The sequence below is a fragment of the Oxalobacteraceae bacterium OTU3CINTB1 genome (assembly GCA_024123955.1).
Classification (GTDB): Bacteria; Pseudomonadota; Gammaproteobacteria; order Burkholderiales; family Burkholderiaceae_D; genus Rugamonas.
The window spans coordinates 1,211,102-1,672,474 of record CP099652.1; the positions used below are offsets into that span (position 1 = coordinate 1,211,102).

The 461,373-nt window shown below is 64.3% G+C and carries 379 protein-coding genes, 8 tRNA genes, 6 rRNA genes, 10 pseudogenes and 1 riboswitch (2 of these 404 only partly in view); of the genes and pseudogenes, 214 read left to right on the plus strand and 189 right to left on the minus strand.

Going from position 1 to position 461,373, the window contains the following annotated elements; genetic code table 11:
• From NHH73_05190 to NHH73_05200, 3 genes are all read left to right on the plus strand, one after another.
• On the plus strand, positions 1-380 hold the 3' portion of the coding sequence (locus tag NHH73_05190; protein ID USX27699.1) for a hypothetical protein. Its footprint begins 211 nt before the window's first position; only the last 380 of its 591 coding nucleotides appear in the window; its start codon lies beyond the left edge, outside the window; the stop codon is at positions 378-380.
• A 143-nt stretch (positions 381-523) separates the two neighbouring features.
• Positions 524-1,165: a hypothetical protein gene (locus NHH73_05195; protein USX27700.1), complete on the plus strand. Its 642-nt coding sequence runs from the start codon at positions 524-526 to the stop codon at positions 1,163-1,165.
• A 100-nt stretch (positions 1,166-1,265) separates the two neighbouring features.
• Complete coding sequence (locus tag NHH73_05200) at positions 1,266-2,675, plus strand: GntP family permease (GenBank protein USX27701.1); 1,410 nt, start codon at positions 1,266-1,268, stop codon at positions 2,673-2,675.
• Here NHH73_05200 and NHH73_05205 read toward each other — a convergent pair.
• Positions 2,617-3,441 carry an endonuclease gene (locus tag NHH73_05205; protein USX27702.1) on the minus strand — a complete coding sequence of 275 codons (825 nt, stop codon included), beginning with the start codon at positions 3,439-3,441 and terminating at the stop codon, positions 2,617-2,619. The genes NHH73_05200 and NHH73_05205 overlap by 59 nt on opposite strands.
• Before the next feature lie 173 nt (positions 3,442-3,614).
• Here NHH73_05205 and NHH73_05210 point away from each other — a divergent pair, with 173 nt between their 5' ends.
• Together NHH73_05210 and NHH73_05215 are read left to right on the plus strand one after the other, a co-directional pair.
• On the plus strand, positions 3,615-5,273 hold the full coding sequence (locus tag NHH73_05210) for a M28 family metallopeptidase (GenBank protein USX27703.1): 1,659 nt from the start codon (positions 3,615-3,617) through the stop codon (positions 5,271-5,273).
• Positions 5,274-5,367: 94 nt separating this feature from the next.
• Positions 5,368-8,160 carry an insulinase family protein gene (locus tag NHH73_05215; protein USX27704.1) on the plus strand — a complete coding sequence of 931 codons (2,793 nt, stop codon included), beginning with the start codon at positions 5,368-5,370 and terminating at the stop codon, positions 8,158-8,160.
• A 60-nt stretch (positions 8,161-8,220) separates the two neighbouring features.
• Here the strand turns inward: NHH73_05215 and rnk are convergent, their stop codons facing one another.
• The 5 genes from rnk to NHH73_05240 form a co-directional block, all read right to left on the minus strand.
• Positions 8,221-8,628 carry a nucleoside diphosphate kinase regulator gene (gene rnk / locus NHH73_05220; protein ID USX27705.1) on the minus strand — a complete coding sequence of 136 codons (408 nt, stop codon included), beginning with the start codon at positions 8,626-8,628 and terminating at the stop codon, positions 8,221-8,223.
• A 546-nt stretch (positions 8,629-9,174) separates the two neighbouring features.
• Entirely contained in the window at positions 9,175-11,205 is a 2,031-nt protein-coding gene (locus NHH73_05225) for a S9 family peptidase (GenBank protein USX27706.1), read from the minus strand.
• Between the two features lie 114 nt (positions 11,206-11,319).
• Positions 11,320-11,802, minus strand: coding sequence for an RES family NAD+ phosphorylase (locus NHH73_05230; protein USX27707.1), 483 nt, complete (start codon positions 11,800-11,802; stop codon positions 11,320-11,322).
• Entirely contained in the window at positions 11,802-12,308 is a 507-nt protein-coding gene (locus NHH73_05235) for a DUF2384 domain-containing protein (GenBank protein USX27708.1), read from the minus strand. The genes NHH73_05230 and NHH73_05235 overlap by 1 nt, the downstream gene beginning before the upstream one ends.
• Positions 12,309-12,404: 96 nt before the next feature.
• A complete protein-coding gene (locus NHH73_05240; GenBank protein ID USX27709.1) occupies positions 12,405-12,824 on the minus strand; it encodes a YidB family protein in 420 nt (139 codons plus the stop codon).
• A gap of 237 nt (positions 12,825-13,061) precedes the next feature.
• On the opposite strand from NHH73_05240, the gene NHH73_05245 reads away from it, so the two are divergent.
• Positions 13,062-13,514 carry a hypothetical protein gene (locus NHH73_05245; GenBank protein ID USX27710.1) on the plus strand — a complete coding sequence of 151 codons (453 nt, stop codon included), beginning with the start codon at positions 13,062-13,064 and terminating at the stop codon, positions 13,512-13,514.
• Positions 13,515-13,567: 53 nt separating this feature from the next.
• Here the strand turns inward: NHH73_05245 and NHH73_05250 are convergent.
• Positions 13,568-13,643: transfer RNA gene (locus NHH73_05250), tRNA-Phe, on the minus strand.
• Positions 13,644-13,720: 77 nt separating this feature from the next.
• Here NHH73_05250 and NHH73_05255 point away from each other — a divergent pair.
• The 7 genes from NHH73_05255 to NHH73_05285 all read left to right on the plus strand — a co-directional run bounded on the left by NHH73_05255 (position 13,721) and on the right by NHH73_05285 (position 22,395).
• Positions 13,721-14,941 carry an FAD-dependent monooxygenase gene (locus tag NHH73_05255; protein USX27711.1) on the plus strand — a complete coding sequence of 407 codons (1,221 nt, stop codon included), beginning with the start codon at positions 13,721-13,723 and terminating at the stop codon, positions 14,939-14,941.
• Between the two features lie 48 nt (positions 14,942-14,989).
• Positions 14,990-15,718 carry a DsbC family protein gene (locus NHH73_05260; GenBank protein ID USX27712.1) on the plus strand — a complete coding sequence of 243 codons (729 nt, stop codon included), beginning with the start codon at positions 14,990-14,992 and terminating at the stop codon, positions 15,716-15,718.
• 78 nt (positions 15,719-15,796) lie between these two features.
• On the plus strand, positions 15,797-16,255 hold the full coding sequence (locus NHH73_05265) for a (2Fe-2S)-binding protein (GenBank protein USX27713.1): 459 nt from the start codon (positions 15,797-15,799) through the stop codon (positions 16,253-16,255).
• Between the two features lie 11 nt (positions 16,256-16,266).
• On the plus strand, positions 16,267-18,513 hold the full coding sequence (locus NHH73_05270) for a xanthine dehydrogenase family protein molybdopterin-binding subunit (GenBank protein ID USX27714.1): 2,247 nt from the start codon (positions 16,267-16,269) through the stop codon (positions 18,511-18,513).
• A 5-nt stretch (positions 18,514-18,518) separates the two neighbouring features.
• Positions 18,519-19,103: a nucleotidyltransferase family protein gene (locus NHH73_05275; protein ID USX27715.1), complete on the plus strand. Its 585-nt coding sequence runs from the start codon at positions 18,519-18,521 to the stop codon at positions 19,101-19,103.
• Between the two features lie 14 nt (positions 19,104-19,117).
• Positions 19,118-20,947 carry a PDZ domain-containing protein gene (locus NHH73_05280; protein ID USX27716.1) on the plus strand — a complete coding sequence of 610 codons (1,830 nt, stop codon included), beginning with the start codon at positions 19,118-19,120 and terminating at the stop codon, positions 20,945-20,947.
• 239 nt (positions 20,948-21,186) lie between these two features.
• The gene (locus tag NHH73_05285; protein ID USX27717.1) at positions 21,187-22,395 is read left to right on the plus strand and encodes a GGDEF domain-containing protein; all 1,209 of its coding nucleotides are present in this window, start codon (positions 21,187-21,189) and stop codon (positions 22,393-22,395) included.
• 7 nt (positions 22,396-22,402) lie between these two features.
• Here the strand turns inward: NHH73_05285 and trpC are convergent, their stop codons facing one another.
• From trpC to rpe, 7 genes are all read right to left on the minus strand, one after another.
• Positions 22,403-23,203 carry an indole-3-glycerol phosphate synthase TrpC gene (gene trpC / locus NHH73_05290; protein USX27718.1) on the minus strand — a complete coding sequence of 267 codons (801 nt, stop codon included), beginning with the start codon at positions 23,201-23,203 and terminating at the stop codon, positions 22,403-22,405.
• A gap of 7 nt (positions 23,204-23,210) precedes the next feature.
• Positions 23,211-23,873, minus strand: coding sequence for a LysE family translocator (locus NHH73_05295; GenBank protein ID USX27719.1), 663 nt, complete (start codon positions 23,871-23,873; stop codon positions 23,211-23,213).
• A gap of 11 nt (positions 23,874-23,884) precedes the next feature.
• Entirely contained in the window at positions 23,885-24,922 is a 1,038-nt protein-coding gene (gene trpD / locus NHH73_05300; protein USX27720.1) for an anthranilate phosphoribosyltransferase, read from the minus strand.
• A 72-nt stretch (positions 24,923-24,994) separates the two neighbouring features.
• Complete coding sequence (locus NHH73_05305; GenBank protein USX27721.1) at positions 24,995-25,558, minus strand: aminodeoxychorismate/anthranilate synthase component II; 564 nt, start codon at positions 25,556-25,558, stop codon at positions 24,995-24,997.
• A gap of 1 nt (position 25,559) precedes the next feature.
• Positions 25,560-27,056: an anthranilate synthase component I gene (trpE, locus tag NHH73_05310; protein USX27722.1), complete on the minus strand. Its 1,497-nt coding sequence runs from the start codon at positions 27,054-27,056 to the stop codon at positions 25,560-25,562.
• Between the two features lie 212 nt (positions 27,057-27,268).
• A complete protein-coding gene (locus tag NHH73_05315; GenBank protein USX27723.1) occupies positions 27,269-27,952 on the minus strand; it encodes a phosphoglycolate phosphatase in 684 nt (227 codons plus the stop codon).
• 1 nt (position 27,953) lies between these two features.
• Positions 27,954-28,619, minus strand: a complete 666-nt coding sequence (rpe, locus tag NHH73_05320) for a ribulose-phosphate 3-epimerase (GenBank protein USX27724.1) — start codon at positions 28,617-28,619, stop codon at positions 27,954-27,956.
• 210 nt (positions 28,620-28,829) lie between these two features.
• Between rpe and apaG the strand changes: the two genes are divergently transcribed.
• Entirely contained in the window at positions 28,830-29,204 is a 375-nt protein-coding gene (apaG, locus tag NHH73_05325; protein USX27725.1) for a Co2+/Mg2+ efflux protein ApaG, read from the plus strand.
• Between the two features lie 189 nt (positions 29,205-29,393).
• Positions 29,394-30,626, plus strand: coding sequence for a murein transglycosylase A (locus tag NHH73_05330; GenBank protein USX27726.1), 1,233 nt, complete (start codon positions 29,394-29,396; stop codon positions 30,624-30,626).
• Positions 30,627-30,636: 10 nt separating this feature from the next.
• Here the strand turns inward: NHH73_05330 and NHH73_05335 are convergent, their stop codons facing one another.
• Both NHH73_05335 and NHH73_05340 read right to left on the minus strand, forming a co-directional pair.
• Positions 30,637-31,074, minus strand: a complete 438-nt coding sequence (locus tag NHH73_05335) for a universal stress protein (protein ID USX27727.1) — start codon at positions 31,072-31,074, stop codon at positions 30,637-30,639.
• A 91-nt stretch (positions 31,075-31,165) separates the two neighbouring features.
• A complete protein-coding gene (locus NHH73_05340) occupies positions 31,166-32,482 on the minus strand; it encodes an MFS transporter (GenBank protein USX27728.1) in 1,317 nt (438 codons plus the stop codon).
• Between the two features lie 72 nt (positions 32,483-32,554).
• On the opposite strand from NHH73_05340, the gene NHH73_05345 reads away from it, so the two are divergent.
• From NHH73_05345 to NHH73_05415, 15 genes are all read left to right on the plus strand, one after another.
• Positions 32,555-33,331 carry an enoyl-CoA hydratase gene (locus tag NHH73_05345; protein ID USX27729.1) on the plus strand — a complete coding sequence of 259 codons (777 nt, stop codon included), beginning with the start codon at positions 32,555-32,557 and terminating at the stop codon, positions 33,329-33,331.
• Between the two features lie 15 nt (positions 33,332-33,346).
• Positions 33,347-34,036, plus strand: coding sequence for a response regulator transcription factor (locus NHH73_05350; GenBank protein ID USX27730.1), 690 nt, complete (start codon positions 33,347-33,349; stop codon positions 34,034-34,036).
• Entirely contained in the window at positions 34,023-35,249 is a 1,227-nt protein-coding gene (locus tag NHH73_05355; protein USX27731.1) for an ATP-binding protein, read from the plus strand. Before NHH73_05350 ends, NHH73_05355 begins: the two co-directional genes overlap by 14 nt.
• A gap of 130 nt (positions 35,250-35,379) precedes the next feature.
• Entirely contained in the window at positions 35,380-37,047 is a 1,668-nt protein-coding gene (locus NHH73_05360) for a phosphoethanolamine--lipid A transferase (GenBank protein USX27732.1), read from the plus strand.
• Positions 37,048-37,057: 10 nt separating this feature from the next.
• Positions 37,058-37,747 (plus strand): phosphatase PAP2 family protein, encoded by a 690-nt coding sequence (locus tag NHH73_05365; GenBank protein ID USX27733.1) that lies wholly within the window; start codon positions 37,058-37,060, stop codon positions 37,745-37,747.
• Positions 37,748-37,806: 59 nt separating this feature from the next.
• Positions 37,807-39,279 (plus strand): DUF2868 domain-containing protein, encoded by a 1,473-nt coding sequence (locus NHH73_05370; protein ID USX27734.1) that lies wholly within the window; start codon positions 37,807-37,809, stop codon positions 39,277-39,279.
• The gene (locus tag NHH73_05375; protein ID USX27735.1) at positions 39,276-40,754 is read left to right on the plus strand and encodes a GTPase domain-containing protein; all 1,479 of its coding nucleotides are present in this window, start codon (positions 39,276-39,278) and stop codon (positions 40,752-40,754) included. Before NHH73_05370 ends, NHH73_05375 begins: the two co-directional genes overlap by 4 nt.
• A gap of 384 nt (positions 40,755-41,138) precedes the next feature.
• Positions 41,139-42,667: ribosomal RNA gene (locus tag NHH73_05380) — 16S ribosomal RNA — on the plus strand.
• An 80-nt stretch (positions 42,668-42,747) separates the two neighbouring features.
• Positions 42,748-42,824, plus strand: a tRNA-Ile gene (locus NHH73_05385).
• A 23-nt stretch (positions 42,825-42,847) separates the two neighbouring features.
• A tRNA-Ala gene (locus tag NHH73_05390) sits at positions 42,848-42,923 on the plus strand.
• A 220-nt stretch (positions 42,924-43,143) separates the two neighbouring features.
• Positions 43,144-46,016: ribosomal RNA gene (locus tag NHH73_05395) — 23S ribosomal RNA — on the plus strand.
• 144 nt (positions 46,017-46,160) lie between these two features.
• Positions 46,161-46,273, plus strand: a 5S ribosomal RNA gene (gene rrf / locus NHH73_05400).
• Together the 16S, 23S and 5S rRNA genes with 2 tRNA genes alongside form the textbook arrangement of a ribosomal RNA operon.
• Before the next feature lie 126 nt (positions 46,274-46,399).
• A complete protein-coding gene (locus NHH73_05405) occupies positions 46,400-48,424 on the plus strand; it encodes an esterase-like activity of phytase family protein (protein USX27736.1) in 2,025 nt (674 codons plus the stop codon).
• A gap of 97 nt (positions 48,425-48,521) precedes the next feature.
• A complete protein-coding gene (locus tag NHH73_05410; protein USX27737.1) occupies positions 48,522-50,540 on the plus strand; it encodes an FxDxF family PEP-CTERM protein in 2,019 nt (672 codons plus the stop codon).
• A 68-nt stretch (positions 50,541-50,608) separates the two neighbouring features.
• Complete coding sequence (locus NHH73_05415) at positions 50,609-51,520, plus strand: hypothetical protein (GenBank protein ID USX27738.1); 912 nt, start codon at positions 50,609-50,611, stop codon at positions 51,518-51,520.
• Here NHH73_05415 and NHH73_05420 read toward each other — a convergent pair.
• The 12 genes from NHH73_05420 to NHH73_05475 form a co-directional block, all read right to left on the minus strand.
• Positions 51,504-52,916 carry a DHA2 family efflux MFS transporter permease subunit gene (locus NHH73_05420; protein USX27739.1) on the minus strand — a complete coding sequence of 471 codons (1,413 nt, stop codon included), beginning with the start codon at positions 52,914-52,916 and terminating at the stop codon, positions 51,504-51,506. The two genes, NHH73_05415 and NHH73_05420, sit on opposite strands and share 17 nt — an antisense overlap.
• A 36-nt stretch (positions 52,917-52,952) precedes the next feature.
• Positions 52,953-53,636 carry a 5,6-dimethylbenzimidazole synthase gene (gene bluB / locus NHH73_05425; protein ID USX27740.1) on the minus strand — a complete coding sequence of 228 codons (684 nt, stop codon included), beginning with the start codon at positions 53,634-53,636 and terminating at the stop codon, positions 52,953-52,955.
• Positions 53,633-55,066, minus strand: coding sequence for a cobyric acid synthase (locus tag NHH73_05430; GenBank protein ID USX29561.1), 1,434 nt, complete (start codon positions 55,064-55,066; stop codon positions 53,633-53,635). The genes bluB and NHH73_05430 overlap by 4 nt, the downstream gene beginning before the upstream one ends.
• A gap of 25 nt (positions 55,067-55,091) precedes the next feature.
• Entirely contained in the window at positions 55,092-55,988 is an 897-nt protein-coding gene (locus NHH73_05435; GenBank protein ID USX29562.1) for a cobalamin-binding protein, read from the minus strand.
• 2 nt (positions 55,989-55,990) lie between these two features.
• Positions 55,991-56,971, minus strand: coding sequence for a threonine-phosphate decarboxylase CobD (gene cobD, locus NHH73_05440; protein ID USX27741.1), 981 nt, complete (start codon positions 56,969-56,971; stop codon positions 55,991-55,993).
• The gene (gene cbiB / locus NHH73_05445; GenBank protein USX27742.1) at positions 56,964-57,929 is read right to left on the minus strand and encodes an adenosylcobinamide-phosphate synthase CbiB; all 966 of its coding nucleotides are present in this window, start codon (positions 57,927-57,929) and stop codon (positions 56,964-56,966) included. The genes cobD and cbiB overlap by 8 nt, the downstream gene beginning before the upstream one ends.
• A 2-nt stretch (positions 57,930-57,931) precedes the next feature.
• Positions 57,932-58,480, minus strand: coding sequence for a bifunctional adenosylcobinamide kinase/adenosylcobinamide-phosphate guanylyltransferase (gene cobU, locus NHH73_05450; protein ID USX27743.1), 549 nt, complete (start codon positions 58,478-58,480; stop codon positions 57,932-57,934).
• The gene (locus NHH73_05455) at positions 58,477-59,775 is read right to left on the minus strand and encodes a cobyrinate a,c-diamide synthase (protein USX27744.1); all 1,299 of its coding nucleotides are present in this window, start codon (positions 59,773-59,775) and stop codon (positions 58,477-58,479) included. Before NHH73_05455 ends, cobU begins: the two co-directional genes overlap by 4 nt.
• Positions 59,775-60,422: a cob(I)yrinic acid a,c-diamide adenosyltransferase gene (cobO, locus tag NHH73_05460; protein ID USX27745.1), complete on the minus strand. Its 648-nt coding sequence runs from the start codon at positions 60,420-60,422 to the stop codon at positions 59,775-59,777. Before cobO ends, NHH73_05455 begins: the two co-directional genes overlap by 1 nt.
• The gene (locus NHH73_05465; protein ID USX27746.1) at positions 60,419-61,192 is read right to left on the minus strand and encodes an ABC transporter ATP-binding protein; all 774 of its coding nucleotides are present in this window, start codon (positions 61,190-61,192) and stop codon (positions 60,419-60,421) included. The genes cobO and NHH73_05465 overlap by 4 nt, the downstream gene beginning before the upstream one ends.
• A gap of 1 nt (position 61,193) precedes the next feature.
• Positions 61,194-62,216 (minus strand): iron ABC transporter permease, encoded by a 1,023-nt coding sequence (locus NHH73_05470; protein USX27747.1) that lies wholly within the window; start codon positions 62,214-62,216, stop codon positions 61,194-61,196.
• 101 nt (positions 62,217-62,317) lie between these two features.
• Complete coding sequence (locus NHH73_05475) at positions 62,318-64,207, minus strand: TonB-dependent receptor (protein USX27748.1); 1,890 nt, start codon at positions 64,205-64,207, stop codon at positions 62,318-62,320.
• A gap of 96 nt (positions 64,208-64,303) precedes the next feature.
• A riboswitch (cobalamin riboswitch) is annotated at positions 64,304-64,523 on the minus strand.
• A 120-nt stretch (positions 64,524-64,643) separates the two neighbouring features.
• Here NHH73_05475 and NHH73_05480 point away from each other — a divergent pair.
• Positions 64,644-65,408 carry a DUF6445 family protein gene (locus tag NHH73_05480; protein ID USX27749.1) on the plus strand — a complete coding sequence of 255 codons (765 nt, stop codon included), beginning with the start codon at positions 64,644-64,646 and terminating at the stop codon, positions 65,406-65,408.
• A gap of 18 nt (positions 65,409-65,426) precedes the next feature.
• Here the strand turns inward: NHH73_05480 and NHH73_05485 are convergent, their stop codons facing one another.
• The 3 genes from NHH73_05485 to cobT are packed head-to-tail and all read right to left on the minus strand — an operon-like array spanning position 65,427 to position 67,810.
• Positions 65,427-65,969 carry a histidine phosphatase family protein gene (locus tag NHH73_05485; protein USX27750.1) on the minus strand — a complete coding sequence of 181 codons (543 nt, stop codon included), beginning with the start codon at positions 65,967-65,969 and terminating at the stop codon, positions 65,427-65,429.
• A gap of 3 nt (positions 65,970-65,972) precedes the next feature.
• Positions 65,973-66,761 carry an adenosylcobinamide-GDP ribazoletransferase gene (locus NHH73_05490; GenBank protein ID USX27751.1) on the minus strand — a complete coding sequence of 263 codons (789 nt, stop codon included), beginning with the start codon at positions 66,759-66,761 and terminating at the stop codon, positions 65,973-65,975.
• Between the two features lie 11 nt (positions 66,762-66,772).
• On the minus strand, positions 66,773-67,810 hold the full coding sequence (cobT, locus tag NHH73_05495; GenBank protein ID USX27752.1) for a nicotinate-nucleotide--dimethylbenzimidazole phosphoribosyltransferase: 1,038 nt from the start codon (positions 67,808-67,810) through the stop codon (positions 66,773-66,775).
• A gap of 425 nt (positions 67,811-68,235) precedes the next feature.
• On the opposite strand from cobT, the gene NHH73_05500 reads away from it, so the two are divergent.
• The 6 genes from NHH73_05500 to NHH73_05525 all read left to right on the plus strand — a co-directional run bounded on the left by NHH73_05500 (position 68,236) and on the right by NHH73_05525 (position 77,454).
• Positions 68,236-69,764: ribosomal RNA gene (locus tag NHH73_05500) — 16S ribosomal RNA — on the plus strand.
• Positions 69,765-69,844: 80 nt separating this feature from the next.
• Positions 69,845-69,921: transfer RNA gene (locus NHH73_05505), tRNA-Ile, on the plus strand.
• Between the two features lie 12 nt (positions 69,922-69,933).
• A tRNA-Ala gene (locus NHH73_05510) sits at positions 69,934-70,009 on the plus strand.
• 231 nt (positions 70,010-70,240) lie between these two features.
• A 23S ribosomal RNA gene (locus tag NHH73_05515) occupies positions 70,241-73,113 on the plus strand.
• Between the two features lie 144 nt (positions 73,114-73,257).
• Positions 73,258-73,370 (plus strand): 5S ribosomal RNA (gene rrf, locus NHH73_05520).
• A gap of 319 nt (positions 73,371-73,689) precedes the next feature.
• Positions 73,690-77,454, plus strand: a complete 3,765-nt coding sequence (locus tag NHH73_05525) for an ATP-binding protein (protein USX27753.1) — start codon at positions 73,690-73,692, stop codon at positions 77,452-77,454.
• Positions 77,455-77,480: 26 nt separating this feature from the next.
• Here NHH73_05525 and NHH73_05530 read toward each other — a convergent pair whose 3' ends face one another.
• The 3 genes from NHH73_05530 to NHH73_05540 all read right to left on the minus strand — a co-directional run bounded on the left by NHH73_05530 (position 77,481) and on the right by NHH73_05540 (position 80,249).
• Positions 77,481-77,822, minus strand: a complete 342-nt coding sequence (locus NHH73_05530; GenBank protein ID USX27754.1) for a DUF1840 domain-containing protein — start codon at positions 77,820-77,822, stop codon at positions 77,481-77,483.
• Between the two features lie 175 nt (positions 77,823-77,997).
• Positions 77,998-78,504 carry a hypothetical protein gene (locus NHH73_05535; GenBank protein USX27755.1) on the minus strand — a complete coding sequence of 169 codons (507 nt, stop codon included), beginning with the start codon at positions 78,502-78,504 and terminating at the stop codon, positions 77,998-78,000.
• Positions 78,501-80,249: a M1 family metallopeptidase gene (locus tag NHH73_05540; GenBank protein ID USX27756.1), complete on the minus strand. Its 1,749-nt coding sequence runs from the start codon at positions 80,247-80,249 to the stop codon at positions 78,501-78,503. Before NHH73_05540 ends, NHH73_05535 begins: the two co-directional genes overlap by 4 nt.
• A gap of 381 nt (positions 80,250-80,630) precedes the next feature.
• Here NHH73_05540 and NHH73_05545 point away from each other — a divergent pair.
• The 4 pseudogenes from NHH73_05545 to NHH73_05560 all read left to right on the plus strand — a co-directional run bounded on the left by NHH73_05545 (position 80,631) and on the right by NHH73_05560 (position 84,103).
• Positions 80,631-81,116, plus strand: a pseudogene (locus tag NHH73_05545) (MCP four helix bundle domain-containing protein).
• 183 nt (positions 81,117-81,299) lie between these two features.
• Positions 81,300-82,178 (plus strand): annotated as a pseudogene (locus tag NHH73_05550) (methyl-accepting chemotaxis protein).
• 305 nt (positions 82,179-82,483) lie between these two features.
• Positions 82,484-82,966: pseudogene (locus NHH73_05555) on the plus strand (MCP four helix bundle domain-containing protein).
• Between the two features lie 96 nt (positions 82,967-83,062).
• A pseudogene (locus tag NHH73_05560) lies at positions 83,063-84,103 on the plus strand (methyl-accepting chemotaxis protein).
• A 6-nt stretch (positions 84,104-84,109) separates the two neighbouring features.
• On the opposite strand, the gene NHH73_05565 reads toward NHH73_05560, so the two are convergent.
• The 6 genes from NHH73_05565 to NHH73_05590 all read right to left on the minus strand — a co-directional run bounded on the left by NHH73_05565 (position 84,110) and on the right by NHH73_05590 (position 95,181).
• Positions 84,110-85,957: a glycoside hydrolase family 28 protein gene (locus NHH73_05565; GenBank protein USX27757.1), complete on the minus strand. Its 1,848-nt coding sequence runs from the start codon at positions 85,955-85,957 to the stop codon at positions 84,110-84,112.
• Positions 85,958-85,961: 4 nt separating this feature from the next.
• Complete coding sequence (locus tag NHH73_05570) at positions 85,962-87,776, minus strand: glycoside hydrolase family 28 protein (GenBank protein USX27758.1); 1,815 nt, start codon at positions 87,774-87,776, stop codon at positions 85,962-85,964.
• An 11-nt stretch (positions 87,777-87,787) separates the two neighbouring features.
• On the minus strand, positions 87,788-89,473 hold the full coding sequence (locus NHH73_05575) for a glycoside hydrolase 43 family protein (GenBank protein USX27759.1): 1,686 nt from the start codon (positions 89,471-89,473) through the stop codon (positions 87,788-87,790).
• A 4-nt stretch (positions 89,474-89,477) separates the two neighbouring features.
• On the minus strand, positions 89,478-92,303 hold the full coding sequence (locus tag NHH73_05580; GenBank protein ID USX27760.1) for a TonB-dependent receptor: 2,826 nt from the start codon (positions 92,301-92,303) through the stop codon (positions 89,478-89,480).
• 65 nt (positions 92,304-92,368) lie between these two features.
• On the minus strand, positions 92,369-93,817 hold the full coding sequence (locus tag NHH73_05585; protein ID USX27761.1) for a pectinesterase family protein: 1,449 nt from the start codon (positions 93,815-93,817) through the stop codon (positions 92,369-92,371).
• A gap of 2 nt (positions 93,818-93,819) precedes the next feature.
• Entirely contained in the window at positions 93,820-95,181 is a 1,362-nt protein-coding gene (locus tag NHH73_05590; GenBank protein ID USX27762.1) for a glycoside hydrolase family 28 protein, read from the minus strand.
• Positions 95,182-95,589: 408 nt separating this feature from the next.
• Between NHH73_05590 and NHH73_05595 the strand changes: the two genes are divergently transcribed.
• The 3 genes from NHH73_05595 (at position 95,590) to NHH73_05605 (ending at position 100,792) form a co-directional block, all read left to right on the plus strand.
• Entirely contained in the window at positions 95,590-97,875 is a 2,286-nt protein-coding gene (locus NHH73_05595) for a hypothetical protein (protein ID USX27763.1), read from the plus strand.
• Between the two features lie 135 nt (positions 97,876-98,010).
• A complete protein-coding gene (locus NHH73_05600; protein USX27764.1) occupies positions 98,011-99,717 on the plus strand; it encodes a phospholipase D-like domain-containing protein in 1,707 nt (568 codons plus the stop codon).
• 100 nt (positions 99,718-99,817) lie between these two features.
• Positions 99,818-100,792, plus strand: a complete 975-nt coding sequence (locus NHH73_05605; GenBank protein ID USX27765.1) for a hypothetical protein — start codon at positions 99,818-99,820, stop codon at positions 100,790-100,792.
• A gap of 26 nt (positions 100,793-100,818) precedes the next feature.
• On the opposite strand, the gene NHH73_05610 is transcribed toward NHH73_05605, so the two are convergent.
• The 5 genes from NHH73_05610 to NHH73_05630 form a co-directional block, all read right to left on the minus strand.
• Complete coding sequence (locus tag NHH73_05610; protein USX27766.1) at positions 100,819-101,742, minus strand: hypothetical protein; 924 nt, start codon at positions 101,740-101,742, stop codon at positions 100,819-100,821.
• An 88-nt stretch (positions 101,743-101,830) separates the two neighbouring features.
• Positions 101,831-102,271 carry a PIN domain-containing protein gene (locus NHH73_05615; protein ID USX27767.1) on the minus strand — a complete coding sequence of 147 codons (441 nt, stop codon included), beginning with the start codon at positions 102,269-102,271 and terminating at the stop codon, positions 101,831-101,833.
• The gene (locus NHH73_05620) at positions 102,268-102,582 is read right to left on the minus strand and encodes a hypothetical protein (GenBank protein USX27768.1); all 315 of its coding nucleotides are present in this window, start codon (positions 102,580-102,582) and stop codon (positions 102,268-102,270) included. Before NHH73_05620 ends, NHH73_05615 begins: the two co-directional genes overlap by 4 nt.
• Before the next feature lie 135 nt (positions 102,583-102,717).
• Positions 102,718-104,229 (minus strand): YifB family Mg chelatase-like AAA ATPase, encoded by a 1,512-nt coding sequence (locus NHH73_05625; GenBank protein USX27769.1) that lies wholly within the window; start codon positions 104,227-104,229, stop codon positions 102,718-102,720.
• Positions 104,230-104,354: 125 nt separating this feature from the next.
• Positions 104,355-105,146: a hypothetical protein gene (locus tag NHH73_05630; GenBank protein ID USX27770.1), complete on the minus strand. Its 792-nt coding sequence runs from the start codon at positions 105,144-105,146 to the stop codon at positions 104,355-104,357.
• 173 nt (positions 105,147-105,319) lie between these two features.
• On the opposite strand from NHH73_05630, the gene NHH73_05635 reads away from it, so the two are divergent.
• The 3 genes from NHH73_05635 (at position 105,320) to NHH73_05645 (ending at position 110,060) form a co-directional block, all read left to right on the plus strand.
• Positions 105,320-105,475: a hypothetical protein gene (locus tag NHH73_05635; protein USX27771.1), complete on the plus strand. Its 156-nt coding sequence runs from the start codon at positions 105,320-105,322 to the stop codon at positions 105,473-105,475.
• A 280-nt stretch (positions 105,476-105,755) separates the two neighbouring features.
• Complete coding sequence (locus tag NHH73_05640) at positions 105,756-108,884, plus strand: DUF4981 domain-containing protein (GenBank protein USX27772.1); 3,129 nt, start codon at positions 105,756-105,758, stop codon at positions 108,882-108,884.
• Between the two features lie 201 nt (positions 108,885-109,085).
• Positions 109,086-110,060: a LacI family DNA-binding transcriptional regulator gene (locus NHH73_05645; GenBank protein ID USX27773.1), complete on the plus strand. Its 975-nt coding sequence runs from the start codon at positions 109,086-109,088 to the stop codon at positions 110,058-110,060.
• Positions 110,061-110,229: 169 nt separating this feature from the next.
• On the opposite strand, the gene NHH73_05650 is transcribed toward NHH73_05645, so the two are convergent.
• The 3 genes from NHH73_05650 to NHH73_05660 form a co-directional block, all read right to left on the minus strand.
• Positions 110,230-110,628 (minus strand): SWIB/MDM2 domain-containing protein, encoded by a 399-nt coding sequence (locus NHH73_05650; protein USX27774.1) that lies wholly within the window; start codon positions 110,626-110,628, stop codon positions 110,230-110,232.
• A 235-nt stretch (positions 110,629-110,863) separates the two neighbouring features.
• Positions 110,864-112,231: a signal recognition particle protein gene (gene ffh / locus NHH73_05655; GenBank protein ID USX27775.1), complete on the minus strand. Its 1,368-nt coding sequence runs from the start codon at positions 112,229-112,231 to the stop codon at positions 110,864-110,866.
• Between the two features lie 89 nt (positions 112,232-112,320).
• Complete coding sequence (locus NHH73_05660) at positions 112,321-114,483, minus strand: hypothetical protein (protein USX27776.1); 2,163 nt, start codon at positions 114,481-114,483, stop codon at positions 112,321-112,323.
• A gap of 209 nt (positions 114,484-114,692) precedes the next feature.
• Here NHH73_05660 and NHH73_05665 point away from each other — a divergent pair, with 209 nt between their 5' ends.
• The 10 genes from NHH73_05665 (at position 114,693) to NHH73_05710 (ending at position 126,604) form a co-directional block, all read left to right on the plus strand.
• A complete protein-coding gene (locus NHH73_05665) occupies positions 114,693-115,649 on the plus strand; it encodes an ABC transporter substrate-binding protein (protein USX29563.1) in 957 nt (318 codons plus the stop codon).
• Positions 115,650-116,480 carry an ABC transporter permease gene (locus tag NHH73_05670; protein ID USX27777.1) on the plus strand — a complete coding sequence of 277 codons (831 nt, stop codon included), beginning with the start codon at positions 115,650-115,652 and terminating at the stop codon, positions 116,478-116,480.
• Positions 116,480-117,277, plus strand: coding sequence for an ABC transporter ATP-binding protein (locus NHH73_05675; GenBank protein USX27778.1), 798 nt, complete (start codon positions 116,480-116,482; stop codon positions 117,275-117,277). The genes NHH73_05670 and NHH73_05675 overlap by 1 nt, the downstream gene beginning before the upstream one ends.
• A 22-nt stretch (positions 117,278-117,299) precedes the next feature.
• Positions 117,300-118,103 carry a cytochrome c biogenesis protein CcsA gene (ccsA, locus tag NHH73_05680; protein USX27779.1) on the plus strand — a complete coding sequence of 268 codons (804 nt, stop codon included), beginning with the start codon at positions 117,300-117,302 and terminating at the stop codon, positions 118,101-118,103.
• Entirely contained in the window at positions 118,100-118,408 is a 309-nt protein-coding gene (locus NHH73_05685; protein ID USX27780.1) for a hypothetical protein, read from the plus strand. The genes ccsA and NHH73_05685 overlap by 4 nt, the downstream gene beginning before the upstream one ends.
• 15 nt (positions 118,409-118,423) lie before the next feature.
• Entirely contained in the window at positions 118,424-120,118 is a 1,695-nt protein-coding gene (locus NHH73_05690; protein ID USX27781.1) for an ATP-binding protein, read from the plus strand.
• A 14-nt stretch (positions 120,119-120,132) separates the two neighbouring features.
• Entirely contained in the window at positions 120,133-121,557 is a 1,425-nt protein-coding gene (locus NHH73_05695) for a sigma-54 dependent transcriptional regulator (GenBank protein ID USX27782.1), read from the plus strand.
• Positions 121,554-122,177, plus strand: a complete 624-nt coding sequence (gene ampD / locus NHH73_05700; GenBank protein ID USX27783.1) for a 1,6-anhydro-N-acetylmuramyl-L-alanine amidase AmpD — start codon at positions 121,554-121,556, stop codon at positions 122,175-122,177. The genes NHH73_05695 and ampD overlap by 4 nt, the downstream gene beginning before the upstream one ends.
• Positions 122,178-122,452: 275 nt before the next feature.
• Entirely contained in the window at positions 122,453-125,392 is a 2,940-nt protein-coding gene (locus NHH73_05705; protein USX27784.1) for a ribonucleoside-diphosphate reductase subunit alpha, read from the plus strand.
• A gap of 96 nt (positions 125,393-125,488) precedes the next feature.
• Positions 125,489-126,604 carry a ribonucleotide-diphosphate reductase subunit beta gene (locus NHH73_05710; GenBank protein ID USX27785.1) on the plus strand — a complete coding sequence of 372 codons (1,116 nt, stop codon included), beginning with the start codon at positions 125,489-125,491 and terminating at the stop codon, positions 126,602-126,604.
• Between the two features lie 90 nt (positions 126,605-126,694).
• Here the strand turns inward: NHH73_05710 and NHH73_05715 are convergent, their stop codons facing one another.
• Positions 126,695-127,252: an FAD-dependent monooxygenase gene (locus tag NHH73_05715; GenBank protein ID USX27786.1), complete on the minus strand. Its 558-nt coding sequence runs from the start codon at positions 127,250-127,252 to the stop codon at positions 126,695-126,697.
• A gap of 975 nt (positions 127,253-128,227) precedes the next feature.
• A complete protein-coding gene (locus NHH73_05720; GenBank protein ID USX27787.1) occupies positions 128,228-128,986 on the minus strand; it encodes a hypothetical protein in 759 nt (252 codons plus the stop codon).
• Between the two features lie 403 nt (positions 128,987-129,389).
• Here NHH73_05720 and NHH73_05725 point away from each other — a divergent pair, with 403 nt between their 5' ends.
• Complete coding sequence (locus NHH73_05725; protein USX29564.1) at positions 129,390-129,905, plus strand: YggT family protein; 516 nt, start codon at positions 129,390-129,392, stop codon at positions 129,903-129,905.
• Between the two features lie 145 nt (positions 129,906-130,050).
• Here NHH73_05725 and NHH73_05730 read toward each other — a convergent pair whose 3' ends face one another.
• The 8 genes from NHH73_05730 to NHH73_05765 all read right to left on the minus strand — a co-directional run bounded on the left by NHH73_05730 (position 130,051) and on the right by NHH73_05765 (position 137,101).
• The gene (locus tag NHH73_05730) at positions 130,051-130,989 is read right to left on the minus strand and encodes a carbohydrate kinase family protein (GenBank protein ID USX27788.1); all 939 of its coding nucleotides are present in this window, start codon (positions 130,987-130,989) and stop codon (positions 130,051-130,053) included.
• 9 nt (positions 130,990-130,998) lie between these two features.
• Positions 130,999-132,165, minus strand: coding sequence for a DUF3426 domain-containing protein (locus tag NHH73_05735; GenBank protein USX27789.1), 1,167 nt, complete (start codon positions 132,163-132,165; stop codon positions 130,999-131,001).
• A gap of 242 nt (positions 132,166-132,407) precedes the next feature.
• Positions 132,408-133,340 carry a 50S ribosomal protein L11 methyltransferase gene (prmA, locus tag NHH73_05740; GenBank protein USX27790.1) on the minus strand — a complete coding sequence of 311 codons (933 nt, stop codon included), beginning with the start codon at positions 133,338-133,340 and terminating at the stop codon, positions 132,408-132,410.
• On the minus strand, positions 133,340-134,716 hold the full coding sequence (accC, locus tag NHH73_05745; protein ID USX27791.1) for an acetyl-CoA carboxylase biotin carboxylase subunit: 1,377 nt from the start codon (positions 134,714-134,716) through the stop codon (positions 133,340-133,342). The genes prmA and accC overlap by 1 nt, the downstream gene beginning before the upstream one ends.
• A 112-nt stretch (positions 134,717-134,828) precedes the next feature.
• Positions 134,829-135,296 carry an acetyl-CoA carboxylase biotin carboxyl carrier protein gene (gene accB, locus NHH73_05750; protein ID USX27792.1) on the minus strand — a complete coding sequence of 156 codons (468 nt, stop codon included), beginning with the start codon at positions 135,294-135,296 and terminating at the stop codon, positions 134,829-134,831.
• 98 nt (positions 135,297-135,394) lie between these two features.
• A complete protein-coding gene (gene aroQ, locus NHH73_05755) occupies positions 135,395-135,832 on the minus strand; it encodes a type II 3-dehydroquinate dehydratase (protein ID USX27793.1) in 438 nt (145 codons plus the stop codon).
• An 83-nt stretch (positions 135,833-135,915) separates the two neighbouring features.
• On the minus strand, positions 135,916-136,461 hold the full coding sequence (locus NHH73_05760; protein ID USX27794.1) for a TlpA family protein disulfide reductase: 546 nt from the start codon (positions 136,459-136,461) through the stop codon (positions 135,916-135,918).
• On the minus strand, positions 136,454-137,101 hold the full coding sequence (locus NHH73_05765; GenBank protein USX27795.1) for a hypothetical protein: 648 nt from the start codon (positions 137,099-137,101) through the stop codon (positions 136,454-136,456). The genes NHH73_05760 and NHH73_05765 overlap by 8 nt, the downstream gene beginning before the upstream one ends.
• A gap of 124 nt (positions 137,102-137,225) precedes the next feature.
• Between NHH73_05765 and mpl the strand changes: the two genes are divergently transcribed.
• From mpl to corA, 10 genes are all read left to right on the plus strand, one after another.
• A complete protein-coding gene (gene mpl, locus NHH73_05770; protein USX29565.1) occupies positions 137,226-138,566 on the plus strand; it encodes a UDP-N-acetylmuramate:L-alanyl-gamma-D-glutamyl-meso-diaminopimelate ligase in 1,341 nt (446 codons plus the stop codon).
• The gene (locus NHH73_05775) at positions 138,563-139,141 is read left to right on the plus strand and encodes an esterase (GenBank protein USX27796.1); all 579 of its coding nucleotides are present in this window, start codon (positions 138,563-138,565) and stop codon (positions 139,139-139,141) included. Before mpl ends, NHH73_05775 begins: the two co-directional genes overlap by 4 nt.
• A gap of 59 nt (positions 139,142-139,200) precedes the next feature.
• Positions 139,201-139,740, plus strand: a complete 540-nt coding sequence (locus NHH73_05780; protein USX27797.1) for a chorismate lyase — start codon at positions 139,201-139,203, stop codon at positions 139,738-139,740.
• 20 nt (positions 139,741-139,760) lie between these two features.
• The gene (locus tag NHH73_05785) at positions 139,761-141,815 is read left to right on the plus strand and encodes an RNB domain-containing ribonuclease (protein ID USX27798.1); all 2,055 of its coding nucleotides are present in this window, start codon (positions 139,761-139,763) and stop codon (positions 141,813-141,815) included.
• Positions 141,812-142,522 carry a DUF6445 family protein gene (locus NHH73_05790; protein USX27799.1) on the plus strand — a complete coding sequence of 237 codons (711 nt, stop codon included), beginning with the start codon at positions 141,812-141,814 and terminating at the stop codon, positions 142,520-142,522. Before NHH73_05785 ends, NHH73_05790 begins: the two co-directional genes overlap by 4 nt.
• 76 nt (positions 142,523-142,598) lie before the next feature.
• Entirely contained in the window at positions 142,599-143,486 is an 888-nt protein-coding gene (locus tag NHH73_05795; protein USX27800.1) for a TonB family protein, read from the plus strand.
• A 2-nt stretch (positions 143,487-143,488) separates the two neighbouring features.
• Positions 143,489-144,307 (plus strand): shikimate dehydrogenase, encoded by an 819-nt coding sequence (gene aroE / locus NHH73_05800; protein ID USX29566.1) that lies wholly within the window; start codon positions 143,489-143,491, stop codon positions 144,305-144,307.
• Positions 144,304-145,014, plus strand: coding sequence for a monofunctional biosynthetic peptidoglycan transglycosylase (mtgA, locus tag NHH73_05805; protein ID USX27801.1), 711 nt, complete (start codon positions 144,304-144,306; stop codon positions 145,012-145,014). Before aroE ends, mtgA begins: the two co-directional genes overlap by 4 nt.
• A 29-nt stretch (positions 145,015-145,043) precedes the next feature.
• Entirely contained in the window at positions 145,044-145,427 is a 384-nt protein-coding gene (locus tag NHH73_05810; protein ID USX27802.1) for a DUF4124 domain-containing protein, read from the plus strand.
• A gap of 81 nt (positions 145,428-145,508) precedes the next feature.
• Complete coding sequence (gene corA / locus NHH73_05815; GenBank protein ID USX27803.1) at positions 145,509-146,474, plus strand: magnesium/cobalt transporter CorA; 966 nt, start codon at positions 145,509-145,511, stop codon at positions 146,472-146,474.
• A 75-nt stretch (positions 146,475-146,549) separates the two neighbouring features.
• On the opposite strand, the gene NHH73_05820 is transcribed toward corA, so the two are convergent.
• On the minus strand, positions 146,550-148,184 hold the full coding sequence (locus NHH73_05820; GenBank protein ID USX27804.1) for a methyl-accepting chemotaxis protein: 1,635 nt from the start codon (positions 148,182-148,184) through the stop codon (positions 146,550-146,552).
• 211 nt (positions 148,185-148,395) lie between these two features.
• Complete coding sequence (locus tag NHH73_05825) at positions 148,396-149,136, minus strand: excisionase family DNA-binding protein (protein USX27805.1); 741 nt, start codon at positions 149,134-149,136, stop codon at positions 148,396-148,398.
• A 296-nt stretch (positions 149,137-149,432) separates the two neighbouring features.
• Here NHH73_05825 and NHH73_05830 point away from each other — a divergent pair, with 296 nt between their 5' ends.
• Together NHH73_05830 and NHH73_05835 are read left to right on the plus strand one after the other, a co-directional pair.
• Positions 149,433-151,163, plus strand: coding sequence for an ABC transporter permease subunit (locus NHH73_05830; GenBank protein USX27806.1), 1,731 nt, complete (start codon positions 149,433-149,435; stop codon positions 151,161-151,163).
• Positions 151,164-151,191: 28 nt separating this feature from the next.
• Positions 151,192-152,475, plus strand: coding sequence for a nitrate/sulfonate/bicarbonate ABC transporter ATP-binding protein (locus NHH73_05835; protein ID USX27807.1), 1,284 nt, complete (start codon positions 151,192-151,194; stop codon positions 152,473-152,475).
• Positions 152,476-152,487: 12 nt separating this feature from the next.
• Here NHH73_05835 and hemL read toward each other — a convergent pair whose 3' ends face one another.
• Both hemL and NHH73_05845 read right to left on the minus strand, forming a co-directional pair.
• The gene (gene hemL / locus NHH73_05840; protein USX27808.1) at positions 152,488-153,792 is read right to left on the minus strand and encodes a glutamate-1-semialdehyde 2,1-aminomutase; all 1,305 of its coding nucleotides are present in this window, start codon (positions 153,790-153,792) and stop codon (positions 152,488-152,490) included.
• Between the two features lie 45 nt (positions 153,793-153,837).
• Positions 153,838-154,689, minus strand: a complete 852-nt coding sequence (locus NHH73_05845; protein ID USX27809.1) for a hydroxymethylpyrimidine/phosphomethylpyrimidine kinase — start codon at positions 154,687-154,689, stop codon at positions 153,838-153,840.
• Positions 154,690-154,785: 96 nt separating this feature from the next.
• On the opposite strand from NHH73_05845, the gene NHH73_05850 reads away from it, so the two are divergent.
• From NHH73_05850 to NHH73_05875, 6 genes are all read left to right on the plus strand, one after another.
• Complete coding sequence (locus tag NHH73_05850) at positions 154,786-154,938, plus strand: rubredoxin (protein ID USX29567.1); 153 nt, start codon at positions 154,786-154,788, stop codon at positions 154,936-154,938.
• A 109-nt stretch (positions 154,939-155,047) separates the two neighbouring features.
• Complete coding sequence (locus NHH73_05855; GenBank protein USX27810.1) at positions 155,048-155,470, plus strand: response regulator; 423 nt, start codon at positions 155,048-155,050, stop codon at positions 155,468-155,470.
• A gap of 19 nt (positions 155,471-155,489) precedes the next feature.
• Positions 155,490-155,873, plus strand: coding sequence for a response regulator (locus NHH73_05860; protein USX27811.1), 384 nt, complete (start codon positions 155,490-155,492; stop codon positions 155,871-155,873).
• Between the two features lie 3 nt (positions 155,874-155,876).
• On the plus strand, positions 155,877-156,467 hold the full coding sequence (locus NHH73_05865; GenBank protein ID USX27812.1) for a chemotaxis protein CheW: 591 nt from the start codon (positions 155,877-155,879) through the stop codon (positions 156,465-156,467).
• Positions 156,468-156,529: 62 nt separating this feature from the next.
• Positions 156,530-158,866: a methyl-accepting chemotaxis protein gene (locus NHH73_05870; protein USX27813.1), complete on the plus strand. Its 2,337-nt coding sequence runs from the start codon at positions 156,530-156,532 to the stop codon at positions 158,864-158,866.
• A gap of 38 nt (positions 158,867-158,904) precedes the next feature.
• Complete coding sequence (locus NHH73_05875; GenBank protein ID USX27814.1) at positions 158,905-164,376, plus strand: Hpt domain-containing protein; 5,472 nt, start codon at positions 158,905-158,907, stop codon at positions 164,374-164,376.
• Positions 164,377-164,534: 158 nt separating this feature from the next.
• Here NHH73_05875 and NHH73_05880 read toward each other — a convergent pair whose 3' ends face one another.
• A complete protein-coding gene (locus NHH73_05880; GenBank protein USX27815.1) occupies positions 164,535-165,980 on the minus strand; it encodes a DNA photolyase family protein in 1,446 nt (481 codons plus the stop codon).
• A gap of 191 nt (positions 165,981-166,171) precedes the next feature.
• Between NHH73_05880 and NHH73_05885 the strand changes: the two genes are divergently transcribed.
• From NHH73_05885 to NHH73_05915, 7 genes are all read left to right on the plus strand, one after another.
• Complete coding sequence (locus NHH73_05885) at positions 166,172-166,858, plus strand: YqgE/AlgH family protein (GenBank protein USX27816.1); 687 nt, start codon at positions 166,172-166,174, stop codon at positions 166,856-166,858.
• Between the two features lie 78 nt (positions 166,859-166,936).
• A complete protein-coding gene (ruvX, locus tag NHH73_05890; GenBank protein ID USX29568.1) occupies positions 166,937-167,266 on the plus strand; it encodes a Holliday junction resolvase RuvX in 330 nt (109 codons plus the stop codon).
• 9 nt (positions 167,267-167,275) lie between these two features.
• Positions 167,276-167,791 (plus strand): bifunctional pyr operon transcriptional regulator/uracil phosphoribosyltransferase PyrR, encoded by a 516-nt coding sequence (gene pyrR / locus NHH73_05895; protein ID USX27817.1) that lies wholly within the window; start codon positions 167,276-167,278, stop codon positions 167,789-167,791.
• A 21-nt stretch (positions 167,792-167,812) separates the two neighbouring features.
• On the plus strand, positions 167,813-168,778 hold the full coding sequence (locus NHH73_05900) for an aspartate carbamoyltransferase catalytic subunit (GenBank protein USX27818.1): 966 nt from the start codon (positions 167,813-167,815) through the stop codon (positions 168,776-168,778).
• An 8-nt stretch (positions 168,779-168,786) separates the two neighbouring features.
• Positions 168,787-170,124 carry a dihydroorotase gene (locus tag NHH73_05905; GenBank protein ID USX27819.1) on the plus strand — a complete coding sequence of 446 codons (1,338 nt, stop codon included), beginning with the start codon at positions 168,787-168,789 and terminating at the stop codon, positions 170,122-170,124.
• An 8-nt stretch (positions 170,125-170,132) separates the two neighbouring features.
• On the plus strand, positions 170,133-170,879 hold the full coding sequence (locus NHH73_05910; protein USX27820.1) for a 1-acyl-sn-glycerol-3-phosphate acyltransferase: 747 nt from the start codon (positions 170,133-170,135) through the stop codon (positions 170,877-170,879).
• A gap of 52 nt (positions 170,880-170,931) precedes the next feature.
• Positions 170,932-172,377, plus strand: a complete 1,446-nt coding sequence (locus NHH73_05915) for a serine hydrolase (GenBank protein ID USX27821.1) — start codon at positions 170,932-170,934, stop codon at positions 172,375-172,377.
• Positions 172,378-172,385: 8 nt separating this feature from the next.
• Here NHH73_05915 and NHH73_05920 read toward each other — a convergent pair whose 3' ends face one another.
• A complete protein-coding gene (locus NHH73_05920; protein USX27822.1) occupies positions 172,386-173,252 on the minus strand; it encodes a symmetrical bis(5'-nucleosyl)-tetraphosphatase in 867 nt (288 codons plus the stop codon).
• Between the two features lie 141 nt (positions 173,253-173,393).
• On the opposite strand from NHH73_05920, the gene rfbB reads away from it, so the two are divergent.
• The 9 genes from rfbB to waaA all read left to right on the plus strand — a co-directional run bounded on the left by rfbB (position 173,394) and on the right by waaA (position 182,435).
• Entirely contained in the window at positions 173,394-174,467 is a 1,074-nt protein-coding gene (gene rfbB, locus NHH73_05925) for a dTDP-glucose 4,6-dehydratase (GenBank protein USX27823.1), read from the plus strand.
• Complete coding sequence (gene rfbA, locus NHH73_05930; GenBank protein USX27824.1) at positions 174,464-175,390, plus strand: glucose-1-phosphate thymidylyltransferase RfbA; 927 nt, start codon at positions 174,464-174,466, stop codon at positions 175,388-175,390. The genes rfbB and rfbA overlap by 4 nt, the downstream gene beginning before the upstream one ends.
• Complete coding sequence (gene rfbC / locus NHH73_05935) at positions 175,387-175,932, plus strand: dTDP-4-dehydrorhamnose 3,5-epimerase (GenBank protein USX27825.1); 546 nt, start codon at positions 175,387-175,389, stop codon at positions 175,930-175,932. Before rfbA ends, rfbC begins: the two co-directional genes overlap by 4 nt.
• Complete coding sequence (gene rfbD, locus NHH73_05940) at positions 175,929-176,786, plus strand: dTDP-4-dehydrorhamnose reductase (GenBank protein ID USX27826.1); 858 nt, start codon at positions 175,929-175,931, stop codon at positions 176,784-176,786. Before rfbC ends, rfbD begins: the two co-directional genes overlap by 4 nt.
• Positions 176,787-177,059: 273 nt before the next feature.
• Positions 177,060-178,154, plus strand: coding sequence for a glycosyltransferase (locus tag NHH73_05945; protein USX27827.1), 1,095 nt, complete (start codon positions 177,060-177,062; stop codon positions 178,152-178,154).
• A 66-nt stretch (positions 178,155-178,220) separates the two neighbouring features.
• A complete protein-coding gene (locus NHH73_05950) occupies positions 178,221-178,544 on the plus strand; it encodes an H-NS histone family protein (GenBank protein USX27828.1) in 324 nt (107 codons plus the stop codon).
• Between the two features lie 184 nt (positions 178,545-178,728).
• Complete coding sequence (locus NHH73_05955; GenBank protein USX27829.1) at positions 178,729-180,111, plus strand: phosphomannomutase/phosphoglucomutase; 1,383 nt, start codon at positions 178,729-178,731, stop codon at positions 180,109-180,111.
• A 3-nt stretch (positions 180,112-180,114) separates the two neighbouring features.
• The gene (gene waaC / locus NHH73_05960) at positions 180,115-181,128 is read left to right on the plus strand and encodes a lipopolysaccharide heptosyltransferase I (GenBank protein ID USX27830.1); all 1,014 of its coding nucleotides are present in this window, start codon (positions 180,115-180,117) and stop codon (positions 181,126-181,128) included.
• Between the two features lie 5 nt (positions 181,129-181,133).
• Positions 181,134-182,435 (plus strand): lipid IV(A) 3-deoxy-D-manno-octulosonic acid transferase, encoded by a 1,302-nt coding sequence (gene waaA / locus NHH73_05965; protein ID USX27831.1) that lies wholly within the window; start codon positions 181,134-181,136, stop codon positions 182,433-182,435.
• A 43-nt stretch (positions 182,436-182,478) separates the two neighbouring features.
• Here waaA and NHH73_05970 read toward each other — a convergent pair whose 3' ends face one another.
• The 9 genes from NHH73_05970 to NHH73_06010 form a co-directional block, all read right to left on the minus strand.
• A complete protein-coding gene (locus NHH73_05970; GenBank protein USX29569.1) occupies positions 182,479-182,661 on the minus strand; it encodes a hypothetical protein in 183 nt (60 codons plus the stop codon).
• A gap of 136 nt (positions 182,662-182,797) precedes the next feature.
• Positions 182,798-183,847 (minus strand): patatin-like phospholipase family protein, encoded by a 1,050-nt coding sequence (locus tag NHH73_05975; protein ID USX27832.1) that lies wholly within the window; start codon positions 183,845-183,847, stop codon positions 182,798-182,800.
• A gap of 213 nt (positions 183,848-184,060) precedes the next feature.
• Positions 184,061-184,858 (minus strand): M48 family metallopeptidase, encoded by a 798-nt coding sequence (locus tag NHH73_05980; GenBank protein USX27833.1) that lies wholly within the window; start codon positions 184,856-184,858, stop codon positions 184,061-184,063.
• Positions 184,859-185,067: 209 nt separating this feature from the next.
• Entirely contained in the window at positions 185,068-185,808 is a 741-nt protein-coding gene (locus NHH73_05985; GenBank protein ID USX27834.1) for a 1-acyl-sn-glycerol-3-phosphate acyltransferase, read from the minus strand.
• 20 nt (positions 185,809-185,828) lie between these two features.
• Positions 185,829-186,410: a D-glycero-beta-D-manno-heptose 1,7-bisphosphate 7-phosphatase gene (gene gmhB / locus NHH73_05990; protein ID USX27835.1), complete on the minus strand. Its 582-nt coding sequence runs from the start codon at positions 186,408-186,410 to the stop codon at positions 185,829-185,831.
• Positions 186,411-188,519, minus strand: coding sequence for a glycine--tRNA ligase subunit beta (gene glyS / locus NHH73_05995; GenBank protein USX27836.1), 2,109 nt, complete (start codon positions 188,517-188,519; stop codon positions 186,411-186,413).
• A 5-nt stretch (positions 188,520-188,524) separates the two neighbouring features.
• A complete protein-coding gene (gene glyQ, locus NHH73_06000) occupies positions 188,525-189,457 on the minus strand; it encodes a glycine--tRNA ligase subunit alpha (GenBank protein USX27837.1) in 933 nt (310 codons plus the stop codon).
• 99 nt (positions 189,458-189,556) lie between these two features.
• Positions 189,557-191,128, minus strand: coding sequence for an apolipoprotein N-acyltransferase (gene lnt, locus NHH73_06005; GenBank protein USX27838.1), 1,572 nt, complete (start codon positions 191,126-191,128; stop codon positions 189,557-189,559).
• Positions 191,128-192,018 carry a CBS domain-containing protein gene (locus NHH73_06010; protein USX27839.1) on the minus strand — a complete coding sequence of 297 codons (891 nt, stop codon included), beginning with the start codon at positions 192,016-192,018 and terminating at the stop codon, positions 191,128-191,130. The genes lnt and NHH73_06010 overlap by 1 nt, the downstream gene beginning before the upstream one ends.
• A gap of 182 nt (positions 192,019-192,200) precedes the next feature.
• Here NHH73_06010 and NHH73_06015 point away from each other — a divergent pair, with 182 nt between their 5' ends.
• Together NHH73_06015 and NHH73_06020 are read left to right on the plus strand one after the other, a co-directional pair.
• A complete protein-coding gene (locus NHH73_06015) occupies positions 192,201-192,587 on the plus strand; it encodes a toxin glutamine deamidase domain-containing protein (protein ID USX27840.1) in 387 nt (128 codons plus the stop codon).
• Positions 192,587-192,901 (plus strand): YrhB family protein, encoded by a 315-nt coding sequence (locus tag NHH73_06020; GenBank protein USX27841.1) that lies wholly within the window; start codon positions 192,587-192,589, stop codon positions 192,899-192,901. The genes NHH73_06015 and NHH73_06020 overlap by 1 nt, the downstream gene beginning before the upstream one ends.
• Here NHH73_06020 and ybeY read toward each other — a convergent pair.
• Positions 192,889-193,353: an rRNA maturation RNase YbeY gene (gene ybeY / locus NHH73_06025; protein USX27842.1), complete on the minus strand. Its 465-nt coding sequence runs from the start codon at positions 193,351-193,353 to the stop codon at positions 192,889-192,891. The two genes, NHH73_06020 and ybeY, sit on opposite strands and share 13 nt — an antisense overlap.
• Positions 193,337-194,434 carry a PhoH family protein gene (locus NHH73_06030; protein ID USX27843.1) on the minus strand — a complete coding sequence of 366 codons (1,098 nt, stop codon included), beginning with the start codon at positions 194,432-194,434 and terminating at the stop codon, positions 193,337-193,339. The genes ybeY and NHH73_06030 overlap by 17 nt, the downstream gene beginning before the upstream one ends.
• Before the next feature lie 556 nt (positions 194,435-194,990).
• On the opposite strand from NHH73_06030, the gene NHH73_06035 reads away from it, so the two are divergent.
• Positions 194,991-195,323 carry a hypothetical protein gene (locus NHH73_06035; GenBank protein ID USX27844.1) on the plus strand — a complete coding sequence of 111 codons (333 nt, stop codon included), beginning with the start codon at positions 194,991-194,993 and terminating at the stop codon, positions 195,321-195,323.
• A 138-nt stretch (positions 195,324-195,461) separates the two neighbouring features.
• On the opposite strand, the gene NHH73_06040 is transcribed toward NHH73_06035, so the two are convergent.
• A complete protein-coding gene (locus NHH73_06040) occupies positions 195,462-196,307 on the minus strand; it encodes an HDOD domain-containing protein (protein ID USX27845.1) in 846 nt (281 codons plus the stop codon).
• A complete protein-coding gene (locus NHH73_06045) occupies positions 196,300-196,665 on the minus strand; it encodes a hypothetical protein (protein USX27846.1) in 366 nt (121 codons plus the stop codon). The genes NHH73_06040 and NHH73_06045 overlap by 8 nt, the downstream gene beginning before the upstream one ends.
• A gap of 207 nt (positions 196,666-196,872) precedes the next feature.
• Between NHH73_06045 and NHH73_06050 the strand changes: the two genes are divergently transcribed.
• The 3 genes from NHH73_06050 to NHH73_06060 all read left to right on the plus strand — a co-directional run bounded on the left by NHH73_06050 (position 196,873) and on the right by NHH73_06060 (position 199,127).
• Positions 196,873-198,453, plus strand: coding sequence for a HAMP domain-containing histidine kinase (locus NHH73_06050; protein ID USX27847.1), 1,581 nt, complete (start codon positions 196,873-196,875; stop codon positions 198,451-198,453).
• Positions 198,454-198,467: 14 nt separating this feature from the next.
• Complete coding sequence (locus NHH73_06055) at positions 198,468-198,869, plus strand: DUF3224 domain-containing protein (protein USX27848.1); 402 nt, start codon at positions 198,468-198,470, stop codon at positions 198,867-198,869.
• A 90-nt stretch (positions 198,870-198,959) separates the two neighbouring features.
• Positions 198,960-199,127: a hypothetical protein gene (locus NHH73_06060; GenBank protein USX27849.1), complete on the plus strand. Its 168-nt coding sequence runs from the start codon at positions 198,960-198,962 to the stop codon at positions 199,125-199,127.
• Between the two features lie 66 nt (positions 199,128-199,193).
• Here NHH73_06060 and NHH73_06065 read toward each other — a convergent pair whose 3' ends face one another.
• A complete protein-coding gene (locus NHH73_06065) occupies positions 199,194-199,544 on the minus strand; it encodes a PEP-CTERM sorting domain-containing protein (GenBank protein ID USX27850.1) in 351 nt (116 codons plus the stop codon).
• A 237-nt stretch (positions 199,545-199,781) separates the two neighbouring features.
• Between NHH73_06065 and NHH73_06070 the strand changes: the two genes are divergently transcribed.
• The 5 genes from NHH73_06070 (at position 199,782) to NHH73_06090 (ending at position 205,048) form a co-directional block, all read left to right on the plus strand.
• Positions 199,782-200,657 (plus strand): ChaN family lipoprotein, encoded by an 876-nt coding sequence (locus NHH73_06070; protein ID USX27851.1) that lies wholly within the window; start codon positions 199,782-199,784, stop codon positions 200,655-200,657.
• Complete coding sequence (locus NHH73_06075; GenBank protein ID USX27852.1) at positions 200,654-200,974, plus strand: thioredoxin family protein; 321 nt, start codon at positions 200,654-200,656, stop codon at positions 200,972-200,974. The genes NHH73_06070 and NHH73_06075 overlap by 4 nt, the downstream gene beginning before the upstream one ends.
• Before the next feature lie 90 nt (positions 200,975-201,064).
• Positions 201,065-202,363: an MHS family MFS transporter gene (locus NHH73_06080; GenBank protein ID USX27853.1), complete on the plus strand. Its 1,299-nt coding sequence runs from the start codon at positions 201,065-201,067 to the stop codon at positions 202,361-202,363.
• A 214-nt stretch (positions 202,364-202,577) separates the two neighbouring features.
• Positions 202,578-203,981 (plus strand): MFS transporter, encoded by a 1,404-nt coding sequence (locus tag NHH73_06085; GenBank protein ID USX27854.1) that lies wholly within the window; start codon positions 202,578-202,580, stop codon positions 203,979-203,981.
• A 74-nt stretch (positions 203,982-204,055) separates the two neighbouring features.
• On the plus strand, positions 204,056-205,048 hold the full coding sequence (locus NHH73_06090) for a LacI family transcriptional regulator (GenBank protein USX27855.1): 993 nt from the start codon (positions 204,056-204,058) through the stop codon (positions 205,046-205,048).
• 127 nt (positions 205,049-205,175) lie between these two features.
• Here NHH73_06090 and NHH73_06095 read toward each other — a convergent pair whose 3' ends face one another.
• Genes NHH73_06095 through NHH73_06110 form a run of 4 tightly spaced genes read right to left on the minus strand, consistent with a single transcriptional unit; the run spans position 205,176 to position 208,777 of the window.
• Positions 205,176-206,438, minus strand: coding sequence for an FAD-dependent oxidoreductase (locus tag NHH73_06095; GenBank protein ID USX27856.1), 1,263 nt, complete (start codon positions 206,436-206,438; stop codon positions 205,176-205,178).
• Positions 206,435-206,749 carry a (2Fe-2S)-binding protein gene (locus NHH73_06100; GenBank protein ID USX27857.1) on the minus strand — a complete coding sequence of 105 codons (315 nt, stop codon included), beginning with the start codon at positions 206,747-206,749 and terminating at the stop codon, positions 206,435-206,437. The genes NHH73_06095 and NHH73_06100 overlap by 4 nt, the downstream gene beginning before the upstream one ends.
• Positions 206,742-207,848, minus strand: coding sequence for an FAD-binding oxidoreductase (locus tag NHH73_06105; protein USX27858.1), 1,107 nt, complete (start codon positions 207,846-207,848; stop codon positions 206,742-206,744). The genes NHH73_06100 and NHH73_06105 overlap by 8 nt, the downstream gene beginning before the upstream one ends.
• Positions 207,845-208,777: a 4-hydroxyproline epimerase gene (locus tag NHH73_06110; GenBank protein USX27859.1), complete on the minus strand. Its 933-nt coding sequence runs from the start codon at positions 208,775-208,777 to the stop codon at positions 207,845-207,847. Before NHH73_06110 ends, NHH73_06105 begins: the two co-directional genes overlap by 4 nt.
• 123 nt (positions 208,778-208,900) lie before the next feature.
• Between NHH73_06110 and NHH73_06115 the strand changes: the two genes are divergently transcribed.
• Positions 208,901-209,719: an AraC family transcriptional regulator gene (locus tag NHH73_06115; GenBank protein ID USX27860.1), complete on the plus strand. Its 819-nt coding sequence runs from the start codon at positions 208,901-208,903 to the stop codon at positions 209,717-209,719.
• On the opposite strand, the gene NHH73_06120 is transcribed toward NHH73_06115, so the two are convergent.
• From NHH73_06120 to NHH73_06135, 4 genes are read right to left on the minus strand one after another with little or no spacing between them, the layout of a single operon-like run.
• Entirely contained in the window at positions 209,716-212,070 is a 2,355-nt protein-coding gene (locus tag NHH73_06120; protein ID USX27861.1) for a beta-galactosidase, read from the minus strand. The genes NHH73_06115 and NHH73_06120 overlap by 4 nt on opposite strands.
• A gap of 4 nt (positions 212,071-212,074) precedes the next feature.
• Positions 212,075-213,373: a DUF2264 domain-containing protein gene (locus NHH73_06125; GenBank protein USX27862.1), complete on the minus strand. Its 1,299-nt coding sequence runs from the start codon at positions 213,371-213,373 to the stop codon at positions 212,075-212,077.
• A gap of 13 nt (positions 213,374-213,386) precedes the next feature.
• On the minus strand, positions 213,387-214,526 hold the full coding sequence (locus NHH73_06130) for a glycoside hydrolase family 88 protein (protein USX27863.1): 1,140 nt from the start codon (positions 214,524-214,526) through the stop codon (positions 213,387-213,389).
• Positions 214,527-214,543: 17 nt separating this feature from the next.
• Positions 214,544-217,396, minus strand: a complete 2,853-nt coding sequence (locus NHH73_06135) for a TonB-dependent receptor (protein ID USX27864.1) — start codon at positions 217,394-217,396, stop codon at positions 214,544-214,546.
• A gap of 462 nt (positions 217,397-217,858) precedes the next feature.
• Here NHH73_06135 and NHH73_06140 point away from each other — a divergent pair, with 462 nt between their 5' ends.
• The 5 genes from NHH73_06140 (at position 217,859) to NHH73_06160 (ending at position 222,872) form a co-directional block, all read left to right on the plus strand.
• Entirely contained in the window at positions 217,859-220,195 is a 2,337-nt protein-coding gene (locus NHH73_06140) for a glycoside hydrolase family 31 protein (protein ID USX27865.1), read from the plus strand.
• Between the two features lie 140 nt (positions 220,196-220,335).
• Positions 220,336-221,412, plus strand: a complete 1,077-nt coding sequence (locus NHH73_06145; protein ID USX27866.1) for a poly(3-hydroxybutyrate) depolymerase — start codon at positions 220,336-220,338, stop codon at positions 221,410-221,412.
• A gap of 18 nt (positions 221,413-221,430) precedes the next feature.
• Positions 221,431-221,919 (plus strand): hypothetical protein, encoded by a 489-nt coding sequence (locus NHH73_06150; protein ID USX27867.1) that lies wholly within the window; start codon positions 221,431-221,433, stop codon positions 221,917-221,919.
• Between the two features lie 177 nt (positions 221,920-222,096).
• A complete protein-coding gene (locus NHH73_06155; GenBank protein USX27868.1) occupies positions 222,097-222,471 on the plus strand; it encodes a hypothetical protein in 375 nt (124 codons plus the stop codon).
• Positions 222,465-222,872 carry a PIN domain-containing protein gene (locus tag NHH73_06160; GenBank protein ID USX27869.1) on the plus strand — a complete coding sequence of 136 codons (408 nt, stop codon included), beginning with the start codon at positions 222,465-222,467 and terminating at the stop codon, positions 222,870-222,872. The genes NHH73_06155 and NHH73_06160 overlap by 7 nt, the downstream gene beginning before the upstream one ends.
• 205 nt (positions 222,873-223,077) lie before the next feature.
• Here the strand turns inward: NHH73_06160 and NHH73_06165 are convergent.
• Positions 223,078-223,154 (minus strand) — tRNA-Met (locus tag NHH73_06165).
• Positions 223,155-223,326: 172 nt separating this feature from the next.
• Between NHH73_06165 and NHH73_06170 the strand changes: the two genes are divergently transcribed.
• Entirely contained in the window at positions 223,327-223,731 is a 405-nt protein-coding gene (locus NHH73_06170) for a VOC family protein (GenBank protein ID USX27870.1), read from the plus strand.
• Positions 223,732-223,753: 22 nt separating this feature from the next.
• Here NHH73_06170 and miaA read toward each other — a convergent pair whose 3' ends face one another.
• The 3 genes from miaA to NHH73_06185 are packed head-to-tail and all read right to left on the minus strand — an operon-like array spanning position 223,754 to position 227,644.
• Positions 223,754-224,710, minus strand: coding sequence for a tRNA (adenosine(37)-N6)-dimethylallyltransferase MiaA (gene miaA, locus NHH73_06175; protein ID USX27871.1), 957 nt, complete (start codon positions 224,708-224,710; stop codon positions 223,754-223,756).
• A 1-nt stretch (position 224,711) separates the two neighbouring features.
• On the minus strand, positions 224,712-226,712 hold the full coding sequence (mutL, locus tag NHH73_06180; protein USX27872.1) for a DNA mismatch repair endonuclease MutL: 2,001 nt from the start codon (positions 226,710-226,712) through the stop codon (positions 224,712-224,714).
• An 8-nt stretch (positions 226,713-226,720) separates the two neighbouring features.
• Positions 226,721-227,644 (minus strand): peptidylprolyl isomerase, encoded by a 924-nt coding sequence (locus tag NHH73_06185; protein ID USX27873.1) that lies wholly within the window; start codon positions 227,642-227,644, stop codon positions 226,721-226,723.
• A 137-nt stretch (positions 227,645-227,781) separates the two neighbouring features.
• Here NHH73_06185 and NHH73_06190 point away from each other — a divergent pair, with 137 nt between their 5' ends.
• Both NHH73_06190 and NHH73_06195 read left to right on the plus strand, forming a co-directional pair.
• A complete protein-coding gene (locus tag NHH73_06190; GenBank protein USX27874.1) occupies positions 227,782-228,426 on the plus strand; it encodes a VTT domain-containing protein in 645 nt (214 codons plus the stop codon).
• Positions 228,427-228,595: 169 nt separating this feature from the next.
• Positions 228,596-229,624, plus strand: coding sequence for a carbonic anhydrase family protein (locus NHH73_06195; GenBank protein ID USX27875.1), 1,029 nt, complete (start codon positions 228,596-228,598; stop codon positions 229,622-229,624).
• A 14-nt stretch (positions 229,625-229,638) separates the two neighbouring features.
• Here the strand turns inward: NHH73_06195 and NHH73_06200 are convergent, their stop codons facing one another.
• Genes NHH73_06200 through tsaE form a run of 3 tightly spaced genes read right to left on the minus strand, consistent with a single transcriptional unit; the run spans position 229,639 to position 232,454 of the window.
• The gene (locus tag NHH73_06200; GenBank protein USX27876.1) at positions 229,639-230,481 is read right to left on the minus strand and encodes a D-hexose-6-phosphate mutarotase; all 843 of its coding nucleotides are present in this window, start codon (positions 230,479-230,481) and stop codon (positions 229,639-229,641) included.
• A 39-nt stretch (positions 230,482-230,520) separates the two neighbouring features.
• On the minus strand, positions 230,521-232,005 hold the full coding sequence (locus NHH73_06205; GenBank protein USX27877.1) for an N-acetylmuramoyl-L-alanine amidase: 1,485 nt from the start codon (positions 232,003-232,005) through the stop codon (positions 230,521-230,523).
• Positions 231,969-232,454, minus strand: coding sequence for a tRNA (adenosine(37)-N6)-threonylcarbamoyltransferase complex ATPase subunit type 1 TsaE (tsaE, locus tag NHH73_06210; GenBank protein USX29570.1), 486 nt, complete (start codon positions 232,452-232,454; stop codon positions 231,969-231,971). The genes NHH73_06205 and tsaE overlap by 37 nt, the downstream gene beginning before the upstream one ends.
• Before the next feature lie 81 nt (positions 232,455-232,535).
• Here tsaE and queG point away from each other — a divergent pair, with 81 nt between their 5' ends.
• Positions 232,536-233,672 (plus strand): tRNA epoxyqueuosine(34) reductase QueG, encoded by a 1,137-nt coding sequence (gene queG / locus NHH73_06215; GenBank protein USX27878.1) that lies wholly within the window; start codon positions 232,536-232,538, stop codon positions 233,670-233,672.
• A gap of 67 nt (positions 233,673-233,739) precedes the next feature.
• Positions 233,740-235,497 carry a DUF885 domain-containing protein gene (locus tag NHH73_06220; protein ID USX27879.1) on the plus strand — a complete coding sequence of 586 codons (1,758 nt, stop codon included), beginning with the start codon at positions 233,740-233,742 and terminating at the stop codon, positions 235,495-235,497.
• Between the two features lie 6 nt (positions 235,498-235,503).
• On the opposite strand, the gene NHH73_06225 is transcribed toward NHH73_06220, so the two are convergent.
• The 3 genes from NHH73_06225 to NHH73_06235 all read right to left on the minus strand — a co-directional run bounded on the left by NHH73_06225 (position 235,504) and on the right by NHH73_06235 (position 238,629).
• Positions 235,504-235,710 carry a hypothetical protein gene (locus tag NHH73_06225; protein USX27880.1) on the minus strand — a complete coding sequence of 69 codons (207 nt, stop codon included), beginning with the start codon at positions 235,708-235,710 and terminating at the stop codon, positions 235,504-235,506.
• A 299-nt stretch (positions 235,711-236,009) separates the two neighbouring features.
• On the minus strand, positions 236,010-236,597 hold the full coding sequence (locus NHH73_06230; GenBank protein ID USX27881.1) for a response regulator: 588 nt from the start codon (positions 236,595-236,597) through the stop codon (positions 236,010-236,012).
• A 4-nt stretch (positions 236,598-236,601) separates the two neighbouring features.
• Positions 236,602-238,629, minus strand: a complete 2,028-nt coding sequence (locus tag NHH73_06235) for a PAS domain S-box protein (protein ID USX27882.1) — start codon at positions 238,627-238,629, stop codon at positions 236,602-236,604.
• Positions 238,630-238,758: 129 nt separating this feature from the next.
• Between NHH73_06235 and NHH73_06240 the strand changes: the two genes are divergently transcribed.
• The 6 genes from NHH73_06240 to NHH73_06265 all read left to right on the plus strand — a co-directional run bounded on the left by NHH73_06240 (position 238,759) and on the right by NHH73_06265 (position 243,786).
• Positions 238,759-239,745: a TRAP transporter substrate-binding protein gene (locus NHH73_06240; GenBank protein USX27883.1), complete on the plus strand. Its 987-nt coding sequence runs from the start codon at positions 238,759-238,761 to the stop codon at positions 239,743-239,745.
• A gap of 75 nt (positions 239,746-239,820) precedes the next feature.
• The gene (locus tag NHH73_06245) at positions 239,821-240,390 is read left to right on the plus strand and encodes a TRAP transporter small permease (protein USX27884.1); all 570 of its coding nucleotides are present in this window, start codon (positions 239,821-239,823) and stop codon (positions 240,388-240,390) included.
• Complete coding sequence (locus NHH73_06250; GenBank protein ID USX27885.1) at positions 240,387-241,667, plus strand: TRAP transporter large permease subunit; 1,281 nt, start codon at positions 240,387-240,389, stop codon at positions 241,665-241,667. Before NHH73_06245 ends, NHH73_06250 begins: the two co-directional genes overlap by 4 nt.
• A gap of 529 nt (positions 241,668-242,196) precedes the next feature.
• Positions 242,197-242,652, plus strand: coding sequence for a methylated-DNA--[protein]-cysteine S-methyltransferase (locus NHH73_06255; GenBank protein ID USX27886.1), 456 nt, complete (start codon positions 242,197-242,199; stop codon positions 242,650-242,652).
• Positions 242,628-243,533: a site-specific tyrosine recombinase XerD gene (gene xerD, locus NHH73_06260; protein USX27887.1), complete on the plus strand. Its 906-nt coding sequence runs from the start codon at positions 242,628-242,630 to the stop codon at positions 243,531-243,533. Before NHH73_06255 ends, xerD begins: the two co-directional genes overlap by 25 nt.
• Positions 243,534-243,603: 70 nt before the next feature.
• Positions 243,604-243,786 (plus strand): hypothetical protein, encoded by a 183-nt coding sequence (locus NHH73_06265; GenBank protein ID USX27888.1) that lies wholly within the window; start codon positions 243,604-243,606, stop codon positions 243,784-243,786.
• Positions 243,787-243,925: 139 nt separating this feature from the next.
• On the opposite strand, the gene NHH73_06270 is transcribed toward NHH73_06265, so the two are convergent.
• Together NHH73_06270 and NHH73_06275 are read right to left on the minus strand one after the other, a co-directional pair.
• Entirely contained in the window at positions 243,926-247,054 is a 3,129-nt protein-coding gene (locus NHH73_06270) for an efflux RND transporter permease subunit (protein ID USX27889.1), read from the minus strand.
• Between the two features lie 2 nt (positions 247,055-247,056).
• Entirely contained in the window at positions 247,057-248,292 is a 1,236-nt protein-coding gene (locus NHH73_06275; protein ID USX27890.1) for an efflux RND transporter periplasmic adaptor subunit, read from the minus strand.
• Between the two features lie 243 nt (positions 248,293-248,535).
• On the opposite strand from NHH73_06275, the pseudogene NHH73_06280 reads away from it, so the two are divergent.
• The 3 genes and pseudogenes from NHH73_06280 to NHH73_06290 all read left to right on the plus strand — a co-directional run bounded on the left by NHH73_06280 (position 248,536) and on the right by NHH73_06290 (position 250,272).
• Positions 248,536-248,817, plus strand: a pseudogene (locus NHH73_06280) (PAS domain-containing protein).
• Positions 248,818-248,907: 90 nt separating this feature from the next.
• Positions 248,908-249,378: pseudogene (locus NHH73_06285) on the plus strand (GGDEF domain-containing protein).
• A 75-nt stretch (positions 249,379-249,453) separates the two neighbouring features.
• Positions 249,454-250,272 (plus strand): EAL domain-containing protein, encoded by an 819-nt coding sequence (locus NHH73_06290; GenBank protein ID USX29571.1) that lies wholly within the window; start codon positions 249,454-249,456, stop codon positions 250,270-250,272.
• Here the strand turns inward: NHH73_06290 and NHH73_06295 are convergent, their stop codons facing one another.
• Positions 250,273-251,280, minus strand: coding sequence for an endonuclease/exonuclease/phosphatase family protein (locus NHH73_06295; GenBank protein ID USX27891.1), 1,008 nt, complete (start codon positions 251,278-251,280; stop codon positions 250,273-250,275).
• Between the two features lie 48 nt (positions 251,281-251,328).
• Here NHH73_06295 and NHH73_06300 point away from each other — a divergent pair, with 48 nt between their 5' ends.
• From NHH73_06300 to NHH73_06330, 7 genes are all read left to right on the plus strand, one after another.
• Positions 251,329-251,820, plus strand: a complete 492-nt coding sequence (locus tag NHH73_06300; GenBank protein ID USX27892.1) for an aminoacyl-tRNA deacylase — start codon at positions 251,329-251,331, stop codon at positions 251,818-251,820.
• A 59-nt stretch (positions 251,821-251,879) separates the two neighbouring features.
• Positions 251,880-252,506, plus strand: coding sequence for a glycerol-3-phosphate 1-O-acyltransferase PlsY (gene plsY, locus NHH73_06305; GenBank protein USX27893.1), 627 nt, complete (start codon positions 251,880-251,882; stop codon positions 252,504-252,506).
• A 78-nt stretch (positions 252,507-252,584) separates the two neighbouring features.
• Positions 252,585-253,238, plus strand: coding sequence for a DsbA family oxidoreductase (locus tag NHH73_06310; GenBank protein ID USX27894.1), 654 nt, complete (start codon positions 252,585-252,587; stop codon positions 253,236-253,238).
• A 110-nt stretch (positions 253,239-253,348) separates the two neighbouring features.
• On the plus strand, positions 253,349-254,410 hold the full coding sequence (locus tag NHH73_06315; GenBank protein USX27895.1) for a sensor domain-containing diguanylate cyclase: 1,062 nt from the start codon (positions 253,349-253,351) through the stop codon (positions 254,408-254,410).
• A gap of 13 nt (positions 254,411-254,423) precedes the next feature.
• Positions 254,424-254,714 (plus strand): DUF427 domain-containing protein, encoded by a 291-nt coding sequence (locus NHH73_06320; protein USX27896.1) that lies wholly within the window; start codon positions 254,424-254,426, stop codon positions 254,712-254,714.
• A gap of 66 nt (positions 254,715-254,780) precedes the next feature.
• On the plus strand, positions 254,781-256,037 hold the full coding sequence (locus tag NHH73_06325; GenBank protein ID USX27897.1) for a metal-dependent hydrolase: 1,257 nt from the start codon (positions 254,781-254,783) through the stop codon (positions 256,035-256,037).
• 145 nt (positions 256,038-256,182) lie between these two features.
• Positions 256,183-256,365, plus strand: coding sequence for a hypothetical protein (locus NHH73_06330; protein ID USX27898.1), 183 nt, complete (start codon positions 256,183-256,185; stop codon positions 256,363-256,365).
• Positions 256,366-256,370: 5 nt separating this feature from the next.
• Here NHH73_06330 and tsaD read toward each other — a convergent pair whose 3' ends face one another.
• On the minus strand, positions 256,371-257,411 hold the full coding sequence (tsaD, locus tag NHH73_06335) for a tRNA (adenosine(37)-N6)-threonylcarbamoyltransferase complex transferase subunit TsaD (protein ID USX27899.1): 1,041 nt from the start codon (positions 257,409-257,411) through the stop codon (positions 256,371-256,373).
• A gap of 211 nt (positions 257,412-257,622) precedes the next feature.
• Here tsaD and NHH73_06340 point away from each other — a divergent pair, with 211 nt between their 5' ends.
• On the plus strand, positions 257,623-257,937 hold the full coding sequence (locus NHH73_06340; protein USX27900.1) for a hypothetical protein: 315 nt from the start codon (positions 257,623-257,625) through the stop codon (positions 257,935-257,937).
• A 1-nt stretch (position 257,938) separates the two neighbouring features.
• On the opposite strand, the gene NHH73_06345 is transcribed toward NHH73_06340, so the two are convergent.
• A complete protein-coding gene (locus tag NHH73_06345; GenBank protein USX27901.1) occupies positions 257,939-258,997 on the minus strand; it encodes a 3-deoxy-7-phosphoheptulonate synthase in 1,059 nt (352 codons plus the stop codon).
• Between the two features lie 112 nt (positions 258,998-259,109).
• On the opposite strand from NHH73_06345, the gene ybiB reads away from it, so the two are divergent.
• The 7 genes from ybiB to NHH73_06380 all read left to right on the plus strand — a co-directional run bounded on the left by ybiB (position 259,110) and on the right by NHH73_06380 (position 267,235).
• The gene (gene ybiB, locus NHH73_06350; protein ID USX27902.1) at positions 259,110-260,099 is read left to right on the plus strand and encodes a DNA-binding protein YbiB; all 990 of its coding nucleotides are present in this window, start codon (positions 259,110-259,112) and stop codon (positions 260,097-260,099) included.
• Between the two features lie 67 nt (positions 260,100-260,166).
• Positions 260,167-261,375 carry an NAD(P)/FAD-dependent oxidoreductase gene (locus NHH73_06355; GenBank protein ID USX27903.1) on the plus strand — a complete coding sequence of 403 codons (1,209 nt, stop codon included), beginning with the start codon at positions 260,167-260,169 and terminating at the stop codon, positions 261,373-261,375.
• Between the two features lie 205 nt (positions 261,376-261,580).
• Positions 261,581-261,793, plus strand: coding sequence for a 30S ribosomal protein S21 (rpsU, locus tag NHH73_06360; GenBank protein ID USX27904.1), 213 nt, complete (start codon positions 261,581-261,583; stop codon positions 261,791-261,793).
• A 131-nt stretch (positions 261,794-261,924) separates the two neighbouring features.
• Entirely contained in the window at positions 261,925-262,374 is a 450-nt protein-coding gene (locus NHH73_06365) for a GatB/YqeY domain-containing protein (GenBank protein ID USX27905.1), read from the plus strand.
• A gap of 121 nt (positions 262,375-262,495) precedes the next feature.
• Positions 262,496-264,292: a DNA primase gene (gene dnaG, locus NHH73_06370; protein ID USX27906.1), complete on the plus strand. Its 1,797-nt coding sequence runs from the start codon at positions 262,496-262,498 to the stop codon at positions 264,290-264,292.
• Positions 264,293-264,854: 562 nt separating this feature from the next.
• Positions 264,855-267,053 carry an RNA polymerase sigma factor RpoD gene (rpoD, locus tag NHH73_06375; GenBank protein USX27907.1) on the plus strand — a complete coding sequence of 733 codons (2,199 nt, stop codon included), beginning with the start codon at positions 264,855-264,857 and terminating at the stop codon, positions 267,051-267,053.
• A gap of 103 nt (positions 267,054-267,156) precedes the next feature.
• Positions 267,157-267,235, plus strand: a tRNA-Ile gene (locus NHH73_06380).
• A 79-nt stretch (positions 267,236-267,314) separates the two neighbouring features.
• Here the strand turns inward: NHH73_06380 and NHH73_06385 are convergent.
• Positions 267,315-267,692 (minus strand): type II toxin-antitoxin system VapC family toxin, encoded by a 378-nt coding sequence (locus NHH73_06385; protein USX27908.1) that lies wholly within the window; start codon positions 267,690-267,692, stop codon positions 267,315-267,317.
• Positions 267,692-267,928 (minus strand): type II toxin-antitoxin system Phd/YefM family antitoxin, encoded by a 237-nt coding sequence (locus NHH73_06390; GenBank protein ID USX27909.1) that lies wholly within the window; start codon positions 267,926-267,928, stop codon positions 267,692-267,694. The genes NHH73_06385 and NHH73_06390 overlap by 1 nt, the downstream gene beginning before the upstream one ends.
• 264 nt (positions 267,929-268,192) lie before the next feature.
• Between NHH73_06390 and NHH73_06395 the strand changes: the two genes are divergently transcribed.
• Positions 268,193-268,942, plus strand: coding sequence for a HipA domain-containing protein (locus NHH73_06395; protein ID USX27910.1), 750 nt, complete (start codon positions 268,193-268,195; stop codon positions 268,940-268,942).
• 151 nt (positions 268,943-269,093) lie between these two features.
• Positions 269,094-269,285: a hypothetical protein gene (locus NHH73_06400; protein ID USX27911.1), complete on the plus strand. Its 192-nt coding sequence runs from the start codon at positions 269,094-269,096 to the stop codon at positions 269,283-269,285.
• Between the two features lie 68 nt (positions 269,286-269,353).
• Here NHH73_06400 and NHH73_06405 read toward each other — a convergent pair whose 3' ends face one another.
• Positions 269,354-269,833 (minus strand): DUF3016 domain-containing protein, encoded by a 480-nt coding sequence (locus tag NHH73_06405; GenBank protein ID USX27912.1) that lies wholly within the window; start codon positions 269,831-269,833, stop codon positions 269,354-269,356.
• A 152-nt stretch (positions 269,834-269,985) separates the two neighbouring features.
• Between NHH73_06405 and NHH73_06410 the strand changes: the two genes are divergently transcribed.
• On the plus strand, positions 269,986-270,612 hold the full coding sequence (locus tag NHH73_06410) for a LysE family transporter (GenBank protein USX27913.1): 627 nt from the start codon (positions 269,986-269,988) through the stop codon (positions 270,610-270,612).
• A 106-nt stretch (positions 270,613-270,718) separates the two neighbouring features.
• Positions 270,719-271,822, plus strand: coding sequence for a Gfo/Idh/MocA family oxidoreductase (locus NHH73_06415; protein ID USX27914.1), 1,104 nt, complete (start codon positions 270,719-270,721; stop codon positions 271,820-271,822).
• 1 nt (position 271,823) lies between these two features.
• On the opposite strand, the gene NHH73_06420 is transcribed toward NHH73_06415, so the two are convergent.
• Positions 271,824-272,480: a hypothetical protein gene (locus tag NHH73_06420; GenBank protein USX27915.1), complete on the minus strand. Its 657-nt coding sequence runs from the start codon at positions 272,478-272,480 to the stop codon at positions 271,824-271,826.
• A gap of 198 nt (positions 272,481-272,678) precedes the next feature.
• On the opposite strand from NHH73_06420, the gene NHH73_06425 reads away from it, so the two are divergent.
• A complete protein-coding gene (locus NHH73_06425; protein USX27916.1) occupies positions 272,679-274,166 on the plus strand; it encodes a tryptophan 7-halogenase in 1,488 nt (495 codons plus the stop codon).
• A gap of 13 nt (positions 274,167-274,179) precedes the next feature.
• On the opposite strand, the gene NHH73_06430 is transcribed toward NHH73_06425, so the two are convergent.
• Positions 274,180-275,085: a helix-turn-helix domain-containing GNAT family N-acetyltransferase gene (locus tag NHH73_06430; protein USX27917.1), complete on the minus strand. Its 906-nt coding sequence runs from the start codon at positions 275,083-275,085 to the stop codon at positions 274,180-274,182.
• A 134-nt stretch (positions 275,086-275,219) separates the two neighbouring features.
• Here NHH73_06430 and NHH73_06435 point away from each other — a divergent pair, with 134 nt between their 5' ends.
• Positions 275,220-275,582: a DUF5710 domain-containing protein gene (locus tag NHH73_06435; GenBank protein USX27918.1), complete on the plus strand. Its 363-nt coding sequence runs from the start codon at positions 275,220-275,222 to the stop codon at positions 275,580-275,582.
• A 90-nt stretch (positions 275,583-275,672) separates the two neighbouring features.
• Positions 275,673-276,797, plus strand: coding sequence for a histone methylation protein DOT1-like protein (locus tag NHH73_06440; GenBank protein ID USX27919.1), 1,125 nt, complete (start codon positions 275,673-275,675; stop codon positions 276,795-276,797).
• Here NHH73_06440 and NHH73_06445 read toward each other — a convergent pair.
• A complete protein-coding gene (locus NHH73_06445; protein ID USX27920.1) occupies positions 276,794-277,687 on the minus strand; it encodes a LysR family transcriptional regulator ArgP in 894 nt (297 codons plus the stop codon). The two genes, NHH73_06440 and NHH73_06445, sit on opposite strands and share 4 nt — an antisense overlap.
• Before the next feature lie 87 nt (positions 277,688-277,774).
• On the opposite strand from NHH73_06445, the gene NHH73_06450 reads away from it, so the two are divergent.
• The 4 genes from NHH73_06450 (at position 277,775) to NHH73_06465 (ending at position 285,174) form a co-directional block, all read left to right on the plus strand.
• Positions 277,775-278,380: a LysE/ArgO family amino acid transporter gene (locus NHH73_06450; GenBank protein USX27921.1), complete on the plus strand. Its 606-nt coding sequence runs from the start codon at positions 277,775-277,777 to the stop codon at positions 278,378-278,380.
• Positions 278,381-278,962: 582 nt separating this feature from the next.
• Positions 278,963-280,882 carry an EAL domain-containing protein gene (locus NHH73_06455; GenBank protein ID USX27922.1) on the plus strand — a complete coding sequence of 640 codons (1,920 nt, stop codon included), beginning with the start codon at positions 278,963-278,965 and terminating at the stop codon, positions 280,880-280,882.
• A 175-nt stretch (positions 280,883-281,057) separates the two neighbouring features.
• Positions 281,058-283,310: a TonB-dependent receptor gene (locus NHH73_06460; protein USX27923.1), complete on the plus strand. Its 2,253-nt coding sequence runs from the start codon at positions 281,058-281,060 to the stop codon at positions 283,308-283,310.
• A 187-nt stretch (positions 283,311-283,497) separates the two neighbouring features.
• On the plus strand, positions 283,498-285,174 hold the full coding sequence (locus NHH73_06465) for a methyl-accepting chemotaxis protein (protein ID USX27924.1): 1,677 nt from the start codon (positions 283,498-283,500) through the stop codon (positions 285,172-285,174).
• Positions 285,175-285,217: 43 nt separating this feature from the next.
• Here NHH73_06465 and NHH73_06470 read toward each other — a convergent pair whose 3' ends face one another.
• On the minus strand, positions 285,218-285,403 hold the full coding sequence (locus NHH73_06470; protein ID USX29572.1) for an oxidoreductase-like domain-containing protein: 186 nt from the start codon (positions 285,401-285,403) through the stop codon (positions 285,218-285,220).
• On the minus strand, positions 285,403-288,573 hold the full coding sequence (locus tag NHH73_06475) for a diguanylate cyclase (GenBank protein ID USX27925.1): 3,171 nt from the start codon (positions 288,571-288,573) through the stop codon (positions 285,403-285,405). The genes NHH73_06470 and NHH73_06475 overlap by 1 nt, the downstream gene beginning before the upstream one ends.
• A gap of 342 nt (positions 288,574-288,915) precedes the next feature.
• On the opposite strand from NHH73_06475, the gene NHH73_06480 reads away from it, so the two are divergent.
• The 3 genes from NHH73_06480 to NHH73_06490 are packed head-to-tail and all read left to right on the plus strand — an operon-like array spanning position 288,916 to position 292,636.
• Complete coding sequence (locus NHH73_06480) at positions 288,916-290,532, plus strand: DEAD/DEAH box helicase (GenBank protein ID USX27926.1); 1,617 nt, start codon at positions 288,916-288,918, stop codon at positions 290,530-290,532.
• Positions 290,533-290,537: 5 nt separating this feature from the next.
• On the plus strand, positions 290,538-290,927 hold the full coding sequence (locus NHH73_06485) for a GtrA family protein (GenBank protein ID USX27927.1): 390 nt from the start codon (positions 290,538-290,540) through the stop codon (positions 290,925-290,927).
• Positions 290,924-292,636 (plus strand): hypothetical protein, encoded by a 1,713-nt coding sequence (locus NHH73_06490; protein USX27928.1) that lies wholly within the window; start codon positions 290,924-290,926, stop codon positions 292,634-292,636. The genes NHH73_06485 and NHH73_06490 overlap by 4 nt, the downstream gene beginning before the upstream one ends.
• Before the next feature lie 79 nt (positions 292,637-292,715).
• On the opposite strand, the gene NHH73_06495 is transcribed toward NHH73_06490, so the two are convergent.
• The 14 genes and pseudogenes from NHH73_06495 to NHH73_06560 form a co-directional block, all read right to left on the minus strand.
• Complete coding sequence (locus NHH73_06495) at positions 292,716-293,708, minus strand: glycosyltransferase family 2 protein (protein USX27929.1); 993 nt, start codon at positions 293,706-293,708, stop codon at positions 292,716-292,718.
• Entirely contained in the window at positions 293,705-295,435 is a 1,731-nt protein-coding gene (locus tag NHH73_06500) for a DUF6311 domain-containing protein (GenBank protein USX27930.1), read from the minus strand. Before NHH73_06500 ends, NHH73_06495 begins: the two co-directional genes overlap by 4 nt.
• A gap of 41 nt (positions 295,436-295,476) precedes the next feature.
• Positions 295,477-296,625, minus strand: a complete 1,149-nt coding sequence (gene rffA / locus NHH73_06505) for a dTDP-4-amino-4,6-dideoxygalactose transaminase (protein ID USX27931.1) — start codon at positions 296,623-296,625, stop codon at positions 295,477-295,479.
• 32 nt (positions 296,626-296,657) lie between these two features.
• The gene (locus NHH73_06510; GenBank protein USX27932.1) at positions 296,658-297,020 is read right to left on the minus strand and encodes an EamA family transporter; all 363 of its coding nucleotides are present in this window, start codon (positions 297,018-297,020) and stop codon (positions 296,658-296,660) included.
• Positions 297,021-297,024: 4 nt separating this feature from the next.
• Positions 297,025-297,747, minus strand: a complete 723-nt coding sequence (locus NHH73_06515; protein USX27933.1) for a GNAT family N-acetyltransferase — start codon at positions 297,745-297,747, stop codon at positions 297,025-297,027.
• Positions 297,737-298,696, minus strand: a complete 960-nt coding sequence (locus NHH73_06520; protein ID USX27934.1) for a glycosyltransferase family 2 protein — start codon at positions 298,694-298,696, stop codon at positions 297,737-297,739. Before NHH73_06520 ends, NHH73_06515 begins: the two co-directional genes overlap by 11 nt.
• Positions 298,697-298,701: 5 nt before the next feature.
• Positions 298,702-300,765 (minus strand): hypothetical protein, encoded by a 2,064-nt coding sequence (locus NHH73_06525; protein USX27935.1) that lies wholly within the window; start codon positions 300,763-300,765, stop codon positions 298,702-298,704.
• Positions 300,766-300,839: 74 nt separating this feature from the next.
• The gene (locus tag NHH73_06530; protein USX27936.1) at positions 300,840-304,640 is read right to left on the minus strand and encodes a glycosyltransferase; all 3,801 of its coding nucleotides are present in this window, start codon (positions 304,638-304,640) and stop codon (positions 300,840-300,842) included.
• The gene (locus tag NHH73_06535) at positions 304,640-306,025 is read right to left on the minus strand and encodes a class I SAM-dependent methyltransferase (protein ID USX27937.1); all 1,386 of its coding nucleotides are present in this window, start codon (positions 306,023-306,025) and stop codon (positions 304,640-304,642) included. Before NHH73_06535 ends, NHH73_06530 begins: the two co-directional genes overlap by 1 nt.
• On the minus strand, positions 306,022-307,254 hold the full coding sequence (locus NHH73_06540) for an ABC transporter ATP-binding protein (protein ID USX27938.1): 1,233 nt from the start codon (positions 307,252-307,254) through the stop codon (positions 306,022-306,024). Before NHH73_06540 ends, NHH73_06535 begins: the two co-directional genes overlap by 4 nt.
• Entirely contained in the window at positions 307,254-308,039 is a 786-nt protein-coding gene (locus NHH73_06545; GenBank protein ID USX29573.1) for an ABC transporter permease, read from the minus strand. Before NHH73_06545 ends, NHH73_06540 begins: the two co-directional genes overlap by 1 nt.
• 294 nt (positions 308,040-308,333) lie before the next feature.
• Positions 308,334-309,239, minus strand: coding sequence for a hypothetical protein (locus tag NHH73_06550; protein USX27939.1), 906 nt, complete (start codon positions 309,237-309,239; stop codon positions 308,334-308,336).
• A gap of 90 nt (positions 309,240-309,329) precedes the next feature.
• Positions 309,330-309,956, minus strand: coding sequence for a Wzt carbohydrate-binding domain-containing protein (locus NHH73_06555; protein USX29574.1), 627 nt, complete (start codon positions 309,954-309,956; stop codon positions 309,330-309,332).
• Positions 309,957-309,959: 3 nt separating this feature from the next.
• Positions 309,960-310,673: pseudogene (locus tag NHH73_06560) on the minus strand (ABC transporter ATP-binding protein).
• 170 nt (positions 310,674-310,843) lie between these two features.
• Between NHH73_06560 and NHH73_06565 the strand changes: the two are divergent.
• The 3 genes and pseudogenes from NHH73_06565 to NHH73_06575 all read left to right on the plus strand — a co-directional run bounded on the left by NHH73_06565 (position 310,844) and on the right by NHH73_06575 (position 312,827).
• A complete protein-coding gene (locus tag NHH73_06565; GenBank protein USX27940.1) occupies positions 310,844-311,110 on the plus strand; it encodes a hypothetical protein in 267 nt (88 codons plus the stop codon).
• 32 nt (positions 311,111-311,142) lie between these two features.
• Positions 311,143-311,742: pseudogene (cysC, locus tag NHH73_06570) on the plus strand (adenylyl-sulfate kinase).
• The gene (locus tag NHH73_06575) at positions 311,739-312,827 is read left to right on the plus strand and encodes an acyltransferase (GenBank protein USX27941.1); all 1,089 of its coding nucleotides are present in this window, start codon (positions 311,739-311,741) and stop codon (positions 312,825-312,827) included. Before cysC ends, NHH73_06575 begins: the two are co-directional and overlap by 4 nt.
• Before the next feature lie 4 nt (positions 312,828-312,831).
• Here NHH73_06575 and NHH73_06580 read toward each other — a convergent pair whose 3' ends face one another.
• From NHH73_06580 to NHH73_06595, 4 genes are read right to left on the minus strand one after another with little or no spacing between them, the layout of a single operon-like run.
• Positions 312,832-313,653 carry a Crp/Fnr family transcriptional regulator gene (locus NHH73_06580; GenBank protein ID USX27942.1) on the minus strand — a complete coding sequence of 274 codons (822 nt, stop codon included), beginning with the start codon at positions 313,651-313,653 and terminating at the stop codon, positions 312,832-312,834.
• A gap of 8 nt (positions 313,654-313,661) precedes the next feature.
• Complete coding sequence (locus tag NHH73_06585; protein ID USX27943.1) at positions 313,662-313,997, minus strand: VanZ family protein; 336 nt, start codon at positions 313,995-313,997, stop codon at positions 313,662-313,664.
• Positions 313,998-314,031: 34 nt separating this feature from the next.
• Positions 314,032-315,357, minus strand: a complete 1,326-nt coding sequence (locus NHH73_06590; GenBank protein ID USX27944.1) for a tetratricopeptide repeat protein — start codon at positions 315,355-315,357, stop codon at positions 314,032-314,034.
• On the minus strand, positions 315,354-317,177 hold the full coding sequence (locus tag NHH73_06595; GenBank protein USX27945.1) for an adenylate/guanylate cyclase domain-containing protein: 1,824 nt from the start codon (positions 317,175-317,177) through the stop codon (positions 315,354-315,356). The genes NHH73_06590 and NHH73_06595 overlap by 4 nt, the downstream gene beginning before the upstream one ends.
• Before the next feature lie 238 nt (positions 317,178-317,415).
• Here NHH73_06595 and NHH73_06600 point away from each other — a divergent pair, with 238 nt between their 5' ends.
• The 6 genes from NHH73_06600 (at position 317,416) to NHH73_06625 (ending at position 328,378) form a co-directional block, all read left to right on the plus strand.
• Positions 317,416-318,777: a FecR family protein gene (locus NHH73_06600; protein ID USX27946.1), complete on the plus strand. Its 1,362-nt coding sequence runs from the start codon at positions 317,416-317,418 to the stop codon at positions 318,775-318,777.
• A gap of 445 nt (positions 318,778-319,222) precedes the next feature.
• Positions 319,223-321,961: a DUF4214 domain-containing protein gene (locus tag NHH73_06605; GenBank protein ID USX27947.1), complete on the plus strand. Its 2,739-nt coding sequence runs from the start codon at positions 319,223-319,225 to the stop codon at positions 321,959-321,961.
• 220 nt (positions 321,962-322,181) lie between these two features.
• Positions 322,182-323,990, plus strand: coding sequence for a type I secretion system permease/ATPase (locus NHH73_06610; GenBank protein USX27948.1), 1,809 nt, complete (start codon positions 322,182-322,184; stop codon positions 323,988-323,990).
• 2 nt (positions 323,991-323,992) lie between these two features.
• Positions 323,993-325,354 carry an HlyD family type I secretion periplasmic adaptor subunit gene (locus NHH73_06615; GenBank protein ID USX27949.1) on the plus strand — a complete coding sequence of 454 codons (1,362 nt, stop codon included), beginning with the start codon at positions 323,993-323,995 and terminating at the stop codon, positions 325,352-325,354.
• A gap of 2 nt (positions 325,355-325,356) precedes the next feature.
• Entirely contained in the window at positions 325,357-326,706 is a 1,350-nt protein-coding gene (locus NHH73_06620; protein ID USX27950.1) for a TolC family outer membrane protein, read from the plus strand.
• 130 nt (positions 326,707-326,836) lie between these two features.
• Complete coding sequence (locus tag NHH73_06625; GenBank protein USX27951.1) at positions 326,837-328,378, plus strand: class I SAM-dependent methyltransferase; 1,542 nt, start codon at positions 326,837-326,839, stop codon at positions 328,376-328,378.
• A gap of 63 nt (positions 328,379-328,441) precedes the next feature.
• On the opposite strand, the gene NHH73_06630 is transcribed toward NHH73_06625, so the two are convergent.
• The 3 genes from NHH73_06630 to NHH73_06640 form a co-directional block, all read right to left on the minus strand.
• Positions 328,442-329,341, minus strand: a complete 900-nt coding sequence (locus tag NHH73_06630; protein USX27952.1) for a sulfurtransferase — start codon at positions 329,339-329,341, stop codon at positions 328,442-328,444.
• A 69-nt stretch (positions 329,342-329,410) separates the two neighbouring features.
• Positions 329,411-329,677 carry a type II toxin-antitoxin system HicB family antitoxin gene (locus tag NHH73_06635; GenBank protein USX27953.1) on the minus strand — a complete coding sequence of 89 codons (267 nt, stop codon included), beginning with the start codon at positions 329,675-329,677 and terminating at the stop codon, positions 329,411-329,413.
• Between the two features lie 9 nt (positions 329,678-329,686).
• Positions 329,687-329,869 (minus strand): type II toxin-antitoxin system HicA family toxin, encoded by a 183-nt coding sequence (locus NHH73_06640; GenBank protein ID USX27954.1) that lies wholly within the window; start codon positions 329,867-329,869, stop codon positions 329,687-329,689.
• A 139-nt stretch (positions 329,870-330,008) separates the two neighbouring features.
• Between NHH73_06640 and dnaE the strand changes: the two genes are divergently transcribed.
• Entirely contained in the window at positions 330,009-333,572 is a 3,564-nt protein-coding gene (gene dnaE, locus NHH73_06645) for a DNA polymerase III subunit alpha (GenBank protein ID USX27955.1), read from the plus strand.
• Positions 333,573-333,655: 83 nt separating this feature from the next.
• Here the strand turns inward: dnaE and NHH73_06650 are convergent, their stop codons facing one another.
• On the minus strand, positions 333,656-333,889 hold the full coding sequence (locus NHH73_06650; GenBank protein USX27956.1) for a DUF6139 family protein: 234 nt from the start codon (positions 333,887-333,889) through the stop codon (positions 333,656-333,658).
• Positions 333,890-333,954: 65 nt separating this feature from the next.
• Entirely contained in the window at positions 333,955-336,225 is a 2,271-nt protein-coding gene (locus NHH73_06655) for an O-antigen ligase family protein (GenBank protein USX27957.1), read from the minus strand.
• A gap of 243 nt (positions 336,226-336,468) precedes the next feature.
• On the opposite strand from NHH73_06655, the gene waaF reads away from it, so the two are divergent.
• Complete coding sequence (waaF, locus tag NHH73_06660) at positions 336,469-337,476, plus strand: lipopolysaccharide heptosyltransferase II (GenBank protein USX29575.1); 1,008 nt, start codon at positions 336,469-336,471, stop codon at positions 337,474-337,476.
• A 6-nt stretch (positions 337,477-337,482) separates the two neighbouring features.
• Here waaF and NHH73_06665 read toward each other — a convergent pair whose 3' ends face one another.
• The 15 genes from NHH73_06665 to NHH73_06735 all read right to left on the minus strand — a co-directional run bounded on the left by NHH73_06665 (position 337,483) and on the right by NHH73_06735 (position 353,300).
• Positions 337,483-339,747 carry an Ig-like domain-containing protein gene (locus tag NHH73_06665; protein ID USX27958.1) on the minus strand — a complete coding sequence of 755 codons (2,265 nt, stop codon included), beginning with the start codon at positions 339,745-339,747 and terminating at the stop codon, positions 337,483-337,485.
• Between the two features lie 2 nt (positions 339,748-339,749).
• Positions 339,750-340,826 (minus strand): tetratricopeptide repeat protein, encoded by a 1,077-nt coding sequence (locus tag NHH73_06670; GenBank protein ID USX27959.1) that lies wholly within the window; start codon positions 340,824-340,826, stop codon positions 339,750-339,752.
• Positions 340,826-341,761, minus strand: a complete 936-nt coding sequence (locus NHH73_06675) for a type II secretion system F family protein (protein USX27960.1) — start codon at positions 341,759-341,761, stop codon at positions 340,826-340,828. The genes NHH73_06670 and NHH73_06675 overlap by 1 nt, the downstream gene beginning before the upstream one ends.
• 9 nt (positions 341,762-341,770) lie before the next feature.
• Positions 341,771-342,745, minus strand: coding sequence for a type II secretion system F family protein (locus tag NHH73_06680; protein USX27961.1), 975 nt, complete (start codon positions 342,743-342,745; stop codon positions 341,771-341,773).
• Between the two features lie 8 nt (positions 342,746-342,753).
• On the minus strand, positions 342,754-344,106 hold the full coding sequence (locus NHH73_06685; GenBank protein USX27962.1) for a CpaF family protein: 1,353 nt from the start codon (positions 344,104-344,106) through the stop codon (positions 342,754-342,756).
• A 31-nt stretch (positions 344,107-344,137) separates the two neighbouring features.
• The gene (locus NHH73_06690) at positions 344,138-345,310 is read right to left on the minus strand and encodes an AAA family ATPase (GenBank protein USX27963.1); all 1,173 of its coding nucleotides are present in this window, start codon (positions 345,308-345,310) and stop codon (positions 344,138-344,140) included.
• Positions 345,311-345,345: 35 nt separating this feature from the next.
• The gene (locus tag NHH73_06695; GenBank protein USX27964.1) at positions 345,346-345,639 is read right to left on the minus strand and encodes a hypothetical protein; all 294 of its coding nucleotides are present in this window, start codon (positions 345,637-345,639) and stop codon (positions 345,346-345,348) included.
• 8 nt (positions 345,640-345,647) lie between these two features.
• The gene (locus tag NHH73_06700; GenBank protein ID USX27965.1) at positions 345,648-347,201 is read right to left on the minus strand and encodes a type II and III secretion system protein family protein; all 1,554 of its coding nucleotides are present in this window, start codon (positions 347,199-347,201) and stop codon (positions 345,648-345,650) included.
• A 32-nt stretch (positions 347,202-347,233) separates the two neighbouring features.
• Complete coding sequence (gene cpaB / locus NHH73_06705) at positions 347,234-348,088, minus strand: Flp pilus assembly protein CpaB (protein ID USX27966.1); 855 nt, start codon at positions 348,086-348,088, stop codon at positions 347,234-347,236.
• A gap of 56 nt (positions 348,089-348,144) precedes the next feature.
• Positions 348,145-349,518 carry an ATP-binding protein gene (locus NHH73_06710; protein ID USX27967.1) on the minus strand — a complete coding sequence of 458 codons (1,374 nt, stop codon included), beginning with the start codon at positions 349,516-349,518 and terminating at the stop codon, positions 348,145-348,147.
• Positions 349,519-349,646: 128 nt separating this feature from the next.
• Positions 349,647-350,222, minus strand: coding sequence for a prepilin peptidase (locus NHH73_06715; protein ID USX27968.1), 576 nt, complete (start codon positions 350,220-350,222; stop codon positions 349,647-349,649).
• 113 nt (positions 350,223-350,335) lie between these two features.
• Positions 350,336-350,512 (minus strand): Flp family type IVb pilin, encoded by a 177-nt coding sequence (locus NHH73_06720; GenBank protein USX27969.1) that lies wholly within the window; start codon positions 350,510-350,512, stop codon positions 350,336-350,338.
• 67 nt (positions 350,513-350,579) lie between these two features.
• Positions 350,580-350,897, minus strand: a complete 318-nt coding sequence (locus tag NHH73_06725) for a hypothetical protein (protein ID USX27970.1) — start codon at positions 350,895-350,897, stop codon at positions 350,580-350,582.
• A 40-nt stretch (positions 350,898-350,937) separates the two neighbouring features.
• Entirely contained in the window at positions 350,938-351,612 is a 675-nt protein-coding gene (locus NHH73_06730) for a response regulator transcription factor (GenBank protein ID USX27971.1), read from the minus strand.
• Between the two features lie 14 nt (positions 351,613-351,626).
• Complete coding sequence (locus tag NHH73_06735) at positions 351,627-353,300, minus strand: histidine kinase (protein ID USX27972.1); 1,674 nt, start codon at positions 353,298-353,300, stop codon at positions 351,627-351,629.
• 379 nt (positions 353,301-353,679) lie between these two features.
• Between NHH73_06735 and NHH73_06740 the strand changes: the two genes are divergently transcribed.
• From NHH73_06740 to NHH73_06750, 3 genes are read left to right on the plus strand one after another with little or no spacing between them, the layout of a single operon-like run.
• Positions 353,680-354,159: a pilus assembly protein gene (locus tag NHH73_06740; protein ID USX27973.1), complete on the plus strand. Its 480-nt coding sequence runs from the start codon at positions 353,680-353,682 to the stop codon at positions 354,157-354,159.
• 8 nt (positions 354,160-354,167) lie between these two features.
• Positions 354,168-354,803 carry a pilus assembly protein gene (locus NHH73_06745; GenBank protein ID USX27974.1) on the plus strand — a complete coding sequence of 212 codons (636 nt, stop codon included), beginning with the start codon at positions 354,168-354,170 and terminating at the stop codon, positions 354,801-354,803.
• Complete coding sequence (locus tag NHH73_06750) at positions 354,803-356,185, plus strand: VWA domain-containing protein (GenBank protein USX27975.1); 1,383 nt, start codon at positions 354,803-354,805, stop codon at positions 356,183-356,185. Before NHH73_06745 ends, NHH73_06750 begins: the two co-directional genes overlap by 1 nt.
• Before the next feature lies 1 nt (position 356,186).
• Here the strand turns inward: NHH73_06750 and NHH73_06755 are convergent, their stop codons facing one another.
• The 3 genes from NHH73_06755 to NHH73_06765 all read right to left on the minus strand — a co-directional run bounded on the left by NHH73_06755 (position 356,187) and on the right by NHH73_06765 (position 358,591).
• Positions 356,187-356,924 (minus strand): thioesterase, encoded by a 738-nt coding sequence (locus NHH73_06755; GenBank protein USX27976.1) that lies wholly within the window; start codon positions 356,922-356,924, stop codon positions 356,187-356,189.
• Positions 356,925-356,941: 17 nt separating this feature from the next.
• On the minus strand, positions 356,942-357,607 hold the full coding sequence (locus tag NHH73_06760) for a DUF3108 domain-containing protein (GenBank protein USX27977.1): 666 nt from the start codon (positions 357,605-357,607) through the stop codon (positions 356,942-356,944).
• A 66-nt stretch (positions 357,608-357,673) separates the two neighbouring features.
• Positions 357,674-358,591, minus strand: a complete 918-nt coding sequence (locus NHH73_06765; GenBank protein USX27978.1) for a LysR family transcriptional regulator — start codon at positions 358,589-358,591, stop codon at positions 357,674-357,676.
• Positions 358,592-358,708: 117 nt separating this feature from the next.
• Here NHH73_06765 and NHH73_06770 point away from each other — a divergent pair, with 117 nt between their 5' ends.
• Complete coding sequence (locus NHH73_06770) at positions 358,709-359,104, plus strand: RidA family protein (protein USX27979.1); 396 nt, start codon at positions 358,709-358,711, stop codon at positions 359,102-359,104.
• Between the two features lie 13 nt (positions 359,105-359,117).
• Here NHH73_06770 and torT read toward each other — a convergent pair whose 3' ends face one another.
• Both torT and NHH73_06780 read right to left on the minus strand, forming a co-directional pair.
• The gene (torT, locus tag NHH73_06775) at positions 359,118-360,263 is read right to left on the minus strand and encodes a TMAO reductase system periplasmic protein TorT (protein USX27980.1); all 1,146 of its coding nucleotides are present in this window, start codon (positions 360,261-360,263) and stop codon (positions 359,118-359,120) included.
• 19 nt (positions 360,264-360,282) lie between these two features.
• A complete protein-coding gene (locus NHH73_06780; protein ID USX27981.1) occupies positions 360,283-361,161 on the minus strand; it encodes a transporter substrate-binding domain-containing protein in 879 nt (292 codons plus the stop codon).
• Positions 361,162-361,295: 134 nt separating this feature from the next.
• Between NHH73_06780 and NHH73_06785 the strand changes: the two genes are divergently transcribed.
• From NHH73_06785 to NHH73_06805, 5 genes are all read left to right on the plus strand, one after another.
• On the plus strand, positions 361,296-362,702 hold the full coding sequence (locus NHH73_06785) for a hypothetical protein (protein USX27982.1): 1,407 nt from the start codon (positions 361,296-361,298) through the stop codon (positions 362,700-362,702).
• 155 nt (positions 362,703-362,857) lie between these two features.
• Positions 362,858-365,620, plus strand: a complete 2,763-nt coding sequence (locus NHH73_06790; protein USX27983.1) for a TonB-dependent receptor — start codon at positions 362,858-362,860, stop codon at positions 365,618-365,620.
• Between the two features lie 23 nt (positions 365,621-365,643).
• On the plus strand, positions 365,644-366,624 hold the full coding sequence (locus NHH73_06795) for a glycerophosphodiester phosphodiesterase family protein (GenBank protein USX27984.1): 981 nt from the start codon (positions 365,644-365,646) through the stop codon (positions 366,622-366,624).
• Positions 366,625-366,811: 187 nt separating this feature from the next.
• A complete protein-coding gene (locus tag NHH73_06800) occupies positions 366,812-368,989 on the plus strand; it encodes a phospholipase C, phosphocholine-specific (GenBank protein USX27985.1) in 2,178 nt (725 codons plus the stop codon).
• The gene (locus tag NHH73_06805) at positions 368,967-369,689 is read left to right on the plus strand and encodes a PEP-CTERM sorting domain-containing protein (protein USX27986.1); all 723 of its coding nucleotides are present in this window, start codon (positions 368,967-368,969) and stop codon (positions 369,687-369,689) included. The genes NHH73_06800 and NHH73_06805 overlap by 23 nt, the downstream gene beginning before the upstream one ends.
• A gap of 61 nt (positions 369,690-369,750) precedes the next feature.
• On the opposite strand, the gene NHH73_06810 is transcribed toward NHH73_06805, so the two are convergent.
• The 9 genes from NHH73_06810 to NHH73_06850 form a co-directional block, all read right to left on the minus strand.
• A complete protein-coding gene (locus NHH73_06810; protein USX27987.1) occupies positions 369,751-370,578 on the minus strand; it encodes a DUF1080 domain-containing protein in 828 nt (275 codons plus the stop codon).
• Positions 370,579-370,610: 32 nt separating this feature from the next.
• Positions 370,611-372,077: a ribonuclease G gene (gene rng, locus NHH73_06815; protein ID USX27988.1), complete on the minus strand. Its 1,467-nt coding sequence runs from the start codon at positions 372,075-372,077 to the stop codon at positions 370,611-370,613.
• A gap of 62 nt (positions 372,078-372,139) precedes the next feature.
• Complete coding sequence (locus NHH73_06820; protein USX27989.1) at positions 372,140-372,760, minus strand: Maf family nucleotide pyrophosphatase; 621 nt, start codon at positions 372,758-372,760, stop codon at positions 372,140-372,142.
• Between the two features lie 19 nt (positions 372,761-372,779).
• Positions 372,780-373,250 (minus strand): 23S rRNA (pseudouridine(1915)-N(3))-methyltransferase RlmH, encoded by a 471-nt coding sequence (gene rlmH / locus NHH73_06825; protein USX27990.1) that lies wholly within the window; start codon positions 373,248-373,250, stop codon positions 372,780-372,782.
• A gap of 6 nt (positions 373,251-373,256) precedes the next feature.
• Positions 373,257-373,949: a ribosome silencing factor gene (gene rsfS / locus NHH73_06830; protein ID USX27991.1), complete on the minus strand. Its 693-nt coding sequence runs from the start codon at positions 373,947-373,949 to the stop codon at positions 373,257-373,259.
• The gene (locus NHH73_06835) at positions 373,950-374,609 is read right to left on the minus strand and encodes a nicotinate-nucleotide adenylyltransferase (protein USX27992.1); all 660 of its coding nucleotides are present in this window, start codon (positions 374,607-374,609) and stop codon (positions 373,950-373,952) included.
• Between the two features lie 8 nt (positions 374,610-374,617).
• Positions 374,618-375,532: an oxygen-dependent coproporphyrinogen oxidase gene (hemF, locus tag NHH73_06840; GenBank protein ID USX27993.1), complete on the minus strand. Its 915-nt coding sequence runs from the start codon at positions 375,530-375,532 to the stop codon at positions 374,618-374,620.
• A 4-nt stretch (positions 375,533-375,536) separates the two neighbouring features.
• Positions 375,537-376,805, minus strand: coding sequence for a phosphoribosylamine--glycine ligase (gene purD / locus NHH73_06845; protein USX27994.1), 1,269 nt, complete (start codon positions 376,803-376,805; stop codon positions 375,537-375,539).
• A gap of 6 nt (positions 376,806-376,811) precedes the next feature.
• Positions 376,812-377,537: a YebC/PmpR family DNA-binding transcriptional regulator gene (locus tag NHH73_06850; protein ID USX27995.1), complete on the minus strand. Its 726-nt coding sequence runs from the start codon at positions 377,535-377,537 to the stop codon at positions 376,812-376,814.
• Between the two features lie 140 nt (positions 377,538-377,677).
• Between NHH73_06850 and NHH73_06855 the strand changes: the two genes are divergently transcribed.
• Genes NHH73_06855 through NHH73_06870 form a run of 4 tightly spaced genes read left to right on the plus strand, consistent with a single transcriptional unit; the run spans position 377,678 to position 380,518 of the window.
• Positions 377,678-378,592, plus strand: a complete 915-nt coding sequence (locus NHH73_06855) for a DMT family transporter (protein ID USX27996.1) — start codon at positions 377,678-377,680, stop codon at positions 378,590-378,592.
• 31 nt (positions 378,593-378,623) lie between these two features.
• The gene (locus NHH73_06860; protein ID USX27997.1) at positions 378,624-379,010 is read left to right on the plus strand and encodes a methylglyoxal synthase; all 387 of its coding nucleotides are present in this window, start codon (positions 378,624-378,626) and stop codon (positions 379,008-379,010) included.
• A 39-nt stretch (positions 379,011-379,049) separates the two neighbouring features.
• Entirely contained in the window at positions 379,050-380,024 is a 975-nt protein-coding gene (locus NHH73_06865; GenBank protein ID USX27998.1) for a quinone oxidoreductase, read from the plus strand.
• Positions 380,021-380,518 (plus strand): DUF6328 family protein, encoded by a 498-nt coding sequence (locus tag NHH73_06870; protein ID USX27999.1) that lies wholly within the window; start codon positions 380,021-380,023, stop codon positions 380,516-380,518. The genes NHH73_06865 and NHH73_06870 overlap by 4 nt, the downstream gene beginning before the upstream one ends.
• 13 nt (positions 380,519-380,531) lie before the next feature.
• Here NHH73_06870 and NHH73_06875 read toward each other — a convergent pair whose 3' ends face one another.
• Positions 380,532-383,309 (minus strand): response regulator, encoded by a 2,778-nt coding sequence (locus tag NHH73_06875; protein USX28000.1) that lies wholly within the window; start codon positions 383,307-383,309, stop codon positions 380,532-380,534.
• 235 nt (positions 383,310-383,544) lie between these two features.
• Here NHH73_06875 and NHH73_06880 point away from each other — a divergent pair, with 235 nt between their 5' ends.
• Positions 383,545-383,724, plus strand: coding sequence for a CsbD family protein (locus NHH73_06880; GenBank protein USX28001.1), 180 nt, complete (start codon positions 383,545-383,547; stop codon positions 383,722-383,724).
• 110 nt (positions 383,725-383,834) lie between these two features.
• Here the strand turns inward: NHH73_06880 and NHH73_06885 are convergent, their stop codons facing one another.
• Positions 383,835-384,527, minus strand: coding sequence for a DUF4136 domain-containing protein (locus NHH73_06885; GenBank protein ID USX28002.1), 693 nt, complete (start codon positions 384,525-384,527; stop codon positions 383,835-383,837).
• A gap of 230 nt (positions 384,528-384,757) precedes the next feature.
• Here NHH73_06885 and pepN point away from each other — a divergent pair, with 230 nt between their 5' ends.
• The 4 genes and pseudogenes from pepN to NHH73_06905 all read left to right on the plus strand — a co-directional run bounded on the left by pepN (position 384,758) and on the right by NHH73_06905 (position 389,163).
• Positions 384,758-387,427 (plus strand): aminopeptidase N, encoded by a 2,670-nt coding sequence (gene pepN / locus NHH73_06890; protein ID USX28003.1) that lies wholly within the window; start codon positions 384,758-384,760, stop codon positions 387,425-387,427.
• A 37-nt stretch (positions 387,428-387,464) separates the two neighbouring features.
• Entirely contained in the window at positions 387,465-388,466 is a 1,002-nt protein-coding gene (locus tag NHH73_06895; protein USX28004.1) for a class 1 fructose-bisphosphatase, read from the plus strand.
• Between the two features lie 118 nt (positions 388,467-388,584).
• A tRNA-Thr gene (locus tag NHH73_06900) sits at positions 388,585-388,660 on the plus strand.
• Between the two features lie 356 nt (positions 388,661-389,016).
• A pseudogene (locus NHH73_06905) lies at positions 389,017-389,163 on the plus strand (integrase).
• Between the two features lie 140 nt (positions 389,164-389,303).
• Here NHH73_06905 and NHH73_06910 read toward each other — a convergent pair.
• Both NHH73_06910 and NHH73_06915 read right to left on the minus strand, forming a co-directional pair.
• Complete coding sequence (locus NHH73_06910; GenBank protein USX28005.1) at positions 389,304-389,603, minus strand: Txe/YoeB family addiction module toxin; 300 nt, start codon at positions 389,601-389,603, stop codon at positions 389,304-389,306.
• Positions 389,566-389,853, minus strand: a complete 288-nt coding sequence (locus NHH73_06915) for a type II toxin-antitoxin system prevent-host-death family antitoxin (GenBank protein ID USX28006.1) — start codon at positions 389,851-389,853, stop codon at positions 389,566-389,568. Before NHH73_06915 ends, NHH73_06910 begins: the two co-directional genes overlap by 38 nt.
• Positions 389,854-390,403: 550 nt before the next feature.
• Here NHH73_06915 and NHH73_06920 point away from each other — a divergent pair.
• The 3 genes from NHH73_06920 (at position 390,404) to NHH73_06930 (ending at position 391,951) form a co-directional block, all read left to right on the plus strand.
• Positions 390,404-390,736, plus strand: coding sequence for a hypothetical protein (locus tag NHH73_06920; GenBank protein USX28007.1), 333 nt, complete (start codon positions 390,404-390,406; stop codon positions 390,734-390,736).
• Between the two features lie 3 nt (positions 390,737-390,739).
• A complete protein-coding gene (locus tag NHH73_06925; GenBank protein USX28008.1) occupies positions 390,740-391,132 on the plus strand; it encodes a VOC family protein in 393 nt (130 codons plus the stop codon).
• Between the two features lie 129 nt (positions 391,133-391,261).
• Positions 391,262-391,951 (plus strand): hypothetical protein, encoded by a 690-nt coding sequence (locus NHH73_06930; GenBank protein ID USX28009.1) that lies wholly within the window; start codon positions 391,262-391,264, stop codon positions 391,949-391,951.
• Positions 391,952-392,051: 100 nt separating this feature from the next.
• Here the strand turns inward: NHH73_06930 and NHH73_06935 are convergent, their stop codons facing one another.
• Both NHH73_06935 and NHH73_06940 read right to left on the minus strand, forming a co-directional pair.
• Positions 392,052-392,240, minus strand: coding sequence for a hypothetical protein (locus NHH73_06935; GenBank protein USX28010.1), 189 nt, complete (start codon positions 392,238-392,240; stop codon positions 392,052-392,054).
• An 88-nt stretch (positions 392,241-392,328) separates the two neighbouring features.
• Positions 392,329-392,739: a response regulator gene (locus NHH73_06940; protein USX28011.1), complete on the minus strand. Its 411-nt coding sequence runs from the start codon at positions 392,737-392,739 to the stop codon at positions 392,329-392,331.
• Positions 392,740-392,988: 249 nt separating this feature from the next.
• Between NHH73_06940 and msrA the strand changes: the two genes are divergently transcribed.
• The 8 genes and pseudogenes from msrA (at position 392,989) to NHH73_06980 (ending at position 400,458) form a co-directional block, all read left to right on the plus strand.
• The gene (gene msrA, locus NHH73_06945; GenBank protein USX28012.1) at positions 392,989-393,492 is read left to right on the plus strand and encodes a peptide-methionine (S)-S-oxide reductase MsrA; all 504 of its coding nucleotides are present in this window, start codon (positions 392,989-392,991) and stop codon (positions 393,490-393,492) included.
• A gap of 137 nt (positions 393,493-393,629) precedes the next feature.
• Positions 393,630-394,025, plus strand: coding sequence for a DUF1842 domain-containing protein (locus NHH73_06950; protein USX28013.1), 396 nt, complete (start codon positions 393,630-393,632; stop codon positions 394,023-394,025).
• A 459-nt stretch (positions 394,026-394,484) separates the two neighbouring features.
• Positions 394,485-394,589: pseudogene (locus NHH73_06955) on the plus strand (carbohydrate-binding protein).
• 213 nt (positions 394,590-394,802) lie between these two features.
• Complete coding sequence (locus tag NHH73_06960) at positions 394,803-396,038, plus strand: glycoside hydrolase family 18 protein (protein ID USX29576.1); 1,236 nt, start codon at positions 394,803-394,805, stop codon at positions 396,036-396,038.
• Between the two features lie 3 nt (positions 396,039-396,041).
• Complete coding sequence (locus NHH73_06965; protein USX28014.1) at positions 396,042-397,058, plus strand: cupin-like domain-containing protein; 1,017 nt, start codon at positions 396,042-396,044, stop codon at positions 397,056-397,058.
• Between the two features lie 80 nt (positions 397,059-397,138).
• The gene (locus NHH73_06970; protein USX28015.1) at positions 397,139-397,624 is read left to right on the plus strand and encodes a GNAT family N-acetyltransferase; all 486 of its coding nucleotides are present in this window, start codon (positions 397,139-397,141) and stop codon (positions 397,622-397,624) included.
• Positions 397,625-397,752: 128 nt separating this feature from the next.
• A complete protein-coding gene (locus NHH73_06975) occupies positions 397,753-399,993 on the plus strand; it encodes an ATP-binding protein (protein ID USX28016.1) in 2,241 nt (746 codons plus the stop codon).
• Between the two features lie 9 nt (positions 399,994-400,002).
• Positions 400,003-400,458 (plus strand): response regulator, encoded by a 456-nt coding sequence (locus NHH73_06980; protein ID USX28017.1) that lies wholly within the window; start codon positions 400,003-400,005, stop codon positions 400,456-400,458.
• Here NHH73_06980 and NHH73_06985 read toward each other — a convergent pair whose 3' ends face one another.
• Positions 400,459-402,078 carry a response regulator gene (locus tag NHH73_06985; GenBank protein USX28018.1) on the minus strand — a complete coding sequence of 540 codons (1,620 nt, stop codon included), beginning with the start codon at positions 402,076-402,078 and terminating at the stop codon, positions 400,459-400,461.
• Between the two features lie 129 nt (positions 402,079-402,207).
• Between NHH73_06985 and NHH73_06990 the strand changes: the two genes are divergently transcribed.
• Positions 402,208-402,804: a biliverdin-producing heme oxygenase gene (locus NHH73_06990; protein USX28019.1), complete on the plus strand. Its 597-nt coding sequence runs from the start codon at positions 402,208-402,210 to the stop codon at positions 402,802-402,804.
• 7 nt (positions 402,805-402,811) lie between these two features.
• On the opposite strand, the gene NHH73_06995 is transcribed toward NHH73_06990, so the two are convergent.
• Positions 402,812-403,957: a branched-chain amino acid ABC transporter substrate-binding protein gene (locus NHH73_06995; protein USX28020.1), complete on the minus strand. Its 1,146-nt coding sequence runs from the start codon at positions 403,955-403,957 to the stop codon at positions 402,812-402,814.
• 246 nt (positions 403,958-404,203) lie between these two features.
• On the minus strand, positions 404,204-406,045 hold the full coding sequence (locus NHH73_07000) for a hypothetical protein (protein ID USX28021.1): 1,842 nt from the start codon (positions 406,043-406,045) through the stop codon (positions 404,204-404,206).
• A 215-nt stretch (positions 406,046-406,260) separates the two neighbouring features.
• On the opposite strand from NHH73_07000, the gene NHH73_07005 reads away from it, so the two are divergent.
• The 7 genes from NHH73_07005 to NHH73_07035 all read left to right on the plus strand — a co-directional run bounded on the left by NHH73_07005 (position 406,261) and on the right by NHH73_07035 (position 414,364).
• Positions 406,261-406,668, plus strand: coding sequence for a hypothetical protein (locus NHH73_07005; GenBank protein ID USX28022.1), 408 nt, complete (start codon positions 406,261-406,263; stop codon positions 406,666-406,668).
• 75 nt (positions 406,669-406,743) lie between these two features.
• Positions 406,744-409,164 (plus strand): catalase, encoded by a 2,421-nt coding sequence (locus tag NHH73_07010; protein ID USX28023.1) that lies wholly within the window; start codon positions 406,744-406,746, stop codon positions 409,162-409,164.
• Between the two features lie 242 nt (positions 409,165-409,406).
• Positions 409,407-410,987 (plus strand): MFS transporter, encoded by a 1,581-nt coding sequence (locus NHH73_07015; protein USX28024.1) that lies wholly within the window; start codon positions 409,407-409,409, stop codon positions 410,985-410,987.
• Positions 410,988-410,992: 5 nt separating this feature from the next.
• Positions 410,993-412,174, plus strand: coding sequence for an HlyD family secretion protein (locus tag NHH73_07020; GenBank protein USX28025.1), 1,182 nt, complete (start codon positions 410,993-410,995; stop codon positions 412,172-412,174).
• Positions 412,171-413,595 (plus strand): efflux transporter outer membrane subunit, encoded by a 1,425-nt coding sequence (locus NHH73_07025; protein USX28026.1) that lies wholly within the window; start codon positions 412,171-412,173, stop codon positions 413,593-413,595. Before NHH73_07020 ends, NHH73_07025 begins: the two co-directional genes overlap by 4 nt.
• Positions 413,596-413,614: 19 nt before the next feature.
• Positions 413,615-413,950: a YnfA family protein gene (locus NHH73_07030; protein ID USX28027.1), complete on the plus strand. Its 336-nt coding sequence runs from the start codon at positions 413,615-413,617 to the stop codon at positions 413,948-413,950.
• An 18-nt stretch (positions 413,951-413,968) separates the two neighbouring features.
• Complete coding sequence (locus NHH73_07035) at positions 413,969-414,364, plus strand: lysozyme inhibitor LprI family protein (protein ID USX28028.1); 396 nt, start codon at positions 413,969-413,971, stop codon at positions 414,362-414,364.
• A gap of 11 nt (positions 414,365-414,375) precedes the next feature.
• Here NHH73_07035 and NHH73_07040 read toward each other — a convergent pair whose 3' ends face one another.
• The 9 genes from NHH73_07040 to NHH73_07080 all read right to left on the minus strand — a co-directional run bounded on the left by NHH73_07040 (position 414,376) and on the right by NHH73_07080 (position 424,995).
• Entirely contained in the window at positions 414,376-414,768 is a 393-nt protein-coding gene (locus NHH73_07040) for a hypothetical protein (GenBank protein USX28029.1), read from the minus strand.
• A gap of 271 nt (positions 414,769-415,039) precedes the next feature.
• Positions 415,040-415,498 carry a GyrI-like domain-containing protein gene (locus tag NHH73_07045; protein ID USX28030.1) on the minus strand — a complete coding sequence of 153 codons (459 nt, stop codon included), beginning with the start codon at positions 415,496-415,498 and terminating at the stop codon, positions 415,040-415,042.
• A gap of 20 nt (positions 415,499-415,518) precedes the next feature.
• Positions 415,519-418,647, minus strand: a complete 3,129-nt coding sequence (locus tag NHH73_07050) for an efflux RND transporter permease subunit (GenBank protein ID USX28031.1) — start codon at positions 418,645-418,647, stop codon at positions 415,519-415,521.
• 9 nt (positions 418,648-418,656) lie between these two features.
• Positions 418,657-419,844, minus strand: a complete 1,188-nt coding sequence (locus tag NHH73_07055; protein ID USX28032.1) for an efflux RND transporter periplasmic adaptor subunit — start codon at positions 419,842-419,844, stop codon at positions 418,657-418,659.
• 21 nt (positions 419,845-419,865) lie between these two features.
• On the minus strand, positions 419,866-421,353 hold the full coding sequence (locus tag NHH73_07060) for an efflux transporter outer membrane subunit (GenBank protein ID USX28033.1): 1,488 nt from the start codon (positions 421,351-421,353) through the stop codon (positions 419,866-419,868).
• A complete protein-coding gene (locus NHH73_07065) occupies positions 421,350-422,069 on the minus strand; it encodes a CerR family C-terminal domain-containing protein (protein USX28034.1) in 720 nt (239 codons plus the stop codon). The genes NHH73_07060 and NHH73_07065 overlap by 4 nt, the downstream gene beginning before the upstream one ends.
• Before the next feature lie 285 nt (positions 422,070-422,354).
• Positions 422,355-423,707, minus strand: coding sequence for a response regulator (locus NHH73_07070; GenBank protein USX28035.1), 1,353 nt, complete (start codon positions 423,705-423,707; stop codon positions 422,355-422,357).
• 48 nt (positions 423,708-423,755) lie between these two features.
• On the minus strand, positions 423,756-424,520 hold the full coding sequence (locus tag NHH73_07075; protein ID USX28036.1) for a 2OG-Fe dioxygenase family protein: 765 nt from the start codon (positions 424,518-424,520) through the stop codon (positions 423,756-423,758).
• Between the two features lie 4 nt (positions 424,521-424,524).
• On the minus strand, positions 424,525-424,995 hold the full coding sequence (locus tag NHH73_07080) for a MarR family transcriptional regulator (GenBank protein USX28037.1): 471 nt from the start codon (positions 424,993-424,995) through the stop codon (positions 424,525-424,527).
• 183 nt (positions 424,996-425,178) lie between these two features.
• Here NHH73_07080 and NHH73_07085 point away from each other — a divergent pair, with 183 nt between their 5' ends.
• Positions 425,179-426,306 (plus strand): response regulator, encoded by a 1,128-nt coding sequence (locus NHH73_07085; protein USX28038.1) that lies wholly within the window; start codon positions 425,179-425,181, stop codon positions 426,304-426,306.
• A 54-nt stretch (positions 426,307-426,360) separates the two neighbouring features.
• Entirely contained in the window at positions 426,361-428,223 is a 1,863-nt protein-coding gene (locus NHH73_07090; protein ID USX28039.1) for a CHASE domain-containing protein, read from the plus strand.
• Positions 428,224-428,358: 135 nt separating this feature from the next.
• Here the strand turns inward: NHH73_07090 and NHH73_07095 are convergent, their stop codons facing one another.
• The gene (locus NHH73_07095; GenBank protein ID USX28040.1) at positions 428,359-429,177 is read right to left on the minus strand and encodes a sugar phosphate isomerase/epimerase; all 819 of its coding nucleotides are present in this window, start codon (positions 429,175-429,177) and stop codon (positions 428,359-428,361) included.
• Positions 429,174-430,010: a phytanoyl-CoA dioxygenase family protein gene (locus NHH73_07100; GenBank protein ID USX28041.1), complete on the minus strand. Its 837-nt coding sequence runs from the start codon at positions 430,008-430,010 to the stop codon at positions 429,174-429,176. Before NHH73_07100 ends, NHH73_07095 begins: the two co-directional genes overlap by 4 nt.
• A gap of 107 nt (positions 430,011-430,117) precedes the next feature.
• Here NHH73_07100 and NHH73_07105 point away from each other — a divergent pair, with 107 nt between their 5' ends.
• Complete coding sequence (locus NHH73_07105) at positions 430,118-431,047, plus strand: LysR family transcriptional regulator (GenBank protein ID USX28042.1); 930 nt, start codon at positions 430,118-430,120, stop codon at positions 431,045-431,047.
• A gap of 104 nt (positions 431,048-431,151) precedes the next feature.
• Here NHH73_07105 and NHH73_07110 read toward each other — a convergent pair whose 3' ends face one another.
• Positions 431,152-432,201, minus strand: a complete 1,050-nt coding sequence (locus NHH73_07110; protein USX28043.1) for a hypothetical protein — start codon at positions 432,199-432,201, stop codon at positions 431,152-431,154.
• A 178-nt stretch (positions 432,202-432,379) separates the two neighbouring features.
• On the opposite strand from NHH73_07110, the gene NHH73_07115 reads away from it, so the two are divergent.
• Both NHH73_07115 and NHH73_07120 read left to right on the plus strand, forming a co-directional pair.
• The gene (locus tag NHH73_07115) at positions 432,380-432,826 is read left to right on the plus strand and encodes a hypothetical protein (GenBank protein ID USX28044.1); all 447 of its coding nucleotides are present in this window, start codon (positions 432,380-432,382) and stop codon (positions 432,824-432,826) included.
• A gap of 93 nt (positions 432,827-432,919) precedes the next feature.
• Positions 432,920-433,351, plus strand: a complete 432-nt coding sequence (locus NHH73_07120) for an apolipophorin (protein USX28045.1) — start codon at positions 432,920-432,922, stop codon at positions 433,349-433,351.
• Between the two features lie 29 nt (positions 433,352-433,380).
• On the opposite strand, the gene NHH73_07125 is transcribed toward NHH73_07120, so the two are convergent.
• The 4 genes from NHH73_07125 to NHH73_07140 form a co-directional block, all read right to left on the minus strand.
• On the minus strand, positions 433,381-435,387 hold the full coding sequence (locus NHH73_07125) for a diguanylate cyclase (protein ID USX29577.1): 2,007 nt from the start codon (positions 435,385-435,387) through the stop codon (positions 433,381-433,383).
• Between the two features lie 280 nt (positions 435,388-435,667).
• Entirely contained in the window at positions 435,668-437,479 is a 1,812-nt protein-coding gene (locus tag NHH73_07130) for an ATP-binding cassette domain-containing protein (GenBank protein USX28046.1), read from the minus strand.
• Positions 437,469-439,223, minus strand: coding sequence for an ABC transporter transmembrane domain-containing protein (locus tag NHH73_07135; GenBank protein ID USX28047.1), 1,755 nt, complete (start codon positions 439,221-439,223; stop codon positions 437,469-437,471). Before NHH73_07135 ends, NHH73_07130 begins: the two co-directional genes overlap by 11 nt.
• A gap of 153 nt (positions 439,224-439,376) precedes the next feature.
• Positions 439,377-440,243 carry a phasin family protein gene (locus NHH73_07140; GenBank protein ID USX28048.1) on the minus strand — a complete coding sequence of 289 codons (867 nt, stop codon included), beginning with the start codon at positions 440,241-440,243 and terminating at the stop codon, positions 439,377-439,379.
• Positions 440,244-440,511: 268 nt separating this feature from the next.
• Between NHH73_07140 and NHH73_07145 the strand changes: the two genes are divergently transcribed.
• From NHH73_07145 to NHH73_07165, 5 genes are all read left to right on the plus strand, one after another.
• A complete protein-coding gene (locus NHH73_07145; protein ID USX28049.1) occupies positions 440,512-441,786 on the plus strand; it encodes an amidohydrolase family protein in 1,275 nt (424 codons plus the stop codon).
• 200 nt (positions 441,787-441,986) lie between these two features.
• A complete protein-coding gene (locus NHH73_07150; GenBank protein USX28050.1) occupies positions 441,987-442,508 on the plus strand; it encodes a GNAT family N-acetyltransferase in 522 nt (173 codons plus the stop codon).
• A 4-nt stretch (positions 442,509-442,512) separates the two neighbouring features.
• Positions 442,513-443,037 carry a GNAT family N-acetyltransferase gene (locus NHH73_07155; protein USX28051.1) on the plus strand — a complete coding sequence of 175 codons (525 nt, stop codon included), beginning with the start codon at positions 442,513-442,515 and terminating at the stop codon, positions 443,035-443,037.
• Positions 443,038-443,140: 103 nt separating this feature from the next.
• Positions 443,141-444,772: a methyl-accepting chemotaxis protein gene (locus NHH73_07160; GenBank protein ID USX28052.1), complete on the plus strand. Its 1,632-nt coding sequence runs from the start codon at positions 443,141-443,143 to the stop codon at positions 444,770-444,772.
• 115 nt (positions 444,773-444,887) lie between these two features.
• The gene (locus tag NHH73_07165) at positions 444,888-446,408 is read left to right on the plus strand and encodes an EAL domain-containing protein (protein USX28053.1); all 1,521 of its coding nucleotides are present in this window, start codon (positions 444,888-444,890) and stop codon (positions 446,406-446,408) included.
• On the opposite strand, the gene NHH73_07170 is transcribed toward NHH73_07165, so the two are convergent.
• Positions 446,398-449,751 (minus strand): alpha/beta hydrolase-fold protein, encoded by a 3,354-nt coding sequence (locus NHH73_07170; GenBank protein ID USX28054.1) that lies wholly within the window; start codon positions 449,749-449,751, stop codon positions 446,398-446,400. The genes NHH73_07165 and NHH73_07170 overlap by 11 nt on opposite strands.
• Positions 449,752-450,332: 581 nt before the next feature.
• On the opposite strand from NHH73_07170, the gene NHH73_07175 reads away from it, so the two are divergent.
• On the plus strand, positions 450,333-453,074 hold the full coding sequence (locus NHH73_07175; protein ID USX28055.1) for a TonB-dependent receptor: 2,742 nt from the start codon (positions 450,333-450,335) through the stop codon (positions 453,072-453,074).
• Positions 453,075-453,147: 73 nt separating this feature from the next.
• Here NHH73_07175 and NHH73_07180 read toward each other — a convergent pair whose 3' ends face one another.
• Positions 453,148-454,974, minus strand: coding sequence for a M2 family metallopeptidase (locus tag NHH73_07180; protein ID USX28056.1), 1,827 nt, complete (start codon positions 454,972-454,974; stop codon positions 453,148-453,150).
• 62 nt (positions 454,975-455,036) lie between these two features.
• A complete protein-coding gene (locus NHH73_07185; GenBank protein USX28057.1) occupies positions 455,037-457,445 on the minus strand; it encodes a DUF4968 domain-containing protein in 2,409 nt (802 codons plus the stop codon).
• A gap of 225 nt (positions 457,446-457,670) precedes the next feature.
• Here NHH73_07185 and NHH73_07190 point away from each other — a divergent pair, with 225 nt between their 5' ends.
• The 3 genes from NHH73_07190 to NHH73_07200 all read left to right on the plus strand — a co-directional run.
• Positions 457,671-458,996 carry an MFS transporter gene (locus NHH73_07190; protein USX28058.1) on the plus strand — a complete coding sequence of 442 codons (1,326 nt, stop codon included), beginning with the start codon at positions 457,671-457,673 and terminating at the stop codon, positions 458,994-458,996.
• Between the two features lie 159 nt (positions 458,997-459,155).
• The gene (locus NHH73_07195; protein ID USX28059.1) at positions 459,156-460,787 is read left to right on the plus strand and encodes an alpha-D-glucose phosphate-specific phosphoglucomutase; all 1,632 of its coding nucleotides are present in this window, start codon (positions 459,156-459,158) and stop codon (positions 460,785-460,787) included.
• A 56-nt stretch (positions 460,788-460,843) separates the two neighbouring features.
• Positions 460,844-461,373, plus strand: the 5' end (the start) of a protein-coding gene (locus NHH73_07200; GenBank protein USX28060.1) for an alpha-amylase family glycosyl hydrolase. 1,150 nt of this gene lie beyond the right edge of the window; the window shows 530 of its 1,680 coding nt (coding positions 1-530); its start codon is at positions 460,844-460,846; its stop codon lies beyond the right edge, outside the window.

Below are 461,373 nucleotides of genomic sequence, written 5' to 3' on the forward strand. Positions count from 1 at the left end.
AGCGGCAGCGCCTGGCCTTGCTGCTGGCCGGCGCCGGCATGCTCGGCTCGGGCTTCCTGAGCGCGTTGGGTAACACCATGGGCGACAACCTGACGGCGCCGCCGCTGCTGGGCGGCTTGTATCTGGTGCTGCGGCGCTGGGAGGCGCTGCCGCGCGCCGGCGCCGGCAATGTGGCGGCCATGCTGGCCGCCGGCCTGCTGATGGGCGCCGCGGCCGGCCTGAAACTGACCAACGCCGTCTTTGCCGTCGCGCTGTGCCTGGCGCTGCTGGCCTTGCTGCTGGACTGGTGGCGGCGCGTGTGGCTGGCGTTTGTGTTCGGCGTTGGCGTGCTTGGCGGTATCGCGGCCACTGCCGGCTGGTGGTTCCTCACCATGTGGTAAACCTTCGGCAATCCGCTGTTCCCGCAATTTAACAACCTGTTCCGCAGCCCGCTGGCGCCGGAGAACGGCGTGCTCCATGGCTGGCGCGGCGCTTCGGCAGCGCCCGCGCCGGCGCCGGTGCCGCGCCGGCGGACCGCCGCGCCGTGTTCGTGCTGCTGTTCTTCGTCATCGGCTACGTGGTGTGGATGCGCATGTTCAGCATCTACCGCTACCTGATCTCGCTCGAGCTGCTGGCGCCGCTGGTGTTCTGGATCGTCTGGGGCCTCGTGGCGCCGGCCACGGCGGCGGCCCGGCAATGGGGCGGCGTGGCGCTGGCGCTGCTGGTGCTGAGCGTTTTCCCGGCCAACACCTGGGGCCACGCCACATGGGGGGAGCGCGCCTATAGCGCCGAGGTGCCGGCCTTCGCCACGCCGTCGGCAAGCATCGTGTTCCTGGCACACTGGGACCCGCCGACCGGCTGGATCACCACCTTCATGCCGCCGCAGGCCAGGTTCGTCTCTATCGGCACCGGCTTCCCCGAATCGGCCGGCTGGCGCCAGCGTATCGCGCAAGCCATCGCCGAGCGGCCCGGCCCCCATTACCTGTTGCTCAACGCCGCCAACAACGAGAAGGACGGCACCCGCCGGCGCAAGCTGGCCGCCGCGCAGTGGCTGGGCGCGGCGGCGGCCACCCATGTGCAAGGCTACGGACTGCGGCTGGAGCAGGGCAGTTGCGTGCCCTACCGCGCCTTCGTCGGCAGCGAGGCCTTCCCGTACCAGATGTGCCGGGTGACGGTGGGGTCGTGATCGGGCGGGACCGGCGGCCTTGCTTTAAGAGGGGCGACGAACAGTTTCGATAAACTTTACAATATCCGACGACACCCACTTAACCATCGTCGGAGCCGGCATGTCCTTCCTGATCGTTCTCGCCGCACTATGTTTCCTGATGCTGGCCGCCTATCGCGGTTACAGCGTGATCCTGTTCGCGCCGGTCGCCGCGCTCGGCGCGGTGCTGCTGACCGATCCGGGCGCGGTGGCGCCGGTGTTCAGCGGCATTTTCATGGACAAGATGGTCGGCTTCATCAAATTGTATTTCCCGGTGTTCCTGCTGGGCGCGGTGTTCGGCAAGCTGATCGAACTGTCCGGCTTTTCGGAGTCCATCGTCGTCGCGGCGATCCGCTACATCGGGCGCACCCGCGCCAACGCCGTCATCGTGCTGGTGTGCTCGCTGCTGACCTACGGCGGCGTGTCGCTGTTCGTGGTGGTGTTCGCCGTCTATCCGTTCGCCGCCGAGCTCTACCGTCAAAGCAACATCCCCAAGCGGCTGATGCCGGGCGCCATCGCGCTGGGCGCGTTCTCGTTCACCATGGACACCTTGCCGGGCACGCCGCAAATCCAGAACATCATCCCGACCACGTTCTTCAAGACCACCGGCTGGGCCGCGCCGTGGCTGGGCACGATCGGCGGCATCGCCACCCTGGCGGCCGGCCTGGCCTTCCTGGAATGGCGGCGCCGCGCGGTGATGGCCACCGGCGAAGGCTACGGCGTCGAGGACAAGGCCAAGCCGGCGGCGGCGGCCGGCACGCCACAGCGCGGTCTGCCGCATCCGCTGCTGTCGGTCGCGCCGCTGCTGCTGGTGGGCGTGGTCAACTTCGCGCTGACCAAAATGATACCCGTCTGGTACGGCGAAAGCTACGCGCTGACGGCCGACGCCTTGCCCGGCCTGCACGCGACGATCACCACGCCGATCAAGACGCTGGTCGGCATCTGGGCGGTGGAGGGCGCGCTGCTGCTCGGTATCATCTTCGTGGTCGTGACCGCGTTCGGGCGGGTGCGCGACGCCTTTGCCGAAGGCACCAAGGCGGCCGTCGGCGGCGCGCTGCTGGCGGCGATGAACACGGCATCCGAGTACGGCTTCGGCGGCGTCATCGCGGCGCTGCCCGGTTTCGTCGCCGTCAGCCAGGCGCTCAAGAGCGTGCCCGATCCGCTGATCAACGCGGCGGTGTCGGTGACCACCCTGGCCGGCATCACCGGTTCGGCCTCGGGCGGCATGAGCATCGCGCTGGCGGCCATGTCGGACCAGTTCATCCGCGCGGCCGAGGCGGCGCAGATACCGCTGGAGGTGATGCACCGCGTGGTGGCCATGGCCAGCGGCGGCATGGATACCTTGCCACACAACGGCGCGGTCATCACGCTGCTGGCGGTGACCGGGCTGACGCACAAGCAATCCTACCGCGAGGTCTTCGGCATCACCGTCATCAAGACGGCGGCGGTGTTCTTTGTGATCGCGGTTTACTACTTGACCGGGCTGGTTTAGCCGGCACCGTCAGCGTCACTGTCAGCGGTGGCGGATATTGCTTCTGGCAGTTGGGGCAGAAGAAGCTGCGGCGCTTGGTCTTGCCCAGATGTCCCTTGTGGAAAGGCAGGTCGCAGCGCGGGCAGACCCGCTTGGTGTGCGCCAGCCAGTGCTGCTTGAGCACAAAGGCTTTCTTCCATTCCAGAAAATCGAAACTGTATTCGCGCGCCTGCGCCACCAGCTCGCGCAGCTTGGCCGCCGGCAGCGCGCCCACCGTCGACAGCGGATGGACGCGGATGCGGAACAACACTTCGTTCTTGATGATGTTGCCGACGCCGGCGAAGATATCCTGGTCGAGCAGGGCGTCGCACACCAGCGTGTCGGGCGCCGCGCGCAGCTTTTTGAGCGCGGCCGCCGCCGACCAGTCGTCGGACATGACGTCGCCGCGCCAGTCGTACTGGCTGTCGAGGTCGCCTTCCAGCGTCTTGACCGAGCAGGTGTAGAAGTTCAGCTCCTCGCCATCGTCGAACTCCAGGCGCAGGCGCGGCGTGGCGTCCTTGCGCTCGTTGATCCGGTAGCTGCCGAACATCAGCAGGTGGATGCGCAGCGCCAAGTCCGGCAGCTGGATCAGGAAGTGCTTGCCCCAGCTGCGCAGGTCCAGCACCGGCTGGCCGCGCAGCGCCTCCATGTCGACGCCCTTGGTGTTGCCGCTCGCTTGCACGATGGTTTTGCCGATGAAGCCGGCCGTCTGCTCGCGCATGATGACGATCGATGGTCCTTCGGGCATGGGATGCTCCGTTTCGCAGTGAAGCCTTCAGTGTGCGCCGCCCGCCCTTTCCGTACTGTTCGCCACCCCACCGAGCGCGGTCCGATTGCTGTACTTGTGGTTTCATGGCAGTATTGCCGATCTGTTTGCCATGGAGGTTTATCTTGAAAAGGGTCATTTTGAAAAGGGTCATTTTGAAACACACGCTGCTCATAACTGCCTTGCTTGCCGCCGGTCTGGCGCAAGCCGCCGCCGGTCCCGAATTCAGTGCCCAGAAGTTGTCGCAAGACGTCAAGGTGCTGGCGTCCGACGAATTCGAGGGCCGCGGCCCGAACACCGCCGGCGAAACCAAGACCGTCAATTATCTGATCGAGCAGTTCAAGGCGGCCGGCATGCAGCCGGGCGGCGATCCGGTCAAAGGCAAGAAAGGCGAGCGCAGCTGGACGCAGGACGTGCCGCTGGGCCGCTTCGAGATCAAGGGGCCGGTCAAGCTGTCGGTCAAGGACGCCAAGGGCAGCCAGGAGTTGAAGCAGGGCGACGACCTGGCCGTGCGCGCCTCGATGAGCGGCGCCAAGCTGGTCGATTTCAAGAACGCGCCGCTGGTGTTCGTCGGCTACGGAGTCACCGCGCCCGAGCGCAAGTGGGACGACTTCAAGGGCTTCGACCTGAAGGGCAAGCTGGCGGTGGTGCTGATCAACGATCCCGATTTCGAGACCGGCGCCGGCGAGTTCGGCGGCAAGGCCATGACCTATTACGGCCGCTGGACCTACAAATACGAGGAGATGGCCAAGCGCGGCGCGCTCGGCACCCTCATCGTGCACGAAACGGCGCCGGCGTCGTACGGCTGGCCCACGGTCAAGAATTCCAACACCAACGTGATGTATGACATCGTGCGCAAGAAGCCGTCCGAGGCGCATGCGCCGATGGAGGCGTGGATACAGCGCGACCTGGCGGTGGACCTGTTCAAGCGCGGCGGCCAGGATTTCGAGGCGCTCAAGAAACTGGCGCAGACACGCGACTTCAAGCCGGTGCAGCTGAAGGACGTGACCTTGTCGGCCCACTACGCGGTCGACGCGCAAGTGATCACGTCTAAAAACGTGGCGGCCCGCATGGTCGGCGCCAGCAAGCCCGACGAGACGGTGATCTACAGCGGCCATTGGGACCACCTGGGCGTCGGCTTGCCGAACGCCAAGGGCGACAAGATCTACAACGGCGCGGTCGACAACGGCACCGGACTGGCCGCGCTGCTGGAACTGGCGCGCGCGTACGGCAAGGCGCCGGCGCCCGCGCGCAGCGTGCTGTTCCTGGCCGTGACGGCCGAGGAGAAGGGGCTGCTGGGCTCGGAGTACTACGCGCAGAATCCGCTGTATCCGCTGGCGCAGACGGTCGGCGTGATCAATATGGACGCGTTGAGCCCGCAGGGCGTGTCGCGCAACTTCACCATCTCCGGCAGCGCCAAGGTCGAGCTGCTCGACCAGCTGATCGCCAAGGCCAAGGAATGGAACCTGGTGTATTCGCCCGATCCGAAACCGGAGGCCGGCTACTTCTTCCGCTCCGACCATTTCCCGTTCGCCAAGCGCGGCGTGCCGGCCATTTCCTATGGCTCGGGCAATGACTTCGTCGATGGCCGGCTGCGGGCCGGCAAGCAGGCCGAGGAAAGCTACACCACCAACAACTACCACCAGCCGTCGGACGAGTGGAGCGCCGACTGGTCGTTCAAGGGCATGGCGCACGACCTGGGCATGCTGTACGCGCTCGGCCGCGACCTGGCCGAGTCGAAGGCCTGGCCGAACTGGGCGCCGGACGCCGAGTTCCGCGCCGCGCGCGACAAGACCGAGGCCAAGCGTAAATAGTTTTATGTTTAACTAAAATGCAATAAAATGGTTGCGCGCCGGCTAGAATGCCGGCGCGTTTTTGCAGGTCCATTCCCAACCAGGAGCTCACCGCATGACCATGTCCATCCGCCGTACCACGATCGCGGCGTCCGTCGCCATGTCCGTCGCCCTGCTTGCCGGTAACGCAGTGCAAGCCGCCGAAGCCGCCAAGCCGGCCGCGGGCAAACCGGCCAAGTCCGACATCGCCATACCCGATATTCCGTACACCAAGTTCGTGCTGAAAAACGGCCTGACCCTGCTGGTCCACGAAGACCACAAGACCCCGGTGGTGGCGGTCAACACCTGGTACCACGTCGGCTCCAAGAACGAAAAACCCGGCAAGACCGGCTTCGCCCACCTGTTCGAACACCTGATGTTCAGCGGCAGCGACAATCTCAACAAGACCTACATCAACACCATGCAGCAGATCGGCGCGACCGACCTGAACGGCACCACCAATCCCGACCGCACCAACTACTTCCAGAACGTGCCGACCTCGATGCTGGACTACGTGCTGTTCGCCGAGAGCGACCGCATGGGCCATCTGCTTGGCGTGCTGGACAAGAAAAAACTGGACCTGCAGCGCGGCGTCGTGCAAAACGAAAAGCGCCAGGGCGAGAACCAGCCGTACGGCGTGACGCGCCAGCTGCTGACCGAGAACACCTGGCCGGCCGGCCATCCTTACTCCTGGACGACGATCGGTTCGATGGCCGACCTCGACGCGGCGTCGATGACCGACGTGCAGGACTGGTTCAAGACCAACTACGGCCCCAACAACGTGGTGCTGGTGCTGGCCGGCGACATCACGCCCGAACAGGCACGCGAGAAGGTCGAGAAATACTACGGCGACATTCCGGCCGGCCCGCCGCTGGCCAAGCACAAGGAATGGATCGCCAAGCGCACCGGCACACATCGCGGCTCGGTCGAGGACCGCGTGCCGCAGGGGCGCATTTATCGCGTGTGGAACGTGCCAGGCGCGAGCACCGCGACCGAACCGCTGCTCGACCTGGCCGCGCAGGTGCTCGGCGGCGGCAAGACGTCGCGCTTCTACAAGCGCCTGGTCTACAAGGACCAGCTGGCAAGCGACGCCAGCGCCGGCAACAACAGCTCCGAGATCGCCGGCCAGTTCTATGCCGTGCTGACTGCGCGCCCCGGCGCCGATGTGGCCAAAATGGAAGCGATCGCCGACGAGGAATTGCGCGCGCTGATGAAGTCCGGCCCCACCGCCGCCGAGCTGGACATCGCCAAGACGGCGATCCTGGCGTCCTATACCCGCATCGTCGAGCGTGTCGGCGGCTTCGGCGGCAAGAGCGATTTGCTGGCCAGCTGCACCACCTACACCGGTAATCCGGATTGCTACAAGGAGTACCTGGCGGCGGTCAAGGCAGCCACGCCGGCGCAGGTCAAGCAGGCGATGAACGCGTGGCTGGCTGATGGCGACTACGTGCTGGAAGTCAAACCGTTCGCCACCAACTACGCCACCACCGCCAAGCTGGACCGCAGCAAGCCGCCGGCGCTGGGCAAGGCCGAATCGCTCAACCTGCCGCCGATGCAGAAGACCACGTTGTCCAACGGACTGAAGGTGGTGCTGGCCGAACGCCACGCGGCGCCGGTGGTCAACTTCTCGATGATGGTCGATGCCGGTTACGCGTCGGACTCGCAGGCGTTGCCGGGACTGGCGAGCCTGACCACGAACATGCTCGACGAAGGCACGGCCACCCGCAGCGCGGCGAAGATCAGCGAGGAATTCGAATCGCTGGGCGCCAACTTCTCCGTCAGCACCAATCTCGACGGCGCCTTCGTGCAACTGAACGCGCTCAAGGCGACGATGCCGAAGGCGCTCGACGTGTACGCCGATGTGCTGCTGCGTCCGGCCTTCGCCCAGAACGAGCTGGACCGGTTGAAGAAGGACCAGCTGACCGCGATCCAGCGCGAGAAATCCAATCCGTCGACGATGGCCTTGCGGGTGATTCCGTCGCTGGTGTACGGCAAGGGCCACGCCTATTCTCTGCCGCTGACCGGCAGCGGCACCGAGGCTGCGGTGGCCCGCATCGGCCGCGACGACCTGGTCAAGTATCACCAGGCCTGGTTCAAGCCGAACAACGCGACCTTGCTGGTGGTGGGCGACACCACCCTGGCCGAGATCACGCCGTTGCTGGAAAAAGCCTTCGGCGGCTGGAAGGCAGGCGAGGCGCCGAAGAAAAACATTGCCCAGGTGGCGCCGTCCGACAAGCCGGTGGTCTATCTGATGGACAAGCCGGGCGCGCTGCAAAGCGTGATCTACGGCGTGCAGCTGGCGCCGCCGCGCAATTCGCCGGACGCGGTGCAGCTTGGCGTGGTCAACAACATCTTCGGCGGCAACTTCGGTTCGCGCATCAATATGAATTTGCGCGAGGACAAGCACTGGTCGTACGGCGTGCGTTCCAGCCTGTCGCCGGCGTTGGGCCAGCGTCTGTACATGAGCACGTCGCCGGTGCAAAGCGACAAGACCAAGGAGGCGCTGCAGGAACTGGTGCGCGAATACGGCGACATCGCCGGCGCCAAGCCGATCAGCGCCGCCGAACTGGCTGAAGCCAAGAGCAACGAAACCCTGGCGCTGCCGGGCTCGTTTGAAACGGCGGGCCAGCTGGCCGGCGCCTACAGCACCATCCTGCAGTACAAGCTGCCGGAGAACTACTACAACACCTTCACCGACACGGTGCTGGCGATGACGCCGGAGCAAGCGAACGCGCTGGCCGCGCGCACCATCGCGCCGGGCAAGCTGGTGTGGGTGGTGGTGGGCGACATGAGCAAGGTCGAAAGCGGCGTGCGCGAGTTGAAGCTGGGCGACGTGCGCAAGATCGACGCCGACGGCAATCCATTGTAATCACGCCGGGAGGCCGCAAAAAATCCCCGCCCGCTTGAAGCCGGCGGGGATTTTTTTGTGTCAGCTCGCAAGTTCCGCAGCCTGCTCCGGCTGATACAGCACCTCCAGAATGCGCACCCGCACCAGTTGCCCGTCCGGACGCGGCCAGTCGATGGCATCGCCCACGGACAGGCCCAGCAGCGCGCTGCCGATCGGCGTCAGGATCGAGATCGCGTCGGCGGTGTTGGCCAGGTCGCGCGGATACACCAGGGTCAGGCGCAATTCCTCGGACGGCGCGTCGATCTGGAACCGCACGGTCGAGTTCATGGTGACCACGCCGGCCGGCATGTCCTGCGGCGCGACGATCTCGGCGCGGCCCAGCTCTTCCAGCAGCCCTTCGTGCGCGGCGGCCTCGGCAGGCGGCAGCGCGTCGAGCAGGATTTCGAGCCGCTCGGCGTCGAGCGATGAGACGATGATTTTCGGTTGCATGATGATAGCTCCAGAGAAGTGGTTGCACATGAGCGAGCGCGCTACGGACGTGGTGCAGCCGCGTGGGAACGCGCTCGCGTGTCGGGGTTATTGCTGTGGGGGTGGCTCGGCAGTGCGAAGCAGACCGGTTGGTCTTGCGGGGCGCTTACCGAGCCCGGGAAAGGCCGGCGGAGTCTCGCGCCGTTGGTGCGGCCGCAGACGATACTCCCTCGTTCAGGGACGAACAATGATTCTTCGCAGGAGTGCGGGACATGTTCATGAGGAAATCAATATCGGAGGTGCCTGGAACCAGTATAACCGATGGTCCCGCAGCGCGCCGGCCGCCTCAAATCGCCGTCTCAAGGCGCCGTCGCGGCGGCGCCGGATTGCCATACGCGCAGCTTGCGGATCGCCTCCTCCTTGAACTTGGCTTCGATCTCGATATACGGGGCCTGGACATAGGACGCCGGCATCACATCGATCAGGTCGGCGTGCTGTTGCTCCTTGGCGCAGGCTGTGGCGTGTCACGAGTCTAGCAGCGACACGCCGGCGCCCGCGCCATGTTGCTTACTCCAGCGCCTCCTTCAACCCCGGCGCGAACTCCGCGCCATGCTTGACCTGCGCGGTCGACGTCTTGAGCGCCTTGCCGATCGGCTCGGCGCGCCCGCTCAGGCACTTGGCCAGGAAGTTCTCGGTCACCGCGTTGAAGGCGATGTTGTTGACCGGCCGCGCGAAGCCGTGGCCCTCATCCGGGAACACCACGTAGGTAACCGGGATGTTCTTGGCCGCCATCGCTTCGACGATCTGATCCGACTCGGCGATGTTGACGCGCGGATCGTTGGCGCCCTGGCCGATCAGCAACGGCCGCTGGATGTCGCCGGCGAAGTTGAGCGGCGAGCGTTCCTTCAGCAGCGCCTTGCCGTCCTCGGTGGTCGGGTCGCCCATGCGCTTGTAGAATTGCTGCTTGCCCGCCTCCCAGTACGGCGGGATCGTCTTGAGCAAGGTGAACAGGTTGGACGGGCCGACGATGTCGACGCCGCAGGCGAACGTAGTGGGTGTGAACGCCAATCCGGCCAGGGTGGCGTAGCCGCCGTAGGAGCCGCCCATGATGGCGACCTTGTCGGCGGTGGTGACGCCGCGCTTGACCGCCCAGTCGACCGCGTCGATCAGGTCGTCCTGCATCTTGCGGCCCCATTGCAGGTCGCCGGCCGAAATGAAGTTCTTGCCGAAGCCGGTCGAGCCGCGGAAATTCACCGACAGCACCGCGTAGCCGCGGTTGGCCAGCCATTGATGGTAGCCGTTGTAGCCGTAACCATCGCGCCCCCAAGGGCCGCCGTGCACCAGCAGCACCATCGGCGCCGGCTTGCCGGGCTTGCCCGCGTCGTCGGCGTTGGCCGATTTCGGCAAGGTCAGGTAGGACACCAGGGTCAGGCCGTCGCGCGACTTGATCTCGTGCGGATACATTTGCGCCAGCGGCGCGCCTTCCAGCTCCGGACGGGTCACGTACAGCTTGGTCAGGCGCTTGGCTTTGCGTTCGTACAGCCAGGTGGCCGGCGGCGCCGTGACGGAATCGGCGGAGACCAGCCATTTGTCGTCGGACTCGGTGCGCGAACCGACCGTGAACTGGCCTTTGATGTTCTTCTTCAGGAACTCGAGATCGGCCTTGAGGGCGGGTGTCAGCGCCAGGTATTCCTGCTTCAGATAGTCGACGTTGTAGGCCTGCGCCACGCCGGTTTTTGGATCGTACAGCGCGCTGGAGATATCTGCCCGCGCATCCTGCGCGATGATGGTGGTCTTGCCGGTGGCGACGTCCTGCGCCACCAGCGCCGAGGTGTTGCGGCCGCGCGAATCGGTCCAGTACAAGGTCTTGCCGTCGGCGGTGAAGGTCAGCGGCGCGGTGGTCTGCGAGTCCTCCAGGCCCACGTCGGCCAGCGGCTCGCCGTCGGGCTTGCCATCCTTGAGGCGGAAATAGGTGGTGCCGCCGTCGGGACGCGCTTTCTCGGCCACGCGCAGGTTCAATTGCTCGTCGGCGATGAAGCCGGCGTAGCCGTCGTTTTGCAGCACCAAGGTCAGTTTGCCGGTGGCCGGTTCCAGGCTGTAGACGTCGTGCCAGCGCGCGTCGCGGTTGTTCAGGCCGATCAGCAAGCGGTCCTTGACCTTGTTGCTGTAGGCGATAGGCCGCACGCGGGTCTTCTCGAACGGCGTGAGGCTAGTTTGCTTGCCGCTGACGACGTCGACGCCGTACAGCAGGAAGTTCTCGTCGCCGCCCTTGTCCTGGATGAACAGCAACTGCTTGGAATCGGGCGACCAGATGGCGGTACGGATCGGCCGCGTTTTTTCCTCGGTCAGCGCGCGGGCCTTGGACGGGTCGGCGGCCGGCGCCACCCAGACGTTGAGCACGCCGTCGCGCGGCGCCATCCATGACAGCCACTTGCCGTCCGGGCTGAGGCGCCCGCCGGTCTTGCTGGGATTGCCGAAGATCTTGGCGCGCTCGATCAGCGGCACGTCCGGCGCGGGGGCGGAGGATGGCGCCGGGGACTGGGCGTGGACCGGCAGCATGGTGGCGAGCACGGCGGCGGACAACAGGTAGCGCTTCATATGGACCTCATCGTTGTGGAAAGAATGAAAAAATCACAAGACGATGATAGACCAAGACGGAGTTGCCAGGTTGACCATGCGACAGGCCGCACGATCCGGGGGATGGGCGGGATGTTACAGCCTTGGATCGTAGACGTACTGCCGCACGACGGAGGCGGTCAGCTTGTTCGCCAGCGGATGCAAAGGGTTGATCAGGACGTTGTATTCCTCGGGGACGATGACCGAGGGGACCAGTAGCAGCGCGCAAGCGCGGCTGGCCAGCCAGGCGTTGCCTGCGTCGATGGAGGTGGAGCCGGGCGGCTCTGCCAGCCAGGTCGGGGGCAGTTCGCCGGCCGTGATGGTCTGGCGCGATTTCCACACCTGCGCCGGCACATCGATGCGGACCAAAAAGGCGTTGCGGATGGCGATGTTTTCGCCCAAATGGGCCAGCGTCTCAAGCGTGGCGAGGGCAATGGTCGTGGCGGCGTAGACCATCGGGACGCCCTTGCCGTTCCAGCGTCCGCCGCAGGCCCTGGCGCCGCCTCCGCTGAGGTCGGTGGCGGCGTAGTCGGCGGTATGTTTTGCTATCCGCCACAGCGCCACATCCGCGCGCGTCATTACGAGACGATCCCGTATTCGATGCGGCCCAGGGTATCGAGCACCAGTTCATAGCCGGCTTCGGTGTCCAGCAGCGAAAGTGGCGCTTCACCGCCGAGCGACCTGTTTTCCTGGACGATCCAGCGTTTGGCCGACTGCTCGTCCTCGAGCACGCCGAGCGCGCGCGCCCAGACTTTTTCCGCGCGGTAGATGCGATCCTGCTCGGCGGAGGACAGCAGGGCGTCTTCGCTGATGCGCGCCTTCATGGTGCTTTTGGGAAGCTTCAGGGTGTCGAAAAGCCGGTCCTGACTCAGGCCGAGGCGGGCAGCCATGTCCGGGATGACCCGGGCGGGTGTGCCGGCACGCATTTTTTTGATGAGTTCAGAGGCGTCGCCGCGGAAAACGTCGGCTTGGAAGACGGATTCCTCGTTTGAAACGTATGCCGCTAACGGGGCGGCTTGCCGTGCAAGCCTGACGGGCAACTTGGAGGCCGGCTCGGGGGCCGGTTTTTTTGCGGAGGAGGTCATCGTCGATCCAGTCTGAGACAATTTATTGTCCAAGTATAGACCACTAAACCGTCATTGTCATCCGCCGCCCGGCATGGGTCGAACGGCGGCAAGCCGCTAGCCGAAAAGTTTGCCCCGCAGCAGGCTCAGGCCTTGCTCCAGCAACTCGTTCTGCGGCACTTGGCCGCCCGGCGTGAGCTTGTCGATAATTTGCGGCAGCAACTGGGCCAGCCCGGTGGCCGCGTGTTCCGGTTCGATGCCCGCGTGCTGAGCGATCTGGGAGACCTTGTCGGCGCCCAGCGCGTCGGCGATCTGGTTGCCGGACACCGGGGCGTTCTCGCCGGTGCCGATCCATGACGCGACCTGGTCCGCGATGCCGCTCGATTGCAGCTGCTGCAAGATGCCTTGCAGGCCGCCCGCATTGTTAATCAAATTCATCACGCCGCCGAGCAGATCGCTTTGGGAGACGGAGTCCTGCTTCTGGGCGCCCAACGAACCGATGACTTGCCCTGCCAGTTGATCGAGTAATCCCATCATGTGCTCCCATAGGTGGTTGGAAACGCGGAATGCCGCGTAGTTGTTATAACCATTAGAGCACAAGTTTGCTCAAGCGGCTTACCGACTTGGCCTGGTTCGAATTCAATGCAAGTCCCGTGATTGTGACGGCTCGCGCGGAGAGGTTCCGGAAAGTGCTGTTAGAATTTGCAATCGTCTTCCGACCCACTTTGCAGGAGTACACAAATCCTACCTTTTTTAGTCAGAACGGCGATCCGCGTGCCCAAGCTAACGGCCGCTGTTGCATTCTTCGTGCTGGCGGCATTGGCCGGCACGATGGCCTATACCGGTTTCCTGGTCGTCGGCGTGTTGGCCGATCAACTTGGCACGGGTAGGTTCATCGCAGGCCTGCTGCTTGGCGCTCTTTTTGCGAGATTTCCGTGGATAAGCAGCGGAAAGCCGCGCATGGTCGGACTTTTACCTAAACCGGTCCGTCGCCCGCTGATCGTGAGCATCCTCGCATTGTGCATGTTCCACTTTGGGTGGGAGGGCGACTACGTGGCCGCACTGTTCATCGGCGTCACGACGGTGTTTCTTCTGACCTTGCCTTGGTTGCGGCGGGTCATATTCGATCGCCTGTTCGGGTCCATCGTCAAATTCACTGGCCGCCACCCCGCCAAGCCCACCGATGACACTGTGATCGATGGCGAATTCAGGGAAAAGAAAGAATAAGAGTGGTGTTCGGAAACAAAAAAAACCACCCCAAGGTGGTTTTTTAATATTTTTGGTGGCCCGGGGCGGAATCGAACCACCGACACAAGGATTTTCAATCCTCTGCTCTACCAACTGAGCTACCAGGCCAAGGAGCAGAATTATAGCAGGCCGGAGCGAAATTGCAAGGAACAATTTCTCACGCACACAAACGCTATAATGGGCGGATGAATAATCCATCGTCCCCGCCGCGCTTTATCGAGAGTGACATTTGCATTGTTGGCAATGGCGCGATTGCCAAGACCACCGCGCTGGGCCTGGCCCAGTCCGGGCTGAGCGTGGCCTTGCTCTGTCCTCCGTCACCGCCGCCGTCCGCGCCGGCCGGCGCCGCCGATCCCGGCTGGGACGCCCGGGTATATGCCCTCAACCACACCGCCCGCGATCTGCTGTCGTCGCTGAAGGTGTGGGACGCGCTCGACGACGCCCGCGTGGCGCCGGTCGACGCGATGATCATCCAGGGCGACGGCGCCCGAGCAGGCGACCTGTCGTTCGACGCCTACGGCGCCCACGCCGGCACCCTGGCCTGGATACTGGAAGACCGCAACCTCGGCCAGGCGCTCGACGCCGCCCTCAAATTCGCCCGCAACGTGACCCTGGTCCATGGCCGGGCGGCGGAGCTGGTGCGCGGCGACGATCACGCCACCGTGCGGCTGGACGACGGCGCCAGCGTCAAAGCGCAGCTGGTGGTGGGCGCCGACGGCGCCGACTCCTGGGTGCGCGGCCAGTGCGACATCGGCCTCGATTACCGCAGCTACGCCCAGCGCGCCGTGGTGACCAACTTCGATTGCGAAAAACCGCACCATGGCGCCGCCTATCAGTGGTTCACCGGCGCCGAGGGCATCGTGGCGCTGCTGCCGCTGCCCGGTAACAAGGTGTCGCTGGTGTGGTCGGCGCCGGACCTGCTGGCCGACCGGCTGCGCGAGGAATCGGCCGCGCAGATCGCCGAACGCCTGGCCGTCTACGCCGCCGAAAAACTGGGCGCCCTGACGCCGCTGCAGCCGGAGCTGGTGCGCGATTTCCCATTGCGCCTTTTGCGCCCGCACGCGATGACGTCGCCGCGCGTGGCGCTGGTCGGCGACGCCGCCCATGTGGTCCACCCGATGGCCGGCCATGGCATGAACCTGGGATTCGCTGACGTGGCGCAGCTGATGAAGACCCTGGCCGAGCGCGAACCGCAGCGCGGCGTCGGCGATGCCCGCGTGCTGGCCCGCTACGAGCGCGCCCGCAAGGAAGATGTGCTGCTGATGCAGCTGACCACCGATGGCCTGGCGCGCCTGTTCGGCGCCGACGTCGAACCCTTGCGCGTGGTCCGCAATTTGGGATTAAACTTGTTGGATAAATTACCTGTGCTGAAGCGCCGCCTGATCTCTCACGCCATGGGCAAGTGAGTGGAAAAAAGGCGGCGGCATGGTCTGTGTGTAGTCACCGGAGATGTCATGAAAAAAAGTAAGTTCGTTTTGCTGTTGTTGTCTGTGATGATGGCGTCTTGCGGCCAGGCCCAAACCTCGCCGACCGAGGAAGAGATCAAGAAGCTGGTCGAGCCGCGCCTGGGCGAGGGCGTCAAGGTCGATTCGGTCAAGGCCACGCCTTATGCCGGTCTCTATGAAATCCGCATGGGTAACGAGATCCTCTACACCGATAAAACCGGCACTTATGTGTTCAACGGCCATATCTTCAACCTGACCACCGGCACCGATCTGACGCGCGAGCGCATCGACGACATCAACAAGATCAAGTTCTCCGATCTGCCGCTGGACAAAGCGCTCAAGAGTGTCAAGGGCGACGGCTCGCGCGTGATCGCGGTGTTCGAGGACCCGAACTGCGGCTACTGCAAGCAGTTCCGCAAGACCACGCTCAAAGACATCGACAACGTCACCGTCTACACCTTCATGTACAACATCCTGCGCGAGGATTCGTTCACCAAATCGGCCGGCGTGTGGTGCGCGCCGGACCGCAACAAGGCCTGGGACGAGTGGATGTTGAACGGTAAAACGCCGGCGACAGCCGCCGAATCCTGCAAGACCCCGAACCAGGATGTGCTGGCGCTGGGCCGCAAACTGGGCGTGAGCGGCACGCCGTCGATCTTCTTCGCCGACGGCTCGCGCATCCCCGGCGCGGTCGACACCAAGGCGCTGGAGGCAAAGTTCGCCAAGCTTAAGCAGTAAGCTTCAACCGTTTTACCAGGGGACCCTAGCGGTCCCCTAAACATATACCTATAAGCGGTTTCCCTCCAGGAGAATTGAATGATCACCTTGAATATCAACGGCAAGGACGTGCAGGTCGACGCCGATCCATCGACGCCGATTTTGTGGACCCTGCGCGATAACCTGAACATGACCGGCACCAAATTCGGTTGCGGCGCGGCGCTGTGCGGCGCCTGCACCGTGCACTTGGCCGGTGAACCGATCCGCTCCTGCGTGACGCCGATTTCGGCCGCCGTCGGCCAGAAGATCACCACCATCGAGGCAATGGAGAACGACAAGATCGGCAAGGCCGTGCAGGACGCCTGGGTCAAGCTCGACGTGCCGCAATGCGGCTATTGTCAGAGCGGCCAGATCATGAGCGCGACCGCGCTGCTGCGCACGAACAAAAAGCCGTCGGACGCCGACATCGACAACGCCATGAGCGGCAATATTTGCCGATGCGGCACCTATCAACGCATACGCGCCGCCATCAAAGACGCCGCCAGCACCATCGCTTAAGGGAGGACCGTATGCGTATCGAATGGCTTAATCAGGAAAACATGGCCTCGCTGGCTCCAACGGCAAATGCCGGGACGCCGACCGGTGGCGTGTCGCGCCGCGGCTTCATGAAAGCCGGCGCGGTCGCCGGCGGTGGCCTGGTGCTGGGCTTTTTCATGCCCGCCGCCGGACGCTTCGCCAACGCCCAGCAGCCGCCGGCCAAGGTCTATGAACCGAACGCCTTCCTGCACATCGCACCGGACAACACCGTGACGGTACAGGTCAACCGCCTTGAATTCGGCCAGGGCGTGCAAACCTCGCTGCCGATGCTGATCGCCGAGGAGCTCGACGCCGACTGGTCGAAGGTGGCGGGCGCGCTGGCGCCGGCTGGCGACCAGTACAAGGATCCGGCCTTCGGCATCCAGATCACCGGCGGCTCGGGCAGCATCGCCCACTCGTATCTGCAGTATCGTGAAATCGGCGCCAAGGCACGCGCGATGCTGGTCGCGGCGGCCGCCGAGCAGTGGAAGGTGTCGCCCGACCAGGTCAAGGCGGCCAACGGCGTGTTGAGCGGCCCGGCCGGGCAGAAGGCCACTTACGGCGAGCTGGCCGATGCGGCCATGAAGCAGCCGGTGCCCGCCAGCGTCAAGCTGAAGGACCCCAAGGACTTCACCATCATCGGCAAGCCGGTCAAGCGGCTCGACGCGGCGCTCAAGTCGAGCGGCAAGCAGCAATTCGGCATGGACTTCAAGGCGCCCGACAGCAAGGTAGCGCTAGTGGCGCGTCCGCCGGTGTTCGGCGCCAAGGTCGCGAAGTTCGACGCCAGCAAGGCCAAGGCCATCAAGGGCGTGATCGAAGTGCTGCAAGTGTCGACCGACCGTGGCGGCAGCGGCGTGGTGGTGGTGGCCGACGGCTACTGGCCGGCCAAGATGGGCCGCGAGGCGCTCGTGATCGAGTGGGACACCAGCGCGGTCGAGAAGGTCAGCACCGACAAGCAGATGAAAGAGTACAAGGCGCTGGCGCAAAAAACCGGCACCGTGGTGCGCGAGGCCGACCTGTCCAGGTTGGCCGGCGCGGCGAAGAAGATCTCCGCCGTCTATGAATTCCCGTACCTCGCGCATGCGCCGATGGAGCCATTGAATTGCGTGGTCGACCTGCGCGCGGACGGTTGTACGGTGTGGGCCGGCTCGCAGTTCCAGACCGTCGACCAGGGCGCCATCGCCGCCACCGCCGGCCTGAAACCGGAGCAGGTGGTGCTCAACACAATGATGGCCGGCGGCGGTTTTGGCCGCCGCGCCGTGCCGAGCTCCGATTACCTGGTGGAGGCGGTTAACATCGCCAAGGTCTGGAAGGCCGCCGGCAAGACCGAACCGGTCAAGGTGGTGTGGAGCCGCGAGGACGACATCAAGGGCGGCTACTACCGCCCGTCGCACGTGCACCGCGCCGATATCGGCATCGATGCCAAGGGTGGCATCGTCGCCTGGGACCATGTCATCGTCGGGCAGTCGATCGTCACCGGCACGCCGTTCGAGGCGATGATGGTCAAGAATGGCGTCGACAATACGATGATCGAGGGCATGGGCGAGCCGTACGAGGTGCCGCTGAAGCTCAGCGCGCACACCGTCAAGGCCAACGTACCGGTGCTGTGGTGGCGTTCCGTCGGCTCGACCCACACCGCCTACGTGATGGAGACGCTGATCGACGAAGCCGCGCACGCGGCCAAAATGGACCCCGTTGCCTATCGCAAGAAGATCATGGGTGAGAAGGGCAAGCGCCATGTCGCGGCGCTCGATCTGGCGGTCGCCAAGTCCGGCTACGGCAAGAAGGCCTTGCCCAAGGGGCAGGCGTGGGGCGTGGCGGTGCACGAGTCGTTCGGCACTGTGGTGGCCTACGTGGTAGTGGCCTCGGTCAAGGATGGCGCGCCCAAGCTGCACAAGGTCACCGCCGGCGTCCACTGCAACACGGCCGTCAATCCGCTGACGATCGAGGCGCAGGTTCAGGGCGCGGCGCTGATGGGCCTTGGCATGACCTTGCCTGGCGCCGCGATCACGATCAAGGACGGCGTGGTGGAGCAGCAGAACTTCAGCGACTACACGGTCGCGCGCATGACCGACATGCCGGTCATCGACGTGCATATCGTGCCGTCGAACGATCCGCCGACCGGCATGGGCGAACCCGGCTTGCCGCCGCTGGCGCCGGCCTTCGCCAACGCGCTGTTCAAGTTGACCGGCAAGCGCCTGCGCAAGCTGCCGTTCGATCTGAGCACGGCCAAGGCGTAAGCCGCATGCCGCTGACGGGTATTTTGCTGGCGGCCGGACGGGGAAAACGTTTCGATCCGTCCGGCGTGCAAAACAAACTGCTGCAAACCGTCGACGGCGCCGCAGGCGATGTGGTCGTCGCCGCCAGCGCGAAGAACATGCTGGCGGCGCTGCCGCGCGTGCTGGCCGTCGTGCGGCCCGGCGACGACAAGGTCGCGGCGCTGCTGGGCGCCCTCGGATGCGAGGTGCGCGTGTGCGCCGACGCCGATCTGGGCATGGGCGAGTCGCTGACGACGGCGATCGAACACACCAAGGGCGCGGAAGGCTGGGTGATCGCATTGGGCGACATGCCTTACGTGCAGCCGGAAACCATCCGGGCGCTGGCCGCCACGGTGGAACGAGGCGCGCGCATCGCGGCGCCGGTGTATGAAGGACGGCGCGGCAACCCGGTCGCCTTCAGCAGTTTTCACTTGCCGCTGCTGCTGGCCCTCTCCGGCGACCAGGGCGCGCGCGCGATCCTGAAAAGCCATGCCGTAAGCGAGTTGGTGACCGACGACGCCGGCGTGGTGCGCGATATCGATACGCCCGGCGATTTGCGCGCTGACATATAAACACAAGGACCGACATGAAGAAACCGAACAAGAACCCCGCCATCGCCTACAGCATCGTCGGTCACGACCTGGCGGCGCACCTCTTCCACGTCACGCTGACGGTGGACGCGCCGGCGCCGGACGGCCAGATATTCGCGCTGCCGGCCTGGATACCGGGCAGTTACATGATCCGTGAATTTTCGCGCAATATTGTGCGCATCCGCGCCGAGTCGAACGGCGAGCCGGTCGCGCTGACCAAGCTCGATAAACACTCGTGGCAGGCCGCGCCGCAGAAAGACCCGCTGAAAACAGGCCCGTCGCCGCTCACGCTGCACTACGAGGTCTACGCCTGGGATTTGTCGGTGCGCGCCGCGCATCTGGATCAGAACCACGCCTTCTTCAACGGCACCAGCGTGTTCCTGCGCGTGCTGGGGCAGGAAGACCAGCCGCACGTGGTCGACATCCAGCGTCCCGCCGACGAGGCGGCGCAAACCTGGCGCGTGGCGACGTCGCTGCCGGAGTTGAAGGCCAAGCGTTATGGTTTTGGCACCTACATCGCCGCCGACTACGATGAATTGATCGACCATCCGGTGGAGCAGGGCGATTTTGCGCTGGCCACCTTCAAGGCCCACGGCATCCCGCACGACATCGTCATCAGCGGCCGGGTGCCGAACCTGGACCTGGCGCGCCTGAGCGCCGACCTGAAAAAGATCTGCGAGACCCAGATCGCCTTCTTCGAGCCGAAATCGAAGCAGGCGCCGATGGACCGTTACGTCTTCATGACCCTGGCGGTCGGCGACGGCTACGGCGGCCTGGAGCATCGTGCCTCGACCGCGCTGATCTGCGCCCGCGCCGATTTGCCGAGCACCACGGCCACCAGCAAGGACATCAGCGACGGCTACCTGCAATATCTCGGCCTGTGCAGTCATGAATACTTCCACACCTGGAACGTCAAGCGCATCAAGCCGGCGGCGTTCGCGCCTTATAACTTACAAGTCGAGAACTATTCGCCGCTGCTGTGGTTGTTCGAGGGCTTCACCAGCTATTACGACGACCTGATGCTGGTGCGTGCCGGCGTGATCGCCGAGCCGGCCTATTTTAAGTTGCTGGGAAAAACGATCGGCAGCGTGCTGCGCGGCAGCGGCCGTACCAAACAAAGCGTCGCCGAGTCCAGTTTTGATGCATGGGGTAAATATTATCGTCAGGATGAGAATGCGCCCAATGCCATCATTAGTTATTACACGAAAGGTTCGCTGATCGGTCTGGCGCTGGACCTGAGTATTCGCGCTAAAACCGGCGGCAAGAAATCGCTGGATGATGTGATGCGTGCGTTATGGCAGCGCTATGGCCGTGATTTTTATAACGGCGGCGGACGCGGCGTAACGCCGGCCGAAGTGGAAGCGCTGTTCGATGAAATCATCGGCGCGCGTTTTAAACCATTCTTCGACAAATATATACGCGGTACCGAGGATGTACCGCTGGCTAAAATGCTGGCGCCATTCGGCGTTAAATATAGCGATGAGCGTAAATCGTCCAAACCGGGTCTTGATGCGAATATCGGCCGCGAAGGCAACGATTGCAAACTGTCGAGCGTCCACGAGAATGGCGCGGCGCATTTGGCGGGTTTATCGGCCGGCGATTTATTGGTCGCGATTGATGGTTTGCGAGTCAACGCGACAAATCTGGACACCCTGCTTTCCCGTTATGGCGTCGGTTCGACGGTGGAAGTGCATGCCTTCCGCCGCGATGAGTTGATGACTTTCAGTATGACATTACAGGGCGATCGAGTACCCGGCATTACCCTCGCGTTGGACCCTGCCGCCAAAAAATCCGCCGGTCCGCTGCGACCGAGCGCCACGCGCTAGGCCGCAATCCACCGCCACCGCCGCAACGGTTCGCCGTTTTGCTGGCGCTGGCGGTTTTCTTTTGCTAATTTCACGCTAAATATTGGCGCGTATTAGCCAAAATTCGGCATACGTAGGCGATGCGGTGTCACATTTTTGTGCAATGCAGCGTTTTCATCGGGCTTAATTTTCCGGCAAGTTCAGAAGTGGTTTAGAATTTAACCATAACTCTCTATTGGTCAGCTACCGATTCGCAAGTTATGCCACTCGATCCCGCCACTATTGTTTTGATGTCGACCGTGATGGCCGTTGCGATGAGTGTCGTCCTGTATTCCGCCCATTCGAGTTTTCCCAGAGAAATTAAAGGCCTGAAACAATGGGCGATCAGCCTGGTGTTGTTGGCGTTCGGCTCCGGGATTTACGCATCGACCAGCGGGCTGCTCGGCAATATATTGTCGCCCTTGTGCGCCAATGCGGTTATTTTGTGGGGGCTGGGTTTAGGCTTGATCGGGACGCAAATGTTTTACAGCCGCGAGTGCTCCTGGTGGTTATTCCATTTCGTCTGGGGCCTGGGAATGATTGCGAGCGGTTACTACGTGATTGTCAACCCGGACTATTCCGGGCGTCTGGCCATCTTTTCCATGCTGGCTTTTGTTTTATATTCCTACCAGGTGGTGCTGATATGGGGGTATGGTGAGCGCCATTTCTCCACCGTGTTTTTCGGCCTGCTGATGTTATTCCAATCCGTGGTCGTGCTGATACGCGGGGTTCTGGCGATGACCCACAGCAGCGACGATATGAATCAATTCGTCAGCGGCCCGCATCAAAATCTTTATCTGCTCACCAGCCATTTCATGACGCTGCTTTTAACGGTGGGATTCATGACGGTCGCCACCCGCCGCTTGCAGACGATACTGGAGCGCCGCTCGACACTGGACCCGCTAACGCAGGTGCTCAACAGGCGTGGTTTTAACGAGGTCTATGCCAAGGAACACGCGCTGATGCGGCGCGAACAGACGGTCATGACAATGCTGAGCATCGATCTGGATTACTTCAAGGCGATTAACGATTGCTATGGACATTCGACCGGTGATCGGGTTTTAACCGACGTGGCGTCGGTCATCGCGAAGGCGCTGCGGGCCTCCGACCATGTCGCCAGGTTCGGCGGCGAGGAGTTTGTCGTGCTGCTGCCGGCAACCGGCCTGGAGCGGGCCCACCATATCGCCGAGCGCATTCAAACCGTGCTGCGGGCGCCGCGTTCTGAAACGGAGAGCGAACAGAGCGCGGCCGCAGCCGCCTTGCCGCCCTACACGGTCAGCATCGGCATCGCCTGCCAGGTCAGTCCGGATGAGGATTTAGACAACATTTTGCTGCGCGCCGACCGGGCGCTGTACTGCGCCAAGGAACGCGGCCGCGACCGCATAGAGATCGCCGCCGAGGCGGTTCTTCCGCTGCACGCGTCGGCGTAGTTCTCGATTAGTTGAACAGACGGCTCAATTCGGCGCCAGGATCGGGCGCGCGCATGAAGGCTTCGCCGACCAGGAAGGCGTGGACATTGGCGTCGCGCATCAGCTTGACGTCTTCCGGCACCATGATGCCGGACTCGGTGATCACCAGTTTTTCCGGCGGAATGCGGTCCAGCAGGCCGATGGTGGTCGACAGCGACGTCTCGAAGGTGCGCAAGTTGCGGTTGTTGATGCCCACCATCGCCGTCTTCAGGCGCAGGGCGGCGGTCAGTTCGTCGCCGTCGTGGGTCTCGACCAGCACCCCCATGCCCAATTCGTGCGCGCAGGCTTCCATTTCGGCCATCAGGCCGTGGTCCAGCGCCGAGACGATCAGCAGGATCGCGTCGGCACCCATCGCGCGCGCTTCGTAGATCTGGTAAATGTCGATCATGAAGTCCTTGCGCAGCACCGGAATCGTACAGGCGGCGCGCGCCTGTCGCAGATAGGCCTCGGAGCCCTGGAAGAACTGTTCGTCGGTCAGCACCGACAGGCACGCGGCGCCGTTGGCGGCGTAGCTGACGGCGATGTCGGCGGGGCGGAAGTCGGCGCGGATCACACCTTTCGACGGCGAGGCTTTTTTCACTTCGCTGATAATGCCGGCCGATCCGGCGGCGATCTTGGCGCGCAGGCTGGCCTCGAAGCCGCGCAGGTCGGCGCGCAGTTCGGCATTGCCTTCGACGTCGGCGCGCAGGCTGGCCAAGCCGCGGTGTTTTTTTGCGGCGGCGACTTCGTCGGCTTTGACTGCGAGGATTTTATTCAGGATATCGGACATGATGGACCTAGGATGATTGTTGTTCCGCCAGCGCCAGACGCAGGCCGAGTGCGACGAAAAGACCGCCGGTGACGCGGTTGAGCCAAAGGGCTACCAGCGGCTTGACCTTGAGCCGCGCGCTGGCGAAGGCCGTGAAAACGGCCAGACCGTGACACCATAGCATGCCGTTGAAATTGAAGATGCAGCCCAGGATGATGAACGCCAGCGGCTTGCTGGTCGAATCGGCCGAGATAAACTGCGGCACGAACGCCAGGAAGAACAAGGCCACCTTGGGGTTCAGCACATTGGTCAGGAAGCCCTGGAAGAAGATTTTGCGGTACGGCAGGCGCGCGGCGGCGGCGTTGACCGTGGCCTGCTCCGCTTGCGCGTCCGCGTCCCCGCGCAGTTTGGCGCGCAGCATGCCGATGCCGACATAGATGATGTAGGCCGCGCCCACCCACTTGACCACCATGAAGGCGGCGGCGGACGTCGACAGCAGCGCCGACAAACCCAGCGCGGCGGCGCAAATATGGATCATCGTGCCGGCGCCGATGCCCAGCGCGGCTGCCGAACCGGCGCGCCAGCCCTGGGTGGCGCTACGCGTCATGATCAGCAGCGAATCGGGGCCCGGCATGATGTTGAGCAGCAGGCCGGAGATGATAAACAGCGTCAGGTCGTGGATGCCGTACATGATCGCCGCCCTTAGTTGGTGGAGGCGAGGCTTTGCGTAACCTGCACGAACTGCTCGATCTTCTTCAGCGCGTCGCCGGAGTTGATCGCCACGCGCGCGCGCGCCAGGCCGTCCTCGATCGAGCTGGCAACGCCGGCCGCATACAGCGCCGTGCCGGCGTTGAGCGAGACGATGTCGAACGCCGCGCCAGGCTCGCCGCGCAGCGCTTCCATCATCTTCGCCTTCGATTCGGCGGCGTTGGCCACCTTCAGATTGCGGCTGGCGATCATCGGCAGGCCGAAGTCCTCCGGATGGATTTCGTATTCGCGGATCTCGCCATCGATCAATTCACCGACCAGCGTGCCGGCGCCCAGCGACACTTCATCCATGTTGTCGCGGCCATAGACCACGATGGCGTGCTGCGCACCGAGGCGCTGCAGTACCCGCACCTGGATACCCACCAGATCGGCGTGGAAAACGCCCATCAGGATGTTGGGCGCGCCGGCGGGATTGGTCAGCGGTCCCAGGATGTTGAAGATGGTGCGCACGCCCAGTTCCTTGCGCACCGGCGCGGCGTGCTTCATCGCCGCGTGGTGGTTGGGCGCGAACATGAAGCCGATGCCGGTCTGCGCGATCGATTGCGCGATCTGCTCGGGCTTGAGGTTGATGTTGGCGCCCAGCGATTCGATCACGTCGGCGCTGCCGGACGACGACGACACGCTGCGGCCGCCGTGCTTGGCCACGCGGGCGCCGGCCGCCGCCGCCACGAACATCGAGGCGGTGGAGATGTTGAAGGTGTGCGCGCCGTCGCCGCCGGTGCCGACGATGTCGAGCAGGCCGGTGGTGTCGGCCATCGGCACCTTGGTGGAGAACTCGCGCATCACTTGCGCGGCGGCGGCGATCTCGCCGATGGTTTCTTTTTTCACGCGCAGGCCCATGGTCAGGGCCGCGATCATCGATGGCGACATTTCGCCGGACATGATCTGGCGGAAAAGGTGCAGCATCTCGTCGTGGAAAATCTCGCGGTGTTCGATGCAGCGCAGCAGTGCTTCTTGATGGGTGATAGCCATGGCAAATCCTTCTTTAATTTTTTAACGCGCGATATGAAGCCGGCCCAATCCGGGGGGAGGGCGGGCCGCCGCTTAACGAACCAGGAAGTTCTTCAGCAGTGCGTGACCGTGTTCCGACAGGATGGACTCGGGGTGGAATTGCACCCCCTCGATGTCGTAGTCCTTGTGGCGCACGCCCATGATTTCACCGTCATCGGTCCATGCCGTCACTTCGAGGCAGGACGGCAGCGAGCTGCGTTCGATTGCCAGCGAGTGATAGCGGATCACCGTGAACGGGGAGGGCAGGTCCTTGAAGACGCCCACGCCCGTATGCGCGATTAAAGAAGTTTTGCCATGCATGACCTGCTTGGCGCGTATGACCTTGCCGCCGAACGCTTCGCCGATGGCCTGGTGGCCGAGGCAAACGCCCAGGATCGGCTTCTTGCCGGCGAAGTGCTTGAGCACCTCGATCGAGATACCGGCCTGCGACGGGTCTTTCGGACCCGGCGAGATGCAGATATGGTCCGGGTTCAGCGCCTCGATTTCCGCGATCGTGATTTCATCGTTGCGGTACACGCGCACATCCTCACCCAGCTCGCCGAAGTACTGCACGATGTTGTAGGTGAAGGAGTCGTAGTTGTCGATCATCAGCAGCATCTCAGAACTCCCCATCCAGGCCATCTTGCACTTGTTCGGCGGCGCGCAGCACGGCGCGCGCCTTGTTTTCGGTTTCCTGCCATTCCATTTCCGCGATCGAGTCGGCGACGATGCCGGCGGCCGCCTGCACGTACAGCATGCCGTCCTTGATCACGCCGGTGCGAATGGCGATGGCGACATCCATCTCGCCGCCGAACGACAGGTAGCCACAGGCGCCGCCATAAATGCCGCGCTTGGAGATTTCCAGTTCGTCGATCACTTCCATCGCGCGCACTTTCGGCGCGCCGGTCAGGGTGCCGGCCGGGAAGGTGGCGCGCAGCACGTCCAGGTTGGACAGGCCGTCTTTCAGCTTGCCCTCGACGTTGGAGACGATGTGCTGCACATGCGAGTATTTTTCGATGACCAGTCGGTCGGTGACCTTGACGCTGCCGATCTCGGAGATGCGGCCCAGGTCATTGCGCGCCAGGTCGATCAGCATCACGTGTTCGGCGATCTCTTTTGGATCGGCCAGCAGTTCCCTGGCCAGTTCGGCGTCGCGTTCCGGCGTCGAACCGCGCGGACGGGTGCCGGCGATCGGACGCAGGGTGACTTTTTTCTCGCCGTCCGGCAGCGTCTCGTTGCGGACCAAAATCTCCGGCGAGGCGCCGACGATCTGCATGTCGCCGAAATTGTAGAAGTACATATACGGCGACGGATTCAGCGAGCGCAGCGCGCGGTAAAGCGTCAGCGGCGAATCGACGTAGGGCTTGCGGATGCGCTGGCCGATCTGCACCTGCATCAAGTCGCCGGCCATCACGTATTCGTGGGCCTTGGCGACCGCCTTCAGGTACTCCTCTTTCGGGAAGTCGCGGATGGTTTCGGTGCGCACCGAGGCGCTGGTCACCGGCGCGTCGACGCCACGGCGCAGCATCATGCGCAGGTCCTTCAGGCGCTGGCGCGCCTTGCTGAAGGACTCGGGCTGCGTGGTGTCGGCGTAGACGATCAGATACAGCTTGCCGGACAGGTTGTCGATGACGGCCAGTTCCTCGGTCACCATCAGCTGGATGTCGGGCAGGCCCAGATCGTCCTTCGGCTGCGTGTTGGCCAGGGTTTTTTCGATGTGGCGCACAGTGTCGTAGCCGAAGTAGCCGGCCAGGCCGCCGCAGAAGCGCGGCATGCCCGGACGCAGCGCCACTTTAAAGCGCTTCTGGTAGGCCTCGACGAATTCGAGCGGATTGCCTTCGTGGGTCTCGATCACGGCGCCGTTCTTGACGATCTCGGTGCGGGTGCCGAAGGTGCGCAGCACGGTGGTCGCCGGCAGGCCGATGAAGGAGAAGCGCCCGAAACGCTCGCCGCCGACCACCGATTCGAGCAGGAAGGTGTTCTTGCCGGCGTTCTGGGTCTGGGCCAGTTTCAGGTACAGCGTGAGCGGGGTTTCGAGGTCGGCGAAGGCTTCGGCGATCAGTGGGACGCGGTTGTAGCCTTCGTTGGCCAACGATTTGAATTCGAGTTCGGTCATGTCTTCTCTCCATGCCGCCAAGGTATGGGTGTGGGTTGGCGGTGGTTTGTCAAAAAACCTGTCGGGTGCGCGTGCACATGCGACAGCAATCAGTTCGGCTTAGTTTTGCCAGGATTGCCAGCGTCGCCAAAGCCAGGCCTCAATCGAGCCGGTTTGGTTGACATTGTGTTTTTTGATGGAAGACATTCGGTCAGGTTTGGTTCAGCTAAAGGTTAATTTTGCGAACTGATACGGCTTGCCGCGTCGAGCAGCGTGTCTACTATACCATCGGAATCGATCCCGTGTATAGACTGTCCGTGATTGTAACCGTAAGGCACCGTCAACACCGGACAACCCGCAGCCCGGGCCGCTTGCGCGTCGTTGGAGGAGTCGCCGATGGCCACCACCTGGGCCGGCGGCAGGTCGAAATCGGCGCACACCGTTTGCAGCGGCAGCGGATCGGGCTTCTTGCGCGGCAGCGAATCGCCGCCGTAGACCACGTCGAAAAAGCCGTCCAGGCCCTTGAGCTTGAGCAGCGGCGTGGTGAAGGCGATCGGCTTGTTGGTCACGCACGCCAGGCGCAGGCCGCTGGCTTTCATCGCCGTCAGGCCCTCGATCACGTCGGGGTACAAGGTGCTGTGTTGGCCGTTGATCCCCAGGTAGTGGCGCTGGTAGGCGTCCATCGCCGCGTCGAAGCGTTGCTCGACGCCGGCCGCGTCGGCCTGGAGCGCGAGCACCGAGCGGATCAGGTTTTCCGAACCCTTGCCGACCATGAGGGCGATCTGCTCTTGTTCGATGGAATCGAGACCCAGTTCCTGAAGCATGCCGTTGATCGCCACGTGGAAGTCGGGAATCGTGTCCAGCATGGTGCCGTCGAGGTCGATGATGGCGGCGCGCACGCCTATCAGCACGCTCATCTTAAATCGCCGCCAGGTTGGCGCGCATGGCGTCGATGACGGCCTTGTAGTCCGGCTGGCCAAAGATGGCCGATCCCGCCACGAAGGTGTCGGCGCCGGCGGCGGCGGCCGCCGCGATGTTGTCGATCTTGATGCCGCCGTCCACTTCCAGCATGATGTCGCGGCCCGAGTCGTCGATCAGGCGGCGCGCCTCGGCGATCTTCTTGAGCGCCTGAGGGATGAAGGACTGGCCGCCGAAGCCGGGGTTGACCGACATGATCAGGATCATGTCGATCTTGTCCATGACGTGTTCCAGATAGCTCAGCGGGGTGGCCGGGTTGAACACCAGGCCGGCCTTGCAGCCGTGGTCGCGGATCAGTTGCAGCGAGCGGTCGATGTGCTCGGAGCCTTCCGGGTGGAAGGTGATGATGTTGGCGCCGGCCTTGGCGAAGTCCGGAATGATGCGGTCGACCGGCTTGACCATCAGGTGCACGTCGATCGGCACGTCCACGTGCGGGCGGATCGCCTGGCACACCAGCGGGCCGATGGTCAGGTTCGGAACATAATGGTTGTCCATCACGTCAAAGTGGATGATGTCGGCGCCGGCGGCGACGACGTTGCGTACCTCTTCGCCCAGACGGGCGAAGTCGGCGGACAGGATGCTGGGAGCGATACGGAAATTGGACATGACGTGAGGCCTGCATTAAAAAAAGATGCGCTATTTTACGCTGCCCGGCCCGGCCGCGCCCGTTTTCAGCCCGTTTTCAGCCGGTTTTCAGTTTGTTTCTAGCCTCATCTCGCTTGCACGCGTTGCCGATTTGCGGTGCAATGGGCCCCTGACGATATACAATCGCAGTGATCTTTTTACGACCCCACGCCTCAGCCTTAAGGAATTTCGATGGCCACTTATGAATTTACTGTGTCGGTCAGAACCCAGTACCTGCCGGATCAATCCGATCCGGAGCGCACCAATTTCGTGTTCACCTATTCGATCACGATCAAGAACACCGGCACCGTCGCCGCCCAGTTGATTTCGCGCCACTGGGTCATCACCGACGCCAACAACCACATCGAAGAGGTGCGCGGACTGGGCGTGGTCGGCCATCAGCCGCTGTTGCAGCCGGGCGAGCATTTCGAGTACACCAGCGGCACCGCGCTGCAAACGCAGCAGGGATCGATGTTCGGCGAATATTTCTGCGTGGCCGAGGACGGTCATCAGTTCGAGGCCAAGATCCCCGAGTTCGTGCTGTCGCTGCCGCGCACGCTTCACTGATTCGCCGGATTGCCGGACCGCGCCACGCTTCCCTTGTTTCGGCTCGCTTATTTCGGATCGTCATCCCGCTCAGGCGGGGGCAACTTCTTGTTTTTGCCTTTGCCCTGGTACATCGTCCACCAGACGATGAATACCAGCAGGAAAAACGCCACGCATGCTTCCAACATCAGTACCCACATAGCTATCCTTATGTCATTTACACGTCGTAGTCTACTCGTTCCGCTGTCCGTCGTCGCGCTTTCGCTGGCCGCCTGCACCACCACGCCGATCCCGGCGGAAAAACCGGCCGGACAGCCGGCGCCGCCCACCGTGCCCGCCGTCCCTGCCAAGCCCGCCACGCCCGCCACGCCTACAGCCCCGGTCACACCGACCGCCCCGGCGGCGCTGCGGATGGTGCCGACCACCTTCGCATCGTTGCCCGGCTGGGACCGCGACGATGTGCGCGCCGCCTGGCCGGCTTTCATGTCGTCGTGCGCCGTGCTGATCAAGCAGCCGCAGTGGAAGGAGTCGTGCTCGATCGCGCGCAGCGTCAACGCCGCCGACGACAAGGCTATCCGCACCTTCTTCGAGGCGTTCATGGTGCCGAACCAGGTGATCGCGCCGGACGGCGCCACCGACGGGCTGGTCACCGGCTACTACGAGCCGCTGCTGCGCGGCGCCCGAAAAAAGGGCGGTCCGTATCAAACGCCGCTGTTCAAGGTGCCGGACGACATGGTCACCGTCGATCTGGCGAGCGTCTATCCGGAGCTGAAAGGCATGCGCCTGCGGGGCAAGCTGGTCGGCAAGAAGGTGGTGCCGTACGCGACCCGCGCCGACATCGAAAAGGCCGATTTCATCGGCAAGGAATTGCTTTGGGTCGACGATCCGGTGGAGTCGTTCTTCCTGCAGGTGCAGGGTTCGGGCCGCGTCCAGCTGACCGATACGCAGGAAACCGTGCGCGTGGCCTACGCCGACCAGAACGGTCATCCGTACAAATCGATCGGCAAGTACCTGGTGGAGAAGGGCGAGTTGACCCTGGAGCAGGCGTCGGCGCAGGGCATCAAGGCCTGGATAGCCGGCCATCCTACCCGGATGCAGGAACTATTCAATGTGAACCCGAGCTATGTGTTCTTCAAAGAAGAGAAGCTGCCGGACCCGAAAGTCGGTCCGAAGGGCGCGCAGGGCGTGCCGCTGACGCCGCAGCGTTCGGTGGCGATCGACGCCTCGCAGCTGCCGCTGGGCGCGCCGATGTTCCTGGCCACCACGATGCCTAACAGCGATATTCCGCTGCAACGCCTGGTGATGGCGCAGGATACCGGCGGCGCCATCCGTGGCGCGATCCGGGTCGACTACTTCTTCGGCTTCGGCACCGAGGCGGCGGAAAACGCCGGCCGCATGAAGCAGCGCGGCAATGTCTGGGTGTTGTTGCCCAAGCAGCCGTAAAGCGCGAGGGTCACCTCAACACCAACACCGGCAAGGTCGTGTGCGCCAGCACCTTGTCGGTCTGGCTGCCCAGCAGCAGCTTGTTGATGCCAGTGTGTCCGTGCGACGCCATCATGATGAGGTCGCACTCGAATTTTTTCGCCGCCTCGACGATTTCCTCGTACGGGGTGTGCGACACCGAAATCACCCCCTCGAACGGAATATCGGCCGCGCGCGCGGCCGCCGCCACCTTGTCGATGTAGCTGCGCGCCGCTTCCTGCATCTTGACGGCGAACTGGCCGGAGTCGATCACGGCGCCGCCGTCACCCATCGACGCCAGCGGCAAAGGCTGGATCACGGTGATGCTGACGATCTTGGCGCGATTCAGTTTGGCGAACTCGACCGCAGTCGCGGTCGCCTTGTCCGACAGGTCCGAGCCGTCGGTCGGCAATAGTATGGTTTTGAACATGGCGCACTCCTATCAGGATCGGTTGATACTGGAGTCAGCCTAATGTCTTGGCCGGATTTCCGGCGCACGGTAGGGCCCTTGGCAGGGCCGGTTACGACGCGGCCACCGCCGGCTGTTCGGTCTCGCGCAGCGACGCGGACACGGCCATGCATGCGGTCAGCACGATGGCCCCCACCGCCACGCACGCCAGCCCGGTTCGCACGCTGAAATGCTCGCCGATATAACCGGCCGTGAGGGCGCCCAGCGGCGCCACCGCGATGGTCAGGAAGCGCATCGTCGACACCATGCGGCCCAGGTAGGCGTCCGGCGTGACCTTCTGCCGGATGGCCATGTACGGCATGACAAACAGCATCACGCCGCAGTCGAGGAAGAACGACAAGGCCGCGCACGCGGTCGCGCTGGCGGCCGGATAGCCGAACAGCTTGGCCGGTATCATCGGCGTCATCGTAAAGGCGAAGGCGGTCAGGCCAATGCCGATCAGGATGGTGCCGCTGGCGCCATAGCGCTGGGTCAGCGGCTTGAGCAGCATCGAGCTGGCCAGCACGCCGAGGCCGCCGACCATTTGCGCCGCGCCCAGCATGCCCGCGCTCATGCCCAGGTCGCGGGTGGCGAACAGCACGGCCAGCGCCGCATAGCCGTAAAACAGCATGTGCCAGGCGCCCACGCTCCAGGCCAGGGTGCGCAGCAGTTGCTGCTTCCAGATGAATTGCAGGCCGTCGCGGATATCGCGCAGCGGGTGCTTGTCGGACGGCGCCGGTTTCGGATCGTTGGCCCTCAGATTGCGCAGCAGCAGGATCGACAGTACAAAACCCAGGGCGTTGAGCAGCACCGCGTAGGGCGCGGTGAGCCATTGGATCAGCACCCCCGCCAGTCCCGGCGCCAGCAGCCGCGACGCGGAGTCGGTGGCGGCGAATTTGGATTGCGCGTCCATCAGGCGCTCGCGGCCGATCAAATTGGTCAGGAAAACCTGTTCGGCGCCGCCGCCGACGACGTTGCAGGCGCCGGTGGTGAAGGCGACCGCATACATCCACTCGACCGACAACACGCCCATCCAGTAAGCGGCGGGGATGCTGAACAGGGCGGTGGCCTGGATGGCCTTGCTGGCAAGCAGGATCGGCAGCTTGCGGTTGCGGTCCAGCACCACGCCGGCCGGCAGCGCGAACAGCGCGAACGGCATCGCCGCCGCGGCGCCCAGCATGCCCATTTGCGCCGGCGTGGCCTTGAGCAGCAACACCGCGCACAGCGGCACGGCCAGCGCGCCGATATAGCTGCCGAAGCCGTTGAGGATGGCGCTGAACCAGTAACGCAGAAAGTCGCTATTGCCCAGCAAGGGATCAGCGGCCAGCTTGTCGCGCAGCGGGCGGCGCAGTGAGGTAAAAATGGGAGGCTCGCCGAAGTAAGTTGCCAAGCTTCAATAATACCAGCGGCGGTGATAGGCGCTACAATCGACCCATAAAATTCCACCATGGAGGCAACAACCATGCAATATGAAGACCTGATCGTTGAAGTGCACGGCAAAGTCGCGCTGATCCGCCTGAACCGTCCCAAGGCGCTGAACGCGCTCAATGACCGCATGATGAACGAACTTGGCGAGGCCTTGTTCAAGTTTGACGCCGATCCGGCGATCGGCTGCATCGTCCTGACCGGCAGCGAGAAAGCCTTCGCGGCCGGCGCCGACATCGCCGCCATGGTCGACTACACGTATGTGGATACCTATCGCGACAACTACATCGGCCGCAACTGGGAGCACATCCTGCGCGTGCGCAAACCGGTGGTGGGCGCCGTGGCCGGCTACGCGCTGGGCGGCGGCTGCGAGCTGGCGATGATGTGCGACTTCGTGATCGCCGCCGATACCGCCAAATTCGGCCAGCCGGAGATCAAGATCGGCGTCACCCCGGGCGCCGGCGCCTCGCAGCGCCTGCCGCGCGCGATCGGCAAGGCCAAGGCGATGGATATGTTGTTGACCGCCCGCACCATCGACGCGGTCGAGGCCGAGCGTATGGGCTTGGTGTCGCGCATCGTCCCGGCCGACAAGCTGATCGAGGAAGTGCTGGCCGCCGCGACCGTGATCGCCGCGATGCCGACCTCGGTGGCGATGATGGTCAAGGATGCCGTCAACCGCGCTTATGAGGTTCCGCTGACCGAAGGCGTGGGCTACGAGCGCCGCCTGTTCCATGCCGCGTTCGGTACGCCTGCCCAAAAAGAAGGCATGAAAGCTTTCCTGGAAAAGCGGCCGGCCAATTTTGACGGCCTGTAAGCCAGCCGGACTTCCATGCGTATTCTGATTATTGAAGACAATCCCGACATCCTGGCCAATCTGTATGCGTTCCTGGAGGCGAAAGGGCACGTGCTCGATTCGGCGGCGAACGGCTACGCCGGCCTGGCGCTGGCGGCGCAGCACGAGTACGACGTCATCGTACTGGACGTCATGCTGCCCGGCATGACGGGATTGGAGCTGTGCCAGAAGCTGCGCACCGAGTTGCGGGACGCCACACCGGTGTTGATGCTGACGGCGCGCGATACGCTGCAGGACAAGGTGGCCGGCTTCGACAGCGGCGCCGACGATTACCTGGTCAAGCCGTTTTCGCTGGTCGAGCTGGAGGTGCGCCTGAACGCCTTGCTGCGGCGCGCGCGCGGCCAGACCATCGGTGCCGCCGTGCTCAGCGTCGGCGACTTGCGCTTCGATACCGAAAATTTCGAGGTCAAGCGCGCCGGCACCCCGCTGGCGCTGACCAGGACCGGCTACACCATTCTCAAATGCCTGATGACGCAAGCGCCCAAGCTGGTGCCGCGCGAATTGCTGGAGCAGGAAGTGTGGGGCGAGGACCGTCCGGACAGCGACGCCTTGCGCACCCATATTCATGCGCTGCGCCAGGCGCTCGACAAACCTTTTGAATTCGCCATGCTGCGCACCGTTCCGGGCATCGGCTATAAACTGCTAGCTTCCGATGCCACCGTTTAAATCCTTGCGCCGGCGTATCGTCGTCGCCTATCTGACGTTCGCCGCCGCCGGCATCCTGTTTTTCGCCGTCATCGCCGCCGTCGCCGTCGAAGGCATCGAGGTCAAGCTGGTCGACGAGCGCCTGCAGGAAGTGGCCGCCTGGGCCTCGCCGCGCCATGCCGGCGGTTTGCCGGTGGAAATGCCGGCCGGCCTCAGCTTCCATCACGACGCCGAAATTCCGCTCTCGTTGCGCGATTTACCCGACGGTGCGACCGAGATCACCGTCGATGGCGTCGATTTGCATGTCTGGTCCGGTCGGGACGCGAACGGACGCTACGCGGTGGTCGATCACGCCAGCGCGTACGAAAAAATCGAAGTGGTGGTATATGGCATGTTCGCCATCGGCTTTATCGGGTTTTTGATCTGCTCGATGATGTTCGGCGCCTATATCGGCAACAGCCTGGTCGCGCCGATCATGGGACTGGCTGCTGCGGTGCAGGCGCGCCGCCCGGACTTGCCGTTGCAGGACAGCCCGGACGAGTTGGGCATTCTGGCGCGGGCGTTTTCTGCGCGAACCAAGGAGTTGACCGAAGTTCTGGACCGCGAGCGCTTTTTCACCGGCGACGTCAGCCACGAGTTGCGCACCCCGCTGACCGTCATCACCGGCGCGGCGGAAATCCTGATGACGCAGACGCATGCCAACCCCGCCATCCACGCCGCGTCGGAGCGCATCTACCGCGCCGCGCGCGACGCGTCCGACTCGGTGACGGTGCTGCTGCGGCTGGCGCGCTCGCCGGACATGCTGGAGATGACGTCGGTCTCGGCCGCCGGGCTGGCCGGCGAGGAGGCGGCGCGCTGCCAGACCCTGACGGCGGCCAAGCCGCTGGAGTTGCGGTATGCCGGGGGCGAGGATTTCATGATCCACGCGCCGCGCGAACTGTTGATCGCGGCCATCGGCAACCTGGTGCGCAATGCTTGTCTTTATACCATGCAGGGCGAGGTGGTCGTGCGCCTGGCCGGCCGGTCGCTGATCGTCGAGGATACCGGTCCCGGCTTGCCGGCGGCGGCCCGCGCGCGGTTGCTGAACGAGGCCATCCCGGCCGGCGCCAGCGGATCGTCGGGCACCGGCTTGGGTCTGGGGCTGGTGCAGCGCATTTGCGCCTATCTGGGCGCGGACCTGGCTTACAGCGAGCGCGTCGGCGGCGGCAGCGTGTTTGAAGTTAGATTTCCTTGAGGAATTTAACGTAAACTTAACGCATCTTTGACGCGGAGTTGACCGGCAGGTTAGTAAGGTGGAGGCTGGAATTCAGGAGCCTCCGTTGAACATACATCCGAACTTAACGCTTAGTCATCACCGCGCGCGCTTGCTGCCACTGTTGCGCGTCACACCGTTGTTGCGTGTGCCGCGCGTTCACGTGCAGTACCTGATCCTGGCGGTGGCCGCTTTCTTTGTACTCGTGTACAACTTTAGCTTTTGGCAAACGTTCTTTGTCGCCACCGGCGGCTTCCAGTTGGCCAATGTGCCGCTGTATCTCGCATCGTTCACGCTGCTGGCGCTGGCCTTCAACGCCTTTCTGACACTGTTCAGTTTCCGCTATGTGATCAAGCCGGTGCTGATCCTGCTGTTTTTCGTCACGGCCTTCAGCAGCTATTTCATGAACCGCTACGGCATCGCCATCGACGCTTCGATGCTGCAGAACGTCATGGAAACCGATGTGCATGAGGCTACCGAGCTGTTCAGCTGGAGCCTGGTGCTGACGATTTCCCTGCTGGGGGTGCTGCCGTCGGCGCTGGTGTATCGCCTCAAGCTGGAGTTTCCGCCGCTGCGCCGCGCGCTGCTGATCAATCCCGCCGTGATCGTCGTGTCCTTGCTGGTGGCCGGCGTCCTGATGATGGGATTCTTCAAGACCTTGGCGCCGGCCGTGCGCGAGTACCGCCAGATGCGCTTCCTGCTGACGCCGACAAATGTCATCCAGGCCGGAAACTCTTTCGTCAAGCGTAAAATGGCGCGCGCAATGGTGATTGCGCCGCTGGGCAGCGACGCCATGAAGGGCACCCTATGGGCGCAGCAAAAACGCCGCACCGTGACCATCATGGTGGTCGGCGAAACCGCGCGTGCGATGAACTTCTCGCTCAATGGCTACCAGCGCGACACCAATCCGTTGCTGTCGCACCAGGCCGGGCTGCTCAACTTCAGCAATGTGCAATCGTGCGGTACGGCCACGGCGATTTCCGTTCCCTGCCTGTTTTCCGGTTTCGCCCGCGTCGATTATTCGGACGATAAGGCGAAGGCGCGGGAGGGCTTGCTCGACGTGCTCAGCCATGCAGGCTTGCAGGTGCTGTGGCGCGACAATAATTCGGGCTGCAAAGGCGTGTGCGACCGCGTGGCGTATGAGGACATGTCGCAGCCGAAGGCCGGCGATCCGTTCTGTAACCAGGAGGAGTGCTTCGACGAGCGCATGCTGCAGGGCCTGCCGGAAATCATCCGCAACGCCAAGCAGGATCTGGTCATCGTGCTGCACCAGAAGGGCAGCCACGGGCCGGCGTACTGGAAGCGCTATCCGCCCGCGTTCCAGCGTTTCGGTCCCGTTTGCACCAGCAACGAGCTGGAGAAGTGTTCGCGCGAATCCATCGTGGCCGCCTACGACAACACCATCGCCTATACCGACTATTTCCTGAGCAAGACCATCGACCTGCTGCGCGCGGCCGGCGCCGCCGACAACGTCGATACCGCCTTCATGTATTTTTCGGACCACGGCGAATCGCTGGGCGAAAAGAATATGTATCTGCACGGCGCGCCGTATTTCATTTCGCCGGATGAACAGCGCCATGTGCCCTTCATGCTGTGGCTGGACCAGGGCTACCGCGACCGTTTCAACCTGGACCAGCGCTGCCTGGAGGCGCGGCGTGGACAGGAGTTCTCGCACGACAACGTGTTCCATTCTTTCCTCGGCATGCTGAACATCAGCACGGCCGTCTACAACCCTCGACTTGATATTTTCCATGCTTGCACGCTCGCTAACCAGTCTTAAACCAAGAGGCGTGCTGCGCACCATCGACGTTGTCATGTTCGTATCGGCCGTCCTGATCCTCTGGATCGGCAACTACACCAATATCGATCTGGCGCTGGCCGATGCCATGTTCGACCGCGCCAGCGGGACGTTCCCCTGGCGTCATGCCTGGCTGGCCGAACGGTTCAATCACGACATATTGAAGACCATCTTGCAGGTATTGGGCGTGATGGCCGTGGCGCTGGCCGCGTGGGATTGGGCGCGTCCACAGCCGTATTGGACCGCGCCGCGCCGCACCGGCTTGCGCGTGCTGGCGCTGTCGGCCATCCTGGTGCCGACCTGCATTAGCGTGCTGAAACACTTCAGCGATTCGCATTGCCCTTGGGATTTGCAGCGCTATGGCGGCCGCGAGCCCTATGTGCGGCTGCTGGAGATGTTGCCTGTGGGCGTGTCGCCGGGGCAGTGCCTGCCTGGCGGCCACGCGTCGAGCGCGCTGTGGCTGGTGGCGTTGGCCGTGTTCTGGTTGCCGCATCGGCCCCGGATGGCGGCCGCCGTCGGCGGCTTGATGCTGGCCTTCGGCCTGGCCGTCGGCTGGATGCAGCAATTGCGCGGCGCGCATTTCCTCACGCACACGCTCTGGTCGATGTGGGTTGCCGTATTCGTCGTTGTCGTTCTCTACCGCACGCTGAAACCTGCCGAACGGCGTGCGGAATTGGCCTGATTCGCTAAATTGGTTCACAATCCTGTCGAGTTGTCGCTTTGACCAAACACAGGAGCACTATGAACGAGCAGATTGCCAGGGACGTCGTCTTGGTGCGCGCCATCGAATTGGCCGACCAGAAGAAGGAAGTGCTCAGCGAGGACGACCGCATGTACGCCAGCCGCAGCGCGCGCGAACTTGCGCAGTGGCAGGCCTCGGACAAGCATGCGGACGTCACGCCCGACGATTTCCTGCAGCAGCGCTCGGAACAGATACTGAAACGCCTCGCCGAGCGCACGCCGGCGTTTGCCGGCTTCGCCAAGCGGTCGACCGGTTTGCGGGCGCTGGCGTGGCTGTTGCCGGTGCTGGCCCTGGCGCTGGGCGCGGCGCTCGACCGCATCACCGATCCGCACCGCGTCGATTTGCTGTCGGCGCCGCTGTTGCTGATCATTGCCTGGAATTTGCTGGTCTATCTGGGCTTGTTGATCAGTCTGTTCATCCCGGCGCGCGCCACCGGCGGGCCGACGTCGGGCTTGATACGCCGCCTCAGCGTGGGCAAGCTGGCGGTGCCGCGCAAGGTGCCGCCGGCGCTGGCGACCGGATTGCTGGGCTTTATGGGCGAATGGTCGCAACTGAGCGCCAAGCTGACGGCCGCCCGGCTCGGCCGTACCATCCACCTGAGCGCGGCCATGTTCGCGCTCGGCGCGGTGCTCTCTTTATATGGACGTGGCCTGCTGTCCCAATATGCGGCCGGCTGGGAAAGCACCTTCCTCGACGCCACGCAGCTGCACAGCCTGCTGTCCTTGTTGTTTGCGCCAGCCATTGCCGTCTTCCAGTTGCAGGGCTTCACCCTGGCCGAGATCGAGGCGCTGCGCTTCCCGCAGACCACGGCGCCCGAAGGCGGCGCCCGCTGGGTGCATCTGTACGCAGCAACGATCTTCCTGCTGGTCGTGCTGCCGCGCTTGCTGCTGGCGCTGGTGGCCAACTGGCGCGCGGCGCGGCTGAGCCGGCGTTTCCCGCTCGATCTCGATCAGCCATATTTCCGCAAGCTTAACGAGACCATCGGCGCCGGCACCGGCGGCATGCTGCGCGTGTTGCCGTTCAGCTTTACCGTCGACGAGGCCCGGCATCGCGGTTTGGGGCAGATCGCCATCATGCTGTTTGGCGAGCAGGGCCGCATGATGCTACGGCCGTCGACCTCCTACGGCGAGGAGCCGCGCGAGGTGCTGCGCGACGTCGACCTCAACGATCCGAACGTGACCATGACGGCGGTGCTATTTAATTTGACCGCGACGCCTGAAAAGGAAAACCATGGCGCGTTTCTCGATTATCTGGTGAAAGCGTCGCCGCGCGGCATCGCCGTGCTGCTCGACGAATCCTCCTTCGTGGAGCGCATGGGCCAGGCCGACCAGCGCGGCCTGGCCGAGAGAACCGCCCTGTGGCAAGAGTTCTGCCATTTCCACCAGACCACGGCGACCGTTGTGAATCTGCTGAATCCTTCCATCCACCCGCTCGACGCCGGCGTCGGGCTGAAAATGTCGGCTGCCGCATGAACGTTTCGATTGAAAAAGCCGCTGCGGACGCGGTGCAAATCCAGTTCGCACTGATTTCGCATACCAATAATGGCAAGACCACGTTGGCGCGCACCCTGGTCGGCATGGACATCGGCGAAGTGCGCGACGCCGCCCACGTCACCATCTTCGCCGAGTCGCACACCCTGCTGACGACGCCGCAGGGCGACAGCCTGCAATTGTGGGATACGCCGGGTTTCGGCGACTCTGTCCGCCTGCTCAAGCGGCTGGGGCAGTCGGGCAACCCGATCGGCTGGTTCTTGCGGGAAGTGCTGGACCGCTACCGCGACCGGCCGTTCTGGCTCAGCCAGAACGCCTTGCGCACCGCAAAGGAATCGGCGGACGTCGTTCTTTATCTGGTCAACTCCTCGGAAAATCCGAAAGATGCCGGCTATGTGCCGGCGGAAATGAAGATACTGGAGTGGATTGGCAAGCCGGTGGTAGTCTTGCTGAACCAGACCGGGCGGCCCCGTCCCGCCGCCGAAGAACAGGCGGAGCAGGGACGTTGGCGCGAGCATCTGGCTCAATACCAGGCAGTACGCGAGGTGTTGGCGCTGGATGCCTTCGCCCGCTGCTGGGTGCATGAGCGCGTCTTCTATGAAGTGGTGGGGAAATTGCTCGATCCGTCGCAGCAGGCCGGTTATGCCCGTTTGTTCGCGACGTGGGAAGCGGCCAACGTGCGCCGCTACGATCACGCGATCCGCTTGCTGGCCAAGCAGTTGGCGGCTGCCGCGCGCGATAGCGAGGCGGTCGAGGCCGTGCCTTCGAGCATGCTCAAATCGGCGCTGAAGGTGGTGGGCATCGGCAAGAACGATGAGCAGCAGCGCCAGGACCGTGCCATGGGCAATCTGATCGCGCGGCTGAACCAGGCGACGGTCGAATCGACGCGCGAACTGCTGATCCTGCACCAGCTCGACCCAACCGACGCAGGCAAGATCAACGAGCGTGTGCGCGAAAACTTCGCTGTGCGCGCTCCTATCGATAAGGCGCAGGCTGGATTACTGGGCGCCGTGATCTCGGGCGCGGCGACCGGCTTGTCCGCCGACGTGATGGCGGGCGGGCTGACTTTGGGCGGCGGCGCCTTGCTGGGCGGTGTGGTCGGCGCATTGACGTTTGCCGGCGCGGCTTGGGGTTTCAATTCCAGTACCGACCGCAATCAGGCCGCCGTGCAATTTACCGATGCCTTTATGCGTAATCTGGTGGTGGTCGGCATTCTGCGCTATCTGGCGGTGGCCCATTTCGGACGCGGACGCGGCAACTTCGTCGAAAACGAGGCGCCGGCCTTCTGGCAGGAGGAGGTCGAGCAGGCGGTGGCGCAGCACGACGCCGCTTTGGTTGCATTATGGAACGACCTGCGCCGGGATAAGGCCGACACGGAAGCGGCGACGGCGCTGATCAGACAGATAGCGACCGCGACACTGGTGCGACTTTACCCGGATGTTGCAGTCAGGCTTTAAAAGTCCTTGCGGTAATTGTTGCCGCTTGCTATAGTTCGCCCCCTCGCAGAACGACGTACACAATACGGCGTGAAACGAAGAAGATGAAGAAAAAGAAGTGCTTGACGAAATATTCGAAACGCCTCATAATCTTGCCTCTTCGCTGATGAACACAACGCTTCTTCAGCAAGCAGTACCAAACAAGTTCTTTAAAAATTAACAGTCGATAAGTGTGGACGTTTGATGAAAGTGCACGCGGGACCTCGGTTCCGCGATACTTAAAATATCAAATGTTCACAAGAAGTAATGAAATAGGCGCTACGAAAGTAGTGGCCTGTCAGTATTTTGAGTGAGCGACCTCTTAGCAATAAGAGTGCCGGTAAAACGGCAAAAGTAACAGAGATTAAACTGAAGAGTTTGATCCTGGCTCAGATTGAACGCTGGCGGCATGCCTTACACATGCAAGTCGAACGGCAGCGCGGGGCAACCTGGCGGCGAGTGGCGAACGGGTGAGTAATATATCGGAACGTACCCTGGAGTGGGGGATAACGTAGCGAAAGTTACGCTAATACCGCATACGATCTAAGGATGAAAGTGGGGGATCGCAAGACCTCATGCTCCTGGAGCGGCCGATATCTGATTAGCTAGTTGGTAGGGTAAAAGCCTACCAAGGCATCGATCAGTAGCTGGTCTGAGAGGACGACCAGCCACACTGGAACTGAGACACGGTCCAGACTCCTACGGGAGGCAGCAGTGGGGAATTTTGGACAATGGGCGCAAGCCTGATCCAGCAATGCCGCGTGAGTGAAGAAGGCCTTCGGGTTGTAAAGCTCTTTTGTCAGGGAAGAAACGGGTCTTTCTAATACAGGGGCCTAATGACGGTACCTGAAGAATAAGCACCGGCTAACTACGTGCCAGCAGCCGCGGTAATACGTAGGGTGCAAGCGTTAATCGGAATTACTGGGCGTAAAGCGTGCGCAGGCGGTTTTGTAAGTCTGTTGTGAAATCCCCGGGCTCAACCTGGGAATGGCAATGGAGACTGCAAGGCTAGAGTTTGGCAGAGGGGGGTAGAATTCCACGTGTAGCAGTGAAATGCGTAGATATGTGGAGGAACACCGATGGCGAAGGCAGCCCCCTGGGTCAAAACTGACGCTCATGCACGAAAGCGTGGGGAGCAAACAGGATTAGATACCCTGGTAGTCCACGCCCTAAACGATGTCTACTAGTTGTCGGGTCTTAATTGACTTGGTAACGCAGCTAACGCGTGAAGTAGACCGCCTGGGGAGTACGGTCGCAAGATTAAAACTCAAAGGAATTGACGGGGACCCGCACAAGCGGTGGATGATGTGGATTAATTCGATGCAACGCGAAAAACCTTACCTACCCTTGACATGGATGGAATCCCGGAGAGATTTGGGAGTGCTCGAAAGAGAACCATCACACAGGTGCTGCATGGCTGTCGTCAGCTCGTGTCGTGAGATGTTGGGTTAAGTCCCGCAACGAGCGCAACCCTTGTCATTAGTTGCTACGAAAGGGCACTCTAATGAGACTGCCGGTGACAAACCGGAGGAAGGTGGGGATGACGTCAAGTCCTCATGGCCCTTATGGGTAGGGCTTCACACGTCATACAATGGTACATACAGAGCGCCGCCAACCCGCGAGGGGGAGCTAATCGCAGAAAGTGTATCGTAGTCCGGATTGTAGTCTGCAACTCGACTGCATGAAGTTGGAATCGCTAGTAATCGCGGATCAGCATGTCGCGGTGAATACGTTCCCGGGTCTTGTACACACCGCCCGTCACACCATGGGAGCGGGTTTTACCAGAAGTAGGTAGCTTAACCGCAAGGAGGGCGCTTACCACGGTAGGATTCGTGACTGGGGTGAAGTCGTAACAAGGTAGCCGTATCGGAAGGTGCGGCTGGATCACCTCCTTTCTAGAGTGGCACGAACCCGTTAAACGGTTCACTCATCAAGCGTTCACACTTATCGACTGTCAATATAAAGAACAGCATTTGGGGCTGTAGCTCAGCTGGTTAGAGCACCGTGTTGATAACGCGGGGGTCGTTGGTTCGAGTCCAACCAGCCCTACCAGTTTCTGCCTGTAGTAAATCTCAGGGGGATTAGCTCAGCTGGGAGAGCACCTGCTTTGCAAGCAGGGGGTCGTCGGTTCGATCCCGTCATCCTCCACCAAGAGTTCAAATGTAAGGGTAAGCCTTTAGATTTGATCTTTTAGAGATCAAGTGCTGTACGTTCTTTAACAATCTGGAAGAAGTAAGTAAATTTTTATTGATCGCGACACCGACAGGTGACGCGATGGGTAATGATTGTATGTATCAACAAACGCAACAACGTAGTACTTCTTATTTCTATGACCGCTCCTTTGTTTAGTCGCAAGGGGCTAACGTTATAGGGACAAGTGAATAAGTGCACATGGTGGATGCCTTGGCGATTACAGGCGATGAAGGACGTAGTAGCTTGCGATAAGCTGCGGGGAGCTAGCAAACAAGCTTTGATCCGCAGATTTCCGAATGGGGAAACCCGGCCTTTTAGGTCATTGCATACTGAATACATAGGTATGCAAAGCGAACGCGGCGAACTGAAACATCTAAGTAGCTGCAGGAAAATAAATCAACCGAGATTCCCAAAGTAGTGGCGAGCGAAATGGGAAGAGCCTGCACGTTTTAGCATGACGCATAACAGAATCCTCTGGAAATAGGAGCCATAGCGGGTGATAGCCCCGTATGTGAAATGCGATGTGTGGAACTAAGCGTGCGACAAGTAGGGCGGGACACGAGAAATCCTGTCTGAATATGGGGGGACCATCCTCCAAGGCTAAATACTCGTAATCGACCGATAGTGAACCAGTACCGTGAGGGAAAGGCGAAAAGAACCCCGGGAGGGGAGTGAAATAGATCCTGAAACCGTGTGCATACAAACAGTAGGAGCGGACTTGTTCCGTGACTGCGTACCTTTTGTATAATGGGTCAGCGACTTACATTCAGTGGCAAGGTTAACCATATAGGGAAGCCGTAGAGAAATCGAGTCCGAACAGGGCGATAGTCGCTGGGTGTAGACCCGAAACCAAGTGATCTACTCATGGCCAGGATGAAGGTGCGGTAACACGCACTGGAGGTCCGAACCCACTAATGTTGAAAAATTAGGGGATGAGCTGTGGGTAGGGGTGAAAGGCTAAACAAACTTGGAAATAGCTGGTTCTCTCCGAAAACTATTTAGGTAGTGCCTCAAGTATCACCATCGGGGGTAGAGCACTGTTATGGCTAGGGGGTCATCGCGACTTACCAAACCATTGCAAACTCCGAATACCGATGAGTGCGAGCTTGGGAGACAGACGTCGGGTGCTAACGTCCGGCGTCAAGAGGGAAACAACCCAGACCGCCAGCTAAGGTCCCAAAGATTGGCTAAGTGGAAAACGAAGTGGGAAGGCTAAAACAGTCAGGATGTTGGCTTAGAAGCAGCCATCATTTAAAGAAAGCGTAATAGCTCACTGATCGAGTCGTCCTGCGCGGAAGATGTAACGGGGCTAAGCCAGTCACCGAAGCTGCGGATATGCGCAAGCATATGGTAGGAGAGCGTTCTGTAAGCCTGCGAAGGTGTCTTGTAAAGGATGCTGGAGGTATCAGAAGTGCGAATGCTGACATGAGTAGCGATAATGGGGGTGAAAAGCCCCCACGCCGTAAGCCCAAGGTTTCCTGTTCAACGTTCATCGGAGCAGGGTGAGTCGGCCCCTAAGGCGAGGCAGAGATGCGTAGCTGATGGGAAGCAGGTTAATATTCCTGCACCGTCGTATGATGCGATGGGGGGACGGATCGCGGAAGGTTGTCCAACTGTTGGAATAGTTGGTTGCTGCTTCATAGAAGGCGCTTAGGCAAATCCGGGCGCGTAATTCAAGGGAGTGGGACGAGAGACTTAGGTCTCGAAGCAATCGGAAGTGGTTCCAAGAAAAGCCTCTAAGCTTCAGTCATACGAGACCGTACCGCAAACCGACACAGGTGGGCGAGATGAGTATTCTAAGGCGCTTGAGAGAACTCGGGAGAAGGAACTCGGCAAATTGGTACCGTAACTTCGGGAAAAGGTACGCCCTTGTAGCTTGGCTGATTTACTTCAGTAGGGTGAACGGGTTGCAATAAACTGGTGGCTGCGACTGTTTAATAAAAACACAGCACTCTGCAAACACGAAAGTGGACGTATAGGGTGTGACGCCTGCCCGGTGCTGGAAGATTAAATGATGGGGTGCAAGCTCTTGATTGAAGTCCCAGTAAACGGCGGCCGTAACTATAACGGTCCTAAGGTAGCGAAATTCCTTGTCGGGTAAGTTCCGACCTGCACGAATGGCGTAACGATGGCCACACTGTCTCCTCCCGAGACTCAGCGAAGTTGAAGTGTTTGTGATGATGCAATCTACCCGCGGCTAGACGGAAAGACCCCATGAACCTTTACTGTAGCTTTGCATTGGACTTTGAATCAATCTGTGTAGGATAGGTGGGAGGCTTTGAAGCGGGGACGCCAGTTCTCGTGGAGCCAACCTTGAAATACCACCCTGGTTCATTTGAGGTTCTAACCTTGGCCCGTTATCCGGGTCGGGGACAGTGCATGGTAGGCAGTTTGACTGGGGCGGTCTCCTCCTAAAGTGTAACGGAGGAGTTCGAAGGTACGCTAGGTACGGTCGGACATCGTGCTAATAGTGCAATGGCATAAGCGTGCTTAACTGCGAGACTGACAAGTCGAGCAGGTACGAAAGTAGGACATAGTGATCCGGTGGTTCTGTATGGAAGGGCCATCGCTCAACGGATAAAAGGTACTCTGGGGATAACAGGCTGATTCCTCCCAAGAGTTCATATCGACGGGGGAGTTTGGCACCTCGATGTCGGCTCATCACATCCTGGGGCTGTAGCCGGTCCCAAGGGTATGGCTGTTCGCCATTTAAAGTGGTACGTGAGCTGGGTTTAAAACGTCGTGAGACAGTTTGGTCCCTATCTGCCGTGGGCGTTGGAAATTTGAAGGGGGCTGCTCCTAGTACGAGAGGACCGGAGTGGACAGACCTCTGGTGTACCGGTTGTCACGCCAGTGGCATTGCCGGGTAGCTAAGTCTGGAAGAGATAACCGCTGAAAGCATCTAAGCGGGAAACTTGCCTTAAGATGAGATTTCCCAGAGCCTTGAGCTCTTTGAAGGGTCGTTCGAGACCAGGACGTTGATAGGTCAGGTGTGGAAGTGCAGTAATGCATTAAGCTAACTGATACTAATTGCCCGTACGGCTTGTCCCTATAACCTTAGCAGGTTATGGTGAATAAGAAGTGCGTTGAGGCGTTCGTTGATACACAACTTCATTACCCAGTATTGAGATACTGATTACTTACTACTTCCAGATTCAGGGCGACGCAATGCGCGCAGCCCAGTACAAGTCAATGCCTGATGACCATAGCAAGTTGGTCCCACCCCTTCCCATCCCGAACAGGACCGTGAAACAACTCTGCGCCGATGATAGTGCTGCAACCAGTGTGAAAGTAGGTTATCGTCAGGCTAGTTATATATAAAAAAGCCCCTTCCAGTGATCTGGTCGGGGCTTTTTTTCGTCCATATTTCTCGTCACACTCTGGTCACATAGCCCCGCTAGACTTGCCTCTTTTTCAATTTGAGGCCCGTTCGCATGAAAACTCTTTCCTTATTGTCGCTCGCTGTATTCTCCGTCCTGGCCGGCTGCGGTGGCAGCGATAACGAGGCGCCAGTTCGCCAGTCGATGACCGGCGTGTTCCTCGATGGCGCGGTGGAAAACCTGGACTATGTCGCCGGCACCGCCGCCAAAGCCAGCACGACTTCCAAAGGCGAGTTCACGTGTTACGCTGGCGACACCGTCAGCTTCAGTATCGGCGGTATTGCCCTGGGCAGCGCACCTTGCGCGGCCACCATCACGCCGCTGCAACTGGCTGGCGTTACCGACATCAAGGACGTCAAAGTGATCAACCGCTTGCTGGCCCTGCAGCTGCTGGATGAAGATAGCGATCCGTCGAACGGCATCAAGCTCGCCGCCGACGTGAAAACCGCGCTCGCCTCCAAAAGCGCGGACTTCGGCGCGTCCGCCTCCACCTTCAATACCGCCATGACCGACAACTTGAAAGCCGCCGGCGCCAAGTACGCCGCCCGCACCGTCGACGACAACCGTCGCGGCCTTGTACGTGAACACTTCGAAGACACGCTGGCCTCCAAGGTGGGCACGCCGGTCAACGAATCCTTCACCCAGAAGACCCAACTCGGCGATGTCGCTGTCAGCGTGACCCGCTATCAAATCCAGGCGGCCAACAATTTCTACATCCCTTACGAAGGCAGCAACGCCAAGGTCAAGGAAGATTTCCCGCTCGGCTTCTTGCCATCCTATGGTTCCTCGATCGCGTTCAAAGGCGTCGCCGCCAATGGCGACCTGGAGTTCTACGGCCTGACCGATCGCGGCCCCAACGGCGACGGTCCGAACCTGCCGTCGTTGAGCGGCACCGGCGTTACCGGCGCCAAGATCTTCCCGTCGCCTAGCTTCACGCCGGCGTTCGGCCTGATCACCGTCGGCAAATCCGGCGCGGTGCTGACAGCGTCGACGCCGATCAAGGTCTCGGCCAACGTCAATGCTTCCGGCCTGCCGGTTGCGCCTGGCTCGGTCGGCAATTCGGCCGAGTTGCCGGTGATGGATGTGATGAAGTACGACGCCGCCGGCAAAGCCACCTTCAACGCCGGCGGCCTGGACTCCGAAGCCATCGTCGTCGACAAGAAACGCAATGTGCTGTGGGTGTCGGACGAATACGGTCCGTTCATCGTCAAGATCGATCCGGCCACCGGCATCATCCTGAACAAGTACGCGCCCGGCAGCGGCTTGCCGGAAATCTTCCTCAAGCGCCGCGCCAATCGCGGCATGGAAGGCATGGCGCTCGACACCACCACCGACAAGCTGCACGCCTTCCTGCAAAGTCCGCTTTCCGACGGCAACGCGCCGTATTCGGTCACCGGCAAGAACGAGGCGGTCGAACGCTACGCGCGCTTTACCCGCTGGGTCGAGTTCGATCCGACCACCGGCACGTCCGGCAAGATGTACGCCTATCCGCTCGACGGCGCCGACTATCAGGATGGCCGCACCGGCAACGCCAAGCTGGGTGACGTGGTTGCGCTGGGCAACGGCAAGTTCATCGTGATCGAGCAGGGCGCGGCGCCGGGCGGCAAGGTATTTAACAAGCTGATGCTGGTGGAGATCGGCGCGGCGACCAACATCGCGGCGGCGGCCTACAACGTGACGACGTCGGATCTGGAAAAGAGCAGCATGGGCGGCGCGGCCGTCAATGGCGCAGACTGGAAATCCGTGGTGGCGCTGAAGAAAACCCAGCTGCTCGACCTGAACGCGATCGGCTGGCTGGCGGAAAAGGCCGAAGGTTTGACCATCGTCGACGGCAACACGCTCGCGCTGGTCAACGACAACGACTTCGGCCTCAAAACCAAGGTCTACGACGCGGCCGGCGTGGCGGTGGACGATGCCGACGTCACCAAGTGCAATGTCGATGCGAATGGCGTCATCATCACCAGCGGCGCCGCCGGGTGCAATGCGGCCAACACGATCCGCGTCGCCCGTGGCGACGACCGCGAGCGTCCAAGCCGCCTGTGGCTGATCAAGTTCAGCAAGGCGTTGACGTCGTTTTAATTGAAGGAGGGGCGGGCCTGCGCCCGCCTGGCGTCACGATCTTGTCATAATTTTATGGGATATTGAAAGTTTGCTTACTACAATATCCGGGACAACTATGCAGATCACCTTGCCGAAAGCTTCCTCCGCCATCCAGGCCTTGCTGGTCGCGGCGACCTTGCCGCTGACCATGCAATCGGCCTTCGCCGCCGATTTCACCATCACCGGCGCCAATAGTACCGTCCGCACCCTCGGCAAGGACGACACCGGCACCGTGACCGCCAGCGGATCGCTGACGGTCGGCGGCGGCGCGGTGGCGGTGACCATCACCGGCAACAACGCGACACTCAACAATCAGGGCGGCATCCGCCAGACCGGCAGCGGCCGCGTGGTCCGCGACAACACGGGCGCCACCGGGCTGCTCATCATCAACGGCAGCGCCGCCAACGGCGCGGCGTTGATGCAGACCGCCGACGCCGATGTGATCCAGATGAACAAGGCCAATGCCAGCGTCACGCTGAACAACTATGGTTCGATGATTTCGCTCAACGCCAGCGCCGGCGGCGCCCAGGCGGTCGACTTCAGTTCCATCACCAGCGGCGCCAACGTCGTCAACAACTTCAGCGGCGGCCTGCTGCAGGCGACCGAGGCGGACGCGGTGCGCGCCGGCGTCAACGGCGTGGTCAACAACAACGGCACTATCCGCTCGATCACCACCAGCGGCGCCAGCAGTGATGGCGTCGATGCCCAGGGCAACACCGGCATCAAGATTTTCAACGGTGCGACCGGCCTGATCGAGGGCGCCCGCCACGGCATCACGGGCGGACAGGACAAGGCCGGCGACAGCTTCGTTATCGACCTGACCAACCTGGCCGGCGGCGTGGTTCGTGGCAGCAACGGTTCCGGCATCAACCTGGACGGCTTTAACAAGAACCAGACCGCCAACATCATCAATCACGGCAGCATCATCGGCCACGGCGTCACCGGCGATGGCGACGGGCTGGACGTCGACGGTCTGGCCACCATCACCAACACCGGCATCATTCGCTCGGTCAACGCCTTCAGCGCGCCGGCCGACGGTCTGGCTTACAGCGAAGGCATCAGCTTCGGTGGCGGCGCCGTCACCAACAGCGGCATAATTGAAGGACTGGTCTCGGCGGGCAACGCCAACGCGGTCGGGCGCGGCATCACCTTGGCTGGTAACGATCTGAGCAACGGCACTCGCGAAGGGTTGTATGGCAACGCGACGATCACCAATCAAGCCGGCGGTCTGATCCGCGGCCAGAGCGATTCGGCCATCGTCGCCGTCGGCGCCGGCAGCGGATATACCGTCACCATTCTGAACCAGGCTGGCGCCACGATCCAGGGCGGCGGCGCGACCAACGCCGCGATCAAGACCGGCGCCGACAATACCGTCATTGTCAGCGGCGGCAACATCAATGGCGCCAGTAGCGGCAAGGCCATCGAAATGGGCAGCGGTAGCAACAGCCTGACCATTACCGGCGGCAGCATCAACGGCGATATCAACGGTGGCGTCGGCGGCATGAACACGATGGTGGTCCAGGCCGGCGGCAGCTTCGCCTACGCCGGAGCGATTTCGAACTTCAACCGGGTCGAATTCAAAAGCGGCGATGTCGTCTTGTCCGGTGTGAGCACCTACTCCGGCGACACCGTATTGACTGGCGGCACCCTGACCCTGGATGGCGCCAACCGCATCGCCGCCGGCAGCCAGCTGATCCTGAACGGCGGCGCGCTGCGTCTGACCAACGCCGGCGCGGACGGCCAAACCTTCGCCAGCCTGTCGCTGCTCGACAACGCCTCGGTGCAGCTCGGTTCGTCCTCGCTGACTTTCAACGGACTGGGCGCCGTGGTCAGCGGCAAGACGCTGTCCTTCACCGAAGCCGTCACGGGCGGATACGCCTTCCGCCTGTTGGGCGACTATTCGGCCGACGCCAGCTTCCTGGCGTTGATCGGTATGACCAGCATCAACGGCCAGCGGGCGATGTTCAACTTCAACGGCGCCTACACCGACGTGACCGCTGCCGCCGCCGTGCCGGAACCGGCCACCTACGCCATGCTGTTGGGCGGGATGGGCCTGATCGGCGTCATGATCCGCCGGCGCAAGCAAGGGGTTTAGCCGATATCAAAGCGCCCGGGGCGGCGGGTTGTTACCTTCTGAGGGATGAACCCGGAAGGAATTTCCAAATGGAATATGCGCAGCTGACCCCGGGCCGCCGTTTCGCCCCTCTCCACAGCCTGTTGTATTACAGTCAGCGCATTGTCACGCGGCCCGCACTGCGCCGCATGGTGGTGCGCGCGCTGAGCGGCGCCTTGCGCGTGCGCCAAGGATCGGGAAAAGAGTTGTACGGCAATACAGCACTGGAGGTGGCCGCGCTGGCGGACCTGAGCGACAGCGGCTATGCGCCGCTGGGAAACTTGCTCGACAATGCGCAATGCGACGAGATCAAGGATTATCTAAAGAATAAGTCCTTGTTCGACCGCGACCGGGACCGCGCGGCGTTCACGCTGCTGCAGGCGCCCACCGGGGTGCGGGTGGCCGACTATCATTTACGCGACGTCATCGCCTGCCCGCACATCCTGGCGCTGGCCAACAGCCCGCCATTATTGGGCCTGGCCGCCCGCTACATGGACTGCAAGCCGACGATTTCCGCGCTCGGGCTGCGCTGGTCGTTTCCGGTGGAAGGGGATTGCAGCTCGCTGCAGGCTTTCCACCGCGACTCGGAGGACTGGCGCTATTTGAAAGTGCTGGTCTACCTGACCGACGTCGATTTTGACGCCGGACCGCACGTGTATCTGCATGGCAGCCATCTGACCCAAGCGCCAATGCGCCTGCGTTTTTATTCCGACACCGAGATCTCCAGCGCCTACGGCGCCGACATGTTGTTGACGGCGGTCGGCTCGCGCGGGTTCTGCTTCGCCGTCGATACCGCCGGCATCCACAAGGGCACGGCGCCGGCGCGGCAACCGCGCCTGATGCTGCAGATCCAGTACTCGCTGCTGCCCAGCTATGCCTACCAGTACTCGCCCGAGGTGTATCAGGGCCCGCTGGTCCTCGACCCTTATGTGAACCGCCTGTTCGTCAAGCCGCCCGGCTAGCCGTGCCCTTGCTGAGGCTTTCGCCATCCTCCTTGCGCAGCGACCGGAAGGTCAGCGACGACAGCATTGTCAGCACCGCCAGCGTGATGAAGGCGTAGTGCAGCGCCGACGTCAGCGCCAGCCGGTTCGACTGCGGCAGGTCGCCGAGGAACCAGCCGGTGATCAGCGAGCCGGCGGCCAGACCGAAACTCATCGACAGCTGCTGCATCGAACTGGCGATGGTGCTGGCCATGCTCGAATCGGCGTTGTCGACATCGGCGTAGGCGATGCTGTTCATGCTGGAGAACTGCAGCGAATTGAAAAAGCCCAGGCAAAGGCTGATCATCACGATCACGTACAGCGGCGTGCCCTGATGGACCAGCGCGTACATGGCGATGGTCGCGCCGATCAGCAGCGTGTTCACGGTGAGCACCTGGCGGTAGCCGAACCTGGCCAGCACGCGCGCCGAGATGAACTTCATGCCCATCGCGGCGGCGGCGGACGGCATCATCAGCAGGCCAGATTGCCAGGCCGGCAGGCCGAGGCCCAGCTGGTATAAAAGCGGCAGCAGGAACGGCAGTCCGCCCACGCCGATGCGCGTGACGAAGCCGCCCGCCACCGACACACGGAAGGTGCGGATCTTGAACAGCGCTAGCCGCAGCAGCGGGAACTTGGCATCCTGCGCGTGCCACACATAGGCGGCCAGCAGGCTGCACGCGATCAGCAGCAGCACCGCCGCCGATGTCGCATCGAGTTTGTGTTCGCCGAAGACTTCCAGCAGCCATGACAGCAAGGCCACCCCGGTACCGAAGAGGACAAGGCCGATCAGGTCCAGCGGCCGCGCGCCGTCGCCCCGATAGTCCGGCATGTAGCGGTGGGCCAGGAAGATGGCCGCCAGGCCGACCGGCACGTTGACGAAGAAGATATCGCGCCACGTCAGCCAGTGGACGATCAAGCCGCCTACGGTGGGGCCGAGCAGGGGGCCGATCAGCGCCGGGATGATCACGAAATTCATCGCCGCCAGCAGCTCGGCCTTGGGGAAGGTGCGGATGATGGCCAGCCGTCCGACCGGCATCATCATCGCCGCGCCCAGGCCTTGCAGCAGCCGCGCCGCCACCAGCATCGGCGAATTGACGGACAGGCCGCACAGGATCGACGCCACCGTGAAAATCGCCACCGCCGACATGAAGACGCGCCGGGTGCCGAAGCGGTCGGCCATCCAGCCGCTGATGGGGATCGCCACCGCCAAGCTAAGGATGTAGCTGGTGACGACGGCTTTTAAGCTCAGCGGCGTGACCTGCAGGCTGACCGCCATGCTGGGAATCGCCGTGTTGACGATGGTCGAGTCCAACTGCTCCATGAAGAGGGCGGTGGCGACGACCCAGGGCAGGTAGCGTTTGGCGGCAGAAGTATCCATGCCTTCAATTGTCACATAAAAGGCAAGGTCGGGTCATTAGGCCGGATTGTATGGGGCGCCGGGTTTTTCGTCGACACCCGCTCCCCAGCGGTCCTCGAACATGATCTCGCTCAGCGGGCGGCGCAGGTCCCAGCGCTCCAGCTCCAGCATCGGCGCGGTGTAAAACTCCTCCACCTGCCCCACGCACAGCACCGCGATCGGCTGGCTGCCCTCCGGCATGCCGCAAATCTCGCGCAACCGTTGCGGATCGAACATCGACACCCAGCCCGCGCCGATACCCTCCGCGCGCGCGGCCAGCCAGAAGTTTTGCAGCGCGCACGATGCCGACGCCAGGTCCATCTCCGGCATGGTCCGGCGGCCGAACACATAGTTGTCACGCTTGTCGACCAGGCCCACCACCAATACTTCGGCGCAGGCCAGGATGCCTTCCACCTTCAGCTGCATGAACTCTTCCGCGCGTTTGCCCAGCGCCTCGGCGGTCTTGATACGCTCCTCGTTCACGTGCTGGTGGATGCTGGCGCGCAGCGCCGCACTGGCGATGCGGATAAAGCGCCACGGCTGCATCAAGCCGACACTAGGCCCGTTGTGCGCGGCGGCGATGAAGCGCAGCAGCTGTCCGTCCTCCAGCGGCCCCGGCTTGAAGTGGCGCACATCGCGCCGCTCGCGTATCGCGCGGTAGACGCCCTCGATTTCGGCGTTCGAAAAAGCGTGTCGATTCATGGCGCCTTCTTCAGCGCGATCAGGGCGTCGAGCAGTGGCTGGGTGGCGTCGGCGATGCGATCCAGGCTGGCTTCGCGCAGCGCCGAGGTATCGACCGTGTGTTCCGAATGCAGGCCGGCCCAGCGCAACAGCGCGCCGCTGGCTTCCGGCGTATCGAACAGGCCATGCAGGTAGGTGCCCAGTATCTGGTCGTCGGCCGAACGCGCGCCCTCCGGCCGGCCGTCGATCAGGAAGGCTGGCGACGCCAGCGCGCCGCCGGTCGAGGTGCCCATGTGGATCTCGTAGCCCGCCACGGTGGCGCCATCGGCGTCGAAGGCGCAGGTGCCACTGACTTGTTCCAGCCGTTTGTCGGCCGTCATCTCGGTGACCATGTCGAGCAGGCCGAGGGCGTCCGAGTCGCCGGCCTTGCCCTCGATGCCGAGGGGATCGGTGACGCTGCGGCCCAACATCTGGAAGCCGCCGCACACGCCGATGACTTTACCGCCGTAGCGCAGGTGGCGGTCGATTTCCTTCGGCCAGCCTTGCGCGCGCAGCCATTCGAGATCGCCGCGCGTGTTCTTGCTGCCCGGGAGGATGATCAAATCCGCCTTGGGAATCGGCTCGCCCTGGCGCACGAAATGCAGGTCGACGTCGGGATGGGCGCGCAGCGCATCGAAGTCCGTGTGGTTGCTCATGCGCGGCAGGCTCGGTACCACCACGCGGAACGCGCCCTTGGACGCCTGTACCGGCTGCACCGCGTCCTCGGCGTCCAGGAACAGGCCGTGAAGATACGGCAGCACGGCGAGCACCGGCTTGCCGGTCTGCTGTTCCAGCCACTCCAGGCCCGGTTCCAGCAGCTTGATATCGCCCCGGAAGCGGTTGATGACGAAGCCGATGGTGCGCGCGCGCTCGCTCTCCGTCAGGCAGGACAAGGTGCCGACGATGTGCGCGAACACGCCGCCGCGATCGATGTCGGCCACCAGCACCACCGGGCAATCGACCTTTTCGGCGAAGCCCATGTTGGCGATGTCGCGATCGCGCAGATTGATCTCCGCCGGACTGCCGGCGCCTTCGACGATCACGCTGTCGTACTGGTTCAGCAGGCGGTCGTGCGATTCCAGCACCGCCTGCATCGCCACGGTTTTGTATTGGTGGTAGTCGCGCGCGTTCATCTCGGCGCGCACTTTGCCATGGATGATGACCTGCGCGCCGATGTCGCTCGATGGCTTGAGCAGGACCGGATTCATGTCCGTGTGGGGCGCCAGGCCGGCGGCGATGGCTTGCAGCGCCTGCGCCCGGCCGATCTCGCCGCCGTCGGCGGTGACCGCGCTGTTGAGGGCCATGTTCTGCGGCTTGAACGGCACCACGCGCACGCCCAGGCGCTTGAGCAGGCGGCACAGGGCCGCGACCACGGTGCTCTTGCCGGCGTCCGAGGTGGTGCCCTGTACCATCAGGGTCGAATAGGGAAAGCTCACTTTAATTCTTCCTGTGCTGGCGTGCCAGTTCGATTTTTTCGCACAGGATGGAGGTGCCGGCGACCATGCGCGGGCCGGCGCGGTTCAGCAGCTCGCCGTCCAGGGTAAAGAGGTTGTCGTTGCGGACCGCTTTCATCGTGGTGTAAGGCTTCCACAGCGCGACGCCGCCATAATCCTTTTCGGCGGTGCCGAAGATCGCCTCCGGGTCGGCCTGCAGCACCGCTTCCACGCTGACCACGGGCGCCGTCGTTTTGAGGTCGGCAAAGATGTTGACGCCACCGCACAGGCGCATGGCGTCGCTGACAATGGACACGCCGTTGAGCGTGTAGAGCGGTTTGTCCCACACCTGGTAGAACATGCGCACCGGCGGGCGGTTGGAGTACTGTTTGGCCAGCGCCGCAAACTGCTTGCGAATGTCCGCAGCGGCGGGCTGCGCGACGTTCTCGGTGCCCATCAACTGGCCGAGGCGCAGCAGGTTGTCGGGGATGCCGTCCAGTTTTAATGGCTCGCTATGGAAGATCGGAATGCCCAGTTGGCGCAGCGTTTCGATCTGGCGCTCGGAACTGCCGTGCATCCAGGCGACGATCAGGTCCGGCTTCATGGCGATCACGCGTTCCATGTCGATCTGGCGGTTGGTGCCGATACGCGGAATCTTCTTTGCCGCTTCCGGGAAATCGCTATACGTGACGGCGCCGACGATCCGGTCGCCGCCGCCGGCCGCGTACAGCAGTTCCGTCACATGGGGCGCCATCGCGATGATGCGCTGGGCCGGCTTTTGCAGCGTGATCATGTTGCCGTCGTCGTCGCGCACGGTGATGGGGGCGGCGCCGGCGTCGGCGGCGGATACTCCGGCGGCGACGGCCGCTGTGCACAGGCAGAGCGCCGCGATTTGATTCATTTTCATTGGTTGGTCCATTCGTTCAATGCTTTTTGTAGGCGATTCCATCCAGCTTCGTCCGGGGGCAGGCCAAGGCGGATGCCGCGCGCGGCGTGCGTGAACAGCCGTACCCAGATGCCGCGTTCCGCCATGTGCTGCCAGAACGCCTCCGGCCGCGCCTCGCTCCACCACTGGAATAAAGGCGTGCCGTTCGATGCGATGTCGTTCGCGGACAGCAGCCGGCGCAGGCGTTCGCCGCTGGCGTCGAGTTGTTCGCGCGTGCCGGCTTGCCATTGTTTGTCGCGCAGCGCGGCGATGGCGATGTGCTGGGCGGGACCGCTGATGGTCCAGGGGCCGAGGAGGTCCGCCAGGCCGCGCAGCAGGTCCGGATGGGCGGCGACGAAACCGAGGCGGATGCCGGCCAGCCCGAAGAATTTGCCGACCGAACGCAGTACGATCAAGCCCGGTCTGTCGCTATGGGCGGCGACGCTATTGTGCTCCGACGTGTCGCCGAAGGCTTCGTCGACGACCAGCCAGCCGCCGCGCGCAGCCAGTTGGTCCGCCCATTCCAGCAGCCGGGCTTTCGGCACCGTGGCGCCGGTGGGGTTGTTGGGATTGACGATGACCACGACGTCGTTGGCGGCGACCGCCGCATCCAGTTCTGCGTATGGTGTTTGGGTGAGAGTGTGACCGTGATCGCTCCAGTGATGCGCGTGCTCCGCGTAAGACGGCGCGGTGACGGCTACGCGCGACGGCTTGCGCAAGCGGGGCAGCGCTTGTATCGCCGCCTGCGTGCCTGCCACGGGCAACATCAGCGGCGCGCCGTAGTAGGTCTGAGCCGCGCGCGCCAGTTCCGGATCGGCTTCGGGCAGGCGATGCCACGCGTTGTCCGGGAGCGGCGGCGCCGGATACCAGCGCGGGTTGATGCCGGTCGACAGATCGAGCCAGTCGCCGCGGCCGAAACGCAACGCGGCGTCGCGCAGGTTGCCGCCGTGTTCAAGCATGCACGTACTCCAGGATAAACGCCGCGACCAGCGCGCAGGATAGCCACAGCGCCGTGGTGCGCACCACCAGATGCCATGCGCGGGCGATATCGGCGCCGGTGGCCGGTTCGCCCTGGCCCAGCGGCGGACGTTCTTCGACCTCGCCGTCGTAGATGGCCGCGCCGCCCAGTTGCACGCCGAGCGCGCCGGCGCCGCTGGCCATGACCGGGCCGGCGTTCGGGCTGCTCCACGCCGGCGCTTGCGCGCGCCAGCATGCCCAGGCGCGCCGTTTTCCTTGCAATCCCGGCGCCAGCAGCACGTAGGAGAGCGCGGTCAGACGCGCGGGCAGGTAATTGAGCGCATCGTCCAGACGCGCGGGGGCGCAGCCGAATTGCAGCAGGCGGGGAGTGCGGTAGCCCCACATGGCGTCGAGCGTATTCGCCATGCGGAACATGACCGCGCCAGGGCCGCCGGCGACGATAAACCAGAACAGCGTGCCGAAGACGGCGTCATTGCCGTTTTCAAGCAGGGATTCGGCGCTGGCCTTGGTCAGTTCGATTTCGCTGGCGCCGGTGGTATCGCGGCTGACGATGCGGGCCGTCAGCAAACGAGCGTTGGGTAGGTCGTCGCGCGCCAGCGCCTCGGCGATCGGCAAATTGTGGTCGCGCAGGCTGCGCAGGCCCAGCGCGAAGTACAGCATGAAGGCGTGCAGCGCGTACATCAACCATGCGCTCAGCGGTGCTGCCAGCCAAACCAGCAAGGTGGCGATGGCGCTCAGCGGCAGCACTGCCAGCGCCCAGGCCAGTACGCCGCGCCAGAAGCGCGTACCGCCGCGATTGAGGCGGCGTTCCAGCGCCATCGCCAGATTGCCGAAGCCGACCAGCGGATGCCAGCGGCGCGCCTCGCCCAGTAAAAAGTCCAGCAGTACGCCGGCCACCATCAACACCGCAACGGCGTAAAAGCTCAACCCTGACAGCACGGCTATCCTTTTAATACCAGCGGCAGGCCGGCGGCGACGAACACCGCGCGGTCGCAGATCGCCGCCACCGATTGATTCAATCGTCCCTGTTCGTCGAGGAAGCAGCGCGAGATGGCGCCGGACGGCATGATGCCCAGGCCTACCTCGTTCGACACCAGCACCACGTCGCTGGTGCATTTGAGCAGCGCGCTGGCCAGCATGTCCTGCTGCTCGTGAAACAACGCCGGCAGCGTGATCTCGCCGACTTCCGGATACTCTTCGCCGCTGCTGAACAGCAGGTTGCTGAGCCAAAGCGTCAGGCAATCGACCATGATCAGGCGGTCCGGGGACGACCAGCGCAGCAACTGGTTACCGAGGGCCAGCGGCTCCTCGACGGTGGTCCATTCGCCGGGGCGGGTGGCGCGGTGATGCGCGATGCGGGCCGCCATTTCGGCGTCGCCGGCGGTGGCGGTGGCGATGTAGACGACTTCCTTGCCTGATTCTACGGCCAAGCGCTCGGCGTAAGCGCTTTTACCGGAGCGTGCGCCGCCCAGAACGAGTGTACGTGTCATACCGGACTCCTTGAAAACAGGGCGGCGACAGCCGCCGGGTTGGATGGGAAGTAAGCGTGAAAATAAGAAGCGGTGAGCGATCCTGCGCGATACCAGGCTTCGCCTTGTATTGCGGAGGGATGTTTAATAGTATGCGCCGCCGGCTCCACTGTTGTCGCCAATTTGGAGTAATGGAACGTGTGGCCACGCAAAATTCCGTGCTCCGTGGGGAGCGCCTGCGGCCCGAGGCCGGCCAGGCGTGGCTGCATTGCCACAGTGCCGGTCAGTAGGCCGGCCATCGGCCAGATCGCGCCGGATTGGTCGGCCAGCGTATCGGCCAGCGCCATCATGCCGCCGCATTCCGCGACGATGGGGATGCCCGCCGCGTGGATGGCGCGTATCGACGATTTCCACGCGTCCGCGCGCGACAAGGCCTCGGCGTGCAGTTCGGGGTAGCCGCCGGGAAGATAGACCGCGTCGGCGCCGTCGGGCACCTTTTCGTCCGCCAGCGGCGAGAAAAATGTCAGCGTCGCGCCGAGGGCCGTCAGGGTATCCAGGTTGGCCGGGTAGAGGAACATGAACGCGGGATCGCGCGCGATGGCGACGGTTTTCCCGGCCAGTGCGGGCGCCGGCTCCGGATCTATCGCCACGGGAGTCGTTATGTCGATGTTGCGCAGCCGGTCCCACGCCGCTTCGTCGAACGCCAGCTGGTCGGCCAGCGTATCGAGCAATCCGTCGATGTCGCTCACTTCCCCCGGCAGCACCAGGCCGAGATGGCGTTCCGGCAGCGATCTTGTCTGGCGCGGCATGGTGCCGAACAGCGGAATATCGCGCAGCGACGCCGCCACCATCTTGGCGTGGTTCTCGCTGGCGACGCGGTTGGCGATCACGCCCGCCATGTCGACCGGGCCGTAGTCACGCAGGCCATGCACCAGCGCGCCGGCGGTTTGCGCCATCGAGGAGGCGTCGATCACCGCCATCACAGGCACGCCGAATTCGCGCGCCAGGTCGGCCGACGACGGCGTGCCGTCGTACAGGCCCATGACGCCTTCGATTAGGATCACGTCCGCTTCGGCGGCCGCCTGCGCCAACTGGGCGCGGCACTGTTCCGCGCCGACCATCCACAGATCCAGCGTGCGCACCGGCGCGCCGCTGGCGCGTTCCAGCAGCATCGGGTCGATGAAATCCGGGCCGCACTTGAACACGCGCACCCGTTTGCCCAAGCGAACCAGTTTGCGCGCCAGCGCCGCCGTCACGGTGGTCTTGCCCTGGCCCGAGGCCACGGCGGCGATCAGCAGTGCTTTGACAGTGGCCATTACCACTCGGTCCCCAGTTGCGCGCCGATGCCGGCCTTGAAGGCGTGCTTGACGACTTCCATTTCGGTGACGGTGTCGGCGATGGCGATCAGCTCCGGCGGTGCGCCACGCCCGGTGATGACGACGTGCTGCATCGGCGGACGCGCCAGCAGATCGTTGATCACCGTTTCAACGTCCAGGTAGCGGTATTTCAGCGCGATATTCAGCTCGTCGAATACCACTAGGCCGATAGCGGGATCGGCCAGGAATTTCTTGGCCTGCTCCCACGCCAGCAGCGCTTTTTCGGTGTCGCGCTCGCGGTTTTGCGTCTCCCAGGTGTAGCCTTCACCCATCGTGTGGAAGCTCACCTCATCCGGGAAGCGGCGCAGGAAGGCTTCCTCGCCGGTCTGCATCGCGCCTTTGATGAACTGCACAACGCCGACCTTCATGCCGTGGCCCAGCGCGCGGATTACCATGCCGAAGCCGCTCGAGCTCTTGCCCTTGCCGTTGCCGGTGTTGACGATGATGATGCCGATCTGCTTGTCGGCGGCGGCGATCTGCGCGTCGATGATGGCCTTCTTGCGCTCCATGCGCACGCGATGGCGCTCGTTGAGCGCCGCTGTTTCGGCGCTGACGGCTGCGGTGTCTTCTTTATTCTGGTCGGTCATTCTTGGTCCTCGGTGGGAATGAAGATGCTGCGTTTTCCGTGCTGGATGATGTCGATCGGGTGGCCCAGGTACTCGCTCAGGAGATCGGCCCGCATCACGTCGGCGGTGGCGCCGGCCAGCCAGCGGCCGTCGCCCATCAGCAGTAGCGCGTGGGTGGAGACGCCGTGCGCCAGGGTCAGGTCGTGGCCGATCATGACGGCGGTTTTTCCTTGTTCGCGGCACAGCTGCGACAGCAGCTTCATGACGCCGACCTGGTGGCCCAGATCGAGGGCGTTGGCCGGTTCGTCGAGCAGCAACAGCGGCGTGTCCTGCGCCAGCATGGCGGCGATGGCCACGCGTTGCCGTTCGCCGCCGGACAGCGTGCGCACGTCGCGCGCGGCCAGTCCGGCCACCTCCATCGCCTCCAGCGACTTCATGGCGATGGCCTGGTCCTCGCCGCCTTCCCAATAGCGGTTGTCGTGGTAGGGGTGGCGCGCCGACAGCACGGTTTCGATCACGGTATAGGCGAAGGCGTCGCTGCGGCTCTGCGCCAGGAAGGCGCGCTGGCGCGCCAGTTCGGCCAGCGGCCAGTCCTTCAGCGCACGGCCGCCGATGGCCACGTGGCCGCCGTCCGGCGGGCGCAGGCCGGCCAGTGTGCGCAGCAGGGTGCTTTTGCCGGCGCCGTTGCGGCCGATGACGCTCCAGCATTCGCCGTCCTGGACAAGCCAGTCCAGGTCCGCGATCAGCTGGCGCTGGCCGATTTTCAGGGAGAGGTGATGGGTGCTGAGCATATTATTGACGCAGCCGATGCAGCTGATACAGGAACACCGGCGCGCCGATCAAGGCCGTGACCACGCCCACCGGCAGCTGTTGCGGCGCGATGATGGTGCGCGCCAGCGTGTCGGCCAGCAGCAGGTAGCTGCCGCCGGCCAGCGCCGCCGCCGGGATCAGCAAGCGGTGGTCGGGACCGACGGCAAAGCGGCAGGCGTGCGGCACGATCAGGCCGACGAAGCCGATGCTGCCGGCGCTGGTCACGGCGCTGGCGGTCAGCAGGCCGGAGGTGAAGAACAGGCCTTTGCGCAAGGCGCCGACGCGGATGCCCAGGGTGGCCGCGGCTTCCGCGTGCAGCGCCATCACGTTCATGGCGCGCGCGTTGCGCAGCGCGAAGAGCAGCGCCCCGGCCAGCACCACCCACGGCATCCAGCGCAGCGGCGCGCCTGACAGGTCGCCGATCATCCAGAACACCATCGTGCGCAGGCGGCTCTCCGGCGCGATCGACAGCATCAAGGTGACCAGCGCCATGCAGGCTGAAGACAGGATCACGCCGGTCAGCAGCAGCAGGGCGGTGCCGCCTTCGGCCGCCGCGCCGCCGCGCAGGTCGCGCCGGGCCAGCATGTAGAGCATCATCGACACCACCACCGCGCCGGCGAAGGCCGCCGCGTCGACCATCCACGCGGCGCACATGAACATCAGCGCGGCCAGCGCGCCAACCGAGGCGCCGGAGGATATGCCGAGGACATAAGGGTCGGCCAGGGGGTTGCGCAACAGCGCCTGCATCATGACGCCGGCCAGCGACAGCGCCGCGCCGGTGACGAAGGCGGTGATGGCGCGGCCCAGGCGCAGATCGAGCAGGGTGGCCGACAAGGTGGTAGTCTGGCCGTGCAGCAGATCGTTGACCGCTGCGGGAATATCGGAAAGGGGAATCGCGACCGAACCGGTCATGCCCGAGAAAACCAGGCTGGCAAACGCGAACAGGGCCAGGCCGGTCAGGGTGACGGCGGCGCGCTGCTGCAGATTGCGTGAGAAAGAATGCATGCACTACTTTCAGAGAGTGGGAAGCACTGGCAGATTACAGTATTACAAGCTTAAGCAAGACTTAGCGAGAACACCGTAATCCGTCCCACGTGTTTTCGTGTCTATTTATACCCGTAGCGGATACCCGCAAACACCTTCGAACCCGGTGTGTTGTAGTACCGCGCCAGGTCGTACTGCTTGTCGCCGATGTTGTTCCAGCGGACCAGCGCCGACCAGTCGCGCGAGAAGGCGTAGGTCGCGTACAGGTTCACCAGCCCGTAGCCGCCCAGGCGGTTGCTGTTGGCCGCGTCGTCATAGCGGTCGCCCGATACTTCCAGCTCCACGCCGGCCTTCAGCGCGCCGATGGCATAGTCGGCGGTCAGGTTGCCGTGTTTTTTCGAGCGGCGCTGCAGGCGCTTGCCGGTCGTCTCATCCTTCGGGTCCTGCAGATCGAGGTTGGCGGCGAGGTTGATCCCGGCCAGCCTGGTAGCGCCCGACAGCGTGATGCCCTCCAGCGTGGCGCGATTGACGTTGTAAGCGCAGCCGCTTGGATAGCCGGCGCGGCCGAACGGGCATGGGTTGATGTTGACGAGCATGTCCGTCAGGCGGTTGCGGTAGTAGCCGGCGCTCAGCGCGTTGACGCCATCGTCGTAACGCAGGCCGATTTCGGCGTTACGGCCTTCTTCCGGTTTGTTGGCGGGATTGCCATACTCCGGGAAGTACAACTCATTGTAGGTCGGCGCGCGGAAGCTGGTGCCGTAGCTGGCGGTGGCGCGCAATGCCTGTGTGATGTTGTAGCCGTAGCCCAGCGAGCCGGTATTCTGCGAGCCGTAGAGCGTGTTGTCGCGGCGGACGCTCGCGCTCAGAAGATTGGCGCCGCGACGGGCGTTGTACGAGGCGGCGAACGAGTTGGTGTCGCGCTGGCGGTTCAGCACACCGTTGGAGCCGTTACTCTGTACCTTCTCTTCGCGGTGCTCGTACAGCAGTTGCAGCAGGTCGGCGCCGACACGCACATCGTTTTGCCAGGTGATGAAGCTTTGCTTGGTCTTGATGCGCGCATAGCCGGCGGCGGTGGCGTTGGTGTAGTTTTCGCCTTTGTCCTTGGTCTCCGAGTATTGCAGCAGGCTGTCCCAGACCGGCAGCAGTTGCGCCTTGGCGTAGACGCTGGCGGTGTCGATGACGTTCTTGCTGCGCACGTCGTAGGTGCCGGCACGCAGGGCGTCGTACTGCGAATTGAGTTTGCTATGCAGGAAAAGCGCACCGGCCTCGTAGCCCTTGGCCAGTTGCAGGCTGAATTGACCGGAGACGTTTTCCTTGTCGTAGCCGTCGTCGTCCGGATTGTACGAGGTCAGGCCGGGACGGGAGGTCGAGAAGCCGTCCGACTTTTCCTTGCCGGCGCTGACCGCGTAGCCGAAGCTGTGTTCACCGCCGGTGGCGCCCGATACCGTCACATCGGCTTCGCGCGTGTTGTCGCTGCCATAGCCGGCGAAGGCCGTCACCGCCGGGGCACCCTGGCCTTTTTTGGTGAAGATCTGGATCACGCCGCCGATCGCGTCGGCGCCGTACAGGGAGCTCAGTGCGCCGTAGACGATCTCGATATGGTCGATCGCGGTCAGCGGAATGGCGCTCCAGTTGGCGGCGCCGGTGGTGGACGAGCCGATACGCACGCCGTCGACCAGCACGATGCTTTGATTGCTGTTGGCGCCACGGATGTAGACGTTGGACGAGCTGCCCGCGCCGCCGTTGCGCGTCACTTCGATGCCGCGCTGGCGTTTGAGCAGGTCGACCACCGAGCCGGCGCCGGCTTCGGCGATTTGTTCGGCCTTGATGGTGACGGTGTCGCTGATGATGTCGGCCAGCGGTTGCGGCGTGCGGGTGGCGGTCACCACGACGGTGTCGGCGGGCGCCTCGTCGGCATGGGCGACGTTGTGCGAGAAGGCGGCGGCCATTGCCAGTGCCAGCGAGGTCAGTGCCGCCGGGCGGCAGGCCAGGCGGGAGAGCGGAAAGGACATGATTTATTTTTCTGTTAGGAGCAACCGGCCTACTTCCCCGTGGGCCAGATTGAACAGAAGCGGAGAGCCGAGAGATGCGCGCGCGCATTCGGTTCGCCCACTTCCACCTGCTTTGGCCGGTATCCGGGCTGGCAAGTTAGACCATCTCACCTTCCCATGCGGAGCACAGTGGTTGTCAGAGCTGGTTTGTCGCGCGCCGCGCGACACTTGCTTACCGTTGCGGGGGCAGCACACGTGGGCCGCCGGGCGGCTTCGTGTTTCCCGTTTAACTGCGCATCCGGACGGACGCGCGGGCACCAAAGCCGGTCATTATACGGCTTTGCCGGGGGCTCCCCTAGTGAAAAATAGTTCACAGTTGGTGGGAGACGACAGGCTTTTTTCGATATGATGGCTGCCGCCAAACAAACCAAGCCCTTTCATTGTCGCAGGAGCGCGCATGTTCGACCTACGTTCTTCCCAGCCTCCGTCTACGCCCGCGCGCGCGGTGCGGCCGATGGTCAATCCCCGCCCGCTGGTGAGCGTGGTGCCGATTTTCGACGGCCACCAGTGCGTCGTCGTCGATAATTTTTTGGCGGAACCGGAGATCATGGTGGAGTACGCGGCGCTGGAGCACCGGCATTTCGTCGACTCGGCCGGTAACTATTATCCGGGACCGGAGCTCCCGCTAACGGGTCGCATCGTCGCCAGCATGCAGGAAGCGTTCTTGCTGCATGCGCGCACGCCGCTCAAGGCGCGCCGTGTGCTCAGCATAAACAGCCGCCTGTCGCTGGTGACGCGTCGTCCGGAGCAGCTGTTGCCGGGCCAGCGCATTCCGCACCGCGACTCCTACGGCCTGGGGCCAATGGAAGGCGTCGGCGCGATGGTGCTGTATCTGTTCAAGGACGAGCGGCTCGGCGGCACCAGCTTTTTCAAGCCCAAGCTTCCGATCGAGGAAATCGACGCCTGGTTGCTTGATTTGAAGCGCATGGACCAGGCGGGGGAGGCGCCGGCCGGCGTCTCCGCGCCGACCTACGCCATCGCCTCCGACGACCATTTCGAGAAAGTGCTGACGGTCGCGCCCAAGTTCAATCGGGCGATTTTCTACAATGGTGGGCTGTTCCACTCCGGGTTTATCACGCGACCGGAGTTGATGGTCGACGATCCAACGGTCGGAAGGTTGACCGTCAACGCCTTTCTCAAACTGCGGATGGCTGCGACTTGAAGGTGACGGCGACGGGCGTCACGCCAGGACAAGCTGGGCGCCGTAGGCGATATGGTGCGGCGTCCGGGCGGCTTGCAGGGCCATCTCCGGGGGCGGCAGGCCGGCATGGCAGGCGGACAGCAAACGCATGGCGCCCGCGTGGCAGATGACGATGGCCTCGCCGTCGTCGCCCAGCTGGCGCTGGAGGTCGGCGTGGAAAGCTGCGATGCGCGCGGCCATGTGCAACACGCTCTCGCCGCCGCCCGGTTGGTAGTTGACCAGATCCGCGGCCCAGGCGTCGACGTCGGCGCGCGGAATGTCGTCCCAGGCGCGCATCTCCCAGCCGCCGAAGTGCATTTCTACCAGGCGGGCGTCGAAAATCGGCGTGGCCGACAGGCCGGCGGCCAGTCCGGCGCAGCGGCGCAATGGACTGGAATATAGCGGCAAACCGGCCGGCAGTTGCGGCGCCAGCTCGGCGAGGGTGCGCGCCAGTTCCGCCGGCGCGACGTCCAGATCGGTGCTGCCATAGCAGACGCCCGCCGCGACCAGCGGTTGGGGATGACGAATGAGTATCAGCCGCACGGCTCAGAAAACCTCAAATGGCGCGCTGGTATGCAGCCCGGCGAGCACGCACAGATAGAAGACCACCTCGGTCACTTGCTGTACCGCGCCGAGGCAGTCCCCCGTGTAGCCGCCGATGCGGCGAACGAACTTCCGCGCCAGCCAGAAGGTCGCCACCAGTGCGAAGGCGCAGCCGCTGATCAGCATTGTCCACGACAGCCAGCCCAGATATATAAGTATCAGCGCAGGCAGCAAAGCCGTGATGGCGGCGATGGCGAATTCCATGTTGCGCATTTTTTGGGCCAGCGGCTTTGCCTTGCCCTCGGCGCGCGCGTAGTCCAGCCGCCAGATCAGCGAGACCGCCATCAGCCGCGACATCGGGTGCGCCACCAGCAGGGCCGCCAATACCCCGAACGGTGGTATTCGGGTCAAGATCGCGCACTTCAGCAGCAGCAGGCAGAAGATCCCGATCGCGCCGTAGGCGCCGATGCGCGAATCCTTCATGATTTCCAGCACGCGTTCCTGCGTCATGCCGCCGCCGAAACCGTCGCACATATCGGCAAAGCCGTCTTCATGGAAGGCGCCGGTGGCGTAAATACCGGCGGCGGCCGACAGGATGACGGCGATCACTGGAGGGAAGAACTTGAAGGCGACCGCGTAGACCGCTCCGGCGATCAGCGCGACGACCACGCCGACCAGCGGAAAATAGCGCGACGCCTGATTGAGCCAGGCGGGATCGAAACCCACCCAGCGCGGGATCGGCAGGCGCGTGAAGAATTGCAGCGCGGTGAAGAACAGTCGGAGCTGGTGCACTGGCGCTGCCTTTACTCAGACTTCTCGCTGACCTGGGCCGATTCGAAGGTGGCCATCTGGTTCAGGAAGTTGACCGCCGCGTGCAGCAGCGGCAGCGCCAGCGCGCAGCCGGTGCCTTCGCCCAGTCGCAAGCCGAGATTGAGCAGTGGTTTGGCGTCCAGCGCGGCTAGCATTTGTTGGTGGCCGTTTTCGTCGGAGCAGTGCGCGAAGACGCAGTAATCGAGAATGGCTGGCTGCAGGCGGGCGGCGACCAGCAGCGCGCTGGTGACGATGAAGCCGTCGATCAGCAGCACCTTGCGCAGTTCGGCCGCCTTCAGCATGGCACCCGCCATCATGGCGATTTCCAATCCGCCGAAGGTGGCCAGCACGTCGAGCGGTTCTTTGATGTTTTCGTGCTTGGCGACCGCCGCTTCAATCACGCGCTGCTTGTGCAGGATGCCGTCGGCGGAGAGGCCGGTGCCGGCGCCCACGCAATTGGCGACCGGGATGTCCGTCAGCTTATGCATCAGCGCTGCGGCGGCGGTGGTGTTACCGATGCCCATTTCGCCGAAGCCGACGACATTGCCGTCCAACTCGGCGGCCAGCACCATGCCGGCGGCCAGCGCCGCCTCGCAGGTGGCGTGGGTCATCGCCGGTTCCTGCGCGAAGTTGTGGGTGCCGTGGGCCAGCTTGCGGTCCGTCAGGCCGTCGCGCGGGCCGAAGTCGTGATTGACGCCGGCGTCGATGACGCGCAATTCGCAGTTGTTTTGCGCCGCGAAGACGTTGATGGCCGCGCCGCGCGCCAGGAAGCTCTCCACCATTTGCCAGGTAACGTCCTGGGGATAGGCGGAGATGCCTTCGGCGACGACGCCGTGATCGGCCGCAAAGACCAGGATGGCCGGCTGCGTCAGCGCGACTTCGCGGCTGTTCTGTATCAGGCCAATTTGCCTTGCCAGCGATTCCAGCACTCCCAGACTGCCGAGCGGTTTGGTCTTGTTGTTGATGGCCTTGTCGAGCAAGGCGCCTAGCGCATCGTTATGAGTAGGGGAGATAGTTGGAAGAATGAACATGGCCTGCCTGGCAATCGATGAATTTGTTATTTTACCCTTGTCAGCAGCGGCGGCCCTTGCTATAGTTCGCCCCCTCGCAGAACGACGTACACAATACGGCGTGAAACGAAGAAGATGAAGAAAAAGAAGTGCTTGACGAAATATTCGAAACGCCTCATAATCTTGCCTCTTCGCTGATGAACACAACGCTTCTTCAGCAAGCAGTACCAAGCAGTACCGAACAAGTTCTTTAAAAATTAACAGTCGATAAGTGTGGACGTTTGATGAAAGTGCACGCGGGACTTCGGTTCCGCGATACTTAAAATATCAAATGTTCACAAGAAGTAATGAAATAGGCGCTACGAAAGTAGTGGCCTGTCAGTATTTTGAGTGAGCGACCTCTTAGCAATAAGAGTGCCGGTAAAACGGCAAAAGTAACAGAGATTAAACTGAAGAGTTTGATCCTGGCTCAGATTGAACGCTGGCGGCATGCCTTACACATGCAAGTCGAACGGCAGCGCGGGGCAACCTGGCGGCGAGTGGCGAACGGGTGAGTAATATATCGGAACGTACCCTGGAGTGGGGGATAACGTAGCGAAAGTTACGCTAATACCGCATACGATCTAAGGATGAAAGTGGGGGATCGCAAGACCTCATGCTCCTGGAGCGGCCGATATCTGATTAGCTAGTTGGTAGGGTAAAAGCCTACCAAGGCATCGATCAGTAGCTGGTCTGAGAGGACGACCAGCCACACTGGAACTGAGACACGGTCCAGACTCCTACGGGAGGCAGCAGTGGGGAATTTTGGACAATGGGCGCAAGCCTGATCCAGCAATGCCGCGTGAGTGAAGAAGGCCTTCGGGTTGTAAAGCTCTTTTGTCAGGGAAGAAACGGGTCTTTCTAATACAGAGGTCTAATGACGGTACCTGAAGAATAAGCACCGGCTAACTACGTGCCAGCAGCCGCGGTAATACGTAGGGTGCAAGCGTTAATCGGAATTACTGGGCGTAAAGCGTGCGCAGGCGGTTTTGTAAGTCTGTTGTGAAATCCCCGGGCTCAACCTGGGAATGGCAATGGAGACTGCAAGGCTAGAGTTTGGCAGAGGGGGGTAGAATTCCACGTGTAGCAGTGAAATGCGTAGATATGTGGAGGAACACCGATGGCGAAGGCAGCCCCCTGGGTCAAAACTGACGCTCATGCACGAAAGCGTGGGGAGCAAACAGGATTAGATACCCTGGTAGTCCACGCCCTAAACGATGTCTACTAGTTGTCGGGTCTTAATTGACTTGGTAACGCAGCTAACGCGTGAAGTAGACCGCCTGGGGAGTACGGTCGCAAGATTAAAACTCAAAGGAATTGACGGGGACCCGCACAAGCGGTGGATGATGTGGATTAATTCGATGCAACGCGAAAAACCTTACCTACCCTTGACATGGATGGAATCCCGGAGAGATTTGGGAGTGCTCGAAAGAGAACCATCACACAGGTGCTGCATGGCTGTCGTCAGCTCGTGTCGTGAGATGTTGGGTTAAGTCCCGCAACGAGCGCAACCCTTGTCATTAGTTGCTACGAAAGGGCACTCTAATGAGACTGCCGGTGACAAACCGGAGGAAGGTGGGGATGACGTCAAGTCCTCATGGCCCTTATGGGTAGGGCTTCACACGTCATACAATGGTACATACAGAGCGCCGCCAACCCGCGAGGGGGAGCTAATCGCAGAAAGTGTATCGTAGTCCGGATTGTAGTCTGCAACTCGACTGCATGAAGTTGGAATCGCTAGTAATCGCGGATCAGCATGTCGCGGTGAATACGTTCCCGGGTCTTGTACACACCGCCCGTCACACCATGGGAGCGGGTTTTACCAGAAGTAGGTAGCTTAACCGCAAGGAGGGCGCTTACCACGGTAGGATTCGTGACTGGGGTGAAGTCGTAACAAGGTAGCCGTATCGGAAGGTGCGGCTGGATCACCTCCTTTCTAGAGTGGCACGAACCCGTTAAACGGTTCACTCATCAAGCGTTCACACTTATCGACTGTCAATATAAAGAACAGCATTTGGGGCTGTAGCTCAGCTGGTTAGAGCACCGTGTTGATAACGCGGGGGTCGTTGGTTCGAGTCCAACCAGCCCTACCAGTCTTACCCAATGGGGGATTAGCTCAGCTGGGAGAGCACCTGCTTTGCAAGCAGGGGGTCGTCGGTTCGATCCCGTCATCCTCCACCAAAAGTTCAAACGTAAGTCAGCCAGTTTGGTTGCGATTTAGGTTTGATCTTTTAGAGATCAAGTGCTGTACGTTCTTTAACAATCTGGAAGAAGTAAGTAAATTTTTATTGATCGCATCACCGACAGGTGGCGCGATGGGTAATGATTGTATGTATCAACAAACGCAACAACGTAGTACTTCTTATTTCTATAACCGCTCCTTTGTTTAGTCGCAAGGGGCTAACGTTATAGGGACAAGTGAATAAGTGCACATGGTGGATGCCTTGGCGATTACAGGCGATGAAGGACGTAGTAGCTTGCGATAAGCTGCGGGGAGCTAGCAAACAAGCTTTGATCCGCAGATTTCCGAATGGGGAAACCCGGCCTTTTAGGTCATTGCATACTGAATACATAGGTATGCAAAGCGAACGCGGCGAACTGAAACATCTAAGTAGCTGCAGGAAAATAAATCAACCGAGATTCCCAAAGTAGTGGCGAGCGAAATGGGAAGAGCCTGCACGTTTTAGCATGACGCATAACAGAATCCTCTGGAAATAGGAGCCATAGCGGGTGATAGCCCCGTATGTGAAATGCGATGTGTGGAACTAAGCGTGCGACAAGTAGGGCGGGACACGAGAAATCCTGTCTGAATATGGGGGGACCATCCTCCAAGGCTAAATACTCGTAATCGACCGATAGTGAACCAGTACCGTGAGGGAAAGGCGAAAAGAACCCCGGGAGGGGAGTGAAATAGATCCTGAAACCGTGTGCATACAAACAGTAGGAGCGGACTTGTTCCGTGACTGCGTACCTTTTGTATAATGGGTCAGCGACTTACATTCAGTGGCAAGGTTAACCATATAGGGAAGCCGTAGAGAAATCGAGTCCGAACAGGGCGATAGTCGCTGGGTGTAGACCCGAAACCAAGTGATCTACTCATGGCCAGGATGAAGGTGCGGTAACACGCACTGGAGGTCCGAACCCACTAATGTTGAAAAATTAGGGGATGAGCTGTGGGTAGGGGTGAAAGGCTAAACAAACTTGGAAATAGCTGGTTCTCTCCGAAAACTATTTAGGTAGTGCCTCAAGTATCACCATCGGGGGTAGAGCACTGTTATGGCTAGGGGGTCATCGCGACTTACCAAACCATTGCAAACTCCGAATACCGATGAGTGCGAGCTTGGGAGACAGACGTCGGGTGCTAACGTCCGGCGTCAAGAGGGAAACAACCCAGACCGCCAGCTAAGGTCCCAAAGATTGGCTAAGTGGAAAACGAAGTGGGAAGGCTAAAACAGTCAGGATGTTGGCTTAGAAGCAGCCATCATTTAAAGAAAGCGTAATAGCTCACTGATCGAGTCGTCCTGCGCGGAAGATGTAACGGGGCTAAGCCAGTCACCGAAGCTGCGGATATGCGTAAGCATATGGTAGGAGAGCGTTCTGTAAGCCTGCGAAGGTGTCTTGTAAAGGATGCTGGAGGTATCAGAAGTGCGAATGCTGACATGAGTAGCGATAATGGGGGTGAAAAGCCCCCACGCCGTAAGCCCAAGGTTTCCTGTTCAACGTTCATCGGAGCAGGGTGAGTCGGCCCCTAAGGCGAGGCAGAGATGCGTAGCTGATGGGAAGCAGGTTAATATTCCTGCACCGTCGTATGATGCGATGGGGGGACGGATCGCGGAAGGTTGTCCAACTGTTGGAATAGTTGGTTGCTGCTTCATAGAAGGCGCTTAGGCAAATCCGGGCGCGTAATTCAAGGGAGCGGGACGAGAGACTTCGGTCTCGAAGCAATCGGAAGTGGTTCCAAGAAAAGCCTCTAAGCTTCAGTCATACGAGACCGTACCGCAAACCGACACAGGTGGGCGAGATGAGTATTCTAAGGCGCTTGAGAGAACTCGGGAGAAGGAACTCGGCAAATTGGTACCGTAACTTCGGGAAAAGGTACGCCCTTGTAGCTTGGCTGATTTACTTCAGTAGGGTGAACGGGTTGCAATAAACTGGTGGCTGCGACTGTTTAATAAAAACACAGCACTCTGCAAACACGAAAGTGGACGTATAGGGTGTGACGCCTGCCCGGTGCTGGAAGATTAAATGATGGGGTGCAAGCTCTTGATTGAAGTCCCAGTAAACGGCGGCCGTAACTATAACGGTCCTAAGGTAGCGAAATTCCTTGTCGGGTAAGTTCCGACCTGCACGAATGGCGTAACGATGGCCACACTGTCTCCTCCCGAGACTCAGCGAAGTTGAAGTGTTTGTGATGATGCAATCTACCCGCGGCTAGACGGAAAGACCCCATGAACCTTTACTGTAGCTTTGCATTGGACTTTGAATCAATCTGTGTAGGATAGGTGGGAGGCTTTGAAGCGGGGACGCCAGTTCTCGTGGAGCCAACCTTGAAATACCACCCTGGTTCATTTGAGGTTCTAACCTTGGCCCGTTATCCGGGTCGGGGACAGTGCATGGTAGGCAGTTTGACTGGGGCGGTCTCCTCCTAAAGTGTAACGGAGGAGTTCGAAGGTACGCTAGGTACGGTCGGACATCGTGCTAATAGTGCAATGGCATAAGCGTGCTTAACTGCGAGACTGACAAGTCGAGCAGGTACGAAAGTAGGACATAGTGATCCGGTGGTTCTGTATGGAAGGGCCATCGCTCAACGGATAAAAGGTACTCTGGGGATAACAGGCTGATTCCTCCCAAGAGTTCATATCGACGGGGGAGTTTGGCACCTCGATGTCGGCTCATCACATCCTGGGGCTGTAGCCGGTCCCAAGGGTATGGCTGTTCGCCATTTAAAGTGGTACGTGAGCTGGGTTTAAAACGTCGTGAGACAGTTTGGTCCCTATCTGCCGTGGGCGTTGGAAATTTGAAGGGGGCTGCTCCTAGTACGAGAGGACCGGAGTGGACAGACCTCTGGTGTACCGGTTGTCACGCCAGTGGCATTGCCGGGTAGCTAAGTCTGGAAGAGATAACCGCTGAAAGCATCTAAGCGGGAAACTTGCCTTAAGATGAGATTTCCCAGAGCCTTGAGCTCTTTGAAGGGTCGTTCGAGACCAGGACGTTGATAGGTCAGGTGTGGAAGTGCAGTAATGCATTAAGCTAACTGATACTAATTGCCCGTACGGCTTGTCCCTATAACCTTAGCAGGTTATGGTGAATAAGAAGTGCGTTGAGGCGTTCGTTGATACACAACTTCATTACCCAGTATTGAGATACTGATTACTTACTACTTCCAGATTCAGGGCGACGCAATGCGCGCAGCCCAGTACAAGTCAATGCCTGATGACCATAGCAAGTTGGTCCCACCCCTTCCCATCCCGAACAGGACCGTGAAACAACTCTGCGCCGATGATAGTGCTGCAACCAGTGTGAAAGTAGGTTATCGTCAGGCTAGTTATATTAAAAAGCCCCTTCCAGTGATCTGGTTGGGGCTTTTTTTCGTCCAAGTCCCTGGTATTCAATCCGCATCTTCCCGACGTTGTTTCCCTGCGAGAGCTCCGCTGGTGTCCCCTTTCGTCATAGGTTTCTGCATTACAATACCGTTAATATTGGAGTGCAACCCTATGTCAGCTTTCGCGATGCGTACGGCACGGTTTTGCGGCATGCTTCTGGTGGCGCTCTGTTCGCTCGTCCATGCCGCTCCGCTCAGCCTGCGCTTTGAACATTTAGGTGTCGAGCAAGGCTTAACGCAGGAGTCCGTCACACGTGTGATGCAGGACCGCCAAGGCTTCATCTGGATCGGCACGCAGGCCGGCCTCAACCGCTTCGACGGCTACCGCGTCACCGTTTTCAAGAACGACCCCGCCAACCCGCACAGTCTCCTCGACAACTATGTCCAGGCGCTGTACGAGGACGCGGGCGGCCGGCTGTGGGTCGGCAGTAAAGGCGGGCTGGACCGTTACGATCCGTCGACCGGTGGCTTCGTCCACCAAGCCATCAAGGCTGGCAACGTTGCCGTCACCCACATCATCGGTGACGGCAAGGATGGGCTGTGGCTGACCACCAGCGAGGGCCTGCAGCATCTCGATATCACGAGCGGCCAGGTGCGCACCTGGCGGCACGCGCCGGCCGACCCCGACAGCATCTCCGACGACCGGGTCAACGCGGTGGCGCGCGACAAGTCCGGCAATCTGTGGATAGGCACCGCCAGCGGGCTGGAAATGCTGCCGCCGGGCGCCGCAAAATTCCTTCATCTGACGCCTCTGGACGGCACCACCCGGTCCAACAACATCACGTCGCTGTCGGTCGCGCCGGACGGGGTGGTGTGGGTCGGCGCCATGTCCGGCCTGCAGGCATGGCGGGTCGATGGCGCCAAGCCGACCCGCCTGCCGCAGGCGTTGTCCCAGTCCTTCGGCACCCAGCGCGTCAACGTCCTGATGCATGACAGCGACGGCACTTTGTGGGTCGGTACCCAGGAGGACGGCCTGAAACGGCGCGATCCCGCCAGCGGCGAGTTCCACAGCTACCGTTGGGATAGCCTGAACCGCCACGGCATCGGCGACAACCAGATCACCGCCCTGTATCAGGACCGCACCGGCACGCTGTGGGTGGGCAACTGGTACGCCGGCCTGGACTGGGTCGATCTCGACAGCGGCGGCTTCGAGCGCTACACCGGATCGTCCGGCGTGCTGCCCGGCGTGACCAACAGCAAGGTGCGGGCGATCGACGGCGCCGGCGACAACCAGCTCTGGCTCGGCTCGGGCGAAGGCTTGACCCGGCTGGACGTGACCAAGCGCACGGTCGAGTCCTGGCACCGCGACGAGCGCGATCCCGGCAGCCTGCCCGGCGACATGGTGATCGCGCTGGCCACCGATCTCAAGGGCCAGTTGTGGGTCGGCACTTCCACCGGGCTGGCCCGGCGCGATCCGGCCACCGGCCGCTACACGCGAGTGCCGTTGGGTGCCGATCCGAATTCGCTGTCGATCCAGCGGTTGCTGGTCGACCGGGCCGGCGTCATCTGGGCCGGCACGCGCGGCGGGCTGCACCGCATCGATCCCGACACCGGCGCCGTCACCACCTATCGCGCCGATCTGAACAATCCGGACAGCGTCGACGGCCGCGTCTACGCGCTGCTGGAGGACCGCCAAGGCATCCTGTGGATCGGCACCGAAAACGGGTTGAACCGTTTCGACCGCGCCACCGGCAAGTTCCGCCACTACCGCCACGATCCGAACCGGCCGGACAGCCTGAGCCACAAAAGGGTGCCGTTCATCTTCGAGGACAAAAAAGGCGTGCTGTGGGTCGGCACGGCCGCAGGTTTGTGCAAGGCCTTGCCGCAGCCGGACGGCGACCTGCGCTTCCGCTACTATCCCGGACAGAACGGCGGCGCCGTCGATCCGATCGGCGCCATTCTGGAAGACGACAACGGCAAGCTGTGGATCAGCAGCACCGCCGGCATCGCGATGTTCAATCCCGAGAGCGGATTCTTCAAGCACTACACGGCCAAGGACGGCTTGATTGACGGCTCGTACTTCATCGGCGCGGCCCACAAGGCGCCGGACGGCACGCTGTACTTCGGCGGCCTGGCGGGCATGACGGCGTTCAAGCCGTCGGCTATCCATGACAACAGGCGTCCGCCGCAGATCGCCATCACCGATTTCTTCATCTTCAACGAGTCGATCCTGAGCGACGTGCGGCGTCCCGACGTGCTGCCGAAGGGCCCGCTGCGCGACGCCAAGACGCTGACCTTGAGCCATCGCGACGTCATGTTCTCGATCGAATTCGCGGCCTTGCATTTCGCCGATCCGCAGCGCAACCGCTACGCCTACCAGCTCGAAGGTTTCGATCCGCAGTGGGTGACGACGGACGCCGGCAAGCGCTTCGCCACCTATACCAACCTGGACCCGGGCCGCTATGTGTTTCGCGTTCGGGCCGCCAACAAGGACGGCGTCTGGAGTCCGGAACCGGCGGTGCTGGAGTTGATCGTCACGCCGCCGGTGTGGAAGATGTGGTGGTTCCGCCTGGTGATGATCGGCCTGGCGCTGGGCGCGGCGTATTTGCTGTTCCGCATCCGCATCCGCATGTTGATGCGGCAAAAGCAGGCGCTCGAAGAGGAGGTCGGCAGCCGCACGCGCGAGCTGGTGCTGCAGAAGGAATCGGTCGAACGCCAGAAGCAGGAGGCCGAGCTGCAAAAGGATAGCGTGGAGCTGGCGCACCGCAATATCTCGCTGCTGTCCGACATCGGCCGCCGCATCACGGCCAACCTCGACAGCGAGGCCATCATGACGATGCTGTACCAGCAGGTCCACGCGCTGATGGACGCGAGCGTGTTCGGCATCGGCATTTACCGGCCCGAGCAGGAGTTGATCGAGTATCCGTTCGCGATGGAGAAGGGCAAGCGCTACACGCCGTACACGCGCAGCATGCGCGAGCCGAACCAGCTGGCGGTGTGGTGCATCAACCATGCCGAAGAGGTGTTCATCAACGACCTGGAAAAGGAATACGGGCGCTACATCGACAGCGTGGCGCTGGTGTCCGGCGCCGATGACATGGGCACGCTCGAAGACGGCTCGTTGCCGACCGAGCCGCGCTCGCTGATCTATGTGCCGATTTCCGTCAACGGCCAGGTGCGCGGCATTATCACCGTCCACAGCTACCGCGCGCATGCCTATCACCGCATCGACGCCGACATGCTGACCACCTTGGCGTCATATGTGGCGGTGGCGTTCGCCAACGCCGATTCCTACCGGCAGTTGCAAGACACGCAGCAGCAGTTGGTCGAGCGCGAGAAGCTTGCCGCGCTGGGCTCGCTGGTGGCTGGCGTCGCGCACGAGCTCAACACGCCGATCGGCAACAGCCTGGTGATCGCCAGCACGCTCGAGGACAAGACCACCGAGATCGAGCTGCGCCAGAACAACAACGTGCTGCGGCGCTCGGACCTGGCGCAATTCATCGACGCCGCGCGCGAGGCGTCGACCTTGCTGATGCGCAGCCTGCGCAACGCGGCCGAGCTGGTCAACAGTTTCAAGCAGGTGGCGGTCGACCAGGCCAGCGCCAAGCGGCGCCATTTCGACCTGCACCAGGCCAGCCAGGAAATCGTCACGACGATGAAGAACCAGATTCGCAAGGCGGGCCACCAGGTCGATCTGGAGATGCCGGACGATATCGAGATGGACAGCTTCCCGGGCCCCTACGGCCAGGTGATCATCAACCTGATCAACAACGCCTTGCTGCACGCGTTCGACGGGCGCAGCGGTGGCGTGATCCGGCTGTGGGCGGTGCGGCTGGGACCGGACCGGGTGCGGATCGTGTTCCAGGATGACGGCGCGGGGATCGCCATCGAGCATCAAGCGCGCATCTTCGACCCATTTTTCACGACCAAGCTGGGGCAGGGCGGCAACGGGCTGGGATTGAGCATCACGTACAACATCGTGACGTCGCTGCTCGATGGCAGCATCCGGGTCGACAGCGTGGTCGGGGTGGGGACGCGGTTCACGATGGATCTGCCGCTCAAGGCCAGCCTGGCGGGGGATTGAAGAACCGCGTTCCCATTTTTATCGCGTTACACGCCCCAGATAATGCTTTCGTTTTCCTGCTTGGCCGAGCGCAGCATCTCCAGCAGCGGATAGGCGCGGGCGTGGAAGCCCACGCGCTGCATGACGGCATGCTCCACCGTCTCGTTCTCTTCCTTCTCGTGCGCGTGGATGTCGTGCTCGACATCGTTTTCAGGGTGGAGTTTGCTTTCGGCCACTTCATGCTCGAGCACCGACAGCGCCTGCTCCGCCTCGGCGGCGGTGATCACGCCGCGCGTGGGATTTTTATGCAGCAGGTCGAGGATGCGTTGCGCGTGTTCCTGATACATCAGGACTTCAGGGCTGGATTTGGATTTGAAGGCAATTAACATGATGCGCTTTCTTAGTATTATTGATCGAGAGGTCCGACGGTGCGCCGAATGACAAAGCAGCGGCGTGCCGTTGCTGTTCACATTAGGTCGTCAGGGAAACTTTACAAGAGACGAGCCCATCTGTATGGACGTTAGCGCACGTCAATTAAGCATCTTCTAAGCCAGGCGCCTGTTTTCAGTTCAATTTGAAGGAGCTGAACCAGGTTTCCACGGTGTCGCGCACGATATTTTTCTCCCGCCCCATGACAATGACCTGGTAAATGCGCGCGTCCTTGGCGATAAAACGCCCGATCAGCAGCATGGGCTCCCCATTTTGGCTGCCTTTCGCCTCGACATCGAGCATGGTCCGGCCGGCCGCGGCCGACGCCGCGCTTTTGGTCACCGTGGCGCCGATGTTCTTGACCAGCGCCGTCTTCATGGCCTCGAGAGCTGCCGGCGTGCGCGCCGCGTCCGCCAGTTGCGCGCTGCCGACCGCGAACACCACGCCGTCCACCTCGGTCGCCGTCATCGTCATGTTCACGTCCAGGTCGTCCAGCTTGATGGCGCGGGTCTGGCTGGCGGGCTTGCCGGGGAACATCACGGCGTACGGGGCGTCATTGCTGCGGTAATCGCGCCAGTCGTATTGCGGACTGCAGGCGGACAAGGCGGCCGCCATCAGCAGCGCCAGCGGGATCTTTTTCATGAGGCCTTCTCTTTCTGCTTTTTACGTTCGTCTTCGTCGCGCTTCCATTCGTCGATATGCGCTTCCTGACGCAGCACGCGGGACGCCGGATCGACAGTATAGTGCGCGCCGGCCGCCAAAGTCAGTTCGCCACCGCCGCCGCTCATCGGCAGCCGGACGATGCGCTCGCCCCGGTCGTCGACGATGCGTACTTCCAATGGCATCGGGAACGGGCCGCCATCCTTCAGCTTCCACGCCAGCCGTAGCTGGTCGCCGCTGCGCGTTTCGACCAGTTCGGGCAGCGCCGCGTGGTACAGGTAGGCGTCGAAGAACCAGCCCAGGTCGCTGCCGCCCACCTCGCTGGCGATGGCGATGAATTCCCTGGTGCTGCTCCAGCGCGGCTGGAAGTTGCCGGGCGTCGGCGTCTCTGTGCCGTAGACCATGCGGCGCGTGGCGCGGAAGAAGGCGTCGTCGCCGATCAGGTTGCGCAGCGTGTGCAGGATCAGCGAGCCCTTGGTGTAGATGTCGTTGCCCGGACCGCCGCGCTTGTCGTCGTAGACATCTTCGATGCGCTGCGGCTTGCCGCCGACCACCGGCACCTTGTTGCGCAGCGACTTGCGCTGGTTGAACAGCTCGGCCTGGAATTCCATGTCGCCGCGCAGCCATTGCAGGTACAGCGGCTGCATGTAGCTGCCGAAACCCTCGTGCAGCCACATGTCGTCCCAGTCGGCGTTGGTCATCTGGTTGCCGAACCACTCGTGCGATAGTTCGTGGTGCAACAGCCAGTCGTAGCCGTAAGGCGACTTCAGGTAGCCGTTGCCGTAGGCGTTGATGGTCTGGTGCTCCATGCCAAGGTGCGGGGTTTCGACGACGCCCATTTTCTCGTCGCCGAACGGGTAGGGGCCGATGCGGCGCTCGAAGAAATCGAGCATGGGCGCGAACTCGGCGAACAGGCCCCTGGCCTGCCGCTCGTGCCCTTTCAGATACCACATGCGCAGCGGAATGGTGTTGCCGTAGCGGCTGGCGTAGTCGCCCGACAGCATCTCGTAGGGGCCGATGTTGAGCGCGATGCCGTAGGTGCTGGGGTTCTTGGCGCGCCAATGGTAGGTGCGCCAGCCGTCCCTTTCGTCCATGCCGACGGCCACGCCGTTGCCGGCCACCACCAGCGGCGCCGGCACGCTGATGTGCAGGTCGATCAGTTTGGCCTTGCCCATCGGATGGTCTATGCAGGGCCAGAACAGGTCGCAGCCTTCGCCCTCGACGGTGGTGGCGATCCACGGCTGGCCGTCCGTTGTTTTGCTCCAGGTGAAGGCGCCATCCCACGGGGCGCGCCTGGCCACGTGCGGCACGCCGTGGTAGCGGATGCGCACGGTGGTGCTGGCGCCCGCCGGCAGCGGCGTCGGCAAGGTGAGGTACAGACGGCCCTCCGGATTGCTGATCGCCGAGCGCGCCAGTTCCACGCCGTCGACGCTGGCGCCGTCGACCGGCAGGTTGCGGTCCAGCTCGACGGCAATGCGGGTCAGCGGCGTCGTTGCCAGCGCGTTGGCGGTGAAGGTTAGCGCGGCGTCGCCACGGATGTTTTGCGTGGCGGGATCGACGCGCAGCGCCAGGTCGGCTTTGTCGAACGTGACGGCCAGTTGCTCCGGCGCGCGCGGGCCGCCGGAACCGGCGGTGAAGTCGGTCAACGGCATCTGGGTGGTGGCGCAGCCGGCTAGCACGGCGCAGGCGGCGAGCGTGGTCAGGAGGTGCGAGGGCAGGCGTGTCATGCGGGTTCCGGCGTGTGAAATATCGATCAGGAAATATAGCAGTAAGCATCACGAACGGCCATCTTCCGGCGTGCCGGCTGCGGTAGTGTGGACTGGCAGCCTCAGCAGCGGAAGGATGTCGTCGGAAAAGTTCACTATTTTTATTTTCTTGTGGCAATTCTTTTGACATTTGATAAGATGAGTCATCAACTTGTGGTTACCGGGCCAGCAATGTCCTGGTCGAACTATTCCTCCCGTCCCCATGCCCCCGGGACAATGCAGTCCTTCACCGCGTCCCTGATTCCTGCCGCTTTTCGCGCAAGCGACCTGATGCCATCGTCAGCATCGATCGTCGTTTGTTACCTACATCGCTGCGCATGCAGCCCGAAAACGGAAACAATTATGAAAATCTCTAACTTAAAAATCGGAACCCGGCTCGGCCTTGGATTTGGCGTGGTCGTCGTCTTGCTGCTTGCCGTGGCCTTCATCGCCATCAGCCGCATCAACCTGATCAACGATGCGACGGACGACATCCTGAACGACCGGTACGCCAAAGTGTCGCTGGCCCAGGATATCCAGACCGAGGTGAACTTGCAGGCGCGTTATCTGCGCAACGCCATCATCGGCGCGGCCGATCCGGCCGAAGTTTCGACGTCGCTGGGCAAACTGAACGCGTCAGTGAAAAAGAATATTGGGCTCCTGGCCAAACTGAAGACCATGCTGAATACCGAAAAGGGCCGGGCGCTATTCGACACCGTGAGCGAGCGCCGCAACACCTATGCGACCGCGCGCGACGCGACTGTCAAGCTGTTGCTGGACGGACAGCCGGACCTGGCAGGGAAATACCTGCTCAAGGAATTGCGCGGACCGCAAAATGCCTTCTTCGAATCGATTATCGCGCTGACGGATTTCCAGGAATCGTTGATGAACCAGTCGGGCCAGCAAGCGGTGGCCGATGGCGCGTTCGCCGTCCAGATGACGGTGGCGCTGTCGGCGTTCGCCGCCATTGCCGCCGTGCTGATCGGCTGGTTCATCACGCGCTCGATCACGGGACCTGTGAACCAGGCTGTGGCGCTGGCGCAAACCGTCGCCGCCGGCGACTTGAGCAGCCGCATCGAGGTGCAAAGCAAGGACGAGATCGGCTCGTTGATGCAGGCGCTCAAGGACATGAACCAGAGCCTGAACGACATCGTCGGCCAGGTGCGCGTCAGCACCGACGAGATCGCGACCGCGACCGGGGAAGTCGCCACCGGCAATATGGACCTGTCGTCGCGCACCGAACAGCAAGCCAGCGCGCTGGAAGAAACCGCCTCGTCGATGGAGGAACTGACCTCCACCGTCAAGCAGAACAGCGACAACGCGCGGCAGGCGAACCAGTTGGCCGTGTCCGCCGTCGAGGTGGCGCGCCAGGGCGGCGCGGTGGTGGGCGAAGTGGTCACGACGATGGGGCAGATCAACGAGTCGGCCGCGAAGATTTCGGACATCATCGGCGTCATCGACGGCATCGCCTTCCAGACCAACATCCTGGCGCTGAACGCGGCGGTGGAGGCGGCGCGGGCGGGCGAGCAGGGCCGGGGCTTCGCTGTGGTGGCGTCGGAAGTGCGCAACCTGGCGCAGCGCTCGGCGGGCGCGGCCAAGGAAATCAAAACCCTGATCAACGACTCGGTCGAGCGGGTCGACGCGGGCAACAGGCTGGTCGCCAAGGCCGGCACCACGATGACCGAGGTGGTTGCCAGCATCCAGCGCGTGACCGATATCATGGGCGAGATCACCGTCGCCAGCCGCGAACAGGAAGTCGGCATCGAGCAGATCAACCAGGCGGTCACCGAAATGGACACGGTGACGCAGCAGAACGCCGCCTTGGTGGAGGAGGCTGCGGCCGCGACGGGCGCATTGGAGCAGCAGGCGGCCCATCTGGCGCAGGTGGTCAGCGTGTTCAAGCTGGACACCGGCGCGCGAAACGCACCGCCGGTGGTGGCGCATTCGGCTTCCTCGCCATCGCGACGCACGGTCCCGCGCCTGGCGCTGGCCGGCTGAGGACGGCTGCCGCCCGGCAGAGCGGCAGCCCTTCATTGACGCACTGACGCCGAACGGCGCGGCATGGCCGCGCCGTTCAGCGTTTACGCTATCAACAAGCATGCTGACGCGCTGAAACAACACGCAACCGTCCGGCTTGCCTTGTCGCAATATGCGCAACGGCCATTGGGGCCAACATCTAAATGTTGCTATGCCAATAGACCCCAATGGAAACTATCATGAACATCTCTAACTTGAAAATCGGAACGCGGCTGAGCCTGGGATTCGGCGTGGTGGTGCTGCTGTTGGCCGCCGTGGCGCTGGTCGCCATCACCCGCATCAACCTGATCAACGAGGCGACGGACCGGATCTTGAGCGACAGCTTCGTCAAGTTGACGCTGGCCCGGCAGATTCAGACCGAGGTGAATGTGCAATCGCGCTTGCTGCGCAACGCCATCATCGGCGCGGCCGACGCTGCGGAGGTGCGGGCGCAGCTGGAGAAGCTGGATGCGTCGCTGAAGGCGAACGAAGAATATATCGTCAAGCTGGACGCCATGCTGACGCTTCCCAAGGGCAGGGAATTGTTCAAGACGCTGAGCGAGCGGCGCGACGCCTACACCGTCGCGCGCACCGCCATCATCAAGATGATCAGGGAGGGGCAGTCCGAGCAGGCCGGCAAGTACGTGAGCAAGGAACTGCGGGTGGCGCAAACGCCGTATTTCAACGCCATCAACGCGATGGAGGATTTCCAGGAATCGCTGATGAAGAAAGACGGCGAGCAGATCGCGGCGGGCGGCGCGTTGGCCGTGCAACTGACGCTCATCCTGTCGGTGACGGCGACGATCATGGCGGTGCTGATCGGCTGGTTCATCACGCGTTCCATCACGGTGCCGGTGAACCGGGCCGTGGCGCTGGCGCAGACCGTCGCCGCCGGCGATTTGAGCGGCTATGTCGACGTGCAAAGCAAGGACGAGATCGGGGCGCTGTTGCGAGCGCTCAATGAAATGACCCACAGCCTGAACAAGATCGTCGGCCAGGTGCGCGCCGGCAGCGACGAGATCTCGACCGCGACGGCGGAAGTGGCCAGCGGCAATCTGGACCTGTCGTCGCGCACCGAGCAGCAGGCCAGCGCGCTGGAGGAGACCGCGTCGTCGATGGAGGAACTGACCTCCACCGTCAAGCAAAACAGCGACAACGCGCGGCAAGCCAACCAGTTGGCCGTGTCCGCCGTGGACGTGGCGCGCCAGGGCGGCGCGGTGGTGACGGAAGTGGTGACGACGATGGGTCACATCCACGCGTCGGCCGGCAAGATCGCCGACATCATCGGCGTCATCGACGGCATCGCCTTCCAGACCAACATCCTCGCCTTGAACGCGGCGGTGGAGGCGGCGCGCGCCGGCGAGCAGGGACGGGGCTTCGCCGTGGTGGCGTCGGAAGTGCGCAACCTGGCGCAGCGCTCGGCGAGCGCGGCGAGGGAAATCAAAACCTTGATCAACGACTCGGTCGAGCAGGTCAACGCCGGCAATCAGCTGGTGGCCAAGGCCGGCACCACGATGACCGAGGTGGTCGCCAGCATCCAGCGGGTCACCGACATCATGAGCGAAATCACGGCGGCCAGCCGCGAGCAGGAGGTCGGCATCGAACAGATCAACCAGGCCGTCAACGAAATGGACGCGGTGACGCAGCAGAACGCCGCGCTGGTGGAGCAAGCGGCCGCCGCCACGGCGGCGCTGGAAGGCCAGGCCTCGCATCTGACGCAGGTCGTCAGCGTGTTCAAGCTGGAGCAGGGACGCGCCGCGCCGGCGGGCCACCAGCCGCACAGGCGGCCGGCGCCCCAACTGGCGCTGGCGACGGTTTGACGGCGGTTATGACGACAAACGCTGGTTGTGGACCTTGCCGGCGATGGTCACGTTCTTCAACACGAGCTCCTTGACGTTATACAGGTACGCCGGCTGCTTCACCACGGGCGTGCCGAAGTCGCAGTCGCTGATGGTGACATGGCTCACCGGCAGGATCTGCGGCGTGCCCGGTCCGTTGTAGTTCACCGCCACCGGCCCCAACACCACAATCGGCTGGTAGCACGAGAACTTGCCCTCTTTGGTCTGCACATTGCCCACCTTAATACCCAAGATATGCACGTTGGTCACCAGCGGCGGCCGCGTGCGGATGGTATCGTCGAGCGGGCTGTAGTCGCAATCGAAGGTGATCACGCCGCCGGCGCCGGCGGCCACCGTCTTCTCCGGAATCCCGGACCCCGGCGTTGGCTTGTAAAACGCCGGCGTGGTGCGGATGCCGTTGGGGATCTGCACATTGCGTACATAGAAATTCCGTAAAAAGCCGCCGCGCGCCATATTGGTCTTCAGCCGTATGGCGATGTTGAGCGGATCGGTCTTCCAGTTGGCGTTCTCGAACACCAGATTCTGCGCATACACGTTCTGGATGCCGCCGGACATGATGCTGCCCAAAGTCAGCGCGCCATGGCCGCTGTGCATCCGGCAATTCTGCACCACCACGTTCTCGCATGGACCGAACTGCGTATCCGTGCCCTTGCCGGAATCGATGGCGATGCAATCGTCGCCGGTGTTGAACTGGCAGCCTTCGATCAGCACGTAACGGCACGATTCCGGATCGAAACCATCGTTGTTGGCGCCCATGCTGTTGGCGTAGATGCCTTTCACGTGCACATTGGCGCAGTCCACCGGGTTGTGCTGCCAGAACGGCGTGTTGGTGGTCTGGTAGCCGGCCAGCAGCACATCGGTGCAGCTGATGAACTGCACCATGTGCGGCCGCAGGAAGTGGCCGATGCCGAAGATGCGCTGCCTGGCCGGCACGCGCGCCTCGCTCAGCGCGCGCAGGTAGTGCGAGTCCGACAGGAACCACGGATCGTCGCCCTGGATCTTCGCGGCCTCCTCGGCGGACAAATGCGGCGCGATCTCGGCCAGCGGGCGGTTGCGCGGGTTCGGCCGCTCCTGCACCTTGCCCACGGTGAACGGCACGTGCACCTCGCCCTTGCGCTCGCGGCCTTTCCAGGACCACCAGCAATCGGCATCGCCGGGGAAGGGCACGCCGGCCTGGCCGTCGAGGATGGAGGTCCAGTCCTCGCCGGTGAGGGCGATGTTGCGCTGGCCGTGGGCGTACACCAGCGATGAGTAATTCAGGCAATCGTTGCCCTCCCAGCGGGTCAGCGACAGCTTGCCGTTGGCGCCGCAATCGAACTCGCCATGGCGCGCATAGTCGAGCGGATTGGCGGAGAAGTAGACGTGCGCCCCCTTGGCCAGATGCACGTGGACGTTCGACAGCAGCACGATCGGCCCGGCGCACAGCCAGTTGCCGGTCGGGATCAAGACGCGGCCGCCGCCGGCCTTGTGGCAGGCGGCGATGGCGGCGCTGATGGCGGGGTAGCAATCGGTCGCGCCGGGCGCCGGCGTGTGGATGTCGGCGCGCTCGCTGGAGCCGACCCAGGCGTTGATCGGCACCACGTCGCACGCCTTGCCGCCAAACGCGGTGATGACGAAATCCTCCTTGCGGAAGGTGAGTGGCTTCGACACGCGGTCGATGATGGCCTGGGCCTGGCGCCAAGGGTCGGAGGAAGCGGCCGGGGCCGCCATCAACTGTACCGGCAGGCCGCCGGCCAGGGCCAGGGTACCGCCCGCCAGCGTCTGCATGAAGTTGCGGCGGGCGGCATGGGTGGTGGACGTGGTCATCGTGGTCATCGCGTCAGGTGTCCAGTACCGTCGAGATGGTCTTGCCGGCGATGCGCACGTTCTTCAAGACCAATCCCTTGACGTTGTGGGTGAACCAAGGCTGCTCGGCATTGCGCGGCGTGCCGAAATCGCAGTCGGTGATGGTGATGTCGGTCAGCGGCAACACCGGCGTGCCGGGCTTGCCGTTGAAGCTGGTCGCCACCGGTCCCAGGATCACCATGGCCTGGTAGCAGGAGACCTCGGCGCCGCCGACCTTGATGTTGCCGGCCTTGACGTTGGAGATGTGCACGTGCGACACCGACGGCGGCCGGATCCGCACATCGTCGTCGGCCGGCGCGTAGTCGCAGTCGATGGTGATCAGGCCGCCGCCGCTGGTCGACACCGTCTTCGGCTTGATGACCGAGCCGGGCAGCGGATTGTAAAAGCCCGGCGTGGTCTTGACGCCGTTGGGCACGGTCACGTCGCGCACGTAGAAGTGGCGCAGGAAGCCGCCGCGATTCATGTTGGTCTTCATGCGGATGGCGGTGCCGAGCGGGTCGCTGTCCCAGTGGACGTTGCGGAACTCGATGCGTTGCGCGTACACGTGCTCGATGCCGGCCGCCATCTCGCTTCCGAGGGTGACGCCGCCGTGGCCGCTGTTCATGATGGTGTCCTGGATCACCATATTGCGCGTCGGTCCTTCGGCGATATCGCGGTTCTTGCCGGACTTGATGGCGATGCAATCGTCGCCGGTGTTGAACAGGCAGCCTTCGACCAGGATGGTGTCGCACGACTCGGGATCGAAGCCGTCGCTGTTGGCGCCCTTGCTTTCCATCCGCACCTTGCTGAAGTGGACGTTGCGGCAGTTGACCGGGTGGTGCAGCCAGAACGGCGAATCGAGCAACTGGTAGCCCTGCATCAGCACGTCCGTGCAGCCGACGAATTCGACCATGCACGGGCGCAGGTAGTGGCCGAGGCCGAAGATGCGCTTGGCCACCGGCACGCCGGCCTCGGACAGCGCCGGCAGGTAGCGCGAGTCGGTGCGCCAGTCGGGACGGGTGCCCTGGATCAGCGCGCGCTCGGCGTCCGACAGCATTGGGGCCACCGCCGCCAGCGATTCCGGATTGGCCGGGTTGATCTTGCGTCCGTGCATGGGCGCCTGCTTGTTCTTGCCGCTCCAGTCCCACCAGGAACTGCCGCCGCCGGTTTCAAACGGCACACCGGCCTGGCCGTTGAGGATGCTGGTCCAGTCCTCGCCGGTCAGCGCGATGTTGCGCTGGTTGTAGGCGTAGATCATCGGCGAAAAGTTCAGCACGTCGTTGCCCTGCCAGCGCGAGATCACCAGCTTGCCGTTCTTGCCGCAATCGATATCGCCGTATTTGGCGTAGTCGTTCGGGTTGGCGCTGAAGTAGACCTCGGCGCCGGCGGCAAGATGGACGTTGACGTTGGACAGCAGCACGATCGGGCCGGCGCAGTACCAGGCGCCGGCCGGAATCAGCACGCGGCCGCCGCCGGCCTTGTTGCAGGCGGCGATGGCGGCGGCGATGGCCGGATAGCAGTCAGGCGACTTGGCGACCGGCGACATGCGCTTCAGCGGCTCGTCGCCGCCGGTGGTGGTGATCTCGGCCAGTTTGCACGGCTTGGCGCCGAACTTCGTGATCGGGAAGTCTTCCTTGCGAAATACCAGCGGCTTGGCGAAGCGGTCGATGATGCGCTGCGCCGTGGCCCAAGGGTCGGCGGCGGCTGGCGCGGTCTGACCGAACGCGAGCGGCGCGGCGCCGCCGAGCATGGCGCCGGCCGAGGCCGCGCGCAGGACGTTGCGGCGTTGTGGGTTTACTGCTTTAGTCATTTTATTCTCCATCATTGCGCGCTGACGCGGAAGTAATCGACATCCAGGCTGGACGCCTTGGCGCCTGTGCTGCCTGACGCCCCTTCGCCGATGCTGAACACGCCCATCTGCGCGCCCACCCAGCGGCCCTTGCTGATCTTGAGCGGCTGGCCCACGGTCTGGAAGGTCACGTTGTCGGTGCTGTAGGCGAAGCTCGCCATCGCGCCGGGCGCCATCGTCATGCGCAGGTACAGCGCCGACGGCGCCGACGGCAGCACCACGGCCGTGGTTTCCTTGCAGCGCACCACGGCCGGGCCGCACGTGGTGTAGACCAGCTGGGTCGCGTCGGCTGTCTTGCGCAGGCCCAGCCAGGCGTATTGCATGGCGTTGACGATCAGTCCCGCGCGGTCGCCGTTGTTGGCGTCATTGAGCTGGACGCGGGTGTTGACGACGAACTCCGGCGCCGGCAGCTTCTGCGCCAGCATGGATGGCGCCGCGCGCACGTAGTCGGCCGCATCCGGCGCCGCCTGCGTGAACAGGCGCAGCTGGCCGGGACGCTCGCTCAGCGAATACCATTTCGCATTGCTGTTGGCGTTCCACTGCCATTGCAGGCCGAGCCGCGGGCCGCCGAATTCGTCCGAGGTGGGCGGCGTCTTGATCGCCGCGCCCGCCACCGGTTTGGCGTGGGTGAGCACTGGCTGCCCGGCGCCCGCGTTGGGACCGGTTTCGCCCATGATGGGCCAGTCGTCGACCCAGCGCAGCGGTTGCAGGTGGACCACGCGGCCGTAGGCATTCTTGTCCTGGAAGTGCAGGAACCAATCCTTGCCGTCCTGCGCGCGTACCCAGGCGCCCTGGTGCGGGCCGTTGACCTCGGTCTTGCCTTGTTCGAGCACGGTGCGCACTTCGTACGGCCCGTTCAGGCTGCGCGAGCGGAACACCGACTGCCAGCCTTCCTCGACGCCGCCGGCCGGCGCGAACACGTAGTAGTAGCCGTTGGCTTTGTAGAACTTCGGCCCTTCCAAGGTCTTGTAGCCCTTGATCGCGTTGCCGTCGATCAGGGTGGTGCCTTTGGTGTCGAGCAGTTTGCTGGCGTCCGGCGCCATGCTGCGCAAGGTCAGGATGTTGTTGAAGCCGGCGCGGCTCTTGGCCCAGCCGTGCAGCAGGTACGCCTTGCCATCGTCGTCCCACAGCGGGGTCGGATCGATGATGCCTTTGCCCGGCAGAATCAGCTTGGGCGTGCTCCACTGGCCGTCGAAACGGTCCGCCGTGATGACGAAGATGCCGTGGTCCGGATCCGGGTAGAAGATCCAGAACTTGCCGTCGTGATAGCGCAGGCACGGCGCCCAGACGCCCTCGCCATGGCGCGGCACGGCGAAGCGTTCGGACGGCACCAGAGCCGGCAAGGCGTGGCCGACCAGCTCCCAGTTGACCATGTCCTTGGACGTCAGCAGGGGCAGGCCGGGGGAACTATTAAAGCTCGACGACGTCATATAGTAAGTGTCGCCGACGCGGATCGCGTCCGGGTCGGAATAGTCGGCGTGCAGGACGGGGTTCTTGTACTGGCCGTTGCCGAGGTCCGATATCCACGGGGCGGCGGCCGGCTTGGCCGGCTTGGCCGGCGCTGGCGAGTCCACCTGGGCGGTCTGGCACGCTGCCAGCGCGAGCGGCAGCAGCACGGCGCCGGCGATTTTGTAGCGGTTCATGGTTGTCATGGTCATGGCATCAGAAGGTGTATTCGGCGCGCAAAGTGTAGGCGCGGCCGATCGGTTTGGCGATGTTTTGCGCAAACACCACGCGCGAGCTCAAACGCTGGTTCGACAGCGGCGGTTCCTCGTTCAGCAGGTTGTTGACGCCAAAGGTCACTTTCAGGTTGTCCGAGAACTTGTAGTTGGTGCTCAGGTTATACAGGATGTAGTGGTCGATGACATTGTGGAACGGCTGGCCCGGCTTCTGCGTCGGCAGCGCGTTGGTGTCCTCGTAGCTCGAGGTGTAGGACTGCGTCAGCTGCGCGCCGAACTTGGCGTAGTTCCACGAGAAGCGCAGGTTGTGCTTCCACTTGAAGATGTAGGTGTTGGCCGAGGTCGAACCGGTCGCCAGCGCGCCCGGACGGCCGACGCTGTCGACCCAGGCGCCGCCGGCGTCGTTCTGGCCTTCGTACTGGTCGACATAGGTGCCGTCCAGGTTGACGCCGAACTTGCCCCATTGCTTGGTCGGCACCACGTAGCGGAAGCTGACGTCGACGCCGCGCGTGTGGAGGCCGCCCATGTTCATGCGGGTGACGACGATGTAATCCAGCGTGCCGTCCGGGTTGCGCGTAAACAGGTTGTTGTAGCGGTTGACGTCGGAGAAGATGGTGTCCTCGGTGATCTGCGCGATGGTGCCCTTCATCTTGATGTCCCAGACGTCGAACGACAGCATCATGTTCTTGACCGGCTCGAGTACGATGCCGGCGGTGTAGGTGCGCGACTCCTCCGGTTGCAGATCGGGGTTGGCGCCGGTCAGGGTGGTCAGCTGGGTGTTGCAGACGCGCGCCGGATCGAGGTTCAGGCCGGCGTAGCGAGGGTCGGTGGTCAAGCTGCCGGTGTTCGGCTGCGACGGCGTCGGGCCAGGGCACAGCAGCGGATCGTCCCAGCGGTTGACCGACGGGCTGCGGGTGCGCGCCGCACCGTACAGCTCCGGCAGGGTGGGCGCGCGGAAGCCGGTGCTGGCCGTGCCGCGCAGCATGACAGCCGTGTGCGGTTCCCAGCGCACGCTGGCCTTCGGGTTGAAGGTCGAGCCGAAGTCGCTGAAGTGGTCGGCGCGGGCCGCCAGCGTGAGGTCGAGCTTTTTGGTGATAGGCGCGTCGAGCTCCATGTACAGGCCGCCGATGGTGCGCGCGCCCTTGGGATTGGTGCCCGGCGCGCCGGACGATTTGTAGGTCACCGCGTTGGCCAGCATGCTGGTGCGGTCGCTGTACATTTCGCGGTGCAGGTCGCCGCCGACGGCGATCGCCAGCGCGCCGCCTTCGAGCGGCATCAGCTCGCGCGAGAGGTTGAAGTCCGGACCGAAATATTTGACGCGGGCGGTGCGGTAGTTTTCGCCGTCGACGCTGATGCTGTCGAGATAGGCGCGCCCCTCGGCGTCCTGCTTGCCGAACGGGTTGAGCGTGCCGTTGGCCACGCCCGCGTACAGCTCCGGCGTGGTGACGAAGCCGCTCTTGTAGCCGACCCGGCGCTCGCTCATGGCGGCGTTGAAGCCGACGCGGTAGTCCCAGCCCATGACCGCGCCCTCGTCGGCGACGACGATGCGGTTGGTGTTCTGGCGGTCGTGGGTGCCGGCCGTGCCCAGTTCGTCCAGGCTCCACGTCAGCGCCAGGTCCTGGCCGGTGACGCCGGCCACGGCCGGCACGCCGCCGCTGCCGCCCGGATACCACTTGCTGCTGCGGTTGATGAACAGCGGCTTGCGCACGCCGGGGTTGAGTTTGTCGTAATCGGTTTGCGCGCCGAACACCTGCGGCGGATTGAGCGCGTCGATGTAGGACTCGGTGTTGAGCATTTCCACGGTGAATAGCTTGTCGTCGCCGTGGCGGATCGAGGCTTTGGTGAACAGGGTGGTTTGCTTGTTGTCCGGCAGCAGTTGCGGGTAAATGGTCGGGTCGAGGATGCAGGTCTTGGCGCCGGCGCCGGAGGCCTTGGTCGAGGCCAGGCTGTACGGCGCGTCGTAGTTGCTGCCGCAGCCCGTGGACCAGTACGGGTTGCCGGTGGCGGTGGTCGGCTTGCCGTTGTTGTAGACGGTGTAGTTGGCCGGCGACGAGGACGAGCCCGAGGTGTTGCTGGTGAAGACGGTGCCGCCCAGTTGCGCGATGCGTTCCGGGTCCCAGATTTCCGGACGGCTCTTTTGCATCAGCGACGTGCGGCGCTGCATGTCGAACGAGGCGAAGACGTTCCAGCCATCCTTTTTCAGGTCGCCGGTGCCGCCGGTGATGGACACGCGCTGCTGCTCGCCGCCGCCGGAGCGTTGCGGCTTGACGATGCCGGCGCTCAGGCTGACCTTGTTGACGGTGCGCTTGGTGATGAAGTTGATGACGCCGGCGATGGCGTCGGTGCCGTAGATGGCCGAGGCGCCGTCGCGCAGCACTTCGACCCGCTCGACCGCGCTCATCGGCACGACATCGACGTTGACCGAGCTGGCGCCGATGGCTTCGTTGGGCAGGCGTCGGCCGTTGAGCAGCACCAGGGTGCGGTTGGTGTTGAGGCCGCGCATATTGATCATGGTGCCGCCGCCCCCGCCGCCGACCGGCTCGTTGGTGGCGCCGGTGACCAGCGAGGTGGCCACCTCGGACATCGTGGTCAGGCCCTGGGCTTCCAGTTCCTCGGCCTTGTAGGTGGTCAGCGGCAGGGCGTTCTCGGTGGCGATGCGCTTGATCGACGAGCCGGTCACTTCGACGCGGGTCATGCTCTCGTCGGCTTGCTGCGTCTGCGCGTGGGCCGGGTTGGTCAGGGCCAGCACCGCCAGGGTGATGGCCGTGAGGGCGAGCCGGGGTTTGGGATTGTTCGTCGTGGTTGTCATGTTCTAGTCTCCTATTTTTTTATAATGAAACGTCTGTGGTGAAGCGGTGAAGCCAGGTGTAACAATTACGGGACGGGGTTCCAACCCTTGCCGTCGTTGAATGTGTTGAAAATCTGTTGTCTGCTGCCGAAGCGGGCCGCGACCTGTTCGGCCGTCAACTGGTGGCCCGGCGTGCGCTGGCTCAGATCCAGCGGCCGTCCCGCCAGGTCCGTGCTGCCGAATTCGCTCCAGCCGGCGCCCGGTTTTGCTTCCGGCGTCTGCGGCTTTTTCGGCGCCCAGCCCTGCGCCGCGATATGGTTGTCCATGCGGCAGTTGATAAAGCTGACGTTGTCCCAGGTCGCCGGCGGCCCCTGCCGCGCGAGGTAGGCTTTGCGCGCCGGCACATCGTTGCCCAACGGGCCAGGACCGTGCGTCAACCGGCTGTTGAGAAACACAAACCCCGGCTCTCCGGCCGCGACGGTGCGCGCCTGCACGATGTAGCCGCCCCCGCCGGCATGGGCGCTGTCGCCGACGGTGCGGATCTCGCTGTCCTCGAACAGCGCCGCCCGGTTGCCGCCCCAGATGAAATCCACATTGCCGGCGATCAGCGTGCGGTGGAACCACGAATAGCCTTTGACCTGGATCGTGTCCTGCTCGCTGAAGAAGCTGGCATCGCGCGCAATAAGGCGTCCCCGGTCGCTGCTGAAGACCAGCGTCTCGGCCTGGCCGCCCTTGCTGTGCGCGCGCACGGTGTTGTTGATCAAGGTGAGATGGTCGAGCGTCACCATGTCGGCATCCTCGATCAGCAACACCGAGCGGCCACCGTTGGCGGCCGGTGTCAGCGGTCCGCGGCCGGCGCCGGTGCCGGGATTGATGCCGTCGTTGTTGGTCGCTTCGAGGATGACGCCGTCGCGACTTTCGCCACGCAAAGTGATGTTGTCCTTGCCGCGCAGGTATAGCAGTTGGTCATAGCGGCCGTCGGCGATGCGGATCGACACCGGCGCCGCGCGCGGCAGTTGGCCCATCGCGTGGTTGAGCGCGCCCTGGACGGTACGGAAGTCGGCCGGACCGTCATCGTCGACGCTGAGGTTGTTGCCGGTCGGCGCCGCCGCGCGGGTGCGGAAGGTCCACGGGGCGATGCCGGCGCCGGTGAACACGCCGGCGTCGATGACGATTTCGTACTCGGTGTCGTAGTCGAGCTTGGCGCTGTGCGGGCGTATGGTCGCGGTCGCACCTTGCACGGTGATCGGCGTGTAGCGCACCACGCGCTTGTATTCCTGCTGCGGGTTGCCGATGACATCGACGTCCTCGCCGGTGCGCAGCTCGTCAACGAGCGCGCGGTCGGCGACGCGGTAGATGCGCACCGCGCCCCCGGCGCCCAGCACCGGCGGCTTGTCGAAAACGATCCGCAACGGCGTGTCGACCTGGACGTCGGCGGCGCGCGCGGCCGGCGACAGTTTCCACCGGGGCGAGTCCGCGGCGTGACCATGCAGCGGCAACGCCGCTCCAAGGAGGACGGGAAAAAGGAGCCGCATGATCATTGCCGCGCGACTTTGACCGGCCAGGCCTCCGGGCCTTCCGGGAAGGGCACAAAGCGCTTGGCGCAATCGACCGCGCGCGCGTCCGGCGCGTTGAGCTGGCCGTCGAGCTTGATGGACGAAGTCTTGACCGGCGGATTGCCGTCCACCACCACATCCTTCAAGGTCAGCCGCAGCGGATGGGCGTCGTCGTAGCCTTGCAGGATCACTTGGCCCGGCGTCAGGCTGTGCACGCTTTCCATGCGCACGCCGTTGTACGACGGAATCAGCTGGCCGGCCGGGCCGGGCTCGTAGTTGGTGTCGATATACAGCGGCCAGCGGTTGCCGCGCAGGCAGACGTTGCGATAGACGATGCCGCTGACCACGCCGCCGCGCCGGTCGTTGCTCTTGATGCGCAGGCCGGAGGTGGTGCCGTCCATGTCCAGGTCGTCCACCAGCACGTTGCGCACGCCGCCGTTGGTCTCGCTGCCGATCGACATGCCGTGCCCGCTGTAGAAATGGTTGTGCAGGATCGAGATGTTTTCGCTCATGCCGTTGTTGCCGGCCTTGATGGCGACGTTGTCGTCGCCGGTGCGGATGTAGCTGTGAGCGATGGTCACGTTGCGCGAGGCGCCCGGATCGATGCCGTCGCTGTTGCGCGCGTCATGTGGCGTATCGATGCGCACGGCCCAGGCGGTAAAGCCGTCCACCTTGTTCAGGGCGACATGGAAGTTGGGCGAGTTGCGCAAGGTGATGCGGTACATCGTGAAGTCGCGCGCGTTGTCGATCTGGATCAGGCGCGGCACGTTCTGGCGCAGTTTTTCCTTTTGCGCGCGGCGGGCGATCTGCCACCAGGTTTCGGGCTTGCCGTCGATCCGTTCGCCGCCCTGGCCGTCGATGGCGCCGTCGCCCATGATGCCTGCGCCTCTCGCGCCGTTGACGGTGATGAAGGGACGGCAGCCCTTGCCGGCCAGGTCGAGCGTGCCGCAGGTTTTTTCGCCGGTGTCGAACAGCATGGGATTGGTGCTGGCGTACAGCGTGACGCCGGCATCCACCACCAGGGTGACGCCGTTGCTGAGCGTCAACGGGCCGGCGGTGAAGGCGGCGTTATGCTTGTCGCCGCCCGCCGCCAGGTGGACCGCGCCGCCTTGCGTGCACTGGTCGATGGCTTTCTGGATGCGCGCGGCGTCGTCGCGGCCGGCTGTCGCGGCTTCGGCGGTCACGGTCGCGCAGGACTTCGGCAGGGTGGGTTCGTGCACGTCGCGCGTGTCCTGCGCTTGTGCTGGTGGTTGAACGTACAGCAGCGCGGCGGCGATGGCCGAAGCCACCAGGGACGGTACGGGAATAGGCCGTTTCTTCGGGCCTGAATTGGCGATGCGCATGACATGTCTCCAGTTATAGGCGCTGCTTCGGCAGCGCTCACTGGAGTACCTCGCGTACTCCGCGCCGATAAGACGAGGGCCACGCGGATATGGTGGCCGAGGTCGCTCGGTGGGGTCTTGCTTGTTTCTTTGCTTGTTTCGGAAAAAAGATTAGCAGATAAGAATGAGCGAAACCATGCTTCCAGGTTCAGATGGGAAGAATCATTACGCGGATTGGTGGATTTCACAATGCCGGTCATGTCGAAACAGCGTGCGATGCCCGCTCAAAAAAGTTCTCAAAAAGATATTTCTTTAGTTTAAACTACCGCCCGCGTAGCGCGCTTGGCTGCGGTTGATTTGAAGGCGGCGGTGGATCATTTAATCAAAGTTTTGAGCAGAGTGGCGAGCAATGCCCGGGTCGGTGCCGGGATGCTGTTTCTTTCCGGTCTGGCCGCGATGTGCGAGGTCCAGGCGCTGGAGGCCGCAGAGCGCGAGCAGCGCAAGGTCTTGCCGCTGCCGGCGCGCCTGATCGACCACACTTCCCCGGTGAAGATCGACGGCGCGCTGGACGAGGACGCCTGGCGCGACGCCCCGGAGTTCGACACCTTCCACGAATTCCTGCCCAACAGCGGCAACGCCGCGCCGGCCGCGCTGCGCACCACCGTGCGCCTGCTGATCGACGACGGCGCGCTGGTGTTCGGCATCCGCGCCTGGGACCCCACGCCGGAGAAACTGCGCGGCTCGCTGGCGCGGCGCGACAAGGTCGGCACGGACCAGGATTTCATCGGCATCTGGCTCGACCCGACCGGCCACGGCCGCGCCGCCCAGTTCGTGCGCGTCAACACCGCCGGCGTGCTCAACGACGGCATGTACCGCGCCGACGAGGATGAGTCCGATCTCGGTCCCGATTTCCCGATCGACGCCGCCGTCATGCGCCTGCCCGACGGCTACAGCATGGAAGTGCGCTGGCCGCTGTCGAACCTGCGCTTTCCGTACGCCGACGGCAAGGCCTGGCGCGTGATGATCGAACGCAACGTGCCGCACGCCGGCGGCCTGCTGCTGACCAGCACGCCCTTAACCACCGACACCATCGGCCATATCGGCGTGATGCAGGACATCGACGGCATGGGCGGCACCGTCGCCGCCGTGCGCGACCGCAGCTTCCTCGACATCAAGCCGGAGCTGACCTTGCGCTCGAACAGCGACACCGACGGCGCCGGCCGGCAACGCGCCAACAAGGGCAGCCTGGGCCTGGAGATCAACGCCCGCCCGCGCGCGGACATGGTCTTCAACGCCACCTTGAACCCGGACTTTTCACAGGTCGAGATCGACGAGCCGACGTCGTCGGGCGCCAGCCGCATCGCGCTGAGCCTGCCGGAGAAGCGCGGCTTCTTCCTTGAAAGCGCCGACGTGCTGGGGCTGCCGCTGGCGGCCTTCTACTCGCGCACGGTGGCCGACCCGGAATGGGGCCTGCGCGGCACCTGGCGCGCGGCGCAGGCCGACGCCACCGCGATGAGCCTGCGCGACCAGGAGGGCGGCATCGTGCTGCGCGGCGGGCCGTACGAGACGGCCGAGTACGATCAAACGCGGCGTACCCTGACCAGCCTGCTGCGCGCGCGCTGGCACGCCGGCGGTACGGTGCTCGGCGCCTTCGTCTCCCAGCGCGACTATGGCGACGCCGGCAGCAACCAGGTGTTCGGCTTCGACGGCCAATGGCGCGGCGAAGGCCAGCAGGCGACCTGGCTGCTGATGCACTCGCAGACCAGCGCCGGCTTCGTCACCGAACCGGTGGCCGACGTGGTGCGGGTGCGCTCACGCAATGGCGCCTATTTGTCGGGCAAGTACACGCACCTGTCAGAGGGCTGGTGGAACGAACTGAAGCTGGAGGCCGTCGGCCCCGGCTTCGTCAACGACAACGGTTTCGTGCCGCAAACGGGCATCGTCAAGACCGATATCAACCTCAACCGGCGGCTGGGTCCGCAGCGGCTGGAAGTGGCGGACATGGCGGTCGAGGCGTACGAGATGGAAGCGCATCTGGGGCTGCATGAGATCCGCACGGTGTCCGATGCGTTCTCCGGCCAGCAGGCCAACCAGATCGTCGAGCGCAAGCTGCAACCGGGCATCTGGTTCCGCGCCGCGCGCCAGACGGACTTCTGGGCCAACATGGGCTTCGACCAGCAGCGCGGGCGGCGTGAAGGGCGGCTGCACGACGTGCCGGCGCTGCACTTCGGCCTGGAAACATCGCCGCTGCCGTGGATCACCAAGCTCAGGTCCGAAGTGACCTTGGGCAAGCAGCTCGACGTCGACGCCGACCGTGTCGGCCGTGGCGGCAACGCGCTGGTGGAACTGGGCCTGCGCTTCGCCTTGCCACGCGGCTGGGCGATGGAGCTGGACCAGCGCGTCAACCGCGCCTGGGTGCAGGGCACGCTGGGGCGGCCGGCCTTCGTCGACAACGGCTGGCGCTGGCTGGGCATGTTGCACTTCACGCCAGCCGACTCGCTGCGGCTGCTGGCGCAGAACACCTCGGCGGCGCGGCGCGACGACGGTGTGTCGGGCCTGGAGCCGTGGGCGGAACGGCAGGTGCACCGTTCGCTGCTGTATCGCCACCTGTGGCGGCACGGCCGCTCGCTATCGGTCGGCTATTCGCGCGACAAGACGCGCGCGCCGGATACGGTGAGCAAGTCGCTGACGATGAAGTTCCAGTGGGAGATGTAAGGCGCCCCGTCTCCGGCGACAAGTGATAGCCAAAATCTATGCTGTTTTGACACGTTCCGGTCATGCGTCGCTGCTACTGTCACTGTGTTGTCCCCGCCAATTCACGCTTTCTAAACCAACGGCACGGAGGAACAGATGGGGCCAGTCCAACTCAATGTGTATTGCAACACCGACGATGCCTTTCTGATCTGGCGGGCCGGGGAGCTGCAAAACTGCATCGGCTTCGCCATCGAGCGGGTGTGGCTGGAGAGCGATGACGAAAATCGCCCACTGGATCAAGCCGAGTTCCTGGTCAACCGCGTCGGCTTCGCCAAGGATGTCGGCGGCGGGCCCGATCAGCGGCAGCCGTCGGATGTCTGGCCGTTTCAGCGTTATAGCTGGACGGACCACGAGGTGAGCTTCAATGACCGTGCCAGGTACCGGATCGTACCGATGGTCGGAGCGCCCGGTGCCCTGGAGCCACGGGAAGAGTGGGCCAGTGCTTGGGTCGAGGTCCATGCCGTCCAGCCGGCCGGCGGACGGTTGAGCTGCTTCTTCAATCGCCCGATGGCCGCCTCGCGCTGGATGGCCAAGGTCGCCGCCGACATGGAGATCGAGACCGGGACCGAACTGGTCGAGCGGATCTCCGATGTCTCCAGCGACTTCCTGCGCGATTTCTGCGGCGGATCGCTGATCCTGGCGCTGCGCCAACTGTTCGACGACGCCGACCGCAACCCCGACATCAGCTTGTACGCTGCCCTTTTCGAGCTGGAGGACGACGAAGTCACCCAGCGGTTTTGCGACCTCGGACCGCGCGCCAATATCGTGCTGGCCAACGGCAGTACCAAGGCCACCGAACCGGATGCCAACGCCGAGGGCCGGGCGAAGGTGCACGGGGCGGGCTGCGTCGTTATCGATCGCATGACCGCCGCTCCCGGCAAGGTGGGCGCGCTGGGGCATAACAAGTTCATCGTCGTCCTGGACGGCGACCGGCCGGTGGCCGTGTGGACCGGCTCCACCAACCTGACGCCGACAGGGCTTTTCACCCAAATAAACAATGCGGTGCTGATCGAGAGCGCCGAGCTGGCCACGCAATACCTGGCGCAGTGGCGCCGTCTGGCCGAGGCGGGAAGCGAGGCGCCGTCGACTTTGAAGACAAGCAACGCGGCGCCGGCTGCCGGCACCACCGTGCCGGCGCAGATCGAGCCGTGGTTCACGCCAACGGTCAAGAACGCGGATCTCAAAAGTCTTCAAGCGCTGGTCGAGGCCGCGCAGGACGGCATCCTGTTCCTGTCCTTCATGCCCGGCCCGAACGGCCCGGTGCTGGATATTTTGGAGGAGCGCGCGCAAGGACAATTCGTGCGCGGCGTGCTGAACCGGTTTGTCGGCGGCGCGGAGGGCGCGCTGATGGCGGAGCTGGTCGGCGGCAGCAAGTCGGACCCGATGAACCTGGACGTGTTCACGCCTTCCGGCATCAAGCAGCAGTTTGCGTTTTGGGCCGAGGAATTCATGCGGGGCGGGAAAATTTCGGTCCTTGTGCACAGCAAGGTGCTGTGCATCGACCCGTTCGGCGCGCACCCCGTGGTCGTCACCGGCTCGCACAATTTCTCGCAGATGGCGTCGGAAAGCAATGACGAGAACTTCCTGGTCATCGAGGGCGACCGGGGCGTGGCGGAGTCGTATGCGGCGCATATCATCTCGGTCTACGACCATTACCGCTGGCGGCAGTACGTCGCCTCCACGACCGCCGCGGGCAGGCAGCCGTGGCAAAAGCTGGACGACAAGGCGAGCTGGCAAAAGTCCCGGCTGAACTCGGCGAAGCAACAGGCCGAATGGAAATTCTGGATGGGCGGCTCGGACTGAATCGTCGCTAGGATCGATGTATCGTTCCCCGGCCTGATCGCTGTCAAATCAGGCGGGGAAGCGGCTTCTATACTCGAGAGCATAACCTCGGGAGAAGATCATGAAAACCACCTTGTCCGCAGCCGCGCTGGCTGCATCGTTCATCGTATCGTTGACCTATAGCCAGGCCGGTCTGGCGCAGCAGAACCAGGCGACGTTGACGCAAACCGGCGCCAACAACAGCGCGGGGATCGAACAGGATAATGCGAGACGGCTTACCGAGGCCACGATCACGCAAACCGGCAACGACAATATCGCCGGCGGCGCGGCGGCGGAGGGCGGCATCGTGCAGAGGGATACACGAGGCATGGCCACCATCACGCAAGACGGTAACCGTAACCTCGCCGGGATCCTGCAGCAGCGGGCGACGACCGGCGCCAGAGCGACCGTCAACCAGGCCGGCGACTATAATCTGGTGCTGATCAGCCAGGTGGACAGTTTCGCACCCGCGGTCGACGCAGTACAGGCCGGGACGCGCAATACCGCCTATATCAATCAGTCCCACGTGGATAATCTGGTCCAGACCCGGCAGACCGGCGCCGACAATGTCATCACCGTCGATCAGAACGGAGCCGCTTATGGCGGCCCCGTCATCACGCAAGACGGCATCGGCAACACGGCAACCGTTACCCAGTATTCGGACACTTACCCCGGCGGTATCACCGTGTCCCAGACCGGCATGCGCAACACTGCCACGGTGACGCGGAGCAGCAGCTCTTTGGGTGATGGCACGTCGATTGTGCAAAACGGCGCCGACAACCGGGCGACGCATACCGGCAGCGGCGGTCGCAGCCCCTCGTCCATCATGCAAACCGGCGATGGTAATACGGCGACCGTTACCAAGAGTTTGAAGTATAACGATTCGACCATTGTGCAGACCGGAAATCTCAACGCCGCGACGGTCGTGCAGAGTGGGGTGACGCTGTCCGGGATGCCGCCGTTAAATGTCGCAACGATTATCCAGGTGGGTGAGGGCTTCACGGCCAGCATCGCGCAGGCCGGCAGCGGCAATGTAGGTTCGGTTTATCAGCATTGATGGGGCGATGCAGGATTTATGCGGGCTCATTGCGGTGAGCGGTAGAAGCCCGCCTCGCTCATGCCGCGCTTGATCTTGTCCATATTCCCCGTCGCCGGCCATCCGGAAAATTTGTAGACCAGCTTGGCATTGTTGAAGAAATAGAAGGTCGGGGTATCCCAGTGGCTGATGCCGGTCCAGGTGGCATACTTTCGCGGAACCGAAAATTGGAACTTGGGGTGCGTGTTGTTCCACTGCGCGATCTCGGCAAAATTTGTGGACCTTTCAATGCGCATCAGCCACTTGCTGCGGCCGCTCAAGCGGTCCAGGTCGGGGAAGCTTTGCAGCGCGCGCATGCTGTCGAGTGAAAAATGGCAATGTATGGACGATGCCACCATCATGTAAGGGCCTGGCGGCAGGACGAAGGTGGCCGACGACAGTTTTTTACCGTCGGCGTCGATGATCCATTCTTGCAGGCCGCTACTCGCTTGCTGCGCGACGATGACAGGAAGCGGCACGACGTTGAGGCCGGGGTGTGCGGCTGAAAATCGCGTAGCGGCCTCAAATTCTTCTGCGGCGAGGTAGGCGCCATATACTTTCACACCTCCAGACGTCTCATCCGAGCCCGCCGACTTGAGCAGGTCGAAATACTGATGCATCTTCTTTGCGTAATAAGCGTCGTCGGTGTAGAACGCGGCCATGCTGGATGCATCGAATAGCGACTTCAGCATTTCCGGTTGGTCTTTGACGGATGTGACGTCGACATTGCCGAATAAGCCGAGATAGCTTGTCGCCACGCGGTCTGCCGCTTCCCTGGTTGACAGGTCTGCTTTGAAGTTGTCCGCCTCGATCGTCTTCAAACGCTCGTGGCGTTCAGCATAATTGTCCGCGGTGGCGGAAGCCGTGGCGGCGCCGAGCAGCACGCCTATGCACAAAAGCCTGATAGATACCGATCGATTCATCTTTACCATCTTATTCTGCTACCGGATTTGTTCTTATCGCTTTTCAGCTATCACGGCTGGTAGTGTATTACAGTTGGTCAGAGCAGGCTTCGTCGGTTCACCCTGGCGGAGGTCGGGCGTTGACCGCAATCGCGTTACCCGCTGCATCCGTCGACAGCTCATACGGCATGTGTACATTGCTGCCCGGACCGAAGAAATCCCGAGGATTTCTAGTGATAATAAGCCTGCCATACGCCTCCGCAGTGGCACGTATGATGCAATCGAGAAGCGGGACCTTGCGGGGGCCGACGAAAATGCTGTGACCGCGAATGGTTGCAGCGCGCCGCATGATATTGTCGTCGGGATGGATAATCCGGATCGCGGCGGCGTCGAGGAAGGAATGGAAAGCAATTTTCTCGAAATCGGTCATCCGGCAGGCGACTTCCATCCAGGTGATCGAACTGATGGCCGCATCATCATAGTTCAGGATTTCGTCTTCTGCCGCTTTGATGCCTTGAAGGTTATCGATAAGTATATTGGTATCGAAGAGGACGATCACGATTCGTCCCGAATCTCACGCTGATATTCAAGACCATCCTGTTGTTTGCTTGGGTCATTTCTCCACATGCCATGCACGCTAGCAATTGCCGCGCGACGTGTTTCGCGAGATGGCTTGCTCAATATCGCTGTTTCTTTGGATTCCGCCGTTGACGCGGCTAATGGCGGATTAGAGCGCATGCCCATCGCTAAAATCTCGACAAATTCCGCAGCAGTCAGTTGCTCCAGACGAACATCACGATCGCGCGCGGCTTGCCTCAAACGCGCCAGATCAGTTTCGTCCACTTCAATTGTTAGCCGTGTCCGTTCCATGACAGTACCTAGTCAGCTCTGATAGCTCATAGTGTATAACAGTTAGGCGCGAGCAGCGCGGGATAGAGGCGTCTTCGCTGAACTAGCTCCCTTGAATGATCGAGCAACGTTCTGGCGTGATTTCTGCTGCAATTGCTACCGGTCCCGCAACGCCCGCCGGTACTGCACCGCCTCGCCGACGTGCGCCTCGCCGATGCGCTCGGCGTGCGCCAGGTCGGCGATGGTACGCGCCACGCGCAGGATGCGGTGGTAGGCGCGGCCAGACCATTGAAACTGCTCCATCGACGCCTTCAGGCGCGCCTTGCCGGGTTTGTCCGGCTTGCAGAACTGGTCGATTTCGCGCGTGGTCAGGTACTGGTTGCGCTTGCCCTGGCGTAGCAACTGCACTTCGGCGGCGGCCTGTACGCGGGCGCCAATGGCGGCCGAGTGTTCGCCGTTGGCGTCCTCGCTGAGCACATCCGGTTCGACGGCGGCCACTTCCATTTGCATGTCGATGCGATCGAGCAGCGGGCCGGAGACGCGGCCCTGGTAGCGCTTGATCAGATCCGGCGAACAATTGCAGACGCCGCTGATATGGCCGTAGTAGCCGCACGGACAGGGATTCATCGCCGCGATCAGCTGGAAGTGCGCCGGGAAGTCGGCCTGCCGCGCGGCGCGCGAGATGGTGATGTGGCCGGACTCCATCGGCTGGCGCAGCACGTCGAGCACGCGGCGGTCGAATTCCGGAAGTTCGTCGAGGAAGAGAACCCCGCGATGCGCCAGTGAGATCTCGCCGGGACGCGGCACGCTGCCACCGCCGACCAGCGCCACACCCGACGACGTATGGTGTGGCGAGCGGAACGGCCTGCGCTTCCAGTGCTCGATGCGAAAGCCGCCCGTCAGCGATTGCACGGCGGCCGCTTCCAGCGCTTCCTCGTCGGTCATCGCCGGCAGCAGCCCGGCGAAGCGCGCGGCCAACATGGTCTTGCCGGCGCCGGGCGGACCGACCAGCAGGATGCTGTGGTTGCCGGCCGCCGCCACCTCCAATGCGCGCTTGACGAAAATCTGGCCCTTGACGTCGGCGAAGTCGGGATATTCGGCCGGTACGATCAGCGGCGACGATTCATGGCGCGACAGCATCGACTCGGCCGACTTGGCGGCAAAGTGCGCGCACACCTGCAGCAACGACGTCGCCGGATAGATGGCGGCGTCGGCCACCAGCGCGGCCTCGTCGGCGTTGGCTTGCGGCAGGATGAAGGCCAGGCGGCCGCCGTCGCGCCGGGTGGCCAGCGACATCGCCAGCGCGCCGCGTATCGGCCGCAGCTCTCCCGACAGCGACAGTTCGCCGGCGAATTCATAATGATGCAGGCGCGAGGAGGGAATTTGCTTGGAGGCGGCGAGGATGCCGAGCGCGATGGGCAAGTCGAAGCGGCCCGATTCCTTCGGTAAATCCGCCGGCGCCAGGTTGACGGTGATGCGTTTCGCGGGGAACTCGAAGCCGCCGTTCTGGATCGCGGCGCGCACGCGGTCCTTGGCTTCCTTGACCTCGGTGTCGGCCAGTCCGACAATGGTGAAGCCGGGCAAGCCGTTGGCCAGGTGCACTTCGACGTTGACTTCTTGCGCGTCCATGCCGGCAAGGGCTCGGCTTTTCAACACGGCTAGACTCATCGGTTTCCCCTGGGCTGGTGGCGCGGATCAGACCAGTATAGGAAGCGGCGCGGGGAACGGTTTGCGGGCGAGCAGACGTGCGCGCATTGGGACGGCTCCAACCCCGGGGTTGGGGATGGTTGATGCTAGTCGGGGAATTTGATCAGGTCGGCGATATCCGACGCATTGCCATGCGTGTTTAACGTGGCGAGCGAGCCGGGCGTGGGGGCGCCATCGCCGGCGGCGTGCGTCAAGTAATTGAAATCCAGTTTGATTTTATCGGCCAGTCCGCTGGCGTAATCTTCGGGATAACGGGCTTGCTCCATCTTGGGCAGATCCATGAAGTGCGCTAACGATTCCTTGAAGAACTCGGTCAACTTTCCCGAGCTTTCGTATTCTTGAACCGCTTTGGCAATCACCTGCATGCGCCACGCCTCTTCTTCACTATGGGCCTGGCGGTAGGCGGCCCTCTTTTCATTGATCGTAAAGGAGCCGCTGTCGTCATTGGCGATGGTGGATAGCTGCTCGCGCGACAGCCCCTTGAACGGATTGGCGCCATTCCCTTCAAGATAGGCCGTGGCGGCGGAGGCGGATTGCGTGGAGGCGGCGTCGCTCGGTTGCGGCAGCTGTTTCGCCGCCGCAGCTTTTTGTGCGCCCTCAAAGGGGTAGAGGATGGTCTGGATATTCTTTTCGGCTTTGGCGTTCAGGGCCTTGTGGTCCAGGCCCTTCGTGCTTTCCGTAATCGACGTCGATGCCTTTGACAGCCTTGCCGCCAGCGTCGAGATGGAGGTCGCCCCGGATACGACGCCAGCACTGGCCGCCTGGTCCACGGCGTAGGCCGCGCTGCCGGGCGGCTTTTGCACTTCAGCCGTCGGGCCGGAGGATGCCTTGCTGTCGATGACCCTGGCCTGGTTTCCAGTATTGGTGATATTTACCATGGTGTCGCCTCTACGGTTAATGATGGCCATCAGTCGTTAACGGCCGATGGGGCCTTAACTTTACCTTTGCGCCTGGGTTGCGCGGCGACATGTTGGTGGGTGGTAAAGTCGTAGCCATCCCTGCCATTCGGAGGCATTTCGCAGATGTCGCCGCGCGTCGAGTTGTGTCCGAGGTGGGCAATGGTTCCACTGCGACGTCGCGCTTGGGCGAGGGCGACCTGAATCCGCCGAGCGGGGCGCCGTCACGGCTGTGGTCGGCCATTTTCATGGCCGATCCGATGACGCGCGTGCCGGATTCCAACGGCGTGACCGATGGTTCGATACACTAGCAGCTCACCGATGAGTTTGCGCTGGCGTTGAGCGCGTCGCATATACTTGACAAGGCAACAAACCGTGATGTCGGCGAAGCGGGCACGGATCAACCAGCCTGCAACGCCAGCACTACGGCAATGGACGGACCTTCAGCCTGGCATTGCGCTACAAATTCGGTCAATAAACCGGGGCGCTGTCATGGACAAGACGGAAGGTCATACCTTCTGTCTTTTTTCGTTTTTGGAACAAAAACAATAAAGGAGATAAAGACACATGGCAAAACCGATGGCAGCACAAATGAAACTCCGCCTTTCCGTCCACGCATGCATGCTGGCGCTGGCCAGCTTGTCCATGGGAGCGGCCCACGCGGCGCCGCCCACCGAGTGGGAACAGCCCGAAGTGGTCGCCGTCAATCGCGAGCCGATGAAGGCGACCTTCTTCAATTTCGAGAGCCGGGAACAGGCGATCGCCGCCGATCCAGCCGCGTCCAAATACTATCTGTCGCTCGACGGCACCTGGTCGTTCGCCTACTCCGAGCGGCCCGAGACGCGGCCCAAGGACTTCTATCGCGACGGCTTCGACCTCGCCGGCTGGAAGACGATCCAGGTGCCCGGCATGATCCAGGCGCAAGGCTTCGGCAAGCCGATCTTCACCAATATCGATTATCCGTTCCCGATGGCCGAGCCGTTCATTCCGCCGGCGCTCAACGAGGTCGGCTCCTACCGCCGCGATTTCGTGGTGCCGGCCGACTGGGACGGGCGCGATGTCTTCCTGCATATCGGCGCGGCCGGCGCGGCCTATTACATCTGGGTCAACGGCGAAAAAGTCGGCTATTCGGAGGATTCCAAGCTGCCGTCGGAATTTAATCTGAGCAAATACGTCAAGCCGGGCAAGAACAGCATCGCGATCGAGGTCTACCGCTGGGCCGACGCTTCCTACCTGGAGGACCAGGACTTCTGGCGCCTGTCCGGCATCGAGCGCAGCGTCTATGTGTACGCGGAGCCGAAGTCGCGCCTGCGCGACTACACGGTCACCGCGCTGCTGGACAAGAAGACCTACAAGGACGGCCTGTTCGCGCTGAACGCCGAGCTGGCCGGCGCGCCATCGGCCGGCGAGATCGCGGTCACCGTGTACGACGGCGACAAGGCTGTGCTCAACACCGCCGGCCGCGTGCAGGGCGACAAGCTGGCGCTGGACGGCGTGATCCGCAACGTCAGGCCGTGGTCGGCCGAGACGCCCAACCTGTACCGCCTGGTCGTCGAGTACAAGGACGCGGACGGCAAACTGCTGTCGGCAACGTCGCGCCGGATCGGCTTCCGCACGGTGGAGGTGGCCGGCGGCGAAGTGCGCGTGAACGGCAAGCGCGTGATGATCAAGGGTACCAACCGCCACGAGCACGATCCGGTGACCTACCGCGTGATGTCGATGGACCTGATGCGCAAGGACATCGAGATGATGAAGCAGGCCAACGTCAACGCCGTGCGCACCTCCCATTATCCTAACGATCCGCGCTGGTACGACCTGACCGACGAGTACGGCCTGTACGTGATGGACGAGGCCAACATCGAATCGCACGGCTATATGCAGGCCGGCGACCAGGCCATGGAAAAAGGCCTGGTGGGCGAGCGCGAGAAGATCCAGCTCGGCTACAAGCCGCACTGGAAGGCGGCCCACCTGGACCGCGTCTCGCGCATGGTCCAGCGCGACAGGAACCATCCGTCGATCATCTTCTGGTCGCTGGGCAACGAGGCCGGCACCGGTCCCAACTTCGACAACGCCGCCCAGTGGATACGCGACAACGACCCGACCCGCCTGATCAGCTACCTGGGCCACGGCACCATCGGCGAGGAGCACCTGCCGAATACGTACACGGACATCTACGCACCGATGTACGACGATATCGAGAAGATGGCCGACTATGCGGCCGATCCGCGCTACAAGCAGCCGATGATCCAGTGCGAATACGCGCACGCGATGGGCAATTCGTTGGGCAACTTCGAGGATTACTGGCAGGTCATCCGCGCCAACAAGAAGCTGCAGGGCGGCTTCATCTGGGACTGGGTCGACCAAACTGTTTACATGAACGACGACAAGGGCCGCCGCTTCTGGGCTTCGGGCTTCGACGTCAACCCGAAAAACGGCGACAACAGCGTGGTCGGCGACGGCGTCTTGCGCGCCGACCGCACGCCCGATCCGGAATACTACGAGGTGCAGAAGGTGTATTCGCCGCTGGTGTTCGAGGGCAAGCCTGCCTCCGGCAACATCACGGTGGTCAACCGCTACGACTTCAAGGACACTTCCGGCCTCGATTTCGACTGGGTGCTGACCAATGACGGCGTCGAGGCGGCCAAGGGCGTGCTGAAGGTGCCGGCGGTGGCCGCCGCCGGCAAGCGCGATGTTCCACTGCGCTTGCCCCGGATCGGCAACGGCGGCGGCGAGCAGGTGCTGACGGTGCGCGCCAAGGCCAAGGACGCTTCCACCATGGGCGTGGCCGCCGGCAGTGTGGTCGGCTGGTCGCAGTTCGTGCTGGCGCCGGCGCCGAAGGTGGCGAAGGCGGCGCGCATGGTCAAGCCATCCCGCAACGGCGACGATGTTCGTATCGAGGCGGGCAAGGCCTCGCTGCGGATGGACGCCAAGACCGGCCTGATCAACTACATCGTCGACGGCAAGATCCTGCTCAAGGGCGGCACGCCGAATTTCTGGCGCGGCCTGAACGACAACGACGAGGGCACCGGTGTCGAGAAGACGCACAAGGTCTGGAAGACCTTCACCGAGCAGCGCAACGTCCGCTCGGTGGAGGCGGGGGCCAACAGCGTCAAGGTGCTGTACAGCTTTGGCGCCGGCGCGGCGCACTGGGAAACCGTCTACACCCTGAACGCCGATGGCGTGCTGGGCGTGGCGTCGACCTTCACGCCGCTGCGCGACGACTTGCCCGATCCGCTGCGCCTCGGCCTGCGCTTCGATAACGACAACTCGCTCGACGGCGTGCGCTGGTATGGCCGTGGTCCGCAGGAATCGTACGCCGACCGCAGCACCGGCTATGCCATCGGCCGCTACACCGGCAAGGTGGCGGACCAGTATTACGATTACAGCCGTCCGCAGGAAAGCGGCAACAAGACCGACGTGCGCTGGCTGTCGCTGTTCGACGCGCGCGGCGCCGGGATCACCGTCAGGGGCGCGGCGCCGTTGTCGGTCAACGCGCTGGCCTTCCCGTACGAGGACTTGTACCTGCGTCCGCGCGGCACATGGAAAAGCTCGGAGATCGCGCCGCACGGCGACGGCTCGCTGCTGATCGATATGGCGCAGGCCGGTGTCGGCGGCGATACGGGCTGGAGCCTGGACGGCCGGCCGCACGCCAAGTACCGCGTCAAGCTGCAGCCGGCCAGCTACAGCTTCACCGTGGCGCCGGCGGCGGTGCGGCAGTAAGCCAGCCGCCCGGCTTTCCGGCATGGCGCCTGCGGGCGCCGGCGCCGGAAAGCCGGGCGCTATCGCATATAATCAAAAGCTTGTTAAACCTAGGAATCGCTGACCAGCCAGCAAGGGAACCAAGTGCCTGTAAAACAAACTGATCGTAGCCAGAGCGGCGCAACCATTTATGATGTGGCGCGCGTTGCCGGAGTATCGGCCATGACGGTGTCGCGGGTGATGAATGGCAACTCGCACGTCTCCGACGCCACGCGCGACAAGGTGACGGCGGCGATCGCGTCCCTGAACTACCAGGTCAACTTCGCCGCCCGCGCGGCCCGCGTGGGCACCCTGGGCGTCGGCCTGCTCTACAGCAACCCCAGCTCGGCCTACATGAGCGCCTTCCTGGTCGGCGCGATGGACCAGTGCAGCCAGAGCGGCGGCCAGTTGATTTTGGAGCGTTGCGACGACCTGCGCAGCCAGCGCAGCGCCATCGCCCGCCTGATCGCCAACGGCGCCGACGGCATCCTGGTGCCGCCGCCGTTGTGCGATTCCAAGTCCGCGTTGAAGCAGCTCGACCAGATCGGCATGCCGACCGTGGCGATCGCCACCGGCCGTCCCGTGGCCGGGGTGTCGGCCGTGCGCATCGACGATTACGAAGGCGCGATGGCGATGATGCGCTACCTGCTTGGGCGCGGCCACAAGGACATCGCCTTCATCCAGGGCGATCCGCTGCACACGCCGGCGCTGCTGCGCTACAAGGCCTACCAAGACGCGATGGCCGAAGCCGGCCTGGCCGTGCTGCCGGAGCGCGTCGCGCCCGGCCTGTTCACTTACCGTTCGGGCCTGACGGCCGCGCGCCAGCTGCTGTCGCACAAGAGCCGTCCGCGCGCGATCTTCGCCGCCAACGACGACATGGCCGCCGCCGTGGTGGCGGTGGCGCACGGCTTGCACCTGCAGGTGCCGGAGGACCTGGTGGTATGCGGCTTCGACGACACGCCGGTCGCCACCACGGTGTGGCCGGAGCTGACCACGATCCACCAGCCGATCAGCGACATGGCGCGCGCCGCCGTCGACCTGCTGATCGACCAGATCCGCCGCCGCCGCGCCGGCGACCCCGCCCCGGTGCAGCACAAGCTGCTGCCGTTCACGCTGATCACACGCGAATCGTCCGACGCCTCCCTGGCCGGCACCTGATCAGCTCCGGGGTCAGGTCCACCATTTCTACACAAGCCCGACCGTGGTGCGGGCTTACGCACCAGGCCGTGTAGAAAAAGTGGACCTGACCCCGGAGTTGGGGCAAAAAAAATGCCTCCGTCGCGTGGGCGAGGGAGGCATCTCCGGCGCGGCCCCGCGGCCGCTGCGCTTATTTCAGGTGGTCGGAAATGAGCTTGGTCATTTCGAACATGGACACTTGGGCTTTGCCGCCGAATACAGCTTTCAGCTTGTCGTCGGCGTTGATCATGCGGCGGTTGGCCGGATCTTGCAGGTCGAGCTTTTTGATGTAATCCCAGACTTTTTTGGTCACTTCGGTACGTGGCAGCGGCTCGGCGCCCACGACGGCTGCGAGCACGGTCGATGGGGTCATCGCTTTCATGAAAGCGGCGTTCGGTTTGCGCGCGGCGGCCGGGGCCGCGGCTTTTTTCACGGCGGCTGGTTTGGCTGCTGCTTCTTTTGCTGGTGCTGCTTTTTTCGCGGCTGCCGGTTTCGCGGCCGCGGCCTTCTTAGCTGGTGCTGCTGCTGGGGTTTTTTTGGCTGTTGCCATTCTCGAGCCTCCTTAACGAACACATGGAAAATTGCGCAATTGATCGCACCGGCTAATATTGGTGGGGTTTTAAGCCTTATGCAAGTCTTTTTCGCGTTTTTGCCCGGAAACACCACGTAAATTCCTGCCTACGTGGGCCACTGCACCGTCCAAGGGCGCAAACCCGCATATTTCCCCGTGTCCGCGCCGTGTTGGGGCACGGCCAGCGCACGCTTGCGTGCTCCGATAGTCCGCCCTAGCGCATGCCCGGCATCATGCCCTTCATCGAGCGCATCATCTTCATCATGCCGCCGCCGGAGAGCTTTTTCATCATCGATTGCATCTGCTCGAACTGGGTCAGCATGCGGTTCACTTCCTGCACTTGCACGCCGGCGCCGGCGGCGATGCGGCGCTTGCGGGTGGCCTTGATCAGTTCCGGCTTGGCCCGTTCCTGCGGCGTCATCGAATCGATGATGCCGACCATGCGCCGCACCTGCTTGTCGGCCTGGTCCATGTTGGCGCCGCCGGCGGCCTGCTGGAACTGCGCCGGCAGCTTGTCGACCAGGCTGGCCATGCCGCCCATTTTCTTCATCTGGCCCAGTTGCGCCTTGAAGTCGTTCATGTCGAACTTGCCGCCGACCTTCATCTTCTGCGCCAGGTCGGCCGCCGCCTTGCTGTCGACGCCTTTGCGCGCCTCTTCGACCAGCGCCATGATGTCGCCCATGCCCAGCACGCGGTTGGCCATGCGGGCCGGGTCGAACGGCTCGAGGCCGTCGAGTTTTTCGGACACGCCGGCAAACTTGATCGGCTTGCCGGTGATGTGGCGCACCGACAGCGCCGCGCCGCCGCGCGAATCGCCGTCCAGCTTGGTCAGCACGATGCCGGTCAGCGGCAGCGCGTCGTTGAAGGCCTTGGCGGTGTTGATGGCGTCCTGGCCGAGCATGGCGTCGACCACGAACAGGGTTTCGATCGGCTTGACGGCCGCGTGCACGGCGGCGATCTCGGTCATCATCGCCTCGTCGATGCCCAGGCGGCCGGCGGTGTCGATGATCAGCACGTCGTGGTAGTGCTTCTTGGCCCAGTCGAGCGCGGCGAGCGCGATGTCGACCGGCTTGTCCTGCGCGGTGGACGGGAAGAAGTCGGCGCCGACCTGCGCGGTGACCGATTGCAGCTGGGCGATCGCGGCCGGACGGTAGACGTCGGCCGACACCGTCAGCACCTTCTTCTTCTTTTCTTCCTTCAGGTATTTGGCCAGCTTGCCGACGGTGGTGGTTTTACCGACACCCTGCAGACCGGCCATCAGGATGATCGCCGGCGGCTGCTGGGCGAAGCTCAGCTGCGTGGCCTCCGGGCCGAGGTCGGCGCCCATCAAGGTGGCCAGCTCGCGCTGCACCACGCCGACCAGCGCCTGGCCCGGCGTGAGCGACGAGATCACTTCCTCGCCCAGGGCTTTTTCCTTGACCCGGGCGATGAATTCGCGCACGGCCGGCAGGGCGACGTCGGCCTCGAGCAGCGCCATGCGCACTTCGCGCAGCATCTCGGCGGTGTTGGCTTCGGTCAGGCGGGCCTCGCCGCGCATCGTTTTGACGACCTTGGCAAGGCGTTGGGTAAGATTATCTAGCATGATGGATGTGCAACCTGTAGGGGGAGCCGGCCCGCGGCCGGACGATGGCCGCCATTTTACCGCATGACAGCCGGCTTCCCCGCGCGCGCCTAGTTCGGCAGCACCAGTTTGAGGATGGCCCCGCCGGAGACGATGGCCAGGGTGCGCGGTCCGGTCGGCGTCACGGCCAGGCCGAGCGGGGCGTCCCAGTGGGTCGGCGAGGCGATCAGGCTACCCGGGGCGGCGCCGAGGCGGTTGCCGTTCAGGCCGGCAGTGCCGGCCACCACGGTGCGCGCGCCGTTGGCTTCGAGGCGGTAGACCAGACCGGCGCCCGAGTCGGCGCGGTAGCGGTAGCCGTCGGGCGCGACGCCCACGCCGGCTGGCAAGGCGGCCACCGTGCTGACCAGGCCGGCGGCGTCGATCCGCCGGTACACCAGGGCGCCGTTGCCCTGGTCTTCGACATACAAATTGCCGTCGGCGTCAAAGCCGAGCATGGTGATGGCGTAGAAATCGGCGGCGGTTCCCTGGCCGTCCTTGCGCGGGGCGCTGGCTAGCGCGTCGGCGGTCGACCCGGCGAACGGCTGCGGCACGCCGTCGGCGCCCAAGCGGTAGATCGCCCCGGCATTGTAGGCCGGCTGGTCGAACTTGCCGACGTACCTGCGATGCGAGATATACACGGTGCCGTCCGGCGAGGCGATGATCTCCGACGCCGCCAGCGGCGGGGCCAGGGTGGTGTCGAGGATTTTGGTGACCTGGCCGGCGGTCGAGATTTTGTAGGCGGTGGTGTGCTCCCGCGTCACTTCGTCGAGCACGTACAGGTTGCCGGCCAGGTCGGCGCTGATCGAGCGGGGATTGACGAAACGCGCCGTCGCCACCGGGCCTGTCACCTCGCCCGTGATGTCGCCGCTATCGCCGGCGAAGGCGGCCAATGTGCCGTTGTCGGCGATCTTGCGCAGCTCGGCGCCCTTGGAAACGATGGCCGTGCCGTCGGTCAGATAGCGCAGCCATTTGACCGGATAGGCCCAGCCGGCCACCGGCGTCGCCGGGGTGTCGTGGCGGTAGGTGCCGCTAGCCAGGGTGGTCACCGTGCCGTCGGCGGCGACCTTGCGCAGCCGGTAGGCGATGGTGGACGTGTCGCCGTTGGCGACCGGCTGGTCGAAGTCGAGCACGCGGATGGTGCCGCCCTGGTCGATCGCCACCGACGCCTGGTGGTTGCCGAAATGCGCGGCCGCGCCGACGCCATCCCTCGGCGTGCCGGCGGCGGTCAGGTCGCCCGCCAGAGTGGTGACGACGCCGGCCGGCGTGATCTTGCGCACGCTCGAGCAGGCCAGGACGATCAGGTTGCCGGCGGCGTCGAGCGTGGCGTCGTTGATCGCGCCCAGACGCGCGGTGGCGCCGTTGCCGTCCCGGCAGGGCGCGGCGCCGTCCTCTTCGTTGCCGATGGTGACGCCGGCGCTGCCGTCGAGGCCGACCGTGGCGATCTGCGCGTTTCCGATCAGGAACAGGCCGGCACGGCCGGCGACGATGCGTTTGGGCTGGCCGGTTTGCGCGGACGTCAGGAACGGCACCGCACTATTGTCCGGCAGTAGCTTCAGCACCCGGGTTTTGCTTTCGCCGTCCAGGCCCAGCAGATAGGCCGTGTTGTCCGGCGCAACGCTGACATCGTTGAAGATGGGCCACGAGGCCGGCAAGGCGATGGTAGTCACGGCGCCGGCGGCGCCGACCTTGCGCAACCGTTGGCCGCCGTCGACGACCAGCAGGTTGCCCGAGGCGTCGGGCGCGATGGCGTTGATGGTGCTGAAGCGCGCCGCCGTGCCCGCGCCGTCGAGGTTGCCCTGGCTGCCGAGCACGCCGGCGAGCAGATCCAGGCCCGGCGCGCCGGGGTCGGGGTAGACGGTGACGCGGAAGGTTTTGGTCGCGTCGCCGGCGCTGGCCTTGATGCGCACCGTCGTGTTGGCGCTGATGCCGGCGGCCGGCGGCACGTAGCTGACGGTGGCGCCGCTGGCCGCCGACAACGTGCCCGGGCCTTCGACGATGGTCCAGGCGATGGTGGTGCCCAGGACGGGGGCGGCGTTGAGCGTGACGGCCTTGCCGCCAACCAGCACCTGACTGGCCTCGCCGGTCACCGTGACCGACGGCGCGACGATCGGCGGCGGCGGCGGGGCGGTGGCGACCACATCGGCGCCGCCGCCGCCACAGGCGGCAATTGTCAGGAAGAGGGTGGTGGCGCCGCACGCGCGGGCCAGGTTGGTGCCGGAGAGTGGTGGGTTCATGGATATTAATTAATAATTAATATTATCGAATCCACATAGTATCTGATCTAGCGCAAGCAATATGCGCAAATTGTCACGGGCATCAACTATTCCGTAGTTGTTTGGCAGGGAGCTAATAGGCAAGACCAAAGCCCCTTGGTATGATCTGTGCACCACCGCAACATCACGTACACCCCTAGGAGAGCCGGATGAAATTCAAAGCGTTCCGCATGAGGTTAGCCGCAGCACTGCTCAGCACTGTCGCCGCCGGCGCCCACGCGCAGGACGTGGTCCGGCTGGGCAACCTGAAGTTCGCCCACTACGGCGCCGTCTCCTATATAAAGGAGATCGCGCCCAAGTGCGGCATCAAGGTCGAGGAGCACGTCTTCGCCAAGGGGCTGGACGTGATGCAGGCCATCATCGCCGGCGAGCTCGACATCGGCACCACGGCGTCGGAGGCGGCCATTTCCGGGCGCGCCGGCGGCGCGCCGATCTATGTGGTGGCCGGTTTCGCCAAGGGCGGGGCGCGGCTGGTCGGGCGCACCGACCTGAACCTGAAAACCGTCAAGGACCTCAAGGGCAAGCGGGTCGGCGTCACGCGCGGCGGCATCCAGGAGGTGCTGCTGCTGGCCGAGCTGCAAAAGAACGGCATGACGTTCGCCGACCAGCCGGGCAAGGACGTGCAGCTGGTGTTCCTGGCCTACGCCGACCTCAACCAGGCGCTGCTGGGCAAGAACATCGACGCCATGATGCAGTCCGAGCCGCAGTCCTCCCAGGCCATCAACAAGGGTTTCGGCAGCGAGATGCTCAAGCCCTACGACACCCCGATCGGCGAGCCGGTGCGCACCATGGTCATGACCGAGAAGTTCTACAAGGAGCGCCGGCCGGTGGCCGAGAAGTTCATGAACTGCTTCGTGCAGGCGACCAAGAGCTTCATCGAAAACAAGGCGCTGGCCGAGAAGTATGTGCGCGAGGTGGTGTTCAAGGGCCAGATCACCAAGGACGATTTCGACGACGCCATCGGCAATTCGCCCTACAGCTACGACATCACGCCCGAGCATATCCAGACCACCACCGACGTCATGGTCAAGACCGGCGTCGGTCGCATGAGCAAGCCGCCGCTGGCCAGGGACTGGGTCAAGACCGACCTGCTCGACGCGGCCAAGAAGAACCTGGGCGTGAAGTAAATGGCCGCCCGCTCCAACTCCTCCTGGCGCCAGGCCGCCGTCGGCATGGTGGTGCCGGCCCTGGTCATCGCGCTGTGGCAGGCGGTGGCGATGCTCGGCTGGGTCAATCCGCAGGTGCTGCCGTCGCCGCTGGCGGTGGTGGAAAAGTGGATCGCTTACCTGCTGCCGCTGCAGCCGTATGATCCGGCCGCCGGGAGCTGGCTGGCGTGGGCCGTCTCCGGCGAGTTGATCACCGATTCGATCGGCAGCCTGTATCGGGTGGTGGTCGGTTTCGTCATCGGCGCCGGGCTGGCGTTGCCGATCGGCCTGGCCATGGGCGCCAAGCCGAGGGTCTACGACTGGCTCAATCCCCTGGTGCAGCTGCTGCGGCCCATCCCGCCGATCGCCTACATTCCGTTGTCGATCCTGTGGTTCGGGCTCGGTAATCCGCCGGCCGTGTTCCTGATCGCGCTGGGCGCCTTCTTCCCGGTGCTGATGAATACCATCGCCGGCGTGCGCCAGGTCGACGGCATCTACCTGCGCGCGGCGCGCAACCTGGGCGCCAGCGGCGGCACCATGTTCCTGCGCGTGATCCTGCCGGCCGCCGTGCCCTATATCCTGTCCGGCGTGCGGATCGGCATCGGCACCGCCTTCATCGTGGTCATCGTCTCCGAGATGATCGCCGTGAACAACGGCCTCGGTTTCCGCATCCTGGAGGCGCGCGAGTACTTCTGGTCCGACAAAATCATCGCCGGCATGATCAGCATCGGCTTGATCGGCCTGGCCATCGACGTCGGCATGAACAAGCTGAATAACCACCTGCTGCGCTGGCACCGCGGATTGGAGAATTAATGAGCGCTACCCATATCGTCGTATCGAATGTGAGCAAGGTGTTCCAGACCGCCGACCGCGAACTGGTGGCGCTCAAGGACATCAACCTGGAGATCCCGCAGGGGCAGTTCGTCTGCCTGCTGGGACCTTCCGGCTGCGGCAAATCGACCCTGCTCAACGCGGTGGCCGGCTTCGCGCCGCCGACGTCGGGCAGCATCACCGCCGACGGCAAGCTGGTGACCGGACCGGGACCGGAGCGCGGCATGGTGTTCCAGGAGTACGCGCTGTTCCCGTGGATGACGGTGGCCGACAACGTCGCCTTCGGCCTGGAGATCAAGGGCATGGCCAAGGGCGAGATCAACGCCATCGTCGACAAGCTGCTCGGCATGCTGTCCCTGCAGGACTTCCGCAGCCGCTTTCCGAAGGACCTGTCGGGCGGCATGCGCCAGCGCGTCGCCATCGCCCGGGTGCTGGCGCTGGACTCGCCGATCATGCTGATGGACGAGCCGTTCGGCGCGCTCGACGCGCTCACGCGCCGCAACCTGCAGGACGAACTGCTGCGCATCTGGTCAGAGCTGAAAAAGACCATCATCTTCGTCACCCACAGTATAGAAGAGGCGATTTACCTGGCCGACCGCATCGTCGTCATGACCTACCGGCCGGGCACCGTCAAGCGCGACCTGATCGTCGATCTGCCGCGCATGCGCGATCCGGCCGCCGCCGAATTCAACGCCCTGAAGCGCGAACTGGGACAGCTGGTCATGGAGGAACAGCAGCGCCACCACAACGACGAACTGAGGATGGCAGCCGTCGACTGAGCGATGGTGTAAACTGCCGGACATGCAGACCTACTTGTTCATCGCAGCCATCGCGCTGTACATCCTGTGCGCCGCCCTGCCATCGCGCCGCGCCGGCCTGATTTCGGCCGTGACGGTGGCCGCCTGGACCTTGCACGGCGCCGGCCTGTGGCTGGAGGTGGCGGCGGCCGGTTCGCTGCGGATCGGTTTCGCGGCCATGCTGTCGTCGGCCTTGTGGGTCTCGGTGGCGGCCTACTGGCTTGAAAACCGCAATTTCAGCCTGGACGGCATGCGCCGCCTGGTCATGCCCAGCGCCGCCGTCGCCGCCGCGCTGCAGGCCATTTTCCCCGGTAATTTGATTCCGCTGGAGGGCAAAACCTCGCTGTTCGGCTGGCACATTGCCATCGCCACGATGGCCTACAGCACCCTGACCATCGCCGCCTTCCATGCCGTGCTGATGGCGCTGCAGGAGGCGCGGCTGCACGCGGCCACCGACCGCAAAAGCTTCCTGTCCGGCGCGCTGGACCAGCTGCCCGCGCTGCTGACGATGGAGAAGCTGTTGTTCCGCATGATAGGCTTCGGCTTCGCGTTATTGAGTTTGACGGTGTTGTCGGGCATCGTGTTTTCGGAACAGCTGTTCGGCCAGGCCCTCAAATGGGACCACAAGTCGGCGTTTACGCTACTGTCCTGGATGTTGTTCGCCGCGCTGCTGGCCGGCCGGCGCTTCCGCGGCTGGCGCGGCAAGACGGCGCTGAGCTTCACCCTGGCCGGATTTGCGACGTTGTTGCTGGCGTATGTCGGCAGCCGTTTTGTGTTTGAAGTGGTTTTGCATAAAGGATGGGCATGAGCCGTATTTTGTTTTGGCTGGGACTGATTTTCCTGGTGATCTTCGCGATCCGCAGCAAAATCCGCAGCGCGCAAAAGCGCAACCAGCAGCAGTTCCGCCAACCGCCGCCGAACCAGGAGGTGCCGCCGGGCGCACCGGGCGCGGGGCAGACCGTCTACAAGGCGCGCACCGAGAAAGCGCTGGCCGACGCCGAGACGATGCTCGAATGCGCCAGGTGCGGCATTTTCTTCCCCGCCTCGGAGGCGGTCCACGCCAACGGCCGCGATTACTGCTGCGCGGCGCACGCCGCCGCGCCGGCGGCGTAAAGCCCGGGCCGACCGGTGGTCGCGCGCCTCCAAGCCCTGTCGGCTGAATCGCGCGCCACCTTCTGGCGGTCGCTGCAAACCCTCAACGCCACGCGCGTGGTCATCGCGCTGGTGCTGCTGGTCTATCTGAGTTTCGACAGCCGGGGCCTGCGCGCCGCCGGCGACTATCCCTACCTGCCGGTTTGCCTGGCCTATCTGGGCCTGGCGGTCGCCTTCGCGCTGACGGCCTTCTACTGGCGCCGCCGCTTCCTGCTGCAACTGCTGTCGCAGATCGCCTGCGACCTGGCCGTCATCTCGCTGCTGTACCTCGCCGGCGGCGGGGTGCGCAGCGGCCTGGCCATCCTGTATCTGTTCCCGCTGGCCGGTTCGGCCATCCTGGCGCCGCTGGTGCTGGCGCTGTTCTGCACCGCGCTGGTGGCGCTGTTCATGCTCGGCGAAAGCCTGTGGCAGCTGCTGGCGATGGAGAGCCAGCATGGCCTGCTGCAATCGGGGTTGTACGGCGCCGCCTTTTTCGCCGCCGTGCTGGTGGTCAACCGCATGGCCGGCAAATTGATCGGCCAGGAGGAGCTGGCGATCCAGCGCGGCATGGAAATCAATGTGCAGCAGGCGGTCAACCGGCTCGTGATGGCCAATATCGGCGACGGCATCCTGGTGGTCGATCCGGACGGGCGGGTCTCGGCCGGCAATCCGGCGGCGCGCCAGATGCTTGGATTGGTCGGCCCGGACCTGAACTTCAAGCTGTCGGCGGCCGCGCCGCTGGCGCCGTTGGCGCAGGCCTACGCCGAATGGCGCGACGATCCGGCGCGCAGTACCGTCTTCGTCACCATCAAGCCGTTCAGCGACGCCGCGCTGCAAGGGCTGACCGCCGCCTGGAGCGCGCGCCGCGACTTGTCCGCGCATTTGAAGGTGCGCTTCGCGGCGGTCGACACGTCGTCCTCCGGCGTCGGCTTCGAGCGCAGCGTGATTTTTCTGCAGGACGTGACGGGCATCGAAAATCAGGCGCAGCAACTGAAGCTGGCGTCGATGGGGCGCCTGACCGCCAGCATCGCCCACGAAGTGCGCAATCCGCTGTCGGCCATCGGCCACGCCACCGCGCTGCTGGGGGAGGACCTGGACAGCACCGGGCACCTGCGGCTGCTCAAGATCGTCGGCGACAACGTGGCGCGGGTCAACCGCATGGTCGAGGACATCCTGCAGCTGTCGCGCAAGGTGCAGCCGAATAACGAGCCGCTGGCGCTGGACGGCTTCCTGGCCGACTTGCGGTCGGAATTCATCAACAACCACGGCCTGCCGTCGGACATCGTCGGCCTGTCGGTGGCGCCGGGCACGATGGTGCGCTTCGATCCGCTGCACCTGCGCGAGGTGGTGTTTAATCTGTTAAACAACTCGGTACGCTATGCCAGCGGCGGCCCGCAATCGATCCGGGTCGACCTGCTCACCCATCCGCACCACGCGCAGCGCATGGAGCTGCATGTGCAGGACGACGGTCCGGGCATCTCGCCGGAGGTGAGGGCCCACCTGTTCGAGCCGTTTTACACCACATCGAGCAAAGGCACCGGCCTGGGGCTGTATCTGGCGCGCGAATTGTGTTTGAATAACGAGGCCCGGCTCGATTACGAATACCGTTTCGATAGCCGCGACAGCCCCGATGGCGGCCGCCGCTCCAGCGGACGCTTTGTGATCACCTTCGCCCAACCGGCGCAAAAATAAGAAGAGGCAGTGCCATGAGCGAGCGTTCTCCCCGCGTGCTGGTGGTCGACGATGAAGCCGACCTGCGCGAACTGCTGGAACTGACCCTGGTGAAAATGGGGCTGGACGTCGATAGCGCCGCCACCCTGGCGGAGGCGCGCGCGCTGCTGGCCGGCGCCGAGCGTGAGCATCGTGACTATCAACTGGTGCTGACCGACATGCGCCTGCCCGACGGCCTGGGTCTGGAGCTGGTGCGCGAAGTGGGCGCCGCCCACAAGAACACGCCGATCGCGGTGGTGACGGCCTTCGGCAGCGCCGACAACGCCGTCGTCGCGCTCAAGGCCGGCGCCTTCGATTACATCTCCAAGCCGGTGGCGCTGGACCAATTGCGCCTGATGGTGCGCTCGGCCCTGCGCCTGAACGTGCCGCCGCCGGCCGGGCTGGCGGCCAGCGCGGCGCCGCCGGCCAGCCGCCTGAAGGGCGATTCGGCGGTGATCCAGTCGCTGCGCGCGCAGATCGCCCGGCTGGCGCGCTCGATGGCGCCGATCGCCATCCACGGCGAATCGGGCAGCGGCAAGGAGCTGGCGGCGCGCGAAATTCACGCGCAAAGCTCGCGCGCCAGCAAACCCTTCATCGCCGTCAACTGCGGCGCGATTCCGGAGGCGCTGATGGAGGCCGAGTTTTTCGGCTACCGCAAGGGCGCCTTCACCGGCGCCGCCGACGACCGGGACGGCTTTTTCCAGGCGGCCGACGGCGGCACCCTGATGCTCGACGAGGTGGCCGACCTGCCGCTGGCGATGCAGGTCAAGCTGCTGCGGGCGATCCAGGAGCGGCGCGTGCGCAAGATCGGCGCCACCGCCGAGGAGCCGGTCGACGTGCGTATTATTAGCGCGACCCATAAAAACCTGGCGCAATGCGTGGAGCAGGGCAGCTTTCGCCAGGATCTGTTCTACCGCCTGAATGTCATCGAACTGGGTCTGCCGCCGCTGCGCGAGCGGCTCGACGATCTGCCTGTGCTGACCTGCGCGATCCTGGAGCGGTTGGGCACCTTCGAGCACCAGGCGGCGCTGGGGGAGGGCGTGCTCGATGCGCTGCGCGGCTATCCCTTCCCCGGCAATGTGCGCGAGCTGGAAAACATCCTGGAGCGGGCGCTGGCCTTCGCCAACGACGGCGTGATCGAGGTGGCCGACCTGGCGCTCAAGGGCGCGCGCATGCCCGAGGTGGTCGAGACGTCGGAGGTGGCGCAGGTTCCAGCGCCCCCACTCCCGTCGTCGGCGGCGACGGAGCCGCTGCCGGCCAGCCTGCCCGACTACCTGAACCAGGTCGAGCGCGACATCATCCTGCGCGCGCTGACGCAGACGCAGTTCAACCGCACGCAGGCCGCGCAGCTGCTGGGCATTAGCTTCCGCCAGCTGCGCTATCAAATGCAGAAACTGAAGATCCAGGAGCCCGAGGCATGAACAACCGCATAGGCGCGGACGGCTGGTGGCCGGCGGCGAACCGCTATGACAGCCCCAACTTCGACTGCCGTCCCGACCCGGCCGACATCACGCTGCTGGTGATCCACAATATCAGCCTGCCGGGCGGCTGTTTCGGCGGTCCCCACGTGTCCGACCTGTTTACCGGCCGGGTGGACTATAATGCTGACCCTTCGTTCGCGGACCTGCGCGGGCTGAAAGTGTCGAGCCATTTTTTTGTGCGCCGCGACGGCCGGGTGATCCAGTACGTCTCGGCCAACGACCGCGCCTGGCACGCCGGCAGGTCGTCGTTTCGCGGACGCGAAAAATGTAACGACTACTCGATCGGCATCGAGCTGGAAGGCACCGACGACACGCCGTTCGAAGCGGCGCAGTACGGAGCGCTGGCGGCGCTGACGGCGGCGCTGGCCGAGCGCTATCCGCTGACCGACGTCCAAGGCCACGAGGACATCGCGCCCGGCCGCAAAACCGACCCCGGACTGTTGTTCGATTGGAACTTTTATGTTAAAAGTTATCGGAAATTCTGTGAAGAAATCCGGATATCGAAAGCCGGGTTAGTGGGCGCTAGCGCTGTATTGCGCTTTGTAAAAGGCGTTCTGTAAAGTCAACCGAAAAAATGGCGGAAACGCAAAAATTTCCCCTTGTATTAGCCCCATCGGAACACTACAATCAGTGGATCGGTTCTTCGCAATCACTAGATATAGTAGTTCACATGGCACTGGTTAATCAAATCACAGCAAGTTCCTGGACTAACTCACCACCCTTATTAAAGTAGTTTAACCAGCCAGGCAGGTGTGGCTGATCGCTTCAATTTGGCCTTTTTATTTTCAAACATAGCCGCGCAGCACTGACTGCACGCCGTTATCGGGGAGCTTAAATGCAATCTACACAAGACATCACCATCAATCCAGCGCTGGTACCAGCAGCCGCTGCGAGCACCGCCAGCAGCCCGTCCACGGCAGCCGGCGACCTCGGTGACTACCGCATCATCCGCCGTAACGGCGCGGTCGTCGCGTTTGAACCGTCGAAAATCGCGATCGCCGTGACCAAGGCCTTCCTGGCCGTGAACGGCGGCCAGGGCGCCGCCTCCGCGCGCATCCGCGAGCTCGTAGAACAGCTGACCGCCAGCGTCGTGACGGCGCTGGTGCGCCGCCAGCCATCGGGCGGCACCTTCCACATCGAAGACGTGCAAGACCAGGTCGAGCTGGCGCTGATGCGCTCCGGCGAGCACGATGTCGCCCGCGCCTATGTCCTGTACCGCGCCAAACACATGGAAGAGCGCCGCGCGCTCAAGGAAGCGCAGGGCGCCAGCGCCAAGATCGCCGCGCCGCAAATCCACGTGCTGGAAAACGGCGAGCGCAAGCCGCTGGAAATGGACCGCGTCACCGGCCTGATTAACGCCGCCTGCATCGGCCTGGAAAAGCACGTCGACGCCGACGCCATCGTCGCCGAGACGCTGAAAAACCTGTACGACGGCGTGCCGGTCGAAGAGCTGCACAAGTCCGCCATCCTGGCCGCCCGCGCGCTGATGGAAAAGGACCCGGCCTACTCGCAAGTGACGGCCCGCATCCTGCTGCACACGATTCGTAAGGAAGTCTTCGGCAAGGAAGTCGCGCAGGGCGCGGCGGCCGCCGAGTACATCACCTACTTCCCGCAGTACATCGCCAAGGGTATCGAAAACGAGCTGCTGGACGTCAAGCTGGCCGAATTCGACCTGGCCCGCCTGGCCAAGGCGCTGGTCGCCGACCGCGATCTGCAGTTCGGCTACATCGGCCTGCAAACCCTGTATGACCGCTACTTCCTGCACGTGCGCGACGTCCGCATCGAAATGCCGCAGGCGTTCTACATGCGCGTGGCGATGGGCCTGGCCCTGAACGAAAGCGACCGCGAAGCGCGCGCCATCGAGTTCTACAACCTGCTGTCGTCGTTCGACTTCATGTCGTCGACCCCGACCCTGTTCAACTCCGGCACCCTGCGTTCGCAGCTGTCGTCGTGCTACCTGACCACCGTCTCGGACGACCTGGAAGGCATCTACGACGCCATCAAGGAAAACGCGCTGTTGGCCAAGTTCGCCGGCGGCCTGGGTAACGACTGGACTCCGGTGCGCGCGCTGGGCGCCCACATCAAGGGCACCAACGGCAAATCGCAAGGCGTGGTGCCGTTCCTGAAAGTGGTCAACGACACCGCCGTCGCGGTCAACCAGGGCGGCAAGCGCAAGGGCGCGGTCTGCGCCTACCTGGAAACCTGGCACATGGACATCGAAGAATTCCTGGACCTGCGCAAGAACACCGGCGACGACCGCCGCCGCACCCACGACATGAACACCGCCAACTGGATTCCGGACATGTTCATGAAGCGCGTGATGGAAAAGGGCGACTGGACCCTGTTCTCGCCATCGGATTGCCCTGACCTGCACGACTTGGTCGGCAAGGCCTTCGAAAAAGCCTACCTGGGCTACGAAGCCAAGGCCGCCGCCGGCGAAATCCGCGTGTTCAAGAAGATCGCCGCGCTGGACCTGTGGCGCAAGATGCTGTCGATGCTGTTCGAAACCGGCCACCCATGGATCACGTTCAAAGACCCATGCAACATCCGTTCGCCGCAGTCGCACGTGGGCATGGTCCACAGCTCGAACCTGTGCACCGAGATCACCCTGAACACCGGCCCTGACGAAATCGCCGTCTGCAACCTCGGCTCGGTCAACATGCCGGCCCATATGAAAGAGGGCAAGCTCGATCACGTCAAGCTGCAAAAGACCATCCGCACCGCGATGCGCATGCTCGACAACGTCATCGACATCAACTACTACGCCGTCGACAAGGCCCGCAACGCCAACATGCGCCACCGTCCGGTGGGCCTGGGCGTGATGGGATTCCAGGACTGCCTGCACATGATGCGCGTGCCGTTCTCGTCGCCGGAGTGCGTGGCCTTCGCCGACACCTCGATGGAAGCGGTGTGCTACTACGCCTATCTGGCATCGACCGAGCTGGCCGAAGAGCGCGGCCACTATCAGTCGTACAAAGGTTCGCTGTGGGACCGCGGCATCCTGCCACAGGATTCCGTCAAGCTGCTGGCCGAAGAGCGCGGCGGCTACCTGGAGCAGGACCTGTCGTCGGCGATGGACTGGACCCCGGTGCGCGATCGCATCAAGAAGTTCGGCATGCGTAACTCGAACTGCGTGGCGATCGCTCCAACCGCGACCATCTCGAACATCATCGGCGTGTCGGCTTGCATCGAACCGACCTTCCAGAACCTGTACGTGAAGTCCAACCTGTCGGGCGAGTTCACCGAGATTAACTCCTACCTGGTGCGCGACCTGAAGGCGCGCGACCTGTGGGACGAGGTCATGATCGCCGACTTGAAGTACTTCGACGGCTCGCTGACCAAGATCGACCGCATTCCGAACGACCTGCGTGATATTTACGCAACCGCGTTCGAAGTGTCGCCGACCTGGCTGGTGGAAGCGGCGTCGCGCCGCCAGAAATGGATCGACCAGGCCCAATCGCTGAACATCTACATGGCCGGCGCCTCGGGCAAGAAGCTGGACGAGACCTACAAGCTGGCATGGCTGCGCGGCCTGAAGACCACCTACTACCTGCGCACCACCTCGGCCACCCACACCGAGAAGTCGACCTCGAAGACCGGCGCGCTGAACGCGGTGTCGGTGGACGGCGGCATGTCGGCCAGCGCAATGGCCTCGGCGGCTGCCGCTGCACCGGTCGCTGCGGCGGCTCCGGCGGTCACCGCCGAAGCGGACGGCGAAGCCTGCTACCTGCGTCCGGGCGACGACGGTTTCGAGGAATGCGAAGCTTGCCAATAAGCCGGCGCTGACTAATATATATAGAGAGAGAACCGTCCCGGCCCGTCCGGGCGGTTCTTTTTAGACCGAATACCCGAATTCAGAAGGAAATACACTATGTCGCTGTCCTGGGACGAAGAAGCCGCACCAGCGGTACCACAAGCCATCAACGAGGCCGCACTGGCCTCCGGCGAAGCCAACGCCGAGCAAGTCGCGCTGCGCGTCAACGCCGACGACAAGCGCATCATCAACGGCAAAACCGACGTCAATCAGCTGGTGCCGTTCAAGTACAAGTGGGCATGGGACAAATACCTGGCCGGCTGCGCCAACCACTGGATGCCGCAGGAAGTGAACATGCAGCGCGATATCGAGCTGTGGAAGAACCCGAACGGCCTGACCGACGACGAGCGTCGCCTGGTCAAGCGCAACCTCGGCTTCTTCGTCACCGCCGACTCGCTGGCCGCCAACAACATCGTGCTGGGCACCTATCGCCACATCACCGCGCCGGAATGCCGCCAGTACCTGCTGCGCCAGGCGTTCGAGGAAGCGATCCACACCCACGCCTACCAGTACATCGTCGAGTCGCTGGGCCTGGACGAGTCGGAGATCTTCAACGCCTATAATGAAGTCAAATCGATCCGCGACAAGGACGAGTTCCTGATCCCGTTCATCGACACCCTGACCGATCCGGCCTTCACCACCGGCACCGTGGAAAACGACCAGAAGCTGCTCAAGTCCCTGATCGTCTTCGCTTGCTTGATGGAAGGCCTGTTCTTCTACGTCGGCTTCACCCAGATCCTGGCGCTGGGCCGCCAGAACAAGATGATGGGCGCGGCGGAGCAGTACCAGTACATCCTGCGCGACGAATCGATGCATTGCAATTTCGGTATCGATTTGATCAACACGATCAAGATGGAAAATCCGCTGCTGTGGACCCCGGCGTTCAAGGAAGAGATCAAGCAGCTGTTCCTGAAGGCCGTGGACCTGGAGTACGCGTACGCCGAAGACACCATGCCGCGCGGCGTGCTCGGTCTGAACGCGACCATGTTCAAGGGTTACCTGCGCTTCATCGCCAACCGCCGCGCCACGCAGATCGGTTTGGAGACGCTGTTCGACCAGGAAGAGAACCCATTCCCGTGGATGAGCGAGATGATCGACTTGAAGAAAGAGCGTAACTTCTTCGAGACCCGCGTCATCGAGTACCAGACCGGCGGCGCGCTGAACTGGGATTGATCCCGGTTGTCGGTTGCATGGAAAAAGCCCGGCTTCGTGCCGGGCTTTTTCTTTTATACGAACCGCTCGATGTACTCCGCCAGGCCGAACTCATCTCGTACCGAGCGCCAATGCACCGCGTGCACCGCGTGCACCGCGTGCACCGCGATATCGGCGCGGCCGGTGCGGGCGGCGATGACGGCGGCCAGCGCCGCGTCCGAAGCTGCGGCCGCCGTCGGCGCCGACCGGGTCGCGTGCCCGCACCGCGGTGTTGGTGATGGTGGTGCCGTCGGCCTTCGCCAGTTGCGCGGTGACGCCTTCGCCATCCTGTTCGAAGCGGGTCAGCTCGTGGCCGAAGCGCGGTGCGTGTCCGAGTTCGGCGAGCCTGTCGCGTAGGACGCCCTCGGTCAGATACTGCGGCAGCATCAGCGGCAGGTTGTACGGTTCGACGAACTTGACTTGGTGGCGCGCCGCGCCGGCGCGCGCGACAAGCGCGTGCGCGAAGCGGCGGTGACGAAGGCCGGCAGCGAGGTCGTCGCCGTCATCGGCCAAACGCGCGAGAAGCAGGTAGGTGAAGTGATGGCCGATTGGACCGCCGCGGAGCGGCGCGATCTGGCGCGGATGATGAAGCGTCTCGCCGCCGACATGAACGCCTGGGTGCTGCGCCACAAGAGTCCCGACGCGCACGAAGATTCCGAATAGGCTGACGCGCGATCGCCGCGCGACGCGTCGAGCGCTCGGCGATCGCGCATCGACGACCGTGAGAGCACCTCGCCGAACACGCTTCGAACGCTCGACGACACATATCCTTACACGCCGCCGCGCGCGCCGAGCGCAGACGCGCGGCCGCGCATCGCAGTATTCCGCTTGCCATTCGCCGCACTCTGTCTCATAATCGCGACGAATTTAAAAACAGTGAGTAGCGACAGCGCGCATGCGATGCGCCAGCGCTCTCGAATTCGGAAGATGGTGGCGAGGGACGCGCGGAGATGCCGGCGACATCGCAGACACCCAAGCGGCAATTGACTCGCTTTGAAGCGTGATTTTTTGGCGCGGCGCGGCGAGCGCATTTTCGAACTCGATTGAGCGCGCACATCGCACCACGATGTCGCAAGCGAGCAAGCGCGAAGCGCCACGCGTATGTGAAATGGCGAGCATAAGACGAAAAAAAGCGGACGAATACTTCTCGTGCCGGTTGCGTACCGACAAGGTTTTCGTGTACTTTACGAGATTGAAAATGTGTGTTTATAAAGCTGCGCTTTTTTTGAAGTGCGCACACCGCAGAAATGATCGCGATCACGGGATACAGATTCACAAAGATATGCACAAGACCAAACCGTTTTTGTTCAACCGTCTTTCCTGATTCGGTTCAGGTTGGGCGGTTTTTTGTTTGAAAACAAAAATGGTCGATGGCTGCGACGTAGGTCCCTGGAGCTGAGCACACGCCCGACCACCCGCAAAACGTCGCAACAAGATTTGTATCTGCACGCCGCGCCGGCCACGGACGGCGGACAGATAGATGGCTGAAGCGCTGCACTCGTGAGGGGTTGCAGCAGTTCAGCTGGTGCCGAATTCATTAGCGCAAACAGTGTCCTGTTTGTGCCGATGAATAATTCGCCTGGCCCAATCCGGGGCCGGACGGGTTTAAATCTTGTATGTGAATTTTCCCATCCCCGATGAAGGAGAACTAAAAATGGCAACTGCCGCAAAGAAACCAGCAGCAAAAAAGCCGGCCGCTACTAAAGCCGCCGCCCCAGCGAAAAAGCCTGTCGCAGCGAAAGCAGCCGCCAAGCCAGCAGCGAAAGCCGCCGCTAAGCCAGCCGCTAAACCAGCTGCCAAAGCCGCTGCCAAGCCAGCTGCAAAACCAGCCGTGAAAAAAGCAGCAGCCAAGCCAGCCGCGAAAGCAGCAGCCAAGCCAGCAGCCAAACCAGCAGCTAAGCCAGCAGTGAAAAAAGCAGCTGCCAAGCCAGTCGCTAAAAAAGCCGCGGCAAAGCCAGCAGCAAAGCCAGCCGCGAAAGCAGCAGCCAAGCCAGCAGTGAAAAAAGCAGCGGCAAAGCCAGCAGCCAAAGCAGCAGCCAAGCCGGCAGCAAAGCCAGCCGCTAAAAAAGCAGCTGCCAAGCCAGCGGCAAAGCCAGCAGCCAAAGCAGCAGCCAAGCCAGCGGCAAAAAAAGTAGCCGCCAAACCGGCAGCGAAAAAAGCGGCCGCCAAGCCAGCCGCTAAACCTGCCGCGAAAGCAGCAGCCAAGCCAGCGGCTAAACCAGCCGCCAAGCCAGCAGCCAAAAAAGCTGTCGCCGCTAAACCAGCCGCCAAGGCAAAAACAGCAGCCAAGCCAGCTGCAAAGGCAGCGGCTAAGCCAGCAGCAAAAAAGCCGGTTAAGGCAGCAGCCAAGCCGGCAGCTGCCACGAAGCCAGCCGTCAAAGCTGCCGCTAAACCAGCTGCTGCCAAGCCAGCCGCTAAACCGGCAGCCAAGCCAGCCGCCAAGCCGGCAGCCGCCAAACCGGCAGCCGCTCCAGCACCGGCAGCTGCGCCAGTCGCCGCGGCAGCAGCTGCTCCTGCAGCCAAGCCAGCCGTGAAAAAAGCCGCCCCTAAAGCGGCCGCACCGAAGAAGGAAGCTGTCGCCAAGCCAGCCGCTCCTGCAGCTGCGCCAGCAGCAAAAACCGTGTTGGCACCGGCGGCCGCATGGCCGTTCCCAACCAGCACGCGTCCTTCCTAAGCTAAATACTTAGGTGCCTGCTGAGGCAACCGGCCGCTGTGTGAGACAATCACACAGCGGCTTTTTTTTGGAGGGACCGTGCTTAGTATTGTTATGTTGATTGTCGACGCCATCGCCACGTTGTTGGGCGGGGCCTTGCTGTTGCGCTTCTGGATGCAGGCGATCCGCGTTCGTCCGCCGCAATCGGTGGCCCAATTTACGTTCCAGCTCTCGGACTGGCTGGTGCGGCCGTTGCGGCGCATCGTGCCGGGCATGGGCGGTTACGACTGGGCCAGCCTGATCGGCGCCTTCCTGATCGTGCTGCTGGCGACGTCGGTGCTGTTCTTTGCCGGCTGGCCGGCGCAGGCGGTGCTGTTGGCCGCGTTCGAGCGCTTCCTCAAATGGATACTGTACGGCTTCATGGCGCTGCTGGTGGTCGAAGCGATCTTCAGCTGGGTCAATCCGAACGCGCCGCTGGCGCCGTTCGTGCGCGCGCTCAACGAGCCGCTGCTCAAGCCGATTCGCCGCGTGGTGCCGCTGGTGGGCAATCTGGATTTATCGCTGCTGGTGGCGCTGATCGCGCTGCAGATCGCCCAGATTCTGCTGGGCATGGCTTTCAACGGCCGTTAAAAAATCCGGGGTCAGGTCCACCATTTCTACACGGGCTGATGTGTAGATGGTGAACCCGACCCCGGATTTGCTTTGTGCGGCAGGCCCATCGTCCACCACACACGGGTTCGTGTAGAAATGGTGGACCTGACCCCGGATTTGCTTTTTAGAAGCGGTAGCCGAAGGCCGCTTCGAAGCGGTCGGCGATCTCGCCGACGGTCAGCTTGTGGTTCTGGCCGCCCTTGCTGGCGATCTTGATCGCACCCATCAGACTGGCCAGGCGGCCCGTCGTTTCCCATTTCCAGCCTTGCGTGATGCCGAACAGCAGGCCGGCGCGGTAGGCGTCGCCGCAGCCGGTCGGGTCCAGCACGTCTGCGACCTTGACGGCCGGAATCTCGATCCGCTCGCCCTTGGTGTAGATCTCCGAGCCCTGCTCGCCGCGCGTGACGATCAGCGCTTCCAGGCGGCTGGCGATGTCCGGGATCGTCAGGCCGGTGCGCTCCATCAGCAGTTCGATCTCGTAGTCGTTGGCGGTGACGTAGGTGGCCTTGTCGATGAAGGCGATCAGCTCGGCGCCGTTGAACATCGGCAGCTGCTGGCCCGGGTCGAAGATGAACGGGATCTGCAGCTTGGCCAGGTCGGCGGCGTGCTTTTGCATGCCCAGGTGGCCGTCCGGCGAGATGATGGCGACCGCCGCCGCGCCCGCCTTGGCGACGTCGTTCTCGTGCGCGTACGACATGGCGCCCGGGTGGAAGGCGTTGATCTGGTTGTTGTCCTCGTCCGCCGTGACGAAGCATTGGGCGTTGTAGGCGTCCTGCTTGATCAGGATGTTATCGGTCGAGATGTCGAGCTTGTGCAGGCGCTCGATGTAGGCGGCGTTGTCCTGGCCCATGACGCCGACGATGCGCGGCTCGCCGCCCAGCATCTTGAGGTTGTAGGCGACGTTGCCGGCGCAGCCGCCGTATTCCGTGCGCATCGTCGGCGCCAGGAACGACACGTTCACTTTGTGCAGCTGGTCGGCCAGCAGGATGCTGTCGAAGCGGCCCGGGAATTGCAGGATGGTGTCGATCGCGAGCGAGCCGCAGATGATGGAGGTCTGAGTCATGATAGTTCTTTATGGATAGAAGACTGCGATGTGATAGCCGGATGCTTTCAGCTGTTTCAATTCAAAGTAGAGTTTGACAGATTGCTCGCTGCGCGGGGCGAATCCTTTGTCCAGCGCGGCGTCGGCGCCCAAATAGTCGCGCGGCGTGAACACGCGCCGCAAAATGGCCTTGTCGTTGGCGTCGTCGAGCACCAGTTCGATGTGCGGCCACTGCTGCGCGGTGGTGCTTTGGTTGCGCAGCAGGGTGGTGAACGAGAAGGTGGTCTCGCTCAGGGTTTGCAGTTCGCCTTGCTCAATGACGAGCTCGTCGATCTGGGTCGGCAGTTCGAGCTTGCAACCCAGTGTGGCGCAGATGTCCTGCAACGTCGGCTTGAGGCCGGGGTAGCTGGCGGCCAGCTGGTTGCGGAAGGTGGTCAAGCCTTGCGCGGCCAGCGCGCCCACCAGCACCAGCGAGCCGACGCCCATGGCGATGTTGATGGTCTTGCCGTAGCGCTCGCGGCGGCGGTCGCGCTTGAGGAAGCCCGGTTCGTTCGGGTCGTCGACTTCCTTTTCTTCCACTTCGGGTTCCGGCGGCTCGACGCTGTGGACTTCGGCCTGGGGCGCGAAGTGGTCTTGCGACGGCGCCGAGGCGGCGCGCAGCAAGGTGTGCAGCTGGGGCGCGGTGTCGCGCTCCCTGGCGGCGGCGAGCTGGACCAGCGCTTCCTCGTCGGCCTCGTCGAGGTCGTAGCGGGAGTCGGGGTCGATGGTTGGTTCCTGGCGCTCGGCGGCGGCCATCGACGGAGCTTGCTGTTCGGCGGCCTCGGCGGCGATGCTTTGCTCCATCAGTGCCAGTTCGGCCGCCAACGCCGCTTCCAGCTCCTCGTGCGTCATCGGTTTGATGGCGAGCGGGTCTTCCGGCGCCGGTTCGACGGAGGAGGATTGCTCCTCCTCGTCGGGCTCGGGTTGCGGCTCGGGTTGCGGCTCGGGGACAGGCTCCCAGATAGGCTGAGGAATGGGCTCGGGTTCGGCCGCGGGTTCGGACTCTACTTCCTGCTCGACCTCAGCGTCAGATTCGATCGTTGGCTCCCGATCAGGCTGCCGTTCATGACCAGCCTCGTCCACCGCGCTGTCGAGCTCCAGAGTATAGATCGGTTCGTCGCTGGGCGGTTCGAACGCGCGGGTGTCCTGCTCGGCCACAGCTTCATCGAAGGGTGCGGGTGTTGGGTATAACGGAAGCGGGGAATAGGGTGCTTCGGACACAACCGGTGCAAAGACCGGCTGCGGGATGGCGAGCGGCTCGAGCAGAGCGGCGTTGCCGTCGAAAACTTCATTGCAGGAGCCACAGCGCACTATGCCCCCACGTAATTTCAACTGGTCATGAGCGACCCGAAACGTCGTGCTGCAGTGGGGGCATTTAGTGGCGAGCGCCATCGCTGCCGTTAGCGCGGGGCGGGTACCGCATCACTGCCGAGCCGGCCATGCAGGGCGACCCAGCCGTCTTGTTCCGCCCAGACGCCGAGCTTGATGAACGGGGCGTAGGCGGCAGCCACTTCCTCGGCCTGGCGCGCCAGCACGCCCGACAGGATCAGCGCGCCACCGGGAGCGACGCGGCCCGACAGCATCGGCGCCATCAGTTTGAGCGGGCTCGACAGGATATTGGCGACCACGATGTCGAACTTCTGCTCGGCGTGCTGCGATTGCGCGAAGGTGTCCGGCAGGAAGTATTCGATCTCGCACTTGTTGCGTTCGGCGTTGTCGGCCGCCGATTCGATCGCTTGCGGATCGATGTCGACGCCCACCACTTCGCCGGCGCCAACCTTCTTGGCGACCATCGCCAGGATGCCGGAACCGCAGCCGTAGTCGAGCACGGTTTTATCGGGCGCCGGGTTCGCTTCCAGCCATTCCATGCACAGGCGGGTGGTCGGATGGCTGCCGGTGCCGAAGGCCAGGCCCGGGTCCAGCTCCAGGATCAGGCCGTCAGGGTCCGGCGCCTCGTGCCAGCTCGGCACGACCCAGATGTTCTTGCCGATGTGAATCGGCGCGAACTGCGATTGCGTCAGGCGCACCCAGTCCTGCTCCTCGACCTTGCGCGTGGTGAACTTCGGCAGGGTCGCCAGCTTGATCTGTTCGGCGGCGGCGGCCACGATGGCGGCCTGGTCGTCATCCTCGTTGGTCAGGGCGACGACGCGGCTGTGATCCCATGCCGCTTCGGTCGGTTCCATGCCCGGCTCGCCGAACAGCGGGCGCTCCTGGTCGGTGCCTTCGTCGGCGTCTTCCACGGACACCGACAGCGCGCCGACTTCCATCAACGCGTCCGACAGGGCTTCGGCGTGGTCGCGCGCGATTTCGATGACGATTTCAGTCCAGCTCATTATTGCGCCTTCAAACTCAGTTTATGCAGGTCCGGCATGTCGGCCAGCTTCTGTTCCAGGTAATGGATGTTGGTGCCGCCTTCGATGAAACGGGCGTCGATCATCAGTTCGCGGTGCAGCGGAATGTTGGTCGAAATACCTTCGACGACCATTTCCGACAGCGCGATCTGCATGCGGCGGATCGCCTGCTCGCGGGTGGCGCCGTACGAGATGACCTTGCCGATCATCGAATCGTAGTGCGGCGGCACGTAGTAGCCGGCGTAGGCGTGCGAATCGACGCGCACGCCGGGACCGCCCGGCACGTGCCACGAGGTGATGCGACCCGGCGACGGCGTGAACTTGAACGCGTCCTCGGCGTTGATGCGGCACTCGATGGCGTGGCCCGACAGCATCACGTCGCGCTGGCGGAAGCGCAGCTTTTCGCCGGCGGCGATGCGGATCTGCTCCTGCACGATGTCGATGCCGGTGATCATTTCGGTCACCGGATGCTCGACCTGCACGCGGGTGTTCATCTCGATGAAGTAGAACTCGCCGTTTTCATACAGGAACTCGAAGGTGCCGGCGCCACGGTAGCCGATCTTGCGGCAGGCTTCGGCGCAGCGGTCGCCGATCTTTTCGATCAGCTTGCGCGGGATGCCCGGCGCCGGCGCTTCCTCGATGACCTTCTGGTGGCGGCGCTGCATCGAGCAGTCGCGCTCGCCCAGCCAGACGGCGTTTTTGTGTTCGTCGGCCAGGATCTGGATTTCCACGTGGCGCGGATTTTCCAGATACTTCTCCATATACACTTCCGGATTGCCGAAGGCGGTGCCCGCTTCGGTCTTGGTCATGGCCACGGCGTTGATCAGCGCCGCTTCGGTGTGCACCACGCGCATGCCGCGACCGCCGCCGCCGCCGGCCGCCTTGATGATGACCGGATAGCCGACCTTGCGGGCGATTTGCACGATGGCTTTCGGATCGTCCGGCAGCGCGCCATCGGAACCTGGCACGCAAGGCACGCCGGCCTTGATCATGGTTTGCTTGGCCGAGACCTTGTCGCCCATCATGCGGATCGATTCGGAGCGCGGGCCGATGAACACGAAGCCCGATTTTTCCACGCGCTCGGCGAAGTCGGCGTTCTCCGACAGGAAGCCGTAGCCCGGGTGGATCGCTTCGGCGTCGGTCACTTCGGCGGCGCTGATGATGGCCGGCATGTTCAGATAGCTCAGCGACGAAGGCGCCGGGCCGATACACACCGACTCATCCGCCAGCTTCACGTATTTGGCGTCTTTGTCCGCTTCCGAGTGGACCACAACCGTCTTGATGCCCATTTCGCGGCAGGCGCGCTGGATGCGGAGGGCGATTTCGCCACGGTTGGCAATGAGGATTTTTTCAAACATGATAGGTTCGCGTATGTCTGTGAGCGCCGAAAATCCGGCAACGTCAGGTAGAGGAGGGAATGCGGAACAAAGCCGGCGCGCCCGTCACCGAAGGGGAGGGCGCGAACCGGACTTAGCCTATCACAAACAGCGGTTGGCCGAATTCGACCGGTTGGCCGTTCTCGACCAGAATCTGGGTGATCGTGCCGGATTTGTCGGCATCGATTTCATTCAACAGTTTCATTGCTTCGATAATGCACAGGGTGTCGCCTTCCTTGACGACGGCGCCCACTTCGACGTACGCGGCCGAACCTGGCGCCGACGAACGATAGAAAGTGCCGACCATCGGCGATTTGACGATGTGGCCGGTTGGCTCGGCGGCGACGGCCGGAGCCGCTGCTGCGGCCGGCGCGGCGGCTGGCGCGGGAGCTGCGTGGTACTGCGGCTGCATGCCTTGCGGCTGCATCATCACCATCTGGTTTTGCGGCAGGGCCGACGATTTGACGATGCGGACTTTGCTCTCGCCTTCGGTCACTTCGAGCTCGGCGATGTCCGACTCCGCGACCAAATCAATCAAGGTCTTCAGCTTGCGTAGATCCATGTAACCCCCGGAATATCTTGTTATGTAAAGTGTGAACGGCCGCGCCTCGTGGGCGAAACCGCGCTTAGTTGCCTAAGTTTGCGCGCAGATCGCGTAGATTAACGCCTTTTAATGGCGAAGTCGATGGCAAACCGATATCCTTCGATACCCAGTCCGCAGATCGTGCCTAGTGCGATCGCGCTCAGGAAAGAATGGTGGCGAAACGACTCGCGCTGGTAAATATTGGAAATATGCACTTCCACAAACGGAATGGACACGCCCGCCAAGGCATCGCGCAGGGCAACGCTGGTATGGGTCAACCCACCCGGATTGATGACGATGGCGTCCACGCCTTCCGTCCTGGCTGCGTGGATGCGGTCGATCAGCGCGCCTTCGTGGTTGCTCTGGAAGCAGGACAGTGTCGCACCGGCCGCCTCGGCCTGCGCCACGGCGGCTTGCTCCACATCGGCCAGCGTACTGGCGCCGTACACCTCCGGCTCGCGGGTGCCCAGTAAATTAAGGTTGGGACCGTTGAGAAGTAGAAGCTTTTTTGCCATGGTTCTAGACCGTTTTCCGCGAAAGTTCCGCATTTTGCCGCCAACTGCTGGCATTGGCAAGAGAAAAAAACGCCTGAATCTTGTTAAAGAGTTTCAAGGTCCTTACGCAGCTCGTCGAATTTCAGGCGGCCCAGATAGGTCTTCTTGACTTGGCCGTCGGCGCCGATCAGCACCGTGTACGGCAGGCCGCCGCCGGTGTTGCCGAACTGCCGCGACAGGTCGGTGCCGCTCGTGCCGGCCACCAGCACCGGGTAGGTGATTTTGTATTTGTCGCTAAAAGCGGCGATATTCGACGGCGAATCAATACCGATGCCGATAACTTGCAGATTCTTACCCGCTTCTCCGGAGGCCAGCTCGGACAGTTCCGGCATCTCCTGCACGCACGGCGCGCACCATGGCGCCCAGAAATTGACCAGCATCGCCTTGCCTTTATATTGGGCCAGCGCGGTCGGCGCGCCTTTGGCGTCCGGCAGCGTTTGCGCGTACAGCGCGCCCACCGGCCCGGTCACGCCGGCTGGCGCGGTGGTGGTGATCGGTGCGGCGTTTTGTTTATTAAAGCCGACCCAGGCGCCGGATGCGGCGAACAGGAGGGCGACGCCGACATAGGCGGCCAGATGTTTTTTATTCATGATCGGGGTTCGGGTTGGGGTTTTCGTCGTGGGTACTACTAACTAATAGCGCGCGCACGGCGGCGATATCGGCGCGCACCAGCTTGTCGCCACGGGTTTTGACCGCGCCGCGCAAATCGTCCAGCTCATATAAAGCGGCGTGGACGCCTTCCTTGTGCCACATGAAGCTGACCGTCTCGACCGGATCGTAGCGCGGGCCTTTGAAGTGCGGCGTTTCGGAGATGTCGATTTGTAAATTACGGTTCAGCAGAAAGATTTCCACTTCCTTGGCGCTGTCGGCGAACAATTGCAGATGGATGTCGTCGTGCGCACCGGCGGTGCCGTTGAGGACGGCGCCGGTCAGGAACGGGTGGAACGCGGCCAGGCCTTCCATGATGTCCACCGCCAGGGTGCGCAGCCGGAACAGGCGCGCCGGCTGGGTGTCCGCATGGAACAGCGATTGGTAGATGCGTACTTCCTCTTCGATCTGCGCGTGGTCCGGCAGCAGGTTCGGCGGCGGTTGCGTGTCGCCGAGGATTTGTTTGGCGGCCTTGCGCTTGGCGGCGTTGTAGTCGGCGCCGTCCTGCGCGATCAGGCGCGCGGCGGCGGCGGCGATCTCGGCGCGGAGCAGCAGGACTTCTTCGATAACATTCGGCGTCATGGACGAGATAATACTCTGAACCGGGAATTCGGCGTCGGCTCAGGTAAAATCGCGTATTCACTTGCGCGGATCGATCCTGTTACACACTATGCATATTCATATTCTCGGTATTTGCGGCACCTTCATGGGCGGCCTGGCGGTCCTGGCGAAAGAGGCGGGCCACCGCGTGACCGGCTGCGACGCCAACGTTTATCCGCCGATGAGCACCCAGCTGGAATCCCAGGGCATAGAACTGATACAGGGCTTCGGCCCGGAACAAACCGCGCTCAATCCCGACCTGTATGTGATCGGCAACGTGGTCTCGCGCGGCAATCCGCTGATCGAAGAGATTCTGAATCGCGGCCTGCCATACGTTTCCGGCCCGCAGTGGATGGGCGAACATATATTAAGGGACCGCTGGGTGCTGGCCGTGGCCGGCACGCACGGCAAGACCACCACCTCGGCCATGCTGACCTGGATACTGGAAGACGCCGGCTACGCGCCCGGTTTCCTGATCGGCGGCGTGCCGCTGAACTTTGGCGTCTCGGCCCGCATGCAAGGCGACAAAGACTCGATCTTCTTCGTCATCGAGGCCGACGAGTACGACACCGCCTTCTTCGACAAGCGCAGCAAGTTCGTCCACTACCACGCCAAGACCGCGATCCTGAACAATCTGGAATACGATCACGCCGACATCTTCCCCGACCTGGGCGCCATCGAGACGCAATTCCATCATCTGGTGCGCACGGTGCCGGGCATCGGCCGCGTCATCTACAACGGCGACGAGGCGTCGCTGCAGCGCGTGCTCAAGCGCGGTTGCTGGAGCGAGAAGGAAAGCTTCGCCGGCAAGGGTGAAACCGACGGCGCCGAATGGGCGATGAACGAATACGATGACGGCAGCTTCGACGTCATTTTCGGCGGTGAAACGGTCGGCAAGGTCGAGTGGAACCTGACCGGCAAGCACAACCGCGCCAACGCGCTGGCCGCGATCGCCGCCGCCCGCCACGTCGGCGTGCCGGTCGCGCAGGCGGCCAAGTCGCTGGCGACGTTCGAGAACGTCAAGCGCCGCATGGAAGTGCGCGGCACCGTCAACGACATCACCGTGTTCGACGACTTCGCCCACCATCCGACCGCGATCGCCACCACCGTCGGCGGCCTGCGCCAGAAGGTGGGCAAAGATACCCGCATCCTGGCCGTGCTCGAACCGCGCTCGAACACGATGAAGCTGGGCGCGATGAAGGATGCGCTGCCGGGCAGCCTGAGCGATGCCGATCTGGTGTTCGGCTTCGGCAGCCAGCAGGCGCTGGGCTGGAGCCTGGGCGACGCGCTGGCGCCGCTGGGCAATATCGCCAGCGCCTACGAGGACATCGACGCGCTGGTCGAAGCCATCGTCAAGGCCGCCCGGCCGGGCGACCAGATCATTGTGATGAGCAACGGCGGCTTCGGCGGCGTGCACAACAAAATCCTGGAAGCGCTGGCGCGATGATTCTTTATCTACACGGATTCCGCTCGTCGCCGCAGTCGATGAAGGGGCGCGTGATCAGCGAGCGCATGGCCGAACTGGGTCTGTCGGACCAGCTGGTCTGCCCGCAACTGCCGGCGTCGCCGAAGCTGGCGATGGAATTGGCGCTCTCTTTAATAGCGGGCGTGCCGGCGGAGGAGTTGAGTATCATCGGCTCCTCGCTGGGCGGCTACTACGCCACCTGGCTGGCGGAGCGCATCGGCTGCCGCGCCGTGTTACTGAATCCGGCCATCGTGCCGTTGCAGGATCTGGACAAGCATGTCGGCGTGACAACGCAATTCCATTCCGACGAGCCGTTCGAGTTCAAGCGTGAATATATCGACGAGTTGCGCGCGCTGGCGATCGATCCGGTCACCCGCCCCGAGCGCTATTTCCTGATCGCCGCCACCGGCGACGAAGTGCTGGACTATCGCGACATGGTCAAGCATTATGCGGGCGCGCGCCAGCACGTGATCGACGGCAGCGACCATGGCATTTCCGAATTTCCCGAGTATGTGGATGCGGTGCTGGCGTTTTGCGGCGTCGAGGCCGGCCGTTGAGGCGGTTGTCGTCGCCCACCCGTGGCGCTTCCCTGCGACAGACCCGATGGCAGCCGCATGTGCTGGGCTTGAACGCGCCGCCGTCGTTGCGTCCGTGGCTGACGGAAGGCGGCTCCTTGACCGCCAGACTGAAGGATCACAGCCAGACTTTCCGCGTGCAGTGCCTGCATCAGCGCGTGGCCCGCTGCCTGTCCGACGAGGCCGCCGTGATCGGCCTGCACCGCCCCGGCCGCGTGTGGGAGAGGGAAGTGCTGCTGCGGTGTGATAATACGCCCGTGGTCTTCGCGCACACGGTGGTGCCGATGTCGGCCACGGCGGCCGATTGGCCTTTATTTAGCGCGCTGGGCGAGCGCTCGCTGGGGACGACCTTGTTTGGTGACCCGCTAGTGCGGCGCGGCGTTTTGGAATTTGCAAGATTGCGGGAAGGGCATCCGTTGGCGCAGCGCGCGGCGGCGGCCCTTTTCCTTCAAAACGAGGCGCCTCCGCAAGAGCGCATATTATATGCACGGCGCTGTTTATATCGGCGCCGTCAGGGTACTCTGCTGGTCACGGAAGTGTTTCTGCCTTCCGTGCTGGCCCTGCGCAGTCATAACGAATAAACAACGAACAGAAGCGAGCAATGAATCTATTTTTCGAAGAATCCGGCGATTTCAAGGTCGGGACCATGATGTCGCAAGCAGGCGAGGCCTATCAGGTGGAGATGGCCAGCGGCAAGCGCAGCAAGGTCAAGATCAAGGACGTGCTGCTGCAGTACGAGAAGCCGTCGCCGACGGATTTGATGGAACAGGCCAAGGCCGTTGCCGCCGAGATCGACCTCGACTTCCTGTGGGAAGTGGCGGGCGAGGAGGAGTTCGGCTTTGCCGAGCTGGGCGCCGAGTACTTCGGCCACGCGCCGCTGCCGGCCGAAGCGGCCGGTCTGATCCTGAGCCTGCACTCCGCGCCGATCTATTTCTACAAGAAGGGCCGTGGCCGCTACAAGGCCGCGCCGGAGCAATCCTTGCGCGCGGCGCAGGCCGGTATCGAGAAAAAGAAACAGCAGGCGCTGGTCCAGGCCCAGTATGTCGAAGAGCTGAAAGCCAACAAGTTGCCGGAAACGATGAAAAACATCGTCATGCAACTGCTGTTCAAGCCGGACAAGAATGCGATCGAATACAAGGCGATGGAAGCGGCTTGCAATGAATTGCACACCAATCCGCAGCGTTTGATGCTGGCCGTCGGCGGCGTGGAGTCGCCGAAGGCGCTGCACATGGCCAAATTCCTGTTCGAGAGCTTCCCGCGCGGCGCCGGTTTCCCGGATGTGCCGGTGCCGGCGGTGCCGACCAAGCTGCCGCTGGCCGACGTCAAGGCGTTCTCGATCGACGACGTCACCACCACCGAGATCGACGACGCGTTTTCGGTCACCAGGCTGGCCGATGGCAACGTCAAGATCGGCATCCACATCGCCGCGCCGGGCCTGGGCATCAAGCCGGACGACGCGGTCGACAAGATGGCGCGCGCGCGCATGTCCACCGTGTACATGCCGGGCGATAAGATCACCATGCTGCCGGATTCGATCGTCGAAGCGTTCACCCTGGCCGAAGGCAAAACCTGCCCGGCGTTGTCGCTGTACGCGACCCTGAACCCGGCCGACTGGTCGGTGATCGCCACCGAGACGCGCGCCGAGATGGTGCCGATCGAAAGCAATCTGCGCCACAACGACCTGGACGATCTGGTCAACGAGGAAACCCTGGCCAGCGGCGAGGGCGAGTACCCCCACAAGGAAGAGCTGGGCCTGATCTGGCAGTGGGCGCAGGTGCTGGAGGCGGCGCGCATGGTCAAGCGCGAAGGCTTCGGCCTCAAGCCGGAACAGAACAACCGCGTCGATTTCAACTTCTACGTCGAGAACGACATCGTCACCGTCAGCCGCCGCAAGCGCGGCGCGCCGCTGGACAAGATCGTCGCCGAGCTGATGATCTTCGCCAACAGCACCTGGGGCAAGCTGATGCACGACCACGGCGTGCCGGGCATCTACCGCAGCCAGGGCCAGGGCGTCGGCGGCTGGGCCGCCAAGATGCAGGTGCGCATGGTGACGCATGCCGCGCCGCACCAGGGCCTCGGTGTCGACCAGTACGCATGGAGCACGTCGCCATTGCGCCGCTATACCGATCTGGTCAATCAGTGGCAAATCCTCGCGTGCGCCGAGCACGGCGTGACGGCGCCGCTGGTGGCGCCGTTCAAGCCGAAGGATTCGGCGCTGTTCGCCATCGTGTCGCAGTTCGACGCGGCCTACGCGGCCTACGGCGACCACCAGTCGAACATGGAACGCTACTGGTGCCTGCGCTGGCTGGGCCAGGAAAACGCCCGCCAGGTCGAAGCGGTCGTGCTCAAGGACGAGGTGTTGCGCCTGGTCGATATTCCACTGATCATCCGTCTGCCGGGCATGCCGTCGGTGGCGCGCGGCGCGCAGGTCAAGATCGACATCCTGCGCTGGGACGAGGTCGACCTGTCGATCGAAGCGCGCATCCTGGAAATTCCGACCACCGACGCGGTGGCCGCCGATGCCGAGCTGGACTACGAGGAAGAGGAGGCGATTCCTGCCGCCGACGCCAACGATCCCGAAGCCGCCGAGGAAAACACGGCCGAAGCGAGCGCGGCAGCGGAAGAGGCGACAGCGAGCGAGCCGCCGGCCGCATGATGTTCAATCCGCGCGCCAAGATCAGCGTCGTACCCTTGTACGGCGACGAAACCCTGGTCATCGTCGACGATTTGCTGCTGGAACCGCGCAAGATGATCGAACTGGCCAGCCGCTCGCGCGCGGAATTCAGCGATGCCGACCACAACTACTTTCCCGGCCCCGAACTGAACCTGACGCCGGAGATGACCCAGGCCTTCGACCAGTTCGTGGTCCAGCATGTGCGCAAGCTGCTCGGCGCGCGCCGCACCACGATGCTGGCAACGCGGCTGGCATTGGCCACGCTGCAGCCGCCGCAGTTGCGCAATTTGCAGCGCGTCTGCCACTTCGACACCGTGCCCCAGCCCAACCGGGCGGGCACCGGCGCCATGGTGCTGTATCTGTTCGAGGACCCGCGCCTGGGCGGCACCGGCTTCTTCCGGCAAACCTGTTCGGATGCCGAGTTCGAGCACATGGTGTTGCAAGCGGACGTGCTGGATCGCCAGGCATTTACCGCGCTGACCGGCGCCGGCGACGGCTACGCGGTGGACTCGGACCGTTACTTTGAGAAGGTCTACACCGCGCAGCCGGCTTTCAACCGCGCCATCTTCTACCACGGCACGGTGCTGCACAGCGCCGACATCCACAGTCCCGCGCTGCTGCGCGACGACGTGCATACGGGGCGGCTGACCGTCAACGCCTTCTTCAACTTGCGCCGCAACGCCGCCTGATGAGGGTGGTAAATCGGTTAAAATCAGCCACCGCCCTGGCCCACCGCCTTGAACCGACGAAACTGAAGCCCGCCGCGTGAAATCCTTCAAAGAAAACCGCTTCCTGTACATCGCCATCGGCATCTCGGTGGTTGCGCACGCCGCCATGCTCGCTGTGCGCTTTGTCGCCCCGGCGCCGGCGCCGGTCAAACCCACCGATCCCGGCCTGGAAGTCATCCTGGTCAACGCCAAGCACAGCAAAGCTCCGCTGAAGGCCGAGGCGCTGGCCCAAGCCAACCTGGACGGCGGCGGCAACGTCGACAAAGGCCGTTCGAAATCGCCGCTGCCGGACATGCGCAAGACCGAAGACGGCGAAAGCATCAAAGCCTCCAAGCGCCGCATCGCCGAGCTCGAAGAACGACAGCGCAACCTGCTGACGCGCGTCGCCAAGCCCGATCCGTTCAACGCGCCGCCGGTGACCGAAAAGACCGCGCCCGATCCGCTGCCGAGCGGCGCCGACCTGCTCGACTCGAGCAAGGCGATCGCCCGCCGCGCCGCCGAGATCAGCGAAACCATCGAAGACCAGAACAAGCGGCCGAAGAAAACCTTCATCACGCCGAGCACGCGCGGGGTTGGCTACGCGATGTACTACAAATCGCTGCAAAAGCGGATCGAAGATATCGGTACGCTGAACTTCCCCCAGAAGAACGGCCGCAAGCTGTATGGCCAGCTGGTGTTGTCGATCCCGGTTTTCCAGGACGGCACGATTTACGACAAGGAAGGCGGCATCAAGGTCGACCGCAGCTCCGGCAACGCCGCGCTGGACGACGCCGCCATCAACATCGTGCGCCGCGCGGCGCCGTTCGGCAAATTCCCGCCGAACATGCTGTCGGCCGACAAAGACGATCTGTGGGTGATCGTCACGACATTCAAATTTACCCGCGACGATAAACTACAAGCCGACATGAGCGGCGGAGGACGATGACGATGGATCGCTATTGCGTGTTCGGCAACCCGATTGCCCACAGCAAATCGCCCGAGATACATGCCGCCTACGCGGCGCAGACCGGTCAAGATCTGCACTACGAAAAACGGCTGGCGCCGCTGGACGGCTTTGCCGCCGCGGTGCACGCCTTTATCGCCGAAGGCGGCAAAGGCGCCAACGTTACCGTGCCGTTCAAGCTGGAGGCGGTCAAGATCGCCAACGCGCTGACGATACGCGCGCAGGCGGCCGGCGCCGTCAACACCTTGCACTTCACAGAGGACGGCATCATTGGCGACAATACCGACGGCGCCGGCCTGGTGTCGGACATCGTCGGCAACGCCGGGGTGGCGATCACCGGCAAGCGCGTACTGTTGCTGGGCGCGGGCGGCGCGGCGCGCGGCGTCGTGCTGCCGATCCTGGAGCATCGTCCGGCCCAGCTGGTCATCGCCAACCGCACCGTAGCCACGGCCGTGGCGCTGGCGGAACAGTTCGCCGCGCTGGGCGGCGAGGGCGTGGTGTCGGGCTGCGGTTTCGCCGACATCGACGGCCGCTTCGACATCGTCATCAACGCCACCGCCGCCAGCCTGAGCGCCGAAGTGCCGCCGATATCGCCGTCGGTGTTCGCGCCGGGTTCGCTGGCTTTCGACATGATGTATTCAAAGTCCCCCACCGTATTTTTGCAGTTTGCCGCCCAACACGGCGCACGGCTGCGTGACGGCCTGGGCATGCTGGTGGAGCAGGCGGCCGAGGCGTTCAGCGTCTGGCGCGGCGTGCATCCGGCCACTGGCGACGTGCTGCAACGTCTGCGCGACCAGCTATGAGCGCCGCCAAGGGTGGTCGCAAGTTCGCTTGGTTGAAGTGGATCTTCATCCTGCCGGTGCTGCTGTTCGTGGCGGTGCAGCTGTATTTTTTCCTGCAGATCTGGTGGTGGGTCGACCACAATCCGTCGCGCACCAGCTTCATGCGCCAGCAGGAGTCGGCGTTGAGGGAAAAGAATCCCAACGCCGAGATCAAGCAGGTCTGGGTGCCGTACAACCGCATCTCCAAGAATCTGAAACGCGCCATCATCGCCTCGGAAGACGCCAACTTCTCCGAGCACCAGGGCGTGGACTGGGAGGCGCTGCAAAAAGCCTACGAGAAAAACACCAAGAAGAGCAAGGTGGTGGCGGGCGGCTCGACCATCACGCAGCAGCTGGCGAAGAACCTGTTCCTGTCCGGCTCGCGCAGCTACCTGCGCAAGGGCCAGGAGCTGATCATCACCTATATGCTGGAAACGTTGATGGAAAAAGAGCGCATCTTCGAGATCTACCTTAACGTGGTGGAGTTCGGCAGGGGGATCTTCGGCGCCGAGGCGGCCGCGCAGCATTATTACCGCGTGAGCGCGGCCAACCTGGGCGCGTCGCAAGCGGCCAAGCTGGCGGTGATGCTGCCGAATCCGCGCTTCTACGACACGCACCGCGACTCCGGCTATCTGGCGCGGCGCACCGGCGTCATCCTGCGCCGCATGGGATCGGCGGAGCTGCCGTAGGGAGCGTTGGCCCCATCTGGAGGTATCGTATGCAAAAACGGCAAAGCGGTTTTGGGTTGATCCAGGTGGCCATCATCATGGCCGCGCTGGCGGCGGTGGCGATGGCGTTCCTGATGTCGGCGCGCCACGAGCGTAATTTCTTCACCGAGGGTTTGGCCCGGCTGACCGGCAAACCGCCAGCGCCGCCGGGTTCGGCCAACGCCGACGCCGCCCCCTCCGCGCCGGCCGGCGTGCTGCGCAAATGCGTCATCGACGGCAAAACCGTGCTGTCCGATGTCGACTGCAAGGACGGCAAAGTGGTCAAATCCATCGACACGCGCGGCATCGAGGCGCCGAAACCGCCCAAGCCGGACCCGGCCGAGGCCGCCCCGCAGTCGGCAACCGATAAAATGATCGAAAAAGCGACCCGCTAGGGCGAAAAACCGCGTCGCAGGCTGGCCTCGGCGGGGGCTTTGCGGGTACACTTGCGCTGTTTCCAGAAGGCTCGCGTACCCATGATCAATGTTTTCGTTCTCCAGAATGGCCGACTCAACCAGGTGCCCATCGACAGCCGCTCGGACCTGGAACAGGTTGAGCCGGTATGGGTCGACCTGACCGACCCGACGGACGACGAACGCGCATGGGTCAAGGCCATCTACGGCGTGACCTTGCCGGGCGAGGACGAAGTCAAGGACATCGAGGCGTCGGCCCGCTATTACGAAGCGGAAAACGGCGACTTGCACCTGCGCACCGACTTCCTGCTGGAAGAAGAGGACGGCCCGTCGCGCATCGTCACCGTCGCCTTCATCCTGGCGCGCAAGATGCTGTTCTCGGTCCACACCGACGACTTGCCGGTGTTCCGCCTGGTGCGCATGCGCGCCCGCTCGCGGCCCGGTTCCATCGCCGACTACATGGACGTGCTGCTCGACCTGTACGCGACCGACGCCGAATATTCGGCCGACGCGCTCGAAGGCATCTATCAGAATCTGGAAGAGGTCAGCGGCCGCGTGCTGCAAGAACAGTTCACCGACCAGGACGCGGCCGCCGCGCTGAACTCCATCGCCCACGAGGAAGACTTGAACGGCCGCATCCGCCGCAACATGATGGATACGCGGCGCGCCGTCAGTTTTTTGATGCGCGGACGCTTGCTCAATTCCGAGCAGTTCGAAGAGGCGCGCCAGATTCTGCGCGATATCGAATCGCTGGACGGCCACACGTCCTTCCTGTTCGACAAGATCAACTTCCTGATGGACGCCACGGTCGGCTTCATCAACATTAACCAGAACAAGATCATCAAGATTTTCTCGGTGGCCAGCGTGGCCTTCCTGCCGCCGACCCTGATCGCGTCGATCTACGGCATGAACTTCAAATGGCTGCCGGAACTGGAATGGTCGTTCGGCTATCCGTTCGCCATCGTGCTGATGGTCACCAGCGCCATCGCGCCGTTCTGGTACTTCCGCCGGCGCGGCTGGTTGAAGTAACTTCCCGAGGCGCGCGCCGTCACGTTGACGGCGCTAGCGCTCACCTCGTGTCCGAATGACAGACTTGACCCCGGGTTAGCCGCGCGCCAGGCGCAGGCTTGGACGGGCGCTTGCCTTGCTGGTTTGGGCGCGTGGCTGGGCCACGGCGACGTGGCCGCGATCGCCTTCGAGCTTGAACTGGCCGACCAGGCCGTGCAGGCTGGCCGCCTGCTCTTGCAATTCCTGGGCGGCGGCGGACGCTTCTTCGACCAGCGCGGTGTTTTGCTGCGTCATGCCGTCCATCTCGCCAATCGCGCTGCTCACTTCAGCGATGCCGTGGCTTTGCTCGGCGCTGGCGACGCTGATTTCGCCCATGATCTCCGTTACGCGCTTGACGCTGTCGACCACCGCGTGCATCGTCGTGCCTGCCTTGAGCACCAGTTCCGACCCGGTGCCGACCTTGGTGACGGAGTCGTCGATCAGCGCCTTGATTTCCTTGGCGGCGGCGGCCGAGCGCTGGGCCAGGTTGCGCACCTCGGTGGCCACCACGGCAAAGCCGCGGCCCTGTTCACCGGCGCGGGCCGCCTCGACGGCCGCGTTCAGCGCCAGGATGTTGGTCTGGAAGGCGATGCCGTCGATGACGGAAATGATGTCGACGATCTTCTTCGACGATTCGTTGATCGAGCCCATCGTGTCGGTCACTTGCTGCATGACTTCGCCGCCTTGCTCGGAGACCGACGAGGCGGTCTGGGCGAGGGTATTGGCTTGCCGGGCATTGTCGGCGTTCTGTTTCACGGTCGAGGTCAGTTCTTCCATCGCGGTGGCGACTTTTTCCAGCGACGATGCTTGCGTGGCGGTGCGGGACGACAGGTCTTCATTGCCGTGGGCGATCTCGGACGAGGCGCTGGCGATCGCGTCCGTACCCTGGCGCACCTGGCCGACGATGGACGCCAGGCTGTCACGCATGGTCTTGATGGCGTAAATCAGGCTGTGGTGGTCGCCGTCCTTGACGTTGACGTTGACGGCCAGGTCGCCCTCGGCGATCTGGATCGCGATCTCGGCGGCGTAGGCCGGCTCGCCGCCCAGTTGCTTGAGCAGCACGCGTTTGATCAGGCTGGCGATGAGCACGCTCAGGACGAAGGCGGCGATGGTCAGCGCGATGGTCCAGCTGCGCGCGGTGGCGGCGCTGGCTTCGGACTCGTCGCTGGCGGCGGCCGCTTCCTTTTGCTCCTGGGTCATCAGCACCGCCATGTCGGCGACGATCTGGCGGCGCAATGGGCTGCAATCGTTGACCAGGAAGGTGCCGAATGCTTCCATCTGCTTGGCTTCGCGCAGTTTGCGCGGCTGCTTCAGCGCGTCGGCCATCGTCAGCAGGCCGGTTTTGACTTTGTTGAACTGGGCGTCGCCGGCGAAGGCCGGGGTCATTTTTTCCACGGCGGCAAGATAGATGGCCTTCTGTTCGTCGACGATGGCCAGTTCCTTGGCCGCCTGCGCGTCGTCGTTGAAAATAAAAGCGTTGCGCGCGGCCAGGCCGGTTTGCGCCAGCGCTTCGCGGGCTACGTATAGCGGCGCCAGGCGGTCGTCGTTGATTTGGTTTTGCTTCTTGAAGGCCGCGCCGATAGACGACACGCCAAGGATGGAGACGGCGGCGAGGATCAGCATGAAGGCGGTCAGCATGCCAAAGCCCAAGCTTAGTTGGGTACCGATTTTGAGTTTCCTAAATGCGTTCATAATATTTTTTTCCCGGACATGTTGATTGTTTCCACAAAATCCGGCGTATGCCTGGTGAGGGAAACAGAACCGCAAAGCGGCGACAATGACGTTTTATTGGCTGTCGCGAGAGTTGGGCGAGGCCGGATGGATGCATAACTACTGATTTGCCAAATTACTTAACTTTTGAACGCGCCGGCAGGGGTGGGGGCGGCGCGTGTTGATGCTATTCTTAGCGCGGAACGCGGCGCTGAATTTCTTCCGATGCCAGCGCCGCCAGTTCGCGCAGCGAGCGCACTTCGCGGTCCCTGAGTTTGCGCGGCTCCCGATCCAGGATGCACAAGGTGCCTAGTGGATGGTTGCCGCTGTCGAGCAGGGGAAAGGCGGCGTAAAAACGAATATGGGGTTCGCCGATGACCAGCGGATTGTCCTGGAAGCGTGGATCGCGGGTGGCGTCCTCCACAGTGAACAGGCCGTTTTGCAAGATCGCGTGGCTGCAGAAAGCCCAGTCGCGCGGCGTCTCGCTCGCGTCGATGCCGATGCGCGATTTGAACCACTGGCGGCGCGAGGTCAGCAAACTGATCAGCGCCATCGGCGAGTCGGTGACCTGGCTCGCCAGCCACGTCAGGCGGTCGAACACCGACTCCGGCGGCGTGTCGATCAGCCGCGCGGCGTCGAGCGCCAGCAGGCGTTCGGCTTCGTCGTGCGCGACCGGGTACAGCGGCGCGGCGGCGGGCAGGAATTCGACTCCGCTGGCGGCCTTGGGCTTGGCGGCCCCGGCCGGCGCGATATCGCCGTTGCGCTGCTCCATCAGGCGGCGCACCGCGCTCAGGCGCACACGGCGGTGGCCGCCGGGCGTCTTCCACGATGGAATCGCGCCGTTTTCTATCCATAGCTGGGCCGTGCTGACGGCGACGCCGAGCAACTCGGCGGTGGCGCGCGTGGTCAGGACGGAGTCTTTGCTATGGGGCATGGTTCACTTTCTTGTTTGGGTGGTTCAACACATCTTGGATGGGATTGTACATAATTTCCATGTGGAAACACAAGAAAATGATGAAAATGATGATTGAGTTGTCGTAGTGCAACGGAATATTGCCAGATTATGACGATCCACGGTCGGGTGCATCTCGGTGCACTCAGATTCGTCATTTATGAAATTTCCGTGTTCTGAAAAATGGCCCAGCGCTTCATGAACTTTCATAACCGTAATAGAGCTGACACCTGTTTCCTTTAAAATGGCCGCCAGTCACACTCTACCGGCCATAAGTCATGAACAAGAAACGCCAATTTTTCCCCCGCCAGGTGGTCGAGGCCGGCGGCAACCGCTGGGACTGGGCGCTGCTGCCCATCGTGCTGGCCGTGTTCGTGCTGCTGGCCTACGGCGGCCAGCAGATGGCGCGGCCCTACGAGCTTGGCCAGGCGCTGCCGCTGTCGCTCGATCCGGTCAACCTGCCTTACTATCTGCTGCGCACCACCTTGCGCATGTTTATCGCGTTGGGCGCGTCCGTGGTCTTCGCCTGCGTGTTCGCCGCGCTCACCACCAAATACAAGCTGGCCGAGAAGGTGCTGGTGCCGCTGCTCGACATCCTGCAGTCGATCCCCATCCTCGGCTTCCTGTCGATCACGGTGACGGCCTTCATCGCGCTGTTCCCCGGCAACCTGCTGGGCGTGGAATGCGCGGCGATCTTTGCCATCTTCACGTCGCAGGCGTGGAACATGGCCTTCTCCGCCTACCAGGGCTTCCGCAACGTGCCGGCCGAGTTGTCGGAGGCTGCCAGCGTGTCCCAGCTGTCGGGCTGGCAGCGCTTCTGGCGCCTGGAGCTGCCGTTCGCCATGCCCGGCCTGTTGTGGAACATGATGATGTCGATGTCCGGCGGCTGGTTCTTCGTGGTGGCGTCGGAGGCGATCTCGGTCTCCAACCAGAATATCAAGCTGCCCGGCATCGGCTCTTACATCGCGCTGGCGATCGAGCGCAGCGACCTTGGCGCGATGGGTTGGGCGGTGTTCGCCATGCTGATCGCGGTGCTGATGTACGACCAGCTGTTCTTCCGGCCCTTGCTGGCGTGGGCCGACAAGTTCCGCTTCGAGGAAACCGGCGGCGACACGGCGCAGCAATCGTGGCTGCTTACGTGGCTGCGCCGCACCGAGCGCACGCAGGCGCTGGTGGCGTGGTGCGGCGAGCTGCTGTCGCGCTCCATCGCGCTGTTCCGCCTCGGGCACGACGGCACCTCGATCCGCGCCCGCCGCCACACGCAGGCGCGCGGCGCCCAGCGGGTGTGGGACGCGATCATCGCCGCCGTGGTGTTCTACGCCTTGTGGACCCTGGGGCATTTCATCAGCACGGAGGTTGGCTGGAGCGAGGTCGGACACGTGTTCGTGCTGGGGCTTTACACCTTGCTGCGCGTGGTGCTGCTGCTGGCGCTGGCGGCGGTGATCTGGGTGCCGGTCGGCGTCTGGATCGGCATGAACCCGCGCTGGGCCTCGCGCACCCAGGCGGTGGCGCAGTTCCTGGCCGCGTTCCCGGCCAACCTGGTGTTCCCGGTGGCGGTCATCCTGATCATGCGCTTCAACCTGAATCCGGACATCTGGCTGTCGCCGCTGATGATCCTCGGCACCCAGTGGTACCTGCTGTTTAATGTGATCGCCGGCGCCTCGACGATACCGACCGAGCTGCGTCACGCGGCGCAGAACTTCGGCCTGACCGGTTGGCTCAAATGGCGGCGCTATCTGCTGCCGGCCATCTTCCCCAGCTTCGTCACCGGCGCCATCACGGCGTCGGGCGGCTCGTGGAACGCCAGCATCGTGGCCGAATACGTCAGTTGGGGCAGCACCACCGTCAAGGCGCATGGACTGGGCAGCTACATCGCCGAGATGACCGCCACCGGCGACTTTCCGCGCATCGCGCTGGGCATCGGCGTGATGTGCATCTTCGTCATGGGCTTCAACCACTTCGTCTGGCGCCGTTTGTACACGCTGGCCGAGAGCCGGCTGCATTTTTAGTCGCATTAATAGTATCGAAGGGCAGATCATGAGCACACCTATCGTCGAATTGAAATCGGTTGGCAAACACTTCCGCGCCGCCGACGGCTCCGCGCGCGCGGTGCTGCAGGGCGTCGACTTCACCCTGCACGAAGGCGAGATCGTGGCGCTGCTGGGACAGTCCGGCTCGGGCAAATCGACCATGCTGCGCATCATGGCGGGGCTGATTCCGGCCGACGACGGCCAGGTGCTGTATCGCGGAATGCCCTTGTACGGCACGGCGCGCGGCATCCGCATGGTGTTCCAGTCGTTCGCGCTGTTCCCGTGGCTGACGGTGCAGAAGAATATCGAGCTAGGACTGGAGGCGCAGGGCATGCCGGCGGCGGAGCGCGCGCAGCGCGCCGAGAAGGTGATCGATTTGATCGGCCTGTCGGGCTTCGAGGGCGCGCTGCCGCGCGAGCTGTCCGGCGGCATGCGCCAGCGCGTCGGCATCGCCCGCGCGCTGGTGATGGAGCCGGAAGTGCTGCTGATGGACGAGGCGTTTTCCGCGCTGGACGTGCTGACCGGCGAGCGCCTGCGCGAGGAGATCCTGGAACTGTGGCAGTCGGGGCGGATTCCGACCAGGGCGATCCTGGTCGTTTCGCACAACATCGAGGAGGCGGTGATGATGGCGGATCGGGTGCTGATCTTCGCCAGCGATCCGGGACGGGTGCGGGCCGAGCTGCCGATTTCGCTGCCGCAGCCGCGCAAGGCGGAGGGGCCCGAGGTGCGTCACCTGATCGACCAGGTGTACGAGTTGATGACGGCGGGGGCCGGACGGCGCGGCTTGATCAGCGAGAAGGAGGTCAAGCTGCAGCTGGGCGACCGCCTGCCGCAGGCGAACATCGCGCACATGGAGGGGATACTGGAGCTGCTGGCCGAGGAGCCGTTCTCGGGGCGGGCCGATTTGCCGCAGCTGGCCGAGGAGACCGAGCTGACCGACGCCGAGCTGCTGGAGGTGCTCAACGCGCTGATTTTGCTGGGATTCGCCTATCTGACCAACGGCGATATTCTGCTGACGGAGCTGGGCGGGCGCTACGCGGTGGCGGCCAACGCCGAGCGGCAGGCGATGTTCGGGGCGCAGTTGTTGGAGCATGTGCCGCTGGTGGCGTACATCTGCCATGGGCTCAAGCAGGACAAGTCGGGGGATTTGCCGGAGGAGCTGTTCCTCAAGCTGCTGCGCTTTACGCTCAGCGACGAGGAGGCCGAGCGCGCGCTGCGCGTGGCCATCGAGTGGGGCCGGTACGGGGATCTGTTCGAGTACAACTTCAACACAGGTGTGATCGAAACCTGATCCCCTCCGGAATCAGGCTGCCAAGCGCTTGAACACCCGGCTCGCCGCCGCGATGGTCTCGTCGATCACGTCGTCGCTGTGCTGCGCCGAGACGAACCCCGCCTCGAAGGCGGCCGGCGCAAAATACACGCCCTCGTCCAGCATCGCGTGGAAGAAAGTGTTGAAGCGCGCGCGGTCGCCGGCCATCATCTCGGCGTAATTGTTCGGCGGCGTCTCGCTGAAATACAAACCGAACATCCCGCCCACCGAATCGGCGCAGAACACCACGCCGGCCGTTTTGGCCGCCTCGGTCAATCCCGCCGCCAGACGCGCCGCCGTGGCGCTTAATTTCTCGTAGAAGCCCGGCTCCTGGATGATCTTCAACGTCGTCATCCCGGCCGCCACGGCCACCGGATTGCCCGACAACGTGCCCGCTTGGTACACGGCGCCCAGCGGCGCCATGTTGCCCATCAACTCGGCGCTGCCGCCGAAGGCCGCCACCGGCAAGCCGCCGCCGATCACCTTGCCCAGCGCCGTCAGATCGGGCTTGATGCCGTACAGTTCCTGCGCGCCGCCCAGCGCCACGCGGAAGCCGCACATCACCTCGTCGAAGATCAGAATGGAGCCGTATTTGGTGCACAGCGCGCGCATCGCCTGCAGGAAGGCCTCGCTGGCCTTGATCAGGTTCATATTGCCGGCCACCGGTTCGACGATGACGCAGGCGATGTCGTCGCCGAACGAGGCGAACGCCTCTTCCAGCTGCTCGACGTTGTTATAGTCCAGCACCAGCGTGTGCTTGACGAAGTCCTCCGGCACGCCGGCCGACGTCGGATTGCCGAAGGTGAGCAGGCCGCTGCCCGCCTTGACCAGCAGCGAATCGGCGTGGCCGTGGTAGCAGCCTTCGAACTTGACGATCTTGTCGCGGCCCGTGGCGCCGCGCGCCAGGCGCAGCGCGCTCATGGTCGCCTCGGTGCCCGACGAGACCAGGCGCACCTGCTCGATCGACGGCACCAGGCGGCAGATTTCCTCGGCCATCAGCACTTCGCCTTCGGTCGGCGCGCCGAACGACAGGCCGCGCGCGGCCGCCTCCTGCACCGCCTTGACCACTTCCGGATGCGCGTGGCCGACGATGGCCGGGCCCCAGGAGCCGATGTAGTCGATATAGCGCTTGTCGTCGGCGTCCCAGAAGTACGGGCCCTCGGCGCGGGTGATGAAGCGCGGCGTGCCGCCGACCGAACGGAAGGCGCGCACCGGCGAGTTGACGCCGCCCGGCGTGGTTTTCTGGGCGCGTTCGAACAGGATGTCGTTTTTCGAGGTGTTGAGCGTATTCGTAGTCATGTTGGCATCTTCAATATCAGGTGTGGGGACGGCCGGCGTCGGCGATTACTGCATGTCGGCGGCCGTGGTCAGCAAATGGAAAAAGCGGTTGGGCACGAACTTGCCCATGCCGTAGCGCTGCGCGTGCGCCAGCGCGCCGACGGTGTACTCCTGCGCCGCCGCCACCGCCTCGGGCACGTCGGCGCCGCGCGCCATGAAGGCGGTGATCGCCGCCGACAAGGTGCCGCCGGCGCCGAGGAAGGGACCAGGCAGGTGTTGCCAGGCGTCGTGGCTGACCATGCCCTCGGCGCCGAACAGCGTGTTGGCCAGGATGTTGGGCGAGGTCGGGTCGCCCTGCGGCGTGCCGGCGGCGGTGCCGGTGACGAGCACGAATTCGCAGCCCAGGGCCAGCAGGTGCTCGACGTCCGATTCGAGCGTGTCCTCGGCGCCTTCGCGCCAGGTCTCGGCCAGCCGGCCCAGTTCCACCAGCGACAGCATCAGCAGGGTCGCCTGCGGCACCAGCAGCTGGCGCACGGCGGTGAGCAGTTCCTCGGCGTCGTCGTCGGGCAGGTCGGGCAGGCGGGAACTGAACGGATCGAGGATCAGCGGCGCGTCCGGATAGTCGGACAGGATCTCGGCGATCGCCGCCACCTGCTCGATGTTGGTCAGCGCGCCAACCTTGAAGGCGGCCATGGTCATGTCCTCCAGGACCACGCGCGCCTGGTCGGAAACCCAGTCCGGATCGATTTCCTGCACGTCCTCGACGCGCGCGCTGTCGCCGATCAGCAACGCGGTGGTGACCGCCAATCCGGTGCAGGAGAGGGCCGAAAAAGCCGCCAGGTCGGCCTGGACGCCCATCGCGCCGGCCGGATCGGCAGCGCCGAAGCTTAATATGAGAGGAGAAGTTTGGTTTTGCACGGCTGGTAGATTAAGATACCTAATTCAGCATTTTACTTGATTGAAGGGTGGCAGAACGTGAGTAGCAATGAAACAACGCAGGAGTTCCAGACCTGGATGTGCCTGATCTGTGGCTGGATCTACGACGAGCAGGCCGGACTCCCGGACGAAGGCATCGCCCCCGGCACCCGCTGGGCCGACGTGCCGATGAACTGGAGCTGCCCGGAATGCGGCGCCCGCAAGGACGATTTCGAGATGGTCGCCATTTGACACAAGCCGGCGCACGGTGATTTTATCCGGCCGGGAGCGCCCGGCGCCAGCAAGGCGCGCCGGGCGCGCCGCCTATGCTATCGTGTAGCATCATCCCAGCGATTCGATTATGACGACCACGCCGCAAGCCAATGTGACCGATTCGGCCCTGAAAATCATGGTGATCGACGATAGCAGCACGATACGTCGATCGGCCGAGATTTTTCTGAGCCAGGCCGGCTACCGGGTGGTGCTGGCCGAAGACGGCTTCGACGCCCTGGCCAAGATCAACGACCACCACCCGGCGCTGGTGTTTTGCGACATCCTGATGCCGCGCCTGGACGGTTACCAAACCTGCGCCCTGATTAAAAAAAGCGCGAAATTCCATGCCACGCCGGTGCTGATGCTGTCCTCCAAGGACGGCCTGTTTGACCGCGCGCGCGGCGCGATGGTCGGCTCGGCCGCCTACCTGACCAAACCTTTTACCAAGGACAGCCTGCTGGCCGCCGTGCGCGAGCACACCGGCGGCGCGTCCGTGCCGTCACCAGAATAAGAAAGCCGCAGAGGGAATTATGGCCATACACCGCATTTTGATCGTCGATGATTCGCCCACCGAACGTTACTACCTGACCGATATCCTGGTGCGCAACGGCTTTTCGGTGTCGGTGGCCGAAAACGGCGAGGAGGCGCTGGCCAAGATCAAGGCCGACAAGCCGCAGTTGATCCTGATGGACGTGGTCATGCCCGGCGCGAACGGCTTCCAGGTCACCCGCTCGATCGCCCGCGATCCGGCGCTGCAGGACGTGCCGGTGATTATCTGCTCAAGCAAAAACCAGGAGACCGACCGTATCTGGGGCTTGCGCCAGGGCGCGCGCGACTACCTGGTCAAACCGGTCGACGCGGCCGATCTGCTGGCCAGGATCGCCGCCCTGGACGTGCAGGCGGGCCAAGACTAAGCGATGGACAGCCACGCGCCCGACAGCACCGCCGACGATACCGCCGATAACAGCGGTTCGCCGGCCGGCACGGAACGCCGCAGCCGCCTGCGCCAGTACCAGGTGCAGCTGCTCGAGCGCATGCAGGCCGCCAAGACCGGGGCCAACGTCGGCGGGCGCGAACTGGGTGTGCTGATCGGCGGCCGTCCGTGCCTGCTGGACCTGACCCAGATCGGCGAGATCGTGCCGCCGCAACCGGTGACGCCGGTGCCGCTGACGCGGGCCTGGTACCAGGGCCTGGCCAATATACGCGGCAACCTCACCGGCGTGGTCGACCTGGCGCGCTTCCAGTGGCAGGGCGCCGGCGCCGACGGCACCACGCTGTCGGAGCGCCGCTTCATCACCTTCGCGCCGGGGCTGGGCTTTAACTGCGCATTGCTGGCCGGGCGCGTACTGGGTCTGCGCAAGCTGGCCGACATGCAGGCGGCGGCGCCTGCGGACGGCGCGCCGGCGTGGTGCGGACAGCGCTTCGACGACGCCGAGGGCCTGTGCTGGACCCGGATCGACCTGGCGCAGCTGGTGCGCGACCCCGCGTTTCTGCAAGTTGGCTTCTGATGCACGTACACTGCGGATGATGGAGAATCGCGGGTCGCATAAATTAATCCGGAGAGGGTGGAATGGCTTTCAAGATGGGTAGTTTCTCGAATGGCAACCGGAATGCCGACCAGGACCCGACAGCGAATGCGGAATTCGGCGAGGCCGGCGATTCGCAGTTCATGGATGCCGCCGCCGGGACCGGAAGCACCGCCAACACCATCGCCAGCACCGCCAACACCGCCGCCGACGGCGGCGCCCCGCTGCGCCTGCGCGATGCGCTGGGCCGCCTCGGCACCCGCGTGGCGCCCGCCGAAACCGCCGCCGGTTTCAAACTGCCGCTGATCGGCCATCTGCCGGCGCAACGCCAATTGAGCATCTTGTCGACCGCGCTGGCCGTGAGCCTTGGCGCGAGCGCGGTGTTCGTCGCGCTCAACACCATCCACAGCGCCAACCGCTCGGCCCAAACCCAGGTCGCCAGCGACGCGTTGATGCACTCGCAGCGCATCGGCAAGGCCGCGCCGAACGCCGTGCAGGGCAGCGCCGAAGGCTTTCGCCAGCTCGAGGAAAGCCGCAAGGAGCTCAATAGCGACATCAAGCTGATGACGCGCGGCGGCACCTACCAAGGGCGCGAAATCGGCGAGCCGCGCGCCGACCTGGCGCCGGTGGTGGCCGCCGCGAGCAAGCAGTGGAGCGCGACCGACATCGCCGCCGACACCATCCTGACCCTCAAGGGAGACCTGAGCGGCGTCGATAAGACGCTACAGAAACTCAACACGATGTCGCCCGACCTGCTGGCGCGCACCGAGGAAATCACCGCCATCAAGCTGCAGCGCGGGGGCACGGGGCGCGAGTTGGCGGCGCTGGGCGGGCTGTCGATGCTGACCCAGCGCATGAGCCGCGGCGCCAGCGAATTCCTGACCGCAGGCGGCATCAGCTCGGAAACGGCGTTCCAGCTGGGACGCGACACCACCGTGTTCCGCAACACGGTCGACGGTTTCCTCAACGGCAGCGCGCCGCTGGGCGTCGCCGCCGTGCGCGATCCGGACCTGCGCGAGAAGTTCACCGCGCTCAAAGGCGACTTCGAGGAATATCAAAAGCTGGTGACGGCGATCCTCAACAAGCTGGATAAATTCAGCGCCGCGAAAACCGCCGAGCAGCTGATCTTCAACGACAACGAAGCGCTGCGCCAACGCCTGTCGGTGCTGCAGCAGGCCTACCGCGAAGACCAGGATTCGCTCGGCCCGACGTTCTGGCTGATGGTGGCTGGCGGCTTGCTCACGCTGATCATGGCGGCGGCCATCGGCCGGGTGCTGCTGATGGATTCCCACAACCGCACGCGCGGCGCCGACCGCCGCCGCCAGGAGGCGGAGGCGATGCGCCAGCAATCGCAGCGCAAGGAGGAGGAAGCCAAGGCCATGAACGACCAGAACCAGGCCGCGATCCTGCGCCTGATGAATGAGCTGCAGGAAGTGGCCGACGGCGACCTGACGGTGCAGGCCACCGTTTCCGAGGACATCACCGGCGCGATCGCCGATTCGGTCAACTACACGGTCGAAGAGCTGCGCGGGCTGGTGGGGCGCGTGACCGCCACCGCCGAACAGGTGACCAAGGCTTCCACCCACGCGCAAAGCATCGCCGCCAACTTGCTGCAGGCGTCGCAGCGGCAGTCGCGCGAGATCCAGGACGCCAGCGCCACCGTCGCCAAGATGGCCAACGAGATCACCGACGTGTCGCGTTCGGCCAGCGAATCGGCCGACGTCGCGCGCCAGTCGGTGGCGGCGGCGCAGCAAGGGTCGACGGCGGTGGAAAACGCCATCAAGGGCATGCACGAGATCCGCGACCAGATCCAGGACACCTCCAAGCGCATCAAGCGGCTGGGCGAATCGTCGCAGGAGATCGGCGAGATCACCGAGCTCATTTCCGACATCACCGAACAGACCAACGTGCTGGCGCTGAACGCGGCGATCCAGGCCGCGTCGGCCGGCGAGGCGGGACGCGGCTTCTCGGTGGTGGCGGAGGAGGTGCAGCGGCTGGCGGAGCGCTCGGCCGAAGCGGCCAAGCAGATCGGCGCGCTGGTGCGCACGATCCAAACCGATACCCACGACGCCGTGGCGGCGATGGAAAAATCGACCCGGGGCGTGGTCGAAGGCGCGCGCCTGTCCGACGCGGCCGGCGCGGCGCTGAACGACATTTCGCAAGTGTCGAACCGGCTGGCCGAGCTGATTTCCGGCATTTCGCTCGCCACCGGCCAGCAGGCGACATCGGCCAACGGCGTCGCGAACAATATCCAGCACATCTTGACGGTGACCGAGCAGACGCAGGACGGCACGCAGCAAACCGCGCAATCGATCCATAAACTGTCGGTGCTGGCGCAGGAATTGAAAAACTCGGTGGCGCGATTCCGCATCGCGTCCTGAACGCACGCTGCGCACCTCATTGAAAGGCCTAGGCAAGCATGACCACAACTGATTTTTCGACACCGCAGCAACCGCAATTGGATACCGGGCCCCTGTCGTGGGTGATGGTGGAAATCCGGGAGTCGCTGGCGCGCTCCAGGACCGCGCTGGTCGAGGCGGGCGGCAGGGCGGCGGAAGATCAGGCGACGCAGCTGCAGCACGCGAAATCGCATTTGCACCAGGCCCACGGCGCATTGCAGATGGTCGACATCGACGGCGTGAGCCAGATGACGCAGTTGGCCGAGGCGGCGCTGGACCGCTTCAAGGCCGGCACGGTCAAGTGCAGCACCGACCATGTGGAGGCGGTGTCGCAGCTGTATCAGGCGCTGGTCGAGTATCTGGAGGAGCTGCTGGATGGCGCGCCATCGCAGCCGGCCAGGCTGTTCCCGTACTACCGCGCGCTGCAGGAGATGATAGGCGCCGACCGGATACACCCCGCGGACCTGTTTTTCCCGGATTTATCGCGGACGCCGGACCTGGATGTTATCGATGCCGGCGTCGACGAAGTTGTTGACTATTCGGCCTACCGCCAACGGTTCGAACGCGCGCTGCTGCCGTATATGAAAAGCACCGAACCGGCGCAGCAGCGGGAACACGCCGCCGCGCTGCTCGACGCCGTGAAACTGGTCGCCGGCGCGCAGCGGGACGAAAAGGCCCGCACCTTCTGGCTGGCGATGCAGGGCTTCGCCGAGCTGGTGGCCGGCGGCGAACTGGCCGGCGGCCTGTATGTGAAGCAGCTGTTCGGATTGATCAATCTGCAAATCCGCCGTTTGAGCCAGGGCACCGTCGCGCAGCCGGACACGATGCTGCGTGACGCGCTGTTCTTTATCGCGGCGGCCGGCGCGGACACCGAATCGCCGACGGCGAGGACGATGCGCGCCGTCTTCGCGCTCGACGGTCTGGCGCCGGCCGACTACGAGACCCGCCGCTACGGCCAGATCGACGACGAAGCGCTGGAGCGCGCCAAGAGCGGCATGGCGCAGGCCAAGGCCAGTTGGGACAGGCTGGCCGACGCCGAGATCGATTCCGGCCTGGACGCCGCGTTCGACACCGCGCTGGCCGATGTCGCCGACGCATGCGACAAGCTGAATATTCCGGCCCTCAGCGCGCTGATGCGCCAGTTGGCCGAGGTGGCGCGCACCGCCGTCTCGGCCGGCCGCAGCGAGGAGCTGGCGCTGGAAATGGCGACCGCGCTGCTGTTCGCCGAGCATGGCCTGGAACAGATCCGCCACCTGCCGACCGACTTCGCGGCGAACGCCGATACGATAGGCGCGCGCTTGCTGGCGCTGGTGTCCGGCGATACGCCGCCGGAGCCGGCGCAGTGGCAGAGTGGTTTGGCGCGGCAGATGCGGCAGGACGATACCGCGATCGCGCTGGCGCTGGAAATGAAGACCGGCCTGCGCCAGGTGGAGAAGGTGCTCGACGAGTACTACATCGATCCGGCCAGGCGCCCGTCGCTGGCGGAACTCGATCCGGTGCTGCACCAGTTGCAGGGCGCGCTGGCGATGCTCGACCAGGAAGATGCGATGAAAGCGGCGCAGCATGTGAAGGCGGCGGTGCTGTCGCTGGCCACCGGCGGCGGCGATTCCACGCAGGAGTCGAAGACCCTCGACGACATCGCGCAGAATGTCGGCGCGCTGGGCTTTTTTGTCGACATGCTGGCGCAGAACGCGGCCGGCGCGCGCGAGCGTTTTACTTTCGATGCGCAGCAGGGGACCTTCCGTTCGGTGCCGTTCAAGAAGATGACGGAGTCCGAATCGATCCCGGTGCTGGATCAGGAAGTGGTGGCGCCCGCGCCGGCGTCGATGCCGGCCGAAGCGCCGCCGCCCGCCGCCAGCGACGCTGCGGTGGAGGCCGAGCTGCTGGAAATCTTCATCGCCGAGGCGCGCGAGGTGCTGGACTTTGTCGATGACACGCTGGCCAAGCCTCGTTCGGAATCCGGCGGCGAGCAGTCCCTGATCATGTTGCGCCGCTCTTTCCATACGCTCAAGGGCAGCGGACGGATGGTCGGGATGAACCAGTTCGCCGACGCCGCGCATGCGGTCGAGCGGGTGATGAACACCTGGCTGGCCGAGGAGCGACCTTCGTCCGACGCGTTGTTCTCGCTGCTGGCGGCCGTCGCGCGCGAGTTGCGTGCCTGGGTGGCGGAGTTGGCGTCCGCCGGCGTCTCGGCCCGCAATGCGAACGCGTTGGTGGCCGCCGCCCTGCGTGTTCGGGAGGGCGGCGAATTCTTCATCGAGGAGGCGGTACCGGCCCCGCCGCCGGCGCCTTCCTCCACCGGCAACGTCATCGAATTCCCCACCGCGGCGCCGCCGGTCGTACCACGCGACGACAACGTCAAGCATATCGGCGAGCTGGATATCCCTCTGCCGCTGTACAACATCTATCTGCACGAGACGGACGAACTGGTTCGCCTGCTGCAGCAGGATTTCGGCGAGTGGCGCCACGAGCCGCGCCGGCCGGTCAATCCCGAGGCGCTGCAGGCGTCCCATACGCTGGCCGGCACGTCGGGCACGGTCGGCTTCAAGGTCTTGCGCGAAGTGGCGCTTTCGCTGGAGACGACGCTGCAAGCGTTGCTGCCGCCCGCCCCGCATCTGGATCAGGCGCAGCACGATCTGCTGGACTTCGCGATAGAGCGCATCCGCCAGATGCTGCAAAGCTTTGCGCAGGGCGAAATGCCCGCCGCGCAGCCGGAACTGATCGCCGCCTTGCGGCAGCTGAGCGAGGAACTGGCCGCCGCGCCGCCCGGCGCCGGCCAGGATATCGAGGCGCGTCTGGATGATCTGGTGGCGGAGACGATGGAAAACATCGCGTCGCCGCCGCAGCCGCCGGAGGCGGAGGAAACGCCGCTGGACCGTTTGTTCAGGGATGCCTACGACGTGCTTAGCGGGAGCGTGCCGGAATCGGACGCCCCCGTGGCCGCGCCGGAGCCAAAAAAAGTCGAAGAGCGCGCCGATGACAGCATCGATGATTTGTTCAACGCGGCCTTTGACGACGCCTTCGCCGAGCCGCCGCTGAATATCGCCGCACCGTCGGAACCGGAACCGTTACCGGAACCGTTACCGGAACCGGAACCGGAGCCCGCTCCCACGCCGGACGCCGAGATCATCGAACTGGCCCCCGCCGAGCCGGAGATCCTGGCCGCCGCCCCGGCGCTCTTCAACGACGAGCTGGACGCCGATCTGCTGCCGGTTTTCCTGGAGGAGGGCGCCGACCTGCTGCCGCAAGTGGGCGAGGCGCTGCGCGCCTGGCAGCACAATCCCGCCGACACGTCCCACGCGCAAGGTTTGCTACGCCTGCTGCACACGGTCAAGGGCAGCGCGCGCATGGCGGGTGCGATGCGCCTGGGCCAGCACGCGCATGAAATCGAAACCCATATCGAAAACATGGTGCACGCCGGCTTCGCCACGCCGCAGGCGTTCGACGAACTGCTCGCGCACTACGACCACGCCTTGCTGCTGTTCGAACAATTGCAGCATCCCGACGCGCTCAAATCCGTCTCCGCCGAGAAGGGCGCCGCAGGCCTCGCGGCCGACGTGGACAGCATCGAAGCCGGCGCGCCGGCGACGGCGGGCGGCGATGCGGCGCCCGCCGCCGGCGTCGCGGCCACCGACGACGCCGGCGGCGGTCCGTCCGTGGCGCCGCCGGGAGAGGAACCCCCGGCCGGCGCCAAGTCGCCGCTGGTGCGCGTGCGAGCCGACATCCTGGACCGCCTGGTCAACCAGGCCGGCGAGGTGTCGATCTCGCGCTCCAGGCTGGAGAACGAAGTCGCCACCCTGCGCGCGTCGCTGCTGGACTTCTCCGAGAACCTGGCCCGCCTGCGCCGCCAGTTGCGCGAGGTGGAAATGCAGGCCGAATCGCAGATCGCCTCGCGCATGTCGGTGTCGAGCGAGCGTGAATTCGATCCGCTCGAATTCGACCGCTTCACCCGGCTGCAGGAGTTGACCCGGATGATGGCGGAAAGCGTCAACGACGTCGCCTCGTTCCACGAAAATCTGACCCGTGGCGTCGATACCGCCAGCAACGATCTGGTGCTGCAAGCGCGCCTCACGCGCGATCTCCAGCGCGACCTGATGCGGGTGCGCATGGTGCCGTTCGCCAGCATCTCGGAGCGGCTGTTCCGCGTGGCCCGTCAAAGCGCCAAGGAAGTGGACAAGCGCGTCAACCTGGACATCCGCGGCAGCGCGGTGGAGATCGACCGCAGCGTGTTGGAACGCATGGCCGCGCCGTTCGAGCACCTGCTGCGCAACGCTATCGCCCACGGCGTGGAGTCGCGCGCCGCCCGTGGCGAGGCTGGCAAGAGCGAGACCGGCGAACTGCTGGTGCAGGTCACGCAGCAGGGCAACGAGGTGGTCATCGAATTCAGCGACGACGGCGCCGGACTCGATCTGGAACGCATCCGCGCCAAAGCGATCAGCTGCGGCCTGCTGCTGGAAGGGGAAGAGGCCACCGAGGCGCAGATCGCCGACCTGATTTTCGAGCCGGGCTTCTCCACCGCCGAATCGCTGACCGAGCTCTCCGGGCGCGGCGTCGGCATGGACGTCGTGCAGTCGGAGGCGCAATCGCTGGGCGGGCGCGTCGACATGTTCTCCGAACCTGGCAAAGGCACCCGCTTCACGATCCGCCTGCCATTGACCCTGGCCGTGACGCAGGTTGTGCTGCTGGATGCTGGCGGCAAGACCTATGCCTTCCCGTCTATCCTGGTCGAACAGGTGCTGCAGATGAAGGACTCGGTATTGGCCGAGGCGCATCGAAGCGGCGTCGTGCCGATCCAGGGGCACCAGGCGGCGCTGCATTATTTGCCTGCCTTGCTGGGCGCGGCGGACACGCCGCCGGCGCAGCGGTCGGCGCCAGTGATGATGCTCAAGAACGGCAACGAGCGGCTGGCGGTGCGGGTCGACGAGGTGCTGGGCAACCGCGAGGTGGTTATCAAGAATATCGGTCCGCAGTTGTCGCGCATGCCGGGCATCGCCGGGGCGACGGTGCTGGGGACGGGTGATATCGTGCTGATACTGAATCCGGTGGCGCTGGTGCAGCATCTGGCGCACCAGCCGGAGGCCCGGCGGCAGTATGCGCAGGCGGCCAGTCCGGCGCAGGCGCGTCCGAACGCGCGTTCCATCATGGTGGTAGACGATTCGATGACGGTGCGGCGCGTGACCCAGCGTTTGCTGGAGCGCGAAGGCTACCATGTCCTGCTGGCCAAGGATGGCGTGGACGCGCTGGAGCAGCTGCAGGACACGACGCCGGATCTGATGCTGGTCGATATAGAGATGCCGCGCATGGACGGTTTCGACTTGACCCGCAATGTGCGCGGCGATGAGCGGACCAGGGAGATTCCGATCATCATGATCACCTCGCGCAGCGCCGACAAGCACCGCAACTACGCCTTGCAGCTGGGCGTGAACGCGTATTTCGGCAAACCGTTCCAGGAGCCGGTGCTGCTGGAGGCGATCACCGGTCTGTTGAAATAGCCGACGCTCAACGCGACAAATTTACGGGACCGTCCAAATAACCTTGGATCCACGTAGGGCGGATTAGCGAAGCGTAATCCGCCATGCATGCTCCGTCGGCGGCGCATACATGGCGGATTACGGCGTTCCGCCTAATCCGCCCTACGTGTTTATGAGGTTTATGCAAGCTGCGCAGGTTTTTTCACCACCTCGTAGCGCTCCAGGGTGCGTTTGCGCGCCTCGTCGTGCATGACAACCGGTGCCGGATAATCGAGCGGCAGCATGCGCGGCGTTTGCCATGGCGCGTGGATTTCCTTGTCGCCGAGGTCTTTCAATTGCGGCAGATAGCGCCGGATGAATTTACCGCCGCCGTCGAATTTCTCCGACTGCGTGATTGGATTGAAAATGCGGAAATACGGCTGGGCGTCGCAGCCCGACGACGACGCCCATTGCCAGCCGCCGTTGTTCGACGCCAGATCGAAGTCGTTCAGCTGCAGCGCGAAATACGCCTCGCCGCGCCGCCAGTCGATACCCAGGTCCTTGATCAGGAAGCACGCCGTCACCATGCGCAGGCGGTTGTGCATATAGCCGGTCTGGTTCAGCTGCGCCATCGCCGCGTCCACCAGCGGATAGCCGGTGCGGCCTTCGCACCACGCGGCGAACAATTCGTCCGCTTCGGGGCCCGTCTCCCACTGGATGGCGTCGTAGGCCGGCTTGTAGGCGCCGCCCACCACGTGCGGATTGTGGAACAGGATCATCGCGTAGAACTCGCGCCAGATCAGCTCGGCCAGCCAGACCGGCGCGCCTTCGCCGCCGGCGCCGCGCGCCATCAGGTCCACCACGGTGCGCACCAGGTGGCGCACCGACAGCGTGCCGAAACGGAAATGCAGCGACAGGTACGATGGCCCCTTGACCGCCGGATAGTCGCGCGCCGTCTTGTAGTCGGCGATGCGCGGCAGGAAATCGTCGAACAGCGCCGCCGCGCCGGACATGCCGGTGGGAATTTTCAGCTCGGCCAGGTTGCTCGGCTCGAAGCCCAGCTCGGCCAGGGTCGGCAGGGCCGGTGCGCGCTTGGGCGGCGGCGCCAGCCGCGCCGCCTGCGGTTCGATGTGGTAAGGCGCCAGCACCGACGGATCGGCCGTCAGCTTTTTCAGCCATGCGTTCTTGTAGGGCGTAAACACCGAGAACACGCCGCCGGTTTGCGACAGCACTTCGCTCTTTTCAAAGATCACCTGGTCCTTGTAGCTGAAGAACTGGCGGCCCGCCTCCTGCAACGCCCCGGCCACGGCGGCGTCGCGGGCGATCGCTTGCGGTTCATAATCGTGGTTGCAGAACACGGCATCGACACCCAGCTCGGCGGCCAGCGCCGGGATGTCGGTCGCCGGATCGGCATGGCGCACGATCAGGTGGCCGCCCAGCTGGCGCAGCTCGCCGGCCACCTCGGCCAGGCTGGCGTGGATGAAGTCGACACGGCGGTCGCGGCGCGGCAGGGCGTCGAGAATGGTCTTATCGTAGACAAAAACACAATACACGGTGGCGCTGTCCTGCAGCGCCTGATTCAGGGCGACATGGTCGAAAACCCGCAAATCGCGGCGCAACCATACCAGGGACGATTTCAGTTTCATTCGGTCTGTGTCAATCTCGTGGGGGAACGCAATCATGGCCGCACCCTCAATTCAGTGTAAACTATCGGTGAGAGAGACAGCTGCTAGCGGCGCGATGTTACAGCATTTGTCCAGGACAGAGTGCAAGACATCGGCAAGACCCAGCGGCGGCACGGTAAGATCACGCATCCAGCACAGAGAGAGCAACGCGTATGAAGAAGAGCAAAATCGGCAAAACTCTACCTGTATCCGCCCCGCGCAAGGGTGAACCCCAGGACGAGCCACAGGATGAGATGGACGAATTGGGTCCCATCGGCGGCAGCACGGAACCTTCCCTGAACCTGGCGAATCATTTCCTCATTGCAATGCCTTCCATGCAAGATCCGGTCTTCGGCGGCACGGTCGTGTATGTCTGCGAGCATAACGAGAACGGCGTGTTGGGCGTGGTGATCAACAAACCCACCGATATGACGATGCAAGTGTTGTTCGAACGCATAGACTTAAAGCTGGAGGAGGGCACGGGAGTCGAATCCCACGTGGACGAGCCCATCATGTTCGGCGGCCCGGTGCAGGACGACCGCGGCTTCGTGCTGCACACGCCGGGCCACCGCTACTCGTCGTCGCTGACGGTCACCAAGGATATCGCCTTCACGACGTCGATCGACGTGCTCGAGGCCGTCGCCGCCGGCGAGGGCCCGCCGCAAATGCTGGTGTCGATCGGCTACTCGGGCTGGAGTCCGGGCCAACTGGAGGAGGAAATCGGCCGCAACGGCTGGCTCACCGTCGGCGCCGATCCCGAGATCCTGTTCAACCTGCCCATCGAGGAACGCTACACGGCCGCCATGCGCCTGCTGGGCATCGATCCGCTGATGCTCACGTCCGAGGCCGGCCATGCGTGACATGTTTGAGTTTGGTCAACCGTGAGCGTCGACACCATCTTCGCTTTCGATTTCGGCGTCAAACGTATCGGCGTGGCCATGGGTAACACCATGATTCGCCAGGCCCAGCCAGTCAAAGTCATCTCCGCCATCGACAACGCCACGCGCTTTGCCGACATTGCCGCCCTGCTCGACGAATGGAAACCCGCCCGCCTGGTGGTCGGCCTGCCCATGCATCCCGATGGCGCCGAGCACGACATGACGGCGCGCGCGCGCAAGTTCGCCAACCAGCTGCACGGCCGCTTCAACCTGCCGGTCGAGCTGGTCGACGAGCGCTATTCGTCGGCGGTCATCTCCGCCAAGCGCGGCGAGGTCATCGACGACCGCGCCGCCGCCATCATCCTGCAACAATATTTCGACGCAACCTAGCGAACCACCATGTCCACACTGAACCCCCACCAACTCGATGCCGAGGCGCTGTATGCGGCCCTGCTGGCCGACGTCAAGGCCGGCCTGGAAGGCGTGTCCGACGTCGCCATCGTCGGCATCCACTCCGGCGGCGCCTGGATCGCCGAGCGCCTCGCGGCCGACCTCGGCCTGTCCGCCCGCTGCGGCGTGCTCGACGTTTCCTTCTACCGCGACGATTACGCCAAGAAGGGTTTGCCGGCCGAGGTCAAGCCGACCAACATCACTTTTGACGTCGCCGCCGCCAACATCCTGCTGGTCGACGACGTGCTCTACACGGGGCGCACCACGCGCGCCGCGATCAACGAGCTGTTCGACTACGGCCGCCCGGCGCGCATCATGCTTGCCGCGCTGGTCGACCGCGGCGAGCGCCAGTTGCCGGTGGCCGCCGATTTCGTCGCCGCGCATGTGGCCGTGCCGCAAGGGCAGGCGCTGGTGCTCAAGCGCGCCGACGATGGAAAATTCACGCTCACCATAGACCACGCTTAATTTAATCGCGACCTCCACACCATGCTCAATCCGCAACTGAATAAAAACGGCGAACTCCAGCACCTGCTGTCGATCGAGGGACTGCCCAAATCCATCCTCAATCACATCCTGGACACCGCCTCGTCGTTCGTCGGCATCTCTGACCGCGACGTCAAGAAAGTGCCGCTAATGCGCGGCAAGTCGGTGTTCAACCTGTTCTTCGAGAACTCGACCCGCACCCGCACCACCTTCGAGATCGCCTCCAAGCGCCTGTCGGCCGACGTCATCAACCTCAACATCCAGGCATCCTCGGCCAGCAAGGGCGAATCGCTGCTCGACACCATCGACAACCTGTCGGCCATGCACGCGGACATGTTCGTGGTGCGCCACGCGCAGTCGGGGGCGCCGTACCTGATCGCCAAGCACCTGCACGACACCAAACAGTCGCACGTGCACGTGGTCAACGCCGGCGACGGCCGCCACGCGCACCCGACCCAGGGTCTGCTGGACATGTACACGATCCGTCATTACAAGAAGGACTTCACCAACCTGACGGTGGCCATCGTCGGCGACATCCTGCACAGCCGCGTGGCCCGTTCGGACATCCACGCGCTGACCACGCTGGGCGTACCGGAAGTGCGCGCCATCGGTCCGCACACCCTGCTGCCGGGCGGCCTGGAGCAAATGGGCGTGCGCACCTTTACCAACATGGAAGAGGGCTTGAAGGGCGTCGACGTGATCATCATGCTGCGCCTGCAAAACGAGCGCATGAGCGGCGCGCTCCTGCCGTCGGCGCAGGAATACTTCAAAAGCTACGGCCTGACGCCGGAGCGCCTGGCGCTGGCCAAGCCGGACGCGATCGTCATGCACCCGGGGCCGATGAACCGTGGCGTGGAAATCGATTCGGCGGTGGCGGACGGTCCGCAGGCGGTGATCCTGCCGCAGGTGACGTTCGGCATCGCGGTACGGATGGCGGTGATGAGCATTGTGGCGGGAACGCAAGGATGAAAGCAGGAATGAACTCGAATAAAAATCTCCATATCAAGAACGGCCACCTGGTCGACCCGGCCAACGGCATCGACGCCAAGCACGACCTGTACATCGCCGACGGCAAGGTGGTGGCGGTCGGCGAGGTATCGGCTGAATTCGCCGCCGGCTTCACGGCCGACCAGACCATCGACGCCAGCGGCATGATCGTCTCGCCCGGCTTCGTCGACCTGTCGGCGCGCCTGCGCGAGCCGGGCTACGAATACAAGGCCACCCTGGAATCGGAAATGCAGGCGGCGATGCAGGGCGGCGTGACCAGCCTGATCTGCCCGCCGGACACCGACCCCGTGCTCGACGAGCCGGGCCTGGTGGAAATGCTCAAATACCGCGCCAAGACCCTGAACCAGGCCCATGTGCATCCGCTGGGCGCGCTGACCGTCGGCCTCAAAGGCAAGGCGCTGACCGAGATGGCCGAGCTGACCGAGGCCGGTTGCATCGGCTTCGCGCAAGCGGAAGAGCCGATCGAGGACACCAACGTGCTGCTGCGCGCGATGCAGTACGCCAAGACCTTCAACTACACCGTCTGGCTGCGCCCGCAGGACGCGCACATCGGCCGCGGCGGCATCGCCGCCAGCGGTCCGCTGGCCTCGCGCCTGGGTCTGTCCGGCGTGCCGGTGATGTCGGAAACGATCGCGTTGCACACCATTTTCGAGCTGATGCGTTCGAGCGGCGCCCGCGTGCACCTGTGCCGCCTGTCGTCGGCCGCCGGCATCGAGCTGGTGCGCCAGGCCAAGAAGGAAGGCTTGCCGGTCACCTGCGACGTCGGCGCCCACCACGTCCACATGACCGACGCCGACATCGGCTTCTTCGACTCCAACGCGCGCCTGACGCCGCCGCTGCGCAGCCAGCGCGACCGCGACGCTATCCGCCTCGGCCTGCTCGACGGCACCATCGATGCGCTGTGCTCGGACCACACGCCGGTCGACGACGACGAGAAACTGCTGCCGTTCGGCGAAGCCTCGCCCGGCGCCACCGGTCTGGAACTGCTGCTGTCGCTGACCCTGAAATGGGCCGACGACTACGCCGCCGGCCAGCACAACGGCGCCGACAAGGCCGCCATGCGTCCGCTGGCGCGGGCGATCTCGCGCATCACGGCCGACGCCGCCCGCGTGGCAGGCTTGGCCGCCGGCACCTTGTCGGTCGGCGCGGTGGCCGACGTCTGCGTCTTCGATCCGCAGGCAACATGGACCGTCGAGGCGTCGGCGCTGGCCAGCCAGGGCAAGCACACGCCTTTCGTCGGCTACAACCTGACGGGGCAGGTGCAAACCACCATCGTGGCCGGCCACGTCGCCTACCAGCGCGGCTGATCTTCTGAATGAAAATTTCGATGATCTTCCGCCTGGCGCGGGTGATGTTGCACGTGCTGCTGGGGATGGGCATCTGCGCCACGGTGTTTCCGTGGATAAGCCAGGACAAGCGTAACGGCCACATCCGCCGCTGGTCGACCCGGTTGCTGAAAATGTGCAACGTCAGTGTCGAGCAGCAGGCCGCATCGCCGATGCTGGAGCGGGCGGTGGTGGTGGCCAACCACGTCTCGTGGCTGGACATCTTCGTGGTTCACAGCCTGCATCCGAGCCACTTCGTCGCCAAGGCCGAGATCCGCTCGTGGCCGCTGGCCGGCTGGCTGGCGGAAAAGGCCGGCACCGTGTTCATTTCGCGCGGCAACCGGCGCGACCTGCGGCACATCTTCAAGGGCCTGGTGACGACCCTGGAGCGCGGCGAGCGCGTGGCATTCTTCCCGGAAGGCACGACCTCGGCGCAAGGCAATTTGCTGCCGTTCCACGCCAATCTGTTCGAAGCCGCGATCGACGCCAAGGTGCCGGTGCAGCCGGTTGCCTTGTCGTACGTCGATCCGCAGGGCGCGCGGCATCCGTCGGTGGATTTCATCGGCGACATGACCTTTGCCGAGAGCATCATCGCCATCCTCGACGGCCCGCCGGTGATGGCAAAGTTGATGGTGCTGCCGCCGATCGACACGATAGGCGCGCACCGGCGCCAGCTGGCCGAGGTGACGCACCAGGCCGTCGCTGCCGCCTTGGGCGTGACGGCGGCGCCGCACTAGGCCGCGCCGCCCGCGCTTGAGGTATTCTGTTCTCCTCGACAAAGGAGAATGTATGCGGCGCAAGGCAACTCACGTCATTTGGATGGCATCGGTGCTGGCGGCATGCCTGTTTGTGCGGCCGGCCACCGCCGAGGCCGCCGAGGCCAACCTTCCGCTCGACGCGCGGTTCGATGCGTATTTGCAGGCCTCGACCCGTCACGACCATTTCAGCGGAACGGTGCTGGTCGCGCGCGACGGCGTGCCTGTTTTCAGTCGCTCCTACGGCATGGCCAATTACGAGCTCGACGTACCGAACACGGCGCGAACCCTCTACCGCATCGCTTCGCTGACCAAGCAATTCACCGCGCTGGCGGTGCTGCAGCTGCAGGAGCAGGGCAAGCTCAAGGTGGGCGATCCCGTCTGCCAATATATTGACCCGTGTCCCGCCGCCTGGAAGCCGATCACCTTGCGCCATTTGCTGACGCATACCTCCGGCATCGAAAATTACTCCAGCCTGTCCGAGTGGGACGAGGTGCTGGCCTTGCGCAGCTATAAGCGTGCCGAGCTGGTCGCGCTGTTCTGCGACCTGCCGCTGCGGTTCACGCCCGGCGAGCAATTCAAGTACAGCAATTCCGGCTATGTGCTGCTCGGCATGGTCATCGAGCGCGCCTCCGGCAAATCGTACGGTGACTATCTGCGGGAAAAGATCTTCGCGCCGCTGGGCATGTCGCAGTCGGTGTACGACGAGGGCCGCGCGCTGCTGCCGCACCGCGCCAGCGGTTATTACTCGCTGGGGACGCGGTTTATCAACGCTCCGTACATGAGCCCGACCGTGAGCTATGCGGCCGGCGGGATTCAGTCGACCGTGGGCGACATGCTGCTGTGGGACCAGGCGCTGTATTCGGAGCGGCTGTTGTCGCGCAAGTCGCTCGACGAGATGTTCACGCCGGTGAAGAAAGGCTACGGCTATGGCTGGCAAATCGGTGAAAAAATGGGGCGCCGCAGTATCGAGCACTCCGGCAGCGAGAACGGCTTTTCAACGTATCTGTTGCGCTTTCCCGCCGAGCGCGCGACTGTTATCGTGCTGAGCAATAGCGATCGGGCCTCGGCGGGCGGCGTCGGCGGCGCGCTGGCGGCGATCCTGTTCGGCGCCCCCTACAAGCAGCCGACCGCGCAGTTGCGTGACGTGTTGTGGGATGTGGTCGCGCGCGACGGCGTGGAAGCGGGGATGCGGCATTATCGCGGCCTGCAACCGGCACCGGCCGGCGGCGACGAGGCGCTGGTTTATCTGGCTTACGATTTGATCGAGGCGGGGAAGCCGGCCGCCGCCGCCGCCATGTTCAATTTCACGCTGGGCCTGTATCCGGGGTCGGCGTACAGCCATGATGGCTTGGCGGACATCGCCGCCGAACGGGGCGACACGGCGGGCGCGATCAAACATTTCGAGCGCTCGCTGGAACTTGATCCAAAAAACGAGTACGCGAGCAAAGGTTTGGCACGGTTGCGCAAGCCGCGCTGACGGGCCGTTTATTTTTTCTTGCTGCTCGGCTCCTGGAATTCCGGGCACTGCACCTGCAGCACGCTGCGGTCCTCCAGGCACACGGCCGACAACTGACCGCCCCACACGCAGCCGCTATCGAGGCCGATCAGGTTGGGCTTCAAGGTCAGCCCCAGCGCCGACCAGTGGCCGAACACCACCGTGTCGCGCGCCGTGCGCCGGCCCGGCACCTCGAACCACGGCATCAGGCCCGACGCCGGGTCGGCCGTGCCGCTTTCCTTCATCTTGAAATCCATCACGCCGTCGGCGGTGCAAAAGCGCAGCCGCGTCATGGCGTTGATGATGCAGCGCAGCCGGTCGGCGCCGCGCAGGTCGTCCGACCATTGGTCGGGCAGGTTGCCGTACATGTCGGCCAGGAAGTCGGCGAAACTGTCGTCCGGGCCGCGCAGCATGTCCTGCACCTCGCCGGCCAGCGCGATGGCCTGGTCGGCGCTCCATTGCGGCAGCAGGCCGGCGTGTACCAGCACATGGCCCTGGACCTGGATCGCCAGCGGACGCCGCCGCACCCAGTCGATCAGCTCGTCACGGTCGGGCGCGTGCAGGATGCCGGCCAGGGTGTCGGACTTGTGCTCCGGCCGGATGCCGTAGGCGACCGCCAGCAGGTGCAGGTCGTGGTTGCCCAGCACGCTGTCGATGAGGCCGCCGCTGGCCATGCACAGCTTGCGCACGTGGCGCAGGGTGGCCAGCGAGTCGGGGCCACGGTTGATCAGGTCGCCGGCGAACAGGATGGCGGGTTCGGCAACGCCGACCTCGGCCGCGTGCGCGCGTATGCGGTCGAGCATGGACAAGGCCTGCTCGTGACAGCCTTGCAAATCCCCGATTACATAGGTTTTCATATGGAAGCTCTCTGGTTCGTTGCTTTGGAATCTGAATTACCCTGAAATCAGAGTGCGAGTGTTGATTTTTGCCCGTGGGCAGCGCAGTTTCACATAAAATCATGATTACAACTGTTTTGACTTCTTGCTGCGGGATACTAAATGATTTTTGTTACGGGTGGTGCCGGTTTTATCGGTTCAAACTTTGTCCTCGACTGGCTGGCCCAGTCCGACGAGCCTGTTGTTAATTATGACAAGCTGACCTATGCCGGCAATGTGAACAACCTTGCGTCGCTGAAGAGCGATGCGCGCCACATCTTCGTGCGCGGCGATATCTGCGACCAGGCCCGGGTGCTGGCGCTGTTCGAACAGCACAAGCCGCGCGCCGTGGTCCACTTCGCCGCCGAAAGCCACGTCGACCGCTCCATCCTCGGTCCCGGCGAATTCATCAACACCAACATCAACGGCACCTTCAGCCTGCTTGAAGCGACGCGCGCCTACTGGTCGGCGCTGCCGGAGCAGGAGAAAGCGGCGTTCCGCTTCCTGCACGTGTCCACCGACGAGGTCTACGGCACGCTCGGCCCGGACGACGCGCCCTTCAGCGAGACCACCGCGTTCGCGCCCAACAGCCCGTACTCGGCGTCGAAGGCCGCGTCCGACCATCTGGTGCGCTCCTACCATCACACCTACGGCCTGCCGACGGTGACGACCAACTGCTCGAACAACTACGGTCCGTATCACTTCCCGGAAAAGCTGATTCCGCTGATTATCGCCAATGCGCAGGCGGGCAAGCCGCTGCCGATCTACGGCGACGGCCAGCAGGTGCGCGACTGGCTGTACGTGAGCGACCATTGCGCCGCCATCCGCCGCGTGCTGGCGGACGGCCGCCTGGGCGAGACCTACAACGTCGGCGGCTGGAACGAGATGGCCAACCTGGACGTGGTGCACACCCTGTGCGACATGCTCGACCGGCTGCGGCCGAAGGCTGACGGTGCCAGCTACCGGGCCCAGATCACCTACGTCAAGGACCGTCCCGGCCACGACCGCCGCTACGCCATCGACGCGCGCAAGCTAGAGCGCGAACTGGGCTGGAAACCTGCCGAGACCTTCCAGACCGGCATCGCCAAGACCGTGCAGTGGTACCTCGACAACCAGGCCTGGGTCGACGACGTGCAGTCGGGCGGCTACGCCAAATGGATGGAAACGAACTACTTTAACCGCGAAGGCGCACAATGAACCAAGCTTCGAGCACTCCCGTGGGCACGCCGGGCAAAGGCCGCAAGGGCATCATCCTGGCCGGCGGTTCCGGTACCCGGCTGTATCCGGTGACGATGAGCGTGTCGAAGCAATTGCTGCCGATCTACGACAAGCCGATGATCTACCATCCGCTGACGGTGCTGATGTTGGCCGGCATGACCGAGATCCTGCTGATCTCGACGCCGCAGGACACGCCGCGCTTCCGCGATCTGCTGGGCGACGGCAGCCAGTGGGGCATCAGCATCAGCTACGCGGTGCAAGCGTCACCGGACGGCCTGGCGCAAGCGTTCATCATCGGCAAGGACTTCGTCGGCGATTCGCCGTCCGCGCTCATCCTTGGTGACAATATCTACTACGGCAACGACCTCGACGCGCTGCTCAACCATGCCAGCGAACAGACCAGCGGCGCCACGGTGTTCGCCTACCACGTGCAGGATCCGGAGCGCTACGGGGTGGTCGAGTTCGACGGCGACCGCCAGGCCGTGTCGATCGAGGAAAAACCCCTGCAGCCGAAGTCCAATTACGCCGTCACCGGCCTGTATTTCTACGACAACCAGGTGTGCGAGATCGCCGCCGGCATCCAGCCGTCGGCCCGTGGCGAGCTCGAGATCACCGACGTCAACCGCGTCTACCTCGAGAAGCAGCAGCTCAACGTCGAGGTGATGGGGCGCGGCATGGCCTGGCTCGACACCGGCACCCATGAGTCGCTGCTGGAGGCGGGCCAGTTCATCTCCACCATCGAAAAGCGCCAGGGCTTGAAGGTGGCGTGCCCTGAGGAAATTGCTTACCGTAAGGGCTATATCGACGCGGCGCAGCTGCGCGCGCTGGCCGAGCCGCTGAAGAAGAATAATTACGGGCAGTACCTGCTGCGCATACTGGAAGACAAGGTCGTGCAACGATGAACGTCATCACTACGCCGTTGCAGGGATTGCTGGTGATCGAGCCGCGCGTGTTCGGCGACGAACGCGGCTTTTTCTACGAGAGCTACAACGCGCGCCAGTTCGCGGAGGCCACCGGGGTGACGGCAAATTTCGTGCAGGACAATCATTCGCGCTCGCGCCGCGGCGTGCTGCGCGGCCTGCATTACCAGATCCAGCAGCCGCAGGGCAAGCTGGTGCGCGTGACCGCCGGCGCCGTGTACGACGTCGCGGTCGACATCCGCAAGGGGTCGCCGACGTTCGGCCAATGGTACGGCACCGAGCTCAGCGCCGAAAACATGCGCCAGATGTGGATCCCGCCCGGTTTCGCGCACGGCTTCGTGGTCACCAGCGAGCACGCCGAGTTCCTCTATAAAACCACCGACTACTGGGCGCCCGAGCACGAGCGCGCCATCTTGTGGAACGATCCGGCCATCGGCATCGACTGGCCGCTGGCGCTGACCCCGACCCTATCGCACAAGGACCTGGCGGCGGTGCCGCTGGCCGGCGCCGAGGTGTTCCCGTGAAGATTTTGCTCACGGGCAGCACCGGCCAGGTCGGTTACGAACTGGTGCGCAGCCTGCAGGGCGTGGGCGAGGTGGTGGCGGTGGACCGCCAGGTCATGGACCTGTCCGACCTGGACCAGGTGCGCGACGTGATCCGCCAGGTCAGGCCGGGGCTGATCGTCAATCCGGCCGCCTACACGGCGGTCGACAAGGCCGAGGGCGAGCCGGCGCTGGCCCACCGCATCAACGCCGAGGCCCCCGGGCTGATGGCGCGCGAAGCCAAACTGCTGGGCGCGGCCATGGTGCATTATTCGACCGACTACGTGTTCGACGGCGCCGAGCCGGCGGCGCGGGGGGAGGACGACCCGACCGGGCCGCTCAACGTCTACGGCGCCAGCAAGCTGGCCGGCGAGCAAGCAATCGCCGAGGCCGGCATTCCGCACCTGATTTTCCGCACCAGCTGGGTGTACGGCATGCGCGGCAAGAATTTCCTGCTGACCATGCTGCGCCTGGCCAGGGAGCGCGACGAGTTGCGCGTGGTGGCCGACCAGCACGGCGCGCCGACCTGGAGCCGCACCATCGCCGACACCTCGGCGCTGGTGCTGGCGCAGGCGCGCGCGGGCGGCGCCGACTGGTGGACCCAACACAGCGGCGTCTATCATTTGAGCGCGCAGGGCAGCACCACCTGGTGCGAGTTCACCCGGGCGATCGTCGAGGCGGCCGGGCTGGACTGCCGCGTGCTGCCGATCACCAGCGCCGAATATCCGACCCCGGCCAAGCGGCCGCAATACTCGGTGCTGTCGTCGCAGCGGCTGATGACGCGGTTTTGCCATTTGCCGGAGTGGAAAGAGGCGCTGCGCCTGTGCATGGCATAAATGCCGCCGGCATTTGTATCGATTGGTAAGCAATCGCATCCGACCAATTTTCTGCTGTTATGATGCCGGCGCACCGCCAAAACGGGCCGGCGCTCCTCCTTATTGCTGCCGCCGTTGCAAACGCGAACGATGTTTGACGCGGATTGGCCGCCTTCAATTCGGGATTGCCGGGTCCAATCCGGTACAATCGCGGGTTAGCGTACTGATAACCCGGCGGACGAGGACTTGCCTCTGTGCGGGCGGGCGTATCCGGTAATTTTGTATAGATAAAATATGTTTTCCTTTTTACTGAGCTTTATCGCTTCCGCGCTCCTGACGCTGCTGGTTATAAAAGAATCGCGATTGCACGGGCCGGCGCTGGATTCGGATTTCCTCGGGGTGCAGAAAGTGCACGCGCACCGCGTCGCCCGAATCGGCGGCTTGTCGATATTTTTGTCGGTCGCGCTCAGTTCCGCCATTTCCGTCTGGCGCGTGCCATCGCTGGGTAATTGGCTGTTTTCGCTGCTGGCCTGTTCGGCGGTCGCCTTTGTCGGCGGCATCGTCGAGGATTACACGGGCCGCGTCAGCGCCGCGCGCCGGCTGTTGCTGACCATGGCAGCCGCCGCGCTGGGCTACTTCCTGCTCGACGCCCGCATCGACCGCATCGATTTTCCGTTCGCCGCCTGGCCGATCCAGTATGTCTGGATCACGCTGCCGCTGACGGTATTGGCGGTGGCCGGCGTGGCCAACGCGGTCAATATCATCGACGGTTTCAACGGCCTGGCCAGCGTGGTGTGTATTTGCATGCTGCTCTCGCTCGGGTATGTCGCGTTGCAGGTCAACGATATGTTCGTGCTCATCGCCGCGCTGATGGTGGCGGGCGCCACCGCCGGCTTCCTGATCTGGAATTACCCGGTCGGCATGATATTCCTGGGCGACGGCGGCGCTTACTTCATCGGCTTTATGCTGGGCGAGTTGGCGTTGCTGCTGGTAATGCGCAATCCGCAAGTTTCCACTTGGTACGCCGCGTTGTTATTAATATATCCGACCTTTGAAACCCTGTTTTCGGTTTATCGCCGCATGTTCGTGCGCGGCAAATCTCCGGCCATGCCCGACGGTATACACTTGCATAGCCTGATCTTCCGCCGCATCGTGCAATGGGCGGTGGGCCGCAAGGAAGCGCGCGCGCTGATACGCCGCAATTCGCTCACCTCGCCGTATTTGTGGATGTTCTCGCTGATGGCGGTGCTGCCGGCCACGGTATTCTGGCGCCACACCTGGGTATTAATGGTGTTCTGTATTTTGTTTATCAGCAGTTACATCTGGATTTACGTGCGCATCGTCCGCTTTAAAGCGCCGCGCTGGATGATCCGCCATAAGAAAATGTGATTTTCCGGGCTTGATGTAATATATTCGCGCAGCGCTTTATATCGTCATCACCTAGAGGAAAGCCCAATGGACCTGTCGAATATGTCTTCCGCGGATTTGCGTAATCTGCAAGAACAAGTGAAACGCGAATTAAAACAGCGCGAGGGCCAGGATCTGGCCAAAGCCCGCGAACAAATACTGGCCATCGCCCAAAGCGTTGGCGTGCCGCTCAAGGACCTGGTCGGCGGCGGTGCCGCCACTGTGCGCAGCGGCAAAAAAACCGGCACGGTGGCGCCGCGCTACCGCAATCCGGCCGACCAATCCCAGCAGTGGACCGGCCGCGGCCGCCAGCCGAAATGGGTCAAGGAATGGCTGGACGCCGGCAAAGACATCGCCGGCCTGAAGGTTTAAGCGTTTTCGCCCCCCGCAGCGGGCCGGCAGGGCTTGCCTGCGGCCGTTATCGCACTTACACTATGATGTTGTGTCTGCTACAACGCAGGCGGCACCTATTTTCCCTCTAATCCGCGTCCATGGCGAGGCAGTCCGCCCAGTTGCGCCCCCGCATCGCCTTGGCACGCACATCCAAAAATCCAATATGGTCTCCTTATCCAAAACGATCTTCAAAGCTTACGACATTCGCGGCATCATCGATAAAACCCTGGATGCGGGCGTAGCGCGCTCGATCGGGCGGGCGTTCGGCCAAGCCGCGCTGGCCAAGGGCGAGACCAAGGTGGTGATCGGCCGCGACGGCCGCTTGTCCGGCCCGTCGCTGACGGCGGCGCTGGCCGAAGGCCTGCAGCTGGCCGGCGTCGACGTGATCGATCTGGGTGTGGTGGCCACGCCGATGGTTTATTTCGGCACCAATGTGCTGGGCGCGGCGTCGGGCATCATGGTCACCGGCAGCCACAATCCGCCGGACTACAACGGTTTCAAGATGGTGCTGGCCGGCGAAGCGATCCACGGCGAAGCCATCACTTCGCTGTACCAGCGCATCGTCGACCATGACGGCTCGTCGGCGGCGAAAAAGGGCGCGTACAGCACCCACGACATCCGCGCCCAGTACCTCGAGCGCATCATCGGCGACGTCAAACTGGCGCGTCCGATCAAGATCGCCGTCGATTGCGGCAACGGCGTGGCCGGCGCCTTCGCCGGCGACCTGTATCGCGGCATGGGCTGCGAAGTGGTCGAGCTGTTCTGCGAAGTGGACGGCAACTTCCCCAACCACCACCCCGATCCGGCCCACCCGGAGAACCTGCAGGACCTGATCCGCGCGTTGCAGGAGACCGACGCCGAAATCGGCATCGCCTTCGACGGCGACGGCGACCGCCTTGGCGTGGTGACCAAGGACGGCCAGATCATCTATCCGGACCGCCAGATGATGCTGTTCGCCGAAGACGTGCTGACCCGCCATCCGGGTGCGCAGATTCTGTACGACGTCAAATGCACGCGCCACCTGGCGCCATACATCACCAAAAGCGGCGGCGTGCCGCTGATGTACAAGACCGGCCACTCGCTGGTCAAGGCCAAGCTGCGCGAAACCGGCGCCCCGCTGGGCGGCGAAATGAGCGGCCATATCTTCTTCAAGGACCGCTGGTACGGTTTCGACGACGGCCTGTACTCGGGCGCGCGCCTGCTGGAGATCCTGACCCGCGAAGCCGATCCGTCGGCGCTGCTCAATTCCCTGCCGCAGTCGGACAGCACCCCCGAGCTGCACCTGCACCTGAGCGAAGGCGAGAACGTCATCGTCATGGACAAGCTGCGCGCGGATGCGGAATTCCCGGGCAATGTGCAGATCATCACCATCGACGGCCTGCGCGTGGAATACGAGGACGGCTTCGGCCTGGCGCGTTCGTCCAACACCACGCCGGTGATCGTGATGCGCTTCGAAGCCGAAACGCCGGAAGCGCTGGCGCGCATCCAGGGCCAGTTCAAGAGCGTGATCCTGGCCGCCAAGCCGGACGCGGAACTGCCTTTCTAAGCGATGTCGCCGCAAGCGGGCAATAGCAACCCGAAGCCGCTCAACATCCTGCTGGTGCGCGTCTCCTCGCTGGGGGACGTGCTGCACAACCTGCCGATGGTGGCCGATATCGCCAGCCGCTTCCCCGACGCGAACATCGATTGGGTGGTGGAGGAGGGCTACGTCAGCCTGGTGCGGCTCAACGCCCGCGTGCGGACCATCATTCCGTTCGCGCTGCGGCGCTGGCGCAAATCGCTGGGCAAGCCGGAGACGCGCGCCGAGATCAAGGCCTTCTTCCGCACCTTGCGCCAGCAGCGCTACGACTACGTGTTCGACACCCAGGGGCTGCTCAAGACCGGCATCATCATGGGCGCCGCGCGGGTGGCCGAGGGCGGGCGCAAGGTCGGCCTGGCCAACGGCAGCGAGGGCTCGGGCTACGAGGGCGTCTCACGCATTTTCCATCACCTGAGCATTCCGACCGATCCGCGCACGCACGCGGTGGCGCGCGGCCGCCTGGTGGCCGCCGCCGCGCTGGGCTACCAGGTCGACACGCCGGCCGATTTCGGCCTGCCGGAGGTGTCGGCCGACGAGCCGCGTCCGGCCTGGATGCCGGCCGAACCTTACGTGGTGTACTTCCACGGCACCGCGCGCGATCCGAAGAAGTGGGCGCCGGAGAACTGGATCGCGCTGGGACGGGAACTGGCGCCGATGCCGATCCTGCTGCCCTGGGGCTCGCCCAAGGAGCTGGCCGAGGCCGAGCATCTGGCGGCCCATCTGCCCAACGCGCGCGTGCTGCCCAAGCTGTCGATGGCCGACGCCATGCTGCTGGCGCGCCATGCGGGCCTGGTGATCGGCGTCGACACCGGCTTGACGCACATCGCCGCCGCCTTCGTGCGGCCGACGGTGGAAATCTACGCCGATTCGCCGCGCTGGAAGACCGAGGGCAACTGGTCGCCGCGCATCATTAATCTGGGCGATCGCGGCGCGCCGCCGTCCGTGTCCGAAGTACTGGCTGCGGCCAGGCGTTTGCTGGGCTGAGTTTCATGCGTATTTTCTATTCGATGATGTGGTGGCTGGCCATGCCGCTGGTGCTGGCGCGTCTGTGGCTGCGCGGCCGCAAGGAGCCCGGCTATCGCGGGTACTGGGGCGAGCGGCTGGGTTTTTACGGCGCCGCTTCGGCTTCCTCCAGCGCCGCGCCGGTGCTGTGGGTGCACGCGGTGTCCGTCGGCGAAACCCGCGCGGCCGAGCCGTTGATCGACGCGCTGCTGGCCGAGTACCCGAACGGCCGCATCATCTTGACCCACATGACGCCGACCGGGCGCGCCACCGGCCAGTCGCTGTTCTCCAAGCATGGCGCGCGGCTGGCGCAATCGTATCTGCCGTACGACACCGGCACCATGGTCGGTCGCTTCATCCAGCATTTCAAACCGGCGGTCTGCATTCTGATGGAGACGGAGGTCTGGCCTAACCTGATCGCCACCTGCGGCGCGCGCGGCGTGCCGGTGGTGTTGGCCAACGCGCGATTGTCCGAGCGTTCGCTGCGCAAGGCGGGGCGTCTCGGTTCGCTGATCCTGGACGCGGCGCGCGGCATCTCGCTGGTCGCCGCGCAAACCGAGGCCGATGCGCAGCGCGTGCGCTCGCTCGGCGTCAAGCAGGTGGAAGTCACCGGCAGCATCAAGTTCGACGTGATGGTGCCGGATGCGGCGCTGGCCACCGGCGCGGCGCTGCGCAAAGCCATCGGCGCGCGTCCGGTGCTGCTGTTCGCCAGCACGCGCGAAGGCGAGGAGGCGTTGATACTGCGGGCGGTACGCGAGGGCCGCTCCGAGCTGCCGGCAAACGTGCTGTTGCTGATCGTGCCGCGCCATCCGCAGCGTTTCGACGAAGTGGCGAAGATGGTCGGCGAGGCGGGGCTCAATGTGCAGCGACGTAGCCAACTGGCGCTGGACGGCGCGGCCGAGGGTTCCATTCCGGCTTATATCGATGTGCTGCTGGGCGATTCGATGGGCGAGATGTTCGCCTATTACGCGGCGTGCGACTGCACCTTTGTCGGCGGCAGCCTGTTACCGCTGGGCGGGCAGAATTTGATCGAGCCGGCGGCGCTGGGCAAGCCGGTGCTGATCGGTCCGCATACCTTTAACTTCGCCGAATCGACCGAGGACGCGCTGGCCGCCGGCGGCGCGCAGCGCGTGGCCGACGCGGCCGGGCTGGTGACCGCTGCCGCGCGCCTGCTGCGCGACGACGCGGCGCGCGCCACGATGGGGCGAGGCGCGCTGGCGTTCGCCAACCAGTACCGTGGCGCCACCCGCCGCACCCTGGCGCTGTTGGCGCCGCTCATTAAGCACTGATCCGCGCTGATCCGGCGCCGATCCGGCGGCCGTCCGGCCACGCTTAGCCGCCGCCGATCCCTTCGGTAATGATGCCGGTCCCGCCGCAGTTGCTGCACGGGATGGTATCGTCCTCGTCCAAGATACGGCCGGTGCCGTGGCAAATCGGACAGACGTCGTCCCCGGTGCCTGGTGTACCGGCGGCCGCTTCGTCGCCTGGGTTGATGGGTGCGTTTTCGCTCATGATCGCCTCCGAGAAATGGTGGTCGAATCATTGTAGACCGGTCGAAACGACACCCCGATCCGATTGAAATAAAGAAAGAAAAACGTAGGGCGGATCAGGCGGCCGCCGTGATCCGCCATGAGCCGCCAGTTGCGCGTGCTTAAGCAGCCATCTCGGTATCATCCGCGAAGCGCAACACGTCGGCGTTCTGACGGCAGAAGCGCGTCGCCGCCTTGTAGCCCACGTCAAACAACAACTGCATGTTCGACGTCGACCAGTCCATCGTGTACGGAATATGCTGATCCGGCACGGCGGCCATCAGCTCCAGCTTGAGCATGTGGCGCTTCGGCTCGCCCGTTTTGTGGTCGGTGTTGTGCTCCAGCTCGAACAAACGCAGTTGCTGCTTCGAAATGTTGACCAGTGGCGTGATCATCGAACCGACCCACGAGTCGTACAGGTCGCGCGGCTTGCGCAGCAGGCGTTCGTCGCCCAGGATGTCGAGCACCACCAGCACGTCCGTATCCGCGTGCTCGCCCTTGCCTTCGATGAACGGGTCGAAATTCAGCGTTTCGAGCGCCGCGCCCTCGATATAGTCCTCGCCGTCGATCGTGGTCGGCGCGTACAGGAACGGGAACGACAGCGCGGCGCGCACGTGTTCGACCTGGATCTCGCGCTTGTCCCAGATCTTCATGCTGTGCTGGTTCAGGTTGTAGGCGTTGATGTAGAACTCCGGCTTCATCGTCGAGATGGCCGAGAAGTCGATGGTGCCTTCCAGGAACGGCGCGTGGGCGCACAAACCGAGGCTTTTCGACGACAGGTTCGACGGCGACATCGTCGACATCATCAGCTGGGTCCAGTCGGCCCAAGGCACCGAACCACCCAGCACGCTTTGCAGGCCCGGGAACGCCGAATTGCCGACCTGCGGCGAGAACACGCCACGGAAGGCGTCTGCTTCCTTGCCCGGCTTATGGAAAAGCTTGTAATTGACCGGCATCATTTTGTAGATGGTGTCGGCCACGCCGGTGTCGGCCCAGCGCTTGAGCGCCTCGCGCGGCGAACCTTCCAGCGGCGCCGTGTAGAGCAGGCCCATCAGCACGCCCGCGCCCGAGGCGGAAATCACGTCGAACTCGACTTCCTGATCGAGGAAAGCAGCCAGCGCACCCGCTATCAATGGCGAATTTGGCGCACCGCCGCCCAGTACCAAACCCATCTTTTTGGTTGCACTTGCCTGACCCATATAACCCCCGTTTAGTGACACAATTTGCTGTTTATTTAACTCAGATCAACCTGAACATGAGACAAAATACCACAGTTAATTCCGTAGGGCAATAAAATTGTGCAGTGCAATATGAAAGTGACGGGCTGGGGCGAACTCAGCAGTAAGCAGGAAGATGGCGTCGAAAGAGCGTGAAATAGAGTTATTTCAGGCAAACAGCACAGGCAACTCCTGCGCCCGTTTGCGCAGCAGGTTCTTCGCTTCGTCGTATTCGGGATAGATGCGGCCGACCGTGTTCCAGAAGTCGGCGCTGTGGTTCATTTCCAGCGTGTGCGCCAGTTCGTGGGCGACCACGTAGTCGATCAGCGGCAGCGAGAAGTGGATCAGTTTCCAGTTCAGGCGGATCTTGCGGTCGACCGTGCACGAGCCCCAGCGCGTGCCGGCCGACGACAGCCCGAACGAGTGGTAGCTGACGCCCAGGCGACCCGCATACAGGTCCAGGCGCTGCTCGAACAGCACTTTGGCCTCCTGCTGGTACCAGGACTTGACCCGCTCCTTGAGCAGCGTCTCGGTGGCGCCGGGCACCAGCACCATCGACAGCTCGCGCGTGGCCGGGTTGTAGCTGGTGCGATTGCGTCCGCCCACCAGCAGCCGCAGGGTGATGTCGGCGCCCAGATACGGAAGCTGCGCGCCGTCGATCCATTCCACCGGCGGCTTTTGCAGCCGCGCGGCGCGCCGTTCGCGCCGTTCTTTGAGTTTGCTCAGTATCCAATGCTGCTTGGTGCGGATGGCGTTGTCGATTTCGGCGATGCTGATGCGCTTGGGCGCGGTCACGCGCAGGCCGTCGTCGTCGATCATGAAGCCGATCGAGCGGCGCGTCGAGCGGCGCAGTTCATATTCGAGGATGAATTCACCGACCATCAACTGGCGCTTGGCCGTCGTCGGCTGCTCGGACGTCGGAGGCGCCACGCGCGGCTTGACCGGGACCGCCGTGGTCGGGGGCACAACAACCGGCGCCACCGGCGGCGCTATGTACGGGGATATCGGAGGAGGATTGCTGGAAGAAGGAGGGACCGACCACACCGGCGACGTGTAGACAGGTTTGGTAGAGGATAGCTGGCCTTGACCCTGCGCCTGCGCCTCCCGTGCGAACAGGTCAAGCTGGCTGGCGTCGTCTTTCGGCGACGCCGGCTTCACCAACGTGGCGAGATCGTCTAGCCAGCGTTGTAGGCGTGGGGCGAAATGACGCGCATTTCTGATTCTATCCAAGTTTCCACCTGTTGCATCATGCCGTCCGGAGTTTGACCTTCTGGCGAAATTGGCTTACCTATCGATACTGTAACAAGGCCGGGCCGTTTGATGAAAGAGTTTTTTGGCCAGCACTCGCCGGAGTTGTGCGCGATCGGCACCACCACGGCGCCGGTCGCGATGGCGAGGCGCGTACCGCCGCTTTTGTACTTGCCGGCCTGGCCGACGGGAATCCGCGTCCCCTCGGGGAACATGATAATCCATTGGCCGTCGGCGAGCCGTCGCTTGCCGTGGCGGACCACGTGCTTGAACGCGTTCTTGCCTTGCTTGCGGTCGATCGGGATCATGCGCAGCAGCGCCATCGCCCAGCCGAAGAACGGAATATAGAGGATTTCCTTCTTGAAGACGAACACCAATGGGCGCGGCAGGTTAGGCAGCAGGAAGATGGTTTCCCACGCCGACTGGTGCTTCGACAGCACCACCGCCGGCGCGTCCGGGAAATTCTCGGCGCCCTTGATTTCGTAGCGGATGCCGCAGATAACCTTGGCGCACCAGACGATGAACACATTCCAGCGCGCGGTGACCCAGAAGCGCTTGTTGTACGGCAGCGGCGCGGCCAGGAAGCACACCAGCGCCCAGACCACGGTCGATATCACCATGATGATGGTGAAAATCAGGGAACGCAAAAACAATACGGGATGACCCAATGCAGACTCCAAATACTTTGTTAGCTAACGACGTGCAGCGCCGGCGGCACGCTGGTTTTAAGCAGGTGGACCACCATCGCCGCCAGGTCCGGGAACACCAGGGTGCCGGGCGGCAGGCCGCCGGTTTGCTGGGTTTTCTCGCCCTTGCCGGTCAGGACCAGGTAAGGCACGCAGCCGGTGACGTAGCCGGCCTGCAGGTCGCGCAGCGAGTCGCCCACCACCGGCACGCCTTTGAGGCTGACCTTGTAGCGCTGCGAGATCTCGTTGAACATGCCCGGTTTCGGCTTGCGGCAGTCGCAGTTGTCGGCCGCCGCGTGGGGGCAGAAGAACACGGCATCGATGTCGGCGCCGACCTGCTGCGCCAGATGGTGCATCTTGGCGTGGATGGCGTTGAGGATCGTCATGTCGAAGAACTCGCGCGCGATGCCCGACTGGTTCGACGCGATCACCACGCGATAGCCGGCCTGGTTCAGGCGTGCGATCGCTTCGAGCGAGCCGGGGATGGGAATCCACTCGGCCGGCGACTTGATGAAATCGGGCGAATCATGGTTGATGACGCCGTCGCGATCGAGGATGATCAGTTTCAAGGACGGCGTACCCATTTAGGCCGCCAGTTTCGAAATGTCGGCCACGCGATTCATCATGCCATGCAGCGATGACAGCAAAGCCAGACGGTTGTTGCGCAGGGCGACGTCTTCGGCCATGACCATGACGTCGTTGAAGAAGGCGTCGACTTCGTCGCGCAGCTGCGCCAGGGTCTTGAGCGCGTCGGCGAAATCGCCCCGGATGAAGGCGGCGTCGATGTCCGGCTGCACGCGCGTGACGGCGGCGGCCAGGTTCTTCTCGGCTTCGTCCTGCAGCAGCGCCGGATCGACGGCGCTGGTGCCGGCGGCGCTCAGCGCCTCTTCGTTCTTCTTCAGGATGTTGGTGATGCGCTTGTTGGCGGCGGCCAGCGAGGCAGCTTCCGGCAGCGCGGCGAAGGCCTTGACGGCCTCCAGGCGCTGCACGATGTCGTCCAGGCGGTCCGGATTCTGGGCCACCACCGCTTCGATCTCGTTCGGCGAGAAGCCGCGCTCGCGCAGGATGCCGCGCAGGCGGTCCAGCATGAAGGCGGTGACTTCCAGGACCGGGTCCTTGAAGCCGGCGATGCCGGTGAACTGCTGCGCGGCCGAATCGAGCAGGCCGCGGATCGACAGCATCAGGCGTTTTTCGATCAGCATGCGCAGCACGCCCAGCGCGTGGCGGCGCAGCGCGAAGGGGTCCTTGTCGCCGGTGGGCTGCAGGCCGATCGACCAGATGCCGACCAGGGTTTCGAGCTTGTCGGCCAGCGCCACGGCGGTGCCGGTGACGGTCGACGGCAGCGCGTCGCCGGCGAAGCGCGGCTGGTAGTGCTCGGAGGCGGCCAGCGCCACGTCTTCCGGCTCGCCGTCATTGCGGGCGTAGTAGGTGCCCATGATGCCTTGCAGCTCGGGGAACTCGCCGACCATGTCGGTCAGCAGGTCGGCCTTGGAGAGCTTGGCGGCGCGGGTGGCCAGCGCGGAATCGCCGCCGACCTGGGTGGCGATGAAGCCGGCCAGCGCGCTGACACGCTCGCTGCGTTCGGCCTGGGTGCCCAGCTTGTTGTGATAGACCACGTTCTTGAGCAGCGGCAGGCGCGACTCCAGCGTTTTCTTCTTATCCTGCTCGAAGAAGAACTTGGCGTCGGACAGGCGCGGACGCACCACGCGCTCGTTGCCGCCGATGATGGCGGCCGGCGTGTCGGTGGCGATGTTGGAGACGATCAGGAAGCGCGAACGTAGCTTGCCGTCGGCGTCCGTCAGCGCGAAGTATTTCTGGTTGGTCTGCATGGTCAGGATCAGGCATTCCTGCGGCACGGCCAGGAACTCTTCCTCGAACTTGCATTCGTAGACCACCGGCCATTCGACCAATGCCGTTACCTCATCCAGCAGCGATTCAGGCATCAGCACCTGGTCGGCGCCGGCCTTGGCCAGCAGGTCGGCGCGGATCTGTTCCTTGCGCTGTTCGACGCTGGCCAGTACTTTGCCCTGTGATTTCAGGGTCTCGGCGTAGCTGTCCGCATCGGCGATGGTCACGGCGCGTTGGCCCGGCGCGGTCAGGAAGCGGTGGCCTTCGGTCACGTTCGACGCGGTCAGTCCCAACAGGGTCAGTGGCAGCACGGTGGCGCCGTGCAGCGCGATCAGGCTGTGGGCCGGACGCACGAATTGCACGGTGGCGCCGTCCGGACGCTGGTAGCTCATCACTTTAGGGATCGGCAGCTTGGCGACCGATTCCTCCAGCGCCGCTTGCAGGCCCGATTGCAGCGCGCTGCCGGCCGCCGTGTAGGTGTGGAAGAAGCTTTCGGCCTTGCCGTCCTGCGCGCGTTCCAGGTCGGCCACGGTCAGGTTCGGGAAGCCCAGCGCGGCCAGTTTCTTGGCCAGCGGTGGCGTGCCGTTGCCGGCGGCGTCCAGCGCGACCGACACCGGCAGCACTTTTTCGCGGATCGATTTGTCGGGCGACGTGGCGCGCACCTTGGTGATGGAGACGGCCAGGCGGCGCGGCGAGGCGAACGAGGTGGCGACGCTGTCGGCTTCGAGGAAGTCGCGCGCTTTCAGGCCGTTGACGATGCCGGCGGCGAAGGCCGCGCCCAGCTTGGCAAGCGCCTTCGGCGGCAGTTCTTCGGTCAGCAGTTCGATGAGGAGGGTCTGGGTCATATTATTTATACAGTTTGTTCAGCAGCAGCGGCGGTCGTCGCCAAGGCGATGGCCATCGGGAAGCCCAGGCGCTCGCGCGACTCGTAGTAGGCCTGCGCCACAAGGCGCGACAGGGCGCGCACGCGGCCGATGTAGGCGGCGCGTTCGGTCACCGAGATGGCGCCGCGCGCGTCCAGCAGGTTGAAGCTGTGCGACGCCTTCATGATTTGCTCATAGGCCGGCAACGTCAGTTGCGCCTCGATCAGGCGCTTGGCTTCCGATTCGTGGTTGTTGAATTGGGCGAACAGCAGTTCGGCGTTCGAATGTTCGAAGTTGTAGGCCGATTGTTCGACCTCGTTCTGGTGGAAGACGTCGCCGTATTTGAGCGTCTTGGTCTCGCCGTTCTCTTCCCACGTGGTCCAAACCAGGTCGTACATGTTTTCCACGCCCTGCAGGTACATCGCCAGACGCTCGATACCATAGGTGATCTCGCCCAGCACCGGCTTGCAATCGAGGCCGCCGACCTGCTGGAAGTAGGTGAACTGCGTTACCTCCATCCCGTTCAGCCACACTTCCCAGCCGAGGCCCCAGGCGCCCAGGGTCGGCGATTCCCAGTCGTCTTCGACGAAGCGCACATCATTCTGTTTCAGGTCCAGGCCCAGCGCCTCCAGCGAGCCGAGATACAGGTCGAGGATGTTTTCCGGCGCCGGCTTCATCACCACTTGGTACTGGTAGTAGTGCTGGCCGCGGTTCGGGTTCTCGCCATAGCGGCCATCCTTCGGACGGCGCGACGGCTGCACGTAGGCGGCGCGCCATGGCTCCGGGCCGATGGCGCGCAGGAAGGTCCCGGTGTGGAAGGTGCCGGCGCCGACTTCCATGTCGTAGGGCTGGAGCAGGGCGCAGCCTTGCTTGTCCCAGTAGGTTTGCAAGGTCAGAATGATTTGTTGAAATGTCAGCATCTTGTGTGGTCGATGGCACGCCTCGCGGGGCGAGGGACGTGCGGTTGCGGTTATGCTAAAGGGGCAATTTTAGCGGGTTTTGCCGGCAGACTGTGGAGATTAAGCGGCTTTGGCCTGGTTTTTTGCGCGCCGCGCCCAAAACCAGGCGCCACCCAATGCCAGCGCCGCCAGCAGCAGAAACAGCTTGTTACCCCAGATGATGAAGGGCGTGCTGCCCGCCATGCCCTGGACGTCGGCGGCCAGGGTGCCGAAGGTGTTGACCTTCAACTGGTGCCGGATCACGCCATGGCCGTCGATGATGGCGGTGGCGCCGGTATTGGTCGCCCGCAGCATCGGACGTCCCGTCTCCAGGGTGCGCATTTGCGAGATCTGCAAATGCTGTGGAATGGCGATGGTGTCGCCGAACCAGGCCAGATTCGAGACGTTGAGCAGCATCGTGGCCGGCTTCTGGCCCTGCGCCGGGTGGTTCAGCTGCGCGGCGATCTCCTCGCCGAACAAGTCCTCGTAGCAGATGTTGGGCAGCACGCGCTGGTCCTTGATCGGGAAGGCCGGCTGGATATCGGCGCCGCTGGTCTGGTCGCCGAGCGGGATCGACATCAGGTTGACGAACCAGCGGAAGCCGAGCGGAATGAACTCGCCGAACGGCACCAGGTGGTGCTTGTCGTAGCGGTAGTAGGCGCTGCCCTGGCGTGGCGTCAGGCCGATCACGCTGTTGAAATAGGCGGTCTGGCTGTCGGCCATCGGGATGCCGAGTATCAGATTGCTGCCGGTCTTGGTCAGGAACTGGGCGATGCCGGGCAGGTAGTCCGGCGGCAGTTGCTGCGGCAGCATGACGATGGCCGTCTCCGGCGTGGCGATCAAATCGGCCGGCGCGGCGGTGATGGCGTCGTGGTACAGCTTCATCGTCTCGATGACGCGGGCGCCGTCGAATTTTTCGCTTTGCGGGATGTTCCCTTGCAGCAGGCGCACCGAAATCGGTTTGCCTTCCGGGTAGGTCCATTGCAGGTAGGTCAGGCCGACGCCGGCGGCGCAGATGGCCACGACCAGCACCGCGGCCTTGATGCGGGTGCGGTGCAGCAGCAGCAGCAGGGCGCCGGCGATGACAGCGGCCAGCCATCCGAGGCCGTACACGCCGATGACCGGCGCGTAGCCGGCCAGCGGGCTGTGATTATGGGCGTAGCCGGACGACATCCACGGGAAACCGGTGAACAGCCAGGCGCGCACCCATTCGAACAGCGCCCACATCGCCGGCAGCACCAGCAGGTTGGCGGCCGGCAGCGGCAGCGACCAGCGCTTGCGCAGCCAGGCCGCGCCGCCCATCGCCAGCGCCGTGTAAAAGCCCATGCCCCAGGCCAGCAGCAGCACGGCGGCGACGGCGATCGGCGCGGCCATGGCGCCGTAGTCGTGCAGCGAGACGTACAGCCAGTGGGTGCCGGCGGCGGTCCAGCCGAAGCCGAAGGCCCAGCCGATCAGGCCCGCGCTTTTGACGTCGGCGCTGCGCAGCACTTGGTAGAAGAGGGTCGCCAGGCCGAGGATCTCGAGTGGCCACCAGCCGAAGGGCGCGAAGGCAAATACGCACATCGCGCCGGCCAGCAGGGTGATGATCATCCGTCCTTTGGTGCTGCGCTGCGGCTTGGGCGGATCGTTCGGATTGGCGCGGCGAAAGCGCATTATTGCGAGGCGCCCGCGCCGGCGTCGGGGGCTGGCGGCAGTTTCTCCACCAGCAGCACGTGGATCTGGCGGGCGTCGGCGCGCAGCACTTCAAAGCGCATGCCCTGGTAGTCGAAGATGTCGCCCTTGTGCGGCATGCGCGCCAGGTGCTTGGCGACCAGGCCACCGATGGTGTCGACATCGTCGTCCGGCAGCGAGGTGTCCAACTCTTCGTTGAACTGTTCGATCTCGGTCAGCGCCTTGATGCGCCAGCGCGGTCCGTGCACGCCTTCCTTGATCGAGAGGATGTTGTCCTCTTCCTCGTCGAAGTCGTATTCGTCCTCGATGTCGCCGACGATCTGTTCCAGCACGTCCTCGATGGTGATCAGACCGGCCACGCCGCTGTACTCGTCGACCACGATCGCCATGTGATTGTGGTTGGCGCGGAAATCCCGCAGCAGCACGTTGAGGCGTTTGGACTCGGGGATGAAGATGGCCGGGCGCAGCATGTCGCGCACGTCGAAGGATTCTTCGGCGTAGTAGCGCAGCAGGTCCTTGGCCAGCAGGATGCCGATCACCTTGTCGCGCTCGCCCTCGATGGCGGGGAAGCGCGAGTGGGCGGTCGCCAGCACCTGCGGCATCCATTCCTCGATCGGCTTGGAGATGTCGATGACATCCATCTGCGAGCGGGGAATCATGATGTCGCGGGCGGACAAGTCGGAGACCTGGAACACGCCTTCGATCATCGACAAGGCGTCGGCGTCGATCAGGTTGCGTTCATGGGCGTCGTGCAGAACTTCGAGCAGTTCCGCGCGATTCTCTGGCTCGGGGGAAATCAGTGCGGTCAGGCGTTCAAACAGTGACCGATGGGGTTTGGCGTCAGTCTTGACGCCACTAGAGTGCTCTTGCATAGTAGGCGTGAGCCATTGTTTTGAAGGGGTATAGGATACACCAAAAGCTTAAGATAGCAGGTTTTTGTCAAAAAAACAGCGAATCTAATTGAGGAACATAGCCCGGTCTCGTTTGAGTTTTCTCAGCGTTTCGGCCCTTCAATGGGGCATGCTGGAAAAATTCTTTCGACGATGGTGGTGTCATGATCAGTATCCTGGCCGGCACGGTTCGACGCATAAATCCTGGACTGAGCAAGACGAACTGCGTTAATTGCGCGATCGCAACGGATGCGATGCTCGCAGGACATCCGGCTTCGGCGCTGCATGGGGGGCCACACAGCCTCGCTGTACTTGAACAGATATTTGGCGCAAAATTCAGCGTAGTGGGTGATCTGGGCGAAGTGGTGAACGTTCTGTCTGCCGCAGGTAGTGGAAGTCGGGGCATCGTCTACGGTAGCCGCAGCGGAGGCGTGGGCCACGTGTTTAACGCCGTCAATCAACACGGAATCGTGCGCTTCCTCGACGGCCAAACCGGCAAAGCGGCGGTCGTCAGCGGTTACATCGGGTTTTGCTTTTTAAGGAGCAACTAATGAACACCCTAAATTGCGCTGCAGCTTTAAAAATCGCCCGAGCCAAGGTCGATGAACTGGGCCGCATGGCGGGCGAGGCATTCGATATTTTGACCGCCGAAACAAAAGAACTGAAGCAAGGCTGGCTGTTTTTCTACAACTCAGCCGATTTTATCCGGACCCGCGATCCCATGTTTGCGCTTGCGGGCAACGGGCCCTTGTTGGTTCTCCGGGACGGACAGGTCGCAACGCTGCCGACAGCGGTTCCTTGGCAGGAGGCGATTGGCCAAATGTCGGACCCTGAAGCGGACGGGCGCCTGACTCACTCCGCGTAAGGATCGGCATACCCGAGCCCGGCCAGCAGCTCCGTCTCGATGCCTTCCATCTCCGCCGCCTCCTCGTCGTCCTCGTGGTCGTAGCCCTGCGCGTGCAGCACGCCGTGCACGATCAGGTGCGCGGTATGTTCCTCCACCGATTTCTTTTGCTCGGCCGCTTCCCTCTCCAGCACGTCGGTGCACAGGATGATGTCGGCCTGCGTCGGCGCGTCCTCGTCCAGTTGCTCGCCCTCGTTGTAGGCGAACGTCAACACATTGGTGGCGTAGTCCTTGCCCCGGTATTGCTTGTTGAGCTCGCGGCCTTCCTCGGCATCGACAAAGCGGATGGTCAGCTCGGCCGGCGCGAACAGCGCCGCCTGTATCCACTTCCGGATGGCCGCGCGGGTGATCACTTCTTTCAGGCGGGCGTCGGGATACTGTACCGACAACGTCAATTTATTTTTTACGGACATTTTTAAGAGCGGTGGCTTTGAGGAGGGGAGCGATCTCGGCTTCGTGGTTGTGGGCCGTCTCGTAGGCGTCGACGATGCGCGCCACCAGCGGATGGCGCACCACGTCCTCGCTGTTGAAGTGGCTGAAGGCGATGCCGCGTACATCCTTCAACACCTGGACGGCGTCGACCAGGCCGCTTTTCTGGCTCTTGTGCAAGTCCACCTGGGTGACGTCGCCGGTGATGACGGCCTTGCTGCCGAAACCTATGCGCGTCAGGAACATCTTCATCTGCTCGACGGTGGTGTTCTGCGCCTCGTCGAGGATCACGAACGCGTGGTTCAGGGTGCGCCCGCGCATGTAAGCCAGCGGCGCGATTTCGATGACTTGCTTCTCGAACATTTTCTGCGTGCGGTCGAAGCCCAGCAGGTCGTACAGCGCGTCGTACAGCGGACGCAGATACGGATCGACCTTTTGCGCCAGGTCGCCCGGCAGGAAGCCGAGCCGCTCGCCGGCCTCGACGGCCGGACGGGTCAGGATGATGCGCTTGACGGCGTCGCGCTCGAGCGCGTCGACCGCGCAGGCCACGGCCAGGTAGGTCTTGCCGGTGCCGGCCGGGCCGACGCCAAAGCTGATGTCGTGTTCGAGAATGTTGCGCAGGTAACGGATCTGGTGCGGCGTACGGCCGCGCAGGTCGGTCCGGCGCGTCTTCAGCACCGGGCTGTTGATGTCCGGTTCGACAAACGGCGCCTCGGCCACCGCGTGCGGCTTGCCTTCGGCGCCCGCGCCGGAGGTGGTGCTGGCGGCGGCGGCGGTGGCGGCGGCGGCCAGGCCGGCGCGTTGTTCTACCAGTGCAAGTTGCACTTCTTCAATTGGTACCACCTTGTTGGCGACGGCGTAGAACTGTTCCAGGATCTGCACCGCGCGTTCGGCATTGTGGCCGCTGACGATGAATTTCTCGCCGCGACGGAAAATGGTCACGTCCAGCGCGGCGGAAATCTGCCGCAGGTTTTCGTCGAGGGGACCGCACAAATGGGCCAGGCGCGAGTTATCGAGCGGCTCTGGAACAAAGTAATGCGGCTGAACGGGTGTTTTGGTTTTCAATGGAATGCTTTTAAGAGATGAGGCGGGATGGGGCGCACTGCTGCGCACAGGCGCTAGTTTAGCGTAATTTGCCGATGCAAACCGCGCCTACGCCGCATTTCGAAACGGGTGCCGGGACCGCGTCGGACCCGGCCGGCGGCGTGCAGGACCCGCCGAATGTTGCCCTGGTCATGACACAGTTGCCGATGGGTAGCAAACTCGCTGCCACTCTACATGAGCTTGCTTCATGTAACAATTTCCTACAGGTTCTTGCGTGCGACACCCTCCAGCCCCATGTGATGAAATAGTATAGTTGTTAAGTTTTCTAGCCGGCGGTTGATGTCAAACAATCTTCACGCATCGTGCGCCGACTGGAGCAGTCTCTTTAAGCATAGAATTCTCTTGCACGAAAGGCAATTGAGGCAAGTCGGCTTACGGATGAATGTACGGATGAATTTATGGATGGATTTAACCGCTCTGTTAGCTGCTTATCCAACGGGGCAGTTAATTGATAAATTCTAAGTTGTCCTTAAGTTCCGACCAGCACTATCTCTTCACCCAACCAACGAGGAAAATCATGGCACACCACGCTCTTGCTTCCCAAGAAAGCTACAACCCCAACCATCTGCTCGACATCCTGCTCGGCAAGATGCAATTGAAAAACGACGCCGCGCTGTCGCGCCTGCTGGAAGTGGCACCGCCGGTGATCAGCAAGATTCGTCACCACCGTCTGCCGGTCGGCGCTTCGCTGCTGATCCGCATGCACGAAGTGACCGGCATGAGCATCCGCGACCTGCGCGATTTGATGGGCGACCGCCGCACCAAATACCGCCTGTCCGACGCCCAGGGCCGTCCAAAGCCTGAAGAGCGTCCAGAAAAGGCCGAGGCCGGAAACTACGCGCGTCATTAATGCGCCCGCAGCTTCCGCACCTGCCGCGCCGTGGCTGACGTGACGTCCAGTCGATGTCTCGTCCAACCCGGCCGGCAGGTGACGCTTCCTTGTTTTTCGTGCGTCTTATGCAGGTAGGCAGTCCGTCAAGGTAGTCTGTTAGCTCAGCAGCACCATCGAAATTTCTTCATACTGCAGTTCGGTTTCCCGGAACAGTTGCAGATAGATTTCCTCATCGAGGCCCAGCGCTGTCCACGCCACCGTGGACACCGGCGGCACCAGATCGTCCCGTACCTGCGCCAGATCGAGCGCGTGCACGATGGCGTCGGCCACATGAATGATGGCCGCCAGGAAGCCCGCGCCCGGCGCTTCCGGATCGTGGTGGCCGCCGATGGCGAGCCGCATCGTGTCTGAAAAATTCCAGTGTTCCGCCAGCGCCATGCCGGCGTCGACGTGATCGACGCCCAGCACCTTGCGTTCGGCCTCCAGCAGATAACAGTCGTGCTCCTCGCGGTAGGCCAAGGTGATCGAATACTGGTTGGGGAAGCACGACACCAGCACCAGCCTGCCGATATCGTGCAGCAAGCCGGCCGTGAAGGCGTAATCCTGATTGAAGCGCATCTGCCGCGCCAGCACCTTGGCGCAGGCGGCGGTGGCGATCGAGTGGCGCCAGAACGCCTTGTGGTCGAAGCCGGGGCAGTGGCCCTCGGCGAAGCAGCCGGTGACGGCCGCCGCCGTGATCAGGTTGCGCGTGGTCTGGAAACCCAGGTAGGTGATCGCCTGCTGGATGGTGGTGACCTTGACTTGCAGCCCGTACAGCGAGGAGTTGGCCAGGCGCAGCGTCTTGGCGGTCAGCGCCTGGTCGTACGACACCTTCTTGGCGAGTACCGAGATATCGACATCGTCCTGGTCTATGCTGTTGAGCAATTCCATCACCACCGCCGGCAGCGACGGCAGGTCGTCGAGGTTGCGCACCACGTCGTCGTAGCTGAGGGTGTTACTCATGGCCGGGATGCTCCGTGGTGTGTTCCTGCTCCGGCTTGCCCAGCCGGAAATCGGTGACGAAGCGACGCAGCAGCGCCGTGGCCCAGTCCTTGTCGCTGTCGGCGTCGTTTTTGCGGAACAGATGATCGATGCGCGCCTGATGGCGGGTCAGCGCGGCCTGCGCCACCTCCGGCGCCACTTCCTCGCGCACGATGGGCAGCACGGCGATGCCGTGGCGCGGCATCAGCGCCAGCATGGCCTCGGTCAGCACGGTGCCCTGCGGCAGCAGCACGTGGCCCTGGACGTCGAGCAGCACGTCCGACAGGACCATGCCCGGCCGCACCTCGGCCGTCGCCAATTGATGATAATTGCCCGTCATGGTGCCTCCGGTGATGTCGGGTTGTCCGCTGGCGGATTAGCCAGCCCACATGTTGCACGATATTACCATTGCGCGCGATCGAAGTCTGCCTGCGGAAGGCGCCGTTGGCCGGTGATGGCCCCTTGATAGTCCTTATTCTTGCCAAGATGCAGCCCATACCGTACATTGGGACGTTGCCGTCAAATACGTGCTCGGGGAGGTTGTTCGATGTCTGGTATTCAAGGCCGTTTGACGCTGCTCTTCGTGGTCATCGTGACCCTGGTGCTGGGCATTTCCGGCACTTACGCGCAATACAGCCTCGGGCACGAACTCGAAGTGAGCAGCCAGCGCCTGCGCCAGGGCGTGCTGACCCGGCTGCAAACCAGCCTGCCGTCGGCGTTGTGGGACCTCGACAAGGCCAAGGTCGACAACATCGTCGCCGCCGAGATGATGCCGCCCGAACTGGTGTCGATCCGCGTCTACGACACCTCGGTCGGCCTGTTTTCCGGCCGCCTGCGCCACGAGGACGGCAAAATCAGCACCATCGAAAACGACGCGGCCGTGGCCGGCACGCCGGTGGTGGCCGACCTGGCCTACCGCGACTCCGGCGCCGCCGGGGCCGCGCTCAAGCCGGTCATCGTCGGCCGCGTGGTGGTCAACTTCAGCCGCGCCCAGATCGACGCCACGCTGGCCGCCGAGGTGCGCCGCAAGGTGATCGAAGTGTTGCTGCTGGACCTCATCCTGGTGGCGGCGCTGGCGTTGTCGCTGCGCATCGTGTTCGACCCGCTCAAGCGCCTGCGCGACGGCCTGTTCGACCTGGCCACGCGCGGCAGCGACGAGGTCGAGGAATTGCCCGACAGCCGCCGCGACGAGCTCGGCGAGGTGATCCGCGGCTTCAACGCCATCCAGCGCAAGGTCAAATCGAACATCCAGCGCATCCGCGAGGCCGAGGACGAGGCCCGCAAGTCGGCCCAGGCCACCGCCCGCGCCATGGCCGACCTGCGCCGCACGCAGGAATCGCTGTTGCAGGCCGAACGGCTGGCCTCGCTGGGCGGCCTGGTGGCCGGCGTCGCCCACGAAATCAACACGCCGGTCGGCATCGCCCTGACCAGCGCGTCGGTGCTGATGGAGGCGACCGAAAAGGTGCAACTGGCCGTCGAAGGCGGCAACATCAAGAAGTCCGACATCATGCGCTACCTGGACACGGCGGCCGAGAGCACGCGCCTGATCATGAACAACGCCTACCGCGCCGCCCACCTGATCCACAGCTTCAAGCAGATCGCCGTCGACCAGGTCAGCGAGGCGCGCCGCCGCTTCGAATTGCGCGATTATATAAACGAAGTGGTATCCAGCCTGCAGCCCAAGCTGAAGAAGACGCATATCGCGGTCGGCATCGATTGCCCGCCCGATATCATGCTCGACAGCTACCCGGGCGCGCTGGCGCAGGTGATCACCAATTTGACGCTCAACTGCGTCGACCACGCGTTCGAGCCGGACGACGAGGGCCGCATTACCATCGACGTGGCGCGCCAGGGCGACTGGATCGAGATGCGGGTGAGCGACAACGGCAAGGGCATCGCGCCGGAAATGCTGGACAAGGTGTTCGACCCGTTCGTGACCACGCGGCGCGGGCAGGGCGGCACCGGGCTCGGGCTGAACATCGTGTTCAATCTGATGGCCAAACAGTTCGGCGGCACGGTCACGGTCGCCAGCGTGCTGGGCCATGGCGCCACGTTCACGCTGCGCATGCCGTGCGTGACGCCGGTCGACGACACCAGCGGGCAGACGGACATCCGCCTGCCCGCGTAGAACGAGGAGCAGCGATGAACAGGATCACAGGGGAATTCAGCGTCAAGATGCAGCCGGAATCAGCCTCGGCGGTGGCTGCCGACACCGGCGTCGGCCGCATGTCGCTCGACAAGCAATACCACGGCGCGCTGACCGCCACCGGCAAGGGCGAGATGCTGGCCTATATGGACAGCGCGCTGGGCTCGGGCGTGTATGTGGCGATCGAGCGGGTCGAGGGCACGCTCGACGGCAAACGCGGCAACTTTCTGCTGCACCACCGCGGCATCATGGAGCGCGGCGCGCCCAGCCTGGCGGTGGCGGTGGTGCCCGATTCGGGCCGGGACGAACTCGAGGGGCTCAGCGGCACCTTGAACATCCGCATCGAAGGCGGCAAGCACTACTACGATTTCGACTACATGCTGGCGGATGCCGCATAACGCCGCATAACGCCTCACAGCGCCTAGCAACGCCTAATACCGCCCAATACCGCTACCGCCGTTCACGCCACGCCGACCGGGTCCGCCAGCATGAATAAAGACGCCATCAAAGGTTTGCTGATCGTGCTGGCCATCGCCGTGGCGCTGGGGCTGGGCGCGGTGATGCTGACCGACGACGGCTGGCGCAAGCTGGGCTGCGCGTTCCGCGCCGTCGCCCAGGGCGTCGCCATCAGCAACATACGGTCGCTCTGCTATTAAACGCCGCAGACCAAAAAAAATCCCGCACCAGGCGGGATTTCTGTCGTGCCGCTTACCGGGCAACGCCTAGTTCTCGAACTTGTCCGACGGCTGGCGGCGGCGCGAGGAGAAACCCAGCAGCGCCAGACCGAACGCCATCATGGCAAAGGTTTGCGGTTCCGGCACCGGCGAGGCGGCGGCGTCGACCTGCTGCGCCGGGTTGGCTGTCGGCAGTGTGGCGAGATCGATACTGTCGTCGTCCCTGGCGGCCGAGTCGTCGGCGGTCAGGCATGGCGAGGCCGCATTCGGCACGCATTTTTCGACTTCAATTGTTGCAGGTGCGATAGGCGCCGCCGGAGTGGCATCGACTTTCGCTTGCGCCGCGCCGGTCAGGCTCAGCGCGACTAGCACGGAGGTTAAAAGTGGTGTTTTTTTCATAATTTGCTCCTATGGCAATACTGCGGGTCAGGGCGTTAACTGCAATTTAATGCAGACACCTTAGACTTGCGGCCGCAATGCATTTGACGTTTATTGCACAAAGACTATTAAACCACAATTCATAACATATTGCTATCTGTGTTTATGTCAGAGAAATTTATTATTGCGATGCAACAACAGACTGGTTCCCTGGGCCTGCGCCGCAGGCTTTTTGCGAACTCAGACGTGAGGTGCAGGATGATATCCATTTATAAAAAAAGCTGGCGGACAATTGGATTTACAGCAATATTTACCGGGGCGCTGGCGCTCACCGGTTGCGCCAGCGGCGCCCGAACAGGGTCGGCCGCGGATGCCGGGGAGGCCGCCGTCACGCCGCTCGGCCCCAACCCGCAGGTGTTGCTGCTGGGCGAGGTGCACGACAACGCACGGGGACACCGGCTACGCTACGAATTGCTGCGCCAACGGGTCGAGGGTGGCTGGCGGCCGGCCATCGTCATGGAACAGTTCGACCGCGAAGACCAGGATTTGCTGGACAAGGCGCAAAAAGGCTGTCTCGACGCGCAATGTGTGATCCGCGTCGTCAATGGCGCCCGTTGGGACTGGCAACTGTACTACCCGGTGATCCAGCTGGCGCTGACCTACCACCTGCCGCTGGTGGCCGGCAATTTGTCGCGCGCCGACGCCTCACGCGTGGTGCGCGACGGCGTGACCGCCACGTTCGACCCGCAAAGCATCAAGGACTACCGGCTGGACCAGCCGCTGCCGGCCGACGTGCGCGCCACCCAGCAACAGGAAATCGCCGTCGGCCACTGCGGTATGACGCCGGAGATGATGCTCGAGGGCATGGTCAACGCGCAGGTCGCGCGCGACATCTGGATGGCCAAGATCGTGCGCGACCAGCGGCCGCGCGATGTCGTGCTGATCGCCGGCAACGGCCACGTGCGCAAGGACATCGGAGTCGCGCGCTGGCTCAATCGGATTGAGCCTATACTGATCGTGCGCAGCGAGGGCTTCGTCGAGGGCGGCGACGAGGATGGCGGCCTGTACGACGTGGTGCACAAGCTCACACCCGAGAAGCGCACCGATCCATGTGCCAAGTTCAAAACCAAATGAAAACTGTCTATATAGCCGAGGCGCCCCAGCGCGCCGAGATCGACGCCATGCCGGGCGCCACGCTGCTGGAGTTCGGCGCCAACTGGTGCGGCCACTGCATGGTCGCCCAGCCGCCGCTGCAACAGGCGATGGCCGGCCACGACGCCGTCAGCCACTACAAGGTCGAGGATGGGCCGGGCCGTCCGCTGGGCCGCTCGTACAAGGTCAAGCTGTGGCCGACCCTGGTCTTCCTGCGCGACGGCCGGGAAGTGGCGCGCGTGGTGCGTCCACTCAAGGCCGACGAGATCGCCGCCGGACTGTCGCAAATCGATCACTAAGCTGTTATCGAGAGCAATCATATCTGCTTGGCAAGCTGCGGACCGGGTGTGTATGATGAGGCGCACCACCCATCCGCAGGAGCTTCACGCATGAGCAAGTCTCAACCGGGATCGTCCAAGACCAACAAACCGTCCACGGTGCTGTTTGCCAGCTTGATCGGCACCACCATCGAATTCTTCGATTTCTATATCTACGCCACCGCCGCCGTGCTGGTGTTCCCCAAACTGTTCTTCCCCGCCAGCGATCCGGCCGCCGCCACCTTGCAGTCGCTGGCCACGTTCGCCATCGCCTTCTTCGCGCGCCCGGTCGGCTCGGCCGTGTTCGGCCACTTCGGCGACCGCGTCGGCCGCAAGGCCACCCTGGTGGCGGCGTTGTTGATGATGGGTATCTCGACCGTGGTGATCGGCATGCTGCCGACCTACGCACAGATCGGCACGCTGGCGCCGGCGCTGCTGGCGCTGTGCCGCTTCGGCCAGGGCCTCGGCCTGGGCGGCGAGTGGGGCGGCGCGGTGCTGCTGGCAACCGAGAACGCGCCGCCGGGCAAACGCGCCTGGTACGGGATGTTCCCGCAGCTGGGCGCGCCGATCGGCTTCTTCCTGTCGGGCGGCATCTTCCTGCTGTTGAGCGAAGTGCTGACCGACGCCGAGTTCTTCAGCTACGGCTGGCGCATCCCGTTCCTGGCCAGCTCGCTGCTGGTGATCGTCGGCCTGTACATCCGCCTCAAAATCCACGAGACGCCGGACTTCCAGAAGGTGCTCGACAAGAACGAGCGCGTCAAGGTGCCGGTCGTCACCGTGTTCCGCGACCATGGCCGCGTGCTGGTGCTGGGCACCTTGATCGCGCTGGCCACCTTCGTGCTGTTCTACCTGATGACGGTGTTCGCGCTCAGCTGGGGCACCACGGCCCTCAAGTTCACCCGCAAGGACTTCCTGATCCAGCAATTGATCGCCGTGCTGTTCTTCGGCCTGACGATCCCGGTCGCCGCGCTGTGGGCCGACCGCTTCGGCCGCCGCACCACCCTGATCTGGGTCTCGGCGGCGATCGCCGTGTTCGGGCTGGCGCTGGCGCCGCTGTTCGGCTCCGGCAGCGTGGTCCAGGTCACCGTGTTCCTGTCGGTCGGGCTGGGGCTGATGGGCATGACCTACGGCCCGCTGGGCACCATCCTGTCGGAACTGTTCCCGCCGGAGGTGCGCTACACCGGCGCCTCGCTGACGTTCAACCTGGCCGGCATCCTCGGCGCCTCGCTGGCGCCGTACATCGCCACCTGGCTGGCGACCAACTACGGCTTGCAGTACGTCGGCTACTACTTGTCGGGCGCGGCGGTCATCAGCCTGGTCGCGCTATTGCTGGTCAAGACCGGCGACGCGCGCACGGCGCGGCCGGCCTAAAGTCATCCTACAACGTTGCGGGGCGCGACCGCCAACCCGCAAAGCGGCCCCATGGGGCCGTACCCCCGTTCGGGGTACGACCCCAGTCCATCGTGTGCGGGTTTCCGGTTTTTGTGCTTGCTTATCAAGTTTTATAGTTGTACGATGACATACGACTAAAGTGATCTCGTGGAGACCGAGAGATCATCACCAAAACCAAAACATAAGTGATGCCATGAACCTGAGCGAGCCAGTAACTCCGCACGTGGTGGGCCAAGCCGTCGGTAAATACCGATGGACCATCTGTGCACTGTTGTTTTTTGCCACCACCGTCAACTACCTGGACCGCCAGGTATTGAGCCTGCTGGCGCCGGACCTGTCCAAGGAATTCGGCTGGACCAATACCGACTACGCCAACATCGCCGCCGCCTTCCAGTTCGTCTATGCGGTGTCGATGCTGTTCGCCGGCCGCGTGGTCGACAAGATCGGCACCAAAGCCGCCTACGTGGTGGCCATCGTCATCTGGTCGCTGGGCGCCATCCTGCACGCGTTCTCGGTGCCGATGGGCGAGGGCGCGGCCGTCATCGGCGCCGCCTTCGGCGTGGTGCTGGTGCCGTCGATCGTCGGCTTCATGATTTCGCGCGCGGTGCTGGCGGTCGGCGAGGCCGGCAACTTCCCGGCCGCGATCAAAGCCACTGCGGAATATTTCCCGAAGAAGGAACGCTCCTTCGCGACCGGCATCTTCAACTCCGGCGCCAATGTCGGCGCCATCCTCGCGCCGATCACGGTGCCGCTCATCGCCGCCACTTGGGGCTGGCAATCGGCCTTCGTCATCATCGGCCTGATCGGTTTCCTGTGGATGGCACTGTGGCTGTGGCTGTACGAAAAGCCGGAACAGCAAAAGCGCCTGTCCAAGGCCGAGCTGGCCTATATCCGCAGCGATTCGGTGCAGCCGGTCGAGAAAACGGAAGAAGCGTCGGCCGCCGCCGCCAGGAAAGTATCGTGGTTCCAGCTGCTCAAATACCGCCAGACCTGGGCCTTCGCCTTCGGCAAATTCATGACCGACGGCGTCTGGTGGTTCTTCCTGTTCTGGCTGCCGACCTATTTGTCGGCGCAATACGGCATGAAGGGCGACGCCATCATCGTGCCGCTGGCCGTGTTGTACAGCATGACGATGATCGGCTCGATCGGCGGCGGCTGGTTCCCCAGCTACTTCATGTCGCGCGGCTACGCGCCGTACGACGGCCGCATGAAAGCCATGCTGGTGATCGCCTTCTTCCCGCTGGTGGTGCTGCTGGCGCAACCGCTGGGCGCGATCAGCTTCTGGGTGCCGGTGCTGCTGATCGGCGTGGGCGCGTCGGCGCACCAGGCCTGGTCGGCCAACATCTTCACCACCGTGTCGGACATGTTCCCGCAAAAATCGGTGGCCTCGGTGATCGGCATCGGCGGCATGGCCGGCGGCATCGGCGGCGTCGCGCTGACCAAGCTGGGCGGCTGGGTGTTCGATTACTACAAATCGGTCAACGACATCCGCACCGGCTACATGATCATGTTCGGCATCTGCGCGCTGGCCTACCTGGTGGCGTGGTGCGTGATGAAGGCGCTGGTGCCGCGCCACAAGGAAATCACCGACCTGTAAGCGGGCAGGGTTGGGCGTCGGGGGCGCGTGCTAATATCCCCGCTTTGGCGGCGCGCCAACCCCACAGCCCGATCATGAAAAAAAATGTAGCAACCATACGCGACGTCGCGGCGGCGGCCGGTGTCTCGACCGCCACCGTCTCCAAGTTCGTCAACGGCGCGCAGCGCTTCTCGCCGGCGGTGGAGGCGACCATCAAGGAAGTCATCGCGCGGCTGGGCTACCGCTCCAATCCGCTGGCGCAATCGATGATCACCGGCCGCACCAAGAGCATCGGCCTGTCGGTGCTCGACGTCGGCAATCCCCATTTCACCAGCATCGTCAAGGGCGCCAACCGGGTCGCGCTGGCGCACGGCTACACCTTGCTGCTGGTCGACACCGAGGAAAATCCCGACCGCGAGCGGCCGCTGCTCGAGGCGCTGAGCCGGCGGGTCGACGGCTTGATCATCTTCTCCCGCATGCTCGAATCGGAAATGGACTGGGTCATGGACCTGGGCAAGCCGCTGGTGTATTTCGGCCGGCCGGCGCGGCTGAACCTGCCGTGGGTCGGCAGCGACGACCAGCGCGGCGCCGGCATGCTGGTGCGGCACCTGGTCTCGCAGGGGCACAAGCGCATCGCCTACCTGAGTTTTCCGCGCTCGCGTCGCGACGAGGACCGGCTGGGCGCGATCCGCGAGTGCCTGAAGGGCTACGGGCAGGCATTGACGGTCTACGAAGGCAGCGCGCCGACATCGGCCGAAGGCGAGCGCCTGTGCTCGGCCATCATGCTGGGCGAAGCGCACCCGGACGCCTTGATCTGCTACAACGACCTGATCGCGCTCGGCTTCATGAAGGCGGCGCAAACCCTCGGTTTCAGCCTGCCGGCCGACATCTCGGTGGCCGGCTTCGACAACATCCAGTACGGCCAGTACACGTCGCCGGCGCTGACGACGGTCGACCTGCAGAGCGAGCGCATGGGCGTCGCCGCGATGGAAAAGCTGATCGCCGCCATCGACGGCAAGCCGCTGTCGGACACCGCGATGATCGAACCGCAACTGGTGCTGCGCACCTCGATCGCCCGGCGCAATTAATTTCCATAAACTCCGGGGTCAGGTCCACCAATGCTACACGGCCTCAGCGCTACCGGCGGTTTTGGCGTGCCTACGGTTGAACTCGTGTAGAAATGGTGGACCTGACCCCGGAGTTGCCGGAGTTGCTTCAGGCGATGATGGTGTCGATGCGCGCCGGCGAGATCGGCATGCGTACCGCGTCGGGACGCCAGCCGTACAGCACTTCGGTGGCGCCGCCGCAGATGCGGCCCTGGCACGGTCCCATGCCGCAGCGCGTTTGCAGCTTGGCGCAGCGCCAGGTGGTGTGCGTGCGCAGCTCGCCGTGGCTGACGTCCTCGCAGCGGCAGACGATGGTGTCGTCGCCGGCCAGGGTGGCAAGCTCCGGCCGCAGCGCGAAGGTGCGCGCCAGCTTGTCCGCAAATTTCTTCCAGCGCGTGCGTTGGCCGAACTCGGCCTGCGCCGGCACGATCTGGCCGGTGGCCGACAGCCCGGCGATGCGGCCTTCCACCAGCGCCAGGTCCACCCCGCCCACGCCCGTGCCTTCGCCCGCGCAGTAGATGCCCGGCACCGAGGTTTGCTGCCAGTGGTCAGCTTCGACCACCGTCTGCGCGCCGTCGCTGGCGGTGGCGCAGCCGAGCGCCTGCGCCAGTTCCACGTTCGGTATCAGACCGTAGCCGCAGGCCAGGTAGTCGCATTGCAGCGTTTCCAGCTCGCGGCCTTTGCCGCGCTGGACCATCACCGATTGCAGCGTACCGTCGCCATGCGCCGAGCGCACATAGCTGTCGTGCAGATACGGCACGTCCTTGAGCTGCGCGGCCAGCCGCAGCGCTTGCGCGATCTTGGACGGCGTCGCCAACAGGCCGAGGGCGAAGCGCGCCATCGCCGCCGTCGGCGCCTGCTCGATGATGGCGACGATATGCGCGCCCTTGAGTTTGAGCGTGGCGGCCACCGCCAGCAGCAGCGGGCCGCTGCCGGCCACCACCACCCGCTTGCCTTGCAGCGGATAGCCGCCCTTGGCCAGCGCCTGCAGGCCGCCGGCGCCGGTCACGCCGGGCAGGGTCCAGCCGGGGAAGGGCAGCAGCCGTTCGCGCGCGCCGGTCGCCAGGATCAGGTGGCCAAAGCGCAGCGTGTCGGCCGCCGCCGCCGTCTGCACCCGCAGCTGCCCGGGTTCCGGCGAATACAGTACCCGCGTTTGCTGCAGGAAGGTGACGTTGGGGGCGTCGCGCAACGCGTTCCACAAGGACTGCGCGCGCCGGTCGGCTTGCCGTTCGGGGCCGCCACGCCAGATCTGGCCACCGGCCAGCGGATTGTCGTCGACGATGCCGACCTTTAAGCCGCTGGCGCCCGCGGCATGCGCGGCCGCCAGCCCGGCCGGGCCGGCGCCGATGACCAGGACGTTGTAGTGGTTCATGCCGCGCGCTCCAGCGCGCCGGTCTGCACATGCATGCCGTCGGCGCACAAGGTCTGGCACGAGAGCTGATGCGGCCGGCCGTCGATGGTCACCCGGCATTCCTGGCAGACGCCCATGCCGCATAACGGCGCGCGCGCGGCGCCGCCGACCGAGCGCCGCGTGACGATGCTGCCGGCCATGGCGATGGCGGCGGCCACGCTGACCCCGGGCGCCACGCTGAGGGCGCGGGCGTCGATGCTGAGGGTGATGCTATCGCCCTTGTCGCCGTTGGCGCGGTTGTTGGCAAAGGTGTGTGCGGCGAATTCAAACATGGAAGCGGCGGGGCAGGTAGGGATTGATGGGAATGCGCGTGCTTTCGCCCTGCATCTGGCCGGCCAGCAGCTGCGCCGTCGCCAGCGAGGTGGTGATGCCAAGGCCTTCGTGGCCGGTGGCGAGCCACAGGCCGCGCCGCGCCGGGTGCGGCCCGATCAGCGGCAGGCCGTCTGGGGTGGCCGCGCGCAGGCCGGTCCAGCAACGCAGGACATTGAGCTGCGCCAGCGCCGGTGTGAAAGTGGTGGCGTGCCTGAGCATCCGTTGCAGCATGGCCGGCTCCACCGCCGTATCGATCGTGTCGAACTGGCGGGAGGAGCCGATCAAGACTTGTCCGGTGGGACGGGGCTGCAAATTGAACGCGACCGAATCGCCGCTGGCGGCATGGGCGCTCTTGATATAACCCAGCTCCACCAGCTGATGCCGGACAAAGCCGGGATAGCGGTCGGTGATGGCGATGTGTCCTTTTTTCGGCTGCACCGGCAGCTCGGGCAGCAGCGCCGACGAGCGCGAGCCGGCGGCCAGCACGATGTGCTGCGCCTGGTGGCGCGTGCCGTCGGCCAGCACCACGCCGTGGTCCTCGATGGCGCTGACGGCGGCGCGCTTGGTGGTGGCGCCGCGCCGCATCGCGCGGTCGAGCAGGATGCGCGCGCTTTTGGGCGGATAAACCAGGCCGTCGCCCTTGACCAGCAGGCCGCCCGCCAGCCCGGCGCGCAGCTGCGGCTCGCGCGCGTACAGCGCCGCCGGCGACAGCAGTTCGCAGGTGATGCCGTAGGCCGACAGCGTCTGCGCCTTGACGCGCGCGGCGTCCATTTCCTCCTCGTCGGCGGCGACCCAGATGGTGCCGCAGCCGCTGTACTCATGGCGCTGCGGGCGCTCGCCCACCAGGTCGTTCCACAACGAGACCGAATACGCCGACAGCGCCAGTTCGGCCGCGTTGTCGTCCATGACCACCAGGTGGCCCATGCCGGCCGCCGTGGCGCCGCCGCCGGCGATATCCTGCTCGATGACCGCCACCCGCAGTCCGCGCTCGCTGAGCGCGTCCGCACAGGCGGCGCCGACGATGCCGGCGCCGACGACGATCACGTCGGTGTTGTTCACCGGATGCCCCACTGGAAGGGATCGGTCGGGTCGAGGATCAGCCAGGCCTGCGCGTTGACCCACGCCTTGCCGCGGATGCTGGGAATCAGCTGCTCGCCGCGATAGCGGTAGGACGCTTCAAAGACGCTGCCGATGACGCTTTCCTGCTTCCACAGCGCGCCCTCGGCCAGCTTGCCGTCGGCCGCCAGGCAGGCCAGCTTGGCGCTGGTGCCGGTGCCGCACGGCGAGCGGTCGTAGGCTTTGCCGGGGCACAGCACGAAGCTTTGGCTGTCGGCGCCGGTGCGCGATGGCGCGAACAGTTCGATATGGTCGATCAGCGCGCCGCCGTCGCCGGTGACGCCGTCCCGCTGCAGCGCCGCGCCGACGGCCGCGCTGTAGGCGGTCAGCGCCTCGACGTTGGCGACGTTCAGTTCCAGTCCGTGGCCGGCCACCAGGAAGAACCAGTTGCCGCCATAGGCGACGTCGCCGGTGACCGCGCCGTAGCCCGGCACCTCCACGGTGACCTGTTCGCGGCTGCGGTGGGAGGCGACGTTGTCGACGGTGACGCTGCCATCGTCATGCAGTTCCGCCTCCACCACGCCGACCGGCGTGTCGATGCGGTGGCGGCCCGGCCCGATGCGGCCCATGAAGGCCAGCGAGGCCACCAGGCCGATGGTGCCGTGGCCGCACATGCCCAGGTAGCCGACGTTGTTGAAGAAGATGACGCCGGCCGCGCAATCGGCGGCGTGCGGCTCGCACAACAGCGCGCCGACCAGCACGTCGGAGCCGCGCGGTTCGCACACCACGGCGGAGCGGAAGTTGTCGTGTTCGCGCTTGAGCAGCGCCAGGCGCTCGTCCAGGGGACCGTTGCCCAGATCCGGGCCGCCCTCGGTGACCAGCCGGGTAGGCTCGCCGCCGGTATGGGAATCGATGATGGTAATGGTTTTCATGGTCAAATCTTAGGCTTCCCGGGTCCAGCTGTCTTGCACCGCCTGCGCACGTTAAATGACGAAATCGGCACAATCACTAAAAAACAGCAGACTGCGGCGCGGACCGCTGGCACAATCGCAACCATGGACAATTCCTCCCTTCCCGACGACCCGGTCCGCCTCGCGCTGGGCGCAGGCATAGCCGATCCCTTCTTCGCCGAGGCGCTTTTCGACGCGCTGCCGGACGTGGTTTTCTTTGTCAAGGACGCGCAGGGAAGGTATGTCGTGGTCAATCAGACGCTGGTGCAGCGGTGCGGCCGCCGGCACAAAGCGGCGCTGATCGGACGCACCCCGGCCGAGGTGTTCGCCCACCCCTTCGGCCAGTCCTACGTGGCGCAGGACATGGCCGTGCTCGCCGGCGGCAACGACATCGAGGACCAGCTGGAGCTGCATCTATACCCCAGCCGTGATCCCGGCTGGTGCCTGACGCGCAAGACGGCGCTGCGCGACGCCGGCGGCCGCATCGTCGGCCTGACCGGCGTCTCGCGCGACCTGGCGATGGCGGACAAGAAGAATCCCGCCTACCGCAAGGTGGCGGCGGCGGTGAACCTGATACTGGAGCAGTACGGGCAGCCGCTGCATCTGGCCGAGCTGGCGCGCACGGCCAATATGTCGGTGGCGCAGATCGAGCGCTATTTCCTGCGCATTTTCCACCTGACGCCGCGGCAGATGATCATCCAGACCCGCGTCGAGGCGGCGTCGCGCATGCTGGGCGGCGGCGCCAGCGTGGCCGAAATCGCCCAAGCCTGCGGCTACGGCGACCATTCCGCCTTCACGCGCCAGTTCAAGGCCACCACCGGCGTCACCCCGAGCCAGTACCGCCAGCTGGCGGGCAAGGCGCCAACGCAACCCGCCGGCCAGCCGGCGGTCGCGCCGGCGGCCGATGGGCGATTGGCCGGTTAGCCGGTTTTGACCAGCTGCTCGCCGACGTACACGCGGTAGTGGCGTATGCGGCCGGTCACGCCGTCGGCGCCCTGGCGCGGCGTGTAGCGCAAGCCGGCCACCGTATCCGACTGTCCCAGGTCGAGGATGATGCGGTGCGGGTGGACCGGATGCGGCGCCTTGCCGCTGTAGGCGCTATGCCAGAAGTCCGTGGCCTGGCCGTTGATGGCGTTGAGCGCCGAGCCGTCCTCCCTGGTGCGCTCCTCGCTGCTGACATAGGCGATGGTCCAGTTGGACTGGTTCAGCGTCTTGCCGTCCGCGCCAAGCAGCGCCAGTTCCGCGATGGCGGCGAACTGCTTGCCGTCGAAGGCGTCGAGCGACTCCAGGCACACCTGGCGGCCTTTGACGGCCTGCGCGAACTTCACATCCTGGGTCGCGGCGCCGTTCTGGAATTCGCCCTCGTGCGCCGGCTTGACGCCATCCAGCGCCGGCTTGTCGTTGTTCGGCGGCCGCGCCAGATCGAGTTCGGGATGCAGCTTGTCGAGGATCGGCGCCTTCAGTCCGGCGATGCGCGCGCTTTGCGGCCCGGTCAAATCGAGCACCACCACCTCGTTGCGGCCACGCTTGATCCAGGGGCCGGGCAGGTACATGGTCTGCGTCGGTCCGATGTTCCAGTAACGTCCCAGGCAGCGGCCGTTGACCCACACCACGCCCTGGCCCCAGCTCGACATGTCGAGGAAGGTGTCGCCGGTCTGCTGCACGTCGAAGCTGCCACGCCAGAAGGCCGGGCCCTTGGCGCGGCCGGTTTTCCACGTCAGCGGCGGCAGCACGCCGTCGGCGTCGAAGTCGATGGCGCGGATTTCCCAGTTTTCCAGCGGCTGGCCGGCGAAACGCACCGGCCCGTGCATGCCCTTGCGGTCGTGGATCTCGACGCCGAAATTGACCCGGGCGATGGTGTACAACAGGATTTCAAGGGTCACCGTGCGGCTGCGCGCCGGCAGGTCGACCTTGAAGCGTCGGTAGCGCGTGTCCATCGTGCCGACTTGTTTGCCATCGACGTAGACCCAGGCCAGGTCGCGCACCTTGGCCGCTTCCAAGGTGCCGGCCGGACCGGCGGGCAGGGTGACGCGGTAGGACACGAGGCCCCGGCTGATGTCGTACTGCTCGATCGGCTGGGGGGAGACGGCCTTGATGGCGTCGGCCGGCAACGCCGAAGACACCGTCGCCGACTGCTTCATTGTGAACGGCGCGATGGCGATCAGCGGGTTTTGCGGCGGTGGCGGCGGCAGCGTTTCGCCGGCCATCAGGTAGGGCTTCATGCCGTCGCGGTAGGCGTGGAATTTTTCACCCATCCATCCGGCTTCGCTGATCGGGGCGTCGTAGTCGTAGCTGGTGGTGTCCGGACGGAAGGGCCGGTCGCAGCCGCCCCACAGACCGAAGGTGGTGCCGCCGTGCGCCATGTACAGGCTGAAGGAGCCGTTCGCCTTGAGCATGGTCTGGATGTCGGCCACCGCGCCGGCGGCCGAGCCGCGGCGGTGCGGCGCGCCCCAGGTGTCGAACCAGCCGGAGTAGTATTCGCCGCACATGCGCGGCCCTTTCTGCACCTGGTCCAGCACCTTGAAGCCGGCGGTTGGATCGCTGCCGAAGTTAGCCACCGAGAACAGCTCCTTCAAGTGGGTCTTGGCGACGGCGTTGGTCGGATTACACTGGAACAGCGGGACGTCGAAACCTGCGTCCAGCAGCCCTTGGCGCATCTCGCGCATGTAGTCGAGGTCTTCGCCGAAGAAGCCGTACTCGTTCTCGACCTGCACCATCAGGATAGGACCACCCTTGGTGATCTGCTGGGCGCCGAGCGCGCGGCCGACTTCCTTCATCCAGCGCTTGGCCGGCGCCATGTAGTTGGCGTCGCGCGTGCGCAGGAAGCTGTCGCCGGGTTTTTTCAGCAGCCACCATGGCAGGCCGCCCATTTCCCACTCGGCGCAGGCGTAGGGGCCGGGGCGCAGGATCACCCACAGGCCCTCGGCCTGGGCCAGGCGGCAGAATTCGGCCGCGTCGCGCTGGCCGGCCCAATCATATTTACCTTCGCGCCATTCGTGGTAGTTCCAGAACAGGTAGGCGCAGACGGTGTTCAGGCCCATGGCCTTGATGGCTTTCAGACGGTGCGTCCAGTATTCGCGCGGCACGCGGGCGAAGTGCATTTCGCCGCAGCGGATCTGCAGGCGCTGGCCGTCGAGGAGAAAGTCGCTGTCGCCGATGGCGAAGCGCGCGGAGGCGGCGGCGTGTACCTGGGCCGACACCGGCAGCAGCAGGCTGCCCATGGCGGCGCTGGCGCCGCGCAGCACCTCGCGGCGTTTTACGGAATATGTGGTCATAGGATCAGTAGTTGACTGGGTAATCTTTAGGGAAACGGGCGCCGGCGAAGGCTTTTTTCTGGGTCCAGTCCTGCGGCGCCGAGGTCCAGTAGCTGTCGCTTTCCGGCAGGCCCAACGGCAGCAGGCTGGCAGAGGCGATGTACATGCTGCCGTTGTTGGAGTACCAGTCGCCCAGCTCCGGCTGGTGGCCGACGAAGCCGATGGTCAGGTAGCCGTCCTTGGTGAAGTTGGTCGGCGCGGTCCATACGGCCTTGTGCACCGCTTGCAGCGCGGCGCGGATCTGGCCCTCGGGCAGGCTGGCCGGCAGCTGCTTGCGCAGCGCCAGCAGCGCCAGTGGCTGGAACGCCGCCGTGCGGTAGGTCAGCGAGCGGCCGATCGGCGGGAAGCTGCCGTCGGTGGAGATGAAGCGCTCCAGGTGCTCGCTGTAGCGCTGCATGCGCCTGACCGCCTGCGCGCGCAGCTCCTCCGGCTTGCCGTTCCAGAAAGCGCCTTTTTTCTGATCCAGCACGTCGAGGATCTCCACCAGCATCGGATGCATGACGAAGGCGTTGTAGTAGTCGAAGTGGAAGGCGTCGCCGTCCTTGATCCAGCCGTCGCCCACATACCATTCGTTGATCTTGCGGATCGCCACGTTCATGCGCAGCGGGTCGAACTCCTCGCCGATCGACATCAGCCAGGCTTCGTTCATGGCTGCGAACAGCATCCAGTTGATGTACGGCGGTTCGATGCGGCGCAGCGATTTGATCTCGGCGATGATGCGCTGCTTGGTCTTGGCGTCCAGCGGCTCCCACAACGCCTTGGGCGCCCGGATCAGGGCGTTGGTGAAGTAGGCCGAATCGACCAGCGTTTGGCCCGGGCCTTTCCACAGCAGATAGTCGGGATTGGCCGGGTCGACCGAGTTGGTGTAGCTTTGCAGCGCCAGTTGGTGCAGGCGCTTGCGGGTGCGGCCCTCCGGCGTGCCGTCGTCGGCCAACGCCAGCCATGGCGCCACGCCGGCGATCAACCGGCCGAAGCACTCCAGGTAGGCCACGCCCTTGTCGCGGCCATCCCAGGTCGGGCTGACTTCCAGCGCGAAGTTTTTCTTCAGCGTGCCGGCAGCCATATTCGCCAGCACCGGTTCCGTCATCTTTTGCGCCAGCGCGGCCAGTTGCACACGCGCGGTCTTGCCGTCTGCGCCGCCCAACGAAGCCGCTCCCGCAGCCGGCGTCGCCGCGATGGCGCCTTGCGCGCCGAACGCGGCACCGGCGGTTGCACCAGCCGCCGAACCGGCCATCACGGCCTGTATGAAATTACGTCGTTCCATCGTGTCTCCGTTCTTATTTTTTCAGCAGCCGCACCATTTCGGAGGACGCCAGCAGATACGCGCCGACACCGAATGGCGTGGTCGAATTCTGGTCGACCACCTGGCCCGGAATCGCGCGCTCGCCGATCGGCTGCACATAGCCGATGCGGCCGTCCGGTTGCAGCGCCGTCTTGCTGAGGAAGTTCCAGCCCTTGCGTACCGTCGGCAGGTACTCGTCGCGATCAAGCACGCCGTTGTTGATGCCCCACAGGTAGCCGTAGACGAAGAAGGCGGTGCCGCTGGTTTCCGGTCCCGGCGCGTGCGCGGGATCGAGCAGGCTGCGGGTCCAGTAGCCATCATCCGATTGCGCCTTCTTCAGCGCCTGCGCCATGCCCTTGAACTTGGCGACGTAGTCGGCGCGGTGCGCGTCGTCCTTCGGCAGGTCGGCCAGCACCTTGGCCAAGCCGGCGAACACCCAGCCGTCGCCGCGCGACCAGAAGTCCTTCTTGCCGTTGACGCTTTTGTGCTTCGGATAGACGTAGCGCGCGTCGCGGTAATAAAGCCGCTCCTCGCTGTCGTACATGATGCTGTTCGAATAATCGAAATACTCGTGCAGCTTGTCGAGGTATTTGCGCTCGCCGGTGGCCTTGTGCAGCTTGGTCATCACCGGCATCACCATGTACAAGCCGTCCGACCACCACCAGTAGTCCTTCTGCGCGGTGTTCATCTGGTACTCCATCACCTCGCGCGCGCGGGCGATCTTGCGCGGGTCCTTGACCTTGTCCAGTTCATACAGGTCGACGTAGGTCTGGAAGCAGATCTGCCAGTCGCCGAACAACACATGCTCGTCGGTCTCGCCGTACTGGTACTTCCATTTTGTCTTGTCGGTGGATTTCGCGCCCTGCCACTGGTTGTGGATGGCCCAGTCCTCGGAATACTGGCGGTAGCGCGGATTGCCGGTGATCTTGTAGGCTTCCATATTGCCGGTGTGGTAGGCGGCGATGTCCCAGAACGCCCACTTCTGCGGCGTTTCGCGCTGCTGCCAGTAGTCGTTGACCTTGTTGATAATGGCGACGACCTCCTGCTCGGAGGTGTCGACCGCCGGCGGCGGCAGGGTGCCGCAGCCGGCCAAACCGAGCGCGATCGCGCCGGTTGCGAAGAGTCGTTTCATCATAGGTTGGTGATGCTCCCTTAGAGTTTTCCGCGGATGCCGAATTTGATGGTGCGGCCATCATACTTCGCATAGTCCATCCGTGTCTTCTTGCCGCTGCCGTACTGGCCACTGGCGTCTTCGAAGTAGTCGTAGGCCAGCGTATTGCTCAGGTTGAGCGCGTCGATGCGGAACTCCAGCTTGTCGTTGATCTTGTAGCTGATGTTGGCGTCGAGGTAGCCCCGGCCGGCGCGCCAGCGGATCAAATCGTCGCCCAGGTTGCGCGGATTGTCGCCGTTGAGCGATTTGCCCTTGTAGTTATAGGACATGCGCATCGCGATCGGACCGTTCTCGAAATACAGCGTGGTGCTGTAGGCGTACTTCGGCACCGAGTTGACCTCGATCTCCTTGCCGGCGTTGGAGATCCACTTGGCGCTGTTGAACGGATCGATGTGCGTGTAGCTGGCCAGCGCGCCCATGCCGTTGAATGGCGCCGGCAGGAAGCTGAACGCCTGCTGGTAGGCCAGCTCGTAGCCTTTGAGCGTTTGTTCGCCTGCGTTGGTGTAGCTGCGCAGGGTCATGGCCAGGTTGGGGTCCACCCGTCCGTTGGCGTCCTGGAACAGCGGGCCAAGGGCGGTGTCGGGCAGGCCGAGCGAACCGAAGGTGACGATCTGCGTGTTGGCGACGGTGGCGTCGGTCAGCTCCTTCTTGAAGTAGGCCGCCGACAGCAGGCTACCCGGCGAGAAGTACCATTCCAGGCTGGTGTCCAGGTTCTTCGATTGTTGCGGGCGAAGGTTCGGATTGCCCGAGGTGGCGGTGTTGTCGAACTGGTTGGGAATCACGGTTTGCGCGGCGATCACTGACAGCGACGCGCGCGTGATGGTCTTGCCCCACGAAGCGCGCCACATCAGGTTCTCGGTCAGGTCGAAGGCGCCGCTGATGGCCGGCATCACATTGCTGTACGAGCCGTCTTCGTGATTCGGCGAGTAGACCAGGCTAGCACCCTGCTGCTTGAAGTTGTCGATCTTGGTATCGGTGCCGGAGAAGCGCACGCCCGCGTTGATGCGCAACTCTTGGTCGGCCACCTTGCCCTTGAAGTCCGACTGCACAAAGGCTGTCTTGACATCTTCCTGCGCGGTGAAGCTTTGCGAAGGCGTGAATGCCGATCCAGGATTGTAGGTGTTCGGATCGAATTGCGAGTAGAAGTAGTTGCTGTCCCAGGTGCTCCACGAGTGCGGCCAGCCGGCGCCGAAGTCCAGGTGGTCGATCGGCAGGTTGCTGGTCATGGCGTTGCGCATGCCGGCGGCGCCGATGCTGTTCAACTTCGCCGTCGCCAGCGAGGTGCCGTTACGTTTGTTGACGCCCTTGGTGGTCGAGACGAACGTCAGGCCGGCTTTCAGGTGGCCGGTCCATTCGCCGGGCAGGTCGTAGTCCCAGTCGGCGACCACGCGCGCCTGCTTGCCCTTGTCGGTTTCCTTGGTCCAGCCGGTGCTGACGGCGAAACCGCTCCAGTTGTTTGGATCGGTGTAGCTGGTCGGCGACGAGATCGATGGGTAGACATGGTCGCTGCCGTAGTCGATGGTCGATTGCGCGCCATAGATAAAGCCCGACAACTGGCCGGTCGCGCTGGTGGCGCTGCTCTGGTTCAAACTGGCCTGTCCGGTCAGCGTGAATTTGTCGCTGACCTTCCAGCTGCCGTTCAAGGCGCCGTAACCGAATTCGGTTTCGTCCTTGGTATAGCCGGCGCCGGCGTTGTAGGTGGTGTTGGCGAAGGTGCCGGTCAGCAGATTGGTGGCCGGATCGATCTTGACGTTGACCGGAATCAGGCCGTTGTTGCCGTTGGCGCCCGGGGACAAGGTGCGATTGGTGGTTTTGGTGCTGCGCACCAGGATGCCGAACAGCGTCTCCTCGCGGGTGTTCTCCAGCTTCGAGTACATCGTGTCGAAACTGAGGTTGAGCGTCGGCGTCTTCCACTGCAGCGACGACACCAGGCCGTCGCGGGTGCGCTCGTTCTGCGAGCCGTAGAAGCGGTAGATGCGCGGCAGCAGGGCCTTGTCGATCTGGTCGCGGGTGTAGCCCGACAGGTTGGCGCGCGGATCGTCATAGTCCAGGGTCAGCGCGAAATTGCCTTTCACCGGATTCTGGCTGCCGTTGAAGGAGCTGTTGTAGCCGCCCGTCGCCTCGAAGCCGGAGCGGGTGTTGACGCTGCCCGAATGCGAGGCGCCGATCAGGAAGCCCAGTTTGTCCCAGGTGTTCGAGAAGAGCACGAAGCCGTTCGGGTCATGGTGCTTGGAGGCGGTGTTGTAGGTGTCGGTCAGGCCGTAGCGGATGGTGCGCTTCGGATTGTCGAATGGGCGCGGGGTCTGCAGATCGACCACGCCACCGAGGCCGCCCTCGGTCAGTTCGGCCAGCGGCGATTTGTAGAAGTCGACGCGGCCGAACAGCTCCGACGCGAACACGTCGTAGTTGAAGCCGCGCGCTGCGCTGCCGATGGTCGATGTCGACGTGGTGTTGACCGGCGCGCCGTTCAGCGTGGTGACCGAGTAGTCGGTCGGCAGGCCGCGGATCGAGATGCGCTGGCCTTCGCCGGACGATTCGTCGCGGTTCAGGATTACGCCGGGCACGCGCTGCAGCGATTCGGCGACGTTCGCCTCGGGGAATTTTCCGATGTCTTCGGCGACGATGGAATCGCGCACGCCGATGGCCTGGGCTTTGAGGTTGAGCGCCTTCTGGAGGCTGGAGCGGAAACCGGTGACGACCACGGTTTCGACCTTGTCTTGTGCTGCGGGCGCCGCGTCGGCGCCGGCCACTGGGGTTTCTTGCGCAATCACCCCAGGCGTGTACATGGCGGCCAGCGCCAGCGCCACCATTGTCTCCAATGTCTTCTTTTTCATTTTTATCCTCAGTGTTTGATTTCTGGGTTGCCTAAGCCGTCTCCTGCCTGGCAGAGTCAAGACTAGTCAATTAGCAAACACTGAGCAACTCGCGGCAGGGCCGCTGGCGACCGCAAGTTAAACGGTTTCCGTGTGGGAAGAATCCCGTGTTTCCCTCCTGGCGCGCGGGTGAGCGGACACGGGTGACTTGCAAAGGATGAGTAGTTAGTTGCCATAATAGCCACAAACAATCACCAAGATGATTATTTGCGCGTTGTGCTATTCCCACTTCGTATAGGCGGAAGCAATTTTTCTATACGACTTGTGGAAAAAAACCGACGCTTCGAGCAAGGTGATGATTCGGTCTACTTGCCGGCCGGGCGCCCGGCGTTAAATTTCAGTCCGGCGTTTGGTGATTTTCACACTTGCGACACCGGTGTGATCGATACAAACTTATCGGCCTGTCATCACAGGAACCGTGCCATGAAACTGTTTTCACTCCACTCCGCGTCGACGGCGTTCGCCTTCGTTTTCGCCTCATCGGCCACCTTCACCGCCCATGCCGCACCGCTCGTCACGCTCGATCGCAGCGGCGCCTGGGTGGCGGTGCAGGCGTACGGCCCGAACATCGTCCACGTCTCCATCGCCGCCGACAAGGACGAGGCGCTCAAGGCGCCGGGCTATGGCATCATCGCCGAACACGCGGACGCCAGCGGCTTCAAACACACGGCCGGCGCCGACGGCGACACCTTCGCCTCGTCCGCGCTGACGTTGCATGTCAATGCCGCGCCGGCGCCGCGCGTGCCGAGCACCGGCGAGAAGTACTTCGCGCCGCAACTGGCGCCGGTCGGCCTGCAAGTCAAAAACGCCAGGGGCGAGACGATCCTCAGCATGAACGGCTGGGAGATGTCGCCGCACACGGTCAACACCGAAAAGACCTACCAGGTGGGCGCATCGTTTGCCGCGCCGGCCGACGAGCATTACTACGGCATGGGCCAGAACCAGGAATCGACCGGCGCGCTGGACCTGCGCGGCCGCACCATCGACTGCGCCCACTGGTACGACGCGCCGGCCGGCGAGACGGTCTGCGTGCCGTTCATGGTCAGCTCCAAGTCTTATGGCATCGTGTGGGACAACCCGTCGGCCACGCGCTTTGTCGCCGGCATCAACGGGCGCACGGTGTTCCAGTCCAAGGTGGGGGAGCGCGTCAGCTTCTTCGTCATCACCGGTGACAAGCCGGAGGCGCTGTACTCGGGCTATGCGCGGCTGACCGGCAAAACACCGATTCCGCCCAAGGCGGCGTTTGGCCTGATCCAGTCCAAGGCGCGCTACGACAGCCAGGACCTGATGCTCAAGGTGGCCAAGACCTACCGCGAGAAAAAGTATCCGCTCGACGTGATGGTGCTGGACTGGTTCTACTGGACCCGCATGGGCCAGATGGACATCAACCCGGCCGAGTTCCCGGACCCGGACGGCATGAACAAGCAATTCCACGACATGGGCATGCAGTCGATTATCTCGATCTGGCCGCGCTATGAAACGTCGGGCCGCTATTTCAACGAGCTCGATGCCAAGGGCTATCTGCTCAAGGACAAGGATGGCAAGACCGTCGACGGCCTGCCGTTCCGCTCCGACCGCACCGGCGGCTTGATTGACCCGACCAATCCGGCCGCGCGCGCGTGGTTCTGGCAAAAGGCGCGCGACAACATCCTCGCGCGCGGCTTCGACTACCCATGGCTCGACGAGACCGAGCCTGACCTGGTGCCGGACGGCTTCTTCTACGCGATCGGCTCGGGCGACCGTTACCACAACCTGTTCCCGCTGCTGCACGTGGAAGGCGTCGCGCAGGGCATGCGCGCGTGGAAGCCGAACAAGCGCGTGTTGATCCTCTCGCGCGCCGCGTATCTGGGTTCGCAGCGCACCGGCGCGCTGTTCTGGTCTTCGGACATCCATCCAAGCTGGGAAGCGCTGGCGCGGCAGATCCCGACCGGTTTGAACATGACCGCCTCCGGCATCGCCTACTGGGGCAACGACATCGGCGGCTGGCAGGGACTGCCGCAGGCCACCACGGCCACCAAAGCGCCGTTGCTCGATCCATCCGACGCGCGCGACGTGATCGGCCAGTATCACGATTATCCGGAGCTGTTCACGCGCTGGTTCCAGTACGGGACCTTCCTGCCGACGTTGCGCGTGCATGGTGACCGCAAGGGCAATGAATTGTGGTCGTTCGGCCGCGCCGCCGAGACCATCCTGGCCGACTACGACCGTCTGCGTTATCGCCTGATCCCGTATCTGTACTCGAGCGCGAAGACCACCTGGGACACAGGCGCGCCTTTCATGCGGCCGTTGTGGATGGACTTCGCCGGTGATCCGAACGTCGCCAATATCGGCACCGAATACATGTTCGGTCCCGCCTTCCTGGTGGCGCCGGTGACCGAGCAGGGACAGACGCAGAAGGATGTTTATCTGCCGGCGGGCGCCGATTGGTACGACTACTGGACCAACCAGAAATTCAGCGGCGGCCAGTGGGTCAAGGTGGCCGCGCCGATCGAGCGGATCCCGGTGTTCGTCAAGGCGGGATCGATCGTGCCGGTCGGCGCGGACATCCAGTCGACGGCGACCAAACAGGCGATCGCCGCCATCCATGTCTATCCGGGCAGGGATGGAGAGTTCAACCTGTATGACGACGATGGCGCCAGCTACGACTATGAGAAAGGCAAGGGTGCGACCACCACCACCTTGCGCTGGAACGACGCCACGCAGAGTTTGAGCGCCAGCGACAAGGCGTTGGCCAAGCTGGTCAAGGTCATCGGAAAATAGGTTTGAATGAGGCGCCGCCGCAACGCCTCCTGTAAATGTTGATCAATCTCAATAGCTTGCCCCGCATAGATCAATACTATTTCTACGCGGCTGGAACATCGATGCCGATCCGTCCCAAAAGCTAAAACAGGAGGCGTACGATGGTCGCGAGCGCGGGTGAGAAAATTGTTCAACTGGGATCGTATGCGGCGTCGAAGCGGGATAATTCGATCTCCGGCCTGTCGTCCGGCGCCTTCATGACGGTGCAGCTGCACCTGGCACGTTCGGCCAGCTTTTCGGGCGCCGGCATCATCGCCGGCGGACCGTTTCGCTGCGCCGAGACGTATCGCTCGCGCGAGGTGGTGGCCGCCGAAGACGCCTATATAGAGAACTCGCTGTACATCTGTATGAGTCCATTGATCGCGCAAACCTCGCCGGACCCCAAAAAGCTGGCGCAGATGACGCGCGACACCGCGGCGGCTGGCCTGATCGACGATCTGACCAACCTGGCCGACGACCGGCTCTACATTTTCACCGGCAGCCGGGATGACGTGGTGTATTCCGACGTGGTGGCGCGCACCCGCCAGTTCTACGAAATGCTGGGCGTCAAACCGGAAAATATCGCCTACCGCGACGACGTGCCGGCGGGCCATTCCATCATCACCAACAACCCGGAGGATTCCGTGTTGGCGATGAACCAGCCGCCGTACATCAACAACGGCGGTTTCATGCAATCGCACGAGATCCTGGATCATATTTATGAGGGGCTGAAACCGCCCGCCGAGCGTCTGGCGGGGCAGCTGGTCCGTTTCGACCAGACCGAGTTCCTGGGCGCGGACGCGCGCTGGGCCAGCATGAGCCGCTTCGGCTACGCCTACATTCCGTCCCAGGTTGTGGCTGCCAAGGTGGCCGCGCCGCGCGTGCATATCGCCCTGCATGGCTGCAAACAGGGCTACAACTACACCGACTACGTCAACGGCCGCGCCGACACCGCCAACCGGCCGCCCTATGGCAACCGCTATATCACCACCACCGGCTACAACCAGATGGCCGAAAGCAACGACATCATCGTGTTGTACCCGCAAGCCGAAGGCACGGACAACGGCGAGATCCAGAATCCGGACGGTTGCTGGGATTGGTGGGGCTACAGCAGCAAGGATGCCAAGTCGCTTTTCTATTCGCGTGACGCGGTCCAGATCAAGGCCATCCACGCCATGCTCGACCGTCTTTGCGCTTGAAGCCACCAGGAGGATGTCATGACCCAATTTCCCGTTTCCGTCGGATCGAAAACCGGCGCCGCGCCGGACTGCGCTGCCGAGTCAGAGGCGCTCGCGTCGAGTGCACTGACGTCCGTCGCCCATGTGCTGACCACGCACAGGCTGGCGAAAAAATACGCCGCGAGCATGGCCAACAACGGCGCTTTGTCGCTGAGCCTGGCGACGCGGCTGTGGGACCCCGAGGTCTGGAACGAGTCGATGCAGTTACAGGCGGCCATTCTGCGCCGCTTGCAGGCGCAGGGACAGAATTGGCGTACCGGTTGCACGGTGCTGCTGGAAGATTATGGGCAGCTGCGGCAGGCCAACACCATGTCCAAGTTGCTGGAGAAGCAGTGCAATCTGTCGTCGCAGTTCGCCCAGTTGCTGGGCAACCAGGCCACGGATTTCGTCGCGTTGCTGGAAAATATCGATGTGGACTATGGCTACTGGGCCAGCCAGAAGACGTCCGCACCGTCAACGGCTTCGTGAGCCACCAGCGCTGGATCGAGTGCGCTAGCCATGCACAAAAAGGCCGGTTTTGCGTGCTGCTTGTATTCCTCCCCTGTACTAGCCCAACCTTGCACAACTAATGAAGGTCCTCACCGATGGTCCTTCAGCTAATTTGCGCTACACTGTTCTCAATAAATTGACGACGTGAGGTATGTCATGCGAAGAATTATTGTTGATGTTGACGAGCGGGATATAGTCGCCTACGAGGCGCTGGCGCGTGCGAAAAAGGTCGACTTGGTGGAGATCATCAGTGCCCAGATCAAACTCACCGCAGAGCTGCTGAGCAAAGCAGGAACCTTGGCAACAGAAGCGCAGGCGGCCGAAGCGCTGGCGGGTCAAATTCAAAAGGATCTCGCCGCGCTAAGCCTTGATGAGCCTGTGAAGACGGCGCCCGCCGAGAGCACGCTTGAGCAACGACGAGCCGCGCGCCGCGCCATTTTGCGAGGCGACGGCACCCCGCTCTGGAAAGGGGAGGAAGGAAAGCCAAAGGATGGTTTGATTTACGAAAGAGAGCTGCGCGCAGAATGGTAAAAGTCCTCTTTGACACCAACATCCTTATAGACAAAACGCTCAATATTGAACAGGCCGAGATAGAGCTCGCAAACTATGACGATGCCGCGATAAGCGCGATCACCTGGATGGAATCGACAGTAAAGCTCGACGACCAAGCGATCAATGACTTCGACCAACGGTTGGCGCTGACGGGCATCAAGGTGATCCATACGAGCGACGCCATCATGAGGCTCGCCTCAAAGCTGCGTGCAACTTCGAGCACCAAGCTGCCCGATTGCATCATCCGCGCGACGGCGCTGATTGAGGGTAGGACCATCGTCACGCGCAATCCTGGTGACTTCGGCAGCGTCCCGGCCTGTCACGTCCCGTATCGGATAGAGCACGGCAAGGTCATCGATATCAAGCCACCTCTAGAGTAGGCCCGCCAACCGTTGTCGAACGTCTTCTTCATGCGGTTCAGCCTTTATGTCAATCGCCGACGGCCGCCCAAGCTCACTTAGATCTAACCGCATCTCATAGTTGGTCGTGATGTTGTCGCGACTTCATTAGAATTTTACCCGCCACGTACCGGCAGCTGCAAAGAAAAAGCCGCTGAACCTTTCGGATCAGCGGCTTTCGGAATCTTGGTGGTGATAGGTGGACTTGAACCACCGACCCCAGCATTATGAATGCTGTGCTCTAACCAACTGAGCTATATCACCTGCAACGCCCAGCATTATCGGGGTTGGGCTTTGGACTGTCAAGGGTGGTCCAAAGATTTTTCTAAAAAAGTGCGTGCAATCGCGTGGCTGTCGCTAAAACGTTAGCATATTGGTATCCTGATGCTGGTATCCTGACGCCGGGACTATCAGCATATAACGAAATGGAGAGGGTATGGCCACCAATATTTTTGTGAATTTGCCTGTGCGCGACTTGCCGAAATCGGTGCAGTTCTTTACCCACCTCGGCTATTCGTTCAACCAGCATTACACGGACGAGGGCGCCACTTGCATGATCGTCGCCGAAAATATCTTCGTCATGCTGCTGACCGAGGAACGCTTCAAGACCTTCACGCCCAAGCCGCTGAGCGACGCGCGCACCTCGACCGAGGTGCTGGTGTGCCTGCAGGTCGAGTCGCGCGACCAGGTGACGGCGCTGGTCAACAAGGCCATCGAGGCCGGCGGCAGCGCCTACAAGGAGCCGCAGGATCACGGTTTCATGTACGGCCACGGCTTCCAGGACCTCGACGGCCATCTGTGGGAAATCATTTATATGGATTCGGCGCCGCCGACCACGTAAGCGGCGTAGGCGGCGTCAAGGGCTAGCCGAGCTTGTCGGCGATCCGCGCCAGCATGGCGCCGGCCGGGTCGGGCGCCAGGCAGTCCAGCGCCACGCGCTCCGGCATGGAACGCAGCCACGTCAACTGGCGCTTGGCCAGCTGGCGCGTGGCGATGATGCCCGTCTCGCGCATGGTCGCGTAGTCGATCGTCCCGTCCAGATACTCCCACGCTTGCCGGTAGCCGACGCAGCGCATCGACGGCAGTCCCGGATGCAGGTCGCCGCGCCGGCGCAGCACTTCCACCTCGGTGATCAGATTACCGTCCTCGGACTCTTCCAGCATGATGTCGAAGCGGCGCGCGATGCGCTGGTGTAGCACCGCGCGGTCCGACGGCTCCAGCGCGAACGACAGCAGCTCGAACGGCAGTTCGGTCTTTTCCCGCAGCGCCAGCAACTCGGACATCGGCTTGCCGCTCAAGGCGCAGATCTCCAGCGCGCGCTGGATGCGCTGGGCGTCGTTGGGCGCGAGCCGCGCCGCCGTTTCCGGGTCCAGCGCCGCCAGCTTCGCGTGCATCGCCGGCCAGCCGATACGCGCCGCGTCGTCTTCCAGTTCCACGCGCAGCGCGGGATCGGCGCCCGGAAGGTCGTCCAGGCCATCGGCCAGGCCTTTGAAGTACAGCATGGTGCCGCCGACCAGCAAGGGCAGCTTGCCGCGCGCGACGATCTCGTCGACCAGCCGCAGGGTATCGGTGCGGAACTGCGCCACCGAATACGAGTCGAGCGGGTCGAGGATGTCGATCAGGTGGTGCGGCGCGGCGGCGCGTTCCTCGCGCGTGGGCTTGGCGGTGCCGATGTCCATGCCGCGATACACCAGCGCCGAATCGACGGAGATGATCTCGGACGGAATACGCTGGGCGATCGCCAGCGCCGACGCGGTCTTGCCGGAGGCCGTCGGTCCCATGATGGCCACCGCCAACGGCTTTGATACGGATGCATTCATCTTATTGGCCGCGCAGGAAGAGCTTATCGAGCGCGCCGATTTCCACCTGCACCCAAGTCGGGCGCCCGTGGTTGCACTGGTCGGCGCGTTCGGTGATTTCCATCTGGCGCAGCAGGGCGTTCATTTCCTGCGTCGACAGGATGCGGTTGGCGCGCACCGCCGTGTGGCAGGCCAGGGTGCCCAGCAGCTCGTTCTGGCGCTCGATCAGCACGCGCGAGCCGCCGAATTCCCGCACGTCGCGCAGCACGTCGCGCGCCAGCGTCTGGGCGTCGGCGTTCTTCAGCAGCACCGGCACCGAGCGCACCGCCAGCGTGGTCGGGGACAGCGCGGCGATGTCGAAGCCCAGCGCCTGCAACGTCTCCTGGTGCTCCTGCGCGGTGCCCACTTCCACCGCGTCGGCGTAGAAGGTGACGGGGATCAGCAGCGGCTGCACCTGCATCTCCTCGCCGGCGACGCGGCTCTCCAGCGCGGTCTTCAACTGTTCGTAGAGGATGCGTTCATGCGCGGCGTGCATGTCGACCAGCACCAGGCCCTTGGTGTTCTGCGCCAGGATGTAGATGCCGTGCAGCTGCGCCAGCGCAAAACCTAACGGGAACTCTTCCTGCGCCATCGCGGCGGAGGACACGGTGAACGGGCTGGCCTGCGGCAGTGCCATATCCGCTTCGGCGCGGTAGCCGTCGATGCGGCCGGCGCCGCCGAACAACGCGCCGTATTTCTCGGTGCTCTGGGCGACGCCGCCCTCGTTGCCGCCGAAGCGCGGCGCGCCGAAGCCCGCGCCCGTGCCGAAGCCTGGGCCGCTGCCGCCCATACCGCCGGCGTCGCCATTGCGCGATCCGAACGGCGACGGCGAGAAGGTCGGCGAGTAATCGGGATCCAGAAGCGCCGGCCCCAGACCGAACGAGGTTTGTTCGCCGCGCCAGGCCGCACTGCCCAGGCTTTCGGCCGCCGGCAGCGGCGACGGCACGCTGCCGTGCGCGGTGGCCGATGTCGACGCCAGCGCGCGCTGCACCGCGTGGAAGACGAATTGGTGCACCGCGCGGCTGTCGCGGAAGCGCACCTCGATCTTCGACGGGTGGACGTTGACGTCGACCAGCGCCGGATCGAGTTCGAGCGCCAGCACGTAGGAAGGAAAGCGGTCGCCGTGCAGCACGTCCTGGTAGGCGGCTTTGACCGCGTGCACCAGCACCTTGTCGCGCACGAAGCGCCCGTTCACATAAAAGAACTGGCCGTCGGCGCGTGCCTTGGAGGCGGTCGGCAGGCCGGCGTAGCCGTGAAGGCGCAGCGCGCCGCCTCGTTCGTCGATCGGCAGGCGCGCTTCGGCAAAGCCGTCGCCGAGGATGTGGGCGCTGCGTTTGGCCATCTCGCTGACGTTCCAGTGGTCGATGGTGCGGCCGTTGTGAGTGAGCGAGAACGATACATCCGGCCGCGCCAGCGCGATGCGGCGCACGACTTCGGCGCAGTGGCCAAATTCGGTCTGCTCGGACTTGAGGAATTTGCGGCGCGCCGGCGTATTGAAGTACAGGTCCTGCACGTCGATGGTGGTGCCCAGGGAGCCGGACGACGGCGACACGACGCCGTTGTGCGAGCCGACGATTTCCCACGCATGCGCGGCGTCGGCGGTGCGCGAGGTCAGGGTGACTGCGGCCACCGAGGCGATCGAGGCCAGCGCCTCGCCCCGGAAGCCAAGCGTGCCGACGTTTTCCAGGTCGTTCAGGGAGGCGATCTTCGAGGTCGCGTGCCGGGCCAGCGCCAGCGGCATCTGCTCGGGCGGGATGCCGCGCCCGTTGTCGGTGATGGCGATGCGTTTGACGCCGCCTTCCTCCAGCCGCACGGTGATCTGCGTGGCGCCGGCGTCGAGGGCGTTCTCCAGCAGCTCCTTGACGACGGCGGACGGCCGTTCGACCACCTCGCCGGCGGCGATCTGCGAAATCAGCTGGTCGGGCAGGGCCTGGATCGGGCGGGGAGCGGCGGGGGCGAGGGTTTGGGTGTCTGGCGCGTTCATCGCAGCGATTATAACGCCGGGCGCTCGCGCACCGGTATCGGCGCGTTGCACAGCTCCACGTAGTTGGGCGAGAACTTGTTCCAAGGGCCGCCGCGATTGCGCTGCGCCTCGATCACCCGCTTGTAGATCGGCGCCTCGCTGCGCATCACCTCCAGGTTGCTGCGCTCGGCCTCGGGCACGTCGGCCGCCAGGCGCACCGATTTGATCGGCGTCCTGGCTTCGTTCGCACCATAAAAGCCCATCGCCTCGCCGCCGCGCGGCTGCGTCGCCAGCAGCGCCATGCCCGACACCACCCGTCCGATGACCGTCACGTTGCGGTCCAGGTGGCGCGGCGCGTGGCCGTTGACGGCATACAGTTCGGCGCCGCTGCCGCTGTCGGTGTCGTTGTCCCGGCCGATGCCGACCATGCCATAGCAGTGCGCCAGCCAGGTGGTTTTGGTCTTCGGATCGCGTCCGACCGGGAAGCCGTTGGAGTGGCCGATTTGCGGCGCGTAGCCGTCGAAATCCATCTGGCGCACAAAATGCTTATCGTTGGACATGGGGACGGTGAACTCCGCCGTCACCTTGGCCTTGGCGCTGCCGAGCGGCCTGGGTTTTGTTTCGGCGTCCGGATCGCCCCACTGGGCCACGTAGTTGTCCTGCGAGCGCAGTACGGCCAGGCCGTCGAAGTACTTTTCGCCGACGAGGGTCTTGAGGTTGGCGATGCTCAGGGGCGCGAAATCCGGCGCCAGTTCGATCACCACGCGTCCGGCCGGCAGCTCCATGTACAGGGTGTTGTTCGGGTCCAGCGGACGCCAGTCGGCCGGTGTGGATTGTTTGACCAGATCGCCGGCGCTGGGCCGGGCCGGCAGGTCGGCGGCGAAGGCCGTGGCGGCCAGCGCGCTGAGCGGGACTATATAAGTACAAGTACGTAGCAAATCGGTCAGGGACATCCGGAATCTCCTTGGTTGGACGTATCCGCTTGCTGCGGGTACGCGGACGATTGTAAACTGGTTGGGAGGGGCTGGAAACTTCGACCTTTCGCGGCATTGGTGGTGTATGATTCCGGCGCACACTTTATGGGAAGAATATGGATTTTATGCAATTCTTCGACATGATCCTTCATGTCGACAAAACATTAGAAGTGATCATTCAACAATACGGCACCCTGGTTTACGCTGTGCTGTTCGCCATTATTTTCTGCGAAACCGGGCTGGTGGTGCTGTTTTTCTTCCCAGGTGACACACTGTTGTTCATCGCCGGCGCGCTGTGCGCGGTGGGCGAGATGAACCTTGCGCTTCTGATGTTCCTGCTGATTACGGCGGCGGTGACCGGCAATACGCTCAATTACTGGATCGGCGAGGCCATCGGCCAGAAGGTCTTCACCCACGATTACCGCTGGCTCAACAAGGACGCCTTGCGCAAGACCCACGAGTTTTTCGAAAAGCACGGCGGCAAGACCATCGTGCTGGCGCGTTTCGTGCCCGTGGTGCGCACCTTCGCGCCGTTCGTGGCCGGCGTGTCCGACATGACGCATACCCGCTTCCAGCTGTATAACATCACCGGCGCGGTGCTGTGGGTGGTGCTGCTGACCACGGCCGGCTACTTCTTCGGCAACATTCCGCTGGTGCGCGACCACCTGACCGAGATCGTCATGGTCGGCGTCGGCGTGGCCGTGGTGCCGATGTTGCTGGGCGGCGCCTGGAAGCTGGGCCGCCGCGTGATGGGCCGCTAAGCCGCATCCAGCCTCGATCCTTGACGGTTTCAAGCACGCCGCGCGGTCCGCGCGGCGTGTCGCTTTGTAAACTCCCCTGAAATAATTCTCCCCGCCAACGTCGGCGCGTCTCAAGTTTTGCCCAAATGCATCCGTAAACCAGTAGGTAATTCTCTTACTCTGGAAACTCATGCGTACCGTGCCCTCCCTGCTCACCCTGATTGCCTGCTGCTGCGTCGTCACGACCGCCGGCGCCGCAACCGATCCGCCCGTTTCGCCGTCGGCGAAATCCCCGATCGCCGGTGTGGGCAGCGTGCGCGCCGGCGGTGCGTCCGCCGCCAGCGCCGCCAGCGCGTCCAGTGCGGCGTCGCCGGTGCGCAAGCCGACCGAGGGCGACGCCGAGGCCGAACTGTCGGCCAAGATCGCCGCCCGCCTGGCCATCATGCGCGCCAACCAGCAGGCCCGCGCCGCCGCCGCGGCCAAGGCCAAGAAGGCGGCCGTGGTGGCCGCCGCCGCGCCACCGCCGGCGGCGCCCAAATTCTTCAGCAACACCTGGTCCTACGAGGGCGAGACCGGTCCCGCCAACTGGGGCAAGATCAATCCTGCCTGGGCCAAGTGCGGCAGCGGCAACCGCCAGTCGCCGATCGATATCCGCGACGGCATGAAGGTCGAACTGGAACAGATCAGCTTTGACTACCATCCCTCGACGTTCAACGTGACCGACAACGGCCACACGGTGCAGGTGATGGTCGGTGGCGGCAATTTCCTCACGGTGCAGAACCGCATGTATGAACTGGTCCAGTTCCATTTCCACCGGCCGTCGGAGGAGCGCATCAACGGCAAGGGCTATGAGATGGTGGTGCACCTGGTGCACAAGGATGTGGAGGGGCGCATCGCCATGCTGGCGCTGCTGCTGGAGCGCGGCAAGCCGCAGCCGGTGATCCAGACGGTGTGGAACAACCTGCCGCTGGAAAAACTGGAGACCCTGGCGCCGTCGGTGGTGCTCGATCCGATGGACCTGCTGCCGGCGCGGCGCGATTACTTCACCTTCATGGGATCGATGACGACGCCGCCCTGCCAGGAGGGCGTGTTATGGCTGGTGATGAAGGAGCCGGTGCAGGCCTCGCCGGCGCAGCTGGCGCTGTTCAGCCGCCTCTATCCCTTGAATGCGCGGCCGGTCCAGCCGGGCTCCGGCCGCATCGTCAAAGAATCGAACTAAGGACGGGTTTTAAGTCAGTCGGCGCAGATGCGGTGCTTGCCGGTCCAGGTGGCGCTGGCTTCCAGCGGCCGCTGGTCCACGCGCGCCGGCTCGATGCAGACGAAGCGCAGATACTCGTCGTCGGCCAGGTCCACCAGCGCGGCCGCATCGGCCTGACCCGGATTCCACACCACCCATTCGCTGAAACCCTGCTGGTCCAGCCGCAAGGTGGCGTTGGCCGTGTTTAGCGTCAGCGACGGCGTCGATTGGTACAGGCGGTCGTGCTTCTCGGTGAAATGCAGCGCGGGATGCTCCTGCGTGGCCGTATTCAGATGGTGGTCGGTGTACTGCTGGTGTTGCAGGCCGCTGATGCTGGTCGCGCTCAGGTGGCCGACGTCGTAATAGGTGTGCAGCGCCACGCCGAACGGGAAGGCTTGCGCGCCGCTGTTACGGACCGTGAACTCGGCGTCGAGTGCGTCGCCGTGCAGGGTAAAGCGCAAGGTCAACGCGAAGGCGTGCGGCCACGCTTGCGCATGTTCCGCCGCCAGATCGTCCTGATCGAGGCTGAACTCCAGGAAGGAATGGCCGCCGTCGCCGCCGCTGTCCGTCAGGCCCCACGTGCTGACGCGCGCGAAGCCGTGGCGCAGGCCGGGGCCGCGCACATTAAACTGCGGGAAGATGACCGGCACGCCGCCCCGTATCGCCTTGCTGCCGTCGAGCGGCGTTTGCGAACTGACGAACAGGCGCTCCTTGCCGTCGGCGGTTTTCCAGGACAGCAAATGGGCGCCGAACAGCGACACCGTCGCTTGCGCGCCATCGGCGGCGGTGATTTGCACCGCTGGCAGGGCGCCGAATTCAGTCATCGTAACTACAGCCATGGTTCTTCCGTAAAGTGAATGAGGTGGTTAGGTCGGGGTTCAGGTCAGCCGGTTCTTCGCCAGCGGCGGATTCTTGGCGAAATAGCGCCGGATGCCTTTGACGATGGCGTTGGCCATCTGGTTCTGGTAGCCGTCGTCGAGCAGCTTGGCCTCTTCCTCCGGATTGGAGATGAAGGCCGTTTCGATCAGGATGGACGGAATGTCCGGCGCCTTGAGCACCGCGAAGCCGGCCTGCTCGACCGAGCCTTTGTGCAGGCGGTTGATGCCGCCGATCTCGCCCAGCACCGATTTACCCAGCTTCATGCTGTCGTTGATCTGCGCCGTGGTGGACAGGTCGAACAGCACGCTGGCCAGCTGGCGGTCGTGGTTCTTGACGTTGACGCCGCCGATGGTGTCGGCCTGGTTTTCCTTGTCCGCAAGCCAGCGCGCGGCGGTCGATGTGGCGCCTTTTTCCGACAGCACGAACACCGACGAGCCGCGGGCGGACGGCTGCACGAAGGCGTCCGCATGGATCGACACGAACAGGTCGGCCTGCACCTTGCGCGCTTTTTCCACGCGTTTGCCGAGCGGGACGAAGTAGTCGCCGTCGCGCGTGAGCATCACGCGCATGTTGGGCGCTTCCTCCAGCTTGGCCTTGAGGCGCTTGGCGATCGCCAGCACGATGTCTTTTTCCTTGCTGCCGTTCTTGCCGGAGGCGCCAGGGTCTTCGCCGCCATGCCCGGGATCGAGCGCGATGGTGATCATCCGCACAACGTTGTTCTTGTCCGCTTTGTCGGCCTTTTCGGCGGCCCTGGCCTGGGCCTCGGCGGTTTTGACCTGGTCGCGCAGTTCGGCGCGCGGCTCGGCCTTCATGTCCGGCTTGAGCGCGTCGAGCTGTTCCCGAGGCGTCGGGGCGTTGGCGGCCATTTCCGCCTCGCCCGGTTTGAGCGGTGGCATGTCGCCTTTCGGCGTGCTGCCGGCGGCGGCCGACGACGATTCCGGCGGCGGCTTGCCATCGCTGGACCAGTTGCCCTTCTCGATCATCGCCGCGATCGGGTCGACTTCCTTGACGGGGTAGAGGTCGAAGATCAGGCGGTCCTTGTAGTTACCGGCCGGCGGCAGCGTGAAGACCTGCGGCCGCACTTCCTCTTTCAGGTCGAACACCAGGCGCACCACGTTGGGCCGGTTCTGGCCCACGCGCACCTGCTTGATGTACGGGTCGTTGGACTGGATCTTGGCGACCAGGCTTTTGAGCGTCGGATTGAGCTCCAGCCCCTCGATGTCGACCACCATGCGTTCCGGGTCCTTGACGATGAAGTGCGTGGCCTTCAACACGGCGTCGTTCTCCAGCGTGACGCGGGTGTAGTCGTCGGCCGGCCACACGCGCACGGCCAGGATTTGCGCGGCGCTGGCGCGCAGCGGCGCGGCGAGCGAGGTCACGGACAGCATCAGGGTGGCGCCGGCCTTCAGGACGGTGCGCCGCGAGACGGCGGGAGTGGGCTCCGCGCTCACATGTTGGGGGCGAATTTGAGGCTTTGAAGGCATGAGTTACCCAGGGCGGTGGACGCCTGCAATTCTACATCACGGCCGTTGCCGGCCACGGTCAGGTACAGGTCGATGTCGGGCGGTGGCAGCACGCGGTCGGCCTTTTCAGGCCATTCGACGATGCAGATGTTGTCCCCGTTGAAGTCTTCGCGGAAGCCGGCGTCGAGGAATTCCTCGGGGCTGCCCATGCGGTAAAGGTCGAAATGGATGACGCCCACGGCGCGGCCGCCGAGTGCGATGCGATAGGGTTCCGACAAGGTGTAGGTCGGGCTTTTGACGGTGCCGGCGTGGCCCGCCGCGTGCAGCAGGGCGCGGGTGAGGGCGGTCTTGCCGGCCCCCAGGTCGCCGTGAAGGTAGATCGTCAGGCCCGGCGCCAGCGCGCGCGCCAGGGCCGCGCCCAGTGCGGCGGTCGCGGCTTCGTCGTGGAGATGGGCTGTGAAGTGCTGCATCGAATAGAATGTCATGTTGGTGGAATCGCCAGCCATTGTAACCGCCCGCGTCCTTCCGGGGTGTACCCTCATAAGCCACTGATGTCCTTGCCTGTATCCAATTTAGCCGAACTCGCCCTCAGCATCAAGCGCTGGGGCGTGGAACTGGGCTTTGCCGAAATCCGCATCACCGACATCGACCTCAGTCACGCCGAGGCGGGTCTGCGCGCGTGGCTGGACGCCGGCATGCACGGTGAAATGGACTACATGGCCGCCCACGGCATGATGCGCGCCCGCCCGGCCGAACTGGTGCCCGGCACGGTGCGCGTGATCAGCGCGCGCATGAATTATCTGCCGAGGGAGGCGGAAACCGGGCAGGAGGCGGCCACGGAGGCCGGCGATTGGCGCGAGCATGAACGGCGCCGGCTGGCCGATCCCGGCGCCGCCGTCATCTCGGTCTACGCGCGCGGCAGGGATTACCACAAGGTGCTGCGCGCCCGGTTGCAGCAGCTGGCCGACAAGGTCAAGGCCGAAATCGGCGACTTCGGCTACCGCGTGTTCACCGATTCGGCGCCCTTGATGGAGCTGCCGCTGGCCGAAAAGGCGGGCCTGGGCTGGCGCGGCAAGCACACCTTGCTGCTAAGCCGCACCGCCGGCTCGATGTTCTTCATGGGCGAATTCCTGGTCGACTTGCCGCTGCCGGTCGATCCGCCGACCGGCGCCCATTGCGGCCAGTGCTCGGCGTGCATCGACATTTGCCCGACGCAGGCGATCCTGGGGCCGGGGCGCCTGGACGCCCGGCGCTGCGTGTCCTACCTGACCATCGAATTGAAAAGCGCGATTCCGGCCGAGCTGCGGCCCCTGATCGGCAATCGCGTGTACGGCTGCGACGACTGCCAGACCGCCTGCCCGTGGAACAAGTTCGCGCAGCGCGCGGTGCTGCCCGATTTCGACGAGCGCCATGGTTTGGGGAGCGCCTCGATGGTCGAGCTATTCGGCTGGAGCGAAGAGGAATTCAACCGCAAAATGGAGGGCAGTCCGATCCGCCGCATCGGCCATGAGCGCTGGCTGCGCAATCTGGCGGTCGGCCTGGGCAACGCCGCAGCGGCCGGCGCGGCGGGCGACGCGGCGATCGTCGCCGCGCTCACGGCGCGTTTGGCGCACCCGTCGGCGCTGGTGCGCGAGCATGTCGAGTGGGCGCTGGCCTGTCACGCCGAAGGCACCGCGACCCAGGCCTGAGCGCTGGTTCGCGTGGCCCGATTGGGCTACACTCATGCGGTTATTTTCCTTTAAAAGACCGATGCCCATGCAAACTTCAACCAGGTTCATAGCGCTGCTTGCCGGCGCCTCCTTCTCCCTCGCCGCGCAGGCGGTCAGCTTCGACGCATGGGCCGACAAGGTGGCCGACGCAAAGGTGCGCAGCGATCCGGAACAGGCCACGCAGAAGCAGTACTTCAGCGGCAAGGAGCAGGACGCGCTGGACCGCGCGCTGACGCCGAACACGCCGGAATACCGCAAGGCCGAAGTGGCCAAGGCCAAGGCCGCGCTCAAGCAGCTGGCGGCCATCGATCAGAAGCCACTGACGCCGCAGCAGCGCGCCAGCGCCGCCGCCATTGCGTGGAATCTGCAGGGTGCGGTCGACGCGGTGGCGTTCGAGGATCACCAGTTCGTGTTTAACCAGTTCACCGGCCTGCATGTGCAGATGGTGAACTTCCTGTCGCAGCAGCATCCGATCCGCAACCAGCGCGACGTTGAAAACTATCTGGCGCGCCTGAAGTCCGTCGCCGGCAAGATCGACACCGGCATTGCGCGCGCAAAGGGCGCCGCCAGCCGTGGCTTCCTGATGCCGACCTTTATCACGGAATCGGCGATCGGCCAGCTGGACCGCTTCCTCGACGGCGGCGCGGACAAGAACGTGCTGGTCGCCTCGCTGGCGCAGCGCATGGCGGCGTTGAAGGATGTCTCGCCGGAGCAGCAGGTCAAGTTCACGGCGGAGGCCACGGCGACCGTCAAGGAGACCATCCTGCCGGCGTTCGAGCGTACCCGCACGCTGCTGAAGGAACAGCTGCCGCGCACCACCGCCGACGCCGGCCTGTGGCGCCTGCCGAATGGCGACAAGGCCTACGCGCTGGCGTTGCGCCGCATGACCACCACCGACTACACGCCGCAGCAGATCCACGACATCGGCCTGAAGGAAGTGGCGCGCATCGAGAAGGAGATGGATGGTTTGCTGGCATCGCTGGGCTACAAGGAGGGCGGCATCAAGGAGCGCATGGTCAAGCTGGAGGCCGATTCGCAGCCGAAGGAGGCCGATCCGCGACCGGCGATGCTGGCGCGTTACGACGCGTTGATGCGCGACGCCGAGGCGCGCGCGAAGGGTTTGTTCGATATCACGCCGAAGGCGCCGGTAGTAGTCAAGCGCGAGCCGGCGTTCACGGAGAAGACGGCCGCCGCGCATTATTCGGCGCCGGCCAAGGATGGCACGCTGCCGGGTGTCTTCTGGGCGCCGATGCCAGGGCCGGACTTTCGCATCGTCGGCATGCGCACATTGGTGTATCACGAGGCGGTGCCGGGCCATCACTTCCAGATCGCGCTGCAGCAGGAGAATACGGGCTTGCCGCGCTATCGCCGCGACCGCGTGTTCGCATCGGGATCGGCGTATGTCGAGGGCTGGGCGCTGTATGCGGAGCAGCTGGCGTCGGAGAACAAGTGGTATGACGGCGATACCGTTGGACGTTTGGGGCAGCTCGACGCGGAGCTGTTCCGCGCCAAGCGGCTGGTGGTCGATACCGGCCTGCACGCGATGAAGTGGACGCGGCAGCAGGGCATCGATTACGGCATTCCGGCGTCGGAGGTGGAGCGTTATGTGGTGATGCCTGGGCAGGCGTGCGCGTACAAGATCGGCATGATCCGCATCCTCGACCTGCGCGCGAAGGCCGAGAAGGCGCTGGGCGACAAGTTCTCGATCAAGGGCTTCCACAACACGGTGCTGCAGACGGGCGATGTGCCGCTGTCGGTGCTGGAGAAGGTGGTGGACGAGTGGATCGCCACGCAGAAGGGGTGACGCGCGTCAGGTACCCGTTTTTTTTGGCGCTTTTTTGAACGGGTGTTCGCCGGGCAGCGTGATCTTGGCCTTTGACCAGTAGGCCTCTACCGCTGCCTCATCATTTGGATCGTAAGGCGAATCCGGGTCGTCAACCCAATCGGGTGCCCTGGCAATTGCCGCGTCAATTTGTTCTTGGGTGAAATAGGTTTCTAAAATACTTTTGCGTTTCATGTTTGTCACCGTATCTGCAAGAGATGATGCGCGCGTTGTCGTCACGTGCTGTCCAGATCATGACGACAACGTTCCCGCGAAACATGCACAGGCTTTTTAAACGTATTTCGTTGTGCCCGGCGCCGCTGTCCTGCTCGGACAGCATTGGATAGTCAAAAACGGCTTCCAGGTCAGCAAAATCGATGCCGTGTTTCCGTAGGTTTTCTCGCCGTTTATTTTCGTCCCATGTAATCATCGGACGATCATGTCATCCCATGTTAGGCGGCGATATGAGGGAAATCAAGCAAGTTGATGGGGCTTTACTTCAGCAAGCCCGCCAGCTCGACAGCCGTTTTGACCTGCATCTTGTCGAAGATATGCGCGCGGTGCACTTCCACCGTGCGCATGCTGATGCCCAGCTGGTCGGCCACCACCTTGTTCATTTTGCCGGCCAGGATCAGGTCCAGCACCTCGCGCTCCCGCACCGACAGCGTCGCCAGGCGCGCGTGTACGGCCGCCATCTCGCCGGCCTTGCGCGAGCCGGCCAGGCCTTCCTGCACCCGGTCCATCAACTGGTTGTCGTTGAACGGCTTCTCGAAGAAATCGAAGGCGCCGCGCTTCAAGGTATCGACCGCCATCGGCACGTCGCCATGGCCCGTTAGGAAAATCACCGGCATGCGCTGCGTCAGTCCGCGCGCGGCCAGCTGGTCGAACACCGCCACGCCATTCATGTCCGGCATGCGCACGTCGAGCAGCAGGCAATCGCCGTCGGCGTCGAATTCGCCCATCTCCACCTGTTGCAGGAATTGCAGCGCGCCCTCGTAGGCGCGCGACGAGATCCCGCGCGAAGTGGCCAGCCAGGTCAGCGAGTCGCGCACGACCGCTTCGTCATCGACGATATGCAGCATTTTGTCAGGTCTCCTGTTCCGTGACCACCGTCACCGCCGGCAGCACGAACGTAAATATGGTTCCGCCTTGCGGATTGGGGCTGTAAGTGAGCGAACCGCCGTGGAATTCTATCGCAGTCCGGCAGATGTTCAATCCCATGCCCATCCCCTCGGCCTTGGTCGAGAAGAAGGGCGAGAACAAACGCTGCGCCACCTCGTCCGGAATGCCGTGCCCCTGGTCGATCACGGCCACGCTCACCTGCGCGGTGGCCGCATCATACTCCGCCACCACGTTGAGCATGCGCCGCTGTGGCGGAATGTGCTGCATCGCTTCGATGGCGTTGCGGGTCAGGTTGAGCAGCACCTGTTCGATCATCACGCGGTCGGCCAGCACCGCCGGCAGATCCTGGGGGATGTTGGTTTGGTACGAGACGTAGCTTTGGCGCGCCTGCAACTCGATCAGCGCCTGGATGCCGTCGAGCAGCGACTGGATGCCGACCGACTGGCGTAGCGGTTCGCGCTTCTTGACGAATTCGTGGACGCTGCGGATGATCTGGCCGGCCCGCTGCGCCTGCGCGCTGGCCTGCTCCAGCGCGGGTTTCAGCAATCCCGCGTCGACCGCGTGGCCCTTGTCCTGCGCGCGTCCCAATACATTGAGCGCGCCGGTGGTGTAGCTGGAGATGGCGGCCAGCGGCTGGTTCAGTTCATGCGCCAGCATCGAGGCGATTTCGCCCATCGTCGCCAGGCGCGCGCTGGCCTGCAGCTTTTCCTCCTGCTGGCGGTTCAGTTCCTCCACGCGCTTGCGGTCGGAGATGTCGAGGATGGAGCCCATCCAGCCGGTCTGCTTGCCGTGGTTGTCCACCAGCGGCGCCTCGAACACCAGCACCGGCACGCGCTGACCGTCCGGACGCTGGAAGAAGGTCTCGAACTGCGGCGTGACCTTGCCCGCCAGGACCGAGGCGAAGCGGGTCTGGTATTCCTCCATCGCTTCCGGCGCCCAGTAGGGCATCGGCGGCAGCCGGCCGACGATGTCCTCGGCCGGATAGCCGACGATCTGGCAGAACGCCGGATTGACGTAGGTGATGCGTCCTTCCAGGTCGCGCGCGCGCAGGCCCGTCACCAGCGAATTTTCCATCGCGGTGCGAAACGACATCTGCTGGCGCAGCGCGCCTTCGGCGGCGAGCCTGCGCGAGATGTGGCCCCACAGCGCCACCAGGCTCCATAATAATCCGAGTGAGAGCACGATGACCGAGCCGACCAGCAAATTGGGCAGCAGCTTGGGCGCGCTCTTGACGCTGTCCGTCACCAGCCGCACCGAGGCCCCAGGCAGGTCGAGCGCGCGCTTGTGGGTGTAGACGCCGTGGCCGGGACCGGCCGCCGCGCGGCGCGCCAGCACCTTGTCGTCGCGGTCGACCAGAGTGACCTGGTTGTCCTGCGCGAACCACCACGGCACCATTTCGTCGAGCAGGGCGCTGGTTTTATAGGTGGCGACCAGGTCGCCCAGGTAGTCGGCGCCGTTGAACAGCGGCACGTGGTAATCCATCAGCACTTCCGAAGGCGCGGATGAGGGGTTGGCCGCTTGCACCTCCGGCTGCGTGTACATCGCGTTGCGGGTCTTGCGGGTCAGCTCCATGGTTGCGCGCGAGGCCGCCGTCAACACCACCGGCGTCGCTTGCGGGTCGCTGGTGGCGACCAGCGAGCCGTCGGGCCGCAGCCAGACCACCCGCAGTAGTTCCTTGCCGTTCTTGAGCACTCGGGACAGGCGGTCGTGGCCCTGTTGCGGCGTCAGGCGCCCGATGCCGATTTCCTGCGCCAGCGCGGCCAGGCTTTCCTCGTCCCTGCCTAATTGAAAGCGTATCGTTTGCTCAACCCACAGCGTGTCGGCGATCAGTTGTTCCTGGCGTTCGTTGCTTTCCATCTGGCGCGCCTGCCACGGTAGCCAGATCAAAATCGCCAGAAAAAACAACACCAGCACGATCGGCAAAACCCAGCGCAGCGTCGAGTTTGCGCTGGGGCGTCGGGCTGGGAGCGGCTGGGAATGCGGGTTTGTCATGGGCGCTCAGGGTATAGCGTTGGCGGAACGGAGTCATTGTGGTTTTCCACAATTGAATAATGCGACGTTGTCCTGAAGAATCTATCAAACTACAATAATAGTGTACTTTTACATCCCTCTGGAGACCGTATGAAACTGAAACACGCACTGCTCGTGCTGAGCGCGGCATTGAGCTTTAACGCCTACGCGCAAGCGCCTATCGTCATCAAATTCAGCCACGTCGTGGCGACCGACACCCCGAAAGGCCAGGCGGCAGAGCGTTTTAAACAACTTGCCGAAAAAGCCACCAACGGCCGCGTCAAGGTCGAGGTCTATCCGAACAGCCAGCTGTACAAGGACAAGGAAGAACTCGAAGCGCTGCAGCTGGGCGCCGTGCAAATGCTGGCGCCGTCGCTGGCCAAGTTCGGCCCGCTGGGCGTGAAGGAATTCGAAGCCTTCGACCTGCCGTTCATCTTCCCTTCCAAGACCGCGCTGTACAACGTCACCGAAGGCGAAATCGGCAAGGGCCTGATGAAAAAGCTGGAACCGAAGGGCATCACCGGCCTGGCGTTCTGGGATAACGGCTTCAAGGTCATGTCGGCCAACAAGCCGCTGCGCGTGCCGGCCGACTTCAAAGGCCTGAAACTGCGCATCCAGTCGTCCAAAGTGCTGGACGCGCAGATGCGCGCGCTGGGCGCCAACCCGCAGGTGCTGGCGTTCTCGGAAGTGTATCAAGCGCTGCAGACCGGCGTGGTCGACGGCACCGAGAATCCGCCGTCGAACATGTACACCCAGAAGATGCATGAAGTGCAGAAGTACGTGACCGTCTCCAACCACGGCTACCTGGGCTACGCGGTCATCGTCAACAAGAAGTTCTGGGACGGCCTGCCGCCTGACATCCGCACCGCGCTCGACAAGGCGATGAAGGAGGCGACCACGTTCGAGAAAGCCATCGCCCAGCGCGACAACGATCTGGCGCTCGAAGCGATCAAGAAGACCGGCAAGACCGAGATCTACACCTTGAGCGTGAAAGAACAGGCGGAGTGGCGCAAGGCCCTGCTGCCGGTACAGCAATCGATGGAAAGCCGGATCGGCAAAGACCTGATCTCGGCCATCAATAAAGAAGCGGCAAAATAAAAGCGGCAATATAAGCCTGCCTGACGGGGCGGCGCTCGCCGCCCCGTCCACAATTCCTCACTGAAGGATCCCTCCATGAAATTCCTCGATAGACTCGAAGAATGGCTCATCGCGACCCTGATGGGCGTGGCCACCATTCTGATCTTTATCTCGGTCGTACACCGTTACCTGTCCGGCCTGCCGATCCCCGGCCTGCAGGACTACCTGATTCAACTCAATACCAGCTGGACGCAGGAAGCCTGCATCTACATGTTCGTCTGGATGGCCAAGTTCGGCGCGGCCTATGGCGTGCGCACCGGCATCCACGTTGGCGTCGACGTCCTGATCAACCGCATGAGCACGCCGTGGCGCGCCAAGTTCGTCGTGTTCGGCCTGCTGGCCGGCGCGGTGTTCACCGGCATCATCGGCACCCTGGGCGCCAACTTCGTCCATCACATGGCGCAGACCGACCAGACCTCGGCCGACCTCGAAATGCCGATGTGGATCGTCTACCTGGCCGTGCCGCTCGGCTCCTACCTGATGTGCTTCCGCTTCCTGCAGGTGCTGGTGTCCTTCGTCAAAACCGGCGACCTGCCCAAACATGACCATTCGCACGTCGAGGGTCTGGAAGAAGAACTGTCGGCCGACAAAGGAGCCAAAGCATGAACGCCCTGATTATCTTCGTGCTGCTGCTGGGCCTGATGTTGACCGGCATGCCGATCTCCATCTCGCTCGGCCTGACGGTGCTGACCTTCCTGTTCACCATGACCCAGGTGCCGATCGATACGGTGGCGCTCAAGCTGTTCACCGGCATCGAGAAATTCGAGATCATGGCCATCCCGTTCTTCATTTTGGCGGGCAACTTCCTCACCCACGGCGGCGTCGCGCGGCGCATGATCAACTTCGCCACGTCGATGGTCGGCCACTGGCACGGCGGCCTGGCGCTGGGCGGCGTGCTGGCCTGCGCCTTGTTTGCTGCGGTGTCGGGCTCGTCGCCGGCCACCGTGGTGGCGATCGGATCGATCATCCTGCCTGCAATGGTGCGCCAAGGCTATCCGAAGGCGTTCGGCGCCGGCGTCATCACCACCTCGGGCGCGCTGGGTATCCTGATTCCGCCGTCGATCGTGATGGTGATGTACTCGGTCACCACCAACACCTCGGTCGGCAAGCTGTTCATGGCCGGCGTGGTGCCGGGCATTATGCTGGCGTTCTTCCTCGGCTTGACCACCTGGTATCTGGCGCGCAAGAACAACTATCCGCGCATGCCCAAGGCCGCCTGGGGCGAGCGCTGGGCGACCTTCCGCAAGAGCGCCTGGGGCCTGCTGCTGATCGTCATCGTCATGGGCGGCATCTACAGCGGCGCGTTCACGCCGACCGAGGCGGCGGCGATGGCGGCGGTGTACGCCTTCTTCATCGCCGTGTTCGTCTACAAGGACTTGAAGCTCAAGCAGGTGGGCAAGGTGCTGCTCGATTCGGCGGCGATGTCGGCGATGCTGCTGTACATCATCACCAACGCCATCCTGTTCTCGTTCCTGATGACCAGTGAGAACATTCCGCAGGCGATGGCCGAGTGGATCACCGGACAGGGCCTGGGCGTGATTACCTTCCTGCTGGTGGTTAACGTGCTGCTGCTGTTGGCCGGCAACGTCATGGAGCCGTCGTCGATCGTGCTGATCATGGCGCCGATTCTGTTCCCGGTGGCCATGAAACTGGGCATCGATCCGGTGCACTTCGGGATCTTGATCGTAGTCAACATGGAAGTGGGGATGTGCCATCCGCCGGTCGGCCTGAACCTGTACGTGGCGTCGGGTATCACCAAGATGGGCATAACAGAATTGACCGTTGCCGTGTGGCCATGGCTGCTGACAATGCTGGGCTTCTTGATCTTGGTCACATATGTACCACAAATTTCTTTGTGGCTCCCGAATTTAATTTACTCTTAAAGTAACGCTGCGCTGCAACCTGAAAAAAACGGGAAAAACCGAAAAAGATGCGTTATGATGGCGTCGCTCTCAGGGGTTCCCGAATAAGTAAAGTTGGTTCGGTAGCAAGGGCAAGGAATTGTAGGTGGGGAGTGTGATAGAAACGGTACTTAATACCGGCAATCGATCGAGGAGACACACGTTTTACAGAATGTCGTTGTGATAGTCGCTGCAGGCCGCCACAAGCGCGCTACGGGGACACGCAAACGACCGGGAACGTGAAGCAGGTTTAAAAACGCACCTTTCGGTGCGTTTTTTTTCGCCTGGCGATTTACAATGCGGGCGCGGCGCGAAAACCTTCGCGCCGCCGCCGGACGCCTTTCGCAACTTCCACCACAAAAGGATGTCGCGGGCACGCAACATCATGGTGCGTTGCGAAAAACGGCTGAGATCAACGAAGACCCTTTTTGGTGCATCAACTGTGACGAATATACAACAGCAGCGTGAAATTTTTTCTGCCATCGTGGAATTGCCATTCGGGAAAATTGGAGTGCGCACCGCAAGTGGTCTGATCACTGAGCTGTGTTACCTGCCGCCCCATTTTGATGCAAAGGATGCCGGGGACGCGACGGCGGCGGCGGCGGTTACCCAGCTGCAAGCGTATTGTGCGGATGCCGATTACCGCTTCGACTTGCCGCTCAAGCAGGCCGGCACCGACTTCCAGAAGACCGTGTGGGGCGCCATCAGTTCCATTCCGCGCGGCAGCGTTCGCACCTACGGCGAGCTCGCCAAGCACATCGGTTCGGCGCCGCGCGCCGTGGGGCAGGCTTGCGGCGCCAACTGGTTCCCGATCGTGGTGCCGTGCCACCGCGTCACCTCCGCCGCCGGCCTGGGCGGCTTTGCCAACAGCGACGATCCCAACGGCTACCTCCTGGGCATCAAACGCTGGCTGCTGGCCCACGAAGGTTCGAGCGAGTACGCATGGCAACAGACAACACTGCTCTGATCGACGAGTTCTGCGACAGCCTGTGGCTGGAGGACGGCCTGTCGAAGAACACGCTCGAAGCCTACCGGCGCGACATGCGCCTGTTCGCCCGCTGGCTCGAGTCGCAGCGGCCCAACGTGGCCGGGCTGGCGGCCGTGGCCACGCACGATATCCAGGGTTACATCGCCGCGCGCCACGAGGACAGCGGCAAGGCCACCTCGTCCAACCGGCGGCTGTCGGTGATCAAGCGCTTTTACCAGTTGATGCTGCGACAGCGCCGCATCACCGACGATCCCAGCCTCAAATTGGTATCGGCCAAGCAGCCGCACCGCTTCGTCCACACCTTGAGCGAAATTCAAGTTGAGGCCTTGCTGGCGGCGCCCGACGTCAATACGCCGCTGGGCCTGCGCGAGCGCACCATGCTGGAGCTGATGTACGCCAGCGGCTTGCGCGTGTCGGAGTTGGTGGACCTCAAGATGCTGGAGCTGAGCCTGAACGACGGCGTGCTGCGCATCACCGGCAAGGGCGCGAAAACGCGGCTGGTGCCGTTCGGCCAGCAGGCCAGGATCTGGATCGAGCGCTACGTCAAGGATGCGCGCGGCGTGATCCTGAACGGCCAGGTCGACGATGCGCTGTTCGTCACCGGACGCGGCGGCCCGATGACGCGGCAGATGTTCTGGGTGGTGATCAAAAAACATGCGTTGAAGGCAGGCATCACGGCGCCGTTGTCGCCGCACACCTTGCGGCATGCTTTTGCCACGCACTTGCTCAACCATGGGGCCGATCTGCGCGTGGTGCAGTTATTGCTTGGTCATTCGGACATCTCCACCACGCAAATCTACACCCACGTCGCACGGGAACGCCTGAAACATCTGCATGCGCAACATCATCCCCGAGGCTGAAAAACTTGCATCGGCCGTATCTGCGTCATAATGTGAGCAGGTAATCAACCGGATAGAGAAGAGGTAGCAAATGGCGAAGACAAACTTCCAGTACGAAAAACGTCAGCGCGAGCTGGAAAAGAAGAAAAAAGCAGATGAAAAAGCCCGGCGCAAGGCCGAGCTGAAGGCCAACCCGGGCCTGGCCGAGGAGGGCGAAGTGGTCGAGGACGACGAAGAGGGCGGCGAGCCCAGCGCCGAGCCTGCCAAGGAGTAAGCCGAAGCAAGCCGGCCATGGTTCCACGTAGGGCGGATTAGCGCGGAGCGCGTAATCCGCCATGCATGCGTCGTCGGCGGCTCATGGCGGATTACGCTGCGCTAATCCGCCCTACGTGTCTCCCAGGCATTCATGCGGTTCAGGCGTGGTGTTTGACTTCGTGCAGGTGCTCGACGACTTCCTCATGTTCCTCATGCTGCCTGCGCTTGAAATACCGCACGCAGCGCTTGCCGAGGTTGTCCAGATAAGTATAAGCCACCGGCACCACCACCAACGTCAAAATGGTCGACGTGATCACCCCGCCGATCACCGCGCGGCCCATCGGCGCCTGCGTTTCGCCGCCTTCGCCCAGGCCGATCGCCATCGGCAGCATGCCGAACACCATCGCCAACGTCGTCATCAGAATCGGCCGCAAGCGCACTTGGCCCGCGTTCATGATGGCCTCGAACTGCCCCGCGCCCTCGCGCTGCGCCTGGTTGGTGAAGTCCACCAGCAAGATCGCGTTCTTGGTCACCAGCCCCATCAGCATGATGAAACCGATCACCGAGAAGATGTTCAACGTGCTGCCGGTCGCCAGCAGCGCCACCAGCACGCCGATCAGCGACAGCGGCAAGGACATCATGATTGCCACCGGCTGCAGGAAGCTGCCGAACTGCGACGCCAGCACCAGGTAGATGAAGATCACCGCGATGCCGAGCGCGATCATGGCCGAGGTCATGCTCTCTTCCATTTCCTGCGCGTTGCCGCCGACGTCGAAGCGCACGCCGTCCGGTAAGTCGATTTCCTTCATGGCCTTGCGCACGTCGCCGTCGACGTCGCCGCCGGGACGGCCCTCGGTGTTGGCGTAGATCGCCACTCGGCGCTGCAGCGCCTGGCGCTTGAGCACCTGCGGGCTGAACGACGGCACGAAATCGACCACCTGGCGCAGCGGCACCATCACCGGCCGCCCATCCGGCCCCAGCTTGCTCGACGCCAGCGACAGGTCCGCCAGGTCGGCCACCTTCTGCCGGCCCGATTTGGGCAACTGCACGTTGACGTCGTAGTTCTGGCCGTCGGGGGCGAGGAAGTGGCTGGTGGTGTCGCCTGCCACGAACGGACGCAGCGCGGTGCCGATCTGCTGTACTGTCAGGCCCAGGTCGCTGGCCAGCTCGTTGTTGATCTTGACCGTGGTCGACGGATTGGCGCCTTCCTGGCTGTACTCCAGGTCGACCAAGCCCTTGATGTTGCGCATCTTGTCCATCAGGCGGTGCGCCACTGCGTCGAGCTTGCCTTCGTCGGTGCCGAGGATGGCGATGAAGATCGGCTTCCAGCCCACCGACATCGTGATGCCGGCGATCTTGGACAAGCGTTCGCGGATCTTGCCTTCCATGACTTTCTGCGCCGGCCGCTGATGGGTCTTGCGGTCCACCAGCTTCATGTCGATGCGGGCCGTGTTGCGGCCGTCCTGGGTGCCGACCACCGCGATGACGCTGGCGATCTCCGGGAACTCCTTGAGCGCCGCCTCGACCTGCTGCACCTTGTTGTCGTTGTATTCCAGGCTGGAGCCGACCGGCGTCTTCATCTGCAGGTTGACCCAGCCGTTGTCCTGCTCCGGCATCATCTCGCCGCCGATCATCGGCACCAGCATCAGGCTGCCGGCGAACAGCGCGAAGGCGAACGCCAGGGTCAGCTTGCGCCAGCGCAGCGCCAGTCCCAGGACTTTGCCATACACCACGTGCAGCTTATCGACGCCGCCTTCGAGCCAGTGCATCAGGCGGCCCAGCCACGGCACGTACTTGAAGCGGTCCTTGACCGGATCGGGCCACACCGACGACAGCATCGGATCGAGCGTGAAACTGACGAACAGCGACACCATCACCGCCACCGCCACCGTGATGCCGAACTGCAGGAAGAAGCGGCCGATGATGCCCTGCATGAAGGCCACCGGAATGAACACGGCGACAATCGCGAAGGTGGTGGCCATGACGGCCAGGCCGATCTCGTTGGTGCCGTCCTCGGCCGCCTTGCGGTGGTTCTTGCCCAGGCCCAGGTGGCGCACGATGTTTTCGCGCACCACGATGGCGTCGTCGATCAGCAGGCCGATGCACAGCGACAGCGCCATCAGGGTCAGGAAGTTCAGGGTGAAGCCGAACACCTTCATCGCGATGAAGCTGGCCATCACCGAAATCGGCAACGTCAGCCCGGTGATGATGGTCGAGCGCCACGAGTGCAGGAAGAAGAACACGATGACCATGGTCAGCACGGCGCCTTCGACGATGGTGCGCTTGACGTTGTCGAGCTGGCTCTGCACCTTGACCGATTCGTCGTTGAGCAAGGTCAAGGTGATGTCCGACGGCAGCGATTTTTGCAGCTCGGCGACTACTTTCTGGATGCGCGTACCGACCTCGACCACGTTGGCGTCCTGGACCTTGGTGATGTCGATGGTGACGGCGCGCTGGCCGTTCAGGCGCGAGATCGACATCTCCTCCTGGGCGCCGTCGATCACCGTGGCCACCTGTTCCAGGTAGACCGGGCCGTTGGCGCGGCGGGCGACGATGATCTTGTTGAAGTCGCGCGCCTCCTTCATCTTGTTCTCGACGCGCACCAGCTGCTCGTTGCCGGCGAAGCTGATCGAGCCGGCCGGCAGGTTGGTGTTGGTGGCCTGGATCGTGGCGATGACCTCGTCGACGCCGATGGCTTGCGCGGTCAGGTCGTTGGGACGCAGGCTGATCAGGATCTGGCGCGCGGCCATGCCGTTCAGGCGCACCTGGCCGACGCCGGCCACGCCCTGGAAGCGCTTGCCGATGACCTGGTCGGCCATGGTCGACAGTTCGCGCAAGGTGTGGGCGGTGGCGGTCAGGCCGATCTGGGCGATGGGGCGGCTGTTCTCGCCCTCGAAGCGGACGATGAACGGGTCCTTGGCTTCCTTCGGGAAGCGCGGGCGCACCATCGCGATCTTGTCGCGGATGTCCTGCATCGCCTTGTCCATATTGGTCGACAGCTCGAAGTCGACGTAGACGCCGGCGCGGCCTTCCCACGAGTTGGCGCGCAGGGTCTTGATGCCGCTGACGGTGTTGACCGCCTCCTCGATCGGCCGCGTGATGTCGTTCTCGACCGCTTCCGGCGACGCGCCCGGGTAGTTGACCTCGATCATCGCGGCGGGAATGTCGACGTTGGGCATGGCTTCCATGCCCAGTTCGCGGTACGAGAACATTCCCAGCACCACGAGCGCCACCATCACCATGGTGGCAAACACCGGGTTCTGGATACTGGTTTTAGTGATCCACATGATCAGCCTTTCGCCAGCATGGCCGCTTTGGCCAAGGTTTTACCCTCGGCCGGTGTCGCTGAGGCGGGCAGCTTGACCAGCGCGCCAGGCTTGACCGCGTTCAGCTTGGAGACGATGACATTGGCGCCCTTGTCGAGGCCGTCGGTGACTTCGACATAGCCTTCGTCGTCGTTGCGCAAGCCCAAGGTGACGGGCTGCGCCACCACCTTGCCGTTCTCGATCTTGTACACCACCTGCTTGCCCTGGTCGTCGCGCAGCGCCGTCATCGGCACGATGGGCGCGACGCCGGAGCGCTCGGTGACGATGCTGCCCTTGGCGAACATGCCGGCGCGCAGCGCGCTGTCGTCGTTGCGCACGGCGATGTAGACCAGCATCGCGCGCGAACCGGCCTCGGTGGCCGGATTGATACGCGCCACCTTGCCCGCGAACTCGCGCTTCTGGAAGCCGTCGACCTTGAAGCGAACGTCCTGGCCGACTTTCACGCGCGGGATTTCCGACGCCGGCACCTGCGCCTCCAGGGTCAGTTCCGACAGGTTGACGATGCTGTAGATGGGCATGTCCGGCGCCAGCTTCTCGCCGGCCTGCACGTGGCGCTTGCTGACCACGCCGCTGATGGGCGCCTTGATGATACCGTCGTTAAGCGCGATGCGCGCGATCTCGACCATCGCGGCGGCCGACTTGACGTTGGCGCGCGCCAGCGCGACCGTGTTCTGGGTCGAATCGAAGGCGTTTTGCGAGATGTATTTTTGCGACAGCAGCGCCTGGCTGTTGGCTTCGTTCTTGGTCGCCATCGACAGCTTGGCCTGGGCTTCGTCGAGCATGGCCTGCTGCTGTTGCAGGCGCGCGCGCAGGTCGGCCTGGTCGATGCGCGCCAGCACCTGGCCGGCGCTGACGGCCATGCCTTCCTGCACCGTGGTGGCCTCCACCACGCCCGAGATCTTGGACTTGATGGTGGCCGAACTCAGGGGCGCCAGCGAGCCGGATAAGGGCAAGCTGACCGCCAATGATCTGGCATCGATGGCCGCGATGTCGCCGCTGGCCAGTTCGAAGACTTCCTGTTTCTTTTCTTTCTTGCCCTCGGCCTGCGCCACGGGTGGCGTCGGCGCGGCCTGGTTGCCGCGCATGACGGTCCAGCCGCCGGCCGCCAGGCCCAGCACGATCAGGACAGCCACCGGCTTGCGCCAGTTTTTATTGCGGACCGTGGGCATGGAAGCGAGGGGCAAGGTTTCAATTTTCATATCGTTCTTCTGCGAATGTTGTGGCGCCGGAGGGACCGCGCATGTTGGTACTTTATGAATTTGCAAGGGCGGTCGCCATCGAAATGCGACGAGTGGCGCAAAAGCGCGGCTGAAATGCATAAAACCGGGATCAAGCGTGTTTGAGGCAAGTCAATGGGGGTTCCGCCGCAGGCGCAAGAATGGCGAAGGCCTGCGAGGGCGCGATCGCCAAAAGAGGCCCATGTGTCTGTCGACTTTCATCTGATGTACGAAAACACCAGCGACGCCATATTGCTGGTGCGGGACGGGCGCGTCGTCGGTGCCAATCCGGCCGCGCTGGCCATGTTCGAATGCGATGCGCCGGCGGACATGCTCGGGCAGGCGCTGGCCGACTTCTCGCCGCTGCGACAGGCCGAGGGCGTGCTGTCGGCGCCGCTGCTGTGCGAGCTGGCGGCGCGCGCCCACGGCGACGGCAACCATCGCTTCGAATGGTGCTGCGTCGGCCGCCGGGGCCGCCAGTTCTGGGCCGAGATACTGATGACGGCGGTCGCGCACGAGGACGGCGTGTTGCTGTACACGGCGATCCGCGATATTTCCGCGCGCCGCAACGAGCAGTTGACGATGTACCTGGCGCTGATGACCGACCTCGCCGACCGCCGCCGTACCGAGGCGCGCACCCGCCATCTGGCCGAGCACGATTTCCTGACCGACCTGCCGAACCGCGTGCTGCTGCTCGACCGCATGAGCCTGGCGCTGGCGGCGGCCCGGCGCAACCAGCGCATGGCCGCCATCCTGTTCCTCGACCTGGACCGCTTCAAGTACATCAACGACACGCTCGGCCACCATGTGGGCGACTTGCTGCTCAAGGAGGTGGCGGCGCGGCTGGTCAAATGCGTGCGCGGCGTGGACACGGTCAGCCGCCAGGGCGGCGACGAGTTCGTAGTCATCCTGGCCGACATCGGCAGCATCGCCCAGGCCGCGCACGTGGCGGCCACCATCCAGCAGGCCATTGCCCAGGAGTTCGTGCTCGAGCCGCACCGGCTGCACGTGAGCACGTCGATCGGCGTCAGCATCTTTCCCGACGACGGCGCCGACATCGAGACCTTGATGAAAAACGCCGACCTGGCGATGTACCACGTCAAGGAAAGCGGCCGGAACGGCTACCAGTTCTTCAGCCCGGAGATGAACGCGCAGATCGTCGAGCGCGTGGCGTTCGAGAACGAACTGCGGCGCGCGCTGACCAACCGGCAATTTATCCTGGAGTACGAGGCCGAGGTCGACATCGCCAGCGGCGAGCCGCTGGGGGCCGAGGCGCTGATACGCTGGCGCCATCCGACGTTGGGATTGCTGCGGCCCGAGCGCTTCATCGGCGTCGCCGAGGACAGCGGGCTGATGGTGCGGATCGGCGAGTGGGTGCTGGAGCAGGCGTGCCTGGCGGCGCGGCGCTGGCGCGACGCCGGCCATCCGCTGGTGGTGGGCGTGAACCTGTCGCAGACGCAGTTTTTGCAAAAGAACCTGGTCGACAAGGTGCGCGCCGCGCTGGCGGCGTCCGGCCTGCCGCCAGCGCTGCTGCAGCTGGAGCTGACCGAGGCGATGCTGATGAAGCACAGCGCGGGCGCGTCCGCCACCCTGGGCGCGCTGCGGACGCTGGGCGTGCGGCTGGCGCTGGACGATTTCGGCACCGGCTACACGCGGGTGGGGCATCTGAAGGAATATCCGCTGGATAAGGTGAAGATCGACCTGTCGTTCGTCAGCGGCATCGGCGAAGGGGAGGGGGAGGGGGAGGGGGAGGGGAATTCGGTCGTGCACGCGCCGGTGGTCAACGCCATCATCGCCATGGCGCACAGCCTGGGGCTGACGGTGCTGGCCGAGGGCGTGCAGACCGAGGCGCAGCTGCGCTTCCTGCGCGAACATGGCTGCGACCAGTACCAGGGCCATTACGCCCGAGCGAGCGGCAGCCTCGACGGCCTCGGCGGCTTGCTGGACGGGGACGCCGTCTGATCACATCTCGGTGGCGCGTTCGCGGCCGCGCCGCTCGTCGTACATGCGCACCCGCACCAGCACCTGGCCGTGGTCGGACGCTTCCGGCTTGGCCTGCAACAGGTGGTCGTTCAGGTACGTCACGTCCATCACCTCGCCGATCGCGAAGCGCGACGCCGGGTTGAATTCCTCCGACACCAGCACGTGGTCGATGGTCATGTAATGGCCTTCGTGGATGTTGGTGTAGCCGACATGGCGCAGGCGGTCGCGGCCGCGCTGGATCTGGTTGCTGTCGAACAGCCGGCCACTCAATTCCTCGTCGGCCAGCCCGACGCAGCCCGAGCCCATGACGATGGTGGTGGTGACGGCGTCGGCGGTGTCGTTGAAGTCGCCCAGCACGATGCGCGGGCGGCGGCCGTCGCGGTCCATCTGACTCAGCAGCGCGCGCAGCGCCACCGCCTCGGTGCCGCGCCGTATCAGCGAGCGCAGGTTGGCCTGCGCGTACAGCATGGCCTCGTCGCCGGGGTCGCCATGGCGGTAGTCGGGGCGCTTGGATTTGAGGTGGATCACCAGCACGTCGATGATGCGCTGGTCCGGCAAGACCACCTGCGCGTGCAGCGGCGCGCGGGCGAAGCGGTCGGCGTCGCGGTTACCCTCGGGCATGGCGACACCGTCGGGGAACAGTTGGTAGGCATGGGCGGGCGCCGCCAGCGGCAGGCGCGAGATCAGCGCCACTTGCGGCGTCAGGCGCGGCTCGCCGGTGTGCGGATCGGGCGCCGGATCGAAGCCGGACAGCGACGCGTCGCGGTAGCGGCGGCTGGCGGCCAGCACGTCGCGCATCCCCGCCATCGAAAAGACTTCCTGCAACCCGATGACGTCGGCGTCGAGCTGGTCGAGCTGCTGGGCCGTCCACACCACCTTGGCCTGGTATTGGTCCGGCGTGAGCGGCGCCAAGTTGTCGTACAATTTCGCCCCGGGCTGGGAAAGATTGCAAACATTGAAAGTGGCAAAGCGAATTTCCTGCTGCATAATGAGAAACTCCTGTAGACGACAACCTTCACGAACAGCGTATCACGCATGGCCAAAAAAGAGCACATCTCCGAGACCCCGGCGACGCAGTTTCTGCGCAAGCACAAGGTCATTTTCACCGAGCATCCCTACAACTACGAGGAGCACGGCGGCACCAGCGTGTCCTCGCGCGAGCTGGGCGTGGACGAACACCACGTCGTCAAGACCCTGGTGATGCAGGACGAGACCGCCAAACCGTTGATCGTGCTGATGCACGGCGACTGCAAGGTGTCGACCAAGAACCTGGCACGCGGCATCGGCTGCAAGTCGGTCGAGCCCTGCAAACCGGACGTGGCCACGCGCCACAGCGGCTACCAGATCGGCGGGACCTCGCCGTTCGGCACCCGCAAGGCGCTGCCGGTGTACGTCGAGGATAGCATCCTTGCGCTGGAAACCATTTATATCAATGGCGGCAGGAAGGGATATCTGGTCGGCATCGCGCCGCAAGTGCTGGTCGACCTGCTGGGGGCCAAGCCCGTCCACTGCGCTCTGGCCGACTGAGCGCTGGCAGTGTATATTCTTGGGTCCCCCGTGGGGATGTCACATTTTTTGAGGAAACAATGAATACAGTTTGGATGACCGTGGCCGCCTATCTGCTCGGCTCGATCTCGTTTGCCGTGATCACGAGCAAGTTGTTCGGCATCGCCGATCCCCGCACTTACGGTTCCAAAAACCCCGGCGCCACCAATGTTTTGCGCAGCGGTAACAAGGCGGCGGCCATCGTGACCTTGATCGGCGACGGCGCCAAGGGCTGGCTGGCAGTGTGGCTGGCGATGCGTTTTGAGCAACAGTTGCAGATCGGTGACGCCACCATCGCGCTGGTGGCGCTCGCGGTGTTCCTGGGCCACCTGTGGCCGGTGTTCTTCCGCTTTGTCGGCGGCAAGGGCGTGGCGACCGCGCTGGGCGTGCTGCTGGGCCTGAATCCCTGGCTGGGCCTGGCGACCTTTGTGACGTGGCTGGCGGTGGCGTTCGCGTTCCGTTACTCGTCGCTGGCGGCGCTGATCGCGGCGCTGTTCGCGCCGTTCTACTACGGCTTGCTGTTCGGCTTCGATCCGCAGCTGGCCGCCGTGTTCATCATGTGCGTGTTGTTGATTTTCCGTCATCGTAAGAATATCTCGAACTTGATCGCGGGCAAGGAAAGCCGCATCGGCAGCAAGAGCAAAGACGCCGCCAAAGCCAAAAAATAAAGTCTTCGAGGGGACGGCGCTTGAATTTGAGACGAGCGCCGCTATATGCTGACTTATCACTTTCAGCAAAGGCCCCGCATGAGCACTCCTGTCAAAATCGATTTCGTCTCCGACGTTTCCTGTCCCTGGTGCGCGATCGGCCTCAAGTCGCTGGAACAAGCGCTGGACAATATCGGTGGCGAGGCGGACGTCAGCCTGCATTTCCAGCCGTTCGAACTCAATCCCCAGATGGCCCCCGAAGGCCAGAACATCGACGAACACCTGACCGAGAAGTACGGCTCGACGCCGGAACAGCAGGACCAGGCGCGCAACATGATCCGCGCGCGCGGCGCCGAGGTGGGCTTCGATTTTGCCATGCACAAACGCAGCCGCATCTACAATACCTTCGACGCCCACCGCCTGCTGCATTGGGCCGAGACCGAAGGCGAGGGCAAGCAGCGCGCGCTGAAGGAGGCACTGTTCGCCGCCTACTTCACGCTGGGCGACGACCCCAGCTCCCACGAGGTGCTGCTGCGCGTGGCCGGCGAGGTGGGGCTGGACACGGCCGTGGCCGCCGAGGTGCTGCAATCGGGCCGTTATGCCGCCGACGTGCGCGAGCGCGAGCAGTTCTTCCAGCGCCATGGCATCAACTCGGTGCCGGCCGTGATCATCAACGAACGCCATTTGATCTCGGGCGGCCAGCCGGCCGCCGTGTTTGAAAAGGCGCTGCGCGAGATCATGGCGCAACCCTAAATAATTTGCGGGTCAGCGCCGGGGCGGATGTCCGCGACTCCTGGTTTTGTTATAAAATTAACTGGCAGCATCCACTTATAATAAAATCGCGTCGCTACCCCGGGGACCCCATGTTGGCCGCAGACAACGTACACACGCTGACCACCTCCCGCCCGCCAGCCGACCAGTTCCGCCTGGCCGCGCTGCACCGCTACGACATCCTCGATACCCCCGCCTGCGAAGACTTCAGCTTCCTCACCGAGCTGGCGGCGCGCATTTGCAACGTTCCCTACGCGTTCGTGTCGCTGGTCGACGCCGACCGGGTGTGGATCAAATCCTGCGCGGGCATGCACATGGGCGAGCTGCCGCGCGGCGAGAGCTACTGCTCGCTGGCCGTATTGGGCGAGGCCGCCACCGAGATTCCCGACCTGACCGAGGACTACCGCACCGCGCGGATGGCCCTGACCGTCAACGCGCCGCATATGCGCATGTACAGCAGCGTGGCGCTGACGTCGTCGGACGGTTTCGCCATCGGCACCTTGTGCGTGATGGACACCAAGCCGGGCGGCCTGGACGAGGAGCAGCGCTCGATCCTGTCGCGGCTGGGACGCCAGGTGATGGCGCTGATCGAATTGCGCGCCAGCGAACGCACTCTGGCCGACGCCGTGCGCGAGCTCGAGCTGCTGGCCACCACCGACGAGCTGACCGGCCTGCACAACCGCCGCTCGCTGCTGCAGCGGCTGCGCTTCGAGGCGGCGCGCGCCAAGCGCTTCCGCTCGCCGCTGTCGGCGGTGATGATCGACCTGGACCACTTCAAGCGCATCAACGACGAACACGGCCATTCGGTTGGCGACCAGGTGCTGGCCGGCGTCGGCCGCCTGTTGCGCGAAAGCGTGCGCGTGATCGACATCGCCGGCCGCTACGGCGGCGAGGAATTGTGCGTGATCCTGCCCAACACGCCGCTGGACGGGGCGCTCAAGTTCGCCGAGACCTTGCGCGGCAAGATCGAGGCGCAGCTGCATTACGCCGGCGCGCGGCCGCTGCCGGTCACGGCCAGCTTCGGCGTCGGCGCGTTCGACCACATGGAAATCGCCGACGCCGAGAGCCTGCTGCGCCAGGCCGACGCCGCCCTCTACCGCGCCAAGCATGCCGGACGCAACCGCGTCGAGGGCGCGGTCCTTGAACGACACTGAAAGGAATTACCTGATGCCCACTGCCACCTGGAACGGCGCCGTCATCGCGCAAGCGAGCGACGACGAAGTCGAGATCGTCGAGAACAACGTCTACTTCCCGCCATCGGCGGTCAAGTCCGAATACCTGAAGCCGAGCGACCACAGCAGCCGCTGCCCGTGGAAAGGGACGGCCAGCTATTACACCGTCAGCGTCGACGGCAAGGACAACGAAAACGCCGCCTGGTATTACCCGCAGCCGTTGGACAAGGCGGCGCAAATCAAGGACCACATCGCGTTCTGGCGCGGCGTGGACGTGCAGCGCTAGATGACGGTGTTATTGGCAGTACGGTATTTGCCCGGGTTGACTGTTCGGTCCGAGCGCGTCTAGCAAATGGATAATATTACCCACAGCATCATCGGTTTTGGCGTTGGAGAACTGGTGCACCGCAGCGTGCCGCGCGAAGCGGACGACAGCTCGCAGCGCGTGCGGCACCGTTTGTTGCTGGTCTCGTGCGCGCTGGCCAGCAATTTTCCCGACCTGGACCTGTTCCTGACCCGGCTGCTGCCCGACCCGCTGGGCTATCTGCTGCACCATCGCGGCCATACGCATACCGTCTTGCTGGCGTTGCCGCAGGCCTTGCTGCTGGCGGCGCTGCTGTGGCTGTGCTGGCCGTCGGCGCGGGCGCTGCTCCAGTCCAGCCGCACGGCGCGCTGGGGCTTGGCGGCAAGCATCACGACAGGCTTCGCGCTGCATCTGTTGATGGACTACACCAACTCGTACGGCGTGCATCCGTGGTATCCGTTCAGCGGCCGCTGGTTCTTCGGCGACATGGTGTTCATCGTCGAACCGCTGTTCTGGGTGGCGATCGGCACGCCGATGGCGCTGATCATGCGCTGGCGCTGGGCGCGCTGGCTGGGGTTTGCCGGCTTGTTCGCAGCGCTGGTGTTCTTCGCGTCGAGGGAATATCTGGGCTGGCCGTCGGTGGCCGCGTTGCTGCTGATCGCACTGGCGTGCGGCGCGGCCCAGTGGCGGGCCGGCGCCAACGGCAGGGCCGGGCTGCTGCTGGCGCTGGGCGTCGGTATCGGCTTTATCGCGGTGCAGGGCGCCGCTTCGCAGCTGGGGCGGCGGTTGATCGTCTCGGCGCTGCACCAAGCCGACTCGTCGTCGCGCGTGCTTGACGTGGTGATGACGGCTTATCCGTCGCAGCCGTTGTGCTGGAGTTACATCAGTGTCGAGAGCCACGAGGCGGCGGGCAGCTATCGCTTGCGGCGCGGGGTGGCGAGCGTCGCGCCGACCTGGTTGGCGCCGCTTTCCTGTCCGGCGGCGCTGGTGGAATCGCAGTCCGCGCAGGCGTTGTCGTCGTCGGTGATGCAGTTCGAGACCAAGGACGGCAGTCTCGCCGCGCTGCGTGCGTTGAAGAACGGCAATTGCCAAGCCGACGCCTGGCTGCGTTTCGGTCGCGCGCCGTGGCTGGACCTGACCAAGGGCGAATTGTCGGATTATCGGTTTGCTTTGACGCCGCGTGGGAATTTCACCACGTTGCACATCGCGCCTGCGGCTGCCTGTCCGCAAGGCGTACCGGGTTGGGGCTATCCGCGTGAGGATTTGCTTTTACCACAGCATAATGGTGCGGATGCACGTTTTTAGTGCTTGCCTAGCCGTATCGTGTGGTGTCTTTGAGACAAAAATCTCTAGAATAGATCGATTAGGACAAACTTTGTCCAATCTTCTTGGCACGACAATTGCATTGCTATTGAGAAAGGAAGAAGATCGAATCTTAAGGAGGAACGTTATGAACGCAACTGAAGACAAAGCAAAATCGAATCTGTTCCATGAATCGTCGGCGGACGAGCACCGTTCGCGCAGCGAGCGTATCGCCGCGCGTGGCGTGTCCCTGAGCAAGGTCAAGGGCAAATACCTGATTCCGCTGGTTGGTCTGGCCGTGCTGGCCTCGATGGCCTTCGCCCAAGGCTAAACTGATCACACCACCTTGATCTCGTCCAAGGGCCAGCGCGGCCGTACGTTGAACGAATAATCGCGTTTGGCCGCGTCCGGGTTGATCATCAACCGCATCGCGCCCGCAAAGGCGATCATCGCACCGTTATCGGTGCAAAACTCCAGTTCCGGGTAGTACACCTTGAACTTCTTCTTGGTGGCGGCTTCGTTCAGCGAGGCCCGCAGCTGGGAGTTGGCCCCAACCCCGCCGGCAATCACCAATCGCTTCAACCCCGTGTGCTTGAGCGCCGACACGCACTTGGCCGTCAGCACCTCGACGATCGCATCGACGAAGCCGCGCGCAATATTGGCCTTGTCCTGCTCGCAGATATTGGCGATGACCTTCTCGTCGTGATTCTTCACGACCGTCAGCACCGCCGTCTTCAGGCCGGAGAAGCTGAAATTGAAATCCTTGGTATGCAGCATCGGGCGCGGCAGCTTGTAGGCCGTCGGATCGCCGAACTCGGCCAGGCGCGAGATCGCCGGTCCGCCCGGATAGCCCAGGCCCAGCAGCTTGGCCGATTTGTCGAACGCCTCGCCGGCGGCATCATCCAGCGTTTCGCCCAGCAAGGTGTACTGGCCGACGCCGTCCACGCGCATCAGCTGCGTGTGACCGCCCGACACCAGCAGCGCGATGAACGGAAACTCCGGCGGCTGCGACGCCAGCAGCGGCGACAGCAGATGGCCTTCCAGATGGTGCACTCCCAACACCGGCTTGTCCAGCGCCAGGCCGAGGCTGCACGCGACCGACGAACCCACCAGCAACGCGCCGGCCAGGCCGGGGCCTTGCGTGTAGGCGATGGCGTCGATGTCGGCCAGCGACTTGCCGGCGCCTTCCAGGGTCTGCGTCAGCAGCGGAATGGCGCGGCGGATGTGGTCGCGCGAGGCCAGCTCCGGCACCACGCCGCCGTATTCCTCGTGCATCGTCACCTGCGAATACAGGGCGTGGGAGAGCAGTCCGTGTTGCGTGTCGTACAGCGCAAGGCCGGTTTCGTCACAGGAGGATTCGACGCCGAGAACGATCATGAAAGGGCTGCAAGGTGAAAGGGTAATCCGCCATTGTAATGGAAAGCGCGCCCGTTGACCTTGCGCCGCTGCACCACTCGATGCCGGCACCGCACCGGCCGGGTGCGCGGTTTTGCCGTTCGGACAGTGTTTTACCTCGATTTAACGTATTTGCCGTGTGGCACCAGTTTTGCTTAGAGAAGGATCTGAAAGTTGACAGCCGGAGGGCGCTATGTCGGAACAATGGAAGCTGATTTGCAAAGTGAAGGATGTGCCGCTGAGCGGGGCGCGCCTTGTGCCGCGTGGACTGGCTTGGCAGGAGTTGCCGGGCGTGGCGCTGTTCCGCACCGACGAGGACAGCGTGTTCGCCGTGCTGGAGACGGTCGACGTCGAGCCGCGCGAGAGCGTTGCGCGGCGCTATTCCGTCAAGGTGGAGGATTGCAAGGTCTACTTGGACCTGGAGGAGTTGGGCGCCCCGGCCAGCAAGGCCGAGGCGGCGCTGGCCGGCTCGTTTGGCGTGGCCACCAGGGTGATGGCCTTCGGCTAGCTTAAGGGCGCTTCAGCAACTGCTGATGTGCGTCGCGCAGCATCTTTTCGGTGGTTTCCCAATCGATGCAGCCGTCGGTCACAGAGCATCCGTATTTCAGCTGGCTCAGATCGGCCGGGATCTTCTGGTTGCCGCCGACGATGTTCGATTCGATCATCACGCCCACCAGCGACTGGTTGCCCTGCACCACTTGATGGATGACGTCGCCCATCACCAGCGGTTGCAGTTCCGGCTTTTTGTAGCTGTTGGCGTGCGAGCAATCGACCACCAGGTTGGCCGGCAACTTGGCCTTGGCCAGCGCCTGCTCGGCGATCGCGATCGACACCGAATCGTAGTTCGGACGGCCGTCGCCGCCGCGCAGCACCACATGGCCGTAGGCGTTGCCGCGCGTGCGCACGATCGATACGTTGCCTTGCGCATTGATACCCAGGAACGCATGCGGATGCGCCGACGACAGGATGGCATTGATGGCGATGCTGATGTCGCCGTCGGTGCCGTTCTTGAAGCCGACCGGCGTCGACAGGCCCGACGACATCTCGCGGTGGGTCTGCGATTCGGTGGTGCGCGCGCCGATCGCGGTCCAGGCGATCAGGTCGCCCAGGTATTGCGGCGAGATCGGGTCCAGCGCCTCGGTCGCGGTCGGCAGGCCCAGCTCGCACACGTCCAGCAGGAACTGGCGCGCCTTTTCCATGCCGACATTGACGCGGAACGAGTCGTCCATGTCCGGATCGTTGATATAACCCTTCCAGCCGGTGGTGGTGCGCGGCTTTTCGAAATACACGCGCATCACCAGCAGCATGGTGTCGGCCACTTCGGCCTGCAGCGCCTTGAGGCGGCGGGCGTAGTCCAGGCCGGCGACCGGGTCGTGGATCGAGCACGGGCCGACGACGACGAACAGGCGCTTGTCCTGGCGGTCGATGATGTTGCGCAGGGCTTCGCGGCCCTTCATGACGGTCTCGGACGCGCTGTCGGTCAGCGGCAGCTTGGCGTGCAGGGCCTCGGGCGACGGCATCGGCGCGAACGAGGTGACGTTGATGTTTTCGATGTCTGGGGAAATCATGATTGGACTGTATTTCTTTTCTGGGGGATAGATAGTGTAGCCGAATTAGCTAATACCGGTTCCGCCAGTAAGGTTTTTTCACATTTCGGCAAAATCGTTTAAGCTTGATGTCATGACGATATCGAACACTGAACCCTTCCTCGCCGCCCGACTCATCAAGGAGATCGGCCGCGGCAAAAACGGCGCCCGCAGCATGACGCGCGACGACGCCCATGACCTCTATCAAGCCATGCTGGACGGACGCGTGTCCGATCTGGAGCTGGGCGGCATTTTGCTGTCCATGCGCATCAAGGGCGAATCGGTGGAGGAAATCGCCGGCTTCCTCGACGCGGCCGAGGGCTCGTTCGAACCGCTGACGGCGCCGCCCGGGCAGTTCGCGCCGGTGTGTATTCCAAGCTATAACGGCGCCCGCAAGATGGCCAACCTGACGCCGCTGCTGGCCATGCTGCTGGCGCGCGAAGGCGTGCCGGTGCTGGTGCATGGCGTCGCGCACGACCTCGGGCGCGTCGCCAGCGCCGAGGTGTTCGAGGCGCTGGGCGTGCCATCGGTGCGGCACCGCGCCGAAGCGGAGGAGGAGATGGCCAAGGGCCACGTCGCCTTCATCACCATCGACGCGCTGGCGCCGAAGCTGGCATACATGCTGTCGCTGCGGCGCCGGCTGGGCGTGCGCAATTCGACCCACACCCTGGTCAAGATCATGCAGCCGTTCGCAGGACCGGCGCTGCGGCTGGTGTCCTATACCCACCCGGAATACCTGGAAATGCTGGGCGAATATTTCACCACGTCGGCGCTGCACGAGCGCGGCGACGCCTTCCTGATGCGCGGCACCGAGGGCGAAACCGTGGCCAACGCCAACAAGGCGCAGCAGATCGACTGGTTCCACGGCGGCCTGCGCACGACCCTGGTGCCGAAGCAGACCCAGGTCGGCGAGCTGCCATTGCTGCCGGAAGACAAGAGCGCGGCGGCCACCGCCGAGTGGATCGCGTCGGTGCTGCGCGGCGACGTGCCGGTGCCGCCGTCGATCGCCGAGCAGGTGGCGCAGTGCCTGCTGGTGTCGCGCACCTTGCAGTCGCGCAAGCGGGTCAGCGAGCCGATCGAGTAAATCGGCAGCGTGGGGCGGGCCGTGCGACTCGCGTACAATACCGCCCCTTACCTGATGGGAACTCAATATGGCAAAGTTTGATGTGGCAGTAATCGGCGCGGGCGCAGCCGGCATGATGTGTGCGGCGACGGCGGCCCAGCGCGGCAAGCGCGTGGTGCTGGTCGACCATGCGACCAAGCTGGCCGAGAAAATCCGCATCTCCGGCGGCGGGCGCTGCAACTTTACCAACATCAATGCCGGTCCGGCCAATTTCCTGTCCGAGAATCCCCACTTCTGCAAGAGCGCCTTGTCGCGCTACACGGCCGCCGACTTTGTCGCGCTGGTCAAGAAGCACCGTATCGGTTACCACGAGAAGCATCGCGGCCAGCTGTTCTGCGACGACTCGGCCGAACAGATCATCGACATGCTCAAGGATGAATGTGCCGCCGGCGACGTCCACTGGTGGATGCCGTGCAAGGTCGAGAGCGTCGCACAAGGCGGCGAGGGTGGCTTTGTCCTGCAGACCGATAGCGGCACGATCGAAGCCGATAGCGTGGTGATCGCCACCGGCGGCCTGTCGATCCCGAAAATCGGGGCGACCGACTTCGGCTACCGCATCGCCCAGCAGTTCGAACTGCGCATGGTCGAGCCGCGCCCGGCGCTGGTGCCGCTGACCTTCGACCCGCAAGCGTGGGCGCCGTTCGTTGAAATGGCCGGCATCGCGCTGGAAGTCGATGTCGAGACCGGTTCCTTCAAGGGCCGCAATCCGACCGGCGGGCGCTTCCGCGAAGATTTGCTGTTCACGCACCGTGGCCTGTCGGGTCCGGCGATCCTGCAAATTTCCAGCTACTGGACGCCGGGCACGCCGATCGTCATCAACCTGATCCCTGAACTGGACCTGGCCGCTACCTTGATCGAAGGCAAGGGCACCATCAAGAAGCAGCTGGGCAATGTGCTGTCGCAATGGCTGCCGGCGCGCCTGGCCGAAGGCTTGCTGCTGGCGCACGGCTTCGCGCTGGACGCGCGCCTGGCCGACCTGCCCGACGCGCAACTGCGCAAGCTTGGCGCCGCGATCAACCAGTGGACGCTGACGCCGAACGGTTCGGAAGGCTATAAAAAGGCCGAAGTGACGCGCGGCGGCGTCGATACCCGCGAGCTGTCGCAGCAGACGATGATGGTCAACAAGGTGCCGGGCCTGTACTTCATCGGCGAGGCGGTGGACGTCACCGGCTGGCTGGGCGGCTACAATTTCCAGTGGGCGTGGGCATCGGGTGTGGCGGCGGGGCAGTCCGTCTGATATACTCGTCGTTCCTGCTGTAGCGGCGCTTGTGCAATCGTTGAAGTTATAGAAAGATTGCCTCAGGTTGTGTCACTGATGCCGCATTGTTTTTGCAGGGAAAACCACACGACGGGCCGTCCACGCGGCCTGTGGGGTTCCATTTTGCTGCAAAAGCTGCTATAGTCTCTTTCTCCCTATAACCTCAAACGGTTTGAATTTTTACATGACCACTATTCGCCTTAAAGAAAACGAGCCGTTCGAAGTCGCAATGCGTCGCTTCAAACGCACCATCGAAAAAACCGGTCTGCTGACCGAACTGCGCGCACGCGAGTTCTACGAAAAGCCAACGGCTGAGCGTAAGCGCAAGCTGGCAGCTGCCGTGAAGCGTCACTACAAGCGCATCCGCAGCCAGCAACTGCCGAAAAAACTGTTCTAATTCTGCTTTACGCAGACCCAACCCGGCAGCATGGCGCTTGCGCCGCGGGTTGAGTTTTAGAAGATACCCGCTCCGGTCATCCGCAGCGGGTTTTCGCATTTATACACCATCATTTACCGAGGGAAATCCACATGGGCCTGAGAGAACAAATCACCGAAGACATGAAAAACGCGATGCGCGCCAAGGAAGCGTCGCGCCTGGCCACCATCCGCCTGATCCTCGCTGAGATCAAGCGCAAGGAAGTCGACGAGCGTATCGAGGTCAACGACGAGCAGACCGTCGCCATCGTGGAAAAAATGATCAAGCAGCGCAAGGATTCGATCACCCAGTTCGAAGCCGGCAACCGCCAGGATCTGGCCGACATCGAAAAAGCCGAGCTGGTCGTGCTGACCGCCTACATGCCCGCCGGCCTGTCGGACGAGGAAATCGCCGCCGAAGTGGCTGCCGCCGTGGCCGCTTCGGGCGCCGCCGGTCCGCAGGACATGGGCAAGGTCATGGCCATCGTCAAGCCGAAGCTGGCCGGCCGCGCCGACATGACCGTCGTGTCGGCACTGGTCAAGAAGGCGTTGTCCCCGGCATAATCTGCGTGCCGCCGGGTTGCTGTAACCTGGCGCTGTTTTTACCTCCGCCGTGCCTTGATTCGCATCAAAACCGGATCGGCGCGGCGGTATAGTCTGAAAAATTACCCGACCGCTCAGCCCTGTGATCCCACAATCTTTTATCTCCGATTTGTTGAACCGCGTCGATATCGTCGACGTTGTCGGACGCTACGTGCAGCTGAAAAAAGGCGGTGCGAATTTCATGGGCCTGTGCCCGTTCCATAGTGAAAAGTCGCCCAGCTTCACGGTCAGCCCGACCAAACAGTTTTACCATTGCTTCGGCTGCGGCGCCCACGGCACCTCGATCGGCTTCCTGATCGAATACTCCGGCATGGGCTTTGTCGACGCCGTCAAAGACCTGGCGCAGAACGTCGGCATGGTGGTGCCCGAGCAGGATGACAAGATCCCGCCGGCGCAACGCGCCCAAATGCAGGCCCAAAGCCTGGCCTTGTCCGACGCGATGACCCAGGCGTGCGACTTTTACCGCGCCCAGCTACGCGGCGCCACCGACGCCATCGCCTACCTGAAAAATCGCGGGCTGACCGGCGAAATCGCCGCCCGCTTCGGCCTGGGCTACGCGCCGGCCGGCTGGGACGGCCTGAAAAGCATCTTCCCCGACTACGAGGCGGTCGCGCTGGCCGAGGCCGGCCTGGTCATCGACAAGGTCGACGAGGATGGCGGCAACCGCAAACGCTACGACCGCTTCCGCGAGCGGATCATGTTTCCGATCAAAAACACCAAAGGCCAGGTCATCGCCTTTGGCGGCCGGGTCCTCGACCATGGCGAACCAAAGTACTTGAATTCTCCGGAAACGCCTTTATTTTCAAAGGGATTCGAGTTGTATGGCTTGTTCGAAGCGCGCCAGGCGATCCGCGACGCGGGTTACGTGCTGGTGACGGAAGGCTATATGGATGTGGTGGCGCTGGCGCAGATGGGGTTCCCGCAAGCGGTGGCGACCCTGGGCACGGCCTGCACCACCCATCATGTACAGAAATTGTTGCGTCAGACCGACATGGTGATTTTCAGTTTCGACGGCGACAAGGCCGGCCGCCGCGCCGCACGGCGCGCGCTGGAAGCCTGTCTGCCGCACGTGACGGACAACAAGACCATCAAGTTCCTGTTCCTGCCGACCGAGCACGACCCGGACAGCTATGTCCGCGCGCATGGCAAGGAAGCGTTCGAGCAGGAGATCCATGAGGCGATGCCGCTGTCGCAGTTCCTGATCAAGGAAGTGGTCGGCGAGCATGATTTGCAAAGTCCGGAGGGCAGGGCGCGCGCCCAGTTCGACGCCAAGCCGCTGCTGCAATCGATGACGCCGACGGCGTTGCGCCTGCAGATCGTCCGCGGCCTGGCGCAGCTGACGCAGACCACGCCGTCCGAGATCGAGGTGCTGTTCGAGCTGGCCAAGCCGGTCGCGGTGGCCCGCAAGGCACCGCCCCGCAGCGGGCGTCCGGTGCCGGTCGGGCTGGAATTGCAGATCGTGCGGCTGCTGGTGGCGCATCCGCCGTTGTCGCTCGATATCGATGCGGCGGCGCTGAAGGCCTTCGAATTCTTCGGCGCCGAGCCGGCCGAACGCCTGGCGCAGCTGGTGGGCGCGGCGCAGGCGATGGGCCCGAACGGCAGTTTTGCGGCGTTCGCGCAACATTTGAAGTCGCAGGGAGACGAGTACGACGGCATCATCGCCGAAGTAGTCAAGGAGTCCGAGTCCGATTTTGATGCGGTGCGGGCGTTCCTGCGCGGAGCGATCCGCCAGGTCAAAAACGACGCCTTGAAGCAGGAATTGAGTCAGTTGTTCGCCGCCGGCCTGTCATCCGACGAGATTGGCGTGCGCTATCGGGAGCTGACTTCGCAGCAAGACCAACTATTGCGCGAAGCGCAGGCGGAGTTGGCGAACCGATAATGTTGCGGTGCGATGGAGTGGAGTTGCAATGCGTTTTTGGATGTCATCTTTTTGTCATGTTTCCGGCGGGGGAAGTGGGGCTCTTCCCTCTGGATATTGAAAAGTGGCGTGCTATAATAAAACGCTAAGTGTTGTATCTTTTGGCATCGTTTTTTGTTCAGAGTGTGTTTGTTTTCAGTAAGTTAGGCTCTTGATCGACATGGAAAGACGCAGTGTCGGCGGCCAGGGCCAGCTTTGGTTTAGTCGGCGAACCTCCCGTGGGGACGCTATCAGCGGACCTTCTGTTTGCTGTCTAACCTAGTCATGGTTTCTTGCCCCCACGCACGTGTCCGGATGCAGTAGAATTTTGCCGACAGCGGTGGATTTCTGTGGACGTCGATCGGTCTGACCGGGTGTAAGTAAGTCGTAGTATTGTCGAACTGCTCGGCAAGTTCGAAGACGTAGGTTCCAAACAAATTGAACCGCAAGAAACTTTATCCTCAATAAGCAAGTCGTTGTGTAATCGAAAGCGCCTGTGCCAATCAAGAAACCTGAATCCAAAGCGGCTGCAAAGCCGAGCAAAGTGACCGCCCAATCCGCCAAAACTGCGGACAAGTCGGAAACGCGCGTCGCCAGCGGCAACCCGCCCGTGGTCAGCCAGACCACGGACGCCGCCACGCTCGCGGCCATCGATACCTCGGGCTACGTGCTGCCATCGGTCAAAGTGCCGGGCCGGCGCGGGCGCAAACCGAAAGAATTCCAGCCAGAAAACGACGAAGTCGCCGCGCTGAACGCGGTCGAACGCGCCGAGCTCAAGGCCGTCGACAAGGCCAAGGCCAAGGACCGCAAGGCCAAGGAAAAGGCGTTGCTCAAGGACGCCTTCTCGTCGGACACCGAAGCGACCGAGGAAGAGCTCGAACGCCGCCGCCAGAAACTCAAGACCCTGATCAAGTTCGGCAAGGAACGCGGCTTCCTCACGTACGCCGAGATCAATGACCACCTGCCAGAGAACATCGTCGATCCGGAAGCGATCGAGGGCATCATCGGCACCTTCAACGACATGGGCATCGCCGTCTACGAGCACGCGCCGGACGCCGAAACCCTGCTGCTGTCGGACAACGTGGCCACCGTCACCAGTGACGACGAAGCCGAGGCCGCCGCCGAGGCGGCGCTGTCGACGGTCGACTCCGATTTCGGCCGCACCACCGACCCGGTCCGCATGTACATGCGCGAGATGGGCTCGGTCGAGCTGCTGACGCGCGAGGGCGAGATCGAAATCGCCAAGCGCATCGAAGACGGCCTCAAGGACATGATTCAGGCCATCTCCGCCTGCCCGGTGACGATCGCCGAGATCATCGCCGCCTCCGACCGCATCCGCGCCGACGAAATCAAGATCGACGAGATCGTCGACGGCCTGGTGGATGACAGCGATGAGGTCGCCGCCGCGCCGGTCGTCGCCGCGCCAGCCGAAGAGGACGACGAGGAAGAGGAAGAGGAAGAAGAGGAAGAAGAGGAAGAGGAAGAAGCGAGCGCCTCCGGTGCCGCCGGTTTCTCGGCCGAACAGCTCGAAGCGCTGAAGAACGCCGCGCTCGACAAGTTCGACGTCATCTCCACCCAGTTTGACAAGATGCGCCGCGCCTTCGAGAAGGAAGGCTATAACTCCAAGGCCTACATCAAGGCCCAGGAAGCGATCTCGTTCGAACTGCTGGGCATCCGCTTCACCGCCAAGGTGGTCGAAAAGCTGTGCGACACCCTGCGCGGCCAGGTCGACGAAGTGCGCCACATCGAGAAGCAGATCCTTGACGTCGCCGTCAACAAGTGTGGCATGCCGCGCGCCCACTTCATCAAGGTCTTCCCGGGCAACGAAACCAATCTGGACTGGGTCGACGGCGAAGTCAACGCCGGCCACGCCTACAGCGCCATCCTCGGCCGCAACATTCCGACGATCAAGGAACTGCAGCAGCGCCTGATCGACCTGCAAGCGCGCGTCGTGCTGCCGCTGCCGGACTTGCGCAACATCAACCGCCAGATGGCGGCCGGTGAAATGAAGGCGCGCAAGGCCAAGCGCGAAATGACCGAGGCCAACTTGCGTCTGGTGATCTCGATCGCCAAGAAGTACACCAATCGCGGCCTGCAATTCCTCGACCTGATCCAGGAAGGCAATATCGGCCTGATGAAGGCGGTGGATAAGTTCGAATACCGTCGCGGCTACAAGTTCTCGACTTATGCGACGTGGTGGATCCGCCAGGCCATCACGCGCTCGATCGCCGACCAGGCGCGCACCATCCGTATTCCGGTGCACATGATCGAAACCATCAACAAGATGAACCGTATTTCCCGCCAGATTCTGCAGGAAACCGGTGCCGAGCCGGATCCGGCGACCTTGGCCATCAAGATGGAAATGCCGGAAGATAAGATCCGCAAGATCATGAAGATCGCCAAGGAACCGATTTCGATGGAGACGCCGATCGGCGACGACGACGACTCGCACCTGGGCGACTTCATCGAGGACAACAATACGCTGGCGCCGTCCGACGCGGCGCTGCACGCCTCGATGCGCGGCGTCGTCAAAGATGTGCTCGACTCGCTGACGCCGCGCGAAGCCAAGGTGCTGCGCATGCGCTTCGGCATCGAAATGTCGACCGACCACACGCTGGAAGAGGTTGGCAAGCAATTCGACGTCACGCGCGAGCGCATTCGTCAGATCGAAGCCAAGGCCCTGCGCAAGCTGCGTCATCCTAGCCGTTCCGACAAGCTGAAAAGCTTCTTAGAAGGCAACTAAGGCTTGACTAGCGGCTGTGCTAGCCCTTATGCTCGCGAGTTCGTTTTAAAAGCGAGCGCGCGTCGGAGGGGCTAGCCGGTTCCCAGCGCATCAGTAATACCCTGGGCCTCTAGCTCATGCTTGGTTAGAGCAGCGGACTCATAATCCGTTGGTGCCGTGTTCGACTCACGGGAGGCCCACCAAATTCGGTAAAACAAAACAAAGGGTTAGCAATCATGCTAACCCTTTTTTATTTCTTGATGCGGTATGAGCGGAATTTCACTAGACAACTTCGACCAATTCCGAATACCCGCTCAAAATGGCATCGGCGGTGAGCAATCGAAGTGGTTCGCACAACGCTTGCGCGATCAAGATGCGGTCAAAAGGGTCGCGGTGGATGTCAGGAAGCCGCTCTACAGCGGCAGCATGCTTCGCCGAAATGGCGAGCTCTTTAAAGCCACTGTTGTCGATCTCCGCCACTAGCTGGTGTACGTCAACTTCCAGCTTGCCAATGCCAGTCTTAATTGTCGCTTCCCATATTGAGGCGCTGCTTACATACACTTCTGATGCTGAAACGATCCTGTCCCGAGCTGTTTTCGAAAGTCGAGGATGATCTTGCAGCCACCACAGGTATATGTGCGTGTCTAAAAGAATTCTCATTACCGGCCTTCAAATGCAGCTTGAAGCTCATCAGGCAAAGGAGAGTCGAAATCGGAAGCGATTTTGATTTTTCCTTTCATCGCACCAGGCTGGCGGACAGGTTTGAATGCCGGCATAGGCACCAGCATGGCGGCGGGTTTCCCAGCCTTCGCAATCACGATCTCTTCGCCTTGCGTGACGGCTTCGATCAGTTTCGAGAACTGTGTTTTGGCATCATGAATATTAATGGTTTGCATGTGATCTTTCCGAGTAGTGAGCTTAGTCTAGTCTAGTCCATCTCGGAGCCGCAGGCAACCTCTGACTCTCGATGGGCCCCACCTGTAAGATTATTGGCTATGATTTCATAGCAAATATCCGCTGGCAGATCCAGACCCCTGTGCCTTCCCGGTTCCATACGGCCCCAAAACCCCTGCGGACAAAGATCGCGGACAAAAAAGGCGTGTTCAGTCATAGCGGATGGAGAGCGCGCGCAACGCTACCCGAGGATGGCGGAAGAGTCGATGCAAGGGGAGGCGCCGGGGTCGTTGGCCGGCGGCGAGCAGCCCAAATTCACTGCGGTGGTTAGACGCGGCGATCTTGGCATGCCGGTCGAACATGTCATCGTCAAATTCTCGCCGCCGCTCGATATGCCATCCGGGCGGCGTTGGGGAGATTTGCTTGTCTGCGAACATCTCGCGTTGCAGGTGCTGGCTCGCAGTGGCATCGCCGCAGCAAAAACCGCTATCCTGGAATTCGGCGAGCGCGTGTCCCTGGAGGTGGTTCGTTTCGACCGGGTGGGGCTAAAGGGGCGGCGCCCGATGGCGACCTTCTCCGCATTGGACGGCGACCTCGGGATGATGGATCAAAGCTGGACCGCCGTCGCGCGCGAGCTTGGCCGTCTAGGCGAATTGCCGGAGCAAGACATTGTGACGGTCGAGATTCTTGATCTCTTTGGCGCATTAATCGGCAACACCGATAAGCATCACGGAAATATCGCCGTCGCGTGGACGTTTGAGCGTAAGCATCGTCTGCTTGATGCGTACGACATGCTGCCCATGCTCTACCGTCCAAATGCTCACGGCGAAATTGTTGCGCGCGAATGGACACCGAGCTACATGGGGCGCTTGGAATTAAGGCACCTATCGAAGTGCCACGACATGGCGATGCAGTTTTGGCGGGACGTACTGGACGACTCACGCATATCGGATGACTTCAAAGGTGTCGCCGGTCGCCATATGATGGCGCTCCGTCCTTTGGCGCCCGACGCCTAGTGACCTCAGGATGTGACATAAGTTCCGTAGGGTAGCTTGGTTTGGATCGCGACAGGAGCGGGTGGTTGCCCATAAAATCTGACTTGGAATGACGTTTTGGCAGAAGCGCCAGTACGTTGACAGGGCATCAGACAGCGCGGATGATGGGCAGATGGAAAAGCGTATCGAAAAACTTGAACGCACGCTTGCCGCGATCGAGTTGGACCTCGGAATCCTTAAGGCCACTTCCGCGACCAAGTCGGACCTCGCCGAGGCCAAGACAACGATTATTTTATGGGTGGTCAGCGCCGTCATACTTGCGCAGATACTGCCTGGCCTGTTGAAGAAGTTTGGAATTATGTAAGAACCAGCCCGCTCCAGCGGGCTTTTTCATATATCAACATCTAGTCATCCGCAGCCGGGTGCGGCGCCTTAACGCGCCGGCATGATTTCTTTCCTGAACCAGTCATCGAGCATCTGTTTATCGTGCCCGTACAGGTCCTGGTTATAGCTGCGTGACCCCATCAAATAGTTCGGATCGGACAATTCGCGGTCGCCGCTGCGCAGCACTTTGCCGTCCTGTTCGATGCTGAAGCGCAGATGCATCCTCGGCCAGTCCGCCTGGCCCTTCATCACGCGGATATCCCGCACCGGCACCCTCGGAAAAACATCGCCGGCCAGATCGATATCGATGAATTCGACCTTCAGTTGCTGGCCTTCCGGCAGCTGGGACGCCAGCTGATTGAGGTGATCGCGGAAAATCATTTCCATCGATTCGCGGTCGGAAGCGAAGCGCGGCACATCGGTCATTTTTTCGGGATTGATATAGGTGACCGTCGCCGCCGCCGATGCGCTGGCGCTGGCCAGCAGAAACACGGCAACCGTTCCGACGTTACGGATGAACTTACTCATGAATGACATATCCTTTTGCGATGACCTGATTCTGTGCCCTCCCAATATACGCTCATTCCGGCGGCAGTTCATCCCACACATATTTTGCTGGGCATCCAGTTGCATACATGCCAAAATTACCGCCGCAAGCGCTTCCACAAAAAGGATAACCGATGAATTTGCCTTCCCTGTCGCAACTAGCGCCACACGGCACCACCCTGATGGCGCTGACCATCGCCGCCGTATTGCTGACGCCGGGTCCCACCAACACGCTGCTGTTCCTGGCGGGAAGCCGCGATGGCTTCCGGCGCTCGCTGCGACTGATCGCTGCGGAGTGGGGCGGCTACATGATCTCCATCAGCATCTGGTGCGCCTTCCTGGCGCTGGCCGCCGCCGTCGCGCCTTGGGCGCCCACCGTGGCGCGCGCCTGCGCTGCGACCTACATCGCGTACTCGGCGGTCAAATTGTGGCGCACCGCGCCCCAGGCCGGCGCCGCCGGCAGCGCCGCCATCGGTCCGCGCGAGCTGTTCTTCGTGACCTTGCTGAATCCGAAGGCGTTCTTCTTCGCCACCGTGGTGTTTCCTCCGCTGTCGGATGGCGCCGCCGCGCTGTCGCAGGCTTACTTGCTGTTCATTAGCCTGTTGCTGCCGATCGCCGCGCTGTGGATCGCGATGGGCTCGGCGGTGCTGGCCTACCCGAGCGCGACGCCGCGTCAGCCGCTCGTGCACCGCATCGCGGCTGGCGTACTGCTGGCGTTTTCGGGATCGATGTTCGTTTCGCTGCTGGCGTCCGCTCGCTGAGAAACCACACCGGACCAGCCGGATTTTTTCCGGCCACATCCAATCGCGCGCGTTGCTTCTATACTAAAATTGCCATTCAAAATGAACACTCAATAGGAGAAACGGGATGATAGATCTGGATCGGCGCAGTCTGGTTCTGGCCGCTGGCGGTGCATTGGCGGCAGCGACGGTTGGCGCTCCGGTGTGGGCCGCGACGCCCGAGCGCAAACTCGGTTATGCGATTGTCGGCCTGGGCGGTTACGGCCTCGGCATCATCATTCCGCAGTTCAAAAACTGCCAGCACAGCAAGCTCGTCGCGCTGGTCAGCGGCGATCCCGCCAAGGCCAAGCGCGTGGCGGCCGAGTACGGCGTGCCGGAGTCCGGCATCTACGATTACAAGAGCTACGACAAGCTCAAGGACAATCCTGAGGTCGATGTCATCTACATCTGCCTGCCTGTTTTCATGCACAAGGAATACACGGTCCGTGGCGCCGCCGCCGGCAAGCACATCCTGTGCGAGAAGCCGATGGCCTTGTCCGCCGTCGAGTGCGAGGAGATGATCGCGGCCTGCAAAAAAGCCGGCAAGAAATTGATGATCGGCTACCGCAGTCACTTCGAGCCGTACAACCTGGAGGCGATACGCCGGGCGCGCGCGGGCGAGATCGGCAAGCTGCGCTATTTCCGTTCGGAGCACGGGTTCACGGCGGGCGGCACGTCGTCGTGGCGCTTGAAGAAAGCGCTGTCGGGCGGCGGTTCGCTGATGGATATCGGTATCTATGCGCTGCAGGCGGCGCGCTACATGACGGGCGAGGAGCCCATCGCCGTGTACGCCAAGGAGACCACGGACCGCTCGGATCCGCGCTTCCGCGAGGTCGAGGACATGATCGAGTTCCAGCTGGAGTTTCCTTCCGGCGTGATTGGTTCATGCATGTCGATGTACAGCGCGAATCAAAACCACATTTTGCTGATGGGCGACAAGGGCCGCATCGAGCTGGAGCCCGGCACCGCTTACAGCGGCCATCGCATGTGGGTGGGCAATGGCCGCAGCAACGAGATCACGCCGCCGCCGGGACCGGGCAAGACACAGTGGGCGGGCCAGCTCGACCATATGTCGACCTGCGTGATCGACAACCGCGAGCCGATCGTGCCCGGCGAGGAAGGGTTGCGCGACATGCGCATCATCGAAGCGATCTACAAGTCGGCCCGCGAGCAAAAGCGCATCGTGCTGTAATTTAACCTTCGGCTTTGCGGGCTTCCTCGGCGATCTTGATGTCCAGCATCGAGATCACGAGGTCGTCCTCCGTCAGCAGTTCCTTCAGCGGGAAGCCGTCCTCCATGGCGATCACGGCGCCCGCCGTCACCTTTTCCTCCACTTCGCCGCCCGGTGGCGTGTGCGGCATGAAGGCGAATTGCGGAAAGCGCGTTTTGCCATGCTCGGCGATTTCGTGCAAAGTCCTCGGCGCGGCGCGCAGCAGGCCGTTGCGCACATGGTTCTGGCGATCCTCGCCGCGCTGCTTGAGCAGCGCCGTCAGCCGGACGATCTCCTCCGTCAAGCGGTCGGACTCCGCCTGCTGATGGCTCAGCTCGTCGTCGGTGAGCGCTTCCTCCCACTGCGTCAGTTTCAGCAGCCCGCGCTTGTGCAAGGTCTGCCGTTGCAGGTCGATTTCGATGGCGGCGGCGCGGGTCTGGTGCGAGTCCAGGTCCTGGGCGATGCTGGCGTCGCCGTTGGCGCGGTGCCATTTGTCGCCGAAGTTGAACACCAGGCCGTCGAAGTAAAAGTACATCGGCAAGCCATTTGCTGGAGCGTATTCCAGCACTTGTTTTGCCGTGATCTTCCAGCGGGCAGCCAGTTCCGCCAAAGTCAGGGTCAGGGGTTCAATCGTGGGCATGATGGGCGCTAGTCGAATCGTCAATTATTGGGCGCCATTTTCTCACAGTCGCTTGCATCCCGCGCCAACTTGTTGTGCCGGCGATTACGATTTTGACGTTTTGACCCGCTGATTTTGCCCAGGACGGCTACTGTCGACGAAGTCGTTGTTATACTTTCCGGCGAGACAGCATTCGACTGTCCAGACTCTGGAGACGATATGACGGACCGCAGGTTGAAGAAGATAGTGATCGTTGGCGGCGGCACCGCCGGTTGGATGGCGGCGGCGCCGCTGGCCCAGCGGCTGGGCAAGGATTGCCAGATTGTGCTGATCGAGTCGCCCGACATCGCTACCGTCGGCGTCGGCGAGGCGACCTTGCCGACCATCCGCTATTTCAACGCCTCGCTGGGGCTGGACCACGCCGAATTCCTGCGCAAAACCCAGGCCTCGTTCAAGCTGGGCATCGAATTCAAGGATTGGGGCTATATCGGCAACCGTTTCTTCCACGGCTTCGGTGACTTCGGGCCGAAGATACAAGGCCGCTCGCCGCACATGCACTGGCTGCATCTGGCGCGCGTCGACCCCAATATTCCATCGTACGAGAACTGGTCGATATCGACGGTGATGGCGCGCAACCATCGCTTTGCGCCCGCCAACCCCGACGATCCGTATTCCTACGGCTTCCACTTCGACGCCGCGCTCTACGCGATCCATCTGCGCGAGTACGCCATCGAGCGCGGCGTGACGCGCATCGAAGCGACCATCGACGATGTCGAGCTGCGCCCGGAAGACGGCTTTATCGCCGCCGTGAAGTTGAAGGACGGCCGGCGCATCGATGGCGATTTCTTCATCGATTGCTCGGGCTTCCGCGGTTTGCTGATCGAGGGCGCACTCAAGGCCGGCTACGACGACTGGAGCGACCAGCTGCCGTGCAACAGCGCGCTGGCGATGTTGTGCGCCAAGGCCGAGAAGCTGGAACCGTTCACCACCGCCACCGCCAAGGCGGCCGGCTGGCAATGGCGCATTCCGCTGCAGCACCGCACCGGCAACGGCCACGTCTACAGCAACGCCTTCACCACCGACGAGGAGGCGGCCCGCGTGCTGATCGACGGCCTCGACGGCGCGCCGCTCGACGAGCCACGGCAACTGCGTTTCGTCACCGGCCGCCGCCGCAAATCGTGGATCAAGAACTGCGTGGCCCTCGGCTTGGCGGCCGGCTTCATCGAGCCGCTGGAATCGACCAGCATCAACCTGATCGAGAACGCGGTGGGCAAGTTGATCGAGTGTTTCCCGGATCGCGATTTCCTGCCTGAATCTACCGCCGAGTTCAACCGCTACATGGCGTACCGCTACGAGTCCGTGCGCGACTTCATCATCATGCATTACAAGCTGACCCAGCGCACCGACACCGAGTTCTGGCGTTACTGCGCCAACATGCCGATCCCGGACAGCGTGCGGCACCAGATCGAGCTGTTCCGCGAAACGGGCAGGGTGGTCATCTACGACCAGGACGGTTTCGGCGATCCGTCGTTCATCTCGATGCTGCTGGGGCTGGGCGTGGTGCCGAAGGTCGACGATCCGTTTGTCGCCGCCATCGACAGGGATGCTTTGCAAGCCCACATGGCTGGCGTGCGCGCGGACATCATTAAAAAGGTGTCCACCATGCCCTACGTCGGCGATTACCTCGCGCGCGCCGTCGCCCAGTAACGCCGGCCGACGTTCAGCCCAGCCGCTTGCGCATGAAAATGGTCGCCTGCGGATTGTCGTTGTAGCGTTCGCAGCGCTCGTAGCCCAGCTGGTCGTACAGCTTGATCGCCGCGTGCAGGTCGTCCTTGGTGTCCAGATACACGGCGCTGTGGCCTGCCTGCGCGGCGTGCTCTTCCAGCGCCCGCATCAGCGCCTGCGACAGGCCGCGCCGGCGGTAGCGGTCGGCCACATACAGGCGCTTGCACTCGACCGCGCCGCCCTCGGCACCGCCGGTGTCGACACCGGGCAGCGGCCGCATCGCCACGCAGCCGGCCGGGTCGCCGTCCACGTACGCGATCCACATCGCCGAGCTGGCATCGTCGAGGAAGGCGCGGATGGCGTGGTCGTCGTCGCGCAACACCACGCCGATGACGTCGAAATATTCGTACAGCAAGTGGCGCGCGTCGTTCAGCTGCGCGGCCGTGGCGCGCACAAGGTGGATGGACGGCGGCGCCAGGATTTCCCGCACCTTGCTCATTGCCGCCAGCAACTCCGCGCGCTGCGTTTCGCCCAACTGGTCGAGCATGCGCACCGTTTCCGACGAGACGCGCCGATTGATGTCGGCGATCGCGGCCTGGCCGTTGGCGGTCAGGCTCAGCAAGGTGGCGCGCTTATCCTGCGCCGACCGCACGCCCTCGATCAGCCCGCGCTCGGTCAACGAGCGCACCATGCGGCTCATGTAGCCGGCGTCCAGCCCGAGCTTGGTGCGCAGATGGTTGGCGGTGCAGCCCGGACAGTGCGAGAGCTCGTACATCATCCGGCTTTCGCTGAGCGAGTAGTCGGTGTCGAGGTAGCGCCCGCGCAGCAATCCCAGATGCACGGTGTAAAAACGGTTGAATTGCCGCACCACTTCGGCCTGTTGCTGCATTTGCTGATCCATATGACCCCGTTCGGTTTGCTATTAGTTGCCTTCGGCAAGTACTTTACCGACTATAGCGTTGTTGCGCCGTGCGGTCAACATGGCGCGCATGGCAGGCGGTAAAATGACGCCTTCCCCCTAGCGGAGTAGCGAAGATGATGTTTCTTAAAGTGCCGTTTGCGGAAAAAGACGAGGCCAAGGCGCTGGGCGCCCGTTGGAACGGCGAACGCAAATCGTGGTACGTGCCGGACGGTAAGCCGACCGAGGCGTTCGAACGCTGGTTGCCGCCCGGCGGCGCCGATTTCGTGCCGGCCAAGGCCGCGGCCGCGCCGAAGGCCAAGCCGGCCTCGGTCGACTCCTATGTCGGCAAATCGGTGATCGGCAAGCTGTACCAGGAATTGCCGCACGACTGCAATCCGTTCGAGGTGTGCCCGGTCTGCGCGCCCGCGCTGGCCACGTCCGGCTGGCAGGCGGCGCACGAGGACGTGGCCAGGTTGCTGGTCGGCCTGCGGGGCTGACGCCGTGTTCATTCCATGGTCAAGCTGAAACTATTGAGATAGTGACCACGCGCGGGATCGATCTGTTCTAGAATACTGCTGAGATGCAGTATGAGACTCACCCACCTGAAGCCGCCGATGAACAGTCATACGATGCCGCCAGTTTTTCGCACCGAAGACGGTCCGGTCACACCCGTCGCCAGCTTCAAGCAACCCGCCGATATCTTTGAAGCGCTGTTTCAAAGCATACAAGGCGGCGAAAAGCATGTCCGGCCACTGCTGGACCTGGTGCCCGATTCCCACTTTCTCGGCTTCATCGAGGTTGGCTACGCGCTGCGCGCCTGCCTGGAAGACATATCCCGCCGCGACTACCTGCTACAGCGCCTGCGCCCGCATCTGGACGTGCTGATCGGCACTTTGCCGGCGAGCATACAGCCGCACGGCATGCTGCCCAAACAACCGGCGCCGCCGGGTTTTCGCGACTTGCAGCAGATCGGCGACGACGAAATCCGCGCCTGGCTGATCGAAGATGGCGGCCTGATCTATGGCGAATTCGCCCGCTACGAGCTCGACAACCTGTTCGACGCCATTGCGCCGTCGATCCGCCCCGGCGGCGTCATGGTCGACCTCGGTAGCGGACTGGGCAAGGTCGTGATGTCGGCGGCGCTGGCGTTCCCGTTCGAGCGCTGCATCGGTGTCGAATGCATGGGTTACCGCCATCGCATGGCCTTGCAGCGCCTGCACAATCTGCTGGTGCTGGCCGAGCGCGGCGTGGCGCACCTGCCGACGCCGCTCACCCCCTATGCCCCGCTGACCTTGCCTTTCGGCGACGCCGCCACCGGCAGCCACCTGCTCGAGCTGGCCTCGCGGATCGCCTTTGTCGAAAGCGACATGTTCAAGGTGGACGTGCGCGGCGCCAGCCTGGTGTTCTTGTACAGCACCTGTTTCGGCCCGCTGATGGACGCGCTTGCCGACAAACTGGCGCGCGAGTTGCAAGAGGGCGCGCTGGTGACGACCACCACTTACGCGCTCAAGCATCCCGCGTTCACCTTGCTGCATTACTTCCCGGCCGGCACGGTGGCCTGGACCAACGTGATGCTGTATAAACGCACCGGCACGCTGGAATCGCTGCCGCCAGCGGACATCACGCATCCGCACCAACCGGACCCGGCGGAGTGGGAAGCGCGGGCGCGCCAGGACCTGGAAGCGATGGACGCGCGGGCGCGCAGCGCCTAGAGCAGCCATTTACGCGCGGTCGCGACGATATTTTCCGACAGCGTGCGGGTAAACGGCGTCTGGATATCCCAGATATGCCAGGTCAGCGGCACGTCCAGCACGTGGCCCGGCGCCAGATCCACCAACGTTCCCGCCTTCAGCAGCGCTTCGCATTGCAGCAGCGGCAACATGCCATAGGCGAATCCCGCTTCCAGAAAGCGCACAAACCCTTCCGAGCTGGACAAAGAGTGGTGCGGCACCCGTCCCGTATAGCCGGTGCGCTGCGCGATAAAGCGTGTTTGCAGCGCATCCTTGCGGTCGAAATACAAACTGGGCGCGTGCTGCACCGCCTCGGTCGTGAATCCGTCCGGGAACCAGCGCGCGGCGAAGGCCGGACTGCCGACGCACAGATACCGCATCGCCCCCAGCGGCGTGGCCGAGGTACCGGCCACTTGTACGGTTTCGCTGGTGACGCAGCCGAACACGCGGCCTTCGCGCAACATCGTCATCGTGTGGTCCTGGTCGTCCAGGCGGATCTGCAACAGGCACTCGCCCGAACTCATCAAGGGAGCGACCGCTTCCTGCAGCCAGGTGGCGGCGCTGTCGGCATTGATGGCGATGGCGATTTCCGGCCGGGCCGGGGCGCCGGGACCGGCGTGCGGGAACTCGGTCAAGGCCGCTTCCAGCAGTTGCACCTGGCGGTAATGGGCGATCAGCCGCTGGCCGGCCTCGGTCGCCACCGGCGGCTGGCTACGCACGATCAGCAATTCGCCGGCGCTGTTTTCCAGCATGCGGATGCGCTGCGACACGGCCGATTGGGTGATCGATAAGGCCGCAGCGGCCTTGTCGAAACTTCCATAGTCGATCACGGCATCCAGCGCCGCCAGTCCCCGATAGTCGATGCGGCTCATTAGCGCTCCTAATATTTGGTCAGTAATATTAATTATACTTATCTTTCGGCGCAAGCTAAGCTGTCGTCCTTCAACACGGGAGAACGCATGGAAGTGACCGCATTTTTAAAGGGCATGGGACTGGGCGGCGGATTGATCGTCGCCATCGGATCGCAAAACGCTTATTTATTACGCCAGGCGTTGAAGAAGGAATACGTGCTGACCTGCATCGCCATTTGTATTATCTGCGACGTGATGCTGATCGGCGCCGGCGTTGCCGGCATGGGCCGGTTAATTGTCGAGGCGCCGGCGCTGCTGTTGTGGATTAAATTGGCCGGCGCCGGGTTTTTATTCTGGTACGGGGTGAGGGCGGCACGTTCCGCATTCAATCCGGTTGCCATGAAAACCGGCAATGATCAACCCGCCGCCAGCCGATATGCGGTCATCGCGGCGATGCTGGCGTTTAGTTTATTGAATCCGCATGTTTATCTCGATACCGTGGTGCTGCTTGGATCGATAGGCGGCCAGCAGCCTGGCGATGGACGGACTTATTTTGCCTTGGGAGCGATGCTGGCGTCTGTTATATGGTTTTGCAGCCTGGGTTTGGGCGCGCGATTCTTGATACCGGTGTTCGCACGTCCGCGTGCCTGGCAGGTATTGGACGGCGTCATCGCAGTGGTGATGTGGATATTGGCGGTCACCTTGTTCCTCTAGGCGTCGGACGGAGACAAGCTCAAAAATGGCTGGATCATGCTGATTTTTGGCATAAAAACGTCATCCACAAGCCGCTTCCATGCTCTTTTGGGCAGCTAACTTAATGTAGTTGTAAATTTATTTCCACTGGGAACGAGTTGCGCCGCATTTCGCATACAATGCTGATAGTTGCCGGAATTGTGGCGCGCCGATCGAGTGGAAGAAATGAGCATAGAACCCGGCAAGTATTTAAGCGAATCGACAATGGCGGCGGCCTTTGCGTCGGATGCCATTCTCAGCACCTTGCTTATCTTTCTCTGGCTCACACAGCGCAAAGAGAAACATGCCTTATTCTGGGGCGTGGGCCAGTTGGCGATAATGACCGGTGTGATGACGTGGTTTATCGGCGCTCAATTACTGCCGCATCAATTCCGCCTGTTTATCTGCGCGCTGATGCTGACTGTGGGCATGGTCGGTTATTGGAGCGGAACCCAGTATTTTCTCGGTTATTTGCGGCGCCACCATTTGCGCGCCATATTGATTGCCGCTGCCGGTTTAACCGGCATATTTTATCTGCTGTGGAATGCGTTTTATGACATAGTGGTGCCCGCCACCGCATCGATCAGCGGCTTGGTGATGCTGTGGATGGGCGCGCGCTTAATCCAGGCGCAATATCGTTACCGCTGGCTGGGATATACCCTGGTCGCGCGCGGAATATTCAACGTCGTCTCCTCCATTACCCTGGGACCGGAACTGTATCTGCTCTGGTTTGCCGGCACCTCCATTCTCAAGACGCTGTCCATGCTCGGCCTGATCTATGCGGTGCAGGACGAAATCCAGCAACGCTACGTGCGCACCATCGACAGTCTGAGTCATGGCTTTTTGATACGGGACCGGCGCGGCTACGTCCATGTCGCCAACGAACGCTGCGCCCGCTTGCTGGGCTTCGACCGTGCCTCCGACCTGATCGGCAAGCACGTGTGCCAGTTGCTGCCCGACCTGACCGAGCAGATGGCCGACGAGTATTTTCGCCGCTTCGATGCCAAGGACGTCAAGTATCCCGTGACCGAAACGGCAACGTTTAGATTAAACAATGGCACCCGCCTGCCGGTCGAGATGATGGGGTCGCCATACATCGAGCGCGGCCGCCTGTATTGCCTGGTCCAGCTGCTCGACATCAGCGAGCGCAAGAAAAAGGACGACATGTTGTACCAGGCCGCCCGCATCGATCCGGTGACCGGCTTTTTCAACCGCCACGCGCTGTCGGCCGCGCTGGCGCAGGAGGTCGCGGACGCGTCGGTGGCGGGGCGGGAATGCGCGGTGCTGTTCCTCGACCTGGACAAGTTCAAGCGGATCAACGATTCCTTCGGCCACGCCATCGGCGACGAACTGCTGCGCCAGACCGCCCACCGTTTATATGGCGTGCTGCGCCCGGACGACTTGCTGGCCCGTTTCGGCGGCGACGAGTTCATCATCGTCATTCCCGATCTGGCGCCGGGCACGGCGACGGAAATGGCCGCCCGGTGCGCCGAGCGCGTCATCGGCGCCATGGCCAGCCGTTTCGACCTGTCCCACCATGCGATCGCCGTGTCGGCCAGCGTCGGCGTCGCCTGCTATCCATTGCACGGAAGCGATAGCGATATGCTGATACGCAACGCCGACATCGCCATGTACGAGGCCAAGAAAGCCGGGCGGGGCGAGCTGCGGTTTTTCAACGACGCCATGAACGCCGCCGCCAAGGATGCGCTGGTGATCGACGGCGCCTTGCGCGGCGCCATCGAGGCCGGCGAATTCAATCTGCTGTACCAGGCCATCGTCGACGCCCGCACTGGCAGGCTGACCAAGGTGGAGGCGCTGCTGCGCTGGCATAGCGCCGAGCTGGGGTGGATGCCGCCGGACCGCTTCATCCCGGTCGCCGAGGACAGCGGCATGATCGTCGCCATCGGCACCTGGGTGCTCAACGAGGCCTGCCGCCAGATGGCGCGATGGCGCGGCGGCCCGCTGGACGGTTTGACGATCAGCATCAACGTCTCGGCCTGGCAATTGGCGGACCCGGCCTTTGTGACGCTGGTGGAGCAGGCGCTCGCCAGCAACGGCCTCGACGGCCACCGGCTGGAGCTGGAATTGACCGAGCGCGTGCTGATCGACGACGGCGGCCAGGTGCGCGCGGTGCTGGGGCGCTTGCGCACCCTTGGCGTGAGTATTTCGCTCGACGACTTCGGCACCGGCTATTCCTCGCTCAGCTACCTGACCCGCTTCCAGCTGAACACCTTGAAGATCGACCGCGCCTTTGTCATGGATATCGAGCACAGCGAGCGCAGCAACAGCCTGGTGAACGCCATCATCGCCATGGGACACAGCCTGGGGCTGCAACTGGTGGCGGAGGGCGTCGAGACCGCCGGCCAGGCGGCGATCCTGGAAAAGATGGGCTGCCACTACCTGCAGGGCTACCATTTCTCGCGGCCGATCGCGCCGGACGACTTGCTGCGCTTTGCCGGCGAACGGCAACGATCCGGCCCGTGATTAGCCGCAACATGGCAAGGCCGGGGCCGCATCAAAATGGCGGCTTAGCCGATTCCCTTTGCAAATTGTTGTCATGTCATTCAGATGTCATGTCGCGGTCATCGTAACGTCACATGCTGTTCCTACAATCTTGCGAGTTGATCATTCCACTAACCCGCAAGAAAGAAGAACACTCATGCAACAGCGCTTCCCTCTGAAACCTTTGTGCCTGGTGGTCCTGCAAGCACTGGCCTTCCACGCCTATGCCGCCGACACGGCCGACGCCGCCGACAGCGCCGATAGCGCCGCCGCGGCCGGCGCCCTGGCCGGTCCGATGCAGTCGGTGGAAATCACCGGCCGCGGCCAGTCGCGCCAGGTGCAGAACATCAACAAGGCCGATCTGGCCGAGGCGCTGCCGGGCACCAGCCCGTTGAAGGTGCTCGACAAGCTGCCGGGCGTGAACTTCCAGTCCGCCGACCCGTTCGGCGCCTACGAGTGGTCGACCTCGTTCAGCATCCGCGGCTTCAACCAGAGCCAGCTGGGCTTCACCCTGGACGGTGTGCCGCTGGGCGACATGAGCTACGGTAACAACAACGGCCTGCACATCAGCCGCGCCATCTCGTCGGAAAACATCGGCAGCGTGCAAGTGTCGCAGGGCGCCGGTTCGCTGGGCACCGCCTCCACCAGTAACCTGGGCGGCACGGTGCAGTTCTTCACCCTGGCGCCGACCGACGAATTCGGCCTGACCGCCTCGCAAACCCTGGGCAGCGATTCGACCTCGCGCACCTTCGTGCGCGTCGATACCGGCCTGATCAACGGCGCCGTCAAGGCCTTCATCAGCGGCACCCGCCAGCGCACCGACAAGACCAAGGGCGAGGGCGCCCAGGACCAGGACCAGATCAACTCGCGCTTCGTGTTCAACTTCGGCGACAACAGCCTGACCGGCTTCCTGAACCATTCGGACCGCAAGGAAGTCGACTACCAGGACATGTCGAAGGAAATGATCAACCGCCTCGGCTACGAGTGGGACAACTACCAGCCGGACTGGCAGCGCGCCGTCAACGCCGCCAAGGGCCAGTTCAGCGGCGGCGTCAACAGCCTCGACGACGCCTACTATTCGGCCGGCGGCCTGCGCAAGGACACCCTGGGCGGCCTGACCCTGGACCTGAACTTCACGCCGGCCTTCCAGCTGAAGACCACGCTCTACAACCACGAGAACGAAGGCCAGGGCCACTGGTACACGCCGTACGTCGCCACCAACGCCGCCAACCCGATCTCGCTGCGCACCACCGAGTATGAAATCAAGCGCCACGGCGTGACGACCGACCTGACCTGGGACCTGGGCAACCACACCATCACCGCCGGCGCCTGGGGCGAGCGCAACGACCACACCGGCAGCCGCAACTACTACGCCGTCACCGGCCCGGCCGACACGATGGTCTACCTGCGCAACCCGTTCCGCACCGACTGGGCGCAGAACTTCATCACCACCACCGCCCAGTACTACGTGCAGGACAGCCTGAGCCTGATGGACGGCAAACTCAAGATCAACGCCGGCTTCAAGAGCATGAGCGTGGACATCGCCGCCCGCAACATCGTCGGCACCCGCGCCGCCGGCAAGCTGTCTGCCGAGAAGAACTTCCTGCCGCAGGCCGGCGTCAACTACGCCCTCAGCGCCGACGACGAGGTGTTCGCCTCGGCCTCGAAAAACATGCGCGCGCACCAGCCCGGCGTGAGCGGTCCGTTCTCGCAAACGCAAGACGCCTACAACGCCGGCGTCGCCAACCTGAAGCCGGAAACCTCTACCAACGTCGACCTCGGCTACCGCTTCAAACGCGCCGACATCCAGGGTTCGCTGGCCGTCTACAACGCCCGCTTCGACGATCGCCAGCTGAGCGTGGCCACCTGCGCCGGCATCGTCGGTTGCCCGTCGACCTTCGTCAACGTCGGCAAGGTCGACACCAAGGGCGTGGAAGCGATCGCCGTGTGGAAACTGAACCGCGAAATCAGCTGGTTCAACTCCTACACCTTCAACGATTCGAAGTACAAGTCGGACTACATGGATGGCAGCACCCTGGTGCCGGTCAGCGGCAAGACCGTGGTCAACGCGCCGCGCAACCTGTTCAGCACCGAAGCGTCGTACGAGACCGGCAGCTGGTTCGCCCGCCTCGGCGGCAAGCTCACCGGCAAGCGCTACTACACCTACATGAACGACAACGGCGTGCCGTCGTTCTGGCTGGCCAACCTGTCGGCCGGCTACAAGATGAAGTCGCTCGGCATGCTCAAGGAACTGTCGCTGCAAGTGAACGTGACCAACCTGCTCGACAAGGAATACATCAGCACGATCGGCACCAACGGCTTCCAGGCCCGCGATCCGAACGGCACCGCGCAGACCTTGCTGACCGGCGCGCCGCGTCAGATCTTCGTCACCCTGAACGGCAAGCTGTAAGCTAAGACCATAGGCTTCCGCTGCGGCGGCAACAAGGCGTTCCAATCGATAAATTTTGCGTATCGCGCAAGGTTTAGAGACTGGAACGCTTTCGTCGCTTATGGGATACAACTACAAGCGTGGCGCTGGCAGCGCCGTGTGCGCCGCCTCATACTGTTCTGTCCGTTCAGCTATTGAGGAGTGCGCCGTGAAATGGTTTTATGACCTGAAAATCGCTACCAAATTAATCGTCTCGTTTGGTGCCGTGCTGCTGCTGACATTGGTGATGGGCCTGGCCGCGATGGTGTCGACGTCAAGGGTTAACCAAGCCTCGAGCGACATGGCGGAGAACTGGATGCCCAGCGTGCGCATGGCGATGGAATTGCGCGCCGACGTCGGCGAGTTCCGCCGGTGGGAACTGGCGCATCTGCTCAACACGGAAACGGCGCGCTACGCCACCTACGACAAGCGCTTCGAGGAAACGCTGGCGACGCTGAAGACGCACCGCGAAGCCTATGAAAAACTGATCAGCAGTCCCGACGAACAAGCCATTGTGACCGAGTTCGACAAGGCCTGGGCCGCTTTCCTTGGCGACCATGGCAAGATGATGGAATTGTCCGCCGCCGGACGCAAGGAAGAGGCGCTGTCCTTGTCGCGCGGCACGTCCGCCGCCAAGCTGAGCGCGGTGACCGACGCCACCGGCAAGCTCGTCAAACTGAACATTGACGGCGGCGACGCGGCCAGCGACGCCGCCACCGTCACCTACGAAAACGCGCGCCTGACCTCGATCATTTTGTTGGTGGTTAACATCGGCGTCGGCATTGCGCTGGCGCTGTGGATCGCCCGCGTCGTCTCGGCGCCGCTGCGGCAAGCCGTGTCGGTGGCGACCGCCGTCGCCGGCGGCGACCTGACCCGCGCCATCGACGTGGAAAGCGCCTGCGAAACGGGGCAACTGATGGGCGCCTTGCGGGACATGACCAATAATCTGCAGCGCCTGGTCAGCCAGGTGCGCAGTGGCACCGACACCATCGCCACCGCGTCGGCCGAGATCGCCGCCGGCAACCAGGATTTATCGTCGCGCACCGAGCAACAGGCGTCGAGCCTGGAGGAGACGGCGTCGTCGATGGAGGAATTGACCAGCACCGTCAAGCAGAACGCCGACAACGCGCGCCAGGCCAACCAGCTGGCGCAGTCGGCCTCCGGCATTGCCATCAAGGGCGGCGACGTGGTGGGGCAGGTGGTCGGCACCATGTCGTCGATCAACGAATCGTCGCGCAAGATCGTCGACATCATTTCCGTGATCGACGGCATCGCCTTCCAGACCAACATCCTGGCGCTCAACGCCGCCGTGGAAGCGGCGCGCGCCGGCGAGCAGGGCCGGGGCTTCGCCGTCGTCGCCAGCGAGGTGCGCAACCTGGCGCAGCGCTCGGCGGCGGCGGCCAAGGACATCAAGTTGTTGATCAACGATTCGGTGGAAAAGGTCGAGGCCGGTTCGCAACTGGTCGACCAGGCCGGCACGACGATGAACGAGATCGTCTCCAGCATCACGCGGGTGACCGATATCATGAGCGAGATCACCTCGGCCAGCGCCGAGCAGAGCGACGGCATCGAGCAGGTCAACGTGGCCATCACGCAGATGGACCAGGTGACGCAGCAGAATGCGGCGCTGGTGGAGCAGGCCGCGGCGGCGGCCGAGTCGATGCAGGAGCAGGCGGCGCGCTTGAGCGAGGTGGTGAGCATCTTCAAGCTGGGCGGGACGGCCGCGATGGCGGCGCCGGTGGCGCGGGCGGGCGTGGCGCGCAAGCCGCTGGTGGCGGCGGCGCCGAAAAAGGCGGCCAAGCCGGTCAAGCAGGTCGCCAATGGCGACGAATGGGAAACCTTCTAAACCACAGTTCCACGTAGGGCGGATTAGCGCAGCGTAATCCGCCCTACGTGCCTCCGTGGCTGTTTTTGCGCGCCAGCCACGCCTCGTGCGCCGCGCGATATTTCTCCAACTCCTCCTGGTACATATCGTCGACGCACCAGGTGCACCCGCTATGGCAGCAGTCGCGCGGGTCCGGCGGCTGCGGCGCCACCGGCTCGGGATCGTCGGCCTTCATCGCCTTGCCCTCCATCACAGCGGCGGCATCGCCAGCAGCGCCATGTTGCGGCCCTTTTCCTTGGCGCGGTACAGCGCCCGGTCGGCCATCTCCACCAGCACCTCGGGCGAGGTGTCCTCGGTCGGCACGATCACGGCCACGCCGACGCTGATGGTCAGGATGCCGAACGGCGACTGCTCGTGCGGCATCCGCGCCAGCACCAGTTGCGCGCAAATCTCCTCGGCCGCGCCGAAGGCGTCGGTGGCGTCGGTGGCGGCCGCCAGCAGCGCGAACTCCTCGCCGCCGTAGCGCGCCACGATGTCGGTGGTGCGCCGTCCGTGCGAGGTGATCAGCTCGGCGACGCTGCGCAGCGCGGCGTCGCCGGCCTGGTGGCCATAGTGGTCGTTGTATTTCTTGAAGTAGTCGACGTCGAGCATCGACAGCGCCAGGGTCTGGCCGGTGCGGGCGGCGCGCCGCCATTCGGCCTCGAGCGCCAGGTCGAAGCCGCGGCGGTTGCTCACGCCGGTCAGGCCGTCGGTGGTGCTGAGCGCGGCGAGCTTGCGGTTCGATTCCTCCAGCTCGCCGGTGCGGGCGGCCACCAGCGCCTCCAGCTCCAGCTGGTGCCGGGTCAGGCGGTGGATGCGGATCTTGTAGGCCAGCACCAGCGAGCCGACGATCAGCAGCGCCATGCCCAGGCGGAACCACCAGCGCTGCCAGAACGGCGGCGTGATGGTGATCTTCAACGTGGCCGGCTCCTCGTTCCACACGCCCAGGTGGTTGGCGGCCTTGACCCGGAACAGGTAGTGGCCCGGATTGAGGTTGGTGTAGCTGGCGCTGCGGTGCGAGGCGTCGGTGTGCACCCATTCGCGGTCGAAGCCCTGCAGCTGGTAGGCGTAGCGGTTCTCGGACGGCTCGGTGTAGTGCAGCGCCGCGAACTCGAGCGAGAACACCGATGCCTGCGACGACAGGGTCAGCGCGGTCGGCGCCGTCACCGGCCCCTCGGCCTTGACGTCGGCGCGCGGCTGGCCGTTCTGCAGCGAGTGGTTGAAGACGGTGATGTCGGTGATGGCCACCTGCGGCGGCACCGAGCGGGTGCGCACGTTGGCCGGCGTCACGGCGGTCATGCCGTGCACGCCGCCGAAGTACAGCACGCCGTCGGCCGAGGTGGCCGACGAGTTGACGGTGAAGCCCTCGGTCAGGCCGTCAGACGAGGTGTAGTGGCTGACCTTGCCCGTCTCCGGGTCGAGGCGGTACAGGCCGGCGATGGTGCTGCACCAGATATTGCCTTCCAGGTCGTGTTCGATGGCCAGGATCTTGTGCGCGCGCATCGCCGACGCGTACGATTTGAAGCCGATCTTGCCGTCCGGCCGGGTCTGCATCAGGTTCAGGCCCTTGCTGGTGCCGACCCAGATCCGTCCCTTGGCGTCCTCGTGCAGGCTGACGATGTTGTCGTCGGACAGGCTGGCGGTGTCGTCGTTGGCGTGGCGGAAGTGGGTGAACTTGCCGCTGGCCTGGTCGAGCAGGTCGAGCCCGCCGCCGTTCCATTCGGAGCCGGCCCACACGCGCCCGCTGCCGTCCTCCAGCACCGCCGAGGTGCCGTTGACGCTGCGGCTGCTGATGTTTTGCGGATCGTTGTAATAAATCTTGCGGGCGTCGGTCTTCGGGTCGTAGCGGATCAGGCTGTTGCCGGTGGCCAGCCACAGCGCGCCGCCGCTGGCCGGCGCGATGGCGTTGATGTAATCGCTGGCGGTGTTGCCGAAGTGGATGGCCTGGAACGGGCTGTCGGGCGTGTCGAGGCGGTTCAGGCCGTTCGAGGTGCCCAGCCACAGCGGCTTTTTGCCGTCCTTGTCGGTGCGCGTGTCCTGGAACATGCTGTAGACGATGGAATGCGACAGCTTGCCCGGCGTCTTGTCGTCGGCGTGGTAGCTCTTGACGACGGTGCTGCTGGCCGGATCGTACAAGCTCATGCCGACGTTGCCGCCCATCCACAGGCGCCCGTCCGGCGCCCGCGCCAGGCTCAGCAGGGCGTTGCTGGCCGGCGCCGAGCGGCGGTCGATGCGGAACGGCACGTGGCGCGTGAAGCCCTCGCTCGACAGGTTGGCCAGCGCGATGCCGTCGGTGAACGAGGCGATCCACAGCATGCCGCCGCGGTCCTGCATCACCGCGCGCAGGTTGTCGCCCGGCAGGCTGTACGGATCGTCGGCCGCGTGCACGAACTGGTCGAACTTGCCACCGGCCTCGTTCCAGCGCAGCAGCCCGGCCGACAGGGTGGTGCACCACAGCACGCCCTTGTCGTCGACGTCGAAATTGGTGATGCGGCTGTACGGCGAATCGATCGCCTTGCGCGTGTTCCAGTCGCTCTTGCCGTCCCAGCGGATCACGCCCGACTCGGTGCCGATCCACAGCGCGCCGGAGCGGTCGAACTGCAGCGCACGCACGATGTTGACGCGGGCGTCGGGCACCGGCGCCGGATCGACCTGGTGGTGGCGGAACACCTTGCCGCCGGGCGCCAGGTAGTCCAGGCCGCCGGGCCAGGTGCCGATCCACACGCCGCCCTTGTCGTCCAGCGCCAGCGCGTTGAGGTCGTTGCTGGCCAGGCTGTCGGGGTCGTTGTCGTCGTGGGCGTAGACGGTGAACTTGCCGGTGTTGGGGTTGAAGTGCTGCAGCCCGCCCCAGCTGCCGATCCACATGCCGTCCTTGCCGTCGGAAATGATGTTCTTGACGATGCGGTGGTTCTTCGGCGCCTTGGGCGGGGCCACCACGGTGAAGTTGTTGCTCTCCGGGTTGAAGCGGGCCAGCCCGGCCTGGGTGCCGGCCCAGATGCGGCCCTGCTTGTCCTCGTAGATGGCCGAGACGCGGTCGTGGGGCAGGCTGCTCGGGTCGGTGGGGATGTTGGTGTACTTGACGGCCTGGTAGCCGTTGTAGCGGTACAGGCCGTTGGTGTGGGTGCCGACCCAGACGTAGCCTTTGCGGTCCTGCATCATCGACAGCATCGACGGCTCGTCGCCGCCCAGCGGGCCCAGTTTCTTGAAGCGCAGCGACGGCGCCGGCGCCGATTGGGCCGGGGCCGCCGGGGCCGCCTGCGCGGCCGGCGACATGGCCAACAGCGCGGTCGGCAGCGCGGTCAGCAGCGTGGCCAGCAGGGCGGGCGAAATGGACAGCAAGAGGCGATGGCCGCGGCGTAAGGCCGGTGATAGCACAAACATGGTGGAGTATCCGATGGCGTAACGGGGTGCACGTCAGCGGGCGATGTTAAGCCCGGTTAAGATAAATTCTGTATAGAAACCCTATTATACATGCCAATGATGCAATGGTTTCGATATAAAAGCCGGCACTTTTAGCGTATTGGCCTTATTTAGGGTATAGTTTACGGCGCTTATTGTCTCCTGCTCGTTGTATTTGCTGCCATAGCGCTGCCACCGCATCATCCTTTTCGCACTTCCCCGGTTCCGCCTCCGTTGTGGGGCGCGCCGCCGGGGCGGGCAGCGCAGAATTTGTCGTTAATTGAAGAAAGCTTGGCTGTCCGCCGCAGGACCGCCGCATACACTATGTCCGAAACCGAGATCACCACCCCGTCCGCCATCGAACCGGCCGCCGCCCAAGCCGCCGCCACGCCAGAAGCGCCAGTGACGCCACAGCCAGCGCCACCCGCCGCAGCATCGGCACCGCAGGAAGCCCCGCCGGCGCCGGAAGCGCAACAAGTCCGGTTCGCCGATTTCGGCCTGTCGCCGGACATCCTGCGCGCGCTCAACGACCAGGGCTATGTGCACCCGACGCCGATCCAGGCCGAAGCCATTCCCGTGCTGCTCAAGGGGCGCGACGTCATGGGCGCGGCCCAGACCGGCACCGGCAAGACCGCCGGCTTCGCGCTGCCGATCATCCAGATGCTGCTGGCCCACGCCAGCACCAGCACCTCGCCGGCGCGCCATCCGGTGCGCGCGCTGATCCTGACGCCGACCCGCGAACTGGCGGTGCAGGTGGCCGAGAACGTCAAGGCCTACGCCCAGCACACGCCGCTGCGCTCGACCGTGGTGTTCGGCGGCATGGACATGAAGGGCCAGACCGTCATACTCAAGGCCGGCGTCGAGATCGTCATCGCCACGCCGGGCCGCCTGCTCGACCATATCGAACAAAAGAACATCAGCCTCGGCCAGGTGCAGATGCTGGTCATGGACGAAGCCGACCGCATGCTCGACATGGGCTTCCTGCCGGACCTGCAGCGCATCATCAACCTGCTGCCGAAGCAGCGCCAGAACCTGATGTTCTCGGCCACGTTCTCGCCGGAAATTAAAAAGCTGGCCAACACCTTCCTGACCGACCCGGTCACGATCGAGGTGGCGCGCAGCAACCAGACCGCCGACAAGGTCACGCAAGTGGTCTACAAGGTGCCGGAAAACCAGAAGCACGCGCTGACCGCGCACTTGCTGCGCCAGCGCGACTTGAAGCAGGTGATCATCTTCTCCAACACCAAGATCGGCGCCTCGCGCCTGGCCAAGGGGCTCGAGCAGGAGGGCATGAGCGCGGTCGCCATCCACGGCGACAAGACGCAGCAGGAACGCATGGCCGCGCTCGAGTCGTTCAAGAAGGGCGAGATCGACATCCTGGTGGCCACCGACGTCGCCGCGCGCGGCCTCGACATCACCGACCTGCCGTGCGTGATCAACTACGACCTGCCGTACAACGCCGAGGATTACGTGCACCGCATCGGCCGCACCGGCCGCGCCGGCGCCTCCGGCGACGCCCTGTCGATCTACTCGGACAAGGACGAGCGCCTGCTGGCCGACATCGAAAAACTGATCAAGCAAACCATCCGCCGCGGCGAGCTGGCCGGCTTCAATCCGGCGCCGTCGCACGCCGCCCACGGCGACGGCGCCGAGCGCCGTCCGCGCCGCGACGACAGCGGCAGCCGCGATGGCGGCCCGCGCGTGCCGTCGGGCCGTGCGGCCGGCGCCGGCGGTTACGGCACCGACCGTGGCGAACGGACCGACCGCGCCCCGCGCGGCGCCTCCTACGGTGCGGGACGGCGCGACAAGGTCGATCCCTGGTTCCTCAAGCCTTACGAGCCGGCCAAGTCGGCCGCGCCGGCGCCCGCCGGCACGCCCGGGAACACGGTCGCCAAGCCCAAGCAGAAGCTTGCCTTCCTGCTCGGCGGCGCGCCGAAATAAACGCCGTGCGTCGCGGTACCGGCGCGCAACTGCTGCGCTTTGCCGTGGCCGGCGTCGCCGGCCTGGCCACCGACGTCGCCGTGCTGTACCTGGCGCTGTCGCTGGGCAGCGGCTTTTACGCCGGCCGCGTGCTGTCCTTCCTGGCGGCGGTCTGGGTCACCTGGCGCATCAACCGCCGCTACACTTTCGCCGCCGGCGACGACGCCTGGCGCGAATGGTGGCGCTACCTGGCGGCCATGCTGGGCGGCGGCGTCGTCAACTATGCCGCCTCGAGCGCGACCGTGCTGCTGCTGCCGCCCTGGCCGCTGACGCCGGCGCTGGCGGTGGCAGTCGGCTCGGTGGCCGGCATGGGCCTCAACTTCCTCAGCGCCAAATTGCTGGTCTTTAAGCGATGAAAACAAGCGATGACGCGGGCGGCCTGCGCGCGGGCCGCCTGGCCGCCGCGTGGCGCCGGCTCGACACGGCGGCGGGCTGGCGGCGCGCATGCTGGCTCGCGCCTTTGCTGTTCGGCTTGCTGTCCCTCGTGTATGGCCAGGACAACAACTGGGACCTGCGCAACTACCACCTGTATAACCCGTTCGCACTGCTGAACGGCAAGATCGGCTATGACCTGGCCCCGGCTCAGTGGCAGAGCTATTTCAACCCGACGCTGGACTTGCTGTACTACGAGCTGGTGATGTATTTGCCGGCACCGCTGGCCGGCTTCCTGATGGGTGCCCTTCAAGGCGTCAACTTCGTGCTGTTGATGGCCATCGCCGGCCACCTGCTGCCGCCCGCGCCGGCGCGCCCCTATGGTGGCATGGTGCTGCTGGCGCTGGCCGGCTGCCTGGGGCCGGGTTTCATGTCCGAACTGGGCAACACGATGGGCGACAACGTCACCGCGCTGGCGGTGCTGGCCTCGCTGCTGACCGTGTTGCGCCACTGGGAAGCGCTGCGCCGCGGCGCCATAACGGCCGCGCTCGGCGCCGGCCTGCTGATGGGCTGCGCGGCCGGCCTCAAGCTGACCAATGCCGTGTACGCGGTGGCGCTGTGCCTGGCGCTGCTCACGTTCGACACGGGCTGGCGGCAACGCTGCCAGGCGGCCGTGCTGTTCGGCGTCGGCGTGCTGGGCGGCTTGGCGCTCAGCGCCGGCCACTGGTTCTGGCGCATGTGGCAAACCTTCGGCAATCCACTGTTTCCTCAATTTAACGACCGCTTCCTGGGCCCGCTGGCCGCGCCCATCGGCGTCGGCGACGCCAGCTGGCTGCCGCGCGGCGCGCTGGAAAAGTGGTTTTGGCCTTACATTCACACGCTGCACCCGGGCCGCGTCGGCGAGCTGCCGCTGCGCCACCTGCTGTGGCCGATGCTTTACACCGCCTTCGCCGCGCTGGCGCTGCTGCAGGCCCTGCGCTGGCTGCGCGCCCGCGCCGGTGCGCCGGCCGCGCCGATGGCACCGCTGACGCCGCAGGCGCGCCTGCTGCTGGTGTTCGTGCCGTTGTCGTACGTGCTGTGGATGCACCTGTTTAGCATTTACCGGTATCTGGTGCCGATCGAGCTGCTCGCGCCGCTGACGTTGTGGTTGCTGCTTGCGCGGCTGCTGCCGCCGGCGGCGGCGCGCAACTGGGGCGCCGCGTGCCTGGTGCTGGCGGCCTGCTCGGTGTTCAGCGGCGGCGGCTGGAGCCATTCGCGCTGGGCCGCGCGCGCCTTCACGGTCGAGACGCCGGCCTTGACCGATCCCGCGCAAAACCTGGTGTTCACCGTGCACGTGCAGCCGCCGATGGGCTGGCTGGTGCCGTTCTTTTCACCACGGCTGGCATTTGTCTCGCTGGGGCGTTCGTTCCCGGAGTCGGCGGCGTACCGGGCGCGGGTGGCCGACATGGTGGCGCGGCGGCGGGGACCGTTCTATGTGATGCTGGCGGCCGAGACGGCGCCGCGCAAGGGCTGGCGCGACGCGGCCGAACGCGACGCCGCGGCGCAACGCATGCGCGCGCGCCTGGCGCAGGGCGGCGCCACCTTGGCCGACTACGGCCTGGCGCTGGATGCCGTCAGCTGCCGCGACTACCTGGCCATGACCGGCGCCCGCCGCCTGGGCTACCAGCTGTGCGTGGTGACGCCGCGGCCGTGACCGCGGCGTCCTGATTGCCGCGCCGGCGGCGCGGCCTTAAAACTTAAAACAAGCTGCCTGCTTGGGCATGGCGCCGGGTTCAGTGCCCGGCCACCGATTGCCTTGGCTGCTGTGGCTGCTGTGGCTGGGCGGGGGCCGCGTCGTGGCCGCGCGCCTCGCGCACCAGGTAGACCGGACGCCGCTTGACCTCATGGTAGATGCGGCCGATGTACTCGCCAAGCACGCCGATGCCGATCAGCTGGATGCCGCCGATCAGCATGCTGCTGACGATCAGCGAGGCGTAGCCGGGCACGTCGACGCCGGCCACCATGGTCTTGATGATGATGATGGTCGCGTACAGCAGCGCGAACATGGACGTGGTCAGGCCGATATAGGTCCAGATCTTCAGCGGCGCCGTGCTGAAGCTGGTGATGCCCTCGAGCGCCAGGTTCCACAGCTTCCAGAAGTTGAAGCTCGACTCGCCCGCGCCGCGCGGACCGTGTTCGTACGGGATGGTGACCGTGCGGAAGCCAACCCAGGCGAACAACCCCTTCATGAACCGGTGGTTTTCCGGCAACTGGCGCAGCGCCGCCACCACCGCCTTGTCCATCAGGCGGAAGTCGCCGACGTTGGACGGCACGTGGATGTCCGAGATCTTGTTGTGGAAACGGTAGAACTGCGTGGCCGACAGTTTTTGCAAGCGACCGTCGGTGACGCGGTCGGTGCGCTGGGCCAGCACCACCTCGGCGCCTTTTTCCCACTGCACCAGCATGTCGGCGATCAGCTCGGGCGGATGCTGCAAGTCCGAGTCGATCGGCACCACGGCGTCGCCCATGGCGCGGTCCAGGCCGGCGGTGAGCGCGGCCTCCTTGCCGAAATTGCGCGACAGGTCGACCACGTGCACGCGCGGGTAGGTCGCATGCGCGTCGAGCAGCTCGTTCCAGGTGTTGTCGCGGCTGCCGTCGTTGACGGCGATGACCTCGAAATCGTACTGCGGCAGCGCGGCGGCGACCTCGCCGACGCGGCGGAAGAACTCGCCGACGTTGCCCGACTCGTTGTAGAACGGCGCCACCAGGGACACTAATTTTTTCACTGTTTACTCTCCATAGTCACTGCCGGTGCCCGCTTGCATAGCCAGGCGAAATCAACTTCGATACACTGCGGCGCGGCCGGCTTGTCGCCGAGCAGCCCGCGCACTTCGCCGACGGTGGGGAAGTCGGCCTTCATGAACACGAACGCGGTCGACGGCGCGCGCGCGGGGTCGGCCGCTATCGCGGCGATCTCGGCGGCGTAGTTGTCGCACGGCTTCTTGACCCGCGCGACATACCCGGTCGAGATGTTGAGCTCGCGCTTGGCCGCGTACAACATGGTCGGCAGCATGGTCGTCGTCGCCGGCGCCTTGCCGCAGCCGAACGGCGGATACACCTGCAAGCTGCGGTGGCCGGCGCCGAGGAAGCCGTCCCAGGCGGCCGCGCCGAGGCGCTCGGGTGCCACCGTCGCCGCCATCGCGCGATTGGCCTTGTGGCGAGGATGCAAGTCCCACATCTGCAGGCACAGCAGGCCGACCAGCAGCAGCCCGGCGCGCCGCGGCGGCGCCAGCCGGTACACGGTGATCACGGTGAAGGCCATCAGGGCGTAGCCGACCGGCCAGAAGAAGCGGGCCGAGGCGCGCATAATCGACGTCAGCTTGTTCGTCCAGTGCGGCAAATCGAGGTGCAACACTTCGTTGTTGCTCAGGTAGACGATGTTCGACAGCGCATACAGCGTCATCAGCACGAGGGTGATGGCCAGCGGCTGGTGGCGGCGCCAGAACGCCGGGTCGTGGCGCCGCCGCAGCACGCAGGCGTAGGCGGTCATGGCCAGCATGAACACGCCCAGGTAGGCGAAGCCCTCGGCCTGCCCCTCGTGCGCCCACGGTTGCTTGAAGTGCAGCAGGCGCCCGCCCGAGAACGGTCCGAGCAGGTTCATCGAATAGTAGCCGAAGCCCCATTCGCCGCCGCCCGAGCCTTTGCCCAGCGGCAGCATCGTCACGCACATCGTCAGCGCCAGCGCGCCGTAGGCCAGCAGCGGCGCGCGCAGCAGCGTGCCCCAGGCGGCGCCGCGCAGGCGCGCGCGCTTGAGGTCGGCCGCGAACAGCAGCGAGAGCATCACGAACAGATAGATGTTGATGTAGAAGGCGAACGGCAGCAGCGTGATCCAGGCCGGCGCGGCCAGGCGGCCGAGGCGGCTGCCGCGGATGTACACGGCCAGGCCGAACAGCAGCAGCCATTGCGACATCAGGCTGATGTGGTTGATGCGGTAGCCCAGCGGCGGGAACGACGCCAGCAGCAACGTCATCACCAGCAGCGCGGTCCAGGTGCGCAGGTTGGCCTCGCGGCAGATCCACCACGCGCCCACGCCCTGCAGCGCGTAGCAGATGCCGATCCACGCCGCGTACGGGTTGCGGAACGGCGTGTCGGCGCCGTGCTGCCACAGCTTCATCAGCAGCGCGTACAGCGGCACCGTGTCGAGGAAGGTAGCCAGCGTGCCGTCCGGATAGTTGATCGACGACAGGTGCAACAGCGGCCACTGCCACGGCTCGCGCACGAAGGCGTTGAAGCCGGCCAGGTACTGGGCGATGTCGCCGTCCTGCTGCAGCCAGAAGCTGGAGGTGCCGCGCAGGAAGGGGCCGCCGAACATCCAGTAGGCGTAGGCGAACGCCAGCGCGGCGGCCAGCACGGCCGCCAGCGGGCCGGCCGGCGAGCGCAGCGCGGCGCGCCAGCCGGCCGGTGCCGGTGCGGCGGCCGCGCGCGCGGCGGCGGGGAGGGGGGAAATAGTCAAGTCGGGCTGCCTTTGGTGGGATCGATGAAAAAAGCCGGCGCCTAGCGGCGCGCCGGATGCTGGGCCAGGGCCGCCTCGAGCGCCGCCAGCACGCGTCCCTGGTGCTCCTCCAGGCCCACCCACAGGGGCAGGCGCAGCAGCCGTTCGGACAGCTGGTCGGTGTGCTGCAGCACGCCGTGCGCGCGGCCGAGCCGGCGCCCGGCCGGGGCGCTGTGCAGCGGCACGTAGTGGAACACCGTGCTGACGCCCTGCGCCTTCATGCTGTCGATCACGGCGCCGCGCTGCGCGAGCGAGTCGAGCAGGATGTAGTACATGTGGGCGTTGTGGGCGCAGCCGTCGGGCACGACCGGGCGGCGCAGCTGGCCGGCCGCCGCCAGCGGCGCCAGCGCCGCATGGTAGGCGTCCCACAGCGCCAGGCGGCGCCGCGTGATGCTGTCGGCCTCCTCCATCTGGGCCCACAGGAAGGCGGCGATGACCTCGCCGGGCAGGTAGGACGAGCCGATGTCGACCCAGGTGTACTTGTCGACCTGGCCGCGGAAGAACTGGCCGCGGTTGGTACCCTTCTCGCGGATGATCTCGGCCCGCTCGGCCAGCGCCGGGTCGTTCACCAGCAGCGCGCCGCCCTCGCCGGCGATGATGTTCTTGGTCTCGTGGAACGAGTACGCGCCCAGGTGGCCGATGGTGCCCAGCGCCCGGCCCTTGTAGGTCGACATGATGCCCTGCGCGGCGTCCTCGACCACCAGAAGGTTGTGGCGGCGGGCGATGTCCATGATGGTGTCCATCTCGCAGGCCACGCCGGCGTAGTGCACCGGCAAGATCACCTTGGTGCGCGGGGTGATGGCCGCCTCGATCTTGCTCTCGTCGATGTTGAGCGTGTCGGCGCGGATGTCGACGAACACCGGCACCGCGCCGCGCATGACGAAGGCGTTGGCGGTCGATACGAACGTGTACGAGGGCATGATCACCTCGTCGCCCGGCTCGAGCTCGGCCAGCAGCGCGGCCATTTCCAGCGCCGCCGTGCACGAGTGCGTCAGCAGCGCGCGCCGGGTGCCGGTGGCCTGCTCGATCCAGCCGTGGCAGCGTTTGGTGAACTGGCCGTCGCCGGACAGGTGGCCGTTGGTGTGGGCCTGGGCGATGTACCACAGCTCGCGGCCGGTCATGAAGGGTTTGTTGAACGGAATCGGGTGCATGGGAGCTCCTGGTGGGCTAGCGGGAGGGCGGGTCAGCCCCGGGCGGCGACGATGGTGCCGGCGCAGATCAGCGCCACGCCGATCAGGCGGGTGGCGGACAACGGTTCCTGGAACAGCCAGGCGCTGAGCAGCAGCACGATGACGAAATTCAGGCTCATGAACGGGTACGCGTGGCTCAGCTCGAACTTGGTCATGGCGCCCATCCAGGCGATCGAGGCCAGGAAGGCGGCGGCGAAGGCGCAGATGATCCACGGGTTGAGCAGCAGGCGGATCAGGAACGCCAGCTTGTCGGCGCTGTCGGCCGGCAGCGCGCCGGCGCGCGCGACCTGCATCTTGATGGCGATCTGGCCGAACACGGTCAGCACGATGGTAATGGCGATATACAGATAATTCATAGGCTCACTTGACGATGCGGTGGTAGATGTCCTGCGGATGCTTGAAGCCGAAGCCCTGGGTGGCGTACAGGTTCAGCACGGCCATGTTGGCGGCCGAGATCGAACTGGTGACCTCGGCGTGGCCGGCGTCGAACAATTGCATGATGACCTGGCGCCACCAGTACTTGGCCAGGCCGCGCCCGCGCATGGCCGGCGCCACCGCGTGCAGCACCAGGCAGTTGCCGCTGGTGCCGATGAAGCCGCCCAGCACGTCCTCGGCGAACAGGCCCCACACCTGGCCGGCGTCGATCAGCTGGCCCAGCCAGTTGTCGTAGCGGCGCGCCGCCAGCCCCGGCGCCAGCGCGAAATCGCGGTGGAAGCGGCCGTGGGCGAAGGCGCCGTGGCAGATCGCCAGCGCGGCGTCGCGCTCGAACTGGCGGCTGATGCGGACGATTTTGGCGGCGCTCGACATGTTGTGGCCGTCGAGCGGCTTGAGCGGGCGCAGCCGCTCGCGCGTGGCGTGCGTCTCGAGCAGCGTGTCGGCGTAGTGGAAGCCGTGCGCGTGCAGCAAGCCCTTGTCGGCCAGCGGGTCGACCTTGATGCTCTGGTGGCCGGGCGTGGCGTCGGCCGCCGCCAGCGCGGCGGCGCTGTAGTCGGTCAGTTCCCAGGCCGGGAAGCCGAAGGCGGCCTGGTCCCACGGCGAGGGGCGCAGCAGCGGCGCGGGCGGGCGGTGCGGATCAGCGCTCATCGGGCATCGCTCCGGCGTTCGGGGTCAGGCGCCGCACGATGTACAGCGGGCGCTTCTTGGTTTCGTCGAAGGCCTTGCCGAGGTATACGCCCAGCACGCCCAGGATGCCGATGATGATGCCGCCGATGAAGTACAGCGACACGATCAGGCTGGCCCAGCCGGGAATCGCCGAGCCTTCCAGCAGCGAGCGCCCCAGCAGGTAGGCGCCGAAGCCGAGCGACACCGCCGCCATCGTCAGGCCCAGCCGCGCGGCCATGCGCAGCGGCTTGTCCGAGTACGCCAGGATGGTGTCGGCCGCCAGCTTCCACAGCTTGGCGAAGGTGTAGGTCGACTGGCCCTCGAAGCGCTCCTGGTGGCGCACCTGCACGCCGGTGGTCGGAAAGCCCATCCATTGCACGTGGCCGCCGAAAAAGCGCAGCTGCTCGCGCATGCGGTTGAAGTTGCGCACCACCTGGCGCGACATGATGCGGAAATTGCCGCTGTCGCCGTCGAAGCGGATGTCGGCCAGGTAGCTGAACAGCCGGTAGAACAGCCACGACGTGCAGCGCTTGAGCAGCGGGTCCTGGCGCGCGCCGCGCAGCGCCAGCACCACGTCGTAGCCTTCCTGGGCCTTGGCGTACAGGCGCGGGATTTCCTCGGGCGCGTCCTGCAGGTCGCAGTCCATGACCACCACCCAGTCGCCGCGGCACTGGTCGAGGCCGGCGGTGATGCCGTAGTGCTGGCCGAAGTTGCGCGAAAACTGCAGGCCGACCACGCGCGGGTCGGCCGCGGCCAGGCGCTCGATGACGTCCCACGAGCGGTCGCCGCCGCAGTCCTCGACCAGCACGATTTCAAAGTTGGTGCTGACGGTGTCGAGGGCGTCGCGCAGGCGGCGGTACAGTTCGTCGAGGATTTTTTCGGCCTTGTAGACCGGGATCACGACCGAGATCAGGGGCGTTGTGGTGGGCATGGTGGTCACTTTCGGGTAGGGGGGGCGCGGCGCGGGTCCTGCGGGCGCAAGTCGACACCGTGGACGGTCAGGCGGGCGGCGCCGTTGCTCCAGACCCGGAACTCGACGGCCACCCGCTCGGCCAGCTTGAGCGTGAGCGCGACGCGGCGGCGGCCGGCGCCGCGGATCGGCAGCGCGGCCAGCACCGTCACGCCATTGTTGGCGGCGACGTCGACCACGCCGGCGTCGTCGGCGCCTTCGCTGTCGAGGTCGAAGTCGACGACGTAGGTCCCGGGCCCCAGCGCGCGCGCCGCGCCGTACAGCAGGTGGCCGGACTCGCCCGGTTCGGCGCGCAGCGCCGTGCCGTGCGCGACCGGCTGGCCGATGCGGTGTTCGCTGGCGGCGTTGACCGCCAGGCGCAGCGGCGGCGAGCGCTGGTAGTCCCAGAACGGCAGGTGCGCGGCCAGGTTGTCCGGATACACATAGATTTTCCAGCCGCGATGATCGATCACGCGGCTTGGCTTGCCGGCCAGGCGCTCGACGTGGGCCCAGTCGGTGGCGGCGGCCTCCTCTGCCGTGAGCATCAGGAAGGTCGGCCCGGTCCAGGCGGCCGCTTCATACCAGCGGTCCGACGACAGGTGGCGCACCGGCACCGGCAGGCCGTTGTCGAGGCCGATCTGGCGCACCTTGACCGTGCCCCCGCTGAGCAAGGTCAGGCGCCCGGCGTGCCAGAACGTGGTGTAGCCGTAGCGCAGGTTCTGCTGGTCGAGGAACGCGGCGAACTGGTGGTAGGGGCTGTAGGCGGCCATGCCGGCCTTGGGGAAGTAGCCCGGCGCGCGTTCGACCTGGTAGGCCGGGCGCGCGCTCAGCGCCATCACCGCCAGCGCGGCCACGGCCAGCGCCGGGGCGGCGCCGTGCCAGTGGAAATCATCGACGGCGACGCCGCCCAGCAGCACGAGCGCGCACAGCAGCGACGGCACCAGGTAGCGCACCGACGCCTCGGGCGCGGCCATGTCGGGCAGGGTGGTGCACACGGCCACCAGCAGGTTGATGCTCAGCGACACCACGACGAACACGGCGAAGAACAGCCGCGCCGGCCGCGCCGGGGTGGCAAAGGCGCGCCGCAGCGCCCATGGCAGCAGGCCGAGCATCGCCAGCGCCGCCAGCAGGCGCAGCGCCTGCCAGACGCCGGCCGCCTTGATCACGGGCGCGCCCTCGGTCGGCAGCCCACCGAACAGGCTGAGCAGGCCGCGCAGGGTGCCCAGCGCGTTGCGCACCATGGCGTCGAAGCCGAGCCAGCCGGCCGGCGCCAAGCCGCTGCTGCCGACCAGTTTGATGTAATGGCCGTGCAGCAGCGCGCCGGCCGCCAGCGCCGCCAGCAGTGTCGCCAGCATCGCCGCGGCGCGCCGCGCCGGCACGCCGTGGCCGTCGCCGCGCAGCGTCGGCAGGTAGCGCAGGGCCACGGTGGCGGCGATCAGCGGCAAGCCGTAGTAGACCGCCGCGCGCGCCGGATTGGACCAGAACACCAGCACCAGGAGCAGCGCGAACAGCGCGCCCCAGCGCCAGCGCGCGGCGCCGTCGCTGTGCAGCAGGCGCCAGCCGCTGCACGCGAGCAGGCACGCCTGCGCGAACAGCATGCCGTAGGCGGCCTGGCCGTACAGGTTTTCCGCCATGTTGACCGAGATGCCACCGGCCAGCACCGCCAGCACCAGCAGTCGCGCCAAGCGCGACTGTCCCAGCATGGCGCCGCACCACCAGACCGCGCCCAGCACCATGGCGGCCGTGACCAGGCCGGAGACGGCGTGCAGCGCGAACGTGTTGGGCAGCAGCGCCAGCAGCGCGACGATGACCGTGTGCGGGAACAGCACCCACAGGTCGCCGTTGGCGTAGTTCCAGCCGCGCGGGAAGAACTGGCCGCTGTCGTGGATCTCCTGCGCCAGCGTGTTCATGACGGCCGCGTCGGCGTGCACGGCCAACTGATAGTCGTAGATCACATAGTAAGCCAGCAACAGCAGGTTGACCGCGATGAGCGCCAGTAACGCCGGCGCCAGCCAGCGCGCCAGCGGCGGCGGGAAATTCTTATTCAGCATGAAATGTTATTTTTTTGAGAGTTGCCGGTATTATAAGTCAGGACGGCCGCCGGCTGGTGGGCGCGGCGCCGATCTCATGATGGCGCCAGCCGTTCATCGTACGGCCCGGGCGTCAGCCGCAGCAGCCGCAACAGGTGTTGCGCGTGTTGCTGCCAGGTGAGCCAGCGCATCGGCGCCGACGGCGGCGCCCGGCCGGCCGTGTCCAGCGCCAGCCACTCGCGCACGGCGCCGGCCAGCGCCGCGCCGTCGTCGCCGCTGAAGAAATGGGCGTGCTCGCCGGCGACCTCGCGGAACACCGGCAGCGACCGCGCCAGGATCGGCAGCCGGTGCAGCGCCGCCTCGATCAGCGGCAGGCCGAAGCCCTCGCCCTCGCTGGCCGCCAGCAGGCAGGCGCTGCGGCGGTAGACCGCGTCGAGCGCGGCGTCGTCGATGCCCTTGAGCCAGAACAGCCGCCGGCCCAGTTCGGGGTGGCGCTCAAGGCGCGCGACGATCTGCGGGATGGTGCGCCGCTCCGGCGCCGACAGCGGGCGCCAGCCCTCGTTGCCGACGATGACCAGATCGACGTCGACGCCCTCGCGCCACAGCAGCTCGAAGGCGTCGAGCGCCTGCAAGTGGCCCTTGCGCGGCTCGATGGTGCCGACCATCAGGAAGGCCGGGCGCGCGCCGAGCGCCGGCGGCAGCCCGGGCGCGTCGGCGCCGTCGCCGGCCGGCGGCGGCGCGCCGAGGTCGGCGCCCAGGTGCAAGGTTGCCAGCCGCAGCGGGGCGCTGCGCGGGCGCGCGGCGGCCAAGCGCCCGGGGCGCGCCAGCCAGGCCAGCATGTCGTCGGCGACGGCGTCGGAGATGCACACCAGGCGGTCGGCCTCGGCGGCGATGACGTCGAGCCAGGCGGCGTGGCCGATGTCGGCGTTGGGCGGGAAGAATTCGGGGCGCAGCACCGGCAGCAGGTCGTAGAGCGCGAAGTTGACCTCGACGCCGAGCGCGCGCCAGTGCGCGAACAGGCCGGCGGCGGCGGCGCCGTTGACCGCGCCGGGGGCGAAGTCGACGCCGTAATAGACGTCGCCCGGGCGCACGTCGGCGATGGCGTCGCGCGTCAGCTGCGGGTCCATGCCGAGCAGCGCGAAGCCGTAGCGGCGCGCGTAGCGGCAGTGCCAGCGGCCGTCCTCGTGGCTCAGGTAGACCGGTTCGACCCGCACCCCGGGCAATCGGGTGTGCAGCAGTTCGAGCAGCGCGGTGCGCGCCACCCGCTCGATGCCGGTGCGCAGGTCGTGGCGGGCGATGGAGGTGACGTCGACCAGCAGCTGGCGCGGCGCCAGCCGGTCCGGCGCCAGCGCGATGCCGGCCGCCAGCTGGCGCTGCAGCGCCGGCGATTCTTCCACGCCGGGCAGCGCCGCCAGCGCCGCCATCAGCGCGGCGCGGTCGCCGCCGCGCCCGCGCGCGGCGCGCGCCATCGCCTGCGCGTACAGCGCGGCGCAATGCTCGGGGCTATGCTCGCTGCGCAGCAGCGCGCGCGCCCGTGCGCCGACGCCGGCGCCGAACGCCGGGTCGGCCCGCAAGCGTTCGAGCGCGCCGGTCAGGTCGGCCACGGTGACCTGCTCGGGCAGCTTGAGCACGCAATCGTCGCGCAGGCCGGCCAGCGAGCCGTTGGCGTTGACGATGGTGGGCAGGCCGTAGTTCATGCAGTCGAGCACGGCTGCGGAAGTCTCGCCGTGCGACACCGCGCGCAATTGCACGGCGGCGTCGGCCGCCTGCAGGTAGCGGTGGTAATCGGCTTCGTCGGTCCAGCCGGCGATGCGCACCCGCCCGCCGGCCTCGGCCAGCAGCGCCGACAGCGCCACGCCGTAGTCGCCGCCATGGTTGGCGCCGACGAACACCAGCACGGCGTCGCGCTCGGCGTGCAGCGTGGAGGCGATCCAGGCCTGCGCCAGCTCCCGGCACAGCTTGGTCGGGCCGATGAAGCCGAAACTGCACACCAGCCAGGCGCCGGCGTCGACGCCAAGCGCGGCGCGGGCGGCCGCGCGCGCGGCAGGGCCGTCGGCCAGCGGGGCGGCGCGCGGCAGCGGCACCACTTCCCAGTTGTCGGCCGCCGCGTGGCCGTACCATTGCTGCGCCAGCTCGCGCGCGTGCGCCGAATGGACCACCACGGCGGTGGCCCCGCGCAGCACGTCGAGGTTGCACGGGTAGCGGTGCTTGGCGGCGTCGCCGTCGGTCAGGCCGTCGCGCATGGCGACATAGCCGTGGCCGTCGAACAGCGCCTCGGTCCAGGCGCCCGGCATGGCACCGGTCATCTGTTCATAGGCCAGCACGCTGCTCAGGAAGAAGTCGTGCAGCACCACCACGCCGGGATGCTGCCGCAGCAGCGCGAACATGTGGCTGTGGAACGGGCTGTTGCCGAACTGGTACATGATGTGCTCGAAGCCGGCACCGTGCTCGGCGAACCATTCGACCGAACGCTGCGGCAGCGCCGCCAGCGCCGGCGGCAGCTGCACGCGCGGCTGGCACAGCACCAGTTCAATCTCGAAATGGCTCGCCAGCGCCGGCAGCAGCTGGGCGGCATAGTCGGCGATGCCGGTGCGCTCGGGCGGCAGCGGCGTCACCAGCGCCAGCCGCGGCTTGCGCGCGGCGGCGTGGAGCGTGGCCTCGGCCCCGGCCTCCAGCGCGGCGGCGTGCGCCTCGAGCGCGCGCAGCGCGCGCCGGGCAGTGATGTCCCACGAAAAGCGCGCCGCCTGGCCGCGTCCGTGTGCGCGCAAGCGCTCGCGCAGCGCCGCATCGGTCAGCGCGTCGGCCATCTTGGCGGCGATCGCCCCGGGGTCGGCGGCGTCGAACAGTGCCTCGTCGCAGCCGATCACTTCCGGAATGCTGGTGTTGTCGGCGCCGATCACCAGCGCGCCGCAGGCCATCGCTTCGAGCGCCGGCAGGCCGAAGCCCTCGTGTTTGGACGGGAACACGAACAGCGCGGCGCTGCTGAACAGCTCGATCAGGGTGGCGTCGCTGACATAGCCGGTCAGCACCAGCTCGTCGTCGGCCAGGCCGCGTTCGCGCGCGTGCTGTTCGAGCGTCTTGCGGTCCTTGGGATCGAGCTTGCTGGCGATGAGCAACTGGTGGCCGGCGCGCACGGGCGCCGGCAGCAGGCTGAAGGCGGTGATCAGGCCGTCGATGTTCTTGCGCGCGTCGAAGCCGCCCGGCGCGTACATCACCATGGCCCGCGTCAGGCCGAAGCGCCGGCGCAGCGCCTCGAGCGCCGGCGCGTCCAGCGCGGCCGGGCGGAAGCTGTCGTCCACCGCCGTCGAGATCGCCACGACCCGTTGCGCCGGCAGCCCCAGCGCGTCGATCGCCTCCTGGCGCGAGTAGTCGGAGATGGCCAGCAGCAGGCCGGCGCGGCGCAGCGAGTCGATCTTCAGGTCGTAGTAGTGGCGTTGCGCCGGCTGGGCCAGATAGGCGTCGGGATTGAGCAGCGGGATCAGGTCGTACAGCACCACGGCAGTGCGCGCGGCCCCGGCCAGCGTGCCGGCCGACACCACGGCGTCGTCGACATAGCCTTCGAACAGGCTGGTGACGAGCACCATGTCGGGCGCCAGCTGGGCCAGCACGTGCTCGCGCAGCAGTTCGCTCGCGCGCGCGGCCGGCCCCTGCGCGATGTCGTGGCCGGCCAGCGGCGCGGCCGGCGCGAACACCCGGATGCGCTCGGGCGGCACCAGCGCGGCGAACGCCTGGCGCAGGTCGGGGATGGCGGCCTCGAGCGCGCCGTTGAGCAGCAGCCAGACCTCGTGCGGGCCGGCGTTGCGCGCCACGCCCAGCGCCAGCGCCAGCGAATAGCGGCCCACGCCGCGGAAGCGGCTTTCCGATTGCGCCCCTTGCAAATCGATGACGATGCGCATCAGTGTTTCCTTGTGCGCAAAGCGCGTTGTAATTGCTGGTAGGCGTGCAGCGCGCGCGGCGACAGGTGTTCGGCCGACGGCGGCGGCGCGTCGGCCGGCACCTCGGCCGGCGCGTGCTGCAGCATGCGGTACAGGCGCGCCTGCAGCAACGGCAGCCGCGCCACCACCGCGCGCGCGGCGCGCTTGAGGCGCGGCCGGCGCAGCACCACGCGCATCAGCGCCAGCACGGCGGCGCCGGCGCGCCGGCGCAGGCCGCCGCCGACGCGGCGCTGGCGCAGCGCGCGCACGCCGCGCTGGGCGCTCCCGCTGACCCAGCGCAGCGGCGCGGTCACGCGCCACGAGGTGCTCGAGAGCAGGTCGACGATGCGCTGTTCGAGCTGCACGCCGCGCGCCTCGAGGTGCGCCAGGCGCGCCGCCAGGTCGGCCTGGCGGGCCGGCAGCTCGTCGAGCGGACCCAGGCGCTGGTCCAGCGCCGCCAGGGCGCCGGCCAGGCGCGCTTCGAGCGCGGCGTTGAAGCCGTGCTGGCCGCGCAGGTCGTCCATCACCATCGTGTGGGCCGCGTGCAAGCCCTGCAGTTGCTCGGCCTGGCCCTGCAGCGCGCGGTGCAGGTCGCCGTTCTGGCGCTGCAGTTGCGCCTCGTAGCGCTGCGCCAGCGCCGCCAGGGTGACGCCGTAGTCGGCCGCGAACAGCGGGTCGAACGGCGCCGTCAGCGCGGCCTCGGCCGCCTGTTGGGCCACCACCGCGTAGTCGGGGCTGACGCCCTCGAGCACCGTCAGCAGGCCGACCGGGCCGTCGCCGCGCAACTGCGGCATTTCCTGCAGGCGCAGCACGCACTGGCGCCCGAAGCCGCCAAACTCGACGGCGAAGGCCAGCAGCGCCGGCGGCAGCGGGCGCTCGTGGCTGGGGTCGAGGTAAAAGCTGCTGGCGCCGACGGTGAGGTTTTCCGGGTTGGGCGTCTCGAAGATCAGCAGGCCGCCCGGCTGCAGCACGCGGCGCGCCTCGGCGATGATGTCCTGCACCAGCGCGAACGGCAGGTGCTCGACCAGGTGGAACGCCGACACCAGCGCCAGGCTGGCGTCGGGCAGCGCGCGCAGGCTGGCCAGCGCGTCGGCGCGCTCGACGTCGAGGTGGCGCTCGCGGCAGGCGCGCAGCATGCCCTCGTCGAGGTCGACGCCGCGCCCGGCGATGCCGCACGCGGCCAGCAGCTCGAGCCACTCGCCGCGGCCGCAGCCGAGGTCGAGCGCGCGGGCCGGCCCGGCGCCGGCCCGTTCGGCCTGCGCCGCCAGCGCCAGCAGGAACGGCCGGTAGACCGCCAGCCGGCGGCCGATCTCGTCGCGCGCGCCGCGGTAGCGGTCCTCGAAGGCGCGGTAGAAGTCGGCGCTCACGGCGCCACCCCGCGGACGATCTCGACTTGCGGTTCGAGCCAGTTGCAGCCGACGAATGGCTTGCGGTTCATATTCATCACGATAAACAAAAACGCCATGTCGCGCCATTCATAATTGTCGCCCAGATGCGTCTCGCTGCTGGTCAGGGCGGTGGTGACCGAGTAGCTGCCCGGTCCCAGGTTGAGCGGAAAGCGGAACCGGTAGTCCAGTTCGTCGCCGGCGGCCGCGTTCTCGACGGGCAGTTCCATGTGGTGGGTGTTGGTGCCGTACATCTGCTGGCCGAGCCGGTCCTTGATCATGTAGCCGAGCACCAGGCGCGCCAGCGGCCGGCGCACCAACACCTTGACGCGCAGGCACACTTCGGCGCCGACGTTGAGCACCTCCACCGGGTTGCCGTGCTCGTCCTCGAGGGCGATGGCGGTGACGGTGGCCTCGCCGTTGCCCGAGGTGGTCTGGTGGCGGCCGTCGGCGGTGACGGTCTGGGCGATGGTGCTGCCCTCGCGCTCGGCGATGAGCGCGTTGTAGTAGTCCATCACCTGCTCCGGCGTGCCCTGATGCGCCAGGCGCCCGCCGTCGAGCAGCAGCGCGCGGTCGCAGATCGACTGCATGGCCGAGCGGTCGTGGCTGACGATGAGCAGGGTGGTGCCGAGGCGGCGGAATTCGCGGATGCGCTCGAAACTCTTGTGCTGGAAATAGGCGTCGCCCACCGACAGCGCCTCGTCGACGATGAGCACGTCCGGGCGGCGCGCGGTGGCCACGCTGAAGGCCAGACGCATCTGCATGCCCGACGAGTACACCCGCACCGGCTGGTCGAGGTACTCGCCGATGTCGGCGAAGGCGGCGATGGCGGGCATGAGCGCGTCGAGCTCGGGCATCGTCAGGCCGATCAGCTGGCCGGCCATGTAGGCGTTCTGGCGGCCGGTGAAGTCCGGGTGGAAGCCCATGCCCAGTTCCAGCAGCGCCGCCACGCGGCCCTCGATCGCCACCGAGCCGGTGGTGGCCTGGGTGGTGCCGGTGATCAGCTTGAGCAAGGTGCTCTTGCCGGCGCCGTTGACGCCGAGGATGCCGACCGCCTCGCCGGGGGCGAGCTGGAAGCTGACGTCCTCGATCACCCACTTGAGGCGGTGGCGCGCGCCGCGCACCGGCAGCAGCCATTCGACAAGCCGGCCCCAGCGGTTGCCGTATTGCTTGTACGCCTTGCCCAGGTTGCTCACGCGGATGCTGCCCATTACAGCTCGTCCACCATCTCGCCGGCGCGCTTGCGGAACAGCGCCATGCCCAGCGCGCAACAGCCCAGGCCGAGCACGGTTACCGGCAGCAGGCTGCCCCAGTCGGGCGCCTGGCCGCGCACCAGGATGACCTGGTAGGCGGTGATGACGGCGGCCATCGGGTTCCAGGCCATCAGCTCGCGCACCGACGCCGGCAACGTCGTGATCGGATAGACGATCGGCGTGAACCAGAACCAGAACTGCAGCAGGATGGTGAAGAACTGGCCGACGTCGCGGAAGAACACGTTGAGCACGCCGAGGATCATGCCCAGGCCGATGGCGAACATGATCTGCAGCAGCAGCACCGGCACCAGCGCGGCGTAGATCCAGCCGGGGAAGGTGCCCGACACCACCAGGAAGGCGGTAAACAGGCCGAAGATGATGGCGAAGTTGATCAGCGCGTTGAGCACGACGATGATCGGCAGGCAGATGCGCGGGAACTGCAGTTTCTTGATCAGGTTGGCGTGTTCGAGGAACACCGACTGGCTGCGCCCGGTGATCTCGGCGAACAGGCCCCAGGTGAGCACGCCGGCGCACAGGTAGATGCTGTAGGCGAAGGTCGAGCCGCTGCCGGGCAGGCGGCTGCCCATGACCTGGGAAAAGATGACGGTGTAGACGACGATCATGGCCAGCGGGTTGAGCACCGTCCAGGCCGCGCCGAGCAGCGAGTTGCGGTATTTGCTCTGGAACTCGCGTTTGATGCTGCCCAGCACAAAACCACGGTAGCGCCACACGCCGCCCAGCATGGACAGCGAAATCATGCGGCAACGGCCGCGCCGGGGCGCCGCGCAACGGGGGACGGAAGGGCGCGGCGCGGCGTCGGCGCGGGGGCGAAGGATGTCGTCATAGGGGCTGCGGGGGAGGCCGGACGCGCCGTGCTTCCCCCGCCGGATTGGGCAATTAACAAGGGCGGCAGTATAGCACGCCGCTTTTGCCCTCTTGCCATCCTGCCAAGCGAAAAATGTTTCCAGTTGTAAGGGCGCGCGGGCCGGCGCCGCCGGGCGCCGTGGCGCCGGCTGGTGCCGGCTGGTGCTGGCCCGCTAGTCGGCGCCCGGCGGGCGCAGCGGGTAGCGCAGCGCCGGCGGCAACGGCGCGCCGCCGAGCGCCGCGCGGGCGCGCGCCAACCATCCCGGCGGGCGCAAGGCGAAGCCGTCGGGCAGTGCCATCAGGTCCAGCACCAGGCCTTCGCCGGCGAGCGCGATTTCGTGGCGCGGGCGCCACTGGCGGTCGGTCACCAGCACCTTGCCCATGGTGAAGTCGCGCGACTTGCGCTCGATCAGCGCCGACACGCCGACGCAGCGGCTGGCCGCGTCGAAGGCCACGCCGCGCGGAAAGCCGCCGGTGTCGAGCACGAAGCCGCGGTCGCCCAGCAGGCGGCTCTCGGCCGACGAGCAGGTGTACAACTGGCCGTCCTCGCGCCACATGTTGTGGCCGCAGTTGCCCAGCATCATGCTGCGCACCGGCGCGCGGTCGGCCAACGCGAACGCCAGCAGTTCGCTGGGACCGCGGTTATGGGCCAGGATCCAGACCAGGCCGTCCTCGAACATGAACGAATTGAAGTGGTTGACGTCGCCCACGCCGGGGCCGCCGAGCGGATACCATTGCTCCCAGCGCCGGCCGTCGTAGACGGCGATCAGGTTGTCGTGCGAGGCGGTGGCGTAGAGCTTGCCGTCGTGCCAGGCGATTTCATGCAGGTCGCGCAGCGGAAACGGCGCGCGCAGCGCGCCGCAACGGCGCAGCTGGCGGTCGAACACCAGGATCTCGCCGCGCTCGTCGGCCGACGGCACGTCCGACGACACCAGGCGCTTGCGCGCGGCCACGTACAGGTGCTCGCCGTGGCGCGCGATGCCGTAGTACAGGCCGTTGCCGCCGTCGAGGCGGGTGGCGTGGCCGCTCTCGGTGTCGAGCAGCAAAAAGGATTGGGACGTGGTGAGCAGTAATTGCATACGGTGCGGCGCGGCGAAAAGCGGGTAACCGGCGATTATAGCCCAAGCGGCGCGCCGTCCGGGCTGGTTGGCAAGCGCTTTTACATGTCTTTACACGGGCCCGGCCTGGCGTTGCAGCGCGCAGATCGGGTCGAGGTTGCACACCCCGCTCCAGACGATGGCGTCGAGGTTGCGCAGCACGGTGAAGGCGCCGGCGTCCTGCTGGCGCGCCAGGGTCTGGCGGAAGTCGCCGTCGCCGGCGCCGCCCTCGGCCACGCCGGCGGTGATGGTGTAGTCGCCCGGGGCCAGCGCGGCCTTGAACGAGAACTCGGCGCGCACGGCCTCGCCCGCGCGCACCGGGCCGATCTGCTGGCGCATGCAGTAGGTGTTGGTCATGAACACCGCCTCGCCGCGCGCGTTGCGGATCTGGAAGCCGATGTGCGGATCGGCGTAGTCGGCGCCGAAGCGGCTGTCGACGCGCACGGTGGCGACGCGGTCGCTGATGACGGTGGCCGCCTGCTGGTCGTCGACGTACAGGCCGACGGCCTCGATGCGCGCGCCGCCGTGCTCGAACGAGCCGATGGTCGCCGCCGGTGCCGGTGCCGGCGCCGGCAAGCCGGCCGGCGCCTCGACGGCAGCGGCGGCCGGCAGCGGGGCGGACACGGCGGCCGGTAGGGGCGCGGAAACGGACGCGGCGGACGCGGCGGGCGCGGGCAGGCCGTCGCGCTGGCGCAGCACGTGGGCGTTGTACAGGTCGATGACCTCGCGCGGCGTGCTGTCGAGCGCGATCCGGCCGGCGCTGATCAGGATGGCGCGGTTGCACAGCGAATAGACGGCGCCCATCGCGTGCGAGACGAACAGCAAGGTGGTGCCGGCCTGGCAGTAGGCGCGGATGCGGTCGAAGCACTTCTGCTGGAAGAACACGTCGCCCACGGCCAGCGCCTCGTCGATGATGAGGATGTCGGGCCGCACGGCGGTGGCCACGGCAAACGCCAGGCGCACCTGCATGCCCGACGAATAGACCCGCACCGGCTGGTCGATGTAGTCGCCGATGTCGGCGAAGGCCTCGATGGCCGGCATCAGCGCGCTCACCTCCTCGACGCTCAGGCCGATCAGCTGGCCGGCCATCAGGGCGTTCTGGCGGCCGGTGAAGTCGGGATGGAAGCCCATGCCCAGTTCGAGCAGCGCGGCCACGCGCCCGTGCGTGGCCACGCCGCCGGTGGTCGGCTGGGCGGTGCCGGTGATCAGTTTGAGCAAGGTGCTCTTGCCGGCGCCGTTGACGCCGATCAGGGCCACGGCCTCGCCGGCGGCGATGTGGAAGTCGATGTCCTGCAACACCCATTTGAGCCGGTGGCGCAGGCCGAGGAAGGGCGTGACCCACTCCAGCAACCGCGACCAGCGGGTCGGATACTGCTTGTAGGCCTTGCCCAATTGCGTGACGTGAATGCTGCCCATGTTTTATCCATCCAGAAGAAGCCGGCGCGTGGCCGGGCCGGATTATAGCACCGGGCGGCGCGGGCCGACGCCGCCCCCGGCAGCGCTCCCGGCCGGCCCGCGCTTGCCTAGCGCGGCGCGGCGCTGGTATCATCCCGGCCTGCCCCAAGCCCCGGCGTCAAAGGAAAACGATGGAAAAAGTACAGGTGTACCTGCGGTTTAACACCCGTAACGATAACGACAATCCGCTGCCGTGGCGGGTGTTGCTGGCCGAGGACAGCGAGGGCGGCGCGCTGCGCTACACCCAGGCCTACGCGGCCGAGGTGCGCTTCGACAGTCCGGTGCGCACCTCGAGCGACGAGGTCGAGCCGGGCGTGCTCAAGTGGCACATCACCGCGCTCGGCTACGTCAGCTGGCTGGGCGACGTGTGCCTGGTGTCCGACCGGCCGCCGGCCTGAGCGTCGCCATGGCCACCCACGCCCCCGCCAGCGCCAACGTCGTCTGGCAACGGCTCGGCATCGACCGCGGCAACCGCCCGCTGGGCCTGCGCCAGCGTCCCTGCGTGCTGTGGTTCACCGGCCTGAGCGGTTCGGGCAAGACCACCGTCGCCGGCCTGGTCGAGCAGCGCCTGGCCGCGCTCGGGCTGCACACCTACCTGCTCGACGGCGACAATGTGCGCCACGGCCTGTGCGGCGACCTCGGCTTTAGCGACGCCGACCGTGTGGAAAACATCCGCCGCGTCGGCGAGGTGGGGCGCCTGATGGCCGACGCCGGCCTGATCGTGCTGAGCGCCTTCATCTCGCCGTTCCGCTCGGACCGGGCGCTGGTGCGCCAGCTGATGCCGGCCGGCGAATTCATCGAGATCCACATGGACACCCCGCTGCACGAATGCGAGCGGCGCGACCCCAAGGGACTGTACCGCAAGGCGCGCGCCGGGCAGATCCGCAACTTCACCGGACTCGACTCGCCCTACGAGGCGCCGCTGGCGCCCGAGGTGCGGCTCGACACGCTGGCCGGCACGCCGGCCCAGTGCGCCGACCAGGTGGTGGCGTTCCTGGACGCGCGCGGCATGCTGGCGCGGCCGGCGTGAGCGCCGCCGGGCGGCCGGCGGCGGGCACGCCGGCGGCGGCGGCGTCGTTGCCGGGCATCGAACTGCTGCGCTTCGTGTGCGCGTTCGCGGTGCTGATGTGGCACTACCAGCATTTCTCCTATGTGGCCAACCAGGCCCACCAGTTCGATCCGGTGCAACAGCCGTTCTACCCGCTGCTGTCGTTCTTCTACCGCTATGGCTTGTACGGCGTGCAAGTGTTCTGGTGCATCTCCGGCTTCATCTTCTTTTGGAAATACGGCGCCGTGCTGGCCCGCCGCGAGCTTGGCGCCGGGCGCTTTTTCGTGCTGCGCTTTTCCCGGCTCTATCCGCTGCACCTGGCCACGCTGCTGCTGGTGGCGCTGTTGCAGGCGCTGTACGCCGGCGGCCATGGCCACTACTTCGTCTACCGCGACAACAGCGTCGGCAGTTTCCTGCTGCAGTTGCCGCTGGCGAGCCACTGGCTCTATCCGTTGACCGGCTTTTCGTTCAACGGGCCGATCTGGAGCGTCTCGCTCGAGGTGCTGGCCTATGCGGCGTTCTTCCTGTGGAGCCGCCACGCCGGCGTCGGCGCGCCGGCGACCCTGGCGGCGGCGCTGGCGGCCGGGCTGGCGTGGCGCTATGCCGACTGGCCGCTGCTCGAGTGCCTGCTGTATTTTTATCTGGGCGCGCTGGTGGCGCTGGCCTACGCGCTGGTGGCCGGCTGGTCCGCGCCGCGCCGCGCCGCCGCCGTGCTGGCGGCCGCCGCGCTGCTCGTGTTGGTGCTGGCGGCGCCGTGGCGCTACCCGATCGCCCCGGGCAGCACGCTGCTGCTGGCCACGCCGCTGGCGATCGGCGTGGCGCTGGCGCTGCGCCCGCGCGGGCCGGCCGGGCGCGCGCTCGCCAGCCTGGGCAACCTGACCTATTCGAGCTATCTGCTGCATTTCCCGCTGCAATTGGGCATCGCGCTCGGCTGCGGCGCGGCCGGCGTGGCCGTGCCGTGGCGCTCGCCTTGGCTGTGGCTGTTCTTCATCGGCGCCACCTTCGCGCTGGCGCACCTGTGTTACCGGACGGTCGAAATGCCGCTGCAGCGGCGCCTGCGGCGCTGACGAATCAGCCCTGGGCCAGCTTTTGCAGCGCCTCGGGCTTGATGATGATCAGGCGGTGCGTGCCTTTTTTGATGATGCCCTGCTGGACCAGGGTCAGCAGCGTGCGGGTGACCGTCTCGCGGCTGGTGTTGATCATGTTGGCGATGTCCTGGTGGGTGGGCAGGTTTTCCACCACCGGGTTGTCGTCGTCGGGCTTGGTTTCCTTGAGCAGGTCGAGGAAGGTGTAGATGCGCTTGGACGTGTTGTGAATGCTCAGCAGCGCGCGGAATTCCGAATCGCGCTGCACCTTCTCGGCCAGGAAGCGCAGCATCTGGTTGGCCACCGATGGCGAATGCGAGAACAAATGCAGCGCCGTGGCGCGCGGCAGCAGCGCCACCAACACCGAGCTCAGCGCCACGACCGAGGCTGAGCGCATCGAGCCGTTGATGACGGCGATCTCGCCGAAGAAATCGCCCGGCGCCAGCATCCGCAGGCCGATCGCGCGGCCGTCCTCGGTCACGTCGATCACCTGCAGCTGGCCCGACAGCAAAAACAGCAGGCTGTCGCCGGTGGCGCCCTTTTGCAGCACGACGTCGCGCTTGTTGTATTGCTTGATGCGGATGTCGGCGCGCACGCGCAGCATGTCCTGCTCGTTCAAATCGGCCAGCAACGGGATCTTGCGCAGGTGAATCTGCAAGTTCACTTGCTGGTTCGGGTCGTTCGGATCGCTCGGCTCGGTCACGGGCGACACCGTGGTGATCTTGTTCGCTTCGGCGGGCGGCGCCGTGCCGTCGGCCTGCGCGGGCAGGCCGGTGGGGTCGTCGGGAGCTGATGTACCAGAGGTCATGCGGTCTTTCAAAGCAGAATGGGGGACATCGCCGGCAGCGCGCACAGGGCGGCGACGCCGATGCCGGCCGCGTTGGCGGCCAGGTCGCGCCAGCAGAAACCGCGGCCGGGCACCAGGTTTTGCAACAGCTCGATCGCCGCGCCCGCCACCAGCAGGCCCAGCAGCCAGTAGCCCCACTGGCGCCAGCTCGCCACCATCGGCAGCGCCAGCAGGGTCAGCGCGGCGTAGGCGCCAAAATGCAGCAGTTTATCGTTTGGCAACGACGGCAGCCAGCCGGCCGGTAGCAGGCAGCCAAGCGAGATGGCGGCCAGCGCCGCCCCAAACACGATCAATTCCCAGGCCATTCGGTGATGTCTTTATGCAAATACGGCGGCGCCGTTAAAAATTATCCCAGCGCCAAGTCAGCTGCACGGTCCGGCTATTATATTGAAACAGCGATATATTTTCCTGATTTCGTACGGCGCGCCATTCCAGCACCAGGCTTTGGCGCGCGCCGACGGCCATCGTGACGCCGGCGCTGAGCTGGCGCGTGGTCTGGTGCCGCACCACATCGATCACGTGTGGCGAAAAGAATTCGCTGCCGCGCCACGCCTGCCGGGTCCAGCCGAGCTGCCCGCTGTAGCGGTCGTTGAAGGTGTTGTAAAGCAGCATCGTGCCGTACCAGCCGTCGCGGTTGCCGCCCGGGCGCTGGTTCTGGCCGTGGTCGGTCATCACCCCGGCGCTGCCGTAGGCGTGCAGGCCGCGGTGGTGATAGGACAGCGCGCTGCCCAGTTCGAGCGTATTGCCGTCGTAATTGGGGCGGGTCGGGTAGGTGACGTGGCTCAGGCCGGCCGTGAGCGACCAGTCGAGCCGTTCGGACAGCGTCAGCGGCGGCGTCGCCCGCAGCTGAAGCTGCTCCTGGCGCTGGTAATAATGGCCGTCGAGCCGCATCGCGCTCAGCGTCGCCGTCGCGCGCCCGCGCCAGCGTCCCAGCGTCCACTGTTGTTCCAGGCCCAGCAGCAGGGAGGCGGTGTCCTGGCTGTGGACGTCGTCGTGCCGGCGGGTGCGCACCTGGGCGAAGCCGAGCAAGCCCTTGTCGTTGAGGTTGCGGCTGTAGTCGGCCGTGGCCAGCACGAACTGGTCGGGTTTCGGCAGGAAATCGGAGGTGAGCGTCCACTCGGTGTAGTTGTCGCCGCTGCCGGTGCTAAAGAATGGGTTGCTGGCGCCCTGGTTGACGTTGTTGTCGTAGCCGCGCGCGACGGAAAACGACAGCCGCTCCTGCTTGCCGGTGACGGGGATGCAGCCGCGCTGCCGATAGTTGGCGATGACCTCGACGATGCCCGGCGGCGGCGTGAAGCGTTGCTCGATCTCGGTGAACAGGCGTTCGGCCTCGACGCCGTGCCCCAGCTCGCACTGGCTGATGGCCAGGTCGAGCCAGGCGCCGGCGTGCTGCGGCTCCTTTTCCAGGAAGCGCATCAGCAGGTCGGTGGCCTGGTCGGCGCGGCCCTCGGCCAGCGCCCGCATCGCCTGCAGGTACAGTTCCTCCTGCGCGGCCGAGGGCGCGCCCGGCGCCTCGTCGTCGGTCGCGCGCGCCGCCGGCGCCGCCGCCGCCAACAGCGCGGCTAGCAGCGCCGGCACGAGCGCCGACGACCAGGTTGACCACAACGTCGACCTCGGCGCCGGCATGCCCGGCGTCAGTGGCGCGCACGCGCGCAGGCGCCTCATGCGGCCGCCTCCAGCGTGTATAGTTCGGCGACTTTTTCCTTGCCGCGCAGCCGTTGCATGCCCAACGACACGAAGCGGTGCCGCGTCGCCAGGGCCACCGTGCCGGCACCGATGATGACGTCGTGCGGGAAGTCGCGCGCGGCCTGCTCGAGCCGCGAGGCGGTGTTGACGCTGTCGCCGACGGCCGTGTAAATGCTGCGGAAGGCGGTGCCGTAGTCGCCCGCCATGGCCAAGCCGCTCTCGATGCCGATGCGCACGCGCAGCGGCGCCTTGCCCTCGCGCACGCGCTGGGCGCTCATGGCGCGCACCTCGCGCACGATCAGCTCGGCGGCGTCGAGCGCCAGGTCGGCGTGGTCGGCGATCGGCAGCGGCGCGCCCCAGAAGGCGACCAGGCCGTCGCCGGTGTATTTGTCCAGGGTGCCGTGCTTTTCCAGCACCGGGCGCGTCAGGCAATCGAGGAAGTCGGTCGTCAGCTTGGCGGCCTCTTCGACCGGCAGCGCCTCGACGTGGGTGGTGTAGCCTTCCATGTCGGCGATCAGGGTGGTGACCTGGCGCTGCTTGGGCGTGAGCGGGTCCTTGAGGTCGCTGCGCAACAATTCGTCGACCACCTCGCGCGCCACGTACTGGCGCAAGGTGCCGAGCAACTGGCGCGACTTGCGCTGGGCCAACTGCCAATGGAACGGCACGGCCACGGCCAGCAGGAACAGGTTCGACAGCAGCGGCCCGGCCGGGTTGAACAGCGGGTCGTGCGGGCTGACGGCATAGGCCAGCCCGACCCACAGCGCCGAGCCTATGGTCAACAGCAAGACGTTGACGGCCGCCGAGCGGCGCGCCAGGGTCCGGCTGATGAGCAACACGGTGGCGGCGCAAAACAGCACGGCGATCCAGCGTCCCGGCCACGGCGCGGGCGCGGCGCCGGCCTGGCCGGTCAGCAGCGCGTCGAGCACGGCGGCGTGCACCAGCAAGCCGGCGGTCGAGGCCCCCAGCGGCGTGGCGAGGCGGTCGCCGATGCTCAGCGCGGACGAACCGATCAGCACCAGGCGGCCGGCCACCTGGTCGGCCGGCAGGCGCTGCTCGAGCACTTCGGCGGCGCTGGCGGCGCGGTAGGCGCGCCATTGGCGCTGGTAGGGGATGCGCATGGCGCCGTCCGGCACGGCCGGCGCCATGCCGCCGGCACAGCAATCGAACAGCGCGCGCGCCAGGGTTGGGTAGTCGCGGTTGTTGTAGCGCGCATACATCGGCACCCAGCGCAGCGTGCCGTCCGGGTCGGGCGAAACGCCGATGTTGCCCGCGTGCGCGGCCCGCGCCAGCCCGGCATGGTTGCCCAGGTAGCCGTGCGCCGGCACGGCGGCGCCGGTGGCGCGGGCCGGCACGCCGCCGACCAGCTGGCCGCCGTGCAGCGGATTGGGCTGGACGGCGAAGTCGAACAGTTGCGCCAGCACCAGCGGGCCGTGTTGCGCCAGCATCGCCAGGCGGGCGTCGCCGTCGGCGTCGGCCGGCTTTTCCTGCAAAATGTCGAATGCGATTCCCTTGGCGCCGCTCGCCAGCAGGTTCTCGGCCAGGTCGGCCAGGCGCGTGCGCGGCCAGGGCCACGGGTACTTGGCCAGGCTGGTTTCGTCGATATCGACCACCAGGATGCGGTTTTCCGGGGTGTCCACCGCTTGCAGTCGGATGAAATGGTCGCGCAGCCACTCGTCTGCCAGCCGGGCGCCGGCCGGCGCCGCCCACTGCGACCACGCCGTCAGCAGCACGGCAGCGGCGGCGATGGCGGTTCTGAGCAGCGGGGCGGAGGAGGTTAGGGAGCGCAAAATCGACTTCATGTCAGCGCCCGGCGGCACGGCGCGCAAGGGATGCGTCGCCATCGCGGGCGCGAGTGGAAAATAGTCGGTCAGTATAACCCTTTGTTTGGGGCAATACTATGCCAGCGGAAATATTTATTTGATAAGCTTTACGGTCTTGCATCGAGCGTCGAAATTGTATCCAATTGAAATAATGTGACGCCAATCACATACTTTACCCTTGGATCGAGGAGAATGCTACCTGAGGAGGAATTTAATTATGTTGCGTCAATTTTTAGTCTTGCTGGTTGCCAGCGCCAGTCTGTGCGGCTGGTCGACTGCCGCCGCCGGCGAGGCCGGAAAAGTTGTTTTCGTCACCGGGCAGGTGCAGTTGGCCTCGCGCACGGCGACGCTTGACGCGGCAGTGCAGGAGGGCGACGAACTCTCCACCGGCGCCGATGGCTATATATATGTCAAAACCGTCGACAACGGCTTTCTGATCCTGCGCCCCAACACCCGTGCCCGCATCATCACGTATCAGATCGACACCGCCAAGCCGGCCAACACGCGCGTCAAGCTCGAGTTGCTCAGCGGCGTGGCGCGTAGCATTTCTGGTACAGCCGTCAAGCAGGCGCGCCAGAATTTCCGTTTCAATACGCCGGTGGCCGCCATCGGCGTGCGCGGCACCGACTTCATCGTCTTCACCGACCAGCAAACCTCGCGCGTGGCGGTGGTCTCGGGCGGCATCGTCGTCAGCGGCTTTGCCGGCGGCTGCGGTCCCGAGGGCGGCGGCCCGTGCGAAGGCAATTTGAGCCGTGAACTGTTCGCCGGCCAGGCCGACGTCCTGCTGCAGGTGCAGCGCGGCCAGAAGTCGCCGCAGTTGTTGCATGGCCAGACGGTCGCGCCGGAGGCCGCGCCGCCACGCAGTGACGAGCCGGTCGGCAAGAGCGCCGCCGTCAGCCCGGCGCCGGCACAGCAGTTGAACCTGGACGCCAATAAGGAGACGGCGCTGATTAATGTTGGCAAAAGTGTGGCGGCCAACACCGGCGGCGACAAGGGCAATGTGACGCCCGAGCCGACGGTCATCGTCCAACCGAGCGTGCCGCTGGTGCCGACCACGCCGCCGGTACCCAAGCCGGCCAGCCCGCCGGAATTGCAGTGGGGCCGCTGGCAGCAGGTGGCCGAGCTGGCGAGCGATACCGCCGCGCTGGATAAACTGGCTGGTGGCACCTACGAGAATGGCTATGCGGTCGGATCTTATATCATCGGCCGGGTGAAAAACTCGGAACTGGTCATGCCCAACGATGGCAAGGCTTCGTTCATTCTTGACGGCAGCGCCGCTTCTTTACAGGAAACGGGTAAAGCGCCGGTTGCCGCCGCAATCAAGGATGCGCATTTGGATGTCGACTTCGGCACGCGTAAATTCGCCACCGGATTGACCGTCTACACCGAAACGGCGTCGCTGAAAATGAATTCCGCCGGCAGTATCAGTTCGAAAGGCGTGCTAAACAGCGATTACAGGTCCGACGCCACGATTAAGGGTTATCTGGGCGGAAGCCAGGCGGAGCAGGCAGGCTACGTCTTTAAAAGCCTCAATAGCTCGCAATATACGGCCGAGGGAGCGACCAGCTGGAAACGGTAGCGGCGACTTAATCTTTTATATGGTTTTTTAAATGTGCCGCTTTATGCGGCACATTGCATTTGTGGTTTGGAAATTAACGAACGATGTCGTTTTGTACAATGGGACGATGGAGGGCGGACGCTGACGATAACGGGCCGGCGTATCGCCGCTGTTAATAATCCGGGGATGCTGGTCCGTTTTAGTGGTTTTCGACCGCCTTTTAATTCAGCACAGGGGCCGGATTGGGCCGCGTGATCGAAGTTTTATCGGTGAAATGCATAAAAAAACACAAAAACTTACAAATAAATCGAAAATTGCCCAGCATTTGTGATGACCGTCACAACATGGCTCACCCCGTGTGGCAATATACTCCCTGTTCTGCAAAAAAGGTCCATGCGCATGCAGCGCTGTGTGCCATGGATGCAGAAAATCGGTTTAAACCTCGTTCACTAAAAGGAAATACATCATGGCCGTACCAGCAGATTACACCGCAGTAGCAGAACAACTGTACATCGCTTACTTTGGTCGTCCAGCAGACCGCGCAGGTCTGGCTAACATGACCACCAACCTGGCAAATGGCGGCGCACCTACCGACATCGCTGCTTTCGCCGCTGCTTACGACACCAACGCAACCGTCAAAGCTGTCCTGGACAACTTCGGCACCAGCCCTGAGTCGACCGCCCTGTACACCGGTACCGATGCCCAGTTCATCGTATCGATCTACCAGAACGTGTTGAACCGTGACCCACTGGTCGCCGGCCTGGACTTCTGGACCGCCGCTCTGGCGAACAAAGAAATGACCCGCGCTGAAGCCGCTGTGCAAATCATGTCGGCAGCCCTGGGCGTGACCGCTGATGCAGCGACCGTCAACAACAAAACCACCGTCGCCACCAACTTCACCGCCGCTATCGACACCGCAGCTGAAATCATCGGCTACTCGGGTAAAGTTGCTGCACAAGCCGCACGCGACATGCTGCACACCGTTGACGGCACCACCAACACCACCGCTTTCAACGCCACCATCAATTCGACCCTGGCTACGATCGCTGGCAACGTCAACCCAGGCAACATCTACAACCTGACCAACGGCACCGACACGCTGACCGGCGGCACTGGCAACGACACCTTCGTGTCCGCTCCTACCGTTGTTATCGACCAAGCAACCGGCAACACCGTAGTTGTTGACTCGCTGCAAGTTGTTGACAGCATCAACGGCGGCGCCGGCAACGACACCCTGACCGTCACCGTTGCTAACGCTAGCACCAACGCCACCCCGGCACTGACCAGCGTTGAAACCGTATCGGCTACCTTCACCGCCGCCGGTAAAATCAACCTGGCTAACGCTACCGGCCTGACCGCTATCGCCGTCAACGGCAGCACCGCTGCTTCGACCGTCAACGGCGTTGGCGCTGTTGCCGATCTGCGCGTTTCGAACGTCGCCTCGACTGCTGTCAACTTCGACGGTTCGACCGCCACCACCCTGGGCCTGTCGACCACCAAGGTTGGCGCTGCGTCCACGCAAGTTGTGATCGACCTGGGTGCCACCACCGCGTCGAAAGCCACCACGCTGAACCTGACCACCGACACCTCGAACGTCGAAGTGAAAGACACCACCGGCGTCAACGTCGCTACCTCGGTATCGATCGCTGCCACCGGCAAAAACACCGTCAAGCTGAGCGATGGCCTGAACGTTGCTACCCTGGCAGTGACCGGCGCCGGTTCGGTCGACGTTTCGTCGGTCAACCTGGTTAAAGTCGCTACCCTGACCGTAGGCGACGGCGGCGTTACTTTCGCCAACGGCACCTCGACCGCGACCACCTTCACCGCCACCACCGGCGCTGGCGTGGACACGCTGACCATCGACGGCGCAAACGTTGCTACCGTTAACACCGGCGCAGGCAACGACGTTGTGAACGTCGCGACCGCTCTGGTTGCTACCGGCTCCATCGTTCTGGGCGCTGGCGACGACACCATCAACTTCGCCGCAGCTCCTGTCACCGGCGCAACCATCACCGGCGGTGCTGGCAAAGACACCCTGGGTCTGTCGGTTGCCAACTACAACACCGTAGCCGGCTACGCTGCCGACAACCTGGCCAAGATCAGCGGCTTCGAAATCCTGAGCGTGACCGACGCCGCGATCGCTGACGCGACCACCGTCGACCTGTCGAAAATCGCTGGCCTGACCGGCTTCCAATCGGCTGGCGTTACCGCCACCAAGGCCGCTTCGGTTATCGGTGTTGGCGCTGCTTCGGACATCATCCTGAAGGGTGACCTGGCAGCCAACAGCGGCGCGCTGACCGTGACGTTGAAAGACGCTACCGGCACCACCGACGTTCTGAACCTGACCATCGACACCAAGATCGCCCAGAACGCCGACACCACCGTTGACACCACCGCCGCTACCGTGACCACCACGATCGCTGGCGTTGAGACCATCAATGTGAAGAGCACCGGTACCCCAAGTATCGATGTCGCTTCGGCCGCTAAGGCTGACGTTGCTGTCAACACCTTGGCGCTGACCGACACCGCTCTGGTCAACCTGAACGTGACCGGCGACCAAGCCTTCAGCTTCACCTCGGCTGCTGGCAGCACCAAGCTGGCTTCGATCGACGCGACCGCTAACACCGCTGGCGCGACCATCAACGTATCGGCTTCCGCTGCCGATTCGTCGATCATCACCATCAAGGGTTCGCTGACCGCCGCTAACACCATCGTTGGTTCGGCTAACGCCGACACCATCACCGGTGGCGCTAAAGGCGACGTCATCACCGGCGGCGCTGGTGCCGATCTGCTGAACGGTGGCGCTGGTAACGACACCTTCGTGTACGCAACTGCTGCCGATTCGACCTTGGTGAAGATGGACATCATCACCGGCTTCTCGGCCAACACCTTCGGTAACGGCACTGCCGGCGCCGCTGGCACCGGCGCTGGCGCCGATGCAACCAAGTGGACCGGCGACGTTCTGGACTTCACCGCTATTGCTGGCATGACCAAAGTTGTTGTTGGCGTGTACACCAACTCGTCCGACGCTCAGGTCTTCCTGCAAAACGTTGGCGCGGATGCTGTTGTCACCGACGCTATCGGCGCTGCTCTGGATTCGACCACCGGCCGTCTGTACCTGGATCTGGACTCGAACGGTACCGCTGACTCGGTTATCCAGCTGACCGGCGTTACCACGCTGACCGCAGCTGCATTCGTGGTCTAAAGCAAGCCTGGACGGCGGCTTCGCCGCCGTCCTTTCGACGGCAGAAACTTGCCATCGGATCCAAAAAACCGCCGTTGCAAAACGGCGGTTTTTTTTCCATTACGAAAATTTAATGTGATCTACATCACATATTTCGCGGCTTATGGGCGATAATGTGTGTTCCCGGCAAATGCGTGCGCGTTCGCTGCCACCGTATTCCTCTCGCATTGTGATGTACCTCATGAAAAATCCGATGAAACCGAAGAACGAGATCCAGCAGGTTCTCAACAAGTTCAAGGGTGCCTTCCTCACTGTCGGCGCCTTCAGCGCCGTCACCAACCTGCTGATGCTGGTGCCGTCTGTTTACATGTTGCAGGTCTACGACCGCGTGCTGCCCAGCCGCAACGAGACCACCCTGCTGATGCTGACCTTGATGATGCTTGGCGCCTATCTGTTGATGAGCTTGCTCGAACTGACCCGCAGCTTCGTGCTGGTGCGCGTTGGCGCCCAGTTCGATATGGAGATGAACAAGCGCGTGTACACTGCCGCGTTCGAACAAAACCTGAAGAAGGGTGGCGGCAACGCCGGCCAGGCGCTGATGGACTTGACCAATATCCGTCAATTCCTCACCGGTAACGCGCTGTTTGCCTTCTTCGACGCTCCGTGGTTCCCTATTTACTTGCTGGTGATCTTCCTGTTCGAGCCGTCGCTGGGCGTGTTCGCGCTGTGCGGCACCATCGTGCTGGTGGTGTTGGCCTACGTCAACGAGCGCGTCTCGCACAAGCCGCTGGCCGATGCGAACACGACGGCGATCGCCTCGACCAACCTGGCCACCAACAACCTGCGCAATGCCGAGGTGATTGAATCGATGGGCATGCTGCCGAACCTGATGGGTCGCTGGCTCAAGCTGCACGGCAGCTTCCTGCGCCTGCAGGCCGAGGCCAGCGAAAAGGCCGGCAAGGTCGCCGCCGTGACCAAGTTCGTCCAGGTCTCGCTGCAATCGCTGGTGCTCGGCTACGGTGCGCTGCTGGCGGTGGAAGGCAAGATCACCCCGGGCATGATGATCGCCGCCTCGATCCTGGTGGGCCGCGCCTTGCAGCCGGTGCAGCAGGTGATCGGCGTGTGGAAAACCTATAGCGGCACCCGCAGCGCCTACGAGCGCCTGACCAAGCTGCTGGAGGACAATCCGGCGCGCTCGGCCGGCATGCCGTTGCCCAAACCGATCGGCGCGATCTCGGTCGAAAACGTCACCGCCGCGCCACCGGGCGTGTCGGTGCCGGTGTTGCGGGGCCTGTCGTTTACCATCGCCGCCGGCGACGTGCTTGGCGTGGTCGGACCCAGCGGCTCGGGCAAGTCGACCCTGGCGCGCCTGCTGGTCGGCATCTGGCCGGCTGCGATCGGCAAGGTGCGCCTGGACGGCGCCGATATTTTCCAATGGAACAAGGCCGAACTGGGCCCCCACATCGGCTATCTGCCGCAGGACATCGAGCTGTTTGGCGGCAGCGTGAGCGAGAACATCGCCCGCTTCGGCGACATCGATGCCGAAAAAGTGGTGCTGGCGGCCAAACGGGCAGGCGTCCACGAGATGGTGCTGCAACTGCCGAAAGGCTATGACACGGTCCTTGGCGACGGCGGCCTGGGCTTGTCCGGCGGCCAGCGCCAGCGCCTCGGCCTGGCGCGCACGCTGTACGGCGACCCGTCGCTGATCGTGCTCGACGAACCCAATTCCAACCTCGACGACGCCGGCGAACAGGCGCTGGTGCAGGCCATCGGCGATCTGCGCCAGCGCGGCAAGACCATCGTGCTGATCACGCACCGCACCAACATCATCGGCGCCACGTCCAAGCTGCTGGTGGTGCGCGACGGTCAGGCCGCGATGTATGGCCCGACCAACGACGTGTTGGCCGCGATTAACGAATCGAATCAAAAAGCGCTGCAGGCCCAACAGGCCCAACAGCAAGCACGGGCCCAGCAACAAGCCGCGGCCCAGCCGCCGCAGCAGCCGCAACAGCCGGCCGGCGCCGTGCCCGCGAATACGGAACAGGAATAATCATGCAAAAATTGCTGACGAACGATAGCACCCCGGCCGATGTCATCTCGCATGACGTTACGCCGCTGGAAGTAAAAACCGACGCCACCGGGTATGCGCGTTTCGGCTGGGCCTTGATCCTGCTGGGCGTGGGCGGCTTCGGCCTGTGGGCTTCGCTGGCGCCGCTCGACAAGGGCGTGCCGATGCCGGCCTTCGTGGCCAAGGAAAGCAACCGCCAGTCGGTGCAGCACCTGGGCGGCGGCACGATCAAGGAAATCCTGGCGCGCGACGGCGATGTCGTCAAGAAAGGGCAGGTGCTGGTGCGCATGAACAACGTGCTCGTCAGCAGCCAGGCCGAGACCACGCGCGCGCAGTACATCACCAGCCGCCTGCAGGAAGCGCGCCTGTTGGCCGAGCGCGACGGCAAGTCGGCGCTGGTCTTCCCTGCGGCACTGGAACCGTATAAAACCGATCCGCGCGTGGTCGAGGGCTTCGCGCTGCAAAACCAGTTGCTTGCCTCGCGCCGCGCCTCGCTGCAAAGCGAGCTGTCGGCGGTCGATGAAAACATCGCCGGCCTCAAGGTGCAAAGCAAGGGCATCGAGGAGTCGCGCGACAGCAAGAAGGTGCAGATCGAGATTCTGAAGGAACAGCTGCAAAACCTGCGCGACCTGTCCAAGGAAGGCTATGTCGCGCGCTCGCGCCTGCTCGACCTCGAGCGCACCTATGCCCAGCTCAACGGCGAGATTTCTCAGGATATCGGCAGCATCGGCCGCGCCCAGCGCCAGGTCACGGAGCTGACCTTGCGCCGCCTGCAGCGCACCCAGGATTACCAGAAGGAAGTGCGCAGCCAGCTGGCCGATACCCAGCGCGAGGCCGAGGCGCTGGAGAGCCGCATCTCCGGCCAGGACTACGACCTGGCCAACGCCGACGTCAAGGCGCCGGTCGACGGCACCGTGGTCGGCCTGGCCGTGTTCACGCCCGGCGGCGTGGTCGGCGCCGGCGCCAAGATGATGGACCTGGTGCCAACCGACGATCCGCTGGTGGTGGAGGGCCAGTTGCCCGTCAACCTGATCGACCGCGTGCACACCGGCATGCCGGTCGAGTTGATGTTCTCGGCCTTTAACGCCAACCGCACCCCGCACATCCCCGGCGTGGTCAGCCAGGTGTCGGCCGACCGCACGGTCGACGAGCGCACCGGCGCCGCATCGTACAAGGTGCGCGCCAGGGTCACGCCGGAAGGCTTGAAGATCATCGCCGCCAAGAAGCTGGTGATCCAGTCCGGCATGCCGGTGGAGATGTTCGTCAAGACGGGCGAGCGCACGCTGATGAGTTATCTGCTCAAGCCAATCTACGACCGCGCCAAAACCTCGATGTCGGAGGATTGAGCATGAGTTTTCCCAGTCAGTTCAAGCGGCGCGCATTGGCGCTGGCGGTGATGTCGGCGGCCATGCTCGGCGCTGGCAACGCCGGGGCGATGAGTTTGATGCAGGCGTTCCAGTCGGCCCTGTCGAACGATCCGACCTACCAGCAGGCGGTGCAGGATGCCGAGGCCGGCAAGGAGTACGGCATTATCGGCCGCGCCGGGTTGTTGCCCAACGTCCAGGGCAGCTACTCGGCCAGCCGCAACAAGGTCGACCTGGAGGCACCCAACTTCACCGGCCGGCTGCAGACCACGCACCCGGAATACATCAGCCGCTCGGCCGCCATCACCTTGCGCCAAACGCTGTTTAACATGGACGCGTGGGCGCGCTACAAGCAGGGCAAGGCCCAGGTCGGGTACAGCGCGGAGAACTTCGCCGGCCGCGCGCAGGAGCTGATCGTGCGGGTGGTGGGCGCCTATGTCGACGCCCTGTTCGCCAGCGAGCAGGTGCGCATCGCCACCGCGCAGCGCGATATGTACGCCGAGCAAAAAGCGGTCAACGACCTGCTGTTCGCCAAGGGCGAGGGTACCAAGACCGACATGCTCGAGACGCAGTCGCGGCTGGACCTGGCCGAGGCCCAGCTGCTCGAGGCGCTCGACAACCAGCAGACCCAGATCGCCAGCCTGGCGGTCATCGTCGGCCAGGACGTGGCCTCGCTCGACACGCTCGCGCCGGAGTTTCGCATCGCGCCGATGCCCGAGGGCGGCTTCGAGGCCTGGCGCAAGCTGGCGCTGGAGGAAAACCCCGATTTGCGCGCGCAGCAGTTCGCCATCGAAGCGGCCCGCCAGGAGGTGACCAAGAGCCGTGCCGGCCACATGCCGCGACTTGACTTCGTGGCCAGCTACAACAAGGCCGACGCCGAGACCATCAACACCTACAACCAGAACACCGTTAACCGCTCGATCGGCATCCAGCTGACGGTGCCGCTGTATGCCGGCGGCGCCGTCAGCGCCACGTCGCGCCAGTCGGTGGCCGGCCTGGAGAAGGCCAAGGCGGAGCTGCAGCTGCGCACCGACCGCATCATGGTCGAGCTGCGCAAGCAGCACGCGTCGGTGCTCAGCAGCGTGGCGCGCATCCGAGCGCTGGAAAAAGCGGTCGCCTCGGGTGAATTGCTGGTCAAGGCCACCGAGCAAAGCATCAAGGGCGGCGTGCGCATTAACCTCGACCTGCTCAACGCCCGCCAGCAGCTCTACACCAGCATGCGCGACCTGACGCAGGCCCGCTACACCTACCTGGTGGCGCGCATGAAACTAAGGGTGGCGGCCGGCGTGGCCGGACCGGACGATGTGCAGGAGGTGTCGGCCTACTTCCGATGACGGACAAATGGCGGCCTTGGCCGCCATTTTTTTCGCCCCCGGTGGAATGAGCAAGAATCCATGTTGTCGGTCTTGCCAAAATAATGTCATACTTTCGGCGGCAATTTACATTCAACCGCAAGGAGGATAGATGGACTGGACCGCTGGATACGCCTCGGATATCGAATACACCGCAGGTTTTTATGCAGAGCAGGGCCCCGGCTACCTGAATCTGGTGTGCGCACTGAACGGTTATGAACCGCCTTCGTTGTCGGGCAAGTTCACCTATTTTGAGCTGGGGTTCGGCCGTGGCCTGACCGCCAACGTGCTGGCCGCGAGCAACCCCAACGGTCGTTTCTACGCCGCCGACTTCAATCCGGCCCACGTGGCCGGCGCCGACGCGCTGGCCGCCGCCGCGCAGCTGACCAATCTGACGTTGCTGGAGAACAGCTTCGAGGAGCTGGCGCGCGGCGACGTCGACTTGCCCCGGTTCGACTACATCACCTTGCACGGCATCTACACCTGGGTGACGGCGGAGAATCGCCAGCACATCGTCGCCTTCATCAACCGCTATCTGAAACCGGGCGGCGCCGTCTACACCAGCTATAACGCCATGCCCGGCTGGGCCGGCGCGCAGCCGCTGCAGCGCCTGCTGGTGGAATACGGCGACGCCTTCCCCAACCGCAGCAACGCCCAGATGGACGGTGCGGCCGCCTTCGTCGAGCGCCTGTCCGCGGCCCAGTCCAGCTACATCAACGCTCATCCGTCGCTGCAGTCGCGGCTCGAGACCTTGAAGTCGGGCAGCCGCAACTATCTGGTGCACGAATATATGCACAAGCACTGGCAGCCGCTCTACCACGCCGATGTGGCGCGCGACTTCGCGCAGGCTAAAATGGAGTTCGCCGGCTCGGCCGTGCTGCCGATGGCCTATCCGGCGCTGTACCTGTCGCCGGAGCGCAAGGCGGTGATGGAGACTTTCCCCGACACCGTCATGCAGGAGACGCTGAAGGACTACATCCTCAACACGGGCTTCCGTAAGGATGTCTTCGTGCGCGGGCTGCGCAAGATGAGCCCGGTCCGTCAGGCGGAGGTGTTGGCGCAGGTCGGTCTGGCGCTGACGGTGCCGCGCGGCGCGGTAAACCTGGAGTTGAAGACTTCGGTGGGCACCTTCAACGGTTTGCCCGAGCTGTACGGCGCGGTGTGCGACGCGCTGGCGGTGCGTCCGCATACGCTGGGCGAGCTGGCCGCGTTGCCGCAGGTGGCGGGACATGGGATCGTCAGCGTCATGCAGGTGGCGGCGCTGCTCAGCGCCAGCGGCCAGGCGGTTGCTTATCTGAACGGCGGCGGCAAGGTCGATCCGGCCACCACGCAGAAGATGAACGCGGCGCTGGTCCAGCAGGTGCGCTACAGCGACGAGTTCCAAGTGCTGTGCTCTCCATTGTTGGGCAACGGCATCGGCGCCAACCTGTTCGAGCGCTGCGTCTACAGCGTGCTGTCGCAGAAGAAGGGTACCGTCTATCTCGACGCGCTGACGCGACAGGTGTGGGAGATGCTCAGCGCGATCGGCCGGCGCATGACCAGGGATGGCGTCGCCTTGGAGGGTGACAACGACAACATGGCGGAACTGCGTCCGCGTATCGAAGAGATTGTGCGCGACAAGGTGCCGATGTGGCAGCAGTTGAAAGTGCTGTAGGCCTGCTGCGGACGGGGCGCGCCCGTCCGCGCCCATCGTCGGCGCCCCTTGCGGGCGGCGCCATTACCCGCCAGTCTTCTTGCCGTAGCAGTGCGGGCAAGACACCTCGTACACATACTCCGGCGACAGCTGCTGGCGCGGCGTGACCACCGCGCGGCAGACGAAGCATTGCACCGTCTCGGTCGGCTCCAGCTTGGGGTTGAGCGCGGTACGGTAGTCGAACACGAAGCAGTCCCCCGTGTAGTGGGCGCCGCCGACTTCCTCGAAGTACTTCAGGATGCCGCCTTCGAGCTGGTAGACGCTGTCGTAGCCGATGTTTTGCATGTGGATCGCCGCTTTTTCGCAGCGGATGCCGCCGGTGCAAAAGGTTACCACGGTCTTGCCGTCGAAGTCGGGCTTGTGGGCGGCGATCACTTCCGGGAACTCGGTGAACTTGCTGATGCGGTAATCGACCGTGTTGTCGAAGGTGCCGACGTCGACCTCGAAGTCGTTGCGGGTGTCGACCATGACCACCGGCTTGCCGTTGTCGTCGACGCCGGTGTCGAGCCAGCGCTTGAGCGTGTGGGCGTCGACGAACGGCGCGCGGCCTTCCTCGGGCTTGATCAGCGGCATGCGCATGGTGATGATTTCTTTTTTGATCTTGACCAACATGCGCTTGTGCGACTGCTCGACCGAATAGCTTTCCTTCACTTCCAGGTCGGCGAAGCGGGCGTCGGCGCGCACCCAGGCCAGGTACTCGTCGATGTGCGAGCGCGGACCGGAGAGGAACATGTTGATGCCCTCTGGTGTGAGCAAGATGGTGCCCTTGAGGCCGAGTCGCTGGCAGATCTCCTGGTACAGCGGACGCATCTCTTCGGTGTTGTCGAAGGTGACGAACTTGTAGGCGGCGATATTGACGTGGGCGGCAGCGGCTGCGATGGCGGCGGCATGCGCTTCAGCTTGTAAAGCGGTATTAGCGAGCATGATGGATGGGATCAAAAAAACGGAAGAGCCGGTATTATACGCGTTTTTTTGCCCACAAAATAGGCAGTGCTAGGGGGTGATGCCGATGTCTTCCACCACGGCCCAAGTCCAGCCAGCAAAGTCGGGATTGGCATAGTGCTTGGCTGCTGCTTGCGGGGGCGGGATGTCGTCGCCATCCTCGATAGTGGCCTCAAGCCAAAGCTCAATTGCTTCGCGCGCGTTGTCGATGGCCTTCTCAAGCGTGTCGCCAGCGGAAAAACAGCCCGGAAGATCTGGGACGACAACGCCGAACGCATGGCTTGCGTCGCCCGGTTCTATTGCGATCAGGTATTTCATAGTCATGTCCTATTTCAGTCCAGCCTGTTTTAACAATTTTTGCACCAGTCCGATGCCCAAGTCTTTTCTCGGGTGCGGCACGCTGACGTGTCCGCCAAGATCCGGATGCGAATAGATGTGATGGGAACCGCGGACATTGCCAAGCTGCCAGCCGGCCTGTTCCAGTCGCTTGATGAGGTCTGCGCTCTTCATCCCCTTATCGTAACGATAGCCTATCACCGCGTGTCGAGCCAGCGCAAAGACATGACAGCCACTGGTCACCAATCAGATTCCTCGCTCCGGCCGCGTGCGCTGTAAAATAGCCGGTTATTGAACCAGCGGTGGGCAGCATATGAACATGGTAGCAAACGAGCAAGTGGTGGAACACGTCGTGGCGCCGGATGAAGGCGTCGTGGCCCCGGTCGGCCCGGCCTTCGTCCATCTGCGGGTGCACTCGGAGTATTCGATCGTCGACGGCCTGGTGCGCATCGACGACCTGGTCGGTGCTGCCGCCAAGGACAAGCAGGCGGCGCTGGCCGTCACCGACCTGTCCAACATGTTCGGCATGGTCAAGTTCTACAAGAGCGCGCGCGGCAAGGGCATCAAGCCGGTCATCGGCGTCGACGTCTGGATCACCAACGACGACAATCGCGACAAGCCCTCGCGCCTGATGCTGTTCGCCAAAAACCGCATGGGCTACCTGCAGCTGTGCGAGCTGCTGTCGACCGCCTGGCTGACCAACCAGTACAAGGGCCGCGCCGAGATCCGCACCGAGTGGCTGGCCGAGCTGGCATCGAAAACCTACGACCTGCTGCCCGACGATAATCCGGCCAACGGCCTGATCGCGCTGTCCGGCGCCCATTTCGGCGACGTCGGCATCGCCATCGAAAACGGCAACCCGGCGCTGGCCGAAAAGAACGCGCAAAAATGGGCGGCGATCTTCCCCGGCCATTTCTACATCGAGATCCAGCGCGCCGGCCAGGCCAACCAGGAAACGCAGGTGCGCCACGCGGTGGCGCTGGCCGCGAAACTGGGCCTGCCGGTGGTGGCCACGCATCCGGTGCAGTTCATCTCCGGCGACGAGTACATCGCCCACGAGGCGCGCACCTGCATCGCCGAAGGCGAGATGCTGGCCAATAACAAGCGCGTGCGCCGCTTCAACGAGAACATGCGCTTCCTGTCGCAGGCGGAGATGCGCGCGCTGTTCGCCGACCTGCCGGCGGCGCTGCAAAACTCGGTGGAAATCGCCAAGCGCTGCAACCTGACCCTGGTGCTGGGCAAGCCGCAGCTGCCGAACTTCCCGACCCCGCCGGGCATGACGATCGACGAGTTCCTGGTGGCCGAGTCGAAGGCCGGCCTGGAAAAGCGCCTGATTCATTTGTATCCGGACCCGGAGCGGCGCGAGAAGGAAAGGCCACGCTACGAGGCGCGCCTGAAGTTCGAGACCGATACCATCTGCAACATGAAGTTCCCCGGCTACTTCCTGATCGTGGCGGAGTTCATCCAGTGGGCCAAGGAGAACGGCGTGCCGGTCGGCCCGGGCCGCGGTTCGGGCGCCGGTTCGCTGGTGGCGTATTCGCTGCTGATCACCGATCTGGACCCGCTCAAATACAACCTGCTGTTCGAGCGCTTCCTGAACCCGGAACGGGTCTCGATGCCCGACTTCGACATCGACTTTTGCCAGGAGGGGCGCGACCGCGTCATCCAGCACGTCAAGGATTTGTACGGCAAGGAGGCGGTCTCGCAGATCGCCACCTTCGGTACCATGGCGGCCAAGGGCGCGATCCGCGACGTCGGCCGCGTGATGGACTTCGGCTACAACTTCTGCGACGGCGTCTCCAAGCTGATTCCGTTCAAGCCGGGCAAGCCGGTGTCGATCGCCGAGGCGATCGAGGAGGAACCGATGCTCAAGGAGCGCCAGCAGAACGAGGAGGAAGTGGCGCAACTGCTCGATCTGGCGCAGCAGGTGGAGGGCATCACCCGTAACATCGGCATGCACGCAGGGGGCGTGTTGATCGCGCCGGGCAAGCTGACCGACTTCTGCCCGTTGTACACGCAGGGCGGCGACGGCGGCGTGGTGTCGCAGTACGACAAGGACGACGTGGAGGCCGTGGGCCTGGTCAAGTTCGACTTTTTGGGCCTGACCACGTTGACGATTTTGGACCGCGCGGTACGCTACATCAAGGCGCTCGATCCGAAGGAGGCCGAGTTCGACCTGGCGCGCCTGCCGCTGAACGACCGGCCGTCGTACGAGCTGCTGACCAAGGCGAAAACCGTCGCCGTGTTCCAGCTGGAGTCGCGCGGCATGCAGGGCATGCTGAAGGACGCGCGTCCCGACCGGTTCGAGGACATCATCGCGCTGGTGGCGCTGTACCGTCCGGGCCCGATGGACCTGATTCCCGACTTCTGCAAACGTAAGCACGGCGAAAAATTCGACTATCCCGATCCGCGCACCGAATCCATTTTGTCCGAAACCTACGGCATCATGGTGTATCAGGAGCAGGTGATGCAGATGGCGCAGATCGTCGGCGGCTACTCGCTGGGCGGCGCCGACATGCTGCGCCGCGCGATGGGCAAGAAGAAGGCCGAGGAGATGGCCGAGCACCGCGAGATCTTCCGCGCCGGCGCCGCCAAGGACGGCCTGACCGCGCAGAAGGCCGACGAGATCTTCGACTTGATGGAGAAGTTCGCGGGCTACGGCTTCAACAAGTCGCACGCCGCCGCCTACGCGCTGCTGTCGTACCACACCGCTTATTTGAAGGCGCACCACCCGGCCGCGTTCATGGCGGCCAACATGTCGCTGGCGATGGACGACACCGAGAAGGTCAAGATCCTGGTCGAGGATTCGATCGACATCTGCGGCCTGACCATCCTCCCGCCGGACATCAACAAGTCCGACTACCGCTTCATGCCGGACGGCCCGCCGCCGTCGGTGACCGGCAAGAAGGTCACGCAGATCCGCTACGGGCTGGGCGCCGTCAAGGGCTCGGGCCAGAGCGCGATCGAAGCGATCATCGCCGCGCGCACCGCCGGCGGACCGTTCACCAGCCTGTTCGACTTCTGCAAACGGGTCGACAAGAAGCAGATCAACCGCCGCACCATCGAGTCCCTGATCCGTTCGGGCGCCTTCGATTGCCTCAACATCGACCGCGCGATTTTGCTGGCGTCGGTCGGCTTCGCGATGGAGTGCGCCGACCAGGAAGCCAAGGCGGCCAACCAGGTCAGCCTGTTCGGCGGCGACGACAGCGACCTGGTGGCGCCACCGGAGTATGTGAAGTGCGCGCCGTTCACCGACCGCCAGAAGCTGGCCGAGGAAAAGATCGCGCTGGGCTTCTATTTATCGGGCCACATGTTCGATTCGTTCGCCCCGGAGGCGCGCCGCTTCGCCCGCACCAAGCTGGCGGAATTGGAGCCGTCGCGCGAGCCGCGCATGCTGTGCGGCGTGATCACCGGCATCCGGCCGCAGATGACGCAGCGTGGCAAGATCCTGATCGTGACACTGGACGACAAGACGGCGGTGGTCGAGGTGACCGTGTATTCCGAGGTGTTCGAAGAGAACAAGCGCATGTTCAAGGACGACGAGTTCCTCGCCGTCGTCGGCAAGGTGTCGGAGGACCGCTTCTCGGGCGGGCTGCGGATCTCGGCCGAGCGGGTGTTCGACATCGTCACCGCGCGGGTCAACTACGGCAAGCAGCTGGCGATGTCGTTGCCGACCACTGTGGACGCGAAGAAGATGGCCGAGCTGCTGGCGCCGCACCGCATGGCCGATGGCCTGCCGGTGGCGATGAAGGTGGCGCCGCAGGGCGTCAAGTGCGTGTTGCAGCTGGGGGAGGGCTGGCGTGTGGCGCCGTCGGACGACCTGCAGCTGGCGCTCAAGCAGGGCCTGGGCGCCAGCGAGGTCGAAATCGAGTATTAAGAAGATTCACCCGCAACCCGACCCGATGGGGTCTGACCCCACGGGGTCGGACCCCGGTGTGCCCGGGGTACGGGTTGAAAATGTTAAATCTGCTCGTTCAAGCTGGTGATCGCGTACCCCTTGGCGCCGATCTGCTCGAGCGGGTGCACGATGTGATAGCGCGGCAGGTCGTCGCTGTCGTCGTCGACCTCCACTTTTTGCGCCTCCGGCTGCCAGTCGGTGTTGGTCGCCTCCTCGGGAATCGGCTTTCCTTCCGGCACGGCCAGATAGCTGTGCTTACCTTCTGCTTCATCTCGGCAATAAATATCCACACGCATGGCATTTCCTCCTTGGGACAAAAAACCATGGTAACGGATTTTGATTTGCCGGCGCGCACGCCCGGTCAGGCCGCCGCCCGCGCCGCCTCGGCGCGCCAGCCCTGGATTACCGCGAACACCTGTTGCGGCGTGATGGCCAGCATGCAGGTGCAGCGCGCCGGATCGCTGCAATGGCCGCACATGGTGCTGTTGACCAGGTTGGTCGCGCGCGGGCCGATCGCGGCCCAGCGCGACGGGTCGATCGGTTTGAGCGGCGGGAACAGCCCGGCCACCGGCCGTCCCAGCGCGGCGGCCAGGTGCAGCGGGCCGGTGCCGCTGGCGACCAGGCCGTCGCAGCCGCCGACCAGCGCCGTGAAGCCGTCGAGGTCGAGCCGTCCGCACAGGTTCTCCACGTGGGGCAGCGCCAGCAGCTCCGGCGCCAGGCCGGCCAGCAATTCGCCCTCGGCGGCGCTGCCGGTGACCAGCACGCGCACGCCGGCGTCCGGTCCCAGCATCCGGGCCAGCGTCGTGTAGTGCTCCAGCGGCCATTCGCGGCCGTTGCCGTTCGATTTCGGATGCAGGATCAGCTTGAAGCCGGGGGCGGCCAGCACGGCGTCGGCGGCCGGATGGCGCGGCGTGTCGAGGCCGTACAGCGCGGCGATCTCGTCGAGGCTCGGGATGTGGCTGAAGCCGAGCGGCTGCAGCAGCTTGAAGCTCAGCTGCGCCTCGTGCAGGATCGGCAGCGACTTGGCGCGCATGTGGGCCAGGCGGTTGCAGGTGAACCAGTGGTAGAAGCGGCGGATGCTGCCGACCCGGCGGGCGATGCCGGCGCGGCGCGCGGCCACGGCCAGCTGGCGCCGCGGATAGGCGAACATCACGGTGTCGCAGCCGCTGCGGGCCATGCCGCCGGCCAGGTCGCCGTGCCAGTCCTCCAGCGCCTGCACGGTGTCGACGTGGCGGCACTGGGCCACCACGGCGGCGGCGTAGCGGCGGCACAGGAAGGTGATCTCGGCCTGCGGGTACACCTGCTTCAGGTAGCCGGCCAGCGGCAACGTCAGCACCACGTCGCCGATGTTGTCGGTGCGGGTGATCATGATGCGGCGCGGCGGCGGCGTGTACTGGGTGGCCAGGCACAGGCCGACCAGGCTGCCCACCATCATCACATAGAACACCTTGGTCTTCATCAGCCAGAACATCACGTCCGTCAGGCCGAAGCCGATGAACGCCACCACCACCACCAGGCCGGCCAGCGCCAGCGGGTATTGGCCCTGGTCCGGACGGCGCAGCTGGCCGATGAAGTAGCGCATCGGCGCGATGTAGAGCAGCAGCAGCAGTGCGGCGTCGAGCAGGCCGCCGGTGGCCAGGCAGTGCAGCAGGTCGTTGTGGCCGCTGCTGAAGGTCAGCGCCGGGCCCTGTTGCAGCCGGCCCTGGGCCGCCAGCGCGTTGAGCGCGGCGTGGAAGTCGTCGCGGCCCACGCCCAGCCACGGATGGTCGATAAACATCATGACCGAGGCGCGCCATAAGTCCAGGCGGATGCCGACCGAGGTGGTGGCGTCGCCGGTGGCGAGGTAGCGCTGCACCTCGGCCACGGCGATGGCGATGCGGTCGGCCATGCCCAGCGCCGGCACCGCGCATGCCACCGCCACCAGCGCCAGCAGCAGGCCGAACAGCACCAGCATGTTGTAGCCCAGCACGCGGCGGCCGTAGACGGCCAGCGGGATCATCACCAGCGGCAGCGCCAGCCAGCCGCCGCGCGAGCCCGACAGGATGGAAGCGAGCAAGCCGCACAGCAGCGCCACGCCGGGCACCCAGGCCAGGCGCGTGCCGCGGAAGGCCGACATGCCGCACAGCGCCATCAGGCCCGACGCCAGCGCCAGGTTGCCGAACGTGATGGCGTGGTGGGTGAAGCCGATCGCGCGGCCCTCGTCGCCGGCGCCGGCGGCGACCTGGTATACGGCCACCGCCGCCGACACCACCGTGGTGGCGCACAGTCCCATCCAGAAATAGCGCGCGCGCGGGCGCAGGTGGTACATGACGCCGATGCAGGTCAGGCCCAGCAGCAGGCGCGCCGGCCCGTCCAGGGTGCGCAGGCCCTGGTCGTCGAGCACCAGGCGCACCAGCGAGACGAAGAAATAGGCGGAAAAGGCCAGGATCACGCCCGAGAGCTCGAACCAGTATTGCTGGTAGGCGCTCCAGACGGGGCGGAAACGGATCAGGAACACCAGCAGGATCACCAGTTGCACCGCGCCCAGTCCGGACTTGCTGCCGAGCGCCAGCGCGGGAAGGGCGAACAGAAGCGTGGAGGCGAGCGGACTGCCTTTTTCGGGCAGCAGCGGCGGGTTACTGGCAGTATTCATTGGCACACGGGCCGGCCGGAGGGCCGCAGCGGAAAAGGCCGATTATAGCAGTTCATTGTGGCACTATCCGGCTTCGCAGCGGGGTCCGGCGGCTTGTCGCGGTGGCGGCGATGGGCGATAATCGACCCGCCCCGGGCGCCGTCCCGACGATGGAAAGAGCCCGTGTTGCAAGAAAAGAAAGTCCTCGCCGGCGGCACGCCGCGCATCCTGGTCATCTCCCCCAACTGGATCGGCGACGCGGTGATGGCCCAGCCCCTGCTGCAATTGTTGCGCGCCGCCCATCCGGACCAGCCGATCGACGTGCTGGCGCCGCCGGCGGTGTCGCCCGTGTGGCGGCAGATGGCCGAGGTCGACGAGGTGCTGGAGACGCCGTTCCGCCACGGCGCGCTGCAGTTGCGCGAGCGCTGGAAATACGCGCGGCTGCTGCGCCGGCGCGGCTACGGGCAAGCCTACGTGCTGCCCAATACCATTAAATATGCGCTGATCCCCTGGCTGGCCGGCATCCGGCGCCGGGTCGGCTACAAGGGCGAGAGCCGGCACGGCCTGATCAACGTCATGCACCATGACGAGACGCCGCCGCGCCCGATGGTGGCGTTTTACGCGGCACTGGCCGCCGCGCCGCTGGCGCACGGTGCGCTCCAGGGCGCGGCGTTCCGCGCCGCGCTGCCGCGTCCGCGCCTGACGGCCAGTCCGGCGCAGATTGCCGCCGTGTGCGCGCGCACCGGCATCGATCCGGCGCGGCCGCTGGTGGCGTTCGCGCCGGGCGCCGAATTCGGCGGCGCCAAGCGCTGGCCGGCGCGCCATTTCGCCGGCCTGGGCCAGGCCATCCTGGCCAACGATCCGTCCACGCAGATCGCCTTGCTCGGCTCGCCGAAGGACATGGAGGCGTGCGCCGAGGTGGCCGCCGCCATGTCCGCCGGCGCGGCCGTGTTCAACCTGGCCGGCGCCACCAGCCTGGCCGAGGCGATCGCGCTGATCGCGCGCGCGGCGGCGGTGGTGGCCAACGATTCGGGCCTGCTGCACATCGCCTCGGCGCTCAACCGACCGGTGGTGGCCCTGTACGGCCCGACCGATCCCGATCACGCGCCGCCGTTCTCGGACCTGGCCGCGTCGATCTCGCTGCGGCTCGATTGCTCGCCGTGCAAACAGCGCGAATGCCCGCTCGGGCACCAGAACTGCATGGTGCAGATGGCGCCCGAATTGGTGTGGAATAGCTTGCGGCCCATGCTGGTGCGGGCCGCGCCTGCTTAATACCGCTTAATCCGTGACCGGATAATTGAACCGGCTGACCACGCCGCTCGGGGTGGTGACGGTGATGGTCAGCGCGCCCGAGCGCACCGGGTTCGTGCACAGCAAGCTGGACGCATCCTGGCCGGCATCGCTGATCAACGTCACGCTATAGGTCCACGCCGCCGAGTCGGCCGAACTCGTGTTTTGCACCGTGTAGCTTGGCACACCCATCAGCAGTCCGTTGGTGGCGGCGAAGGTGATCACGGTGCCGGCCGGCAGCGGATTGCCCGGGCGGTCGAACAGCCACAACGGATCGCCCGCATGCGCCGCGCGCTGGTTGCCGGCGAACACGGTCGGATTGTCGTCGCGGATGGCGAACTGGTAGCTGCGCGGCAAGTTGTCGAACTTGGTGCCCGTCAAGCATTGCGACAGCGCCAGGGTGCCGATGGTTGGCGCGCCGTTGGCCGCCTCGTTCAGCAGCGAGACATTGGCCGTGCTGTTGGACAGCACCATCACCATCCCTTGCCGCACGTGCACCGTGTTGGCGCCGCCGGTGTTGACGTTCGGCGTGGCCTGCAGCACGCCGTTGTAGGCGCCGTTGCCGCCCTGGTTCCAGCCGCCGTTGCCGTTCGAATCGATGTATTGCTCGCCGCTGGCGCGCGCCGCGTTGCCGCTCTTCCAGATGTCGTCGCCGAAGTTGGCGTTGGCGTCGGTCACGGCGCGGTCGTTGCGGAACGGCTCGCCCAGATCGATATAACTTTCCCCGCTCTCGAACAGGTTGTTGCCGTTGGCGTCGACGAAGCTTTCCTCGCCCAGCGCGTAGGCGAGGATGGTGACGCGGCCATCGGCCGGACGCGGATTGCCCGCGCAGTAGCGCACCGTGCATTCGCCCGGCGTGCCTTTCTGGGTGATGACGGTGCCGTCGGTCAAAGTGGTGCTGGTCAGGCCGGTCAGGCAGGAGGCGTCGATGGAGCCGCCCTCGGCGGTGAAGCTGACGGCGGTGCCGTCCGGCGCCGGATTGCGGAAATGATCGGCCAGGCGGGCGGTGACGAGCGTGCCGGCCGGCGCCGGGCAACCATTGAACTGGCCGCCTTCGAGGTTCTTGACCACGGCGCTGAGGCTAAAGCTGCTTTGTTCCGGCACGCCGGTCGACACCACCAACTGGTCCGACAGCGTGCTCAGGCTGGTGCCCGGCAGACTGGCCGTCACCCGCACCGGCGTATTGACGGTGCCGGCGGCCACCGTGGTGGTCACCAGGCCGTTGGCGCCGGTGGTGCCGCTGGCCGGATTGAGCGTCAGGCCGCCGGCGGTGGTGTTGAGCGAGAAGTTGACGGCCTGGCCGGCCACCGGGTTGCCGCTGCGGTCGAGCACCTTGAAGGTGATGGTGGCGCTTTCCTGGCGGCCGGCGCCGCCGCTGCCCTTGAGCGCGATGTTTTGCGGCAGCGCCGAAACGAATGCCAATTGCCCGGCGCTGGCCGGTTGCACCGTCAGGCTGGCGCTGCTGCTGATCGGGTTGCCGTTGAAGGTGAAGCTGGCGGTGACCACGTCCACGCCGCCGCAGCCGAGGTCGGTGTAAGAGGTGCTGGCCACGCCGTTGACGGTGGTTACCGGCGAGGCGATGCGCGCCTTGCCATTGGCCACGCACGGCGACGTGAACGCGACCGACTGCGCCGGCGCGTACGGCGTGCCGCCATTGAGCACGGTGGCGGTCAGGCTGGCGGTGCCGCCGGCGGCCAGGGTGGTCGGGGCGGCCACCGGCGCGCCGAGGGTCAGCTGCGGCACCTGCACGGAATAGGGGGCGTTGGCCGTGACGATCGCGTTGGCCACGGTAGCGGTGGCGCTGACGGCGAAGGCGCCGGACACGCCGCCGGCCGCCAGTGTGATGCTGGCCTTGCCGCTGGCGTCGGTGATGGCGCTGCCGCTGGCCGGCGTGAACACGCCGGTCTTGTCGGTGGTGGTGAAAGTGACCAGCGTGTTGGCGACGGCCTGGCCGGCGGCGTTCCTGAGCGTGGCGGTGACCGTGGCGCCGCGCTCGGGCGTGACGCTGGCGACGGCCGCGCCGCTGCCGTCGGTCAACGCCAGCGTAACGGCGGCCGCGCCGGTGGCAGGCGCGCCGGGAGTTGTGCCGCAGCCGGGCAAGCTGCTGGGCCGGCTCGGATCGATGGTGGTGCAGCCGCCGTTGGCGCCGCCGGAGCCGCCGCCGCAGGCGGTCAGCGCGACGGCGACCAGCACGGTGGCGCAAGCGGCCACTAAATTGTTGGCCCAGCGCGGGGACGGTATTGTTCTGAGCATGGTTACTCCTGATTGAAATGGGGGGCGGCGGTGCTGTTCATTGTCAACAGCGCGGCGTCGGGCAAGCGTTTTGAGGTAGCGGTTCTGGCGACTTGGGCGGTGCGCGTGGGGCGCGCCCGTGCCGGCTCGACGTGGTCACGGCCCAGCACCAGGCGCAGCGCCAGGCCGCCGGGCAGGGCGCGCGCCGGCAGCAGCCGGGCGCGGCCCTTGAGCGCCGCGCGAACCAGGTCGGCGCGGTCGCGCTGGCCGGGAAGATATTCGATGATGGTGTCGCGCTGATGGTGGCCACGTTGGTTGACGATGTCGACCCCGGCCGCCATGCCGAGCGCGCCGCTGGCCGTCAGCAGGCGCCGGGTGCGCTCGCCCAACCCGCGCGTGCCGTTGCCGTTGACAATTTGGATGTCGCCGGCGTCATCGTGCGGGTTAGCTACGGCGGAGGCCGGGGACGACGGCACCGTGGCCGATGTGGCGGCGACCGCCTGCAAGCTGAATTCGTTTGGCGCCAATGGCACCAGTTGCCAGCGCGCGCGTGCCGGGCCGTCGGCCGCGACCGATTCGGCCGGGGCCGGCGTTGCAGCTTCCGTGGCGGCGGGCAGTGTCGCGTTGGCCGTCGTCGGCGTCAGGCGCGCCAGGTTGGCGCGGGCCTGCGCGTGCAGCGGATCGATCCGCAGCGCCTGTTCGATGGCCGCGCGCGCCGGCCCGGTGCGGCCTTGCAGAAAGTACAAGTAGCCCAGATTGTTCAGCGGCTGGGCTTCCCGGGGAAAGTCCGCCACCAGCTGGCGCAGCAGGTCAACGGCCTCCGCCTGCCGGCCTTGACCGGCCAGCAGCACGGCGCGGGCGTTGCGGGCGTCAAGCCGGTCGGGACGCAGCGCGATCGCTTGGGAGAAGGCGTCGTCGGCGGCGGCAAGCTCGCCGCGCTGTTGATGGAAACGCCCCAGGCGGTACAGTGCGTCGGCTTCGTCACCACCGTGTTCGACGCGCATCAGTGGCGCCACCGTCCAGTGCGGCCGGGTCGGCGCGGCGCCGCAGCCTGCCAGCAAGGCGCCCAATGCCAGCAACGGTAGCAGCCGCGCGGCCATCAGTTGCTTCCCGTCAGCGACGGTATCAGGTTGCGGTAGATGTTCAGTATCGCCGGCCCCAGCAGCACTACGAACAGGCTCGGAAAAATGAAGAAGATCAGCGGGAACAGCAGCTTGAGCGAAATCTTGGCGGCCTGCTCCTCGGCGCGCTGGCGCCTCTTGGTGCGCAGCAGTTCGGACTGCACGCGCAGCGAATCGGCGATGCTGGTGCCGAAGCGGTCGGCCTGGATCAGCAGCGTCACCAGCGCCTCGACGTCCTCGACGCCGGTGCGCAGCGCCAGGTTGCGGAGCGCCTTTTCCTTGGCGCTGCCGGCGCGCAGCTCCAGGGTCACCAGTTGCAGCTCCTCGGCCAGCACCAGGCTTTTGAGGCCGATCTCGTTGGCCACGCGCGCCAGCGCCGCGTCCATTGCCAGGCCGGCCTCGACGCACACCGTCATCAGGTCGAGCGCGTCGGGGAAGCTTTCGAAGATGTCGCGCTGGCGTTTTTTCAGCACGTGGTTGAGCACGACGTTGGGCAGGTAGTAGCCCAGCCCGGCGGCCGAGACCAGCCACACCATTTTGAAGTCGCCGGGGCCGGAGGCGCGGCTGCTCAGGTACAGGAACACCAGCAGCGGCAAGGCAACGACCAAGCCGGTCTTGCCGGCGTAGAACAGACCGGGGGTCGACGGCGTGCGCCAGCCGGCGTTGATGAAGCGGGTGCGCACCGGCGAGTTTTCCCAGCCTTCGGCCGGCACCGACAGCTTGGCCAGCGGCGCGGCCAGATTGATGGCCGTCTCCAGCCAGCGCGCGCCGCGGCGGGTGACCTGGCTGCGTTCCTGCAGCGCCTCGAGCCGGTCCTTGACCGGGTTGGCCGTCAGCAGGCGCACCGCCAGCAGCACGCCGCCGAAGACGAATACGAACAGCACGGCCAGGAACAGGATCTGGATCAGCGTCATCAAAGCTCCTCAGACCCGGATATGGGTGATTTTGCGGATGGCCAAGACGCCGATGAGCATCATACCGGCGGCGCCGTAGAGCATCTTGCGCCCGAGCGGATCGGTGAACAAGGGATCGAGCCCGCCGGGGTTGGCCAAGGTGGCCAGGCCGCCGACGGCGAACGGCAACAGGCCCAGCACCCAGGCCGACATGCGGCCCTCGGCCGACATCACGCGCACCTGGCCGAGCAGCTTCAAGCGGTCGCGGATGATGGCGCTGATCGAGCTCAGCAGGTCGGTCAGGTTGCCGCCCGTCTCGCGCTGGATCAGCACGGCGATGACGAAGTAGCGCAGGTCGGTGCTGGGCACGCGCGTGGCCAGGTTCATCAGCGCGTCCGGCATCGCCACGCCGAAGTTGACTTCGTCGAAGACGACGCGGAACTCGGCGCCGACGACGTCGTGCATCTCCTCGCCGACCATCTTGAGCGCGGTCGGAAAGGCGTGGCCGGCGCGCATGGCGCGGCTCATCATGTCGAGCGCCTCGGGCAGCAGGCGCTCGATGGTGGTGATGCGCAGCCGGCGCGCGCGCATCGCCTCGAGCACCGGCAGCCAGCCGCACAGGCCGGCGAGCACCAGGCGCCCCACCCACGGCAGGCCCATGCTGGAGAACACGATGAAGCCGATCAGCGCGCAGCCGCCCATCAGCGCGCACAGCTGGGCGGTGCTCATGGTGCGCCCGGCCTGCAGCAGCAGGCGGTCGAGCTTTGCGATGCCCGGCACTGCCGCCAGCAGGCGGTTGAGCGACGCATCGCGGCTGTAAGTGCGCTCCTTGGTGATCGATACGGCCAGCTCGGTGCCGCTGTCGCCGATGGCCGCGCGCAGGCGCCGCGCGACGCGCTCGGCCTCGGGGCTGCGGGTCTTGTTCCAGCCGGTGAACACGCCCCACACCAGCAGGCCGACGGCACCGAACACGAGCGCGCCGAACAGGATCAGACGAAGGTCCATGGCGGGTCCTATTTGGTCACCGGATCGAAGGCGGTGGCCGATACGGCCACGCCGAAGTTGCGCAGGCGCTCGATGAAGCGCGGGCGCACGCCGCTGGCGGTGTGGTGCCCGTGCACCGCGCCGTCGTCGGCCAGGCCGGTCTGCTTGAAGGTAAAGATCTCCTGCATCGTGATCATCTCGCCCTCCATGCCGGTGACCTCCTGGATCGACATGACCTTGCGCTTGCCGTCGGTCATGCGTGAGACCTGCACCACCACGCCAACGGCGCTGCTGATCTGTTGGCGCATGGCCTTGGTCGGCAGGTTGGCCGCCGCCATGCTGATCATGTTTTCCAGGCGTGTCAGGGCGTCGCGCGGGGTGTTGGCGTGGATGGTCGCCATCGAGCCTTCGTGGCCGGTGTTCATGGCGCCGAGCATGTCGAGCGCCTCGGCGCCGCGCACCTCGCCCAGGATGATGCGGTCGGGCCGCATGCGCAGCGCGTTACGCACCAGCGCGCGCTGGCTGACCTCGCCCTTGCCCTCGATGTTGGGCGGACGCGTTTCCAGGCGCACGACGTGCGGCTGCTGCAGTTGCAGCTCGGCCGCGTCTTCCACCGTGACGATGCGCTCGGTGCGGCCGATGAAGCCGGAGATCACGTTGAGCATGGTTGTCTTGCCCGAGCCGGTGCCGCCGGAGATCAGGATGTTGACCTTGGCCTTGCCCAGCCCCTGCAACACCTCGGCCATGTCGGCCGTCATGCTGCCGTAGGCGACCAGGTCGGCCAGGCGCAGCGGGTCGGCCGAAAAGCGCCGGATCGACATGATCGGGCCGTCGATGGCCAGCGGCGGGATGATGGCGTTGACGCGCGAGCCGTCCGGCAGGCGGGCGTCGACCATCGGACTCGATTCGTCGATGCGCCGGCCCACCCGCGAGACGATCTTGTCGATGATCTTCATCAGATGGGCGTCGTCGCTGAAGGTGACGTCGGTCAGCTCGAGCTTGCCGCGCCGCTCGACGTAGATCTGGCGGTGGGTATTGACCAGGATGTCCGACACCGTCGGGTCTTCCAGCAGCGGCTCGAGCGGACCGAAGCCGAGCATCTCGTTCTGGATGTCGCGCGTGAGCGTCTTGCGCTCGGCGTCGTTGATGACGACGGCGTCCTCCTCGAGCAGCTTTTCGACCAGGTTGCGCAGTTCGATGCGGATCTGGTCCTGGCTCAGTCGCTGCATGCTTTCGAGGTCGACCCGGTCGAGCAGCTGCGCGTGCAGGCGCTGCTTGAGCTTTTGGTAGGCGCGGTTGTCGATGGCGACGGCGCGCTGGCCGGCCACGCGGGTTTCGCCGCTTTCGAGCCGTTCGCGCAGGGAGATGGGAGGTGTGGACATGGTCGTTTAGCCTTGGTGAGGGGGCGCGCCGTCAGGCTTTGCGCGCACGCAGTTTGGACAGCCAGCCGCCGCCCTGCTGCTCGGGCGCGGCCTCGCCGCTGAGCTTGCGCGACAGTTCGACCAGCGCCACGCTCAGCGGACTGGCCGGCGCCAGCTGGATCACCGGCACGCCCTGGTTGACCGAGCGGGCGGCGGCGTCGTAGTGGTTCGGCATGGTGATGCTGACATCGGTGTCGAATGCGCCTTCGAGGTCCTTGAGCTTGATTTCGCCGCCCTTGTCGTGGCGGTTGACGATGACGCTGATCTTGTCCTTGCCGTATTCGAGCGAGCGGAACACGTTGAGCATGCGCTTGCCGTCGCGAATGTAGGGCAGGGTCGTTTGCAGCACCGGATAGATCTGGTCTGCGTGGTCGAGCGCGCGGATGGTCACCGCGTCGAGGCTGCGGCCGACGTCGAGCAGCACGAAGTCGTAGTGGCGCCGCGCCAGCTTGAGGATGGCGTCGATGTGGTCGGGCTTGACGTCGTTGGCGTGGGTCGGGTCCGACGGCGCGGCCAGCACGCCGTAGTTGGGCGTGACGTTGAGCATGCTCGAGGCCAGGAACGACGGGTCGAGCCGGTGGATCTGCTGGGCCACGTCGCTCAGGGTCGCCAGCGGCTTGTGGTCGGAGACGAACAGCGATGCGTCGCCGAACTGCAGGTTCATGTCGATCAGCGCGACCTTGTATTTGCCGCTGGCCGCCAGCGCGTAGCCGAGGTTGGTGGCCAGGAAGGTGGCGCCGCTGCCGCCCTTGCACGAGATGAAGGCGAACACCTTGCCGTTGGCCTGGCTGCGGCGCTCGAGCTTTTCGCCGATGCGTTCGATGGCCGTGTTCAGGGTGGCGCTGGTGGCCGGCGACGGCAGCACCTCGCGTACGCCGGCGCGCATGGCCTGCATCAGGAACTCGGGGTCGCGCGCTTCGCACAGGGCCACGCAGGCGATGCGCGGATGCTGCGCCGAGAAGCGCTCGAGCAGCTCGAGGTCGCCGTCATCGACCGACGGGCGGTCGATCACCAGCACGTCCGGCAACTGTTCGTCGCCCAGCATCGACAGGCGCGCCACGCCGCCGCCAAGATGGTCGACCTCGTCGGAGGGCGAGCGCGCGCGCAGCATGCGCATCACGTCGGCCAGGTGCCGCTCATCGCGGGAAATGACAGCTATCTTCAATTTGGTTCCTGCTCGCTGGTGGGTGGGTCGGCCGGTTACCTGATGCCGGAACCGATGGTGGGGCCGCTTTGCTGCAAGTCCTGCGTCGTAAAGGAACGCTGGTAGTTCTCGTAGGCCGCCGCCGCCGCTTTCGCGTCGAGGCCGTTGACGGGGCGGCGGTCGTTGGCGGCGCCCGGGTCGAGCGTTTGCTGGGCCACGGCGGTCCGCACGCTGGCGCCAAACTGGCGGTCGATGTTGGGTGCGTTGGCGCAGGCCGACAGCGCGCCGGCGGCCGTTAGGGCCAGCAGACGGGCGCCGGCGCGGCGCAGCGAAGTTGGGTTCAGTGGCATGGGGCGTCCTATTTCACGTCGAAGCCGGCAGGGCCGGGCTGTGCTGGCTGGGCCGGCGGCGCGCCGCCTTCGAGCTTGCCCCGCAAGAAGAAGTCGGCGCGGCTCGGTTCGCTGTAGCCATCGGTCGGCAGTTTGGGGTTGGGCGGCAGCGGCTTGGCCAGGTGCGGCGTGACGATGAACACCAGTTCGGTGCGGTCGCTCTGGAAATCGCTGCTGCGGAACAGCGCGCCCAGCACGGGAATCTCGCCCAGTCCCGGGAAGGCCTTGATGTTGGTGGTGACGTTGTTCTTGATCAGGCCGCCGATAGCGAAGCTCTGGCCGTCGTACAGCTGCACCGTGGTGCTGGCGCGGCGCGTGGTGAACGACGGCAGCACGGCGGTGGAGGCGCTGTTGCCGCTGGTGATGCCGACGCCTTCGCGGTTCAGCTCGGACACCTCTGGCGAGACCTTCAGGTTGATGCGCCCGCCCTCGAGCACGGTCGGAGTGAACCTGACGGCCACCCCGTATTCCTTTTCCTCGAGCGTGATGGTGGGGACGCCGGTGCCGCTGTTCTGCGATACCGGAATAAAGATCTTGCCCCCGGCCAGGAAGCTGGCCTCCTGGCCGCTGATGGCCATGACGGTCGGCTCGGCCAGGATCTTGACCAGGCCGTCGCTCTTTTGCGCGTCGAAGGTGAGGAACTTGCCGTTCTTGCCGTTGAAGGCGTCGAGCTTGCCGGGATTGCCGCTGAGCAGATTGCTCAGCAGGGTGTAGGTCCAGCTGCCGCTGTTGCCCACCAGGCCGACGCTGGCGCCGAGCTGGTCGACCAGGCTTTTGGAGATCTCGGCGATGCGCACCTCCAGCATCACCTGTTGTGGCGCCGCCACGGCCAGCATATTGATCACGCGCCCGCCGGCGCCGCCCGGTGAGGCCGCGGATGTCGCGCTGGCGCCCGGCGTGGCCGCCGACAGCAGCGAGGCCGGATCGGCGCCGCCCGCCGCCGGCGCGGCCGCAGCAGGCGCAACGGCACCCGCGCCGGAACGGCTGTTGCGCTGCAAATAGGCGCCGGCCACCGACACGATCTGGGCCGCCTTGACTGAGTCGCTGACCACGCCCGACAGGATCAGCGCGCCGCCGGAGACGGTGATGCGGATGTCTTTCTCGGTCGGGAACAGTTGGTCGAACTGCTGGCGCAACGCGGTGCTGTCGAGGCCGACGACGATGTCGATGATGGTGGCCTGGTTGGCCTTGTTCCACAGGATCAGGTTGGTCGAACCGGTCGATTTACCCAGCAAATACACTTCGCTCGGATTGAGCAGGATCACGTCGGCCACCTTGGCGTCGCCGACGGCCAGCCGCGCCACCGGATAGGGCAGGTGCATCAGGGTCGACTTGCCTTCGGACAAGGTCATCAGCGCGGCCAGTTCGGTGCCGCGCGCGGCGGTGAGGGCGGGGGCGGAAGCGATGGGCGCGGGGGCCGCGTTCGCTAGTGCCGGCAGCGCGCACAGCACGGCCAGGGCGGCGCACGCCAGCAGCGGGAGACGGGAGGGCGCCGGCCGGGCCGCGCGCGTGGTTGCAGTCATCAAGGCTATCTCTCTGGTGAGGGCTGTATCGTTTAGAACTGCTGGGAACTGCGGTCGAGGCCTTTGATCATTTCCACCTTGTCGCCGGCCGGCGCGGGCCGCGGCGCGGCCGGTCGTGGCGCAGCGGCTGCCGGGGCCGGTGCCGGCGCTGGCGCGTGCGCCACCGGCTGTGGTTTGCCCTCGTCGAGCAGGCTGCTCTTGGTGGCGCCCTCGGTGTTGGCCGACAGCGGATCGATCTGGTTGCGCAGCACCAGCGACAGGGTGCCGACGCTGCGCGCCAGGTCGAGCTTTTCAACCTGCTCCGGCGTCAGCTCCAACGTCACGGCGTTGACCACCTTGGGCTTGGTGTCGTCGCGGTTCGATTCCTGCGCGATGGCCAGCACCAGGATGCGTTCGAGCACGATCTTGGAGATCGCCTGTTCGCGCGCGCCGTTGTCGCCGCCGCTGTCGCTCTGGGTGTTGACCAGGATGTCAACGAAGTTGCCCGGCAGCGCGAAGCCGGCCACGCCGACCACGTCGTTGACGCGCACCGTCATGGCGCGCTTGCCGGCCGCCACCACGGCCGACAGGCCGCCGCTGGTGCCGGCCGGGGCCAGCTTGCTTTCCATCAGCGGCTCGCCGCGCAGGATGTTGGTGCGCGTGATGCGGCCTTCGAGCGACTTGGCGTCGACGATGGCGCCGGGCGGCATCGAGTTCACCGGCCAGTCGACCATGTGGATCAGTTCGGGCGCGACGCGGGTGCCCATGCCGATGTCGATCAGCGCCACGGCGACCTTGTTGCTGTTGCTGGCCGACTGGCCGGCGATCCACTGCGCGGCCAGCACCACCGCCGCCAGCGCCATCACCAGCGCCACCGCTATCATCGTCAAGGCCCGCGTATTTCTCATGCTGTGCTTTCGTGGTGTGATTCGTCGTTGTTGCGTGCCGGGCGTCCTGCCGCCGGCTAGGCCGGTGGCGACTGGTCGCGCCGGTCGCGTTCTTTTTTCTGCTGTTCGTTGACCCGGCGCGCGCCGGCGCCGGCGAAGTAGTTGTTCCACGCCCAGTCGAGCGCGCGCCGGTCGACGCGCGCGGGCGTGCCCTCATAGCGGGCCAGGTCGCGCACCTGACGGATCAGGTCGCGCGGATAGCAGGCCAGCAGCGGGGTGTCTTCTTTCGCGTGGTGTTCGCTGAGCAGGTAGGCAAAGGCGTCGGCATCGAACTCCATGCCGTATTGCGTGCACGCCTGTCTGAAAAGCAGCTCATATTCCGCCTGGGTTTGGGGCGGCACTTCGATCTTGTAGGCCAGCCGGCGCAGAAAGGCACCGTCGGATAATCGCTCTGGCAAGAAGTTCGAGGAGAATACCACGACCACATCAAAAGGCACCTGAAAAATGTGGCCTGTATGCAACGAAAGATAATCGACGCCACGATCCATCGGCACGATCCAGCGGTTCATCAGCTCCAGCGGCGAGCAGCGCTGGCGCCCCAGGTCGTCGATGATGAAGATGCCGTTGTTGGCCTTGAGATGCGGCGGCGCCTGGTACAGGCGGGTGTTGGGGTCGAAGCGCAGGTCCAGCATTTCGAGCGTGAGCTCGCCGCCGGTGAGGGCGGCCGGACGCTGCACGCCGCGCACCCAGCGCGCGTCGAGCTGGCGCAGCAGCTCGCCGCCCTCGGCCGGCTCGGCGGGCTGTTCGCCGGCGGCCGCGCGGTGCTGGACCGGGTCGTAGAACGGCACCACCTCGCCATCGATCATGATGGCGTGGGGCACGGCGATGACGCCGTGCAGCAGGCTGCACAGGCGCTCGGCCAGGAACGTTTTGCCGCTGCCGGCCAGGCCGTAGATGAACATCGCGCGGCCCGAGTTCATCGCCGCGCCCATCTGGTCGAGCACGGCCTGGTTGGCGACTACGTCGTGAAAGCCGGCGCGCACATGCTCGCGCGTGACGTGCAGGTGGCGCACGCTTTGCGCGGCCACCTGGGCCACGTAGGCGGCCAGGGTGACCGGCGCCGGGCCGGCGTAGGCGTTTCGGTTGAGGCAGGCGACGGCGCGCTGGGCGCCCGCTTCGGTGAGGTTGTAGGTGAGGTCGGCGTCGGTGCCGCTGTGGCCGCTGCGCGTGACCTCGACCAGTTTTTCGGTCTTCAGGAACGTCACCAGCGGCGTGATGGCGCTGATGCTCAGTTTCAAGTGGCTAGCCAGTTCGGGCAGCCGCACTTGTCCGCGCTGGAACAGGACCTTGGCCACCAGTTCGGTCAGGAACAGGAAAGGCAGTCCAGTTTCCTCGATGCTGCGTGGCGCGCGGGCGTTGGCCGGCGCGTCGCGCTCGGCTGTGGCGGCCATGAGGTCCGGCTCGGCGTGCATGAAATCCTTGAAGTGATACGGATATGAAGATTGTCGGCAGATAATTGACCTAGGTCAACATCATGCGTTGTTCATGTGTCTCTCGTGGCGAAAAAAAGACACACTTCTCAGGAAAACAACGCTTGCCCGTTCACAGCGCCCCACGCCAGGTAGGGCAGGGTGCCGGCGGCGATGGCAATCGCGTACGGCAGGCGGCCGCTGGCCTCGGCCGGCGCCTCGATCTTGAGTTGCTCGCCGCCGAGTCGGCGCATGAACGCGTACACGCCCATTTGATAGGTGTTGCGCATCATGGCGCGCAAGCGCCCGTTCCAGGCCGCCACCGCCAGCGCTAGCACGCCCCCGGCCAGCAGGGTCAGCAGCACGATGACAACGCTCGGCCATGGGCCGGCAAAGGCTCCCACCATCGCCATCAGCTTGACGTCGCCGGCGCCGAGCGCGCGCATGGCGTACATCGGCAGCAGCAGCGCCAGTCCCGTCGCCAGCCCGGCCAGCGACCAGGCGAAGCCGATGCCGCCCTGCGGCGCGGCGAACAGCCCGGCGCCGTCCGGGTACAGGCAGTTGAGCGCGATACCCAGCACGGCGCCGCCGAACACCAGCGTGTTGGGGATGCGGCGCGCGCGCAGGTCGTTCCACACGGCCAGCGCCAGCAGGAGGGAGAGCAGGATCAGGGGCAGCTTGTTCATGACGCTTTCAACCGGAAAAGGGCAGGTGCTGCGATAGTAGCGCGGTGTGTTGGCTCCGGGCAAAAAAAAGACCGGCGCGGGGCCGGTCCGTTGTTGCTTGTGCTTGCGACGATTTATGGCACTGCGGTGCCGCCCAGTGCGGTGATCACGGCGTTGAACTTGGTTTTCAGCGCAGGGCCCATGGCGGTGGCGGCGGCGCCGGCGACGACGGCGATGCCGGCGGCGATCAGAGCGTATTCGATGGCGGTGACACCGGCTTCGTCATTGATGAAATTTTTGATGGCGTTCATGGTCGTTCCTTCGATGTATGTATGTGAGATTGCGAAATGGTATTACGGCATTCCACTAAAACGGGGGTCAGGTTTTAGGTCCTAAGACTGCTAGCAGCGTAATGATGACCACCACTGCAACGAGCGCGCCGATCAATGCATATTCGATCAGGCTGGCGCCGCCGGCGTCGCCGATGAACCGGCCGATGTCGCGTCCCCTGCCTTTTGATCCTTGCATCCCGCACTCCTGTTGGTCGTTCCTGGCTGATTTCCTCTCAGCTGTTTCAAGTTCGCTGCTGATGTAATGAATTCTACGGAAGCCCATCTTGATCCACATCAGACGGATGTCACTTTGTCGGGGGAGGATTGTCACGATGTGCGCCGGCCGCGCCGTGACAAATGTCACGGCGGCGGCTGTTGGCGCGGTGTTGCGGGGAGGAGGGCGCCTAGGAGGCGTTCAAGCCGTGCCGGGTGGCGTAGACGTACAGTTCCAGGCGGTTGGCCACGCCGAGCTTTTGGTAGATCGTGGTCAGGTTGTTGCGCAGGGTCGGCTCGGCGATGAACAGCCTGGCGGCCAGCTCCTTGTTGGGCGCGCCGTTGCTGTCGGCGACGACGGCGACGATCTTGCGCTCCTTGGGCGTGAGCGTGGCGATGCGCGGGGCCTCGGGATCGGCCGGCGCCGCCGTGACCATCTTGTTGAGCAGCGCGTGGGTCAGCGCCGGGTCCAGGCACAGCTCGCCCCGATGGACTTGCCGGATCGCCGCCAGCACCACCTCGGCCGGCGCCTCCTTGCCGACCACGCCGCGCGCCCCCAGGCGCACCGCCTCGCCCAGCAGGGCCTGGTCGCGGTTGCCGCTGAGGATCAGCACGCGCGCGCCGCTGTCGGCCAGCAGCGCCGGCAGGATTTCTATCGAACTGCGGCCCTCGAGGTCGAGGTCGAGCACGATCAGGTCCGGGCGCAGGCGGCGCGCCTCCAGCAGCGCGCTGTCGTTGTTGTGGGCGGTGCCGACCAGTTGCAGTTCGGCGCCGGCGCTCTCGACCAGTTTTTCGAGGCCCCACAGCATGGTTTTGTGGTCGTCCACCAACAGCAGGCGGATCGGGGTGGCGGTGGCAGTGCTCATGAGGTAGTTCCAGGTTAGACCGGAATGGCAACGCTGACCACCGTGGCGCCGCGCGCCAGGTGTTCGATCGCTATCGTACCGCCCAGCGCGGCGGTGCGCTCGGCGATCGAACCGGGCAGGAATGGGGCCGCTGGCGGTTCCGGACTGTCGTTTTCGATGCGGATCAGCAGCTGGCCGTCGACATTGCTCAGGTCGACCAGCCCGCCGCGCGCCCGCGTGTGCTTACGGATATTGCTCATGCCTTCATTCACGATCTGGAACACCTCGGCGGCCAGGCGGTCGCTCACGCTCAGGTCGTCCGCCGCCCGCACCTCGATGGTGATGCCGTAGAAGGCGCGTACCTGTCCGGCCTGGCGGCGCAGCGCCACCAGCAGTTCGGCCTCCTGGCGCGCCGCGCCCTGGCGCACGGTTTTGGCGAAGGCGCGCATGTCGGCGATGACCTGGCCGGTCATGTCGAGCAAGCGGTCCAGTTCGGCGGCGGCCGCGTGCTCGGCCGCCAGGCTCTGGCGCACCGCACTGATGCCGTGGCGCAGGCCGATGTAGGGCTGGATGGTGCTGTCGTGCAGGTCGCGGGCGATCTTTTGCCGTTCGCGGAAGGCGGCGTCGGACGCCAGGCGGTCGAGCAGCATGATGTTTTCGATGACCGGGAACACCTGCGCCGCCAGCTGCTGCAGGAACACGGCGTCGCCACGGTTGAGGCGCTGCTGGTCCGACACCAGATAGATGCGGCCCTCGCCCTTGCGCAGCGGCAGCGGCGCGCTGACGAACGAGGCTGCGTCGAGCAGGTCGGCCAGCGGCTCGACTTCGTCCGCCCCGAGCCGCTGCCAGGCTGGCGCGCCGCTGCCGCGCTGCCCCGCCTCGAGCGTGCGCGGCAGGCGCGGGTGTAGCGCCCGCGCGTAGTGCACCAGCATGTCGGCGCCGAACGCGAGCAGCGGTGCGGCGGCCGCCTCGCCGAGCATCGACCGGGTGCCCTGGCGCGCCTGTCCGCGCGCGCTGGTCGAATGCAGGCGCCACAGCTCGTCCGGCCCGTCGCGCATCAACAGCAGGCACTGGCTGGCATGGTGGAAGTCGCGCGTCTGGTGCAGGATCGAGGCGATGGTCTGGTCGACGCCGAAGCGCGGATTGGACAGCTGGCTGACCTCGCGCAGCAGGGCCAGGCGGCGCCGCTGGATCAGGCCGAGTCCGCCCCAGTAGGCGATCATGTAGCCGAGCGCGAGCACGAAGGTGGTGCGCAACCACAGCTGGCCCTGGTTGGTGCTGTTGTTGGCCAGCCACGTCGCCACCGTCAGCGCCGCCGCCGCCGCCAGCGTGATGCGCGCGCCCTCGTCGAAACCCCACTGGAACGACGAGGTCAGGATCACGAAAAAGAAGAAGGGGTAGAAATAGCTGCTGCCGCCGCCGGTGCAGTAGATCATCAGGCAATACCAGCCGAGGTCGAGCCAGTAGACGACCTTGCCGTGCCAGAACGGATTGCCGTGGTAGCGCACGGCCACCAGCAAGGTGGCGCTGTGCAGCAGGTAGCCGACGAAGATCAGCCAGGTGAGCGCGCCCTGGCGCTCGTAGGCACCCATGTCGTCGGGCGCGATGAACAAGGTCAGCAGCGCCGAGACGGCCAGCACCAGACGCATGATGAAAATCATCGAGGCGCCGGCGACGTCGTTGTTGCGCGGTTGTGCTGCTATTTGCATGAAAGTTGTGGCTAAGCTGTCCAATGTGTGGCTCTCTAACGGCCCATGGAGCTTATACGGTTGCCCGGGAGCATTGGTTTCACTATAGTGAACATATATTAAATGATCGTCAAAATAGTTGCGCTAGCGACACGTCGGAGTCTACGCACAGAAGCATGTCCTGTCTAGCCGGATCTAGCACAGTGCGCGGGGATGATGTTGAGGAAAAACATTAAATGTCTACGCGAAACAAAATAAGCGCGCTACAATGCCTGTACCGCCACCCCGATCCAGTGGCGCCGGCGCCGGTATGCAAGCCACCGGAATCGCCTCCACCACAGTGCCGCGCCGCATGCGCTCTTGCCTGTCCCCCTGCTGTCCGCCTCACGGAAGCCTTGTTATGAATGTATCCAGATACCCGCGCGCCCGCCAGAAGGGCTCGGCAGCGGTCGAAATGGCGTTTATCGCGCCGGTGTTGTTTTTGCTGCTCATGGCCGTGTTCGAGTTCTCGATCATCTTCTTCACGACGCTGACGATGCAGTACGCCGTGCGCGAGGGCTCGCGCTACGCCATCACCGGCCAGAGCGACCGCGATCCCGCCGCCAGCAACCGCCAGCGCTACCTGGCCATCATCCAGTCGATCAAGGACAACTCGGTGGGGATGTACGATTCGGTCAACCCCGTCATCACGGTCAACAACACCACCTACGCCACCGCCAACGCCTATTCGGCGACGATGTTCGGCGGCCCGGACGACGTGGTCGTCATCCGCCTCGATTGCAGCTGGAAGATTGTCACGCCGATCATCGGCGCGATGTTCCAGGGCGGGGTGTTGCATTTTTCCGTGGCGACGACGATGCGCAACGAGACCTACCAATGAGGCGCGGTATGCCATCCCATATGCCACCGCGCATGCCGCGCCGCCGCGCCGGCGGCCTGGCCGCCGTCGAGTTCGCGCTGTGGCTGCCGCTGCTGCTGCTGCTGATCGTCGCGCTGGTCGACATCGCCCGCGGCGTGCAGGCCAATATGATCCTGATTAACCTGAGCAGGGAGGGCGCCAACCTGGCCTCGCGCGGCAAGCTGCAATTGTCGGAGAACGCGCAGGTCATCATCGGCCAGGTCGCCGCCTCGGGCTCGCCGCTGGAGATGAACGAGCGCGGCATGATTTACGTGACCCGCATCATGGGGCTGGCCAGCGGCAGCACCACGCGCAGCATCGTGCTCGAGCAGTACCGCTGGGACGACTCGGTCAACAACCGCGGCTTCCGCGTCAGCGGCTATGCGCCCACCAGCAAGATCTGGACGTGCGGCAGCTGGGCCGGCGCCGTGGCCGGCACCTGCGTGGTGCCGACCGGCGCCAACGCGCCGGCGGTGTCGCTGATGAGCGGCGCGCTGGCCGACGGCGAAGTGATCTACGTGGTCGAGACGTTCTACAAATTCAACATGGTGTTCGCGCCATTTTCCCTCGGTTCGGTGTCGACTTCGACCATCGGCCCCGATCTTTACTCGATGACGGTGTTCTGATGAGACGCTTTTCCAAACCCCAACAACGCGGCATGGTGACGGTGCTGCTGGCGATCTGCGTGACGGTGCTGATCGCGGCCGTCGGACTGGTCCTCAGCGCCGGCCTGAGCTACATGATCAAGTCCAAGCTTAACGCGGCCACCGACGCGGCCAGCTTGGCCGCCGCGCGCGCCACCAGCATCGGCGGCGACCAGGCCACGCAGACGGCTAACGCCCGGGCGGCGGCGACGCGGTTTTTCAACGCCAACTTCCCGGCCAACTATTTGTTGTCCACAGCGACGCTCAACGAGACCCAGGTGAGCTTCAACGGCGGCGAGGTGACGGTCAACGTCAGCGCATCGGCCACCATGCCGAGCGTGTTGATGGGCGGTGTCGTGTCCGGGCCGCTGTCGCCCAGTGTGCTGACCGAGACCAAGCGCAAGGATCTCGATATGGTCATTGCGCTTGACACCTCCGGTTCGCTCAGCGGCCAGGCGGCCACCGTGCGCAGCTCGGCCATCACCTTCCTGAAACAATTCAATACCAAGCTCGACCGGGTAGGGTTGCTGCACTTTTCCTACGGCGCGGTGGTGGATGATCCGATTCAGAAAATTGCCGGCCTACGCGGTTTCGATCGGGCCAGCATGACCACTCACATCCAGGCCTATTCGTTCAACGGCTCGACCGCCTCGCCAGAGGGCATGTATTGGGCGCGTGAGCAGATCAACAGCGTGCCGACGACTAACCTGAACCGCTCCAACCTGCGCGTGATCGTGTTCTTCTCGGACGGCGCGCCCAATTCCTTCGGCAGCTATCTGACGTGGAATAACGGTGTCAACTGCAAAACACCCGGCACGGTGACCACCGATGACGACGGTAGCGGCGAGCCTGGCGGCTTGTACAAACTCGACCAGCAATCCGACGACGTTGGCGGCGGCTGCACCCCGGAGACGGAGAACAACCCCACCTATCTGAAGAACCGCGCCTCCGCGCTGCCGGCTTTCTACAACGCGCACGTTCCGTATGACAGGTACATCGACCCGACGACGAAATACGAGTACCCGATCGTGACCAATTCGCCGCGCGTGGTGACCAAGGACATCACCTATCGCAACGTCAACCGCGCCGCGCGCAATCTGGTCGAGGCGATGGCTGCCAAGTCGCGCGACGAGGGCATTTACGTCTTCACGCTGGGGTTGGGGTCGGCGCTCAAGGTCGGCAGCGGCGCCGACGGCGAGAAAGGCGAGGACACGCTCAAGTGCATGGCCAACTCCACCGATGCGCCGAGCCGCTGCTTCAACGCTTCCAAGCCTATCGGCGTCTATTGTTACGCCGCCACCCAGGCCGACCTGACGCCTTGCTTCTCCAAGCTGGCCAGCGATATTCTCAAAATTACGAAGTAGATCACCAGCCCCCGGCGATCCGGCGCAGCGCTTCGCGCGCGACCGGCGCCGGCACCACGTGGGCGCCGTCGAATTCCGTGTATTGCACTTCGTACTCCTCGCGCGCCAGCTGGCTGGCGATGGCGCGTCCCTGCGTGACCGGCAGCACCTGGTCGCCGCTGCCGTGGGCGACGAACACGCGCGGCCGGCCGACGCGCCGCATCGGTTTCATGAAGCCGGGCGAAAACGCCACGATGTCGCTGAACAGATCCCCGTTCATCAAGCCCACCGACAGCGCGTAGGAAGCGCCGTCGGAAAAGCCGCCGATCACCAGCGCGTCCGGATCGACGCTGTATCGCCGCATGGTCCACGCCAGCACGCGGTCGAGGAAGGCCAGGTCGGGACCGTAGCCGCCCCGTATCACATCCCAGCTGTCGGTCAGCGAGCGCGGTATCAGCAGCAGCGCGCCGTGGCGTTGCGCGTGCGCGATGGCGCTGTCGTCGGCGCCGCCGAGCAATTGGCGCACGCCGTGCAGCAGCACGATCAATTGCAACGGACGCGCGGGCGCGCCGTCGACCGGGGACGGCACGTGCAGCACCGCCTGGCGGCCGTTGGCGAAGGCCAGCGTGTGGCGCCCTGGAGGCAGTTGCAGCGGCGGCGGCTGCTCGAGCAGCGCCAGCGGCCGCAACGCCGGACGGGCGCGCAGCCGGCCGTCGCTATGCGGGCCGGGCGGGGTCGGGGAAGGGGACTGCGTGACCACGGTGCGTCCCCACGCCGCTACTTGTTGCGGACGTAGGAGGTCAGCTCCCAGCTGTCGCGGTTGAAAGTGCGGCCCTGCCAGTCGGTGTCGCGGTAATCGAGCTTGACGAAGTTGTTCAGTTCCGGAGCGAACCAGACCGTCTCGGTCAGCTGGCCGTTGCCGCCGTTGCTGTTGGTTTCGTCGCCGCGGTAGAGCGCCTCGACCACCACCTTGATGGCGTCGAATTCGCCGGCCGGCGTCTTGATTTTTTCCCAGTCCAGCACTTTGCCCTTTATGCTGTAGCGCCAGTGCTTGCCCTGTTTCGGGTTGTCGCCGGTGACCTCGGTGTTCCATTCCTTGCCGGGCGTGAGCGGGAAGGCGTAGCGCGCGAACGACGGCGAGAAGTGCATCGCGCCACGGTCGACCGGGTTCATTTCGGGGCTGAAGAGCTGCTTGGCCACCAGCGCGTTGCCCGCCGCCCGCCGCACCTCCACATGCACGCCGGCGTCGTCGATGGCGGTCACCTCCATCTTGTTGACGTTGCCTTTGACGCCTTTCCAGACGTCCGTGTATTGGTAGGTCCAGGAGTCGCCGACGGCGGGCGTGGGCGTCGGCGCGGGCAGGTGGGCCTCGGCCAGTGCGAACGGTCCGGCCAGGACCAGGCAAAAGGCGATACAACTTTTCAAGGTGATGCTGTAGCGCATACTGTCTCCTTTAATTGTAATTTGTTCGACAACGTTATCACAATCCGAGACGCTCTCATCGGCTTTTCATCGGGCCCCGATGGGCGCATGCTCCTTCATCAGCTCGGCCACCCAGTCGATGAACACGCGCAGCCTGGTGCTGACGTAGCGGTTCTGCGGATACGCCACGTGCAGCGGCATGGGGGCGAGGCGCCAGTCCTCCAGCAGCGGCACCAGTTCGCCGCCGGCCACATGGGGTTTGGCCATATAGCGCGGCAGCCACAGCACGCCCATGCCGGCCAGGCCGGCCGCCAGATAGGCGTTGCCGTCGTCGACGGCGACCACGTAGCGGCCCTCGATGGTCAGCGTCTCGTCGCCGCGGCGCAACACCACCGGATAGGTCTTGCCGGTGCGGCCCCATAAAAAACCGACCACGCGGTGCGCGCCGTGTTCCAGCTCGCGCGGATGAGCGGGCGCGGCGTTGCGCGCCAGATACGCCGGCGCCGCGTATACGCCCAGTTGCAGGTCGCCGACGTGGCGCGCCTTCAACGACAGGTCGCGCAGTTCGCCGCCGCGTATCACGCAATCGACGCTCTCGCCGATCAGGTCGATCGTGCGGTCGCTGACGCCCATGTCGATTTGCAGGTCGGGATAGCGGGCGTGGAACGCCGGCAGCGCCGGCATCAGGATCATGCGCGCCAGCGGACTGGGGACGTCGATCTTGAGCTTGCCCTTGGGCTGGGCCGAGGCGTGGGACAGGCCCGATTCGGTGTCGTCGAGGTCGGCCAACAGGCGCACCACGCGCTCGTAATACGCTGCGCCGTCGGCCGTCACGTTGACCTTGCGCGTGGTGCGGTTGAGCAGCTTGACGCGCAGGCGCGCCTCGAGCTGCTGCACCAGCTGGGTGGCGCTGGTGCGGCTGATGTGGAGCGTCTCGGCCGCCTTCGTGAAGCTGCCGGTCTCCACCACCCGAACGAACGCCGTCATCGCATCGAACCTGTCCATGGCGTCTCCCTTATTGATTGTTTGGATTATACAAACAGTGATGGGATATTTCTGGCGTTTATCTTCGGTTTGATTGCCATTAGACTGGGGGTCTTCTAACAGTTTGAGGAGTTACCCATGGCAACCCGTGACGTTGTTTCCCCGCCAGGCCGCCACGCCCTGTATGAAAAGCACCGCTACTCGCCGGCCGTGCGCGCCGACGGCCTGCTGTTCGTGTCCGGACAGGTCGGCAGCCGCGGGGATGGCTCGCCGGAGCCGGATTTGAAGGCGCAGGTGCGGCTGGCGTTCCAGAACCTCAACGCGATCCTGGCCGCCGCCGGCTGCACATTCGATGATGTGGTCGACGTCACCATCTTCATGATCAATCCGGACCAGGTCTTCGAAATGATATGGGGCGACGTGGCGCCCGAGTTTTGGGGCCAGGCGCCGTTCCCGACCGCCACCGTGGTCGGCGTGACGTGGCTGGCCGGCTTCCAGTTCGAGATCAAGGTGGTGGCGAAGTTGCCCAAGTAATCCGGGCGGCGGCCTATTTGCGCGCCGGGTCGTAGGACAGCACCGTCTTGTAGCCGGCCGGCGCGATCGAGGTATCGAACGGGTAGGAGGCGTAGTTGAGGCGGTCGACCATGCCCAGTTCGACCAGGATGGTGTGCGGCGTCTCCTGGGCGCGCCGTTCCAGCAGGTTGACGGCGGCGTTGATGGCCACCCTGGTCTGGCTGACGCCCTTGGTGTCGGCCGCCGCGTCGATGTCGCCGTTATGGATCAGCCGTGCAATCTCGCCGGTGAGGTCGTAGGCGACCAGCCGCACCTTGCCGCTCAAGCCGGCCTGCCTGAGCGGCTCGAGCGCGGCCGGCGCGCAGCCGGTGCAGCCGAGGATGTAGTGGAGCTGCCCGCCATGCCTGGCCAGCAGCTCGGCCGCCAGCCGCTGCTGGCCGGCGAAATCGCTGTCGCCGTAGCGGATGTCGAGGATGTTGACCGGGATGGCCGCGTCCTGCGCCGCGATGCGGGTGCCGTCGACTTCCCCTTTGACCCAGCCCGCGCCCATGGGGCCGGGCAGCAGTGCGATGTTGATCGATTTCAGTCCGCGCCGCTGGGCGTCGCGCACCACCCAGCGGGTGGCCTCGAGGCCCATGCCGCGCAGCGAGCTGGTGACCTTGAGCGCCAGGTCCTCGCTGCGGCTGTCGTTGGCCAGCTCGATCACCGGAATGCCGGCGGCGCGCGCCTTGGCGATCGAGGCGTTGTTGGCCGTCATGCCGATCGGCGACAGCACGATGGCGTCGTATTTGCCGGCGATGGCCCGGTCCATCATGCGCAGCTGGCCGGCCAGGTCGTTATAGCCCTCGGCCGGCAGGATGTCGGCGGCCACGCCCAGGCGTTTGGCTTCGCTGACCACGCCATAGGCGCAGCCGCCCCAGTAGGGGTCTTTCAGGTGGGGGAACAGGAAGGCGATGCGCCAGTGCTTGCTGGCAGGCGCCGCCATGCGGTACTTGCCTGGCACCACCCGGCCGCTGGCGAGGGCGTCGTCTGCCGAGCCGTTGGGCTGTACCGGACGAAAGATCGACAGCACCGGGATCGGCGCGAACCTGGGCGGTTGCGCGAACGGCGCCGGCGCGGCGACGGCGCTCGCCGCCGCGCCGAACAGGCCAAGCAGCAGCGACAGGCGGGGTGGGGGCATCAACATGGTCGGGCAGCTGTCATGGAAAAACGGGTCGGAAAGGAGGGTGCGGGCCGGCGGGGCAGGGCTTATTGTACGCGGCCGCGGTGGCGCCGGCTTCCCTCGAACGGCCATCGGCGGCCGCGCCGGTTGGGGCCAGCACGCCGTGCCGGGCCGCCAGGCGGGCGAATTCGCCCGAGCGCACCATCTCGGTGAACAGCGCGCTGTACCGGTCGCGCGCGGCCGCGAACGCGGCGCCGCGCGGGAAGGCGAGATAACCGTCCAGCTGCGCGATGGCGGGACACAGCGCGATCAGGCGTCCGCTGTCGCGCAGCGTGCCGATCAGCGCGGCGTTGTTGCGCTCATTGGTCGCCAGCAGGTCGACCCGTCCGTGCATCAGCATTTGCACGCCGTGCTCCAGCTGATTGACCTCGCTGATGTTGAGCCCCGGCTTGGCTTGATCGAAGCGGGCGCCGTAGTGCCAGCCGCGCACGGCGGCGATGCGGGTGGCGTCGAGCGGGCCGAATTCGCCGCGCCATGGCGGGTTGGTGCCGCTGCGCGCATAGAAAACCATGCGGTCGCGGTAGAAGGGCAGGTCGACAAAGGCGAACTGTTTGTCCCGTTCGGGCGATTTGTAGGGACCGATCAGGATGTCGGCCTGGGCGCGTTGCACCATGGCCTGCGAGCGCGCCCACGGATAGACCCCAAAGCGCACCGTATCGCCCGCGCGCGCGGCCAAGGTGCGCAGCAGGTCCACGCCCAGCCCCTGCCATTGGCCGTCGGCACCCTGCTCGAAGATCAGGTCGAAGCGCGCGCCGACGGCCAGGCGCTCGGCGGCCGAGGCCTGCGGCGCGCCGAGGCCGACGGCGGCGCAGAGCATGGCCAGCGAGGCCAGTATCAGGTTTGTGATTGCACTCATGAACAGGTTTCTTACAAGCACGGGACGGCCCCAGTCTAGCATGCTGTTATTGCAAAGCACTCGTGCCGATTTCATGCCGCTGTCACAAACGCTATCTATACTTGCCCAGTTAAAACGGAAGTAAGCGGATGTCCATGGAAGCATTAGCGATCAAGCCCGGCGAACATTCGTTCCTGGCGGCCCATCGTGACCACTTCATGGAAGCGATGTCGCGCGTTCTGGCCAGCCGCACGTTCTCGAAGAGCGCCAGGCTGTCGGCATTCTTGCGCTATGTGTGCATGACCACCGCCGAGGGTGGTGAGAAAGTCCTGTGCGAACAGAATATCGGCACTGCGGTCTTCGGCCGTCCGGACCATTACAATCCTTCCGACGACACCATCGTGCGCAGCAGCGCGCGCTTGCTGCGCCAGCGCCTGGCCACGTACTACGAGGAGGAAGGGCGCGATGACCGCTTCCGCATCAGCATTCCACGCGGTTCCTATGTGCCGGTGCTGGTCGCCGCGCCGCCGTCGGCCGCGCCCGGGGTGCAGCAGGTCGTGGCAGCGCCCGCCGACGCCGGGCCGCCGGCTGAAACGCCGATGCCGGTCCCGCCGCCCGGCAGCGGGCCTGACGCGCCCGCTACGCCCGTCGCGCCCGCTATTACCCAGTCCCGGTCCACCCTCGCCATTCCCGCTGCGGTCATGGCCGTATCTACGCCGGTGCGTCCGCGCTGGCTGTTCGTGCTGCTGGCGATCCCGTTGTTGGCGGGCCTTGCCTTCTGGCTGCTCGGAGGCGGTCGGGCAACGCCCGCCGACGCCAGCGACCGCTTCTGGGCGGCCATGCTCTCGGGCGATACCGACACCTCGCTGATCGTGGCCGACAACGGCTTGGTGATGTACCAAAGCGAGGTTCACCGGCAGGTCGAGCTGAGCGATTACAACACGAATTATCCCGGTGATGCCGACACCGCCGGCGCGGCCAAAAGCGTGGCCCACTATGGCGCGCGCCGCTACACCGCCATGTCCTCGGTGACCCTGGCGTCCGAGCTGGGCAAGCGGGCGCGCGCCGCGCCGCAGCGTTTCCACGTTCGCTTCGCGCGCGATGTGCATCTAGCCGATCTTAAACACGGCAACGCTATCCTGGTCGGCGTCGAGAACTCCAATCCGTGGTGGGCCTTGTACCGCAAGCAGTTCAATTTCCACATCGACTGGGACCCGCTGTCCGGCGATTACACCATCCGCAACGATCGCCCGCGCCAGGGTGAACAAGCCGTCTACGCGTTTTCCGGGCGCGATCCGGGCCGGCGCGGCTACGCGCTGATCGGCTTGAAGCGCAACCTCGGTGGCGACGGTTATACGCTGCTGCTCGGCGGCACCACCTCCGCCGGCACCGACGCGGCCATCGAGTACCTGATGAGTCCGGCCTCGATGGCGCCCGTGATGAAGCAGGCCCTGCGGCCGGACGGTTCGATCGCCGACTTCGAGGTGCTGCTGCAATGCGTGTTGCAGGCCAACGGCAGCACCGATATCCAGGTGCTCGGCCTGCGCGTCAAGCCGTCCTGACGCGCCATGTGCGGCCGGTTTCACGGTGATTTTTCACCGTGAAACGGAAAAGCACCTGCGAACCGCGCTCTACACTGCACAGCGTTGAAAGCGTCCCGACCGCACCGGCCGGGAGCCCGCGTTTCGCGCCACTATCTGGATCGGAGAGCATGACCATGCAATACACCATTTCCAAACGCCGCCGGTTGATGGCCACCTCGGCGCTTGCGCTGGGCTTCGTGCTCGACGCCCGCGCGCAGGACGGCACGGCCAGCCCGGACGGGGCGGCGCCGACGGCCGTCGTCAACGTCACCGGTATCAAGCGCGCCTATCTGAGGGCCATCGAAAGCAAACTCGACCGCAATGGCATCGCCGATGTCGTCAGCGCCAACGAGGTGCAGGGCTTGCCGGACAACACCATCGTGGAGACCCTGCGCCGCGTGCCCGGCCTGTCGGTGCTGCCGACGCTGGACAACGAACATCCGCGCGACGAGGCGGCCACGCCGGTGCTGCGCGGCCTCGGCGCCGCCTACAACAATGTCACCATCGACGGTTCGCCGCTGGCCTCGCCCGGCACGCCAAACGGCAACCTCGGCTCGATCGGCCGGGGCGTGCGGCTCGATTTGCTGCCATCGTCGATGATCAGCGAACTGGTGGTGTCGAAGACCTTCTCGGCCGACCAGGAACCGAACGCCATCGGCGGCGCCATCGACCTCAAAACCCGCAGCGCCTTCGAGCGCGGCGGCAAGCCGTTCTTCACGTTCGAAGGTTCGGGCGGCGCCGCCAGCGACAACTCGCGTCCGCGCGACCAGGATCGCGTCGGCCAGCGCGCGGTGGGCACCGGCAGCTTCACCTTCGGCCCGGCGCGCCAATACGGCGCGGTGGTGTCGACCAATTACCAGAAGCTGCAGACGAGCACCGACACCCACATGACCACCGACACGGTGTTCGAAAATTTCTACGACAGCAAAGGCAACCGCCTCAGTGGCAACAATCTAGGCAACGGCTACGCCGTCCCGCAGCAGGACAAATACTGGTATGTGCAGGATGCTCGCACCCGCCTCGGCCTGACGGTCAAGCTGGAAGCCAGGCCGAACGACCAGGTCTACGGCTTCCTGACGGCCGGCTATTACCGTTTCCGCGACCTGATGCAGCGTAATGAAAATTTGATCGACCCGCGCAACACGGCGTTGGTCTTCAACCAGACGCCGACGTCCGGTTCCTACCCCGGCGCCGACGTCGAGGTCGGCTTCTCGCAGCAGGACATGACCAGCGCCACCAAGCTGTTGCAAAGCGGCGCCGACTGGAAGATCGACGACAGCCAGACCGTGAGCTTGCGCGCCAACGTCTCGCGCGCGACGTACCGCGAGCCGATCCAGATGATCAAATACGCCACCAACGCCAGCTACAGCGCGCCCGGCATTGGCGGCGCCACGCCGGTGGCGACGCCGGAGTACGCGTTCAACTACGACACCAGCGGCCTGAATCATTCGTTCAACGTTTCACCGGCGGCCTACAACAACCTGGCCAACTACAAGCTGCTGTATTACCGCGACAACTATGTCCGTTCGGCAACTGATACCATCGGCAACGTACGCGCCGACTACCGCCGCAACTTTGACCGGCCGGGCCTGGGCTTTGCCGCTGGCGTGTCGTACACGCTGGACCGGCCGAGCTACAACATCTTCCGCAACGACATGCAGCCCAACACCGGCATGCCGGCGCTGACCCTGGCCGGCGTCACCGGTCCCGACGCGCCGCTGAAGTACAACCGGAGCGGGCTCAACTTGATCACCATCGATCCGCAGGCTGCGCTGGCGCAGATCGCCGCGCTGCGGGCTGCCGGCGGCTTGAACACCACCAACCAGGTCAACTTCAGCAACCAGGACAACTTCGAGCACGTGGAAAAAACCGTCGGCGCCTACGCACAGGTGAGCTTCAACGCGGACAAGTGGAAAACGCTGTTCGGCCTGCGCGAGGACCGCACCGAACAGGAAACCAACGGCCGCGCGCTCGTTGCCGGCAGCTGGGTGGGCTTGCCGACCAGTTCAAGGTACGACTTCCTGCTGCCGTCGGCGCAGGTGACCTACCAGGCCACGCCGGAACTGGATATCCGCGCCGCCGCCAGCCAGACCATCGGCCGGCCGACCTACGATTCCTACGCCGCGCGCACGTCGATCAGCTTCGTCAACGTCGGCGACGCCGGCAATCCGAACGCCCAGGGCGTCACGGTCACGGTGGGCAACCCGCAGATCAAGCCGCGCCTGTCGACCAATACCGACCTGGCGCTGAACTACCGCTTGCCCAAGGCGGCCAACGGCCTGCTGTCGCTGGCGGTGTTCAACAAGGATATCCGCGACGAGATCTTCAACCAGTCCTCGCTCGGCTACACCTATCAGGGCGTGACGTACGCCAACGCGCTGGTGTCGATGCCGGCCAATGCGTCGGACGCCTCGGTTAGGGGCGTGGAGGCGGCAGCCGTCGTCAATTCGCTGGGCTGGGTGCATCCGGTGCTGGCGGACGTCGGTTTCAGTGCCAACTGGAGCTTGCTGGACGGCCAGATGAGCGTGCTGAAGGCCGCCGGTGGGATGCGCCGCCTGGACCGCCTGGTGGGCCAGCCCGACCAGACGCGCAACCTGACGGTGTTTTATGCGCGCAGGGCACTGGAGCTGCGCGCCGCCTATAACTACCAGGGCAAGGCGCTGCGCTCGATCGTGCCCGATATCGCCTGGCAGGACCTGTACTGGGCGCCACGCGCGCAGGTCGACCTGCAGGCCAGCTACAGGATAGCCCCGGAGTGGACCGTGTTCGGCCAAGTGCAAAACCTCAACCGCCGCCGCATGACCAGCTACACCGGCCCTGCCCAGAACCTGCTCAAGGACACCTACTCGGTGCCGATGGTCGCCTGGATCGGTCTTCGCTATACCCCGAACTTTTAATTTTCAGACCGGATCCGCGACCCATGAATTCTTTATTTTCCCTTTCGCGACTGGCCATGTTTGCGCTGGCCGCGCTGAGCGCCGCCTCCGGCGCCGCAGCGACCAGGGCCGAGCAGATCCGCCAAAAGCTGCTCGATCCGGCCGCCGGTGTGTTTATCGTCGCCCACCGGGGTTGCCACAACGCCTCGCCCCGGCTGGACCTGGCCGCCGTGCCGGAAAACTCCCTGCCGGCGCTGGAGCACTGCGTGCTGCTGGGCGTCGACATGATGGAGCTCGACGTGCGGCGCGCGGGCGACGGCACCCTGGTGGTGATCCACGACGCCACGGTCGACCGTACCACCGACGGCCACGGCAAGGTGTCCGCGATGACGCTGGCACAGCTCAAAGCCCTGCGCTTGAAGCAGAACCTCGGCGGTGCCATGTCGCCCGAGCCGACCAGCGAAAGCGTGCCCACGCTGGCCGGGATGCTGGAGGCGGCCAAGGGCCGGATCATGCTCAACCTGGATATCAAGGACGACGACATCTACGCGCAGACGATCGCCGAGGCCGTCAAACACGGCATGGGCCAATATGTGCTGGTCAAGAGTTTCGTCGATGAGCGAACGGCGCAAGCGGTGGCCGACCAACCGCCATTCGCGTCGGTGCCCTACATGCCGATCATCGGTCCGTGGTCCGGCGCGCGCCAGGCCCAAAGCGGGGCGCGGATCGTCGAGCGGCAGCTTGCGGGGCGGCGCAAGCCGGTCGGCGTGGAGTTGGTGTTCCTGCCGTCGGCGCAGCTCCAGCCGCTGCGCGAACTGGTGTCGCAAGCCAAAATCAGGCTATGGGCCAACAGCCTGACGGCGGTCGGCGTGATCAGCGTGATCGGCATGGGCGGTGACCTGGAAGCGCTGCGAACCTCCGGCAAGACCTGGGGCACGCTGTTCTCAGCCGGTGTCGACACCATCCAAACCGACGAGCCGGGACCCTTGCTCGACTATCTGGAGCACGAGGGCATCAAGCATTGAGGCAAGGAAAGGATTGTTACCGAAATAAGAAAGTGCAGTAAATGCATGGCATGTCATCAACATTTCATCGTTGGTGCATAAGCTGTTGTCTTGCATGACCGCCGTTTTCGTGTTTCCCCCGACAATCGACCTGGATCAATCAAATGCATATTTTTAAATTTGCGCTCGCCTGCACGCAGGTGCATGCATGAGCCGCCGTGACTTCCTCCGCACAATGGGCAAGTCGGCCGGCGCCAGTGCCGTGCTGGCGACGTTTCCACCGTCCATCCAAAAGGCGCTGGCCCTGCCCGCCAACCAGCGCACCCGCAGCCTGCAGGATGTCGAGCATATCGTCGTGCTGACGCAGGAGAACCGCAGCTTCGACCATTACTTCGGCACCCTGGAAGGGGTAAGGGGATTCGGCGATCCGTTCCCGATTCCCGTGATGGACCGGCAAAACCTCTTCAATCGCAAATCGGTCTTCGTGCAGCGCTCTGCCGGCGGGGCGCCGGTGCCCGGCCGGCCCAACTGGCCACAGGGCCGCGCCATCGCGCCGTTCCGGCTCAACACGGTGCAGGACTTCCCCGTCATGCGCGTGGCCGGGACGCCACATAGCTGGCTCGACGCCCAGCTGGCGTGGGACCACGGACGGATGAACGACTGGTGCGCGGTCAAGCAGAACCACTCGATGGGCTATTACGCCGACGCCGACATTCCCTTCCAGTTCGCGCTCGCGCGCGCCTTCACCATCTGCGACCACTATCACTGCGCCACGCAGACCGGCACCAACACCAACCGGCTGTTCCTGTTTTCCGGTCACAACGATCCCCTGGCGGCCGCCGGCGGCCCGTCGACCGACAACAGCCGCGACGACTTCAATCCGGACATGTCCACCGACTACTTGTGGACCACCTATCCGGAGCGGCTCGAGGCGGCGGGCGTCAGCTGGCAGGTCTACCAGAACATGGCGGACAACTTCACCGATAACTCGCTGGCGGGATTCCGCTCCTTCCGCAACGCGTGGTACCGCCGGCCGGGCTATTCGCAAGCCCTGCGCGAGCGCGGCACCACAACGCGCGACCTCGACCTGCTGAGAGCCGACGTGCTGGCCAACCGCCTGCCGCAGGTCAGCTGGGTCGTCGCCACCGCCGAAGGCTCCGAACACCCGGGCCCCTCGAGTCCCGCGTCGGGCGCCGACTACATCGCGCGCGTGCTGGACGCCCTGACCGCCAATCCCGAGAGCTGGAGCAAGACGGTGCTGCTCATCAACTTCGACGAGAACGACGGCTTCTTCGACCACATGCCACCGCCGGCGGTGCCGGCGTACACGAGCTACAGCAGCAATCCGGCGCAGTCGCAGCTGGCCGGCGCGTCGACCGTCGACACGACCGGCGAGTACCATCACGTGCTCAACGGCGCCGACGCACGGACCCACCATCGCCCCTACGGTCTCGGGCCGCGCGTGCCGATGTATGTCATCTCGCCGTGGACCAAGGGCGGCTGGGTCAATTCGCAGGTCTTCGACCACACCTCGGTGATACGTTTTATTGAGGCGCGTTTCGGTGTGCGCGAGCCGCTGATCAGCCCATGGCGCCGCGCGGTGAGCGGCGACTTGCTGTCCTGTTTCGACTTCGCCAACCCGAACGACAACGGCTTCAAGCAACTGCTGCCGGAAACGGCTGCGCGGCGTTCGATGGCGCTGAGCCTGCCAAACACCAAGGTACCCGCCACGCCGGCCACCCTGACGGCGCCCGTCCAGGCCGCCGGCGTGCGTCCGGCACGCGCGCTGCCCTACGAGCTGCAGGTGCAGGCGCAGGTGCCGGCGGGCGGCGGCCTGGTGGAGCTCAGATTCGACAACCTGGGCGAAGCCGGGGCGGTGTTCCACGTGTACGACCGCCTGGCGTTGGAGCAGGTCCCGCGCCGCTATACGGTCGAACCCGGCAAACAGCTGACCGGCCGCTGGAACACCGCAGCCGCCTACGATCTGTGGATACTGGGACCGAACGGCTTCCATCGCCACATCGTCGGGGACGTGCGCGGTGCGGGCAACGCCGCATGGCCGGAGATCAGCGTGCGCGCCGACCGCAGAGCCGGCGAGCTGCTCATCGACCTGGTCAACAATGGCGCGCAACCGTGCACCTTTGAACTGACCGCCAACAAGTATTACGCGAACAAGCCGATGGAAGTGCGCGTCGTCGCACGTTCGCGGAGCAGCGTCCGGCTGCCGCTGGCATCGAGTTCCAACTGGTACGACTACAGCGTGCGCGTGGCTGGCTTGCCGGGCTGGTTGCGCCGCTTCGCCGGCCACCTGGAAAACGGCTTGCCGTCGATCAGCGACCCGGCGATCGGCGGGGCAGCGCAACTTGACCAGTACCGCGTGGTTTGACTTTTACAAGGAGCTTTTCATGAAGTGCAAATTTCTCGTCGCCGCGGCCTTGTTCGCCGTGGCATGTAGCGGTCAGGCTGCCGTCACGTACGGCCAGAACCTCATTGTCAACGGCGATGCCGAAGCAGGCCTGACCGGCTGGACCGGGTATTCGGATTACAACAATTTCCAGGCGGTGGACTATGGCAACAACTGGGTGCTGCCGACCCAGCCTGGCCCGGTCGATCGCGGAACCAAGATGTTCGCCGGCTTCGGGCAATATGCCGTTGGCGTACAGACGCTGGACTTCGGCGTGCCGACGGCCCAGAACAGTTCCTATTCCCTGAGCGGATGGCTCGGCGGCTGGACCGACCAGGGCGACAACGCCCTGTTCTATGTGCAGTTTCTCGATGCGGGGAACAATGAGATAGGAAGCGCCGCGATCGGTCCCGTCACCCCGGCGGATCGCGGCAACCAGACCGGCCTGTTCTACCGGGAAGCCTCAGGAATCATGCCTGCTGGCACCAGCAAGCTATCGTTCTGGCTGTCGATGGAGCGTTTGGTTTCGGGCGACAACGATGGCTACGCGGATAACCTGTCCTTCATCGCGCGGAATACTGTCAGCCCGGTACCCGAACCAGGCATGGCGGCGATGTACTTGCTGGGCTTGGGCATGTTGGGCGGGGCACTCCGCCGCAACCGGCGCGTGCGCATGTCGTAATTGCGGCCATACGGCGTCGCGCAACTGCGCGAACGCCGTTGTTGCCTAGGCATTGCTGTGCCTAAAGCGTTTCATCGAGTGGCAGGATTTCGATCCGGCGAAATTCCGTTGGATGCGTTTCCGCCTGGATGGCGATGTAGCCGCTTTCCAACATCTGGGGGAAGCCCTTCGCCATCAGTGCGCGACTGTGGGAATCGCGGGGGTCGAGCTGAGGCTGGCTGTAGCTGATCACGGTCTCGCCATCAAGGATATGCTTGATTAATTTTCCACCGCGAACTTCAACCTCGATTGTTACCCATTCGTCTCCCATATACACCTTCGATTTGGCCGACGTGCGGTGGGTCGTCGTGAGCTGCCCGTTGAAGACCGCTCTGGTGTGCGGGGTGCAGAACGATCCGTTGTTCTGGTCACCGGGTCCGCCTCCACCAAGCATCTGCACCTCAATCGACGCGGGAAAGTCCTGGTCGAGTTCCATGGTATCTGGCGGCTCGCTAAAAATCATGATGCCGTTATTGCGAAAGCCCCAGCCCGGAGCGCCCGCGAGCTGTTTGCCGACGAAACGATATTCCGCCCGAATGCGGTAGTGCGACAGCTTCTGCTTCCAGAACAGGTGACCGAATTCGCCGTTGAATTTGTCGTACTCGCTGTAGTCTACTTTGAGAATGCCGTTTTCAACCTTGAATGTGTTTTTGTAGTTGACGCCGGCCTGATGGCCTTTGAACTTCGGGGTCCAGCCGGATAAGTCTTTCCCGTTGAATAGCTGAATCCACGTGGCTTGGTTAAGCTGCGGCGCGTTGGCGCTCTTTGATTCAAGCGAGTTGCTGTGGACACCAACACACCCCGTCAACGCAAACGCGCAAAGAAGGGGTGTCAGTTTTATTTTCTTCATTGCCCATCTCCAGATGGCGGTTGCTGATCAGACTACATCAAAATCACGTCGTACTGCTCCTGGTGGTACGCCGTCTCCACCTGCAACGAGATCTTCTTGCCGATGAAATCCCCCAGCATCGCCAGGTGCTGCGACTCCTCCTCGAGGAACATGTCGACCACTTCCTGCGAAGCGAGGATGCGGAATTCGCGCGGATTGAACTGCTTGGCTTCGCGCAGCAGTTCGCGCAGGATCTCGTAGCAGATGGTGCGCGAGGTTTTCACTTGCCCCTTGCCGGCGCAGGCCGGGCAGGGCTCGCACAGGATGTGCGCCAGCGATTCGCGCGTGCGCTTCCTCGTCATCTCCACCAGTCCCAGCGCCGAGAAGTTCGACACCGAGACCTTGGTGCGGTCGCGCGACAAGGTCTTTTTGAGCTCCTGCAGCACGGCGTTGCGGTGCTCGTTGTTCTCCATGTCGATGAAGTCGAGGATGATGATGCCGCCCAGATTGCGCAGGCGCAGTTGGCGCGCGATCGCGTGCGCCGCCTCCAGGTTGGTCTTGAAGATCGTGTCGGCGAAATTGCGTCCGCCGACAAAGCCGCCGGTGTTGACGTCGATGGTGGTCATCGCCTCGGTCTGGTCGACGATCAGGTAGCCGCCCGATTTGAGGTCGACACGCCGGCCCAGCGCACGCAGGATCTCTTCCTCGACGCCATACAGATCGAACAGCGGCCGCTCGCCGGTGTAGTGCTGCAAGCGTGGCAGCACGCCAGGTGTGTAGGCCTTGCCGAATTCGACCAGGTTCAGGTAGTTCTCGCGCGAGTCGACCTGGATGGTGGCCGTGTCGTCGTGGACGAAGTCGCGCAGCACGCGCTGCGCCAGGCTCAAATCCTGGTGCAGCAGGGTGGTGGCGGGGCGCGTCTTGGCGCCGTGGACGATGGCGCCCCAGGTCTTGCGCAGGTATTCGACGTCGGCGGCGATGTCGGAGTCCGACGCGTCCTCCGCCTGCGTGCGCACGATGTAGCCGCCTTTTTCGTCGGCCGGCAGCAGGCTTTGGAGCCGCGTGCGCAGCGCTTCGCGCTCCGATTCCTTTTCGATCTTTTGCGAGATGCCGATGTGGGCGTCCTGCGGCAGGTACACCAGCATGCGGCCGGCGATGGAGATCTGCGTCGACAGGCGCGCGCCCTTGGTGCCGATCGGGTCCTTGATGACCTGCACCGTCAGCACCTGGCCGTCGAACAGGATTTTTTCGATCGGGGTGGGGGCGGCGTTCTGGCCGCCGTCGTGCGGGCGCGCCTCCCAGATGTCGGCCACGTGCAGGAAGGCGGCGCGTTCGAGGCCGATGTCGATGAAGGCCGATTGCATGCCGGGCAGCACCCGCACCACCTTGCCCGAGTAGACGTTGCCGGCCAGGCCGCGCGTGAGCGTGCGTTCGATGTGCAGCTCTTGCACGGCGCCTTGCAAAATCAGGGCGACCCGGGTTTCCTGCGGGGTGATGTTGATCAGGATGTCTTCGTTCATTTGTCTCGGCGGCCGGCTGGCGCGGCTTCTGTGGCTATGTGAAGACTGATCATACACGCCACTTACGGCAGCGGCAAACCCGCCTGCCGCAGCAACTGCGCCGTCTCGTACAGCGGCAGGCCCATGATGCCGGAATGGCTGCCGGCGATATGTTCGATGAATTGCGCGGCGGGCCCCTGGATGCCGTAGCCGCCGGCCTTGTCGTACGGTTCGAGCGTGGCGCAGTAGGCGGCGATGGCGGCCGGCGACAGCACGCCGAAACGCACTTCCGACACTTGCGTGATTTGCCCGGTGAAGTCGGCCGAATGCACGGCGATGGCGGTCAGCACCTGGTGGGTGCGGCCGGACAGCTGCGTGAGCATGGCGCTGGCTTCGGCGCGGTCGGCCGGCTTGCCGAGGATTTGGCCGTCGATGGTGACGGTGGTGTCGGCGGTGAGCACGGCGCGCGGCTTGAGGTGGCGGCGCTGCACCAGGTTGTAGCCGAAGGCGGCTTTTTCCTGGGCCACGCGGGCCACGTAGTCGAGCGGCGCTTCGCCTTCGATGACGTTTTCGGTGACGTCGGCGCCGCGCGGGCCGTCGGCGCGCAATAACAATAATTCAAAATCGATGCCGATCTGGCGCAGCAGTTCGCGCCGGCGCGGGCTTTTGGAGGCGAGGTAGATCTTCTTTTCGACGAATTTCATTTGATATTTTCTGACGCCGTCAAACCCGGTGGTAAGGATGATTTTGGGTGATCGACCAGGCGCGATACAGTTGTTCGGCCAACAATACCCGTACCATACCATGAGGGAGCGTCATACTGGAAATCCGGATCAGGCCTTCGGCGCGCGCCTTGAGCTCCGGATCGAGGCCGTCGGCCCCGCCGATCAGGAAGGCGGTGTCGCGCCCGTCCTGCTGCCAGGCTTCCAACTGCTGCGACAGGCCGACCGAGGTCAGGTCCTTGCCACGTTCGTCGAGCGCGATGATGCGCACCGATTTTGGCAGCGCCGCCTCGATGCGCTCGCGTTCGAGCGCCATCGCGGTGGCAGCGGTTTTGCTGCCCGAACGGTCGACCGGCTTGATTTCCTTGAGCACGATCTTCAGTTCCGGCGGCATGCGCTTGGCGTATTCGGCGAAGCCCGTTTCGATCCAGGCCGGCATTTTATGGCCGACCGCAGCGATGATCAGCTGCATCGTGGATTATTCCGCGACTTTTTTGATACGCTTGATGACCGTCTTGGCCGGTGCTTCGTCGGCTTTCGGCTTGGCGGCCTTTGGCGCTTTCGGCTTCGGTGGCAGGGCTTTCAGCGCTTCGGCCGAGGCGACAGCGCTCTTGGTCTTGCCGACCTTGATCGTTTTGCCGACCGGGATCGCGGCCTTCTTGGCAGCTGGCTTCTTCTCGGCGGCCGGTTTGGCGGCGGCGGCTTTGCGGGCCGGGGTCTTCTTCTCGATCACCGGCGAGGCGTCGACGGCTTTTTTGCCGGCGGCCAGGTGGCTGGAGATTTTCTTCGGCTCGTCGGCTTCCTCGCCTTCCTTGGTCGACTTGCGCTTGGCGGCGCCCAGCTTGACCGGCTTGTCGCCCCAGATCTCTTCCAGGCGGTAGTAGGCGCGGATCGGCGCTTGCATGATGTGGACGATCATGTCGCCCAGGTCGACCAGCACCCATTCACCGGTGTCCTCGCCTTCCATGCCGTAGACGTCGCCGCCGGCGGCCTTGACCTTGTCGCGCACCGAGGCGGCCAGCGCCTTGGTTTGGCGGTTGGAGGTACCGGAGGCGATGGCGATGCGGTCGAACAGGCTGGTCAGGTGGGTGGTGTCGAACAGCGTGATGTCTTGTGCCTTGACGTCTTCGAGGGCGTCAACGACGAGGGATTGCAGTTTTTTGATGTCCATTTAGCTTTTGTATAGATTGTGTTGTTCAATATAGTCTAGCACTAGCGGCGGGATAAGCGAGTTTGCCTGTTCCCCCCGTTGTAATGCCGCACGTATTTCGGTGGCGGAGATATCCACCGCGAAGTCTTGTGCCAGATAAGTCAGACCGTGCGGCGTGTTGCGGATTTGTTCAGGCGTTCCCAAACGGCTGGAGAACGCCGCGGCGACCGCCGGCGGAAGGCCGGCGGCGCCTATGTCGAAGCCAGGGCGGGCCGCTACGCAGATATGGGCGTAATCGAACAGCGCCTGCCATTCATTCCAGGTGTCGAGCCGCTGGAGCTGGTCGGCGCCCATCACAAAGGCGATGCAAGCGTCCGGTCCCAGCTCGGCGCGCACCAGGCGCAGCGTCTCGATGGTGTAGGTCGGCAGGCCGCGCGCTGCGCGCTCGATTTCCTGCATGTCGATGGCGACGTCGAACGGCTGACCCTTGAAAGCGATGGCCACCATCTCGGCGCGCTGTTCGGGCGTCGCCTTGAGCATGGCTTTTTGCCACGGCAGGCCGGCCGGAATCACGCGCAGCTGGTCCACTTGCAGCAGTTGCGCGAAATAGGCGCCGAGGGCGATATGACCGTGGTGGACCGGATCGTAGCTGCCGCCCAGCAGTGCTACCCGCTGTGCCATGGCCTTTGTCACGCGGCCAGCCAGTCGCGGTGCGGCAGGAAGTCGGTGTACAGCGCCGCTTCCGGCGTGCCGTCCTCGGGTTCCCAGCGATAGCGCCATTTGACGATCGGCGGCATCGACATCAGGATCGCCTCGGTGCGGCCGCCCGACTGCAGGCCGAACAGGGTACCACGGTCGAAGACGAGATTGAATTCGACGTAGCGGCCGCGCCGGTAAGCCTGGAAATCGCGTTCGCGCTCGCCGTACGGCGTGTCCTTGCGGCGTTCCAGGATCGGCAGGTAGGCCGTCAGGAACGAATTGCCGACGCTTTGCATCAGCGCGAAGCTCTGGTCGAAGCCTTCTTCGTTCACATCGTCGAAGAAGATCCCACCGACGCCGCGCGCCTCCTTGCGGTGCTTCAGGTAGAAATACTCGTCGCACCACTTCTTGTAGCGCGCGTGCAGGTCGTCGCCGAACGGCGCCAGCGCGTCGTGGCAGCTCTGGTGGAAGTGTTTAACGTCTTCCTTGTCGCCGTAGTAGGGCGTCAGGTCCATGCCGCCGCCGAACCACCATGCCGGCTCGCCGTTGATGGTGGTCGTGGTGAAGAAGCGCACGTTCATGTGCACCGTCGGCGCGTAGGGATTGCGCGGATGGATCACCAGTGACACGCCCATCGCTTCCCACGGGTTGCCGCCCAAATCCGGACGCATCGCCGACGCCGACGGCGGCAGCTTGGCGCCCATCACGTGCGAGAAGTTGACGCCACCGCGTTCGATGACGTTGCCTTCTTCGACCAGGCGCGAAATCCCGCCGCCGCCTTCCGGACGTTCCCACTCGTCGCGCAGGAAGGCCTTGCCATCGAGCGCTTCGAGCGCGTCGATGATGCGGGCCTGCAGATCGAGCAGGAAAGCCTTGACGGCCGCTGGATTCGGGGCGGACAACATCTTGTTAGTGCTTCAGACCGCGCCAGCCGATATCGCGGCGGCACTGCATGCCTTCGAAGGAGATCTGGTCGACCACTTCGTAGGCCTGCTTCTGCGCCAGCTTGACGCTGTCGGCCAGGCCGACCACGCACAGCACGCGGCCACCGGTCACTTGCAGCTGGCCGCCCACTTCGGCGGTGCCGGCGTGGAAGGTCACCGATTCCGGCGTTTCGGCCGGGATGCCTTCGATCACGGCGCCCTTGAGCGGCGCGTCCGGGTAGCCGGCGGCTGCCAGCACCACGCCAACGGCGGTGCGGCGGTCCCATTCCAGTTCGACCGTGTCGAGCGTGCCATTGACGGCGTGTTCCATCACCGTCACCAGGTCGGTCTTCAGGCGTGACATGATCGGCTGGGTTTCCGGGTCGCCCATGCGGCAGTTGAATTCCAGCGTGCGCGGATTGCCGGCGGCGTCGATCATCAGGCCGGCGTACAGGAAGCCGGTGAAGACGATGCCGTCCTTCGCCATGCCGGCGATGGTCGGGTTGATAATCTCGCGCATCACGCGGGCGTGCATCGCCGGCGTGACGATCGGCGCCGGCGAGTAGGCGCCCATGCCGCCGGTGTTCGGGCCTTCGTCGTTGTCCTTGAGGCGCTTGTGATCCTGGCTGGTGGCCAGCGGCAGCACGTTTTTGCCGTCGCACATGACGATGAAGCTCGCTTCTTCGCCGGCCAGGAATTCCTCGATGACGATGCGGGCGCCGGCGTCGCCGAAGCGGTTATCGGCCAGCATGTCGTCGACCGCCTGATGCGCTTCTTCCAGCGACATCGCCACCACCACGCCTTTGCCGGCGGCCAGGCCGTCGGCCTTGATGACGATCGGCGCGCCGTTGGCGTCGATGTAGGCGTGCGCTTGCGCCACGTCCGAGAAGGTCTGGTATTTGGCGGTCGGGATGCCGTGGCGCTGCATGAACGCCTTGGCGAAGTCCTTCGACGACTCCAGCTGCGCCGCTTCCCTGGTTGGGCCGAACACCTTCAGGCCACGGGCGCGGAACAGGTTGACGATGCCGCCGGCCAGCGGGGTTTCCGGGCCGACCACGGTCAGGCCGATGTGCTCCTGCTCGACGAAGGTCGCCAGTTCGTGCAGATCGGTGATGTTGACGTTGACCAGGCGCGAATCGCGCGCGGTGCCGCCGTTGCCGGGGGCGACGTAGACCATCTGGATGCGTTCCGATTGCGCCAATTTCCATGCCAGCGCGTGTTCACGGCCGCCGGAGCCGACTACCAATATTTTCATAAATCCTCAGTCTTCGATCAGCGTGTTGGAATAGACTTCCTGGACATCGTCCAGCGCTTCCAACGCGTCCAGCAGTTTTTGCATCTTGACGGCGTTGTCGCCGGTGATGACGGTTTCGGTGGCCGGCTTCATGATGATCTCGGCCACTTCGGCCTTGAAACCGGCCGCTTCCAGCGCATCCTTGACGGTCGCGAAGTCGTGCGGGCCGCACAGCACTTCGAAGCCGCCTTCTTCGTCGGCCACCACGTCTTCGGCGCCGGCTTCCAGCGCCACTTCCATCAGCGCGTCCTCGTTGGTGCCGGGCGCGAACAGGAACTGGCCGCAATGCTTGAACATGAACGCCACCGAACCCTCGTTGCCCATGTTGCCGCCGTTTTTGTTAAAGGCGTTGCGAACTTCGGCCACGGTGCGCACGCGGTTGTCGGTCATGCAGTCGACGATGATCGCCGCGCCGCCGATGCCATAGCCCTCGTAGCGCACTTCCTCGTAGGCCGCGCCGTCCTCGCCGCCGGTGCCGCGCGTGATCGCGCGTTGCACGTTATCCTTCGGCATATTGGCGTCGGCCGCCTTGTCCACCGCCAGGCGCAGGCGCGGGTTGGTCTGGATATCGCCGCCGCCCATGCGCGCGGCGACGGTGATTTCCTTGATCAGACGTGTCCAGATCTTGCCACGTTTGGCGTCGGTAGCGGCCTTTTTGTGCTTGATATTGGCCCATTTGCTGTGTCCAGCCATGTTCAGTCTTCCTTCGGCGCGGTTTTATTCGGGGTTGGCGATAGTCGTTGCTATGCGGTGAGGGCGGTATTTTAACATAAGGCAGGGCGCCGAAACCGCCGCCCTCTGCGGCCGGGGCCGTTTGGCCTTACAATCGAGGGATGGACAAAAGCATAACGAATGTGAGCCCGGCCCGTTCGGCCTATCTGGGCGGCCTGGGAATCGCCATCGGCGGCGCGGTGCTGTTCTCGACCAAGGCCATCGTCGCCAAGCTGCTCTACCGTTATGACCTCGACGCCGTCACCGTGCTGGCGTTCCGGATGATCTTTTCGCTGCCGGTGTTTGCCGCCGTCGCCGTCTGGAAGATGCGCACCGGGCCGGCGCTGTCGAAGGCGGACCGCTGGCGCCTGATCGGCCTGGGGCTGGTCGGCTACTATTTATCCAGTTTCCTCGATTTCCTCGGGCTGCAGTACATCACGGTCGGCCTGGAACGGCTGATTTTGTTCCTGACGCCGACCTTCGTGCTGCTGATCAGCTCCACCCTGCTCAAGCAGCACATCAGCGGCAAGCAGTGGCTGGCGCTGCTGACCTCCTATTGCGGCATCGTGTTCGTGTTCCTGCACGACCTGGGCAACGGCGGCGCCAACGTGGCGCTGGGCGCGACGCTGGTGACGGGATCGGCCGCCGCCTACGCCGTCTACCTGCTGCTGTCGGGGGAGATGGTCAAGCGGCTCGGGGCGCTGCGGTTGGTGTCGTACGCGATGTGCGTGTCGAGCGTGGCCTGCATCGCCCAGTTTTTCATCCTGCGGCCGGTGTCGGCGCTGGCGCAGCCGATGGGCGTGTACGGCCTGTCGCTGGTCAACGGCATCCTGTGCACGGTGATGCCGGTGTTTATGACGATGGCCGCCGTCGAGCGCATCGGCGCCGGCGCCGCCTCGCAGGCGGGCATGATCGGTCCCGTGTCAACCTTGTTTCTGGGGGCGCTGCTGTTGGGCGAACCCGTCACGTCCTGGCAACTGGCCGGCACCGCGCTGGTGATCGCCGGGATTTATCTGCTGTCCAAGAGTAAAAAATAAAACTGGATAAACCATATACATGGATAACGTTATGAAAACCCGCATCGCCCTGATTGCCCACGACAAGAAAAAAGACGACATGATCCTGCTGGCGGGCCAATACCGCGCTTTCCTGTCGACCTGCGACCTGGTTGCCACCGGCACCACGGGCGGGCGTTTGATCAGCGAGCTGGGGCTGGAGGTGGACCGCAAGCATTCCGGGCCGTTCGGCGGGGATTTGCAGATTGGGTCGATGCTGGTGCAGGGCGAGATCGATTGCGTGATCTTCCTGCGCGATCCGATGACGCCGCAGCCGCACGAGCCGGACATCAACGCGCTGGTGCGGGCGTGCGACGTGCACAACACGCCGTGCGCGACGAACGTGTCGTCGGCGCACCTGGTGCTGTCGCAGCTGCAGTTGCGCGCTACGGCCGCCTGAGGCGCGTTACACTGCGGCTCTTGAGTAACGGAGGCAATCATGACCAAGGCAATTCGTATCAACCGCGTGGGCGGTCCGGAAGTGATGGAACTGGTGGACGTGGACCTGCCGCCACCCGGCCCCGGCGAGGCGCAAGTGCGCCACAGCGCCATCGGCCTCAATTTCATTGACGTGTATTTCCGCACCGGCCTGTATCCGCAGCCGCTGCCGGGCGGGCTGGGCATGGAAGGCGCCGGCACCGTCGAGGCGGTGGGCGAGGGCGTGACCGAAGTGAAGGTCGGCGACCGCGTGGCCTATGCCGGGCGGCCGAATGGCGCCTACGCCGAGGCGCGCAACATGCCGGCGTCGCAACTGCTGGTGCTGCCGGAGAAAATCGGCTTCGACACCGCCGCCGCCATGATGCTGCAAGGCTTGACGGTGCAGTATCTGCTGCACCGCACCGTGCACCTGAAGGCGGGCGACACGGTCCTGTTCCACGCCGCCGCCGGCGGTGTCGGCCTGATCGCCTGCCAGTGGGCCAAGGTGCTGGGCGTGACCTTGATCGGCACCGTCGGTTCGGACGAGAAGGCGGCGTTGGCGACCGAGAACGGCGCCGACCACGTGATCAACTACAACCGCGAGAACTTCACCGAGCGGGTACGCGAGATCACCGGCGGCAAGGGCGTGTGCGCGGTGTACGATTCGATCGGCAAGGACACCTTCATCGGATCGCTGGACTGCCTGGCGCCGCTCGGCACCATGGTCAGCTTCGGCAACGCGTCCGGACCGGTGCCGCCGTTCGCGCTGAGCGAACTGGCCAACCGTGGCTCGCTGTTTGTCACGCGGCCTTCGCTGGGCGCCTACATGGCCACGCGCGAGGACCTGGAGGCGGCGGCCAAGTCGCTGTTCGGCGTCGTCAACAGCGGCGCGGTCAAGATCGACGTGCGCCAGCGTTATAACCTCGCCGACGTCGCCCAGGCGCACATCGATCTCGAAGCGCGCAAGACCACCGGCTCGACGATCATACTGCCATGAGCGGCAGCATTTTCGAGGAGGACAAGGTCAGGGGCAAGCAGCTGCGCGACGAGGAAGAGGAGGACGACGGCGACTTCTCCGACATGCTCAGTGAAATGCGCATCCTGCTGCCGGGCGCGCAGATGTTGTCGGCCTTCCTGATCATCCTGCCGTTCAACGCCGGTTTCGCGCATATCGACCATACGGAAAAGCTGCTGTTCCTGGCGACGTTTTTCCTGGCATTGACGAGTCTGGTGCTGCTGAGCGCGCCGGCGATCCAGCACCGCTTGATGCGGCCGTTGAAAGACCGGGCGCGCTTCAAGCGGGTGGCAACCAAGCAGATCGTGGCCGGCTCGTTCGCGCTGGCGATCGCGCTGGTGCTGGGCACCGACCTGGTGATCTCGGAGGTGTTCGGGTCCACCGTCGGCATGGCCACGGCCGGCATCATGGCGGCGTTGATCGCCGTCGCGTGGTGGCTGATGCCGATGTATTTGAAGCGGCATTCCGGCGTTTAAAGCGCGTTGAACTTCAGCCCAGCGCGTTTTCCAGCTGCGCGAAATTAAACGGCTTCAGCAAAAACTTGGCCGACGCGTCCGACAATCCGGCATTGTCCTTGTCATGCCCGCTGACGAACACGATATCAAGCCCGGGCTGCCCGGCGCGCGCCTGCGCCGCCAGGTCGATGCCGGACATTCGCGGCAGGCTGATGTCGGTCAGCAGCACCTCGATATCCCCGCGCGCCATGCGCTGCAGGGCTTCCTCGGCCGAGCCCACCGCGTCGACCAGGTGCCCCAGCGACTCCAGCAACTCGGCCGTCAGCATGCGCGCGTCCTCGTTGTCCTCGACCAGCAAAATACTGCGGCGGCGGCCGCCGCCCGGTTGTGCCGGCGCCGCCTTCATGCTCGACCTTTCCCTGTGCAGCGCTTCGACGTGCTGGCGGTTGGCGAACATGAACCTGATCTTGCGCGCCAAATCCTCGCGCCGGTAAGGCTTGCTCAGCAACTCGACCCCGGCGTCGAGCCGGCCGCCATGCACGATGGCGTTTTGCGTGTACCCGGAGGTGAACAGGATCTCCAGCCCCGGCAGGATGGCCTTGGCCTTGCGCGCCAGGTCCGGACTGCGCAGCTCGCCCGGCATGACCACATCGGTGAACAGCAGATCGATCGGCAAGCCGCTGTCGATGATCGATAACGCGCTTTGGCCGTCGCTCGCCTTGAGCACGGTGTAGCCGAGGCCCTTGAGGATTTCCACCACCGTTTCCTGCACTTGCAGGTCGTCCTCGACCACCAGCACGGTTTCGTTGCCGCCAACCACAGGACCGTTGAGCGCGGCCGGCAAGCTATCGAGCTCCGCCATCGAACGCGGCAGATACAACTTGAACGTGGTGCCGTGGCCGACTTCGCTGTACACCTTGATGTGGCCCCCGCTTTGCTTGATGAAGCCGTAGGCCATGCTCAGCCCCAGGCCGGTGCCTTCGCCCTCGCGCTTGGTGGTGAAGAAGGGTTCGAAAATCTTGTCGGACAGATCGGACGGGATGCCGCAGCCGGTGTCGGAGACGGCCAGCATGACGTACTGGCCGGCGCACACCTCCGGATGGCCGGCGCAGTAGGCGGCATCCAGCTCGGTGTTGCGCAGCTCGATCGTCAGCTTGCCCTGGCCATCCATGGCGTCGCGGGCGTTGATCGCCAGGTTGAGCAGCACGTTTTCCAATTGGTTGGGGTCGATCAACGTGTGCCACAGGTTGTTGTCGACCGCCAGTTCGACGGCGACAGATTCGCCGATCGCCCGTTGCAGCAGGTCGTCCATCGCGCCCAGCAGCTCGCGCAGGTCGGCCACCACCGGTTTGAGCGGATGGCGGCGCGCGAACGACAGCAACTGCGAGGCCAGCCGCGCGCCGCGTTCGACCGCGGTCGTGGCCGTCGTCAGCCGCTTCATGGTGGCCTGGTCGGCGCCGGCCGACAGTTGCAACAGCTGCAAATTGCCCGAGATGATCTGCAGCACGTTGTTGAAGTCGTGGGCGACGCCGCCGGTCAGCTTGCCGATCGATTCGAGCTTCTCCGCCTGCAACAGCGCCGATTCGGTTTCCCGCAGCGCTACGGCGGCGCGTTTTTCGTCGGTGATGTCGCGCCCGACCGCGTGGATCAGGTCGATGTCCGGCACCGCCGTCCAGGAAATGTCGCGCCACGAACCGTCCGCGTGGCGGTAGCGGTTTTCAAAGCGCAGCGTGGTCAGTCCGCTGGCCAGCCGGCCCACTTCGCTCGAGGTGGCCGCCTGGTCGTCCGTATGCACCAGGGTCATGAAGTTGCGGCCGACGATGGCGGGCGCGTCGTAGCCCAGGATCGCGGTCCAGGCCGGATTGATGGAGATGATCTCGGCGTTGAAGTTGGCCACCAGCATCAGGTCGGTGGACAGGCGCCACATGCGGTCGCGGTCGGCGGCCTGCTGGTTGATGCGGCGCTCCAGCACCGAGACCGATTCGTGTTGCTTGCGGTAGGCGTCGCGCAGCGCCTCGGCGTCGAGCGCGCGGCCGGTGACGTCGGAGATGAGGCCGGTCAGGTGGTTGTCGTAGCCCGGTTGCAGATAGCGGCTGCCGCGCATGTGCACCCAGTGGATGCTGGTGTCGGGCCAGACGACGCGGAACTCCAGGTCCAGGCCGGCGGCGCCGGTTTGCGTCGATTGCACGGCGGTGGAGACGCTTTTGCGGTCGGCCGCGTGCACGCGCGAGAGCAGGTGCTCGAGGCGCCAGCCGGTGGTGCCGTCGTCGAGGCCGAAGCATTGCTCGAAGGCGGCGTTGAAGCTGATGCAGCCCGAGCGTACGTCCAGGTCCCACTCGCCGTAGCGCGCCACTTCCAGCGCGAAGCGCAGTTTGGTGGCGAGCTTGCGTTCGCGCTCGTCCGCGTCGCGTTGCCTGGTGATGTCGCGCGAGATCGACAGCAGGCCTTGCAGCGAGCCGTCGCTGCCGAGCAGCGGGCTGACGACCACGTCCCACCATTTGAGCGTGCCTTTGGCGGTGGGGCAGAGCGCCTGGAACTGACCGATACTGCCTGCACGGGCCGTGGCCATCGCCAGGTCAACGTGTTCGCGCGCCGCCTCGGGCCACAGGCTGGGCCACATGGCGCCGCACACGGCGCCAAAATCGTCGATCTCCATCACGCATTGCCCGTTGACGTTCATCGCCATCAGGCTGCCATCGATACCGAGTATCTTGACGCAGTCGGGGCTGTTTTCGAAGATCGACAGGTGGGCCTGCTGGCGCAGCGCGTCGGCGCTCGCCGCTATCAATGCGGTGTGATCGTGTGTTTCCATAAAGCTCCAAAGACCCGGGACGGATTTCGCGGTAAAAAGTTGTGCGGTCTCGCGGGGTCTGGGCTAGTGGCACGTCCGCAGTGTACATCAGCGAACTCGACGGTTCGCGTCTCGTTGAGCAAAAAAAATCGAGGATGCAAGTTAAGTACGCAAGCGTACAGATGAGTTAGCTCAGCTTGGCTATTCTGTCTCTCAAGCCAAGCCATTCCGGTTTGCACCAAACAGGAGCAACATCATGAACAAAGACCAAATCGAAGGTAAGCTGAAAAACATCGGCGGCAAGATTCAGGAAGAAGTCGGCGATCTGATCGACTCGCCAGAGCAAGAAGCCAAAGGCCTGGCTAACCAAGCCGAAGGTAAAGTACAAGAGAAAGTCGGCGACCTGAAAGAAGCCGCCAAAATCGCCACCAAGTAATTTAGGTCGCAATTGAAAAAAGCCCCTGGGTGCTTCGGCACACAGGGGCTTTTTGGTTGTGGAGCAAAGTTGAAACCCGGTTGCAATCACCGGGCCCGCTGGCGCCGGTGTCAGCGGGCCGGCGCGGCCTGCCCGGCCACCGCCGCCGGCGCTTCCACCGTCTGGGTGCTTGGATCGATCTTGAGGTCGACCCGGCGCGGTACGCCGCTCTGGCCGGGGAAGCCGGTGAACGCGCTTTGCACCAAGGCCGGCATCACATACGGCGTGGCCTGGATCAGGCTGGTATTTTGCACCGTCACGTCATACAGCTTGCGGCCGGTCGTGGTGTTGATGGTCACGCGCAGCTGGCGCTGGTACTGGTGCTTGATGCGCTCTTCCACGCGCATCGTGTGGAAACGGAACGGATCATAAAAATACGGGCGATAGCCGTAGCCCCAGCGCGAATAACCCCAGCCGTAACGGCCGTAGCCCGGCCCCCAGTACGATCCCATGAACGGATCATCCGCTTCCAGCACGCGCACCGGATGGTCGATGGTCACGTATTTCATGCCCACCAGTAATTTTGGCTGCTGGCCCTCGGCGGCTTGGCGGAAGCCCAGCTTGCCCAACTCATTGCTCACGAGAACTTGGTAGCTGCGGTATTCCAGCGTGTCGTCGGCCCCCTGCGGCGCTTCGAAGGCATAGGTTTTGTCCGGCAGGTCGGCCGGCCAATCGTTGAAGGCGGTGACATTGCTGCGGATGGTGGTGGCGCAGCCGCTCAACAGCATGACGGCGGCAGTCGCCAGGATGGCGAGATATTTCATGGTGGTGCCCTCTCAGGTAAGACGGTATTTTCCAGTACTAAGTTTACGACGCGCGCCGGGACCGTGCACGATTATTACAGATTGTTACGGCGGCGTGGAAACAAGCAACTTATTCATGGCAACTTATTGCGCCAACCTGGCCCCGGCCATGTCCGTCGCAGGCAATTCACACGTCCGCAGGCGCTGGTATTGGTAAAATAGGCTTTTGCCTACGTCCACCCAGAGCCCCCATGCGCACAGATAGCAGCCCCACGACGATATATCGCAAAGATTACACCCCTCCAGCGTTCCTGGTCGATACGGTTGAACTGGGCTTCGATCTCGATCCCGACCGCACCGTGGTGGCCAACCGCATCACGATGCGGCACAACCCGGCGAGCCAGAGTCAGGACATCGTGTTGCACGGCGAGGAGATCGAACTGGTGCAGCTGCGCATGAACGGTAAAGCGCTGGCGCCGACCGAATACAAGCTCGACGGCTCGACCTTGACGATCCGGAAGGCCCCGGCAGATGTGGTGCTGGAGATTGAAACGTTGTGCGCGCCGGTGCAAAACACCACGTTGTCCGGGTTGTACGTATCGAACGGCAACTTCTTCACGCAATGCGAGGCCGAAGGCTTCCGCCGCATCACCTATTTCCCCGACCGTCCGGACGTGATGGCCAAGTACACCGTCATGCTGCGCGCCGACAAGGCCGCCTACCCGGTGCTGCTGTCGAACGGCAACCTGATCGAAGAGGGCGACCTCGACGACGGGCGCCACTACGCCAAATGGGAAGACCCGTTCAAAAAGCCGTCCTACCTGTTCGCGCTGGTCGCCGCGCGCCTGGTGTGCCAGGAGGAGAAGTACACGCTCAACTCCGGACGCGAGGTGCTGCTCCAGGTGTGGGTGGAGGACGGCAACCTCGACAAGACCGACTACGCCATGCAGTCGCTGAAAAACTCGATCCGCTGGGACGAGGAGCGCTTCGGCCTGGAGCTGGACCTGGACCGCTTCATGATCGTCGCCGTCGGCGACTTCAACATGGGCGCGATGGAGAACAAGGGCCTCAACATCTTCAACACCAAGTTCGTGCTGGCCAATCCGCGCGTGGCGACCGACGTCGATTACGCCGGCATCGAGGCGGTGGTGGGCCATGAGTACTTCCACAACTGGACCGGCAACCGCGTCACGTGCCGCGACTGGTTCCAGCTGTCGCTGAAGGAAGGCCTGACGGTGTTCCGCGACCAGGAGTTCAGCGCCGACATGATCGGCACCGACAGCGGCCGCGCCGTCACCCGCATCGACCAGGTGCGCACCCTGCGCCAGGCGCAGTTCCCCGAGGACGCCGGCCCGATGGCGCACCCGGTGCGTCCCGACTCCTTCGTCGAGATCAACAACTTCTACACGGTGACCGTGTACGAAAAGGGCGCCGAAGTGGTGCGCATGTATCAAACCCTGTTGGGCCGCGAAGGCTTCCGCAAGGGCATGGACCTGTACTTCGAACGTCACGACGGGCAGGCGGTGACCTGCGACGACTTCCGCGCCGCCATGGCCGATTCGAGCGGCCGCGATCTGCGCCAGTTCGAGCGCTGGTACAGCCAGGCCGGCACGCCGGTGGTCACCGCGCGCACGCGCTACGACGCCGTCAAGCGCAACTTCGACATCATCCTCAGCCAGCGCAGCACCGCATCGGCGGGCCAGCCGGACAAGCTGCCGTTCCACATTCCGGTGGCGGTCGGCCTGCTGTCGGCAAGCGGCAAGGACCTGCCTTTAACCCTGGAAGGCGGCAAGCACGCCAAGGGCGCCACCACGGTAGTCCTGGAGTTGACCGAACAAGAGCAGATTTTCCGCTTCCGCAATGTCGACGAACGTCCGACGCCGTCGATCCTGCGCGACTTCTCGGCGCCGGTGGTGCTGGAATACGACTACACCGACGCCGAACTGCTCCACCTGTTCAGCCATGACAGCGACCCGGTCAACCGCTGGGAAGCGGGCCAGCGGCTGGCCATGGCGCGCCTGCTCAAGCTGACCGCGCAAGTGGCGGCCGCCGGCGGCAGCGACGCCGGCCTGAAACTGGACGCCACCTTCATCACCGCCCAGCGCACCTTGCTGACCGACGACACGCTCGACCCGGCCTTCCGCGAGCTGGCCTTGATCCTGCCGTCGGAAACCATCATCGCCGAGCAGATGGACGTGGTCGACCCGCAAGCGATCCACACCGCGCGCCAGTTCATGCGCCGTACCATCGGTGCCGCGCTCAAGACCGAGCTGCTGTCGCAGTACCACGCCAATCAGACGCCGGGCGAATACAGCCCGGACGCCTTGTCGGCCGGCAAGCGGGCGTTGAAGAACCTGTGCCTGTCGTACCTGATGGTGGCGCCGGACATGGCGGAGCTCAAGCTCGCGCAGCAGCAGTTCGAAAAGGCCGGCAACATGACCGACCGCTCCGCCGCGCTGGTGGCGATGATCCACAGCGGCGCCGAAGCCGGCCCGTATCTGAAGAACTTCTACGAAGACTTCGAAAACGAAGCGCTGGTCATCGACAAATGGTTCGCCATGCAGGCGTCGGCGCCGACCACCAACCTCGCCGGCGTGCGCAAGTTGATGCAGCACCCGGCCTTCACGTTGAAGAACCCGAACCGCGCGCGCAGCTTGATCTTCAACTTCACCAGCGGCAATCCGTCGCAGTTCCACGCCGCCGACGGCAGCGCCTACGAATTCTGGGCCGAGCACGTGATCAAGCTCGATGCCATCAATCCGCAGGTCGCCGCGCGGCTGGCACGCGGCATGGACCGCTGGCGCCGATACGCCCCGGCGCTTCAGGCCAAGATGAAGCGCGCGCTGGAAAAGGTCGCGGCCCGCGCCAAGCTCTCGAACGACGTGCTTGAAGTGGTGACCAAGGCACTCGCGAACCAATAACGATTTAAACGATTTATATTTCACCACAAGGGAAACCATGAAACGCATCAGCCTCACTCAATACCTGGTCGAAGAACAGCGCCAGAACAACACGATCCCGGCCGAACTGCGTCTGCTGATCGAAGTGGTCGCGCGCGCGTGCAAGACCATCAGCCACGCCGTGGGCAAGGGCGCGCTGGGCGAAGTGCTCGGCACCGCCGACACCGAAAACGTCCAGGGCGAAGTGCAGAAAAAACTCGACATCATCTCCAACGAGATCCTGCTCGAAGCGAATGAATGGGGCGGCCACCTGGCGGCGATGGCGTCGGAAGAGATGGAAACCATCCACCCGATCCCGAACCGCTATCCGAAGGGCGAGTACATGCTGACGTTCGATCCGCTGGACGGCTCGTCGAACATCGACGTCAACGTCTCGATCGGCACCATCTTCTCGGTGCTGAAGGCGCCGGAAGGCATGGGCGAACCGACCGAGGAAGCGTTCATGCAGGCAGGCACCAAGCAGGTCGCCGCCGGCTACGCCGTGTACGGCCCTCAGACCATGCTGGTGCTCACCACCGGCAATGGCGTCAACTGCTTCACGCTGGACCGCGAAATGGGTTCGTGGGTGCTGACACAGCGCGATATGAAGATCCCGGCCAAGACCAAGGAATTCGCCATCAACATGTCGAACGCGCGCCACTGGCACGCGCCGGTCAAGCGTTACGTCGACGAGCTGCTGGAAGGTGAGAACGGCCCGCGCGGCACCAACTTCAACATGCGCTGGGTGGCCTCGATGGTCGCCGACGTGCACCGCATCCTGAACCGCGGCGGCATCTTCATGTACCCGGCCGATACGCGCGACACGTCGATGCCGGGCAAGCTGCGTTTGATGTACGAGGCGAATCCGATGGCCTTCATCGTCGAGCAGGCGGGCGGCTCGGCCACCGACGGCACCCAGCGCATCATGGAGATCCAGCCGCACAAGCTGCACCAGCGCGTGCCGGTGTTCCTGGGATCGCGCGACGAGGTGGCGGTGGTGACGGGCTACCATCAGGGCTGATTGGGCGGTTTCTAGCCTGTTTGACGCACAAAGCAATGACATTTTTGCAGCGTGGCTAAAATTTATTGGTTTTAGGGCTAGCGTGCAGTAAGAAATATTTGTTAGAATGTGCGACTTCGCCGCTTTAGCTCAGTTGGTAGAGCAGTTCATTCGTAATGAAAAGGTCGCCAGTTCGATTCCGGCAAGCGGCACCAGAACTCAGCAGTAAAAAGTGTCAAGAAGTCTCGAAACCCGCCTCTCTCATAGGGAGCGCGGGTTTTTTGTTGTCTCGTGGTTTAGCGAGGTGTAGCATGAAATCCAGAACCGGTGAGGGACAAATTGGCGCTTGTCCCTCACGAAAAATGTTGGTCCCTCAATCGGCGCCGCACTCGGAATGGCATTGCGCCATGACACTCACCGACCTTTTTATCCGGAAACTCAAGCATTCCGGCAAGCCCAGTGGCGACAAATACAGCGACGGCCGCGCGCTGTACCTGTCGGTCGCGCAGAACACCTCTCGCACTGGCGCTCGTGTGGCTGGCGAAGATGGACGCCAGCCGCAGCACCGCCATTGCGCGCCGCAGAGTGGCGCGAATTCGACCTCGATGGCGCCGCGTGGCGCATCCCTGCCGCCAAGATTAAAATGCGCACGGAGCACATGGTGCCGCTGTCCACGCAGGCGCTGGAGATCCTGCGCCAGCTGCGCCGTATAACGGGAGTTTACCAAACCTATCGGAGCGACAACCATTCTGACACCGGGGGCTATATGGCAGGCGACCTGGACCAGCCTGCCAAACCCGGTCGTGCCATTGCGCCGGGACAGAAAAATGGCGCAGGTTTTACGCTGCGCCATTGTGCTTAACTGTAGTGGAAGCGACAGGCGACGATGTGAAGCGTGCCTTCCAGCATCGTGTACACCAGACGGTGCTCACGATCAATCCGCCGAGACCAAAGTCCCGTCAAAGTGCCCTTAAGTGGCTCCGGCTTGCCGATGCCTTTGAAGGGATCAGATTTGCAGGCATCAATCAGTTGATTGACCTTCTCGGCCAACAGCGGATCGGTTTTCTGCCAATGCTGATAGTCTTCCCATCCATTGTCCGTAAATGATACTGCGGACTGTTTAGCTTGTTCTTTGTTGCTTGCCTTCTTGTTTTTCATGCCGGATCAGCTCCCGTTTTCGGGCCGTGCCAGCTTTCAGCTGCTCTATAGACTCCAGCAGCCGGTTGGCGTTTTTCGGTGAACCGAGAAGATACAGCGTTTCCTCGATGCTATTGAAATCGGCCAGCGACAGCATCACCACGGCATCACCGCTTTGACGGGTGATGATGGTAGGGCTGTGGTCGGTGCAAACGTCGTCCATCACAGCTTTGAGCCCGGCGCGTGCCTCGCTAAAAGTTAAGATGTTCATTTGATCTTTGCCTTTCTCGACCGGGGTTCGCGACCAGCGACGGCCTCCCTAGTTTGTCGCTCCCCTAAGGGGGAATTGTAGGTGTCCTCCAGCTTCTTGCTGGGAAGGTGGCACTAAAGATAATGCTAACGATAAATAAGACGGCGATTTCGCTGGTTACTCATTTCTCACCGCTTAGAAAACATTGTACGCATATCTGTACATCTGGTCAACATGGTACGGATTTTTGTACAACAGTGTCCTGAGGCACTGGCAGCGGCCAGTAGGCGATAGTCACCGTTATGGCCATTGCCAGAGCAATACAGTCGCTGGCCCGGCGCCTTGCCGCTGGGCCAGGCGCAAGTACTGGAACGCCGACAGGTAATCGATGTGCCTGCCGGTGCCTTCGATGTGATCGAACACCGCACCTACACTGTGGCGTGCTGCTGCGGTCAGCGGCACGACAGCGCGTTTCCTCTTGAGGTAACAGAGACGGTGTCGCACGGGGACTGCATCACGCGCCGGTGCTCTGCGCCGATGAATCGGGCATGCGCGTGGACGGCAACCTGCATTGGATGCACGTGGCGGCCACCGCTCGCTGACCTGGTATGGAATGCACGAAATGCGCGGCGTGGTCGCCATCTATGACCGCATGAGCGCGGTGCATGTGCGGATGGACGACGAAAAGCTGAAGATCAGCAACCCGGGTGGCCTGATGGACGGAGTGACGCTGGCGAACTTGAGGGGCGCCGAGGGCGTCGCCGGTGGCAAGGGCTCGCGCGGAGGCGGCGATCAAAGAGTCCATGGCGAGAGCATACACGCGCCGCGATTGATTTCGCCGAATCGATGGCGTTACACTAGCTGCGGCGCATCGCCACTCGACTTCAATAGACTAAAGGCCTAGAAAATGTTCAGTCATGTGATGATCGGTTCGAATGATATCGAACGTTCCAAACGGTTTTACGACGCCGTGCTTGGCGTCCTGGGCGCGGGTGAGCCGTTCCGCAATACCGCAGCTACCGGCCATGAGCGGCTTTTTTATCGACACGATGGAAATACCTTCGTCATTACCCAGCCGATCAATGGCGAGCAGGCGAGTTGCGCGAATGGCGGCACGATTGGTTTCAAATGCAACTCTCCTGAGCAGGTGCGGGAATTTCACGACGTGGCCGTCGCGCATGGCGGCAAGTCGTGCGAGGAGCCGCCGGGCCTGCGTGACGGCAGCTTGGGGGCGATGCATCTGGCTTATGTTCGCGATCCGGACGGGAACAAGCTGTGTGCGCTGTATCGCGTTAAGTAGCTGGACCTACCCACCACAGCCTCGATTTGATGCTTCCGTGCTGCCAAACCTCTAGCGTTAAGTGCGCTCCCAAGCGCCTAAATAATGTAAGATCATTTTGATAACTTACTTCACTAGGGAGAATACCGGATGAAACGCAATGCCATCATAGGCGCCATGATCGTGGCCGCAGCACTCGCGGCTTGCAAAAAGCATGAGAAGGTCGAGGAGGCGCCGGTTGTCGCCGCGCCCGTGCCTGTCACCGCGCCCGACCCCGCCGACGCAGGCAAGGTTCCGGCGGCCGAGCAGACCGACGAACAGCGCGAGGCAGCCAAGAAGCAGGCGCTGCTGGCCTACGGCGTGATGGAGGATAAATACATCAACGATCCGCGCGCGCAGTGGGCGACGGAAGCCAAGGCCAGCTCGGTCTTCGGCGACCAGGACGGCAAGACGCCGTCCGATTCGAATCTGGCCAAGAACGCGGTCGGTCCGAGCGATGGCAATACGTGGACCAATAACCATATCGATCAGGGTTTCGATTGGCTGGAGACCACGTTCGCGACGCCGGTCAACGCGACCGAGGTGCGCTTCGTGCTGCCGAGCGGGCAGGGCGTGGAGGCGGTTAACAAGGTGGAGTTGCAGGACACCGACGGCAAGTGGAATACCGTGTGGGAAGGCGTGAGCGATGTGAAGAAAGACGATCGCGGCAACCGTACTTGGTTCGTGAAGACTTTCAGCAAGACCGCGTACAAGGCCAAGGCGGTGAAGGTGACTTACGCGAACAACCTGCAGCATGACTATAAGGTCATCGATGCGGTGCAATTGGTGGGTGATAAGTAATCGTGTGATCGGTGGGCCGCTGGCGGCGCATGCATGGCGGATTACGCTTCGCTAATCCGCCCTACGTGGTTTAGATTGGCTCGTCGGCCGTCGGTCTTCGTTATAGATTGTCGGCGGCGCGGCGCTTGTCGGGCTCGTTGAGCACGCGGGCGATGACCGGGAGCGGGACGCCGGCGTCCTCCAGGAATATGGCGGCGGCTTCACGGCCGTCGGTCTCAAGCATGGCGATGCCGGCGTGCACGGCGATGGCCTTGGCGCGGTCGGGTCGGGAACGTCGTTCTATCATCATATGGCCTCCTGTCGTTAAGAAGACAGTATCACAAAAGCAATGGCCTTGCGCGCACCCACCGCACGCCGGCACATGCCTGCGGCGGCCGTTACGCGCTCTTGCGGGCGAAGCTGGCGCGCATGTCGCACGCGGTGCCGATGGCGCGCAGGATTTCTTCCATGCCGGCCGGTTTGGTGATGTGCTGGTCGAAGCCGGCATCGTGCGTGCGCTGGCGCGTGCCCTTGTCGCCCCAGGCGGTGAAGGCGACCAGCGCGAGGTTGCTGAATTCCGGCTGCGCGCGCAAGGCGGCGGCGACCTGGAAGCCGTCCATGACCGGCATGCCCAGGTCTAGCAGGATGACGTCGGGCGCGAAATCCTTTGCGCTCTGCAATCCCTCGGCGCCGCTGTAGGCGACGGCGGTGTGGTAGCCGTACAGGTCGAGCAACTCTGCCGCGACGTCGGCCGCCTGGCTGTTGTCGTCGATAATGAGTATGCGTTTGGTGGAAGTGGACTGGTCCATGATATCGATCGAAAAAGTGGGCAACTGGAGCGTTGCGTCTTTCGGCTGGGGCCAGGCCGGGTTTGGTTGCGCGTGCGTTGAATCTGGGCACGGCGGGGAGGAAGAGAATTGCTTTCCTGAACCAGATTATAGGGCTAAACCAGTATCTGAAGGCAAGGTATTTAACATTTCTGTGCGTATATGCGGCTCTATTTCTTGAATAATTGCATAGTCGTCACCACTTGAGTTCAGATCCAATATCGAAAAGGAATGATGATGACGATTGAGAAAGCCATTCTGGCCGGCGGTTGTTTTTGGGGCATGCAGGATTTGATCCGTAAAATGCCGGGCGTCGAAACCACGCGCGTCGGTTATAGCGGCGGCGACGTGCCCAATGCAACGTATCGCAATCACGGCACGCATGCCGAGGCGATCGAGATTCATTTCGATCCATCGGTGATCAGCTACCGAAAAATCCTGGAATTCTTTTTCCAGATTCACGATCCGAGCACCGCTAATCGCCAGGGCAACGATGTGGGTATGAGTTATCGTTCGGCTATTTTCTATGTCGACGACCAACAAAAAGCGACGGCCGAGGACACCATCGCCGATGTGAACGCGTCCGGCTTGTGGCCTGGCAAAGTGGTGACCGAGCTGGCGCCGGCAGGTCCATTCTGGGAGGCGGAACCCGAGCACCAGGATTACCTGGAGCGTATTCCCAACGGCTACACCTGCCACTACGTCCGTCCGGACTGGCGGCTGCCGAAGCGCTGATACTGCCTGTAGTTGTTTTTTGATTGGTAAAACTACTTTAAAAACAGCTACTTGGGAATCGGAAGGTATACGGAAGGTGGTATTCCCGGTTGGTCGCTACAGTGCATCCATGCATTGCGTCCACCGGAGAGTACATCATGAGTCAACTATTTACCGCCGTTTATGAAGTCAACAGCCCCGTCGATGGCGGTCCGACCTTGCGGTTGAATCTTGTCGTCGACGGGCGCAACGATAGCGTCGTCGGCCACGTTCAGCTGGATGATTTTTCCGGCGCCAGCAAGGCGATCTCGGTGCGCGGCCATCACGTCGAAATCGACGGCGAACAGCCCATGCAGGCCATCGTGCTTGCCGGTACGCCGACGATCTTTCCATGCAAGGACGAAGACCCGAGCGCTTTTCAATTGCTGATGGTATTGCCGACGGCCTGGAAAGATGGCCAGGTTTGCTACAAAATGAGTTTCGGTAAACACTCGCCACGGGTTCTGGAAATCCACGACGGTATTGCGCGCGCCGTGATGCAAGTCGCGAATTAATCCGGTTATATTCACACCCGCTTTAGTACCACTTTTTTATCCCGCCCAATTGGTACTCGCCGATAAACAAAGCGTTTATCCGCAGGTACTCTTTTGCCAGTTTCATGCCCAGATAAGGCATCTCGTCGACGTCGTTAGTGGGCGCTTACTATCTGTGTCGTGACTGCTATGGTTCATTTCTCCGGAGACTGTTTTCCTTGCGCAATTGGTATTAGAGTGGATGCAATTATTAAAACCACTTGACTACCAATTCTTTCGGTTCCATCCTGAAAAAACAAGAAAAGCATAGATCACCCACCCGAAGGAGAGATGATGGAACATGCAGTGAAGGGGAATGCGGCCGTGATGGGCCTGATCGCCGGCATGCTGGCGGCGTGCGGCGGGGGAAGCGACACCCCCGCTTCCGATACATCGAACAAGTTGCTGGCGGCGGTGCAAACCGCTGCGGCGGCCGCCGATAGTTGTCCGGCCTGGTCGTCCACGGCGATTTACACGGTCGATATGTGCGTGATCTACAACGGCGCCGTCTACAAGGCCAAGTGGTGGACGCAGAATAACGTCCCAGGCACGGAGCAGTGGGGACCTTGGGCTTTGCAAACCACCACGCCGACACCGACGCCCACTCCAACGCCGACGCCCACCCCGACACCCACTCCAACACCAACCCCGACGCCCACCCCAACACCTACTCCAACGCCCACGCCCACGCCAGTCCCTGGCGGCCGTGAAATCGGCTCCTACTTCGCGCAATGGGGCGTCTACGGCCGCAGTTACGAAGTGGCCGACATCCACACCACCAAAACGCCGGTCAACGGTGTGCAGACCAGCGTCGCCGACCAGCTCACGTTCATCAACTACGCCTTCGCCAATACCTATGCCAAGAACGGCGGCTATGAATGCGACATGGTGACCAAGGCCGAAACCGGCGGATCGAATCCCGGTTCGCCGGACGCCGGCACCGGCGGCGATGCCTACGCCGATTATCAGCGCTCGCCGGCGCGCACCGTCAACGGTCAGGCCGTGCCGTGGGATGCGCCGTTGAGCGGCAACTTCCTGCAACTGAAGCTGCTCAAGGCCGCGCACCCGAACCTGAAGATCTTCATTTCGCTGGGCGGCTGGAGCTGGTCGAAGAACTTCTCGGCGGCCGCCAAGACCGACGCGCTGCGCAAGCAGCTGGCCAAGTCCTGCGTGAAGATGTTCATCGCAGGCGACCTGCCGGTCCAGGATGGACGCGGCGGCGCGGGCGCGGCCAAAGGTGTGTTCGATGGTATCGACATCGACTGGGAATACCCGGGCGGTGGCGGCCAGACCTACAACACCGTCGACACGGTCAACGACAAGCGCAACTTCACCTTGCTGATGGCCGAATTCCGCGCGCAGCTCGACGCGCAGGGCGCCATCGACGGCAAGCGCTATGCGCTGACGGCGGCCATCGGCGCGGGCGGCGAGAAAATCGCCCAGACCGAACCGGCGCTGTACGGCCAGTACATGGACTGGGTCAACCTGATGACCTATGACTTCCACGGCGGATGGGAATCGACCACCAACTTCCACGCGCCGCTGTACCACGATCCGGCCGATCCATCGACCGGCAATCTGGCCAAGTACAACAGCCACGATTCGATCACCGCGCTGGTGGCGGCAGGCATGCCGCGCAATAAGATCCTGCTCGGCGTGCCGTTCTACGGACGCGGATGGAAAGGCGTGGCGGCTGGACCGAACGGCAACGGCCTGTATCAAAGCACCGGCGGCGCGGCGGCCGGCGCCTACGAGGCGGGGATCGACGACTACAAGGTGTTGATTAACAAAACCGGGTCGCGCTGGTATCATCCGGTGACAAAGCAGCTGTACCTCTACACCGGCAGCGGTGAGTGGTGGAGCTACGACGACCCCACCGTAATCGCGACCAAGATGCAGTACGTGCGCGATCAAAACCTGCGCGGCGCCTTCTCCTGGGAGTTGGACGGCGACGCCAACGGCGCCCTCACCAACGCCGTCTGGATAGGAAGATAAGCGATGACGCGCCATGCAACCGTTGCACCCGTAGCTGTCAACGACGCATGGCGCACCTGGATCGCCGAGAACCTGATGCTGGGCGGCCGGCCGGAAGGCCTGGTCGGTATTCTGATCCAGTCCGGCGTCAGCGAGCACGAGGCGCTGGCGGAGGTCGACGCTGCGCTGCGCAGCCCTTACGTCAAGGGTGCGTCGCGCTTGCACAATCGGCTGGCGAAGCGCGACTGGGTGCTGGGCATCCAGTCGCGATTGAACCGTCTGGCGCCGACCGGGGTGCCGCGCCGCGCGCGCCTGTCCGGCGATGCCTTCCTCGAAGAGCACTACCGCAGCAACCGGCCGGTGATCATCACCGGCATGCTGGACGACTGCGTCGCCTGCACCAAATGGACGTTCGATTATTTGAGCGGGCATCTGGGCGAGCGCGAGGTGGAGGTGCAGTTCGGCCGCGACGCCGATCCGAATTACGAATTGAACAGCCAGGCGCACAAACGCCGCATGCCTTTTGGCGAATACGTGGAACTGGTGCGCGCCAGTGGCCGCAGCAACGATTTCTACATGACCGCCAATAACGACGAGAGAAACCGCGAGGCGCTGCGGGAGCTGATGGCCGACCTGCCGCCGCTGGCCGAGTATCTGAACGACGAGCGGCGCGGCTTTTTCTGGTTCGGGCCGGCCGGCACGCTCACGCCGTTTCACCACGACCTGACCAACAATTTCATGATCCAAATCGCTGGCCGCAAGCGCGTGCGCTTGATCGCGCCGTGCGATATTCCCCATCTGTATAACCAGCGGCACTGCTTTACGCCGGTCGACGGGCGCGCCATCGATCTCCAGCGCTTTCCCATGATGGCGAACGTGCCGGTGATCGACTGCGTGCTGGCGCCGGGAGAGATCCTGTTCCTGCCGGTCGGCTGGTGGCATTTCGTCGAGGCGCTCGATGTCACCATCACCATCTCAACCACCCATTTCAGGTGGGACAACGACTTCTATTCGGACTACCCCGCCAACCGCGATTTTTGATCCGCAGCTGGCGCGCGGATTGCGCCGCCCGCGGAAAACCGATATCGTTGAGCCATCCGCCAACGCCTGTCGACTTACCGATGATCAGACCCGCCACACCGGACGATGCCAGCGCCATCGTCGAGATCTACAACCACTACGTCGCCACCACGGTGATCAGTTTTGAAGAGCGCCCTGTCACGCCGGACGAAATGGCCGGCCGCATCCGCGACGTGATGGCAACCTTGCCCTGGCTGGTGTACGAATCCGAGGGCACCGTGCTCGGTTATGCGTATGCGACCAAATTGCGCGTGCGCAGCGCCTACCGCTATTCGGCGGAGACCAGCGTGTACGTCGCGCCGGGGCAGGGCGGCAAGGGCATCGGCTCGGCGCTGTACACAACCCTGCTGGAGGAACTGCGCGCGCGCGAAATCCACATGGCCATCGGTGGCATCGCGCAGCCCAATCCGGCCAGCGTGGCCTTGCACGAGCGCCTGGGCTTCGAAAAAGTCGCCCACTTCAAGCAGGTGGGCCGCAAGTTCGACCGCTGGATCGACATGGGCTACTGGGAGCTGCAACTCGGTTGACGGGACTTGGGCCTCGCCCTTGGAGTTGACTGCGCCGTTGACCCGTTATTGGGGCGCATCGTGCGTCGGGGCCGCCGAAAAGTTGATATGATGTGGCTTTGTTAACACCGGGTTCGCCCGCAGCCATCATGCCACAGGCCAGCATCGACACCGAATTAGCGACATGTGACAGCGAGCCTATACGCACGCCCGGCAGCATTCAGCCGCATGGCTTTTTGCTGGCGCTCTCGCCACAACTCGAGGTGCTGCAGGTCAGCGACAATCTCGCCGATTTCACCGGCATCGCGCCCGAAAAGGCGCTCGGCCGCCCGCTCACGGACGTCATCGGCGCCCGCAGCGCGCAGGCGCTTGAGCACAGCCTGCGCGGCGGCCAGTTGCGCGAGCGTCCCGCCTATATCGCCACCGTAGGCATGGAAGGCGAACCGTTCGACGTGCTGGCCCACGCCTACGACAACTTGCTGGTGCTCGAATTCGAGCGCGCGCGCGGCACCATCGACGCCGGCATCCAGCAGCTCTATCCATTGGTGGGCGATTTCCTCAACAAGATCACCGACGCCGACACCATCGTCGAATTGTGCCAGTTGGCCGCCACCGAGATCCGCGCGCTCACCGGTTTTGGGCGGGTGCTGGTCTACAGCTTCGACGAGGAAGGCCACGGCAACGTGCTGGCCGAATGTATCGGCGAAGGCTACGACGGCTACGTCGGCCAGCGTTTCCCCGCCAGCGACATTCCGCGCCAGGCGCGCGAGCTGTATCTCGCCAACCGCATCCGCCTGATCCAGGACGCCGACTACCAGCCCTCCCGGCTGGTGCCCGACGAAAATCCGCTGACCGGCAAACCCAACGACCTCTCGTTCGCGTCGTTGCGCAGCGTTTCGCCGATCCACCTGCAATACATGCGCAACATGGGCACGATGGCGTCGATGTCGGTGTCGCTGATCGTCAAGGACAAGCTGTGGGGGCTGATTTCCTGCCACCATTCGGAGGCGCGCCACCTCAGTTTCCACCAGCGCAGCGTGTGCGAGCAGTTGGGACAAATCCTGGCGCTGCGCATCCGCAACCGGGCCGACGCCGACCAGCTGCAGTTCCGGCTGGAGGTGCGGCGCGTGATGGTCAACCTGCTGGGCGGGTTGACGCAGGGCGCGGACTTCATCGAAAACCTGCGCAGCGTGCTGCCCGAGCTGCTGCGCTTCGCGCGTGCCGGCGGCGTCGCCATCGTGGTCGACGACCGGTTGATCAGCTACGGCCACACGCCGGACGACGACCAGATCCGCAGCCTGGTGGACTGGCTCAGCGCCAACGTGCACGACGACCTGTTCCACAGCGACCGGCTCGGCACCGTTTATCCGGCAGCGGAGGCCTACACCGCCTCCGCCAGCGGTTTGATGGCGATGCAGATCTCGCGCATCCACCAGCACTACCTGCTGTGGTTCCGTCCCGAGGTGGTGTACTCGATCGACTGGGCCGGCCGCCCGGAAAAAATGGAGAAGTCCCCCGGCATGCTGTCGCCGCGCACCAGCTTCGCCAGCTGGCGCGACGAGGTGCACGGCACTTCCGCGCCGTGGCACGAGGGGGAACTGGAGCTGGCGCTGGAATTCCGCACCGCGCTGCTGGGGATCGCGCTCGAACGCGCCGAGCAGATGGCCGACCTGGCCGAGGAGCTGGGCCGGGCCAACAAGGAGCTGGAGGCGTTTTCGTATTCGGTGTCGCACGACCTGCGCGCGCCGCTGCGCCACATCGTCGGTTTCTCCGACCTGCTGATGGAGACCGCCGGCAGCGACAATCCGGAACGGCGCCAGCGCTTCCTGGTCAACATCAAGGAATCGGCGCGGCTGGCGGGCAAGCTGGTGGACGACCTGCTCAGTTTTTCGCAAATGGGCCGCGCCGCCTTGCGGCCGGTGCGCGTGCGCATGGACGATCTGGTACGCGGCTGCATCGACAAACTGGCCCCGGATACGCCTGCGCGGCGCATCGATTGGCAGGTGTCGCCACTGCCGGTCATCGTCGCCGATCCGTCGTTCCTGCAGCTGGCGTTGTACAATCTACTTTCAAACGCCGTCAAGTTCACCGCGCAGAGCGATCCGGCCGTCATACGCATCACCAGCGAGCAGCTACCCGGGGAAACCGTGTTTCACGTCGCCGACAATGGCGTCGGCTTCAACATGGATTACGCGCACAAGCTGTTTGGTGTTTTCCAGCGGCTGCACCGCATGGAGGACTTCCAGGGTACGGGCATCGGCCTGGCGAATGTACGGCGTATCGTGGAGCGCCATGGGGGCCGCGTTTGGGCGCGGTCGGCGCCTGGAGAAGGAGCGACGTTCTCCTTCGCCATACCGACCAATACCAATACAAATACCGATAAAGTTTGAGGCACGCCTATGTTAAAGCCTATCCTGCTGGTTGAAGACAACCCTCATGATCTGGAGCTGACGCTGATTGCGCTGGAACGCAGCCAATTGGCCAATGAAGTGATCGTCGTGCGCGATGGCGCCGACGCACTCGATTATCTGCACGCGCGCGGCACTTTCGCCAACCGCGAGCAGGGCAACCCCGCTGTGGTGCTGCTGGATCTGAAACTGCCGAAGGTCGACGGCCTGGAAGTGCTGGCCGAAATCCGTGGCAGCGCCACCCTGAAAAGCATCCCGGTGGTGATGTTGACGTCGTCCCGCGAGGAGCAGGACCTGATCCGCAGCTATGAGCTGGGCGTGAACGCCTACGTGGTCAAGCCGGTCGATTTCCAGGAATTTGTGCGGGCTATCGCCGACCTGGGGATTTTCTGGGCGGTGCTCAACGAGCCGCCGCCGGGATCGCACCGCTACGTCAAGCCGCAGTAGCTAGGCCGCGGTAGTCGCCACGCGTTTGCGCAGCAGGTGGCGGATGCGCGAGCTGAGGGTTTCGACGGTATAGGGTTTTTGCAGCAGATTGACCCCCGGCGGCAGTTTGCCATCGTGCGACAACACCCCTTCCGCATAGCCCGACGTGAACAGGATCTGCGTGGTCGGCAGCTTCTCGCGCACCAGTTCACTCAATTCCAGGCTGCTCACGCGGCCAGGCATCATCACGTCCGTGAACAGCAGGTCGATATGGACGCCGCCGTTGATCAGGTGCGTGGCCTGTTCGGCGTCGGCGCTGCTCAACACCTTGTAGCCCAGCGTCGACAGCATGTCGACGGTGGCGGCGCGCACCGCCTCCTCGTCTTCCACCACCAGGATCGTTTCCACGCCGCCGGTCAACGCCGGCAATGACGCGCTGTGCTCGGGTTGCGCCTGCGCCTCGCTGCGGCGCAGGTAGATCTGCACGCAGGTACCGGCGCCCAGCGTGCTTTGCAGGCAGATCTCGCCACCCGACTGTTTGACGAAACCGTAGGCCATGCTCAGTCCCAGTCCCGTGCCCTGGCCGGTTGGCTTGGTGGTGAAGAACGGTTCGAACGCCCGTTGCATGACTTCCGACGACATGCCGGAGCCGGTGTCGGCGATTTCGATCAACACGTAGTCGCCCTGGCCGTCGCCGATCTTGGATAGCTGTTCCGAGCCGGAAGGCAGGTTGCGGGCGCGGATGGTCAAGGTGCCGTCGCCGCCCATGGCGTCGCGCGCGTTGATGGCCAGGTTCAGGATCACGTTATTGAGCTGGCCGACATCGACGTCGGTGTTCCACAAGCGCGTCGCGATATCGGCGATGACCACCGCGCGCGGACCGAGCACGCGGCGCAGCATGTCGTCCATATCTGCCAGCACCGGCGTCAGGTCGACCACCGCGCTTTGCAGCGGCTGGCGGCGCGCGAATGCGAGAAGGTGCGCGGCCAGCCGCGCGCCGCGCTCGACGCCATTGAGCGCGTTCTCGATGCGCGCCATGCCTTGCGGGTTGAGGTCGCCGACCATCTGCAGCAGATGCAGGTTGCCGCTGATGATTTGCAGGACGTTGTTGAAATCGTGGGCGACGCCGCCGGTCAGCTGGCCGATCGCTTCCATTTTCTGCGCCTGGTGCAGGGCGGCCTGGCTGACCCGCAGTTCCTCTTCGCGCTGGCGCAATTCCAGGAAGGCGGCATCGCGCTGCTGGCGCGCCTGGTAGGCGGCGCAGTGGTAGCGGATGCGCGCCTCCAGCTCGCGCGCCTCCGGCCACTTGACCAGATAGTCGTTGGCGCCGAGCGCGAAGGCCTGCGCCTTGATATCGGCATCGTCCTCGGACGACAGCAGGATCACCGGCAGATGCTCGGTGTGCGGATCGGCGCGCAGCATGCGGATCACATCGAAGCCGTCGGCGCCGGGCATGCGCAGGTCGACCAGCAGCACGTTGGCATCGACTTCCTTGCACAACTGGACCGCCAGTTCGGCGCGATTGTCATAGCGCAGCGTGATGCCTTGTTGGCGCGCCATGTGATAGCCGATCAGGTCTTCGGCCATCGCCTCGTCGTCGATGAGCAGGACGGAGCAGTTCTGGGATTGGTTTTGGTTCATAGGCAGTATGCTGATAGTAATTAAATTTTACCTTAGCTCCATTTTTCCAGAAGTCGTGCGCGTCTACTGTGCGCGCGCTAGCATTTCACTGTGTAAAATCTTGTCATCAATAAGAAAGTGGGAAATATCTTGGAAGAAATTTCCGTCAGGGAACGCGATGTGCTGGCCGCCTTGCGGCAGGCCACCGCGCAGCGCCACGCCGAGCTTGACGCCAACACGCCTTTGGCGGCCGGCGACGTCGATCTGCGCGCGTACCACGATCATTTGCGGCTGCTGGAGCAGTGGTTGGCGCCGATCCAGGACTGGATGGAACGCTTCGACGAGGGGCCGAAGCTGCCGCCTTATCTGGATGCGATCAGGCAGGATCTCGCGCATGCGGCATTCGCCGGGATGCCGGCGGCGCCGCACAGCGGGGCTGCGGTGGCCTGGCCCACGCAAAGCGGGGCGGCGTGGCGCTGGGGCGCGTGCTATGTGATCGAAGGCTCGCAGCTGGGCGGGGCGGTTCTGTATAAAAGGCTGGCCGACCGGCTGGCGCCGCATCCGCTCAATTATCTGCGCGGCGCCGGTTCGCCGGGTCCGCGCTGGCAGCAGTTCATCGCGGCGCTGCGCGAACATGTGGCGGACGCGCGGGAAATCGCCGACGCCTGCGACGGCGCCCGGCTGGCCTTCGACAGCCTGATCGCGCTGAACCGCGCGCGATCGGCCAGCGGGTCGATATCGAATTAAAAGCGGGTCAATAGCTGGTCAACGGCACCGGCTGACCACCTTTGAAGGTGAAGATCGTCACCGGCGATTGCTTCATGTCGCCACGCTCGTCAAACGCGTAGGTGCCGGCGATGCCCTTGTACGAACCGGCGCCGATGACCGCCGACACTTTCTGCGGATCGATCGAATTCGCCTTCTGCATCGCCTGCGCGTACATCATGGTCGCATCGTAGTACGACGCCGCATAGACGTCGGCATCCTGCTTGTAGCGCGCCTTGTACCTGGCCTTGAAGGCCGGACCGCTTGAGGCCTTGTCCAGGATCGCGCCACCTTGCGAGCACAGGACGTTGTCGGCCACCGCGTCGCCACCCAGCTTGCCCATCTCGCTGGTGCAGATGGTGTCGCCGCCGAGCAGTTTGGCGGTGATGCCCAGCTGCTTCATCTGTCGCACCATCGGCGCCGCCTGCGGCGCGTAGCCGCCGAAGAAGATCGCTTCGACCTTCTTGTTTTTCAGCTTGGTCAGGATGGCGTTGAAGTCGAACGCCTTGTCGGTGGTGAACTCGTGTCCGGCCACGGTCATTCCGGAGGCTTTCGCCTGCTTCTTGAATTCTTCCGCCACGCCCTGGCCGAAGGCCGTGCGGTCGTCGATCACGGCGACGTTTTTGAACTTGAGTTCATTGGCCGCGTACAGCGCCATCTTGGAGCCGAGCTGGGAGTCGCTGGCGTTGACGCGGAACAGGCCCTTGTAGCCTTGCAGCGTGATCTTCGGATTGGTGGCGATGGTGGCGACCAGCACGCCGGCATCGTTGTAGGCGCGCGAGGCGGGGATCGCGACGCCGGAGTTGTAGGGGCCGACCACGTATTTGACGCCGTTGTCGATCAGCTTTTGCGCGGCGGCGACGCCGGCTTTCGGATCGCCCTGGTCGTCCTCCGACAGCAGTTCGAATTTGAGCTTCTTGCCGGCCACGGTGATCGGCTTGGCGTTGAGCTCCTCCACCGCCAGGCGGGCGCCGTTCTCGTTGTCCTTGCCGGAAAACGCCTGGGCGCCGGACAGCGGGCCGCTATGGCCGATCTTGACCACGGTGTCCTGGGCGTAGGCGCCGGCGGCTGCCAGTAGCGCCGTGGCGGCGGCGATGTGCTTCACGCTGTGCTTCACGCTGTGCTTCAAAGTCATGCGAACTCCCGATGTCGATGGTTATGAAATGCAATCCGTGATTATCGCTAAAAACGAATCGTATTATCGTGTGACTTTGGCACGGGATCGGGAATTATTTGACGCGATCGGCCTTTAAATGCCGGGCGATCGAAATTTAATTCGGTAGGCGGGAGGTGGTCAAATGTGGCGGCGGCGTGATGGCGCGCCGTTGACGCGCCATCCTTGTGCCGATTTCCGCATGCAGCGGGCTGCATGCCGCAGGCCTTACTGGCCAGGGCCGATGCCGCGGGCGCGGGCCGGCGCGCTGACGGCCGAAACGCGCGGAACCGCGCTGACCGCCGATTGCGTGGCGCGCGCATTGGCGCCCAGCAGTGCAGGGTCGGTGATGTTGTATGCGGCGATGGCCGCCGCCAGTGCGGGGTTGCCCTGCAGCGGATTGGTTTGCACCGTGGACGCCTGCACGGCGGCCACTTGGGCGGCGCGGGCCTGTTGCTGTGCATCGGCCGCCGCCGCGTTGGCGGCTGCCAGGTTGCTGGCGGTGGTTTGTGCGGCTGCGGCCTGCTGGGCGGCGATCGCGCCGGCGGCGTTGGCCGCTTCCGGCGACGTTGCCGCAGCCAGCGCGGCGCGTGCCTGCGCCGCCAGGGCGCTGGCTTCGGCGCTCTGCGCCGCCAAGGCGTCGGCGGCGCTTTGCGCAGCCTGCGCCTGCGCCAGTGCCGACGCGGCGGCGGCGTTGGCCGCCGCCAGATTGGTCGCCGCGTTTTGCGCCGCGACAGCCTGCTGCTCGGCGGTCGCGTTGGTGGAATTGGCGGCGGCTGCGGCGGCCGCCGCGTTCTGCGCGGCGTTGGCCTGCGCCGCCGCCTGCGTGCTGGCGGCGCTTGCCGCGCTCAATCCGGATGCGGCCTGCTGCCGCGCCGCCTGTGCGGCCGCCGTGGCCTGCGCGGCGTCGGATGCCGCCTGCGCCGCGCTGCGCTCCGTATTGGCATTGGCCGCTGCCTGGTTCTCTTGCGCCGTATTGGCCGCGGTGACCTGGTTTCGCTCCGCCTGATCGGCCGCTTGCAGCGACTGCGCGGTTTGGCTTTGCTGGGATGGCAGCGCGTCGATGTTGGCTTCCTGCGTGTCGGCTGCCTGCGCGTTGGTTTGCCGCGCGATCGCCTCCCGCGCCTCGGCGTTCTGCGCGGCGATGACTTCGGCGGTGGAGGCCTGCAGCGGATTGACGATCGGCGAATCCGGCGCCGTCGCCCGCGGCGCGAGCGGCTGCTCCAAGTCCGCGCGCTGCGCCGCCAGCCTGTCGGCGGCGGTGTCGGGCAATGGAATCTGCCTGAGCAGATCGAGTTCGGCGCGCGCCAGGTCCAGTCGCGCGTTGGCAACGAGATCTTCCGGCGTCAACGCATTTTGCTGCGCGCTGGCCAGCGCGGGCAGGGCGCCGCTGCCGGCGGCGCTCAACTGCTCCGCAAAGCGCGTCGCCAGCTCGCTGAAGGTGTCGAGCGTGTTTTGCAGCGTATTGGTGGTCGACTGGTTGTCGGTGTTGAAGGAGGCGCGCAGGATCTCGTTGTCGAGCGACAGGCCGGCCGCGGCGTCCGACAACAGCGGCGGCTGCAAGGTGACGCCGATCCGGGACAGGCTCTGCGCCAGGCTTTGGGCGGCGCTCTGCGGTTGATTCGGCTGGTTGGCCTGGTTCAGTTGCCGGGCCGCCTCCGAGCCGAAAGTCTGCCGGTTCAAACTGTCCACCAGATTGTTGAGCAGGGACGGCCCTTGCGGCTGGGCTTGGTTGAAATCCACGCTCGGCAATAAGTTGAAGGCGTTCACTACATTTTGCGTGGCGTCATTTAATGTCGCGGCGCGGGCTGCGGCCTCTTGCGGATCGGCGCCGTTGGCGACCGCCGTCTGCAACTGGGCGATTTGCTCGCGGGACTGCGATACCGTCAGCAAGAAGTTGGCCACCGGCGACAAATCCACCTGGACCGATGCTTGCGCTGGGGCATCAAGTGCGGAACCGACCGGGGCGATCGTCGAGGAGTTGACAGCGTCGACTGACGCGGCAGGGGACACCAGCGGAAAGTTCGCCGGATTCGGCCCGCTCAGCGTGGTGGATGAGATGGGAAACATAGCGCTCTCCTCGAATCGGCTTGACGGTATTTTATCCTAGCATCCGCCTTATTGGCGGGCCCGTCAGTGTGGCAACTCACTTATCGCCGCATCAACCGATAACTTCGCCCGAGGTCGTCTTTTTGTTAGATTGCGCACGGTAGCGTTTGACCAACAAGCCTATCTTGGTTCCTGCAGTGTTGAATACAAACGACCAACAACCGAGAGGAACCATCATGGAAAACAGCATCGATACTAAAATCAACGGTACCACTGGTAATAACACCGGCAACAACGCCGGCAACAGCACCCGCGACGGCGTGACCCAAATTGGCAAGGACCTGCGCGCCGACGCGCACGCCGCCATCGACCGTGTCGCCGACAAGGTTCCACCAACCGCCGACCGTCTGGCCACCCGCGCGCATAACGGCGTCGACAAAGTCGCTGATGGCGTCGAAAGCGTCTCCGGCACCGTGGACAGCGTCTCCGAGCGTCTGGCCGTCCGCAGCAAGCAAGTCACCGAAAGCTACAAGAAGCTGGCCGAATCGGGCCGCAGCCATGTGCGCTCCAGCCCAGCGATCTCGGTGCTGATCGCCGCCGCCGCAGGCTACGGCATCTCCAAGCTGCTTAACTCGCGCAAGTAATCCAGGCTGCCCGACCGGTATCGCTGCTGGTGCGACCGGCGGCCCGTGCGGGCGCCGATCACCAAGGGAAACCCAATGGCAACTAGCAAAAAGACGCCGGCCTCCGTAATGGGGGCTGGCTCCGTATTGAGCACCGTCGCAGGACCATCAACCTCTACGCCCCCGACCAGTTTGGGCGGCGTGCCCCAGGAAGCCGCCTTGCTGGCCAAAGTGGGCGGTACCCAGGCGGTCGCCGAGGGCATGCCCTTCAACGTCAATAAGCCGGGCGAACATGGCGACGCATCGCGCACGCCGCAGCCCGGCCAGACCGTCGCACCTCCGCATCCCATCGCCGGCGCCAGCACCACCGGCGAAACCACCGCTTCGCCCAAAGTCGGCAGCGGCGTGCCGCCGCACAGCGTCAACGCCACCATCGAGCCGCTGGACCGCGTGCGTGTCGATTCCGCCGACCAGCGCCTGACCACCAACCAGGGCGTGCCGGTCGCCGACAACCAGAATTCGCTCAAGGTCGGCCTGCGCGGTCCGACCGCGATGGAAGACTTCATCCTGCGCGAAAAGATCACCCATTTCGACCATGAGCGCATCCCGGAACGTGTGGTGCACGCGCGCGGTTCGGCCGCCCACGGCTACTTCGAAAGCTATGGCGATTTGAGCGCCGTCACGCGCGCCGCGCCGTTCGCCGCCGCAGGCAAACGCACGCCGGTGTTCGTGCGCTTCTCCACCGTCGCCGGCGAGCGCGGTTCGGCCGACACCGTGCGCGATGTGCGCGGTTTCGCCGTCAAGTTCTACACCGACGAAGGCAACTGGGATTTGGTCGGCAATAACATGCCGGTCTTCTTCATCCAGGATGCGATGAAGTTCCCGGACCTGGTCCACGCCGTTAAGCCCGAGCCGCATTTTGCGATGCCGCAGGCGTCCAGCGCGCACGACACCTTCTGGGATTTCGTCACCTTGATGCCGGAATCGACCCACATGCTGCTGTGGCAGATGTCGGACCGCGCCATCCCGCGCAGCTACCGCACCATGCAGGGCTTCGGCGTGCACACCTTCCGCCTGGTGAATGCCGATGGCGTATCGGTGTTCTGCAAATTCCACTGGAATCCGGTGCCGGGCACGCACTCGCTGGTATGGGACGAAGCGGCCAAGATCATCGGTGCGGATCCCGATTACCACCGCCGCGACCTGTGGGAAGCAATTGAAGCCGGCGCCTATCCTGAATGGGAACTGGGCCTGCAGATATTCACCGAGGAACAGGCGGAGCAATTCCCGTTCGACGTGCTCGATTCGACCAAGATCGTGCCGGAGGAACTGGTGCCGGTGCAGATCGTCGGCAAGATGGTCTTGAACCGCAATCCGGACAACTTCTTCGCCGAGACCGAGCAGGTGGCCTTCTGCACCGCGCACATTGTGCCGGGCATCGACTTCACCAACGACCCGCTGCTGCAAGGCCGTATCCACTCGTATCTGGACACGCAGATCAGCCGTCTCGGTGGCGTGAACTTCCACGAGATTCCGATCAACACGCCGGTGGCGCAGGTGCACAACAACCAGCGCGACGGCATGCATCGCCAGGCGATCGCGCGCGGACGCGTGGCCTACGAACCGAACTCGCTGGCCGGCGGCAATCCGTTCCAGGCCGGCATGGCCGGCTTCCAGACCGCCTTCAGCAGCGTGAAGCAGGCGCCGGAGGACAAGGTGCGCGGCAAGCCGGAACTGTTCGCCGACCACTACTCGCAGGCGCGCCTGTTCTGGATCAGCCAGACGCCGTCGGAGCAAACCCACATCGTCAACGCCTTCAGCTTCGAGCTGGGTCGCGTGCAGACGCCTGCGATTCGCGTGCGCCTGCTGTCGATGCTGGCCAACGTCGATCCGGTGCTGGCCGAAGGCGTGGCGCAGGGCCTGGGCCTGGAGGTGCCGGCGCCGATGCCGCTGGCGACCACCGCGCCGCAGCCCCACTATGCACCGTCGCCGGCGCTCTCGCTGCTGGCGCGTCCCGGCGCCGTCGGTGTCCAGGCGCGCAAGGTCGCCATCCTGGCGGCGCATGGCGTCGATGCCGCCGGTGTCAAGGCGATCTACGCCGAGTTGCTGGCCGCCGGCGCGGTGCCGCGACTGGTGGCGCCGCACCTGGGTCAACTGGTCGCCGCCGACGGCAGCGCGCTGGATGTGGAAATCACCATCCAGGGCGGCCCGCCGGTGCTGTACGACGCGGTGATCGTGGCCGACGGCGAAGCCAGTGCCAAGATGTTGATGGGCGATGCCGACGCACTCGATTTCGTGCGCCAGCAGTTCCGCCACTGCAAACCGATTCTGGCCGTGGGCGCGGGCGCCGATTTGCTGCGTAAGGCCGGCGTGCCGGAGAAGCTGGAAGACGGTACGGCCGATCCATCGCTGTGGTGTGTGGCGGCTGGCGGCGTGCTGCCGGCGCTGACGGAGTTCAAGGCCGCCCTGGGCGCGCACCGCAACTTCCAGCGCGAGGTTGACGCGGCTGCGTTGTAACCTGCAGTTGGTTTAGGTCGAAGGGGCGCCGGTCGAAAACCGGCGCCCCTTCCTTTTGGCGGGTCTCCAGAACTTCAACTATGGCGTGCATAGTGATATGCTCATCCCGACAACTTCTCTCCTTTAAAGACCTATAAGAACTGGCATCGATGGACGTGTACGCCCCTCAAGTCTGGCTTCCGCACGAGCGACCGGTACTCCCCGGATCGCCATCGAGTCCTATCCACACGACCGAGCGCCGGTTGGCGTTCTTCGTCATCGGCTTCATCGTCGCCATCACCGGCGGCTTGGGCAACGCGCTGGTGCTGGTCAACCTGCCTTACCTCCAAGGCTCGCTCGGCGTCTACTCGGCCGAGATCCAGTGGCTGCCGGCCGCCTATGTGATGACCAACGTCTCGATGAACCTTCTGCTGGTCAAATTCCGCCAGCAGTATGGCCTGCGGCTGTTCACCGAATTGTTCCTGGTGCTGTACGCGGTCGCCACCGTGGCGCACTTGTTCGTGCACGGGCTGGCGTCGGCCATCGCGGTGCGCGCCGCCCACGGCATGAGCGGCGCCGCGTTGTCCACCCTCGGCCTCTATTACATTCTGCAAGCCTTCCCGGCGCAGTACCGGGTCAAGGCGGTGGTGCTGGGCATCGGCTTCTCACAATTGGCGCTGCCGATGGCGCGCCTGTTCTCGTCGGACCTGATGGAGTTCGGCGAGTGGCGCGGCCTGTACTTCTTCGAGCTGGGACTGGCCCTGGTGTCGCTGGCCGGCGTGTTGTTCCTCAAGCTGCCGCCGGGAGACCGCATCAAGGCCTTCGAGAGAATGGACTTCGTCACCTTCGCGCTGTTCGCGCCGGGCGTGGCGCTGTTGTCCGCGGTGCTGGCGCTGGGCCGCACCGTATGGTGGTTCGAGTCGCGCTGGCTGGGTCTTTGCCTGGCCGGCGCCATCGTGCTGATCTCAGGCGCGCTGCTGATCGAGCATAACCGCGCCCGCCCGCTGATCAACACGCGCTGGCTCAGTACCGCCAACATCGCGCGGCTGGCGTTGTCGGTGCTGTTGATCCGCATCGTGCAGTCCGAGGCCAGCGGCACCGTGGGCTTCCTGCAGGCGCTCGGACTGACCAACGATCAGATGCAAACGCTGTGGATCATCGTCATGATCGGCACCCTGGCCGGCCTGCTGGCGAGCGCGTTGACGATCACGCCGGCGCGCATTCCCGCGCAGTTGATGGTGTCGCTGGTGGTGATGGCGATCGGCGCGTATATGGATTCCAACGCCACCAATCTGACACGTCCGGTCGATATGTATGTCAGCCAGTTCCTGCTCGGCTTCGGCGGCGCCTTGTTCATCGGGCCGACGTTCGTCTCCGGCTTTGGCGCGGTGATCGCGGCGCCGAGTAATCTTGTCAGTTTCTCCGTCATGTTCTCGATCACGCAAACGCTGGGCAGTTTGCTCGGCTCCGCGATCGTCGGCACCTTCCAGGTGGTGCGCGAGAAGTACCACTCCAGCATCCTGGTCGAACATCTGACCCTGCTCGATCCGCAGGTGGCTGCGCGGATTCAAAGCGGCGGCGCTTCGCTTGGCGCGACGCTGGCCGATCCCTCGATACGCAATGCGCAAGGGGTGGCGTCGCTCGGCGCCGCCGCTTCGCGCGAGGCCAACATCCTCGCTTACAACGATGTCTTCCTGATGATTACACTGGTGGCGGTGCTGACGCTCGCGTGGATGCTGGCGCGCCACCTTTGGTCGATCTGTGTGGTGTGCCAACCCAGTCCCGTGCAAAACGCGCAGACCGGCATGGCCAACGTCTCTCTTAACAATTCCGGATCACGCTGAACGACATGGCTACCAATACTCCCGATACTTCCGCTCCTCCTTCCGCCCCGGCCGCACCTGCCCCCGCCGCCGCGCCGCCGCCGGTGGCCGCAGCGCCCGGCCGTCGCGGGCAGATCGTTTCCACCATCGCGTTTTCGCTGGTCGCCCTGATCGGCGTGCTGATCGTGCTGTACGCATGGCGGCTGCCGCCTTTCACCAGCGCCATCGTCTCGACCGAGAATGCGCTGGTGCGCGGGCAGGTCACGCTGATCGGCACGCAGTTGTCCGGCTATGTCGTCGACGTCAAGGTGCAGGACTTCCAGCAAGTGAAGCAGGGCGATTTGCTGGTGCAGATCGACGATCGCATCTACCAGCAGCGCTACGAACAGGCGCAGGCGCAACTGGCGGCGCAGAAGGCGGCGCTGGCCAACTGGGAGCAGTCGCGCAAGACGGCGGCGGCCGGCGTGCTGCTGAACCAGGCCACGCTGGCCAACGCGCAGGCGCAGGCGGCCAAGTCGCAGGCCGACCTTGGCCGCGTCAATTCGCTGGCGGCCGACGGCTCGCTGTCGCTGCGCGAGCAGGACGCGTCGAAGGCGGCCCAGGCGCAGACGGTTGCCGCCGTGGCGCAGGCGCGCGCCAATCTGGATATCGCCAAACAGCAGGTGCAATCCGTGACCGTCAACAAGCTGTCGCTGGAGGCTGCGGTGGCCAACGCGGAGGCCGCGCTCAAGGCGGCCAGGGTGGATCTGGAGAACACCCGCATCATCGCGCCGGAGGACGGCCAGCTGGGGCAGGTCACCGTGCGCAAGGGCGCCTATGTCAACACCGGCGCCAACTTGATGGGATTGGTGCCACGCCAGCTGTGGGTTATCGCCAACCTGAAAGAGACGCAGATGAACAATGTGCAGGTGGGGCAGAGCGCCACCTTCAAGGTCGATGCGCTGGACGGCGCGGTGCTGACCGGGCAGGTGGAGCGGATCTCGCCTGCCACCGGATCGGAATTCAGCGTGCTGCCGGCCGATAACGCGACCGGCAATTTCGTCAAGATCGCCCAACGCATACCGGTGCGGATACGCATCGATCCGGGACAGGCCAAGGCGGTGCGGCTGGCGCCGGGGATGTCGGTGATCGTCAGCATCGACACGGCCGCCGTTCTGGATGACTCGGATGGCAAGCGCGCCACGGCGCGCGCCGGAGCAGGCCGATGAAGTGCCGGACGCGGTTACACAGCCGGCGCGGCGCACTGCGCGTCGTATCCATCGCGGCCATGCTGGCGCTGGCCGGTTGCGCCGCCAGGGTTGGACCGCCACCCGCATCGACGCTGGAGACGCCCGCCGCATGGCGTACCGCGCCCGAAATCGGCGCAGGCCAAAGTGCCGCGCCGGTCGAGCGGCAATGGTGGCAGGCCTTCGGTGATCCGGTGCTGAGCGCATTGGTGACCAAGGCGCTCGAACACAATGGCGACTTGCGCATCGCGCGCGCCAGGGTGGCGCAGTACCGCGCGCTGGTGGGCGTGGCGGAGGCGGGGCAAAAGCCGAACGTCGTCGTGGATACCACGCCGACCCGCGCGCGCCAGTTGGCCTCCAACGGCCAGCCGTATGTCACCAACATCTATCAGGCAGAAATCCAGGCCAGCTACGAAGTGGACCTGTGGGGCCGCCTGGCCGCCGCGACCGACGCCGCCACCGCCACCTATCAATCGGAGCAGGCCAACGCGGACGCGGTGGCCCTGTCCATCGCCGCCACCGTCGCCACCGGATATCTGAACCTGCGCGGGCTGGATGCCCAACTGGCGCTGACCGAGCAGACGCTCAAGCTGCGTGAAGAGTCGCGCGACCTCGCCAAGCGCCAGTTCGATGTCGGCTACAGTTCGCGGCTGGAGTGGCTGCAGGCGCAGGCCGAGTACCAGACCACCGCCGAGCAGGTGCCGCAGTTGAAGCGTTCGATCTTCGAGCAGGAGAATGCGTTGTCCATCCTCACCGGCGGCAATCCGGGGCCGATTCCGCGCGGAGCAGAGCTCGCGCAACTGGCGCCACCGCCGGTGCCCGAGGGGCTGCCGTCCGAACTGCTGCGCCGGCGCCCGGATATCGCGCGGGCGGAATACAATCTGGTCGCCGTCAACGCCAATCTGCGGGCCACGCGCGATCAGTTGCTGCCGTCATTCAAGCTGACGGCCGGTGGCGGCATACAGAGCCTGAAAATGCACGACTTCCTCAATTCGCCGACGGCGCTGTGGCGGCTGACCGGCGCCATCGCCGCGCCGGTGTTCGAGGGCGACCGCGTGCAGTCGCAGACCGACTCGGTGGCGGCGCAGCGCGACCAGCTGACTTTCGCGTATGAGAACGCGGTGCGCACGGCGTTCTCGGAAACCGATAACAGCCTGGGGGCGCTCTATCAGTTGAACGAGCAGGCGGTGCAGAACGACGCGCGCCGCGCCACGGCCGCCGAGACCTTGCGCATCGCGCACAATCGCTATCGCAACGGCTACGCCTCATATCTGGAGGAGCTGGATGCCCAGCGCACCTTGTACAGCGCCGACGTCGGACGGCTGCAATTGCGCACGCGGATACTGGTGGCGTCGGTCGATCTTTATCGCGCGATGGGCGGTGGCTGGGTGGCGCAGCCGTAGTCTTTTGCAAGGGGCTTGTTTGGATATCTTGAAATTAGCTGGTTTGTTCGCCGTGACCGCGCTGGCTGAAATCGTCGGCTGCTATCTGCCATGGCTGGTGCTCAAGCAGGGCAGGACGATGTGGCTGTTGGTGCCGGCGGCGGCCTCGCTGGCGCTTTTCGCGTGGTTGCTGACGTTACATCCGACCGCTGCGGGCCGCACCTATGCGGCGTATGGCGGCATGTATATCGCGGTGGCGTTGTTGTGGCTTCGGTTTGTAGACGGTATTGCGCTAAGCCGCTGGGACTTGGCGGGTGCGGCGCTTGCCTTGTGCGGCATGGCCGTCATCGCGTTTCAACCCGCCACGTCCGGTTGACTATAGAAGGAGATGGAGATGAGAAGATTGGTCTTGCCGGCGTTGGTGCTGGCGTTGCTGTCCGCAAGCGCATGGGCGGATTGCAGCGCGCCCTCGACCCAGTCCGAGATGACGCAGTGCGCCGGGCAGGCTTATTCGGCGGCGGATAAAAAGCTGAACCTCGCCTATAACGAGTATCGCGCCCGGCTGAATGCCGGGCAAAAGAAGAAGCTGACGGAGGCGCAGCTTGCGTGGGTGAAGTTCAGGGATTTGTCGTGCGCATTCGAGAGCTCGGGCGCGGAAGGAGGCAGTGCATATCCGATGGTGCGCAGCACCTGTCTGGCCGCGAAAACCGAGAGCCGCTTGAAGGAGATCAAAGCGCTGCAGGAATGCCGGGAAGGGGATATGAGTTGTCCCGCGCTTAAAGATCGATAGAAGGGGCTTGGTTAGGACTCCAACTCCGTGATGAACCGCGCGACAAGATCGCGATCCTTCTCGGTCTTAATGCTCTTTTTGAGCACAGGAGCGACATGATACGCAATGAATTGGCGATCATTTGGCTTGTTCGATATCGCCTCCTTGACCACCGAAATCAACGCGGACAAGGACATGAATGAAGCAAATACTTCATATGGTTTCGAGCTTGCGAACGGAGTCTTCTTCAAGTAAAAGCGCGCCAAGCGCAATTGATCGGTTTTTTTCCATGACCGATGCGGGATGACTTTGAAAGCGTCACTGTAGTTTGCAGCTTCGATCGGAAAAGTCTCCATTAGGAAACTTGCCGCATCTTCGGATGCCAATCCTTTGAGCTTGATTTCAATCTGAGTTTGGTTATTCATGCGAACCCCCTTCAGTACTCAACAAATAATCCAAGAGGCAGCCCAGCATAACTCGCCCTTACTGCAGGCGGTTGATAATGGCCTGAGTCATTCCGCCAATGGACAATGGTTCCGCGCTTTGGCCCCATGTTATTTGCGAAACGATGATAGACGGAATTTGTCTCTCCCAAGGGTGAGCGTCGTGCCTGAAGCGTTTCTCCAACAATAGTACATCGAACCCGTTTGGATCGCCATTGCATCGTGTTGTCGGCGATCAAACGGGCCGTGCGGCTTATTTGACTGGAATGCAGAGTTCGGCGGAGAACACGCCGGTCTCGGGGTTCATCGCATAATCGGCGGGATAGCGCTCCATGCAGAGGCCGGGGACGAAGATGCCCTCTGACTGTATCCGCCCGAAGAACTCTCCCCATGCCGCCGGCATCTGGTCCGCCGTGCCCTCGAACTGCGCGATTGCATAGCGGCCGGCCGGCAGCGTCGCTTCCTTGGCCGGTTCGGCGATCGGATAATCGGCCGCCACGCCGACGCACGCGTCGTAGCGGCATTCGCTTGGCGGCGTGGTGCCCGGGTCGTCCTGCGCCACGCCGTACGTCACGCGGTTGTGCAGGCCGAAGGCTTTCTGCCACGGCGTGAACACCTCTTTCCAGAACTCGCCGATGGCGGCGCCGAACGGCCCCTTGTAGCGCAGGTACGCGACGCGCACCGCCGGTAATTCCTTGATCTCGTATTCCATGTTGGTCTCCTGATGCTTGATTAATGTCCGCCCGCGACTTTGCGCAGCGGCTGGTCCTTTTCGTCAACCGGCGCCGGGTGGCGGCGCAGTTTGCGCACCAAACGCCCGAGCAGATGTTCGAAGTCGTCGATGTAGGTGAACACCGCCGGCACTACCAGCAGGCTCAACAGCGTCGACGTGATCAGGCCACCAATCACGGTGATCGCCATCGGCGAACGGAAGCTCGGGTCGGCGCCCCAGCCCAGCGCCAGCGGCATCATGCCGGCGCCCATGGCGATGGTGGTCATCAGAATCGGGCGGCTACGCTTGTGGCATGCATCGACCAAAGCGTCGAAGCGGTTCATGCCTTCCTGGCGCGCCAGAATAGCATAATCGACCAACAAGATTGAGTTTTTCGTAACGATCCCCATCAGCATGATCAAGCCGATCATCGATGGCATCGACAGCGCGCTGCGGGTGATCAGCAGCGCGACGAAGGCGCCGCCGATCGACAGCGGCAGCGCCGCCAGAATCGTCACCGGCTGCATGAAGTCCTTGAACAGCAGGACCAGCACGCAGTAGATGCACAACACGCCGATCAGCATCGCCAGGCCGAAGCTGGCGAACAGCGCGGCCATCTCCTGGGTGTCGCCCAGTTCCGCGATCTTGACTGACGGCGGCAGGTTTTTCAGCGACGGCAGCGCGCGCGCTTCCGCATCGACTTCGCCGAGCGCGCGCCGGCCCAGCTCCACTTCGAACGTGACGTTGCGGCTGCGGTTGAGGCGATTGATCTGCGCCGGACCGCTTTCCATCGTGATGGTGGCGACGGTGGCCAGCAGCACCGGACCGTTTTTGCCCGGCACCGTCAGGCGGCCGATGGCATCGAGGTCGGCGCGCACCGAGTCCGGCAGTTTGACGCGGATCGGCACCTGGCGCTCCGGCAGATTCATCTTGGTCAGGTCGGTGTCGTAGTCGCCGGCGGTGGCCACACGCACGGTCTGGCCGATGGCGTTGGCGGTCACGCCCAAGTCGGCGGCCTTGGCGAAGTCCGGCGTGACGATGATCTCCGGACGCACCAGCGAGGCGCTGGACCGCACGTTGCCCACGCCTTGCAGCGTGCGCATTTCGCGTTCGACCTTTTGCGCCGTCGCTTGCAGCACGACCGGATCGTCGCTGCGCAGCACCAGCTGCAGCTTGACGCCGTTGTCCGGCGGTCCGACCTTGAAGCGGGCGCCCGGAATGGCGTCGAGACGGCTGCGAATCTGGTCGTCGATGTCGGCCATCGATTCCTTGCGGTCGGTGCGGTGGACCGTGGTGATGGTCAGTACGGCGCTGCGCGCCTCGGCCGCTGCGCCGGGCGCGAAGGCGTCGCCGCTCGAGCCGCCGCCGATGGAGCTGAACACCGATTTGACGCCGTGTACTTCCATCGCGGCCTGGCGTGCGCGTTCGGCGATGACGCTGGTCTCCGCCAGGGTCGAACCGGGCGGCAGTTCCAGGTTGATCTGGGTTTGCGCGCGGTCGGCGGCCGGCACGAAGCCGGTCGGCAGCAGGCCCACCAGCGAGATCGAGCCGACGAAGAACGCGGCGGCGGCCAGCGCCGTGATGCCGCGATGCTTCAGGCACCAGCGCATCACGCGCAGGTAGCGCAGCATCATCCAGCTGTCTTTTTCCTCCGCATGCGCGATCGGCTTGAGCAGGTAGGCGGCCATCATCGGCGTCAGCAAACGCGCCACCACCAGCGACGCCAGCACCGCGATCACCGAGGTCCAGCCGAACTGCTTGAAGAACAGGCCGGCGACGCCGCTCATGAAGGCGGTCGGCAGGAACACCGCCACCAGCGCAAAGGTGGTGGCGATGACCGCCATGCCGATTTCGTCGGCCGCTTCCATCGCCGCCTCCATCGGAGTTTTACCCATGCGCAGGTGGCGCGCGATGTTTTCGATTTCGACGATGGCGTCGTCGACCAGCACGCCGACCACCAGCGCCAGCGACAGCAGGGTGACGGTGTTGAGCGTGTAGCCGAACAGGTAGATGCCCAGGAAGGCCGGCATCACCGACAGCGGCAGCGCGGCGGCGGCCACCAGGGTGGCGCGCCAGTCGCGCAGGAACCACCACACCACCAGCACCGCCAGCAGTGCGCCTTCGTACAGCAGCTCCATCGAGCCGTCGAAGTTTTCCTCCACCGGCAGGGCGTTGTCGATGACCTGTTTCAGCACCACTTTCGGGTTGTTCGCCTCCAGCTCCTTGACCGCCGCGCGCGCGCCCTTGGCGACGGCCAGTTCGCTGGCGCCCTTGTTGCGGAAGATCTCGAAGCCGATCACCTGTTTGCCGTCCTGCAGCGCGATGGCGCGCGGCTCGGAGACGGTGTCGGTGATGGTGGCCACCTGGTCGAGCCGCACGCGGCGTCCGTCCGGCAGCGGCAGGTCGATGGCCGCCAGTTCGGCCGCGCTCTTGACGGTGCCGATGGTGCGCACCGATTGCTCGGCGCCGCTGACGTCACCGCGTCCGCCCGGCGCTTCCTTCTGCACCAGCCGCAGCTGGCGCGATACGTCCAGCGCCGACACGCGCAGCGCCGCCATGCGGCCCTCGTCCAGCTCCACGCGGATTTCGCGGTACACGCCGCCCACGCGCTTGACAGAGCCGATGCCGGGCACCGCCAGCAGGCGCTTGGCGACGACGTTGTCGACGAACCAGCTTAGCTCCTGCTGGTCCATTTTCTCGCCGGGCACTTGCGCCGCGGCGGCGGTGAAGGTCAGCACCACGCGGCCGGCGGTGGAGGCCTTGGTCACGGTGGGGTCGCGCAGCTCGGCCGGCATATCGGCCTTGATGCGGGCCACGGCGTCGCGCACGTCGTTGACGGCGTCGGAGATCTGCTTCTCCAGCACGAATTCGATGGTGGTGGTCGAGACGCCGTCCAGCACCGTGGTGTGGATGTTCTTCACGCCCTGCAAGGTGGCGACGGCGTCTTCGATCTTGCGCGCCACTTCGGTTTCCAGTTGCGCCGGGGCGCTGCCGTCCAGGGTGGCGGTGACGGTGACGATCGGCAGTTCGATGTCGGGGAAGTCCTGCACCGGATTGGCCTTGTAGGCCATCAGCCCCGCCAACGTGAGCAGGACGAACAGCATGATCGCCGGGATCGGGTTCTTGATCGATAGGGAGGAAAAATTCATCGCGTATCCTTATTTGGCCGTCGGCGCTACAACTGCCGCCGGGCCGGCGGCGCGCGCGGGCGCGCCCTCGGCGACGACGTGTACCAGGTCGCCGTCGTTGAGGAAGCCGGCGCCGCGCAGCACCACCTGCATGTCGGCCGTCAGGCCGCCCTTGACCTCGATGCGCTCGCCCAGGCGGCGGCCCGGTTGCACCTTGATCTGACTGACCTTGCTGTCCGTGTTCAGGCGGAACACGAAGCTGAAGCCGTCGCGCACCACGATCGATTGCTGCGGCACGGTCAGCGCGTCGGATTTACCCAGCTCGAACTGTCCGCTGGCGAACATGCCGGCCTTGAACGGCGCCTCGCCGGCGCCGGCGTTGAGCGGCAGGTCCACATACACCAGCGCCGAGCGGGTTTGCAGGTCGACGGTCGGCGCGATCATGCGCACCTTGCCCGTCACTTCGCTGCCGTTGGCAGCCTTCACGATGGCCGGGGTGCCCGGCTTGAGGCTGCGCAGGTCGGCGGCCACCACTTCGGCGCGCCATTCCAGGCGGCCCTGGCGGATCATGCGGAACAATTCCGTGCCCGGCGCCGACACCGAACCGACGGTGGCGTTGGCGGTCCGGGCGGAGATGATGCCGCTGTCCGGCGCCACCACCCTGGTGTATTTGAGGCGCAGCTGCTGGTTCGCCAGCGCCGCCTTGGCCGAGGCGATGCGGGCGTTGGCGGTTTGCTCGGTGGTGTTGTACTGGCTGATTTGCTGGGCGCTCAGGGCGCCGGAGTTTTGCAGGGTGCGCGCGCGGGCGGCATTCGCCACGGCGTCGGCGGCGTTGGCCTCGGCTTCCTGCAGCGCGGCTTTCGACTGGGCGATGTCGGCGTTGATGGTCTCCGCCGAGAACACGGCCAGCACGTCGCCGGCCTTGACGACGTCGCCGACGTTGACGCGCACCTCGGTCAGGCGCAAGCCGTTCGATTCGCTGCTGACGCTGGCTTCCTGCCAGGCGGCGACGTTGCCGTTGGCGGCCAGCTTGATCGGCGCGCTGGCGGTCGATGGCCTGGTGGTGGTCACGGTCAGCGCGGCTTTGGGGGCGTTGGCTTTCTTTTCATCGGCGGCCTGCGTGGCCGGCGAGTACATGGCCATGCCGACGCCGGCAACGACGAAGACTGCCAGCACGGCGATGGCGAGCGGTTTCAGATTGGTTTTCAGAGTTTTCATGATTGAACGAATAGGTTGTTTTTATTGGACGTTGGTGCCGCTGGCATTGGTGTTGGCAACCGCGGTGGCGACCGCCGGGGCGGCGCCGGCCGGCGCGCTCCAGCCGCCGCCGGCGGCGCGGTACAGCGACACCCAGGCGGCGCTGCGTTCGCGCTGCAAGTTGATGACGGTTTGCTCGGCGCCCAGGCGGGTGCGGCGCGCGTCCTCCAGTTCGAACAGGCTCGCCATGCCGTTCTTGTAGCGGTCTTCGACGGCGGTGAAATTGACGCGGTAGCCCTCCAACGCCGTCTGGGCATCGGTGGCGCGAGCGGCCGTGCCGTCCAGGTTGACCAGCGCCTGTTCCAGTTCGCTGACGGCCTGGCGCACGGTGGAGCGGTAGCTGGCGACGGCGGAGTCGTAGCGCGCGCCGGCCGCGTCGACGTTGGCGCGGCGCCGGCCGGCGTCGAAGATCGGCACCGACACCGACAACGGACCGATGGTCCAGGTGTCGGTCTTGGTGTTCTCGCCGCCGGAGCGGAAGTTGGCGATCCCGACCGAACCGGATAAGGTCAGGCGCGGATAGCGCTGCGCCTGGGCGTTGCCCACTTCGGCGCTGGCGGCGGTCACTTCGCGTTCGGCGGTGAACACGTCCGGGCGCTGGTTCAAGGTGTTGGCCGGCAGCGCATTGATGGCCATGGCCATGGCCGGCGCCACCGCTTCGGACGCCGCCACGCCGTCGATCAACTTCCGGCGCAATTCCGCCTCCGGCAGCGCCGTGAGCGCCACCAGCACCTTGACGTTGATGTCGCAGGTGGCGCGCTGGGTCAGATAGCGGTTGTTGCCTTCGGCCGCGCTGGCGCGCGCCAACGCCAGATTGGCGGGCGATTCGAAGCCTGCGGTCGCGCTGAGCTCCGTCAGGCGCGCGGTGTCGGCGCGCGAGGCGGCATCCTGTTTGGCGACCGCCAGCAATTGTTCGCAGGCGCGCAGCGCGTAGTATTGGTTGGCCACTTCGGCGGCGACGGAGACGCGGGCGTCATGCCAGCCGGCGTGCGCGCTGTCGAGGCGCGCCTGCGCGGCGTCGCGGGTGGCGCGGTTGGCGCCGAAAACGTCGATCTCCCAGGATGTCTGCAAGGCCGCCTGCGAGGTGGTCCCCATCGGCAGCGACGATTGCTGGTTGGCGCGGCTGATGCTGCCCGTGCCGTCGAGCGTCGGCACCAGCGCGGCGCCGGCGGCCACGCGGTCGGCGCGCGACTGCGCAATGCGCGAGGCGGCCGATGCCACCGTCGGGCTGACCGCCTGCGCCGATTCGATCAGCTGCACCAGCAGCGTGTCGCCCTGGTGGCGCCACCAGGTGGCCAGGTCGGCCTGGTTGCCGTTGTGAGGTAACTGCTGGTGCAACTGCGACGGCAGCGGCGCTTGCCACTGCTGTGGCGCCCGGGCGTCGACGTGCGGCGCCGGTGGCGTCAGGGCGCAGGCGCTGAGCGCCGTGGCGACGGCCAATGCCGCCGTCGCGCGTACGATAATCTTCATGCTTTCCTTTGGAATCTAAGTTTTTCGGCGTTGAACAGCGCTTCGGCATAGTCGACCAGCCGTTCGCCCCACTCGGTTATCGCCTCCGGCGTGGACAACATGTGCGGGGTGATCGCATTGATGACGTCTTGGGAGATCAATAATTGTACGCAGAGGGCAGGAATCGAATAAGCCAGCCGGTGGACGTCGTCGGTGGCCTCGGCCAGGCCCAGATGGCGGCACAGCACCCCGACCAGCGCCAGGTGCTCGGGTTTGATGTTGTTTTCCACTTCCATCGCCCATAGCCCGGTGGGCTCGAGCATCTCGCGGAAGAACAGTCGCAACATCACGTCCGCCTCCTGCTTCTTGTTCAGCAGCGGGGCGATCATCTGGCCGTAGTAGCCTTCCAGCGCTTCGCGCAAGGTGAAATGCGGCTGGTCGAACGCGGCCACATTCCCTCCCGCCTCGGCGCACATAAAGCTGAAGCAGGCCTGGTACAGCCCCGCCTTGTCGCCGAAGTAGTAGCTGATGGCGGCGACGTTGGTGCCGGCCGCCTGGGCGATTTCGCGCGTCGAGGTTTTGGAAAATCCCTGCTGGCCGAACAGGCGCATCGCCGAGACCAGCAGGCGCTCGCGCGACTGCTCGCCATCGGAGCGTGGCTTGCGGACGTCGTCCGCTGGCTGGCTGGCGGCGGCGGCCGTGATGGGGGCTGTGGGGGAGGGGGCTTTAGTGTTCATGGCGCGATTACATCACATAACTCAAACAAATGATATAACTAAATCGTTTGTTTAGTTTAGTGATGAGGTATCGCAGTGCAGCAGAGCTAGCGCATCGACAACTCTTCGGCAAACACCAAAAAAAGGGCAAAAAAAAGCCCGCGACCGTGAGGTGGCGGGCTGAATTCCAATGTTCAGCGAACGGTTGGAGGAGACAGTTCCAATATATCCCGATTTATGTTGCGGTGCAATACGGTAGAAATACTGTGTTTTTGTTGCCACACCGCATAACTCAGCAGTTCCGCGCTAGCCGCGACGCGGCAACGCCAGGGTAAACGTGCTGCCGTGGCCGAAATCGCTCTTGAAGAACAGCGAGCCGCCGATCAGGTTGGCGAGGTTCTGGCACAGGTACAGCCCCAGTCCGGCGCCTTCCGCGTGGCGGGTCGAGGTCGAATCGAGCTGCGAGAACGCCTGGAACAATTTGCTCTGGTCTTCCTCGCGGATGCCGGCGCCGCTGTCGGCCACCGAGAACTCGATGAGGTTCTGGCCTTCGCCCGGGCGCAGCGCCAACGTCACGCGGACGGTGCCCGTTTCGGTGAACTTGATGGCGTTATTGCCAAGGTTGAGCAGGATCTGCGTCAGCGCGCGACGGTCGGTCTCCAGCACCAAGGCCCCCGGCGCCAGGTCGATCTCCAGCGCCAGTCCTTTTTGCAGCGCCAGCGGACGCAGGGTGTCGACGACGTCGGTGACCAGCTCCTGGCACTGCACCGTCTCCAGCTCCAGTGTCACCTTGCCGGCTTCGATCTTGGCCACGTCGAGGATGTCGTTGATCAGCGAGAGCAGGTGGCGCGCGCTGGTGCGGATGGTGTTGAGCTGCTTGTCCTGCTCCACCGTCAGCGGGCCGGGAAGCTTCATCAGCAGCGCGCCGGTGAAGCCGATGATGGCGTTGAGCGGCGTGCGCAGCTCGTGCGACATGTTGGCGATGAAGGCCGACTTCATGCGGCTGGCCTCGGCCAGCTCGAGGTTTTTCAGCGCGATCTCGCGGTTGATGGTTTCCAGCTCGCCGGCGTGGTGGGCCAGCCGCATATTCAGTTCGATCACCTGGCGCTCGCGCGCCTGCAGTTCGCTGTTGACCTGGACCGCCTGCTCGTAGGTGGAGATCAGCAGGTCGAGGATTTGCTGGCGTTCGGCGTTGATGAAGTGCTTTTGATCGCCCAGGTAGAGGGCGATGCCGACTTCCATGTTCTGGTTCTTGCGCAGCTTCTGGTTCATCAGCATGTGGCCGATGCGGTTGAGCAGATAGTCTTCCGCGTACGGTTTGCGGATGAAGTTATCGGAGCCGCATTCGATGCCGCGGATGATGTCCTTCGGATCCATCAGCGACGTCACCAGGATCACCGGAATGTCGCGCAGGTCCGGATCGGTCTTGATGGCGCGGCACAGCGTGTAGCCGTCCATTTCGGGCATCACGATGTCGGACAGCACCAAGTGCGGTTTGCGTTCGCGGATCGCCTCCAGCGCCAGCCGGCCGTTGCCGGCCACGCGCGCCTTGTAGCGCATCGACTGGATCAGGCGGCGCAGTCTTTCGGCCTGGGTAGGGCTGTCTTCGACGATCAGAATTTCGATTTCGTCGGGCTGTATCTCGTAGCTGGCGTCCACAGACGACCCTCCTGATTGCTGTATTTAGCTGATGTGACTATATCGGATTTAGCCCTGAAGCAGGGGATTTTCCTGTCCCTGGAAACCGCCCGCGCGCCAGGTCAGCACCAGCGTATCACGGTGGCCATGCCCGGACAGCGGCTGGATCGGCGTCGATTCGTGGATCACGGTGGCGTCGTCGAGCAGCAGCATGGTCCACGGCGCGGTCATCGTGAAGCGTTTACCGTTCGGTCCATCGGCTTCAAAGATGCGAGTCTCTCCGCCCTTGATGCCGGCGCGCGCGATCAGGATCACGGCGACGAAATCGACGCCGTCGCGGTGCGCGCCTTCCGGGGTCGGGCGGCCGATGCCGTCGGTGGTGTCGATGCGGAACTGGTGTGCCTCCACGTACCACGGCTTGCCCACGTGGGCGTCGCCGCGCGCGGCGGCGCATACCTGGCCGATCGCCGCCACCAGCGCTTTCCAGGCCGGCTGCGCCACGGTTTCCGGCAGCATCGGCTCGAACAGGCGGTTCATGCCGCCGTGCAGGGCGTTGTACTCGAGCGGCTGCCAGTGGGCGCGGTGCGCCGTCTGCGTCAGTTGGGCGCCGTCCTGCACGAAGCACGAATGGCGGCGGCGCCGATAGCGCCCGCCGTCCTTCAGATAGTTATCCAGCTCCAGCGCGTCCCAGGCGGGAATGAGCGCATTGAGCTCGGCGATCGGCACGCCGGCCAACGCGGCCACATCGTCCGGCGCCAGCAAGGCGTAGCCGGCGCCGCGCAGCGCCGCCACGGTGTCGCCGGGCGGCGTAAAAATCGGGGCGGAGGTGGTCATGCGCTCAGCCGGCCGAGGCCATCAGGCTGGCGCGCAACGCGTCGAGCTGCTGCTTCATGCCGACCACCTCGTCCAGGGTGCACTTGGTCGCTTGCAGGATCGAAGGCGGCAGCTTGGCGGCCTCGTGGCGCAGCGCGTCGCCCTGCGGCGTGAGCGTGATGATGACTTGGCGCTCGTCGCTGGCGGCGCGGGTGCGGGTCAGCAATTCGGCCTGCTCCATGCGCTTGAGCAGCGGCGTCAAGGTGGCCGAATCGAGGAACAGGCGTTCGCCCACTTCCGAGACGGTCAGCTCGTTTTTCTCCCACAGCACCATCATGACGAGGTACTGCGAGTAGGTCAGGCCCAGTCCGCGCAACAGCTTGCGATAGATTTTACTCATCGCCAGCGATGTCGAATAGAGCGCAAAGCACAGCTGCCCGTCCAGCTGCGGTACGGCGGCTGCCGTGGTGTCGTCGGGGTGTTTTTTCGTGTTCATGCTTCCATTATGGGTAGTGCGCTATACAATTGCAAGCGATTGCGTGTAAAAAAATGTTGGGGGCAGAATAGGCTGGAGATTAGGCTAGTTATTCGGCCCCACTCAGTTATGATTGAGTCGGATGCTGCGCGGACCAGCAAGCGACAGCGGTTGTATACGACCAAACCGGGGGAGTAGCGGTACATGAACGTCAAAAAAGCCATCGTATTGATCGTTGACGAGGCTTCGGACAGTCTGATCGAGATGCATAGCCTGTTGCAGAAACAGTACGAAATCCGGCTGGCCAACAGCGGCCGGGCGGCGCTGTCGGTGATGCAGCAGGTGCCGCGCCCGCATCTGGTTGTGCTGGACACGGCGCTGCCCGACATCGACGGCTACACCGTCTGCCAGCAGCTCAAATCGAATCCCGACACCGCCGACATTCCGGTGATCTTCCTGCAGACGGCGTCCGAGGATGACCAGGAGCGCGCCCTGATGGAGGGCGGCGCCGACGTCGTCGTCAAGCCGGTGGTCGGCGACGTGTTGCGCGCGCGCGTCGACACCCACCTGCAGCTGCGCCACTCGCGCGAGCTGCTTAAGCAGCAGCGCAACCTGCTCGAACACGTGGTCGAGGAAGTCACGCTGGAGCTGAGCCAGATGCTCGACGCGATGATCTGGGCGCTGGCGTCGCTGGCCGAGACGCGCGAATACGAGACCCCCAACCACCTGCGCCGCGTGCAGCACTACGTGGTCGCGCTGGCGCGCCAGCTGCAGGGGCACAAGCGCTTTTCCGAGGAACTCAGCGACGCCAACATCAAATCGCTGTACAAGGCCGCGCCGCTGCACGACATCGGCAAGGTGTCGATCCCCGACGCCATCCTGCTCAAGCCGGACCGCCTGACCGAGGCCGAATTCTCCGTCATGAAAATGCACACGGTGTACGGGCGCGACGCCATCGTCAACGTCGAAAACCACCTCGGCTACACCAACACCTTCCTGCGCTACGCGCGCGAGATCACCTATTCGCACCAGGAGAAGTACGACGGCTCCGGCTATCCGGAAGGCCTGGCCGGCGAGGCGATACCGATGTCGGCGCGGCTGATGGCGGTGGCCGACGTCTACGACGCGCTTATTTCCAAGCGGGTCTACAAGCCCGCCTTCACCCATGAGACGGCGATGGAGATGATACGCCAGGCCAGCGGCGAGCATTTCGATCCCGACGTGGTGGACGCGATGCTGACGGCCGAGGAGGAATTCATGGCCATCGCCGAGCGCTATAGCGACAGCCCGGGCGACGAGGGCGGCGACTCGCTGCCGTTCGTCGAGACCTGACCCGGGACCGACATGCGCTCGCGCGGCTTACTGGCTTTCGCCATCGGCATATGCGTGACAATCGGCATTTGCTACGTGGTGGCGACCGAGCAGCGCGCGCAGGTGCGGGCCAACTTCCAGCGCGACGCCGACAAGGTCACGCGCGACACCGAGGTGCGGCTGCAGACCTACTTCGACATGCTGCTTAGTATCAAAGGCATGTACGCGCTGGACAACCGCATCGACCGCGCCGGTTTCAACCGCTTCATCCGCGAGCTCAAACTGGACCGGCGCTACCCCGGCTTCCAGGCGATCCAGTTCGTGCGGGTGGTGCCGGAACAGCGGCTGCCCGCGTTCACCGAGTCGGTGCGGGGCGACACCAGCGTCGATCCGCGCGGCTATCCGGCGTTCCACGTCCATCCGGCCAGCCGGCGCCCGGTCCACTACATCATCGAATACACCGAGCCGCTCAAGGGCAACGAGAATGCCTTCGGCCTCGATCTGGCGACGCTGCCGCTGCATTTGAAGTCGCTGGAGATGGCGCGCGACAGCGGCGACATCGTCGCCACCGAGCGCATCACGCTGGTGCAGGACAACAGCGGCGAGCCGGCTTTCGTGGCGCGCGCGGCGGTCTTCCGCAACGGCATGCCGATCCAGACAGCCGAGCAGCGCGACGCGGCGCTGGTGGGATTCGTCGCCATCGTCTTCCGCGTCAACACCCTGATGCGCGAAGTGATCGACGCGCCCTTGCTCGAGCATCTGCACGTGCGGATCGAGGACAGCGGATACGGCGGCAAGGCCATGCCGCCCGCCTCGGGCGACAAACTGTTGTACGACAGCGACGGCAAGGTCGATGCCATCGAGCCGGCCAAATTGCTGCCGCTGGATTTAACGTCGGTGAAGGTGCTGCCGGTCGGCCATCGCCGCTGGCTGATGCGCTTCCACGGCCACGAGGGTTCGCGCTACGGCAGTTCGTCGATGCCGGTGCTGCTGATCGGCGTGGCGGGATTCATCATCAGCGCCTTGATCGCGGCGCTGCTGGTGTCGGCGCGGCGCCTGACCGACACCAAGCACGGGCTGGAACACAGTCTGGCGGAGCTGGAGCGGCAAAAGAGCAACGTCGAGCAGGCGCGCAGCGACCTGGCGTCGGTGGTGCAGACGCTCAAGCAGGCGCAAACCAACCTGGTGACGGCCGAGAAGATGGCGGCGCTGGGCGCGCTGGTGGCCGGCGTCGCCCACGAACTGAATACGCCGATCGGCAACAGCCTGCTGACGGCCAGCGCGTTGAGCGACATGGTGCGCGATTTCGAACGGCGCCTGGCGGCCGACGGCGGCCTGAAACGCTCGGCGCTGGAGGCGCACCTGGCCGAGGCGCGCAAGGCCTGCGACATCATGAACCACTCGTTGACGCGTGCCGCCGATCTGATCACGTCGTTCAAGCAGGTGGCGGTGGACCAGGCCAGCGGCCAGCGGCGCACCTTCCGTCTGGAGGAGGTGGTGCGCGACACGCTGGCGACTTACGCCACGCAGCTGCGGCGACACGCATGCGAGGTCGTTGTCGACGTGCCGCAGGATCTGGAGTTCGATTCCTATCCGGGCAGTTTGGGCCAGGTGCTGAGCAACTTGATCGGCAACGCGCTGCTGCACGGTTTCGACGGGCGGGATTGTGGCGCCATCCATATCAGGGCGCGTCGCAGCGCCGAGGGCTCGGCGACGCTGGAATTCCGCGACGACGGCGTCGGCATGACGTCCGGCACGCTGCACAAGATCTTCGATCCGTTCTTCACCACCAAACTGGGGCAGGGCGGATCGGGACTGGGGATGAATATCGTTTATAACATTGTCACCGGGGTGTTGCGGGGGACGATCAGGGTGGAGGCGGAGCCGGGGAAGGGGACTTGCGTGACGTTGGAGTTGCCGGTCGATCCGCCACGGTGACAGGCCGGCGGTTCCTCAATTTCCAATAACTCCGGGGTCAGGTCCACCAATTCTACACGTGCTGATCCGTTAAGCGACTTGGAACCCGGATACAGTCGGGGTCGTGTAGAAATGGTGGACCTGACCCCGGATTACTCAATTGCAATACCGTTCGCGCAGCAGCGCCAGCATCGCCACGTTCAGCTCCCACGCGTTCGATACTTCCTTTTGCGTGTAGGGCAGCGTTTGCGTGTACGGCACCGGGCCGAATTCCGGCGTCAACGTCATGCGCCCGGCGCCGGCCGCGCGGCGCAGGCGCACCACCTCGTCCCACCACGACAGATGCGCCGCCAGCGCCGCCTGCGATTCCGGCGCGCGGAAGTCCGCCACCTGCGGCCCTTGCGGATGGCCGACCCGCGCGTGGATGTGGCGCACATGCGGCAAGGTCGCGGCCAGGGTTTGCGGCTGGTCGTCGAGCAGCGATTCGCAGGCGCAGCACCAGTGCGACAGATCGGCCGTCAATCGCAGTTCCGGCATCCGCTCCAGATACGGCAGCAACAGCATCGGATGCGCGCTGAAACGGCTGCGGTGGATCTCGTGGTAAATCGGCACGCCGTGGCGGCGCGAGATGGCCTGCGCCAGTTCCAGCAGCGCGCCGTTCTGCTCCGGCGTGAAGTAGTCCTTGCCGGTCTGCGAGTTCACGTGCAGCGGCTTGGCGGCGCAGGCATTGTTCAACAACTCGTCCAGCGCGTCGCGGTGGGCGTCGAAGTCCGGCACCAGCGCCGTCTCCCACTGCGAGGCGATCAGTCCCAGCCCGGCGGCGGCGATGCGGCCGGTCCAGTCTTCTCGCGCGGCGGCGTCCAGCGGCAGCGACATTTCGATGCCGTCGAAGCCGGCCGCCTTGACGCGGTCGACGAACACCTGCGGCGCCAGCTCGTTGTTGCCCCAGTGGGCGGCGAAGATTTGTACGATCAAAGGAAACCCCGCACCGGGAAGCTGGCGTCGCGCTGGATCCAGTTCAGCGGCGAGTATTCGGTGGCGGCGTCGGTGACGTGCAGCGTGTAGGCGTGGCGCGAGAACGCCGAGCGGTTCGGCGCGCTGTAGTGCGGCAGCAGGCCGTGGAAGCATACCAGGCTGCCGGCCTTGCATTCGAGCGGCACGGCGGTGCTGTCGTCCGGCCATGGCATGTCGCTCAGTTTTTCCATGCGTACGTGGTCGCCGGTGCGCAGGAAGCGTTCGCGCATCGGGCCGCGATGGCCGCCCGGTTCGGCCCACATGCAGCCGTTCTCCAGGGTCGCGTCTTCCAGCGCGAACCAGAACGTGGTCACGCTCACCGGATCGGTGTCGAAGTAGGTGGCGTCCTGGTGCCAGCGCACCTCGCCGCCGATGCCGGGCTGCTTGAAGATGTACATCGACTGCCACACCTGGGCGTCGTTCAGGCCCAAGTCGCGGGCGACGGCGACCAGGCGGGCGTCGGCCGAGAAGCTGCGGAACACCGGATCGAGATCGTGCATCGCGTGGCCGATCTTGTTGATCGACAGCGACTTGTCCTGTTTCAGCTCGCCGTCCGGGCCGAAGGCTTCCTCTTCGAAGAAGCAGCGTATCGTGTTGTCGGAGCGCAGGAAGTAGTCGTCGGTGGTCTTTTCCTGTTCGACGGTGCTGAAGATGCCGGCGCCTTTCGGGTCGAATTCGTTGACAATCTGCGCGGCGCGCGCGCGCAGCCCGGCGATCTCGGCGGCGCTTTTAAAGTCCGGCAGCACGATGTAGCCATCGCGTTGATATTGTTGTTTTTGCGCGTCTGTCAGCATGCCCGGCTCCGGAGTGATAGTGAGGATCGAACATTGTACGGCGCGGCGCGCGGCCGGACAATCCGCAAAAGGTTGACACATTGTCGTCAAAGTGGAGACAATCGGGCATGGATCAGTTACGCGCAATGGAGATATTCGTCGAGGTGGCACGGCTGCGCAGCTTCAGCGAGGCGGGCCGCCGTCTGGGGCTGACGCGTGCGATGGTGAGCAAGCATATCCTGCAGCTGGAGGATCGGTTGCAGGCGCGCCTGCTGCACCGTTCGACGCGTGAGGTGAGCCTGACCGACGCCGGCCAGGCCTACCTGGCGCCGTGCATGGCGACGGTGGAACAGGCGCGCGAGGCGGCGCGCGTGGTCGCCCACGCGGGCGCGGAGCTCGCCGGGCCGCTGCGGATACAGGCGCCGTCCAGCTTTGGCAGCGAATGGCTGGCCGGCGCGGTGGCGCGTTTCAACCTGCTGCACCCGCAGCTGTCGCCGATGCTGTACCTGGACGACGCGCTGCTCGATCCGATCGAGCATGGCTTCGACCTGACGATACGGGTGGGCGGCATTCCGGACGTGCATGCGCTGGCGATGCGGCCCCTGGCGCCGTGCCGGGGCGTGTTGTGCGCCTCGCCGGAGTACCTGGCGCGGCATGGCGTGCCGCGTACGCCGGAGGATTTGCACGACCACCGCTGCCTGCACTTCAGCCATCTGACCGACGGCACGGCGTGGCACTTCAGCAAAGGGGAGGAGCGGCGCACGGTGCGCGTGCAGGCAGCGTTCACGGCGAATAATGGATTGGTGCTGCAGCAGGCCGCGCAGCAGGGGCTCGGTATTGTCTACAACACGACGTTTTTGGCTTGGCGCGCGCTGAGGGAGGGCACGCTGGTGCCGGTGCTGGCCGACTGGGAGCTGCCGCTCAATTATCTGAGCGCGCTGTATCCGGCCAGCCGCCAGCCGTCGCCGAAGGTGCGGGCGTTGATCGATTATCTGGTGGCCGAGTATCAGCCGGTGCCGCCTTGGGACAACAAGTTGAAGGACCACGGATCCACGTAGGGCGGATTAGCGTAGCGTAATCCGCCTATGCGTGCGTCTCGGCGGCTCACAGATGGCGGATTACGGCGTTCCGCCTAATCCGCCCTACGTGTTTTAGATGGTTTTTAAGCCACCTTAACCTGCCACGCGCCGTCGCGGTAGACCTGCTCGTCGTCCAGATACACCGCCTCGGTCACCGCGAACACGTCGACGTGATAGCGCGCCTCCTTGCGCTTGAACTGCGGCTTGGCGTACACGCCATGCTTGGCGCCCAGCGACAAATGAATGCCGCACATGCGCTCGAAGGTGCCGATGTCGTCGACCATGCAATCGCGCGAAAACGCCCGGTTCATGCCGAACCCCAGCTCGCGCAGCCACACCTCGCTCTCGTGCGCGCGGATGATGGCGAGCATGTTGTCGAATTCCGGCGTGGCGTTTTCGGCGCCCACCACGCGGCCCTTTTCAACGATCAACGTCACCGGCGTGGCCGGCTTGTTGACCAGGAAGGCGGTGTCGCCGAAGACGAAGATGCGTACCCGCCCGTTGACCGCCTCCAGGTCGCGCGCCTCGGTGAACACCTCGCCCAGCGGGAACTGGCCGCCGACGTTGTTCATGCTGCTGTAGTCGCCGATATTCAGTTTGGCCGATTCGAACGGCGAGCCGAAGACCAGCCGCTCGCCGTCGCCGCTGTCGACCACGCCGTGTTGCGCGGCGTCGATGCGGGCCTTGAGCGCGTGGCCGACGCCGCGATAGTAGGCCGGGTCGTAAGCCAGCGAATCGATGTAGTGCAGCCCCTGCTCACCCGGCATGCGCGACAGGTGCACATGCTCGATCACCTTCAGTCCCCGCTTGAACAGCTCGATGCGGATGCGGAAGGCCTCGAGCCGGAAGCTGGTCGACTGGATCAGTACCACCAGGTCGCCCGCCGCCATGCCGGCGAAGGCGGCCAGCACGTCGTCCGGCGAGACGGTGTCGAAGTCGACGAAGCGCGCGTCCGGCACCACGCGCCGGTAGGCCTCGGTCAGCGCCCGGTTGAGGTCGGTGCGGGTGTCGTAGACGATCAGCGCGCCGCGCGGCGCGGCGTGTTCGATGGCCAGCGCCAGGGTGTCGCGCACATTGCGCTCGGCCGTGTCGACCGCGTGGTCGGGAATGTCGCCGAAGCGGGGAGTAGTCATTAAGGAAACAGGGTCTGCCGTGGGGAATGCCGCATTAAAGGTGGGATTATAACGCTTTCATATGGGCATTCGCGTCGCCGCCACGCCGCAGCGCATTCTCCTTGTAATGACCAAGGGAGCGATATAGAATCAGGAATATAGCCTAGCAGCAACTCCTTGGCATAACAACAGGATGCATATGACGGTAATAATGGGACAGGATTTGCCGCTGGAGCGCCCGGACGCGAACGGACGCGCCGCGTTGTTCGTGCCGACGGCCAGCATCAAGGAAGACGTGCTGGAGACGGTGCGCAAGGGTTCGGCCATTGTCGGTTTCGGCAATCATGACCGGACGTTAACCATCTATTACGAGAGCAACCGCTTCAACGAGCCCAATCTGGTCAAGTGGGAGCAGAAGGCGCGCAAGGCCTTCGAGCGTCTGGCCGACAACCTGCCGACGGTCTCTAAAATGGTCAGCAAGCCGGAAAACTTCGAGCAGGTCGGCTACATCAGCAGCAAGGGGATCCTGATCCGGCGCATGGAAAAGTTGTTGAACTGGCTCGAAACATCGGAAGCCGGCGACACCGCGCCGACGTCTGAAAACATCGTCTTCACCCCGCCGCCCCCTCCCAAGAAAATCGACTGATCCCGCAGTCTCCCTGTCATGATGTCCCGTGCGCTGCATCGGCGCCGGATGTTGTATGTTAATGACAATATGTAATTCTTGAGGGAGACTATCATGGCTGTTAATACAAGCACGACCATTCGCGGCGCCGGCGCCTTGCTGCTGGCGGTTGCGGCATTACTTAGCGGTTGCCAAAAGGACGATCCGAGCGAGGCCGGTCCGGCCGAGCGCGCCGGCCGCAAGGTCGACCAGGCCACCGCCAAGGCTGGCAGCGAGCTGAGCCAGGTGCGCGAGAACGCCGGCCAGCAGATGAGCGAAGCGGCCAGGGACACCGGCCAGAAGATCGACCGGGCCGCCGAGACCGCCGGGGAAAAACTGGACCGCGCCGGCGAGACGGCGGGGCAGAAGATCGACAGTGCCGCCACGACCGCCGGGCAAAAGTTCAACGAGGCCACCGATGCGGCCGGCCGCAAGCTGGAACAGGCGGGCGAGAAGATGCAGGAAAAGGCGCGCGAGCGCGAAGCGGGCAGTACGCCGGCGAAGTAATGGCCGGCAAATAACCAACGGCGAGATGGTCAGGCGGCGGCCGGCGTCAACGCCTGCGTCGCCGTCTCGCCCAACACCACGCTCAAATCGACGAATCCGTCGCGCCATGCGCGTTCCAGGTCTTGTTCGATCGCCTCCATCGACGTCCGTTCGAGGTTGGCGAAGCCGCGCACCCCGTACGCGCGGTTGCGTCCGTGCGACTTGGCCAGGTACAGCGCCATGTCGACCAGGTTGACGGCGCGCTCCCACGGCAGCGGCGTGCCGCCCGGCGTCAGCGGGAACGGCGAGAAGCCCACCGACACCTTTACCGAAATATCGTGCCCCTGATAGCGGATCGTCTGCGACGAGATGCCCGTTAAAATCCGCCGCGCGATGTCGTCCAGGCCGTGGCGCGGACTGGCCGGCAGGAAGGCCAGGAATTCCTCGCCGCCCCAGCGCACGATCATGTCGGTCTCGCGCAACGCGATGCGCAAATTCTCGGCGATCATCTTGAGCACGGCGTCGCCGGCGGCGTGGCCGTAGGTGTCGTTGATGTTCTTGAAGTGGTCGACGTCGAGCAGGAACAGCGCGCCGACGATATCGTTGCGGTGTTCGGCGCGCTTTTCGATTTCGGGTGGCAGCTTTTCGTGCGGTTTGAGTCCGCGCATGTATTCCTGGAAGTGGCGCCGGTTGTACAGCGACGTCAACGGATCGAGCGTCGATTGCGCCTTGAGCTCGAGGTTTTTCTCCTCCAGCTGCGCGTTGGCGTTGCGCACCTTGCGGTACAACATGCCGATCATCACCGAGGCCAGCCCGAACACCAGCGCCAGCAGCCACCAGATGCGCTGTTGCAGGCGGCGGTTGTCGATCTCCACGCCCTTGAGCTGGTTCTCGCGGCTGAGCAGTTCGATCTGGCGCTGCTTCTTCTCGGTCTCGTATTTTTCCTGCAGCTCCAGCACCGCCTTCTGGCGCTGCTTCTCGAACAGTTCGTTCGACAGCTCGCGCTCGCGGTGGTAGGCCGACAACGCGCCGGCCAGGTCGCCCGAGCGCTCCAGCACCTCGCCATACTCGCGCAGCACCTGTTGCAGATAGGGCTTGTTGTTTTCCCGCTCATAGCGCGCCATGCCCGCCTCGTACTGTTCCTTGCCTTCGGCGATGCGGCCCATGGCCAGATAGGCTTGGGCCAGGTTGATGCGCGCCACGGCGGTGCTTGATTCGTCGTTGCTGCGCTGCGTCACGCTCAAGGCTTCCAGCGCGTATTGCGCTGCGCGCGGGTAGTCCCGCTCCTTGAGATAGCTGTCCGACAGGTTGACCAGCGTGGAGCCGACCATCCGTTCGGCGCCCAGCTTGCGCACCAGCTGCAGTGTGCGCAGCAGCGCCGCCAGGGCGCGCTTGGGTTGTCCGGAGTCGATCGCCAGGCCATATTCGGTGGTCTTGGCCATCGCCATGCGGCCCGGCGAGTTGAGCTTTTCGGTCTCGGCCAGCAGCTCCACAAGGCTGGCGGAGGCCTTGTCGAATTCCTTCATCTGCGTGTAGAGCGTGGTCAGCGCGTTGAGCGCGGCCGCCGGCATCGCCGGATCGTCCTTGACGGTGCGCGACAGGTCGACCGCCTGCTGCAACTTGATCAGCGCCTGCGGGAAGTTGCCCTGCTCGGCGTAGCTCTGGCCGGCGGTGATGGTCGCCTGCGTGCGCAGCGCGGCGTTGTCGGTGGTCGCGGCCAGTTTTTCGGCATCGAAGGCGAGGGCGTGGGCGGCGTCGATGTCGGCCTTGGCGGACAGTACGTAGACCTTGTTCAGCATGCCCTTGGCGATGATGCCGTTGTCTTTGAGGCTCTTGCCGTAGGCGATGACCTCCTCGGCGCCGGCCATCGCCTCGGCGTTGTCGCCCATGCGCATGCGCGAGGCGCTAATCTGGACCAGCAGTTCGGCGCGGGTGTACGGGGATTTGTCGGCCGCCTCGGGCTGCAAGGTCAGCAGCTCGGCCAGCGCCTTGTCTGGCACGAAGCGGCTTTGCTCGCGGATGTCGAAAAGGCGGCTGTTGAGCGCGGCCTCGTCCATCTGGGCGAAGGCCGCCAAGGGGCAGAGCGTGAGAGCCGCCGCCAGTGCGCTGCTACGCGCCTGGATCAACCACCAGCTGTTTCTCTTCACCGCCAACGCCAAGCCCCCTGAAAGCGCTCCGCCACTGCGGAGTCGTCCGGGTAATTATATTCGTGTTGCAACTTCGAAAGACGTGGTACGCGTATTTTTCATCGAAAAGCGCACATGTTGACAAAACAAGCTGGCCGGGTTGGCAACTTCGTATCAACTTAGTGGCAACCCCGTGGCAACCCCGTGGTAATTACGCGGCCAATTGCTGCAACAGGTACAGCCGCTGATACAGCCCGCCGTCGATCTGCATCAGCTGCTCGTGCGGCCCGGTCTCGGCGATGCGGCCGTGATTGAGCACGATGATGCGGTCGGCGTCGCGGATCGTCGACAGCCGGTGCGCGATGGCGATCACCGTCACCTTGCCGCGCAATTCGTCCATCGCCACCTGCACGATCTGCTCCGTTTGCGAGTCGATGTGCGAGGTGGCCTCGTCGAGCAGCAGGATGCGCGGCTGTCCCGCCAGCGCGCGGGCGATGGCGATCAGCTGCTTCTGGCCGACCGACAGGCGCGAGCCGCCTTCGCCCAGCGAGGTGTCGTAGCCCTGGTCGAGCGCCGTGATGAAGTCGTGCGCGTGCGCCGCGCGCGCCGCCGTTTCGATCTGCGCCTGCGTCAGGCCGCGGCCCATGTCGATGTTCTCGCGGGCGGAGGCGGCCAGCAGGAACGGATCCTGCGGCACCAGCCCGACCTCGGCGCGGAAGCGCTCGTTGTCGATTTCGTCGAGCGGCACGCCGTGAATGGCGATGCTGCCGTGGCGCGCCGGGTAAAAGCGCAGCAGCAGCGACAGCAGCGTCGACTTGCCGCTGCCGGTGTGGCCGACGATGCCGAAGAACGCCCCCTGCGGAATCTCCAGCGACAGGTCGTGCAGCACCGTCTGGCCTTCGTTGTAGGCGAAGTTCAGATGGCTGATCGCCACCGCAGGCCGGGCGCCGTCGTTGTTGCCGACCTTGCGGCTGTCGGCGCCGGCGTTGTTGCCGTTGCTCGGCGACGCGGCGGCGTGCTCGTTGGCCGCCGCCTCGTCCAGCAGGGTCGCCACGCGGGCGCTGGCCACCACCGCCTGCTGCAGTTGGCTGAACTGCATGGTGATCTGGATTAGCGGCTCGATCACGCGCGCCAGGTAGCTGATGAAGGCATACAGCACGCCGACCTCGGAGGCCGTCATCTCCCGGTTGCCGAACATGAAAATCACGGCCGCCAGCAGGATGATGTTGAACAGGTCCAGCGCGGGGCGCAGCAGCCAGGCGTTGGCGCGCAGCTCGGCCAGGCGCGCCGTGTAGTGGTCGTGGTTGGTGGCGGCGAAGCGGGCGCCGAAGCGGGCCTCGGCGTTGTTCGCCTGCAGCACGCTCATGCCGCCGATCGACTCGGCCATCTGGCCGTTGATGTCGCTGCGCAGCGCGCGGGCGCGGGTGACGGCCGGCGCGCTCCAGCGCTGGTACAGCCAGACGATCACCAGCACCGCCGGCAGCAGCGCCAGCACCATCGACATCAGGCGCCAGTCCAGCCACGCCATCGCGGCGATGGTGCCGACCAGGACGATGGTGCTGTCGAGCATGACGAACAGCACCTGGATGTACAAGTTCTTGACCGCCTCGGTGTCGTTGGTCACGCGCGAGACCAGCTGGCCGGTGATGGCGCGGTCGAAGAACGACATCGGCAGCAGCAGCACGTGGCCGTAGACCATTTGACGCAGCCGCATCACCGAGCGCATCGCCAGGCCGGAAAGGCGCACCAGTTGCAGGTAGCGCAGGCCGCTGGCGATCCAGCCGGTCAGCAGCAGGCCGGCCAGCAGCGCCGCCATGCGCGGCCAATCCAGGTGTCGCGGCAGCAGGTGTTCGTCGATCAGCGCCTTGCCCATGATCGGGCCGAGCACCTCCAGCAGCGCGGCCAGCATCAGCCACATCACGGCCCAGCCCAGGTGGTGCTGGTCGGGGCGGGCGGCACGGTGCAGCAGCGCGAACGCCTGGCGCGTCTGGCTGCCGGTTTTTTCTTCGGTATTAGAGGGCATCGAGACTGGCTTCCAATTGTTGATAGCGCCACTGGCTGGCATACCAGCCATCCTGCTCCAGCAGTTGTTCGTGGCTGCCGGTTTCGCTGATGCGGCCGTCGCGCAGCACGACGATCAGGTCGGCGTTGACGACGGCGCTCAGGCGGTGGCTGGCGATGACGGCGCTGCGGCCCGGGCGCGCCTGGCGCAGCTCCTCCAGGTGCTCGAGGATGCGCGTTTCGGTGCCGGTATCGACCGCCGACAGCGCGTCGTCGAGCAGCAGCAGGTCGTTATCGGCCAGCAGCGCGCGGGCGATGGCCACGCGCTGGCGCTGGCCGCCGGACAAGGTGATGCCTTTTTCGCCGACCTCGGTTTCATACCCGTTCGGGAACTTGAGGATGTCGTCGTGGATGGCGGCCAGGTTGGCGGCGTGTTCGACCTGGGCGCGGGTGGCGCCGGGGCGGGCCAGCGCGATGTTGTCGGCGATCGACGACGAGAACAGGAACGACTCCTGCGGCACCCAGCTGATGGCCGCGCGCAGCGCGTGCAGCCGGTACTGGTCGAGCGGATGGCCGCTCCAGCGCACGCTGCCCGATTGCGGCGTGAGCTGGCGCATCAGCACGCGCAGCAGGGTCGATTTGCCGCTGCCGGTGGGGCCGACCAGGCCCAGGGTCTGGCCAGGCTTGAGTTCGAGCGTGATGCCGCCTAGGGCGGGCGCCGATTGCTCCGGGTAGGCGTAGCCGACGTCCGTCAGCGCCAGCGGGCCGGGTTCGACCTTGGTCAGGCTGCCGTGGTCGTCGATGGCCAGCGGCGCGTCGAGCATCGGTTGCAGGCGCGCCCAGGCGGCGCGTCCGCGCTCGATCAGCGACAGCACCCAGCCGGCGGCGAACATCGGCCAGATCAGCTGGCCCAGGTACATGGTGAACGCGGTCAGCGAGCCGATGGTCAGCTGGTTTTGCCACACCAGATAGCCGCCCACGCCGATGGTCAGCGCGCTGGCGGCGGTCAGGGTCAGGCCGACGGCCGGTTCGTAGGCCGCTTCCCACACCTGCGCGCGCAGGCTGGCGTCGGACGCATGCCGCGCCAGCTCGCCGAACTGCTGGGCGCTGCGCTGTTCCAGGCCGAGCGCGCGCAGGGTGCGCACGCCGGACAGGGTTTCCTGCACATGGTCGTTCAAGTCGCTGAAGCGCTTGAGCGAATCGGTGGAGGCGGTGTGGATGTGGCCGGAGATATACCAGAACGCCCAGCCCATCAGCGGAAACGGCAGCAGCGCCACGCAGGCCAGGCGCCAGTCGACGCCGAGCAGCATCACGCCCAGCACCAGCACCAGGGTCAGCGCGCCGTCGAAGCCGGCCAGCATGGCCTCGCCGGCGGCCATCTCGATGGCGTCGATATCGTTGGTGGCCAGCGCCATCAGGTCGCCGGTGCGCTGGCGCTGGTAGAAGCCGGCGCCCTGCAGCGACATGCGCGCGTACAGGCGGGTGCGCAGCGACACGCCCAGCTTGTAGGCGGCGCCGTACAGGATCTGGCGCCAGGCCACGCGCAGGAAATAGATGGCCAGGCCGATCAGCAGCAGGCCGCCGATTTCCATCAGCAGGGCGTTGCCGGACAGGGTGTGGGCGGCCAGGCCGTCGATCATCGAGCCGACCTTGCGCGGCACCCAGACGGTGAGCGTGGCCACGCCGGCCAGCATCAGGCCGGAGACGGCATAGGCGCGGCTGTGCTGGCGTACAAAGCCGCCAATCAGCGCTGAGAGTGTAGACATGTTGCCTCGGAATAGCGTGGGGCCGGCGGAACGTTGCCGGCGCGTAGTCCGTTAGGATACAGCAAGGCAAAGAAAAGCGGGCCGGAGCCCGCTGGTTTGATGCGTGGGTTGCCGCGTGTGCGTGTGCGTGCGCCTGGTGCGCGGAGCGGCCTCTTATTTCTTGCCCTTGCCGCCGCTGATGATGTCGAGCGGCTTGCCCGGCGCCGGTTTGCCTTTCGGCGCCACTTCCTTCAACTTGGACGGCTTGGTCTCCGGCGCCAGTGCGATCGGCTTTTGTGCCGGCGCGGGGAAGGCGGATTTCACCGGGTCGGGCTTGACCTCGGCCTTGACTTCGACCGGCGCTGGCGGCTCGATCGGGGCGGCGGCCGGCTTCGGCTTGACCGGGTTCTTGGACGCTTTCTGTGGCGGCGAAGCGAGCGGTTCGTTGGCCGAGGCGGTCGAGGCTTCCGCGATCACTGGCGCGCTGTCCGGCGTTGCCACGGCCACGGCGGCCGAGACGGCGGCGGCCAGGGTCGCCGGCGGCGCGGCAGGCTCGGGAGCCGGCGCGGTTTCGACCAGCGGCGCGACGACCGGGGCGACCGATGCGAGTGGCGCCGGCGTGGCGGCTGGCGCCGGGGCGGCGGCCAGGACCGGCTTGGCCACTGCCGCCAGCGGCGACGTGCTGGCCAGCTGCTGCGCCTGTTCCTGCGCCTGTTTCATGCCGCTCTGCGCGCTTTGCAGCAGCTCGGTCTGGGCGGCGGTGGCGATGCTGACCAACTGGCGGCCATAGGCCAGCAGATTGTCGAGGCCGGTCGGCTGCCCCGCGTTCAGGCCGAACAGTTCCTGCGGACCCTTGGCTTCCAGCAGCTTTTTGGCGGCGGCCGACGATTTCTCGACCGAGGCCTTGGTGGTGCTGAGATTGAGCGCGATGACTTTTTCGGCGCTGTCGACGGCGGTGCTGGCGAAGGTGTTAAAAATCTTAAACTGTGCTTCCAACTGCGACTTGGTGACGGCGGAAAACTGTTCGGTAAGCGAAGACATGGTTTCTCCTGGACGACGGTGGAACGTCTGTTGCGATGCAATATGAGAACATTCTAGCGACGAACAACAGCCTTGGAAAGTTATTTTTTGTACCACTGCGGAAAGAGTGCCGCTAGGAAAAATGCGGAGTGAACACTAGTTCACGGAAGTTTGATCCAGCGCAAAACGTCCCGGAAACACACGCCGATTGCTGCGGCGCAACAAGTGGTGGTTTTATCTGAAAATGACTACAATCGCCTTACTGAAAAACAACGCCGGGAGCGTCTCCATGGATGTGGTCATTCGCAATGCCAATCTGGCCGATGGCCGGCAAGGTGTCGATATCGCCGTCGAACACGGGCGTATCGCCGCCATCGGCCCCGCCCTGCCGATCACCGCCGCGCGCGAGATTGACGCCGGCGGCGATCTGGTCAGCGCGCCCTTCGTCGACGCCCACTTCCACATGGACGCCACGCTCAGCTACGGCCTGCCGAGGGTCAACGCCTCGGGCACCTTGCTTGAAGGCATAGCGCTGTGGGGCGAGTTGAAGCCGGACCTGACGCAGCAGGCGCTGATCGAGCGCGCGTTGCAGTATTGCGACTGGGCCGTGGCGCGCGGGCTGCTGGCGATCCGCTCGCACGTCGATGTGTGCGACGACCGCCTGCTGGCGGTCGAGGCGCTGCTGGAGGTCAAGCGGCTGGTGGCGCCGTATCTGGACTTGCAACTGGTGGCGTTTCCGCAGGACGGCGTGCTGCGCAGTCCGACGGCGCTGGCCAATCTCAAACGCGCCATCGCCATGGGCGTCGATGTGGTGGGCGGCATTCCGCATTTTGAGCGCACCATGGCCGACGGCGCCGAATCGGTGCGCATCCTGTGCGAGTTCGCCGCCGACAAAGGCTTGCGGGTTGATATGCACTGCGACGAATCGGACGATCCGCATTCGCGCCACATCGAAACCCTGGCCTATGAAAGCAACCGGCTCGGCCTGCACGGCCGGGTGACCGGCTCGCACCTGACGTCGATGCACTCGATGGACAATTATTACGTCAGCAAATTGCTGCCGCTGATACGCGAGGGCGGCGTGGCGGCCATCGCCAATCCGCTGATCAACATCACCTTGCAGGGGCGCCACGACAGCTATCCGAAGCGGCGCGGCATGACGCGCGTGCCGGAGATGCTGGCGGCCGGCATCGACGTCGCCTTCGGCCACGATTGCGTGATGGATCCGTGGTACAGCCTGGGCTCGGGCGACATGCTGGAGGTCGCGCAGATGGGCCTGCACGTGGCGCAGATGACCGGGCAGGACGCGATGCGCGCCTGCTTCGAGGCGGTGACGACGACGCCGGCGCGCATCCTCGGGCTGGAGCATTATGGCATCGCGGTCGGCAACCACGCCGACCTGGTGCTGCTGGACGCGGCCGATCCGGTGGAGGCGATCCGGCTGCGCGCGGCGCGCCGCCTGGTGATGCGGCGCGGCGAGGTGATCGCCGAATCGCCGCGCGCGCATGCGCGGCTCAATTTGCCGGGGCGGGCCGACAGCGTCAATTTCCGCCTGAACCGTTAGCGGCTGGACTTGGCTGGACTTGCCGGCGGAAATCCATGACAATCGAGCATGATTTTTCTGGTGACACGTAGGGCGGATTAGCGAAGCGTAATCCGCCATGCATGCGTTTTCGACAGCGCATGCATTGGCGGATTACGGCGTTCCGCCTGATCCGCCCGACGTGTCTCCGTTGGACTTACATTATCCGTACTGGAGCCCACTTGAAAGAAATCGCCATCCGCGCCGCCACGGAAGCCGACTTCGGCGCCATGTGGGAGATTTTCCAGCAGCTGATCGCCAGCGGCGACACCTATTATTTCGCCGCCGACACCAGCCGCGAGGACTGCCACGCCTACTGGTTCGGCCCCGGCGTGCAAGCGTATGTCGCGCTGCTCAACGGCGAACGCCTGGTCGGCATGTACCGCCTGATCCCCAACCAGCGCGACCGTGGCGCCCACGTCGCCAACGCCTCGTTCATGGTCAGCCCGGCGGCCCAGGGCGTTGGCGTCGGCAAGCTGCTCGGCGCCGACTGCCTAGACCGCGCCCGCGCCCAGGGCTACCTGGCGATGCAGTTCAACTACGTGGTCAGCTCCAACGTCGCCGCCGTGCTGCTGTGGAAAAAACTTGGTTTCTCCATCGTCGGCACCCTGCCGCGCGCCTATTACCACCAGTACCTGGGCTACGTCGACGTCTACGTCATGTACCAGTTGCTGGACGACCCCTCCCATTGGCCCGACGCCTGACTTCATGAACATACTGGACACCGAACGCCTGCGCCTGCGCACCATCGAGGTCGATGACGCCGCTTTTTATTTCGAACTGGTCAACGATCCGACCTGGCTGGAATTCATCGGCGACAAGGGCATCCGCAGCCTCGACGACGCCCGCACCGCCATCATCGACGGCCCGCGCGCGATGCAGCAGCGCTGCGGCCATTCGCTGTACGTGATGGAGCGCAAGGGCGACGGCCGGGCGCTCGGCCTGTGCGGCCTGATCCAGCGCGATACGCTGCCCGGGCCCGATATCGGCTACGCCATCCGCCCCGCGTTTTTCGGCCAGGGCTACACCCATGAGGCGGCGGTCGCCGTGCTGGCCTACGCGCGCGGCGTGCTGGGCATGAGGCGTGTGCTGGGCCTGACGGACCCGGGCAACGCCAATTCAATCCGCCTGCTGCACAAGCTGGGCCTGAGCTTCGTCGAGAACCGGCCGTTGCCGCCGAATGATCGTCCTACCAATATTTACTGCATCGAGTTTTCTCCCCAGCCGACCTGATCTGTTGCAACGGCGCGAATCCTTCCTGTTTCCAGCATGCCGGTCTTGGCATCCATGCGCGGCAAGCGCATGATGAAAGTCAACTCTTGCCACAGGAAAAACTATGAAACTCGGCGATCTGAAGATAGGGGTTCGACTGGGGTTGCTGGGCGCGTTCTTTTTTGTCGCGCTGGCGATTGTCGCCACCGGCGGCTGGCGGGCGCTCGATAGCGGCAGCGCGCGCAGCGCGCAGGCCTTGCAGCGCTCGCTGGCGATCAGCCAGGCCATCGACACCGCGCGCGGCGCGCAAGTCGAGTTCAAGATCCAGGTGCAGGAGTGGAAGAACATCCTGATACGCGGCAACGATCCGGCGCAGCTGGACCGCTACACCAAGGCCTTCGTCAAAGCCGGCGAGGCCACCCGCGCCAACCTGCAAAAACTAAATGCGCAACTCGACGTGCTCAAGCTGGGCACGCCGCTGGTCGACGACGCCATCAAGACGCAAAGCGAGCTCGGCGCGCGCTATCTCGAGGCGCTCAAGCAATACGACTCCGCCAATCGCGAAAGCGCCAAGGTGGTCGACAACCTGGTCAAGGGCATGGACCGCGAGCCGACCAAGAAGATCGACGATATCGTCGCCTACATCGGCAAGGAGTCGAACCGCCTGATGCAGCAGATGGACGAGGAAAGCCGGGCCGCGCACGCCGAGGCGATGCTGGTCATGGGCATCACCCTGGCGGTGACCCTGGTGGTCGGCTGCGTGACGGTGTTCTGGCTGATCAAGAGCATCACCGTGCCGCTGCACGCCGCCGTGGGCGTGGCGCAAACGGTGGCCGGCGGCGACTTGCGCAGCGAGGTGCGGGTCGATAGCAAGGATGAGATCGGCGAGTTGCTAGGCGCGCTCAGGACCATGCAGACCAATCTGAGCGGCATCGTCGGCAAGGTGCGCGCCGGCACCGAAACCATCCACGGCGCGACGGTGGAGATCGCCGCCGGCAACCTGGACCTGTCGGGCCGCACCGAGCAGCAGGCCAGCTCGCTCGAGGAGACGGCGGCGGCGATGGTGGAACTGACCACCACCGTCCAGCAGAACAACGCCAACGCCAACGAGGCCAGCAAGCTGGCCGACGTCGCCTCGCGGGTGGCCGAGCGCGGCGGCGACGCGGTCGAGCAGATGGTGCAGACGATGGGGTCGATCAACGAATCCTCGCGCAAGATCGTCGACATCATCGGCGTGATCGACGGCATCGCTTTCCAGACCAACATCCTGGCGCTCAACGCGGCGGTGGAGGCGGCGCGCGCCGGCGAGCAGGGGCGCGGCTTCGCGGTGGTGGCGTCCGAGGTGCGCAACCTGGCCCAGCGCTCGGCGTCGGCCGCCAAGGAGATCAAGGCATTGATCGGCGACTCGGTCAGCCGCGTCGAGGCCGGCAGCCGGCTGGCCGGGCAAGCCGGCGAGACGATGGGCGAGGTGGTCAGCAGCGTGCAGCGGGTGACGGCCATCATCGGCGAGATTTCGGTCGCCAGCGGCGAGCAGCGCGACGGCATCGAGCAGATCAGCATCGCCATCAGCCAGATGGACAGCGTCACGCAGCAGAACGCCGCGTTGGTGGAGGAGGCCGCCGCTGCGGCAGAGGCGCTGACGCAGCAGGCGGAAAGCCTGACGGACGCGGTCAGCATCTTCAAGCTGGAGGAGCAGGCCCAAGGGCCGGCCGCGCGCTTGCCGGCGCCTGAACGGCGCAAGTTATTGCCGGCTTGAGGAACATCTGAACTTGGTTTGACGCGCGTCAAGCGCTCCGCCGAACGCCCATTGCTGACGGGCAGTATCCATTATGATTCGCTCTTCACCGCTGTACCAGAAGAAGAGGGATCCCATGGAGCTCCTGTGGCCGGCATTGATAGGCGTCACCCCGTGTCTGTTTGCGCTATGGTATGGCGAAACGCGCGCGCGCGTGCTGCGCCGGCGCTGCGCGCATTTGCAAAGCGCGTTGGAAACCCAGCGCGACACCGAAATGCGGCTCGACTTCATCGCCCATCACGACTGCCTGACCGGCCTGCCCAACCGCCTGCAATTCCAGCTGCGGCTGGAACACGGCGTGGCCTACGCGCGGCGCCACAAAAGCCTGCTGGCGGTGCTGTTCGTCGACATCGATCATTTCAAACATATCAACGACACGCTCGGCCACGACGCCGGCGACCAGGTGCTGGTGCAGTTCTCGCAGCGGCTGCGCCAATGCGTGCGCGAGGTCGATACCGTGGCGCGCCAGGGCGGCGACGAGTTCATCCTGTTGCTGACGGAGCTGCGCGAGGCCGACGACGCGCGCCAGGTAGCCGAGAAGATCATCGCCGCCATCGGCGCCCCGTTCACCATCCACGGCGAGTCGCTGCCGGTGGCCGCCAGCGTCGGCGTGGCGGTCTACCCGGATGACGACGAGAGCATCGAAGACTTGGTCGAGAAGGCCGACCTGGCGATGTACGCGGCCAAGCAGCGCGGCAAGGGCACCAGCGTGCGCTTCCTGCCGAGCATGCAGGTGAAGGCATACTCGCGGCTGATCCTGGAGACCGCGCTCCGGCACGCGCTCGACCACAAGGAATTCGTGCTGGCCTACCAGCCCAGGCTCGACCTGCGCGAACAGCGCATCACCGGCGTCAAGGCGCTGCTGCGCTGGAACCACCCGGAGCTCGGCCTGGTGATGCCGCTCGATTTCCTGCCGGTGCTCGAGGAGAGTGCGCTGATCCTGCCGGTCGGCGCCTGGGTGCTGGCGACGGCGGCGGCGCAGGCGCGATTGTGGATGGACCGCGGACTGCCGCTGACGGTGTCGGTGCATTTGTCGCCGCGCCAGTTCTACCAGAAGGACATCGCCCAGACCTTCGCCGCGATACTGGAGCAAGCCGGCGTGCCGGGCCACCTGATCGAGCTGGAAATCACCGAAGGCATGCTGATCGACCGTAACCAGAATTGCGAGGGCACCTTGCGGCGCTTGAAGGAGCTCGGCGTGCGCATCTCGATCAGCGATTTTGGCACCGGCTACGCCTCGCTCAATTATCTGCGGCGCTTCCCGGTTGACGTGGTAAAGATCGACAAGGGCTTTATCGACGAGCTGCAGGGTGCGCGCCAGCCCGCCGACATGCTTGATGGCCCGAAGGCCGCCAACACGGCCGCCGCCAAGGGCGCGGCAGACGGCGCCATGGTGCGCGCCATCATCGCCATGGCCCACACGCTGAACATGCGGGTGATCGCCGGCGGCGTCGAAACCGGCGATCAGCTGGCGCGCTTGATGGCGATGGACTGCGACGAAGCGTTCGGCTTCTGCCTCAGCCCCGCCGTCTCGCCCGGCGAGGTGGAGACCTTGCTGGCCAACCGCGGCCGGTGCATCGAGTTGATCACTTCGTAGGGGCGAAGAACCAGGTAAGCGGCAGGTGCACGCGCGCCGCCCACGACTTTTCGTTGTGGACGCCATCGGGCGACTCGTAAAAATACAAATCCTCATCCAGCTTGTAGCCTTGCGCCAGCATGGCGTCGCGCATTTTCAGCGTGTGCTCGATGCCGTCTTTTTTGGAACCGGCGTCGAGGTAGAACTTGACCGGCTGCCGCGCGGGGACGTTTTTCATGAACGCGCCGTCATTCCACCAGAATGAACCCGATACGCCCCCGGCCTTGGCGAAGATCTCCGGATGCCGTTGGGCGATATACACCGAGGCCAGTCCGCCCAGCGAGGAACCCATGATGGCCGTGTGCTCGCGGCCGGGCAGGGTGCGCAGGTTGGCGTCGGCCCACGGCTTGACCGTATCGACGATGAAGGCCATGTAGGCGTCGATTTTGCCACCGCCGTGTTTCGGATCGCAGCAGGGCGTGTATTCGTCCATGCGGTCCTTGGTGTTGTCGATGCCGACCACGATGGCCGGCTCGATGGCGCCGCTGGCGATCAGGCGGTCCATCGTGATGCCGATATCCCATGCGACGCCGAAAGCGGCGGTCCTGGCGTCGAACAGGTTTTGGCCGTCGTGCATGTAGAGTACCGGATAGCGGCGCTGCGGATTGGCTTCGTAACCCGGCGGCAGGTAGATGCGCAGATTGCGGCTGTTGCCCAGTTGCGGCGACGCGAAATTTTCGACGATGCGGATGGTGCCGGCCGGCGCGGGCGCGGCGGCCGCGTCGGCGCCAGCGCTGGCCCCGGCATCGGCGCCGGCCTGCGGTGCCACCGGCATGACGCGCACGCCGTGGATGTCGAACTTGTTCGACGGTCCCTTCACGCCACCGGCGTCGCTGTAGGTGGTGTTACTTTTCAGGTAGGTCATGTTGTAGTGGTCCTCCAGTTCCAAGCGGTAGCTGCCGGCCTTCAGCACGGCGCGGATCGGCGTCGAATACGACGGGCCTGCCTGCTCCGGCGAGTGCGGCAACTGCACCACGCCGCCGGCCACGATCTTGCCGCTGTTGTCCTTCAATGACAGCCATTTTACGCCGCCGCTGATGCCCAGGTTGATCTGGTGCGCGGTGTTGCGGTACTCGATCTGCAGCGCATAGCTGCCGTCGCGCGCCACCTTGATGTCGTTCACCGCAAACTTGTCCGCCGGCGCGCCCCAGCCGGCGATGCGTCCGCCGCTGGCGGCAATGCCGGACTGGATGCGGGCGTCGGCGGCGCCGATTTCGAGGCCCGCTTCGAGGCACACCGGCGCGCTGTGGTGGCTGCGGTTGCCGGAACCGCTATACATCGCCTCCACCGCGTAGCACAGATTTTCGCCATCGCCCTTGCCGGGTCGTGGCGCGCGGCGATCGGCCCACTTGCGCGCCGTGATGCGTTGCGTCGCCAGTTCGCCGTTGCGGTAGATGTTGTAGACCACACCCTTGCTCGCGCCGGGATGCGCTATGTGCAGGGTGGGGAAGCCGTAGCTGCCCCGTTCCAGCTTGGCGATGCGCGGCTCGGATGGCGCGTACACCGACGGATCTTCGGCCAGCGGTTTTGCGCGGACGTCGCGCTTCTCCTGCCGTCCTGGCAGCAGCTCGCCCAAACGGATGTCGATCTGGTTGTCGTCGGCCAGCGCCGACCAATCCAGCGATTGGGTGGCGGCCTTGCCGTTCACCGTCACGCTGTCGACCGCGTAGTAACCTTGCGTGCCGGATGGCGCGGCGGCGGGCAGCAGCAGACGCACGCGCAGGCGTTTGCCGCGCACCTTCAGGTTGTCCAGCGTCGCTACGTCGGTGCCGGCGAAGGCTTCGCGGCGCAGCTTGGCCGTAACGAAAGGCCGGAGCGCGATGCCGCTGTCGATCGTCCGCACGCCGAATACCTCGCCCACCACCATGCCGAGATAGGCGCCCACGGACCAGAGTTGGCGGCGCGAGTTGACCACCGGTCCGCTCAGGTCGACCTGCTTGCCGTCCACCTTGCGCTTATCCTCCAGCATCGGTTGACCGGAGATCCATTCCAGATTCTCCATATTGGACAGGTTCAGCGCGGCGCCGCGCATCAGCGTGTCGTAGGCCGCGTCGGCCACCGCCACGTTGCCGTGCATGGCCGCCGCCTTGAGGCCATAGGCCGTCACGAAAGGCCACATGGCGCGGTTGTGATAGACGGCCATGCCGGCCTGCTGCGGGAAGATCACCGGCGCGCCGAGCGGACCATGCGGATAGCGCGCCAGGATGCTTTGCGCCTGCCGTTCGTCGGCGATGCCGGTGACGATGGCGAGCGACTGTCCCAGCCAGTCGTACTTGTACAGCGGCGCGCCGTCGAAGTGGCCGGCGGTCAGGCTGCTGTACATGCCGGTGTCGGCCTGCCAGAAGCGCTGGTTGATGACGCGCTTCAAATCCGCCGCCCACGCCGCGTACTTGACGGCCAGCGCCTTGTCGCCTTGTTCCGCCGCCAGTTGCGCGGCCAGTGTCAGCGCCTTGTAATGGCCGGCGTTGGTCGACAAGGCCTTCGATGTCGCCATGCTGGCCAGGTCGCCCGGTATCCAGGCCGCATAGCTTTGATCGCGCCAGTCGAGGAACGATTCTTCGCCGTTGTACAGGCCATCGGCGCGGTCGTAGACGGCGATTCTGTCGTTTTCCAGGGTGTTGGTCAGCGCCTTGAGCGCGGTGGCGGCGAACGCGCGGCGCTCGTCCGGCGCCAGCGCCTTGAGCGCCTCGTCGGCGCCGAAGGCCCAGCTGACACGGTCGGTGCTGACCGGCCAGCTGCCGCCGCTGCCGGTGTCCTGAATGATTTGCAGGCCGTCCGCGCTGCCGGCGACGTGCGCGCCCGGCTGCACGCCATCGCGGTAGCCGGACAGCTTGAACAGCAGCGAGTTGCGCACGCGTTGCGGATCCAGCATGCCAAGGCCCAGCGACGCGGCGTAGGACAGGTCGCGGGTCCACACGTAGTGCCATAACTCGCCGGTTTCGAAGCACTCGCAGGGAATGGCGTTGCCGCCGTTGTAGCTGCCGTCGCGGATTTCGCTGACGGCGTCCTGCTTCATCTCGACACCGGCCAGCGCGAACAGCGCGTCGAAGGCCAGGGTGCCGCTGCGCACCGTCGGCAGGGCCGCCGATTCCTGATAGGTGATTTGTTGCTTGCCGCCTTCGCGCACGCGCATCGTGGTCGCCTGCGTGTAGCTGCGCAGCGCTGCGTTGGCATCCGGCGTCGCATAGCGGACGGTCTCCTGCTTGCCGTCCCAGGTCGGATAGTTGGCGGTGGCTGTCGTTGCGGCCGATGCCAGCGAGACGAGGGACATGGCGGCGCACAGCGCGGTCAGGCGAAAACTCATTGTTGTATCTCCAGTGTCATGCTTTTCTTTATAGATATCCACGGTGGGCGTTACGTAGTCGTACTACAACAGCCGGTTTCGCGTCTCGAACCGGGTATGTTATCCCCCGGGCCGGGAAATTCCCTGTATTGACGACACGACCAAGCAGAGCGCTACCGCGAAATTTACTCGAAATACAAAAATCTTGTGGTTTTTCGGCAGCGTGACGAAATAGCGCGCATTTTCGCGGCCTGCGACGGCGCCGGCATGCCGACAACTCAGCAGTAAACTGACATTTGCTTTCAAAAACACGTCGTTTTTTCGGAAAATATGTAGTTCTACTACATATGATTCGGCATGACCCTGTAGTGGAAATACAACGGCAAACGCATCTTCATAGGGAGGCCGCTTGCCTCCAAGCCCCGCAATCCGTAGGTAAACAGAAGTTCAATTGACAGTGAATCTAGTTTTAGTACAAAATTCTTGCCAGAACGTCTTGAGAACGTCAGCTTTTCCTTGGATTCCCGTGTAGTTGTGACGCCCCGATGCGGTGCGCCTGATGTTGCGGGAAATTAATTTATGTCGTGTTGAGGGGACATTGAATGAGTATTTTCGCAAATAAGCGCAGCAAGACCGCTGCATTTCCACTAAAGCCGGTCGCAGCGGGATGCGCTTTGTTTGTCGCCGCGTTGGCCAGCCCGGCCTACGCGCAGACCACCGCCGACGCGCCGGCGGCGACCGATGCGCCGATCGCGTCCGTCGTCGTGTCCGGTATCCGTCGCGGTATCGAGGGCGCGATCTCGGTCAAGAAGGATTCCAGCTCCATCGTCGAGGCCATCTCGGCCGAAGACATCGGCAAGCTGCCGGACGTCTCCATCGCCGAATCGATCTCGCGCCTGCCAGGCCTGGCCGCCCAGCGCGTCGCCGGCCGTGCCCAGGTCATCAGCGTTCGCGGCCTGTCGCCCGACTTTTCGACCACCTTGTTGAACGGCCGCGAGCAGGTCAGCACCGGCGACAACCGCAGTGTCGAGTTCGATCAATACCCGTCCGAGCTGATGAGCGGCGTGACCGTCTACAAAACCCCTGACGCCGGCCTGGTCGGCCAGGGCCTGTCCGGCACCATCGACATGCAAACCGTGCGTCCGCTGAACTTCTCCAGCCGCACCGTGGCGTTGAACGCCCGTGGCGAGAAGAATTCGCTGGGCAAAATCGGCAACGCGAAAGACACCGGCAACCGCTTCAGCGCCAGCTACATCGACCAGTTCGCCGACCGCACGATCGGTATCGCGCTCGGCTACGCGCGCCTGGAGACCCCGATCCTGTCGAATGAAACCGGCCTCTACGAGCCATGGAAACGTGATGCGCGCAACGGCCTGCCGGCCGGCACCTTCGCCTCGAACGGCATCAAGGCCGTGGCCCGCAGCGGCGAGAACCAGCGCGACGGCGTCATGGGCGTGCTGCAATACCGTCCGAACAAGCAATGGACCAGCATCCTGGACGTATACGCGTCGCGCTTCAAGGCCGAGGAAACCGCCAACCAGCTGGAAATCTCGCTGGAACAGAGCGAATCGAACTACAACCCGGTGCAGGTCAACAACGGCACCATCGCCGGCGGCACGCTCAACAACGTGCGTCCATTGGTGCGCGGCATGTACAACAAGCGCAAGGACGATATCCGCGCGCTGGGCTGGAGCAATGAATTCCGCAACAACGACTTCACCATCTTCGCCGACCTGAACTACTCGAAAGCCAAGCGCAACGAAACCGGCCTGGAAAACAATCTGCAATACAGCAACGGCGGCGCATCGGCCCTGCTCGACAAGGTCAGCCTGGGCTACGGCAATGGCGGCTACTCGCGCCTGACCACCGGCCTCGATTACAGCAACCCGGCCAACCTGTTCGTCGGCAACACCATCTACGGCTCCGGCTACGGCAAGGTGCCGAGCGTGGAGGACGAACTGAAGGGCGCCAAGCTGACCGCCAACGTGCGTGCCGGCGGCGATCTGGAAAAAGTGTTCTCGAGCTTCGACTTCGGCGTCAACTACGCCGACCGCAGCAAGAGCAAGCGCCAGGCGGAAGGCGCCATCAACCTGGTCGGCGCGCCGATCGCCGTGCCGGGCAGCCTGCAGTATGGCAACGCGGACCTCGGCTTCGCCGGCGCCGGCTCGATTCCGACCTGGAACGTGCCGGGCATGGTCAGCCAGTTCATGTCGTTCCAGCCGAGCGAAGACCTGACCTACCTGATCCCGAAAGCGTGGACGGTCAACGAGAAAGTCGTGACCAGCTTCGCCAAGGCCAACATCGAGACGGAACTGAGCCCGACGGTGAGCCTGCGCGGTAACGTTGGCGTGCAGATGCAGAACACCACCCAGTCGTCCGACTCGCGCTATGTCGACAACAGCGCCCCGGCCGGCAGCCAGATCAAGCCGGTCCACGACGGCAAGAGCTACACCGACTTCCTGCCGAGCCTGAACCTGGCGTTCGGCTTCGAACACGACCAGACCGTGCGTTTCGGCCTGGCCAAGCAACTGGCGCGCCCACGGGTGGACCAGCTGCGTTCGGCGCTGGAAATCAACGTCGACACCGCCAAGCGCGAGCCGAGCGCCAGCGGCGGCAATGCCCGCCTGGACCCATGGCGCGCCAAGGCGGTCGACATTTCGTACGAGAAGTATTTCGCCAAGAAGGCGTATGTCGCCGCCGCCGCGTTCTTCAAGAAGCTGGATACCTACATCTTCACGCAGACCAAGGAATACGATTTCTCCAACTACTTCCCGGCAGGTTTCGTGACGGCCGATGGCCTGCCGCTGAACCGCCGCACCGGTAACTACACCGCCGCCTATAACGGCAACGGTGGCATCCTCAAGGGTGTGGAGCTGTCCGGCTCGATGCCGCTGAACATGCTGACCCCGGTGCTCGACGGCTTCGGTGTGAGCGCCAGCGCCACCTACACCGACAGCAAGATCGCCATTGAAGATCCAAGCGGCAGCATCGGTTCGAACATCCCGCTGCCGGGCCTGTCGAAGCGCACCACCAATCTGACCGCTTACTACGAGAAGAATGGGTTTGAAACGCGCATCAGCCAGCGTCGTCGTTCCGACTTCGTCGGCGAGATCGGCAACTTCTCGAACGACCGCGCGCTGCGTTATGTGGTGGGTGAGAATGTCGTCGACTTCCAGATCGGCTACACCTTCAACAGCGGTGCGATGAAGGGTGTTGGCTTGGTTCTGCAGGTCAACAACCTGCGCAACGCCGCGTATGAAACCTATAACGGCGACCGCGCCCAGCAGCTGGAATACGCGAAGTATGGCCGCACCGTGATCGCTGGCGTGAACTACAAGTTCTAAACCGGTAGTATCTGAGCTCTTCAGCCCTCGCCAGCGCAAGCCGGCGAGGGTTTTTTTCTTATGGCTCAGGAGTTTATTTCTGGGCGGCGGCGAAGGCGGCGTTTTGCTGGTCCAGCCACGTTTTCAGCGGCGCGAAGTACTCCAGCAGCGCGCCGCCGTCGATCTTGTCCTCGCCCGATATCGCCTTCAGCGCTTCCGGCCATGGCTTGCTGGCGCCCATCGCCAGCATCTGCTGCAGCTTGGCGCCGGCCTTGGCGTTGTCGTACACCGAGCAGCGGTTCAGCGGACCTGTATAACCGGCCTCGCGGCACAGCGCGCGGTGGAACTGGAACTGCAGCATGTCGGCGAGGAAGTAGCGCGCGTACGGCACGTCCGCCGCCACGTGATACTTGGCGCCGGCATCGAAACCGCCGGCCACCATCGCGGCCGGGCGCTTCATCCCCATGTATTGCTCGCGTAACTGCCACCAGGTTTTGTCGTAGTCATCCGGCTTGGTCTTGCCGGCATAGACATCCCAGCGCCACTTGTCCACCGAGTAGGCGAACGGCAGGATCGCGACCTTCGACAGCGCGCGCTTCAGCAGGTCGCCGACATCGGCGTCGGCTTCCGGCGCTTGCTCCATCAGCCCGACCTTCTTCAGATAATCCGGCGTGATCGACAGCGCCACCGTGTCGCCGATCGCTTCGTGGAAGCCGTCGTTGGCGCCATTGCGGAACAGGAAGGGCTGCTTGTTATAGGCCAGGAAGTAGTAGACGTGACCCAGCTCGTGGTGGATGACCGTGAAGTCCTCCGCCGTCGGCGTGATGCACATCTTGATGCGCACGTCGTCCTTTTCATTCAGCGGCCAGGCGGAGGCGTGGCAGACGACGTCGCGGTCGCGCGGCTTGGTCAGCAGCGAGCGTTCCCAGAACGTGGCCGGCAGCTTCTGCATGCCCAGCGAGGTGTAGAAACGCTCGGCGTATTGCGTCATCTGCTTGGCGTCGGTCTTGCGCGCTTCCAGTACCTTGGTCAGGTCGTAGCCGCTGGCGCCCGTTTTCGGCTTAAGGATCGGGTACAGGTTGTCCCAGCTCTGGCTCCACATATTGCCGAACAGGTGAGACGGAATAGGGCCGGTCAGCGGCACCACGTCCGGGCCGTAGGTTTCGCGCAGCTTGTAGCGGGTGTACGTGTGCAGCGATTCGTACAGCGGCTTGACCTGCTGCCACAGGCGCTCCATTTCGGCGGCGAAGGCTTCCGGCGGCATGTCGTACTGCGCGCGCCACATGGCGCCGGTGTCGGCAAAGCCCATCTGCTTGGCGCCCTTGTTCGACAGCGCGATGTATTCGGTGTACTTGTTTTTGTACGAAGGCGATTGCGCGTGCCAGCCCAGCCACATTTCCTTGAGCTTGGGCTCTTCGCGGCTGTTCGCCAGCACCTTTTCCATCTCGCCCAGCGCCATGCAGGCGTCGCCGGTGCCGTCGTCCTTCTTGACGCAGTATTTGGCCTTGCCGTAGGCGCCGTTCATCGCCGCCTGCAGCTGGGCGTATTGTTCGCGCTCCTTCGGATCGGCGAAGACCAGCGTTTGCTGCAGCAGCATCAGCTTGCGCGCCGATTCCGCCGGCAGTTTCAGGCCGTTGAAACGGCGCGCGCCGATCGCCGCTTCGCCGGACGCCGTCAGATAGCGCTCGGCGAAGTAGGAGGCGATCGCCTCGGTGTCATCGGTGATGAAGTTGGAACCGACCCAGGCGCCGCGCGCCTGTTCGTTGTTGAGCTTGTTGAGGCGTTCTTCCGTGTCGGCCAAAAAGCGTTCCGCTTCGGCGACGGTGGGTTTTTTTGCGGGGGCGGCCAGCGCGGTAACGCTGACGGCTGTCATGGCGGAAGCCGCCAGCAGCGTGCTGATAATTTTTGGTGTCAAGTGCATCTCCCTGGGTAGTCTTGTCGGCCATCGAATCCTCTGAGTCGATGGCCAGCAATCATACACGCTTACAGGGCGATGGAGACCGTCCGCGAAGGCATGGCGTTGGGTGGCAGCACCAGTGTCAGCAGCTTGCTGCCGGCGTCCCAGGCGAAGGTCGTCACCTTGCCGTCGACGCGCACCGATGCCGGCTTGGCGCCGACGTTATGCACCGTCAGGTCGACGCTGCGTTCCGGCCGGCGCCAGTTGTCGCCGATGGCCGAGTCGATGCTGATCGACAGGCCGCGCCGATACACCTTGCTGGTGAAGGTCACCAGCTCGTACTTGCCATGCTCGAACGCTTGCGCGGTCAGGCCGTCGTCGTCATACAGTTTGCCGGTGGCGGTTTTCACCGACGCGTCGTGGTAGTAGTGCAGCTCGATGTTCTTGGTCGTGTAGTCGCGCGTCGTCTGCACCACGCGCGTCATCGGGATGAAGGCGCCGGCGCGCACGTACACCGGCACGTGGTCGGGGCTTAGTTTCACCGAGCGGGTGGCGCCGCCGGCCTGGCGCTCGCCGGTATAGAAGTCGAACCACGCGGCGGTGGCGGGGAAGTAGACGTCGGCCTTGGTGGCGCCGGCCTTCATCACCGGCGTGACCAGGAAGTCCTTGCCCCACAAGTAGGTCGACGACATCGCCCGGACCTTGGCGTTGCCCGGTTCCTCGTACACCATGGGGCGCATCAGCGGCAGCCCTTTCTGGTTGTTGTCGAAGGCGAGCGTGTAGTTATATGGCAGCAGGCGATAACGCATGCGGATGGCGTCGCGCGCCAGCGCCTTGGTTCTGTTGTCGCGGAAGACCGGCTCCGATGGCACTTCCTCCTGCGCGTGCGGGCGGAACACCGGCTGGAATACGCCGTACTGCAGCCAGCGCGCATATAGCTCGTTGTCCAGCACCGGGTTGGCGAAGCCGCCCAGGTCCGAGTGCATATAGCCGGCGCCCTGCATCCCCATTTGCAGCGAGATCTCCGGCTGCGATTGCAGTCCGGCCCAGCTGCGGTCCACATCGCCCGACCACGGGATGATGCCGTAGCGCTGCGTGCCGGAGTAGCCGGCGCGCATCAGGATGAACGGACGCTCGGTGGGGAAGTCCTTTTCGTAACCCTCTGCCACCAGCTTGGCCCATTGATGGCCGTAGATGTTGTGGACGTCGTCGGCGCTGCCGGTGGCGTGGCGCATCTCGGTCGGATGCAGCTCCGGTTCGCCCAGGTCGCCCCAGACGCCGGTCACGCCTTGCAGGCGCAGGTCGCGGTAGATATTCCACAGCCAGTCCTTGCCGGGCTGGCCGAAGATGTCGATCAGGCCCGTATGGCCGAAGAAGAAGTCATAGGCCAGCGGCTTTCCATTGGCGTCGGTGCCGAGGATCTTCTTGTCGACCGCTTCCTTCCAGCGGCTGGAGGTGTCGACGACGAACGGTTCGCTGATGACCACCGTCTGCACGCCTTTTTGCTTGAAGTCCGAGATCATGCCGATAGGGTTGGGGAAGTTGTCCGCATCCCAGGCCAGGTTGCCCATCGTGCCCTTGACCTCTTTGCCGAACCAGTACAGATCGAAGACGATGGCGTCGAGCGGGATGTCGTCGGCGATGAACTTGTCGACCACCGCGCGCGCTTCCGTTTCGCTATGGTAGCCGAAGCGCATCGCGAAGTTACCGAAGGCCCAGCGCGGCGGCATCGGCTGCTTGCCGGTCAGGTAGGTATAGTTGTCGACCACGTCCTCCCATTTGTCGCCGGCGACGATTTGATAGGTCTTGCGGCCGCCGATGGTTTCCCAGCGCAGGCTGTTGTCCTTCTTGCTGTCGAAATCGAGGTAGCCGGTGCGGGTGTTGTCGAAATGGAGCGCGTACAGTTTCGACGACAGCGCGATCGGCATGCCGTAGTTAAGCTGCTTCGATGTCGCGCCGTAGCCGTAGTCCGCCTTGTTATACAGCGTGAAGCGGTTGCCGCGCCGGTTCATGCCGACCGCGCGCGCACCTGCGCCATACAACGCTTCGTCCTTGTCGAGCGCGAATTCGATCGCCTCCAGCACGCGCGGCGCGCCCTTGTTGATATCCTTGCTGCCGGTCGCGACGTCGTCGGTGACCTTCATGTAGCCCTTCTTTTCCGCGACCAGCTGCTTGCCCTTGTACGCGTACGAAATCTGGAACGGCGACTTGGTGACCGTGACCACCAGGCCCGGTGTCGCGTATTCGATCTTGTCTGCCTTCTCCGAGAACGAGGTGGTCACCGCCGCCGGCGCCAGCACCACCGCGTGCGAGGCCGGATCGGCCGTTTCGCCCTCGGGGATGAAGGTGGTTTCGATGATGCTGCGGGTGTAGGGCTTGATCAGGTAAACGCCGTCGCTGGTGCGCACTTCCATGAAGCCGCCATGCAGCTTGGCGCTGGCGAAGATGCGGCCGGCGTTCTGCGCCAGCGCGGACGGGGTGTGGCCGGCAAACATGGTGAATAGTGCTAATGGCAAAACGGCAAGTTTAACGAAGGGATTGCTTGTCATGTCGGTTAAAAGTCTCGTGATGTGTAATGTTCTGTTGTTTGGCTACATTTGGCGACGAAATTTGGTCCAAGGTGCGCCGTTTAGCGTTATTTTACCTTGGTATCCTTTCAATTGACACACATGGGGTGTCGTGTTATTTTGCTACAAATTTCAATAATCGGGACGCGTCGCATGAAATCTTCCAGCAGCAAGCCCATACTGTCGTTCTGGCAGCTATGGAATATGAGCTTTGGCTTTTTCGGTATCCAGTTCGGCTTCGCGCTGCAGAATGCTAACACCAGCCGGATTTTCTCCACGCTCGGCGCCAATCCCGACGATTTATCGCTGTATTGGCTGGCTGCCCCGGTCACCGGTCTGCTGGTGCAACCCATCATCGGCTACCTGAGCGACAATACCTGGCACCCGCTGTGGGGCCGCCGCCGTCCGTTCTTCTTCATCGGCGCGGTGCTGGCGTCGCTGGCGCTGTTCCTGATGCCGAATTCCTCGGCGCTGTGGATGGCGGTGATCGTGCTGTGGATGCTCGACGCCGCGATCAACGTCTCGATGGAACCGTTCCGCGCTTTTGTCGGCGACAAGCTCGGACCGTCGCAGCAGACCGCCGGCTTCGCGATGCAAACCTTCTTCATCGGCTGGGGCGCGGTGATCGCCTCGCTGCTGCCGACCATCTTTGCCGACTATCTCGGCGTGAGCAATGTGCCGGTCAACGGCGCGATACCGGACACCGTGCGCTATTCGTTCTACGCCGGCGGCGCGATTTACATGCTCGCCGTGATGTGGACCGTGCTGACGGCGAAGGAAGAACCGCCGAGCGACCTGGAAGCGTTCCGCGCCGAGCAGCAGCGCAGCCGTGGCCTGGTCCACGCGCTGACGGAGATCTTCAGCGGCTTTGGCAAAATGCCGAAGACGATGGTGCAGCTGGCGGCGGTGCAGTTCTTCACCTGGATCGGCCTGTTCGCGATGTGGATCTACACCACCAACGCCATCGGCGAAAGCGTCTACGGCACCACCGACGCGCAATCGGCCGCCTTCCAGCAGGCCGGCAACCACGTCGGCGTGATGTTCGCCGTCTACAGCGGCGTGTCCGCGCTGGCCGCGTTCATCCTGCCGGTGTTCGCGCGCCACACCAGCCGCAAGGTCGTGCACATGACTTGCCTGGCCATCGGCGGCGCGAGCCTGATCAGCCTTTTCGCGATCCAGGATCCGAACATGGCCTTCGTGCCGATGATCGGCGTCGGCATCGCTTGGGCCAGCATCTTGACCATGCCGTACGCGATCCTGGCCGGCGCGCTGCCCGCCAACCGCATGGGCTACTACATGGGCGTGTTCAATTTCTTCATCGTGATTCCGCAGATCGTCAGCGGCCTGCTGCTCGGCTTCATGACCAAGCAGGTGTTCGACGGCCACGCCGTCAAGACCCTGATGCTGGGCGGCGTGTGCATGCTGGTGGCGGCGGTTTTGACGATGTCCGTCCAGGATAACGCGGACCCCAAGGGCTGATGATGTAATATTGTTCGTGAGACAAGTATGTTGTGCGACGCGATTTGGCCGGAACAGGTACAACCGTCGCAGCGCGGTGACGCGTGATTGGGCGGAATTGCAACCCGTCGTTGTCACCCGATGTCACCAATTTGTCATTCTTATCCACCCGGAGCGAACATGAGCATTCAGACAGTCACCACCACACCTTTCCCCGGCCAGCGGCCGGGGACTTCCGGCCTGCGGAAAAAAGTCACCGTCTTCCAGCAGCCGTCCTATCTTGAGAATTTCGTGCAAAGCGTGTTCGATACGCTGGGCGATGTCGCCGGTAAGACGCTGGTGGTCGGCGGCGATGGCCGCTTCCACAACCGCGAGGCGGTGCAGGTCATCCTGCGCATGGCGGCGGCGCACGGCTTTGCCAAGGTGCTGGTGGGCCAGGGCGGCATCCTGTCGACACCCGCCGTCAGCTGCGTGATCCGCAAGCACGCGGCGCTCGGCGGCATTGTGCTGTCGGCCAGCCATAATCCGGGCGGACCGGATGGCGACTTCGGCATCAAGTACAACATCGCCAACGGCGGTCCCGCGCCGGAGAGCGTGACCGAGGCGATCTTCCAGCGCACCGAGACGCTCACCGCCTACCGCATCAGCGACGCCGCCGCCATCGACCTGAATAAAATCGGCGCCTCGCGCATCGAGCAGATGGACGTCGAAGTGATCGACTCCGTGGCCGACTACGCGGAACTGATGCAGGAGCTGTTCGATTTCGACGCCATCAAAAAACTGTTCGGCGGCGGCTTCCGCATGTGCTTTGACGGCATGTCCGCCGTCTCCGGCCCTTACGCAAAAGCGATCCTGGAAGGGATGCTGGGCGCGCCGGCCGGCACCGTCATCAACGGCGAGCCGCTGGAGGACTTCGGCGGCCACCATCCGGACCCGAACCCCGTCAACGCCGCCCAGCTGATCGAGCTGATGGCCGCCGACGACGCGCCGGATTTCGGCGCCGCCTCTGACGGCGACGGCGACCGCAACATGATCGTCGGCCGCAAGTTCGACGTCACGCCGTCGGACAGCCTGGCCGTGCTGGCCGCGAACGCGACGCTGGCGCCGGGCTACAAGGCCGGCCTGAAAGGCATCGCCCGTTCGATGCCGACGTCGCAGGCGTCGGACCGCGTGGCCGCCGCGCTGGGCATCCCGAGTTTCGAGACGCCGACCGGCTGGAAGTTCTTCGGCAACCTGCTCGACGCCGGCCAGGCGACGCTGTGCGGCGAAGAGAGCTACGGCACCGGCTCGGACCATATCCGCGAAAAGGACGGCCTGTGGGCCGTGCTGTTCTGGCTTAACCTGCTGGCCGTCACCGGCAAGTCGGTCGAGCAGCTGGTCGGCGAGCATTGGGCGCGCTTCGGCCGCAATTACTATTCGCGTCACGACTACGAGGGCGTGCCGGTCGAAGGCGCCAATGAGCTGATGGATTCGCTGCGCATCAAGCTGGCGACCTTGAAGGGCACGGACCTGGGCCACTACGTCGTCGATTTCGCCGACGATTTCGAATACACCGATCCGATCGACGGTTCGGTGTCGAAGAAGCAGGGCATCCGCATCGTCATGACCAACGGCTCGCGCATCGTGTTCCGTTTGTCGGGCACCGGTACGGAAGGGGCGACCTTGCGCGTTTATCTGGAACGCTACGAGGACGATCCTGCCATGCACCACCTGCCTACCCAGCAGGCGCTTTCCGCATTGATCTTGATCGCCGAGCAGGTCGGCGGCATTGAAGGATGGACCGGACGCGCGCGTCCGACCGTCACTACATAACTACATAGGACGACAGCATGGAATGGACGAAGTGGAGTAAACGTACGACTCTTGCAATGGCTTTGGCGATGGCCTTCGGCGCGCCGGCATTGGCCGCAGAGCCGTTGGCAAAATCGGTGGCTAAATCGCCGACACCGCCGGCGGCCGCAAAAAAACCATTCCTGTGGGAGAACGCCACAGTCTATTTCCTGCTGACGGACCGCTTCAACAACGCCTTCACCGGCAATGACCTGGCCTATGGCCGCAACGCCGACGCCGCGCCGCTGCGCGGATTCATGGGCGGCGACCTGGCCGGCATCACCAACAAGATCAACGACGGCTATTTCGACAGCCTGGGCGTGAACGCGATCTGGCTCACGCCGCCGGTGGAGCAGATCCACGAAGGCACCGACGAAGGCACCGGCAAGTCCTACGGCTTCCACGGCTACTGGGCGAAAGACTTCACCGCCGTCGACGCCAACCTGGGCACCGAAACCGATTTCCGCAATTTCGTCGAGGCCGCGCACGCGCGCGGCATCCGCGTCATCCTCGACGTGGTGATGAACCACATCGGTCCGGAGACGACGATCGACAAGGCATGGCCGCA

What these genes read in the sequence shown, in the direction of transcription:
- NHH73_05480 (USX27749.1), top strand. Translation starts at nt 64,644, where the DNA reads ATGTTCGACCTACGTTCTTCCCAGCCTCCGTCTACGCCCGCGCGCGCG.
- NHH73_06420 (USX27915.1), bottom strand. Translation starts at nt 272,480, where the DNA reads ATGCCCACGATTGAACCCCTGACCCTGACTTTGGCGGAACTGGCTGCC.
- NHH73_06145 (USX27866.1), top strand. Translation starts at nt 220,336, where the DNA reads ATGGTCGCGAGCGCGGGTGAGAAAATTGTTCAACTGGGATCGTATGCG.
- NHH73_06625 (USX27951.1), top strand. Translation starts at nt 326,837, where the DNA reads ATGGACTGGACCGCTGGATACGCCTCGGATATCGAATACACCGCAGGT.
- NHH73_07105 (USX28042.1), top strand. Translation starts at nt 430,118, where the DNA reads ATGGATCAGTTACGCGCAATGGAGATATTCGTCGAGGTGGCACGGCTG.
- NHH73_06130 (USX27863.1), bottom strand. Translation starts at nt 214,526, where the DNA reads ATGATGAAACGACTCTTCGCAACCGGCGCGATCGCGCTCGGTTTGGCC.
- NHH73_06980 (USX28017.1), top strand. Translation starts at nt 400,003, where the DNA reads ATGTTAAAGCCTATCCTGCTGGTTGAAGACAACCCTCATGATCTGGAG.
- accB (USX27792.1), bottom strand. Translation starts at nt 135,296, where the DNA reads ATGGATCTACGCAAGCTGAAGACCTTGATTGATTTGGTCGCGGAGTCG.
- NHH73_07025 (USX28026.1), top strand. Translation starts at nt 412,171, where the DNA reads ATGAAGTGCCGGACGCGGTTACACAGCCGGCGCGGCGCACTGCGCGTC.
- NHH73_05600 (USX27764.1), top strand. Translation starts at nt 98,011, where the DNA reads ATGGGGCCAGTCCAACTCAATGTGTATTGCAACACCGACGATGCCTTT.
- NHH73_05670 (USX27777.1), top strand. Translation starts at nt 115,650, where the DNA reads ATGGCCGCCCGCTCCAACTCCTCCTGGCGCCAGGCCGCCGTCGGCATG.
- NHH73_06880 (USX28001.1), top strand. Translation starts at nt 383,545, where the DNA reads ATGAACAAAGACCAAATCGAAGGTAAGCTGAAAAACATCGGCGGCAAG.
- NHH73_06245 (USX27884.1), top strand. Translation starts at nt 239,821, where the DNA reads ATGAAATTCCTCGATAGACTCGAAGAATGGCTCATCGCGACCCTGATG.
- NHH73_05565 (USX27757.1), bottom strand. Translation starts at nt 85,957, where the DNA reads ATGACCACGATGACCACGTCCACCACCCATGCCGCCCGCCGCAACTTC.
- NHH73_05540 (USX27756.1), bottom strand. Translation starts at nt 80,249, where the DNA reads ATGACACGCCTGCCCTCGCACCTCCTGACCACGCTCGCCGCCTGCGCC.
- NHH73_05375 (USX27735.1), top strand. Translation starts at nt 39,276, where the DNA reads ATGAACGTTTCGATTGAAAAAGCCGCTGCGGACGCGGTGCAAATCCAG.
- NHH73_06395 (USX27910.1), top strand. Translation starts at nt 268,193, where the DNA reads ATGCAAGGGGAGGCGCCGGGGTCGTTGGCCGGCGGCGAGCAGCCCAAA.
- NHH73_07065 (USX28034.1), bottom strand. Translation starts at nt 422,069, where the DNA reads ATGAACACTAAAGCCCCCTCCCCCACAGCCCCCATCACGGCCGCCGCC.
- NHH73_06170 (USX27870.1), top strand. Translation starts at nt 223,327, where the DNA reads ATGGCCACCAATATTTTTGTGAATTTGCCTGTGCGCGACTTGCCGAAA.
- NHH73_05860 (USX27811.1), top strand. Translation starts at nt 155,490, where the DNA reads ATGGCCATACACCGCATTTTGATCGTCGATGATTCGCCCACCGAACGT.
- NHH73_06680 (USX27961.1), bottom strand. Translation starts at nt 342,745, where the DNA reads ATGGACCTTCGTCTGATCCTGTTCGGCGCGCTCGTGTTCGGTGCCGTC.
- NHH73_06435 (USX27918.1), top strand. Translation starts at nt 275,220, where the DNA reads ATGATGTTTCTTAAAGTGCCGTTTGCGGAAAAAGACGAGGCCAAGGCG.
- NHH73_05415 (USX27738.1), top strand. Translation starts at nt 50,609, where the DNA reads ATGGAATATGCGCAGCTGACCCCGGGCCGCCGTTTCGCCCCTCTCCAC.
- NHH73_05810 (USX27802.1), top strand. Translation starts at nt 145,044, where the DNA reads ATGCAAAAACGGCAAAGCGGTTTTGGGTTGATCCAGGTGGCCATCATC.
- NHH73_07145 (USX28049.1), top strand. Translation starts at nt 440,512, where the DNA reads ATGGATGTGGTCATTCGCAATGCCAATCTGGCCGATGGCCGGCAAGGT.
- xerD (USX27887.1), top strand. Translation starts at nt 242,628, where the DNA reads ATGGCAACAGACAACACTGCTCTGATCGACGAGTTCTGCGACAGCCTG.
- cobD (USX27741.1), bottom strand. Translation starts at nt 56,971, where the DNA reads ATGCTTGAACACGGCGGCAACCTGCGCGACGCCGCGTTGCGTTTCGGC.
- NHH73_06445 (USX27920.1), bottom strand. Translation starts at nt 277,687, where the DNA reads ATGAGCCGCATCGACTATCGGGGACTGGCGGCGCTGGATGCCGTGATC.
- NHH73_07140 (USX28048.1), bottom strand. Translation starts at nt 440,243, where the DNA reads ATGTCTTCGCTTACCGAACAGTTTTCCGCCGTCACCAAGTCGCAGTTG.
- rng (USX27988.1), bottom strand. Translation starts at nt 372,077, where the DNA reads ATGAACGAAGACATCCTGATCAACATCACCCCGCAGGAAACCCGGGTC.
- NHH73_05785 (USX27798.1), top strand. Translation starts at nt 139,761, where the DNA reads ATGAATCTATTTTTCGAAGAATCCGGCGATTTCAAGGTCGGGACCATG.
- trpD (USX27720.1), bottom strand. Translation starts at nt 24,922, where the DNA reads ATGGCTATCACCCATCAAGAAGCACTGCTGCGCTGCATCGAACACCGC.
- NHH73_05865 (USX27812.1), top strand. Translation starts at nt 155,877, where the DNA reads ATGGACAGCCACGCGCCCGACAGCACCGCCGACGATACCGCCGATAAC.
- NHH73_06450 (USX27921.1), top strand. Translation starts at nt 277,775, where the DNA reads ATGGAAGTGACCGCATTTTTAAAGGGCATGGGACTGGGCGGCGGATTG.
- NHH73_05525 (USX27753.1), top strand. Translation starts at nt 73,690, where the DNA reads ATGCAGGACCGCCAAGGCTTCATCTGGATCGGCACGCAGGCCGGCCTC.
- NHH73_07040 (USX28029.1), bottom strand. Translation starts at nt 414,768, where the DNA reads ATGAATAACCAAACTCAGATTGAAATCAAGCTCAAAGGATTGGCATCC.
- NHH73_07035 (USX28028.1), top strand. Translation starts at nt 413,969, where the DNA reads ATGAGAAGATTGGTCTTGCCGGCGTTGGTGCTGGCGTTGCTGTCCGCA.
- cpaB (USX27966.1), bottom strand. Translation starts at nt 348,088, where the DNA reads ATGAGAAATACGCGGGCCTTGACGATGATAGCGGTGGCGCTGGTGATG.
- gmhB (USX27835.1), bottom strand. Translation starts at nt 186,410, where the DNA reads ATGGGTACGCCGTCCTTGAAACTGATCATCCTCGATCGCGACGGCGTC.
- rpsU (USX27904.1), top strand. Translation starts at nt 261,581, where the DNA reads ATGACCACTATTCGCCTTAAAGAAAACGAGCCGTTCGAAGTCGCAATG.
- cobO (USX27745.1), bottom strand. Translation starts at nt 60,422, where the DNA reads ATGACCGACCAGAATAAAGAAGACACCGCAGCCGTCAGCGCCGAAACA.
- NHH73_06650 (USX27956.1), bottom strand. Translation starts at nt 333,889, where the DNA reads ATGCGTGTGGATATTTATTGCCGAGATGAAGCAGAAGGTAAGCACAGC.
- NHH73_06190 (USX27874.1), top strand. Translation starts at nt 227,782, where the DNA reads ATGGATTTTATGCAATTCTTCGACATGATCCTTCATGTCGACAAAACA.
- NHH73_05470 (USX27747.1), bottom strand. Translation starts at nt 62,216, where the DNA reads ATGCATTCTTTCTCACGCAATCTGCAGCAGCGCGCCGCCGTCACCCTG.
- cobT (USX27752.1), bottom strand. Translation starts at nt 67,810, where the DNA reads ATGTTCATTCTTCCAACTATCTCCCCTACTCATAACGATGCGCTAGGC.
- dnaE (USX27955.1), top strand. Translation starts at nt 330,009, where the DNA reads ATGAACATGGTAGCAAACGAGCAAGTGGTGGAACACGTCGTGGCGCCG.
- NHH73_06635 (USX27953.1), bottom strand. Translation starts at nt 329,677, where the DNA reads ATGAAATACCTGATCGCAATAGAACCGGGCGACGCAAGCCATGCGTTC.
- NHH73_06115 (USX27860.1), top strand. Translation starts at nt 208,901, where the DNA reads ATGGACAATTCCTCCCTTCCCGACGACCCGGTCCGCCTCGCGCTGGGC.
- NHH73_06155 (USX27868.1), top strand. Translation starts at nt 222,097, where the DNA reads ATGCGAAGAATTATTGTTGATGTTGACGAGCGGGATATAGTCGCCTAC.
- NHH73_06695 (USX27964.1), bottom strand. Translation starts at nt 345,639, where the DNA reads ATGCCACTGAACCCAACTTCGCTGCGCCGCGCCGGCGCCCGTCTGCTG.
- NHH73_06985 (USX28018.1), bottom strand. Translation starts at nt 402,078, where the DNA reads ATGAACCAAAACCAATCCCAGAACTGCTCCGTCCTGCTCATCGACGAC.
- ruvX (USX29568.1), top strand. Translation starts at nt 166,937, where the DNA reads ATGGGTAACACCATGATTCGCCAGGCCCAGCCAGTCAAAGTCATCTCC.
- NHH73_06865 (USX27998.1), top strand. Translation starts at nt 379,050, where the DNA reads ATGACCAAGGCAATTCGTATCAACCGCGTGGGCGGTCCGGAAGTGATG.
- NHH73_05975 (USX27832.1), bottom strand. Translation starts at nt 183,847, where the DNA reads ATGGGTTTGGTACTGGGCGGCGGTGCGCCAAATTCGCCATTGATAGCG.
- NHH73_06385 (USX27908.1), bottom strand. Translation starts at nt 267,692, where the DNA reads ATGAGAATTCTTTTAGACACGCACATATACCTGTGGTGGCTGCAAGAT.
- accC (USX27791.1), bottom strand. Translation starts at nt 134,716, where the DNA reads ATGTTTGAAAAAATCCTCATTGCCAACCGTGGCGAAATCGCCCTCCGC.
- NHH73_07080 (USX28037.1), bottom strand. Translation starts at nt 424,995, where the DNA reads ATGAACACGAAAAAACACCCCGACGACACCACGGCAGCCGCCGTACCG.
- NHH73_06675 (USX27960.1), bottom strand. Translation starts at nt 341,761, where the DNA reads ATGACGCTGATCCAGATCCTGTTCCTGGCCGTGCTGTTCGTATTCGTC.
- NHH73_06740 (USX27973.1), top strand. Translation starts at nt 353,680, where the DNA reads ATGAATGTATCCAGATACCCGCGCGCCCGCCAGAAGGGCTCGGCAGCG.
- NHH73_06120 (USX27861.1), bottom strand. Translation starts at nt 212,070, where the DNA reads ATGACCACATATTCCGTAAAACGCCGCGAGGTGCTGCGCGGCGCCAGC.
- NHH73_06930 (USX28009.1), top strand. Translation starts at nt 391,262, where the DNA reads ATGAAACGCAATGCCATCATAGGCGCCATGATCGTGGCCGCAGCACTC.
- bluB (USX27740.1), bottom strand. Translation starts at nt 53,636, where the DNA reads ATGAATCGACACGCTTTTTCGAACGCCGAAATCGAGGGCGTCTACCGC.
- corA (USX27803.1), top strand. Translation starts at nt 145,509, where the DNA reads ATGATCAATGTTTTCGTTCTCCAGAATGGCCGACTCAACCAGGTGCCC.
- NHH73_05405 (USX27736.1), top strand. Translation starts at nt 46,400, where the DNA reads ATGAAAACTCTTTCCTTATTGTCGCTCGCTGTATTCTCCGTCCTGGCC.
- NHH73_05270 (USX27714.1), top strand. Translation starts at nt 16,267, where the DNA reads ATGCGTATCGAATGGCTTAATCAGGAAAACATGGCCTCGCTGGCTCCA.
- NHH73_06185 (USX27873.1), bottom strand. Translation starts at nt 227,644, where the DNA reads ATGTCCCTGACCGATTTGCTACGTACTTGTACTTATATAGTCCCGCTC.
- NHH73_06610 (USX27948.1), top strand. Translation starts at nt 322,182, where the DNA reads ATGAAAAATCCGATGAAACCGAAGAACGAGATCCAGCAGGTTCTCAAC.
- NHH73_06070 (USX27851.1), top strand. Translation starts at nt 199,782, where the DNA reads ATGATATCCATTTATAAAAAAAGCTGGCGGACAATTGGATTTACAGCA.
- NHH73_05850 (USX29567.1), top strand. Translation starts at nt 154,786, where the DNA reads ATGTGCCTGATCTGTGGCTGGATCTACGACGAGCAGGCCGGACTCCCG.
- NHH73_06050 (USX27847.1), top strand. Translation starts at nt 196,873, where the DNA reads ATGTCTGGTATTCAAGGCCGTTTGACGCTGCTCTTCGTGGTCATCGTG.
- NHH73_06970 (USX28015.1), top strand. Translation starts at nt 397,139, where the DNA reads ATGATCAGACCCGCCACACCGGACGATGCCAGCGCCATCGTCGAGATC.
- NHH73_05915 (USX27821.1), top strand. Translation starts at nt 170,932, where the DNA reads ATGCGGCGCAAGGCAACTCACGTCATTTGGATGGCATCGGTGCTGGCG.
- NHH73_06800 (USX27985.1), top strand. Translation starts at nt 366,812, where the DNA reads ATGAGCCGCCGTGACTTCCTCCGCACAATGGGCAAGTCGGCCGGCGCC.
- NHH73_05205 (USX27702.1), bottom strand. Translation starts at nt 3,441, where the DNA reads ATGCCCGAAGGACCATCGATCGTCATCATGCGCGAGCAGACGGCCGGC.
- NHH73_06580 (USX27942.1), bottom strand. Translation starts at nt 313,653, where the DNA reads ATGACCTCTGGTACATCAGCTCCCGACGACCCCACCGGCCTGCCCGCG.
- NHH73_07180 (USX28056.1), bottom strand. Translation starts at nt 454,974, where the DNA reads ATGCACTTGACACCAAAAATTATCAGCACGCTGCTGGCGGCTTCCGCC.
- NHH73_05580 (USX27760.1), bottom strand. Translation starts at nt 92,303, where the DNA reads ATGACAACCACGACGAACAATCCCAAACCCCGGCTCGCCCTCACGGCC.
- cobU (USX27743.1), bottom strand. Translation starts at nt 58,480, where the DNA reads ATGACACGTACACTCGTTCTGGGCGGCGCACGCTCCGGTAAAAGCGCT.
- NHH73_06620 (USX27950.1), top strand. Translation starts at nt 325,357, where the DNA reads ATGAGTTTTCCCAGTCAGTTCAAGCGGCGCGCATTGGCGCTGGCGGTG.
- NHH73_06655 (USX27957.1), bottom strand. Translation starts at nt 336,225, where the DNA reads ATGAATACTGCCAGTAACCCGCCGCTGCTGCCCGAAAAAGGCAGTCCG.
- NHH73_06135 (USX27864.1), bottom strand. Translation starts at nt 217,396, where the DNA reads ATGAAAAAGAAGACATTGGAGACAATGGTGGCGCTGGCGCTGGCCGCC.
- NHH73_07115 (USX28044.1), top strand. Translation starts at nt 432,380, where the DNA reads ATGACGGTAATAATGGGACAGGATTTGCCGCTGGAGCGCCCGGACGCG.
- NHH73_06295 (USX27891.1), bottom strand. Translation starts at nt 251,280, where the DNA reads ATGCAGCAGGAAATTCGCTTTGCCACTTTCAATGTTTGCAATCTTTCC.
- ampD (USX27783.1), top strand. Translation starts at nt 121,554, where the DNA reads ATGAACAACCGCATAGGCGCGGACGGCTGGTGGCCGGCGGCGAACCGC.
- msrA (USX28012.1), top strand. Translation starts at nt 392,989, where the DNA reads ATGATGATGACGATTGAGAAAGCCATTCTGGCCGGCGGTTGTTTTTGG.
- NHH73_05765 (USX27795.1), bottom strand. Translation starts at nt 137,101, where the DNA reads ATGACGCCGAATGTTATCGAAGAAGTCCTGCTGCTCCGCGCCGAGATC.
- rlmH (USX27990.1), bottom strand. Translation starts at nt 373,250, where the DNA reads ATGCAGCTGATCATCGCTGCGGTCGGCCATAAAATGCCGGCCTGGATC.
- NHH73_06110 (USX27859.1), bottom strand. Translation starts at nt 208,777, where the DNA reads ATGAAAACCATTACCATCATCGATTCCCATACCGGCGGCGAGCCTACC.
- NHH73_06855 (USX27996.1), top strand. Translation starts at nt 377,678, where the DNA reads ATGGACAAAAGCATAACGAATGTGAGCCCGGCCCGTTCGGCCTATCTG.
- NHH73_06055 (USX27848.1), top strand. Translation starts at nt 198,468, where the DNA reads ATGAACAGGATCACAGGGGAATTCAGCGTCAAGATGCAGCCGGAATCA.
- NHH73_06540 (USX27938.1), bottom strand. Translation starts at nt 307,254, where the DNA reads ATGGGCAGCATCCGCGTGAGCAACCTGGGCAAGGCGTACAAGCAATAC.
- NHH73_05275 (USX27715.1), top strand. Translation starts at nt 18,519, where the DNA reads ATGCCGCTGACGGGTATTTTGCTGGCGGCCGGACGGGGAAAACGTTTC.
- NHH73_05950 (USX27828.1), top strand. Translation starts at nt 178,221, where the DNA reads ATGGACCTGTCGAATATGTCTTCCGCGGATTTGCGTAATCTGCAAGAA.
- NHH73_06595 (USX27945.1), bottom strand. Translation starts at nt 317,177, where the DNA reads ATGAAGTCGATTTTGCGCTCCCTAACCTCCTCCGCCCCGCTGCTCAGA.
- NHH73_06765 (USX27978.1), bottom strand. Translation starts at nt 358,591, where the DNA reads ATGGACAGGTTCGATGCGATGACGGCGTTCGTTCGGGTGGTGGAGACC.
- NHH73_06075 (USX27852.1), top strand. Translation starts at nt 200,654, where the DNA reads ATGAAAACTGTCTATATAGCCGAGGCGCCCCAGCGCGCCGAGATCGAC.
- NHH73_05305 (USX27721.1), bottom strand. Translation starts at nt 25,558, where the DNA reads ATGCTGCTGATGATCGACAACTACGACTCCTTCACCTACAACATCGTG.
- NHH73_06365 (USX27905.1), top strand. Translation starts at nt 261,925, where the DNA reads ATGGGCCTGAGAGAACAAATCACCGAAGACATGAAAAACGCGATGCGC.
- NHH73_05435 (USX29562.1), bottom strand. Translation starts at nt 55,988, where the DNA reads ATGAATCAAATCGCGGCGCTCTGCCTGTGCACAGCGGCCGTCGCCGCC.
- NHH73_06915 (USX28006.1), bottom strand. Translation starts at nt 389,853, where the DNA reads ATGAACATCTTAACTTTTAGCGAGGCACGCGCCGGGCTCAAAGCTGTG.
- NHH73_05775 (USX27796.1), top strand. Translation starts at nt 138,563, where the DNA reads ATGATTCTTTATCTACACGGATTCCGCTCGTCGCCGCAGTCGATGAAG.
- NHH73_07155 (USX28051.1), top strand. Translation starts at nt 442,513, where the DNA reads ATGAACATACTGGACACCGAACGCCTGCGCCTGCGCACCATCGAGGTC.
- NHH73_06290 (USX29571.1), top strand. Translation starts at nt 249,454, where the DNA reads ATGAACGCGCAGATCGTCGAGCGCGTGGCGTTCGAGAACGAACTGCGG.
- hemL (USX27808.1), bottom strand. Translation starts at nt 153,792, where the DNA reads ATGACTACGAATACGCTCAACACCTCGAAAAACGACATCCTGTTCGAA.
- glyQ (USX27837.1), bottom strand. Translation starts at nt 189,457, where the DNA reads ATGCTGACATTTCAACAAATCATTCTGACCTTGCAAACCTACTGGGAC.
- NHH73_05345 (USX27729.1), top strand. Translation starts at nt 32,555, where the DNA reads ATGCAATATGAAGACCTGATCGTTGAAGTGCACGGCAAAGTCGCGCTG.
- aroQ (USX27793.1), bottom strand. Translation starts at nt 135,832, where the DNA reads ATGGCAAAAAAGCTTCTACTTCTCAACGGTCCCAACCTTAATTTACTG.
- NHH73_05945 (USX27827.1), top strand. Translation starts at nt 177,060, where the DNA reads ATGTTTTCCTTTTTACTGAGCTTTATCGCTTCCGCGCTCCTGACGCTG.
- NHH73_06390 (USX27909.1), bottom strand. Translation starts at nt 267,928, where the DNA reads ATGCAAACCATTAATATTCATGATGCCAAAACACAGTTCTCGAAACTG.
- NHH73_05920 (USX27822.1), bottom strand. Translation starts at nt 173,252, where the DNA reads ATGAAAACCTATGTAATCGGGGATTTGCAAGGCTGTCACGAGCAGGCC.
- NHH73_05235 (USX27708.1), bottom strand. Translation starts at nt 12,308, where the DNA reads ATGACCTCCTCCGCAAAAAAACCGGCCCCCGAGCCGGCCTCCAAGTTG.
- NHH73_06550 (USX27939.1), bottom strand. Translation starts at nt 309,239, where the DNA reads ATGCAATTACTGCTCACCACGTCCCAATCCTTTTTGCTGCTCGACACC.
- prmA (USX27790.1), bottom strand. Translation starts at nt 133,340, where the DNA reads ATGAGCTGGACTGAAATCGTCATCGAAATCGCGCGCGACCACGCCGAA.
- NHH73_05695 (USX27782.1), top strand. Translation starts at nt 120,133, where the DNA reads ATGAGCGAGCGTTCTCCCCGCGTGCTGGTGGTCGACGATGAAGCCGAC.
- glyS (USX27836.1), bottom strand. Translation starts at nt 188,519, where the DNA reads ATGACCCAGACCCTCCTCATCGAACTGCTGACCGAAGAACTGCCGCCG.
- NHH73_06925 (USX28008.1), top strand. Translation starts at nt 390,740, where the DNA reads ATGTTCAGTCATGTGATGATCGGTTCGAATGATATCGAACGTTCCAAA.
- NHH73_07085 (USX28038.1), top strand. Translation starts at nt 425,179, where the DNA reads ATGAACGTCAAAAAAGCCATCGTATTGATCGTTGACGAGGCTTCGGAC.
- NHH73_06965 (USX28014.1), top strand. Translation starts at nt 396,042, where the DNA reads ATGACGCGCCATGCAACCGTTGCACCCGTAGCTGTCAACGACGCATGG.
- NHH73_06780 (USX27981.1), bottom strand. Translation starts at nt 361,161, where the DNA reads ATGAGTGCAATCACAAACCTGATACTGGCCTCGCTGGCCATGCTCTGC.
- NHH73_06860 (USX27997.1), top strand. Translation starts at nt 378,624, where the DNA reads ATGAAAACCCGCATCGCCCTGATTGCCCACGACAAGAAAAAAGACGAC.
- NHH73_06095 (USX27856.1), bottom strand. Translation starts at nt 206,438, where the DNA reads ATGAACCACTACAACGTCCTGGTCATCGGCGCCGGCCCGGCCGGGCTG.
- purD (USX27994.1), bottom strand. Translation starts at nt 376,805, where the DNA reads ATGAAAATATTGGTAGTCGGCTCCGGCGGCCGTGAACACGCGCTGGCA.
- NHH73_05725 (USX29564.1), top strand. Translation starts at nt 129,390, where the DNA reads ATGTTGATTGTCGACGCCATCGCCACGTTGTTGGGCGGGGCCTTGCTG.
- NHH73_05675 (USX27778.1), top strand. Translation starts at nt 116,480, where the DNA reads ATGAGCGCTACCCATATCGTCGTATCGAATGTGAGCAAGGTGTTCCAG.
- rnk (USX27705.1), bottom strand. Translation starts at nt 8,628, where the DNA reads ATGCAACCGAAAATCATCGTCTCATCGCTCGACGCCGAGCGGCTCGAA.
- NHH73_05595 (USX27763.1), top strand. Translation starts at nt 95,590, where the DNA reads ATGCTGTTTCTTTCCGGTCTGGCCGCGATGTGCGAGGTCCAGGCGCTG.
- NHH73_06125 (USX27862.1), bottom strand. Translation starts at nt 213,373, where the DNA reads ATGGAACGACGTAATTTCATACAGGCCGTGATGGCCGGTTCGGCGGCT.
- NHH73_05855 (USX27810.1), top strand. Translation starts at nt 155,048, where the DNA reads ATGACGACCACGCCGCAAGCCAATGTGACCGATTCGGCCCTGAAAATC.
- NHH73_06870 (USX27999.1), top strand. Translation starts at nt 380,021, where the DNA reads ATGAGCGGCAGCATTTTCGAGGAGGACAAGGTCAGGGGCAAGCAGCTG.
- NHH73_06085 (USX27854.1), top strand. Translation starts at nt 202,578, where the DNA reads ATGAACCTGAGCGAGCCAGTAACTCCGCACGTGGTGGGCCAAGCCGTC.
- NHH73_06685 (USX27962.1), bottom strand. Translation starts at nt 344,106, where the DNA reads ATGTCCACACCTCCCATCTCCCTGCGCGAACGGCTCGAAAGCGGCGAA.
- NHH73_06230 (USX27881.1), bottom strand. Translation starts at nt 236,597, where the DNA reads ATGCTGCATATCGTCGATGACGAAGCGGTCGTGCGCGACTCGCTGACC.
- NHH73_06430 (USX27917.1), bottom strand. Translation starts at nt 275,085, where the DNA reads ATGGATCAGCAAATGCAGCAACAGGCCGAAGTGGTGCGGCAATTCAAC.
- NHH73_05880 (USX27815.1), bottom strand. Translation starts at nt 165,980, where the DNA reads ATGAAACTGAAATCGTCCCTGGTATGGTTGCGCCGCGATTTGCGGGTT.
- NHH73_05830 (USX27806.1), top strand. Translation starts at nt 149,433, where the DNA reads ATGAACAAGAAACGCCAATTTTTCCCCCGCCAGGTGGTCGAGGCCGGC.
- NHH73_07195 (USX28059.1), top strand. Translation starts at nt 459,156, where the DNA reads ATGAGCATTCAGACAGTCACCACCACACCTTTCCCCGGCCAGCGGCCG.
- NHH73_05285 (USX27717.1), top strand. Translation starts at nt 21,187, where the DNA reads ATGCCACTCGATCCCGCCACTATTGTTTTGATGTCGACCGTGATGGCC.
- NHH73_06490 (USX27928.1), top strand. Translation starts at nt 290,924, where the DNA reads ATGAAAACAAGCGATGACGCGGGCGGCCTGCGCGCGGGCCGCCTGGCC.
- NHH73_06885 (USX28002.1), bottom strand. Translation starts at nt 384,527, where the DNA reads ATGAAATATCTCGCCATCCTGGCGACTGCCGCCGTCATGCTGTTGAGC.
- NHH73_05410 (USX27737.1), top strand. Translation starts at nt 48,522, where the DNA reads ATGCAGATCACCTTGCCGAAAGCTTCCTCCGCCATCCAGGCCTTGCTG.
- NHH73_07020 (USX28025.1), top strand. Translation starts at nt 410,993, where the DNA reads ATGGCTACCAATACTCCCGATACTTCCGCTCCTCCTTCCGCCCCGGCC.
- NHH73_05370 (USX27734.1), top strand. Translation starts at nt 37,807, where the DNA reads ATGAACGAGCAGATTGCCAGGGACGTCGTCTTGGTGCGCGCCATCGAA.
- NHH73_05620 (USX27768.1), bottom strand. Translation starts at nt 102,582, where the DNA reads ATGGAACGGACACGGCTAACAATTGAAGTGGACGAAACTGATCTGGCG.
- NHH73_06265 (USX27888.1), top strand. Translation starts at nt 243,604, where the DNA reads ATGGCGAAGACAAACTTCCAGTACGAAAAACGTCAGCGCGAGCTGGAA.
- plsY (USX27893.1), top strand. Translation starts at nt 251,880, where the DNA reads ATGAATACAGTTTGGATGACCGTGGCCGCCTATCTGCTCGGCTCGATC.
- NHH73_06510 (USX27932.1), bottom strand. Translation starts at nt 297,020, where the DNA reads ATGAATTATCTGTATATCGCCATTACCATCGTGCTGACCGTGTTCGGC.
- NHH73_05225 (USX27706.1), bottom strand. Translation starts at nt 11,205, where the DNA reads ATGAAGCGCTACCTGTTGTCCGCCGCCGTGCTCGCCACCATGCTGCCG.
- NHH73_05870 (USX27813.1), top strand. Translation starts at nt 156,530, where the DNA reads ATGGCTTTCAAGATGGGTAGTTTCTCGAATGGCAACCGGAATGCCGAC.
- NHH73_07125 (USX29577.1), bottom strand. Translation starts at nt 435,387, where the DNA reads ATGGACGAGGCCGCGCTCAACAGCCGCCTTTTCGACATCCGCGAGCAA.
- NHH73_06700 (USX27965.1), bottom strand. Translation starts at nt 347,201, where the DNA reads ATGACTGCAACCACGCGCGCGGCCCGGCCGGCGCCCTCCCGTCTCCCG.
- hemF (USX27993.1), bottom strand. Translation starts at nt 375,532, where the DNA reads ATGTTGTCCGCCCCGAATCCAGCGGCCGTCAAGGCTTTCCTGCTCGAT.
- NHH73_06160 (USX27869.1), top strand. Translation starts at nt 222,465, where the DNA reads ATGGTAAAAGTCCTCTTTGACACCAACATCCTTATAGACAAAACGCTC.
- NHH73_06065 (USX27850.1), bottom strand. Translation starts at nt 199,544, where the DNA reads ATGAAAAAAACACCACTTTTAACCTCCGTGCTAGTCGCGCTGAGCCTG.
- mpl (USX29565.1), top strand. Translation starts at nt 137,226, where the DNA reads ATGGGCGGCCTGGCGGTCCTGGCGAAAGAGGCGGGCCACCGCGTGACC.
- NHH73_06220 (USX27879.1), top strand. Translation starts at nt 233,740, where the DNA reads ATGCAAACTTCAACCAGGTTCATAGCGCTGCTTGCCGGCGCCTCCTTC.
- NHH73_05820 (USX27804.1), bottom strand. Translation starts at nt 148,184, where the DNA reads ATGAACGCATTTAGGAAACTCAAAATCGGTACCCAACTAAGCTTGGGC.
- NHH73_05685 (USX27780.1), top strand. Translation starts at nt 118,100, where the DNA reads ATGAGCCGTATTTTGTTTTGGCTGGGACTGATTTTCCTGGTGATCTTC.
- NHH73_06240 (USX27883.1), top strand. Translation starts at nt 238,759, where the DNA reads ATGAAACTGAAACACGCACTGCTCGTGCTGAGCGCGGCATTGAGCTTT.
- NHH73_06020 (USX27841.1), top strand. Translation starts at nt 192,587, where the DNA reads ATGAACACCCTAAATTGCGCTGCAGCTTTAAAAATCGCCCGAGCCAAG.
- NHH73_07130 (USX28046.1), bottom strand. Translation starts at nt 437,479, where the DNA reads ATGCCCTCTAATACCGAAGAAAAAACCGGCAGCCAGACGCGCCAGGCG.
- NHH73_06875 (USX28000.1), bottom strand. Translation starts at nt 383,309, where the DNA reads ATGGAAACACACGATCACACCGCATTGATAGCGGCGAGCGCCGACGCG.
- queG (USX27878.1), top strand. Translation starts at nt 232,536, where the DNA reads ATGTCCTTGCCTGTATCCAATTTAGCCGAACTCGCCCTCAGCATCAAG.
- NHH73_06810 (USX27987.1), bottom strand. Translation starts at nt 370,578, where the DNA reads ATGAAGAAAATAAAACTGACACCCCTTCTTTGCGCGTTTGCGTTGACG.
- NHH73_05910 (USX27820.1), top strand. Translation starts at nt 170,133, where the DNA reads ATGAAAATTTCGATGATCTTCCGCCTGGCGCGGGTGATGTTGCACGTG.
- NHH73_06615 (USX27949.1), top strand. Translation starts at nt 323,993, where the DNA reads ATGCAAAAATTGCTGACGAACGATAGCACCCCGGCCGATGTCATCTCG.
- NHH73_06060 (USX27849.1), top strand. Translation starts at nt 198,960, where the DNA reads ATGAATAAAGACGCCATCAAAGGTTTGCTGATCGTGCTGGCCATCGCC.
- rfbB (USX27823.1), top strand. Translation starts at nt 173,394, where the DNA reads ATGATTTTTGTTACGGGTGGTGCCGGTTTTATCGGTTCAAACTTTGTC.
- NHH73_06630 (USX27952.1), bottom strand. Translation starts at nt 329,341, where the DNA reads ATGCTCGCTAATACCGCTTTACAAGCTGAAGCGCATGCCGCCGCCATC.
- NHH73_05625 (USX27769.1), bottom strand. Translation starts at nt 104,229, where the DNA reads ATGAGTCTAGCCGTGTTGAAAAGCCGAGCCCTTGCCGGCATGGACGCG.
- waaC (USX27830.1), top strand. Translation starts at nt 180,115, where the DNA reads ATGTCGCCGCAAGCGGGCAATAGCAACCCGAAGCCGCTCAACATCCTG.
- NHH73_06730 (USX27971.1), bottom strand. Translation starts at nt 351,612, where the DNA reads ATGAGCACTGCCACCGCCACCCCGATCCGCCTGCTGTTGGTGGACGAC.
- NHH73_06850 (USX27995.1), bottom strand. Translation starts at nt 377,537, where the DNA reads ATGGCTGGACACAGCAAATGGGCCAATATCAAGCACAAAAAGGCCGCT.
- NHH73_06100 (USX27857.1), bottom strand. Translation starts at nt 206,749, where the DNA reads ATGTTTGAATTCGCCGCACACACCTTTGCCAACAACCGCGCCAACGGC.
- NHH73_05330 (USX27726.1), top strand. Translation starts at nt 29,394, where the DNA reads ATGTCATTTACACGTCGTAGTCTACTCGTTCCGCTGTCCGTCGTCGCG.
- NHH73_05230 (USX27707.1), bottom strand. Translation starts at nt 11,802, where the DNA reads ATGACGCGCGCGGATGTGGCGCTGTGGCGGATAGCAAAACATACCGCC.
- NHH73_06975 (USX28016.1), top strand. Translation starts at nt 397,753, where the DNA reads ATGCCACAGGCCAGCATCGACACCGAATTAGCGACATGTGACAGCGAG.
- NHH73_05530 (USX27754.1), bottom strand. Translation starts at nt 77,822, where the DNA reads ATGTTAATTGCCTTCAAATCCAAATCCAGCCCTGAAGTCCTGATGTAT.
- NHH73_06795 (USX27984.1), top strand. Translation starts at nt 365,644, where the DNA reads ATGAATTCTTTATTTTCCCTTTCGCGACTGGCCATGTTTGCGCTGGCC.
- mtgA (USX27801.1), top strand. Translation starts at nt 144,304, where the DNA reads ATGAGCGCCGCCAAGGGTGGTCGCAAGTTCGCTTGGTTGAAGTGGATC.
- NHH73_07170 (USX28054.1), bottom strand. Translation starts at nt 449,751, where the DNA reads ATGAGTTTTCGCCTGACCGCGCTGTGCGCCGCCATGTCCCTCGTCTCG.
- NHH73_06790 (USX27983.1), top strand. Translation starts at nt 362,858, where the DNA reads ATGCAATACACCATTTCCAAACGCCGCCGGTTGATGGCCACCTCGGCG.
- NHH73_06995 (USX28020.1), bottom strand. Translation starts at nt 403,957, where the DNA reads ATGACTTTGAAGCACAGCGTGAAGCACAGCGTGAAGCACATCGCCGCC.
- NHH73_06895 (USX28004.1), top strand. Translation starts at nt 387,465, where the DNA reads ATGAAACGCATCAGCCTCACTCAATACCTGGTCGAAGAACAGCGCCAG.
- NHH73_07110 (USX28043.1), bottom strand. Translation starts at nt 432,201, where the DNA reads ATGACTACTCCCCGCTTCGGCGACATTCCCGACCACGCGGTCGACACG.
- NHH73_05255 (USX27711.1), top strand. Translation starts at nt 13,721, where the DNA reads ATGAATAATCCATCGTCCCCGCCGCGCTTTATCGAGAGTGACATTTGC.
- NHH73_06745 (USX27974.1), top strand. Translation starts at nt 354,168, where the DNA reads ATGCCATCCCATATGCCACCGCGCATGCCGCGCCGCCGCGCCGGCGGC.
- NHH73_06275 (USX27890.1), bottom strand. Translation starts at nt 248,292, where the DNA reads ATGAAAATTGAAACCTTGCCCCTCGCTTCCATGCCCACGGTCCGCAAT.
- waaA (USX27831.1), top strand. Translation starts at nt 181,134, where the DNA reads ATGCGTATTTTCTATTCGATGATGTGGTGGCTGGCCATGCCGCTGGTG.
- NHH73_05240 (USX27709.1), bottom strand. Translation starts at nt 12,824, where the DNA reads ATGATGGGATTACTCGATCAACTGGCAGGGCAAGTCATCGGTTCGTTG.
- NHH73_05260 (USX27712.1), top strand. Translation starts at nt 14,990, where the DNA reads ATGAAAAAAAGTAAGTTCGTTTTGCTGTTGTTGTCTGTGATGATGGCG.
- NHH73_06225 (USX27880.1), bottom strand. Translation starts at nt 235,710, where the DNA reads ATGAAACGCAAAAGTATTTTAGAAACCTATTTCACCCAAGAACAAATT.
- NHH73_06590 (USX27944.1), bottom strand. Translation starts at nt 315,357, where the DNA reads ATGAGGCGCCTGCGCGCGTGCGCGCCACTGACGCCGGGCATGCCGGCG.
- rfbC (USX27825.1), top strand. Translation starts at nt 175,387, where the DNA reads ATGAACGTCATCACTACGCCGTTGCAGGGATTGCTGGTGATCGAGCCG.
- NHH73_06315 (USX27895.1), top strand. Translation starts at nt 253,349, where the DNA reads ATGTTGGCCGCAGACAACGTACACACGCTGACCACCTCCCGCCCGCCA.
- NHH73_06150 (USX27867.1), top strand. Translation starts at nt 221,431, where the DNA reads ATGACCCAATTTCCCGTTTCCGTCGGATCGAAAACCGGCGCCGCGCCG.
- NHH73_06600 (USX27946.1), top strand. Translation starts at nt 317,416, where the DNA reads ATGTTGCGTCAATTTTTAGTCTTGCTGGTTGCCAGCGCCAGTCTGTGC.
- NHH73_06205 (USX27877.1), bottom strand. Translation starts at nt 232,005, where the DNA reads ATGCCTTCAAAGCCTCAAATTCGCCCCCAACATGTGAGCGCGGAGCCC.
- NHH73_05315 (USX27723.1), bottom strand. Translation starts at nt 27,952, where the DNA reads ATGAGCGTGCTGATAGGCGTGCGCGCCGCCATCATCGACCTCGACGGC.
- NHH73_05420 (USX27739.1), bottom strand. Translation starts at nt 52,916, where the DNA reads ATGGATACTTCTGCCGCCAAACGCTACCTGCCCTGGGTCGTCGCCACC.
- NHH73_06250 (USX27885.1), top strand. Translation starts at nt 240,387, where the DNA reads ATGAACGCCCTGATTATCTTCGTGCTGCTGCTGGGCCTGATGTTGACC.
- apaG (USX27725.1), top strand. Translation starts at nt 28,830, where the DNA reads ATGGCCACTTATGAATTTACTGTGTCGGTCAGAACCCAGTACCTGCCG.
- NHH73_06270 (USX27889.1), bottom strand. Translation starts at nt 247,054, where the DNA reads ATGTGGATCACTAAAACCAGTATCCAGAACCCGGTGTTTGCCACCATG.
- NHH73_06470 (USX29572.1), bottom strand. Translation starts at nt 285,403, where the DNA reads ATGGAGGGCAAGGCGATGAAGGCCGACGATCCCGAGCCGGTGGCGCCG.
- NHH73_05535 (USX27755.1), bottom strand. Translation starts at nt 78,504, where the DNA reads ATGAAAAAGATCCCGCTGGCGCTGCTGATGGCGGCCGCCTTGTCCGCC.
- NHH73_06475 (USX27925.1), bottom strand. Translation starts at nt 288,573, where the DNA reads ATGTTTGTGCTATCACCGGCCTTACGCCGCGGCCATCGCCTCTTGCTG.
- NHH73_05885 (USX27816.1), top strand. Translation starts at nt 166,172, where the DNA reads ATGAAGAAGAGCAAAATCGGCAAAACTCTACCTGTATCCGCCCCGCGC.
- NHH73_06525 (USX27935.1), bottom strand. Translation starts at nt 300,765, where the DNA reads ATGCTGAATAAGAATTTCCCGCCGCCGCTGGCGCGCTGGCTGGCGCCG.
- NHH73_05575 (USX27759.1), bottom strand. Translation starts at nt 89,473, where the DNA reads ATGACCATGACAACCATGAACCGCTACAAAATCGCCGGCGCCGTGCTG.
- NHH73_06035 (USX27844.1), top strand. Translation starts at nt 194,991, where the DNA reads ATGGCACACCACGCTCTTGCTTCCCAAGAAAGCTACAACCCCAACCAT.
- NHH73_05730 (USX27788.1), bottom strand. Translation starts at nt 130,989, where the DNA reads ATGACTCAGACCTCCATCATCTGCGGCTCGCTCGCGATCGACACCATC.
- NHH73_06715 (USX27968.1), bottom strand. Translation starts at nt 350,222, where the DNA reads ATGAACAAGCTGCCCCTGATCCTGCTCTCCCTCCTGCTGGCGCTGGCC.
- trpE (USX27722.1), bottom strand. Translation starts at nt 27,056, where the DNA reads ATGACCGAACTCGAATTCAAATCGTTGGCCAACGAAGGCTACAACCGC.
- NHH73_06670 (USX27959.1), bottom strand. Translation starts at nt 340,826, where the DNA reads ATGGCCGCGCGGCTGCTACCGTTGCTGGCATTGGGCGCCTTGCTGGCA.
- NHH73_07010 (USX28023.1), top strand. Translation starts at nt 406,744, where the DNA reads ATGGCAACTAGCAAAAAGACGCCGGCCTCCGTAATGGGGGCTGGCTCC.
- NHH73_07120 (USX28045.1), top strand. Translation starts at nt 432,920, where the DNA reads ATGGCTGTTAATACAAGCACGACCATTCGCGGCGCCGGCGCCTTGCTG.
- NHH73_07175 (USX28055.1), top strand. Translation starts at nt 450,333, where the DNA reads ATGAGTATTTTCGCAAATAAGCGCAGCAAGACCGCTGCATTTCCACTA.
- torT (USX27980.1), bottom strand. Translation starts at nt 360,263, where the DNA reads ATGCCCCCACCCCGCCTGTCGCTGCTGCTTGGCCTGTTCGGCGCGGCG.
- NHH73_06950 (USX28013.1), top strand. Translation starts at nt 393,630, where the DNA reads ATGAGTCAACTATTTACCGCCGTTTATGAAGTCAACAGCCCCGTCGAT.
- trpC (USX27718.1), bottom strand. Translation starts at nt 23,203, where the DNA reads ATGTCCGATATCCTGAATAAAATCCTCGCAGTCAAAGCCGACGAAGTC.
- NHH73_06340 (USX27900.1), top strand. Translation starts at nt 257,623, where the DNA reads ATGTCGGAACAATGGAAGCTGATTTGCAAAGTGAAGGATGTGCCGCTG.
- NHH73_06710 (USX27967.1), bottom strand. Translation starts at nt 349,518, where the DNA reads ATGGCCGCCACAGCCGAGCGCGACGCGCCGGCCAACGCCCGCGCGCCA.
- NHH73_06345 (USX27901.1), bottom strand. Translation starts at nt 258,997, where the DNA reads ATGATTTCCCCAGACATCGAAAACATCAACGTCACCTCGTTCGCGCCG.
- NHH73_06940 (USX28011.1), bottom strand. Translation starts at nt 392,739, where the DNA reads ATGGACCAGTCCACTTCCACCAAACGCATACTCATTATCGACGACAAC.
- NHH73_06480 (USX27926.1), top strand. Translation starts at nt 288,916, where the DNA reads ATGTCCGAAACCGAGATCACCACCCCGTCCGCCATCGAACCGGCCGCC.
- NHH73_05455 (USX27744.1), bottom strand. Translation starts at nt 59,775, where the DNA reads ATGGCCACTGTCAAAGCACTGCTGATCGCCGCCGTGGCCTCGGGCCAG.
- NHH73_06720 (USX27969.1), bottom strand. Translation starts at nt 350,512, where the DNA reads ATGAACGCCATCAAAAATTTCATCAATGACGAAGCCGGTGTCACCGCC.
- NHH73_05465 (USX27746.1), bottom strand. Translation starts at nt 61,192, where the DNA reads ATGCTCAGCACCCATCACCTCTCCCTGAAAATCGGCCAGCGCCAGCTG.
- NHH73_06735 (USX27972.1), bottom strand. Translation starts at nt 353,300, where the DNA reads ATGCAAATAGCAGCACAACCGCGCAACAACGACGTCGCCGGCGCCTCG.
- NHH73_06080 (USX27853.1), top strand. Translation starts at nt 201,065, where the DNA reads ATGAGCAAGTCTCAACCGGGATCGTCCAAGACCAACAAACCGTCCACG.
- ybeY (USX27842.1), bottom strand. Translation starts at nt 193,353, where the DNA reads ATGTCCGTAAAAAATAAATTGACGTTGTCGGTACAGTATCCCGACGCC.
- NHH73_05705 (USX27784.1), top strand. Translation starts at nt 122,453, where the DNA reads ATGCAATCTACACAAGACATCACCATCAATCCAGCGCTGGTACCAGCA.
- rfbA (USX27824.1), top strand. Translation starts at nt 174,464, where the DNA reads ATGAACCAAGCTTCGAGCACTCCCGTGGGCACGCCGGGCAAAGGCCGC.
- NHH73_06195 (USX27875.1), top strand. Translation starts at nt 228,596, where the DNA reads ATGCGTACCGTGCCCTCCCTGCTCACCCTGATTGCCTGCTGCTGCGTC.
- NHH73_05605 (USX27765.1), top strand. Translation starts at nt 99,818, where the DNA reads ATGAAAACCACCTTGTCCGCAGCCGCGCTGGCTGCATCGTTCATCGTA.
- miaA (USX27871.1), bottom strand. Translation starts at nt 224,710, where the DNA reads ATGAATGCATCCGTATCAAAGCCGTTGGCGGTGGCCATCATGGGACCG.
- NHH73_06200 (USX27876.1), bottom strand. Translation starts at nt 230,481, where the DNA reads ATGGCTGTAGTTACGATGACTGAATTCGGCGCCCTGCCAGCGGTGCAA.
- NHH73_07050 (USX28031.1), bottom strand. Translation starts at nt 418,647, where the DNA reads ATGAATTTTTCCTCCCTATCGATCAAGAACCCGATCCCGGCGATCATG.
- NHH73_06010 (USX27839.1), bottom strand. Translation starts at nt 192,018, where the DNA reads ATGCAAGAGCACTCTAGTGGCGTCAAGACTGACGCCAAACCCCATCGG.
- NHH73_06045 (USX27846.1), bottom strand. Translation starts at nt 196,665, where the DNA reads ATGACGGGCAATTATCATCAATTGGCGACGGCCGAGGTGCGGCCGGGC.
- tsaD (USX27899.1), bottom strand. Translation starts at nt 257,411, where the DNA reads ATGATCGTTCTCGGCGTCGAATCCTCCTGTGACGAAACCGGCCTTGCG.
- ccsA (USX27779.1), top strand. Translation starts at nt 117,300, where the DNA reads ATGCAGACCTACTTGTTCATCGCAGCCATCGCGCTGTACATCCTGTGC.
- NHH73_05200 (USX27701.1), top strand. Translation starts at nt 1,266, where the DNA reads ATGTCCTTCCTGATCGTTCTCGCCGCACTATGTTTCCTGATGCTGGCC.
- NHH73_05570 (USX27758.1), bottom strand. Translation starts at nt 87,776, where the DNA reads ATGACTAAAGCAGTAAACCCACAACGCCGCAACGTCCTGCGCGCGGCC.
- NHH73_06330 (USX27898.1), top strand. Translation starts at nt 256,183, where the DNA reads ATGAACGCAACTGAAGACAAAGCAAAATCGAATCTGTTCCATGAATCG.
- NHH73_05825 (USX27805.1), bottom strand. Translation starts at nt 149,136, where the DNA reads ATGCCCCATAGCAAAGACTCCGTCCTGACCACGCGCGCCACCGCCGAG.
- NHH73_07135 (USX28047.1), bottom strand. Translation starts at nt 439,223, where the DNA reads ATGTCTACACTCTCAGCGCTGATTGGCGGCTTTGTACGCCAGCACAGC.
- NHH73_06530 (USX27936.1), bottom strand. Translation starts at nt 304,640, where the DNA reads ATGCGCATCGTCATCGATTTGCAAGGGGCGCAATCGGAAAGCCGCTTC.
- NHH73_06355 (USX27903.1), top strand. Translation starts at nt 260,167, where the DNA reads ATGGCAAAGTTTGATGTGGCAGTAATCGGCGCGGGCGCAGCCGGCATG.
- NHH73_06405 (USX27912.1), bottom strand. Translation starts at nt 269,833, where the DNA reads ATGAGTAAGTTCATCCGTAACGTCGGAACGGTTGCCGTGTTTCTGCTG.
- NHH73_06320 (USX27896.1), top strand. Translation starts at nt 254,424, where the DNA reads ATGCCCACTGCCACCTGGAACGGCGCCGTCATCGCGCAAGCGAGCGAC.
- NHH73_05630 (USX27770.1), bottom strand. Translation starts at nt 105,146, where the DNA reads ATGGTAAATATCACCAATACTGGAAACCAGGCCAGGGTCATCGACAGC.
- NHH73_06410 (USX27913.1), top strand. Translation starts at nt 269,986, where the DNA reads ATGAATTTGCCTTCCCTGTCGCAACTAGCGCCACACGGCACCACCCTG.
- NHH73_06820 (USX27989.1), bottom strand. Translation starts at nt 372,760, where the DNA reads ATGAAATTCGTCGAAAAGAAGATCTACCTCGCCTCCAAAAGCCCGCGC.
- NHH73_05350 (USX27730.1), top strand. Translation starts at nt 33,347, where the DNA reads ATGCGTATTCTGATTATTGAAGACAATCCCGACATCCTGGCCAATCTG.
- NHH73_06235 (USX27882.1), bottom strand. Translation starts at nt 238,629, where the DNA reads ATGACAAACCCGCATTCCCAGCCGCTCCCAGCCCGACGCCCCAGCGCA.
- NHH73_06545 (USX29573.1), bottom strand. Translation starts at nt 308,039, where the DNA reads ATGCTGGGCGGCGTGTGGCGCTACCGTGGTTTTGTGCTGGGCAGCATC.
- NHH73_07005 (USX28022.1), top strand. Translation starts at nt 406,261, where the DNA reads ATGGAAAACAGCATCGATACTAAAATCAACGGTACCACTGGTAATAAC.
- NHH73_05900 (USX27818.1), top strand. Translation starts at nt 167,813, where the DNA reads ATGCTCAATCCGCAACTGAATAAAAACGGCGAACTCCAGCACCTGCTG.
- NHH73_06400 (USX27911.1), top strand. Translation starts at nt 269,094, where the DNA reads ATGGAAAAGCGTATCGAAAAACTTGAACGCACGCTTGCCGCGATCGAG.
- NHH73_07190 (USX28058.1), top strand. Translation starts at nt 457,671, where the DNA reads ATGAAATCTTCCAGCAGCAAGCCCATACTGTCGTTCTGGCAGCTATGG.
- NHH73_07075 (USX28036.1), bottom strand. Translation starts at nt 424,520, where the DNA reads ATGACCACCTCCGCCCCGATTTTTACGCCGCCCGGCGACACCGTGGCG.
- NHH73_07000 (USX28021.1), bottom strand. Translation starts at nt 406,045, where the DNA reads ATGTTTCCCATCTCATCCACCACGCTGAGCGGGCCGAATCCGGCGAAC.
- lnt (USX27838.1), bottom strand. Translation starts at nt 191,128, where the DNA reads ATGCGCTTTCGCCGCGCCAATCCGAACGATCCGCCCAAGCCGCAGCGC.
- NHH73_07060 (USX28033.1), bottom strand. Translation starts at nt 421,353, where the DNA reads ATGAAGATTATCGTACGCGCGACGGCGGCATTGGCCGTCGCCACGGCG.
- tsaE (USX29570.1), bottom strand. Translation starts at nt 232,454, where the DNA reads ATGCAGCACTTCACAGCCCATCTCCACGACGAAGCCGCGACCGCCGCA.
- NHH73_05650 (USX27774.1), bottom strand. Translation starts at nt 110,628, where the DNA reads ATGGCAACAGCCAAAAAAACCCCAGCAGCAGCACCAGCTAAGAAGGCC.
- NHH73_07185 (USX28057.1), bottom strand. Translation starts at nt 457,445, where the DNA reads ATGTTTGCCGGCCACACCCCGTCCGCGCTGGCGCAGAACGCCGGCCGC.
- NHH73_05760 (USX27794.1), bottom strand. Translation starts at nt 136,461, where the DNA reads ATGAATAAAAAACATCTGGCCGCCTATGTCGGCGTCGCCCTCCTGTTC.
- NHH73_06460 (USX27923.1), top strand. Translation starts at nt 281,058, where the DNA reads ATGCAACAGCGCTTCCCTCTGAAACCTTTGTGCCTGGTGGTCCTGCAA.
- NHH73_06640 (USX27954.1), bottom strand. Translation starts at nt 329,869, where the DNA reads ATGAAGAGCGCAGACCTCATCAAGCGACTGGAACAGGCCGGCTGGCAG.
- NHH73_06515 (USX27933.1), bottom strand. Translation starts at nt 297,747, where the DNA reads ATGAGCGCTGATCCGCACCGCCCGCCCGCGCCGCTGCTGCGCCCCTCG.
- NHH73_06665 (USX27958.1), bottom strand. Translation starts at nt 339,747, where the DNA reads ATGCTCAGAACAATACCGTCCCCGCGCTGGGCCAACAATTTAGTGGCC.
- NHH73_05645 (USX27773.1), top strand. Translation starts at nt 109,086, where the DNA reads ATGACGGTGTCGCGGGTGATGAATGGCAACTCGCACGTCTCCGACGCC.
- NHH73_06910 (USX28005.1), bottom strand. Translation starts at nt 389,603, where the DNA reads ATGAAAAACAAGAAGGCAAGCAACAAAGAACAAGCTAAACAGTCCGCA.
- ffh (USX27775.1), bottom strand. Translation starts at nt 112,231, where the DNA reads ATGCTAGATAATCTTACCCAACGCCTTGCCAAGGTCGTCAAAACGATG.
- NHH73_06040 (USX27845.1), bottom strand. Translation starts at nt 196,307, where the DNA reads ATGAGTAACACCCTCAGCTACGACGACGTGGTGCGCAACCTCGACGAC.
- NHH73_07055 (USX28032.1), bottom strand. Translation starts at nt 419,844, where the DNA reads ATGAAAACTCTGAAAACCAATCTGAAACCGCTCGCCATCGCCGTGCTG.
- NHH73_05280 (USX27716.1), top strand. Translation starts at nt 19,118, where the DNA reads ATGAAGAAACCGAACAAGAACCCCGCCATCGCCTACAGCATCGTCGGT.
- NHH73_05590 (USX27762.1), bottom strand. Translation starts at nt 95,181, where the DNA reads ATGCGCATCGCCAATTCAGGCCCGAAGAAACGGCCTATTCCCGTACCG.
- waaF (USX29575.1), top strand. Translation starts at nt 336,469, where the DNA reads ATGGCCCAGCCCCTGCTGCAATTGTTGCGCGCCGCCCATCCGGACCAG.
- pyrR (USX27817.1), top strand. Translation starts at nt 167,276, where the DNA reads ATGTCCACACTGAACCCCCACCAACTCGATGCCGAGGCGCTGTATGCG.
- NHH73_06310 (USX27894.1), top strand. Translation starts at nt 252,585, where the DNA reads ATGAGCACTCCTGTCAAAATCGATTTCGTCTCCGACGTTTCCTGTCCC.
- NHH73_05710 (USX27785.1), top strand. Translation starts at nt 125,489, where the DNA reads ATGTCGCTGTCCTGGGACGAAGAAGCCGCACCAGCGGTACCACAAGCC.
- NHH73_05955 (USX27829.1), top strand. Translation starts at nt 178,729, where the DNA reads ATGGTCTCCTTATCCAAAACGATCTTCAAAGCTTACGACATTCGCGGC.
- NHH73_07165 (USX28053.1), top strand. Translation starts at nt 444,888, where the DNA reads ATGGAGCTCCTGTGGCCGGCATTGATAGGCGTCACCCCGTGTCTGTTT.
- NHH73_05295 (USX27719.1), bottom strand. Translation starts at nt 23,873, where the DNA reads ATGTACGGCATCCACGACCTGACGCTGTTTATCATCTCCGGCCTGCTG.
- NHH73_06585 (USX27943.1), bottom strand. Translation starts at nt 313,997, where the DNA reads ATGGCCTGGGAATTGATCGTGTTTGGGGCGGCGCTGGCCGCCATCTCG.
- NHH73_06090 (USX27855.1), top strand. Translation starts at nt 204,056, where the DNA reads ATGAAAAAAAATGTAGCAACCATACGCGACGTCGCGGCGGCGGCCGGT.
- NHH73_07100 (USX28041.1), bottom strand. Translation starts at nt 430,010, where the DNA reads ATGCTGACAGACGCGCAAAAACAACAATATCAACGCGATGGCTACATC.
- NHH73_05665 (USX29563.1), top strand. Translation starts at nt 114,693, where the DNA reads ATGAGGTTAGCCGCAGCACTGCTCAGCACTGTCGCCGCCGGCGCCCAC.
- NHH73_06835 (USX27992.1), bottom strand. Translation starts at nt 374,609, where the DNA reads ATGGCACAGCGGGTAGCACTGCTGGGCGGCAGCTACGATCCGGTCCAC.
- NHH73_07160 (USX28052.1), top strand. Translation starts at nt 443,141, where the DNA reads ATGAAACTCGGCGATCTGAAGATAGGGGTTCGACTGGGGTTGCTGGGC.
- NHH73_06440 (USX27919.1), top strand. Translation starts at nt 275,673, where the DNA reads ATGAGACTCACCCACCTGAAGCCGCCGATGAACAGTCATACGATGCCG.
- NHH73_06300 (USX27892.1), top strand. Translation starts at nt 251,329, where the DNA reads ATGGCCAAAAAAGAGCACATCTCCGAGACCCCGGCGACGCAGTTTCTG.
- NHH73_05355 (USX27731.1), top strand. Translation starts at nt 34,023, where the DNA reads ATGCCACCGTTTAAATCCTTGCGCCGGCGTATCGTCGTCGCCTATCTG.
- pepN (USX28003.1), top strand. Translation starts at nt 384,758, where the DNA reads ATGCGCACAGATAGCAGCCCCACGACGATATATCGCAAAGATTACACC.
- aroE (USX29566.1), top strand. Translation starts at nt 143,489, where the DNA reads ATGGATCGCTATTGCGTGTTCGGCAACCCGATTGCCCACAGCAAATCG.
- NHH73_06785 (USX27982.1), top strand. Translation starts at nt 361,296, where the DNA reads ATGGAAGCATTAGCGATCAAGCCCGGCGAACATTCGTTCCTGGCGGCC.
- NHH73_05475 (USX27748.1), bottom strand. Translation starts at nt 64,207, where the DNA reads ATGTCCTTTCCGCTCTCCCGCCTGGCCTGCCGCCCGGCGGCACTGACC.
- rpe (USX27724.1), bottom strand. Translation starts at nt 28,619, where the DNA reads ATGTCCAATTTCCGTATCGCTCCCAGCATCCTGTCCGCCGACTTCGCC.
- NHH73_06750 (USX27975.1), top strand. Translation starts at nt 354,803, where the DNA reads ATGAGACGCTTTTCCAAACCCCAACAACGCGGCATGGTGACGGTGCTG.
- NHH73_06760 (USX27977.1), bottom strand. Translation starts at nt 357,607, where the DNA reads ATGCGCTACAGCATCACCTTGAAAAGTTGTATCGCCTTTTGCCTGGTC.
- NHH73_06325 (USX27897.1), top strand. Translation starts at nt 254,781, where the DNA reads ATGGATAATATTACCCACAGCATCATCGGTTTTGGCGTTGGAGAACTG.
- NHH73_06140 (USX27865.1), top strand. Translation starts at nt 217,859, where the DNA reads ATGAAACTGTTTTCACTCCACTCCGCGTCGACGGCGTTCGCCTTCGTT.
- NHH73_06425 (USX27916.1), top strand. Translation starts at nt 272,679, where the DNA reads ATGACGGACCGCAGGTTGAAGAAGATAGTGATCGTTGGCGGCGGCACC.
- NHH73_05905 (USX27819.1), top strand. Translation starts at nt 168,787, where the DNA reads ATGAACTCGAATAAAAATCTCCATATCAAGAACGGCCACCTGGTCGAC.
- NHH73_06415 (USX27914.1), top strand. Translation starts at nt 270,719, where the DNA reads ATGATAGATCTGGATCGGCGCAGTCTGGTTCTGGCCGCTGGCGGTGCA.
- NHH73_05215 (USX27704.1), top strand. Translation starts at nt 5,368, where the DNA reads ATGACCATGTCCATCCGCCGTACCACGATCGCGGCGTCCGTCGCCATG.
- NHH73_05335 (USX27727.1), bottom strand. Translation starts at nt 31,074, where the DNA reads ATGTTCAAAACCATACTATTGCCGACCGACGGCTCGGACCTGTCGGAC.
- NHH73_06565 (USX27940.1), top strand. Translation starts at nt 310,844, where the DNA reads ATGGAAAAAGTACAGGTGTACCTGCGGTTTAACACCCGTAACGATAAC.
- NHH73_06935 (USX28010.1), bottom strand. Translation starts at nt 392,240, where the DNA reads ATGATGATAGAACGACGTTCCCGACCCGACCGCGCCAAGGCCATCGCC.
- NHH73_06770 (USX27979.1), top strand. Translation starts at nt 358,709, where the DNA reads ATGGCAACCCGTGACGTTGTTTCCCCGCCAGGCCGCCACGCCCTGTAT.
- NHH73_05875 (USX27814.1), top strand. Translation starts at nt 158,905, where the DNA reads ATGACCACAACTGATTTTTCGACACCGCAGCAACCGCAATTGGATACC.
- NHH73_05265 (USX27713.1), top strand. Translation starts at nt 15,797, where the DNA reads ATGATCACCTTGAATATCAACGGCAAGGACGTGCAGGTCGACGCCGAT.
- NHH73_06605 (USX27947.1), top strand. Translation starts at nt 319,223, where the DNA reads ATGGCCGTACCAGCAGATTACACCGCAGTAGCAGAACAACTGTACATC.
- NHH73_05585 (USX27761.1), bottom strand. Translation starts at nt 93,817, where the DNA reads ATGCGGCTCCTTTTTCCCGTCCTCCTTGGAGCGGCGTTGCCGCTGCAT.
- NHH73_05430 (USX29561.1), bottom strand. Translation starts at nt 55,066, where the DNA reads ATGGTACAGGGCACCACCTCGGACGCCGGCAAGAGCACCGTGGTCGCG.
- NHH73_06520 (USX27934.1), bottom strand. Translation starts at nt 298,696, where the DNA reads ATGCCCACCACAACGCCCCTGATCTCGGTCGTGATCCCGGTCTACAAG.
- ybiB (USX27902.1), top strand. Translation starts at nt 259,110, where the DNA reads ATGACGATATCGAACACTGAACCCTTCCTCGCCGCCCGACTCATCAAG.
- NHH73_07045 (USX28030.1), bottom strand. Translation starts at nt 415,498, where the DNA reads ATGGAATACGAGATCAAGGAATTACCGGCGGTGCGCGTCGCGTACCTG.
- NHH73_05660 (USX27776.1), bottom strand. Translation starts at nt 114,483, where the DNA reads ATGAACCCACCACTCTCCGGCACCAACCTGGCCCGCGCGTGCGGCGCC.
- NHH73_05790 (USX27799.1), top strand. Translation starts at nt 141,812, where the DNA reads ATGATGTTCAATCCGCGCGCCAAGATCAGCGTCGTACCCTTGTACGGC.
- mutL (USX27872.1), bottom strand. Translation starts at nt 226,712, where the DNA reads ATGAACGCGCCAGACACCCAAACCCTCGCCCCCGCCGCTCCCCGCCCG.
- NHH73_06015 (USX27840.1), top strand. Translation starts at nt 192,201, where the DNA reads ATGATCAGTATCCTGGCCGGCACGGTTCGACGCATAAATCCTGGACTG.
- NHH73_05640 (USX27772.1), top strand. Translation starts at nt 105,756, where the DNA reads ATGAAACTCCGCCTTTCCGTCCACGCATGCATGCTGGCGCTGGCCAGC.
- rsfS (USX27991.1), bottom strand. Translation starts at nt 373,949, where the DNA reads ATGGACATCAAAAAACTGCAATCCCTCGTCGTTGACGCCCTCGAAGAC.
- NHH73_05610 (USX27766.1), bottom strand. Translation starts at nt 101,742, where the DNA reads ATGGTAAAGATGAATCGATCGGTATCTATCAGGCTTTTGTGCATAGGC.
- NHH73_05835 (USX27807.1), top strand. Translation starts at nt 151,192, where the DNA reads ATGAGCACACCTATCGTCGAATTGAAATCGGTTGGCAAACACTTCCGC.
- rffA (USX27931.1), bottom strand. Translation starts at nt 296,625, where the DNA reads ATGCACCCGATTCCGTTCAACAAACCCTTCATGACCGGCCGCGAGCTG.